The organism is Paractinoplanes abujensis, from assembly GCF_014204895.1.
Taxonomy (GTDB): Bacteria; Actinomycetota; Actinomycetes; order Mycobacteriales; family Micromonosporaceae; genus Actinoplanes; species Actinoplanes abujensis.
The window spans coordinates 2959888-3414627 of the sequence record NZ_JACHMF010000001.1 but is presented as its reverse complement, the minus strand read 5'-3'; the positions used below and the strand labels follow the sequence as shown (position 1 = coordinate 3414627).

Here is a 454740-nt window from a genome sequence, read left to right as displayed (position 1 = left end):
CAGCAGGTCCTCGGTGGTCACCGCCTGCCCCTGGGCGCGCATCAGCGCGTGCAGGACGCCGAACTCCTTGTTGGTGAGGTCCAGTGACCGCCCGTCCCGGCTCGCCGTACGGGTCGCCACGTCGAGCACGACCCCTTCGCGCTCGAGCACCGGCGGCAGGGCCGGGGCCGTCCGGCGGGCCAGCGCCTGCACCCGGGCCACCAGCTCGGCGAAGGCGAACGGCTTGGTCAGGTAGTCGTCGGCGCCCAGCCCGAGACCCTCCACCCGGTCGTAGACGCCGCAGGCCGCGGTGAGCAGCAGCACCCGGGTCGCGAGGCGGTGCTCGGCGATCCAGCGGCACACGTCGTCGCCGGTGCCGTCGGGCATGTCCCGGTCCAGCACCGCCACGTCGTACCGATTGACCTGGATCTTCTCGAGTGCCTGGCCGCCGGTGTAGGCCACGTCGACCGCCATGGTCGCCCGCCGCAGACCGACGGCGACCGTGTCGGCCAGCAGCCGCTCGTCGTCCGCCACCAGAACTCGCACGCGGGCCATGCTGCCATGATCGGGATAAGGCGGCGATAAAGACGCGGTTTTCACGCGACGAGGAACGTGCCGGCCATGAAGACCACCAGCAGCGCCGCGTGCAGGGCGGTCCCGACGACCAGGACCGTACGGTCGAGGGTCCGGTTGGCGCCCATCCGGGCCAGCACCAGGAAGATCGCCACCGCCTCCATCGCGTAGCGCGCCGCCGACTGCATCGCCCGCCCGCCGACCTCGGTCGACATCAGCATGACAAGGGTGATCGCGCCCTGCACGACCAGGTAGCGCTGGTCCCGCCGGAAGGTGAACGGGCCCTTCACGCACAGGATCAGCAGCACCACCGCGATCAGGATCGTGCTCGCGTCCAGGAGCGCTCCAAGGGTGTCCTTGTGCAGCGGCCCGTGCCCGAAGATCTGCGTCAGCGAGGTCAGCCACGCCCCGCCGGGAACCGTGTACCGCCGGCCCCACTCGTCCTGGGCGATGCTGAACTGCAGCGGGTTGCCCAGCTCGATCAGGCAGTAAAGGCTGTATGCCAGCACTCCCAGCGGCACCAGGGCCAGCGCCGCCACGTCCCGGCGGGGTCGCCAGCCGGCCTGGCGCACGTATTCGACGGCCAGCGGCAGGATCAGCAGCAGGCCGAACAGCCGGGTGGCCGACGAGAACGCGCCCAGCGTGCCCGCCACCCACCAGTGCCCGCGCCGCGCGGCGTAGAGCGCGCCCACCATCAGCAGCAGGAAGAGCGACTCGTTGTAGCCGATGAACAGGAAGAACCCCATCGGGAAGACGGCCAGGTACCAGGCCGCGCGCTGGGCCACCCGCGGCCCGAACTCGTGGTCGGCCAGCCGGTAAAGCACGGCCAGGGCGCCGAACGCGGCCGCGTTGGCCACCACGAGGGCACTGACCATCCCGCCGCCCGGCAGCACCGGGTCGAACACGTGGATGAGCAGCGGGTACAGCGGGAAGAAGGCCGGGTAGCCGGCGGTGAGGCCGGCGTAGCCGCTCTCGGCGATCCGCACGTAGTGCTGGGCGTCCCAGTTGTTCCACCCGAGGAACGCCGACCACAGGCCGGGGGCGGGCCCGGTGCCCTGGTAGGTCAGCCACGCGAACGCACCGACCAGCAGATGGAAGACAGCGGTGGCCGACCACACCGCCGCGGCCGCGAGCCAGGCCGACCGCCACGGACGGTGAACCCCGGCCTCGACCCGGAGGTCCAGATCCGGCTCGGCGAAGGCTGTCGCGGTCACGACGACACTCCGGCCGGGCGCCGGGTGCCGGTCACCGCGGAGTCGTACGTGACCACGTACGCGGGACGGCCCTGGACCGAGGTGAAGATGCGGGCCACGTACTCGCCGAGCAGGCCCAGGCAGAGCAGCTGCAGCGCGCCCAGGAAGACCAGCGCCACGAACATCGACGTCCAGCCGGGCACCACGCTGCCCCACAGGTAGGCGCCGAGCACGGCCGCGGCCATCGCGAAGCACAGGACGATGCCCGCGCAGCCCAGCCAGGTCGCGACCCGCAGCGGGGCCGCCGAGAAACCGGTGATGCTGTCCAGGGCCAGCCGCACCATCTTGGCCAGCGGATACTTGGAGCGGCCGGCCGCGCGCGGGGCCCGGGCGTACGGCACCTCGCCGCCGGGCAGGCCCAGCCACGGCACCAGCAGGCGATAGACCGGCAACTGCTCCGGCAGCTCGGTCAGGGCGTCCACGGCGGTGCGGCTGAGCAGGCGGAAATCGCCGGCGTTGTGCGGCACCTCGGCCCCGACCACCCGCCGGATGAGCCGGTAGTACCACCCGGCCGTCCAGCGCTTGAACGGGCTGTCGGTGCTCCGGTCGGTGCGCACGCCGTGCACCACGTCGAGCTGCTCGCGCTCGGCCAGCGCCAGCATGTCCGCGATGACCTCGGGCGGGTCCTGCAGGTCGACGTCGATGCTGACCACGTAACGGCCGCGGGCCCGGTGCAGCCCGGCGGTGAGCGCGTTCTGGTGGCCGGCGTTGCGCCGCAGCCGGACGACCCGCAGCTGCGGCCAGGTCTGGCGCATCCGTGCGAGCACCGCCGGGGTGGCGTCGCGGCTGCCGTCGTCGACGGTGAGCACCTCGTACGACACGTCGAGGCCGTCGAGCACGGGCCGCATCCGCCCGGCGAACAGCGGCAGCACGTCTTCCTCGTTGAAGACCGGCACTACTACCGACAGTTGCGGTGTTCCCTCGTAAGACTTCACCCGAAAAACGATGCTCAGACGGCGATAAGGCCCAGATAAAGCCGGACCGGGTGGCACGAAACCGGGAGCTTACGTCGCCTTGCTGCAGGGCGCCTGATCACTGAGCGTGCCGACCAGGCGGGTGGCCGCCGGGACGTGCTTCTGATACGCCTCCGGGAAGGCCGAGATCTGCACGGCCTGGGCGGCCTCGGTGACCCGCATCTTCTGCCAGCCGTCGACCCGCAGCAGCTTGTCGTAGAACTTGTTCGTCTGATAGGCGGGGTCGGACAGTTGCTTCGGCGTGCCCCACCCCTGGCTGGGCCGCTGCTGGAAGAGGCCGATCGAGTCGCGGTCACCGCCGGGGAGGTTGCGCAGGCGCGACTCCTGAATGGCCGTGGCCACGGCGATCACCTGCGCCGCGCCGGGCACCCGGCGGTCCTGGCCGACCGTGACGATCAGGCGGGCGTTGGCCACCTGTTCCTTGTTCCACCCCTTCGGCGCCGCCGCCGCGACCGGGGTGGCCGGGGTGCAGTCGGCGTCCGCCTTGAGCATCGGACTGAGGACGAAGCCGGCCACTACGGCCACGGCAACCACGAACAACGCGCGCACGACGAGGGGGACCTTCCGGGGTGGGGGACCGGCGAAGGCTATCGGCAGTGGTGCTTGTCGATTGATCCGATCGCCCCTCGACGGAACGGCCGGGCACAACGGGATGGACGGCCGATGCGCGGGCGGAGAGGAGTGATCTTTATCGCTGTGCGGGCGCCTCGGGGAGTGTCACGGCGATGGCATCGACATACGTTTTTATCTTTGCGGGGAACGACTGCGGCGACAGGGGACGGTTTTGAGGTTCAGGATCCTCGGCGGTTTCGAGGTCGAGGACGGCGGACAGGTGCTCGTGCCGCCGGGCAAACCCCGGCTGCTGCTGGCCGTGCTGCTGAGCCGCCTCAACGAACCCGTCCCGGTGCCCGAACTGGTCGACGCCGTCTGGGGTGAGCATCCACCGGCGTCCGCAGTGGAGAATCTGCGCAACTACGTGCATCAGCTGCGCCGCATCCTCGGGCGCGACGCCGTGCTCCGCCAGGGAGTCACGTACCGCCTGGTGGCCGAGCCGTCGACGGTGGACGCGGGGGAGTTCGAGGCCGGGATCGCCGCCGCCGAGGAGGCCGCCGCGCGGGGTGACCTCGCCGTGGCCAGAGACCTTTTCCGTACGGCGTCGGCTCGCTGGAGGGGCCGGCCGTTCGGCGCGCTGGCCGACGAGCCCGCCCTGGCCACGTACGTGTTGCGTCTCTCCGAGCGGCGGCTGGCCGCGCTGGAGCGCCGTTTCGACATCGAGCTCGAGCTGGGTGACGGGGCCGCCACCGTGGTCGAGCTGACCGTCCTGACCAGCGAGAACCCGTACCGGGAACGCCTGCACGGCCAGCTCATGCGGGCGCTGAGCGGGTCCGGGCGCAAGGCCGACGCGCTCAAGGTCTTCCGCGATCTGCGCGAGAAGCTGGTGACCGGCCTCGGCATCGAACCCGGCGCCGAGCTCACCGACCTGCAGCACGCGATCCTGCGCGACCAGCCCGCCGACCCGGCCCGCCCGCCGGCCGAGCTGCCGCCCGCGGCGGCCTACTTCACCGGCCGGTCGGCCGAGCTCAAACGCCTGGACGAGCTGGTGTCCGCGGTCGAGCGGCCCGCGCTGCCCGTCGTCGCCGTGGTCGGCCCGCCCGGCGTCGGCAAGACCGCGCTGGTGGTGCAGTGGGCGCACGACGCCGCGGCGAGCTTCCCCGACGGGGCGCTCTTCATCGACCTGCACGGCTTTCACCGGCAGCGGCCGATGCCCGCGGCCGAGGCGGTCGGGCACCTGCTGATCTCGCTCGGCGTCGAGGCCCGCGCGGTGCCGGCCCGCCACGAGGACGCGGTCAAGCTCTACCGCTCGATGGTCGCGGGGCGGCGCATCCTGGTCGTGCTGGACAACGCGCGCTCCGCCGAACAGGTGCGCGATCTGCTGCCCGGCAGCCCGTCCGCGGTGGCCGTGGTGACCAGCCGCAACCGGCTGACCGGCCTGGTCGCCGGGCACGGGGCGCGCTCGATGACGGTGCCGCCGCTGCCTGCCGCGGACGCCGTGCATCTGCTGGGCCGGTTCCTCGACGACACCCGGGTCGCCGAGCAGCCCGCCGCCGCGGCCGGTCTGGTCGAGGCGTGCGACGGGCTGCCGCTCGCGGTGTGCATCGCCGCCGCCAACCTCGCCGAGGACGCGCACCGCGACATCGCGAGCCACCTGTCCGAGCTGCGGCTCGACCGGTTCGCGGCGCTGGCCGTGGACGGCGAGCGCGACCTGCGGGTGGCGGCCACCTTCGACCTGTCGTACGAGAGCCTGGCCGAGGCGGAGCAGCGCACGTTCCGGGTCCTGGGCGTGCTGCCCAGCCACGACTTCACCCCGGAGTCGGTCGCGGCCGCCACCGGCTGCCCGGTCGGGGAGGCCCGGGACCGGCTGCGGCGCCTGGCCCGCGCCCACCTGGTCGAGCCGCGCGGCGCCGACCGGTACGCGCCGCACGACCTGCTGCGCGAATACGCCCGGGGACGGGCCGGCGCCGCCGAGGCCGAGCGGGCCGGCGCCGGGCTGTACGCGTACTACCTGCGCCGGTGCGACAGCGCGGCCCGCGCGATGTGGCCGCAGATGATCCGCCTGCCCTACCCGGCGGACCAGCCCCGAGACGCCGAGCCGGCCCCGGTGGCCGAGGCCGTGGCGTGGCTCAACGCCGAGCTGGCCAACCTGGTCGCGGTGGCCCTGCAACCCGGCGCCGGACCCCTGGCCGACCTGCTGCGCGGCTGGTTCTGGGGCCGCGGCTTCGGCGAGCAGTGGCACGCGGTGGCCACCGCCGCGGCGGCCGCCGACGACCTGCCGGGCCGGACGATGGCGGCGCTCAGCCTCGGCAACTACTACCAGCGCCGGCACGACGCGCCCGCCGCCCAGATCCAGTACGAGCAGACGTTGCGCCTGAGCCGGGAGGCGGGCTGGCCCGAGGCCGAAGCCGTGGCCGAGAGCGCGATCGGGTCGCTGGCCTTCCTGCGGGGCGAGTTCGAGAAGGCCGTCGAGCACATCGAACGCAGCCTCGACGTCACCCGCCGCACCGGTGGCGCGCCCGCCGGGGACGCGTTCAACATGCTGGCCGGTGCCCACTTCACCCTGGGCCGGCTCGCCGCGGCCCACGACTACCTGCGGCGGGCCCTCGCCCTGGCCGAGCAGAGCGGCGCCCGTACGGCGGTGGCCCTGACCCGCGGCAACCTGGCGCTCGTGCTGAGCCAGCAGGGCGCCACCGACGAGGCCGTGGCCGAGGCCACCGAGGCGCTGCGCCTGGCCCGCGAGCTCGACGAACCGTTGCTGGAGACCGTGGCCCGGGTGTCCCTGGCCACCGCCACGAGCGACCCGCAGCAGTCCCGGCGGCACGCCGAACAGGCGGCCGAGGTGAGCTCGGCGGCGGGCGACGCCGGCGGCGAGGGCCAGGCCCGCAACGCGCTGGCCCCGGCCTACCTGGCGCTGGGCCGCACCCGGGACGCGATCACCCAGTACGAGGCGGCGGTGCGGCTGGCCGCGCAGGCCTCCGACGTCTACGTTGAGATCGACGCCACGACGGGCCTGGCCGCCGCCCACCTGTCCCGGGGCGATCTGGCCCCGGCCACCGCGGCCGCCGAACAGGCGGTGGAACGGGCCCGCGCGGGCGGTTACCGGGTGCTGCTGGCCCGCGCCCTGACCGTGCTGTCGGCGATTTACCGGCGCCGGGACCGCCCAGCCGAGGCGGCATCGGCCCGGCAGGAGGCCGAACGGCTGCGCGAGGAGACCGGCGGCCGCTGAACCGGCGCATAGGCGTCGATCATTGGGGTACCCGCCTGTCCATGGTGGGTAGAACAAGTCACGGCGACGCGGGGACGCGCCAGGCGGCCGGCAGCGATCGGCTCACCGGCTCGGTGGTCGCGGTCGCCCTCGTCTCGGCCGTCTCGGGCCTGCTGTACGGGTACGACACCGGCATCATCTCCGGCGCCCTGCTGCAGATCGGCGAGGACTTCGACATCGGTCACGGATGGGAACAGGTGATCGCCGCCTCGATCCTCGTGGGCGCGGTCATCGGCGCCCTCACCTGCAGCCGGCTGGCCGAACGACGCGGCCGGCACGGCACCCTGCTGCTCATCGGCATCGTCTTCGTCGTCGGGTCGCTGGCGGCCTCGCTCTCGCCCGATCCGATCACGCTGTCGCTCAGCCGCCTCGTGCTGGGCTTCGCGGTCGGCGGGGCGACGCAGACCGCCCCGGTGTACGTGGCCGAGCTCGCGCCGACCGCCTACCGCGGGCGCCTGGTGCTCTTCTTCCAGATCGCGATCGGGGTCGGCATCGTCATCGCGACAGTCGTGGGCGCCGCCGAGATCATCGACTGGCGGGTGGCGATCGGCATGGCCGCCGTGCCCGCCGCGATCATGTTCGCCCTGATGCTCAGACTGCCGGAGAGCCCGCGCTGGCTCGCCCGGGAGGGTCACCTCGACCGGGCCCGGCAGGCCCTGGAGCGGGTGCGTCCGCACGGCAGCGACCTGTCCGGCGAGATGCGCGAGATCGAGGACAACGCGCAGGCCGAGAAGCGTGCGGGCACCCGCGGCTGGGCCGGGCTCAAGGCGGCCTGGGTGCGGCCGGCGCTCGTGGTCGGCTGCGGGCTCGCGGTCTTCACGCAGTTGTCCGGCATCGAGATGATCGTCTACTACACGCCCACCATCCTGACCGACAACGGCTTCTCCGACTCCACCGCGCTGCGGGTCTCCGTCGCGCTCGGCCTGACCTACCTGATCGCGCAGCTCATCGGCCTGTCGATCATCGACCGGGTCGGGCGCCGCCGGCTCACCCTGCTGACGTTGCCGTGCGCCGCGGTCGCGCTCATCGTGCTCGGCTCGTTCTTCGTCACCGGCCACGACGGCAAGTCGATGATCCCGTGGATCGTCGCCACCCTGATCGCCTTCATGGCCTTCACCGCCGGCGGGATCCAGCTGATGGGCTGGCTGACCGGTTCCGAGATCTACCCGCTGGCCACCCGGGCGGCGGGCGCCGCGGCGCAGTCGGCGTCGTTGTGGGGAACCAACGTGCTCATCACCCTGACGCTGCTGAGCACCATGAAGGCCATCGGCACGGGCCAGACGTTCTGGATGTACGCGGCCTTCAACATCATCGCGTTCGTCTTCCTGTACCGGAAGATGCCCGAGCTGACCGGCCGCAGCCTGGAGGAGATCGAGCACCGGCTCGAAGAGGGCAAGTTCTCGCCCCGGGAGTTCGCGAGCTGGTAGGTGGCGGGCGTCACCGGCGCGGGCGTGGCGGGACGTAGCCTATTAGGCTGCCCTTACTTGATCTTTGGGTGAGGAGTCCCGCGGTGTCCCGCACGAGAAAGCCCGGTACCGCGATCCTGCGCCGGGCGGTCGCCCGCAACGGCCGGCGGCTCTGGGCCGGGACCGTGCTGGCCGGCGTCTACCAGCTCTGCGCGGCCCTCGTGCCGGTGCTCATCGGCGTGATCGTCGACCGGGCCGTCGACACCGGGGACGTGGCCGCGCTGCTGCTCTGGACCGGGGTGCTGGCCGCGACGTACCTGGTGCTGACGGTGACCTACCGCTTCGGCGCGCGGAACCTGCAGCGGGCGATCGCCCGGGAAGGGCACCTGCTGCGGGTCGAGGTGGCCGCGAAGATCCTGCACCCGCGCGGGCTGCGAACCGACCGGCGGCCCGGTGACCTGCTCACCGTCTCCACCACCGACGCCGAGTACACCTCGTACGTCCTCGACCACATCCCGCGCGTGACCAGCGCGCTCGTCGCGGTGGCGGTCAGCGCGGTCACACTGCTGGTCATCTCGTGGCCGCTCGGGCTGATCGTGCTGGTCGCCACGCCGGTCGTGCTGGGCGTCCTGCACCGGACCGCCCCGCTGGTCGCCCGGCGCGTCGCCGACCAGCAGGAACAGGCGGGCAAGGCCACCTCGCTGGCCACCGACCTGGTCACCGGGCTGCGTCCCTTGCGCGGCATCGGGGCCCAGGACGCGGCGGCCGAACGCTACCGGGTGGTCAGCCGGCGGTCGCTGGCGGCCACCCTGCGCTCGTCGCGCACCCAGAACGCGTACCAGGGCGCCTCGACGACGCTGAGCACGCTGCTGGCGGGCGGGATCGCCATCGTGGCCGGGTGGTTCGCGCTGACCGGCCGAATCACGATCGGGCAGTTCATCACCGTCATCGGCTCGGCCCAGTTCCTCATCGAGCCGTTCGGCACGCTGGCCATCGTGCCGAGCTGGTACGCCACGGCGCGGGCCTCGGCCGACCGGGTGGCGGGGGTCCTGCAGTCCCCGCTGGTGCTGCCGGCCGGCGACGCCACCCCTTCCTCCGGCGCCGACCTGCGGCTGGCGGGCGTCGAGCACGGTCCGCTGCGGGGCCTCGACCTCCACGTACGGCCGGGGGAGTTCGTCGGTGTCGTCGCGCACCGGCCCGCCGACGCCGAGGCGCTGGTGCGGCTCCTGGCCGTCCCCGACGCGTACGAGGGAACGCTTTTGCTCTCGGGTGAGCCGCTGGAAACCGTCGAACGCGGCCTGGCCCGGCGGCTGCTGCACGTCGAACCGCACCGGACGGACCTGTTCACCGGCACCCTGGCCGGCAACATCGACCTGCGCGCGGACGGCGGCGACCACCTCCCGCGGGCGCTCCGGGCCGCCGCCGCCGACCAGGTGGGCGACCCCGGCAGCCCGGTGACCGAACGCGGCACCAACCTCTCCGGCGGTCAGCGCCAGCGGATCGCGCTGGCCCGGGCCCTGCTGGCCCGCCCGCCGCTGCTGGTGCTGCACCACCCGACAAGCGCGGTCGACGCCGTCACCGAGCAGGCCATCGCGGGCGGCCTCCGGGCGCTGCGGCACGACGACCGGACCCCGTACGCCACCGTCGTCATCACCAGCAGCCCGGCCCTGCTGGCCGCGGCCGACCGGGTCGTCGTGATCGACGGCGGCGCGGTCACCGCCGAAGGCCGGCACGCCGACCTGAGCGCGAACGACGAGGCCTACCGCCGGGCGGTGCTGCGATGACCCCGGCCCTGCCGATCGCCGGCACCCGCGCGACCCGGGCCTGGCTCGGCGCCGAACTCGGGCGGCGCAGGACGGAAAGCGCGATCACCCTCGCCGCGGGCCTGCTCGCCGCGGCCGCCTCCGTCATCCCCGCCTACGCCCTGGGGCTGCTGGTCGACCGCATCCGCGCCGGCAGCGAACCGGGCGCGATCCTCGGCGTCGCCATCACCATCGTGGCCGCCGCCGTCGCGGGCGGGGCCGCGACCGGGGTGGCCGGGCATCTGATCAGCCGGCTCGGTTCCCGCATCCTGGCCGACCTGCGCGAACAGACCGTGGCCACCGCGCTCCACCTGCCCGCGCGGGTGCTCGACCGGGCCGGTCGCGGTGACCTGCTGTCCCGGGCCGGCGCCGACATCGCGGCGATCGGCCGGGCCGTGTCGGAGTTCCTGCCCGGCATGATCTCGGCGCTGCTGCTCACCGTGCTCAGCCTGATCGCGATGGCCGGGCTCGACTGGCGGCTCGGCCTGGCCGGCGCGCTGGCGGTGCCGCTCTACGTGATCGGCTTGCGCTGGTATCTGCCGCGCGCCGCCCCGTCCTACGCCGCCGAACGGGTGGCCATCGCCGAACGCTCCCAGCTGTTCGTCGAAGGCATGCAAGGGCTGCCCACCGTGCACGCCTACCGCCTCGAGGACCGCCACCAGGCCGACATCGAAGCCGCGTCGGCCCGGGCCCGCGACATCTCCATGAGCGTGTTCGCCTTCTACACCCGGTTCGTGGGGCGGATCAACCGGGCCGAACTGGCCGGGCTGGCCGCGGTGCTGGTCACCGGCTTCCTTCTCGTACGGGCGGGGCAGGTCACCGTGGGTGAGGTGTCAGCCGCCGCCCTGCTGTTCCACCGGCTCTTCAACCCGATCGCGCTGCTGATGGCCACCTTCGACCGCGCGCAGGACGCCGGGGCCAGCCTGGCCCGCCTGGTCGGGGTGCTGGGCATGCCGGTCGAACGCCGCGACCCCGGCGCGTCACCGCCGGACCGGGACCTGGCGCTGGACGACGTCACCTTCGGCTACGACGGCGGCCCGCCCGTGCTCCACGCAGTGACGCTGCGCGTCGCCGCGGGGGAGCGGGTCGCGCTGGTCGGCTCCACCGGCGCGGGCAAAACCACCGCCGCCTCGCTGGCCGCGGGCATCCTGCGGCCCGACCGCGGACGGGCCACCGTGGGCGGGGTCGCCGTGACCGACCTGCCCGCGAGCACCGTCGCCATCGTCAGCCAGGAGACCCACGTCTTCGCCGGCCCGCTCGCCGACGACCTGCGCCTGGCCCGTCCGCAGGCCACCGACGACGAAATCAGCGCGGCACTGGCCCGCGTCGGGGCGCTGAGCTGGGCGCGGGACCTGCCCGCGGGCCTCGGCACGGTCGTCGGCGACGGTGGTCACGCCCTGACCGCGGCCCAGGCCCAGCAACTGGCCCTGGCCCGCGTGGTGCTGCTCGACCCGCCGGTCGTGATCCTCGACGAGGCCACAGCCGAGGCGGGCAGCTCGGGCGCCCGCGACCTGGAACAGGCGGCCGCCGCGGCCCTGGAGGGACGCACCGCGCTGGTGGTCGCGCACCGCCTCACCCAGGCCGCCGCGGCCGACCGCGTCGTCGTCATGGACCACGGCACGATCGTCGAAACCGGAACCCACGCCGACCTCGTCGCGGCGGGCGGCAGCTACGCCCGCCTGTGGGCCGCCTGGTCGGCCCGGAACTGAACACGCCCTGCAGCAGAAGCACGGACCCAGCAGCACCGTCACCAGGAGACAGAACACCGCGAATCCGGCAAGCCCTCGCAGCGTGCCCACCACCGCACGCGGGTCCTGCTGGGCCAGCCCGAACGCGGCCACCACGCTGGTCGCGCCCCGGGAACGGGGCCAGGACGCCGGTCACCACCGGCCCCGCGGCCGCCGCGACACCGGTGACCGTCAGCACCAGCACGGCGGTAGCCACGGCCCGGGCCGGCAGATCCCACCACGGCGCCGCCCCCGGACGGCCGGACGCCTCGCCGACCGCGCTCTCCACGACAGGCGCCGCACCCGCCCGGACGGTCGCGCCCGCGTTCTTCGCGATCGGCTCCGTGCCCGCCGGGGCGATCACGCTCGCGTCTTCTGCCACGGGCTTCGTCCCGGCGGGGCGACCACACTCGCGTCCTCCGCGACGGGCTTCGTGCCCGCCGCGACGGTTGCGCTCTCGTCGAGGGCCGCCAGCGGCGACTGCCGCCCCAGGCGCACGAGCACCAGCGGCAGCGCCCAACCGGCGGGCAGCACCACCCGGGTCAGCAGCAGGTCGGCGAGCACCGTCGCCGTCCACGAGACGGCCAGCGCGAACGGCCACCGCCCGCCGCGCCTGTCCTGATCGCGGCGGTCTCGCGGCTGGGCCGGATCGCGGCGGTCTCGCGGCGTCCACGGGCCCGGCCGGAGTGCCTCAGCGGTTGGTCAGGGCCTCCGTCTGCGGGGCGTAGCGGCCGCCCCGGATGGCGACCCGGGCCGTGGCGGCGTCGATCTCGGCCAGGTCGTCGGCGGTCAGCGTGACGTCGGCGGCGCCGAGGTTTTCGCGCAGGCGTTCCGGGCGGCGGGTGCCGGGGATGGGCACGATCCACGGCTCGCGGGCCAGCAGCCAGGCCAGGGCGATCTGGGCGCGGGTGGCGTTCTTGCCGGCCGCGATGACCCCGAGCAGCTCGACCAGCTCCTGGTTGGCCTGGCGGGCCTCGGCCTCGAACCGGGGGATGGTGCCGCGGATGTCACCGGGGGTGAACGCGGTGTCGGCGGTGATGGCCCCGGTCAGGAAGCCCCGGCCGAGCGGGCTGAACGGCACCAGGCCGATGCCGAGTTCCGCGCAGAGCGGGATGATCTCGGCCTCTGGACGTTTCCACCACAGCGAGTACTCGTTCTGCAGCGCGGTGACCGGTTGCACGGCGTGGGCCCGGCGCACGGTGGCGGCGGCGGCCTCGGACATGCCGAAGTGTTTGACCTTGCCCGCCTCGATGAGCTCCTTGACGGCCCCGGCCACCTCCTCGATCGGCACGTCGGGGTCGACCCGGTGTTGGTAGAACAGGTCGATCCGGTCGGTGCGCAGCCGCCGCAGGGAGGCTTCGGCGACCTGTCCGATGTGCTCGGGGCGGCTCGAGAGCCCGGTCTGCTTGCCGTCGGCGTCGAACGCGAAGCCGAACTTCGTGGCGATGACGACCTCGTCCCGTACGGGTTGAAGGGCCTCTCCGACCAGCTCCTCGTTGACGAACGGCCCGTAGACCTCGGCCGTGTCGAAGAACGTGACGCCGAGCTCGACGGCGTCGCGGAGCAGGGCGATGTTGGCCTCGCGGCCGGGGCCGGGGCCGTAGCCATCGCTCATCCCCATCGCGCCGAAGCCGATCGCCGACACTTCCAGGCCGTTACCGAGGGTGCGCTTCTGCATGCGGCAACCGTAGTCCGGCTGCGACCGCCCTGGGGGTTCGGTCATGACCAGGTTGGCCTCCCGGTACGGCGCACCGTTGGTCTATCGGCTCACGTTTGGTGTCTGTACGCTGACTCGCCGGACAGCCGTGCGACCCGACGAGGTGATCCGTGGCAGCACACCGCGAGGATCCGCCTCTCTTGCCGGGTGGGCCCTTTCGCGAGCCGGACGGCACCCGCCGGGCCCGCCTGACGCTGGGGATCGCCGTCGCCGTCAGCATCGTGCTGCTCGGGGCGACCGCGTTGTTCGTCCTCTTCGCCGATCGCCCCGCCGAGGAAGCCCCGCCGCCGGTGGCCTTACCCACGCCGTGGGATCCGCCGCTGTCGCCGGAGGCCGAGCCGCCGTCGTCACCGCCACCGACACCGCCACCTTCGCCCTCGCTCACCACGACGTCACCGCCGCGCGGGGTGCCCAGCCCGCCGAAACCGGTCACGCCGGTCCTCCACCTGCACCAGGCGGCAGTTCCCTCCGTCGTCGATCTGTCCGCGCACGGCCGGCGCGACTGGGTCCACTGGGGACTGACGGGCCCGGAGGCGGTCAACCGGCGTGCGGGCGGCACCGGCGAGATCAGGGACCTCGGTGTCACCGGTGTCCGCAGCCGCTACGACAACAACCCGCAGAGCTTCAGCTGGACCGGCGGCGCACCGACCGCGGCGGCACGGCCGTCACCCACGGGCCTGTACGTCTGCCAGGCGAACGGAAGCTTCGACGTCTCCGTGACCGCCGGCCCGGCCACCCGTACGCTGCGCCTCTACGCCGGGTTGTGGATGGCCCGTGGCAAACTGACGGCGACGCTGGCCGGGCGCACCGCGTCGGCCGAGCTGGAGAACCGGCAGACCAACGGCACGGCGGTGTTCGTGATCCGGTTCCGTGCCCCGGCCGGTGAGGTGCTGCGCGTCACGTGGGCCAACGTTCAGCCGTTCCACCCGACCTGCGGCAACGTCGACATCCAGGCGGCCGCGCTGAGCTGAGTCAGCCCGCGACTCTCCGGAACCGTTCGGCCAGGCGGGCGAACGCGTCGGTCAGCTCGGGCGGGCCGACCACCTCGATGTCGGCGTCGAACCGGGCGACGGCGGCGGCGAGCGCGGGCCACGACCAGGAACCGGCGGTGAGCCGGCACCGGCCCGGCCCGGCCTCCTCCACGATGCCGTCCCGGCTGTACCGGGCCACGGTGGCGGCGGGCAGGTCGAGGAGCACCGTGCCCTGACAGGGCCAGCTGCCGTCGCCGGAGCCGCGGAACTTCCCGATCACGTACGTCGCCACGTCGCCTCCGGGCAGTTCGCGCGGGACGAAGCGGGGGCCGTTGGGGGTCCGTACGGTGATCCGGTCGGCCCGGAAGGTGCGCCAGCCGGCCCGGTCGAGGTCCCACGCGATCAGATACCAGCGGCTGTCCCACGTGACGACGTGGTGCGGTTCGGCCCGGCGCGGGTTGTCGCCGTCGTAGTAGAAACGCAGCACTTCGCGGGCGTGCACGGCCGCGCTGAGGGCGAGCAGCACGTCGCTGTCGACCGGGGCCGCGGGCCGGGTGGCGGGCCGTTCCACGGCGGTGACCCGTACGGCCTCGATGCGGCGGCGCAGCCGGGCCGGCATGACCTGCCGGACGGTGTGCAATGCCCGCGCCGCGGCCTCGTCGCCCGAACCGCTCGCGGCCACTTGCAGGGCCACGGTGAGCGCGACGGCCTGCTCGTCGTCGAACAGCAGCGGCGGCAGCTCGGTGCCGGCGCTGAGCCGGTAACCACCGTCGGGACCCTTGACCGCGGCGATCGGATAACCGAGTTCCCGCAGCCGATCGACGTCCCGGCGGACCGTGCGCAGGCTGATGTCGAGCCGCTCGGCCAGCAGCGTTCCCGGCCAGTCCCGGCGCGCCTGCAACAACGACAGCAGGGCCAGGAGCCGGGCAGAGGTCTTCGGCATGCCCCGATTCTGCCCGAGGTAGGTGCCACTTCCTGTCACCTACCTCCGGCAGGGTCGGTCCCATGTTCACCCGACCCCTCGGCCGCACCGGCATCCAGGTCAGTCCCTACAGCCTGGGGACGATGATGTTCGGCCCGTACGGCAACGCCGACCCCGACGACTGCGTGCGGATCATCCACCGGGCCCTCGACGCCGGCATCAACGTCATCGACACCGCCGACGTCTACGGCGGCGACGGCGCAACCGAACGCATCGTCGGCCAAGCCCTGCGCGGCCGCCGCGACGACGTCGTGCTCGCCACCAAGTTCAACGGCCCGATGGGCCCCGGCCCCAACCAGCGCGGCAGTTCCCGGCGTTACATCGTCACCGCGCTCGAGGCCTCGCTGCGGCGTCTCGGCGTCGACCACATCGACCTCTACCAGATGCACCACCCCGACCCGGGCACCGACATCGAGGAGACGCTGGACGCCCTGAACGACCTGATCCGGGCGGGCAAGGTGCGCGCGATCGGGCACTCCAGCCTGCCCGCGCCCGAGATCGTCGAGGCCCAAGGGGTGTCGGAACGCCGCGGCCTGGCCCGCTTCCGCACCGAACAGCCGCCCTACTCGATCCTGAACCGCGGCATCGAACGCGACGTGCTGCCGGTCTGCGCCCGCTACGGCCTGGGCACGCTGGTCTGGAGCCCGCTGGCCATGGGCCTGCTCACCGGCCGTACGGGAAAGGTCTCGGCGGCCCGCCTGCACTGGGTGCCCCGGCACATGACCGACCAGGCCAAACACGACGCCGTGGACCGGCTCCGCCCGATCGCCGCCCGGGCCGGCCTGTCGCTGACCCACATGGCCCTGGCCTTCGCCGTCACCCACCCCGCGGTCACGTCGGCCGTCATCGGCCCCCGCACCATGGCCCACCTCGACGACCTGCTGGCCGGCGCGGCCATCACCCTCACCGACGACATCCTCGACGAGATCGACGAGGTCGTCCCGCCCGGCGTCGACGTGGGCCCGCTCGACGTGGCCTACGTGCCTCCCGCGCTGACCCGTCCCGACCTGCGGCGCCGCCGGCCGGACGAGCGGGCGGCGGCCGAGGAGGGCGCGACCGGTGTCACGCCCCCGGCCGGCTAGGGGAGGACAGCTACGGCCCGGGATGCCGGGTCGTGCCGCAGCACCGGTTCGCGGTCCGCGTCGCCGGCCGCTGCCGGGGCCGGGCCTGACGGGGATCCGCTCAGCAAAGACCGGACGGGTCCGATGGGAAGGACGTGGCCGACTGGGTCAGCCGGCTGGTGCCGGACATCCGGCTGCCGGACGGTGTCTTCGCCGCCCGGCACCGGGCTCTGCGCGCCCTGCTGATCATGACGCTGCCGGTGATCGTGGCCATGGCCGCGTTCCAGGAGCGCATCGCCGATCTGCTGCAGCAGCCGCACGCCGGGCACGGGGGCGGTCTCGCCGTCGTGTGGGGGATGGTCGGCGCGACCGCGGCCTGCGCCGCCGCGGCCACCGGGGTCAAGTCGCCGCGCGCGGGCTCGCTCGTGGTGTCGCTGGGGCTGCTACTAGGTTCGGCCGCGCTGGTGCACGCCGGCGCCGGGCTCACCGACCTGCACTTCTCGTTCTTCGTGGTGCTCGGTCTGATCAGCCTCTATCAGGAGTGGCTGACGCTGGTGCTCTCCGTGGCGCTGGTCGCGGTGCACCATGTGGTGGTCGGCATCCTCGTGCCCGAGGTGGTGTTCTCCGACCCCCGGGCCTGGGCCCACCCGGTCTGGTTCGGCCTGCTGCACGCCGGGTTCGTGCTGGCGATGTGCGCCGTGCAGCTCGCCTACTGGCGGTTCATCCACCGGGCCCAGCTCGAGATGGACGAGGTGCAGAAGGCCGCGGCCGAGCAACTGCGCCGTCGCGAGGAACGCTACCGGGCGCTGGTGCAGGACTCGGCCGACGTGATCAATGTGGTGAACGCGGACGGCGTGATCGACTCGGTCAGCCCGGCCGCGCTGGCGGTGCTGGGCTACCGGCCCGAGGATCTGGTCGGCACCGACTACTACCGGCTCATCCACCCCGACGACGTGACCGCGTTGCGGACCCGGGAGGCCGGCGCGACCGAGCAGCGTACGGAGGTGCGCACCCGGCACGCCGACGGCACCTGGCACTGGCACGACGTGACCGTCCGCGACCTGACGGCCAACCCCGCCGTCGGCGGCCTGGTGATCAGCCACCGTGACGTGACCGAGCGCCGCGAGTTCCAGGAGCTGCTGCAGCACGAGGCCGCCCACGACGTGCTGACCGGGCTGCTCAACCGGGGCGCGTTCCTCAAGGCGCTGGACCGCGCGCTGGCCGACCTGCCCGCCGGTGGCCGCCTGGCGGTGCTCTACATCGACCTCAACGACTTCAAGCCGGTCAACGACACGTACGGCCACGAAGCGGGCGACCAGATGCTGATCGCGGCGGCCAACGCCTTGCAGCGCTCCGTGCTGGGCGCGGACACCGTCGGCCGGCTCGGCGGCGACGAGTTCGCGGTCGTCCTGGTCGACATCAGCCTGCCCGACAACGCGATCGCGGTGGCCACCCGCATCCTGCACGCGCTGGCCGAGCCGGTCACCGTCGGCGGCGCCACCCTGTGCTGCACCGCCAGCATCGGCATCGCGGTCAGCGGCGGCGGCCGGGCCGGCACCGACGAGCTGCTCCAGCAGGCCGACACCGCCATGTACGCGGCCAAACGGGCCAAGGCCACCGGCCCCGGCTGGTCCCTGCACGGCGACGACGTCTCACCCCTCACCGTGCCGTGAGCTGACCGTCATCGTGCCCTGACCTCGCACAGGTGATCGCCGGCCGCCGAGACCGGTCTCGCCGCCACCTACGCCGACCGGCCGGGCGTCGTGCGGGCCCCCGCCCTGCGCCTGTGGCTGGGTGTGCTGATCGGCGTGCAGCTGCTGACCGGACGCGACGCCGGCGGCGAGCAGATGTACGTCGACGCTTACGCCGCCGTGCCGTTCCTGTGCTGGCTGCCCAACCTCGTCGTGGCCGAGTTCCTCATCCGCCGGCGGAATCTTCCCAGCCCGCGGTTCGCGGCCCCGGCGGCCGGTCCGCGCCGGGCCTGATCGACGGCAGGTCCAGGCGGAACGTCGCGCCGGGGCCGCCGTCGACGTAGGTCAGGTCGCCGCTGTGGGTCTGGGCCAGGCCGCGGGCGATGGGCAGGCCCAGGCCGGCGCCGCCGGTGTGCCGGGAACGGGAGGCGTCGCCGCGGCCGAACCGCTCGAAGATCAGGGCTCGTTCGCCCGGCGCGACACCCGGGCCGGTGTCGGCGACCTCGAGGTGGACGCGTGACCCGCTGCGGCGCACCAGCACCGCGATCCGCCCGCCGGACGGGGTGGCGTAACGGGCGTTGTCCAGCAGGTTGGTGACGATCTGACCGAGCCGTACGGGGTCGCCCTGCACGGACAGGCCGGGCTCGCCGGTGACCTCGATGTGCAGGCCGGGCGAGAGCGAGCGGGCCCGCTCGGCCTCGGACCCGGCCAGCGCGAGCAGGTCGACCCGTTCGAGCATCAGCGGCAGGCCCTGCCCCAGCCGGGCCATGGTGAGCAGGTCGTCCACCAGGCGGGCGGCCCGGCGCGACTCGCGGACCATGGCCACGGCGACCCGTTCCCGCTCGTCGCGGTCCGGGTTCTCGCGCAGCAGCAGCTCGGCGTTGGCCTGCAGGCCGGCCAGCGGGGTGCGCAGCTCGTGCGAGGCGTCGCTGAGGAACGAGCGCATCCGCACCTCGCCCGTCTCCAGCTCGTCCAGCATGGCGTCGAAGGCGGCCGCCGTGCGGCCCAGCTCCGTGTCCGACCGGGGTGCGCCGAGCCGCTGCCCCCGGTCGCCCGCGGCGATCTGCCGGGCCACCGCGGTCATGTCCTCGAGCGGGCGCAACGCCGTACGGGAGATCCGGGCCGCGGCCAGACCGGCCAGCACCAGGGCCAAGGCGCCCCCGGCGACCTCGAACGCGATCAGCCGGTTGACCGCCTCGGTGATCTGGGTGGTGTCCAGGCTCAGCGTCAGCACCTGATCGCCGGGCAGCGTCGAACGCACGAAGATCACGCTGCCCGCCGTCTCCACGGGCACGGTGGCGGTGCGCGTCGTCTCCGGGCGTCCGGGGCGTGGACCCCGCGGTCGTCCCGCCCCGGGCGGCGGTGCGTCGGAGGCGGCGGTGGCGCAGGTCGCGCCGTCGGCGGTGCACAGCCGGACGACCACGCCGTCGCCCCGCAACCGGTCGGCCAGCCGCTGCATGCTCAGCGTGCCCTGCAGCTGCTGGGCCAGGGCCATCCGATCGGTGAGCCGGGTGCGGGCGTCGGCGTGCAGCCGGGCCGACAGGGCCACGTCGACCGCGGTGAACAACCCGGCCAGGACCACCGTCAGCAGCGCGAGCACGCCCAGGGTGACGCGGCCCCGCAGCGAGGCCGGCCGCCTCACGGCCGCACCACGTAGCCCAGGCCGCGTTCGGTGTGGATCAGGCGCGGCCCGTGCTGTTCGAGCTTGCGGCGCAGGGCGCTGACGTGCACCTCGACCAGGTTGGGGTCGTATTCGTCGTAGCCCCAGACCTGAGTCAGCAGCTGCGTCTTGGACAGGATCCGGCCGCGGTGCCCGATCAGGTAGGCCAGCAGTTTGAACTCGGTGCCGGTCAGCGTCAGCGGGGCCCCGGCCCGGACGGCGACCTGGGCCCCCTCGTCCACGACGAGATCGCCGACCTGCACGGTCGACGGCACCCGGCCCAGCCGGCGCAGGATCGCCGTGACCCGGGCCAGCACCTCGACGGTGGCGAACGGCTTGACGACGTAGTCGTCGGCGCCCGCGGCGAACCCGGTGAGCCGGTCGCCGACGGTGTCGCGGGCGGTCACCATCAGCACGGCGCAGTCGCTGCGGCCGCCCAGCGCGCGGGCCAGCTCGAAACCGTCCCGGCCGCCGGGCAGATGCACGTCGAGCAGGGCCAGGTCGGGCCGGAAGGAGTCGACCACCGCCTCGAAACCGGTGCCGTCGGCGCAGGCCCGGACCTCGTGCCCGGCCGCCCGCAACGCCGTCGTCAACGGCTCCCGGATGGCTTCCTCGTCCTCCACCACCAGCACCCGCGCGACCATCGGGCCAGTCTGGCCGGTCCGGCTATGGGTGGGCCGTCACGAAGCTGAAGAGCGGCTGAAGAAGCCGCCCGCTTCAGGTCGTCTTCAGGCCCGCCGGTCAGCGTGGTGACAGGCGCCCCGGCCGTGGCGGCGCCCCGAACAAGGAGACGCTGACGTTGAAGCTTTCCCTTCCGCAGTCCGCGCTGAGCCGGATCACGATCGCCGTGGTGGCCGGCGGCGGGCTGGCCCTCGGCGTCGCCGGGCTGGCCCACGCCGATCCCGCGCCGAACCCGTCCGCCTCGTCGCCGTCCGAGGCCCCGGCTCCCCGCGCGCACAAACCGCACCTGAGCGGCACGGTCACGTCGATCGAGAACGGCCGCGTCCTGATCGTCGACCGCGACGGCTTCACCCGCCAGATCAACATCGCCACCGTCCCGTCCGGCGTCGAAGTGGGCGTCCGGGTGCATGCCGAGGGCACGGTGAACGCCGACGGCGTCTCGCTCGACGCCACCTCGGTCGCGCCGGCCCCGGACCGCCCCGAAGGCCGGCGCGGCCCGTGGGGTCCCGGCGGCCGCGGGGAAGGCGGTCCCGGCGGCCACGGTCGTCCCGGACCCGGCGAGTCCGTCCCGGCCCCGTCCGGCAGCTCGGCGCCGGCCCCGGCCCCGACGTCCTGAGCGACCGGGGTCAGCGGGCCGGGACGGCAGTTCTACAGGGGTGAGGCGAAGTTCTGCGTCCAGTAGAGGGTGCCGTCGCCGGACTTGGCCACGCCGACCCCGATGTGCTTGTAGCCGCAGTTGAGGATGTTGGCCTTGTGCCCGGCGCTGTTCATCCAGCCCTCCATGACGGCGTCGGGCGTGCGGTAGCCGGCGGCCACGTTCTCGGCGACGCCGCCCCAGCGGTAGCCCTCGGCGGTCACCCGGTCGCCCATCGAGGCCTCGCCGGGCAGCTGGTGCGACATGTTGTTCTGGTCGGCCTGCCGATCGGAGTGCTTCTGGGCGGCCCGGTGCAGGCGGGACTCGCCGGCCAGGGAGCCGCAGCCGGCCTCCTTGCGTTCCGCGTTGACCAGGCGGATCACCTCGGACACGGTGCCGGAGTCGCCGCCGGACGAGCCGCCGCCCGTGTTGCCGGGCGCGGGCGGCTGCGTGGTCTTCGTCGGCTTCTTGGTGGGCCGCTTGGTCGTCGGCCGCGTGGTGGCGGGCTTGGTCGCCGGCGTGGTGGCGCTGCCGGTCGGGCGGGCCGAGGGGCTGGCCGCCGGGGTGGGGGAGGTGGTGAGGGTGGGGGACGGGCTCACGCTCGACGACGGCACCGGCAGCGATTCCTCGGTGGCCGCGGGCGCGACGTCGCGCGGCGCGGCCGCGGTCAGCTGGGCGTCCTTGTCGTCGGAGGAGGATCGCGCCGCGGCAATCCCGGCGTAGCCGAGACCGATCACTCCGGCGACGGCGGCGGCCGTCAGCACGTAGGGGATCCGGCGGCGGCGGGCGTGGGCAGGCACGGAGAGACTCTCCTCGGCGGATAGGCAGGGCGGGGCAGCCCTGAAGTGGGGACTGTCGATTATCGGCAGCGACGCCCCGGGTCCGGACGGGTTCTAAGGAAGCCTTAAAGATCCACTCAGGTGAACTTCATCGGTCACCGCCCGCGCCGCCCCGGTGCCGTGCGGCGGGGCGCAGCGTCCGGCCCGTGGGCCGCTCCTCCGGGGCGTCGTCGGACGCGCCGAGCGCGGCCCGGCCCTCGGGCGGGAACGTGGTGCCCTCCGGCAACAGGGTGAGCCCGGTGGCGGACCGGCCGGCCGGCGGGGCCCCGGCACGGTCCTCGAGTTGCCGGAGCGTACGCGAAAGCGCGGGCAGAGGGCCCGGAAGGCGGCTGCCGTTTCGCGGATCGCCGGCGAATAAGCATTTCGGGGGCAATCACATCGCCCGCGGGATTGCGGGCGACTCGTCGTTGATCGACGCTTGCACATCGTCGATCGATATAGAAGCATGTCGGTGTGCATCGTTCGAGCCCATTGCCGTGGCGGCGGCTCGCGATCACCCGAGGACTGAAAAGTAAATGCCTGGATGACTTTGTGGCCTGGTCGGAGGCCATGAACGTGCGGCCCGGAGTCACTGTTACCTGAGTTAAGTGTTTCTTTAGCACACCCGTGCGCCGCGGCATTCCGCATTGGCGCGCACTCCCTGGTGTGTCCATCATGCGTTTCCCGAAAAGAGTCATCGCCGTTCACCGGCGGCGATCGGCGCGGCCCGATTCGCCATGGCCGCAGAAGCGACGGGGTGCTTCACGGCCGCCACCGTGAAGCACCCCGTCCTGGCCCGGGAACGTGTCGAGCAAAAGCGGACCAGGGGCAATTCAGTGAGGACTTCTCCGTACCGCGCGATGACGTTCCGCCGCGACGCGCGCCGGCTCACGGTCAGCGCGCCCAACGGCGAACTGACCGTGTGGGACACCGCGGACCCGGCTCGGCCCCGGCGGGCGGGCCGGCTGCGGCTGGGCCGGGGCATCGTGGCCGCGGCGTGGAACCCGGCCGTCGCCGACTTGCTGGCCACGGCGTCGGTCGACGGCACGGGCGCGGTCTGGCGGCTGCGCGACGACCGGCCGCCGGAGGGGTTCGCGAGCTGGGCCGCGCTGCCCGACCGGCCGCAGCACGTGGGCTGGGTGGCCGGCGGCGCCTGGATCTACGTGATGACCGGGGACGGCCGCACGTCGGTGTGGGACGTCGGCAGCGGCGCCTGCGTGGGGCTGGCCGACCTGAGCGGCGGGCGTCCGGTGCTGGCCGCCCACTACCGCGGCGACGAGGTCGTCGTCGTCACCGACAGCGGCTGGGCGCGGGCGTGGCACCCCAAGCGGCGGCCGGGGGAGTGGGTCCGGCTGACCGGCAAGCCCGTGAGCGCCTGCACCTGGTCGAGCACGCTGCTGGTGGTGGCCGGCGTCGACGGTCAGGCCACGTGTTTCGACGCCGAGTTCCGGTCGGTGCAGGCCTTACGCGTCGCTCGCGAGCGGCCCCGCGCGCTGGCCTGCGCGGAGGACGGCCGCCTCGTCGCCTCCTGCGGCGACACCTGGGCGGTGGCGGTCGACCGCGGTGGCACCGTCCGCTGGGAGACCACGCTGCACTCCATGTCCGCGCGTTCGATCGCCGTCGCGGGCGACCTGATCGCCGTGTGCGGGCCCCGGCCCCGCCCGGTCCTGCTGGCCTTGACGACCGGCGTCGCCCTGACCGCGTAGGAGGTCGGCGGCGAAGGCCGCGGTGTCCGGTTCGGGATCCCTGCCCGCGACCGGCGCCTGCGGCAGAATCGCAGCGTGACTTCTGCGACGAAGCTGCCTCTCGACCGTGTGCTGGCGTGGCGGATGCGGCGGCAGTTCCTCGATCGGCCCGAGGGCGCCTCGGCCGAGCGGATCGTCGGGCGGCTGTGCGGCGTACAGGCGCAGGTTGCCGCCTCGGCCGAGCAGGCCGTGGCCGCGCGCCGGCCCGCGGCGGCGGAGGGGGAGGCCGCGCGGGCGCTGGAGCAGCGGAAGCTGATCAAGGTGTGGGCCATGCGGGGCACGCTGCATCTGCTCACTCCGGACGACGCGGCCGCCTGCCTGAGTCTGCTCGCCGCCGCCCGTACGTGGGAGAAGGGGGCCTGGCAGAAGACGTTCGCCACGGTCGCGCAGATGGACGCGATCGCCGAGGCCGTGCGCGAGGTGCTGCACGACGCGGTGCTGACCCGGGAACAGCTGGCCGCGCGGATCCTGGAGCGCACCCGGGACGACTCGCCGGCCGAGCTGCTCGGCTCCGGCTGGGGCGCCGTGCTCAAACCGCTGGCCTGGCAGGGGCTGCTGTGCAACGGCCCCAGCGACGGCACCAGGGTCACCTTCACCAGTCCCGCGACGTGGCTCGACGGCTGGACCGGGCTGCCCGACCCCGAGACCGCGGCGGCCCGGGTGATCCCCGCCTACCTGGGCGCTTACGGGCCGGCCACGATGGACACCTTCGACCAGTGGCTGATCCGCGGCGCGTCCAGGAAGGCGTCGCTGCGCCGCTGGTTCGCCGCGCTCACCGACGCCGGCGAGCTGAGCGAGGTCATCGTCGACGGCCGGCAGGCGTTTGCCCGTACGGCCGACGTGGCCGGCATCGCCGCCGCCGAGCACTTTCCCGGCGTCCGCCTGCTGCCCGCCTTCGACCAGTTCGTGCTCGGGCCCGGCACCCGGAACGAGGAGATCATCGCGGCGCACCGCCGGCCGCTGATCAGCAAGGCCGCCGGCTGGATCTCACCCGTGGTCGTCAGCGGCGGCCGGGTCGCCGGCACGTGGGAGTCCGGGGACGACGGCATCACGGTCACCCTGTTCCCCGAGGCGGGGCCGGTGTCGCACGAGGACCTGACCGCCGAGGCCGGACGCCTGACGAAGACCACCGGTGTGACGGTCCGGACCGCGCCCGGCTGAACCGCGCCTACTTCTCCTGGTAGTCGGAGACGACCGAGCTCAGCAGGCTGGGCGAGGCGTTCCATTTCTGCAGGTTGGAGCCGGTGCAGGCGCCGACGACGAGCTTGCTGATGTGCATGGCGGTGAACTGGTCCCAGTAGTCGGTCGGCGACGGCATCATGCAGTACGGTGCCGCCGCCGACGTGCCGAACGTCGACTCGATCCGGTACGAGGTCTGGCTGATCCCGGTGAACACGGTGCGGGTCCAGAGCTGGTTGGCCGGCACCGCGCTGCTGAGGTTGCAGAGCACGAGCTTGACGTACTGGCCCCACGCCGTGGAGCCGGGGCTGTAGAGGCAGTACGTGGTGACGCCGTCGCTGGCCTTGACGTAGACGCGCCCCTGGGCCGAGGTGCTGCCCACCGCGACCGCCGGCAGGAACCACACCTGGTTCCACTGGATGACCTTGTTCGGGGTCTGCTTGCAGGGGAAGACGACCATGAACGCGTAGGTGACGGTGTTGGCCGTGACGTCGAGGCAGCGGCCGAACTGGTCGTAGTTGACCAGCTGTTTGGTGGCGTCGCCGGCGGCCCCGGTGCCCGCGCTGGCGTCCGGGAAGAACGTCTTGTACTTGGTGTAGTCACCCGACGTGCCGCTGCACGGGGTGCCGTCGGTGCCGTCGCCCTGGGTGCCGGCCACCCGGTTGGGGTTGCCCGCGACGACGTTGTTGATCAGCACCCGCGGCGGCACGGTCGTCCAGTCGACGTTGAAGCACTTGCCGTTGGGGTTGACGCCGTCGGTGGTGCCCTCGAAGTTGTCGCGGTTGTTGAGGCTCCAGATCTGGGTGCGTTTCGTGGCGTCGCAGTCGACGAAGGTCACCGGGGTCAGGTTGACGCTGGCGGCCGACACGCAAGCGCCGTTGGGGAAGTTGGCCGAGCCCTCGCTGCCCTTGATCTGCACCTGCAGCGTGGGGTTGTAGGTGAAGTTCTGCTTGGGGTCGGAGGCGTCGCAGGTCGCCAGCACCAGCGGCGACCCGGCGGTCAGGGGCGTGGCCCCGGTCAGCTCGCGCGGCGCGGTCAGGCACTGGTCGCTGTTGTAGACCTTGATCGTGCCGCCCGGCACGTTGGGCTTGGTCCGGCTCTGGAACAGGTAGGTGGCCACCAGCGTGCGGCGCGCGTCGGCCGACGACCCGGTCGAGACGATCAGCGCGTACATGGGCACGAGCGCGGGCCCGCCCCCGGCCGCGCAGCCCAGCCGGTTCGACTTGGCCCAGGTCTCCGGGTCCGCCCCGGCCGGCGGGGTCAGCGTCAGGTAGTAGATGTTGACCGCGAACGCGGCGGGCACGCCGGGGCTGACGGCGCCGGTCAGCGTGAGGCTCGGGCCGGCGGGCGTGGCCGCGCAGGGCACGGTGGCCAGCGCGGCGTCACCGGTGGCGTTGATCGGCACCGACCGCAGCTGGGCCAGGGTGGTCTCGACCCCGCTCTGGGCGGCGCTGATCGCGGCCGCGCGGCTGGTGTCGTAGCGCGTGGTTCTGAGCTGACCGGCGATGACCGCGCCGAGCAGGGCGACCGCGCCCACCCCGACGATGCTCAGCAGCATGACCAGCGGCAGCGACCCGCGGGAGTCCCGGATCCGGCGGATCATGACCGCGTCGCCGTGTTGTAGCAGGGCTCGGACGCGGGCGCGAGCGGCTGGCCGTTGGAGTCCAGGGCCGTGCTGGCGTACGTGTTGAGCGCGGTGAAGGTGACGGTGCTGGTGCGGCTCGTGGGGCCCTGCCGGGCGGCCAGCCGGATGCCCAGCAGCTGGTGGTTGAGCGCGGTCGTGGGCTGGGTGCGGACGAAGGGCGCCGTACCCGCCACGGTGGTCAGGTTCGAGGCCAGCGGGATCCACGCGCCCGGGCTGACCGGAGTGGCCACCGTCCACGAGCGTGACTGCAGTTGCAGGCTCTGCGGGTCCGTGCCGGTCAGGCGCAGCTGCAGGCACCGTTTGACCAGGGTCGTGCTGCCCGGTTCGGGGGCCATGACGAGATATTCCACGTACGGGGTGGTGCCCTCGGTGTGCGGGGCGGAGATCGAATAGGCGTACCGGATGGTCTTGTCCAATTGCAGCAGGGACACGCTGAGCTGGGACTGGATCGACGCGTCGGCCTCGACGGCGTTCGCCGTGCGATAGACCTGGATGACGGCGGTCGTGAACAGGGTGCCAACCACGGAGACGATGCCGAGCACGACCATCAGCTCGATCAGGCTGTAACCCCCGTCCGGGCGGCGGTCGCTCATCCGACCAGGAAAGGGTCGACGATCGCGGTGCTGAACAGCGCCGCCTCCGCGGTCGAGCAGGTGCCGGCGGTGCATTGGGGGTCCCTCCACGTGACGGCCACGACCAGGCGGACCAGGGGTGCCGCGGTGGTGGCGGCCCCGCAGGTGAGGCCGGCGACGCCGTTGCCGACGGGCGGCTGCCAGCAGGCGCCCAGGTAGTAGTAGCGCCGGAACGGCACGCCGTCGAGCTGGACGACCTCGGGGTCGGCCGGCGTGGACACGACCGAGCCGTCCGGCTGGGGGCCGGCCTGGGGGATCGCCAGAGTGCCGGGCCCGGCCGCGTCCCACCGCGTGATGCTGGTCCCGAGCAGATCGCCGGCCTGGGCCGACACGACGTCGGCGCACGAGGTCAAGCACTGCTGCCGGCCGCCCAGCAGCGCGGAGCCGCGCATGCCGCGGGCCTTCTCCATCCCGTCGACCACGAGCCGGGCCGCGGTGTTGCGCTGGGCTCCGTACCGGGCCACCTTGCGCGCCCCGACCACGAACACGGTCAAGGAGGTCATCACGACCGTGATGATCCCCAGGGTGACGATCAGCTCAATGAGCGTGAAACCGTCTTCCTGGCCGCGTTCCGGCTCCGAATCCACACCTGCAGGATCGACCGGGGGCGGGCTTTCATTAGGGAAGCCGCACCCCGGTCGCCGTCGTCGGGGTCAGCCGCGCCAGGAGCGGATGGCCTTGGTGGCCTCGTCGGTGAAGATGGCGACGAAGTCGTTGTCGCTGCTGCTGCGCTCGTACTCGCCGTCGTAGAGGATCGTGACGACCGAGCCGAACCGCAGCAGCACGATGCGGTTGGTCTGGGTCCCGCCGGTGGGGTCGCCCGGCAGGTCGAGCTGCGGCTGCGTCAGGTCGACGGTGAGCGCCTCGTCGGCGGCGCCGGGGAGCGGCTTGGCCCGCACCTTGACGGTGTTCTCGGCGGTCCTGTACGACGTGCAGCCGGCCAGGCGGTCGCGCGCCCGGTCCATGAAGGCGGCCGCGCTGTCACCGGAGTACGACCGGATGGTCTGGTAGAGGATGCCGTGCGGGACCGAGCCCTCCGGAGCCTCGGGGGCCTGGTAGACGTTCATCATGGCTGCGCTGGCGACCACGCCGTCGCCGGGCGCCAGCTCCCGGTCGCAGAGCTTCGGCACCGCGGTGGCGCCGTCGGCCTGTTGCTGCTCGCGGCGCATGTCGCCGGGCATCTGGAAGAACGCCGACGCGGGAATCGTGCGCGCGGCCGCCGCCGAGGGCGCGCTCCCGGCCGCGGCCACCGCGGGCGGCGGGGTCGACGGCGACGGCGCCGGCGCCGGGCCGTCACCGCCCGAGCTGCAAGCGGCGGCGGTCGCGGCCACCAGCACCAGGGGCAGGGCGCGGCGGAACGATCGGTGTGTCATGGGCACGTCCTCCTGGTTCCCGTTTCAGCGCCAGACCATGTAACGAACGGACTGCGGGCTCGGATCGATGTAGTCGACCTCGTAGAGCACCCGGAACCGTGAGCCGGCGGGCACCCCGGTGGCGACCACGCCGCGCGAACACACCCGTACGGGCTCGGTGTAGGTGGGATCGCGCCCGTCGGCCGACAGCAGGGCCAGCAGGAACGTCTGGCACGTGTCGGACGGCCGGGCGGCGTCGCGCACACCCGAGACCGAGACGGTGGTGCACCGGGATGCGATCGGCGCCGAGGCGACCCGGCCGCCCGCGTAGAAGTCGGTGGTGGGCCGGACCGGGGCACAGCGCGGGGTGCTCGCGGTGGCGGCCGCGGCGGGCGAGAGCACAGCCACGCCCGCCGCGGCGACAGTGATGACGGAGGCAAATGTCTTCATGCCCTCACCGTTCACCCGCGGTCGCCCGGCGTACGCGGTTTCGGGGCTTACTGGCACTTTCCCGGGACTCCCACGGCCGGCACAGTCCAGGTTCGACGGTGTTGACAAGATCGGGCATGGTTGCCGGGTGCTCGAGACGATTCCGGAACTGTTGCGTCGTCACGCTGCTGAGCGGGCGGACCACGCTGCGTACGACGAGGTGACGTTCGGCCGGCTGGAGGAGCGGACCCGGTGGTTCGCGGCGGGCCTGGCCGCCCGCGGGCACCGGCGCGGCGAGCCCGTGCTGATCAGCCTGCCCGCGGGGGCCGACATGGCCGTGGCCGTGCTGGGGACGGTGCGGGCGGCGGGCGTCGGGGTGCCGGTCAACCCGCGGGCGTCGACCGCCGAGCTGGCCGCCCTCACCGCCGACTGCGACCCCTCCGTGGTGGTGGGACCCACCAATGTCTCGGTCGCCGAGCTGGTCGAGGCCGGGCGGGGCGGTGCGGCGCGCGACGACCTCGGCCTCGACGAGGACACGTGGATCCACTACACCTCGGGCAGCACCGGCCGGCCCAAGGGCGTGGTGTCGAGCCAGGGCACGTGGCTGGCCAACACCCGGCGGATGTTCGTCGACCACCTGGGCCTGACCGAGGACGATCACCTGCTGTGGCCGCTGCCGATGTTCCACGCGCTCGGTCACGCGCGCTGCGTGCTCGGGGTGGTGGTGCTCGGGGCGCGGGCGACGATCCTCGACCACCCCACCGAGGGCGAGCTGATCGAGGCCCTGCAGCGGGTACGGCCGACCGTGCTGACCGGCGTCCCGACGACGTATCACGGCCTGCTGGCGGCTCTGGCGGAGCGGACCCTCGACCTCCCGTCGCTGAAGATGTGCGTCACCGGGGGCGCGCCCTGCCCGCCCGCGATGCGCGTCGCGGTGCGCCGGGCCCTGGGGGCGCCGCTGGTCAACAGCTACGGCAGCACCGAGACGTGCGGCGCGATCGCGATGGAGAAGCCGGGGCAGCCGATCGTGGCCGACGGCTCGGTCGGGCACGCGCTGGCCCCGGTGCGGATCAGCGCCGAGGGGGAGGTGCTCGTCGGGGGCGCGGTCATGCGCGGCTATCACGGGCAGCCCGCCCTGGACGGCTGGTACCGCACCGGCGACCTCGGGCGGTTCTCCGGCGATCAGCTCGTGCTGACCGGCCGGGCCGGCGACCTGATCATCCGGGGCGGCGCCAACGTGCACCCGGCCGAGATCGAGAACGTGCTGCGGACCCTGCCCGGGGTGGCCGACGTGGCCGTGGCGGGGCGGCCGCACCACCGGCTGGGCCAGGTCGCCGTGGCCTACGTGGTGCCCGCCGACCGGCGCACCGACCCGGCCGCGCTGCTGCAGGACGTACGGAAAAGGATGTCCGCGGCCAAGGCGCCCGACGAGATCCGGCTGATCGACGAGATTCCCCGGACGGCCTCCGGCAAGGTCATCCGGCACGAGCTGGGGGCGGAGCCCGATGCCGAGCCGGCCGACCCGATCGCGATCGTGGCCATGGCCTGCCGCTACCCGGGTGGCGTGACGTCGCCGGAGGACCTGTGGGCGCTGGTCGACAAGGAGATCGACGCCGTCACGCCGTTCCCGCGCGACCGCGGCTGGGATCCGGACCTCTACGACCCCGACCCGGACGCGGCCGGCCACACGTACGCGAAAGCCGGCGGCTTCCTCGACGACGTGACCGATTTCGATCCCGCGCCGTTCGGCATCGGCCCGGTCGAGGCGCTGGCCATGGACCCGCAGCAGCGGCTGCTGCTCGAAACCGCCTGGGAGCTGTGGGAGCGCGCCGGGATCGACCCGGCCACCGTACGCGGCAGCGACACCGGCACCTACGTGGGCCTGATGTACCGCGACTACGCCGGGCGCGCCGAGGAGCCCGGCGCCGAACTGGAGGGCCACCTCGGGCTGGGCTCGGCCGGCAGCGTGGCCTCGGGGCGGATCGCCTACACGTTCGGGCTCACCGGCCCGGCCGTCACGATCGACACCGCTTGCTCCTCCTCACTGGTCGCGCTGCACCAGGCCGCCCGTTCCCTGCGCGCCGGCGAATGCTCCCTCGCGGTCGCGGGCGGCGTCACGGTGATGTCCACGCCGGGCCCGTTCGTCGCGTTCAGCCGGCTGCGCGGGCTCGCCCCCGACGGCCGGGTCAAGGCGTTCTCGGCCGACGCCGACGGCACGGTCTGGTCCGAGGGGGCCGGGCTGCTGCTGCTCGAACGGCTCTCCGACGCCCAGCGGCACGGCCACCCCGTGCTCGGCCTGCTGCGCGGCTCCGCGGTCGGCTCCGACGGCGCCTCCAACGGGCTGGCCGCCCCGCACGGACCGGCCCAGCAGCGGGTCATCCGGGCCGCGCTGGCCGACGCGGGCCTGCAGCCGTCCCAGGTGGACGCGGTCGAGGCGCACGGCACCGGCACCCTGCTGGGCGACCCCATCGAGGCGCAGGCGCTGCTGGCCACCTACGGCCGGGACCGGCCCGCGGGCCGCCCGCTGTGGCTGGGCACGGTCAAGTCGAACCTTGGCCACACCCAGGCCGCAGCCGGTGTCGCCGGTGTCATCAAGATGGTCGAGGCGATGCGGCACGACCGGCTGCCCCGCACGCTGCACGTCGACCGGCCCAACCCGCACGTCGACTGGACGGCCGGGGACGCGGCGCTGCTGACCCACGCCCGCGCCTGGCCCGCCTCCTCGGCGCCGCGGCGGGCGGGGGTGTCGGCGTTCGGCATCTCGGGGACGAACGCGCACGTCATCCTGGAGGAGGCGCCGGCTTCTCCGGCGCCCGGGGCAGGGGCCGCCGACGGGCCGCTCCTGCTGTCCGCGGCCGACGAGACCACGCTGCGGCGGCAAGCCGAGCGCCTGCTGGAGCACGGGCCGGTTGCCCCCGCCACGCTCGGGGCCAGGGCGGCGCAACGCTTCCGGGCGGCGGGGAGCCGCGACGCGCTGGCCGCCCTTGCCGCCGGCCACGCGCATCCGGAGCTGGTCACCGGTAACGGGCGGCCCGCGGGCAAGGTCGCGTTCGCGTTTCCCGGGCAGGGCGCGCAGCGGCCGGGCGAACTGCCCCACGACGTCTTCCGGGCCGCGTTCGCCGAGGCGATGGACGCGCTCGGCAACCCCGCGCCGGACTTCTCCCGTACGCAGTACGTCCAGCCGTTCTTGTTCGCGTACGGCGTGGCCGCGTACCGGCAGATGGTGTCCTGGGGGGTGCGGCCCGACATGCTGATCGGGCACTCGATCGGCGAACTGGCCGTGGCGCATGTGGCGGGCATCCTGACGCTGGCCGACGCGGCCACCCTCGTGTCGGCCCGGGCCCGGCTGATGGGCGCGCTGCCCGCGGGCGGGGCCATGGTCGCCGTCGACGCGGGCGAGGCCGAGATCCGCCCGCTGCTCACCGACGGGGTGGACCTGGCCGCGATCAACGGGCCCCGCTCCGTCGTCGTCTCCGGTGACACGGCGGCGGTCGAGGCGCTCGCCACCACTCTGCGGGCGGGCGGCCACCGGACCACGGCGTTGCGGGTCAGCCACGCCTTCCATTCCGTACGGATGGAGCCCGTGCTCGCCGAGTTCGAGCGCGTCGCGGCCACCATCGCGTACGGGGAACCGGTGGTGCCGATCCTCTCCACCGTGACCGGCCGCACGGCCACCGGGGACGACCTGCGCTCGGCCCGATACTGGACGCGGCAGATCCGGCAGCCCGTGCGCTTCGGCGACGCCGTGACCGCCCTGCCCGGACTGGTCGTCGAGATGAGCCCGGCGGCGTCGCTGGCCCCGCTGATCCCGCAGGGCGTGCACGTCGCGTCGCAAGCGGGCGCGGCCGCGCTCTGGGCGCACGGCGTGGACGTCGACCGGGCGGCGCTGCTCGGACCGGCGGATGCCCGCACGGCCGCGGCCCTGCCCACCTATCCGTTCCACCGCAGGCGGTTCTGGCTCTCGTCCACCGCCCGCCGCGGGCCGGGCGGCCTGGACAGTGTGGTCGAGGTGCCCGGCCGCGGCGACCACGTGGCCACCGCCCGCCTGTCGCCCGGGACCCACCCGTGGCTGCGCGACCACCGGGTGGGCGGCGAGACGATCGTGCCTGGCACGTACTTCGTCGAGCTGGCCATGACCTTCGGTGAGCGCGTGGGCCTGCCGGTGCTCGACGACCTGACCATCACCCGGCCGCTGCCCGTCACCGACGACGAGGTCACGCTGCGCCTGGTGCTGCGGCCGGGCGGTGAGCTGGAGATCTACGCGGGCGCCGATCAGCACGCCTCGGGGCACTGCTCCCCGCGCGCCGGTTCGGTGCCGCCCGGTTCGGCATCGCCCGGTTCGGCATCGCCCGGTTCGGTGCCGGCCTGGGGCTGGGCCGGGGCGTGGCCACCCGTCGCGGACGCGGTGGATCCGACCGGGCTGTACGACACCGGTGACTACGGGCCGGCCTTCCGGGGCGTGACCGCGGCCTGGCGCGACGGCACCACGGTGTACGCCGAGGTCCGCCTGCCCGCCGCGGCCGGGGGCCGGTCGGGGCTGCACCCGGCGCTGATCGACGCGGCCCTGCACCCGGCCCGCCTGGCCGCCGGGCGGGACACCGATGTCACGCCTCGGGTGCCGTTCGTCTGGTCGGGTGTGCGGCGCTTCGGCCCCGGCGCCACGGCCGCGCGGGTGCGGCTCACGGTGACCGGGCCGGACACGCTGAGCGTGCAGGTGGCCGAGCCCTCGGGACGCCCGCTGCTCGAAGTGGACCGGTTGACCCTGCGGCCGCTGCCCGCGCCGCTCTACCGCCCGGTCTGGCCTCCGGCAGGCGTTGACGAGCCGGCACTCGACGCTGACTTCCCGCCCGCGCGCACCCCGGCCGAGGTCCACGACCAGTTCTGGGCCGCGGCCACCCGGCTGCGGGAGGCCCTGGCCGGCGCGGCGCGGGTCGTGTTCCGGACGAACTCGCCCGTCGTCGCCGGGCTGGCCCGGGTCGCGGCGGCCGAATATCCGGGCCAGATCGCCGGCGACTGGACACCGCGGCTGGTGCGGGCCACCGCCGGCGACGGCCCGGCCACCGGCTTCGGCGACGGGTCGGTGCTGATCACCGGTGGGTCCGGCGCGCTGGCCGGGGTGCTGGCCCGGCACCTGGTCGCCGGCCACGGCGTACGGCATCTGCTCCTGGTCAGCCGGAGCGGCGCGCCGCTGTCGATCGAGGGCGCGACCGTCACCGTACGGGCCGCTGACGTGGCCGACCGGGATGCGCTGGCCCGGGTGCTGGCCGCGGCCGACCCGCCGGTCACCGCCGTCGTGCATACCGCGGGCGTGATCGACGACGGTCCGCTCGCCACGCTGACCCGGGACCGCGCCGACGCCGTGCTGCGGCCCAAGGTGGACGCGGCCTGGCACCTCGACGAGCTGACCGGTGACCTGGCCGCGTTCGTCCTCTGCTCGTCGGCCTCCGGCCTGCTGGGCAACGCGGGTCAGGCCGCCTACGCCGCCGGCAACGCCTTCCTCGACGACCTGGCCCGCCGCCGCCACGCCGCCGGGAAGACCGCGTTGTCGCTGGCCTGGGGTCCGCTCGCGCTCGACGGGGCCATGCCTGTCTCCCGTACGCGGATCCGCCCGATGACGCCGTCCGAGGTGACCGCGGCCTTCGACGCCGCGCTGCGTTCCGGCGAACCCGTGCTGGCGCCGCTGCACCTGCCGTCCCGGGCCCCCGCCCCGGCGCCCGTCGTGGCCCGGCCCGACCTGGGCGCGCTCACCGGCGACGAACTGACCGCCGCCCTCGAAACCCTGGTCCGCGACGAGGTGGCGGCCGAGCTGGGCCAGGCCGACGCGACGACCGTCGACGTGCGGGGCGCGTTCACCGACCAGGGCCTCGACTCGGTGAGCTCGATCCAGTTGCGGACGCGCCTGGTCGCCGCGACCGGGGTGGCCATGCCCGCCACCGTCGTCTTCGACCACCCGACCCCGGCCGCCCTGGCCGCCTGGATCGCGGGGGAACTCGGTAAAGCACCGCTGCCGGCCCCGCCGGCGCCCACGGCGGAACCACAGTACTCACTGCCCGACATGTTCCACGCGATCGCCGGCACCGACCCCCGGCTCGCCGTCAACCTGCTGATCAGCGCCTCCGGCCTGCCGGTGCCCGACCGGACGGCGCCACCCGTCCCGCCGGCCCGGCCCGGCGACACCAGCGGCCCGGCGATCGTCGGCGTCCCGTCGTTCGGCCCGGCCGGGGCGGCCGAGTTCCACGGCCTGACCCGCGCCCTGGGCGGCGCCTCGGTGCTGACCCTGCCCGGCTTCGCGACCCGCGCGCACCTGCCCGCGACCCGCGACGACCTGTTCGACCACCTCACCGCGGCGGCCCGAGCGGCCGCCGGCGACCGTCCGCTCGTGCTGGTCGGCCGGTCCAGCGGCGGGCTGCTGGCCCACGCGGTGGCGGCCCGGCTGGAAGCCGCGGGCACCCCGGCGACCGGGCTGGTGCTCCTGGACACGTACGAGGTGGATCTGGGTCTTGACGCCTCGCGCTGGGTCGCCGCCCTGGTCACCGAGGGCCTGGGCCGCCTGCGCGGCCACCTCGACCAGACCGCGCTGCTGGCGGTCGGCGCCTACCTGCGCCTGATGCACGGCTGGCGCCCCGGCCCGCTGACCACACCCAGCCTGCTGATCGCCGCCGGTACCCCCCGCCCCGGCATGCCCGAGGAACGGTGGCGGGCCACCCGCTCCGGCCCCCACCAGCGCGTCGAGGTCCCCGGCGACCACTTCACCATGCTCGACAGCCACCCCGCCGAGGTCGCCGCAGCCATCCGCACCTTCCTGGACGGCCGTCGGTAACGATCGGGTGGGTGCCGGACATGGGGTGAGGGTGAGCTACGAGGAGCGCTTCCGCCGCGCGTACGAGCGGGACTTCGACTCGCTGCTGGCGTTCGCGTCGCGACGGGTGGAGCAGCCCGCCGACGCCGCCGACGTGGTGGCCGAGACCTTCCTGGTGGCCTGGCGCCGGCGGGCCGAGCTGCCCGTCGACGACGAGACCCGGCTCTGGCTGTACGGGGTGGCGCGCCTGGTCCTGGCCAACCATCACCGGGCCGGGCTGCGCCGGGAACGGCTGGGGGCCCGGCTGCGGCGGCGGTTGTCGCTGACCACCAAGGACCCGGGCGCCGAGGTGGCCGAGCGGCTGGCCGTGCACGCGGCGCTGGCCCGGCTCAACGACCTCGACCGGGAGGTGCTGACGCTGACCGTGTGGGAGGAGCTGAAGCCGCGTGAGGCGGCGGTCGTGCTCGGGATCAGCGCGGCCGCGGTCCGCACCCGGCTGTCCCGGGCCCGCGCCCGGGTCCGCGAATTCCTCGGTGACGATCCGGGCCACGGTGGACATGTGCTCGACGTCCTGACCGCAATCACCCCGGAGGAGGGCCGATGACCGAGGACGAGATCGACGAGGTGATCCGCGCGGCCGACCCGTATCGCCGGTTCGACGTGGGCGCGGAGAAGCACGCTCTCCTGGAGGAGATCATGGGCGACAAGCCACGTCTTTCCCTGGTCCGCCGGCTCGCGCCGGCCCTGGCCGCCGCCGCGGCCGTCACCGGCCTGCTGGCCGTCACGATCGTGCTGCGCGGCGACCCGGCCGCCCCGCCCGCGCCCGAGGCGGCCCCGGCCGCCTCCCTGCCCGCCACCGCCGGCACCGGCGTCACGTTCTCGCCGGTGGCCCTGGCCGCGGCCGAGAAGAACCCGCGTCTGCTGATCGACGAGCCCGGCTGGACCGCGGAGCACGTCCACGGGTTCGCCGAGGAGTCCGGCGAGGTCGCCTTCGTCCAGGGCGACCGCGACCTGCAGATGACCTGGTATCCGGCCGACCAGTACGACAGCTACCACGTCGACCGCGAGCACGTCAGCCGGCCGGAGGCCACGACGGTCGCCGGGCGCGACGCCGACATCTTCACCTACAGCGCGAACGACTTCGCGGCGATGCTCGAGCCGGCCGACGGCACGTTCGTCGAGATGCGCACCGGCGGGGCGTGGACCAGGTCCACGTTCGACCGGATGCTGACCCGGGTGAAGCAGGCCGACGTGCAGACCTGGCTGGCCGCGCTGCCGGCGAGCATCGTCACCCCCGAGCGGGAGAACGAGGCGCTCGCCAAGGTGCTGGCCGACATCCCGCTGCCGCCCGGCTTCGACAAGTCGGTGCTGACCGGGCTCGGCGTCAACGACCCCTACCAGTTCGGGGCCCAGGTCACCGGCCCGGTCGCCTGCGGCTGGCTCGCCGAGCACGCCCGGGCGAAGCAGGCCGGTGACAGCGCCGCCCTGGCCCGGGCCACCCAGGCCCTGCGCGGCACCCGCAACTGGAAGGTCCTCAAGGAGATGCAGGCGCCGGGCGACTGGTCCGAGGTGCTCTGGGAGTACGCGGACCAGGCCGTCGCGGGCCAGGAGCCGCGCGGCTACAAGGAAGGTCTGGGCTGCAAGTAGCCCGCCAGGGCCCGGAAGGCGTCGGCGGGGAAGGCGGTGTTGTCGCCGCCGTTGAGCACCTGAACGGCCACCTCGTCGGCGCCGGCCCGGTAGTGCTCCTCCAGGCCGGCCGCGACCTGCTCGGCCGTGCCCCACGGGATGACGGCGTCGATCAGGCGGTCACTGCCCGCGCCGGCCAGGTCGGCGTCGGTCCAGCCGAGCCGCCGCAGGTTGTTGGTGTAGTTCGGCAGTGTGAGATATCCGGCGGTGTACTGCCGGGCGATCGCCCGCGCGCGGCCGGGGTCGGGCTCGACGACCACGGCCACCTCGGGGGCGAGCAGCCGGTCGGGCCCGATCGCCGCGCGGGCCTCGGCCGTGTGCTCGGCCGTGGTGAAATACGGGTGGGCGCCGGCCGAGCGGTTGCGGGACAGCTCGAGCATGCGCGGGCCGAGCGCGGCCAGGACGCGGCGCTCCGGGGCCAGGCCGGCCGCGTCGAGGGCGTCGAGGTATTCGACCATCTTCGAGTACGGCTTGCGGTAGCGGGCGCCGTCCCCGTCGACCAGCACGGCGTGGCTGGTGCCGAGCCCCAGCAGGAACCGGCCGGGGTGGGCCTTCTCCGCGTCCTCGGTCAGCGCCGCGACCTCGGCCGGCTCGGTGTGCCAGATGGAGGCGATCCCGGTGGCGACGCCGATGCTCCGGGTGCCGTCCAGCAGCTCGCGGAAGCGGGCCGGGATCCGCTCGTCGAAGCCCGCGGAGAACCAGATCCGTGAGTAACCGAGCTCCTCCAGTTCGACGGCGGCGTCCACCGCGGCCTGCCGGCTGCCGGCGCCGAGGAAGAACGGTTGCCACACGCTGACGAGTCTCTGTGTCATACCCGAACAGTACGACTTTTCCTCGGCCCCGCCGCGGAGCGAACGGCACCCGCAGGGTGCGGGCCCTGCTCGACGGCCTCGGCCAGCAGGCCGTCCTGTTTCCGCAACGGTTCCCACCCGCTGTGCCGCGCGCGATTTGGCGCACCCACCTGGACTCGCCGGCCGGCCCGCCGGCACAAAGAGGTACGGGACGTTCCTAGGCGCGAACCTGGATGATGTGGACCGGTTCGACGTCCGGGCCGAGACGCACGAAGGCGTGTTGTGACCAGGTCCAGTGCTCGCCGGTGATCAGATCGTGGGCGATGAAGCTGTCGTCCCAGCTGAGCCCCAGGTCGGGCATGGTCAGGTGGACCCAGCTGTCGCGGCTGAGCTCCGGTTCCAGGTTGGCCACGACCACGATGACGTCGTCGCGTCCGGAGAGCCGGCGGGCCTTGGAGAACACCAGGATGTGATCGTTGTCGGCGACATGGAACCGCAGGTTGCGCAGGCGGTGCAGGGCCGGGTGGGCGCGGCGGATCTCGTTCAGCCGGCTCAGGTACGGCGCCAGGGTCGAGCCGTCCGCATGCTCGGCCCAGCGCCGGTCCTTGTACTCGTACTTCTCGTTGTCGATCTGCTCCTCGGCTCCGGGCCGGGCGACTCGTTCCATCAGCTCGTAGCCGGCGTAGATGCCGTAGCTGGGGGACAGGGTCGCGGCCAGCGCCGCCCGCATTTTCCACGTCGCGGGCCCGCCACGCTGCATGAACGGCGTCAGGATGTCGTGCGTGGTGGGCCAGAAGTTGGGCCGCATGTACGCGGCGGCCGGGCCGGACAGTTCGCTCAGATACTGCTGGAGCTCGTCGCGGCCGTGGCGCCAGGCGTAGTAGGTGTACGACTGCTGGAAGCCGACCCGGGCCAGGGCATGCATCATCGGCGGCCGGGTGAACGCCTCGGCCAGCCAGACAGTCTCCGGCCGGTCCGCGGCCACGTCGGCGATCAGCCGCTCCCATACCCACAACGGCTTGGTGTGCGGGTTGTCGACGCGGAAGATCGTGACACCGTGCGCCAGCCAGAGCCGGACGACGCGCAGGATCTCGGCGTACAGGCCCTCGGGGTCGTTGTCGAAATTGAGCGGATAGATGTCCTGATACTTCTTGGGCGGGTTCTCGGCGTACGCGATCGAACCGTCGGCCCGCGTCGTGAACCACTCCGGATGCTCCGCGACCCACGGATGATCGGGTGCGCAGTTGAGCGCAAGGTCGAGCGCCACCTCCAGGCCCAGCTCGCGTGCGCGGGCGATAAAGGCGTCGAAGTCGTCGAAGGTGCCGAGGTCGGGATGAACGGTGTCGTGGCCGCCGTCGGAGGAGCCGATGGCGTACGGGGAACCGGGGTCGGACGGCTCGGCGAGCAGCGCGTTGTTGCGACCTTTGCGGTTGACCCGGCCGATGGGGTGGATCGGGGTCAGGTAGACCACGTCGAAACCCATGCCGGCCACGGCCTCCAGGCGCTCGGCGGCGGTCCGTAACGTGCCGCTCACCCAGCGGCCGCTCCCTGCGTCGACGTGGGCGCCCTCGGAGCGCGGGAACATCTCGTACCACGCGCCGTAGAGCGCCCGTTCCCGCTCGACCAGCCACGGATGCTCGCGGGACGCGGTGACGTGCTCGCGTAACGGGTGGGTTTCGAGGTCGGCCGACGTCCCGGCCGCGAGGCGGGCCTCCGGAACGAGCCGGCGGTCGCGCAGGGCCGCGATCGCGTCGGTGAGCTCCTTCGTCCCCGACTCGGCCGCCGCCCGTTCGAGCACGCGGGCGCCCTCCTCGAGCATCAGTTCGACGTCGACGCCCGCGCCTACTTTGATCACCGCGTCGTGGTGCCAGGTCCCGTACGGGTCCGACCAGCCTTCCACCCGATACGACCACAGCCCGGGCCGGTCGGCGCTCACCGTGGCCGACCACGTGTCGAGACCGGCGTTGACCCGGCGCATCCGTACGGCATGCTCCTGCCCGCGAGGGTCGGTGAGCACGACAGTGGCGCCGACCGCCTCGTGCCCTTCACGGAACACCGTCGCGGTGACCTCGAACTCCTCGCCGACGACCGACTTGGCAGGCCGGTCGCCGTGCTCGACCACCGGCTCGACGCCGGCCACCGCGATCCGCCCGATCGCCGCGGGCCGGCGGTGCTCAGCCGTTGTCATCGCTGCGGACGTGCACCGTCTCACCTTGCTCGCGCAGGTCCTCGGTGACCTGTTTCTCGGTCATGGCGACCAGGTGCGTGTCGACGGTGGCCGCCTCCTCCAGCTGGTCGTAGGTCTGGTGCACGCGGTCGGCGAGCTCGTCGGGGTCGACGTCGGGGAAGCGCTGGGTCAGCGCCTCGGTCTGGTGCCGGAGCGCGATCTCCGGGTCGGTCAGACCACCTTGGCCGGCGGGTTCGGTCATGACACACCTCCCATGTCGTGTCCTCCGAACGTGCCCCGCCCGCGCGTCGCGTACTCGGCCGTTCGCCCAAAGTTCACCCGCCCCCACGGGAGCGGCCGGGTAGGGCAAGATCCTCGGAGCGGGTGGGGAGTGGGAACTGCGACACGGGGCGCGGCTCCTCGCCGATCGGGGAGAATTCCACATGCGACGCATACTGTTGGCGGTCGTGCTCATGCTGTCGGGCCTGGCGCTCGCGGCACCGGCGAGTGCGGCGGCGCCGGCGCCCACCGTGCGGCTGGTCTCGTCCACGATCGTGGCCGGCGGGGCCGCGGTCGACTTCCGTTACACCGTCAACTGTGGTGTCGCGGCCGGACGGTTCAGCCTTTACGAGGAGGTCCTGCAGGAGGTCGGGGAGCGGACGACCGGCGCCCACGGCAACCAGTTCCTCGACTGCACGGGACGCGCGCAGGACGTCGCCGTCCGCACCTGGTACGCCTTCACGTATGCCGTGGTGCCCGGCCCGGCCACCCACAAGCTGAGCGCGGACTTCCTGCTGCCCGGGGGCAACCTGCAGACGTCCCTGGAAGGCGCGGTCACGCTGCGCGACGGGGCGCCGCGCAACACGATCAGCGCCGCCGGGGTGCCGACGCTCTTCTTCTACGGCGACTCGGTCGACACCGCGCACAACACGATCACCCTGACCGCCGTCTGGAAGTGCGACTCCAGCCTGGCCAAGGGGGCCGGCATCACGGTGGCCCAGGTGGTCGACGGCCGCGTCCCGCTCGGCAACGCCGGCTTCGAGTACGAGTGCACGGGGCAGTGGGAGACCACGCGGCTCGTCTTCGAAGGCCAGCCGGGCGCGCTGCCGCTGCGGGCCGGTGCCGTCAGCGTCACCAGCCAGTTCGCCTGGTGCGGCAACGACGAGAACGGCGAGTTCTCCTGCACCGACCGCTATCTGAGCGACACGGTCACGGTGGCGTGAGCTGACCGGCCCGCTGTCTAGAAGAGGGTGGTGACGAGGCCCCCGTCGATGCGGACGTCGGCGCCGGTGATGTTGGCGGCCTGGTCGCCGGCCAGGAACACGACGAGGGCGGCGACCTCCTCGGGCCGGGTGAAGCGACCGGTGACCGAGCCGCCGGCGGCGGCCGCGGCGACCGCTTCCGGGTCGGCGCCGGTGGCCCCGGCCACGGTTCGGGCGACCCCGCCGTCGCCCAGCCACAGCGCGGTCGCGACCGGGCCGGGGCTGACCGTGTTGACCCGGATGCCGGCCGGTCCGTATTCCTTGGACAGCGACTTGCACAGGCTGGACAGCGCGGCTTTGGCCGCGCTGTAGTCGAGCACCAGCGGGTCCGGCAGGACGGCGTTGACCGAACTGACCGTGACGATGCTGCCCGACCCGCGTTCCACCATTCCGGGCAGCACCGCGCGGGCCATCCGTACGGCGGTCAGGAGGTTGATCTGCAGGGTGGCCGCCCAGTCGTCGTCGGTCACCGACAGGAAGCCACCGGTGCGGGGCCGGACGGCTCCGACGTTGTTGACCAGCACATCCGCCTGAGCTGCCGCGGCCACGACGGCTTCCGGATCCGTGAGGTCGGCCAGGACCGAGACCACACGGCCCGTGTCCTCGAGGGCCTTGAGCTCGGCCGAGCCGCCCTTGGACACGGCCGTCACCGACGCGCCCTCGGCGGCCAGCGCTTGCGTGACGGCCAGACCGATGCCCCGGCTGGCCCCGGTGACGAGCACGTTCTTGCCCGCGAGCCCGAGGTCCATCAGAGACCCTGCTTCCGCAGCCAGGCCAGTGCGGTGCCGGCGACCTCGCGCCAGCCGCTGTCGATCGTCAGCGAGTGACCCCGGTCGGGGAACTCGGTGATGTCGGTGACCGCCTCGGAGTGCCGGTACTGCTTGAGCGTGGCCCGGGTGACCGCCTCGGGCACGGTGTGGTCCTTGCCCCCGGTCATCAGCAGCAGCGGCCCGCGGTTCTGGTTGGCTGTGTCGACCTTGGCCGGCGAGTGCGGGTCGAAGTTGGCCGCGGCCGCCTCGAACAGCGGCTTGCCGGGGGCCGGGATCGTCCACTGCTCGAACAGCGCGTCCGATTCCGCCGCGGGGATCGCGTTGCCGAACGCGAACCGGAACTGCTCGGCGGTCAGCGACACCGCGCGGTGCTTGTTGGCCGGGTTCTTGAACACTGGCAGGGTGGCCCGCAGCGCCGACAGCGGCAGCGGCAGCACGCCCTTGATCTGGGCGGCGTCGATCGCGACGGCGGCCCGGGCCAGGTCCTGCCCGAGCAGCTTCTGCGCGATCATGCCGCCGAAGGAGTGACCGATCAGGATCGGGGGCGCGTCCAGACCGCGGATGATCTGCGCGAAGTGCTCGACCACGTCGTCGATGCCGTGGTCGGCGATGCTCTCGGGGGTCTCGCGGGCCTCGGCCACGGTGTCGGGGTCGCCGGGCCAGCCGGGCGCGATCGGCGCGTAGCCCTCGGCGGCGAACATCTCGATCCACGGGTTCCACGAGGTCGCATGCAGCCAGAGACCGTGGATGAACACAAGCGGTGTCGTCATGACCGTCAGCCCACCACCGGCGTACGGGGTCGGGAATCAGGGAAAGCCCACAGTCTTCGCGGGCGGGTTGCGCGGGCGAACCCGGGGTTCATAAGGTCATCCGGTGACGCTCTTCGTCGGCCGGGCGGGGGAGTCCGAGCAGCTGAGGGCCTGCGCCGACGAGGTGCGGGCCGGTGGGTCGCGGCTGGCCGTGATCGAGGGCGAGGCCGGCATCGGCAAGAGCGCCCTGCTGAGCAGCTTCGCCGAGTCGCTGAGCGACTTCACCGTTCTGCGAGCCACCGCCGATTCCTCCGAGACCGATTTCCCGTACGGGGTGATCGGGCAACTGGCGAGCCGTGTCGCACCGGAGGGATCGCTGGCCGCGCCCGCCGCCGACGCGTCGCCGCACGTGATCGGCGGGCAGCTGCTCCTGCTGCTGGGTGAGCTGCAGAAGCCGGGCCGGCCGGTCGCGGTGATCGTGGACGACCTGCATTGGGCCGACCGGCAGTCGACGCGGGCGCTCGGCTTCGTGCTGCGGCGGCTGTGGTCCGACCGGGTGCTGACCCTGCTGGCGACCCGGCCGGCCGCTGAGCCGCTGGACCAGCTGCTGCGTTCCGCCGACCAGGCGACGAAGGTGCTGCTCGGCGGCCTGGACGGCGACGCGGTGGCGAGGCTGGCGGGCGTGATGCTCGAGGGCCCGCTGACGCCGGGGCTCATCGACCGGTTGCACGACTACACCGGCGGCCACCCGCTGCACCTGCGCACGGTGCTGGCCGAGGTGCCCGCCGACGTGCTGCGCGACGAAGGCCTGCGCCGCTGGCCGGTGCCGCGCTCGCTGCTGGTCGCCATCAAGGCCCAGCTCGACCGGCTGCCCGCGGAGTCCCGCGACCTGCTGGACGCGCTGGCCGTGCTGGACGCCAGGGTGCCGCTGGCCGCGGCCGGGCGGCTGGCCGGGCTGGCCGATCCGGCCCGGGCGCTCGGCCCGGCGCTGGCGGCCGGCCTGGCTGTGTGGTGGCCCAACGAGCCGCAGAGCCCCGTCGGCCTGGTGCACTCCCTGCAACGCGACGCGCTCTACGACGCGCTCGGCCCCGGACGCCGCCGCGTCCTGCACGCCGGCGCGGCCCACCTCGTCGGCACGGCCGCGAGCTGGGCCCATCGGGTGGCCGCGGCGTCGACCACCGACGAGGGCCTGGCCGCCGAGCTCGAACAGTCCGGGCTGGCCGAGGCCGCGGCCGGGCGCAACGCCGTGGCCGCCACCCGCCTGCGCTGGGCCTCGGCGCTGTCCGCGGGCCGCGACGACCGGGAACGGCGGCTGCTCACCGCGTGCGCCCAGTCGCTGCTCACCCTGCGGGCCGACACCGCCCTGCCGCTGCGGCCGCAGGTCGAGGACTGCGCGCCGGGCCCGCTGCGCAGCTGCGTCCTCGGGATCATGGACATGATGACGGGCCGCATCCCCACCGCCGAGGCCCACCTGAGACAGGCGCGGGAGGAGCCCGGAGCGGGCTGGGTGGCCGCCCTGGCCGCCCTGTTCCTGGCCCAGATCACGATCGCGGGCGGGCGCGGCGCGGAGACCGTCGAGATCGCCCGGCAGACCCTGACGATCGGCGACCTCGACCCGGCCACCACCGACCTGGCCCGCGCGCTGGTCGCCACCGGCCGCATGTGGCACGCCGGTCCCCGCGCCGCGCTGGACGACCTCACCCACCTGCCCGAGTCCAGCGTCGACGTGCGCGACGACAACCTCGACACCCTGGCCACCCGGGGCGTGATGCGGCTGTTCCTGGGGCACCTGCCCGGGGCCCGCACGGACCTGCGCACCGTCGCGCTGCGCGACCAGCAGGGCGCGAGCTCCCGGCTCGGCCCGGCCACGCTGGCCCTGCAGTCCGTCGTGCACTACCTGGCCGGCGAGTGGGACGAGAGCGCGTCGGCCGCCGACCGGGCCCGCGCCGTCGCCGTCTCCCAGGACCAGCTGGCCTTCGACGCGGCGGGCCGGTTCGCGTCGGTCTGCGTCGACGCCGGCCGCGGCGACTGGGACCGCGCCGAGCGCCGCCTGGGCGAACTGGCCACCATCGTGCAGTCGTTCGGGTCACCGCCCGACATCGTCTACTCGTCGCTGGCCGCGGCCACCGTGGCCCAGGCCCGGGCCGACGACGCCGGCCTCCTGCAGGCGCTGCAGCCGCTGCTCACCGGCACCAGCCTGCGCTATCAGCCCTTCCGGTTGTGGCAGCAGGCGTTGCTGGCCGAGGCGCTCACCGGCGCCGGGCGGCTCGACGACGCCGAGGCGGTGCTGCACGACCTGCGCGACGAGCACGACGGGGGTTACCTGCGCGACGTCGTGGCCCGGCTCGGCGGCCGGATCGCGGAGGCGCGCAACCGTCCCGGCGACGCCGAGGAGACGTACCGGCGGGCCCTGGTGGCCGAGGTCGACGACGACACCGCGCCGCTCTACCGTGCGCGCTTGGAGCACTCGTACGGGAAACTGCTCCTGGCGACGGGCAGCGCATCGCGCCGGGACGCGGCGACCTGGCTCACCCGGGCCCACCGCCGCTTCGGCACGCTGCGGGCCGAGCCGTTCCGGCAGCGCTGCGAGCAGGACCTGACCGCCGCCGGCCTGACCACCGCCGACAGCCACCCCGGCCGCCCCCTGACGCTGACCGAACGCGAGCTCTCGGTGGCCCACGTGATCGCTCAGGGCCGGACGAACCAGGAGGCCGCGGCCGAGCTCTACGTGAGCCAGAAGACCGTTGAGTACCACTTGTCCAGGATCTACGCCAAGCTGGGCATCTCGTCGCGCCGCCTGCTGGCCGACGCGCTCCGGGACCCTAGCCTCGGCGTTTAGGGTCCGGCCCCGGCCACCCGTACGGGCTCCGGATGGTCCCCTGGAGCGCGGGGGTGATGCCTGATGTTCGTCGGTCGTCACGAGGAACAACGGATGCTGGCCGGACTGGTGGCCGGGGTGCGCGACGGCCGCAGCGGCACGCTGGTGCTGGCCGGCGAACCCGGCACCGGCAAGACCAGCCTGCTGGGCCAGGCCGGCGGTGTCCGGGTCGTGCCGATCGCCGGGGCCGAGCCCGAGATGTGCCTCGGCTACGCGGCCCTGCACCGGCTGCTACGACCCTGGCTGCCCCGCCTCGACGCGCTGCCCGCACCCCAGGCCGGCGCCCTGCGCACGGCGTTCGGGCACACCGCCGGCGGCCCCGCCGACCGCTACCTCGTCGGCATGGCCACGCTGACCCTGCTGGCCGGCGTGTCCACACCGGAACCCCTGATCTGCGTGATCGACGACGCGCAGTGGCTCGACCGGGAAACGGCCGACGCGCTCACGTTCGTCGCCCGCCGCCTGCACGCCGAAGCCCTGGGCCTGCTCTTCGCCACCCGCCCCGACGGCCTGGCGCGGCTGGGCGGGCTGCCCGTCACGACGCTGACCGGCCTGCCCCGCGCCGACGCCCGCAGCCTGCTGACAGCCCGCGTCGCCGGGCACCTCGACGACACGGTGGCTGACCACCTCGCCGCCGGCACCGGGGGCAACCCGCTGGCCCTGATCGAGCTGGCCCGCACCCTGACCCCGGGCCAGCTGGCCGGCCTGGTCCCGCTGCCCGCCCCGCTCCCCGTCGGCGACCTGCTCGAGACGCACTTCCTGGGGCAGATCAGCCCGCTGCCCGCGCCCGCCCGCCTGTTGCTGCTGCTCGTGTCGGTCGCGTCGCCCGGCGACCCGGCACTGCTCTGGCGGGCCGCGGTGCAGCTGGGCATCGCCGCCCACGAAGCCGACGTCGCGCTGTCGGCCGGCCTTCTGACGCCGGCGCTCGACTTCCGGCACCCGCTGATCCGCTCGGCCGTGCATCGCGGCGCCGACCCGTCCGACCGGCGGCGGGTGCATGCCGCCCTGGCCGCCGTGCACGACCCCGTACGGGATCCGGACCGGCACGCGTGGCATCGCGCGCAGGCCACGATCGGGCTCGACGAGGACGTGGCCGCGCTGCTGGAGAAGGCGTCGGAACGCGGCGGCCATGCCGTACGGGCGGCCTTCCTGGCCCGCGCGGCCGACCTCTCACCCGGCCCCCGCGCGCAGGCGTCGCGGCTGGTCGCGGCGGCCCGGGCCCACCTGGTGCTGGGTGACCCGGTGGCGGCCGGGCAGATGCTCGACCGCGCCGAACCCGGCCTCGACCGTCCCGTGCCCCGCGCGCTGGCCCGCCAGGCCCGGGCCACCGCCGAGATGTACGCGGGGCGCTACGACGCGGCACCCCGGATCCTGCTGGAGGCGGCCGCCTCGATCACCGCCGAGGACGCCCCGCTGGCCCGCCGGATGATGTTCGAGGCGCTGCAGGCCATGCTGGTCACCAGCGATCAGGCCACCATGCTGGAGCTGGCTCGCACGGTGCTGGCCGCCCCAGCGCCGGCGGACCCGTTCCTGATCGGCTTCGCCACCCGCATCACCGGCGACTACCGCACCGCCGTGCCGCTGCTGCGCGACGCGCTGGCCGCCGTGGACACCGACGACGGCCTGCCGCTCGCCGTGATCAGCATCCTCGCCGCCGACGACCTGTGGGACGAGGAAGCGGGCCGGCGGGCGTGGAGCCGGCTCGAAGCGTACGACCGGGACAACGGCGCCCTGGGCTCGTTGCGCACCACCCTCGCCGTCGGTGTCGCCTGGGAACTGCGGGCGGGCCGTTTCGACGCCGCCGAGGCGCTGCAGGACGAACTGACCGGCCTGTCCCGCGTGGTCGGCCAGCCGATGCGCGGCGAGCCGCAACGCATCGAACTGCTGGCCTGGCAGGGCCGCGAGACCGAGGCGCGGGCGCTGGCCGCCGCCGCGACCGGCCTCGGCTTCCTGGTCCGCAACTCCCTGGCCGTCCTGGAGATCAGCCTCGGCGACTACCCGGCCGCGCTGGCCTGCGTCCAACCCTCGCTCGAGTGGGACAAGCCGGGCGCCGCCACCCGATCCCTCCCCGAGATCGTGGAAGCCGGCGTGCGCAGCGGCGACCACGAGACGGCCAAAACGGCCCTCGTACGGATGGAGCAGCGCGCCCCCGTCAGCGGCACCCCGTGGGCCCTGGGCCTGCTCGCGCGCTGCCGGGCCTTGATGGCCGACGACCCCGACGCTCTGTACCGGGAGGCGCTGGACCACCTCGGCCGCACCCGGATCGTCACCGAACTCGCGCGCACCCACCTGCTCTACGGCGAATGGTTGCGCCGCCGGCGCCGCCGAGCCGACGCACGGGTCCACCTGCACCACGCCCATGACCTGTTCACCCACATGGGTGCGGCCGCTTTCGTTTCCCGTACGCGGTCCGAACTGCTCGCGACAGGCGAAGTCTTCCCCGCCCCCGCCGCCCGCACCGGCGGCCACCTCACTCCGCAGGAACGTCAGGTCGCCACCCTGGCCGCCGCCGGGTCCACCAACACCGAGATCGCCGCCCGCCTGTTCCTCAGCACCTCCACCGTCGAATACCACCTGACCCGCATCTACCGGAAACTCGGCATCACGTCCCGCCGCAAACTGGCCGCCGCCCTCTGAACAGTTCGTGGACGCCGCCGCTCGTCGGTCGTCCCGGCGAACCCTGCGCGCCCAGGCCTTACGCTGACGAGATGAGCCGGTACGGGATAGACGCGCCCACACTGCTCCACCTGGTCGCCAACGGCCTGGTGGCGGACAGCGGCCACCAGCTGGTCGCCCCGAACACGATCCGCTCGGAGGCGATGCACCTGCTGCTGACCGACGTCCGCGCCGGCCGTCGCTCGGACCGGGAGGCCCTCGGCCTGCACGAACGAATGACCGAACTCAAGCTGCGCGTCCTCGGCGACCGCGTCTCCCGGACAACGGCCTGGCGAATCGCCCGCGACCAGAACTGGGACACCTTGCGCGACGCCGAGTACCTGGCGGTGACCCGCTTACAGGCCGACGCCCTCGTGACGATCGACCCGTCCCTGGCCACCAAGGCGGAAGGCATCGTGCCCCTGGCCCCCCTGGAAGCGCTGCTCAGACCCGTGGACGCTGCGCAATGAGCCACGAGTCGTCCAACCGCCGCTGCTAGGACGACCACGCGGCGGCGGGGCACGGACCCCCGGCCCGCGACCACCGGTCCCGGCCCACGCCGGGCTGGGGTCTGGGGGCCACCCCGGAGTCCCAAGTCCACGTGCTCCCCGACGACCTGGCCGGGCTCCGCACGATCGAACTGGGCTGCGGCACCGCTTCCGTCTCGGCGTGGCTGGCTCGACTCTGCGCCCCACCCGTCGGCGTCGACATCTCGTCCGAACAGCTCGCTACCGCGCGGGCGATGCAGAACGAGTTCGGCGTCGACTTCCCCCTGCAGGCCCCAGCGCGATCAGATCCTCGACCGCTGCCCGGTCCGACCCCCGAGTCTGCGGCTCACCACCATCCTGCGACAGTCGAAGGTCAGGATCGGGTGAATCGCGCGGGCGGGCGGCCTCTACTGTGTGGGCAGGTCCGGTTGGGTCGGGATCAGCTCGGCGGCTGTGTCCGGGCCTGAGCCGGGGCGGACCAGTTCGGGGCGGACCTCGTGCGGGCGCAGTTCGCCGCTGCGGATCTCGGAGGCGAAGTGGCAGGCGACCCGCTGGCCGGAGGAGTCGAACACGCGCAGCTCCGGCCGTTCCGAGGCGCAACGCTCCTGGGCCCAGGGGCAGCGGGTGCGGAAACGGCAACCGCTGGGTGGGTCGGCGGGGGAGGGCAGGTCGCCGGCCAGGAGGATGCGTTCGCGGCGGTCTTCCACCTGGGGGTCGGGGATGGGGACGGCCGAGAGCAACGCTCGGGTGTAGGGGTGCAGCGGTCGTGCGTACAGCTGATCGGCGTCGGCCTCCTCGACCAGCGCGCCCAGATACATGACGCCGATCGTGTCCGAGATGTGGCGGATGACGGCCAGGTCGTGGGCGATCACCAAGTAGGTCAGGCCCAGGGACTCCTGCAGGTCGTCGAGCAGGTTGACGACCTGGGCCTGGATCGACACGTCGAGCGCGGACACCGGCTCGTCGGCCACGATCAGGTCGGGGCCCAGCACCAGGGCGCGCGCGATGCCGATGCGTTGGCGCTGGCCGCCGGAGAACTCGTGCGGATACTTGCGCAGCGCCGACGCCGGCAGCCCCACCGAGTCGAGCGTGGACCGCAGTCGTTGCGCGGCGCCGGCCTGTAAGCCGTGCGCTTTGAGGCCTTCGACGAGCAGCGACTCGACCGATTGGCGCGGGTCCAGGCTGGACATCGGGTCCTGGAACACCATTTGCATACGGCGGCGGAACTGCCGGAGGCGTTCGCCCGTGAGGGCGCGCACATCCGTACCGTCGAAGGTGATTCCGCCCGCCGTGGGCTCGACCAACCGCAGCAGGCCGCGGCCCAGGGTCGACTTGCCGCAACCGGATTCGCCGACCAGGCCGTAGGTTTCGCCGCGGGCGATGGCCAGGGAGACGCCGTCGACGGCGTAGACGTGCCCGACCGTACGGTCGAAGAGCAGTCCGCTTTTGATCGGGAAGTGGACCTTGAGGTTGTCGAGCGAGACCAGCGTGTCGGTCACGCGGGCACCTCCAGCGGGACGGGGTTGGTGCAGCGCAGCGCGCCGCCGCGGACACCGGGTTCGAGCGGCACCACGGAACCGATGCAGTCGTCGATCACCCGGTCGCAGCGGGGGGCGAAGGCGCACCCCTCGGACCAGGGGATGTTGTCGCTGACGGAGCCGCGGATCTGGTGCAGCCGCCCGCCCCGGCCGGCGTCGAGGCGGGGGACCGACTGCAGCAGGCCGTCGGTGTACGGGTGGCGGGGCTCGGCGAACAGGTGGTGGCGGTAGGCGCGTTCGACCACCTTGCCCGCGTACAGGACGTTGACCGTGTCGCAGAGGCCGGCCACGACACCGAGATCGTGGGTGATCATGACCAGGGCCGTACCGGAGTCGTCGACCAGCTCCTTGAGCAGGGTGAGGATCTGGGCCTGGATGGTGACGTCGAGCGCGGTCGTGGGCTCGTCGGCGATCAGCAGGCGCGGCTTGCAGGCCAGGGCGATGGCGATCAGGGCGCGTTGCCGCATGCCGCCGGAGAGCTGGTGGGGGTATTCCTTGAGCCGGCGCTGCGGGTCGGGGATGCCCACCGCCTCCAGCAGGCCCCGGGCCTCGCGCAGCGCGGCCTGCCGGGTGCGGCCCTGATGGCGTTCCAGCACCTCGGCCACCTGGACGCCCAGCGGGATCACCGGGTTCAGCGAGGAGAGCGGATCTTGGAAGATCATGCCGATGTCGCGGCCCCGCCAGTCGCGCAGCTCGTGCGGGCGCAGCTGGAGCAGATCGGTGTCGTCGAAGAGGACCTGGCCGGTGACCGTGTTGCCGCGGCGGGGCAGCAGCCCCATGATCGCGAGGCTGGTCACGGATTTGCCGCAGCCGCTCTCGCCGACCAGCCCGACCGTCTGACCGGGCTCCACCGTGAAGCTGACCCCGTCCACCGCGGTGACGGTCCTGGGGCCACGACCGAAAACCACCGAAAGGTCCCGTACGTCGAGCAGAGGCATCACTGATCACCGCCTGTTCTTGGGGTCGAGCGCCTCACGGATGCTCTCGCCGAGCAGGGTGAAGCCGAGCGCGACGAAGATGATCGCCAGGGCCGGGAAGTAGGCCAGTTCCGGGCGCACCTCGAAGTAGCGCACCCCGTCGACGCCCAGCATCAGACCCCACTCGGCCCGGTTGATGTCGGGGTCGCCGAGGCCCAGGAACGACAGCGCGGCCGCGTCCAGGATCGCCACCGCGAAGGTCAGGGTGGCCTGCACGATCACGGCGGTCAGCGAGTTGGGCAGCATGTGCCGCAGCACGATCGTGCGCCGCTTGACGCCGAGCGCGCGGGCGGCCAGCACGTGATCGCTCTCCCGTTGGGCCAGCATCGACCCGCGGAGCAGCCGGGCGAAGATGGGCACGTTGACCACCGCGACCGCGATGATCACCGTCCATTGAGTGGATTCGCGGGCCAGGGCGACCAGGGTGATCGCCAGCAGCAGGCTGGGCAGGGCCAGCATCACGTCGGTCAGCCGCATCACCAGCACGTCGACCCAGCCGCCGACCGCGCCCGCCAGGGCGCCCAGCAGCACGCCGATGAGCAGGCCGATGAGGGTGGCCAGCACGCCGACGAACAGGGTCTGGCGGGCACCGAAGATCATCCGGGAGGCGAAGTCGCGGCCCAGCGGGTCGCTGCCCAGCGGGTGGCCCGCGGTGGCGCCGGGGATGCTGTCGACGGTCAAGTTCCGGGTCAGCTCTCCGAATCGCTGCACCGGGTCGTGCGGGGCGACCAGCGGGGCGAAGATCGCGATGACGAGGAACAGCAGGATGATCGTGGCGCCGACGACCGCGGTGGGGTTGCGCAGCAGCCGCCGGCCGGCGTCCCGCAGCAGGCTGACCCCGCCCGGCTCGGCCGTGCGGGCGATGAGCTCGTCGATCCGCCGGCGTTTGTGCTCGGCCAGGGCACCGGTCATCGCACACGCACCCTCGGGTCGATGATCGCGTAGGAGAGGTCGACGAGCAGGTTCACCACGACGAACACGGCCGCCGCGAGCAGGATCAGCGCCTGCAGCACGGGATAGTCGCGGCTGCCGCCGATCGAGTCGGTGATCAGCGTGCCCAGCCCGCCCCAGTTGTAGACCTTCTCGGTCAGCACCGCGCCCGCCAGCAACGCCCCGGTCTGCAGGCCGATGATGGTGACCACGGGCAGCAGGGCGTTGCGCAGCACGTGCCGCTTGCGGACCGTGGGACTTCGCAGGCCCTTGGCGTCCGCCGTACGGATGTAGTCCTCGTCCAGCACGTCGAGCACGCTGGCCCGGGTGATCCGGATGATGATCGCCAGCGGGATCGTGGCCAGGGTGAGGGCGGGCAGCACCAGATGCCACAGCGCGTCGGCCGACGCGTCCAGTTCCCGGGTCAGCAGCCCGTCCAGCACGAAGAAACCGGTCACGTCGGTGTTGTCCATGCCGGTGCTGATCCGGCCCGAGGGCGGGAAGAGGTGCAGGCCCTGGGTCAGCCAGTCCTTGAGCAGATAGCCCAGGAAGAAGATCGGGATGGAGATGCCGACGAGGGTGACGATGATGGTCGCGTTGTCGAGCAGCCGGCCGCGATGCCGGGCCGCCAGGTAGCCCAGCGGGATGCCCAGGCCGATCGCGATGACGATGGCGGCCAGGGCCAGCTCGATAGTGGCCGGGAAGGACCGGCTGATCACGTCGATGACCGGCTCACCGGTGCGGATGGAGTTGCCGAAATTGCCGGTCACCACGTTCTTGAGGAAGCGGCCGTACTGGACCCAGATCGGCTGGTCGTAGCCGAGGGCCCGGGTCAGCAGCTCGCGGGTCTGCGGGGTCGCGCGCTCGCCCAGCAGCGCGTCGACCGGCCCGCCGGGCAGGCTGCGCAGCCAGAAGAAGACCAGCGTGGTCAGCGCGATCAACGTGACGGCCAGCTGGACCAGGCGGCGCAGGACGACTCTCACCATGCCGGACTCCTTTGCACGCCGGACGACCCGGCCCGCGGGCCGGGTCGTCCCGGAGATCTACTTGGTGAGCGAGACGGAGTTGAACGTCTCGGCGGTCAGCGGGCTGGGCACCAGGCCCTCGACGTTCTTGGCGGTGGCCAGGGCGGGCGGGGCGTGCCAGATCGGCACGGCGGGCAGCCACTTCGTCGCCAGGTCGCGGTTGACCTGCTCGAACGCGGCCTTCTTGCCGGCCTCGTCGACAGTCGCGTCGGCCTTGCCGATCGCGCTGAACATCTCGGTCATCGCGTCGTCACCGAACTCGGGCTTGGCCCGGCCGAAGAACGTGCCGACGAAGTTGCCCGGGTCGTTGTAGTCGCCCGTCCAGCCCAGGATGTGCAGGTCCTGTTTGCCGAACTGCTGCACGTCGTCCTTGAAGCCGCCGTTCCAGGGCCGCGGGACACCGTTGATCTTGATGCCGGCCGCCTGCAGGTCGTTGGCCAGCACGGTGAAGATCTCCTGCGGGTTCGGCATGTACGGCCGGGTGACCTCGGTCGGGTAGTAGAAGTTGAGCGTCAGCCCGGTCGCGCCGGCCTCGCTCAGCAGCTGCTTGGCCTTGTCCACGTTGTACTCGTACTTCTGCACGTCCGGGGCGTAGCCGAGCACCGTGTCGGGCAGGAACTGGTCGGCCACCGCGGCGCCGCCCGGTCCCTTGGTCTGCACCAGCTGGGCGCGGTTGAGGGCGTAGGCGATCGCCTGCCGTACGCGCAAGTCCCTGAGTTTCGGGTTCTTCTGGTTGATGCCCAGGTAGAGGATGTTGAAGGCGGGCCGGTCGAGCACCTTGTAGCCCTCGCCCGCCAGCGCCTTGCGGTCGGCCGGGGCCGGGAAGTCGATCGCCTGCACCGTGCCCGCGCGCAGCTCCTGCTTGCGGGTGTTCTCATCCTTGATGATCTTGATGATCATCTTGTCGACCTTGGCCTTGTCGCCCCAGTAGTCAGGGTTCTTGGTGAGCGTGATCTCGCCGGTGGCCTTGTTCCAGCCCCCGTACGTGAAAGCGCCGGTGCCGGTCGGGTGCTCGTTGGCGAACGCGCTGTACGCGAACGAGTCGCCGTTCTGCGTCACGGTGTTGCCGTCATACTTCTTGACCGCCTCGGGGCTGACAATCGAGAACGCGGTCAGCGCGAACGCGCCCGGGAACGCGCCCTTGTACTTCTTCATCGTCACGACCGCGGTCGAGGCGTCCTGGGCCTTGCAGTTGTCGTAGACCGCGTCGGGGCTGCCCTCGAACCCGCCGAAGACGTCCTGGTAGTAGATCATCTGGGACTGGGCGGCCTCGCCCTTCATGGTGTACCAGCGGTCGAAGTTCGCGCAGACCGCCGCGGCGTCCAGCGGGGTGCCGTCGTGGAACTTGACGTTCTGCCGCAGCTTGAACGTCCAGACCTTGCCGGTGGCGTCGTTCTCCCAGCTCTCGGCCAGACCGCCGACCAGCTCGGCGGTGCCGGGCTTGTGGGTGACGAGAGTGTCGTACATCTGCCGGATCGGCCGGAACGACTCGCCGTCGTCGTTGAAGATCGGGTCGAAGTTCTTCGGGTCGCCGGCGCCCGCGAAGATGAAGGTGCCGCCGGAACTCGAACCTTCCCCGCCGCCGTTGTCGCGGTCGCTGTCCGCGCAGCCGGCCAGGCCGATCATCAGTGTCGCGACGGCGCCGGCGGCGATGACCGCCCGGAACCTGGTCGCCCGCATTCGTGATGCACGCATTCGTTCACCCCGTCCTTGGGTTACGGACATGGACCCGTGACGCTGGTCACCGTTGGCGAGACATTAACCACTCGCCGGCCATAGATGGGTGTCTTGGTATCGGATCGTGTCCTTTGTGGTCCGTCACGATCTTCACGGCGGCCCGGGGCGGGTCCTCCGGTGGTCGTCCGGCGCGCGCGATGCACAGATTGCTTCCCACGTACGTCTTAAGGAAGGTGAACCAGTTCGACGAGCACATCCGCGACGGGATGGCCGAGGGTGAAAGGCTGCCCACGGACCCGGCCGTGGTGTACGCCCGCGTGCAGGAGTTGTCGCAGTCGTACCGGCAGCGCCGGCGCCTCGCGCAGTCGGCCGGCAGCGCGGTGCTCGGAGTCGGGTTGATCGCCGGGCTGGTCCAGATGCACGGCTTCCTGCAGGGCGGTACGGCCGCACCGCAATCCACGAGCTCGTCGTTCCACCCCGCCGACCCGGTGCCCTCCTCCTCCCGCGCCGCGGCCGTCCCCTCCTCCCGCGCCGATCCTGCCCACGCCGGCCCGCCCGGTCCTTCCCGCGCCGGCCGTGCTCGCGCCGCGTCCTCCGGGCCCGCAGCCGGAGGCGCCGAGCGGCGTGCGGGAGCGCGGGAGCTGGACGCCTTCTTCAACGCCGGCTACCACTGGGCCCAGGCCGAACAACTGGCCCGGCTGTGGAACATCGAGGACCCGGCCGATGCCAAGATCGTGGCGGGTCGCCGCTTGCTCGCGGGCCAGCGCCTGCCGGTCGCCCCCGACGGGCCGGCCGCCTCCGACTGACCCGCACGCCGACGGACGTGCCGCCCCGGACCCGCCGCCCCAGCAGCCGCGGCTCCGATGGCCGGCAGCTCCGGCGGACGTGCCGCCCGGGACCCGCAGTCCCCGACGGGCCTGCTGCTCCGGCGGCCCGCTGCTCCGCCGGCCGGCAACTCCGAAGGGCCGCCGCTGCGGCGGGGCCGCCGTCTCGGGAGTCGCCGCGGAGCGGGCTTTGCCCCGTGTGAGATCGTTGCGGGTGAATGTCTCTTGTCGCCGGGAGTGCTGTGCTCGAGGTGCGCCTGCTGGGCCCCGTGGAACTCTGGGCCGGGTCACGACCACTGCCGGTCGGGGAACCGCGGCAGCGTGCGGTGCTCGCCGCGCTGGCCTGTGACGCGGGCCGGGTGGTCACGGCCGAGACCCTGATCGACCGGGTGTGGGGCGAGGCCGCGCCGGCCCGGGCCCGCCACACCCTGCAGTCCCACCTGGCCCGGGTGCGGGCCGCGCTGCGCCGGGGCGGGGACGACCCGCTGGTCCGGCGTTCCGGCGGCTACCTGCTGGACCTGCCGGCCGACCGGGTCGACCTGCTGCGGTTCCGCGCGCTCACCGAGCAGGCGCGGGGTGACCTCGGGCGGCTGCGCGAGGCGGTCGGGTTGTGGCGTGGCGAACCGCTGGCCGGGCTGGCCGGTGACTGGGCCGCCTCGATGCGCGCGGCCTGGGACTCCGAACGTCTCGTGGCCGTCGTGGCCTGGGCCGAGGCCGAGCTCGCGGCGGGCGACCCGGTCGCGGTGATCGGGCCGCTGAGCACGATCGTGCAGGAGCAGCCGTTCGTCGAGCCGGTCACGGTCGCGCTGATGCGGGCGCTGCACGCGATCGGCCGCACCGCCGACGCGCTGGGTCAGTACGAGGCGTTGCGCCGCCGGCTCGCCGACGAGCTGGGCGCCGATCCTGCCCCGGCCACTCAGGCCGCGCACGCCGCCGTTCTGACCAGCAACGGCAACGCGGCCACGGGGACGGTCGAGCCGGTGCCGGACGAGCCCGTGCCGGCTCAGCTGCCGGCCGATGTGACCGGGTTCGCCGGGCGGGCCGAGGCGCTGGCCGCCCTGGACAAGGTGCCGTCGCTGGCCGTCATCGGTGGTTCGGCCGGGGTGGGCAAGACCGCGCTGGCCGTGCATTGGGCGCATCGCGCGGCCGGCCGTTTCCCCGACGGCCAGCTCTACGTCGACCTGCGTGGCTTCGGCCCGAGCGGCGCGGCGAGAGACCGCGGCGGCGCGGCAGGGGACCGGGGCGGCGCGGCGGAGGACGGCGCGGCGAGGGATGGCGCGGCGATGGACCCGGGGGAGGCGGTCCGCGGCTTCCTGGGTGCGCTGGGTGTCCCCGCGCCCCGCATCCCGGCCGAGGCCGCCGCCCAGTCGGCGCTGCTGCGCAGCCGGCTCGCGGGCAAACGGATCGTGCTGGTGCTCGACAACGCCCGCGACAGCGACCAGGTGCGCCCCCTGCTGCCCGGCGCCGGCTCCTGCGTGACCGTGGTGACCAGCCGCAACCAGCTCACCGGGCTGGTCGCGGCGGACGGCGCCCACCCGCTGCGGCTGGACGTGCTCAGTCAGGGCGAGGCGCGGGAATTGCTGGACCGCCGGCTCGGCCCGGACCGTACGGCGGCCGAGCCCGGAGCCGGTGACGCCATCATCGACCTGTGCGCGGGGCTGCCACTGGCCCTCACGCTGGCCGTCGCGCACGCCGTCATGCAGCCCGCGCTCGGCCTGGCGACCCTGGCCGACGGGCTGGCCGGCACCCGGCAGCGGTGGTCCACGCTCACCGGCGACACCCCGGGCACCGACGTACGGGCGGTCTTCTCCTGGTCGTACGAGGCGTTGAGCCCGGCCGCGGCCCGGCTGTTCCGGCTGCTCGGCGCGCACCCGGGCCCGGATTTCGCCCCGGCCGCGGTGGAGCACGCCGACGAGTTGTCCGAACTGGTCCGGTCGAGTCTGATCACCGAGCACACGCCCGGCCGGTACCGGCTGCACGACCTGATGCAGGCGTACGCGGAGGAGCTGGAGACCGACCCGGCCGCGCGCGACGAGGCCACGGCCCGGCTGTTCGGCCACTATCTGGGCGTGGCCGCGGCCGGGGCATTGCTGCTGGCGCCGGCCCGGCTCGCCCCGGTCCTGCCGATCGAGCCGGCCGCGGGTCTCACCGACGCCGCGGCGGCCATGCGCTGGTTCGCCGCGGAACGGGCCGTGCTGCTGGCCTGGGCCGCCCGCACCGGCGGTGACCGGCCGTGGCAGGTGGCCTGGACGCTGGACACCTACCTGTACCGCCAGGGCCCGTGGCACGACCTGGTCACCGTGTGGGAGGCGGCGCTGGCCACGGTGCGCAACGAGCCGGCCCGGGCGTACGCGCACTACCGGCTGGCCCGGGCGTGGACCCTGCTGGAGCGCCCGGCCGAGGCCGACCGGCACTACGGGCTCTCGCTCGAGGTCTACGAACGGGCCGGGGACGCCCCCGGGCAGTCCCAGGTGCACCACGAGATGGCGATCCTGCGCGAGCGGCAGGGCCGGATGCGCGACGCCCTGACCCACGCCGAACGGGCCCTGGAGCTCTCCGACCACGCCGTCGTGAACACGCTCAACACGATCGGCTTCTACCGGGCGCAGCTGGGCGACTTCGCCGGGGCGCTCGAGGCCTGCGAGCAGGCGCTGGCGTTGTGCGACGACAGCGACGACGACATCCGGGCCGCCATCTGGGACAGCCTCGGCTTCATCCGGCACGGCCTGGGCGAGCACGACGCGGCGGTCGCGTGCTACGAGACGGCGCTGGCGCTGTACCGCCGGATCGGCGATCTCTACTGGGTGGCCGACACATTGGTCCACCTGGGCGACACGCACCGCGACACCGGCCGGTCGGCGCGGGCCCGGGCGGCCTGGCAGGAGGCGCTGAGCCTGTTCGAGGAGCTGGGTCACGCCCACGCGGCCGAGGTGCGGTCCCGCCTGTCCTGACGCCGCAGGAATTCCACAGGGCCGGTGGGCGATCGTCGATCCCGACCTGCCATCGGCGAAAGGAGCCAGCCATGACCGCGCGCAAGGGTGCGACCTGGGGCCGCGGAGCGACCTGGGGCTAGCAGACCGGCGCCGCCCGGGACGTCGGGCGGCGCCACCCCCGCCCGGGCGCGAGATTGCCTGACGATTACCTGCGGATACCACTCAGGCGGTTCCGATCCGGTGCCGAACGGGAGGGTGTGCGGTTAGCTCGCAGTGCGCGAGGGTGGTGGCGATCCGCGGCGTGGCCGCTGCTGATCTGGCTGCTGCTGGGCGCGGCCGGGACGACCGGCCTGCTGTGGCAGCAGCACAACAGCCGGCAGGCGTCGGACCAGCGCTTCGAGCTGCGCGTCGCCCTGATGCGCGACTTCGTGACCAGCTACACCACCGACCTCATCCAGCGCGAGAGTGTGCAGGCCCGCGCCTCGCTGACCGGCACCTCGGTCGAGCGGGCCCAGTTCAGTCAGGCCGTCGCCGGCTTCGGCTACCCCGCGGCGGTGCTGATCGACGACCGGGGCCGGGTGTTGCAGGTCGTGCCGGCCGACCCCACGGCGATCGGTAAGGAAATCGCTTCGCGCTACCCGCACCTGCGGACCGCGCTGCGGCAGGGGCGTCCGGCGGTGTCACCGGTCGTCCGTTCGGCGGTCCGCGGCGTACCGGTGGTGGCCTTCGCCGTGCCGTTCGACTCCCTGTCGGGACGGCGCGTGTTCTCCGGCGCGGTCCCCGTCCGCGACGGCCCGCTGTCGGCCTATCTGAGCAGCGCGTTGTCGTTGTCCGGGGCCCAGGTCCAGCTGGTCGACTCGGCCGGCAGCATCGTCGCCGCCAACCGGCCGCTCGACGCCGAGTTGCCCACGCTGGCCACCGAGAACGGCGCCCTCGCGGCGGCCGTGCGGCAGGGCGAGCACGGCCGCTACCTGGCGGGCGGTGAGTGGTGGCGGTACAGCTCGACGCCCATCGCCGGCACCCCGTGGCGGCTGACCGCCACCGTCAGCGAACAGGTGCTGTACGGGGCTCAGGCCGGCAGCGAGATCGCCGGGCGGGCCGGTCTGATCGGCGCGGCCGCGGTCGGCCTGCTGGTCGTTGTGGCCATCGCCCGGGCCGGGCGCAGCCGCCAGGAATTGGCCACCAGCGAGCAACGGTTCCGCAGGGTGTTCGACGACGCCGCCATCGGCATGACCCTGACCGACGACCACGGCCGGTTCGTCCGCGTCAATCCGGCTGCCTGCGAACTGTTCGGCCGGACCGAGGCCGACCTGACCGGCCGCCGGTACGCCGACGTCATGCACCCGGACGACGTCGAGACGGTCCGGGCTCACGGCCGCGCCTGCCTCGCCGGGCACACCAGCGGCTTCCGGCTGGACGTCCGCTACGTGCACGCCGACGGGCTCACCCGCGAGACCTCGACCACCAGCGCCCTGCTGCGCGACGGCGAGGGCCGGCCGACCCACTTCGCCACCCAGATCGTCGACATGACCGAACGCAACGCGCTGGAACGGGCCCGGCTGGCCGACGAGGCCGAACTGGCCCAGCGGGCCCAGCAGCTGCAGGAGGCCAACGGGCACCTGGCCGACTTCATCGCGATGCTCAGCCACGACGTCCAGCAGCCCCTCACCAAGATCGTGGGGCTGGGTGAGCTGCTCCTGGAGGACTGGGACGTCTCGTCGGAGGACGACAAGCACAACGACGTCCAGCGGATCACGCGGGCCGGCAATCAGGCCAGCGACCTGGTCAACGACGTGCTCACGCTGGCCCGGCTGGACGCCGGCGCCATGCGGGCCCGGCCCGTCAGCCTCGACCTGTGCCACCTGGTGCGCACCGTGGTCGCCGCCCACCAGGCCGGCGGCACCCCGGTCACCGTCGTCGCCCCCGATCAGACCCGCGGCCGGGCCGACAGCAAGCTGCTCGAACTGATCCTCGGCAACCTGCTCAGCAACGCCGTCAAGTACGGCGAGCCGCCGTACGAGGTGACCGTGGCCAACCGGGCCGGCCACGTCGAGATCCGCGTGGCCGACCACGGCGAGGGCGTGCCGCCGGCGTTCGTGCCGCACCTGTTCGACCGGTTCACCCGGGCCGACAGCGGGGTCGCGGTCAGCGCCAGCGGCACCGGGCTCGGTCTCTACCTGGTGCGGCAACTGGCCGAGGCCAGCGGGCTGACGGTCGGCTACCGGCCCCACGAACCCCGTGGCGCGACCTTCGTGGTCACCGTGCCGCACGGCGACGACGAAGAGCCGCGGCCGGGGTTCAGCCGGGCCGCCCTCAAGGCCCACGGCATCCAGAGCCGCCCGAACCAGCGCCGTTAGATGCTGCGCCCGCGCTGGTCGATGCCGAGAGGCCCGTACGGGTAGTCGTTGGGCCGCGGATCGCTCGCCTCGTCCAGGGCCGCGGTCTCCTCGGCGCTCAGGTGCAGCCCGGCCGCCTTGAGGTTGGCGTCCAGCTGGTCGAGGGTGCGCGCGCCCAGGATCGTCGAGGTCACGGCGGGCCGGTCGGTGACCCAGGCCAGCGCCACCTCGGCCATCGACACGCCCCGCGCCTCGGCGACGCGCTGCACGGCCTCCACCACGTCCCACGTGCGGGCAACGTTGCGCCGGTCGTACGCCTCCATGCCCCGCTCCGGGTTGTCGCCGAGCCGGGAGGTGCCGGTGGGCCGCTGGTCGCGCTGATATTTGCCGGTCAGCCAGCCGCCGCCGAGCGGGCTCCACGGCAGCAGGCCCAGCCCGGCGTCGAGCGAGGCCGGGACGACCTCGTACTCGATCTCGCGGACCAGCAGGTTGTACTGCGGTTGCAGGCTGACCGGGCCGGTCAGGCCGAGTTCGCGGGCCAGCGCCACCGCCTTGGTGAGCTGCCAGCCGGTGAAGTTGGAGAAACCGTAGTAACGGATCTTGCCGGCCCGGACGAACCCGTCCAGGGTGCGCAGCGTCTCGTCCAGCGGGGTGATCGGATCCCACGCGTGGGCCTGGTAGAGGTCGACCGCGTCGACGCCGAGCCGGCTCAGCGAGGCGTCGAGCGCGCGGGTCAGGTGGCGGGTGGACAGCCCGGCGCCGTTGGGGTCGTCAGCCATCGGGAAGCGGCCCTTGGTGGCCAGCACGACGGCGTCGGTCACGTCGGCCGGGCGCGCGGCCAGCCAGCGGCCGATGATCCGTTCCGACTCGCCCTTGGAGTACACGTCGGCGGTGTCGACGAACGTGCCCCCGGCCTCGACGAACCGGTCGAGCTGAGCGTGCGAGACCTTCTCGTCGGACTCGTTGCCGAAGGTCATCGTGCCCAGGCAGAGGGTGGAGACGGCGCATCCGCTGCGTCCAAGCGTGCGGTATTCCATGTTCCCCAACCTAACGCGGTCACCGGCGGGCGGTAGCGTGGCCGGGCGTGGGGACTGAGGAAGATCTGCGCCTGCTGCGCGCCTACGAGCCGGTGGCCCGGTTCACCCAGGGGGAGTATTTCTTTCCGGTCTCGGCCGAACGCTACGTGAACAATGCCGGGTTGTGGCGGGCGGAGGCCGGGGAGAGCCCGGTCGAGCAGGTGCCGCCGGGCGGGCTGACCCTCGACGGGCTGGCCGGGGCCGCGGGCGTCGAGCAGGGCCTGCAGTCGTCGCTGTCGGTGGTGGCGGGCGCCCACGGGCGGCTCGGCTCGGCCCACATCCCGCTCCGGGAGCGGCCGCCGCACCTGCGCCGCTCGAGCCGGCTGGCCTCCGTCGGGCTCACCGCCCGGCTGATCGACACGGCCAACCGCATCTCGCTGCTCTTCCGGGGCAGCGTGCCCGGCGGCAGCGCGGCCCAGTCGTTCCTGCTGCAACGCGACCACCTCGAACCCGACAAACCCATCTACTACGGCCGGGTGCTGCGCGACGACCTGTGGATCGTCTGCCAGTACTGGTACTTCTACAGCTTCAACAACTGGCGGTCGGCGTTCGGCGGCGTCAACGAGCACGAGGCCGACTGGGAGCAGGTCACCGTCTACCTCGACGGCACGGGCGAGACCGGGCCGGACGGTCTGCCCGAGCCGCGCTGGGTGGTCTTCTCGGCGCACGACGAGATCGGCGACGACCTGCGGCGGCGCTGGGACGACCCCGACCTGACCCTGGTCGGCGGGCGGCATCCGGTGGTCTACGTCGGGGCCGGCTCGCATTCGGGCGCCTACCTGCCCGGGGACTATCTGATCACCGTCCGGCCGCCGTCGTGGCGCGGAGTCGTCGGCGCGCTGCGCTGGACGGGCCGGTTGTTCGCGCCGTGGGCGGCCGGGAGCCGGCAGGGCGTGGGCATCCCGTACGTCGACTACGCCCGCGGTGACGGCCGGTCGGTGGGCGCGGGGCAGCCCGAGGCGTGGCACCCGGTGCTGATCGGTGACGACACCGCCTGGGTGCGCGACTTCCGGGGCCTGTGGGGCCGCGACACCCGCGACCGGCTGGGCGGCGAACGGGGCCCGGCCGGCCCGCGGTACGAGCGCGACGGCACCGCCCGCCAGTCGTGGGCCGACCCGGTGGGCTGGGCCGGTCTGGCCAAGGTCGCCCCCAGCCCCGCGGCCGAACTGGCCCTGGTCGAGCTGCGCCGGCGCCAGAACGACGAGCGGCTGGCCGCGCTGGACGGCGAGATCGCCGCGCTGAAACGGGAACTGACCCTGGCCGCCGCCGGGCTGCCGGTCGCGTCACCCGAGGTGCGGGCCCTGCACCAGCAGGAACGGCGGCTGCTGGGCCTGCGGATGGAACGGACCCGGCTGGCCGACGAGCAGGCCCGTACGGTCGTGGCCGAGATCGAGGCCCAGCCGCCGCACGCGCACCTGCTGCACCGGCGGCTGCCGATGGAGTCACCGCCCGGCTTCCGCGGCCACCTGATGTCGTGGTGGGCGGTGCTCAGCACCCCGCTGATCCTGGTGGCGGCCGGGGTCGCGATCTCGCCGCTGGCCACGGGCGGGTTCGACCTCGCGATGATCTGGCTGCTGGGCCTGCTGTGCGTCGAGGGCCTCGTACGGGGGAAGCTCTTGGCTCTGCTGCTGCGCCTGCTGCTGGCCGCGGCGTCGGTGGCCCTGCTGGTGGTGCTGTGGTTCGAGGGGCGTTACGTGGTCGCCTTCGTGCTGCTGGCCGCGGCGGCCGGGGTGTTGCTGGTCAACATCCGCGAGGCCGTCCGGCGCTGACCCGCGGCCCGGCGGCGTGGCCCGGTGCTGAATCATCATCGGCATGGCAGTGATGGTGGAGATCCACTTCCCGGTGACCGCGGACGACGAGTGGATCGACGACGTCGGCGACTTCATGATCGATCTTGAGCGGGAGTTCCGCATCGAGGAGTACGAGGACGGTGAGGAGATCGGCGACGAGTACGTGTTCTTCATCGCCGGTGCCAACGAGCGGACGCTGCTGCGCGCGGCTTCCCGGGTGGCTACGCGCCCGGGCGTGCCGGCCGGGGCGTACGCCATGGTGACCGCGACGGACGCCGCCGCGGTGGGGATGGGCCGCCGGGTGGGACTGCCGGTCCGGTGACGTCGCCGCCACCGGACCGGCCGATCGTTGTCACGCGAGCAGGTTCGTCGTCACGCTCGTCGTCACGTCGATCCGCCTCGTTGTCACGTCGATCTGCCGCGTTGTCACGCTGAGCAGCTCGTTGTCACGCCGAGCCGGTTCGTCGTCACGCCGAGCCGGTTCGTCGTCACGCCGAGCCGGTTCGTCGTCACGCCGAGCCGGTTCGTCGTCACGCCGAGCAGGAGAGGCTTGACGTGCCGGCCGGGCCGTTGGCGATGAAGCCGAACTCGGCCGTGGCGCCCGGTTGCAGGGAGCCGTTCCAGGCCGCGTTGCGCACGGTGACCGTCGACCCGCTGACCGACAGCACGCCGCCCCACACCTGGTTGATGGACTGGCCGGAGGCGAGCGTCCAGGAGACCGCCCAGCCGTTGACCGCACCGGTGCCCGCCTTGACGGTGATCTGGCCCTGGAAGCCGCCCTGCCACGAGCTCGACGTCGCGTAGGTCGCGCCGCAGGCGCCGGTCGGCGGGTTGGTGGGCGGCGTCGTCGGGGGAGTGGTGGGCGGCGTGGTCGGTGGGGTCGTCGGCGGCGTGGCCGGCGGGGTCGTGGTCGGCGGGTTGGCGGCCCCGGTGGCCAGGCTGGCGGCCAGGGACGGCTGGAACGAGCCGGCCGGGTAGGCGCACCCGTCGGCCTCGCCCGGCGGCTTGATCCACAGGTAGGCGTCGATGTTCGCGTCGCCGGTGTCGAGCGTCGGGTAGCGGCCGATGCGACGGTCGGTGTTGTCGTCGCCGCACCAGTCGCCGGCCGCGCCGCCGTTGCGGCTGGTGTCGATGACCTGCCGCTTGCCGTTGATGCCGCGGCCGGACAGCGCGCTCAGCACCGAACGGCCGAACGCGGACTCGTTCGCCGTCGACTGGAAGTTGGAGGCGTTGGTGTAGAAGCCGTCGCCGTCGGCCACGCCCGCGTTGGCCAGGCGGCGGGCCTGTTCGGCGGCGGCGTTCCAGGCCGAGTGCCCACCGTCGAGGTAGACCTTGGCCCCGGCCGCCTTGAGCGTGCGGGTGGCGGTGGCCAGCGCCTGGTCGCGGGCGGTGATCTCGCCGGCGCTGAGGCAGGTCTGCAGGGCGATCGAGTCGGGTTCCAACATGATCAGCGTGGTGCGCCCGGCCAGTCCGCGGGCGATCCCGTTGACCCACGTCTGATAGGTGGCCAGGTCGGGGGCGCCGCCCGCGCTGGCGCCGCCGCAGTCGCGGTTGGGGATGCCGTAGACGGTCAGGGCGGGCACCTGCCCGGCCCGGGTGGCCGCGCCGACGTAGCCGGCGACCTCGGACTCGATGGTGCCGACGTTGAAGTTGGACAGCCAGCGCGTGGCGGGCTGACTGGCGATCCGGGAGCTGATCTGGGCCGCCCGGGAATCGCCGGGGTTGGCGGCCAGCCAGCGGGCCACCGGCGTGTCGGTGTCTCGGTAGAGGGTGCCGGTGAGGGTGCCGGCCGAGGCGGTGCCGGCGGCCAGCCAGACGCCGGCCGTGACGAGCACGGCGGACGCGGCCAGCAGGGAGCGCCGGAGAGCGGTGGAGGACAAAGTGCTTCCTTCCGAACGGGGATTTTCCGGTTTGGGAGCGCTCCCGAACGGTAACCCGGCAGCTCAGTGCGGGCAAGAGACAGTTGTCGATGAGGCCCCGTGGGCCACAGCGCCGGCCCCCCAGGTCGTGAGGAACGCGGGGAAGCCGTGCCCCTGATCCGCTCCCGCCTGGTGGCCGGCGGCAGAGGGTGGATTTACGCAGCACGTATCACCATTCCCTGCGGACGTACGGGGAAGTCGTGCGGTTGCACTGGCGGCACCGCCCCGCCCGCCGGCGCCGGGTGCTGGTGCTCGTCGACGTGTCCGGCTCGATCAAGCAGTACAGCGCCGACTACCTCCGCTCCGCGCACGCCGTGGTGACCACGTGCGAGCGGGCCGAGGTCTTCACGTTCGGCACGCGGCTGACCCGGATCACCGCGGCGTTGCGCACGTCCGGCACCGACGCCGCCCTGGCCGCGCTGCCCCGCTCGTGTTCGGCACCAACTGCCGGTCGAGACACTGTGGACGAACGCGGCCGAGCTGACGGAAGCGTGGCGGCGCACCCTGCGGGATCGCACCGACGACGAACAGGCCGACATCTTTTCCCGTACGGCCCGCCGGGTCTACGGCCTGGGGAAAAAGGGAAGGGGCATCGTCATGAGCCACTTCATTCTCACCTACGGCTACAACGACACCCCGGAACGCGCCGCCCGGCGCCCCGAACACCTGGACCACCTGGCCAAGCTGCAGGCCGAGGGTTCCTTGCTGCTGGCGGGGCCGCTGGCCGACCTGAGCGGCGGCATCATCGTGCTCACCGCCGACGACGTGGAGGCCGCGCAGGCCTTGGTCGATCAGGACCCGTACACGCGCTACGACGTCACCAAGAACCGTGAGCTCAAGGAATGGAAGATCACCGTCGGTCCGTGAGCCACGGGGGCGCGGCGGCCGGAGCCACCGCGCCCCTGCGGGTCAGCTCGTGCGGCAGGTGACCGTGGGCCAGGTCCAGTTGCCGTTGGCCATGATGGTCACGCCGAAGTTGTTGCCGTTGCCGTTGGGGCGGGCCGTGACCGTGCCGGTCGTGCCGCTGACCGCGGCGTTCCAGCTGTTCTGGATGCTCTGGCCGCCGTTGAGGGTCAGTCCGACCGTCCAGTTGCTGGTGTTCTGCACGGCGACGTTGAGGTTGAAGCGGTCGCCGTACTGCTGGCCGGCCGAGAGCACCGCGGTGCAGTTGCTGCCGCCGCCGGTGGGCGGAGGCGTGGTCGGGTTGGTGCCGCCACCGGTGCCCTCGCGGACGGTGATGTCGGAGCTGCCCTGGCTCTGGTAACCCTCGGTCGCCATGATCTGGTAGCTGTGGTTGGTGCCGAGGTTGAGCCCGGCGCGGGCCCAGGCGTCGAAGTGGTTGGCCGTCGTGATCGTGCCCGAGCTGCGCTTCTGCTGCCGGACGCTCCAGTACTGGTAGAAGGTCTGGTTACCGTCGATCGAGGGCGCGTTGATCCGCTGGCTGCGCAGGATGTCGTACGTGCCGCCGTCGGTGGTGACCGTGCCCAGCCGCGTGGCGCCGCTGCTCGGGTTGTAGCTGCCGAAGTTCTCGACGATGTAGTACTCGATCAGCGGGTTGCGGGTCCAGCCGTACAGGGCCAGGTAGGTGTTGTTGTTGCCCGGGTTGTACGTGCCCGAGTAGGTGACCGTGCGGCGGGTGCCGGTGGCCCAGCCCTTGCCGCCGACCCAGTTGTTGGTGCTGCGGTCCCAGCTGCTGCTGTACCGGCCGTCGGCCCGCAGCGTCATGCTGGCGTTGCCGCTGTCCTTCCAGAACGAGAAGTAGTAGCCGTTGTGGGTGCCGGTGGTGTTGGAGCTGACGGTCCGGTCGGCCTCCGCGTGCGCGGCGCCGGCCACGGACACCCCGGCCACGGTCATGGACAGGGCGCACGCGGCGCCGAGCAGCAGGCGCAGGCGGCCGCGCCTCGGGTGTTTCGTTGCGGTCATGGGGGAGGTCCTCCTCGGTGGAAAGGGGGAAGTGGCGGCTATCGAAGTCCGTCACTGCGAAAGGGTGACCGTTCGTCCCCGTGCTGTCAACAACTTCCGGACATCTTGCGGAAATATCGAAGTCGATCTCCATGTCGACTGAATCGATATAATGGCAGCTTGAGGCCGCTTCGGGCCTCCCGGAAAACCGGTCACTGAAATTCTGTACGGGGCGTCGTGACCAGATGGTCGCGGCACTTTCCGAAACTTACGAAGACGGTGGTGGTGCTTGTAGCTCGCACGAGCTACAAGCGTTGTCCGCTGCGCGGTGACGACGCGGGGTTCCGGAATTCGTAGCTTGTCCGGCATGCGTTTCGTCATTCAGCTCGTCGCGGCCGTGGCGGTCGCCTTCCTGGCCGGGCAGGCCGTCACCGCGACCCAGGACACCGTCTGGCCGCAACTGGCAGCCGGCGTGGCCGGCGCGGTGCTGGCGATGCTCGCCTACTACTGGGTCGTCCGGCTCACCGAGAAGCGCGAGGTGACCGAGGCGGCGGCCGGCCCGGCGGCCGGCGGGCTGGTCCGGGGCACGCTGCTCGGCCTGGCGCTGTTCGCGGGAGTCATCGGCAACATCGCGGTCAACGGCGGCTACCGGGTGCACGGCCTCAGCGACGAGCCGCTGGCCGCGGTGGGCCTGATCGGGTTCATGGCGGCGGCCGTGGTCACCGAGGAGGTGATGTTCCGCGGGGTGCTGTTCCGGCACGTCGAGAAGCTCACCGGCACCTGGCTCGCGCTCGCGCTGTCGGCCCTGGCGTTCGGCGCCGTGCACCTGCTCAACGAGAACGCGAGCCTGTGGGGCGCCCTGTGCGTCGCGATCGCCGGTGGCGGCATGCTGACCTCCGCCTACATCGCGACCCGGAGCCTGTGGCTGCCGATCGGCCTGCACTTCGGCTGGAACTACGCGCAGTCGGCGATCTTCAGCACCGAGGTGTCGGGCAACGGCCTCAAGCCGGGCCTGCTCGACTCCGAGCTGACCGGCGACCGGTGGATCAGCGGCGGCACGTTCGGTCCCGAGGCGAGCCTGTCCACGCTGATGGCGGGCGTCATCGTCACGGCCGTGTTCCTGTGGCTGGCGCACCGCCGCGGCAATGTGGTGCCGCCGCGCCACCGCGCGGCCTCTACTCTCGTGCGGTGATCGGCTTCTGGCGGCGCTCCGACGTCATCGTTCGCGACCTGCCCTTCGCGCTCCTGCTCACCGCGCTGGCCCTGGTGCCGGCCTGGCATCGGCACGGCACCCGGTTCAGCGACCTGGTGCCGGAGCAGCTGTTCGGCGTGCTGGGCGTGCTGGTGGTGGGTCTCGAGTGCCTGCCCTTGGCCGTACGGCGCAAGTGGCCCGCTCTCGCCCTGGCCCTGGTGTCCGCCGGGTTCGCCCTCGACCAACTGCTCGGCTTCCACACCGTCGGCGGCACCGCGCTGGCCGTCGCCCTGTTCACCGCGGGCGCACACCTGACCGCCCACCGGCGCGTCGTCATGATCGGGGCTTCCGCGGGCTATGTCGCCTTCGCCGTGGTTCTGGATCACGTCGGCCCGACCGGCGTCGCCGACTTCGTCTTCTTCTACGTCGTGCTGTCCGCCATGTGGGGCATCGGATCCTGGCTGCGGCAGAACCGGCACGCCGAGGTGCTGCGCCGGCAGCAGCTCGAAGAGGCCGCTCGCGCGGCCGAACGCATCCGGATCGCCCGCGAACTCCACGACGTCGTCATCCACCACGTGACCGCCATGGTCGTGCAGACCGAGGCCGCGCGTTACCTGACCGCGGCGCCGGACCGGCTCGACAGCACCCTGGCCGCGGTCAGCGACACCGGCCGGCGTGCCATCACCGACCTGCGGCACCTGCTCGACCTGCTCAACCCGGGGCACGGCGGCGAGCTGCGAGCCCTGGTCGAGCAGAGCCGCCGGGCCGGGCAGCCGGTCGACCTGGTCGAGGAGGGCCGCTCGCCGGCCGTGCCCGGAGGCGCCGGCGCCACCGTCTACCGGGTCGCGCAGGAGGCGCTGACGAACGCCCTGAAGTACGACCACGGCGCACGCACCACCGTCACCGTGCGCTACGGCGAGGAGGAGATCGACGTGCGGATCAGCACCGACGGCACGGGCACGAGCACGGCCGCACCCGGCGGCAGCGGGCGCGGCCTGACCGGGCTGGCCGACCGCGTGGACACGCTCGGCGGCGAGTTCAGCGCCGGGCCGCACGCCGGGGGCGGCTTCGTCGTCACGGCCCGCATCCCCGCCGGGTCCCCGGCATGATCAGGGTGCTGGTCTGCGACGACCAGGCACTGATCCGTACGGGCTTCGCCACCATCATCGACGCCCAGCCCGACCTCGAGGTGGCCGGCGAGTGCGCCGACGGGCTGGCCGCGGTGGCCGACGCCCGCCGGCTCGAACCCGACGTGGTCGTGATGGATGTGCGCATGCCCGGCATCGACGGCATCGAGGCCACCCGCCGTCTGGCCGGGGCCGAGGTCGACCGGCCGATCAAGGTGCTGGTCGTGACGACCTTCAATATCGACGAGTACGTGTACCGAGCCCTGCGCGCCGGCGCGAGCGGCTTCCTGCTCAAGGACGCCCCGCCGGCCCACCTGCTGCACGGCATCCGCACCGTGGCGGCCGGGGCCGCGCTGCTGGCCCCCGAGGTGACCCGTCAGCTCATCGGCCGTTACGCCACCCGCATCCGCGCCGCGGGCCCGGTTCCCGGCGCCGTGCCGCTGACCGCGCGCGAGCTGGAGGTGCTGCGGCTGATCGCCACCGGGCTGTCCAACGCCGAGATCGCCGCCACCTTGGCCATCAGCCACGAGACGGTCAAGACCTACGTCTCCCGCATCCTGACCAAACTCGGTCTGCGCGACCGCGTGCAGGCCGTCGTCTACGCCTACCGCCGCGGGCTGGTCGCCTGAGGCCCGGTGCGCAGACCGGTGCCCGGCTCGCAGCTCAGGGCGGCCCGGGCGCCGCGGCGGCGTCGACGACCGGGCCGTCCCCTGCCTCGCCGACACCCAGGTCGGCTTATCCGGCTCACCCGTGCTGGACCGCGACGGGCACCTGATCGCGCTGCACCACGCGGGCGGGCCGGCCCCAGGACGTCACCGGCCAGGACCCCGTGCTGAAGAACGAGGGCATCCGCATCCCCCGGATCGCGGCCGGACTGGCCGCGCACGGCATAACCCCGGGCCCGCGCTAGACCCTGGCCAGGCTGGCCCGGCACTTGCGGGTGGCCGGGTGCTGGGTGCCCAGGGTCTGCTCGAGCCGCCGCAGGGTGTCGGTCAGGATCGCGGCGGAGTCCGCGGGCCGGCCGGCCTCGCGGTAGCAGACGCCGAGGTTGTGGCCGGTCTGCAGGGTGTCGGGGTGATCGGGCCCGAGCGTCCGCCGGCGCAGCCGCAGGTTCGTCTCGTGAAGGTCGGCCGCCCGGGCCGGGCCGAACACCTCGCTGGTGGTCACGGCCACGTTGTTGCGGATGGTGAGAGTGGACGGATGGTCCGGGCCGAGGCCCGCTTCGGCCGTGGCCAGCGCGCGCAGGCTGATCGCCAAGGCGTCCCGGTGCCGTCCGGTCTGCGAATAGCTCGCGGCCAGGTTGACCAGGGTGGGCAGCAGGTCGGCGTGGCCGGGCCCGAGCGCCTGTTCCTTCGCCGCCAGCACCACCTCGTGCATCCGGGCCGCTTCCTCGGGCCGGGGCGTGAACATGGCCAGATTGTTGGAGGCGGCCAAGGTGTCGGGGTGGCCGATGCCCAGCACCCGTGCGGAAGCCTGGAACGCCTGGGCCTGCCGGTCGAACGCCTCCTCGCGCCGGCCCAGGGCCCACAGCGAGATCGCCACATAGCTCATCCGCGCGATGGTGTCGATGTGGTCGGGCCCCAGCAGCCGTTCCGACTCGGCCAGCACGCGTAGCTGGATCCGGAGCGCCTCCGGGTAGCGGCCCTGGTGGTAGAGGGCGATCGCCTGGTCGCTGTCGCGGTGGAGAGCCTGCTCGCTCATCCGTCGACCATAAGCCACGGTCCCAAGGGGGCGGTCAGCTCTGACCACGACCCGCGCGCCCCGGTGAACTCTTCCATTGCCTACATGCTCGATAGGTTATAAATGTTATGGGTGCGACAGGCCGCCGGGGCCACCGGCGGAACAGGTGCCGCGTCCGCGAGGCCCGGCTCACCCACCTCGACCGGAAGGGTCACTCATGAGCTCGCAACACCTCTGGTACATCCCCAACCAGGTGCAGCCCGGCCACCGCGGCGACGACGTGGTGGCGAACCACAACAGCCTGGACACGCTGACCGGGCAGGCGCGGGCGCTGGAGGACCACGGCTGGGGCGGCGCGCTGATCGGCACCGGGTGGGGCCGGCCCGACACGTTCACCGTGGCCACCGCCCTGGCCGCCCGCACCACGACGTTCCGGCCCCTGATCGCGGTGCGGCCGGGCTACTGGCAACCGGCCCACTTCGCCTCGGCGGCGGCCACCCTCGACCACCTCACCGGCGGCCGTACGCTGATCAACATCGTGTCGGGACAGGACAAGCCGGCCGCGTACGGCGACAGCGAAGGCGACCAGGCCCAGCGCTACGGGCGGACGAAAGAGTTCCTCCAGCTCGTCCGCCGGCTGTGGACCGAGGAGGACGTCACGTTCCGGGGCGAGCACTTCGGTGTCACCGGTTCGACCGTGGTGCCGCGGCTGACCCGGCCGCCCCGTCTCTATTTCGGCGGCGCCTCCGAGGCAGCCGAACGTGTCTCCGCAACGGAGGCCGACGTGCAGCTGTTCTGGGGCGAACCGCTGGAAGGGGTGGCCGAACGCATCGAACGCCTGCGCAACCTGAGCGAGAAGCTCGGCCGCGAGCACGCCCCGCTCGAATTCGGCCTGCGCATCACCACGTTCGTCCGCGACACCAGCGACGAGGCGTGGGCCGACGCCGAGGCCCGGGTGGCCGACATGGCGGCCGGCCGGGGGTTGCTGCCGCGCGATCCCAACCGGCACGCCGCCGTCGGCCAGCAGCGCCTGCTCGACCTGGCCGAGCGGGGCGACGTGCTCGACGACAACCTCTACACCGCGCCCGGCCGGTACGGCGGCGGCGGCGCGGGCACCACGTGGCTGGTCGGCTCGGCGGCCGAGGTGGCGAGCTCACTGCGCAAGTATCAGGCCCTCGGGATCACCCACTTCGTGCTCTCCGACACCCCGTACCTGCGCGAGATCGAACGCCAGGGCGACCAGCTGCTGCCCCTGCTCCGCGACGACAAGGAGAACTGACATGCCCCGGGGCGTACGGCTTCGAGCCCGGTGACGAGGTGTTCGGGCCGGCCGTGACCGCGATCTTCCCCTGGACCGAGGGGGCCGGGCGTGGCGCCGGGTCGAGGACGGGCACGCCCGCGGCAAAGTGGTGATCAGACCAGCGTCTTGACGAACCCGTCGAGGTTGTCCCACATCAGCACGTGCCCAGCGGCCGGGACGACCCGCACGTCGCAACCGGCGGCGCGCAGGGGCTCCAGTTCCTCGTACGAGAGTTCGCCGCTGATGTAGCGACGGGGCCCGGCGAAGGCGGCGAGCTGCTCGCGGAACGTGGCCGGGCGTTCGGCCAGCAGCGAGACGGCGGTGCGGTGCAGGCCGCGCGAGGACCACCGGGCCAGCGTCCGGGCGAACTCGGCGGTCTCCCCGCCGTCCCCCGTGCGCTGGCTCCGGATGAGACGCCCGTGCCCGGACGCGGCGAACGTGTCCTCGTCGAACGCCGCGATCTCGGCCGACAGCGTGCCCACGCCCGGGTCGAGGTTGGGCTCGGCCACGATCAGCTCGCCCACCAGCTCCGGGCGCCCCGCGGCCAGGCTGATCGCGATCGAGCCACCCAGCGAGTGCCCGATCAGCGTGACGCCGCGCAGGCCGAGCTCGTCGAGCACGGCCGCCACCGTGGCGGCGTGCCCGTCGACGCTGTGCCCGAAGCTGTCGTCGTGGTCGCTCCAGCCGCTGCCGACCAGGTCCACGAGCACATGCCGGCCCTGCCCGGCCAGCGCGGGATGGCCGGCCACACCGGCGAAACTCACCGTGGTGGCGGAGCCCAGCCCGCCCACGTAGACCCGCACCGGCTCACCCGACCCGAGCTCGAGCACGGCCACCGCCGCGGACGGGGTCACGTTGACGTATCGGATGACGATCTCCTATCGCTCGGGGCGACGGTATCGCGCCGCCTGGTGGTCGGGCCGCACGCGGGTGACACCGGGGCCATGGAAGGCGTCGCGCAGGGTGCTGCCCGCGCAGCCGGCCGGCTCGCCTCGATACTCAACGCAGCGAATTGATTACCTTCAGGTGATGACATCTCGGGGGTGCCGAGGGAGGATGTCGGGAAGTTGCGGGACGACGGGAGGCCGCCCATGTCCGAGATCGTCATCGTTTCCGGCCATCCACGTTCCGGCTCGCGGACAACGAAGCTCGCAGCCGAGGTGGGAAGCCGGTTCGCCGCCCGGGAGGGGCACGGGTCGCCGGCCGTTGTCGACGTGGCCGAGCTGGGGGCCCGGGTCTTCCGGGCGGATGATCGCCGGACCCGGCGGGCGTTGACCACGATTCAGGACGCGTCGGTGCTCATCGTGGCGTCGCCGACCCTCCAGGGCAGCTACAGCGGCATGTTGAAGGTCCTTTTCGAGCAGCTCCCGCCGAACGGGCTGGCCGGCGTGGTGGCGATCCCGGTCGTCACGGCCGGGTCGCAGGAGCAGGCTGACATCACCGAGGCGTTCCTGGCCCGCCTGCTGCGGGAACTGGGGGCCGACGTGGTCGACTTCGGCCTCACCGCGATCGGTCCGGAACTGTCCGACTTGCGCGCGGTCGCCGACCAGTACACGGCAGCCATCGCAGCCTGACCCGTCACTCCGCCCCATCCTCGGAGACGGGCGAGGGCGCGGCGGGCGAGGGCGCGGCGGGCGAGGGCGCGGCGGGCGAGGGCGCGGCGGGCGAGGGCGCGGCGGGCGAGGGCGCGGCGGGCGAGGGCGCGGCGGGCGAGGGCGCGGTGGGTGAGGGCGCGGTGGGTGAGGGCGCGGCGGGCAGAAGGAACGGTGTCAGCAACCCCGGCACGGCCGCGTCGGCCACATCGAGCCCGGCCCCGAACGCCACGTCGCGCAGGGCGTACGCCCCGGCCCCCGCGGCCGTCGTCGCCCGGACGGTGGCCAGCCCGGACCGGCGCTGGAAGATCGACTGTCGCACGGTCCAGCCGATGATGCCGGGCCGTTGCAGGGCCACGGTGCAGCGCCGCACCGAGCCGCTGCGGGCCACCAGATAGGTGCCGTGCAGAGCGTGGCCGAGGTTGCGGTAGGCGTCGCGGGCCAGCGCCACCGCCACCGGCACGGCGATCAGCGTCGTGATCCAGGCCAGGTGCAGCAGCACGTCGGTCAGCAGCAGGCCCAGCACGAGCAGCGGCAGCTCCCCGGCCAGCACGCCGCCCAGGGCCCAGCGCAGCCGCCGCCCGCGGGCCGCGACCGGGTGCGGGGTCAGGTGCGCCGGCTCGGCCGGGGTGTCCCGCTCGCGCAGCACGTCGGCGGCGACCCGCCGGGCCAGCGCCGCCGGTGCGGCCGGCAGCAGCGTGCGGTGCTGGGCTTTGTCCTTCTCGGTGCCGGTGGCCATGCCGGTCGCGACCACGTCGACCCGGGCCGCCCCGGCTAGCCGGGAGCCCAGCGCCTCGACCAGTTCGACCCCGCGCACCCGCTGCTCCTCGACCGAGATGGACCGTGTGGTCAGCAGCCCGCGCCGCACCCGCAGCGTGCCGCCGGGTTCGCGGTCGAGCCGGTAGCCCCACCACATCTCGACCCACAGCCCGAGCGCCCCGAGGAAGCCGATCATCAGCGCGATCCCCAGCAGCACCGCGAGGCCGCCGATCAGCCCCAGCCCGCCCAGCCGGTCGATGGTCCATTCGACCAGGCCGCCGGACAGGCCGAACCAGTCGGCCACGTTGAGCGCGCCGCCGGCCGCTGACACGCCGAGCAGGGGAGTGACGAAGGACAGCGGCGCGTAGCGGATCCAGCCGGGGTCGATCGAGGCCAGCGTGCCCTCGGCCGTGGGCCCGGCGGGCCGGTCGAGCAGCACGCGGCGCAGGTCGTCGCCGGTGGCCCGGGTGACCGGGCTCAGCCGTACGGTGCCCCGGTCGGCCTGCTCCCCGGTGCCGATCCGCACCGACACCAGCCCGAAGACGCGCAGCAGCGGGTTGGCGGTGACGTCGACCGTACGGATCCGGTCGCGTTGCAGGGAGCGCCGGTTGCGGATGAACACGCCCGTGTGCAGTTCTACGCGTTCCGGGCCGACGCGGTAGCGGCTGTGGCGCAGCCGCAGCCACTCGGCGAGGGTGCCGGCCACCACGACGACCACCGCGCCCGGCAGCGTCCAGCCGAGCGCGACCCCGATCGAGACGTCCGCCAGCCCGATCGCGGTCGGCACCGCGGCCAGCACCGCCACGCCGAGCATGAGGACCGCGGCCACGGGCACGGCCCGGGGGTCGAGCCGCTGCCAGTCGCCGGTCATGTGGCGTCACCGGGCACGGCCTGGGTGGCCTCGGTGAGCTGGGCGGCCACCTCCTCGGCCCGTTCGTGGGCCAGGCCGGGCAGGGTCACCGCGCCTTTGGCCGAGGCTGTCGTCACGACCACGGTGGCCAGCCCGAACCGTTGCTCGACGGGCCCGCGCCGGGTGTCCACGGTCTGGATGCGCGACAGCGGCGCGACCCGCCATTCCTGCCAGAACCAGCCCGTACGGGTGTAGACCGCGACGTCGGTGACCTCCCACCGGTGCACCCGGAACCACCACCGGGGCAGCGCCACCGCGGCGACGAGCCCCGCCAGGGCGATGACCACGGCCGGGGTGAGCAGCCAGAACCGGGCCGGAGTGATCAGCAGGCCCAGCCCGAGCAGCACCACGACCGGCGCGGCGAACAGCAGTATCAGGTTGGTCGCCCACCATCCGACGGCCCGGCGGTCGACCGGGTTGCGCGGCGGCCGCAGCCTTGTTCCACTCGTCGACGCCGTCATCGGACGCTCCCCCCGAAGAGTTGCCTCACTCTATCGGCCGGTCAGGACGACGTGCGGAAAAGATGGTCGAGGGCGATGCCGGCGAAGACGACCAGACCCACGTACGTGTTGCTGGTGAACGCCCGGAAGCACCGCGCCCGGTCGCGCCGGCGGATGAGCAGCTGCTGGTGGCCAGCCAGCAGCGCGGCGGCGGCCAGCCCGGCCGTGTACCACCCGCCCAGGTGCAGCCGTTGGCCGGTCAGGGCCAGCGCCACCAGCATCAGGGCCTGGGCGGTGCCGATGGCGACACGGTCGAAGCGTCCGAAGAGGATCGCGGTCGAGCGCAGTCCGAGCGTACGGTCGTCGTCGCGGTCGACCATGGCGTACATGGTGTCGTAGGCGGTGGTCCAGAGCAGACCGGCGGCGAACAGCGACCACGCGGCCGGGGGCATGCCGCGCTCGTGGGCCGCGTACGCCATCGGGACCGACCAGGTGAAGGCGACGCCCAGGTAGAACTGGGGCGCGGGGAAGAAGCGCTTGAGCAGGGGATAGGTCATGAGCAGGACACCGGCCGCCGCGGCCAGCAGCTGCGTGGGCCGGTTGAGCGTGGCCACGAGGGCGAGGCCGGCCGCGCCGAGCAGACCGCACAGCGCGAGCGCCTCGGCCGGGCGCACCTCGCCGGTGACCAGTGGACGGTCGCGGGTGCGCCGCACGTGCCCGTCGAACCGGCGGTCGGCGACGTCGTTGACGGCACAGCCGGCCGAGCGGGCCAGCACCGTACCGGCCACGAAAACGACGAGGACGTGCTGGTCGGGCCGGCCGCCGGAGGACAGCCACAACGCCCACAGCGCGGGCCACAACAGCAGCCAGATGCCGATCGGCCGGTCCAGGCGCAGCAGCCGCCCGTACGCGCCCGCCCGCGAGACAATTCGAATCATCACTGTGGACGAACATGATCGTCTACGCTGTCAAACGCCATGGACCACAACTCGGGGCTGTTCCGGCCCGACTCGGTGAGCTGGAAGGTCTTCGCCGACCCGATCGTCGCCCTGGGCGGTTTGCGCAGCCTCTACCTGCAGGCGCTGCATCCGCGGGCGGTCGCCGGCATCGCGCAGAACTCGGCGTACCGGCAGGATCCGTGGCGCCGTCTCATCAAGACCTGGCAGTTCCTGCGTACGGTCCTCTACGGCACCACGGCCGAGGCGGAGGCGGCCGCGAGCCGGGTCCGCCGCCTGCACGCCGGTATGCGCGCGTCCGACCCGCTCACCGGCGAGGTCTACCGCCTCGACGAGCCCGATCTGCTGCGATGGGTGCACGTGACCGAGGTCGAGTCGTTCCTGACCGCTGTGCGCCGGTCCGGGGTGCCGCTGACCGGGCCGGAGGCCGACCTGTTCTACACCGAGCAACGGCTGAGCGCCGAACTGATCGGTCTCGATCCGGCCTCGGTGCCCGGTTCGGCCCGGGAGGTGGCGGACTACTACGACAGCGTCCGGCCCCAGCTGCGCCGGACGCGGGAGGCGGCCGAGATCGCGGGCTTCCTGGCCGAGGCGCCGCCGCCCCCGCCGGGGCCTCGCGCGCTGCGGCCGGCCCTCACCCGCGGCCCGGCCTCATGGCTCTACAGCGGGCTCTCGGTGACCGCGATCGGCCTGCTCCCGCCCTGGGCCCGTGGGCTCTACGGTTTCCGGGACCGTCCCCTCAACGACGTCACCGCGAGCGCCTCGGCCCGGGCGACCCGCTTTCTCGTACGGGTGTCGCTGCCCCCGAAATACCGGGTTCAGCCCCTGCGCGAGGCGGCCTTGCAGCGGGCCGCCCGGTCCTGACGCCGTTCACCGCGGATCGCCGTCGACCGCCTCGGACAGCCGGGCCGCCGCGGTCTCGTCGGCGTGCGCCGCGTCCAGCCGGCCCGCTTGCCGGTACAACCGCGCCCGTACGGTCAGCGCCCGCCACTCCGACTCGGTGTTCCCGGTCGAGCGGGCCAGGGCGAGGGCGTCGGTCAGCCACGTGATCGCCTCGCCGGCCCGGCCGTCCTCGGCGTACACCTGGCCGATCGAGAGCGTGGTGACGGCCTCCCCGAGCCGGTCGCCCAGTTCGCGCCGCAGGGCCAGGCTCTCGAAGAGGTGGCCCAGCGCGTCCTCGTGCTCGCCGAGCTGGCGGTGCAGGTCGGCCAGGTTGTTCAGGGTGATCCCGAGCGACGACCGGCGCCCGTTCGCCCGGTGCAGCCCGACGCAGCGGCGGAAGCACTCCTGCGCCTCCCGCAGGTGACCGCCGTTGGTGAGCGCCACGGCCAGGTGATCCAGCACCAGCGCGACGAGCGAGTCGTCGGCCACCGTGAGCGCGGTCCGCAGCGCGGCGATCGCCTCGGGGTGCCGGCCCGCCCGCGACCGCGCCCCGGCCAGCTGGATCAGCACCGCGGTCTCGTCGGGCGGGCTGGCGAGCCGGCGGGCGCAGACCAGCGCCGCCTCGGCCAGGTCGAGCCAGTCGGTGTAGTGGCCGCGCATCGGCAGGAACGGATACAGCTCGACCACGAGCCGGGCCGCGAACAGGTCGCCGTCCCTCGTGTTCTCGCGGGCGCAGCGGCGGATCAGGTCGCGCAGGTTGACCCGTTCGCTCTCGAACCAGGCCAGCGCGGCCCGGTCGTCGGCCAGCTCCACCGTCGGCGTCTTCTCGGCGAAGTCGTCGGGCATCCGATGATGGTTGACCCGTAACAGGTCCCGCGCGCGCCGCGCGGTCCCCAGGTAGTAGCACCGGGCCCGGTGCAACGCGTCCGACGGGTGCTCGGCCGCCCGCTCCATCGCGAAGATCCGCACCAGGTCGTGGATGCGGTACCGGTCCTCGGTGGCCGGCTCGATCAGGCGCACCTCGGCCAGCCGGTCCAGGGCGGCGCGGGCCTCGCGGGCGTCGCTGCCGCAGATCGCCCGGGCCAGGGCGGGGCTCAGCACCGGCGCGCCGACCGCGCCCCAGGCGTCGAACAGGTGCAGGGCCGCGGCACCCCCGCTCAGCTGGCGCAGGGCGCCGCAGGTCAGCGACAGGCCGGCCCGCACGGCGAGGTCGCCCGCGGCGAGTTCGTCGAGCCGGTGCCGCTCGTCGGCCAGGCGGGTCACCATCGCCGCGAGCGGCCAGTCGGGCCGGGCGGCCAGCCGGGCGCCCACGATCCGCAGCGCGAGCGGCAGATGCCCGCACAGCTCGGCCAGCCGGCGCGCGTCGTCGTCGGCGGCCGCCACCCGTTCGGGCCCGCTCAGCCGGGCCAGCAGCGCCACCGCGGCCGCGGGACCGAGCTCACCCACGGCGACCTGGCGGGTGCCGTCCAGGGTGGACAGGACGGCCCGGCTCGTGATGAGCACCGTGGCGCCGGCCAGCGCGGTCAGCAGCCTGCGCACCTGCGCCGCGTCCGCGACGTTGTCGAGCACCACGACGACCCGTTTGCCGTGCAGTGCCGCGCCGAGCGCCGTGAGCTGCTCGGCCTGCGACCCGGCGGCGGTGACGCCGAGCGCCTGCAGCAACGTGGCCAGCGCGTCGCCGACAGTCGTCGGGGTCAGGCCGGGGCTGCTCCCGCACATGTCCAGGTGGAGCTGGCCGTCCGGGTGAGCCGCGGCCAGCGCCCAGGCGGCCCGCACGGCCAGCGCCGACTTGCCCGCGCCGGCCGGACCGTGCAGCGCCACCGTCGCCCCCGTCCCGGCGACGGCCCCGGTCACCTCGCTCAGCAGCTCGTCGCGCCCGACGATCTCGGGGTCCGGCGGCAGCGTCCGCACGGCAGCCGCGCCCCGCGGTTCGCGCCCGGGGCCGCGCAGCAGCCGGGCCTGCAGGTCGCGCAGCTGCGGCCCGGGTTCGACGCCCAGCTCCGCGATCAACGCCCGGCGCGCCCCCGACCAGGCCACGAGCGCCCCGGTCCGGTCGCCGTCGCGGGCCAGCGCCAGCACCAGATAGTGCCACGCGGTCTCCCGGGCCGGCTGATCGGCCACGAGCGCCCGCAGCCCGGCGACCGCCTCGGCGGGCCGGCCGGCGTCGATGCAGGCGTGCGCGTGCCGCTCCACCGCGGCCCGCCGGGCCTCGTCCAGCAGGTGCAGGCCACGACCGGTGGCGCCGCGCCGGGGCACCCCCTCGGCCGCGGCCCCGGTCCACAGCGCGAGCCCGGCCGCCAGCAGGTCCGCCGTCTCGGCCGGGCGGCCCCGATCGGACGCCTGCTGGGCGGCCGCGAGGGACTGCTCCCAGGACCGCAGGTCGAGCTCGTCCGGTTCGATCCGCAGCGTGTAGCCGTCGCCGGAGCGGGTCAGCCGGTCGCCGTGCGGGCCGAGCAGCCGGCGCAGCTGAGCGACGTACGTGCGCAGGTTGGACGGGGCGGACGCCGGCGGCTCGTCCCACAGGGCACCCATCAGCCGCTCGGCCGGCACCGGTCCGCGTCCGAGCAGCAGCGCGGCCAGCACGGTGGGCAGCCGGCCCGGTGGCACCGGCAGGGACTGTCCGTCCACCCGCACCCGCACCGGGCCGAGCAACGCGAAGTCCACGGCCATCGTGACGTCCTCCCGGTGCACGCATCGACGACGGCCACCGTACGAGCTCCGGGCAAGTCCGGCAGGCGGCGCTCGTCGATTACCCCGGCCGGCGCAGCCTGGCCCCAGGGCTCGGCGTGTCGGGGGCCGCGGCGCTCCGGTCCCACCTGCGAAGTGCTCGAAACCGCAGGGCGTCGGCGCATTCCGGGGCGCCCGGCTCCGGTGGCAGCACGGCCATGCTGATCAGGGCGTCGGCCAAGGCGTTCCACAGGCGCGGCACGGCGGCCTCAGTCCTTGATCGCCGCGATGACGATCCGGCGCATGGCAGACCTCACTTCGTTCCGGTGCTCGCGACGGAAGCGGTGGCCCGACATTACCTCCATACCCCATAGATGCGATAGGCTCAGGGTCCGCGAGGTCCGGGGCCGGCTCGGCACGACTGAGGACTACAGTCGGATCATGGTGTCCTCGGTGACGGTCGTCCGATCCGGTCCGCGGTGAGGTGGTTGCGCGCCCGGCACGGGCTGGCTCCGGCAGCAGTGGTGGTGGTCCTCACCGCAATCGCGGCGGGTGTGGCCGACCGGGTCGATGTTCCCCCGGAACTGCACGTGCATGGGGGCTTCGTGGACCTGTCCGTCTACCGGTACGGCGGCCGGTTGGTGCTCGACGGCCTGCCCCTCTACGGGACCCGCGACCCGGCGACGAATCTGCGTTTCACGTACCCCCCGTTCGCCGCGGTGGCGATGGTGCCGCTGGCGCTGCTGCCCGGCTGGCTCGTCACCGCGTTGTGGACCGGAGCGTCGGTAGCCGCCCTGACCGGCGTCATCGTGGTGGCCGCCCGCGCGCTGAACCGGCCCGTCACCGGCTGGCCGCTCGCGGTGCTGACCGCCGGCGCGCTCGCCCTGGAGCCGGTGTGGCAGAACCTCACCTTCGGCCAGATCAACCTGCTTCTGATGCTGGCCCTGCTGTACGACGTCGTACACCCGGAACGGCGCTGGTCAGGCTGGCTGGTGGGCATCGCCGCCGGCATCAAACTGACCCCGCTGGTGTTCATCCTCCTGCTGGTGCTGGCCGGTCAGCGGCGGGCCGCCGGACGGGCCCTTCTGGCCTTCGCGGGCACCATCGCCGTGGGCTTCGCCGTCGCGCCCGGCCCGGCCTGGACGTACTGGACCGACGGCCTGTTCAGCGCGGGCCGGGTGGGACCCCCGGACATGGCCCACAACCAGTCGGTCTTCGGTGAGCTCACCCGGCTGCTCGACGGCGTGCCGGCGAACCGGCTGTGGCTCGCCGTCGCCGGCCCGATCGCCCTGGCGGTCGTGGTGCTCGGCACGGTGTGGTGGCGCCGCGGTGACCGGGTGCTCGGCGCCGGCTTCGCAGCGCTGGCGATGCTGCTGGCCTCACCGGTCTCGTGGTCCCACCACTGGGTCTGGGCAGCACCCATCGGCCTGGCGCTGTGGACGTACAGTCGCTGGGCAGCCGCGCTGTGGACTCTGCTGTTCGCTTCCCGCATGTTCGTGTGGGTGCCGTGGCGTCACCGCGAGGTCTACGGCTGGGGCCCGGCCGAACACCTGCTCGGCAACGCCTACCTGCTCGCCACGCTGAGCCTCTGCCTCTGGGCGGTGGTCGTGCTGACCCGCCGAACGGCCCCGCCGCTCGAGTCCTCAGCCGGCGACGAGCCGTTGACGGACTCACCCCGAGTCGCCGGGAGCTGACCCGGGCGGCACGAACGCGTCCAGACCCGGGCCACCGGCCCCCGCTCGCCCCGAGCAGGCAGGCGGAGACGCCCAGGCGGAAGTGAGCTGCGTCAGCGCCAGGCGCCGCCGGTGCAGGACTGGACGTCGAGCCGGACCACGCGGTTCGGGGCGGGGGCCGTCAGGGTGAGGCCCGAGGGCCGGTGACGGTGCGAGCTGTCCACAACGGAACGCTTGGGACCGGCCCAGGACCGGATTCAGGTGACGCGGCCGCCCACGACGGGCAGGGAGACGCGGCTCGCGGTGGGGTCGACGGAGATCCGGGTGCCGGGCAACGGCCGCAGCGTGTAGTCGTAGTCGGTGGACAGCAGGGCCACGCCGATCTGGTGGCCGGCTTCGAAGACGTGATCCGCCGGCTGCATGTCCCAGCGGATCTTGTACTTCTTTCCCGGCTCGACCGGCAGGGAGCGGGACTTCGAGACGCGGTTCTGCGGGTCGATCCAGCCCCTGGTCACGACGACCGGCGCGACACCCGGCGGGCCGTAGTCGACGAGGACAGCGGTCAGGTTGGCGGCCGTCCGGTTGTCGATGCTGACTTTCAGATTCACGTACGGCGTGCCGTTGAGCCGCACGTCGCGGGTGAGAGCGGGCCGGCGGTAGACCAGACGGTGGGCCGAGCCGGCGGCGATCAGCTGCTCGACGGTCTGGGTGCGGCCGTTGTCGGTGAAGGTGTCGGCGCGCGGCGGGCCCCCGGCGAGGGGCAGGGACGCCGTACGGGTCCCCGGGACCGGCCAGGAACTGGTGCGTTCGACGACTGTCGCGGAGGCGTCCTCGAGGGTCACCGGCGGTTCGCGGTCGATGCCGTTGTCGGTGCCGTGGACGTAGTGGTCGATCCACCGGTCGACGGCGTCGCTGAACTCCTGGGAGCGCGGGCTGCCGTGGCCACCGTCGTAGAGCCACAGCTTGCGGTGGCCGCGGAGCGCGGACCACAGCTGGATGCCCTGTTCGGGCTTGACGTTCCAGTCAGCGAGGCCCTGCGCGAGGAAGACGCCGGCCCGGATCCGGCCGGCCCGGGCCGCGTAGTCACGGGCAGCCCACACGCGGGAGTAGTCGCCGGTCGCCCTGTCCTGGATGCGGGTGAGCCGGTCCATCGCGGCCGCGCACACCTCGGGGTTCTCCCGGGTGAGGATGTATTCGGACATGACGTCGAGGTCTTCGCCCTGCCAGCCGCCCGGCGCCACGACCAGGCCGTTGGCGCGGGAGTAGTCGTACCAGCTGGTGACGGCGGACATCGCGACGATCGCCTTGAGCGCGGGGTGGCCGGTGCCGGCGGCCATGATCGGGAGCGTGCCGTTGTAGGAGACGCCGGTCATGCCCTGCCGGTTCACTCCGCGCTGCCCCGTTGCCGCACCGCCACGAAAAGCGCGGCCGCCGAGCACACCAGCATCGTGGTGGCCATGGCGACCGCGGTCACCGGCCCCGGCAGGGTCATCGCGGCGGCGGCCAGCCCGCCCACCAGGAACTGCAGCAACCCCTGCAGCGAGGACGCCGCCCCCGCGGCCGACCCGTGCCCGTCCAGCGCGAGGGAGGTGGCGTTGGCCAGCACGAGCCCCAGCATCGACACCACGACGAACAGGAAGGTCAGCAGGAGCAGCAGCGGCAGGCCGAGGGCGGCGCAAACCAGCACCCCGGCCGAGCCCGCGGTGGCCACGGTCAGCCCGATCCGCAGCAGCGTGCCCTCGCCCGCCACCCGGCCCACGAGCATCCCGTTGAGCTGGCCGAGCAGCACGATGCCGAGCCCGTTGAGCCCGAACACGAGGCTGAACTGCTGCGCCGTCAACCCGTACGCCTCCTGCAGCACGAACGACGACCCGGAGATGTAGGCGAACACGGCCGCGAACATCAGCGCCGCGGCCAGCACGTACCGTACGTAGTGCCCGTCGGTCACCAGCGTCCGGAAGGCGCTCAGGGTCCCGCGGGGACGCGTACGGGCATGGTGGGACTCGGGCAACGTGAAGAAGACCGCGACCAGCAGAACCGTCCCGATCGCGGCCAGCACGAGGAACACCGCCCGCCACGTGGTCACCGTGAGGAGCTGGCCGCCGACGACGGGGGCCAGGATCGGCGCCACCCCGTTGACGACCATGAGGGTGGAGAAGAACCTGGTCATCGCCGTGCCCCGGAACAGGTCGCGCACGATGGCCCGGGCCAGCACGATGCCGGCCGCCGCGCCCAGTGACTGCACGACCCGGCCCGCGATCAGCCAGCCCACCGTCGGGGCGACCGCGCACCCCAGCGAGGCGACGAGATAGAGCGTGATGCCGATGAGCAGCGGCCGGCGGCGGCCCCAGGCGTCCGACAGGGGGCCGACGATTACTTGCCCGACGGCCAGCCCGACGACGAAGACGGTGAGCGTCAGCTGCACCATCGACGAGCTGGTGCGCAGGTCGCCGGCCATGCCCGGCATCGCCGGCAGGTACATGTCGATCGTGAGCGGGCCGAACCCGCTGAGCGACCCGAGAATCAGGGCCAGCCGCAGCCGCCGCGCCGTCGTCACCTCGCCCGTAGTTATGGACACATAATTATGCTGCCATAATCCACTACGATGGCGCCATGCCCGGTGACGAACCCGACGACCCCCTGGCCGACCTGGCCGACCTGATCCTCAACGTCGGCCGGCTGGTGCGCGCCCGCACCCCCGAGGGCCCGCAGGTGGTCACCCTCAACGAAACCGAGCGCCAGGTTATGCGCGTGGTCGACCTCTACCCCGGCGCCGCCCCGAGCGAGATCGCGCGCCGCACCCGCCTGCAACGCACCAACGTCAGCACGGCGCTGCGCAGCCTCGAGGACAAAGACATGATTTCCCGTACGGCGTCAGCCGGCCGCGGCATCGCGGTCAGCCCGACCGCCCGCGCCGCCGACAACCTGCGCCTGCTCCGCGCGGCCTGGGCCGGCGAACTGGCCGGCCTCGTGGGCGACGACCTCGACGCCGTCCGCCGCTGCACCGAGGTCCTGAGCCGCCTCGAACGCGCCCTCACCGCAGACGACAACGAGCCCTAGAAGGCCGGGACACGCGAATCGCCTTACGCCCCGGCCCGACGCCGGCAACAGCGGCGCGATCGAAGCCCACGCCGTCAGCTCACCACGTTCGACACTCAACGCATCAGTCCACGTCGATCAGCTGATCGGCAGGACATCAGGGTGGCCGGGGTTCGGCTTGGAGCAGGCCGAGTGCCGTCCGTGACGGTGGGGTGGGTGCGGGTGAAGCCGGCCGCCAGTTCCTGCATGGCTGCCTTCTGGTTCTGGTCCCGCACCGCGTAGCTGAGAGTGACGTTGCCTTGTTCTCGGGGTTCGGCGCGGGAGCAACCGGACAGTGCCGGCCCTGCTGCCGCCACCAGGGCCGCACCCACTCGCCTGAGGGTGCGCATCTCATCGCCTCGGAATATTGATGCCGGGAATTATCATGGGGTGCACGGAAATTAATGCACGTCATCCATGACTCACAAGGGATGCCCGGCAAACGCTCAATTTCGATTGCGCGTCAAGGCCGGCCGCCCCCGCCGCCGGACAGGCCTCAGGCGCGCAGGCGCTGCGGCGAGCTGAGGTCGAGCGCGAGCTTGGCCGCGCCCAGGGCCACGCCCTCGTCGGCCAGCGCCGACACCCGGAGCTCGGGCGTGCGCAGGCACCAGCGGTCGAGCTCGGCCCGCAGCGGCTCCAGGAACACGTCGGCCGAGCGGGAGAAGCCGCCGCCGATCACCACCAGCTCGGGGTCGAGCGTCAGCACCAGCGCCGCGATGCCCTGCGCCAGATCCTTGACGTAGCGCCGCAGGGCCGCCGTCGCCGCCTTGTCGCCGGCCCGGCTCGCCGCGAAGACGTCGCCGTCGCTCAGCCACGCCCGCAGGTGCCCGGGCGCGCGCTGCCAGCCCGCGCCGGGCAGGGCGCCGATCTCGCCGGCCGCGTTGCCGAACCCCCGGTGCAGCCGGCCCCCGATGATCAGGCCGGCCCCGGTGCGCCAGCCGGCCAGGATGAACACCATGTCGGTGGCGTGCCGGGCGACCCCGCGCCAGGTCTCGGCCAGCGCGGCCACCTTGCAGTCGTTCTCCACCCGGACCGCGCCGCCGACCCGTTCCCGCAGATGACCGGCCAGGTCGACACCGGTCCACTCGGGCAGCGCCTCCGACAACATGACCCGGCCCGTGCCGTCGACCAGGCCGGTGGTGGCCACCCCGGCGCCCCACAGCCGGTCACCGGTCAGGCCGGCCGCGCGCAGCACCCCGGCGACGGCCCGGTCGACCGCGGCCAGCCGCTCGCTGCGGCCCAGCTCGGGTGTCACCGCGACCTGGCGGCTGTGCCGCACCGTGCCGTCGAGGTCGGTGATCAGGGCGAGCACCTTGTGCCCGCCCACGTCGACGCCGAGCAGGTGACCGGCGTCGGCCCGGAACTTGTAACGCCGGGCCGGACGGCCCACCCCGCCCGCGGCCGGTTCCACCTCGGCCACCCAGCCCACCTCGAGCAGCTCCTGCACGACGTCCTCGGTCGAGGCCCGGGACAGGCCGACCCGGCGGGACAACTCGGTCAACGTCTGCGGCCGCTCGTCGCGCAGCACCCGGATCACCGAGTCCGCGTTGAGCTGCCGCAGCCGGGACAGGTCCCCGCCGTTCACGTGTGCCGTCACCGATGCCCCCTCGAGCTTGCGCCCTCGCGCCCGCTACCCGTCCCGGGCTTTCAGCCTCGCGCCCCGTGGCCCTTGAGCTTCCGCCCCTCACGCCTTTAGATGGAGTCCTGGATAACTTGCCGAAGGGACACCATGTCTGCGGTGACTCTAGCTCTCGTCGGGGCCGGCCTTCGCGGCCAGGCCTACGCCCGGCACGCCGTCAGCACCGGCGCGGCCCGCGTGGTGGCCGTGGCCGAGCCCGACCCCGGGCGCCGCGCGGCGGCCGCGGCCGAGTTCGGCGTCGAACCCGGCCTGGTCTTCGACTCCTGGACCGGCCTGGCCGGCCACCCCCGCGCAGCCGACGCGGCGATCGTGGCCACCCAGGACCGGATGCACCGCGACCCCGCCGTCCGGCTGGCCGACCTCGGCTACCACCTGCTGATCGAGAAGCCGCTGGCCCCGACCGACGAGGACGCCACCGCGATCGTGGCCGCGGCCACCCGCAACGACGTCATCGCCGCGGTCTGCCACGTGCTGCGCTACACCCCGTACACCCGGCTCCTGAAGTCGCTGCTGACCGAGGGGCGGATCGGGAAGCTGATCAGCGTGCAGCACCTGGAACCGGTCGGCTGGTGGCACTTCGCGCACTCGTTCGTCCGGGGTCACTGGCGCAACACCGAGGAGTCCGGGCCGCTGCTGCTGACCAAGTGCTGCCACGACATCGACTGGTTGATGTATCTGTTCGAGCAGCTGCCCGAACGGGTCAGCTCGTTCGGCAGCCTGTCGCACTTCCGGGCCTCCGAACGCCCCGCCGGCGCCGCCGACCGCTGCCTGGACTGCCCGGTCGAGCCCACCTGCCCCTACTCGGCGAAGCGCCGCTACGCCCAGGCGCTGGCCGACCCCGACGAGCATTTCTGGCCGCTGGGCGCGGTCACCCCCACCCCCACGGCGGAGGCCGTCGAGGCTGCCCTGCGTGACGGCCCGTACGGGCGCTGCGTCTATGCCTGCGACAACGACGTGGTGGATCACCAGGTCGTCAACATGGCCTTCCCCGACGGCGCGACCTGCTCCTTCACGGTCAGCGCGTTCACCCCGACGGAACACCGCCGCACCCGGCTGCAAGGCACCCACGGTTACCTCGACGGCGACGGCCGTACGGTGCGTCACCTCGACTTCGTGACCGGCCGGGAAGAGGTCCTCGACTCCGCGGCGGAGGGCGGCCCGTCCGCCGCCGACGGCCACGGCGGTGGCGACGAGGGACTGGTCGACGCCTTCCTGCAGGCGGTGGCCACCGGCGACGCCTCCGGGCTGCTCTCCGGCCCCGCCGAGAGTCTGGCCACCCACCGCGTGGTGTGGGCCGCCGAACAGGCCCGCCGCACCGATCAGGTGGTGATTCCGGTCATCGGCGTCCGGTGACATCGGACTCGGCCCCTCCTCGTGGAGAGCCCGGGCGTTCGGCACGATGGCCGAGTGGTCCCGCTCATTCTGGTCAACGGGCTGCCGGGCTCGGGGAAGACGACGTTGGCGACCGGCTTGGGGGCACTGCTCGACGTCCCGGTGATCTCCAAGGACGCCCTCAAGGAGGCCGTCGCAGATGTCGCGCTGCCGGTTCCGGGCCGTGCGATCGGGGCGGCGGCCGGCGAGATGATGTGGTCGCCGGCGGCGGCGATGCCCGGCCCCGTGGTGCTGGAGTCGTGGTGGTTCAAACCGCGCGATCTCCGCTTCGTCGAGGCCGGCCTGCGCCGATGCCGGCCCCGCGGCGCGGTCGAGGTCTGGTGCGACGTCCCGGCTGAGGTCGCCCTGGGTCGTTACGCGGCTCGGCAACGACACCGGATCCACGACGATCGGCGTCGCCTCGACGAGGATTGGCCCCGATGGGCGGCCGAGGCTCAACCTCTCGGCGTGGCACCGGTGGTGCGTGTCGACACGAAGGCTGCGGTGGATCTGCCCGGCCTCGCGGCTCGGATCGCTGCCACTGATCAGGGCGACCCGGTGCTCTGACACACTTGCCGTCGTGATGATGCCGCCCCTGCGCCGTGCGCTGCTCCGTTCGCCGAGGTGGCCGGCGGATGGATGACGGTGAGGTCGGGACGCTTCTGAAGAACCTCGCCATTCTGGAGATCCGGGCCATGGCTCGGCGGCGGAAACCCATGGGGTGGTGGCCCGGCGACGACTTCGTGGCGGCCGTCGCCTGGCTGGCGGATCTGTGCCACAACATGCCCGATGCGGGAACCGGTCGGAGCTTTGCGTATGCGTGGCGGGTGGCAGACGATCGCGGGCGTACATGGATCCTCGACAGTGTGGCCCGGGAGGGCATCGTCTGGGATCCGCCGCCGGGTTGATCGGGCTACCGCTCAGGTTTACCGGGTCGATCCACCCTCCACTGGACGCGTTGCAACGATCATCGTCGATACGTTTCGTCCTGTCCGAAGCCGAACAAGTGCACGTGACAGGTAGGAGAAAGCGATGCGTAAGACGACCAAGGCCCTGCGCGCCCTCGCCGTGACCGGGGCGGCCGGGGTGGCCGCGCTCAGTGTGTCCGCGCCGGCCGCGCACGCGGCGCCGGTGGGGGAGCCGGGGGTGGGCCTCGCCGCGCAGTGTGTGTCGCTGACCGGCACGTACGTGAGTGGGTCCAGCAAGTATGCGACGGCTCGGAACATCTGCGCGGGAACGTACTCGGTCCGGTTCATCATCAACAACTGGCCCGACACCGGTTGCTTCAGCATCGGCGGCTACGCCACCGTGAGCCGGCGCACCGGCGGCATCTCGAGCCCGGCCGCGGCGCGCACCGCGTACTGCTGACCGGGGCGACCACAGCAATCCCACAACCGGGCCGGGTCACACTACCGCGAGTTTCCCTGACTCGAGGAGCTTGTGTGCCCGGAGAGACGACGACGGTGCTGGTGGCCGACGGTCAGCCGCTCATCCGGGGCGGCCTGGCCGCCCTGATCGCGGCGGCGCCGGGGGTGGCGGTGGCCGGGCAGGCCGCGGACGGCGTGGAGGCCGTCCGGCTGGCCCGGGCACTGCGCCCCCACGTCGTGCTGATCGACGTCCACCTGCCCGAACTGGACGGTCTGGCCGCCACCGCCCGCATCCTGGAGGGCGCGCCGGACCCGTCGCCGCGGGTCATCATCCTGACCACTGCCGACCGGGACGAGCATGTGTCGGCGGCGCTGCGCTGCGGGGCCAGTGGCTTCCTGCTCAAGGAGATCTCGCCGGAGGACCTGCTCGACGCGATCCGGATCACCGCCGGGGGCGGCCGGTTGTTCGCGCCGAGCGTCGTGCGCCGGCTGGTCGAGGCGTACGTGGGAATGCCGGCCCGGCCTGCCGCCCACGCCGGCCTGACCGAGCTCACCGTGCGCGAGCTGGAGGTGTTGCGGCTGGTGGCCACCGGGGCCGGCAACGAGGTGATCGCCGGGGCGTTGTTCATCGGCGAGGCCACGGTGAAGACCCACCTCAACCGGCTGATGACCAAGCTCGGGCTGACCAGCCGGGCCCAGGTGGTGGTGCTCGCCTACAAGACCGGTCTGGTCACCCCGGCCCTCGCCGGGAGGCCCGGGGTCGATCAAGTCGTGGCGTGACCGGGGCCGGTGCCGCCCGGACGCCGGCACCTTCCGCCTTGCGAGGGAGTGTTGTGACGACCTACCGCGAGCTGTTCGCTTATCGGGAGTTCCGTTTCCTGTACGGCGGCCAGGTGCTGTCCTCTGTGGGCGATCAGGTGGCGGCGGTGGCCGTGGCCGTCCTCGTCTTCGACCGGACGAACAACGCGTTGCTCTCCGCGATCGCCTACGCCAGTGCCTGGTTACCGGGCGTCCTCGGCGGGCCGATCCTTTCCACGTACGCCGACAGGTTGCCCAGGCGGGCTGTGCTGATCGGCTGCGACCTGGCCCGTGCGGGGCTGATCGCGCTGGTCGCCGTGCCCGGCCTGCCCCTGTGGTGCGCCATCGTGCTGCTCTACGTTGCTCACCTGTTCTCGCCACCGTTCGTGGCGGCCCGCGCGGCCGTCATGCCCGAGGTGCTGCCGGGCGAGGCCTACATCGCGGGCAACGGCTTGGGCACCATCACCTCGCAGCTCAGCCAGCTGTTCGGGTTCGTGGCCGGTGGCGTCGTCGTCGCGGCCGCCGGCCCGGTCTGGTCGCTGGCCGGCAACGCGGTCACGTTCGCGCTGTCGGCCCTGCTCATCGCGGTGGGTGTCGCGCACCGGCCGGCCGCCGTCGGCGAGGACCAGACCACCGGACTGCTGGCCCAGACCCGCGACGGCATCCGCTTCATCCTGGCCGACCCCTGGCTGCGCAGCTGCCTGGCCCTGGTCTGGGTGGCCAGCGCGTTCTCGTTCGCGCCGGAGGCCATCGCCTACCCGTGGGCGGTGGGGCTGGGCGGTGGTCCCGCCGCGGCCGGTCTGCTGCTGGCCGCGCCCTGCGTCGGGTTCCTGGTGGGCGCGCTGCTGCTGACCCGGGTGTTCGCGGCCGGGACCCGCGACCGCATGATCGTGCCGGCCGCCGTGCTCTCCACGGCCGCGCTGATTCCCGCCCTGTTCGGGCCGGGCCTGGCGATCGTGCTGATCCTGCTGGCCCTGGCCGGGGCCGGGGCCTCGTTCGGGGCGCCGCTGAACGCCGTCTTCGTGCGCCGGGTGGCCCCCGGGTTCCGCGGCCGGGCGATGGGTGTCGCCGCCTCCGGCCTGCTGGTCGTGCAGGGCCTGGGCTTCCTGGTGGCCGGCGCGGTGGTCGAGGCGGGTGTGGCTCCGTCGGTCGTGGTCGGGGCCGGCGGCCTGCTGGGCACGGTCGCGGTCGTCCTGATCTCGGCGTCCTGGCGCCGGGCCACAGCCACCGCGAGTGTCCCGGATCAGGCGTGACCGCTAGCGCTTGAGGGCGCGAACACCCGTCCGCTGCCCGGCGTTGCATCGGCGCTCCCATCGGGTACGGGACAGTGGTGGAACGCATCATGCATGTGGTGATCGCCGTCGCCGGCGTACTGGCCGTCGTCTCCAACCGCCGTTTCGCGGCTGCGGGCATCGAGTCGAGCCGGTCGTTCTTCGGCCGCGAGCTGCGGCCGGGAAGCCGGGAGTACCGCTTCACCTACGGCTACTCCCGCGTGATGGCCGTCCTGGTCGGCTCCTTCCTGGCCGTGTCCGGCGTGCTGGGCGCCTTCGGCATCTAGCTCAGCATCCGATCCACCCACCATCAACGGAACTGGTCTTGTCCCCTCAGCGCATGCTCATGGCGGTCAGCCGAGGCGGGCGTGGGAGCAAGCGCGGAGTCTGCGGCCGTTGCGCGATACTCCGGAGGACTTCGGGGCTGCCTCCCGGGTGATGGCAGTGCGGCTTCGCTGCTCGCCGAGCGGGTGGTGGCGGCGGTGGCAGTGGCTCAACCGGTTCGCGACGCGACGCCAGATCCGGCGGGCCCGGGTCCCCGGCCCCGTAGGGAGGCCGGGGACTTGCTCGGACGTCTTCTACGCGACGCGGCCGATCAGGTAGCCGTCGTTGCCGAGGATGCGGTCGGCCAGAACGAAGGTATCGCGGGAGGTGCTGGCTGCGGCCGGCCGGAAGCGTGGTGCAGGTGATGGTGCCCGACACCGTGGCGCCGACCGCTACCGCCTGCGGGCTGAGCGGCACAGGCAGGCGCCTCGGGCACGGGTCGCGGGGCGGATTCCGCAGCCGGTGGCGGTGTGCTGGGCGCGGCGGACGGCGGAACGACCACGCCGGCGCCCGGGTCGATCAGGTCGCCAGCAGGGCCCGGATCTCGTCGGCCTCCGGGATGCCCAGGGCGGTGTAGAGGCTCAGCGCCTCCTGGTAGTGCTCGCGGGCCTGTTCCTCGTCGCCGCGGGCGCGGTGGGCGTGGCCCAGGCCGGCATGGGCGAAGGCCTGCTCGTCGGGCATGTCGACGTCGATAGCGGTGGCCAGCGCCTCGGCGTGGTAGGCGATCGCCTTTCTCAGGCGGCCGGCGGCGCGGGCGGCCGCGCCGAGACCGTTGAGCGCCCCGACCTCGCCGCCCTTGTTGCCGAGTTCGCGGAACAGGGTCAACGCCGGCTCGAACCAGCCGATGGCCTCCTCGGGCCGGCCGAGGTGGTTGGCCAGGATGCCCAGGCTGTCCAGCGCCCCGGCCTCGTTGTTGCGGTTGCCGAGCCGGCGGAACAGGGCCAGCGCCTGCCGCAGATGGCCGGCGGCTGCCTCGGGCCGGCCCGCCCGCACCTCGATGTCGCCGAGGATGTTGAGCGCCTGCGCTTCGCCGCCCGGGTTGCCGATCTCCCGGTCGAGCGCGAGCGCCCGTTCGCAGTAGTCGATCCCCTCGGCGAACCGGCCCTCGCGCTCCAGGACCAGGGCGATGCCGCTGAGCATGTTGGCCTCGCCGACCCGGTCGCCGGCCCGGCGGTAGAGCTCGAGGGCCTGCTGTTTGCAGTCGATCGCACCCGGATAGTCGCCCACCCACTGCATGACCGTGGCCAGGTCGTACAGGGCCAGCGCCTGCCCGGGCAGGTCGCCGGAGCGGCGGAACAGGTCGAGCGACTCCTCCAGGTCGTCGGTGGCCCGTTTGGGCGCGCCGAGCCGGCGGTGGGCGACGCCGAGGCCGTTGAGGGCGTACGCCTGCCCGGTCACGTCACCGGCGGCGCGGGCGGCCTGCAGCGCGTGCCCGTGCACGGTCAGGGCGTCGCCGTGGTGGCCGCCTTTGAGGTAGGGCAACAGGGTGCGGGCCAGCCGTACGGCATGGTCGGGCGCGCTGACCACGACGGCGACGAGGTTGGGCCGTTCGGTGTCGAGCCAGGTGCGGGCGTCCTCCGGGCCGGTCAGGTCGGGCGCGGCAGCTGCGGGGTGGAACTCGCCCGGGTGCAGCGTGCTCACCGCCGCCCCGGCCGTGGCCAGGTAGTAGTCGAACAGGCTGGTCAGCGCGGCGCGACGGGCGGCCGGGGCGATCTGGTCGTGCGCCCGTCCGGTCGCGTAGGCGCGCACCAGGTCGTGGAAGGTGTACCGCCCCGGCGTGGTCTCCTGCAGCAGATGATCGCGCAGCAGGTCCCGGAGCAGGGTGGCGGCGGTGTCCGCGTCGGTGCCGAGCAGGGCGGCCGCGGCGTACGGGTCGAAGTCCTGCCCCGGGTGCAGCGCGGCCAGGCCCAGCAGGCGCTGCTGATCGCCGGGGAGGTCCCGATAGGACAGGTCGAGGGCCAGTTCGACGCCGGTGTCGAGGCGCCGGTGACGGTGGCGCTCGTCCAGCCGGTCGGCGTGGTCGGCCGGCGACCAGTGCGGGAAGCTCCGGATGTGCCCGGCGACCAGGCTCAGCGCCAGCGGGAGGTGGCCGCAGCGGGCGGCGATGCGGGCCACCGCCTCCGGGTCCGGCCGCGCGTGCCGGGGCGCGATCGCCGCCGTGAGGAAGGCCTCGGCCTCGGCGGGCGTGAAGACGTCCACGGCCAGCGTCACGGGGGCGGGCCAGAGGCCGGTCAGGGTGCGGCGGCTGGTGATCAGGGCCAGGCTGCCGGGGGTGCCGGGCAGCAGCGGGCGGACCTGCTCGGCGGTGGCCGCGTTGTCCAGCACGACCAGCGTGCGGGAGCCGGCCAGCCGGGCGCGGTACGCCGCCGCGCGGTCGTCGAGCCCGTACGGGATCCGATGACCGGAGACGCCGAGCAGGCGCAGGAAGCCGTCGAGCACCGCCGCCGGGTCGGCCGGGGGCTGTGCGGGGTCGGGGTGGAAGCCTCGCAGGTTGACGAAGAGCACCCGGTCGGCCAGGTCCTCGGCGATCAGCAGGTGACCCGCGTGCACGGCGAGCTGGGTCTTGCCGACACCGGCCATGCCCGCGAGAGCCGAGACGACCACCGCGCCGCCGTCGCGCCGGGCGGTGCCGAGCGCGTCGCGCAGCCGGTCGAGCTCGGCGGTGCGGCCGGTGAACTCGGGCAGGTCCTGCGGCAGGCTGTCCTGCACCCGTACCTGCGACACCGCGTCGGTCTCGGCGCCGACCGTGCGCAGAGCCTGGCGCCACCTTTCCCCGTACGCCGGGTCGGGGTGCAACGCGGCCACGACGGCCACCACGAGCCCGGCGTTGAGCCGCCGCCGCCCGGCCCGGAAGCAGTCGGCCACAGTCGAGCGGTGGGTCAGTTCCCCCGCCGTACGCCCGGCCGCCGTCCAGGCCGCGTTGACCCGTTCGGTGATCACGTCGTACGACGGGTCGCCGGTCGCCGCCTTCAGCGACCGCAGCAGCCCGGCCACGTCGTCCAGGCCGGTGGCCCGGGCCGGATCGGGAAGGGGCTCGTGCGGCTGCGGCATCGTCACCCCATCGATTCGCCCAGATGTCCTGCATCCGACCATAGTCGTCGTTCCCGTCCGAACGGCCGGGCCGGGCGGGGCCGTTCGGCGCAGCGGGGTGGCGAGGCCGCGTCAAGGTGTCTACGGTCTGCTCAAGCTTGAGGCTTGGCGTCCCTACGGGCGGTGACGTCACACGGGGGAGGTGGGCATGCGGTATCAGATCCTCGGCCCGCTGCTGGTGGAGCACGAGCAGCAGACGCGGCCGGTGACCGGGGGCAAGGTGCGCACGATGCTCGCGGCCCTGTTGCTGCACGCCAACCAGCAGCTCTCCGTGGCCCAGCTGGCCCAGCGCATGTGGGCCGGGGACGCCCCGCACTCGGTGCGCCGCGTGGTGCAGACCAACATCGTCCGGCTCCGGCACGAATTGCCCTGGCCCGGTTCGGTCGTCACCGGCCCGGCCGGTTACTCACTGCTCGTCGAAACCGGCGAACTGGACATGCACGTGTTCGACCGGCTCGTCGGCGAGGCCGCGGCGGCGCCGGAACTGACCGATCAGGCCCGCCTGCTGGGCCGGGCGCTCGCCCTGTGGCGCGGCCCCGCGTGTGCCGACGTGGCGTCACCGTGGCTGCACGAGATGGACCTGCCCGCGCTCAACGAGCGGCGGCTGCTCGCGCTGGAGCGGCGCATCGAGGTCGACCTGCTGCTGCACCGCACCGACGGCATCGTGCCCGAGCTGCGGCGGCTGACCGTCGAGCACCCGTTCCGGGAGAGGTTCTGGGTGCACCTGATGGCCGCGCTGTACCGTCAGGGCCGGCAGGCCGAGGCGCTCAGCACCTATCAGAGGTTGTCGCACCGGTTCATCGACGAGCTGGGCGTCGAGCCCGGCGAGGAGCTGCGCGAGGTGCACCAGCAGATCCTGCGCGGCACCGGCCACCACCCGCTGCTGTCACCGGCCGCCGCCACCACCGCTGCGGTGCCCGTCGCGCCGCCCCCGGTCGTGGTCCCGCGGATGCTGCCGGCCGGAGCGCCGCACTTCGTGGGGCGGGCCGAGGAGTTCGCGACCCTCGACTGGCATCGCGACGAGGAGGCCGCGGTCGTCGTGCTGGACGGGCCGGCCGGCATCGGCAAGTCGGCCCTGGCGCTGCGCTGGCTGCACGACAACGACGCCGAGTTCGCCGACGGTCAGCTCTATGTGGACCTGCGGGGCTACGCCGACGAGCCGCCGCTGGAACCGGCCGAGGCGCTGGGCGTGCTGCTCGACGACCTGGGCGTGGCCGAGGCCGCGCAGCCGTGCGGGGTCGCGGCCCGGGCCCAGCTCTTCCGCACGCTCACGGCCGGCCGCCGCCTGTCCGTTCTGCTGGACAACGCGCTCGACGCCGACCAGGTGCGCCCGCTGTTGCCCGGCGCGGGCGGCGTCGCCGTGATCACCAGCCGCAACCAGCTGCGGGCCCTGGTCGTGCACGACGGCGCGGTGCGGGTGACCGTGCCCCGGCTCGACCCGGCGGAGGCGCCCGTCCTGCTCGGCCTCAACCCGCGCACCGAGGAGGCGGCCCGGCTGGCCGAGCTGTGCGACCGCACCCCGCTCGCGCTGCGCATCCTGGCCGAGCGGATGGCCCGGCTGCCGCACGTGTCGCCCGCGTCGTGGATCGCCGAGCTGTCCGACGAGGCGGGCCGGCTGGCCGCGCTGGACGCCGGGGACGGCGCGTCCGGTGACCTGCCGCGCTCGCTGTCCTGGTCGTACGGGCGGCTCGACCCCGACGCGGCCGACCTGATGCGCCGCCTGGCCGCCCACACCACCAAGGCGTTCACCACGGGTCAGGCGGCCGAGGTGGCCATGCTGGCCCTGCCAGCCGTCCGTCAGCAGCTGGACCGCCTGGTCGGCGTGCATCTGGTCGAGCAGCTCAACCACGACCTGTACCGGGTGAGCCTGCTGGCCGGCCTGTACGGCCGGCACTGCGCGCTGCTCGACCGCGCCTGCTGAGCTCTCCTCGGCCGTGCCGGCGGCGGTGCCCCGCCGTGCCACACCCCCAGGTCGAGCCGGTCGGACCTCCCTTCGGCGACCGCGTCTGCGGCGGCCTGCAGAACGTGGCCCCGGGCTTCCGGGTTGACCGTGCCCGCGCTGAGTGTCGGCGCCGCCGGCTGGGCGCTCACCGCGGACCAGGTGGCCCACCTCGACGCGGCAAGCGCCCGCACGGCCGCGGCTCCGTCCCGCCCCTGTGGGTCGCGCGTCCTGATCCGCGGCGGGTGGCTTCAATTCGGCTTCACGACGGTTTCACGGGCCCGGAATCGCGAGATTTATGCGAACCGGCCGTTGTGCGGCGGGTGGCGGCCGCCGAAGCTTCACAGCGTGCAACGGGGGAGCCGAATCCGGCTTCGTTGCCTTCGGTAATACGTCGAGCAAGCGGATGAGGGATCAATGGCCAACGAGTTGAACGTCGACGTGAACGCGTTCTGGGAGAACGGGTACCAGATTATCCGTAATGCCTACACGCGCGACGAGATCCAGCGTATCCGGGAGGCCGCTCTGGCCTCGCGCGGCCGTGGGCCCGGCGATCTTCTCTCCAACCCCAAGATGCGTAACGTGCTGACCGACGGCCGCTTCGTGAGCGTGGCCAAGCAGCTTCTGGGCAGCGACGACATCTGGTATTCGGGGGACAGCTCGTTCACGATCAATTCCAGCCAGCGCGGTTTCCACAAGGACAACGTGGATCGCAAGGACCCCAAGGGGCCGGACTGGAAGGGCCGTTACACGCTGCTGCGGTTCGGTATCTACCTGCAGGACCACTATTCGCACACCGGTGGCCTGAACCTGCGGGCCAAGTCGCACAACACGACCGACCACAACTACGGCAAGAACATCTATGTCCGTACGCGGCCGGGTGACCTCGCCGTGTGGAGCATGCGCACCACCCACAGCGGCAACGGCGCGCTCTACAAGTTCCCGAAGTGGGTCTTCCCCGAGCCCAAGGATGTGCCCAACCTGCCCAAGTGGCGGGTGGCCAAGGCCGACGGCGATCGGGTCGCGGTCTTCGCCGCGCTGGGCCTCGACGACGCGCACCACCACCGCTACGTCGAGTACATGAAGACCCGCACCTACCTGATCAACTCGTTCAAGGCCTCGGTCTACGACGAGGAGACCCGGCAGGAGGCGAAGAACGCGGGCCTGAACATCTGGGACGTGGCCGCCGAGATCGAGGGCGACGACACCGTCGGTAAGAACGTGGCCTGGGAGCCGATCCCGTACGAGATCGGTGCCGAGAAGCGCGTCCGCGCCTAAGCCGTCCTGGTGCCGTCTTCGGCCACCTGGCGCTCGCGTCGCCGGGTGACCAGGTAGCCGAAGGCGGCGGCGGTGAAGAACATGACGATGCCGTAGACGGCGGCCGGGATCGCCATCTCGGTGTCGTCGAGCAGGGCCGGGCTGACCGCGATGGCGATGGCCAGCGTGCTGTTGTGGATGCCGATCTCCATGCCGACCGCGATCGACTCCCGCCGCTCGACGCCGGCCAGCCGGGGCGCGCCGTAGCCGACGGCCAGGCTGAGCACGTTGAAGATCAGCACGGCGACGCCCACGGCCACGAGATAGCCGCCGATGTTGTCGCGTTCCTTGAGCACCGTGCCCGCGACCACGGCGACCAGCACGACTATCGACACGATCTTGACCGGACGGGCCAAGCGGTCGGCCAGGCCCGGGAACCGTGCGCGCAGCGCCATGCCGATCGCCACCGGCACCAGCACGATCGCGAAGACCTGCAGCACCTTGTCGAACTGCAGGCCGATCGAGCCGGTGCCGTCCAGGAAGTGCGCGGCCGACAGGTTGACGATGATCGGCAGCGTGACCACCGCGAGCACCGAGTTGACGGCGGTCAGGGTCACGTTGAGGGCGACGTGCCCGCCGAAGAGGTGGCTGTAGAGGTTGGCCGTCGTGCCGCCGGGTGACGCCGCCAGCAGCATCATGCCGACCGCGAGGGCCGGGGCCAGGTCGAGCGCGACCACCAGCGCGAAACAGAGCGCGGGCAGCAGCAGCACCTGGCAGCCGAGCGCGATCAGGGCGGCCCGGGGATAGGCCACGACCCGCCGGAAGTCGGCCACCGTGAGGCCGAGCCCGAGGCCGAGCATGATGATCCCGAGCGCGACGGGCAGACCGACGGTGGTCAATGGCGAGTCCATGGTGCGGCATTGTGCCCGAGTGCCGGCCCAGGCCCCATTGCCCGAACGGACATCGACATCCGTTCATGTTTGACACGGTCACTTAACGCGCTCGAAACTTCTCTGAGAGCGCTCCCTCAGTTGTGCGAAGCCCGACGAGAAGGGCAAGCCCATGACTATCCGCACCCGTCTCCTGGCCGTCGCGACCGCGACCGTCGCGCTGGCCGGCTCGGCCGTGATGGCCGTCGCTGCCAGCGCCGCCCTGCCCCCACCACCCAGCGGCTGGACCCAGGTCTGGGCCGACGACTTCACCGGCGCCGCGAACACCCTGCCCAACGGGGCCAACTGGATCATCGACACCGGCACCGGCTACCCCGGTGGACCGCCGCAATGGGGCACCGGCGAGATCCAGACCTACACCAACAGCACCAGCAACGTCGCCCACGACGGCGCGGGCAACCTGCGCATCACCCCCCTGCGCAACGGCTCCGGCCAGTGGACCTCGGCCCGGATCGAGACCCAGCGCACCGACTTCAAGGCCCCCGCGGGCGGCGTGCTGCGCCTGGAGGGCCGCATCCAGATGCCCGACGTCACCGGCAACGCGGCCCTCGGCTACTGGCCCGCGTTCTGGGCGCTCGGCGCGCCGTACCGCAACGACCGCTACAGCTGGCCCGCCATCGGCGAGTTCGACGTGATGGAGAACGTCAACGGCATCAACTCCGTCTGGGGCGTGCTGCACTGCGGCGTCAACCCCGGCGGGCCGTGCAACGAGACCAACGGCATCGGCGCCAGCCGGGCCTGCCCCGGCTCCACCTGCCAAGGCAACTTCCACACGTACGCCTTCGAATGGGATCGCAGCGTCTCGCCCAACCAACTGCGCTGGTACGTGGACGGTCAGCAGTTCCACGCGGTCAACCAGAACCAGGTCGGCGAGCCGCACTGGGGCAACATGACCAACCACGCCGGCTATCACATCCTGCTCAACGTGGCCATGGGCGGCGGCTTCCCCAACGGCGTGGCCGGCTTCGGCACCCCGACCGCGGCCACCGTGCCCGGTCACCCCATGCTGGTCGACTACGTGGCCGTCTACACCCGCGGCGGAGGCACCACGCCGCCGACCACACCCCCGACGACCCCGCCGCCCGGGGGCGTCCGGGACGCGTACGCGCAGATCCAGGCCGAATCGTTCAACGCGCAGTCCGGCGTGATCGTCGAGACGGCCAGCGAGGGCGGCCAGAACATCGGCGCCGTCCGCAGCGGCGACTGGGTGCAGTTCAACAACGTCGAGTTCGGCACGGGCGGCGTACGGGACTTCGTGGCCCGGGTCGCGTCGGGGGCCGCGGCCGGCATCAGCGGACTGGTCGAGGTGCGCATCGACAACCGCAGCAACGCGCCGATCGGCAGCTTCGCGCTCGGCAACACCGGCGGCTGGCAGAGCTGGCGGTCGGTGCCCGGCAACGTGTCCAACGTGTCCGGCCGGCACACGGTCTTCCTCACCTTCACCAGCGGACAGCCCAACGACTTCGTCAACGTCAACTGGATCCAGTTCCGCCGGTGACCGTTCGATCGTGAAGCGCGACGGAGCCGCGCCCGGGGGTCGGGCGCGGCTCCTGCCTGTGCGGGTCAGAGCTGACCGAGCAGGGCGAGCAGGACGGTGAGCAGCGCGGCCAGCGCGCCGGCGCCGGGCACCGGGTCGAGCAGGCCGGCGATCGCGCACAACAGGTTGCCGAGCAGGTTGCCCGGGCCCGGCACCGCGTTGATCACCAGGTGCAGCTGGTTGAGGTCGACAGTCAGGCCGAGCAGGTCGAGGTGCAGCGGGCCGAGCACGAGGTCCAGCACCCGGCAGGTCGCCTGCGCGATCGCGACCGGCGCGTTGACGGACTGGTCGACCGTGCCCAGCGCGGTGCCCGACGAGTCGGTCAGCGTGCCGGTCAGTTTCCCGGTGGCCAGCAGGTCGCCGTTCTGCGCCACGAACTTCGCAGGGGTGAAGGTGCCGGTGAAGGTGCCGGTGCCCCCGGCCGCGTCGGTGAACGTGCCGGTGACCGGGGCGCTGGGCACGGCCGCGGCGACCGGAGCGGGCGCCCGGGTGACCGGGGCGGCGGACGCGGCGCCGGCGCCGGCGGAGGCGAGCCCCAGCGCGGCGGCCACCGCCACGACGATCATCGAGATTCGTTGCCGGTGTGTCATCGTTCCTCCTGGTGATCAGGATTGGTGTGACTTCCACCGATAAGCCTGGATGTCTGCCGGTTCCCGTCCCAGTGAGCGGTGTCATCGACTGACCTGACATCAGTCACGATCACTGCAGCCAGCCCGCGTGCTCGGCCAGCCGTACGGCCTCGAGCCGGTTGCGGGCCCCCGTCTTGCGCAGAATCACCGAGATGTAGTTGCGGACCGTGCCCGCGGTCAGGTTGAGCGTCGCCGCGACCTCCGCCGCGGGCACCCCCGAGGCCGCCACGCTGAGCACGTGCAGCTCACGCTCCGACAGCGGGCTGCGCGGCGCGGCCACCATGGCCACGGCCAGGCCGGCGTCGATGACCCGTTCGCCCCGCATCAGCCGGCGGATGGCCCGCGCCAGGTCCGCGGGCCCGGCGTCCGTGCTCACCACCCCGCCCACGGGCATGTCGAGCGCGCGGTTGACCCGGGCCCGGGCCTCCGGACCGGCCACCACCAGCGTGGCGCAGCCCAGCCGGGCCAGCAGGCGCAGACCGTCCCCGGTCAGCAGGCCGACGTTGACGACGGCCACGTCCGGCGGCACCGCCCGGGCCAGGTCCACCGCCTCGGCCAGGCGGCTCCGCCCGCCGACGACGGAGAAGTCCTCCTCCTCCGACAGGGCCGCGGTCAGAGCGCCGCGCAGCAGATTCATGGGTTCGACGAGCAAAACGCGGATCACGGTGGCCTCCCAGCCAGGAAAGTCGCGGAGGGAAGGCCGGCGTCCTCGGGTTCGCGGAGGCCGGCCGATGGCCACCACCGGGTCTGGGCACCGGTGACGGCCCGATTCCGGACCGCGCAATCAGCTGGGAGGACCGCTGTAGCGAACAGTGCGCCCGTAAGCGACGACGTCCGCGGGTAGATCGGCTTCGGCCGCGGCGATCTGCGGCCGCCACGACGACGGGACGGTGCCCGTCGGCGGCGCGGCGCCACCACCGGCGTCGCGCAGGTGCCCGGCGCCGGCCTGGTCGTCCGGCCGGCCGGGGGAGTGCGGGGCGGGAGCGACCGGTCGTTGACCGGAGCGGGCGCCCCGCGCCGAGGGCGCCTCGGCGACGCTCGGCTGAGCGAACGTCCCGGCCGTCGCCGGCACTACTCTCTGCCGCAGCGCCGGGGTGTGTCGCGGCGACGCCGTCGGGACGGACAGGCCAGGACGCTGCGGCACTGCCGGGACACCGAACTCCGGCGTGGCGGCGACCGCAGGCGACCGCGGGAGCGCCGGTCGGGCACCCGCGACGGGCGGATCGAGCGTCACCGGACGCCTCAGGCCGAGCACCGTCCGGGCAGGAGGCGAACCGAGCCTTGGAGATCTGCCCACGTGGGCTGGGGAGAGGACGGCGTGCGGGTCGAGCGCTTTCCGCACCACCGCCCCGGTCGCCGAGGCTGCGCGTTCGACGATCGTCGCGGCGGCCCGGTTCGGTTCGCCCGCGACCGATCGCACCGTCTGCCGGACACGTGGCAGAGCTTTAGGCCGTACCGTCGAGGTGGCGCCGGCCGCGCGGTGAAGGACCTTCACCGGCTGCGTCGCTGATCCGCGCGTCGCGGTCTTCCCGGACGTGCGAGCGACGATTCTTCGCGGTTCGGCCTTACCCGCCGCCGAGCCAGGCGCAAAGGTCTTTCGCACCACCGGCCCGCGCGTCGCCGTCTTGTGCGCCTTTCGCACGACCGGCGCGCGCGCCACCGTCCCGTGCGCCTTTCGCACGTCCGGCCCGCGCTTTACCGGACTCGGCGTCTTTCCCACCTCGGCCACGCGCGCGACGGTTTTGCGTGCCTCCGGTGACCGCGCGGACTGCGTGACGCCGCCCACCGGCGTACGGGAAAGGGGGCCGGGAACGACGTCGTCGGCTCGGGCGGCATTGTCGAAAAGGCTCAGCGCGACGTAGGCCACCCCGGCCAGGCAGGCCAGCAGCAGCAAACGGGCAGCGCGATGAGCAGCCACAAGGTCCGCCTACCCGTTCGCTCGGGCCTGACACGCACGCGGATGTGCCAACCCGGTCGCGTAGCGTCGGCGGGCATGAGTGACGAGAAAAAGCGGTCGGTCGAGATCGAGCGGACCAGCGTCGGCGCGTACGAGATCCGCAACGTACGGGGTGGCAGCATGTCGCTCGGCACCGGTGACGACGAGCGTTTCACGCCGGTCGAGTTGCTGCTGGCCGCGCTCGGTGGCTGCTCCGGCATCGACGTCGACCTGGTGGTGAGCCGGCGCGCCGAGCCGTCGCGGTTCGTGATCCGGGTGCGCGGCGACAAGATCCGCGACGAGGCCGGCAGCAACCGGCTGGAGAACCTCGAAGTGGAGTTCGACGTCGAGTTCCCGCCCGGCCCCGAGGGTGACCGCGCGCGGGCGGTGGTTCCGCGCCTGATCCAGCAGTCGCACGACCGCTTGTGCACGGTGACCCGCACTGTGGAGACCGGTACTCCGGTGTCGACCGTCCACAAGGCTTGATGCTCCTGGCTTCGTGCCAAACCCTTTCCCCGTACGGCGGAAGGCCGCACAGCCTCAATAACGTCTCCCACACATCACACACCGCAAGGGAGACCTTACGTGCAGTCCAACGCAGTACGCCGTCGTTCGGTTCTGGCCGCCACCGTGGCCGGGATCGTCGCCGCGACCACCGTGGCCGGACCGGCCCTGGCCGCCGACCCGACCGGCAGCATCGCCGGCGTCGTCCGGGACACCCGCGGGGCCGTCGTCCCGGACGCCGTCATCGGTGTCTTCGTCAACCCGTCCAGCGACGCCGTTCAGGAACTGCAGGCCGACAGCCGGGGCCGGTTCACGGTCTCCGGCCTCGAGGCCGGCAACTACAAGATCCGGATCGGTCTGGGCGGCTGGTCGGAGTGGGCGCCCGGGCGCGTCAGCCACCCCGACCAGGCGCGGACCTATCAGGTGCGGGCGAACCGCACCACGACCGCCAACAGCGTCGTCACCGCGACGGGCTTCCTCGCCGGCCGGCTCCTCGCGACCGACGGCAAGCCGCTGGCCGGCGCGCCGGTCAACGTGACGAACGTGGACACCGCGTCCCAGCACGCCGGGCTCACCGAGGCCGACGGCACCTTCCGGCTGCGGGTTCAGCCCAACCAGACGTTCGTCGTCAGCTACCAGGCCGGCGCGCTCAGCCAGTACGTACCCCACACCTTCGAGTACGCCCAGGCCACACGGTTCTTCGTGCGCTCGGGCCAAACCGTCCGCCTGACCGACCGGGCCGCCGCCCCGGCCGGCATCTCGGGCCGCCTGACCGACGCCGCGGGGGCGCCGGCCGGGGGCGTGAACGTCAGCTTCATCAACGTCGACACCATCAACCAGTCGGACACCACCACGGCGGCCGACGGCACCTACGACTTCAGCGGTCTGCTGGAGCCGGGCAACTACAAGGTGCGGTTCCGTACGGCCGACGGCAGCCAGTACGCGCACCAGAAGCCCGACTACGACTCGGCCGAGATCATCACCGTCGCCTCGGGGGAGACGGTTGTGGTCGACGACCAGCTGCTGTGGGTCGTGGCCCCGCAGTAATGCCGCAACCTGAACGCCGCCCCGGTCGCCACTCGGCCGGGGCGGCGTCGCGGCATGACCTGTCCCGCTTCCGTCCTGTACCGCTACCGTCCTGTCCCTGCTGTTCCGCTCTACTCCGCGAAGATCTGGACCTTGGAGCCGGGGTCGTCGACGTCGACGGTGACCTCGTCGAGCTGGTCGACCAGCTCCTCCAACTGCTCCGGCTTGAGCTGCGTGAGGTCGATCGGCAGGCCCGACTTGGCCATCTCGGCGTTGGCTTTGTGCAGCGCCTGCGGCGGAACGAGGCTGGCCAGCTTGACGCCGGCCCGCAGCAACTGGATCGGCACCCGGATGTTGATCCGGCTCGGCCCCTCACCGGCGCCGTTGTCCTCCGAATGAACCACCACGCGCAGATACTTCGGCCGCCGCTTCGGCCGGTCGTAGGCCGCCGGCGGCGGCTCGGGTTGCTGCTGCCGGGCCAGCGCGTCGATGAGGCGCTCGGCCTCGTCCGCGGTGACCTTGCCTTCGGCCAGCATCTGCAGGATCTGACGGCGTTGCTCGCTCATGCGACGGGCTCCTCATCTGACGGTCACCTGGACGGCCGTCCGGCCGTCGGCCAGGTCGAACACGGCACCCGGCAACGCGCACACCACACGCCCGAGGCCCAAGAGCGCGGCCACCGGATTGATCCGGAAGACCACGCAGGCGATCAGCCCACCCACCAGGGCGAGCACCAGAACCGGCGACAGCAGCAAGGTGACCGGCAGGACCGGCACGTACCAGGTGTGCCGGAGGTCGGCCTCCGGCCGGTAGCGAACGGTCACCAGCTGCGGGATCACCGGGGTTGCTCCAGCTCGGCCAGGGCTTCCTGAGCGGTGATCTCCCCCCGTTGCAGCCGGTCGATGACGCCCGCCCCGGCCGGTGCCGGCTCCGGCGCGGTCCCGTCGACGTGCTCCGCGAAGTCGAGCCGGCCGGCGATCCGGTTGAGCCGGGACTTGATCGTCGGGTAGCTCACCCCGAAGATCCGTTCCATCTCCTTGATGGAGCCGTGGGCCCGCACGAACGCGGCCACGAAGACCTGATCGTCCAGGCCGAGCTGGGCCAGCTGGGGCGGCTCGAACGCACCCTCGATCGCGATGCCGCTGCCGGTCAGCCGAACCCGCTCGACCGTGAACGGCTGCCCGTGGGTCAGGTCCGTCAGCTCCTGCCAGTCCAACGCCGGCTCCTCTCCGATGGTTTGCCGCCCCATAGGTATACCGCTATATCTGTAATCGGCCAACCTCGAAACTTAACTTTCTCAATATCAACATCAATTATCTTGAAGTGGTGGCACTTGGTGTCTCGTCGGCCGTCTGCTGCGGGTCGCCGGGTTGCCCCTCGCTCCTTGCCCCTTGCCTCGTATCGCGCCTCGCACCTCGCACCGCGCACCCCGCGCCTCGTGCCCCCCTGCCCCGCCCCGCGCACCCCGCGCCCTCTGCCCCGAACGCCGCACCGCGCACCCCGGGCCTCGTGCCCCGCGCTCCCTGCCGCGCACCGCGCACTTCGCGCCCCGCGCCCCGCGCCCTGTGCTTCGCGCCGCGCCTCGCACTGCGCACCCCGCGCCCTCTGCGCCGAGCGCCGCACCCCGCGCCCTCTGCGCCGAGCGCCGCACTGCGCACCCCAGGCCTCGTGCCCCGCGCTCCTTGCCGCGCCGCGCCTCGCACTGCGCATCCCGCGCCTCGTGCCCCCTGCCCCGCACCGCGCACCCCGCGTCCCGTACCCCGTGCCGCGCCCCGCACCCAGGTCTCGATCAAGCGGTTCCTCGGGGTCGGCTTGGGCCAGTGGACCTCCTCGACCAGCGAGGGCGAAAAGACGTACACGCTGTTCCGCACAGCCAAGGGTCGCTTCGCGGTGCATCACGCCCGCTCGGAGATGCACAGCCCGGTCGGGCCGGGCGCCATGCACAGCCGCAATTGGTCCGCCGGCCGGCGCGGCTGGATCGGCGACTGGTCACCGGGGCAGGCCTAAATGCGCACCCCGGCCCAGGCCATGTTCGCCGTCGCCGACACCGTCGAGGAGCTCGAGCCGCTGCTGCCGGCCGAGCTCTACGAGGTCGCCGCCAAACCATCCAGTCCGCCCCGACGTCGGAGGATCTCGGCATCTGAGCCGTAGCTCCGATGTGGACTGACCGTTTTGCGGATCGGTGCTCCTTCCGCCCGGTGCGGGCGGTCACAGCAACGTTTTTCTGTCGTACGGGCCGGGTATGCTGCGCGCACGATCATGGTCCCGGCGGCGGCTCGCCGCGGCGGCCATCGGGGAGGTCGCAGTGCAAAAGCTGGCGGGGCGTTACCGGGTGGGTGAGGCCCTCGGTCACGGCGGCAACTCCGTGGTGCGCTACGGCTTCGACACCGTGTTGAAGCGGCCCGTGGCCATCAAGATGTTCGACGGCTCCGCCACCGAGGTGCTGCGCGAGGCGCGCACGGCGGCCGGCCTCAGCCACCCCAACATCGCGCAGGTCTACGACTACGGCGAGCTTCTCGAGGGCGACGAGCGTACGCCTTATCTGGTCATGGAGTTCGTCGGCGGCGAGACCCTGGCCGACCGTATCGCCCGCACGGGCGCCCAGCGCTGGCGCCGGGCCGCCGAACTGGGCGCCGAGACCGCGGGCGCGCTGGCCGCCGCCCACGCGCAGGACCTGGTCCACCGCGACGTCAACCCGCGCAACATCATGCTCACCTCCGACGGCGTGAAGGTGCTCGATTTCGGCATCGCCGCCGTCGCCGGCTCGGGCGGCGGCGCCCTCTGGGGCAGCCCCGCCTACGTGGCCCCCGAACAACTCCTCGGCGAGCCCACTTACCCCGCCGGTGACGTCTACGCGCTGGGCCTGGTCCTGTTCGAGGCTCTGACCGGCGCCAAGGCCTGGCCCGGCGAAACCCTGGGGGCCGTGCTGGCTACCCGCCACGGCCGCCCCGCCCCACGCCTGCCCCGCCTGGCCGGGCTGCCCCGCGACCTGGTCCGCCTCTACGAGGCCTGCACCGCCGAAGACCCGGCCAACCGCCCCACAGCCAACGACATCGCCGAAACCCTGCGCCGCCTCGGCCACACGGCCCCTCTGGCCCGCCCCGCTTTCGCGCCGGTCCGCCTGGGCCTCCCGCCCGCCGCAACCCCCGCCGTTACACCAGTCCGTCCGGCCCTGTCACCGGTCCGCTATCACGCCGCGGTCTCGCCGGCCGCCCCGGCCGCGCGCCGCCGCTCCCGCCGTCGCGTGACGGTGATCGGCTCAGCCGCGGTAGTAACGGCAATCCTCAGCATCATCGGCGTGCAACTGCTCAACGGCACCGCCACCCCCGGCGGCAGGGAAGCAGAAGCCGCGATCGAAGCCGTGGACCCACCCGCAACGTCGGCCAAGCCCAGCGCCGCGCCCCAGACCCCACTGCCGACGACGCGCACCAGGCAGACCAACGACACAAAAACGGTGACCGTGCGCAAAAAGCTCACCCCCACCGACACCCCGTCGTCGGCCACGCCCAAGGGCACACCCTCCTCACCCAAGCCGACCACCCCACCGGCGAAGCCGACCAAGCCCCCGGCCACGCCCAAGCCACCGCAGCAGCCGCCGGCCCAGCCCCCGACCACCCCACCGGTCGACCCGACCACCCCACCGGTCGACCCCACCACCCAGCCCACGACGCCGCCGCCCGACCCGACCACCCCGCCGGCCACGACGGCCCCCGAAACGCCTGCCGAAGCCGGCCCAGAGGTCTGACCCCAGCCGCGACGCCACCGTCCACAAAAACGCAGCCGCCGGGCACTCGTCTGTTTCGCACCGCGCCGCCGACTCCGACCACGCAGCCGCAGCCGGCGGTGCCCGAGCTTCGCCGGCCGTCCGCCGACACCCGTTAGCTGGCTGCCAACAGCCTCGCGCTCACCCTTTGTCCGCCGGCGCGCATTCGCAGTCCGTCGTCGCGCACCCGCTCACTGTTCGTCGGCATCCGCCGTTCGTTGTTGCGCGTTTGCATCACCGATCATCGATCGCCGTTCGGTGCCGGTTCGTTGCTGGCCTCCGCGTATTTGCTCACGAAGCGCCGATTAGCGCTCGTCGTTGCACGTCGTTGCGTGTGGGTTGCCGGTCGTTGGTCGCCGTCGTTGGTCGTTGGTCGTTGGTCGTTGGTCGCAGGTCGCAGGTCGCAGGTGCGAGTTCATTCGCAGTTGTCGTCGCGTACTCGCTCGCCGTTCGTCGGCATCCGCCGTTCGTTGTTGCGCGTTTCGATCACCGATCACCGTTCGGCGCTGGTTCGTTGCTCGTATTTGCGCATTTGGTCACGAGCGCGAATTTGCGGGGCCACCGCCGCGCATCGCTGGCGCGCCGCAGCGCTTCGTGCAGGGCGGCGCAGGCACGACCGGTGTCGTTGCGTGTCATGCGCGTGGGTCGCCGGTTGCTGGTCGCAGGTGCGACTTCGTTTGCAAGCCGGCGCCGTGTAGCCGCTCGTTGTTGGTCGGCATCCGTTGTTCGTTGTTGCGCGTGTGCATCACCGATCACCGATCACCGATCGTCGATCGCCGTTCGGCGCTGGTTCGTTGCTCGTATTTGCGCATTTGGTCACGAGCGCGGATTTGCGGGCCACCGCCGCGCATCGCCGGCGCGCCGCAGCGCTTCGAGCAGGGCGGCGCAGGCACGACCGGTGTCGTTGCGTGTCGTGCGTGTGGGTCGCCGGTTGCTGGTCGTAGGTGCGGGTTCGTTCGCTGGTCGGCGTCGTGTACTTGCTTGTTGTTGGTCGGTATGCGCTGCTCGTTGTTGCGCGTTTGCAGGACCGATCACCCTTTGCCCGTTGTTGGTCGGCATCCGCCGCTTGTTGTTGCGCGTTTGCACACCGATCACCGTTCCGCGGGGGGCGTTGTTCGGCTCTGCGTGTTCGCTCACTGCGCGCCGGTTTGTGCACCTCGTTGTTCGTTGCTGCGTGTTGGGCACAAGGTCATCGGTCGCCGGTGTGTGGTCGTTGGCTGTTTGGTGCTCGTTCGGTCGTTGGTCGCCGGTCTGCGGGCTTCCGCTGGTCTTCGGCGAACGCCGCTTTCTGCTCGCCGGCCGGAGTCGTTGGCTGCTCGTACTGCGCGTTCGCTCACTGTGCGGCGGGCCGGGCCGGTTTGCTGCGCCGAACCGGGGGCGTGGCGGCCGGCGCGACGGTGCGGAGCCGGCGGCGCCAGTGGTGGGAGTTCAAGCGTTGCCGGTGAAGGCGCCCAAGTGGTCGATCGCCCAGGACAGGGTCAGGTCCCGTAGGGCGGCTGCGTCGTCGTCGGCGTACAGGGTGACGTTCTTGGTTCGGTGGAAGCGGCGCGTCAGGGTGTCGTCGAGGTCGACCCGGACGTCGGCGCGGCGTAGGGGCAGGTGTGGGAAGGCTGCCACGTACGTGGGGTCGCGCCGTAACGGCTGGCCGTCGGCGACTTCGAGCGGGGCGGGCAGCCCGAGGATCGTGGCGCGGTCCGCTGCGAGCCGGGCTTGGGCGGTGTCCGAGGGGAGGGGTTCCTCGATGACGACCCGTACGGGGCGCATGTCGAAGTTGCTGCAGTTGGTGAGGTCGTCGCCGCAGACGTTGGGGATGGCCAGGACGTCGGTCAGGGCTACGAACTCCAGGTAGTCGCCGGGGCGGGCGGTGTTGCGGCGGATGACCGGTTCGCCGCCGGGGCCGGGTGCGGTGTGCATGAACAGGTTGAGCGACTCGTGGATGTCCCACCGGTGCAGGCCGTATTCGCGCTGGGCCTCGTTCTGGATCTCCTGGCAGTTGGTGCGGTCGTGCAGGCCGAAGAAGGCGCTGTAGATGAGGCGGCTGCAGAACGGGAACTGGGTGTCGGTCGTGCCCCCGCCGCCGGTGATCGCCATGATGGGCCGCTCCCAGGGGGCGTTGGACCAGAGCACGTCGCCGGGGCCGGGGTGCAGGCCCTGCAGGCCGCGGGTGCGGCCCACGTGCAGCCGTTCGCGGCGGTCGGCCAGCGTGAACACGTTGAGGTCGACGCACTGGTGGCCTTCGAGCTGGACGATTCGGAGCACCCGGCCCGCGGCCACTTCGACTGCCTTGCCGGTGCCCGGCTGCACCAGGTGCTCTGCCACAGCCGTACGGGATGGGGGTGGGGAAACGGCGAGGAACGTGAGCGGCGCGGGATCGGGGGCGTCGCGCAGGGCGGCCCGGACAACTTCACCGATGTCACTGAGGCGACAAGACCGGTCGACGACCGCCTGCAGGAAGGCGCGCTGCTGGTGGTTGAGCCGCAGCGTGATCATGGGAGGGCCGGCCGGGGGTGCGGGCCGCTCGGAAAGGTACGCCGCCGGAGGGTGATCATAGGCGGGAAGGGCGGGCCAGGAGCGGGCGCAGGCCGTAGTTGACTGCGGCGTTGAGCACGATCAGCAGGACCGCGCCGAACATCATCGGGGTGGTGATCAGCGCCCGCACCCAGTCCGGCATCGTGGCGACCATCGCCTCGGGCAGCCACTGGCCGCCCAGGGCCAGGATGAAGGCGGTGCCCGCGACGGTGATGTTGAGGTCGTCCCAGTCGACCGCGCCCAGGATCTGCACGCCGCTCATGGCGATGATGCCGAACAGCACGGTCGACGCGGCGGCCAGCACGGCGCCCGGCAGCCCGGCCACGAAGGCGCTGAACACCGGCAGGAAAGCCAGCGCGATCGCGAGGAAACCGGCAGCCATCGTGACGAACCGGCTCCCGATCCGGGTCACGCGCACGATGCCGGCGTTCTCGGGGTACGACGCCGTGCCGATGCCGCCGAACACGGCGCCTGCGACGGACCCCGCGTATTCGGTGAACAGCCCGCGGTTGATGCGTTCGCGGGTCAGTTCGGTGCCACCCCAGCGCGACACCAGCGTGTACATGCCGACGGCCTCGGCGCTCGACTCGAGAAAGGCCAGCAGCATCAGCAGCACCGCGGGCCAGGCCACGGCGAAACCGAACGGCAGCAGCGCGGGCGGCCCGACGAACGCGACCCCCGACATGTCGGGCAGGCTCCACAGCCCGGACACCGCGGCCAGTACCGAGCCGGCCACCATGCCGATGATGACGGCGGCCCGGCGGATCAGCGTGGTGCCGCCCAGCAGCAGGCAGGCGACCACGGTGAGCAACGTGATCAGGCCGATCCAGAACAACTTCCACCCGTACGCGGGTTCGCCCTCGGCGCCGAACCAGCCGGGCAGGCCGAGGGTGGCCAGCTGCGCGCCGATGATCACGCACATGGTGCCGTAGACGAGCGGGTCGGTGGCGAACCGCAGCACGTGGATCAGCACCCCGAGCCGGCCGACCGGGATCGTGAGCGCCATGAAGATCAGCCCGGCCACGATCATGGAGCCGAAGGCCGCGTCGAGCCCGTACGCCGCCCCGGCCGCCAGCACCGCGGCGAAGAACGCGGCGGTCGGCCCCTGCACGATCGGCAGCCGTACGATCCGGCTCGACTGCAGCACCGTCACCACCCCGGCCAGCAGGAACGAGGCCTGGATCATGCGGGTGACGTCGCCGGTGGCCAGCCCGAGCGTGATGCCGATGAGGACGGGGAAGACCCAGATGGCCGACAGGGTCAGCAGATGCTGGACGGCGAAGAGCCCCAGCTTGGGCGGCGGAACGCGGTCATCGAACCCGGCGTCGAGGACGGGCCGGCGATCGGCTTCGGTCTCCACAGTGGTCCATGCTATGACACATCGACGGTTATCTGTGAGTGCCGTGGCCCTCGCTGAGGAAGCGCGGCCGGGGCCAAGCTCCGGCGTCACCAGGTGGTCAGCAGCAGATGGTTGACGGCGAGCGCGGTGACGGCCTGCGCGCCGAGCCAGAAGCGCCGCCGGTCGGCCGGGATCAGGGCCGCGCCCGCGGTCAGCCACCAGGCGAACGGCAGCCAGATCCGTTCCACCTCGGCTTTGCTGTAACCGGACAGGTCGGCCGCCACGATCGCGGCGGTGGCGCCGAGCGGAAGCAACCAGGTCGCCCGGCGCGGACCGGTGACCGCGCGTACGGCTCGGCGCAGGATCACGGCCGCCACCGGTCCGGCCGCTACGGCCAGCACCGCGAGGTTCGCCCACACCCAGTAGGCGTACGGGCGGACCGCGGCGATGCCCTGGTAGTAGCGCCGGACCACCAGGTGGTAGCCGTCGAGCCACCAGAACCCGTACGCGGTGAAGACGACGACCACCGCCGCCGCGCCGGCCGGCACCCACGGCAGTGGCCGCCAGGGCAGCCCGGCGGCGATCAGCACCGCGGCCACGACGAAGACCATCAGAACCAGCCCGTACGACAGGTAGCAGCCGAAGCCGAGCAGCAGCCCGGCCGTCACGGCGCTTGTGCGGGCGCCCCGGGTGAGGGCGTGCGCCAGCAGCGCGATACCGGTGGCCGTGACCCCGGCGAACACGCCGTCCGCGGACACCCCGGCCCACACCGCGCCCGGGAAGAGCACCGCGAACGGCACGGCGGCCCGGGCCGCGTCGTCGGCCCCGAGCAGACGTACGGTGTGCGGCACCGCGACCGCGGTCAGCGCGCCCGCCGCGACGCAGACCAGCCCGGCCCAGCCGCCGCCGGACAGGCCGACCCGGTCGAGCGCCACGAACGTCAGCAGCGCGCCGGGCGGATGACCCGACACATGGGTGGTCCACGAATCGGTGCTTCCGTCCAGGATCCGCGAGGTGAACTCGCGCAGCATCGCCGGGACGTCGGTGACCCCCGCGACCTCGTGCAGGTATTCGTGCCGGGTGGTCAGCCGGTCCGCCACCCCGCGCGACCACCCGTCGACCAGCGCGAGCGACAAGGACCAGGCCACCGCGACCCCGTACGCTCCTAAGGTGAGCCGCCGCCACGACAGGCGCGCGGCCAGGGCCGGCCCGCGCCCCACCACGAGCCCGGCGACCAGGACCGCCGCGGGGGTTCCGGGGCCGAGGTGCGGCCGCCAGTGCGCGAACAGCGGCGCCGCGCCGGCCTGCACCGGACGGCCGTGCAGGTAGAGCACCACGCCGGTCACCGCGGCCACGGCGAACAGGCCCAGGGCGGCCGTCGCGGCCGCGCCGTCGGCCCGGACCCTCATGCCCGCAGCGGGGCGTGCGCGAAGCCGGCCACCCCGTCGGAAAGCCCGATCACGGCCCGGAACCCCAGTTCCGCCTCGGCCCGGGCGGGGCAGGCCACGACGTGCCGCACATCGCCGAGCCGGAACTCGCCCGTCACCTCCGGGTCCGGCCCGCCCGTGGCCCGGCTCAGCTCGGCCGCCATCTCACCGATCGTCGCCGGGTGGCCCGAGGCGATGTTGTAGGCCCGCCAGCCGGGGCCGCGGCCGGTGGTTGTCACCGCGGCCAGGTTCGCCGCCGCCACGTCGTGCACGTGCACGAAGTCCCGGCGCTGCCCGCCGTCCTCGAAGACGCGCGGGGCCCGCCCGGCGGCCAGGGCCGACCGGAAGATCGCGGCCACCCCGCTGTACGGGGTGTCGCGCGGCATTCCGGGCCCGTACACGTTGTGGTAGCGCAGCGTGACGACCGAGCCGCCGGTCTGGCGGGCCCACGCGGCGCTCAGATGTTCCTGCGCCACCTTGGTCGCGGCGTAGACGCTGCGCGGGTCGAGCGGGGCGTCCTCGGTGATCAGTCCGGGCGTGAGCGGGTCCGCACAGTCCGGGCAGGGCGCCTCGAACCGCCCGGCGGTCAGGTCCGCGGCCGCGCGCGGGGCCGGGCGCACCTCGCCGTGCCGGTGGCAGGCGTACCGGCCCTCGCCGTAGACCACCATGGAACTGGCCAGCACCAGCCGGGAGGTGCCGGCGCGGGCCATCGCGGCCAGCACGGTGGCGGTGCCGAGGTCGTTGCAGCCGACGTATTCGGGCAGGTCGTCCAGGTCGGCGCCGAGCCCGACCATGGCCGCCTGGTGCACCACGACGTCCACTCCGGACAGCAGCGCGCCGACGGCGGAGCCGTCCCGTACGTCCACCTGACGCACCGGGGCCCCCGCCACGACCGGGGGCGGAGGGGCCCGGTGCGCGGCCGGGTGCCCGATGTCGGCCACCGTGACGTCCTGGCCGGCTTCGCGCAGGGCGCGGACGACGTGGGATCCGATGAAACCGGCGCCGCCGGTCACAAGCACATGAGTCACCGCGCCGACGCTAGGGCGGGCCGGCCGCGGATCGTAAGAGGAAGAGTCGCCCCGTAATCGCCCGGTAAGGCTTCGTCACCGTCGTGTAAGACCTGGCCGACCGGTTCGGCAATAGCGTCCGCAGCATGACCGACGTCGTTCTGCCCTGCCGCAACGAGGCACCGGCCCTGCCCGCCCTGCTGACCCGCATGCCACCCGGTTACCGCGCGATCGTCGTGGACAACGGTTCCACCGACGGCACGGCCGGGGTCGCCCGCCGGCTCGGCGCCGAGGTCGTCACCGTGCCCGAACCCGGGTACGGCGCGGCCGTGCAGGCCGGGGTGCACGCCGCCGGCCCGGCCGACGGCGTGGTCTGTGTGATGGACGCCGACGGCTCCTTCGACCCCTGCCAGCTGCCCCGCCTGGCCGACCTCGTACGCCGGGGGGCCGCCGATCTCGCGACGGCGCGGCGCCGCCCGGTCGGGCGCGGGGCTTGGCCGCTGCACGCGCGGGCCGGCAACGCCGTCCTGGCCCGGCGGGTGTCCCGGCGGACGGGGCTGGCCGTGCACGACATCGGGCCGATGCGGGCCGTGCGCCGTGACGCTCTGCTCGCCCTCGATCTGCGCGACCGCCGCTTCGGGTACCCGCTGGAGCTGCTGCTGGCGGCCGGACGGGCCGGGTGGCGGGTGACCGAGGTCGACGTGGACTACCACCCGCGGGCGGCGGGGACCCGGTCCAAGGTCTCCGGCTCGGCCCTGGGCACCCTGCGCGCGGTCCGCGACATGAGCGCGGTGCTGGCCCGATGAGCGGCCAGGTGATCGTGCTGGCCAAGGCGCCCGTCCCCGGCCTGGTCAAGACCCGGCTCTGCCCGCCTTGCAGCCCACGGCAGGCGGCCGCCGTCGCGGCCGCCGCGCTGGCCGACACCCTGGCCACCGTGTCCGCGACCGCGGTGACCCGGCGCGTGCTGGCGCTGGCGGGCGACTGTCCGGACCGGCCCGGCTGGGTAACGGTCGCGCAGCGCGAGGGGACCCTGGGCGACCGGCTGGCCGGGGCGTTCGCGGACACCGCCGGGCCGGGCGGTCCGGTTGTGCTGGTCGGCATGGACACCCCGCAGCTGACCGTGGCCGACCTGCGGGCCGCGCTGGACCCGTTGCTGGCCCCGGGCGGTCCCGGCGCCACCCTGGGCCCGGCCGCGGACGGTGGCTGGTGGGCGCTCGGCCTGCGCGACCCGCGGCACGCCGAGGTCCTGGCCGACATCCCCACCTCCACCGCGCGTACCGGCGCCGACACCCGGGCCGCCCTCGAGCGGCGAGGCCTCACGGTGCTCCGCCTGGCCTGCCTGCGCGACGTCGACACCGCGGCCGACGCGCACGCCGTGGCCGCGCTGTGCCGCCCGGACAGCCGTTTCGCCGTCGCCGTGAGCCGGCATGTGCCCACCCCGGACTCTGCCGGTCCCGGCCGAGTCGCCCCGCAGGCGGCCGGTGCCGTCGGGCCCGTCCCGCTGGTGCCCCGATGACCGGCGCTGCCCTCTTCGACGCGGCGCTGCGACGGGCGGCCACCGGCCGGGCCGCCGCTTTCGCCGTCCGCAACCCCCTCGGCGAGCTGCACCCGTTCGATCCGGCCGCGTGGTGCCGCGACGAGCTGCCGGGGGACGCCGCGCTGGTGGCTCGTTGTGCGGGCCCGGTGCTCGACGTGGGCTGCGGGCCGGGCCGGCTGGTGGGCGCGCTGGCCGCGGCGGGCCGCAGTGCGCTCGGCATCGACGTAAGCGAGCAGGCGGTACGCCTGACCCGCAGGCGGGGCGCCGCGGCGCTGCGGCGTGACGTCTTCGGTCCCGTGCCGGGCCTCGGGCGGTGGCACGACGTGCTGCTGGCCGACGGCAACGTGGGCATCGGCGGCGACCCGGTCCGGCTCCTGCGGCGGTGCCGCCGGTTGCTGGCCCCGGCCGGGCGCCTCCACGCCGAGCTCGGACCGCCCGGCAGCCCGAGCTGGTCCGGCACGACCCGGGTGCACACGGCCGACGGCAGCGGGGCCGAGCTGGCCTGGGCCGCGGTCCCCGCCGACGATCTGGCCCGACCGGCCGCGGAGGCCGGGCTACGGGTGCTCGACGTACGAACGGAGGCGGGACGATGGTTCGCCACCCTGACAAGCCGGTGAGTGAGGCCGCGCAACCAACGAGTGATCGTACGAGGGGACGGCTGGCCCACTGGTGGTTCGCGCCTCTGCCGGCCCCGCCCGAACGCCTGCGCCGGGGCCCGCTGCGCCCCGGGGCGTTCCCCTCGCCGTTGCGGTCGGCCCGGCTGACCAGCCTGCTCGGGATCGCGCTGGGTGTGGCGTTCGGCGTCTGCTTCGGCACCGGGCTGCTCAGCCATCTCGTGCAGCACCCGCCCGGCTGGTTCTGGTGGCCGTCGCGCCCGGCCGGGCTCTACCGGGTGACCCAGGGCGTGCACGTCGCCGCCGGGCTGGCCTGCGTGCCGCTGCTCGGGGTGAAGCTGTGGTCGGTCTATCCGCGGCTGTTCGCCTGGCCGCCGGTGCGTTCCCCGGCCCACGCCGCCGAACGGGCCGGTGTCGCCCTGCTCGTGGCGGCCGCCCTGTTCCAGGTGATCAGCGGCGTTCTCAACGTCGCGCACTGGTACGCACCCATGCCGTTCTTCTTCACCACCGGCCACTACCGGGTCGCGTGGCTTGTGGCCGGTGCCCTGCTCGTCCACATCGGCGTGCAGCTACCGGTGGTCCGGGAGGCTTTGCGGCGTCCGCGACCGCCGGCGGAGCGACGACGGCAACTTCTCGCCGGGGTCGGCGGGGCGATCGGGCTGATCACCTTGACCACCGCCGGGCAGACGTGGCGGCCGCTCCGCGGGATCGCGGTTCTCGCACCCCGCCGGCCGGACCGCGGGCCGCAGGGCCTGCCGGTCAACCGGACGGCCGCGGCCGCGGGCACGTCGGCGGTCGGCGCCGGGACCTACCGGCTGTCGGTGACCGGGCCGGGCGGGACGTTCGACCTGGACCTGACCGCCCTGTACGCCCTGCCGCAGCACACCGCCGGCCTGCCGATCACCTGCGTCGAGGGGTGGAGCGCGGACGCGACCTGGTCCGGCGTGCGGCTGGCCGACCTGGTCGAGCTGGCCGGCGCCGACCCGCGGCGCGCCACCGTGCTGGTCGAGTCGCTCGAGACGGCCGGCCGCTACCGGGCCTCCACGGTGGCCGGCCCGCACACCCGTGACCCTCTGACGCTGATCGCCCTGCGGCTCAACGGCGCGGTGCTGGACCGCGACCACGGCTTCCCGGCGCGGCTGATCGCCCCGAACCGGCCGGGTGTGCTCCAGACGAAATGGGTGGGTCGTCTGACCGTACGGGAGGAGCCGTGCGCGCGCTGATCGGTCTCGGGGTGCTCGTGACGGCGTACGGGATCGGGGGTGTTGTGACAGAGCCGGGAGTGCTGCTGTTCCTGGCCGTGCTGGTCGTGGCGCACGACCTGGTGTGGATGCCGATCGTGCTCGTGGCCGGCGCTCTGCTCAAACCGGCGATCGCCCGCGTCGCCGCTCTCGTGGCCGCGTCGCTGCTGGTCGTGGGGGTGCCTTTGGTGCTGGGGGGACGCCCGGCCGGCAACCCGTCGGTGCTGCCGCTCGACTACGGGCGCAACCTGCTCGCCGTGCTGGCCGGTGTCGCCGTCGCCGCCGCGCTGACCGGGTGGTACCGGCGAAGCCGTAAGAGGTTGGAAAGACCCGGGGGCGACGACGATCGGTAGCGTGGGCGAGGTGGAACATCAGGTGCTGGTCGTCGACGACGACCCGACGGTCAGCGACGTCGTGCGCCGCTATCTGGAACAGTCCGGCTGCCGGGTGCGCCTGGCCGCCGACGGGTCCGCCGCCCTGGCCGCGGTGGCCGCCGAACGGCCCGACCTCGTGGTCCTCGACGTGATGATGCCGGGCCTGGACGGCCTCGAGGTGTGCCGGCGCCTGCGCCACGACCAGCCGGACCTGCCGGTGGTCATGCTGACCGCGCTGGGGGAGGAGGCCGACCGGGTGCTCGGGCTCGAGATCGGCGCCGACGACTACGTCACCAAGCCGTTCTCGCCCCGCGAGCTGGTGCTGCGCATCCGCTCGGTGCTGCGCCGGGCCGGGACGCCGCCCGCGGAACCGGAACCCGCCGCGATCTTCCACGACGGCGACCTGACCGCCGACACCGCCCGCCGGGTCGCCTGGCTGGGAGGCGAGCGGTTGCAGCTCACCGTGCGTGAGTTCGATCTGCTGGAGTTCCTCCTGCGGCACCCGGGGCGGGCCTGGTCGCGCGCCGACCTGCTCGGCAAGGTGTGGGGCTGGCAGATCGGCGACCAGTCGACAGTCACCGTGCACGTGCGCCGGTTGCGCGAGAAGATCGAGGACGATCCGGCCGCCCCGCGCCGCATCCTCACCGTGTGGGGCATCGGTTACCGGTACGAGGCGGAGGCCGGCTCCCGGTGAGGGACATGGTGCTGATCGGCCTGTACGCCCTTGCGGCGGGGGGCCTGGTGAGCGTGGCCGGGGCCGGTGCGCTGCGCCTGCTGCGCGACCGCTCGATCCTGGTGCACGTGGTCGCGCTGCTGGTGATCACGGTCGTCGCGGTGGCCGCCGGCGTGGCCGCGGTCGCCCGGGCGATGTTCCTGTCCGCCCACGACCTGCAGGTGGTGCTGGTCACGGTGACCGCCGCGGCCGTGGTCAGCCTCGCGGTCGGGGTGACGTTCGGCCGGCGGCTGGCCGTCGCGGCGGTCTGGGCGCAGGAGGCCCGCGACCGGGAACGGCGCCTCGAGGCGGGCCGCCGCGAGCTGGTCGCGTGGGTCTCGCACGATCTGCGGACGCCGCTGGCCGGGCTGCGGGCGATGGCCGAGGCCCTCGAGGACGGGGTCGTGCGCGACCCGGCGACCGTGGGTGAGTACCACCGGCGGATCCGGACCGGCACCGACCGGCTGACCCAGCTCGTCGACGACCTGTTCGAGCTGTCCCGGATCAACGCGGGCACCCTGCGCCTGGCGCCGACGGTCGTCCCGCTGCGCGAGGTGGTCTCGGACGCCCTGGCCGGCGTCGCGCCCCTGGCCGCGGGCCGGCGGATCACCCTGCTGGCCGCGGAGACCGGCTGGCCGCGGGTGCGGGCGGGGGAGCGGGAGCTGGCCCGGGTCGTGAGCAATCTGCTGATCAACGCGGTGCACTACACCCCCGAGGACGGCACCGTGCAGGTCGACGCGGGCCGCGACGCCGACGACGTGTGGCTGGCGGTCTCGGACACCTGCGGCGGCATCCCCGACGACGATCTGCGCCGGGTCTTCGACGTGGCCTTCCGCGGTGAGCGGGCCCGCACCCCGGACCGCGGCGCCGGGGGTGGGCTGGGCCTGGCCATCGTGCGTGGGCTGGTCGAGGCGCACGGGGGCCGGGTCAAGGTGCGCAACCACGGCGCCGGCTGCCGGTTCGAGGTGCGCCTGCCCGCGGCCTGAGGCGGCCCCGGGTCACGCCACGGCGACCTGTGAGCGGAGCCGGGCGCTCAGGTCGGGCCCGCTCATCGGGCGGGCGAAGTGGAAGCCCTGGGCGCGGTCGTAGCCGAGGGCGGCCATCCGGGTTGCCTGCTCCGCGGTCTCGATGCCCTCGGCCACCGCCTGTACGGCGAAGGCCCGCGCCATCTGGGCCACGGCGTCGGCGATGGCGTCCGAGCCGCCGCTCCCGGGCACGAACGAGCGGTCCAGTTTGATCTGGTGCACCGGGCATGTGGCGAGCAGGCTGAGCGTCGATGCGCCGGTGCCGAAGTCGTCCAGCGACAGCCGTACGCCGAGGTCGCGCAGGCCCTGCAGGTTCTCCGCGGTGGCGCCGCCACCGACCGCGACCGACTCGGTGATCTCGACGGTGAGGCGGTGCGGGGGCAGTCCGCTGTCGCGCAGCGCGGCCGCCACCACGTCGGGGAAGCCGGCGTCGCGCAGCTGCCGGGCCGAGACGTTGACCGACACGGTGAGCTCGCCCGGCCAGGTCGCGGCCTCGCGGGTGGCGGCGCGCAGCACCCAGGTGCCGAGCGTCACGATCAGGCCGGACCGTTCGGCGGTCTCGATGAAGGCGCCCGGGCCGACCAGGCCCTCGTCGGGGTGCTGCCAGCGCACGAGGGCCTCGGCGCCGGTGATCCGGCCGTCCGGCAGCGTGACCACCGGCTGGAAGTACACCACCATCTGATCGGCGAGGATGGCCGTACGCAGGGCGGTGGCCCGCCGGTTGAGTTCGGCGCCGCGCGCCTCCATGCCCGCGCGGTAGCGCTCGTAGCCGCCGTCGCCGCGCTCCTTGGCCGCGTACATGGCGATGTCGGCCCGGCGCAGCAGGTCGCCCGCGTCGTCCCCGCCGTGCCCGTCGACCACGCCGAAGCTGGCCCGCACGGTCATCGGCTCGCCGTCGACCACCGCCGGTTCCAGCAGGCCGGCGGCGATCCGGGTCAGCACCTGGTCGACGTCGGCCCCGGCCAGCCCGTCGAAGAGGATGGCGAACTCGTCGCCGCCCAGCCGGGCCACCGTGTCGGCCGGTCGCACGCCGGCCTGCATCCGTCCGGCCACGTGCACGAGCAGGGCGTCGCCGGTGGCGTGGCCCAGGGTGTCGTTGACGATCTTGAAGTCGTCCAGGTCGACCAGCACGATGCTGACCGGCTGCTCCGGGCCGGCGCCGGCCACCGCGGCCGCGACCCGATCGCCGAACAGCGTGCGGTTGGCCAGGCCGGTCAGCATGTCGTGGCTGGCCTCGTAGCTGAGCCGCTCCTGCACCGACCGGGTCTCGGTGATGTCGCGCGCGTTGCTGACGACACCGGCTACGGCGGGCTCGTGGGTCAGGTTGGCCACGATCGTCTCGAGCCACCGGTACGTCCCGTCGGCGTGCCGCAGGCGGAACTGGAACGTCGCGGTCCGGCCGGGCTCGGCCACCAACGCCTCGAACTGCCGGCGGACGGTCACGTCCTCGGGGTGCATCAGGGGTGTCAGGTCGGTGCCGACCAGGTCGTCGGGGTGGACGCCGAGCACGTTCTGCGCGGCCGGGCTGGCGTAGGTGACCGTGCCGTCGGGCGCGGCGATCGTGACCAGGTCGGTGGAGTTCTGCACGAGCCGGCGGAACCGCTCCTCCTGCACCCCGATCCGGGCCAGCAAGGCATCGTTCTGCCGGAACGCGATCAGCTGACGCACCACCACGATCACGGTGAGCGTGACCGCGACACCGTCGATCAGCATGCCGTCGCCGGTGCCCCGGACGTCGTGATAGACCACCATCGCGTCGACCGCGGCGATGGCCACGTACGGCATCAGGTTGTAACCGCGCCGCGCCCGCCGCGGACGGCCACCGGCCGCGCTGTCCACCACCTGCACCCGGGCGCCGACCGCGGCCGTCCAGGCGGCCAGCGGCAGCACCAGCACGAGCAGGTTGACGACGGACTCCCGGGGGTCGAGGAAGGCGATCGCCGAGCCGAGCCCTCCGATCACCGCCGACGCGCCGATCCAGTTGAGCCCGCGCCGGGCGAACGAGTCGACGCCCGACAGCACGACCCGGGCCGCCAGGTAGACGCCGTTGAGGCCGGCGCCCATGATGACGACCGCGGCCAGCACGCGGGCCGGCGTGACGGTGCCGCCGGCGAACTGCTGCGACGCCGCGAAGTGCCAGATCAGCAGCCCGGCCGCGGCCGACAGCGTGCCCAGGTCGAGCCACACGCCGATCTTGCGGGCGCGGCTGCGGGCGCTGACCGGCAGGCCGATCAGCGGCGCGGTGAGCATGACGCCGCCTACGATGTGCAGCGCCACCGAGACCGGCACCACCCAGACGGCGGCGCCCAGCTCGGCCGTGATCCGCAGCACCGCGACGCCGGTGAACAGCCAGGTCCCGATTTCGATCTTGCGCCAGTACCGCTGGACCACGGGCGCGGCGGCCGGGTCGGTCTGCACCCGCCGGCACAGCAGCTGGGTCAGCCCGATGATGGCGATCATCGGCAGCCAGTTCACCGGCGCGGGCCACAACGGTCCCGCGACCTCCTGCGCGAAGAACGCGATCAGATTGACGACCGACAGTGCGGTGGCAGCCTGGAACGCCCGATCGGCGAAGATCGGCGGGGAGCCGGGCGCGGAGGACACGTCCTACTTTCGGCAGCCCTGTGACCGAGAGTAGTTATTTCGCTACGGCTTGCGGCCTGCTGCTGTGTCGCGCTGATCGCGGGACGGTCAGCAGGAGGCCTTGCCGTTGACCTTCTCGGTGCTGTGCCGCTGGTAGCCCACCTCGGCCCCGCCCTTGAGGTAGAGGCTGTTGCAACGGTGGCTGGCCGGCGTGCGGTGGGCGACGAAGCTGGCCGTGGTGACCGTGTTGCCCTCGAACGTCACGTGGCTCAGGTCGCCGTCGAGGATGGGCGGGTCCTGGGAGCCGGTGCTGGAGATGGTGTTCCCGGTGAAGGAGATCTTGGCGGAGGCGATGGCGAAGTTGTTGTCGGTGTGCAGCACCATGCCGCCGTGCGCGTTGCGGAACGTGTTGTTGCGGATCCGGATGTTGTTGGCCGACGAGTCGGGCTGGTCGGCGCCGATCTCCAGCACGCCCTGCGTGTTCGAGCCCTTGCTGTGGTGCACGTCCAGGTTGTCGGCGTAGTTCCACACCTCGACGAACCCGCCGTCGTGCCCGTAGTCCTGGCTCGGGGCCCGGCAGTCGGTGCAGCTGCTGTAGCCGATCTCGACGTTGTGCGCCTCGACCAGGAAGCCGACCGCACCGTAGTCGTCGTCGCCGCCCGGAGTGTCCTTGATCATGTGCAGGTCGCGCACGGTCACCTTGTCGGCGAAGGTGTCGGCCGCCCGGAACTGCACGCCCACACCCGCGTCGTCGACCACGGTGGAGCGCACGCCGCTGTTCGAGCCGTGCACCACGATGCCGTTCTTCAGCGCGTTGGTGACCCGGATGTTCTCGACGACCTGATAAGCCCCCGACAGCAGCACGACGCTCTCGTCGTCGGCCCGGCCGCCGTTGATGACCGGGAGCGCCCCCGACCCGTACGCGGTCAGTTTGATCGGTTTGGCCTTGGTGCCGTCGCCACGGAGCCGGACCAGCGTCTGCCAGCTGCACCCGCGGGCCAGCCCGACGACCGTGCCCGCGTCGAGCGACCGCGACGTCGCGGCGTCGACACTCCTCAGGGGCTTGGCCAAAGATCCGTTGTTACCGTCGTCACCTTTCTTGCAGTCGACGTGGATGTCGACCTTGACCGCGGCGGCCGTCGCTTTCGGCGCCGGCGGCGAGGTGAGGTACACGGCCGGCCCGAGGCTGGGGGCGACGCTGACGGTTGCTGAGGGTGATGGCGCTGCCGAGGTCACGGCGGCCGTCGTGGGGGCAGCGGTGCTGCTCACGGGCTTGGTTTCCGCGGGTGACCAGCGGGCGAAGGCGAAGACGCCACCCGCAGTGACCGCCGCGGCGGCGAACACCAGCGGGAGACGGAGTCGTCTGCTCAGCATGGCGGACACCCTAGCGGAACGGCGGCCATCGAGGTTTTGACCAGGATCGATGCCCGCTCGTGTTCGCTCGCAGTGAACGCCGGAAGATCCGCGAAGGCCCCGAGGTTGAGCCGCTCATACTCAACCTTTCGGAGGTGCCGGGTGGCCACCAAACGACTCCCCGTGTTGTTCCTAGACGACATCGTCCTGCTGCCGGGCATGGTCGTGCCGGTCGAGCTGGACGAGGCGGCCCAGGCCGCCGTTGACGCGGCCCGCACCTCGGCCGGCTCCGAGCTGCTCATCGCCCCGCGCCTGGAGGACCGCTACGCGTCCCACGGTGTGGTCGCGAGCGTCAAGCAGGTCGGCAAGTCCCGCGGCGGCACCCCCGCCGCCGTGCTGCGCACCGGCGAACGCGCCCGCATCGGCAGCGGCGTGACCGGTCCCGGCGCGGCGCTGTGGGTCGAGGCCGAGCCGGTCGCGGCCGTCGCGCCCACCGAGCACGCCCGCGAGCTCGCCGCCGAGTACAAGAAGCTGGTCGTCTCGGTGCTCCAGCGCCGCGAGGCGTGGCAGGTCATCGACTCCGTCAGCGCCATCGACGACCCCGGTGACCTGGCCGACACCGCCGGCTGGGCGCCCTACCTGACCAACGACCGCAAGCGCGACCTGCTGGAGACGCCCGACGTCGAGGCCCGCCTCGAGCGGCTGATCGAGTGGACCCGCGACTTCCTGGCCGAGTCCGAGGTCAGCGACAAGATCGAGCACGACGTCCGCGAGTCGGTCGAGAAGCGCAACCGCGAATACCTGCTGCGCGAGCAGCTCAAGGCCATCCGCAAGGAGCTCGGCGAGGACCAGGCCGAGGGCAACGACGACTACCGGGCCCGCGTCGAGGCGGCCGACCTGCCCGACGGAGTGCGGGAGGCCGCGCTGCGCGAGGTGGGCAAGCTCGAGCGGGCGGGCGACCAGAACCCCGAGGCGGGCTGGATCCGCACGTGGCTCGACACCGTGCTCGACCTGCCCTGGAACGAGCGCACCACCGACAACACCGACCTGGCGGCGGCCCGCGCCGTGCTCGACGCCGACCACCACGGCCTGGACGAGGTCAAGGACCGCATCGTCGAATACCTCGGCGTGCGGGCCCGGCGCGAGTCGCGGCACCTGGAGAAGATCGGCGGCCGGGGTTCGGGCGCGGTGATCCTGCTGGCCGGCCCGCCCGGCGTCGGCAAGACCTCCCTCGGCGAGTCCGTCGCCCGCACCCTGGGCCGCAAGTTCGTCCGGGTGGCCCTGGGCGGCGTGCGCGACGAGGCCGAGATCCGCGGCCACCGCCGTACGTACGTGGGCGCTCTGCCCGGCCGCATCGTGCGCGCCATCAAGGAGTCGGGCTCGATGAACCCGGTCGTGCTCCTGGACGAGGTCGACAAGGTCGGCAGCGACTACCGCGGCGACCCCGCGGCGGCCCTGCTCGAGGTGCTCGACCCGGCGCAGAATCACACGTTCCGCGACCACTACCTCGACCTGGACCTCGACCTGTCCGACGTGCTGTTCATCGCGACCGCGAATGTGCTGGACACGATCCCGCAGGCGCTGTTCGACCGGATGGAGCTCATCTCGATCGACGGCTACACCGAGAGCGACAAGGTGGCCATCGCCCGCGACTTCCTCGTGCCCCGGCAACTGGAGCGGGCCGCGCTGCAGACGGGCGAGGTGACCGTCACGGAGGAGGCCCTGCGCGAGATCGCCGCCAACTACACGCGGGAGGCCGGCGTGCGGTCGTTCGAGCGTCTGCTGGCCAAGGCGTTCCGCAAGGCGGCCCTCAAGGATCTGCCCGTCACCGTCGACGCCGGCGACCTCAAGGACCTGATCGGGCGCCCCCGCTTCACGCCGGAGTCGTCCGAGCGGACGGCGGTGCCCGGGGTGGCCACCGGCCTGGCTGTGACCGGGATGGGCGGTGACGTGCTGTTCATCGAGGCGTCACTGCTGCCCGGCGACAAGGGCGGGCTGTCGGTCACCGGTCAGCTGGGCGACGTGATGAAGGAGTCGGCGCAGATCGCCCTCTCCTACGTGCGGGCCCACGCCGAGGAGCTGGGCATCTCGCCCGAGCAGCTCGACCACCCGATCCACCTGCACGTGCCCGCGGGTGCGGTGCCCAAGGACGGGCCGTCGGCCGGGGTCACGATGACCACCGCGCTGGTGTCGCTGCTGGTCGGGCGGAACGTACGGGCCGAGGTCGGGATGACCGGTGAGGTGTCGCTGACCGGGCGGGTGCTGCCGATCGGCGGTGTCAAGCAGAAGCTGCTCGCCGCGCAGCGGGCCGGGCTGACCGAGGTCTTCCTGCCCCAGCGCAACGAGCCCGACCTGGACGAGGTGCCGCAGGACGTGCTGGAGGCGCTGACCGTGCACGTGGTCTCCGACGTACGGGAGATCCTGAGGACGGCCCTGGAGCCGAGCGCTCCTCGAACAGGATCACGTGCAGCTCACCCGGCACATTCGGACGTGAGTTGAGAGGACGCCGCGGAGGCTCGGGGCGGCGCCGCGGGACGTCAGCGCAGAAGGGCGTGGAAGTCGGCGATCAGGGGATTGGCGTCGGAGGCGCGGGTGACCAGGACGACCCGCGACGGGGCGGCGTCCTCGATCGGCACGGTGGTCAGACCCGGGCGTAACGCCGGGCGGCGGTCGCTGCGACCCAGCACGAGCACCGCCCGGCCCTCGGCCACCATGTCCAGTTTGTCCTCGAAGGACTCGTAGTCGGACGGCGCGTCGAGCACCGGCGCACCGTCCGGCCGCGGTTCGAGGCGGTCGAAGCTGTTCCACGGCGGGACCGCGGACGGGCACAGCGGGAAGGGCTCACCGGCGAGGTCGCCGACCCGGACGGACTCCTTGCCGGCCAGCCGGTGGCCCTGCTCGACGACCAGCACGCGGGGCTCGGCCCAGAGGTCGGCCAGGTGCAGCCGATCGGCCGGGTAAGGCAGCGGGGCCCGGGTGACCAGGGCGTCCACCCGCCGATCGGTGAGCGCACGGGCATCCAGCAGACCCACGTGCCGGGTGCGGATCCGGGCCGCCGGGTGCCGGCGCCGCAGACCGCGCACGGCCTCGGTGACGACCAGGTCGCCCACGTAGCCGACGGTGAGTTCGGCCGGGCCGGCCGCGTCGCGCGCCGCCGCGGCGGCGGACCGCGCGGCGGTGAGCAGAGCCTCGGCCCGGGGCAGGAACGCGCGGCCGGCCGGGGTGAGCCGGCTGCCCCGCGGGGTGCGGTCGAACAGGCGCACGCCGAGATGCTCCTCGAGGCGCTGGATCTGGCGGCTCAGCGACGGCTGCGCCACGTGCAGCACCGCGGCGGCCCGGCCGAAATTAGCCTCGCGGGCGACCACCGTGAAGTAGCCGACGAGGCGCAGGTCGAGGTCGGAGCCGGGCACGGACACCCTTGCAGCGTACTCATGCGCCCGGTGCATGACGGGTTGCCGAGCAGGTCTTGGACGGCCCGGGCCCGCACCGGCTTGCATGGACGGCATGGAGAAATACGACGGAGAACGCGTCCTGGTCATCGGTGGCAGCAGCGGGATCGGATGGGCGATCGCCCGCCGGTTGACGGACGGCGGCGCCCAGGTGATGGTGACCAGCCGCAGCGGCGGCGCGCCGGCCGCGGACGTCATCGCCGTGCGCAGCGACATCACCTCCCCGGCGGACATCGACGCCCTGGCCGGGCAGGTCGGGCAAACCCTCGGCGGGCTGGACGCGGTGTTCCTCAACGCGGGCATCCCGGGCAGCTCGTCGGCGCTGGAGGCGACGACCGAGGACGCGTACGACCAGGTCTTCGCGGCCAACGTGAAAGGCCCGTTCTTCACGCTGCAGCGGTTGCTCCCGCTGCTCGCGGAGGGCGCCGGTGTGGTGTTCACCACCTCGGTGGCCGACGAGCTGGGCATGCCGAACATGAGCGTCTACTCGGCGAGCAAGGCCGCGCTGCGGTCGCTGGCCCGCACGCTCGGCCGTGAGCTGCTGCCCCGCGGCGTACGGGTGAACGCGATCAGCCCGGGCGGCACCGACACCGGGATCCTGCACCGCAACCTGCCGGCCGCGGTGGCGGACGAGATGGTCGCCGGGTTCGCGGCCACCAACCCGATGGGACGCATGGGCACCCCGGACGAGATCGCCCGGGCCGCGGTGTTCCTGGCCTTCGAGGCCACCTACACCACCGGGTTCGAGCTCGTCGCGGACGGCGGCACGACGACCCTGTGACGCCGGGTAGGGTCGCGGGATGTTCGACGGCGTGTTGTTCGACTGCGACGGGGTCCTGGTGGACTCGGAGAGCATCACCAACGGGGTGCTCCGGGCGATGCTCCACGAGCTGGGCTGGGCGATCAGCGCCGAGGACTGCTTCCAGCTGTTCGTCGGACGCGCGCTGAGCGACGAGACCGCCGTCATCACCGCGCACACCGGGTTCGAGGTCACCGCCGAGTGGCTGGCCGAGTTCCGCCGCCGCCGCAACGAGGCGCTGGCGGCGTCGCTGCGGCCCATCGCAGGGGCGGTGGCCGCCGTGCACGCGATCGACACGGCGATGGGCGGGCGGATCGCCTGCGCCAGCGGCGCCGACCTGGGCAAGGTCCAGCTGCAGCTGCACAAGGTCGGGCTGGACGAGGTCTTCGCGGGCAAGATGTTCAGCGGCATGGACCAGCCGCACAGCAAGCCCGCGCCCGACGTCTACCTGGCCGCCGCGGCGCATCTGGGCATCGACCCCGTACGGGCGGCGGTCGTCGAGGACACAGTGCCGGGTGTCATGGCCGGCGTGGCCGCGGGCGCGACCGTCTTCGGCTACTGCCCGCCCGGCAGCCCGGCTCATCACCCGCCGAGAGTGCTGCTCGACGCCGGAGCCGATCACATCTTCACGAGCATGGCCGACCTGCCCGCGCTGCTCCCGGCGCCTTCCCGTCGCTGACCGAAAGTCATACCCTTCGATCTGAGGAGGGGTTATGAGACGTTTCTTGTTGGCCGCGATCCTGGTGGTGGCGGGGCTGAGCGTTCCCACCGGCCCGGCCGCGGCATCGGGACACCCACGATTCAGCGCCCTGGTCTTCTCGAAGACCGCGGCCTTCCGGCACGACTCGATCCCGGCCGGGGTGGCCGCGATCAAGCAACTGGGCGCGCGCAACCACTTCCGCGTCGACGCGACCGAGGACGCCACGGCGTTCACCGACCGGAACCTGGCCCGCTACGACGTCGTGATCTGGCTCAGCACCACCGGCGACGTGCTCGACGCCGCGCAGCAGGGCGCGTTCGAGCGGTACATCCGGGCCGGCGGCGGCTACGCGGGCATCCACGCCGCCTCCGACACCGAGTACGACTGGGCCTGGTACGGCGGCCTGGTCGGCGCCTACTTCCGCGACCACCCGGGCGGCGTCAACCCGCAGTTCCAGACGGCCACGGTCGAGGTCCTGGCCCACGACACGGCCGCGACCCGGCCGTTGCCGCGCCGGTGGGTGCGTGAGGAGGAGTGGTACAACTTCCGGACCAACCCCCGCGGCGCCGTACGGGTCCTGGCCGAGGTGGACGAGAGCACGTACGACCCCCGCGGCTACAGCGAACCCGAGGGGTCACCCGGCATGGGCCCGCACCACCCGATCTCGTGGTGCCACCGGTACGACGGCGGGCGGGCCTTCTACACGGCGATGGGCCACAAGGCCGAATACTTCACCGACCGGCTGCTGCTGGCCCACATCCTCGGCGGCATCCGGATGGCGGCCGGCGTGGCCCGCTTCCCCTGCGGACGCTAGTGCGGTTCACGGCTGGGACGGCCGCAGCCCCGTCCCAGCCGGCGAACGGGCCTCAGGCGATCCGCGGCTCGGCGTGGCGGAAAATGGCGACGGCGATCTCCTTGAGGTCGTCGGTGCGCAGTTGCGCGTCCTGATCGAGCATGATGCGCAGCGTGCCGCCCGCGGTGCGCACGTCGAGTTCGTGGATGCGCTCCGGCGCGTCCTCCGACCAGACCGCGCCCTGGCCCACTCCGGGCACCGGTTGCAGCTTCGGGTCGGCGATCCTCTTCTCGGTGCCTTCGATGGAGTAGGCCGTGTCGGAGTAGAGGATCACCACGGCCGGCGGCATGGGTTCGTAGTGATCGATCGCTTCGATGTCGGTGTAGAAGGGCGGCATCACCGCCGCCGGGTCGTACAGGTAGCCGCAACCCTCGGTCGTCTCGACCGGCTTGACCGCGGGCAGCCCGGTCGCCTGGAGCATCTCCTCGACGGTGACGTACGAGCATTTCCCGCTGACGGCGGGCAGGGACACCGGCGCCTCGGCGGGTGCCTTCCCGGACCCGGTGCCGCACGCGGACAGCAGAAGCGCGATCGCCGGGAGCGACCACCATGGACGTCGATTCACGGCGATCATCGTAGGGTCGGCGTGTCACCCGCGCCGGGCGGGGCGCAGTGCGGCCACCGCGGCCAGGATCAGGACGCCGCCGACGACGGCGGGCCAGGGCAGGCGCTCGTGGAGCAGGGTGGCGGCGAGCAGGGCGGCCGCCACCGGTTCGAGCAGGGTGGCGATCGTGGCCGCGGAGCCGCTGGTGGTGCGCAGGCCCGCGTAGAGCAGGCCGTAGGCCAGGGCCATGGTGGCCAGGCCGAGATAGGCGAGCAGGGCCAGCGACGGCAGGCTGGTGCCGGCCGCCGGTTGCCCGGCGACGGCCGCGATCACCAGGAAAGGAGCCAAGGCCACCGCGCCGACGGTGGTGGTGCAGGTGGTCAGCGTGACCGGGTCGGTGCGCCGGGCCAGGGAGTGGCCCAGCACGGTGGTGGCCGCGTACGTGATGCCGGCCGCCACGGCGAGGGCCAGCCCCAGGTAGGGGGAGTCGCCGCCGCCGGTGCCGTGACCCGCGGTCACGCTGATCAGCACGAGTCCGATCAGCGCGGCCAGCAGCACCGCGACCTGGCGCAGGGCGGGCCGGGTGCCCGCCCGCACGTGCTCGTGGACCGCGGCCAGGATCGGCGCGAGCCCCAGCGAGACGACTGTCGCGACGCTCACCCCGGCCAGCAGCACCGACACGAAGTAGAGACCCTGATAGGCCGCGGTGCCGCAGCCCACGGCGATGGTCCGGCCGGGGCGCCGGCGCAGCAGTTCCCGTGCGGTTGCCGTACGCCGGGTCAGCGCGGCGAACCCGGCCAGCGCCACGGCGGCCAGCAGCATCCGCCACGCGCTCACGGTCATGGCGCCGAGCCCGTCGCGCTCGTGCAGCAGAGTGACCGCCAGGCCGCCCGTGCCCCACAACACCCCGGCCGCGCTGACCTGCAGCAGCCCGAGCCCGCCGGCCCGCGCCCGGTCCGGGCCGGAGGTGACCACCATGCCCGCAGCCTAAGCGCCCCCGCTCCGATGGGTCAGGCGTGCCCCGGCTGACCGTCTCCGTCCCGGGCCGAGCGGGCGAGGACGCCGGTGATGTCGGCGACGAGATCGACCGTGGCGGGCAGCACCCGCGCGACGCTTTCGTACACCCGCTCCCGTACGGGAAGCGGCAGCGCCAAGTAGGCCGACACCGTCGACAGGTGACCGACGTAGTCGGCGGCGCTCACCGACAGGCGGCGCTCGATGGTGAACGGCTGGACGTCGGTGAACCACGGCGACGCCCGGAGTTCGTCGTCGGGCCACGGACCGGCCGGGATCGGGGCGTCGTCACTGTCCAGAAAGGGCCGGCGGGCCCGGCTGACGGCCTCGTCGAGGGCCGGGTCGGCCAGGCGCAGCGGGCCGCCGAACGAGGCGAAGACGCCACCGGGCCCGAGCATCCGGGCCACGCGCTGCCAGCGGCCGTGCGGCTCGGTCCAGTGCAGGGCGGCCGCCGCGTAGACCAGGTCGTAGTGGCGGCGGGGCCGGAAGCTCTCGAACGTGGCGGAGGCCGTCTCGACGTTGGCGGGCACGTGTTTGCGCAACTCGGTCAGCATGGCCTCGTCGGGCTCGACCGCCGTCACGGTGCCCACCCGCCCGGCGAGCAGGCGGGTCGCCTTGCCGGTGCCGGCGCCGATCTCGAGGGCCGCGGTGATCGGCCGGCCGGCGTAGCCGGCGACGACGTCGAGCAGCTCCGGGGGATAGCCGGGGCGGAACCGCTCGTAGGCCTGGGCGATCGCGCCGAAGGTGAGGGCCCGGTTCGTCATGGCGACTCCTGGTTGATCATCGGCTGGAGCAGGGCCGACATGGTGGCCGCGGCCCGGTCGGGGTCGGCCGCGACGATGGCCGCGACCAGGTCGGCGTGCAGCTGGGCCAGGTCGTCGGTCGCGCCCGCCACGTCGTGCAGCTGCACCTCCTCGAAGACGCCGAGCAGTCCTTCGTAGACGTCCTGCAGCAGCGGGTTGTGGGTGGCCGCGACCACCGCGCGGTGCAGGGCCGAGTCGGCCCGTACGCGCTCGTGCAGGTCGTCGGAGGTCCAGGCGGCCGTGCGGTCGTCGAGCAGCCTGCGCAGGTGGTCGTTGTCGGCCGGGGTGCGGCGGGTGGCGGCGATCCGGGCCGAGGCGGCGTCCAGGGCCAGCCGCAGCTCCAGGCTGTCGCGGCGGGACGTGACCGCGGCCTGCCGGGTGACCGAGGAACGCAGCTCGGACGTGGACACCACGAAGGTGCCGCGGCCCTGCTCGCGCCGCAGGATGCCGGCTTGCACGAGCGAGCCGACGGCCTCGCGGACCGTGTTGCGGCCGGCGCCGCTCCACTCGACCAGCTCGGGCTCGGTCGGGATCTTGCTGCCGACGGGCCAGGCGCCCTCGGTGATCTGGGCCCGGAACAGCTCCGTGACCTGGGTGCCGAGGCCGGCGCGATCAATGGGCACGCTGCAGCCTAACCGGCCGGCACGCGGCCCAGCCGGCGCCGAGGGTGATCAGCAGCGTGGCCGCGAGCAGCCCGTACGTGGCGTTCCAGCCGCCGGTGGCCTGGTGGATCGCGCCCAGGGCGAGCGGGCCCGCGCAGCCGATGCCGTAGCCGACGCCCTGCACCAGGCCGGACAGCCGGGAGGCGCTCTGCGGGTCGGCCGCGCGGGCGCCGATCAGGGTCAGGCAGAGCGGGAACGTGCTCACCCCGAGGCCGAAGGCCGTGGCCCAGACGAACGCGCCGGCGGCCGGGGCGGTCAGCATGCCCGCATAGCCCATGGCCATCAGGGCCGCGCAGACCACGACGATCGGGTACGGGCTGCGCAGGCGCTTGGTCAGCGGGGGCACGACGAAGGCGGCGATCAGGCCCAGCCCGGCGAACCAGGACAGCAGCAGCGCGCTCGCCGTCGAGCTCAGCCCGGCGTCCTCCAGCATGGCCGGGAACCAGGTGACCAGCGTGTAGACGTGCAGGGTGGTCATCGCCATCAGCCCGATCAGGCCCAGCACGAGCGGGGTCCGCCAGGACAGCGGGGCCGCCGGAGCCGGAGCCGGCGCCGCGCTGCCGCGGGAGAACGGGACCGTGACGAACCAGAGGACCGCCGCGACCGCGGTCACGGCCGCCCAGCCGCCCGCGGCCACGCGCCAGCCGTAGGCGTGCGCCAGCGGCAGCGCCAGCAGTGGCGCCGCCAGCTGCCCGACCTGCAGCAACACCATGTACATGGTGCTGATCGTGTGCAGCCGCTCGCCGAAGTGCTGCTTCACGATCGGGATGAGGATGACGTTGGACGCGCCCACCCCGGCGAAGGCGATCACGGTGGCCACGATCAGGAAGCTGGGCGACCAGGCGACGGCCCGCAGCAGGATGCCGGCGGTGGTGGCGGTGACCGCGATCGCCGCCGCCCGTTCCAGCCCGAGGCGGCGGGCCAGGGGAGGGGCGGCGAACGCGGCCACGGCGAAACAGGCGGTCACGATCGTGCCGATGGCGCCCGTCACCACCGGCCCGAACCGCAGGTCGGCCCCGGCTTCGCCGGTCAGCACGCTGAACCCGGTGACGGCGGTGCGCAGGTTGAGGGCGGTCAGGGCGACGGCGAGCAGGATGCCGCGGTGCAGCCGGGGTGGGGCGGAGACGGTCGTGGTCACCCCGCCAGCAAATCATGGGATGATGGGATGAATCTAGAGGGTGGCGCCGTCGTCGATGTGCCGCGGGCCGGTCACCGCGGCCTCACCCGTCACGACCACGTTCGCACCGAACGTGACGTCGCCCTCGACGACCAGGCGGGTGGCCCCGCGCAGCGACGGCGGGCCGGCCGGGAACCGCTTCTCGAAGCCGGGCATGAGCTTGTAGTGCTCCGGGTCGAGCGTCACGACCGGGCCCGGGCCGTCGTACGTGGGGACCATCCGGCCGTCGTCGGTCAGCTCGTAGGCGTCCGAACGCACCACCAGCAGGTCGTCGGTGGTCTTGACGGGCGCGAACCGGGTGCGCGGCACGAGCACCGGCTGCGCACCGGGGATCGACCCGATCGCCGCGCCCATCGCCGTCTCGAGCTGGATCACCGGCGTACTGGAAGGGTCTTTGGGGTCGACGGTCTTGCGGTTGACGATCAGCGGGAGCGCGGGCGCCGCCGGGTCCGCGGCCTGCAGGTCGTGCAGCGCGCGCAGGTCGATCCACAGGTTGTTGGTGTTGTAGTAGCGCCAGCGCTCGACATCGCCGAACGAGTCGTCGCCCTCGGGCACCTGCGCGGTCTCCCGCACCACGACCCGGCCGTCGTGCCGGGCCAGGTGCCCGCCCTTACGGTCGGCGGCGGTGCCGCGGACGGCCTCCATCGCGAACGGGATCTCGTGGGCGGCGATCCAGGCCGCGATGCGGACGTCGACAGTGGCTCCGAGGTTGTCCGAGTTCGACACGAAACACCAGCGCAGCCCGGCGTCGAGCAGCCGATCGAGGGTGCCCGTGGCGGCCAGAGCGGTGTAGAGGTCACCGTGCCCGGGCGGGCACCACTCCAGCTCCGGCTCGGCCGGCCACTCCACCGGCTGCCGGTCGTCGGCGCGCAGCTTGGGCTCGCGGCCCTGCAGGAAGTCGCGCGGCGTGTCCTGCTCGCGCAGCTCGTCGTAGCGGTCGAGGACGGCCAGCGACGGCCCGCGGGTGATGACCGAGTTCATCAGCAACAGCGGCAGCCGGACGCCGTACTGCCGGCGGACGGCCAGCACCTGCTGGGCCACGACGTCGAGGAAGCTCGTGCCCGGCTTGACCTCGAGCAGCGACTTGGGCCCGGTCAGGCCCATGCTGGTGCCGAGCCCGCCGTTGAGCTTGACCACCACCAGCCGGTCGAGGATCTCGCGGGCCTGCTCGGCCGGCGGCTCGGGCAGCTGCTCCAGATCGGTCACGTCGCGCAGCGGCTCGAGCTCGGAGCCGGGGAGCAGGCCGGCGCGGGGCTCGTCGAGTTGCTCGAGGCGCCGGCGCAGCGCCGCCAGCTCGGCCGGGTGCGCCCCGCCCTTTTCCGCCTTGGTCAGCGTCGCCTGGATATATCCGTCCATCCCAGCAATTTAGCCGCCCGCGGCGTTCACGGCGTGTAGACGAGGGCCATCCGGGTGACCGCGCCGCCTTCGACGGTCACCGCGACCATGGTCTCGCCGCTGTCCTTGTTGTCGCTGAACCACCGGGCGAACTCGGGCGCAGTCATCGGGCAGACCCCGCCCTTCGCGGCCTCCTTGATGCAGACGTCGCCGTTGGGTGCCTCCCATGTGAAGTACTTCACGCCGGGCGCGATCGGGACGGCGACCTTGGTGTGGCTGTCCTCGGTGACGTATGCGTGGTAGGTGCACCGGCCGTCCGTACGGGGAATCTTGAACGTCCGGCAGTAGGCCTCGCCGGTCATGAAGAGCAGGGGCTCGACCACTGCCGACGCGCGCCCGGCGTCGTACGAGTGCAGGGTGACCACCGACGTGGCGTCGCCCCGGGTGAGGTCGGTGAACGTCGGCCGGGGCCCGCTCGCGCCCGGCGCCGGGGCCCCGACCGCCACCACCTCGGCCCCGGTGAACGCGGCCCGCGCGGCACCGCCGATCGCGTCGTCGAGCACGCCGAACGTGACCCGGCCGGCCGACGGCGTCGACTTGCCGAGTTGCTGGGTCAGCCGCACCACGCCGTCCACGGCCACGGTCGCCGTCGTGCCCCGCACGAGCACCTCGACCTGCCGTACGCGGGCCGGCTCCACCGCGGGCACGGCCGCCTTGACCTCGCGGGTGACGCCGTCGGCGGTGTCCACGCCCAGCCGCACCTCGGTCTCGCAGAGCGACAGCAGGGCGGCGTTCTTCCCGTTCGTACGGAACCAGACGCCCGCGCACGCCTTCGGGGTGAGGATCGCCGCACCGACCCGGATCGCCTGGTCCTTCGTGAACGTGTCGGGCGGCCCCTGGCACCGGTAGACGGCGGCCATGCCGGTGGCCGCTTCGAGCCGCCCGTTGGCGAAGACGCAGCGGCCCTCGGCGTCGTAGAGCGTTTCGCGCCACTGGCCGGGCCGGTCGAGGCGGTCGGTCAGGGCCAGGCCGTCCTCGGCCCGCTGCCAGGTGGGCGCGGCCACGGTGGCGGCCTCGGACTGCCCGCTCCGCGAGTGGGTGACGAACAGCCCCGCCGCTCCCAGCGCCAGCACGGCCGCGCCGGCCAGCACGGCCCGGCGTACCCGGCGCGGACGGCCGCCGCGGCGGCGCTGGGCGGCCGCGGCCGCCTGCAGCAACTCCGGCCGGATCAGCTCGGTCTTGTCGCCGGCGTCCAGGTCGAGCAGCAGTCGCAGCAGCTCCTGGGCGGTGGGCCGGTCGGCTGGTGGCTTGGCCAGCGTGCGGGCGACCACACCGCGCAACGGCTCGGGCACCCCGGTCAGGTCGGGCGGCTGGGTCAGGATCCGGGCCGCGGTGGCGGTGGGGGAGTCGGCCCGGAACGGGGTGCGCCCGGTGGCCGCGTACGCGATGACCACCCCCCAGGCGAACACGTCGGCCGCCGGGCCGACCGCGCCGAAGTGCTCGTCGTCGATGCTCTCGGGGGCCATGTAGGCCACCGTGCCGACCATCTGATCGGTCCGGGTGTGCCGGCTGGTCGCCTCGAACGCGCGGGCGATGCCGAAGTCGATGACCTTGGGCAGGCCCGGCGCCAGCAGCACGTTGCTCGGCTTGAGGTCGCGGTGGATGACCGACGCGCCGTGGATCGCGGCCAGCGCCGTGGCCACCCCGACGGCCACGCTGTGCAGACTGCCTCCGGTCAGCGCGCCGTTGCGGGCGATCACCTCGGCCAGGCTGGGCCCGTCCACGTATTCGACCACCAGGTAGGGCGTGGGGTGGTCGGGGTCGGCGTCGAGCACCTCGGCCGTGCAGAACGGCGGCACCTGACGGGCCCGGTTGACCTCGCTGCGGAACCGGGCCCGGAACTCGGTGTCGGGCGCCAGCTCGGGCCGGATCACCTTGACCGCGACCCGCCGGCCACCGGGGTCCTGGCCGAGGTAGACCGCGCCCATGCCGCCCTGGCCGAGCCGCCCGAGCAGCCGGTAGCCGCCCAGTTCGGCCGGATCGCCCGGAAGGAGTGGATCAGTCACGCGCGAGACGATACAACGTCCGTCGATCCGGTCCGTCGTTCCTGCATCCTCGGACTGTCAGTCCCTGGATAGGTATGGCCTTCATCCGGCCGCCGGTTCGGGTCAGGCTGAACGGGCCGGGCCGGCGCAGTGGTTGAGGCGTCGCTCACAAACGGTTGCTACGAATTCGTAGCGTCGTATGCTCGGGAAGTGCTTCGAGTTCAAAGCATCTGACGTCGAGGAAGAGGATCCGATGAAGGCAGTGCGTTTCCACGAGTACGGCGACCCGTCCGTCCTGCGCTACGAGGACGTCGGGCGGCCCGAGCCGGGCGCCGGGCAGGTGCGGATCCGGGTCGCCGGCACGTCGTTCAACGGGGTCGACGGCAACATCCGCGGCGGCTTCATGCAAGGTCCGATCCCGGTGGCGCTGCCGCACACCCCCGGCATCGACGTCTCCGGCACGGTCGACGCGCTGGGCGAGGGCGTCGAGGGCGTCGCGGCGGGCGACCGGGTGATCGGCTTCCTGCCCATGACCGGCACCGGCGCGTCCGCCGAGTACGTGCTGGCCCCGGCGGAGATCCTGGCCGCCGCGCCCACGAGCATCCCGCTGCCCGACGCGGCCGCGCTGCCGACGGTCGGCCTGACCGCGTGGCAGGCCCTGTTCGACCACGCCGGGCTGACGGCCGGGCAGCGCGTGCTGGTCAACGGCGCCGGCGGTGCGGTCGGCGACTACGCGGTACAGCTGGCCGGGCAGGCCGGGGCGTACGTGATCGGGGTGGCCGGTCCGCGCAGCGCCGAGCGGGTCAGGACGGCCGGGGCCGACGAGGTCGTCGGGCACGACGGCACCGGCGGGGTGGCGCCGGTCGACGTGGTGCTCAACCTGGCCCCGGTCGCCCCCGAGCAGCTGGCCGCGCTGGCCGGGCTGATCCGCGACGGCGGCGTCCTGGTCAACACCACGGTGTGGATGCCCGCCCCCAGTGATGAGGCCCGCGGCGTACGGGGAATCGATCTCTTCGTGCGCAGCGACGCCGACCAGCTGGCTCACCTGGCCGGGCTGGTCGACAAGGGTGAGCTGCGGGTCGAGGTGGCCCGGCGGGTGCCCCTGGCCGAGCTGCCCGCCGTGCACGCCGACGCCCTCGCGGGGACCCTGCCCGGCGGCAAGGTCGTCGTCACGGTCGGGGCCGCCGCATGATTCCCGACGATGATCTGTCCCGGTCGCTGACCGTGGCCGACCCCGGCGATCCGGGCACGACCTACGTCTCGCTGGTCGGCAACACGTACGCCATGCTGATCACCGGCGAGCAGACGAACGGCCGGTACTGCCTGATCGACATGCGGGTGCCCGACGGCGGCGGCCCGCCCCCGCACCGGCACGACTTCGAGGAGATGTTCACGATCCTCGAAGGCGAGATCGAGTTCATGTTCCGCGGCGAGAAGCACACCGTACGGGCGGGGTCGACGATCAACATCCCGGCCAACGCGCCGCACAACTTCCGCAACGTCTCCGGCGCGCCGGCCCGGATGCTCTGCATGTGCACCCCGGCCGGCCAGGACGAGTACTTCCTGCGCATCGGCGACGTCATCGCCGGCGCGGACGCCCCGCCGCCGCAGCTCACTCAGGACGAGCTGATGCAGCGCCGCCGCCGTGCGGCCGAGCTCGCCGCGGACTACCGCAGCGAGTTCATCTAGACCTGGTTCGTGAGGTAGCCGCCCATCGACGTGAAGTAGTCGTGGGCGGCCAGCTCGCTGCCGTCGTCGGTGCGGACGCGGGTCACGAGCAGGGCGTGGTTGCGGCCGTGGCGGGCGTCGGCACCGGCCACGATCGCGACGCCGTCGCCCTCGCGGTAGAAGATGCGCCCGGGCGTGCCGCCGTAGACGCCGGTCGACACCTCGGCCGCGAGGATCTCCAGCCGGCGGCCCCGATGGTAGGTGTACGCGCTCGGGTAGGGCTCGCACTGGGCCCGCACGAGGCGGTCGAGGTCCTCCGCGGGCCAGCCCCAGTCGATGCGGCAGTCCTCGTCGGCCCGCTTGTGGAAGAAGCTGGCCTTCGACCTGTCCTGCTTGACCCAGTCGGTGCGGCCCGAGGCGAGCAGGGCCAGGCCGTCCACGGTGATCGGCCCGAACAGCTCGAGCGTGCGGTGGAACAGGTCGGTCGTGGTGTCGCGGGGGCCGACCGGGACCGCGCGCTGCAGCACGATGTCGCCCGCGTCGAGGGTCTCGTCCATCATGTGCGCGGTCACTCCCACCTCCTTCTCGCCGTTGATCAGGGCCCAGATCAGGGGTGAGAAGCCCGCGTAGGCCGGCAGCAGCGAGTCGTGCACGTTGAGCGTGCCCAGCCGGGGCAGCGTGTAGATGCTCGGCGGGATCCACGTGCGCCAGTTGGTGGCCACGATGACGTCCGGGGCGGCCGCCTGGAGCGCCTCGAGCAGCTCGTCGTCGTCGGGCCGGTTACGCAGGATCACCGGCACGCCGTGCTGCTCGGCCAGGCCGGCCACGGAGTCGTCCCAGATCTTCTCGTACGCGTGGTCGCTCCTGGGGTGGGTGACGACCAGCGTCACCTCGTGTTCGGAGTCGAGCAGCGCCTGCAGGGTGCGGTGCCCCCAGGTCTGGTATCCGAACATGGTGACCCGCATGGGCGATGTCCTCCTCGTTGTCACCGTCCCTGGTGGACGGCGTCCGGCCGGGTGTTCACGATCGATGGCGATCGTACTATAGTTAGCCTTGCCTAACTTGGGCACACAGGGTATTCGTGTGAGTACCCGCAGCTCACAAGGCTGTCGAATCCGCGCCCCGGGCATGCCCGGCCCACGTGATGGGACACGTATGTCAGAGGAACCTTTCGACGGCGACCGGTCCGTTCTTGATCTGGTCGGCGTCGGGTTCGGTCCGTCCAATCTGGCCTTGGCGATCGCGGTCGCCGAACACAACGCGGAGCGCCGGCGCACGCCGGGGACGCCCCCGGTCACCGCCGCCTTCGTGGAGCGCCAACGGGCATTCGGCTGGCATCGGGGGATGCTGCTCGAGGACGCGACGATGCAGGTCTCGTTCCTCAAAGACCTCGTCACCCTGCGTAATCCGAAGAGTGACTTCAGCTTCCTGTGCTACCTGCAGAGCCGGGACCGGCTGATCGACTTCATCAACCAGAAGAACTTCTTCCCGTCCCGCATGGAGTTCCACGACTATCTGCAGTGGGCGGCCGAGCTGGTCGACGGCGACGTCACGTACGGCCGTGAGGTCGTGGCGATCCGGCCCGTGCTGCACGACGGCGACGTGGCGTGGTTCGACGTGGTCTCGGCCGACGTCACCGGCGCCGCCGAGCCGCTGGTGCACCGGGCCCGCAACCTGGTGCTGGGCACCGGCCTCACGCCGCGGCTGCCCGACGGGGTGACCGCCGACGACCGCATCTGGCACACCCGCGACCTGCTGCCCAGCGCCGAGCGGCTCAAGGTCGAGGCCCCCTCGTCCAAGCGGTTCGTGGTGGTCGGCGCCGGGCAGAGCGCGGCCGAGGCCGTCGACTACCTGCACCGCGAGTTCCCGCAGGCCGAGGTCAATGCGGTGATCACCCGGTACGGCTACAGCCCGGCCGACGACAGCGCCTTCGCCAACCGCATCTTCGACCCTGCCGCCGTGGACGACTTCTTCGCGGCGCCCGCGCAGGTCAAGCAGATGATGCTCGACTACCACGGCAACACCAACTACTCGGTGGTCGACCAGGACCTGATCGAGGACCTGTCCCGCCGGGTCTATCAGGAGAAGGTGCGCGGCGAGGAGCGGCTGCGGCTGCTCAACGTGTCCAAGGTGACCGAGGCCGTCCGCCTGGGCGACAAGGTGCACACCGTGGTCGAGTCGATGATCACCGGAGAGCGGCAGGTGCTGGAGGCCGACGCCGTGGTCTTCGCCACCGGCTACCGCCAGCCCGACCCGGCCGCGCTGCTGGGCGACCTGGCCGCCGAGTGCCGGCGCGACGAGGCCGGTCAGGTCGTCGTGGCCCGCGACTACCGGGTGGACCTGGGTCCCCGCGTACGGGCCGGGGTCTATCTGCAGGGCGGGACCGAGCACACGCACGGCATTTCGTCGTCGCTGCTGTCCAACACGTCGGTGCGTTCGGCCGAGATCCTGGCCTCGGTCGCGCGGCGCACGACGAGCACGCAGCAGCCCTCGCTGATCAGCTGACCCACCCCCCACCGACGTCACCTTCGAGAGGTGTTGCTCCGCTGTGCCCGAAATCGCCCGAACCGAGTCTGTCGTGACCCTGGCCACCTGGCCCGAACTGTTCTCGGCCCAGGTGCGCCAACGACCCGGGGCGGTGGCAGTCGTCCACGAGGACACCGCCCTCACCTACGCCGAACTCGACGAGCGGGCCAACCGTCTGGCCCACGCGCTGATCGCCCGCGGCGCCGGACCGGAACAGGTGGTCGGGCTGTGCCTGCCCCGCTCGGCCGACCTGATCGTGGCCGAGGTGGCCGTGCTCAAGGCGGGCGCGGCCTACCTGCCGATCGACCCCGAGTACCCGGCCGAGCGGATCGCCTACCTGCTCCGCGACGCCGCGCCGATCTGCGTGCTCAGCACCGCCGGCCTGGCCACCGTGCTGCCCGGCGACGCGGTGCGGCTGGAGGACCTGGCCGCCGAGCCGCACCCGGCCACCGCACCGGCCCCCGCGCTGACCCCGGACAACGCCGCGTACGTCATCTACACCTCCGGCTCGACCGGCCGGCCCAAGGGTGTCGTCGTGTCGCACTCGGGCGTGGCCAAGCTGCTGGCCACCGCGACCGAACGGCTCGGGCTGGGCCCGCACAGCCGGGTCCTGCAGTTCGCCTCGCCCAGCTTCGACGTGGCCTTCTTCGACCTGTGCAACGGCCTGCTCACCGGCGGCCGCCTGGTGGTCGTGCCGGCCGAGCGGCGGGTGCCCGGCCCCGAACTCGCCGGCTACGCCCACGAGCACGGCGTGACCATGATGATCCTGCCGCCCGCGTTGCTGGCCGCCATGCCCGCCGACTGCACCCTGCCGGCCGGCGCGACGCTGCTGGCCGGCACCGAACGGGTCTCGGCCGAACTGGTCAACCGGTGGGCGCGGGGCCGGCCCATGTTCAACGCGTACGGGCCGACCGAGGCCACCGTCAACTCGACGCTCGGCCGGTGCGACCCGGACACGCCGCCCGGCGCCACCGTGCCCATCGGCGTGGCCGACCCCGGCACCACCTGCCACGTGCTCGACGCCGCGCTGCGCCCGGTCGCGGCGGGCGCCGTCGGCGAGCTCTACCTGGGCGGGTCCGGGCTGGCCCGCGGCTACCTGGGGCGGCCCGCGCTGACCGCCGAGCGATTCGTCGCCGACCCGTACGGGAAACCGGGGGAACGCCTCTACCGCACCGGTGACCTGGTGCGGCTGCGCGAGGACGGGCGGCTCGAATTCGTCGGGCGCGCCGACAACCAGGTCAAGGTGCGCGGCTACCGGATCGAGCCGGGCGAGATCGAGACCGTGATCGGCCGGCACCCCGCGGTGGCCCAGGTCGCCGTCGTGGCCCGCGAGGACAAACCGGGCGACGTGCGGCTGGCCGCCTACGTGGTGCCCCGGCTGGACGGCCCGGCGGAACAGGTCGAGCAGTGGAAGGAGCTGCACGAACTGCTCTACACGGCCGGCCGCACCGAGTCCTGGGCCGAGAACTTCACCGGCTGGAACAGCAGCTACGACGGGCTGCCGATCCCGGTCGAGCAGATGCGCGAATGGCGCGACGCCACCGTCGACGCGATTTTCGCGCTGCAGCCGCGGCGGGTGCTCGAGATCGGCGTCGGCAGCGGCCTGCTCCTGTCGCGGATCGCCCCGCACGTCGAGGCGTACTGGGGAACCGATCTCTCCGAAGAAGCGATCCACACGCTGCGCGGGCATTTCCCCGGCGTCGAACTGTCGGCCCGGCCCGCCGACGACGTGGACGGGCTGCCGCCCGGGTACTTCGACACCATCGTGATCAACTCGGTGGCGCAGTACTTCCCCTCCGCCGACTACCTGATCGACGTGCTGACCAAAGCGTTCGGGCTGCTCGCGCCGGGTGGCTCGGTGTTCCTGGGCGACGTGCGGCACCTGCTGACGCTGCCGGCGCTGCGGGCGGGCATCGAGGCCGTACGGCATCAGAAGGCCGACCCGGACGCGGTGCGGCGCGCGGTGCTGTGGGAAGGCGAACTGCTCGTCGACCCTGACCTGTTCGCCACCCTGCCCGGCGTGACGTCCGCGGCCGTGTGGGTCAAGCGCGGACGTTTCCACAACGAGCTCACCCGTCACCGCTACGACGTGGTGCTGCGGACCGCCCCCACCTTCCGGGCCGCGCCGGCCGACGAGATCACGTGGGACGAGCTGTCCTTCACCGGCGAGACCCCGGTGCGGATCAGCGGCCTGCCCAACGCCCGGCTCGCCGCGGACGTCGCGGCCCTCACCGGCAGCGCTCCCGGCGGCCACGACCCGGAGGACCTGTACCGGCTGGCCGAGCGGCACGGCTGGCACGCCGAGGTCACCTTCACCGCGGGCGCTTCCGACGGCCGCCTCGACGTGGTCTTCACACCGCCCGGCCTGACGCCGCAGCCCGCCTACCGGCCCTCGGGCAACCCGCCCCCGTACGCGAACCGGCCGGCCCCCTTCCGCGACGCCCACGCGCTCATGAACCTCCTGCGCGCCCACGCCCGCAGCTGGCTGCCCGACTACATGGTGCCGTCGTCGTTCGTGCCGCTCGACCGCATCCCGATGACCACCGCGGGCAAGGTCGACCGGGCCGCGCTGCCCGCCCCCGACTTCGCCGCGCTGACCACCGGCGGGGCCGCCCGCGACGCCCGCGAGGAGGTGCTCTGCGCCCTCTACGCCGAAGTGCTGGGCCTGCCCGAAGTGGGTGTGGACGACGACTTCTTCGCGCTCGGCGGCGACAGCATCGTGTCGATCCAGCTGGTCATCCGGGCCCGCCAGGCCGGGCTGGTGGTCACCCCGCGGCAAGTCTTCCAGCACCGCACGGTGGCCGCGCTGGCCCCCGTGCTCACCACCACCGGCGACGACGTGGACGACGACCCGTCGGCGGGCGTGGGTGAGATGCCGCTGCTGCCGATCATGACCTGGCTCGACGAGTGCGGCGGCGACTTCCAAGCCTTCAACCAGTGGCTTCTCGTACGCGTCCCGGCCGGCGCCGACCTTCCCCGCACGCTGCAGGCGATCGCCGACCGGCACGACGTGCTGCGCTCCCGGCTCGTCCGCGGCACCCCCAGCCGGCTCGTGATCGCGCCGCCCGGCTCGGTCGACACCGCACAGTGGCTGCAGCGGATCGACGCCGCCGGGCTGACCGAGAGCCAGATCCGCACCCTGGCCGACGACGCGGCGCAGCAGGCCGGGCGGCGGCTCGACCCGTCGGCCGGGGTGATGGCGCAGGCCGTCCACCTCGACCCCGGCTATCTGGTGCTGGTCGTGCACCACATCGTCGTCGACGGCGTCTCGTGGCGGATCCTGCTGCCCGACCTGGCCGAGGCGGGGGCGGGCACCGCCCCGGCCCCGATCGGCACGCCCCTGAAGCGCTGGGCCGAGATCGTCACCGCGGACGCGCACCGGCCCGGCCGGATCGCCGAACTCACGCACTGGACCGCGCAGCTGAGCGGCCCCGACCCGGCCTTCGGAAGCCGTGCGCTCGACCCGGTCGCCGACCTGGAGACCGTACGGCGGCTGACTTTGCGTCTCTCCGCCGACCACACGAGCGCGCTGCTCACCACCGTGCCCGCGGCCTTCCACGCCGGGGTCAACGACGTGCTGCTGACCGCGCTCGCGCTGGCCGTCACCGACTGGCGGCGGGCCCGCGGCATCGACACGCCGCCCCCGCTGATCGCCCTGGAAGGCCACGGCCGCGAGGAGCAGATCGACCCGGCGGCACGCCTGTCGCGCACGCTCGGCTGGTTCACGAGCATTTTTCCCGTACGGCTGGATCCCGGCCCGGACGACGTCGGCACCGCGCTGAAGCGGGTCAAGGAACAGCTCAACGCCGTGCCCGACCACGGCCTCGGCTACGGGCTGCTGCGCTACCTCAACCCCGGCACCGCGGCCGTGCTGGCCGAGCTGCCGGTGCCGCAGATCAGCTTCAACTACCTGGGCCGGTTCGCCGTCGCCACCGGCCCGGACGCGCCGTGGACCCCCGTGCCCGGCGCCGGCGTGCTGGCCGGCGGCTACGACGCCGACATGCCCGTCGCCCCGTACACGCTGGAGGTCAACGCCTTCACCGAGGACTACCCGGACGGGCCGCGCCTCGGCGTGACCTGGGCCTACCCGGCGGCCCTGATCGACGAGGCGGCCGTGACCGAGCTGGCCCAGGGCTGGTTCACCGCCCTGACCGCCCTGGTCGCGCACGCCTCCGCGCCCGGCGCCGGGGGCCACACCCCGTCCGACTTCCCGCTGGTGCCACTCACCCAGGAGGACGTGGACTCCCTGGCCGCCGACGACGTGCTGCCGTTGACGCCGCTGCAAATGGGCTTCTACTTCCACGCCGGTGACAGCACCGACCGCTACGAGGTGCAGCAACTCGTCACCCTGGACGGTCCGCTGGACGCCGACGCGCTGCGCCGCTCCGTGCAGGGCGTGCTGGACCGGCACGCGCCGCTGCGGGCCGGGTTCCGCGACCTGGCCGACGGCCGGATCGTGCAGGTCGTCGTGGACGGTGTGGTCGCCCCGTGGCGGGTCGTGCCGGCTGACTCGGTCACGGACGCGCTGCTGGCCGAGGAACGCGACGCCGGCTTCGACCTGGCGACGCCGCCGCTGCTGCGCTGCCTGCTCGTGCGGCACGCCCCCGACCGGCACACGCTCGTGCTGACCCACCACCACATCGTCACCGACGGCTGGTCGGTCGCCGTGTTCCTGCGCGACCTGCTCGACGGCTACGCCCCGCACGGCCGGCCACCGCGACCGGCCGCGGTCACCCCGTACCGCCGCTACCTGGAGTGGCTGGCCGGCCGCGACCAGCAGGCCGCCGCCGACGCCTGGCGGGCCGCCCTGACCGGCTTCACCGAGCCCACACTGCTCGCCTCGCCCTCCGCGGCCCCCGGCCCCGTACGGCAGGTCGTCGTGGAGCTGCCGGACGACGTCGCCACCGGGCTGACGCGGCGGACCCGGGCCCACGGGCTCACCCTCGGCGCGGTGCTGCACGGCGCCTGGGGCCTGCTGCTGGGCCACCTGACCGGCCGCCACGACGTCGCCTTCGGCAGCACGGTCTCCGGCCGCCAAGCCGACGTGCCCGGCATCGAATCGATGATCGGCCTGTTCATCAACACCGTCCCCGTACGGGTGCGCTGGCACGCCGCCGAGCCCCTGATCGACGTGCTGGTCCGGCTCTCCGGCGAGCAGGCCGCCCTGCTCGACCACCAGCACCTCGGCCTGGCCGCGATCCAGCGCCTGGCCGGCGTGGGGGAACTGTTCGACTCGCTCGTCGTGCTGGAGAACTACCCCGACCACACCGGACTGGCCTCGGAAGGCCTGCGGGTCACCGGCGTCACCTTCCGCGAAGCCACCCACTACCCGGTCAGCCTGCTCGTGACCCCCGGCCCGCGGCTGGGCCTGACCGTCGAATACGACCCGGCCCGGATCAGCCCCGCCACCCTGAAGCAGCTCCGCGCCGGACTGGCCCAGCTGCTCACCGCGGTCGTCCACACACCCGCCGAACCGGTCGGCCGGATCGCCCCCCACCACACGGCCCTGCCCGCGCTGGAAGGCCCGGTCCTCGACGTCCCCGACACCACGCTGCCCGCCGCGATCGCCGCGCAGGCCGCCCGCACCCCGTCCGCGGTGGCCGTGCTGGCCGGCGAACGCAGCCTGACCTACCGCGAGCTGGACGACCGCTCCAACGACCTGGCCGCCCGCCTGATCGCGCAAGGGGCCGGCCCCGAACGGATCGTCGCCGTGGCCGCACCCCGCCGCGTCGAGCTGATCGTCGCGCTGCTCGGCGTGCTGAAATCCGGCGCCGCCTACCTGCCGCTCGACCCCGCCCACCCCGCCGACCGTCTCACCACCGTGCTCGACGACGCCGGCGCCACCCTGGTCGTCACCACCGGCGACCTGGTGGACCGGCTGCCCCGCCGCACGTACGTGCTGGTCGGCGACCACCCGGTGACCGCTGCGCCGGTCGTCACGCGTCTCCGTCCCGACCACCCCGCCTACTTGCTCTACACCTCCGGCTCGACCGGCCGGCCCAAGGGCGTGCTGGTCAGCCACCGAGCCGTCGTCAACCAGCTGGAATGGTCCCGCCGCCAGTTCCCGCTCGACGGCGCCGACCGGATGCTGCAGCTGGCCCCGATCGGCTTCGACACGTCGGTCTGGGAGATCTTCTGGCCCCTGTACGCCGGCGCCGCCGTCGTGCTGCCGCCCGCGGACGCCGCCCAGGACCCGGCCGACCTGGCCGCCCTGATCCGCCGCCACCGCGTCACCGCCCTCACGATGGTGCCGTCCCTGGCCGCGGCTTTCCTGCTCTCCGACGCGGCCCGCGACGACACCACCTGGACGTCCACGCTGCGCTGGGTCTCCAGCGGCGGCGAAGCCCTGACCGGCGACCTGGCCCGCCGGTGGCACGAGCTCACCGGCACCCGCCTGGACAACTTCTACGGCCCGACCGAGACGGCCGTCCAGGTCACGTGGTGGCCCAACGACGGCACCCACGGCCCCGCCGTCCCCATCGGGGCCCCCGTGGCCAACACCCGCCTGTACGTGCTCGACGACCACCTGCAGCCGGCCGTCGAGGGCGAGCTGTACGTGGCCGGCGCCCAGCTGGCCCGCGGCTACCAGGGCCGCCCCGCCGAGACGTCCCACCGCTTCGTGGCCGACCCGTCCGGCCCACCCGGCACCCGCATGTACCGCACCGGCGACGTGGTCCGCCGCACCCCCGGCGGCACCCTGACCTACGTAGGCCGAGCCGACGACGAACTCAAGATCCGCGGCACCCGGATCGACCCGTCCGAGATCGAGTCCTGGCTGCTCTCCCAGCCCGGCGTGGCCCAGGCCGCGGTGGTCGCCCGCCCCACCCCGACAGGCGGCATCAACTTGGTGGCCTGCGTAGTACCGGCCCGACGCCCCACCGCACCCAGCCCCGTTGTGGATGCTGCTGTCGCGCACAGCCAACTCGCGGAAGGCGCTGTGGCGCACAGCCGGGCGGTGGACAGCCGGCCGGTGGAGAGCCGTGTTGTGGACGGCGCTGTTGTGGGCGGCCGAGCTGTGGATGGCCGTGTTGTGGACAGCGCCGCTGTGAACCGCACCGGTTTGGACGGCCTTGCCCCGAACGGACCGGCCCTGCTCGCGGCGGCGGCCACGGCCCTGCCTGCGGCGCTCGTGCCTTCAGCTGTGCTGGTGATGGACACGATGCCCCTGAACGCGAACGGCAAGGTCGATCGAGAAGCGATCATCGCTCCCGCATCGGCTCCGGCTTCCGTCAACGCAGTCAACACGAGCAATCAAGTCAACACGAGCAATCAAGTCAACACGAGCAATCAAGGCAATACTGGCAATGCCGTCGACATTGATGGCGCCGTCAATGCAGGTAGTGCCGTCAACATTGATAGTGCGGTCAATATGGGCGGTGACGTCAGCACGGACGGTGGCGTGAGCACGAGCGATGCGGTCAACATTGATGGCGCCGTCAATGCGGGTAGTGCCGTCAACATTGACTGTGCGGTCAATGTGGGCGGTGGCGTCAGCACGAGCGATGCGGTCAACATTGATGGCGCCGTCAACGCGGGTAATGCCGTCAACATTGAGGGCGCGCTCAATACGGGCCGTGGCGTCAATACGAGTGGGGCGGTCAACATTGATGGGGCGGTCAATACTGGCGAGGCCGTCGACGTTGATGCAGTGGTCGGCGCTCGGGAAGTGGTCGGCACAGCCGAGGTGATCGATTCCGTCGCCGGGTTGGCGGGGGGTGTGAGCGGGGCAGGTAGTGTGCCTGCGGGATCCTCGGGGCGGCCGCGGGATGAGCGCGAGCGGGCGCTGGCCGACATCTTCGCTGCGGTGCTGAACGTGGCCGAGGTGGGTCCCGAGGGTGACTTCTTCGCTCTGGGCGGGGACAGCATTCTGTCCATCGCGGTGTCGAGCCGGGCTCGGCGGCTCGGCATGGGGATCGCGCCGCGGGATGTGCTTGCCCTTCGGACGCCTCGGGCGTTGGTGGCCGGCCTTCCGGCTGTTGCAGTGGAGGTGCCGGGCAAGTCCGAGCCGATGGTGGAGTCCGACGGGGTCGGGGACGTGCCGCTGCTGCCGATCGTGCACTGGCTGCGGGACACCGGGAACTCGATCGACCGGTTCACCCTGCCGGTCCTGCTCCACGTGCCGGCGCACGCCGACGTGACCCGGGTTCTGCAGGCGGTGCTGGACCGGCATGACGGCCTGCGGCTGCGGTTGCGCCGGATCGCCTCGGTGCTGTGGACGCAGGAGGTCACCCGGGCGGTCGACGCCGGGGAGTTGATCCGGCGCGTTGACGTGTCGGCGCTCCAGGAGGACGACCTGGCCGAGGTGATCACCACCGAGGCGTCCGCCGCCACCGATCGGCTCGATCCGGACGCGGGGCGGATGGTGCAGGCCGTCTGGTTCGACGCCGGTGACCGGCCCGGCCGGCTGTTGCTCATGGCCCACCACCTGGTCGTGGACGGCGTCTCCTGGCGGATCCTGCTCGACGACCTGGCCCTGGCCGCCGCCGGCACGGCGCTTCCGGCCGTGGGTACGTCGCTGCGCCGCTACGCCCAGGCCGTGCAGGCCCAGGCGCAGGCCCCGCAGCGGCTGGCCGAGCTGGAGCACTGGATGCAGGTGCTGGCCCCGGGCGCCGAGCTGCGGCCGGGCGCCGCCGTGGCCGGGACTGTGGCCCGCCGCCGCACCACCCGGCTGGGCCCGGCCGAGACGCGGGCCTTGCTGACGGCCGAGATCACCGAGACGTTGCTGGCCGCGCTGTACCAGGCAGTGCGGGGCGCGGACGGCGGCGAGCTGCTGGTCGAGGTGGAGCGGCACGGCCGGGAGCAGATCGAGCCGGGGCTGGACCTGGCCCGTACGGTCGGGTGGCTCACCGCCGTCCAACCGGTGCGGCTCGACGGTGCTGATGCCGGCCGGATCGGGGAGCAGTTGCGGGCCGCGCCCGACGGTGGGCTCGGCTACGGCATGGTGCGGCACCTCAACGCGCAGACCGCGCCCATCCTGGCCCGTTTCCCCGCGCCGCAGGTCCTTTTCAACTACTACGGGCGGTTCCCGGCGGGCACGGGCGAGCCGTGGACCCCGGTCGACTTGCCCACCGAGGTGAACGGCGGCCTCGACCTGGCGCACCTGCTGCAGGTCGACGTCGTCTGCGAGGAGACGGCGCACGGCCCCGAGCTGGTCACCACCTGGACGTGGGCCGACGGGCCGCTGAGCGAGCAGGACGTCACCGCTGTCGCCGACGCGTGGTCCGCGGCCCTGCAAGGGTTGGGGCCTGCGCTGCTCCGGCTGTCCGAGGACGACCGGGTTCGCGTACGGGAGATCACCGACGGGGACGTCTGGCCGCTCTCGCCGCTGCAGGAGGGCCTCTACTTCCACGCGAGTTACGAGGCCGGGGCGCTCGACGTCTACACGGGGCAGGACGCGTTCGACCTCGGTTTCCGGGTCGACCTCGGCCGTCTGCGGCGGGCCGGGCGGGCGCTGCTGGCCCGCAACGACGGCATGCGCGCCGGGTTCGCCAGCGAAGGGCTGAGCCGGCCGGTGCAGTTCGTCCCGCACGGGTTGGACCTGCCGATCGACGAGGTGGTGGCCGATTCGGACGCGGCCGTGGCCGAGGCGATGGCGCGGGACCGGGCCCGGCCGTTCGACCTCGACAGGCCGCCGCTGTGCCGGCTCACCGTCGTCCGGCGGCCGGACGGGCGGGACCGGCTGATCGTCAGCCACCACCTGATCCTGTGGGACGGCTGGTCCGAGGAGCTGTTCGTCGAGCAGCTGTTCACCCTGTACGAGCGGGACGGCGACGCCACCGGCCTGCCCCCGGCCGGCTCCTACCGTGACCACCTGGCCTGGCTGGCCGGGCAGGACAAGGCGGCCGCGATCGAGCACTGGCGGGCGGCCCTGGCCGGGCTGACCGAGCCGACGATGATCGGGCCGGCCGGCCGCAGCCTCGCTCCGGCGCTGCCCGAGCGGCACACGGTCGAGCTGGACGAGGCTTCCTCGCAGCGGCTGCGCGACGCCGCCCGTACGCACGGCCTGACCCTCAACACCGTGTTCAGCGCGGCCTGGGGGCTGGTGCTGGGCGGGTTCACCGGGCGCGGCGACGTGGTCTTCGGCATGACCGTGGCCGGGCGGCACGGTGACGTCCCGCTGGTCGACAGCATCGTCGGCCTGTTCCTCAACACCGTTGCCGTACGGGTGACGCCCGACCCGCGCGAGTCCGTGCTGGACCTGCTGCGGCGCCTGCAGGACCAACGCCTGGAGCTGATGAACTACGACCACGTGGGCCTGGCCGACATCCAGCGCGCGGCCGGGCACGCTCAGCTCTTCGACACCCTGTACGTGATGCAGAACTTCGTCGACGAGAACGAGTCGGCCGACCGGGAACGCCGGCACGACTTCACCGTCGTCGACAGCGTGGACGCCACCCACTATCCGCTGACCCTGGTCGTCACGCCGGGCCGCCGGTTCCGGATCGCGCTCGACCACCGGCCCGAGGTCGTCGACGGTCCGGCCGCGCGGGCGCTGCTGGACCGGCTGGCCGCCGTGCTCGATCGCATCACGACCACGCCGGAGCGGGCCGTCGGCGCCCTCGACCTGCTCACCGTGGACGACGTGGCGATCCTGCGGGACGACTGGGACCGCACCCGCAACCCGGTCGGCGACGACACCGTGGCCGACTTGCTGGCCGACCAGGCCGCCCGCACCCCGGACGCGATCGCTCTGGTGGCGGGTGAGCAGCGGCTCACGTACGCGGAACTCGACGCGCGGGTCAACCGGATCGCCCGGTTGCTGCTGGCCCGCGGGGCCGGCCCGGAGCAGGTGGTCGCGCTCGCGTTGCCACGCACGCTGGACATGGTGGCCGCCCTGTTCGCGGTGTTGCGTACGGGAAGCGCTTATCTGCCTCTGGAAATGGACCTGCCGGCCGAGCGGCTCGCGTTGATGCTGGCCGACACCGAACCCATGTGCGTGCTCACCTGCACCTCGGTGCGCGGGCTGCTGCCGCCGGCCGACGTGCCCGTGGTGGACCTGGACGCGCCGATCGACTTCCCCGGCGACCCGCTGCCCGGCCACCGCGGCGTCCCGGGGCGGCTCGAACACCCGGCGTACATCATCTACACCTCCGGCTCGACCGGGCGGCCCAAGGGTGTCGTCACGCCGTACCGGGGCCTGACGAACATGCAGCTCAATCACCGCGAGGCCATCTTCTCGCCGGTCGTGGCGGCGGCCGGGCGGCGGCTGCGGATCGCACACACCGTGTCGTTCGCCTTCGACATGTCGTGGGAGGAACTGCTCTGGCTGGTCGAGGGGCACGAGGTGCACGTCTGCGACGAGCAGCTGCGCCGCGACGCCGCGGGCCTGGTCGCCTACTGCGACGAGCACGGCATCGACGTCGTCAACGTGACCCCGACCTACGCCCACCACCTGATCGAGCAGGGGCTTCTGGACAACCGGCCGCCGCTCGTGCTGCTGGGCGGGGAGGCCGTGCCCGACTCGGTGTGGAGCCGGCTGCGCGACACCGACGGGGTGACCGGCTACAACCTGTACGGGCCGACCGAATACACGATCAACACGCTCGGCGGTGGCACCGGGGACAGCGCCACCCCGACCGTCGGGCGGGCCATCTGGAACACCCGTGCCTACATTCTCGACGAGTTCCTGCGCCCGGCCGCCCCGGGTGCGCCCGGCGAGCTCTACATCGCCGGGATCGGGCTGGCCCGCGGCTACCACCGGCAGACCGGGCTGACCGCCGAGCGCTTCGTGGCCGACCCGTACGGCGGGCCGGGGGAGCGGATGTACCGCACCGGCGACCTCGTGCGCCGCCGCCCCGACGGCAACCTCGACTTCCTGGGCCGCACCGACGACCAGGTCAAGATCCGCGGCTACCGGGTCGAGCTGGGCGAGGTCGAGTCGGCGCTGGCCGGGCATCCGCTGGTGCAGCAGGCGGCCGTGGTGGTCGATGCGGGCAAGCGGCTGGCCGGCTACCTCGTACGGGGTCCGGAGTGGCCCGGCGACGAGGCCGGGCTGGGGCAGGTCCGCTCGTACGTGAAGGAACGTCTGCCCGGCTACATGGTGCCGGCGGCGATGGTCGCGGTGGACCGTCTGCCGCTGACGGTCAACGGCAAGCTCGACGTCCGGGCCCTGCCGGCGGCCACCGTGCCGACCACGGCGGGCACCCGGCCCCCGTCGACGCCGGCCGAGACCGCGCTCTGCCAGATCTACGCCGACCTGCTCGAAGTGCCCGAAGTGGGCGCCGACGACAGCTTCTTCGAGCTGGGCGGTCACTCCCTGCTCGCGATCCGCCTGGTCAGCCGGGCCCGTACGGCGCTCGGGGCCGACCTGTCGATCCGTGACCTGTTCGAGGCGCCGACAGTGGCCGAGCTGGCCGCACGCGTCACCACGAGCGTGACAGCCCGGCCCGTTCTCAGGCCGGCCCCGCAACGGGAGCGGCCACCGCTCTCGTTCGCCCAGCGCCGCCTGTGGGTCCTCGACCAGATGCACGGCCCGTCCGCGGCCTACAACTTCCCGCTGACGCTGCGCCTGCGCGGCCCGCTCGACATCGAGCGGCTGCACGACGCGCTGCACGCCGTGGTGGCCAAGCACGAGGTCCTCCGTACGGTCATCGCCTCCCACGACGGCGAGCCGTACCAGCGGATCCTGCCCGTGGCGGAGGCTCGCCCGCCGCTCGAAGTGGTCGGGGACGGCGACGTGGCCGAGATCGCCGCCCGCCCGTTCGACCTGGCCGCCGATCTGCCGCTGCGGGCCACGGTCATCCGGCGCGGACCCGACGACCACGTGCTGATCCTGCTGCTGCACCACATCGCGACCGACGAATGGTCCGACGGCCCGTTCCTGGCCGACCTGGCCGCGGCGTACGAGGGCCGCGAACAGACGACGCTGCCGGTGCAGTACGCCGACTACGCCCAGTGGCAGCGGGAACTGCTGGCCCAGGTCGAGACCGAGCAGCTCGGCTTCTGGCGCACCACCCTGGACGGCGCGCCCGAGGAGATCCCGCTGCCGCTGGACCGCCCCCGCCCGGCCGAGCCCGGCGCGGCCGGGGACGAGGTGACCGTCGACCTGCCCGCCGGCGTGCTGCGCGGCCTGCGCGAGCTGGCGGCGGCCGCCGGGGCCAGCCCGTTCATGGTGGTCCACGCCCTGACCGCGGCCCTGCTGCACCGGCTCGGGGCGGGCGACGACATCCCGCTCGGTGCCCCGATCGCCGGCCGCACCGAGGAGGACCTGCACGACCTGGTCGGTTTCTTCGTCAACACGCTCGTGCTGCGCACCGACCTGAGCGGCGACCCCAGCTTCGCCGCGCTGCTGGCCCGGGTCCGCGACACCGACCTGGCCGCCTTCGCGCACCAGGACGTGCCGTTCGAGGCGGTCGTGGAGGCGGTCAACCCGCCGCGCGCGCTCTCCCGGCACCCGCTGTTCCAAGTCATGGTCGTGCATCGCAACCAGACGGCGGACGCGTTCACGGTGGCCGGGATCGCCGTGGCGGACGAGCCGCTTCACACCGGCACCGCCCGCTTCGACCTGGTGGTGGAGATGGACGCCACGACCGCCCGGCTCGTCTACCGCACGGAGCTGTTCGACCGTACGACGGTGGAACTGCTGGCGCGGCGCCTGGTCGCGGTGGCCGCCGCGGCGGTGGCCGCCCCGGACGCGCCCGTCAGCCGGCTCGGCATCCTGGTCGGCGACGAGCGCGAGCGCGTGCTGCGCCGGTTCAACAACTCCTCCCGTACGGTCGAGGAACTGAGCCTGCACGAGGCGTTCACCGCGCGGGCCGTCGAGCAGCCGGACGCGCTCGCCGTGGTCGACGGCGACCGCACGCTCACCTACGCCGAGCTCGCCGCCCGCGCCCACCGCCTGGCCGGGGTGCTCGCCGCGCGCGGGGTGCGACCCGAAAGCGTCGTCGCCGTGGCCACCCCGCGCTCGCTGGAGACGATCGTGGCGGTGCTCGGCGTGCTCGAACTGGGCGCCGCGTTCCTGCCGCTCGACCTGCAGCATCCGGCCGACCGGCTGGCCTTCATGCTGACCGACTCGGGTACCCGGCACGTGCTCACCACCGAGGCGGTCGCCTGCACCCTGCCTGCGGTGGACGGTGTTGATCGGGTGCTGGTCGGCGCCGACGAGCCCGGCGCCGGCGAGCTGCCCCAGCCGCCGCAGGGTATCGACCACGCCGCGTACGTCATCTACACCTCCGGCTCGACCGGCCGGCCCAAGGGCGTCACCGTCACCCACGAGGGCATCGGCAGCCTGGTCGCCACGGCCGTCGACCCGATGGGCGTGACCGCCGCGAGCGGCATCCTGCAGTTCGCCTCGATCGGCTTCGACGTGTTCGCCTTCGAGGTGTCGATGGCGCTGGCCACCGGCGCCCGGCTCGTGATCGCGCCGGACGAGGCGCGCACACCCGGCCCGGCCCTGACCCACCTGCTTTCCCGGTACGGGGTGAGCCACGCGATCCTGCCGCCCTCACTGGTGGCCGCGCTGCCGCCGGGCGCGGAACTGCCGGCCGGCCTGACCGTGCTGGTCGGCACCGAGCAGGTCCCGCCCGAGGTGATCACACGCTGGGCCGCCACGCTGCGCCTGTTCGTCGCGTACGGGCTGACCGAGGCCACCGTCAACTCGACGCTGTGGCGGGCCACGCCGGCCTGGGAAGGCGTGGTGCCGATCGGCCGGCCCGACCCCAACACGGTGGCCTATGTGCTGGACCGGCGGCTGCAGCCGGTGCCGCCGGGCGCGATCGGTGAGCTCTACATCGCCGGCCGCGGACTGGCCCGCGGCTACCTGGGCCGCCCGGAGCTGACCGCGCAGCGGTTCGTGGCCGACCCGTACGGGCCGCCCGGCGCCCGCATGTACCGCACCGGCGACCGGGCCCGCTGGCGGGCCGACGGGCTGATCGACTTCCTGGGCCGCGTCGACGACCAGGTCAAGATCCGGGGCCACCGGATCGAGCCGGCCGAGGTGGAGACGGCCCTGACCGCCCACCCGGACGTGGCGCAGGCGGTCGTCGTGGCCGACGGCACCGGCGACACGACCCGGCTGGTCGGTTACGTCGTGGCCGCGAACGCCGACGTCGACCCGGTCGCCGTGCGCGACGACCTCGCCGCCCGGCTGCCCAGCTACCTGGTGCCCGCGCTGGTCGTGGCGGTCGACGGCGACCTGCCGCGCACCCCGAACGGCAAGGTGGACCGGCGCCGGCTGCCCGCGCCCGACTGGGCGGCCCTGGCCGGTGACGCCGCGCCGATCACCGACGTGCAGGCCCGGCTGGCGGCGCGCTTCGCCGACATCCTCGGGCTGCCGCGGGTGGGTGTGGACGACAACTTCTTCGCGCTCGGCGGGCACTCGATGTCGTGCATGCGGCTGATCGGCGCGGTCCGGGCCGAGTTCGGGGCCGACCTGCGCGTGCGTGATGTGTTCGACACGCCGACCGTGGCCGGCCTGGCCCGGCTGGTCGACCGGCCCGCGTCGCCGGCCCGGCCCGCCCTGACCGCCCGGCCCGCCGGGGAGGAGGCCGACGGCCGGGCCGCGCCCGCGCAACGCCACCTGGCGGCGACCGCGCACGGGGGCTGGGACCTGGCCTTCGTCTTCCGGGGCGTCGACGGGAACGCCTTCGCGGCCGCGCTCGACGCCGTCGTCGACCGGCACGCGCCCCTGCGCACCGGCTACCGCTGGGCGGCCGGGGAGCTGTGGCGGGTCGACGTCGAACGGCCCGTGCTGGAACGCGTCGACCGCACCGGCGAGTCGCTGGAGGAGCAGCTGACCCGGCTGAGCCGCGAACCCGTCGACATGACGGGCCGGGCGCCGCTGCGGGCCCGCCTGCTCGGCTCCCGGACCGTCCTGCTCACCGTGCACCACTTGGGCGTCGACGAATGGTCGGCGGTGCCGCTGATCCGCGACCTGGCCTGCGCGTACGAGGGCACGGCGTGGGAACCGCTGCCGGTCGACTACGCGGACTACACGCGCTGGCAGTACGAATTGCTGGGCGACCCGGCCGACCCCGGCTCACGGTACGCCCGGCAGCGGGCCTGGTGGACGGCGCAACTCGACGGGCTGCCCCGGCTCGACCTGCCCGGCGCCCGGCCCGGGCCGGAGCAACCGACGGGGCGCGGCGGCCTGGTGCCGATCGTGCTCGACCCGGCCGTCCACCGGGCGGTCGACGAGCTGGCCCGGCGTACGGGCACCAGCATGTTCATGATCTTCCAGGCCGCCCTGGCCGCGCTGCTGACCGGCAGCGGGGCAGGCACCGACCTGCCGGTCGGGGCGCTGGTGGCCGGCCGTTCCGAGCCCGGACTGGCCGACCTCGTGGGCTGTTTCCTCAACACGGTGGTGCTGCGCACCCGGACGGATGGGGATCCGACGTTCGCCGAGCTGCTGTCCCGCGTACGGGAAACAGATCTTGGTGCCTTCGATCGTCAGGACCTGCCGTTCGACGCGCTCGGCCGCACCCCGCAGGTGCTGATCGTGCATCACGAGGAGGCCCGGCTGGCGCAGGTCGGCGGGCTGCCCATGGACACGCTGCCCACCGGGGCCGTGCGGGCCGAGCTGACGCTCAGCTTCTACGAGCCGGCCGGTGACCGCCCGATCCACTGCGACCTGGAATACGCGGCCGACCATTTCGACCCCGACCGGATGACGGAGCTGGCCGCCCGTTTCCGGCGCCTGCTGGCCGCCGCACTGGCCGACCCGAACCGGACCCTGACCGACCTGCTCACCGCCTCCGAATCCGTATCCACCCCCGCACCCTTATCCGCTCCCGCACCCGCCCCCGCCTCCGCAGCCGTATCCGCATCTGTATCCGCATCCGAGAGGACGAACTGATGACCAACCCCTTCGAGGACGCCGACGGCCGCTACCTGGTGCTCGTCAACGACGAGGACCAGCACTCCCTGTGGCCCTCGTTCGTCGACGTGCCCGCCGGCTGGTCTGTCGCGTTCGGCGAGGACACCCGCGCCGCGTGCCTGGAATACGTGGAACGGACCTGGACCGACCTGCGGCCGCGCTCGCTGCGCGAACGAATGGCCTCCTGACCGCCCGGCTCCGGCCTTTCGGCTCCGGCCGTTCGGCTGGGGGCGCTCGGCTTCGGCCGCTCGGCTCGGCCGTTCGGCTCGGCCGTTCGGCTTCGGGCGTTCGGCTCCGGCCACGATCGGGGGTGACCTCACGGGACGGCGACCTCGCGTGATTGGGGACGCTTGATCGGGGCACCGGTGGAGCGGGGTCGCATCGTCGTACGGGAGGAAGCATGCCGGAACTGCCGGAGGTCGAGTCGGCGCGGGCGGTGATCGAGCGGTCCGGGTTGGGGCGCGAGATCGTCGACGTGGACGACGCCGACACATGGGTGTGCCGGCCGCACCGGCCCGGGCAGATCCGGGACGCACTGCTCGGGCGGACGCTCGTGGCGGCGCACCGGCGCGGCAAGAGCATGTGGTGCGACACCGGTGACAACGGGCCCGAACTGGGCATCCACCTCGGCATGTCCGGCAAGATCGTGATCGCCGATGCGGACGGCGGCGAGGTCGACGGCGGCGACTACTGGGAGGGCCGGCGGCAGGCCGGTGACTACCGGTGGTCGCGGTTCGCGCTGAGCTTCGCCGACGGCGGGCGGCTGATCCTGGTCGATCCGCGGCGCCTCGGCCGGGTGCGGCTGGACCCGCCGGTGGAGGCGCTCGGGCCGGACGCGGCCACGATCACCCCGGCCCAGTTCCGGGCGGCGCTGGCCTTCGGCACGGCCCCGGTCAAGGCGCGGCTGCTCGACCAGGAGGCCCTGGCCGGGGTCGGCAACCTGCTGGCCGATCAGATCCTGTGGGCCGCCCGCCTCAACCCGGGCCGCCGCGTCGACAAACTCACCGACGACGACGTGCAGCGGCTGCTGCGGGCCACCCGCTCGGCCGTGCGGGCCGCGATCGCGGGCGGCGGCGTGCACACGCTGAAGGTGATCCCGTACCGCAAGACCGGCGGCCACTGCCCGCGCGACGGCGCGCCGATGGCGATGAGCACTGTCGGCGGGCGGACGAGCTGGTGGTGCAGCGTGGAGCAGGCACTTTAGGGCTTCAGGTACGCGGCCAGGCCGATGGCTGCTCGCGCAGGGCGGGGGCGACCAGCCCGGCGATCCGTTGCGCGCCGGCCGCCTCGAAATGGCCGGCCATCCAGACCTTGACCGGCGCGGTGGCCGGGGGAGTGCTCGGTCCGGAAAACTTGTCGATCGCCACCACGACCCGCGCCGGCACCGCAATCGTGTCCGTCAACGGCCCCGGCACGAGCATCGTGCACGGTGCCGGCGCCGTGCCGCCGGCGCAGGTGGTGCCGTTGAACGTGACGCCGCCGGGACCGGGGTTGCTGCCGGACCACGTACCGGTGGCCGCGCCAGGGCTTGGCTCGTCGCTCAGGTGCTCGGTCACTGTCCGGCCGTGTTGCCGCCGTGCTGCCGCTCGGCCGACGGCGGCGAGTCGCTCTGCGGCCGTTCGGTCGCCCGTCGAACCGCGCACAGCCGTCGTCCTGCCGCTCGGTGCGGGTCCAATCCGTCTGAGCTGACCCACGTGTCAGGCGGTTGCAGGAGCAGGCAAGCTGGCCGATCCCTACCAAACTAGGTTCCTAGGATGGCCAAGAGGTGGGGCGAAAGTCCGGCAAAGGCCTAAAGCTCCACTATCAACAATCTAGGTTCCTAGGACGCTCTAAAGCTTGTGAGTCAGCGGCCAGAGGGCTCGCCTGAACGCATCAGCGCAAGATCCCTCCGCTTCCCGCACGGGATCTTCATAACCGATCAATAGCGTGCCCCGCATGGCGCTCACTGTTCCGACTCATCCGCTGGTCGTAGGGCTCAAACTGTGGCGCCCGCGGTGGTTCGACGGGGTTGCGCTCGTCGTGGGGTCGATAGCACCCGATCTTGCGTACGCCTTGGACGGCTCGGGCTTGCCGGTCTGGAAGGTGTCGCACGGCCTGCGCGGCTTCGTGTTCTGGTGCGTGCCGGTGACGCTGGTCCTGTCCTGGCTGATCCGCTGGGCGGCGCCGGTGGTGGCGAGTCATCTGCCGCGGGCCGGTCCGCTGGCTTTGCGCGACTACGGCGTGCTCGGGCGCAGCCGTCACCCGTGGTGGGTTGCCTGCTGGTCGGCGGTGGCCGGGGCGGTGAGTCATCTGCTGCTGGACTTCGCCGAGTTGCAAATGCCGGTCGTTGAGCCGGTGATGCACGTGCTGGGCGCGGCCGGGTTGCTGGCTCTCCTGGTGCATGTCGGTCGTCGCCGGCTGCTGGTGCGGTGGCACGGCATCGGTGCAGTCACGCCGTCGCGGCCGGTGCAGTTCTGGGCTGTGGCTACGGTTGTCGCGCTGCTGCTGGCAGTTCCGGTGCCGTTTCTTCCGGGCGCGGCGTTGCTGCACACGACCGGCGTACGGCTTCTGCTCGCGGTGGGTGCCGGTCTGCTGGTGGCGGCGGCGTGGCATCGGCACATAATTGCGGCAGTGCCAACTAGGAGAGGACGGCTTGCATGGCGGAGGTTCCGGGGCCGCCGGCGTCGAGTCAGTTGCTGATCGGGCTGGCCCGGCTCGGGCAGGCTGTGCGGATGGAGGCTTGGCGCAACGCCGGCCCGCACAATCTGTCGCCGTTGCAGGCTGACATCGTCACTTTGTTGCAGGGCAAGGCGCAGCCGATCCGGCAGGGGGAGATCGTGGCGGCTTTGGCGTCGACGCCGCCGACTGTGTCCGACGCGGTGAAGGTGTTGCGCAAGAAGGAGTTGCTGGAGGCGAGCCGTGATCCGGGGGACGCGCGGGCGTTGCTGCTGGGCCTGACGGAGGCCGGTCGTGCGGAGGCCGAGCGGTTGCGGGGCGAGTCCGAGGTTCTCAGCGGCGCCGTGGCGGCTTTGTCGCGGGAGGATTTCGCGGCGATGCTGCGGGGCACGGCGACGTTGATGCTGCAACTGCAGGACCGTAAGGCCATCCCGATCTCGCAGATGTGTCTGACGTGCCGGTTCTTCGCTCCGCGGGCGCATCCGGAGGATCCTGCCCGGCCGCATCACTGCAACTTCGTGGACGCGCCGTTCGGTGACGCGGAGCTGCGCGTGACCTGTCCCGATCACGAGGCCAAGGACCTGTAACCCACGCCATATGGACCTGAGCGACGCACGGCGAATATAGTTGGCAGTGCCAAACAAGAAGCACGGAAAGAGGAAGTGCCATGCCTCGTATCGCCACCGTCGACCCTGCCGCCGCCGAGGGTCAGGCTCGCACGCTGCTCGGCCGGGTCGAGCGCGCCCTGGGCGTCACCCCGAACATGATGCGGGCGATGGCCAACTCGCCGGCCGTGCTCGATGCCTACCTGCAGTTCTCCGGCGCGCTGAGCAAGGGTTCGCTGCCGGGCCGGGTGCAGGAACAGATCGCCCTGGTCGCGGCGGTCGAGAACGAGTGCGGCTACTGCCTGGCCGCGCACACCGTGCTCGGGGCCAAGGCCGGACTCTCCGAGGACGACCTGGTCGCCGGGCGCAAGGGGCAGGCGTCCGACCCCAAGGTGGAGGCCGCGCTGACCTTCGCCAAGCAGGTGATCGCGACCAAGGGTTTCGTCAGCGACGCCGACCTCGACGCGGTGCGTGCCGCGGGTTACGGCGACGGTGAGATCGGCGAGATCGTGGCCGCCGTCGCGCTCAACACGTTCACCAACTACTTCAACTCGGTCGGCGAGACGGTGCTCGACTTCCCGGCCGTACGGGTCTGACTCTTAGCGTCGCTTTAAGGTTCAATTATCTCATCCCTATCAAGGCGTCGGGCAGGGTTCGGGGCTTCCACCAAGCTTCCACAAGGGAGACGAGATGCCCCGAATCCTTGCCGCCGCCGGTGTTCTGCTGGCGGCCGTGCTCGTGCCGGCCGGTGCCGCGCAGGCCGCGGTGACCTGCGCGCCGGACGCCTACGAGATCGACGACAGCGGGCAGAACGCCGCACCCATCGCCGCCGGCGAGACGGTGCACCGGGCGATCTGCCAGGAGCGAACGCCGCTGCCGGGCAAGCCGTACGCACACGACATCGATCTGTTCGAGTTCACCGCGGTCGAGGGGCAGGCGTACACGGCCGAGGTCGTCGGCGCCGGTGCCCAGCTCGCGAACAACGGGGCCGGCGCGGGTGGCCTCACGGTCGGCATCTCCGGGCCCGACGGCACCGGGGCGTCGGTCGAGCAGACCTTCAGCATCGACGGCGATCTGGTCGTCACCGGCCCGCTGCACGCCGGCCGTTACCGCGTCGTGGCGGCGACCATGGACCAGGAGATCTATCCGGAGGACAACGTCATCACCACGAGGACGGTGCAGGGCGACGCGGGCCGCTACGGGGTGCGCCTCACCGCGACAGCCCCGGCGCCCGTCGTGACCGGGCTGACCGTCTCGCCCAACCCGGTCAACGGGGGCAAGAACGCGACCGCCACGCTGACCTTCAGCTCGCCCGCACCCCGCAACGGACTGATCGTCAACCTCTCCAGCAGCAACGCCTTCGTGGCCGGCAACGTCAGCTCGTCGCAGGTGCCGCCGGGCGCCACCCGCTACCACATGACCATCCGTACGGGCCGGGTCTCCGCCGACACCCCCGTCACCTTCACCGCCAAGGTCGCCCACGTCGGGCAGCCGAAAACCGCGGTGCTCACCGTCCGCAGGTAGGCAGATCCCGGTGGGCAGAGGTACGACACGGGTGGCCGTGGTGCCGGCTGTGCTCGTGCTTCTGCCCCCTGGGCCACTGACCGGCCAGCAGGTCGCCGTCCGACGTTTCAGCACGGATGTCGTCGGCTGAGCCGCTCAGATCCGGGCGGAACCCGTCGAAGCGGGGAGAAGAGGCATGCTTTCCGGACGGGAGCGCCGCACGTGCCGCCACAACCTGCAACGACTCCGCGCCGCGGTCGTCGTCGCCGCCCGGCCGCCGCCTGGTGGTACGGGCAGCGGATGACGGTGGTGGCCGTCGTGGCCGGACTGGTCACCGCGGTCGGGATCGTGACGGGCTCGAGCTACTCCGTGTTCAGCGGTGTCACCGACAACAGCGGCAACAACTGGGCGGCCGGCAACGTCGTGCTGACTGACGACGACGCGGGCAGCGCCATGTTCGTCACCTCGGGCGCGGGCGCCAACCAGGTCAACGCGGGCGTCCTCAAGCCCGGGCAGACGGTGGTCAACTGCATCCGGGTCACGTATGCGGGTTCCCTGCCGTCGACCGTACGGCTGTACGCCTCGGCCACCGGCGACACTCCCGGCCCAGGCGGCACCGGCCTGCGCGACTACCTGCACGTCAAGATCGAGGAAGGGACGGCGGGCGCGTTCGGCTGCTCGGGTTTCGGCGGCACCGTCACGACGCTGTGGGACTCCACGACCCACCCGAACGCCGCGTCCGACCTGCTCACCGTGTTCCCTTCGGGCTACGCCACCGGAATCGTGTCGGCGCTGGCCTCCTGGTCGGGGACGGCCGCGCGGACGTACCGGTTCACCGTCACCGTCGACAGCTCGATCCCGGACACGTCGCAGAGCTCGGCCGCCTCGGCCACCTTCACGTGGGAAGCCCGAAATATCTGAGGTGTGACGCTCGGCTGGGCCTGTTCAGCGTGGTGGGCACCCGGAAGGCGATCGGCTGCGGTATGGGCCCGCTGCCGGCCGCGGCCCTCGGCGTGCTCACCGGGGTGGGTGGTGGCGTCCCGCGCGACGTCCTGGCCCGCGAGGTCCCGGCCCGGGTGAGCCCGGAGGCCGAGCTGTACGCCGGGCCCGCCGCGGCGGGCGCTGATCGTGGCGGCTTGCTGGTCGCTCGGTTACCGGGCGCCGGGGGTCACCGCCACGACCGTCGTCCTCATCTTCGCGTTCCGCCTGGTCGCGACGGCCCGTAAGTGGCGCGCGCCGACGGCGTGGCCGCGCCGGCCCTGACCGGGGTCAGCCCACCCGCCAGGCCGCGGGGCGGGTCACGCCGGCGGTGTTGCGGACGTTGGCCACCAGCAGACCGGCGTCGGTCAGCTCGACCACGTGGCCGATCGTCCAGCCTGCCGGGGCGGTCAGCGCGGTGCGCACGCCGTTGTGCCACAACGAGTAGCTCAGGGAGCCGTCCTCGCGTTCGGCCCGCACGATAACCCGTCCGCCGGACGCCGCGGCGACGCCGGTCGAGGCGCGCTCACCCTCGGCGTACGGGATGCTCTTGCCCTCGCCGGCCGGGGTCCAGTAGGCCGCCTGCCCGGCGGCCTGGCCGGTGAAGCCGCCGTCGGAGGCCAGTGCGTTCCGCGACGACTGCGTCGAGTCGCAGGTCAGGGCGGCGAACTGGCCGCCCGACGGGGTGGCCCGGTTGATCACGACGTCGGTGCCGGGGACCCCGCCGACGTGCTTGGCCAGCACGAAGGAGATGGCCCCGTTGTCGTTGGAGTAGCCGCTGTAGACGACGGTGCCGTCCGGCAGCACCCGGGTGACGCAGGCGGTGGAGAGCAGGAACGAGCTGAACACGGGCAGCCGTAGCGTGGCGCCGTCCCGCAAGAGCACCGGGCGGGCCGTGGTGCCTTTGCCGATGCCGTCGGTCACCCACACCACCGCGGTCTGCGGACCCCCGATCGAGGCCACCGTACGGCGGTAGCCCGCGTCGAGCTCGGGGGTACCCCGCAGCGGGGTGCGGCTGCCGTCCCGCGCCACCAGATCGGATTCGCCGAAGGGCTCGCTGCCCGCGGTGAACACGCCGAGCGGGCCGCGCGGGCCGACCGCGTCGACCCGGGTGCCGGGGACCAGGCCGGCCGACAGGCCGGTCACCGACCAGCGCACCGCCCGCGGGACGCCGTCGACGGTGGCCGAGCCGCCCGCCTCGCCCAGGTCGCTCACCCCGGCCACCGTGCCGGTCGTGGCCCCCGCGGGCAGGGCGAGCGGCTGCCGCAACCAGCCGGCGCCCGGCAGCCGGCCCCACCGCTGCGGGCGGTCGTCGGCGGTGCCGGCCACCACCCCGAGCGGCGACACGTCGACGGCGGTGACCGAGACGGCCCCGGCCGGCACCGGCAGCAGCGCACCGGTGATCGCGGGGACGGCGGGCGCGGACAGCCCGCCGGCGAACAGGAGCGGCACGGTGGCGGCCGCCAAGGCATTAATCATCAACGATATTTACCAGAGGATTCCGTTCCGTGGTGTCCTGCCCGAGGGAGGCCAGCAGGGCCAGCTTGTCGGCATCGCTCGACCGGACGTCGGGGTGGAAGACGATGAGCTGCAGGCCCTCGGTGCCGCCCACGGCCAGCCGTTCGCGGTTGAGGGTCATCTCGCCCACCTGCGGGTGGTTGATCTTGATCGGGGTGCCGATCTGCCCGCGCACGTCGTGCCGGCCCCACAGCTGCCGGAACCGGGGGCTGGCCAGCGAGAGCTCGCCGGTGAGCTCGATGAAGCGGGGGTCGTCGGTGTCGGTGCCGACCGCCTGGCGCAGGTTGGCCACGAAGCACTCCGTCACGTTCCTCCACTCCGGGTGCAGCGCCTGCACGGACGGGTCGAGGAACAGGTCACGCAGCTGGTTGCCGCCCGGCGCGAAACGCGGGGACAGCGCCCGGGCCGGCGGGTTGGAGGCCACGATGTCGAAATAGCGGTCCTCGATGAACGCCGGTTGGTCGAGCGAGTCGAGCAGTTTCAGGATGCCGGCCGGCGGCACCTCCTTGCGCGGCCGCCGGCGGCGCCGCCGGGGACCCTCGGCCACCAGTGACAGCAGGTGGGCCCAGTGGTCGTCGTCGAGGCGCAGCACCCGGGCGATCGACTCCAGCACCTGCACCGACGGGCGGCGGTCGCGGCCGCGCTCCAGCCGCAGGTAGTAGTCGGCGCTGATGCCGGCCAGCATGGCGACCTCCTCGCGCCGCAACCCCGGCACCCGTCGCACACCGACGTCGGGAATGCCCGCCTGCTCGGGTGTCACCAGCTCGCGCCGGGCCCGCAGGTAGGCGCCGAGGGCGTTGGTCGAGTCGCTCACGGAACCAGCCTAGGCCGGGCCGCCCCGCACAGAGGGGGTCCTGTCACACCCCAGGCTGCGCAGGGCTCTGCCGGGGACGTCCGGGCGTGCCTAGCGTTTGCCGCATGACCGTCACTTTGATCACCGGGGCCAACAAGGGCATCGGTTACGAGACCGCCAAGCAGCTGCTCGAACTGGGCCACACCGTGTACGTCGGCGCCCGTGACCCCGAACGCGGCGAGAAGGCCGCGGCCGAACTGGGCGCCCGTTTCGTGCAGCTCGACGTGACCGACGACGCCTCCGTGACCGGCGCGCTGGCCACGATCGGCGCGGCCGAGGGCCGGCTCGACGTGCTCGTGCACAACGCGGGCATCCTGGCCGCGGGCGAGACCGGTGGACCGGCGGCGCTGCGCGCGTTCGACACCAACGCGGTGGGCGTCGTGCGGGTCACCGAGGCCGCGCTGCCCCTGCTGCGCCGGTCGGACAACCCCACAGTCGTCACGGTGTCGAGCAGCATGGGCTCGTTCTGGGCGGTGACCAACCCCGAGCGGCCCGAGTACAGCCTGCCGCTGCCGCTCTACTCCGCGTCCAAGGCGGCCGCCACCATGCTCACCGTCCACTACGCCAAATCCGAGCCGGGCATCAAGTTCAACGCCCTCGAACCCGGCCCCACCGCCACCGACATGACCGTCGCCTTCGGCATCGGCCGGCCCCCGCAGGAGAGCGCCCGTACGGTCGTCCGCCTGGCCACCCTCGGTCCCGACGGCCCGACCGGCACCTTCAGCGACGAGAACGGCGAGATCCCCTTCTAGGCGGTGTCGTCTGCGCCCTGCGCACGCCCGGGCTGCCTCAACCCTTGCCGCGCAGGGCCTGGATCAGGAACCAGAGGCCGCCCAGGGCGCCCGGCAGCGCGATCAGGTAGGCGGCCCACCACACCCCGTCGGCCTGCCAGTCGCCGAAGGCCCGCACCGCGAGGCCGATCCCAGCCAGGATGCCGATGACCCGGGCCGGACGGGTCCGCCAGAACGGGTCCCGGCGCACCGGCTCGCCCTGCTGCACCGTGCGGGCGTACTCCTCGACCGGGCCCAGGTCGCCGCCCCGGGCCCGGGCCTCACGGGTCAGTTCGGCGGCCCGTTCCGGGGTCAGGTCGTAACGGCCGATCAGCAGCCCGTTGAGGCGGCCGAACCAGTCACCCTCCGGCTGCGGTTCGCGGGGCCGCGTGGGGGAGGGGCCGCGCAGCTGCAGGGCCACGACCACCGCGGCGACCCCGGCCACGGCCAGGACCGGCAGGTCGAACAGGTGCCCGCGGGGCAAGGTGGTGAAAGCGGTTGCCGTGATGAGAACGAGCAGCGCCGCGGCGACCCAGGCGTACGGGACCAGGTGCGGCCGGCCCGACGCCCGGACGGCCCGGGGCACCGCGCCCGCCCAGAAGAACGTGACCATCAGCAGCACACTGCCGGTCAGGCCGGCCGCGGTGGCCGGGAACGTCCACGTGCGGTCGATCGCGGCGATCAGCAGCACCGCCGGGATCACCAGGCCTGTCACCACGAGCAGCTGACCCTCGAGGTAGTCGCGCGGGGTCATGCCCTCCCGGTCGACCGGGTCGCGCAGCTCGGCCGGCACCTGGGCGGCCGCCCGGGCGGCGAACTCGCGGGGCTCACCGAACGCCTCGTACGGGCTTTGCCCCGTACGCAGGCAGTGGTCCTTGACGTGGTCGATGATCGGGGTCGCCTCGTGGTAGCGGACCCCCTGGTCGCCGAGCGCCATGCGGGCCGGCAGTTCCCACGACTCGAAAGTGACGGTCATGCCTTCAAGTGTGGCCGTGACCAGGGGGTCCAGGCGTCTGCCGACCGGCCGGAACGGCCTCTTACTTTCGTTGATCGCGCGCCGTTGTCGTGGACGGTCAGCCGTCGAGCAGCCCGGTGCGCTGGGCCAGCATGGCCGCCTGCACCCGGTTGTCGACCTCGAGCTTGGCGAACACGTGGTAGACGTGCGTCTTGACCGTGCCCTCGGAGACGAACAGCTGCTTGCCGATCTCGGCGTTGCTCAAGCCCTGGGCCAGCCGGATCAGCACCTCCCGCTCCCGTTCGCTGAGCGTGCCCACCCTGGTCAGCTCCTCGGTCGGGCGCACGGCCGGGGCCGGGAGCCGCTCCAGCACCTGACGGGTGATCTTCGGCGACAGGTAGGCGTTGCCCGCGGCGGCGGCCCGGATCGCGTACTCCAGTTCCTCGGCCGCGGACTCCTTGAGCAGGAAACCCGCCGCCCCGCCGGCCAGTGCCTGGGCCACGTAGTCGTCCTGGCCGAACGTGGTCAGCACCACCACCCGTACGGCCGGGGCCAGCTTGCGGATCTCGCGCAGCGCGGCCAGGCCGTCCAGCACCGGCATCTGGATGTCGAGCAGCGCCACGTCGGGCCGGTGCCGCACGGTCAGGTCGATCGCGGCCCGCCCGTCGGCCGCCTGCGCGATCAGCTCGATGCCGGTGGCCGGCCGCAAGATCGCGTCGATCGCCGTGCGGATCAGCGAGTCGTCGTCGGCCAGCAACACCCGCAACGGTTCGGTCATGACGGCTCCCCACGGATGATTTGTTTGTCGGCCAGCTTGCCGTCGCGGAAGCAGAACCGGTAACTCAACTCGCCGGACTCCTCGCGCAGCTGCTCGGTCAGCGACGCCGGATAGTCGAGGCAGCCGCCCGTCGTCTCCGTCGCGGCCTCCGGATCCGGCAGCATGTCCCGCACCTCGGCCTCGGGCGCGCCGACCCGCACGGCGTCGTACTTCTCGCGGTCGACCACCGCGAAGGCCGCGAACAGCCACACCCCGGCCCCGCACAGCACCAGGAACGCGACGACCGACAACGCGGTCGCGACCAGCACGAACCTCGACCGGCGGCGGTGCCGGTCGAGCACCTCGGCGAAGTCCGGCCGGTCGTCCGGCACCGGCGGGGGTGTGGCGGCGTCGTCGCTCAGATGCGGCAGCGTGGCCGCCACCCGGTAGCCGCCGTCCGGTGTGGGCCCGTAGTAGAGCAGGCCGCCGGCGATCCGGACCCGCTCGGCCAGCCCGAGCAACCCCTGCCGGCTGGTGGCCCGCACCACCCGCAGTCCGGGCGTGTTGGTCACCGCGGCGATCAGGGCGTCCGGCTCGTAGCGCAGCAACAGGGTGATCGCGCCGCCCTGGGCGTGGCGCAGCGCGTTGGTCAGGCCCTCCTGAACGACCCGGTACGCCGCGTGTTCGGTCATCGACGCCAGCGGCACGGGTTCGCCCTCCCGGACCAGCTCCACCTGCGCGCCCGACGACCGGGCCTGCCCGGCCAGCTCGTCCAGGCCGGTCAGGGGACGCACGGACGATTGCGGGTCGTCCTGCCCGAGCAGCCCCAGGATCTGCCGCAGCTCGGTCATCGCCGCCGACGAGGTCTGCCGTACGAGGTCCGCGGTCTCGGCCTTCTGCTCGCCCTCGGCGGTGCGCAGCATGCCCGAGTAGAGCGAGATCAGGGTGAGCTTGTGCCCCAGCGAGTCGTGCATGTCGCGGGCGATGCGGGCCCGTTCCCGGATCTGGGCCTGCCGGGCGATCTCGTTCTGCTGGCTGTGCAGCTGCACGTTGCGGCCGTGCATGGCGGCCAGCAGGGAGCGCCGCCGCCGCACGAGCCGCGCCACCCCGGCCGGCAGCACCGCCAGCACCGCGAACAGCAGCGTGCCGAGGACAGCCCACTCGAGGTCGGGCGGCTCCTCCCAGAAGATCGAGGCCAGGAAACAGACCCAGGCCGCGCCCAGCCCGGCCGCGACCTGCCACCACCGGGCGGCCCGGTAGGCCAGCGCGGCGCTCAGGAACACCAGCAGCAGGCTGCTCGGCCCGCCCGTGCCCAGTCCCACGACGGCCGCGCCCACATAGGCGGTGAGGGGATGGGTCAGGCGCAGCACGAGCAGCACCGGCGCGGTCACCCCGACCAGCCAGGGCGCGAGCCGGTACCAGTCCGCGGCCACCGAAGGCACCACCGCGGCCGTGGTCACGAGCGCGACGACACCGGCCTCGTAGACCAGACGCCACCCGCCGGTCAGGCCGGCCCGCTCGCGCCACCGGCCGATCATCGTGCTCATCACCTGACAGTGTGACCGAACGTCGTGGTGCTCTCGCATCGCACCAGCCTGCCGGGAGCCGCTGGGCGAATCGTCGGCGCTTCGGGAGAGTCCCGACGTCAAGCCCTATGACGAAAGTCGGAGAGCTGCCGTCCCGGTGGCCTCGCCGGCACGGCACAGCGAGTCTCTGGCACCCGAGGCCACCGAGCGCAAGTCACGCCCCGTTGATCAGCGTGAGCAATTCGGCAGCAACCTCGTCCGGGCGCTCCACATGCGGCGAATGCCCGCACCCTTCGTAAACGACCTCACGGAAGTTCCCGTACCGCTCGAAGACCGCCCGGGTCTGCCCCACCATGGGCTGCGGCGGGCATTCTTCCGCCCCCGGCCACCCCGGCACCGCCCCCAGCGACCCCAGATAGGCCAGATCGAACAGCGAGGTGTCGGAGACGATGGCGTCCCGATCGCCCCGCACCCAGACGATCGGCGGCTTGGGCTCGGCCCCGGCCAGGGCATCGGCCACATTGAAGTGGTTGGGCGCCATCGTGTTGAGAACCCCGCGGTCCCCGGGTCCCATCCCCGGCCAGCTCTCGACCGCGACCGCGTCCCCCGGGTAGTTGTCGTCCCCGATGGCCGTGCTCAGCACGGTGCCGAGCAGCAAAGCCTCATCCTCCCCGAGCGACGCCGGGTCGGCGACGTAGGCCGACCGCAGCACCGACAACGGACTGGTGGGCGACTCCGCACTGCGATCCCCGGCCTGGATCCGCGCCACGAAGTCCGGGTTGGCGGTGCCACCCCCGGTGCCGGCGAAGTCGGCCGTCGTGGGCGTACCGGTCAGATCGCGGGTGCCGCCGAACCCGTACGGGCTCAGGGGCGCCTCCAGCAGCACGGCCGAGAACCGGTCGGGCCGGGAGATCAGCATCTGCATCACCACTCCGCACCCCATCGAGTGCGCGGCCACCACCACCGGCCCGCCCCGCGGGAACAGCGCCCGGTCGTCGAGCAGGGCCGTCACGTCGTCGGCGAAGTCGCCCAGCCCTCGGGTGGCGTCGACCGGTGCGGTCTCGCTGCGCCCGTATCCGCGCAGGTCGGGCGCCACGACCCGGACACCGCCGGGCAGCCGCCGAATCAACGGCGCCCAGAAGCCGGCGGACGAGCAGTTGCCGTGCACGAGCAGCACCGGTGTGCCGTCACCGGGCCCGCCGACCAGCACATTCTGGGTGATTCCACGGGCCTGGATGCGAAGATCACGGGTCTCCATCGGCTGATCGTGGCACACACTGGCCGGGGACGGGCCCGGCGTCATAGGTTCGGATCATGACGACGACACGAGTGGTCGCGCTGGACCTGGCCGGACGGACGGCCATGGTGACCGGCGGGGCCAGTGGGATCGGCCGGGCCGTGGCCGCACGGCTGGCCGCGGCGGGGGCCGAGGTGCTGGTCGTGGACGTCGACGAGGCCGCGGCGTACCGGGCCGACCTGGCCGACCCGGAGGCCGTCGACGCCTTGCCCGCGCACGTCGATGTGCTGGTCAACAACGCCGGGCTGCAGTTCGTGGCGCCGCTGCCGGAGTTCCCGCCCGACCGTTTCGCGCACATCCAGAAGGTCATGGTGGAGGCGCCGTTCCGGCTGGCCCGGCGGGTGCTGCCGCACATGTATGAGCGCGGCTGGGGCCGGGTCGTGAACATCTCGTCGGTGCACGGGCTGATCGCGTCGCCCTACAAGTCGGCCTACGTGACGGCCAAGCACGGCCTGGAGGGGTTGTCCAAGACGATCGCGTTGGAGGGCGCGGGCCGCGGGGTCACGTCCAACTGCGTCAACCCGGCCTTCGTGCGCACCCCGCTGGTCGACAAGCAGATCGCCGACCAGGCCGCGGCACACGGCATCGACGAGTCCGAGGTCATCGAGAAGATCATGCTGGACCGGACGGCCATCAAACGCCTGATCACCCCGGAGGAGGTGGCCGAGCTGGTGGCCTACCTGTGCACGCCCGCGGCCGACCTGATCACCGGCGCCTCGATCGCGCTCGACGGCGGCTGGACGGCGCACTGATGCAGGAGCTGGAGGTTCCCGTACGGGGTGGGACGCTGCGCGCCGTGCGCTGGCCCGGCGACGGTCCGGTCGTGCTGGCCGCGCACGGCATCACCGCCAACGCGCTGTCGTTCGCGGCCGTGGCCGACGCGCTGGCCGGGCGGGTCCAACTGGTCGCCCTCGACCTGCGGGGCCGGGCCCGCAGCGGTGATCTGCCCGGCCCGTACGGGATGGCCGCGCACGTCGCCGACGTGATCGCGACGGCCGACCACCTGGGGCTGGGCAGTGTGACGCTGGCCGGCCACTCGATGGGCGGTTTCGTGGTGGCCGCGACGGCCGCGGCCCACCCCGGCCGGGTCCGCGGCGTCCTGCTGATCGACGGCGGCGTCACGATCCCGGCCCCGCCCGGCGCCGACGTCGACGAGGTGCTGACGGCCGTCGTCGGCCCCGCGATCCGCCGGCTGAGCATGACGTTCCCCGACGAACGGGCGTACCTGAACTTCTTCCGCGCCCACCCCGCGCTGCGCGACAACTGGTCCCCGGCGCTCGCCGCGTACGTCGCCCGCGACCTGACCGGCACCCCGCCGTCGCTGCGCTCGTCGTGCTCGCTGGAGGCCGTACGCGCCGACGCCACCGACACGCTGATCGACCGCACGACCGTCGACGCCGTCCACCACCTGAGGTGCCCGGCCCACCTGCTCTGGGCCGAGCGCGGCCTGCAGGACCAGACCCCCGGCCTGTACGTCGCATCGAGCCTCGCCGGCCTGCCCTTCCCCACCGAGTTCGTGCCCGACGTCAACCACTACACGATCCTCTTCGACCCCCGAGCCGTCGCGCTGGTCGCCGAGCGCGTCGTGGAGCTGGCCGGTCACCGCCCCCGGTGACGCGAACGCAGCGCAGTAGCTTCCGGGCGAAGCCCGCGGTGCCCACCGCCCAGCCCGGCGCGGGTTCGAGGCCGCTCGACGTCACCGCTTCTCCGCTTCCATGCGTCCATGACACCGGGCCGTGCCGGGACCGGGTTTTTGCAACCGCCGCGCAACCCGGGACGCAACCTGGCCGCTGCAAGCTTCGAGTGTCCGCCCAAGCTAGGAGTTGCCCGTGCGTATCCGACGTTTCGCTGTCGCCGCCGCCCTTCTGATCGCGGTCACCGGTTCGGCCGCGACCACCGCCACTGTCGCCTCGGCGGCCAAGCCGTCGGCCGCCCCCGGCAGCGCCAAGCCGAGCTCGAAGCCGGTGAAGCCGCCCAAGCCCGCCAAGGTGGCGTTCGCCGCCAACGGTGTGGTCGCCGGCGTCGACACGGCGGCCGGCACCGTCACCGTGACCACCAAGGCCGGCACCAAGGGGGTCAAGGCCACCACCGTCACGATCACCGTGCCCGCGGGCGCGCGGATCGTGCTCAATGGGGCCGGTAAGAAGCTCGCCGACCTGGTGGCCGGTTACCGCATCACCGTGACCGGCACGCGGGTGGGCACGGCCTACACCGCCAAGCACATCTCGGCCACCCGCACCAGGACCGCCCCGGCCCCCACGACGTCAGCCCCGGCCCCCACGACGTCAGCCCCGGCTCCGGCGACTCCCGCCCCGGCCCCCGACGACACGACCTCCCCGGTGCCCGATGACACGGCGACCCCCGAGCCCAGCGCCACCGCCTGAGCGGATCACACCCGGACCGGCGTAGCGCCGACCCGTTACGCCGGTCCCGGCATCACCGTCCCGTAACGGCGGACCGCCCGCTTAGCCGGCGCCACCCGGTGCACTTCGGACGGTCCGTCGTAGACGCGGAACGGCCGGATCTCGCGCGCGATCCGCGCCACCGGCAGATCGGCCGACACCCCTGCCCCGCCGCACAGTTGCATCGCCCCGGTCGGCCACCCGCTGCAGGGCTTCGGCGCCGAAGACCTTGGCCAGCGACGTCTCCTCGCGGGCCGGGCCGCCCGCGTCCAGGGCCCGGCACGCGGTCAGCAGCAGGGCCCGGGTGGCGGCCAGGTCGATCTCGTTGTCGGCGATCATCTGCTCGGCCATGCCCAGGCCGGCCAGCGCCCCGGGCGCGCGCCGAAGAAACAGTCCCGGCCCTGCTGGCGGCCGGCCTGCAAGCGCTGGGTCAAGCTGGCGGCAACGCGGCGAGGGTGGGCGCTTGCCGGCCGTCCGCGCAGCGGCGGCGCAATCAGGTTCGGCGTTGTCTACGTGGCAGCTGCACAGTCACGTTGACGTTAGTCGGTCGTTTGCGCGCCGACTGCGCGGTCGGGGTTGGCGTTCGCGCAGCGGCCGCGCAGTCAGGGTTGGCGCTTGTTGCTCGTTCGTGCGGCGGCGGCGCAGTCACGGTTGGCGTTTGTTGGCCTGTTGCGCGGCGGCGGCGCAGTCAAGGTTGGCGTTTGTTGGCTGTTGGCGTAGCAGTCGCGCAGTCAGGGGTTGGCGCTTGTTGCTCGTTTGTGCGGCGGCGGCGCAGTCAGGGTTGGCGTTTGCTGGCTGTTGGCGTAGCAGTCGCGCAGTCGGGGGTTGGCGCTTGTTGCTCGTTTGTGCGGCGGTCGCACAGTCAGAGTTGCCCTTTGCTGGTCGTTTGCGCAGCGCGGCGGTGGAACTCGGGCTGACGTTTGTTGGTCGTTTGTGCGCCGCCTGCGTGGTCAGGGTTGGTGTTCGGTGGGCGTTCGCGTGACGGCTGCGCGGTCATGCTGGCGTGTGTTGGTCGTTTGTGTAGTGACCGCGCAATCAGGGTTAGTGTTTGTTGGTCGTTTGTGCGGCGGTGGCGAAGTAGGGCTCGGCGGCCTCCAGCCGGGGCACGGTCACGCCCAGGCGGCGGGCGTCGGCCAGGGTGTCGCGGCAGACCGCGCGCAGCTCCTCGGGGTTGGCGTGGGCCTGCACGACCCGGCGCATCGGGGGGAAGTGCTTGAACAGCCGAGCCAGCGCGGGCGCGGCCAGCCACACCGGCGCGCGGAACGGCAGCAGGTCGCCGCGGTGCCGGCGCAGGTCGACGCCGCGCGCTTCGAGCAGGGGGAACAGTTCGCGGGTGGCCAGGATCGACTCGCGTACGTCGGCGGTGGTCAGACCGGCCAGTGAGCCCCGGCGCAGGCTTTGCGTGTGCAGGCCCGCGTTCTGCACGAAGTGGATCAGCAGCCAGCCCCGGAAGTCGGCGCTTTCGCGCAGCTTGAAGCCGGCGTCGCGGAACACCCCGCGAACGACTCGCTCACGCTCGGTCGCCGGGCGGTCGAGGGTGCCGAAGAAGACGACCGGCAGCAGCGACGCGCGGAGCGTGCCGTCGTCGGTGAAGCCGCCGCCGGCGCCGGGGAAGCCCCAGGCCACCTGGTCGGCGGGGAGGGCCTCGGTCGCGGCGGGAGGTTCGACCCACAGATTGTTGAAAACGAGCACGGTCGCGCGGCCGACGCGCGGGCCCAGGAACGCTGCGGCCTGCGCGAAGCTGTAATGCTGCACGCTGAGCACGATCAGGTCGAAGTCGTGGTCGGCGTCGAGCGACTCGCGATAACGCACCGGCCACGTCTCGACGACCCGTTCGCCCCAGGGCTTCCGCCGGGCGTCGAGCAGATCAAGGTCAATGGCTTCTCCGTACGCCGCCGAACGCCCCGGCCGTACGTAGAACTCCACGTGATGCCCCGCTCGCTCGAGGGCCCACCCGTATGCCGCACTGATCACGCCGCGGCCGAACATCAGGATCTTCATGGTGCACCCTCTGCCCTATAATCGGAGATCGTCTCCACTTCGAAAATATGGAGATCGTCTCCACTTGTCAACAAGCACCGTTCAGGGGGACCGGCGTGACCGATGCCAAACCGCCGCGGGCCGGGGCCAAACCGCCGCGGGCCGGAGCCGTGCCGCCGGGGGCGGGAGCTGTGCCGCCGGGGGCTGAAGCCAAGCCGTCGCGGACCGGGGCCGAGGCGCGGCGATCTGAAGCCAAACCGCTGCGAGCCGATGCGCGTCGCAACCGTGATGCCCTCGTCGCCAAGGCGCGGGAGATCTTTGCGGGGGGTGACTTCGACCTGCGCTTCGACGATTTCGCCAAGCTGGCCGGGGTCGGCACCGGCACGCTCTACCGCCATTTCCCGACGCGGGAGGCCCTGGCCGAGGCCGTCTACCGCGAGGAACTGGCCGCGATCGTCGACCTGGCCCGCGACCTGCAGAGGACGCACCCCGCCGACGAGGCGCTGGAGTCCTTCCTGCGGGCCTTCGTCGACCACCTGCGCTCGCACGAGGGCCTCGCCCGCACCCTGTCGACGCTGATGGCCGGGCAAACGGGCACCCTGGCCGAGGGTGCGCAGGCCCTGGGCCAGGTCATCACGGATCTGCTGGCCGGCGCCGTCCGTTCCGGGACCGTCCGCGACGACGTGGGCGCCGGCGCGGTCATGATGGCCGTGCAGGGCATCTGCTCGGCCTACAACCATCCGGCGTTCGAGGCCGACGCGGACGGCGTCATCACCTTGGTGCTGGCCGGCCTCCGCCTCCGGTGAACTCCCGGCCTAGGGGCGCGTCAGCGGGTAGCCGACACCGGCGTCGTACAGGCGGGTCAGGTCGGCCTCGGTGAGGGCGTGGCCGGTGAAGCGCTCGACCGCCACCAGACCCATCTCCGTACGCCCGCCCGGCCCGCCGAGGTCGAGTCCGTCGAGCGCCGGGGCGACCTCGGGCGGAACTTCGCCGATGAGAGGCGTGTACGGCTCGAACGAGCTCAGCATCTCGCCCGCCGCGGCGAAGGAGAGCCGGGTGTTGGCGTTGACGTTCCAGAACATGCTGGCTGCCCGGCCGCCGGTCGAGAGGGCCTGCAGCACGTCGGCCCGTGAACCCTCGAAGCCGTTCTCCTCCACGATCAGCACCGCGCCGCCCAGGTCGAGAACCATCGCCCAGGGTCCGGTGGGACGGAGCTGGTCGATGGGCGCCGGGTCGCCGCCCGCCCGGAACGCGCGCAGCGCTTCGGCCGCGGTCGTGCCCGTGCCGACGGTGACTGTGGCCGCCACGGTCAGCGGGGTCCGGCCGATCCACCGGTACGCGTGTTCGGGCTTCGGGGCCCGTACGGGTTCGGGCTCGCCGCGCAGCCGGTGACCGAGCCGGTCGGTCCGCTGCAGGACGGTCTGCGGCGCGGCCGGGGCCGCCCACACCACGAGCCGGTACGCCTCGAACTCGGCGTCCTGCTCGTCGCGGCCGCGCGCGTGGACGCGCAGCCGGTAGTCGCCCGGCCACGGCGGGGTGGAAGCGACCCGGCGGCTGCCGTCGGGCGGCGACAGCACGGCGCGGCCCTCGGCGGCGTGCCAGCTGACCTCGACGATCTCCTCCCAGCCGGCGTCCACCTCGGCCGGCGGCTCGGCCAGCACCAGCAGGTCGACCGGGATGCTGCCGTGGTCGGCGCCGGTCCGGATCACCACGCCGCCGTCCACCACGGCGACCAGGCCGTTGGCGCCGAAGCCGGCCGTCTTGGGCAGCTCGTGCTCGGTCAGCCCGAACCGGTGCCCGGTGACGGTCACCCGGCGGGAGCTGTGGCTGGGCAGCAGGTATTCGGCGCGGATCCGGGCCCGCAGGGCCGGGGCGTACGCGGCCGGCATCGGCGTCCCGCGCAGCAGCGAGGCGGCCGCGGCGATGCCGAGCCCGATGGCGGCGGCGACCCGGTCGACCACCACCGGCGGGTCGGCCTGGTGCAGCGCCGCGGCGGCCACCGCCACGGCCAGGCCCAGGTGGGCGGCGCCGTGCGCGGCGGCGATCCCGGGCTCGTCGGTCACCTCCGGTGAGGCGGTCAGCATCCCGGCGATCTGCGGTTGCGTGGCCAGTTCGCGGACCCGGGCCAGCACCACACCGGCCAGGCCGGGACGCAGCCGTTCGAGCAGGGCGACGGCGGAGGTCGTGTCGCTCTCGGTGCCGAACGAGAGGAAACCGTACCGGGTGAAGGCGGGTGCTGCGGGCAGGCCGGCCAGCAGGTCGGGCCAGCCGTCCCAGTTGTGTGCGCCGACGGTGAGCTCGAGCGCGCCCAGCAGACGCTCGACCGGCAGCGGACCCAGCGCGCGCAGGACGGTCGCCGGCTCGGAGCCGTCCCAGTCTCGTGCCGGACCGTGCGGATCCGCCTCCTCGGGCGCGCCGAGGCGGCCCAGGCGGCGGGCGGGAGCGGCCGGGATCCGCGCGGTGAGCAACGGCAGCGCCGCGAGCAGCTCGGTCGTCGTCATCGCCCCAAGCTAGCGGACCACTGTGGAGTCGTAGGCGGCACGGGCGGCCCGGATCGCGCCGACGTGGGTCTCGCCCCAGCCCAGGATGGCGCGTTGCAGCGGCAGCAGCGCCTGCCCCAGGGGCGTGAGCCGATAGTCGACCTGCACCGGCACCGCCGCCGTCACCGTGCGGGTCAGCAGGCCGTCGCGTTCCAACCGGCGCAGCGTCTGCGTGAGCATCTTCTGGCTGGCCCCGGCCACTTCGCGGGCCAGGGCGGCGTGCCGCAGCGGGCCCTCGGCCAGTGCCGCCAGCACCAGGGTCACCCACTTCTCGCCCAGGATGGCCAGCACCTCGTGGCCGGGGCAACCTGCCAGCTCGGCGTTGTATTCGTGGCGCCGGTGCTCGCGCCGGTCGGCGGCCGGGATCGTGGTCATGGCGTGTCCTCCGGGTTCCCTGGGCACCTGCGAGTGCCTTCTTCCGGCCGTACGGGTTCCGTTCCTAGCGTTCCAGGTATGAGAGCTGTAGTGATCCGTAAGTTCGGTGGCCCCGAGGTGCTCGACGTGGCCGAGGTCGCGTCGCCCGAGCCGGGGCCCGGACAGGTCCGCATCCGGGTGGCGGCGGCCTGCGTCAACCGTATCGACATCTCGACCCGCGACGGGGCCCTGGCGCGGGCCGGGTTGCTGGCCGCCGCGCCGCCGATCGGGCTGGGCTGGGACGTCAGCGGTGAGATCGACCGGGTGGGGGAGGGGGTGCGGCGGTTCGCGCCGGGCGACGCGGTGATCGGCCTGCGCGACGTGCTGTCGGGCCGGGGCACGCAGGCCGAACTGGTCGTCCTGGACGAGTCAGCGGTCGCCCCGGCCCCGGCGGGCGCCTCGCCGGTCGAGGCCGCGACGCTGCCGCTGCTCGGCTTGACCGCCGACCGCAGCCTGGGGCTGACGGGACTCCGGGCGGGGCAGACGCTGCTGGTCACCGGGGCCGCCGGGGGAGTGGGCACGCTGGTGCTGGAGCTGGCCGCGCTGCGCGGCATCCGTACGGTGGGGCTGGCCGGCCCGGCCGACGAGGCGCTGGTGCGCTCGCGGGGCGCGGAGTTCGTCGCCCGCACTTCCGCGACGCCCGATGAGGGTGCGCGGTCCTCGGAGGCCGACGCCCGCGACGTGGCCGGCGCGGAGGAGCGATCGCGGAACGGTGCCTTGGCGGAGGCCGTACGGCGGCTGGTTCCGGGCGGGGTCGACGCGGTGATCGACACCGCGGTCATCGGGGTGGCCGCGCACGAGGCCGTGCGCGGCGGGGGCACTTTTGTCGCGCTGGTGGCACCCTTCGCCCCGCCGGCCCTGCGCGCCACCTCCGTGGTGGTGCAGGAGGTCTGCGCGGACGGCGCGCGGCTGACGGAACTGTCCGCATTGGCCGCCGCTGGTCACCTCACCCTGCGTACGGGGAAGGTCTTTGCTCTCGGCGACGTGGCCGACGCGCATCGGCTTCTGGTCGAAGGTGGTCAGAGGGGCCGGCTGGTGCTCGTGCCGTAGCGCCGGAACGAAGCGGACCTAGCTAAGTGAACGGCGTCACACATAACATGACAGGTGAAACGCTCATGGGAGCGCTCCCAAAGAAGACCGAGGGGGACCTGTTGCGCTACGGACACTTCGACGACGAGCGGCGTGAATACGTCATCGAACGGCCGGACACCCCGCTGCCCTGGATCAACTACCTGGGCACCGAGGCGTACTTCGGCATCGTCTCCAACACCGCGGGTGGCTACTCGTTCTACCGCGACGCCAAGCTGCGCCGGCTCACCCGCTACCGCTACAACAACGCGCCGTTCGACCTCGGCGGCCGCTACCTGTACGTGCGCGACGACGTCACCGGCGACTTCTGGTCCCCGTCCTGGCAGCCCACCCGCAGCGAACTCGACGACTACGAGTGCCGCCACGGCCTCTCGTACACGCAGATCGCCTCCTCCTACCGGAAGATCCGGGCGGAGACCCTCTACTTCGTACCGCTCGGCGAAACGCTCGAGGTGTGGCGCGTCCGGGTCACCAACGAGCGTGACACCGCGGCCGAGCTCTCGCTGTTCTCGTCGGTCGAGTTCTGCCTGTGGGACGCGCAGGACGACGCCACCAATTTCCAGCGCAACTTCTCCACGGGGCAGGTCGAGGTCGCCGACGGGGTGATCTACCACAAGACCGAGTACCGCGAGCGGCGCGACCACTTCGCGTACTTCGCCTGCTCGGAACCGCTGGCCGGGTTCGACACGCAGCGCGAGAGCTTCCTCGGCGCCTACCGCGGCTGGGACAACCCGGAAGCCGTCGAGCGCGGCGCGGCCACCGACTCGCTCGCGCACGGGTGGCAGCCGATCGGGAGCCACCACGTACGGCTGGGTCTGGCTCCGGGGGAGACGCGGGAGATCAGTTTCGTGCTCGGCTACGCCGAGAACCCGCGCGACGACAAGTTCGACCCGCCCGGCTCGCAAACGCTCAACAAGCGGCACGTACGGCCGGTGATCGAACGCTGGCTACGCCCGGAGACGGTCGAGGAGGGCTTCGCCACGCTGCGTGCCGGCTGGGACAAGCTGCTCGGCGGGCTGCACGTGTCGACCCCCGACGCGGACACGAACCGGATGGTCAACGTCTGGAACGCGTACCAGAACATGATGACCTTCAACCTGAGCCGCTCGACGTCGTTCTTCGAGTCGGGCATCGGCCGCGGCATGGGCTTCCGCGACTCCAATCAGGACCTGGTCGGCTTCGTCCACATGGTGCCGGAACGGGCCCGCGAGCGGATCCTCGACATCGCGGCCACCCAGATGGCCACCGGCGGCGCGTACCACCAGTATCAGCCGCTGACCAAGCGCGGCAACAACGACATCGGCGACGGCTTCAACGACGACCCGCTCTGGCTGATCCTCGGCGTCGCCGCGTACGTCAAGGAGACCGGCGACGCGTCGATCCTGGACGAGCCGGTCCCGTACGACAACGAGCCCGGCAGCGAGGCGCCGCTCTACGAGCATCTGCAACGGTCGCTGCGCTACACGCAGGAGCGGCTCGGCCCGCACGGCCTGCCGCTGATCGGGCGGGCCGACTGGAACGACTGCCTCAACCTCAACTGTTTCTCCGACACCCCGGGCGAGCCGTTCCAGACCACCGAGAACGTCACCGGGGGCACGGCCGAGTCGGTCTTCATCGCCGGGCAGTTCGTGCTGGCCGCCAAGGAGCTGGCCGGGCTGGCCGGGCAGCGCGGGCTCGACGCGGAGGCGGCCGAATGCCTGGCCGCGGCCGAGAAGATGACCGGTGTGATCGTCGAGCACGGCTGGGACGGCGCGTGGTTCCGCCGGGCGTACGACTTCTACGGCAACCCGATCGGCTCCGGCGAGAACGACGAGGGCCAGATCTTCATCGAGCCCCAGGGCATGTGCGTGCTGGGCGGGGTCGGCCTCGACGACGGGCTGGCCGCGCAGGCCCTCGACAGCGTGGCCGAGCGGCTGGCCACCCCGCACGGCATCGTGCTGCAGCAGCCGGCGTACACGAGTTACCGCATCGAGCTGGGCGAGATCTCGTCCTACCCGCCGGGCTACAAGGAGAACGCCGGCATCTTCTGCCACACCAACCCGTGGATCATGATCGCCGAGGCGATGACCGGTAACGGCGACCGCGCGTTCGACTACTACCGGCGGATCAACCCGTCGGCCCGCGAGGCGGTCAGCGAGGTGCACCGCTGCGAGCCGTACGTCTACGCGCAGATGATCGCGGGCAAGGACGCGCCCACGCACGGCGAGGCCAAGAACTCCTGGCTCACCGGCACGGCGGCGTGGAACTACGTGGCGATCACCCAGTGGATTCTCGGTATCCGCCCCGAGCTCGACGGGCTGCGGATCGATCCGGTGCTGCCGTCGGACTGGCCGGGCTTCACGGCGACCCGCGTGTTCCGGGGTGCGACCTACGAGATCTCCGTACGCCGGGAGGCCGGGCACCCCGCGCAGGTGATCGTGGACGGCGCGCCGATCGACGGCGTGGTCGTGCCACCCGCGCCGGCCGGGGCGACGGTCCGGGTGGAGGTCGTCGTGAGCTAGCCGGCCACCCAAGGTCGTGCAACCGGTTGCCCTCGCGTGAGGGCAACCGGGACCTCACGACCGCAACCTCGGAGCGTCCGCATCCCTTCACTGCTCCTACTTCCGGCCGATACAGGGGAGCGGTGAAACCAGTCGGGTGGCCGAGGCGTGACCTCCCATGATCAACCAGGCTGTGCAGCCAGGACATTCATGGGGGAACGATGCTTACTCGACGCGCGATGCTGCGGGGCACACTGCTCGCGGCGGGTGGTGCGGCCACGGCGTTCGCCGGGTCGGACCACGTGAAGCACTGGCTCGGCTGGGACCGGCCGCCGCTGGGTGGCGGGTACGCCGCGGCCGCCGACGACCTGGGCGCGGTGACCAAGGGCGGCGTGCACATCCACTACTTCCGGCCCACCACCGCGAAGGTGGTCGCGCTGACCTTCGACGACGGGCCGCGGCCGGACTACACCCCGCAGTTCCTCGACGTGCTCGACCGGCACCAGGTGCCGGCCACCTTCTTTCTGGTCGGCCGGCACCTGGAGGAGCACGCCGGGCTGGTCCGGGGCCGGCTCGACCGGCACGAGGTGGGCAACCATTCCTGGTCCCACGACGACCTGGCCACGCTCGACCTGGCCGGGGCGCGCCGCGAGCTGGAACGGACGCACGAGGCGATCAAACGGCACACCGGCCGGGAAGCCACGCTCATGCGGCCCCCGTACGGGCACCTGGGTGGCTCGACAGTGCTCGCCGCGGACGCGCTCGGCTACGACATCGCGTTGTGGTCGCATCAGATGCGCGAACGCACATTCGCCACCGACCCCGCCGCCCAGGCCCGCGACCTGATCGGCACCGTGCGCCCGGGTTCGATCGTGCTGGCCCACGACGCCGGGGACAAACGGCGACTGGTCGCGCTGAAGGCCCTCCCCGCGACGATAGAGGGCCTGCGCGACCAGGGCTACCGCTTCGTGACGGTTTCCGAGCTGCTGACGAGCTAGGGTCTGACTCGTAACTGAGGTGGCCGCAGTCCCGCCTCAGTTGCGAGACAGAACCTAGCCGCAGAGCGCGGTGTCGAGCGACTTGTCCAGGTGCTCGGCCGCCGCCTGCTCGGCGACCATCGAGTTGACCGCGATCGACGCCGCCCGGCCGGACGGGGCGAGCCCGACGTACGTGACGTAGCCGGGCGCGATGCCGCCGTGCGTCCAGGCGAAACCGCCGCAGCTCAGCTTGAAGGTGGCGATGCCCAGGCCGTACCGGGAGCCACCGACCGTGTCGAAGCCGGGGGCGTCCACGGTCTTCTTCATCTCGGCCAGCTCGGCCGGCTTCAGCAGCTTGCCGCCGAGCAGGCCGGCCAGGAACGTGTTGATGTCGCTGGGCGTGCCGACCAGGGCGCCCGCGGCCCAGCCGCCCGACGGCTCCGACTCGGTGATGTCGACCGGGGCCTGCCCGTTGACCGCGGGGAAGTAGCCCCGCGGGTGCGCGCCGCGGATCGTCGTCTCACCGTCGGCCGGCCAGTACGTGCGGCGCAGCCCGAGCGGCTCGATGACCCGCTTCGTGATCTGCTCACCGACCGGGCGCCCGGTCACCTTCTGCACGATCAGCCCGGCCAAGACGTAGTTCGTGTTGGCGTAGGCGAACTTCTCGCCCGGCCGCGACTCCGGCGCCCGATCGAAGGCCGCCTTGAGCAGGTCGTGCGGCTCGTAGTAGGTGTGCAGCGCGTTGAGAAAATCGGCGAACAGCACGTCGTCGTAGTCCTGCAGCCCGCTGGTCTGCTGCAGCAGCTGCCGTACGGTGATCTGCCGCCCGTCGATGCCCCCGGCCCCGCGCACGAGCCCCGGCAGGTACGTCTCCACCGGCTCGTCCAGCCGCACCTTGCCCTCACCGACGAGTTGCAGCACCACGACAGCGGTGAACATCTTGGTGTTGCTGGCGATCCGCACCCGCGCGTCGGCCGGCATCTTTTCCCCCGTACGCAGGTTCGCGACCCCGGCGGCGTAATGGCGCACCCGCCCGTCGGCCAGCCGCACCGAAGCCGACGCCCCCGGGAACTTGTCCACGGTGACGAGGCTGCTCAGGCTCCGCTGCACGGGATCCCCGGCCGCGGCCGCGGGGGAGGCCACGGCGCCCCCGGCCACGATTCCGCTCAGGGCGACGATTCCGCTCAGGGCGACGAGGGAGGTGGGAGTCTTGCGCATCGGTTTCTCCTTGTGCGGCGATGTCTTTCCGACACCCTGAAGCCTGCCGCCCGCAGCGCCGCCGATCGATCCTGCTGCCGGGAGGAACCGAAGTACAGCCTGCTGTACCCCTACTGCCACATCTCGGTGTTGCCGCACTCCGCGGTGATCCCGGCCGTCTTCCTCGCCGGCGACGACGCGCGGGCCACGGCCGGCGTGGCGGCGTTCATCGAAAGCCTGGGCCTGCGTCCCCGCGACGTCGGCGCCCTGACGATGGCGCACTGGCTGGAAGGCATGGGTCTGATCACCATGGGCCTGGCCGGCCACGGGGTGGGGCACTGGAACGTCGCCCTCGGCGTCGACGAATTCACCGGCCGAGCGGTATCCGGGCGGCCGGCCGAGCTGGCTGAGCGGTATCCCTGCGGCCGGCCGAGCCGGCTCAGCGGTATCCGTGCGGCCGGCCGAGCCGGAGGAGTGGGGGACCTGCAGCCGCCAGCATGTGCTCAACTGGGTGGCATGCAGATACGTCCCGCGGAACTGGCGGCGATCCGGGCCGGTGACATCGACCTGGCGTTCCGGCGGTGGGACCGTCCGATGGTCAAGGTCGGCACCCGGATGCGGACCGCGGTCGGGCTGGTCGAGATCACGTCGGTCGACCGGGTGCCGGTCAGCCGCCTGACGGCTGGGGACGCCCGCCGGGCCGGGGCGGTCTCGCTGGCGGCGCTGCGACTGGGGCTGGAGAGGGTGCACCCCGAGCGGCCGGTGTATCGGATCGGGCTGCGGTACGCCGGCGCCGATCCGCGGCAGGCGTTGCGGGAGGCGGTGCCCGACGCTGCGGAGATCGAGGCGATCGGCGCGTGGCTCGACCGGCTCGACCGGGCCTCGCCGAGCGGGCCGTGGACCCGGGCCACGCTGGTGCTGATCGACGAGCTGCCGGCGACCCGGGCGCCCGAGCTGGCCGGACGGATGGGCCGCGAGACGCTCTCGTTCAAGCAGAACGTGCGCAAGCTGAAGGAGCGTGGCCTGACCCAGTCACTGGACATCGGCTACCGGCTCTCGCCGCGCGGCGCCGCCGTGCTGGACCACGAAGGTCATCCCCGGGCGGCCGGCGGCACGACCGAGCCGGAACCGGGTGTCCCGCTGCCGCACCTGGGCGCGGCCGCGACACGGGCGCTCACCGCGCGCGGCGTGACCCGGCTCGAGCAGGTGGCCGCCCTGACCGCCGCCGAGGTGCAGGCGCTGCACGGAGTCGGCCCGTACGCCCTGAGCCGTCTGCGCGCGGCGCTGGACGTGGCCGGGCTCACGTTCCGCGACGAAACGCCGACGAGTGGCGCAGGTTGACAGTGTCTCGCGAGGAGCGACGCGATGCGGTCGGAGCAGACGGCTACGCGTTTTCGTGCGCGAGATGCGTACGGGTTGATCGGGGCAGCAGCAGTGGGGTGGTCAGGATCAGCAGGCCGGCGGCGGCGATCGCGAAGCGCAAGCTGGTCGCGGCGGCCAGCAGGCCCCAGAGGGCGGTCAGGGCGGCGACAGTGGCGTTGCTGGTGATCGACCATGCGGACAGCGTGCGGGCGACCCGGTCCGGGGCCGTCTGGTCGAGCCGGTAGGTCGCGAACACCGGGTTGAACACACCCACGGCGGTGACCAGGCCGAACTGGACGACGAGAACCACGACGAGCCCGGTGGCGCCGGGCACGACGAGGACGAGCCCGATCGGCCAGCACGCCCGCAGCGCGCCCGCGGTGACCAGGACCCGATGGTGTCCGAAGCGGGCGACGAGGGGCCGGGCCAGGCGCGAACCGAGCAGTCCGCCCAGGCACGGCACGCCGAACGCGAGGCCGTACTGCCAGGGGGTGAAGCCGAGCCGGTCGAGCAGGAGCACGGCCAGGAGTGGCGCGTTGGCCAGAATCAAGCCGTTGACCAGCACCGTGTTGAAGAACAGCCGGCGCAGCACGGGGTGGTTCAGAATGTGGCGCCACCCGGCCCGCAGGTCGCCGGTGTGCAGCCGGGGACCGTCGAACCGCTCGCGGCGGGGCTCGTCGCCGCCGATCGCGCGCAGGCTCAGAGCCGAGAGCAGATAACTGGTCGCGTCGATGAGCACGGTGGTCACCGGTCCGAGCAGGCCGAGAAGGGCGTTGCCCAGCGGTGGGCCGAGCACGGTGGCGGTCCAGGTGGTGGCCTCGAACCGGCTGTTCGCGGCGAGCAGGCCGGAGCGCGGGACCAGATCCTTGAGGTAGGAGCCGCCCGCCGCCTTGAAGGTGATGTCGGCCGCGGCGGAGACGACCGACACCACGACGAGCTGCGTGAAGGTGAGCCGTCCGAGCCCGTACGCGGCGGGGACGCTGAGCAGCGCGGCGAAGCGGATCAGGTCCATCGTGATCATCACCGGCCGTTTGCGGCGCACCTCCACCCACGGGCCGAGCGGCATCGCGACCACCGCGCCGACGGCCAGACCCGCTGCGGACAGGAGCGACACCTCGACCGGCCCGGCCCGCAGCACCAGGATCGCGATCAGCGGGAAGGCGCCGAACCCGAGCCAGGTGCCGAACGTGCTGATCGTGTACGCCGTCCACAGCCACCCGAATTGCCGACCCACCATGCCCCCCGCGATCCACCCGACGTTGACCGCTCAGATCAGACCAGGGCGGGCAGCAGGGGATCAAACAACCGAGACACCACTTCCGCACAACCCATGGTTGTGGGCGTAGGGTCCGGCGTCATGGACCTCGATGCGGTACGCACCTTCGTCACGGCCGTCGGCGTGGGGCGGTTCCAGGAGACGGCGGCCGAACTGTCGATCAGCCAGCAGGCCGTCTCCAAACGCATCGCCGCGCTGGAACGCGCCCTCGGGGTGCGGCTGTTCACCCGCACGCCGCGCGGCGCCCGGCTCACCATCGACGGTCAGGCGTTCCTGCCGCACGCCCGTGACCTGCTCCGCGTGGCCGAGCGGGCCGCGGATTCCGTACGCCCCGGGAACCGCCCGCTGCGCGTCGACGTGATCGCCTCGCGTCTGGCCCCGGCCGGCCTGTTGCGCGGCTTCCACCGGGCGCATCCGGAGATCGAGCTCGACGTGCTGAAACTGTTCGAGGTGGACGCCGCCGTGGCGGCCCTGCGCTCGGGGGCGATCGATGCGTCGTTCCGCGCCGTCACCATGCCCGGGAATCCCCTGCCCGAGGACATCGACGTGGTCCCGGTGCTCGACGAGCCGCTCGAACTGCTCACCGGCCCCGCCCACCCGTTGGCGCCGGCCCGGTCGGTGACGATCGCGCAGCTGACCGGTCATCGCATCTGGATGCCGGGCCTCACCCCCGGCACGGAGTGGACCGCCTACTACGACGACCTCGTGGCCGAGTTCGGCCTCACCATCGAGGCCACCGGCCCCAACCTGGGCGCCGACGCGCTGCTCGACACCGTCGCCGACACCCCGGCCCTGGCCACCTTCATCGGGGCGCAGACCCGGCTGGTCTGGCCGGCCGGCCACGACCTGCGCCGCATCCCCGTGACCGATCCGGCCCCCGTCTATCCGCACTCACTGCTGTGGCAGCGCGACAACGCCCATCCGGCGCTGACGGCCTTCCGGCGGCACCTCGCCGACGCGACGACGAGTCACGACAGGCCCGCGACGTGGAAGCCGAGCTGGGCGATCAGCGCTCCCAGACCGCGGCGGCCTCGCGGTCGAGCTGGGGGACCCAGCCCAGCGCCATCGGGCGGGCGTGGGTCTTGGGGAACGTGAGCTTGAGGGTGCCGGTGCCGGCGCCGAACCGCACGGGCTTGGTCTGGGCCGGGTCGTTCTCCCAGCCCTCGAGGTCGTAGACGGTGAACAGCGCCGGGTCGATCGTGAACGGGCGGTCCGCCTTGACCGTGAGAACGGCCGAGGCGGACTTCGCCGCGTACTTGGCCGAGGTCAGCGTGACGGTGGCGACCCGGGTCCGGCCCTTCTTGACCGTGACGACCTGGCCCGACTGCGCATACGTGAGGCCCTTGTCAGCGGCTTCGGCTGCCGGGGCGGCGGCGACCGGGGCGGGCGCGGCCCGGACAACGGCCGGGGCGGGGCGCTCCTGAGCGGCGGCGGTGCCGGCGACGGCGGCCGTCGTGCCGGACACGGCCACGACGATCAGCGCGACAAGGGACTTCTTCATACAGGCAACTCCCGAAATCAGCGGTGCAGTCTCGCAGGGTAACGGATGGAGTCACCCCGCGGTTCCGTCTCCGTCCTAATTCGTGGTGCCGAGCTTATCGCGTACGGCCGGACCGAGCGCGAGGGAATCCTGCGCGTCGGCGGTGGCCCCGAAAGCATGCCGATCGATGCGGCCGCTTCGGGTGCGCTCGAGGCCGGGGTCTACTATCCGCGCGTGCGAAAAGCTTGGTTTGCGGGGGCCGGAGTGGCAGTGCTGGCCGCGGTGGGGGTCGGGGTGGTCGTGCTGCCGGCCGACGCCGCGACGGTGCCGGGGATCGCGTCGATCGCGGGCACGCTGGTGCAGTACAAGGCGGCCGAGATGCAGGCCGCCAAGACCAGCAACAATGTGGTCGTCACGCGTTCGGGGCGGACGGTCACCGTCGACGACGTGGTCGCGATCAAGGCCGGCACCGGGTGCGTGCTGGTCAGCGGGGACAAGACCAAGGCCCGGTGCACCACGAAGGCCGCGCCGACCCGGGTCGCGATCTACACGTACGAGGGCAACGACACCATCGTCAACAAGAGCGACCTGTCGATGACCGCGTACGGGGGATACGGCAGCGACCGGATCACCGGCGGGCCCAAGGCGGACATCCTCGAGGGCGACCCGATCACCGGCGGGCCGGCCGGCAACGACGCCGTCTGGGGGCTCGGCGGCAACGACCGGCTGCAGGGCGGCGGCGGCAACGACGCGCTCTCGGGCGGCGACGGCAACGACGCGATCTTCGGCGAGCACGGTGTGGGCGGCGAGCCGGGCACGGGCGCCGACCGGCTCTACGGCGGCAACGGCAACGATTCGCTGCGCGGCGGCCCCGCGGGCGACCACCTGTACGGCGGGCCGGGCAACGACAGCCTGTACGGCGAGCGCGGCCGCGACCTGCTCGACGCGGGCAGCGGCGACGACTGGCTGAGCGGCGAGTTCGTCGCGGCCGAGATCGACCGGGACGTCATGCGGGGCGGCCCGGGCCGTGATCACGTCGACTACTCGAGCCACGTCAAGGCGGTGACCGTCGACCTGGACGGGGTGGCCGACGACGGGCAGGCCGGCGAGCGCGACCTGGTGGGGGCCGACGTCGAGACCCTCGAGGGCGGACGCGGCAACGACGTGCTGACCGGCAACGCCGCGGCCAACGTGATCTCGGGCGGCGAGGGCAACGACGTGATCCGCGGCGGCGCGGGCCGCGACGACCTGAGCGGTGACCAGGGTCGCGACAAGCTCTACGGCGAGGCCGGCGACGACCTGCTGCGCGGCTGGGACATCTTCGACAAAGCCACCACCGACGTGGTCGACGGCGGCGCGAACACCACGGCCGACGGCGACGAGTGCGGCCACGACCCCGGCGACACGCTGGTCGGCTGCGAGCGCTTGCTCTCCTGACCGGAGCCCGCCGCCCCGCGTGTCACGGGGCGGCGGTCCCGGATCACTCGGCCCGCAGTGGCTTGGCCACCACCTGAACCGTGGCGGAGCCGGGCCCGAGCTCGGCTCGCAGCGGTTTGGCGTCGACCGCCGCCGCCGCGGCGCCGACGGCCCCGGTGGTCACCACGAGCGCTCCGGTCACGGCCAGCGTGCTGATGGTGCGATGCAGTGTGGACTTCATAGCAGGTAGCCCCCGTTTCGTCGGTGCGCCGGATGCTATAGCCGCGGCCGCTTGATCGGGTCCGGCCGGCGGCTCCCTGTCCACCAGGGAGCAAATTTCACCGCGAGGGCTGCGGCGGTCAGCGCCACGGCGACCCAGACGGGAGCGGTCACCCCGGCGCCGGTCGCGAGCACGGCCGCCGCGAGCGCCGGCCCGGCGGCGGCGCCGGCGTTGAGCGCGGCCGTCGCGTACGCCCCGCCCATCGTCGGCGCGCCCGTGGCGGCGTACAGGACTCGGGTGATCAGTGTGCTGCCGACCGCGAAGCTCAGCCCACCCTGCGTGAGGGCCAGGGTGAGGAAAACCGCCGGATGCGCCGCCGTCAGGGCCAGCGCGCTCCAACCGGCCGCCAGCAGCGGGCCGCCCACCCCGATCACGAGACCGGGCCGCCGGTCCGACAGCCGACCGGCGATCACCACACCGAGGAACGATCCGGCGCCGAACAGCACCAGCACGACGGCGATCCAGGCTTCGCCCAGCCCGGCGACCCCGGTCGCGACCGGCGCCAGGAACGTGAAGGCGGCGAAAGTGCCGCCGTTGACCAGCGCGGCGAGCAGCAGCGCCAGGACGAGCCGGGGCGAGCCCAACTGGCGGACCTCGTCGGCCAGGTCCGGCGCGGACCCGTCGTCCGCGCCGGCCGGCCGCCGGGAGATGCCGAAGGCGGCGGGCACACACAGCAGGGCGACCGCCCAGAACGTGGCGCGCCAGCCCAGGCCGGTGCCGAGCAGCGCACCGGCCGGCACCCCGGCGACGGTGGCGATCGTGGTGCCCGAGAGCACCACGGCCAGGGCGCGTCCCTTCCGGCCGGGTGGCACGAGGGCGGTGGCCGTGCTCAGCGCGACCGCGAGGAAGCCCGCGTTGGCCAGCGCGGCCACGACTCGTGTGGCCAGCAGAATCGGGAACGCCGGGGTGAGCGCGCCGGCGACGTGACACCCCGCGAACACGAAGAGGCACGCCACCAGGGTGAGCCGGGGCGGCCAGCGGCGCGCGAAGGCGGCGGTGGCGGGTGCGCCGACCACCATGCCGGCGGCGAAGGCCGAGGTGAGCAGGCCTGCGGTGCCGACGGTGACTTCGAGGTCGGCGGCGATGGCGGGCAGCAGGCCCGCGAGCATGAATTCCGAGGTGCCCATGACGAAGACGGCCAGGGCGAGCAGATAGAGGGCGAAGGGCATCGAGTGCTCCGAGGTGAGAGATCAACGAGGGTCTTCTCGTCACCACGGCCAGCGGCCCGCAGAACGGCTGGGCTCAGCGAATCAGCGGTTCACGGGGCTGACGGAGTGACCGGCAGCCCCCGCTGTGTCCGACTCGGGACTCGACATGCGGTGCACTTTACCTAGGCAGCCGTTGCCGATGCGCCCGCCGGTCCGGCGCCGCGAGGATGCCGGGCATGATCTATCACCACTTCCGGAGCGTGCTGAAGGCCGGCGTCACCGAGGCGCAGCAGGCCGAACTGCTCGAAAGCCTGCGCCACCAGGGCCGCGAGATCGCCGCCGTCAAGCACTACCTGGTCGGCCGGGAGATCGGGGGCGACTTCGACTGGGGTGCCACGTTCGTCTTCGACGACCTCGACGGCTACTGGTCGTACCTGATGCACCCGGCGCACCTGCGCTCCGACGAGATCGGGCTGCCGCTGGTCGAGAAGTTCCTGACGTACGACACCACCGACGACCCGGATCCCGAGTTCGGCATCAAGGTCGCGGCCCTGCATCAGCGGCGTTACGCCGAGCTGCCGGCGCTGGCCCGGCTCGTCCGGGACCTGCCCGAGTTCACCGGCTCCGGGCTGGAGGGCTGACCCGTGCGGGCGGTACGTTTTCACCGGTACGGCGAACCGGGCGTGCTCACGCTCGAGGACGTGGCGGAACCCCACGCCGGTCCCGGCGAGGTGCGCATCAGAGTGGTCGCGACGAGCGTCAACCCGATCGACTGGAAGGTTCGGGCCGGGCATCTGGCGGCGGCGATCCCGACCACGTTCCCGGCGATCCCGGGCGCCGACGCGGCGGGAGTGGTCGACGAGGTCGGCGACCAGGTGACCGGGGTGGGGGCCGGTGACCGCGTGTTCGGGCTGACCCGCGCCGGGGCGGCCGAGTTCGCTGTGCTGCCGTTCTCGGCCCGGCTGCCCGGCCCGTGGTCGTTCGAGCAGGGCGCCGCGGCGGGGCTGGTGTCGGTCACGGCGATGGCCGGGCTCGAGGCCCTGGGTGACCTCGACGGCCGTACGCTCCTGGTCGAAGGCGCGGCCGGTGGCGTCGGATCGGCCGCCGTGCAGATCGCGCTGGCCCGGGGCGCCCGGGTCGTCGGCCGGGCCCGCGCCGAGCACCACGACTACCTGCGCACGCTGGGCGCCGTGCCGGTCGCGTACGGGGAGACGCCCGGCGGGATCGAGCTGGCCCTGGACACCGCGGGCGCGGGCACACTGGCCGAGCTCGTCGCCCTGACCGGGAACGCGGCCCGAGTCGCGACGGTGGCCGACTACAACGCGGCCACCCTGGGGGTCACGCTGGTCGAGCCGCTGGCGCGGGCCTCCGCCCATCTGGCCGAGGTGTCGTGGCTGGGCCAGGCCGGCGACTACACGCCCCGCGTCGAGGCGAGCTACCCGCTGGAGAAGATCGCCGACGCCCACGCCCACGCCGAGCGGGGCCACAGCCAGGGCAAGATCGTGGTGGTCGTATAGGCCCCGTCCTGCCACGTGATCGGCAGGACAGGCCCAGCGGCGGCGATCAACTACCGTTTGGCTCATGCCACCAGCCGTCCAAGGACCCGAGGCGCCCCGCAGCCGCCGAGACGCACACCAGGACGTGCGCCCGGCCCCGGAGCGCGCACATCCGGGCGGCGACGGCTCGCTCGTCGGGCGGGCCGCGGAGACGAGCCGGGTCGCCGAGCTGATCGCGGCCGCCTCCGCGGGCGTGGGCGGCGCGCTGGTGCTCGCCGGCGAGGCCGGCATCGGCAAGACCGCGCTGCTGGACCAGGCGGAACAGGCCGCCACCGGTTTCCAGGTCGTGCGGGCGTCCGGGGCCGAGTTCGAGCGGGAGTTCCCGTACGCCGTCCTGCACCAGCTCTGCCTGCCGGTGCTGGGCCACGCCGACGAGTTGCCGGAGCGTCACCGGGAGTCGCTCCGGGTGGCGTTCGGGCTCACGGCGGGGGCCCCGGATCCGTTCCGGGTAGGGCTGGCGGCGCTCGAACTGGTGGCCGCGGCCGCCCGCGAACGTCCCCTGCTGTGCGTGGTCGACGATGCGCACTGGCTCGATCCGGCCTCGTCGCGGGCGCTGGCCTTCCTGGCCCGCCGGATCGGCGCCGACCCGATCGCCATCCTGATCGCGGTCCGGCAACCGCTGGATGCCGCAGGCGCGGGGGAGCTGGATGCGCTGCCGGCGCTGGCCGTCGGTGGGCTCAGCGACGAGAGCGCCCGCCGGCTGTTGACGGCGCGGAGTCCTTTTGTCCTGGATGAACGCGTACGGGATCGGCTGGTGGCGGAGGCCGGCGGCAACCCGTTGGCCCTGCTCGAGCTGCCCCGGGCCGGCGGTTTCGCGCTCCCGGCGACGGGCTCGGTGCCCAACCGGATCGAGCAGGCGTTCCAGGAGCGCTTCCGGGGGCTGCCCGGCGACGCCCGGCTGTTGCTGACCGTGGCCGGCGCCGACCCGACCGGCGACCCGGCCCTGCTGTGGGCGGCCGCGCGCCGGCTCGGTGTCGAGGGGGCCGGGGCCGACGCCGAAGCCGCGGGACTGGCCGAGTTCGGCACGCGGGTCCGGTTCTGTCATCCGCTGGCCCGTTCGGCCGTCTACCGGGCCGCGAGCGCCCACGACCGCCGGGCCGCGCATCGGGAACTGGCCGCGATCACCGACCCGGTGACCGCGCCCGACCGGCGGGCCTGGCATCGGGCCCAGGCCACCGTCAGCCCGGACGCCGACGTCGCCGACGATCTGCAGCGGTGCGCGGCGCGGGCGCAGGCCCGGGGCGGGGTGGCCGCCGCAGCCGCGTTCCTGCACCGGGCGGCCGAGTTGTCGCCGGACGCGGACCGGCGGATCGACCGTACGCTCGACGCGGCGCAGGTCTACCTGGAGGCGGGACTCGGCACCACGGCCCGTGAGCTGCTGATGACGATCGAGACCGCCGGGCTGGACGACTTCCGGCACGCCCGCGCGGAGCTGCTGCGGGGCCGGGTCGCCTTCACCCGGCCCGGTGACGGCGCCGGGCCCGCGTTGATGGCCGCGGGCGCCCGGCGGCTGGCGGCCCTGGACGCGGGCCGGTCCCGCGAGTCCTATCTGGACGCGCTGGAGGCGAGCCTGGTCGTCGGCCGGGGCGGCGGTTTCATCCCCGAGATCCTGGTCGCGGCCCGGTCGGCGCCGCCGGTGCCGGAACCGGACCTGCTGAGCGCGTTGCTCTCGTTCGGGGCGGGGCAGCACCGGGTGGCGATGCCGATGCTGGCCGGGCTGCTGCACGCCGACCGCCGGCCCGCGTGGATCCGGCGGCCGGCCCTGGCCACCATGATCTCGACCGAGCTGTGGGATCCCCTGACGATCGCCGCCATCGCCGAATGGCTGGTCAAGCAGGGCCGCGAGTCGGGCTCGCCGACGCTGTTACGGCTCGGCCTGGCCCAGACCGCGACCGACGCCACCTTCACCGGCGACGTGGCCAAGGCGCTGGCCGCGCTGGCCGAGGAGGCGGCGATCGCGGACGCGGCCGGAGATCAGCCGCTGCTCTATCCGCGGCTGCAGCTGGCCGCCCTGCGCGGGCGCCGCGACGAGACGTCGGAGCTGCTGGGCGCGGCGGAACGGGCCCGGACCGCCGACGGCAGCGGGCAGGTCACGAACGTCCACTGGATCACCGCGCTGCTCGGCAACGGCCTGGGGGACTACCCGGCGGCGCTGGCCGCGGGCCGGGCCGCCACCGCTCCGGATCAGCTGTTCCTGGCCGGGATCGCGTCGGCCGAGCTGGTCGAGGCGGCCGTGCGCAGCCGGGAGCCCGAGGTCGCCGCGCACGCCCTGGAGTCGCTGACCACCCGTACTGACGCTAGCGGCACGGAGGCGGGCCGGGGCATCGCCGCGTACGCGCGAGGTCTCGTGACCGGCGTCGAGGACCACTTCCGGGCGGCGATCGAATGCCTGGCCGAGACTCCGCTGATCCCGTACCGGGGCCGCGCCCACCTGCTCTACGGCGAGTGGCTGCGCCGCAAGGGCCGGCGCAACGACGGCATCGGGCAGCTGCGCCAGGCCCACGAGCTGCTCACCGCGTCGGGGGCCGAGGGCTTCGCCCGCCGGGCCGCCGACGAGTTGCGAGCGGCCGGCGTCGGTGTGCAGCAGCGCGCGGAACGCTCGTTCGACACCCTCACCCCGCAGGAGTCGGCGGTGGCCCGGCTGGTCGCGGCGGGCGCCACCTCCCAGGAGGCCGCCGTGCAGCTGTTCGTCAGCAAGCGCACCGTCGACGCGCATCTGCGCAACATCTTCCGTAAGCTCGGCGTCACCTCGCGTCGCCAGCTCAAGGACCACCCGGTGCTGACTGCCTAGCCCGTACGGGCAGCAATAGGCAACAGTTGCCGACGCGGCCGGGAGGGGCCGGGCCGCACCGTGGTGCGGTGCAAGCAATTCTGATCTATGCCGACCTCACGCTGGCGGTCCTGACCCTGGTGGCCGCGCCCGTGGCCGGCGTCAAGGCCACCCGCCGCCGGCTGTTCCTCCTGGCCGGGCTGGCCGCGGGGCGTCTGCTCGCCGCTGTCCTGCTGCTGGTGACCGGCGGTCTGCTGCTGGCCGACACCCGGCTCGGCGTGCAGGTGCCGCTGGCGGTGCTGCCCGCGGCCTGGGCGGTGTGGCGGCCGAGCCGGACGACCGCGCACGTCGCCGCGGCGGGCTCCGTGCTGGCGGTGTGGTGGCTGCTGGCGCCGTTCGCCCCGCAGGACACACCGCTGGTGCTGGCCGGTTCGGTGGCGGCGCTGGCGGCCATCGCCGGGCTGTCGATCGCGGTCGTCCGCTGGCGTGAGTCGCGTTCCCGGCTGTCCCGTCTGCCCTGGTTGACCACGGCTTTCCTGCTGGTGCCGGCCACCACGCTCGTGCTGGCGGGGCAGGCCGACGCCGCGGCGTCCGGTCACGACCACGGCGGTTCCGGGCAGCTCAGCGTCGAGCAGCTCACCGGGCCGCGAGAGCAGACCCCGGCCGTACGGATGACGCTGACCGCGGCCCGCACCCAGGTGCGCCTGGCGTCGGGCGCGACAGTGGACGGGCTGAGCTTCAACGGCACGTCGCCGGGTCCCGAGATCCGCGTGCGCAAGGGCCAGCTCCTCGAAGTGACGCTGGTCAACACGGATGTCGCGGAGGGCGTGACCGTGCACTGGCACGGCGTGGACGTGCCCAACGCCGAGGACGGTGTGCCCGGCGTGACCCAGAACGCCGTCCCGCCCGGCGGCCGCCACGTCTACCGGTTCATCCCCGGCCGGGCCGGCACGTTCTGGTATCACACCCACCGCGACGGGCTCCTCAACGTCAAGAAAGGCCTGTTCGGCGCCCTGATCGTGGAGGACGGCCCGGCCGCCGGCGAGCTCGGGCGCACGGTCTTCACCCACGCCTGGCCCGGGCCCGGCGGCGACGTCACCGCCCTCGACCGTGACGACCGGCCCGCCGTCCAGGCCGCCACGGCCGGGCAGAACGTGCGTCTGCGCGCGATCAACAGCTCGGAGGAGCCCCAGCAGATCCAGGTGTCCGGTACGCCGTTCCGGGTGGCCGCCATCGACGGCAACACGGTCTCCGGCGCCACCCCGCTCGAACCCGGGACCACGCTCACGCTGGCCGCGGGCGGCCGGTACGACGTGACGTTCACGATGCCGGCCGGACCGGTCACGGCCGCCCTGGCCGGCACGTCCCTCACGTTCGGCTCCGGCGGACCGGCGCCGGGCGGCGCCGGCGGGCAGTTCGACCCCCTCTCGTACGGGTCCGGCTCACCCCCGCCCGCCGAGTCGTACCAGCGGACGTACGACCTGCGCCTGGACGACGGGTTCGGGTTCAGTCAGGGCCGGCTGAGCTACGTGAGCAGCCTGATCAACGGCCGCCTGTACCCGGCCGTACCGTCGCTGCAGGTCACGCGGGGCGATCGGGTCACGATGCGGATCGCCAGCCGCAGCATCATCAACCACCCGTTCCATCTGCACGGCCACCGCGTACGGGTGCTCTCGCGCAACGGCGAACCCGCGACCGGCAGCCCGTGGTGGACCGACACGCTCAACGTGGGCCCCGGCCAGGTGTACGAGATCGCGTTCGTGGCCGACAACTCCGGCATCTGGATGGACCACTGCCACAACTTCCAGCACGGCGCCAACGGGATGGTCATGCATCTCGCCTACACGGGCGTCACCACCCCGTACTCGGACGAGGACCAGCTTCCCGAGTGACGACCTCCCCCCTGGTCCAGAAAGAAGACGAAGCAGTGACCCTCGCGACCGAAATCGTTCTGCCCGGCCTCGTGGCCCCCGACGGGCTGCAGGTCCGTACGCGGGACCTGCCCGCACCCGGTCCCGGCCAGGTCGTGCTGCACACCGAGGCCACCGGGGTCTCGTTCGCCGAGCAGCAGATGCGCCGCGGCAAGTACTACGGCCAGCCCCCGTTCCCGTTCGTCCCCGGCTACGACGTCGTCGGCACCGTGGCCGCCGTCGGCCCCGGCGTGGCCACCGGCCTGACCGGGCGCCGGTACGCCGCGGTCACCAAGGTCGGCGCGTGGGCCAGCCACGTGCCGGTCGACGCGGCCGACCTGGTCGCCGTGCCCGACGGCATCGACCCGGCCGCGGCCGAGACCGTGGTCGTCAACGGCGTCACCGCGTGGCAGATGCTGTTCCGGGTGGCCGAGGTGCGTACGGGGGGAACGATTGTCGTCCTCGGCGCCAACGGCGGCGTCGGCTCCACCCTCGTGCAGCTGGCCCGGCACGCCGGCATCCGCGTCATCGGCACGGCGTCGTCACGGCACCACACCGCGGTCGAGAAGCTCGGGGCGGCCCCGGTCGACTACCGCGACCCCGACATGGCCCGCCGCATCGCCGACCTCGTTCCCAACGGTGCCGACGCCGTCTTCGACCACGTGGGCGGCGAAGGCCTCAAAGAGTCGTGGCACCTGCTGCACAAACGCGGAACTCTGGTCTCGTACGGCATCGCGTCCATCAAGGACGAGCCCGGCTCGGCGCAACTGGCCTACATGAAGCTGTTCTCCCAGCTGTTCATGTGGAACAACTCGCCCAACGGCAAAAGCGCCAAGTTCTACAATTTCTGGGCCGGTCACCGGAGAATCGCCACGTTCCGCGAGCGGCTGTCCGAGGACTTGACCTCGGTATTCGGCCTGCTGGCGGACGGCGTGATCACCCCGCAGATCGCCGCCACGCTGCCCCTGAGCCGCGCCGCCGAGGCGATGGCCCTGGCCGAATCGGGCACCGTCACCGGCAAGGTCGTCCTGACCCGCGACTGACCGGCGCAGCGGCGGCGGTCAGGGGGCCGCCGCCGCTCCGTCCAGATCGAGCAGATAACCGACCGTCCACCAGCCACCACGGCGCCGGCCCGGGCCGAAACGCATGACGTCGACCTCGACGTGGCGTGTCCGATGCCGTGCCCCCGGCCCGCCCGACTGCCTGTCGACGCGAACGATCCGGCGGACCAGCCACGACCGCTCGGCCTTGCGCACCAGCTCCTCCCCGGGCTCGAACGCGTCCGTCTCGTAGGCCTCGGCGATGCTGAGCTCGCCGGTCGCCCGCACCCAGCCGCCCGGCTCCGGCACAGCTGTCCCGTCGACGTAGAGGGCGAGACCGTCGACGTCGAGCACCCAGCCGTCCGCCCAGATGCCGCTGCGCCCCTCGGCAACCTGGCCCACGAGGTCCTGAACCCACCGCTGCCCCGGCTCGCCGTAGCCCTCCGGCACCCGCGGCCCCGGCGGCTCGTCCTTACCCAGCAGCGTCAGCTCCCGGCAGTGCAGGTGCAGCGACATCTCCACGACGCCGCCGACCTCGGCGGTGAGCCCATCACTACCCACAACATGATCAGAAACCAGCACGTCGCGCCACAGCACACCCATATTCTTATTCGCCGTCGTCGAACAAGTCCGGGGATTCGGACAGCCGCGCGAGGATCGCTTCTTCAAGCGCCGCACCGTCCGGGAAGAGCTCGAAGTATTCGTAGAGGTTCTGAAGACCCGCGAGCATCCTTGTGCCTTCCGGGGCAGACGCGAAGGCGTCGTCGAGCCATACGTCGATGGAATGGTTCCGGACCGCCTGCAGCGTCGGGTCCACTGTCTCAGCTCCGATGTCAGTCCTTGACGGGCGCCGATCCACCGCGCGGCGCCCCTGACGAGTTCGCTGCGAGCGTCTTCGGCTGATTGCTTTCAGGTGGTGGCGGCGAACTTCTGGACGAGTTCGGTGCTGCCCGCCACCACCAGTTCGGCGTTCTCGGGCACGACCGTCTCGGGGGCGGCGTACAGGAAGTCGGTGCCGTGGGTTTTGATGCCGACGACCGTGATGCCGTATTGGGTGCGCACGGCCAGGTCGGCCAGGGTGCGGCCGGCCGCGTGACGCGGGGCGCGGGTCTTGGCGATGGCGAAGCCGTCGTCGAACGCGATGAAGTCGAGCATGCGGCTGGCGATCAGATTGGCCACCCGTTCGCCCATCGTGGCCTCGGGGTAGATGACGTGGTGGGCGCCGACGGAGCGCAGGATGCGGCCGTGCTTGGCCGAGACGGCCTTGGCCCAGATCTCGCGGATGCCCAGTTCGTGCAGGGTAAGCACGGTCAGCACGCTGGCTTCGATGTCGTTGCCGATGCCGACCACGGCGCGCGTGAATTCCTTGATGCCGACCTGCAGCAACGCGTCCTCGTCGGTGGAGTCGGCCTGCACGACGTGGGTCAGTTTGTCCGACCACTGCTGCACCAGTTCGGGGTTCTCGTCGACGCCGAGCACCTCGTGGCCGAGTTGCAGCAGCGAGTCGGCCACCTGCCCGCCGAACCGGCCCAGCCCGATCACGACGATGTTGTCGTCCTGTGCGATGTCCTCAGCCAACGATGGGTCGCTCCTCGGGATAGCGGTACAAGCGGTGCCGGGTGTTGAGGGCCAGCGCGGACGCCACGGCGACCGTTCCGACCCGGCCGATGAACATCATCGCACTCAGCACGAGCTGCCCGGCGGTGGTCAGTTCGGCGGTGAGCCCGGTGGTCAGGCCGCTGGTGCTGAAGGCCGACATGACCTCGAACAGGGCCCGGTCGAACGGCACCCCGTCGGTCATGGCCAGCAGCACCAGCGTGCCGGTGGCGACGGTGGCCACGCCGAGCAGGGCGACCGCCGTGGCTTGGCGCTGGGTGGCTTCGGCGATGCGGCGGCGCCCGATGACGACGTCGTGTTCGCCCCGCACCTCGGTCCAGATCACGTACGCGAGCAGGAAGAACGTCGTCACTTTGATGCCGCCGGCGGTGCTCGCGCTGCCGCCGCCGATGAACATCAGACCGACGATGATGGCCGACGTGTCCTCGTTCACCGCGCCGAAGTCGACCGTGTTGAAGCCGCCGGAACGGGGGATCGTGCCCTGCACGAAGGCCGCGAGGATCTTCCCCGGTACGCCGAGCGGCCCCAGCGTCTCGTCGTTGCCCCACTCGAAGCCCAGCACCGCGACGAAGCCGGCCACGAGCAGCACCAGCGTGCCGCCCACGGTGAGCCTGGTGTGGGTCGTCCAGGCGGCCGGGCGGCGCGTCTGCCGGCCGATCTCGTAGAGCACGGGCACGCCGATGCCGCCGACGATCACGCCCAGGGTCAGCGGGACGCAGACCCACCAGTCGCTGACGAAGCTGGTCAGCCCGTCGCTGCGCAGCGAGAAGCCGCAGTTGTTGAACGCTTGGACGGCGTTGAACACGCCTTCCCCGATCGCCTGACCCAGCGGTACGTCGTAGGCCAGGTGAAGCCGGGTGGCGAAGATCGTGGCGATCACGGTCTCGCTCGCGAACATGACGATCGCGGCCAGCACGAGCACCTGCCGCACGTCGCCGTGGGCCAGCCCGGTGTTGGTCTCGACCCCGGTCATCATCCGGCCCCGCAGCCCCAGCCGCTGCGACACGAGCAGGCCGGCCAGCGTCGCGATCGTGGTGATCCCGAATCCGCCGGCTTGGGTCAGCACGGCCAGCAGCACGTGCCCGAAATCGGACCAGTACGTGGCCGTGTCGACCACCGTCATGCCGGAGGTGGTGATGGCCGAGGTGGCGGTGAAGAACGCGGTCAGCAGTGACGGCGACTCCGGCCCGGCCCGGGACACCGGCAGCAGCAGGATCGCCGTGCCGACCATGACCGCGCCCAGGAACGCCACCGTCACGGTCCGCGCCGGGTGCGGACGGGCGGAGCGCATCAGGCAGTTATACCGCACCTGCGATCTTGGGCGGCGCCCCGCAGTAGTCACCGATCGCGTGGGCGTTGCGGAGCAGTTCGCGCAGCACGGGTGAATCGCGGCCGGTCTCGGCGACGAGGCACATCGGCGGCGACGAGCGGATCCTGCACCCCGCGACCGACGACCCGGACGAGATCGAGCGCCTGGCCGAGCTGGTCCTGCCCGGCTGAGGCGTCACCCGGGCGCAGTAGGCTCCGGGCGGGGGTGAGGGGGATCGTGGACGGCCGACGCACCTGGCAGCCGCCGCGGCCGGTGGGCCGCGGGCGGGCCGATCACACGGCGATCGTCGGCTGCGGGCTGTTCGTCGACGGGATCGCCGTCGAGGACCCGGGGCCCGCGGCCGACCTGGCCGGGCTCTACGCGCGGGCCCGGGAGCAGGAGGGCGCGTTCGTCTGGCTGGGCCTGCACGAGCCCACCGAGGCCGCGCTGAGCCGGGTGGCCGAGGTGTTCGGGCTGCACCCGCTGGCCGTCGAGGACATCCTGCACCGCGAGCAGCGGGTCAAGATCGAGCGGTACGAGGACGTGATGTTCTTCGTCGTCCGGGCCGCGCAGTACGTCGAGCACGAGCGGCTCACGGCGACCAGCGAGATCGTCAGCACCGGGTTCGTCCGGCTCTTCGCCGGCCCGCACTTCGTGATCACCGTCCGGCAGGGCACCGTGATGGAGCTCAGCTCGCTGCGCGCCGACCTCAGCGCCGACCCCCGCGCGCTGGCCCAGGGGCCGTGGGCGGTGGTCCACGCGATCCTGGACCGGCTGGTCGACGCGTACGTCGACATCGCGGCCGCCCTGCAGACCGACATCGAGCTGACCGAGGCCGAGGTGTTCGCCCCCGGCACCCCGGTCACCGTCGAGCAGATCTACCAGCTCAAACGCCAGCTGATGAAGTTCAAAGCGGCGGTGCTGCCGTTGCAGCGCCCGCTGGCCGCGCTGGCCGGCAAGGAGCTGCCCAAGGAGATCCGCCGCTATTTCAGCGACGTGGCCGACCACCACACCGCCGCCGTCGAGCAGGTGGTGGCCTTCGACGACGTGCTCAATGCCCTGCTCCAGGCCCGCCTGGCCCAGCTGACCGTGGAGCAGAACAACGACATGCGCAAGATCGCCTCATGGGCCGCGATCGCCGCGCTGCCGACCGCCATCGCCGGCATCTACGGCATGAACTTCACGCACATGCCCGAGCTGAACTCGCACTACGGCTACCCGATCGTGATGGCGCTGCTGTTCGTCAGCGCGTTCACCCTGCACCGTCTGTTGCGTCGCGCGGGATGGCTCTGAGGGCCTGCCGGGCCCGGTGGCGATCCCGCCGGTTCTCCGTACGCCGCCAGAACGCCCACTCGCGGGCCCCTGCGCTCTCGCAGCGGCGATACCAGTACGACTCGGTGCCTTGCCAGGAGCAGCCCGGGCGGTGGTCGCCCAGCCCGGCGCTGTCGCGGGTGATCTTGTCGGGCAGCGTGCACGGCCCGAACCGGTGATCGTGGTGCGGCTTGCACGCCACCATCGGGGCGTCAGCCATCTGGACCCACCACGGGCGGGTCTTGTCGGTCCTGCTCATACGGGCGCCTTCCGGCTCCGTGCCGCCCCGGGCCGGGGCGGTCGCTAGACCGGATGCACCGTGATCACCCTCCCGAGGCGCCGAGCACAACGTGGCATCGAGGATAGCCGCTCAGACAAGAGGGAACCGAGCCGCGACCCGGTAACCGCCGCCGCCGGGCCGGGGCCCGGTCTCCACGGTTCCGCCGGCCAGCCGGGCCCGTTCGCGCATGCCGACCAGCCCGTGACTGGCCCGCGCGCCGGCCTCGATCGGCTGCGGCTCCTCGGCCGGCGCGTCGTTGACGACCTCGACGAGCAGGTCGTCCTCGGTGAGCGTGACGGTCACGCGGGTCGCCGCACCCGGGGCGTGGCGCACGACGTTGCTCAGCGACTCCTGCACGATCCGGTACGCGGCCAGCCCCACCGTGTCGGGCAGGTCCGCGGCGGCCAGGTCGCCGGTGACGGTCAGCTCGACCGGGATGCCGCCGCGGCGGGCCGAGGCGGTCAGCTCGCCCAGGTGCTCGAGGTCGGGCACGGGCGCGAGTTCGCGGTCGGCGTCCTCGTCGCGCAGCAGGGCCAGCAACTGCCGCATCTCGTGCAGGGCGGTGCGGGTGCCCGCGGCGATCCGGCCGAACTCCTGCTTCGCCTCGGGATCGATGTCCTTGATCCGGTAGGCCGCCGACGTGGCCTGCATGTGGATGACCGACATGCTGTGCGCGACCACGTCGTGCAGCTCGCGGGCGATCCGGTTGCGCTCCTCGACGAGGGCCCGCTGGGCCTGTTCAAGCTCGACGTCGTGTCGTACCTCGGCCAGCTGGCGGCGGGCGGCTCCCCGCTGGTTCCAGGCGATCGCGCCGAAGACGGCCAGCAGCGACGTCAGCGCGTACAGGATCAGGGGGAGATCGGCCTCGTCGAGCGGCCGGTGCTGCGGGTCGGTCAGCACCAGCACGATGCCGGTCAGCGCGCTGGCCCACCAGGTGATCACGGCGTCGCGCCAGGGCCGGGTCGCCCCGATCAGCCCGACGTGTGCGATCAGCAGCACCATCACCGGCAGCGGGAGCGGCCACAACCCCTCCACCCCCGGCTTGCCCAGGCTGAACGCGGCCACCCCGGCCAGTTGCAGGAGCAGCGCGGGCCACGGGCGGCGCAGGGCCAGGGGCAGGGCCACGCACTGGGCGGTGGCGGCGGCGTACGAGATCAGCAACGGCACGTCGTAGACCGAGGTCATCAGCAGCGACGTCACGACCAGCAGGAAGCCCGCGACCGCCCCGACGATCAGCAGCCGGGTGCGCGATGCCGTTCTCACCTCCGCGACGGTACGCGTCATACGTCCGGACCAGCCGACCCCCTACGACGGAGCTACGGCGAAGAGCCCCGCGGAGGGACGCCCGGGGCGCCACCGGACCGCGAACCTTCTGGGCATGGATCTGACACAGGCCGTGCTCGAGCACCCCTACCTGGTGCTCGGACCCCTCGTGCTGCTGGAGGGGCCGGCCGCGACGATCACCGCGGGCACGCTCGTGGCGGCCGGGGCGGCCACGTTCTGGCCCATCTGGCTGATCGTCGTGCTGGCCGAGGTCCTCGGCGACACCCTGCTCTACCTGATCGGCCGCAGCGCGCGCCGGCCCTGGGTGGCCCGGTGGCTGCGCAGGATCAAACTGGGCCGGCCGGCCGAGGTCCCGCTGCCGCGCCTGGTCATCACGGCCAAGATCGTCGACGTCGTGGCGTTGCCCGCGTTCATCTGGGCCGGGCTGCAGCGCATCTCCTACCGCCGGTTCGCGGCCTGGGCCGGGGCCACCGCCGCCGTACGGGGTCTGCTCCTGATCGGTCTCGGCGCGCTGCTCGGCACGCAGCTCTCCGGCCTGCTCGCCCGGCCCGGCGGGATCTTCCTGCTGACCGGGGCCGTCGCCGTGCCGGTCTTCCTGTTCCACCTGGCCATGAAGCGCTACCACCAGCGAAAGGGCACCATCTGATGCGCACCCTCGACGAGGTCGCCGCGTGACCACCGCGACGGTCCGGGCCGCGACGAGCCGCTGGTATCGCCACACCCAGCTCAGCCTGGCCCTGGCCACGGTGGCCGGGGCGGGGCTGCTGGTGGTGGGTCACGTCGACCCGATGAACCAGATGCTCAGCGACTCGGTCTCGACAGTGCCCGGCGCCGTGCTGCTCGCCCTGGCCGCGTGCGGGCTGGCCGCGGCGGGGGCCTGTCTGCTGGCCGGCGCCCGGCGCGCGCTGCCCCGGCCGGGGCTGCTCACCGTGCTGCTGGGGGTGTGGTCGGTGTCGCTGCTGGCGCTGGCCGTCTTCCCCACCAACCTGCCCGGCTCCGAGCCCGGCGTCGCGGCCGTGATCCACCGGGTCGGTGCGGGCGCGACGGCTGCCCTCCCGCCGCTCATCGCCCTGCTCGTGGCCCGTCCGGCCGCGCGCCGCGAGGTGACCGGGCGGGTCCGGGCGCTGCGGGTGGCGGGGTGGTCGGCCTCGGCCGCGTGCCTCGCGTTCGCCGTCGTCAACGGGCCCGCGGTGCTGCTCGGGCAAAGCCTTCCCCCGTACGCGGGTCTGGCCGAACGGATCCTGCTCGCGCTCGTGCTCATGGTCGTCGGGCTGTGCGCGTGGGTGCTCGAGGCGGAGGAGCGATCCCGGTGGTGATGCACTGGATCGAAGGCGTGCTGACCTCGCCCGTCATCTACCTGGCCGTCCTCGTGCTGGCCCTGCTCGACGCGTTCCTGCCGATCGTCCCGTCGGAGACGGTCGTGATCGCGGCCGCCGTCTTCGCCGTGTCAGGCATCCCGTCCCTGCCGCTGATCATCGTGCTGGCCGCCGTGGGCGCCTTCATCGGCGACCACATCGGCTACGCCCTCGGCCGGCAGATGCGCCGGCGCCGCCGGCTGGCCCGGCTCGCCGACAAGGCCGGCCCGCACCTGCACCGCCGTGGGGGAGCGCTGATCATCGCGGGCCGTTTCGTGCCCGGCGGCCGCACCGCGATCGTCACCGCCGGCGGCGTGACGGGCTACCCGTTGGCCCGGTTCTCGCTGTTCACTGCGATCGCGGCGACCGTCTGGGCCACGTACTCCGGGCTGATCGGCTACCTGGGCGGCGCCGTTTTCGAGTCCGACCCGGCGCTCGGGCTGGCCCTCGGGGCCGGGCTCGCCCTGACCATCACCGGGCTGGGCGAACTGGCCCGCCGGCTGTGGGACCGCCACCGGGCCCGGGCGGCCGCCGAGGCCGGCGCGCCCGCCCTGGCCGGCGCGGGCGCGCGGGGCGAGTGATGGCGGCCGCGCTGGTGGCCGCGATCGCGCAGTGCGCCGCGTTCCCGCTCGCCGTCCGGCGGCCCTGGCTGGGCACCCTGTTGCAGTTCGCCGGGGTCGTCCTGTCCGCGTGGGCCCGCCCCGGCGGCGCCCGGCCGCTGCCCGAGGCGGCGCTGGTGGTGCTGGCGGTGTACCTCGGCTGGGTCGCCCTGCGGCACCCGTGGCGCACGGCCGTCGTGAGCTGGTGGTCGAGCGTGCTGCTGACCCTCGTGCTGGTGCTGCTCGACCCGGCCGCCCACCCGTTCACCGACGACGAGGCGACGCTGATCGTCTTCCCGGTCAACTCGATGCTCGTGCTCTTCGCCGCGATGGCCTGGCGGCAGCGCGGCGCCGTGCACCGTCAGCTGGCCGCCGCCCGCCGCGACGTCGAGCTCGAACAGGCGCAGCGGGCCCTGGTCTCCGAGCGCAACCGGATCGCCCGCGAGCTGCACGACATCGTGGCCCACACCATGGCGGTCATCCACATGCAGGCGACCTCGGCCGCGTACCGGATCACGGACATCGACCAGCCCGCCCGGGCCGAGTTCGGGCGGATCGCCGCCGGCACCCGCGCCGCCATGCGCGAGATGCGGCAGCTGCTGGCCCTGCTGCGCGACGAGACGGACGAGGCCGCCCGGCAGCCCGCGCCGGACCTGCGGCATCTGGGCGACCTGGCCGCGTCGGCCCGCCTCGGCGGTGTCCCGGTCGACCTCGACGTGCCCGGCGACCTGGAGGTTCCCGGCCCGGTGGGCCTGGCCGCGTACCGGATCGTGCAGGAGTCGCTGAGCAACGTGATCCGGCACGCGCCGGGCGCCGCCACGCGCGTCCGGGTGGTGCTCGACGGCGAGTGGCTGCTGGTCGAGATCGTCAACGACGTGCCGGCCCGCCCGCCGCCGCGGATCGAGAGCGCCGACCGGGCCCGGCACGGCCTGGTCGGCATGCGGGAGCGGGCCCGCCTGGCCGGTGGCACCCTGCAGTGCGGTCCCCGCCCCGGCGGCGGGTACCGGGTCGCCTTCACCGTCCCGGTCTGAGCGGGTTTGCTCCCGGCTCGCAACCGCGTTCGGGCACAGCCGGGGGCGTTCAGCACCGATCTTGGGGTTATGGCAGAACTGCGTGCGCACCCGTCCCGGCTGCTGGCCGCGTCCGTGTGGGGTTCGGGGGCCGTGCTGGCGGCGATCCTGGTCCAGTACGTGACCGGCTGGGGCGACGACGCGCAGGCGCAGGTGCTCAACGACCTGGCCTACCTGCCCGTCACCCTGCTGACGGCGGGGCTGGCGTGGCGGGTGATCCGTTCGAGCCGCCTGGAGCGGCGGGAGCGCCGCGCCTGGATCCTGCTCGAGGTGTCCTTCGTCGCGCAGGCCGTGGCCCACGCGGCCTCGCTGGCCAGGAACTATCTGCCGGAGATGCCCGCCTATCCCGGCGTGTCCGATTACCTGTACTCGGCGGCCATCCCGTTCGTGGTGGCCGGTCTGCTCGTGATGCCGGCCGGGCACCGCAGCCGGACCGAGCGCCTCAAGCTGCTCATCGACTCGCTGATCATCGTGGCCGGCGCCTGCATGGCCCTGTGGTACCTGGAGATCGGCCCGCTCGTGCAGATGCCCGGGGCCGACCTCGAGGTGCTCGTCTTCTCGACCGCCGTCCCGGTGCTCGACCTGCTGCTGGTCTTCGCATTCATCACCCTGCTGCTGCGCCGCCCCGAGATCGGCTCCGTGGTGGGGCTGCTGAGCGGGTCGATGGCGCTCAAGGTGATCGCCGACAGCACCTACACCATCGCGTACGTGCAGTTCAACGTGTTCTTCCGGCCCGGCAGCTGGCCGTTCGTGCTGTGGGCCGCGGGCGCCTTCCTCTCGCTGCTGGCTGTGTACCGCCGCCTGCAGCACGACGCCCTGAGCCAGGGCGTGCGTCAGGGCCGCCGGGGCCGGCTCGGCTGGCTCCCGTACGGTGCGGTCGCCCTCGCGTACGGGCTGATGACCTTCCTCGCCCGCGAGCAGGACTTCTACCCCCTGGGCGGGATGATGTTCGGCGCGGTCGTGCTGACCAGCCTCGTCATCGCCCGGCAGATGTTCGCCCAGCGCGAGAACCGGCGCCTGGCCGTCACCGACCCGCTGACCGGGCTCTACAACCGCGCGCTGATCACCGAGCGGCTGGCCGACGTGACCGCGCAGCCGCCGCGCAAGGGCCGGCTCAGCGCCGTCCTGCTGATCGACCTCGACCGCTTCAAGCCGATCAACGACGCGCACGGGCACGAAGCCGGCGACGCCGTGCTGCAGGCCGTCGCGACGGCGATGCGCGCCGTGATCCGTTCCGGCGACACCGCGGGCCGGCTCGGCGGCGACGAGTTCGCCGTCGTGCTGCCCGCCCTGCCCGGCCGGGCCGCTGCCGAGAGCATCGCCCAGCGGCTGGTCGACGCCCTGCGCACGCCCGTGATCTTCGGCGATCTCGTGCTCAGCGTCGAGGCCAGCATCGGCGTGGCGTTCCACGACGAGACCACCTCCGACGCCACCCAGCTGATGGCGCACGCCGACGTCGCCATGTATGCGGCCAAGCGCGCCGGCCGCGGCCACTTCCGCGTCTTCACACCGGAGCTGGACACCCAGGCCCGCGACGCCGAACTGCGCCGCGCGGTCGACAACGACGAGCTCGTCGTGCACTTCCAGCCCGTGGTCGACCTGCACGGCGGCGAGCGGCTGGCCGTCGAGGCCCTCGTCCGGTGGAACCACCCCACCCGCGGGCTGCTGATGCCGGGCGCCTTCATCGACCTGGCCGAGGAGACCGGCGCGGTGATCCCCATCGGCGAGTGGGTGCTGCGCGACGCGTGCCGGCAGGCGGCCGGGTGGCGGGCCACGAACCCCGCCGCCGAAGGCGTGTGGCTCAGCGTCAACCTGTCCGCGCGGCAGGTCGTGCAGGCCGACCTGGTCCCCACGATCCGGGCGATCCTCGACGAGACCGGGTTCCCGGCCGACCACCTGGTGCTCGAGCTGACCGAGAGCGTGGTGCTGCAACCCGACGAGCAGACCGTGGACCGGCTCAACGCGCTGCGCGCGATGGGCATCGGCATCTCGGTCGACGACTTCGGCACCGGCTACGCGGCGCTGAGCTACCTGCGGACGCTGCCGGTCTCCGTGCTCAAGATGGACCGCTCGTTCGTCACCGGCATCGACACCGACCCCGGCACGTACGCGGTCGCCGAGGCCGTGGTGCGCCTGGCCCACGCGTACGAGCTGTACGTGGTGGCCGAGGGCATCGAGACCGACGCGCAGGCCCGGTGCCTGGTCGAGATGGGCTGCACGTACGGGCAGGGCTACCACTTCGCCCGCCCGATGCCCGGCCCGGCGATGGCCGAATACCTCCTCGAGCGGGGCAGCGCGCCCGTCGCCTCCTGACGGACGGCCGCAACTGATTCTTCACCGATCCCTCATGTGGATGGCGCATCGGTGTTGGTCCATGACGGTTGGCTGTGCGGCATGCCTGCATCTCGCCGCACCTTTCTCGCCGGTGGCGCCGCCGCCGGTGTCGGTCTTGCCGTGGCCGGTTCCGTCCCGTCGCTGGCCCAGGCCCACCCGGGCCGCCCGGCCGGTCCCGGCCGGGGTCACGTTCCGTTCCCGCCGCTCGTCGACGACCCCGACGGCATCCTGGCCCTGCCCGAGGGTTTCCAGTACGCGATCGTCACCCGTACGGGTGTCACCAAGCTCGACCGCGGTCAGGGCGTCACCCCGTCCGACCACGACGGCATGGCGGTCTTCGACGCGGGCCGCGGCCGCTACACGCTGATCCAGAACCACGAGAACGACCCCGGCGCCGAGTTCGGCGTGCCGCACGTCAAGGGCACCGTCTACGACCCGGGCGCCCTCGACGCCGGCGGCTGCACGGTGATCACGACCGACCGCGCCGGGCGCAACCTGGGCGAGTTCGTGGCCATCTCCGGCACCGTCTCCAACTGCGCCGGCGGCCCGACCCCGTGGGGCACGTGGCTGACCTGCGAGGAGACCGAGGACCGGGCCGGCTCCCGCTGGGCCGAGGGCGGCCGTACGGGCGTCTTCCAGAAGGACCACGGCTACGTCTTCGAGGTGTGGGCGGACGGCACCACCGACCCACGGCCGATCAAGTGCCTGGGCCGTTACGCCCACGAGGCCCTGGCCATCGACAAGGATCGCACCCACATCTACCTGTCCGAGGACGCCGACCAGCCCAACGGCCTGTTCTACCGCTGGACCGCCCCGCGCGGCGTCAAGGTCGGCCCCAAGGTGCTGACCCGCCTGCCCGCCGACGCCGGGGTGCTGGCCGCCATGCAGATCATCCTGGACGACGGGTCGGTGCTGCCCGACGTCGCCTACCTGACCTCGGCCCAGCTGGGCCGGCCCTTCCCCGTACGGTGGATCGAGGTGCCCGAGCGGGATGCGCGCACCGCGCCCGTCCGTGAGCAGTTCACCGACGGCCAGGTCACGCGGGGCCGCAAGTTCGAGGGTGTGTGGGGTACCGACGAGGGCGTCTACGTCGTCAACTCGTACGCCTGGGAGGAGGGCGAGCTGCCCGCCGACGCCGCACCCCACGACGGCATGGTCTGGTTCTACCACTACCAGAACCAGACGATTCAGCTCGTCACGTACTTCCCGCACCAGCCCCCGGCCGAGGACGGGGCGCCCGCCAAATACACCGACCTGCAGTTCGACGGCCCCGACAACGTCACCGTCACCCCCTGGGGCAGCCTGGTGCTGGCCGAGGACGGCGCCGGCGCCTCCCACGTGCTCAGCTCGTTCCCGGGCGGACCCACCTACGCGATCGCCCGTAACCAGCTCAACGACTCCGAGTTCTGCGGCCCCACCTTCACCGACGACGGCCGTGTCCTCTTCGTCAACATGCAGGACCCGGGCCTGACCCTGGCCATCACCGGCCCGTGGGAGAAATACCTGGGCTGAGCTCGCGTCGCGCCGACCGGCCCGGGTCCGCCGCGTACGGCGTACCCGGGCTCGGATCCTCGGTCAGGGCCGGCGCAGGGCCAGCGGGACGACGTTGAGCAGCAGGCCCGCGACGGCCACGCCGGTGACCAGGCCCACCCCGGGGTGGAAAGCGCTGAAGCTGCCGGACGTGGTGGCCGCGACGACCAGCCCGGCCACGACGGCGAGGACCAGGGCGGCCCCCACCTGACCGCTCGACTGCACGAGGCCGGAGGCCAGGCCCTGCTCGGAGTCGTCGACACCGTCGGTCGCCTGGGCCATGATGGCGCTGAAACCGAAACCGAAGCCGCCACCGAGCAGCAGCATGGTGGGCAGGATGGTGGCCGGGTAGCGCGGGTCGCTGCCCGCCGTCACCAGGATCCACACGTAACCCAGGCTCAGCGAGATCATCGCGACGGTGATCAGGCGGGTCGTTCCGTAGCGGTCGATGAGCCGGCCCACGAACGGAGAACCGAAGGCGACCAGCAGGCCGGCCGGCAGCAGGGCGAGGGCCATCCGCAGCGGCGACCAGTGCAGGACGTCCTGCAGGTACAGCGTCATGATGAACTGGAAGCTGACGTACGACCCGAGCAGGGCCACCATGCTCAGGTTGGCCCGGACGATCGAGCCGCTGCGCAGGATGCCGAGGCGCACCAGCGGATGCCGTACGCGGTTCTTGATGAGCACGAAGGCGGTCAGCAGCGCGACGGCCAGCACGAACAGGATGATACTCGTCGGTGCGAGCCAGCCCCGGGCTGGTGCGGTCACGACGGCATAGACGGTGAGCAGGGTGCCGGCGGTGAGCGTCACCGCTCCGCCCAGGTCGTGGCCGCCTTCGGTGGCGGGCCGGTCGCGGGCGATCAGGAAGAGACCGCCGATCAGGGCGGCGATGGCCAGCGGCACCGGGACGAGGAAGTTCCATCGCCAGCCCAGGCTGGTCAGCACCCCACCGAGGATCAGCCCGGACGAGTAGCCGCTGGCGCCGAAGACGGTGAACATCGACAGCGCCTTGTTGCGGGCCGGCCCCTCTCCGAACGTGGTGGTGAGGATGGACAGGGCCGTGGGGGCGGTGAACGCCGCGGCCACACCCTTGATGAAGCGGGTGGCGATGAGCAGGCCGCCGTCGTCCACGAGCCCGCCGATCAGCGAGGCGACGGTGAAGACGCCGAGCGCGATCAGAAAGACCCGGCGCCGGCCGAGCAGGTCGGCGGTGCGGCCGCCGAGCAGCAGCAGGCCGCCGTAGCCGAGCACGTAGCCGTTGACCACCCACTGCAGCGACGTCGTGGACAGGCCCAGCTCGGAGCCGATGGACGGCAGCGCCACACCGACCATGGAGACGTCGAGGCCGTCGAGGAAGAGCACGGCGCACAGGACCGCGAGCACGCCCCAGAGCCGGGCGTTCCACGCCTGAACGGAGGGCCTCGCCGGCGCCGCGGGAAGAATCTCTGATGTGAGCACGTCGGCGACACTAGATGCACGCGCATTCAATGCACAAGCATAAAAGCTGCGCACATATATTGCGCGTGCATCTAGCTCTCGCGGCGAGTAGCATGCCGGGCATGGTGACCGACTCCGCGCTGATCGATCGGTGGCGTTCGCTGCTGACCAGCTACAACCTGGTCGCCGCCCACCTCGAACGCGCCCTGCAGGACGCGCACGAGCTGACGCTCAGCGACTTCGAGACGCTCGACCGCCTCACCACCCGCGAGTGTGACAAGCGGCGCATGCAGGACCTCGCCTCCGAGATGTACCTGAGCCAGAGCGCCCTCTCCCGGACGGTGGCCCGCCTGGAGAAGGACGGCTTGGTGCTCCGCACCATGTGCCAGGACGACCGGCGCGGCGTGTTCGTCGAGCTCACCTCGGCGGGGCGGCAGCGGCACGAGCAGGCCCGAACCACTCATCTGAGCGTCCTGTCCGAGCACTTGGGCGCTGCTTCGGACGTCGCCGATCCGGCCTGACGGGCCGGCGGGGTTCCACCCGTCCTATTCAGCCGTCCGGCGACGGTCGCGCCAGGCCTCCTGCTTGGCCCGGTTGCCGCACAGTCGCATGGAACACCATTTCCCGGTGCCGCCGCGGGAGGTGTCGTAGAACGCCCAGCGGCACGTGTCCCGGGCGCACACTTTGAGCCTCGGCCAGGTGCCCGCGGTCATCGATTCGATCACCCGGAGAACGATTTCGCCGAGCGCTCCGTCGGCACCCTGCGCCTGCGCTGTCGCGTGCCAGTCGCGCTCGGGGGTGAAGGAGAACGCGATGGCCGCCCGGCGCGCGACGTCGTCCAGGACGGTCGTCACCGCGATGGGCAGAGCGACCCTGTCGTGATTGCAGAAGGCCGCCGTCCGCAAGGCTTCGCGAAGCTCGTGCGCCCGGCGGAACTCGTCGTCGCCGACCGGCCCGGCCGGCCCCAAGCCGGCCGAGCTCAGCCAGCGGCGCAGGCCCTCGGTGTCCCCGATGGCATCGACGCCGTCCTCGATGTCCAGGGTGTTGACGAATCGACGGACCAGCTCCAGCCGATCCGGGGCCGCCATCGAAACACCGGTTGACACTCCGCCATCATAACTCTCTTGCCTCTTTCAACGGTTAGCCATAACCTCCTTAGCTATGAAGCCGGTTACTCCGACCGCGGCGGACCACGAGCCGGTGACCTCCACGTGGTCCAACCAGAACTTCCGCCGGCTCTGGCGCGGGTCGGCCGCATCGACCCTCGGCAGCGAGGTCGCCGAGATCGCGCTGCCCCTGTTCGCCCTGGTGACGTTGTCCGCCTCCGCGGCCGAGGCCAGCACCCTGCGGGTGGCCCAGTTCCTGCCGTTCCTGCTGGCCACCCTGCCGGTCGGGCTGCTGGTCGACCGGTTCGAGCACAGCCGTCTACGCCTGATGATCGGCGCCGACCTCGGGCGCGCGCTGCTCATCGCGCTTCTGCCCGTGGCCGCGTGGACGGGGACGGCCGGCATGCCGATGCTCTACGTTGTCGTCTTCGCCGCCGCCACCCTCACGGTCGTCTTCCAGGTCGCCGACTTCGCGCTCCTGCCGAAGATCGTCACGGAGGGTCAGCTGGTCGAGGCCAACGGCAAACTGGCCGCCACACAGTCGGCGGCCGAGATCGGCGGACGCGGTGTCGGGGCCCTGCTCATCCAAGCCCTGTCCGCTCCCGTCGCCCTCCTGCTCAACGCCGTCGGCTACCTGATCTCAGCGAACTCCCTGAGCCGGATCCGCCTGCCGCGCCCGCACGAGGACCAGCCGGCCGACCGCGCACCGGCCCGGCCCGGCCTGGTGCGCGGCATCACGTTCACGCTGTGCCACCGTTTCGTGCGGCCACTGCTCGGCGAGGCCGCCACCTTCAACCTCTTCAACGAGATCCTGATGCTCGGCCTGCTGCTGTACGCCGTCCGGACCGCCCACCTGAGCCCGCTGGCCATCGGCGCGATCTTCACGGCCGGTGGCCTGGGATCGTTCGCCGGCGCCTGGTTCGGGGCCCGCTTCACCGCCCGTTTCGGCTACGGCCGGGTCCTGCTCGTCACGTTGGCCGCCGGCAACAGCGCACCCCTCGGTGTGCTCCTCGCCGACCGGAGCGGCAGCGGGCTTCTGGCCCTGCTGTGCGCGATCTTCGTCGTCATGGGAGCCGGCATCGGCATCGCCAACGTCCACGCCGTCAGCCTGCGCCAGGCCGCCACCCCGACAGAACTGCGCGGTCAGGTCAACGCCGCCTACCGCCTGGTGTCCTGGGGCGCCATCCCGCTCGGGGCCGCGGCCGGCGGCATCATCGCCACCCAGGCCGGCCCCTTCACCGCGATGGCAACCGGCGCGGCCGGCGTCGCCGCGGCCACCCTGTGGGTGGCCTTCTCGGCCGTTCCCACCCTGCGTGACATCCACGACGCGTCCCGCCCGTAACCGGCGTCCACAAGGCCCGCAACGGTATACCTCGAAGCAGGTGCCATGGTTGCGCTGAGGGCGCGCCGCCTCAGACCGGGGCCGGCTCCCGCGACGGCAGAGCCAGCGGCAGGCAGGCCACCAGGATCGTCGCCGCCGCGAACGGCAGCAGATCCAGCCGTACGCTGATCGACACATAGCCGGCCAGGAACAGCAGCGGGCTCCACAGTGGCACCCGCCCGGCCGCCGCGAGCAGGCCCAGCAGAGTCAGCAGGCCCAGCCCGAACAGCGCCGGCCCGGTGACCTCGAGCCATCCGGCCAGCGGCGGGAAGTCGCCGTACAGGTCACCTGCGATCACCCAGAGGAAAGACGCCACACCGGCCACCGCTGCGACGGCCGCCGCCGTGGCGACCCCGCGGCGCCGGACCGGGACCGAACCGCGCAGCTGCACCGCGAGAAGGCCGAACAGCGCCATGCCGATGAAGAAGGCGACGTGGCCGATGTCCCACGCCGGCCCGTTGTGCCGGTCGCCGTCCCAGCCGTCGATCCACCGCGCGATGCCGTACGCCAGCAGGAAAAGGGGCGCGAGGAGAGCCGTCGGTCTCATAGCCGAAGCCTAGGAACGACGCCGCGCCGGAGGACATCGGTGGATACCCGTAAGTCTCCTCAACGTAAGCGGGCCAGCGCGGCCGCAGACGACGTGCCCGGGTCGCCCTGGTAGGTGATGAGCACCCGGTCCGGGCTACCCGCGATCGACAGCGCCTCGCGCCGTAGTGTCAGCGACCCGACGATCGGGTGGTCGAATCGCTTGACCGCGTCGCGTACCGGCCGGACGTCGTGAGCCGACCACATCGCCCGGAAGTCGCTGTCGCCCAGCATCGACGAGATGAGTTCAGCCGTACGGGGATCGTCCCGGACACCCTCCGCACGCAGGGCGGCAGCGGTCTGCGCGGCAATCTCGGTCCAGTCGGGGAACAGTGTGCGCACGGCCGGATCGAGAAACATGCCCCGCACCAGGTTTTCGCCGGGCAGGTAGAGCGTGGAGAGTGCCATGGCGCTCTTGTTGGCCGCCAGCACGTCGAAGCGCCGGTTGCGGACGTACGCCGGGACGTCGGTCCACGCGTCGAGCAGTCGCTGCACGACATCGGACACCTCGTCGTGCCCCGTGACCAGCGGTGGCGGCCCGGCCAGCGCGTACAGGTGCGCCGTTTCGTCGGCGTTCAGCCGCAGAGCGGTGGCCAGCGCCCGCAACACCTGTGGCGAGGGGTTCCGGTCCTGTCCCTGCTCGAGCCGGGTCAGGTAGCGCGGGCTCACTCCGGCGATGCGGGCAAGTTCCTCACGACGCAGCCCCGGCACACGCCGGCGCCCGGACGGCTTCAGTCCCACTTGCTGCGGCGGGATCCGCCCGCGCCGGGCCCGGAGGAAATGGCCGAACTCGTTGTCGCCGTGCACCTGCTCGAGGCTACCCCTGGCAGGGGTCTGGTTACCGGTGGTCCGGAGGCGGACGGTCGAGTCATGAAAACATGGTTCATCACCGGTGCGTCCCGCGGCTTCGGACGGGTCTGGGCGCGAGCGGCGCTCGACCGCGGCGATCGGGTCGCCGGGACCGCACGAGACCCGCGCACACTCGAAGACCTGGCCCGGGCGCACGGCGACCGGTTCCTCGCGCTGCCCTTGGACGTCACCGACCGCCCGGCCGTGTTCGCGGCGGTGTCACGGGCCGTCGACACGTTCGGCCGCCTGGACGTCGTGGTCAACAACGCCGGATACGGATTGTTCGGCACGGTCGAGGAGACCACCGAGGACCAGGCCCGCGCGCAGATGGAGACGAACTTCTTCGGCGCGCTGTGGGTGACCCAGGCCGTCCTGCCTGTGCTGCGGGCCCAGGCCCAGGGTCACCTCCTGCAGGTCTCCAGCATCGGCGGCATCGGCGCCTTCCCGACCCTCGGTCTCTACAACGCGTCGAAGTGGGCGCTCGAAGGGCTCAGCGAGGCCCTCGCCGCCGAGCTGGCCCCGTTCGGGCCCCGAGTGACGATCATCGAGCCCGGCCCGTACGGCACGGACTGGTCCGGCGAGTCTGCCGTGCACACCGACCCGATCGAGGCTTACGAGCCGGTACGCGAGGCGCGCCGGGCCGGAGCGACGGGGCGCAGGCCGGCCGACCCCGCGGTGACCGCCCCGGTCATCCTGCACCTGGTCGACGCGGAACGTCCGCCCCTGCGCCTGTTCCTCGGCCCGTACCCGTACGTCGTGGCCGAGAAGCTCTACCGCGAACGGCTCGCCACCTGGGACGAGTGGCGCCCGCTGGCGGAGCAGGCGATCTGAGGGGCAGCTGGTCAGACTCCGGCGAACACGGCCGCGTAGCGGATGCCGGCGCCGAGCCCACCGCCCTGCACCGAGATCGGGTAGCGGCCCAGCGCGGCCTGCGCGTCGAACTCGGCCTGGTACTGCGCCGGCGTCAGATCGTGCCGGGCCACCCAGGGGCCGATGTGGTCGTTGGTGAAGATTGCCGCGTACTGCAGATCGTCGGACGCGTCCACCATCGTGGGCCGCATTCCCTGCGGGGTGTATTGGTCGAACCAGTTCTGATACTCGCCGGACGTACCCATCGCCTGCGCCCGCCACGCGATGCGATCGGGGTTGGGCACGCAGGTGACGGCGTAGGCACGGTCGGCCGGCCCGCCGTAGATGGCCAGGGAGCTGGGGACACACCGGTTCCGGCGAGCCCAGGTCATCACGTTGGCCAAGGTCCCGGGGGTGGTGGACGCGCCGTCGACCAGGCCGTGCCGAGCCAGATACGTGCCCGGCGGCCGCTTCTCGAACACGGCGGCGAACACCGGGTTGGCCCGGCTGCCGGTGGCACTGACCCGCACCGCGACGTATCCGGCTGCGCCGAGTTCGTTGAACCTCGCCTGGTAGCCGGCGGCACTGAGACCATGGACCGCCGCCCAGGCCGGTCCACCGCGCCGGACCCAGACCGCGGCGTAGAGCGGGTCGGACCGGTTGCCGTACACGCTGATCGAGATCATCCGATAGCCCTGCTGGCTCAGGCTGTCGAAACGCTGCTGGTGCGTCGCGCCGGAAACGCCGTGATAGGCGGTGACCGCAGCCGCTTTCGCCTGCGCCGGGGCGGAGCTCAGCAGGCCGGCTCCGGCGCCGGCGGTGAGCCCGGCGGCGGTCAGCAGAGCGCGGCGGGACAGAACGACGTCGAGTGTCATGGCGGTGCCTCCACGGACCGATCTCGCGTCCTCAGGTGGACGCGGCCGGGACCGACTGTCTCACAAATCATCTCTTAATGGTTTGAATCCGTTGTAAGTGGTCATGTCTTCTCTCTTTGGGGTTCGCCGCAATGACGACGCCTCGGGCGTGGGGCAGAGCACAGTTTCCCGGAAGCAGGGGTTCACCGGGGTCGTTTAAGATCGCTCGGCACAGCATGGGGGAGCATGAGCGACATCAATGACACGCGGCGGCTTCGGCCGGCGCGGAAGCCGGTGTTCACCGACTGGCGGGGCAGGCGGCGCCGGGTGGTCATCGGGGTGGGAATCGTTGCCGGCGCGGCGCTGGCGGGCTGGCTGGTGCTCATCGTGGCCGGTGTCCTGCTGGCGGCGGGGAGCGGCTGACCGAGGTGCCGCGACACCGTAACGCCGGGCGCCCGCGGGCGCACTGGGCGATCTTCGGGCTGGCCCTGGCCGCGCTGGTGGCCACGCTTTTTCTGGACGACTTCGCGCGGGAGACGGGTGGCGGGACCGTGCCGCCGGGGGAGACCGAGATCGTCGAGCGCGGCTCGGCTGTGGACGGGCCGCTGATCCGCGTGGTGAACAACCGGGTGGTGGCGGAGCGGCTGCCCCCGCGGACGGTCGCGCTGACGTTCGACGACGGGCCTGACCCCGTGTGGACTCCGCAGATCCTGGACGCGCTGCAGCGGCATCACGTGAAGGCGACCTTCTTCGTGGTCGGGGCGCACGTCAATCAGCACCCGGAGCTGGTCCGCCGGATCGTGGCCGAGGGGCATCAGCTGGGGCTGCACTCGTTCACCCACCGCGACCTGGCGACCATGTCGGAGCCGCGGCGGCGGGTCGAGTTCGAGCTGACCCGCAACGCCGTCGCGCACGCCACCGGGCTGGATGTGCGGCTGTTCCGGCCGCCGTACCTGGCGTCGCCGGCCAAGGTGGACAAGCGGGCCCTCGACATGATCACCGATGCGGGCGCGAGCGGCTACACGACCGTGCTGGCCGATCGGGACACCACCGACTGGCGGCGGCCCACCCCGAAGACGATTGCCAACCTGGCCATGCCGCCCGACGCGAAGGGCGCGATCGTCCTCATGCACGACGGCGGCGGGGACCGGTCCAGCACCGTGGCGGCCCTCGACCTGCTGCTGCCCCGGCTGGCCGCTGACGGTCGCACCACGACGGTCGTCCCGGGCGTGCCGCAGGAAGCCCGCACGAGGGAGAAACTGCAGGGTGGCGCGTTCGCCCTGGTGCAGCGGGGAGCGGGCTGGACCCGTACGGGCCTGTTCTGGTTGATGATTTTCGCGACCGCACTGGCCGGCACGCGCATGGCCATTCAGGGCGTCTGCGCGTGGCGGCATGCCCGGCGGCGGCGCAAAGAACCGCTTCCCCCGTACGACGTGCCGGTCTCGGTCATCGTGCCGGCGTTCAACGAGGCGGCCAACATCGCCGCCACCGTGCGCTCCCTGCTCGCGAGTGAGCACCGTGAGCTGGAGATCGTCGTGGTCGACGACGGCTCGACCGACGGCACGGCCGACCTGGTGGAGGAGCAGTTCCCCGTACGGGTTCTGCGCCGGCGCAACGGTGGCAAGGCGGCCGCGCTGCGGGCGGGAGTGGCCGCGGCCACGCACGACATCCTGGTGCTGATCGACGGGGACACGATCGTCGAGCCGGACACGATCGGCATGCTCGTGCGCTCGTTCGCCGACCCCGCGGTCGGGGCTGTCGCGGGCAACGCCAAGGTGGCCAACCGGCGCGGCGTCATCGGGCGTTGGCAGCACCTCGAATACGTGGTCGCGTTCAACCTGGACCGGCGCGTGTTCGAGATGGGCGACTGCATGACGACCGTGCCGGGCGCGCTGGGCGGGTTCCGGCGGGCCGCGCTGGAGGCGGCGGGCGGCGTGCACAGTGACACCCTGGCCGAGGACACCGACCTGACGATGGCGGTCGTGCGGGCCGGCTGGCGGGTGGTCTACGACGACATGGCCTGCGCCTGGACCGAGGCCCCGGGCACGTGGAAGGGCCTGTGGCGGCAGCGTTACCGCTGGTGCTACGGCACGATGCAGGCGATGTGGAAGCACCGGCACGCCCTGGTCGAGAAGGGGCCGGCCGGACGCTTCGGGCGGCGCGGGCTGGGTTATGTGGCGGCGTTCCAGCTGTTGCAGCCGCTGCTGGCCCCGATCATCGACGTCTACCTGGTCTATTCGCTGCTGTTCCGGCCGCCCGGGCTGGAAGCGGTGTTCTGGCTCGGCATCCACGTGGCCCAGGTCGCCGTGGCGGCGTACGCGTTCCGGCTCGACAAGGAACCGGCCGGTCCGCTGTGGTCGTTGCCGCTGCTGCAGATCGGCTACCGGCAGCTGATCTACCTGGTGACGATCCAGTCCGCGGTGACCGCGCTGGCCGGCAGCGGGCTGCGCTGGCACGTGTCAAAACGGACCGGGCGGGCGGCGGCGCTGGTCACCACCGACGACGCGAAGGCGGCACGCACCCAGCGCCTCGTGCGGCTGATCCGACTGGGCATCTATCGCGACCCCCGCTGGGCGCGCTACACCGTACGGGCGGGAATGGTCTTGATCTTGATCAGCGCGGGTGTGTGGGCGGGCGGCACGATGCTCACCGGCCGGTACGCCGACGCCGTGTCGCGCGAGGACCTGCTCGGCGAGGCCGCCGCCTACCACGCCGACCCGGACGGCTGGAGCCTCGACAAGGCGCTGAACATCCTGCTCATCGGTGTGGACTGGCGCAAGGGCCAGACCGGCATGATCCGCTCGGACACGGTGATGGTGCTGCACGTGCCGAAGGCCAAGGACCGCGCCTACCTGTTCTCGCTGCCGCGCGACACCATCGTCGACATCCCGCCGCTCGCGGCCACCGGCTTCCGCGGCGGCCGGGACAGGCTCAACAGCTCCTTCGCGTACGGGGCGGGAATCGAACAGGACCGGGCCCGAGGCGGGCGCCTGCTGGCCGCGACAGTGCGCGAACTGACCGGCCTGCCCGGGCTCGACGCGGCGGTGCTGGTCGACTTCTACGGCTTCTCCGACGTGGTCAAGGCGCTCGGCGGCATGAACGTGTGCGTCGACGCCGACGTGCGCTCGATCCACACGCACAAGATGTTCCGGGCCGGGTGCCGCAAGATGAGCGGCGAGGACGCCATCGACTACCTGCGGCAGCGCAAGAAGGTCAAGGGCAGCGACTACGGCCGGCAGGCCCACCAGCAGCAGTTCATCGGCTCGATCGCGGCCGAGGCGAAACGGCAGAACCTGGCGGCCAACCCGGTCAAGCTGGACTCCCTGCTGCGCGCGGCCGGGCACGCGATGACCGTGACGACCGGCCCGGCCGAACCGCTCGACCTGGCCTTCGCCCTGCGCGGCATCAACCCCGGCCGGATCACCATGCTGCGCACCCCGGGTCACGGCCGCCACGACGCCGCCGGCAACTACCTCGGCGAAGTGCTCGACCCGCCCGCCCACCAACTGTTCCGGGCCGTACGGGAAGAGAAGTTGCCGCAGTTCGTGGCGACCCACCCCGATCTGGTCGGAGGTCCCGCCCTCTAGCGCCCGCGACCTGGGGGAAACCGCCGTCACAGCTTGCTGATGTCGACGTCCCCGCGCGCGGTGCTCGGATCCACCGGGCGCCCGTTCTGCAGCCAGCGAACCCGCCCGGCCGCCGCCAGCCGGCGCGCCGCGCGCCGCACATCCTCGCGCTCACCGTCGATGTCGGTGAGCGGGAAACGCCGCTTGCGCTCGCTCGCGGCCAGGATCCGGACCTCCAGCTCGCGATCACCGTCGCGAAGACCCCGCCGGCGGCAGGCGCTGCTGCACCAGCGGACGTTGTCCCAGTCCGCGGCCCAGGCCTTGCGCCAGGTGATCGTGCGTCCGCACGAGGCGCAGGTCTTGGATTCCGGAGGAGCCACGACACCGATGGTAGTCAGACCCGGCCGGTCCCGGTCGTCCGTGGCCGATCGCGGCGCACGGCGGTTTCTCCGGCACCGGCGCCGGCGTTCAGGACGGCGACTTTCGGTGTCGATGGCCGGCAGCGACCGGCCCGGCGGCTGCTGGACCCACCTCCGCCGGGGCGGCCGAACGCGCTGTTCCGGAGCCCCGGGCGCGGCTGACGTACCGTTGACAGCGTGTTCTTCATCTTCGGACTGCGCAGCAAAGACAAGATCGTCGGGTCGCGGGTCGGGCAGTGCGAGGTGTGCGGGGCCGTGGCGGCGCAGACGCTCGTCCGGCGTACGACGAAATTCAGCCTGTTCTTCGTGCCGCTGTTCCCGGTCCGCCCGGCTCGCCACTTCGTGGTGTGCACGAACTGCGGCCGCTCGCGTTACGCCGCCCGGGAGGAACTGATCTCGGCCTGATCGCGGGCCCCGGGCCGGAGGTACTGGTCTCGGCCTGATCGCGGGCCCCGCGCCGCAGGTACTGGTCTCGGCCTGATCGCGGGCCCCGCGCCGCAGGTGCCGGCTTCAGCCTGATTCCGGGCCGAACCGTAGGTGCTGGGTGATGCGGTAGCGGTCGCCGCGATAGACCGAACGGGCGTGCTCGATGACCCGGCCCGCGGCGTCGCGGGTGGTGCGCTCGAACAGCAGGGCGGGGGAGTGCGGCGGCACCTCGAGCAGGCGGGACTGCGCGGGCGTGGTCAGCGTGGGCTCGGTGGTCTGCACGGCCTCGGCCGGGAACACCCCGTGAACCTCGCGCAGCCGCTGGTAGAGCGACTCGCTCGTGAAGTCGGCCTCGGACAGGCCGGGGGCGACGGCCAGCGGCACGCGGATCTCCTCCAGTGCCATCGGGGCCCCGTCGACGATCCGCAGGCGTAGCGCGCGGATCGTGTCGTCCGGGGTCGTCACCGCGTACTCGAGCAGTTCGCTTCGCCAATCGCCCTCGGCCGGGGGCAGGTCGGCCGACGACGGCACCTCCTGGGAGATTTTACGGAGGTTGCGGAACGTGCCGCGACCGTGGCGGCGCACCAGCAGGCCCTCGCGGGTCAGCTCCTCGATCGCGATGCGCAGGGTCGGGCGCGACGTGCCGAGCTGCACGCTGAGGTCACGCTCGGAGGGAAGCGGCTCACCGGGCGTGACCGTGCCGACGATCTCGCGCAGCCGTTCGCGCACCTCGGTCCGCCTCATCGGGCCAACTCTGCCGGTTCATCCGGGCCGAGTCACCTGTGCCACGCCTTAAATCCCGTCAAGGGCATTGACGTACGCCGTTGGCCTGGGGTTTTTTACCAGTGGTCAACTTTTCCCCCCTCAGAAGGGCCCCACCCCCATGGGCCGCACCCGAAATATCGTCCTGGGCGCCACCGTCGCCTCCGTCACCGTCGCGCTCGGCGTCGCCGCGACCTCGTCCAGCAGCGCGGCCGCGGCGTGCGGCGCGCTCTTCGACGACTTCAACTACAGCTCCCGTACGGACCCCACGCTCGCTCAGCGCGGCTGGAGCATCCGCACCGCCGCCGGCGGACCGGGCGTGGCCGGCGCGGGCTGGCGCGCCGACAACATCGCCTTCCCCACGGTCGACGGCCAGAAAGTGGCCCAACTGACCGCCACGACCAACGGCACCGCGGCCGGCACGTCGCACGCCGAGTTCTCGCAGAGCCAGCGGCGCTTCCTGGCCGGCACCTACCTGGCCCGGGTCAAGTTCGCCGACGCCCCGGTCAGCGGCCCCGACGGCGACCACGTCAACCAGACCTTCTACGCGATCTCCCCGCTCGCCGCGCCGCGCGACCCCACCTATTCCGAACTGGACTTCTCCGAATACCTGCCCAACGGCGGCTGGGGCGAGGCCGGGCCGATCAACTACCAGACCAGCTGGTACACGTACGTGGCCGAGCCCTGGTACGCCGACAACCAGCACAGCCAGCAGGCCCGTAGCATCGCCGGCTGGCACGACGTGCAGGCCACGGTGGGCGACGGTCACGTGAAGTACTACATCGACGGGGTGCTGGTGGGCGACCACTCGGGCAAGTTCTACCCCCGCCAAGCCATGTCGATCGACTTCAACCAGTGGTTCATCGACCTGGCCGGGCGGGCCGCCGGGGCCACCTCGACCTGGCAGCAGTCCGTCGACTACGTGTTCCACGCCAAGAATCAGACCCTCACCCCGGCCCAGGCCGCCGCGGCGGTGGCGTCCTACCGGTCGGCCGGCACCACCCACACCGACACGATCGCCTCCGCCGGCGACTGCACGGTGACCACCCCGCCCGCGACCACGCCGCCTGCGACCACGCCGCCTGCGACCACGCCGCCTGCGACCACGCCGCCTGCGACCACGCCGCCTGCGACCACGCCGCCCGCGACCACCCCGCCCGCGACCACCCCGCCTGCGACCACGCCGCCTGCGACCACGCCGCCCGCGACCACGCCGCCCGCGACCACGCCGCCCACCACCCGGCCCACCACCGCGGCTCCGGGCGGCACGGCGTGGGCGCCCGGGGTGGCGTACGCGCGAGGTCAGGTCGTCACCTACCAGGGCCGGCGCTACGAATGCCGGATCGCGCACACGTCGCTGGTCAGCTGGGAGCCGCCGAACGTGGCCGCACTCTGGCTGCCGCTCTAGCGCTGACCGCCGGTCGCCGCCCGGCGGCAGCGATCGGCCAGGCGGGCGACGGCCTCGACCAGTTCGGGGCCGTCGACCACCGTGAAGCCGGCGCCGAGCCGGCCGAGATACGCGGCCGGCCGGTTCGGATCATCCGCGCCCGGACTGGACTCGCACCGGTAGTCGGGCCGGTTCTGCACCAGCTCCCCGCCCACCCTTCTCCCGAGCGGCCGCACGTCGACCGGCACCGGCATCCGGGCCCGGACGTACTCGGCCGGGGTTTCGACCCGCACCCGCGCCCGGTAGCGCCAGGTGGCCGTGCCGACGCCGCGCGCCACCCGGTCCCCGTGATCTCGCGGCGGCTCTGGCTCCCGCCGTGCGACCGACGACCCGGCAGCCGATGAACGCCTTCAGTCACGACGGCTCGGGCTACCCGGCGATCCAGAACACCAGGCCACAGACCATCGCGTACGGGTTGACCGACTCCCCGCTGTTCCAGCTGGCCTGGATCGCTGAGCAGGTCGGACCCGGCCGTCCGTGGACCGCGACGCGCTGCTGCTGACGTGAGCCTCTGCTGGTTCACCCGCTCGGGCGCGAGCGCGGCCCACACGCTGAGCGACCAGGCCCACTCCACCGGCTGGGGCAGGCCGGTCGCCGTACCGCAGGCCTGCGCGGTCTTCGGCTCCGACGAGACGGCCCGCCGCCTGATCCCGGCCCCGCCGGAGGCCCGCTGGGCGGAGTTCGCCCACGGCGGGCGCTTCCCGGCCCTCGAGGCCCCGGCCGACCTGGCCGCCGATCTGCCCGCCTTCTTCGCTCCGCTCCAGGGCGTTCAAGTATGGGCGGCCGGCGTGGCAGCATGTGGGAGCACCGGACACTGTGGACCTAGGGGGAGCGCATGACGGACCCGCGACTCAACTCGAGCGTGCCGCACTCGGCGCGGCTGTGGAACTACTGGCTCGGCGGCACCGACAACTTCCCGGTGGACCGCGAGGCGGGGGACGTCATCGCGGGGATCCTGCCGTCGATCGTCACCCTCGCCCAGGAGGACCGGAAGTTCCTGCGCCGCTCCGTGCGTCACCTGGTCGGCGAGGGCGGAATCCGGCAGATCCTCGACATCGGGGCCGGGCTCCCGACCGCCGACAACACCCACCAGGTGGCGCAGGCCGTCGCGCCGGACACGCGGGTCGTCTACGTCGACAACGATCCGCTCGTGCTCGTGCACGCCTTGACGCTGCTGGCCGGCACGTCCGAGGGCAGAACCGAATACGTCGAGGCCGACCTCAACGACCCCGCGGCGATCCTGCGCGCGGCCGGCGGCACGCTCGACCTCACCCGGCCGGTCGCCATCACGCTGCTCGGCATCCTGCACTTCCTGCGCGACGACGAGGCATCCTTGGCCGCCGTACGCACCCTGGTCGACGCCGTGCCGTCCGGCAGCTACCTGGTCATCGCCCACGGCTGCGACGACATCAACACCGACGAGGCCAACCGCATCGTCGACTTCTGGAACGAACGCGGCACCCCGAAGATCAAATACCGCAGCGCGGAGCAGATCGGCCGCTTCTTCGACGGGTTGCGCCTGCTCGACCCCGGCATCGTCCCGTGCAACCGCTGGCACCCCGACGCCGAAACAGGCGACGTCGACGTCAACCAGTTCTGCGGCGTGGCCATCAAGGAGTAGCCGCACCGCCCCGAGGACCCACCACCAGCCTCGCCGCCCGATCGCCCCACCACATCGGCCACCGCCGGCCAAACGCGCACCTGCGTTCAGTGGTCGGCTGTCGTGTGCTGGAACGCGCAGCTTCGTTCAGTCGTCGACGGTCAGCTTTCCGCATCGACCGAACGCGGACCGACGATGCTGGAGCGCACATGACTGACCAGATGCGCAGCTTCGTGCAACTTCGATCAGGCCTTCATCGTCCGGGTGCGCACTGACGCGCAATATACGACTTGTTCCCTGGGCGTCGTTCGAGTGCTCAGCATCGCTCATCGAGTGCTCGCCCTCCCGGTGAACGAGAAGGTCAAACGGGCGGACGCGCGGCGTAACGAGGAGACTGCTCACGGCGTGCAGCTTCGCTCAGGCCGGCAGCTCCTGACGCTCATTGATGACCGAACGCGCAGTCCGGCCATAACGAAGGGCGCCGGAGTGCGCATGACTGACCCAACGTGCAGCTTCGCTCAAACTGGCGGCCCTCGAACGCTCATCATCGAGCAGACGCGCATGTTCGCTAAGAACGTTCGGTTTGCTCGGGCCGGGATTGTCCGAGTGTTCGCCATCGCTCGGAACGTGCGCGCTCGGGCGGGCATTGTCCGAGTGCTTGCCATCGTTCGGAACGTGCGCGCTTGGGCGGGCATTGTCCGAGTGTTCGTCACCGCTCGGAACGTGCGGTTTCGCTCGGGCGGGGGCCGGCCGAGCGTTCAATGTGCGGCTTCGCTCGCGTGGGCGTCAGCCGAAGCTGCACGATCGCCGGCAACGTCGGGCTCTTGCGGATTGTGCCGCTCCGGGGCCGGCCGAGCGTTCAATGTGCGGCTTCGCTCGCGTGGGCGTCAGCCGAAGCTGCACGATCGCCGGCAACGTCGGGCTCTTGCGGATTGTGCCGCTCCGGGGCCGGCCGAGCGTTCAATGTGCGGCTTCGCTCGCGTGGGCGTCAGCCGAAGGTGCACGATCGCCGACAACGTCCGGCTCTTGCGGAGGGGGCCGCTCCGGGCGGTAGGAAGGCCCGGAGCGGCCAGGGTGTGTGTCAGGCGGCGACGCAGGTCACGCCGGTGGGGGCCGTGTTGGTGCCGGTGCTCGAGGCGGTGAAGCCCCAGGTCGCGTTGGCGCCCGCGGCCAGGGTGCCGTTGTAGGGCATGTTGCGGGCGGTGACGGCGCTGCCCGAGGTGGTGACCGACGCGTTCCAGGTGTTGGTGAACTGCTGACCGCTGGGCCACGTCCAGGTGACGGTCCAGCCGCGGATCGGCGCCGAGCCGGCGGTGACGGTAACCGCGCCCTGGAAGCCGCTGCCCCACGAGCCGGTCACGGCGTAGGTGGCCGTGCAGGCGCCCGTGGCCGGGGGTGTGGTCGGCGGTGTGGTGGGAGGCGTCGTCGGGGGTGTGGTGGGAGGCGTGGTCGGGGGTGTGGTCGGCGGCGTCGTGGGTGGGGTGGTGCCGCCGTAGATGGTGGCCTCGCGGGCGGTGGCCTTGATGCCGTTGGCGCCGTTGAAGAGGCGCTGGCCCCACGTCGTCAGCTGGGCCGGGTTGAAGCCGGTGACCATGTCGAGGTATTCCACGCCGCCGCCGTTGCCGCTCCACGACCAGCCCAGGTAGCCGATGCCGCGGGCCTGGGCGGTGGCCAGGATGGTGTCCTCGTCGGGGTTGCCGTCGGAGTGGTTGAAGCCGAACTCGCCGATCACCAGCGGCAGGCCGGCGGTCTGGAACCGGCCGACGTAATCGGTGATCTCGGCCGCGGTGTCGAAGACCCCGTACATGTGGATGCTGAAGATCGTGTTGCGCTGCGGGTCGGCGGCGAAGACCGAGGCGGCGTTGTCGCGCATGATGAACTGCCAGTCCTGGCCCCAGTTGGGCGCGTCCACCATGAGCGCGTGCGCGAAGCCGGCCGCGCGCAGACGACTGATCGCGGTCTTGGTGTCGTTGATCCAGCCGGTGGCGTTCTGGTTCCCGTACGGCTCGTTGCCGATGTTCAGGACGACGTAGTTCTCCTGCCCGTCCAGGGCGCTCTTGATGCTGATCCAGTAGTCGGTGGCCTTGGCCAGGGTGGTGGCCGCCGCGTCCTCGCCGTAGCCGGTGGTGTCGTGCGCCTCGAGCACGCAGATCAGCCGCAGGCGCTTGCACTCGGCGATCACCCGGGCCACGTCGGTGGCGTCGTTGCGGGTCCACCGGTCACCGGTGCTCAGCACGACCCGTACGGTGTTGGCGCCGAGCGCCTTGATGTCGGCCAGCGACGAGAACCGGTCGGCGTACCAGGTGTGCGCGTGGTTGACGCCGCGCATCACGAACGGGTTGCCGTTGGCTTCGAGGATCTGGGTGCCGCTGACCTTGATGCCGGTCGCCGCGGCCGCGGGTTGTGTGGCGACGGTGAGCGCCAGCCCGGCCGCGGCCACCAGGGCAGCGAGTCCGGCCAGCCATCTTCTTCGCACGTTCACGGGGATCACCTCAAGGGGTTTGGGAGCGCTCCCATGAGCGTGAGCGAGCGTGACAGCGTTGTCAACCATTCGGAAACGTCGATGCAACAAAGCCGGTTTCCCGTACGCTTCGACGATGCAGCTGCGGTTCCAGGCGCGCGGGTCCGATTCGCCGTGGGTGAGCGAGGTCTGGACCTGCACGAGCGAGCGGGTCACGGAGATGACCTCCGTCGCCGGGGTGCACTGGGGCCTGGTGTTCTGGCAGCGGCAGGGGCGCTCGTACGCGGCCGTCACCGGCCCCGAGACCGGCCCGAGCGCGGCCCCCGTGCCCGAGGGCGCCACGTTCGTCGGCATCGACTTCGCCGTGGGCACGTCGCTGCGCATCGTGCCCACGGCGGCCCTAGTCGACGGCGGGCTCGAGCTGCCCGACGCCACCGGCAGGTTCTTCCGCCTGGCCGGCGACCGCTGGGAGACGCCGGGCCCCGACGACGCCGAGGCCCTGGTCGACCGCCTGGTCCGCGCGGGTGCGATCGTCCGCGACCCGCTGGTGACCGAGGTCCGCCGCGGCGGCCGTCCCGACGTCACCCCGCGCACCCTCGAACGCCGTTTCCGCGCCGCGACCGGGCTGACCCGCGGCACGGTCCACCAGATCGAACGCGTGACCGAGGCCGCCACCCGGCTGGCTGCCGCCGCCCCGGTGGCCGACGTGGTCACCGGTCTCGGCTACTTCGACGAGCCGCACCTGGCCCGGGCCCTGCGCCGCTACGTCGGCCGCACCTCGAAACAGCTGCGCGAGGGCGCCGGCGGCGCGATCTCGCTCAACCTGGAGCAGGCGGCGGATCAGTTCACGTCGTAGATCAGCTTGAGGATGCCGTTCTTGTAGGCCTCGGACGAGCGCAGGGTCAGCGTGCGCTTGTCGTTGTCCTCCCGGCTGAACAGGCTCTTGCCCGCGCCCAGCAGCACCGGGAAGACCAGCAGGTGGTAGCGGTCGATCAGCCCCGCCTCGGACAGCCGCCGGGCCAGTTCGGCGCTGCCGTGCACGAAGATGGCGCCGCCCTCGCCCTCCTTCAGCGCGGCGACCTCCTCGGTGGAGCGCAGAACCGTCTGCGGGCCCCACCCGTCGACCAGCGCGTCCTCGGACAGCGAGCTCGACACGACGTACTTGGGAAGGTCTTTGTAAGCGACGTGGTCGGCCGAGCCGGGCCAGACGGCCGCGAAGGCCTCGTAGCTGCGCCCGCCGAACATCAGGGCCGTGGTCTCCTCGAGCTCCTCGCCCTTGATCGTCCACGCCTCGGGCACGAACTCGATGTCCTGGAAGACCCAGCCGCCGCTGCGGTGACCCTCCACCGCCCCGCCGGGGGAGTCGACGACCCCGTCGAGCGACATGAACCCCGTGTACACAATTTCTCGCATGCCCCCAAGCGTAGAAGCCGATCACCGCACGGTCTTGGACGAAAACGACACCCCTACGCGGGGAAGTCGGCCGAGCGGCTCACCTCGGCCCACCGGTCCGCCTCCGAGGCTCGTTCCGCTGAGGCCTTCGCGGCGATCTCGACGGCCTGCGCGCCCAGCAGCAGCCGCAGCGGCGGCTCGGGCCGGCCGACGATGTCGACCAGGATGCGGGCGGCCCGCGCGGGATCGCCGGCCCAGGTGCCCTCGCTCTGCCGGCGGAAGTCGTTGACCGTGCCCACCGTCTGCTCGTAGCCGGGGCTCACCGGGTGGAACCGCATCGACGAGCCGTAACCGGTGCGGAACGGGCCTGGCTCGACGATGGTGACCTTGATGCCGAGCGGGGCCACCTCGGTGTTGAGCACGTTCGAGAAGCCCTCGAGGGCGTGCTTGGCCGCCTGGTAGGCCGCGTTGCCCGCGGTGCCGCCGACCCGGCCCCCGATCGACGAGAACTGCAGGAAGTGGCCGGAGCGCTGCCGCCGCAGGATCGGCAGGGCGGCCTTGGTGACCAGCACCGCGCCGAAGAAGTTGGCCTCCACCTGCGCGCGGAAGTCGTCCATCGGGGTGTCCTCGATCGACCCCGAGTTGGCGTAGCCGGCGTTGTTGACGACCACGTCGAGCCGGCCGAAGCGGTCGACGGCGGCGGCCACGGCGGCGGCGACGGCGGCCGGGTCGGTCACGTCGAGCGCGAGCGGCAGCAGGCGATCGGTGGCCAGATCCTTGAGCTGTTCCGGCCGGCGGGCCGTGGCCACGACGTTGTCGCCGGCGTCGAGCGCGGCGATCGTCAGTTCCCGGCCGAGGCCGCGCGAGCTGCCGGTGATGAACCAGGTGCGAGACATCGAGACTCCTACCTACTAGCTAGTTGGTTCCACGTTAGCCAACCAACCAGTAGGTTGGTAGAGTCCGGAAGCATGGCCGTACGTGATCCGGAAGACTCCCGCCGCCGCATCCTCGCCGCCGCCACCGCCGAGTTCGCGAACTACGGGATCGCCGGCGCGCGGATGGACCGGGTGGCCGAGCGCGCGGCGAGCAGCAAGGAACGGATCTACGCCTACTTCGGCAACAAGGACAGGCTGTTCGACATCGTGTTCACGGCCAGCGCGCAGCAAACCCTCGAGTCCGTACGCTTCGACGCCGCCGACCTGCCGGGATACGCGGGCCGCATGTTCGACTACTTCGCCGAGCACCCGCACGCCCAGCGCCTGACCATGTGGTATCGCCTGGAGCGCCCGCACGGCCCCGGTCTGGCGGTGGTGCACGCGGCCAACCACGACCGCCTGGCCGCGCTGGCCGCCGCGCAGGCCGAGGGCCGGCTCAGCCCCGACTTCACCCCCGCCGAGTTGCTCACCCTCATCCAGTCCATGGCCGCCTCGTGGAACTCGCTCAACCCGGAGTTCGCGGCGTCGGCCGAAATGGGCGGGCAACCCGACCGCCGTACGGCCGTGGTAAGGGCAGTGGCCCGCCTGGTCTGAACCGACAACTGGACCGGTGTCATGTTGTCGGCGGCACCAAAGACAAGGCACCCGTGTGCTCGGCAGGCTGCTGTGACACGCAGCACGTGGAGGCACGATGAAGGCTTGGCGATACGCGGCCGCGCTGGGCACTGTGGTGCTCGCGGCCGCCTGCGGTAACGACGGCGGGGGCGGCGCGAGCGGCCGCCAGCCCGTCAACGGCAAGACGTTCACGATGGCTGTCGCGGGCGACCCCGGCAACCTCGATCCTCACTTCACGTCCCTGACAGTCACCGGCCAGGTCGACCGATTCCTGTACGACTCCCTGCTCGGGTTCGCGCCGGACGGCAAGACGCTGCCCGGTCTGGCCGAGAAGTGGGAGTCGACCAGCACGGCGGCCACCTTCACCCTGCGCAAGGGCATCACCTGCGCGGACGGCACGCCCCTGACCGCGGCCACGGTGGCCAAGAACATCACCTTCGTCGGCGACCCCAAGAACTCCTCGACCCGGATCGGCCTCTACGTGCCGGCCGGCGCGAAGGCCACCGCCGACGACACCGCGGGCACGGTCAGCGTCACCTCGCCCACGCCCGACGCGTTCCTCGAGCGCAACCTGGGTGGCCTGCCGATCGTCTGCGAGAAGGGCCTGGCCGACCGGACCACGCTCAAGCAGGCGTCCGAAGGCACCGGGGCGTACACGGTGACCGAGGCCGTGCCGGACGATCACTACACGCTGACCCGGCGCAAGGAGTACGCGTGGGGGCCGGGCGACTACAAGGCCGACACGGTGGGCCTGCCCGACAAGGTGGTCATCCGGGTCATCACCAACGAGACCACCACCGCCAACCTGGTGCTCTCGGGCGAGGTCAACGTGGCCCGGTTCACCGGCCCCGACACCGCCCGGCTGCAGGGCGACCAGTTCCTCAAGCGCGACGTGCTGGCCCCGACCGGCGAGCTCTGGTTCAACCAGAAGGCCGGGCTGCCGACCGCCGACCTGGCCGTGCGCAAGGCGCTGATCCAGTCGGTCGACCTGAACCAGATGCAGCAGGTCTTCACCAGCGGCCGCGGCACCGCGGCGACCGGCCTGGTCGCCCCGGCGATGACCCCCTGCAAGGGCGACACGGTGACCGGCAACCTGCCGGCCTTCGACGCCGCGGGAGGCAAGACGGCCCTGGCCGCCACCGGGGCCGTCGGCAAGAAGCTCGTGGTGGCCTGGGGCAACACCGGCAACCCGGGTGCGCAGGCCGCCGCCGAGCTCCTGCAGCAGCAGTGGCAGGCGGCCGGCGTACAGGTGGAACTCAAGTCGGTGACGACCACGCAGGTCGGACAGATCGCCGCCGGTCAGCTGGCCTGGGACGTGGCGCTGTTCCCGATCGGCGTGACGCTGCCCAGCCAGCTGATCTCGTTCCTGTCCGGACCGACTCCGCCCAACGGGGCCAACTTCGCCGCCTTCGACAACAAGGAATACGTCGCCGCGGTCACCGAGGCCCAGAAACTGACCGGCGAGAGCGGTTGTGCGCAGTGGGCCGCGGCCGAGAAGGCGGTGGTGTCGAATCTGGACCTGGTGCCGTTCGCCAACTCCAACGCGCCGTCGATCGGCAACGGGGTCGAGTTCAACCTCTCCGAAGGTGACGTCGACCCGTCGTCGATCCGCATGCTGGGCTGACCGGAGGCTGACATGACGATCGTGGCGTCCCGGCCGGTGACCCTGGCCGACAACCCGTGGGTACGGTTCGGCCTGCGCCGGGCGGCGCGGCTCGTGGTGTCGGTCTGGGTGCTGGTGACCGCCGCGTTCCTCATGATCCACGTGCTTCCTGGCGATCCCGTACGGGCGGCGCTGGGCCCGACCGCCCCGCTCGCGCTGATCGAGCAGCGGCGCGAGGCGCTCGGCTTCAACGACCCGCTGTGGCTGCAGTACCTGCACTACCTGGGCCACCTCGTGACCGGCGACCTGGGCGTCTCGATGACGTCCGGGCTGCCGGTGAGCGAGGTGATCTCGGCCCGGCTCGGTTCCACCGTCGAGATGGCGCTGCTGGCGTTCGCCGTGGCCGTCGTCGTCTCGGTGCCGCTGGGCACGCTGATGACCGTGCTGGCCCGGCACGGGCGGCGCCGCGGCGGGGACTGGTTCCTCACCTCGACCGGTGTCGTCGTCGCCACCATCCCCGAGTTCCTGATGGCGGTGGGGCTGGTGTTCGTTTTCGGCGTCCAGCTGGGCTGGCTCCCCGTGGCCGGCCGTTCCGGCCCCGACTCGTACGTGCTCCCGGTGCTGTCACTGGCCATCGGCCCGGCCTTCATGCTGGCCCGGATCGTACGGGTGGAACTGCTCGCGGTGATGCAGACCGACTACATCCGTACGGCCCGAGCCAAACGTCTGCGCTCCACGGCCGTCTACCTGCGGCACGCCCTGCCCAACGCGCTGACCGCCACGCTGACGATCGGCGGCCTGCTGCTGGGCGCGCTCGTGGCGGGCACCGTGCTGGTCGAGAACATCTTCGCCTGGCCCGGGCTGGGCGGCACGATCGTCCAGTCCATCCTGGCCAAGGACTACCCGACGGTGCAGGGCGTGGTGCTCGTCTACGGCATCGGCGTGCTGCTGATCAACCTGGTGGTCGACGTGGCGCTGGCCCTGCTCGATCCGCGCTCGGCGATCCGGGAGAGCTGATGGCCGCCCCACTCAACGGTGCCCCCGAAGACCTGATGGCCATCGAGCTCACCCGGCCGGCGCCCACGGCCCGGCGGTGGCCGGCCGCGCTGCGCAGCCCGCTTGGGATCACCGCCGCCGTGCTGCTGCTCGCGGTGCTGGTGCTGGCGGTGGTGGCCCCGCTGATCTGGCAGGACCGCGCGGAGGCGGTGCAGTCGGCCGAGATCCTGCAGGGCCCGTCGTCGGCCCACCCGGTCGGCACCGACCTGCTCGGCCGCGACATTCTGGCCCGGGTGCTGGTCGCCACCCGCCTGTCGGTGGGGCTGGCCCTGCTGGCCACCGTGATCGGGGTGACCGCCGGGCTCGTGCTCGGCACCGCGCCCACCCTGCTCGGCCGCGGCGGCGAACGCCGGCTCGGTCGCTGGGTCGGCCGCTGGATCAGCGCGTTCATCAACATCGCCGTCGCCTTCCCGTCGCTGCTGCTCGCGCTGTTCTTCGCCGTGATCTTCGGCGTCGGCGCGCGCGGTGCGGTGCTGGCGATCGGTTTCGCGACCGCACCCGGCTTCGCCCGCCTCACCCAGACGATGGCCGCCGGTATCTCCAGCCGGGACTTCATCGCCGCCGCCCGCGTGGCCGGGATCGGGCGGATGCGCATCCTGATCCGCCACGTGCTGCCCAACATCGCCGAGCCGCTGGTGGTCTCGGCCACGATGGCGCTGGGCAGCGCGCTGTTGTCCTTCGCGAGCCTGTCGTTCCTCGGGCTGGGCGTGCAGGCGCCCAGCTACGACTGGGGGCGGTTGCTGGGGGAGGGGCTGGCCCAGATCTACGTGCACCCGGCGGGCGCCCTGGCCGCGGGGGTGGCCGTGGTGCTGGCCGCGATGGCGTTCAACCTGTCCGGTGAGGCCGTCGCCCGCGCGATCGGTGTGCGCGCGTCACACACGAGCAAGCACACCGGGACGGCCCCCGGCCACGAACCGCCGGCGGCGCAACCCGAACCGCCTCCTGCCGATCAGCCGCTCCTGGCGGTGCGCAACCTGCGCGTCGGCTTCCCCACGGCGACCGGTGAGGTGACCCCCGTACGCGGGGTCAGCCTCACGATGCGCCCCGGCGAAGCAATCGGCATCGTCGGCGAAAGCGGTTCGGGCAAGAGCCTGACCGCGCTCGCCATCGCCCAACTGATCGAACACCCCGGCCGGGTAACCGCCGACCGCCTGGAGTTCCTCGGCGTCGACCTGCGCGACGATGAGCGCTCGCGCAGCGTCGAGCAGTTGCGTGATGGTGAGCGGCTGCGCGGCGTTGAGCAGTTGCGCGGTGGTGAGCATGCGGGCAGCGTCGAGCAGTCGCGCGCAGTTGCGCGTTCGGGCGATGGTGAGCTTTCGAGCAGCGTCGAGCAGTCGCGCGATTCCGAGCGTCCGAGCAGCACCGAGCAGTTGCGTGATGGTGAGCGCCTGCGCGGCGTTGAGCAGTCGGGTGATGGTGAGCGGCTGCGCGGCGTTGAGCAGGTGCGCGATGGTGAGCGTGCGCGCGGCGTCGAGCAGGTGGGTGATGGTGAGCGTTCGGGCGATGGTGAGCGTTCGCGTGAGGGTGAGCGTTTGGGTGCGGGGCCGGGGCTGAGCGCGAGCGAGCGGCGGCGGATGTTGGGGACCTCGTTGGCCATGGTCTTTCAGGATCCGATGACTTCGCTCAATCCTGTTCATCGGGTGGGGCGGCAACTGGCCGAAGTTGTTCGCGAGCATCAGCGGGTGGATCGGCGGACGGCTTGGCGCCGGGCTGTCGATCGGCTGTCCGCGGTGCGCATCTCGGATGCTGAGCGTCGCGCCAAGCAGCTGCCGCACGAGTTCTCCGGCGGTATGCGCCAGCGCGCGATGATCGGCATGGGCGTGATGGCCAACCCGAAGCTGATCATCGCCGACGAGCCGACCACGGCGCTCGACGTGACTGTGCAGCGGCAGGTTCTGCAGTTGCTCGCGAACATTCGTGCCGCCGAAGACGTCGGGCTGCTGTTCATCAGTCACGACGTGACGGTGGTCGGGCAGGTCTGCGACCGGGTGCTGGTCATGTACGCCGGCCGCGTGGTCGAGGACGTGCCCACCGATGCCCTGCTGCACGATGCCCGCCACCCGTACACGCGGGCGTTGGTGGCCGCCGTTCCCGACATGACGACCGACCGCGACGCCCCGCTGGCGGTCATTCCGGGCCGGCCGCCGGACCCGCACGACCTGCCCGTGGGGTGTCCGTACGCCCCGCGTTGCCCGCTCGCCACCGAGCAGTGCCGGCGCGCAGACCCGCCGCTGGCCTCGTACGCCGCCGGACGCCGGGTCGCCTGCTGGCACGCCGACCGGGCCCCCGCAGCCGTGCCCGGCAACCGGACAGCCCCGGCCGGCCCGCCGGCGGCCGTGCCGGACAACCGGACGGTTCCGGACGACGACGTCGTGCCGGATGACGACGTCGTGCCGGACAACCGGACGGTTCCGGACCACGACGTCGTGCCGGATGACGAGAAGGACGATCGGCCCGCCGCTTCCCTGGGAGGAGAACGAGGATGACCATTGATGTCGAACACTGGACCCGGCGCCTGGCTGAGATCGCCGAGCGGCATGACGTGCCGGGGGCGACCCTGGGCATTCTGCACGAGGGTGAGATCGGCGAGGCCGCGTACGGGGTCCTGAACCTGCGGACCGGCGTCGACGTGACCACCGACTCGCTGTTCCAGATCGGCTCGATCAGCAAGGTGTGGACGACCACCCTGGTCATGCAGTTGGTCGACGAGGGCAAGCTGCAGCTCGACGCGCCGCTGGTCGATGTGCTGCCCGAGCTGCGGCTGAGCGACCCGGGGGTGACGGCCAAGGTGACCATGCGGCACCTGCTGACCCACACCAGCGGCATCGACGGCGACATCTTCACCGACACCGGGCGCGGCGACGACTGTCTGGAGAAGTACGTGACGGGGCTGGCCGACGCCGCCCAGAACCACCCGCTCGAGGCCACCTGGTCGTACTGCAACTCCGGGTTCTCGCTGGCCGGCCGCGTGGTCGAGAAGCTCACGGGCGGCACGTGGGACGCCGCCGTACGGGAAAAGATCGTCACGCCGCTCGGGCTGGAACGGACGATGACCCTGCCCGAGGAGGCACTGCTGCACCGGGCCGCGGCCGGGCATGTCACGCACGACGGCAAGCAGACCGTGGCGCCCGTCTGGGCCATCCCGCGGTCGGCGGGGCCGGCCGGTTCGATCATCTCGACCGTGGCCGACCTGCTGGAGTTCGCGCGCATGCACCTGGCCGGCGGGGTCGCGCCCGACGGCACCCGGGTGCTGAGCGAGGCGAGCGCCGCCGCGATGGCCGAGCACCAGGTCGAGCTGCCCGACAAGCACACGCTGGGCGACTCGTGGGGCCTGGGCTGGGAACGCGCGCTGTGGGACGGCCACCGGCTGATCGGCCACGACGGCAACACCATCGGCCAGGCCGCGTTTCTGCGCATCCTGCCCGAGCAGAACGTCGCGGTCGCGCTGCTGACCAACGGCGGTAACGGCGCCAAGCTGTACGAGGAGTTGTACCGCGAGGTCTTCGCGGAGCTGGCCGGGGTGCCCGTCCCGCACCCGCTCGGCCCGCCGTCCACGCCCGTCGACGTCGACGTCGACCCGTACGTGGGCACGTACGAGCGGGCCAGCATCCGTCAGGAGATCAACGTCGGCGCCAACGGCCCGGTCATGCGGCTGAGCATCACCGGCGCGATGGCCGAGCTGCTGCAGGAGGAGCCGGTCGACTACCCGATGGTCGCGGTGGCGCCGGACCTGTTCGTCTGCCAGGACCCGGAGACCGGCAACTGGGTGCCCGCCACCTTCTACGAGCTGCCCACCGGCGAGAAGTACGTGCACTTCGGCGCGAGGGCGACCCCGCGATGCGCGAGCTGACCTTCGAGGGCGTGTCGGTGCGGTTCGGTTCGCGCCGGCACGGCACGCTCGCGGTCGACGGCGTCGACCTGGTCGTGCCGGCCGGGCAGGTGGTGGGGCTGGTCGGCGAGTCCGGCTCGGGCAAGTCGACCCTGGCCCGTGCCGCGGTCGGGCTCGCGCCCCTGACGGCGGGCCGGATCCTGCTCGACGGCCGGCCCGTGCCAACGCTCAAGACCCGGCCGCTGCAGATGATCTTCCAGGATCCGTACTCCGCGCTCGACCCGCGGATGACCATCGGCGCCTCCATCGCCGAGGCGATGCCGCGCGGCGCGGACCGGCGGGCCGAGGTGGCCCGGCTGCTGGAACTGGTCGGCCTGGCCGCGGACCGGGCCGGCGCCCGCCCCGACGAGCTTTCCGGCGGGCAGCGGCAGCGGGTCGCGCTGGCCCGCGCCCTCGCCGGCCGGCCCGAGGTGATCGTGGCCGACGAGATCACCTCGGCCCTGGACGTCTCGATCCAGGGCACGGTGCTCAACGTGGTCCGTGAGCTGCAGCGCCGGATGCGGCTGACGATGCTGTTCATCTCGCACAACCTGGCCGTGGTGCGCTACGTCAGCGACATCGTGGCGGTGATGCGCCACGGCCGGATCGTCGAGTACGGCCCGGTCGAGCAGGTACTGCTCAACCCGCGCCACGAATACACACGCGAACTGCTCGAAGCTGTCCCGCGTCCCGGCGCACCGCTCGGGAATTGATCGCATGGCACTAGGCTCGACGGGCATGAGCCAGCTGCCGCGTGCCAGTCTCGGGCGGGTCCTCGACGACCTCGGGGCCACGCTGCTCGATCTGGTGCACGGCCAGGCCCTGTCCACCGAGCCGATCGCCGGGATCGCCATCCACGACCCGTACGACGAACCGCATCTGCCCTCGCCCGCGCTCGTGCTCGGCGTGGGCCTGCGCGAACCCGCCGAGATCGCGGCTCTGCTGCGTGCGCTGGGTCCGCAGGGTGCGGCGGGTCTCATCGTACGGGCCCCGGTGCCCGGCGGTGACGAGCTGCGGGTCGCGGCCGAGGAGTCCGGGGTGGCGCTGCTCGCGTTGACCCGCGGCGCCTCCTGGGCTCAGCTGGCCGCGCTGCTGCGCTCGATGCTCAGCCAGGGCGACGTCGGTGACGCCGGCCCCGAGATGCTCGGCGGGCTGCCCTCGGGCGACCTGTTCGCGCTGGCCAACGCCGTCGCCGCGCTGGTCGACGCGCCGGTCACGATCGAGGACCCCGACTCGCGGGTGCTGGCCTTCTCGGGCCGTCAGGAGGAGGCCGACCCGTCACGCGTCGAGACCATTCTGGGCCGTCAGGTGCCGGAACGGTTCGCCCGCATCCTCTCCCGGGCCGGGGTGCTGCGCGACCTGCACCGCAGCGCCGAACCGGTGTTCGTGGCCCCGCCGGAGACCGCGCCCGACGAGTTCTCGGTGCCTCGCGTCGCGGTGGCCGTGCGCGCGGGCGACGAATTCCTCGGCTCGATCTGGGCCGCCGTGCACGAACCGCTCACCCCCGACCGGTCCCGCGCCTTCAGCGACGCCGCCAAGCTGGTCGCGCTGCACATGTTGCGGCTGCGCGCCGGGGCCGACGTCGAACGCCGCCTCCGTACGGACCTGGTCGGCACAGCCCTCGAAGGTGGCACCGGCGCCCGCGAGTCGCTGGCCCGCCTCGGCCTGGCCGACCAGCCCCTGATCGTGCTGGCCCTGGCCCCGGCCGCGCCCGAGAGCACGGCCGACCGTTCCGGGCTGGCCGCCGACCGGCAACGGCTGACCGACGCGCTGGCCATGCACCTCAGCGCCGTGCACGCGGGCAGCGCGGTGGCGCTGCTGGGCGACGTCGCGTACGGGCTCCTGCCGGTGGCCACCTCCGAACGCGCCACCCGGGTCGCGAGCGAATTCCTCGACCGGGTCGGCGACCGCGTGCCCGCCCTGATCGGGGTCAGCCCGCCCGCCGCCACCGTGGCCGAACTGGCCGCGGCCCGGGCCGGCGCCGACCGCGCGCTGCGGGTGCTGCGCTCCGGCTGCGGGCTACGGGTGGCCCGGCTCAGTGACGTCTACACCAAGGCGATGGTGCTGGAACTGCGGGATCTGATCGCGGCCCGCGGCGATGCGCCGACCGGGCCGCTGGCCAAGCTGATCGCCTACGACGCCGAACACCACGCCAGCCTGGTCGAGACCCTGGCCGCCTGGCTCGACGCGTTCGGCGACGCCGTAGCCGCCGCCGCGGCACTGCACGTGCATCCCAACACGTTCCGCTACCGCCTGCGCCGCCTGGCCGAAGTGGGCGACCTCGACCTGACCGACCCGGAAGCCCGCTTCGGCGCGATGCTGCAACTACGCGTCTTCTCCGTCTGACCCCCGACCGCCCCCATCGCGCACCGAGACGCGCAGCTTCCTGCCCACGCGCAGCGCGGAATGCTCGCGCAGCGTCGTACGGCGCCGAGTGATTGCGCGGTGTTGTGCAATCGGACGGCGGCTGATTGATCTGCCTGATGGAGGGCATCGGGACGGCGGCGCCAAGTAATTGCGCATTGTTGTGCGCCGGGCGTCAGCGGGCGAGTAGTGCGCGGAGTTGAGTGTTGGTCGGCGGCGCCGGATGGTGCTCGGATATCGGCGATGGACGGCGCTCGGTGGTTGCGCATTGTTGTGCGTTGGGCGCGGCGGATGAGTGGTGGCGCGGCGTTGCACGTTGGTCGACGGCGGAGAAGCGCGCGGCGTTGGTTGATTGCGCGTTGGTCGACGGCGGAGTAGCGCGCGGCGTTGGTTGATTGCGCGTTGGTCGACGGCGGAGTAGCGCGCGGCGTTGGTTGATTGCGCGTTGGTCGACGGCGGAGTAGCGCGCGGCATTGAGCGGTTGCGCGATGGTGTGCGTCCAAGCAGCGGCGCTGGGTGTGCGCGTCCAAGCAGCGGAGCTGGGTGGTTGCGCGATGGTGTGCGTCGGAGCTGGGTGGTTGCGCGATGGTGTGCGTCCAAGCAGCGGCGCTGGGTGGTTGCGCGATGGTGCGCATGGGGTGGCGGCGGTGGGGTGCGCGGCTTGCTCGGGGTGGGCACGTTCTGGAGTTACGTGCGGGCGGACGAGTTGAACGCCTTGGACTCGTTGGCTTGCACAATGACACGGGGCCCTGGGGGCGGGCAGGCTTCGCGCTAAGAAGTCGTCAGGCGAGGGGGAACCGTGGCACGTCGTGCGCAGATCGATGACCTGATGTCGGTGACTACGCCGGAGCAGCCCGCCCTGAGCCCGGACGGTGGACGGATCGCGTACGTGGTCCGGGCCAACGACGAGAAGGCCGATCGGGTCACCCGCAGTATCTGGCTGGCCGACGACGACGGCGCGCGGCGGCTCACGCGGGGGGCGGCCGACACGTCACCCGCCTGGTCGCCCGACGGGGCGCACCTCGCCTTCCTGCGTGGTGAGGACGGGCCGGCCCAGATCTGGCTGCTGCCCACCGCGGGGGGTGAGGCCGAGGCCGCCACCGACCTGCCCGCGGGTGCGGGCGCGCCGGTGTGGAGCCCGGACGGCACGAAAATCGCCTTCGCCGCGGCCGTCGCGACGACCGGGGCCGGGCGGGGCGACCCGATCGTCACCGAGCGTCTCGACTATCAGGCCGACGGCGCCGGCTGGCTGCGTGACTTGCGCAAGCACCTGTTCGTGCTCGACGTCGGCCGCCGTGAGCTGCGGCAGGTGACCGAGGGCGACTGGCACGCGGGTGACCCGGCCTGGTCGCCCGACTCGACCCGGCTCGCGTTCGCGGCGGCCACCGCGCCGGACGCCGACCTGGTGTTCCGTGCGCCCCTGCACGTCCTCGACGTCACCGACCTCAAGGCCCGCCCGGTCGTGGTGGGTCTGGCCGGCGGCGTGGCCGGTCCGTCGGTGTGGACGCCGCAGGGTGACGCGCTGGTGGTGGTCGGCTATCCGGGCGCTCCGCGGGGCCACGCGCGTCTGCTCCTGGTGCCGCTCGACGGCGGCCCGGTGCGTGACCTGGCCGCGGGCCTCGACCGCAACGTGATGCCGGGCGGGCCGGCGTACCCGGGCGCGGTGCCGCGGTTCGCCGGCGGCGAGGTGCTTTTCTGCGTACGGGACAAGGGTTGTTCGCATTTGTACGCGGTCGGCACCGACGGCGGTGAGCCCCGCCCGGTCGTGGCCGGCGCCGGACGAGTGGTGGCCGGCCTGTCCACGGCCGGTGACACCGCGGCGATCGTCCTGGCCACCCCCACCTCGTACGGGGAAATCGTCACGGTGAACACCGGGACGAACGCCGAAACGGTGCACACCGAACTCACGAACGACGAGATCGAGCTGTTCGTGCGCGAGGAGCGCGAGTTCACGATCTCGGACGGCACTGTCGTGCAGGGCTGGCTGCTGCGCGACCCCGAGGTCACCGGCGCCGGGCCGCTGCTGCTCGACATCCACGGCGGCCCGCACAACGCGTGGAACGGCGCCGCCGACGACATCCACCTGTATCACCAGCACCTGGTCGCCCGGGGCTGGACGGTGCTGCTGGTCAATCCGCGGGCCAGCGACGGCTACGGCGAGCAGTTCTTCAACGCCGCCCTGGGCGCGTGGGGCGAGGCCGACGCCCGCGACTTCCTCGAACCGCTCGATCAGCTGGTCGCCGAGGGCCTCGCCGACCCGGCGCGGCTGGCGGTGGCCGGGTACAGCTACGGCGGCTTCATGACCTGCTTTCTCACCGCCACCGACGGCCGGTTCGCCGCCGCCGTGGCCGGGGGAGTGGTCAGCGACCTGACCAGCATGGCCGGCTCGTCGGACGACGGGCATCTGCTGGCCGACATCGAGCTCGGCGGACGCCCGTGGGACGCGCCCGAACGGTACGCCGCGATGTCCCCGCTGACCCGGGTGGCCGACGTGACCACCCCGACGCTGATCATCCAGGGGGCGGCCGACCTGCGCTGCCCGGTCGGTCAGGCCCAGCAGTGGCACACCGCGCTGCGCGAGCGTGGCGTCCCGGCCGAGCTGGTGCTCTACCCGGAGGGCTCGCACCTGCTGATCGTGGAGGGCCCGCCGTCGCAGCGCGCCGACTTCAACCGGCGGATCGCCGAGTGGGTGCAGCGGCACACCGGCGCCGGGCGCAAGCCGCTGGACGCCGCGCACTGGCAGCGGCGCCTGAACGTGCTGGCCGAGCGGCACGGCGTGCCGGGGGCGGTGCTGGGCATCTCCAGAACGGACGAGCTGGTCGAGGCCGCGTACGGGGTGCTCAATGTCGAGACCGGCGTGGCCGTCACCACCGATTCGGTGTTCCAGATCGGTTCGATCAGCAAGGTCTGGACCGCCACCCTCGTGCAGCAACTGGTCGACGAGGGCAAGCTCAACCTGGACGCGCCGATCGCCGATGTGCTGCCCGAGCTGACCCTGGCCGACTCCGGTGTGGCGGCCAAGGTCACCATGCGGCATCTGCTCACCCACACCAGCGGCATCGACGGTGACGTCTTCACCGACACCGGACGCGGCGACGACTGCCTGGAGAAGTACGTCGACGGGCTCGCCGACGTCGCGCAGAACCACCCGCTCGGCGCCACCTGGTCGTACTGCAACTCCGGGTTCTCCCTGGCCGGCCGGGTGATCGAGAAGCTCACCGGCGGCACCTGGGACGCGGCCGTACGGGATCGGATCAGCACCCCGCTCGGCCTGCGCCGCACCGGCACCCTGCCCGAGGAGGCCCTGCTGCACCGGGCGGCCACCGGTCACGTGCCCGGCCCGCAGGTGGCGCCGGTCTGGATGCTGCCGCGCGCCCTCGGCCCGGCCGGTCTGATCAACTCGACGGCGGCCGATCTGCTGACGTTCGCGCGGATGCACCTGAACGGCGGCGGGGACGTGCTGAGCGCGGCCGGCACCGCCGCCATGGCCGAGGAGCAGGTCGAGCTGCCCGAGAAGTACACGCTGGGCGACTCCTGGGGGCTGGGCTGGATCCGGTTCGGCTGGGACGGGCACCGGCTGATCGGCCACGACGGCAACACCATCGGCCAGTCCGCGTTCCTGCGCCTGCTGCCCGATCAGGACCTGGCTGTGACCCTGCTGACCAACGGCGAGGGTGCCCGCGACCTCTACCAGGACCTGTTCGGTGAGATCTTCGCCGAGGTGGCCGGGGTGACCATGCCCCGGCCGTTGACGCCGCCGTCGCCGCCGGTCGCGGTTGACATCACGCCCCACCTGGGCACCTACGAGCGGGCCAGCACGCGCCTCGAGGTCCTGGAGGGTCCCACTCTGCGCATGACCCAGACCGGGCCGCTGGCCGAGCTCACCCCCGAGCCCGTGCACGAGCTGCCCCTGGTCGCCGTCAAGGACGACCTTTTCCTCGTACGGATGCCGCAGAGCGACACGTGGTTCCCGGTGTACTTCTACCGGCTGCCCACCGGCGAGCGTTACCTGCACCTGGGCGTGCGGGCGACCCCGAAGGTGAGCTGAGATGGACCTGCGCGAAATGCTGGCCGACCTGCGGGAGCTGGTGACCTGCGAGTCGCCCTCGGACGACCGGGCCGCCGTGGCCCGCAGCGCCGAGGTGCTGGCCGCGATCGGTCACCGCCGGCTCGGCGCGCACCCGGAGCGGATCGTGATCGACGGGCGTACCCACCTGCGGTGGCGTTTCGGCTACGGCCCGCCGCGGGTGCTGCTGCTGGGTCACCATGACACGGTGTGGCCGATCGGTTCCCTCGCGCACCACCCGTACGAGGTGACGGGTGAGACCCTGCGCGGGCCGGGCTGCTTCGACATGAAGGCGGGCGTGGTGCAGGCCCTGCACGCGGTGGCGGCACTCACGAACCGCGCGGGGGTGACCGTGCTGATCACCGGGGACGAGGAGCTGGGCTCGCCCACGTCGCGGGAGCTGATCGAGAAGGAGGCCGCCGGATGCGCGGCGGCCCTGGTGCTGGAGGGGGCGGCCGACGGGGGCGCCCTCAAGACCGAGCGCAAAGGCGTTTCCCTGTACGCCGTACGGGTGACCGGCCGGGCCGCGCACGCGGGCCTGGAACCCGAGGCCGGCGTCAACTCCACCGTGGAACTGGCCCACCAGGTGCTCGCCGTGCAGGCCCTGGCCGACCCAGCCCTGGGCACGACAGTGGTGCCGGCCCGGATGACCGCGGGCACCACCACCAACACCGTTCCCGCCCGGGGCGAGTTCGCCGTCGACGTGCGTGCCCGCACCACCGCCGAGCAGCGGCGCGTCGACGTGGCCCTGACCTCGCTGGCCCCGGTGCTGCCGGGTGCCCGGATCACGATCGAGGGCGGCCCCAACCGCCCGCCCCTGGAGGCCGCCGCGTCCGAAGCCCTCTACGCCCGGGCCGAGGCGGTCGCCGTGCGGCTCGGCCTGCCCCCGCTGGGCCGGGCCGCGGTCGGCGGCGCCTCGGACGGCAATTTCACCGCCGGCGCCGGCACGCCTACCCTGGACGGGCTCGGCGCGGTCGGCGGCGGCGCGCACGCCCCCGGCGAACACGTGGTCGTCGCCGAGATCCCGCGCCGGGCGGCGCTGGTCGCGGCGCTGGTGGGAGAGGTGACCGGCAGTGAGTGACCTGCTCAGCCCGACCCCGGCGGCCGACGCGGCGGCCCGGGCGGCCGGGGTCGAGATCCGTGTCCTGACCGAGCTGGCCGAGCTGCACGACGTGTGCCGGCTGTTCGACAGCATCTGGCGGTCCGACCCGGCCGACCCGCCGGTCACCCGTGACCTGCTGCGCGCCATGACCAAGGCCGGCAACTACGTGGCGGGGGCGTTCGACGCCGGCGGCATGGTCGGGGCCTGCATCGCCTTTTTCGGACCGCCCGGGCGCCGCGAGATGCACAGCCACATCGCCGGGGTCGGCCGGGCCGCGCACGGCCGGGGCATCGGCTACGCCCTCAAACTGCATCAGCGGGCCTGGGCGCTCGACCTGGGCGTGCACACCATCAGCTGGACCTTCGATCCGCTGGTCAGCCGTAACGCGTACTTCAACATGGTCAAACTGGGCGGTCGCCCGGTGCAGTATCTGCCGCACTTCTACGGCGCCATGACCGACGGCATCAACGGCGCCGACGACACCGACCGGCTGCTGATGCGCTGGGACCTGACCGCGCCGCACGGCCCGCTGCCGGCGCCGGACCTGACCGGGGCGGCCGTCGCCCTGGACCGCGGGCCCGACGGCGACCCGGTCCCGCGCCCCGTCACCGGCCGGACGGTGCTGGTCGCGGTGCCGTCCGACATCGAGTCGTTGCGCCGCACCGATGTGGCGTGTGCCCGGCGCTGGCGGGTCGCCGTACGGGAGGTGCTCGGTTCCCTGATCGACGGCGGGGCCCGGGTGACCGGCTTCGACCGGGCCGGCTGGTATGTGGTGGAGAGGGCAGACGCGTGAAACTGACCGGGATCGAGCTGCGCCGCATCAAGATGCCGCTGGTGGCGCCGTTCCGCACGTCGTTCGGCACCGAGACCGAGCGCGACGTCCTGCTGCTGCGGGCCGTCACCGACGAGGCCGAGGGGTGGGGCGAGTGCGTCGCGATGAGCGACCCCCTTTACTCCAGCGAATACGTCGAGGCCGCGGCCGACGTGCTGCGCCGCTACCTGGTGCCCGCGCTGGCCGCCCGCCGACCCGCCGCGGCCACCGCCGTCGCGCCGGCCCTGCACAGGTTCAAGGGTCACCGGATGGCCAAGGCCGCACTGGAGACCGCGGTGCTCGACGCCGAACTGCGCGCCGAGGGCCGCTCGTTCGCCCGCGAGCTGGGCGCCACCCGCGACCGGGTGCCGTGCGGGGTGTCGGTCGGCATCATGGACTCGATCCCCCAGCTGCTCGACGCGGTCGACGGCTACCTCGCGCAGGGCTACGTCCGGATCAAGCTGAAGATCGAGCCGGGCTGGGACGTCGAGCCCGTACGGGCGGTCCGCGAGCGCTTCGGTGACGATGTGCTGCTGCAGGTGGACGCGAACACGGCGTACACGGTGGGGCAGGCGCCGCTGCTGGCCGCGCTCGACCCGTTCGGCCTGCTGCTGATCGAGCAGCCGCTGGACGAGGAGGACGTGCTCGGTCACGTCGAGCTGTCCCGCCGCGTGCGGACCCCGATCTGCCTGGACGAGTCGATCGTGTCGGCCCGTGCCGCCGCCGACGCCATCCGGCTGGGCGCGTGCAGCATCGTCAACGTCAAACCGGGCCGGGTCGGCGGCTACCTCGAGGCCCGCCGCATCCACGACGTGTGTGTCGCCAACGGCATCCCCGTCTGGTGCGGCGGCATGCTCGAAACAGGCCTGGGCAGGGCGGCCAACGTGGCTTTGGCCGCCCTGCCCGGTTTCACCCTGCCCGGCGACACGTCGGGGTCGGACCGCTATTTCCGTACGGACGTCACCGCACCGTTCGTGCTCGAGGACGGCCACCTGCCCGTGCCGGCGGGGCCCGGCCTGGGCGTCGAGCCGATCCCCGAGATCCTCGCCGAGATCACCACGAGCATGGAGTGGCTGCCGCTCTAAGCTCCTGGCGAACCGGGGTATCGGGGCCGTCCGCGGGCTGGGTACGGTGAGCCGCATGGCGGACAACACACGGCCCTTGTTGCGTACGGTGGTCGGCCGGGTGCTGCGCCGTCATCGGCTGGAACAGCGCCGCACCCTGGCCGAGGTCGCCCGCGAGGCGAATGTGTCGGTGCAATATCTGTCGGAGGTCGAGCGCGGCCGCAAGGAGCCCAGCTCCGAGATTCTGGCCGCGGTCTGCGACGCCTTGCGGATCGAGTTGTCCGACCTGCTGGCCGAGGTCCGCTTCGACCTGGTCGGCCACGTCGCGCCCGTGCTGCGGCTGGCCCCCGTGGCTCCGCCGGCGCCGGGACGGTCCGGTGGCGTCATGATGCTCGCCGCCTGATCAGCTCGCGGCGCTCAACCGGTACGCCCGCTCCGGCCGTGCCGTGATCACCCGGTCGGCCAGGCCGTAGGCGACCGCCTCGGGCGCGGTCAACGCCATGCTCCGATCGGTGTCGGCGCGGATCTTCTCCACCGGGTGACCCGTGTGCCGGCCCAGGATCCGATCCATCTCGGCCCGCACCTTGGCCACCTCCTTGGCCTCCACCGCCAGGTCGGGCAGCGTGCCCCGGGCCTGGCTGGACGGCTGGTGCAGCGTCACCTTGGCGTGCGGCAGCACCGAGCGTTTGCCGGGTGTGCCCGCCGCCAGCAGGGCGGCGGCGGCCGACGCGGCCTGACCGACGCAGATCGTGGCGATGTCGCACCGGACGAAATGCATGGTGTCGTAGATGGCGGTCAGCGCGCTGAACGACCCTCCGGGCGAGTTGATGTAGAGCCCGATCTCCTGCTCACCGGCCGATTCGAGGTGGATCAGCTGGGCGATCACCACGTTGGCCACGCCGTCGTCGATCTCGGTGCCGAGGAAGATGATCCGGTCGGACAGCAGCCGCGAATAGATGTCGTACGCCCGTTCGCCGTTGGGAGTTTTCTCGACGACGGTGGGAATTGTGTACTGGCTCATGCGCTCAGCCCCATCGGCTGCCGGGTCATCTCGGGGCGCACGTCGTCCACGCTGTCCAGGACGTGATCGATCAGCCCGTACGCCCGGGCCTGTCCGGCGGTGAACCAGCGATCGCGGCGGCTGTCCCGTTCCACCACCTCGATCGGCTGCCCGGTGTGCTCGGCGGTCAGCCGCAGCAGTGTCGTACCCACCCGTTCCAGCTGGTCGGCGTAGATCTCCACGTCGGCCGCCGTGCCGCCGAACCCGGCCGAGCCCTGGTGCATCAGGATCTGCGCGTGCGGCAGGCTGAACCGCTTGCCCGGCGCGCCCGCCGTCAGCAGGAACTGGCCCATGCTGCCGGCCAGACCCAAGGCCAGCGTGCTGACCTCGTTGGGAATCAGCCGCATGGTGTCGTAGATGGCCAGCCCGGCGCTGACCGACCCGCCCGGCGAGTTGATGTAGAGGCTGATGACGGCCCGCGGGTCCTCGGCCGACAGCAGCAGCAACTGGCCGCACAGCCGGTTGGCGATCTGGTCGTCCACCTCCTGGCCCAGCACGACGATGCGCTGATGCAGCAGCCGCGCGGCCACCTGGTCGTCGATCGATCCGGCAATCGGTTGAGTCATGTGATCCCCTCGCTCTCTCGGGACCACCATGGGAGCCGTACGGGCCGGACACCAAGCCGATCTGCCGTCAGCAGACAGGCCGTCTGCTGTCAGCAGAAGCGCATGTCGGAGAGCTCCCGCATCGCCTCGTAGAGCCGGGCCTTGACCGCTTTCGGGGGCAGGCCGAGCACGTGGGCCGCCTCGGTGGTCGTGCGGCCGCGGAAGTAGGTGGCCACGAGGACTTCGCGATGCCGGGCCGGGAGGCGACGCAGCATCTGCTCCATCGGCGGGTCGGCGTATCGGGTCGGCATGCATCGCACTCTGGTCGGCCGCGCGGCTCAACTCCAGTGCGCATGTGCGGCGTAGTCGGCTGGTTACCGCTTCCTATCCTTGCGGGCATGCAGCTGACCGAGATGAGCGAGCTCGGGTTCCGGACGTCCGTGTCGGTCTTCCAGCGACCCGCCGGCGGGCTGCGCTGGGTGATCATCCCGACGATCCACATGGGGCACGCCGACTACTACTGGGCGATCTGGCAGCGGCTGCGGTCGTGCTCGGCGGTGATCGCCGAGATCTGGGACGGGCCGAGCTCGACCGGCATGACGTACGCCAATGCCATGCGCCTGGCCCGGCAGCGCGCCGCTCGTGACCTGGTGCCGCAGGACATCGACTACCGCGCCCTCGGCGTCCCGATCATCTTCCCGGATGCGTTCCTGGCCCCGGACGCGGACCCGGAACGCCGGATGTCCGTCGAGGAGCAGGTGCTGGCCCACCTGAGCACACCGTTCCTGGCCTGGCACATGGCCCGCGCCGGCGACTGGCTGGCCACCCAGGTGGACTGGAAGAACCTGCATGACCACACCGTGGTGCCGCGCGACGAGCTCGACGTTCAGCGCGAGGACGAACTGCTCCACGTGATGCACGAGATCGACACCGAGTTCGCGGCCGAGGACGCGGAGGTCGCGGTGGTCTTCGGGGCGCTGCACATCCCCATCGTTGTACGGGATCTGGCCCGGCTCGGTCATCGGGAGCGGCCGGGCACGCAGTGGCTGACCGCGATCGACTACGACGAGCCCGCGATCCTGCGCAAACCCAGCCTGGACGGGTGGATGGACTGGTGAGGTTCAGAGCCCGGCCGCGCTGTCGTACCGGCGGCGCAGCTCGGCCGTCTCGTCCTCGGTCAGTGCCTCCTTCTGCGCCAGATCCGCGTACTTCGCCGGGAACATCTCGCGCAGCCGGTCGACGTACTTGACCTCAGCGGTGGCCTCGACGACGCGGATGGCGGGCGGCTGCGCCGACAGGTCGAGAATCACCGGCCCGGCCAGCTTGACCGCCACGTCCCACGGCCGCTTGTCCTCGGCCACGCCGCACAGGTGAAAACCATAGATCTCCCGTACGTCGGTGAGCGCGCCCGCGTCCGGCGGCTCGTAGCCGTAGACGCGCACCCCGCAGACCACCTCGCCCGGCTGCCCGGTGTGACCCGCGTGGCTGTGCTGCTCCGGGCTCGACTGCTCCAGGATGTCGCGCATCCGGGCGGTGACCTGCGCCGGCACGTCCGGCGGATCCGCACACAGGACGGCGATCCCGCCCGCAACCGCGAGCAGGATCGCCGCCACTCCTACGTAACGCTTCATGCGGTGAAATTCACGTCGCTGCACCACATGTAGGCCTGGTCCAGGTGCGACGCCTGCCAGATCACGAAGAGCACGTGGTGCCCGGTGTAGCCGGAGGTGGAGATGTTGAACGAGATGTTCTGCGCCGGGGCGTACCGGCCGGTCTGCGTGATGAAGTCGAGGTTGCCCCAGCCCAGGCTCTGGGTGGCCGGGTTGAACCCCTGCTTGCTGACGTAGACGCGGAAGTAGTCGGCGCCGTGGCTGGCCTGGTCGTACAGCTGGACGGTGAAGTTGCGGGAGACGTTGGTCGTCTTCCAGGCCCCGGTCCGGTTGAGGCTGTCGTTGCGGGTCAGGCCGTTGCTGCAGAGCTGGCCGTCGGGCGTGCGGGCCTGGAACTGGCCGCCCAGGCCGTCGCGCAGGGCGCTCATCCAGTTCCACATGGTGTCGGGGTTGGCCTGGAACGCCTGCCAGCACATCGGATCCTGCTGCTGCATGGCCGGGTTGGTGTGCTGGCTGCCCCAGGACTTCCAGCACTGATAGGCCCGGCTGGCCGGGTTGATGATGGTGCCGTGGGCCTGGGCCGCGCCGCTGAAGGGAAGCAGGCCGGCCACGAGGGCGAGAAGCACGACCAGCACCCAGCGGGGACGAGGCGTCATGATCTGTCCTCCGTTCGTCGGGGATGGGGGGATAGGTGGGAGCGCTCCCAAGTGGAAGCATCGCAGCCCTCTGTCCGGATATCAACCCACGTCTATCTATTTGGCATCATCGAGCTGCTAGGGTTCGCCCATATACATCGCTGACGACTCGCGAACCTCGCCCCGCGTACGCCGCTTCCTCCGGCAACGCTCGCGACGCCTCCCGCACACGTCGGAAGAGGCCATCCGCTCCGCGGCCTCCGACCCGCGACTGATCGACGTCATGGTCGCCTTCGAGGACCGATACGGCGGCCTGTCCTACTCCGTCACCGGCGGCAACCCGATGGAGTACGGCCTGGAGGGCGACAATTCAGTCCTCGACACCCCGTACGGACCAGCCTTCCCCGGCATCGTTGACGGCTCCTGGACATGGGGCCTGGACGTGCTGGCCGACGGCCGCACCATCATGGGCCCCGGCCGGCTGCCGTACCGCGTCATCGACCGCTCCCTCGAGCAGCGGCTCGAGCGGCCCGCGATGCTCTTCGAGGTGCACACCTGGTTCCACCAGGTCTTCGAGTGCTTCACCCCGTCGGACGTGGGGCCGATCGCCGACGAAGCCGGTCTGCCGCCGCCCGTCCCGCAAGCGAGCGGGCCGGCCGAGGTGTGGTGGCGCGGACCGGACGTCGCCGTCCAAGCCGTGCTGGCCGGTTGGCCACCCGGGCGCGACCGCTGGGTCGTGCGCTACTTCGCCCGGCGCCCGTGGCAGGTCTTCGACGCCGCGCCGACGATCTACGCGGCGATGTGCCACGAGACGGTCCCGGCGTCGTGGTGCGGCTTGTGCGGCGAGCCGATCGCCGCGGGTTCGCCCTGCGTGCGCCGGTGACGGACATGGGGGCGGGGCCGGGGTGCGCCGATGACGGGCCGGGGTGGTGGCGGCAGTCGTGGGTGGCCGCGGTCACGTGCGCGGGCGGAACGGGGCCAGCGTGGCGCGGATCAGGTCGGCGGCGCCCCAGTCGTCGTCGAACTGAGCCAGGACGGCCAGGTGCTGGCGGAGCTGGATGATCGGCATGCGGGCCGGCCAGTCGTCGTCCAGGCCGGTCAGGTCGGCGTAGACGTCGAAGAAGCGCCGCGACTCGGGTGGCGGCGCCGTGGTCCAGAGGTGCGCCAGGTCGACCTCGGCCCACGTGTAGGACACCGCGGGGTCGATCAGCGCCGCTCGTCCGTCGGCGGTGGCCAGCACGTTCTGGGCCCACAGGTCGCCGTGGGTCAGGGTGGCCGGCCGCTGGGGCAGCAGCTCGGGGAGCCGGTCGCAGAGCCGTTCCAGCGCGGTCCGGTCGGCGGATCCGAGCGCGGCCCGCACGCGGGGCTCGGGGAGCCAGCGCAGCAGCCGGTGCTCGGCGAAGAAGGCGAAGCCGTCGCCGGCCCACGTGTTGACCTGCCGGCGGCGGCCCAGCCAGTTGTCGCGGTGCCATCCGAAGCGCGGGTGGCCGGTGCTCAGATGCAGGTGAGCGAGCGCGTGGGCGAACCGTTCCCAGAAGGCTTCGTCGCGCGGTCGCGGCTGCAGGAGCGACAACACGAGCAACTCGGGGCCGGCCACGAGCACGTCGGGGGTGGGCAGGCCGCCGAGCTCGCGCAGGACCGTCAGCCCCTCGGCCTCGGCGGCGAAGGCGTCCCCGTCCGGCGCTTCCGCGAAGGTTTTGACGAAGACCGGTGGCGCGTCGTCGCGGTGCGCTATGCCGGCCAGTGCGGCCAGCCCGCCGCTGACCGGCTCGACGGTGACGACGTCGCTGATTCCCGCGCGCGCCAGACGTTGCGCCAGCAGGGCGGCCGGAGTCATCGTTCAGCTCGGCTCGTGGCGGGCGCCGTGTCGTTCGACGAGGCCGTTGACTCCGCGCAGGAAGGTCTCGCTGATGGCCTCGGGGTCGAAGAGGCAGCCCGCGGCCATGGCGCCGTCGCGCAGCATGATGAAGTGCTGGGCGGCCGCTTCGGCCTCGTCCGGCTCGATCCGGGCCATCAGCTCGACGACCGTGTCGAGGAACCACTGCCGGTGCGCGAGCACCACCTGGTGCACCGGGCTCTGCGGGTCGGGGTATTCGGCCACGGCGTTGAGGAAGGCGCACCCGCGGAAGCCGGGCGAGCGAATGCCGTCGGCGATGCCGGCGGCGATGGCCCGGACGGCGTCGCCGGGTGACGAGGCGGCGGCCACGCCCGCGCTGACCTGGGCCCGGATGGCCTCGTCGGCGCCCTGCAGGTAGGCCACGACGAGGTCTTCCTTGCCGGGGAAGTGGCGGTAGAAGGTCGCCCGGGTCACGGCGGCCTCGTTGATGATGCGGTCGACGCCGATCGCGTGGATGCCCTCGGCGTAGAAGATCTTGCTCGCCGTGCCCAGGAGGCGGAGCCGGGCCTCGGAGGGCCGGGGTTCGGTCGTGGTGCGCGCCATACCCCCATGGTAACGACAGAACGTTCGTTCTTGACAAGGCGGGGCCGGACCGTCATCGTTAGTCGCGACAGAACGTTCGTTCTACCAAGGGACAGGGTATGACCACCATCGCCGCCCCCAGCGTCTCGACCACGGCCGCCGTGCTGCGCCGGCTGTACTTCGGCCGGTTCTTGTTCGCCATCGTCTGGGCCCTCGTGATGTTCACGACCGCCGACCACATCGGCCCGCTCGCCGCCACCCTGCTGGTGCTCTATCCGCTGGTCGACGTGGCCGCCGCCGTGATCGACGCGCGGGCCTCCCGCCGTACGGGGTCGCCGGTCCTGCTCTACGCCAACATCGCGGTCAGCTCGCTCACCGCGGTCGGCCTGGCCTTCGCCGCCGCTTCCGGCATCCCGGCCGTGCTGCGCGTGTGGGGCGCCTGGGCCGTCGTGGCCGGCCTGATCCAGCTCGTCGTGGGCGTCACCCGCCGCACGATGGGCGGCCAGTGGCCGATGATCCTCAGCGGCGGCATCTCGGTGCTGGCCGGCGGTTCCTTCATCGCCGCGGCCGGCGCGGCCGACCCGATGCTGACCAACGCGATCGGCTACGCCATCCCCGGCGCCGTCTTCTTCCTCATCTCGGCCATCCGCCTCGGCCGCGCCGCGAAGACCAGCTGACCTGACCACCGCTCCGCCCGGAGAACTGACATGCGAAAGGACATCGACATGGAGAACGCTGAGTACGACGTCGTGGTGATCGGGGCCGGCCCGGTGGGGGAGAACCTCGCCGACCGGGTCGTGCAGGGCGGGCTGACCGCCGCCGTCGTCGAGCGGGAGCTGGTCGGCGGGGAGTGCTCGTACTGGGCCTGCATGCCGACCAAGGCGCTCCTGCGCAGCTCGTCGGCGCTGCGAGCGGCTCGCAACCTGCCCGGCGCCCGGGAGGCGATCACCGGCGGGATCGACGTGGCCGCGGTGCTCAAGCGACGCGACGACTTCGCGGCCAACTGGTTGGACGACGGTCAGGCGGCCTGGCTCGACAAGGCCGGCATCGCCCTTTATCGCGGTCACGGCCGCCTCCACGGCGAGCGCGAGGTCGAAGTCGACGGCACCCTGCTGACCGCCCGCCACGCCGTCGTGATCGCGACCGGCAGCAGCGCCCTGCTGCCCGACATCGAGGGCCTGCGCGCGGCCCGGCCGTGGACGAGCCGCGAGGCGGCCGCCGCTACGACCATCCCGGCCCGGCTGGCCATCATCGGCGGCGGTGTCGTGGCCTCCGAGATGGCCACCGCGTTCGAGCGCCTGGGCTCCACGGTGACGGTGCTGGCCCGTGACGGCGTGCTGCCCCAGGCCGAGCCGTTCGCCGGCCACCGGGTCGCCCGGAGCCTGCGCGACGTGCGGGCCGGTGCCGAGGTCGTGTCGGTCGGCCGGGACGACACTGTCCACCTGACCCTGGCCGACGGGACGCGGCTCGAGGCCGACGAGCTGCTGGTGGCCATCGGCCGTACGCCCAACACCATGGACGTCGGTCTGGAGAGCGTGGGTCTCGAGCCCGGCCGATGGCTCAGCGTCGACGGCACCATGCGGGTCAACGACTGGCTCTATGCGGCGGGCGACGTCAACCACCGCGCCCTGCTGACCCACCAGGGCAAGTATCAGGCGCGCGCAGCCGGCGACGCCATCGTGGCGCGGGCCCGGGGCGAGGTTGTCGCCGACGGCCCCTGGGGACGTCACGCCGCCACGGCCGACGAGCGCGCCGTGCCGCAGGTCGTGTTCACCGATCCCGAGGTCGCGTCGGTCGGGCTCACTGCGGCCGCCGCCGAGGCCGCCGGGATGCGCATCCGCGTCGTCGACCACGACCTGGCCGCCGTGGCCGGGTCAGCGCTGCACGCCGACGGCTACGAGGGCCAGGCCCGGATGGTCGTCGACGAGGACCGCCGCGTGATCGTCGGCTTCACCCTGGTCGGCCCGGACGTCTCGGAACTGCTGCACGCGGCGACGATCGCGGTGGTCGGCGAGGTTCCGCTGGATCGGCTGTGGCACGCCGTCCCGGCATTTCCCACAGTGAGCGAGGTGTGGCTGCGACTGCTGGAGGGGTACGGGCGAAGGCCGTGAGCGAGGCGTTGGAGGTATTGAAGTCGGCCGATACCATCCGGGAAGGTTCGCTCTCATCGGGGGGTAGGAACGGTCAAGCCGGTCGGCCGAATTCTCGCCGTAGCAGTGCTCACGGGCAGCGCGACAACAGTCGCCGCCAACCCGGCAGCAGCTACTGTTCCTCCGCCCAACGGGTGCCGCTACGCCGGCACCAGTCCGACGATCGACGTGCGTAACAACATCAACTCGGCATCCCCCTACACGGCGGCGCTGTCGCGGGGCATGACTCGCTGGAACGACAGCCCCGCACCCGGACAGTTCCGTTCTGTCACCTCCGGGGCCAACGTCAACGCCTGGCAGGTGTACAGCTCCTCGACGGACTGGGCTTGGGTGACACCCAACGGCACAGGCACCGGTTGCCCGACCGGCTACTACTTCGCCACCAACGACCTCACCTTCAACACCCGGACGATGGATTCGCTCAGCGAGCGGCAGCAGTGGGTGGTCGCCGTGCACGAGCTCGGGCACGTCTACGGCCTTGCTCACACGTCGTCGAGCTGCAATCGGCCCTCCGTGATGAAGACAGGTACCGACAAGTTCAACTGCACCGGAACGCCGCCGTGGAACGACGACATCACCGGTGTCACCAACATCTACCGCCCGTCGCTGACTGAGGTCACGGCGCGGCCTGGCTCAAGACCGATGACCTATTTCGACGGGCCGGTCTACACCTCGGTGGGCGAGCTGGACGTCCTGTCCGACATCGTGGTCCGCGGCACGGTGGAGAAAATCAGGAGTGGCTTCGACGAGGAACAGTTCCAGGGAATCGACATCGCCGCGCCGAGTCTGCCGATGACACTCAACACGATCCGGGTCAGCCGGTACGTGCGCGGATCCGGCCCGGCAACGGTCACCGTCCAGCAGATCGACACCGTCCGGATGCCGACGCCTGACGCAACGCCTTTCGAGGCCGGTGACGAGGTGCTGTTGTTCCTGAAGGACACCGGTTTCGACTTCGGCGGGGAGCGCATCCATGCGATCACCGGCATGGACCAGGGCTACCTGCGACTGCGAGGCGGCCGGCTGCTGGGCACGCCGGCAGAGCGTCGCTCACCGGCCGCCGGGTTGACGATGGAGCACGTCACCGCCCAGCTCAGGTGACCCAGGCCGAACGGGAAGCCGCCGGTACCACCGCCGATGAGGGCTGTGGTGCCGGCGTCGCCGGCTTCGGTGTGAGCGCGGGCGCAGAGCGACGTTCGTGACGACGCTGGGCGGTCGTGGCCCGGCCTGAGCCGGCACGAACGCTAGGCCGAGATGCCCGCGGCGGAGGAGATCCCGACCCGGCTGGGGACCAGCTCGTGGTGGACGAACTGCTGGTCGCGATCGGCCGCACTCCCCAACACCCGGGACCTCGGACTGGAGACGATCGGCCTCGAGCCCGGTTCCTGGCTCGGCGTGGACGACACCATGCGGGTCAACGACTGGCTGTACGCCGCGCGTTCCCCACCGTCAGCGAGGTGTGGCTCCGGCTGCTGGAGGGGTACCGACGAGGGCTATGGGAGACAACACCGTCCGCGCGATGACCTGGAACCTGTGGTGGCGGTTCGGCCCGCACTGGCCGGACCGGCAGCCCGGGATCCTGTCCACCCTGGAGCGCTTGCGGCCTGACGTCGTGGCCCTGCAGGAGGTGTGGGCGGGCGACGGCGTGACCCAGGCCGACGAGCTGGCCGCGGCGCTGGGGATGCACGCCGTGTTCGCCGCGCCGTCCTACCCGCCCGCGCCGGACGGTGAGTTCGGCCTGGGGATCGCGGTGCTGAGCAGGTGGCCCATCGTCGACCAGGAGGCGCCGGTGATGCCGGCCCGGCACCGCGCCTGGGACCCGGTGGCGCTGACCGTGCGGGCCGCCCACCCGGCCGGTCCGCTGCCGATCGTGGCGGCCTGCCTCGATTACGGCGTGGCCTACACCGACGACCGGATCGCCCAGGGTGCGTTCGTGGCCGACCTGGCCACCGACCCGCGCCTCGACGGGCCCTGCCCGGTGCTGCTGATGGGTGATCTGAACGCGGCGGCCGGTTCGCCCGTGCTGCGGCGGGCAGGCGACGTGCTGGTCGACGCCTGGACCGCGGGCGGCGGCCCGGCGGACGCGGTGACCCTGCCCTCCACGCACCCGTCGGCGCCGCTGGAGGCGGGTCCGCAGCTGATCGACCAGCGCATCGACCACATCTTCTTCCGGCCCGGTCACGAGGACCAGCTCGTCCGGGTGGACGAGGTGCAGCTGGCGGGTGAGCCGGTCGGCGGCATCCACCCGTCCGACCACCGGGCCGTGGTGGCCGACCTGAGCTGGCACGACCGTCAGGGCAGGCCCTAAGCCGAGATCCCCGCGTACGTGAGCCACCGTTCCCGCGGCGACAGGCGCAGCCGCAGCTTGCTCGGGTCGACTCGGCCCAGCGCGGGCAGCTGTTCCCGGATGCGCAGCTGGGCCGTCTCGGTGGCGTCGGTCAGCAGCCGCTGCACGGCCGCGTGGTCGCGTTTCTCCTGCGACAGCATCACGATGAGCTTGGCCCTTCCCCTGACGACGTCACCCCGGCACAGCCGCGACTGGGCGTACGCGATCTCGCAGCGCCGGGTGTGCGGCTGCAGCGCGGCCTGCACCACGCCGAGCAGCGCGGGCGTGTCCACCGTACGGTGGGGGATCTGCCACCACAGCCAGATCGGGTAGGGCACCCGCCCGGTCGTGGTGGCGCCGGTCTGCTGGCTGGAGTTCGGGTAGGTGCAGCGCATGGGCGGGCTGACCGCCACCTTCCAGTCGGCGATCAGGCTTTCGTCGGCCCGGTCGGTGACCGCGCGGCGTGCTCCGGCGAAGGTGCTCAGCCGGGGCAGCGCGTCGAGCCAGCCGCCCGACCACGGCTCGGCCTCCCGCGGCGCCTCGGGGCCGACCGGCAGCACCAGGTTGATGAAGGTCGTCTTGCGCATGCTCGAGATCGACGCGGCGAGCACCCCGACCCCCCGTTCGCGCAGTGCCGCTACGGCGGTCGCCGTGGTTCCCGTACGGGAAGGGCCGACCACACTCACGACGGCCGCCTGGCGCGGCGTGTTCGACGAGGCGCGCGGGAACAGCCGGTTGCGGGCCTGGCGGAAGCGTTCCCGGTCGAAACCGCGGATCGTGAACCATTCCCCCCGCACGCGGTTGAACCGCTGGTCGCTCAGTTTGAGCCCGAAGCCGTACTCCTCGGCCAGCGCGGCCAGTTCGGTCTCGAAGTCGAGCCGGGCCCCGGACAGCTGCGGGTCGACCCCGATCGAGAATCGCAGGCAGGGCGCCATCGCGTCCCGCAGCCGCTCGTTGGAGCCGTCGCCACGCTCGCTCTTGATGCTCAGCGGCACCGGGGCCACCGGCGTGTGCAGGTGCAGCACGGGGGCGTCGCGTTCCGCGGCCAGCGCGGTCAGCTTCTCGATCACCAGCGCCTGCATCAGCGCCTCGCGGTACGTCGGCGACCAGTGGGCGGTGCCCAGCGTGATCAGCACCTCGACCTTGCGGGTGGACTGGTTGAGGAAGCCCGGGTTGGGCACGGCGTGACCGAAGTACGAGTACGTGTCGCGGGGGCCGGTGTCCTCGCCGGCGCCGATCTGCACCCGGCCGCTGAACGCCGACATCGCCGACGGCCACGTCACCACGGACACCGACAGCCCGGCCGCCGAGAAGTGGCAGAAGTCGGTGGGCCAGCCGTTCGGATCGTCCTTGTCGGGGTCGATGATCGGCATCGGTGGCGGTCCGTGACCCAGCCCGTGGGTCAGCGTGAACTGCACCGACGAGAAGTACGAGCCGGCCGCCTCGGCCGCGATGCGGGCCAGCTCGGACGATTTGGTGGAGTTGGCGGGCGATGTCACTTCACACCTCACCACGGGCGTCGAAGAAGTCGTCCGGTTCGATCGGGGGCCGGGTGGCCCGGCGGGTGTCGCGCAGCCAGCGCGGGATCTTCGTGGAGCGCGGCACCGGGCTGCTGCGGTGGATCCGCCGGGCCGAGAACTCGCACAGGCAGCAGATCAGGATGCCGATCAGGACGGCCAGCGCGAGCTGGAACAGCCGGGTCATCTCGCGGTCGGAGTCAACCGTGCCGACCACGACGGCCAGCGCGGTGGTCACCACGACGGAGGCGGCGGCCAGGGTGCGCTGGAACTTGTGCAGCTGGCCGAGCACCGATTTCGTGCTGGGCAGGTCGAGCCGGGCCAGCAGCAGACCGGGCACCAGCAGCAGCACCGCGACCACGGCGTCGGCCTGCTCGGGCACGAAGTCCTGCGGGATCGCCGGTGAGTACAGCCAGGTCACCCCGCCCGAGAGCAGCGTGCCGATGCCCAGCACGACCAGGGCCAGCCCGGCCACCATCCGGGTGATGCTCTCGATCAGCGCCGGGGCCTCGTCGGCCAGGGTCATGAAGGCGAACACCCGTACGGGCTCGGTCGACTGCGGGCTGAGCTCCACCGACGGCCGCCGCCAGTTGGCGTGCGCGCCGTACTCGCGGGGGTCGTTGTCGCAGGTGATGTCGCGGCCCACCTGCGCCGACCGTAGCCCGGCGGCGATGGCGCGCAGGGCCGGCCCGGCCAGCTCGCTGCGGGCCAGGTGCTGCAGGCCGTCGGAGGCGTAGTGCGCGCAGAACGCGGCCAGCACCTCCAGCGAGCAGTTGCCCGCAGTCAACGCGTCGACGACCTGCTGCGCTGTGAGCGGGCGGGGCGGCGGCGCCGAGCCGGGCCCGACCGGGATCGGCAGCCGGGCCAGGTAGGCCTCGTAGCCGGCCAGGTCGACCAGCCGGCGGCGGCCCAGCTCGGCCAGCCGCGAGGCGATGCTCTGCATCTCCAGCTCGAGCAGCTTGTGGTGGCGGCCGAGAGCCTCCGTACGCCGGGCCACCGACTCCAGGTCCTGGGCCAGCACCTCGACGAACTCCTCGTCGACGTCGCTCGACATCAGGAACCGGCGCACGCTGATCTCCTGCCGGGTCTCCAGGGTCAGGTGGTACGCCTTGACCGAGCGCGGGATCTCCGTCTCGTACTCGACGACGAACTCGCGGTTGACCGGCAGCACGTTCTTGGCCAGCGACTGCAGCGGGGCCGGGCGGTGCTGGGCCGGCAGCAGCGGCGCGTCCCAGGTCAGGAACCGCCGTGGGCGGCCCAGGCCGAGCTGCGCGACCAGCACGTGCTGCCGGATCGCGAGCTGCAGCAGCCGGGCGAAGGGCACTTCGCCGCCGCCTGCGGCGAACAGGTCGTCCAGGCCGAGCAGGGCCAGGTCCCGTACGGCGCGGGAACCGCCACCAGCCGCGTCGAGCAGGTCGGCATGGTCGAGCGGGGTGTGCAGCCGCGACCCGGCCGGCGCGCCCACCATGATCAGCTCGGTGATCGCGGCCTCGATCAGCCAGCGTGACCGCTGGTGGGTGTGGCGCAGCCGGTGAATCGGGCTGGCCTGCGCGGACACGTCGTCGTGCGCGTTGATCAGCATGCTGAGCAGCTTGACGAAGGCGGCCGCGGTGACCCGGTTGGCGTCGCGGTGCGACAGCCGCGGCACCACCTCGCCGTTGGAGTCGCGGATGGTGACGGGGGCCAGGTCGCGGCGGCTGTAGCGGGACACCGGCACCCACAGCGACGGCGGCCCGTCCCGCTCGGGGTCGCCCGGTACCAGCAGCGTGTCGCGCAGCCGCCCGGAGATCAGGTCGAGGTCCACGTCGACGCTGATGGTGCGGCTCATGTGCCCGCGGTCCATCAGCGTCAGGTGTTCCGAGAGCCGGGGCACGTGGTCGAGCCGGAACGACAGATCCATCAGGGCCAGCCCGAGCGCCGCCTCCCGGCTGGGGAAGGTCAGCGGCGCCGTGGGCACCGGCAGGGCCTGGATCATCGTGCGCAGATGGTCCAGGGCGCCGTCGGCGGGCCGGTCGGCGATCGCGGTTCGCCCCCGGAGGTGGACAGTCACATGCCGCTCCTAGCGTCTGCCTGTCATCTTCGTCGCCGCCGCGGAAACGACGGTCGATGTGTCGCCATGACGACTGGATCATTCCGCGGCCGATCCGGCCCCCGGTGAAATCCGCACGACCCCGGATGCGCGGCCGGTCACCGCGCGGCGGGAAGCCGACCGTCCGCGAGCGGCACTCTTCGGTTTCTGGGCGCCGGTCATTGTCGCGGACCGTGCCGCGGCCGCCGCAGGACGGGAAAAGTCAGCCAGTTGCAACTCCTTCGAACGCCCCTCATGCCGCGACGGCCGATGTCAGGATCGCCAAGAGGTGAGAAGAGTGCCTGGTCCGGCCAGGCACGGCGTCCTCGGCGCGGATCGCGCCCGGCAGCTTCAGGAGAGGGGAGTCCACCCCCATGCCCTTGACCACGAGTAGCACCAACGGGCGGGCGTCCGACCACGCCCGCGCGAGCCGGCCGGTCTCCGCACCGGTGTCCACCCGCCCGGCCCGCGGCGGGGGGCCCGGCGCGGGCGACACCGAGGCGAGCCGGCGGCAGGCCCGGTCGGTCGCCAAACAGCAGCAGGCGGCCGAGCGGATCGCCGCCGCCACGGCCGAGATCTCGGCCCAGAACGCCGAGGCGGCCGAGGCCTCGCGGCAGCTGACGGAAGCCATGCAGCAGATCTCGGCCGGCGCCGAACAGGCCTCGGGGGCGACCCAGCAGAGCCTGGCCGCCATGAACCAGGTCGAGGAGCAGGTCGGCCGGCAGGAGACCACCACCCGGCAGGTCGCCGAGCTCAGCCAGGCGTTGCAGGGTCTGCTCCAGGAGACCCGTAACGGCATCAACATGCTGCTGGCCAACGTCGACAACGCCTCGACCCGGCAGTCCGCCTCGGTCGGCACGATCAGTGAACTCGAGAAGCAGGCCGACGAGATCGGGGAGATTGTCAAAACGGTCGCACACATCGCCGACCAGACGAACTTGCTCGCGCTCAACGCGGCGATCGAGGCGGCCCGGGCCCGCCAGCACGGCAAGGGCTTCGCGGTGGTGGCCGACGAGGTGCGCACGCTGGCCGAGACGAGCGAGCGCAGCGCCCGGCAGATCCGCGACCTGATCGACGAGGTCCGCGAGAGCGTCACCGTGATCGCCTCGGGCGTGCAGTCCTCGGCCGAGACGGCCCGCGGTGAGGTCGAGAAGGGCAAGACCATCACCGACCAGCTCGAGACCATCCGGGCCGACATGGGCTCGATCATGGCGGGCGCGACCGAGATGGCCGGCGCGGCCGTGCAGGCGCAGGCCGCGACGGGCTCGGCCAAGGCCCGCTCGGAGGAGATCGCCGCCGCGGCCGAGCAGCAGTCGGCGGCGTGCGAGCAGTCGCTGCAGACCGTGAACCAGCAGACCGGCGCGCTGCGGCAGAGCGAGCAGGCGGCCGAGGCGCTGGCCGAGGTGTCGGAGACGCTGCGCTCGAGCACCGACATCACCAAGAGCGCCGAGGACGTCGCCTCGACGGCCGAGGAGCTGTCGGCCGCGGTGGAGGAGATCAACCGGGCCGCCGCGCAGATCAACACGGCGATCTCCGAGATCAACTCGGGGGCCCGCACGGCGGCCGAGAAGGCGCAGCAGACCAGTGAGGCGGTGACCACGATCGAGCAGGGCGCCCAGCTGTCGGCGACCCGCGGCGCCGCCGCCGTCGAGCGGGCCGACGCCATCCTGGAGCTGCTGGGCGCGAACAAGGTGTCGGTCGACTCGATGATCCAGGCGATCGGCCAGGCGGCCCGGGACGGCATCGAGAACGTCCGCAAGGTCTCCGAGCTGGAGCAGATCTCCCGGCGGATCGACAAGATCGTCGACGCCATCGCCAACGTGTCGATCCAGACCAACATGCTGGCCGTCAACGGCTCGGTCGAGTCGGCCCGGGCGGGCGAGTTCGGCAAGGGCTTCGCGGTGGTCTCGACCGACATCCGCAACCTGGCCCGCGACTCGGCCGACAACGCCGACCGGATCAAGGACCTGGTCAAGTCGGTGCAGGACCGCATCGTGGAGGTGCGCGGCGACCTCGAGGAGACCAGCCGGCAGGCGCTGGCCGAGGTGGAGGCGGCCAAGGTCACCACCGAGCGGCTGAGCGAGATCGAGCGCGACATGCAGCAGGTGCGCGCGGGCAACGACGAGGTCCGCGAGTCGGCGCAGTCCATCGCAGGGACGCTGGGCGAGGTCAAGTCGGGCCTGGAGCAGATCGCCACCGCGGCCAACCAGGCCGAGCAGCTGGCCGGGCAGGCCTCGACCGCGGCCCGCGAGCAGGCCCAGGGCGCGGAGGAACTGGCGGCCGCCGTCGAGGAGATCGCGGCGCTCGCCGACGAGCTGCAGAACGCCGGGTGAGCGGGCCCATGACCAGCGAGGACGACCGGGGCGAGGAGAACGACGGCGGCAACGCCGACTACGTCACGTTCGACATGGTGGGCGAGCGCTACGCCTTCCCGATGAGCCAGGTCCAGGAGATCATCCGGATGCCGGCCGTGGTCAAGGTGCCGCTGGGTCCGCCCGCCCTGGAAGGGCTGGCCAACCTGCGAGGCCGGGTGCTGCCGGTGGTGAGCCTGCGCGAGTGCTGCTCCATGGAGACCGCCGAGCACGACGAGACGACCCGGGTGATCATCGTGGACGGCGGGGTGCCGCTCGGCTTCGTGGTCGACCGGGTGGCCAGCGTGATCAGCATCGACCCGGCGGACATGGAGCCGGCCGACTCGGTGCAGTCGACGGTCCGCTCCGACGTCCTGGTCGGCGTGATCAAGGCGAAGGACGGCCTGATGACCAGCGTCCTCGACGTGGACCGGCTGGTCGGCAGCCAGTTCGACGGGCTGGCCGAGGCCGCGGCGGCGCGGGAGCCGGCGAGCACGGCCGCCCGGATGCCGGAGTCCGAGGGGGAGACCGAGAGCGACGACACGCTCGAGCTGGTCAGCTTCGCGGTGCAGGGTCAGGAGTACGCGCTGCCGATCGACCAGGTGCAGGAAATCGTGCAGGCGCCGGAGTCGGTCAGCCACGTGCCGAACTCGGGCGGCCGGGTGCTGGGCGTGATCGATCTGCGGGGCCGGCTGCTGCCGGTGGTCAGCATGCGCCGCGTGTTCGGGCTGCCGGTCACCCCGCTCGAACCGCAGAACCGGATCGTCGTGGTCTCGCTCGACGGCGGGGTGGTCGGCGTGGTGATGGACACCGTGCGCGAGGTCCTGCGCGTGCCGCACCAGTTGGTCGCGCCGCTGCCCGCCTTCATGGCCACCGACGGGCGCAAGAGCGAGGTCGAGTCGGTGTGCCGGCTCGAAGACGGCAAACGGCTGGTGTCGGTCCTGAACGTCAACCGGATGTTCGACTCGCCCGAGGTACGCAACGAGATCGCCGAGCACCAGGACCGGGAGGACGGGCCACCGATGACCGAGGAACAGCGGGACGACGACGGCCGCGGCGACGAGGAACTGTTCGTGGTGTTCCGGCTGGACGCCGAGGAGTACGCCGTCGACGTCGACGCCGTCCAGGAGATCATCCGCGTACCCGAGGCGCTCATCCGCGTGCCCCGGTCCTTCGAGTTCGTCGAGGGGCTGGTCAACCTGCGCGGCACGGTGCTGCCCGTGGTCGACCTGCGGACCCGGCTCGGGCTGCCGCGCGGTGAGCGCGACGAGCGTCAGCGGATCGTCGTCCTGATCATCGGGGGTGTCCGGACCGGCTTCATCGTCGACTCGGTGGCCGAGGTGGCCCGGGTCGGGCGGCACGTGCTCGAGCCCGCCCCGCAGCTCTCCGCCGAGCAGGCCCGGATCGTCTCGCGGGTGGCCAACCTGCCCGAGCAGAAACGGATGTTGCTGCTGGTGCAGGTGGGCGAGTTGCTCGCGGCCGAGCAGGCCCGCGACCTCGAGGCCGTGCTCGACGAGGTCGTCGCCGACGTCCTCGAGCCGGTCTGACGGGACACCCATGGCGAACACATCGGTCCTGGTCGTCGACGACTCCGCGCTGATGCGGCGGGCCATCCGTGGCATCCTCGAGCAGGCCGGCGGGTTCGAGGTGAGCACCGCCCGTAACGGCGCCGACGCCCTCGACCAGCTCGATCGGGCCCGTCCGGACGTGGTGACGCTCGACGTCAACATGCCCGAGATGGACGGGCTGACCTGCCTGGCCAAGATCATGGCGGAGCGGCCCACCCCGGTGGTCATGGTGTCGTCCCTGACGGAGGCGAACGCCCTGGTCACCCTGGAGGCGCTGGAGCTGGGCGCGGTCGACTACGTGGCCAAGCCGGGCGGCACGGTGTCGCTGAACATGGACGACATCGCCACCGAGATCACCGGCAAGGTGCGCGCCGCGGCCAAGGCGCGGATCGGCCGGGCCCACGGGCTCTCGGCCCGGATCCGGCAGACGCCGCCGCCCCGTGAGCCCGCCGCGGGCCGCCGGACCGACCTGGTGGTGATCGGCTCGTCCACCGGCGGCCCGGCGCTGCTGGCCGACCTGCTGCCCCAGCTGCCCGGCACGCTGAGCGCCCCGGTCGTGATCGCCCAGCACATTCCGGCGTCGTTCACCGCCACGCTGGCCCGGCGCCTCGACGAGAGCTGTGCGCTGCGGGTGCACGAGGTCGACCGGATCATGACGGTCCGGCCGGGCTCGATCTATCTGGGCCGGGGCAGCAACGACGTGGTGGTGGCCCGGCGCACCGACGGCCTGATCGTCAAAAGTGTCCCGGCCGGCGCCGAGTACCGCTGGCATCCCAGCGTCGACCGGCTGGTCGCCTCGGCCCGCCGGCACGTCGCGGCCGAACGGCTGGTCTGCGCCCTGCTGACCGGGATGGGCGACGACGGCGCGGCCGAGATGGCCGCGGTGCGAGCCGAGGGGGGCCGGACCATCGCCGAGTCCGAGGAGACGGCGGTGGTCTGGGGCATGCCGGGTGAGCTGGCCCGCCGGGGCGGCGCCACCGAGGTGCTGCCGTCGTACGCGATCGCGGACCGTCTGGCCCAGTGGGTCCGCTGAGGAAGAGGAGGAGGAACCGTGGGACTTGTCCGTCGTGACCACCAACCTGCCGAGGCGAAGGCCGCGCCGCCCGTCGAGACGTTGCTGCGCCAGCTCGACGACCCGGACCCGGACTGCCGGCGGGAGGCGGCGCTGGGCCTGGACGGTGTGGCCGAGGCGGTGCCGGAACTGCTCGCCCGCGTGGGGCCGGAGACGGCCTCGACCGTACGGGATGCTCTGCTCACCACGCTCGCCGCGCACGACACGGCCGAGGTCGCGGAGGCGCTCGCGGTTCACCTGGCCAGCGACGAGGCCGACCTGCGGACGGCGGTGGCCGAGGCGCTGGCGACCATGCCGGGCTCGATGCCGGCGATCGTCCCGCGCCTGCTCGAGGACCCCGATCACGACGTCCGGGTGATGACCGCCATGGTGCTGGCCGACCTGGCCCACCCCGGATCGCTGACCTGGCTGGCCGACATGATCCGCCAGGACCCGCACCCCAACGTCGTGACCGCGGCCGTCGACGCGCTGCTGCCCTCGCTCGGCCCGGAGCACACCGAACTGCTGCGTGACGCGGTCCGCCGCTTCCCCGACGACCCGTTCCTGCGGTTCACGGTCGAGGCGGCGGTCGGATGACCAGCTCGACGACGGCCGGGCTCAGCGCCGCCGACTTCGAGAAGTTCCGCGAGTTCTTCTACAAGCGCACCGGCATCCAGTTCACCGAGTCCAAGCGGTACTTCGTCGACAAGCGGATCGAGACCTGCATCAAGCAGGCCGGGTTCCCCGGCTTCAACGCCTGGTTCTCCGCCCTGCGCCTGAGCGACCGGTCCGGCCTGCTGCAGGACCTGATCAACCAGCTCACGGTCAACGAGACGTACTTCCTGCGCGAGGACTATCAGTTCGACTCGCTGCTCAAGACGGTGCTCCCGGACGTGCTGGCCGCCCGGGGCGGCGCGGGCCGGATGACCGGGCCGGTCAAGATCCTGTCGCTGCCCTGCTCGACCGGGGAGGAGCCCTACTCGATCGCGTTGCGGCTGCTGGAGGAGTGGGATCAGATCGACCACGTGGACGTGGAGATCCACGGCGCCGACATCGACAGCACCGTGCTCGACAAGGCGGCCCACGCCAGTTACGGGGAACGCTCGCTGCAACGGGTGCCGATGGCCTGGCGGGCCAAGTACTTCGCCCCGGTCGGAGCCGGCCGCTACCAGCTCGACGCGGGCATCCGCGGCGCGGTCACCCTGCACCAGGTCAACGTCTGCGACACCACGTCGATGCGCTCGTTCCGCGACTTCGACGTGATCTTCTGCCGCAACGTGCTCATCTACTTCGACGAGTTGTCGAGCCGGCGGGCCGCCGAGAACCTCTACGGCGCGATGCGCCCCGGCGGCTACCTCTTCCTCGGCCACTCCGAGTCGATGAGCCGCATCTCGCCGATCTTCACGCCTTCGCGCCTGCCCGAGGGCATCGTCTACCAACGGCCGAGCGGAGGCCCCCGATGAGCGACAACCGTCCCAAGGTGCTGGTGGTCGACGACGCCGCGACGGTGCGGATGTACCACACGAAGCTGCTGGACGACGCCGGCTTCGAGGTGGCCGAGGCGGCCAACGGTCTGGAGGCCGTGGAGGCCGCCATGTCCACCGCGTTCGACCTGTTCGTGGTCGACGTCAACATGCCCAAGATGAACGGCTACACCTGCGTCGAGACGCTGCGCTCGGACACCGTGGGCACCCCCGCGCCGATCCTGATGATCAGCACGGAGGACCGGCCGGGCGACGCCGACCGGGCCTACGCCGCGGGGGCCAACCTCTACCTGGTCAAACCGGTCAACGCCGAGCGGCTGGCCCGGGTCGCCCGGATGCTCACCTCGGGTGTCGCGGCATGAACCCGTTGCTGGCCCAGTTCCTGGCCGAGGCGGCGGACCTGCTGACCTCGGTCGACGAGGGCCTGCTGCAGCTGGAACGGGACCCCGGCGATCCCGAACTGGTCAACGAGGTGTTCCGGGCGGCCCACACGTTCAAGGGCTCGTCCGGGTTGTTCGACTTCCCCGAACTGACCCGGCTCACCCACGCCGCCGAGGACCTGCTGGACGCCGTACGTTCGGGCCGGCTCGCCCTCGACTCCGGCATGACCGACGACCTGCTGGCCGCGTTCGACCTGATCCGCGGCTGGCTGGCCCACGTCACGACGCACGAGCAACTGCCCGCGACCGCCGGCCCGGCCGCGCAGAGCCTGATCACCAAGCTGCGTGGCCCGCTCGGCGGCGAGCAGCCCACGCCCGGTGACACGGCGGGCGCGGCCGTCCCCGCGGCCGTGTCCGACCAGGCGCCCGAGTGGCTGGACGTCTTCGACACCGACTGGCTCGAGAACACCGCCTCCTGGCTGGTCACCACGTCGGCGACGATGCGGTTCGCCCGCTACACGCCCGACGAGGGCTGCTTCTTCCGCGCCGAGGACCCGCTGCACCTGGTCAGTCAGGTGCCCGCGCTGGCCGGCCTGGGCCTGATCCAGCCCTTCGAGTGGCCCCCGGCCGAGACGTACGACGAATACCAGTGCCTGATCGGTTTCGTGCTGGCCACCCGGGCCGCGGTCGGGGAGCTCAACCACCTGTTCCGCTACGTGCCCGACCAGGTCGAGGTGGTCGAGCTGGACGGGGCGGCGATCCGCCGCCACCTCAGCGGCGAGGAACCCCCCGCGCCACCCGTGGAGGCCGCGGCCCAGGCCGTGGTGCAGTCGCAGACGGAGAACCTCGAACTGGCCCGCGACGCCTACGCCATCCTGGCCGCGGCCCAGCGGTCGCTGACCGCCGAGTCGCCGTCCGGCGCCCGGCTGTCCTCCGTCGCCCACTCGGTGGCCGCCGCCGCGGCCGCGCTGGGCGTCCCGGCCGAGACCGTCGAGGCGGACGTCGAGGCCCTGACCGCTCGCGTGACCACCCTGCTGGCCGAGACACCGGTGACGCCCGAGGAACCGCCCCCGGTCGCCCCGCCGCCGCCCGTGGAGCGGGCCCCGGCCGACCGCGCGCGCACCGACGACCCCGGTGGTCAGGTCGGCACCCGCATCCTCAAGGTCGACCAGGAGAAGGTCGACCACCTGATGGAGCTGGTGGGCGAGCTCAACGTGGCCAAGAACGGCCTGACCTTCCTGGCCGACGCGGCCGAGGAGGAGTTCGGCAGCCGGGTGCTGGGCCGCCGGATCAAGGATCAGTACTCCGGACTGCACCGGATCGCCGAGGAGCTGCAGGCGGCGGTGATGGACGTGCGGATGCTGCCGCTGTCGGTGGCGTTCTCCCGGTTCCCGCGCCTGATCCGGGACCTGTCGCGCCGGCTCGACAAGACCGTCGAGCTGGTGACCGAGGGCGACGACACGATGGCCGACAAGGACGTCATCGAGGCCCTCGGCGACCCGCTGGTGCATCTGGTCCGCAACAGCCTCGACCACGGGATCGAGACCCCGGCGGAGCGGGTGGCCGCGGGCAAGGCGCCGGCGGCCCGGATCACGCTCACGGCGGTGGCCGACGGTGATGCCGTGATCGTCGAGATCGCCGACGACGGGCGCGGCATCGACCCCGACAAGGTCAAACGCAAGGCGTACGAGAAGGGGTTGATCTCGGAGGACGAGCTGGAGGCGCTCACCGAGACGGACGCGGTCGACCTGATCTTCCGGCCCGGCTTCTCGACCGCCGACCAGGTGTCCGACCTGTCCGGGCGCGGGGTCGGCATGGACGCCGTCCGGGCCAGCGTGGAGAAGCTCGGCGGCACGGTCACCATGCGCTCCCAGCCCGGCCGGGGCACCTCGACCCGCCTGCGGCTGCCGCTGTCGATGGCCGTGACCCAGGTGATGGTGGTCAGCGTGGCCGGGCAGCGCTTCGGCATCCCGGTCGACCTGGTCGTCGAGACCGTACGGGTGCCGGCCGCCGAGATCGGCCGGGTGCTGCACCAGGACGTCGTCGTGCTGCGGGGCGAGGTGGTCCCGGTGATCGACCTGGCCCGGGTGCTGGACATGCCGTGGACGCCCGAACCGGCCGCCGACCAGCGCGTACTCATCGTCAGCCTGCACGGGCAGCGGGTGGGGCTGCTGGTCGAGCAGTTCCACCGCGAGGTCGACGTGATCCTCAAACCGATGGAGGGCCTGCTGGCCTACGCCGGCGAGTTCTCCGGCACCGCGCTGCTGGGCGACGGCCTGGTGCTGCTGGTGCTGAACATGAAGGAGGTGCTCAGCCTTGCCGCTCGAACTCAATGAGCACACCGCGTCCCTGATCGACGTCGTCACCGTCGACGAGGTGGAGTCGCTGGTCGCCTGGCTGCGGACCACGCCCAAACCCAAGGTCAATCTGCGCCGTTGCAACCATATGCACACCGGCGCGCTCCAGGCTCTGCTGCTTTTCCAGCCGAGGATTAGTTCAACACCGACCGACGCCTTCCTGGCCACGCAGGTGTTGCCGCTGCTCAGGGGGAGCAGCGGGGTTTCCTCTGCAGAAAGCGAACCTCCATGACCACTGTGATGCTTGTCGACGACTCCGCCACCATGCTCATGAGCCTCAAGTCGATCCTGACCAAGGCCGGTTACACCGTCGAGACCGCGGGGCACGGCAAGGAGGCCATGGACAAGCTGGCCAAGGGCGTCAAGCCCAACCTGATCATCAGTGACGTCAACATGCCGCAGATGGACGGGATCACCTTCGTCCGCGAGGCCCGCAAGGCTCCCGGCATGCGGTTCACCCCGATGCTGATGCTGACCACCGAGTCCGAGCAGAGCAAGCGCAACGAGGCGAAGTCGGCCGGCGCGACCGGCTGGCTGGTCAAGCCGGTCGGCCCCGACCAGCTCCTCGGCGTGATCAAGCAGGTCGTTCCCGGCGCCTGAGCGCGCCCTTGCAGGAGGTTCCGATGTCCCGCCTACTCCGCCGGCCCGGTGCGCCCGACCTCTCCGAGGAGCCGCGCGTACGGCCGGAGGCCGTCGGCGCCGCGCTCAAGGACGTGCCCGCGGTGTGCGAGGTGGCCGCCGCGCACATCGGGGACGTCATCGAGCAGACCGGTGAGGCCGCGGAGTCGATCGTCGGCCAGATGATCAAGGTCGACGAGCTGGCCGACGGGCTGGCCGGCGACGTCGCGCGGCTGTCCGGCACGCTCGGGCGCACGGAATCGGAACTGAGTCAGGCCACCTCGTCCAACGACCAGCTCGTGGAACGGCTCGTGCGGTACTTCCTGTACCGCGACCAGCAGATCCACGAGCTGGTCGACGAGATGCGCGGTCTCAAGCGGCACGTCAGCCAGATCGAGGAGGTCAGCAAGGCGACGAACATCCTGGCCCTGAACGCGATGATCGAGGCGATGCGCGCGGGCGACGCCGGCGAGGGCTTCGCGGTCGTCGCCGACGAGGTCCGCAAGCTGGCCGACCGCTCGGCCAAGGCCGCGCAGGGCATCGGCAGCAGCATCTCCGACCTGACGACCCGGCTCGACAAGGTGCTCTCGGACGACTCCTCGTTCGAGCGGGACCCCGGCGGCGCGACGACGCCCGGCGCCGAGACCGCCATGACCCGGCGGCTCAACGACATCGCCAACGCCCAGCGCGAGCTGTCGCAGATGGTGGGCGGGGTCCTGCACGACACCATGGACGCCCTGCGCCGGGTCGAGCACAGCTCGGCCGCGCTCACCGCCGAGACCACGGGGGCGGTCGGGCACGTCCAGTTCCAGGACATCACCCGCCAGATGCTGGAGCACGTGGCGGAGACGATCGGGGAGGTGCGGCAGGGGGCCGAGGACGTGATCGCCTACACCGACGGCACCGTGCCCGAGGCGACCCTGCGGGAACGCGCGGTCTCCGTCGACAACCTGCGCGACAAGCACGTGATGTCACGCCAGCGCGTGACCCACAGCGAACATGCCGGCGCCACGGCCGCGGCGGCCGACGACGGTCCCGTGATCGAACTCTTCTGACCCCGGCCCCATCAACCGCACCGAGCTCTGCAGCTGCGCGCCGGCCGCGCTCGGGTGGATCGCCGGTCGACCGGCCTGATCAGCGCGGTCTAACGCTCGGCCCGGGAGCCCGGCGTCGCCGCCGCTCCGGGCGCACCCTCGCCGGGGCGGCGGGTCAGCACCCGGGGGCCGTCGGGGGTGACGGCGATCGTGTGCTCGGAATGGGCCGTGCGGGAGCCGTCGGACGAGCGGATCGTCCAGCCGTCCTCGTCGTAGCGGATCTTGTCGGTGGTCCGGCACAGCCAGGGCTCGATGGCCAGCGTGAGGCCGGGGTCGAGGCGCATGCCGCGGCGGGCCCGGCCGTCGTTGGAGACGTGCGGGGCCTCGTGCATGGTGCGGCCGATGCCGTGGCCGCCGAACTCGTGGTTGACACCGTAGCCGTAGGAGTGGGCGACCTGGCCGATGGCGGCCGAGATGTCGCCGATGCGCCCGCCGGGCTGGGCCGCGGCGATGCCCGCCTCCAGCGCGACCCGGGTGGCCTCGATCAGCTTGAGGTCGGCCGGGTCCGGAGTGCCGACGACGAACGAGTAGGCCGAGTCGGCGTTCCAGCCGTTGATGCCGAGCGCCATGTCGATGCTGAGCAGGTCGCCGTCGCGCAGCACGTAGTCGTGGGGCAGGCCGTGCAGCACCGCGTCGTTGACCGACAGGCAGAGCACGTTGCGGAACGGGCCGCGGCCGAACGAGGGGGCGTAGTCCCAGTAGCAGGACTCGGCCCCGCGCTCGGAGATCCGCCGGCGCGCGTGGTGCTCGATGTCCATCAGGTTGACGCCGACGGCGGCCACCCCGCTCAGCTCCTGGATCAGCTCGCCGACGAACTGGCCGGCCACCGCCATCCGGTCGATCTCCTCGGCCGACTTCAGCTCGATCACGACTGCCTCCTCGAATTTCTGTACCGGTATTTTTATACCACGTGGGGCCGCGGGCGGTATGGTGCAGGCATGGTTCGCCAGCCGCTCACCGCCGAGCAGATCGCCGCCGGCCGCCGCCTCGGGGTCGCCCTGCGGGCCGCCCGCGCCGGTCGCAGCATCGTCGACGTGGCCCTGGCGGCCGGCATCTCGCCCGAGACGCTGCGCAAGATCGAGGCCGGTCGGATGCCCGCGCCCGCGTTCGGCACCGTGGTCTGCCTGAGCCAGGCCCTCGACGTGCCCCTGGCCGACCTGGCCGACGCCTGGCTGGCCGACATGCCGGCCCGTCAAGCCTCCTGAACACCGTTCAGCCCGCCCGTCGAAGCTTTACCGTGAACATGGGTTTGTATCGGCTGTGTGAACGCGTGTGAACTCTTCCGGCGCTGGTCATCGGCTGTTCGGGTGAGCCTCCGAGCGAATGGTTGCGGTCTGGCTGTGAACAACAGTCGGCCCCTTGTTCACTCTCACGTTATCCGGTAGAACTCCGTTCACGGCCCTTTTGGGGGTCGCCAGCCGTTCGGCTCTAGGAGGACCACCCATGGCTCCGCCAAACATTTCTCGTCGCGGCCTGCTCCAGCTCGGTGGCAGCGTGGCGCTTCTGATGACGACCGGCGCCTGCGCCGCCGGCAGCAAGGACAACCCGGACGCCACCGCCTCGGGCGGTCCCGCCGCGAGCACCCTGCGGATCGCCGTCTCCAGCTACCTCTCGAGCTGGGACCAGGACTTCGTCGGCTTCGACCTGACCGCGCTCATGCTGTTCAAGAACGTGTACCCGTACATGATCGATTACGGGGTCACGAGCGCCGGGGACAGCCAGATCCTCGACACCGCGAACATCACCCCCACGTTCGCCGAGTCCTTCGAGCCGGACAGCACCCAGAAGATCTGGACGCTCAAGCTGCGCCAGGGCGTCAAGTTCGCCAGCGGCAACGAGATGAAGGCGGCCGACGTCAAGTGGTCCAAGGACCGCGCGTTCGCGGCCCAGGCCAACGTGGCCGGCATCTACCGCACCATCGGCCTGACCAAGCCCGAGCAGGTCGTGGTCAAGGACGACTACACGGTCGAGTTCCGTCAGGAGTTCCCGAGCGCCCTGACCAAGCAGATCCAAGCCATTTCCCTGTACGTGTTCGACTCGGTCGAGGCCAAGAAACACGCGACCGACGCCGACCCGTGGGCCAAGGAGTGGTTCGCCAAGAACGCGCCGACCGGGGGCTACTTCAACGTCACCAAGGCCACCCAGGGCCAGGAGATCGAGCTCAGCGCCAACAAGGACTACCCCGGCACCGACGGCGCCAAGACCCCCACGATCCGGCTCTCGGTCGTGCCGGCCGCGGCCAACCAGCGGCTGCAGCTGCAGGCGGGTGACATCGACATCGCGCTCGGCATCACCGGCCAGGATCTGCAGGACCTGAAGAAGGCCGAGGGTGTCAAGGTGCTCTCGGCGGCCAGCAACAACCAGGTCGCGATCCAGATGTCGGTCACCACCGCGCCGTTCGACGACGTCAACGTGCGCAAGGCCCTCGCGTACGCGGTGCCGTACGAGCAGATCATCAAGAACGTGTACGGCGGCGACGCCCGGCCCACCAAGAGCCTGGTCCCGCTGGACATGCCCGGCTACGCCGAGACCGGCTACCCCTTCACGTACGACCTCGAGAAGGCCAAGCAGGCCCTCGCGGCGTCGGGCAAGACCGCGATCAACTCGGAGCTGGTCTTCGCGGCCGACAACGACGAGCAGCAGAAGATCGCCGTGCAGGTGCAGGCCGAGGCGGCCAAGGCGGGCATCACGCTCAAGCTGACCCCGCTCGACCCGGCCACCCTGGGCGAGCGGCGCACCCAGAAGAGCATCCCGCTGCAGATCACCACGGGTCAGCTCTGGGTCAACGACGTCGAATACATGCTGGCCACCAGCTTCGTGAAGGGCGCCGCGCTCAACTACTCGAACTACACCAACCCGGAGCTCGAGCAGATCTACACCAAGTCGCACACCACTGTCGACGACGCGGCCCGCCAGCAGCTCTGGGCCCAGGTGCAGACGATCCTCGCGGCCGACGTGCCGTGGGTCATCATCTGCCAGCCCAACTTCAACCTCCCCGTACGGGAGAAGGTGGCCGGGTGGGTGCAGCCGATGGACGGCCTGGCGCGTCTCCGCTACCTGAGCGCATCGGCTTGATCCGGTGCGCATTCTGCGTTTCGTCGGTCGCCGGCTGCTCCAGCTGATCCCGGTTCTGCTCGGGGTGGTCGTGCTGACCTTCTTGCTGGTACGCGTCCTGCCCGGTGACCCGATCCGCAGCATCCTCGGGCCCAACGCGACCGAGGCCGATGCGGAGGCCGCACGCGTCCGCTTCGGCCTCGACCAGCCACTGTGGAAACAGTTCCTGGACTATCTGGGCGGGCTGGTCACCGGCGACTTCGGCACGTCCATCCAGAGCGGGGCGCCGGTGACCGGCGAGATGTCGCTGCGTCTGGGCCCCACGCTGGAGCTGGTCGTCATCGCGGTCACGATCGCCGTGCTGCTGGCCATCTGGCTCGGCATCTGGTCGGCGCGCCGGGCCGACCGGTTCGGCGACCACTCCGTACGGATCTTCGCGCTGTTCGGCAACTCCATCCCGGAGTTCTGGCTGGGCCTGGTGCTGATCCTGGTCGGCTACGCCGCGCTGGGCTGGTTCCCGGCGCCCAGCGGCCGCGTCGACCCCGACGCCGGCCTGACCCCGCTGACCGGGGCCGACCTGATCGACGCCCTGCTCACCGCGAACGGACCGGCCATCAGTTCGGCCGCCGCGCATCTGGTGCTGCCGGTGCTGACCCTGGTCATCGGCGTCCTGGCGCCACTGCTCAGGAGCGTACGGGCCTCGGCGCTGGAAGTGCTGCGGAGCGAGGCGTACGCCGCCGCGGCCGCGCACGGCCTGCCCGAGAAGACACTGCTGCGCGGCTACCTGCGGCGGGCCACCCTGGTGCGGCTGCCGTCGCTGGCCGCGCTGGTCTTCGGCACCGCCCTCGGCTCCACCGTGCTGGTCGAATACGTCTTCTCGTGGCAGGGCTTCGGCCAGTGGGCGCTGCGCGGGCTGCTGTACCGCGACTACCCGGTCGTGCAGGCGTCCGTGCTGATCATCGCCTTCGCGTACGTGCTGGTCTTCCTCATCGCCGACGTCGTGCACGCCTGGCTCGACCCGAGAGTGAAAATCTGATGGCCGCGATCGAGATGACGCCCGTGGTCTCCGTCAACCGCGACGGGCGCTTCGCCCAAGTCCTGATCTACGTCGGCGGCGGGATCCTGGTGGTGGCCGCGCTGGCCGCTCTGCTGGCGCCCGTCCTGACGACGTGGGGCCCGACCGAGATCGACCCGTCCGGCACCCTGGCCGCGCCGGGCGGTGAACACCTGCTCGGCACCGACGGCAACGGCATGGACGTGTGGAGCCGGGTGCTGCACGCGGCCCGCCTCGACCTGGGCATCGCCGTGCTCGCGGTCGCCCTGGCCGTGGTCGTGGGCACGCTGCTCGGCATGCTCGCCGGCTACCTGGGCGGCTGGGTCGACGACGTGCTCATGCGCATCGTCGACATCTTCCAGGCGTTCCCCACTTTCATCCTGGCCCTGGCGGTCAGCGCGCTGCTCGGCGGCGGGTTCGTCAACCTGGTGATCACGATCGCCGCGGTCAACGCCCCCGCGTACGCCCGGCTGGTCCGGGCCGAGGTCCGCACGCTGCGGGAGATGCAGTACATCGACGCGGCCAAGACCTCGGGCGCGTCCACGATCGGCATCATGTGGCGGCACCTGCTGCCCAACAGCCTGACCCCGGTACGGGTCATCGCCCCGCTGAACTGCGGCTGGGCCATGCTCACGCTGGCCGGCCTGTCCTTCCTCGGCCTGGGCGTCACGGTGCCCACCGCCGAGTGGGGCTCCATGATCAGCCTCGGCACATCGGACGTCGTGGCCGGCCGCTGGTGGACCTCCGTCCCGCCCGGCCTGGCCCTGCTCGTCTGCGTCCTCGGCTTCAGCCTGCTCGGCGAGGGCCTGCAGGAACGCGCGGACGCGAAAAGGCGGTGACCATGCCCTCCGGAACGAGCACTCGCTTCACTCGCGAACAGGCGGTGACCATGCTCGACATCCAGGACCTCTCGGTGGTCATCCACCGGCCCGGCCGCCAGGTGGCGGCGCTCAGCAACGTCAGCTTCACGGTCGCCCCCGGCGAGGTCGTCGGCCTGGTCGGGGAGAGCGGCGGCGGCAAGAGCATGGTCGCCCGCGCGATCGTCGGCATGCTGCCCCCGGGCTCACGCGCCACCGGCCGCGTCGGCTTCGACGGCGCCGACGTGCTCCGCATGGACGCCGCGGACCTGGCCGCCCACCGGGGACGCGGAGCCGCGATCTGCTTCCAGAACCCCCGAGGTGCGCTCAGCCCCACCCGTACGGTGGGAAGGCAGTTGATCGACCGGCTCGTCACGCACCAGGACATGACCGGCGACCGCGCTCGCGAGTCGGCGAAGGAACTGTTCGAGTCGGTCGGCATCCGCAACCCCGCCCGGCGGCTGGAGGCCTACCCGCACGAACTGTCGGGCGGCATGGCCCAACGCGTGATGATCAGCCTGGCCACCGGCTGCGCGCCCGGCCTGCTGATCGCCGACGAGCCCACCACCGGCCTCGACGTCACCCTGACCCGCGAGATCCTCCGCCAGTTCCGCCACGCCGCCGACACCGACGGCCGCGGCGTTCTGCTGATCAGCCACGACCTGGCCTCGATCGCCGAGGTCTGCGACCGGGTCGTCGTCCTGTACGCCGGCACTGTCGTCGAGACCGGCCCGGCCGCGAAGGTGCTGCACGAGCCGGCTCACCCCTACACGCGGGCCCTGCTGCGCTCGGTCCCCGACGTGCGGGGCGGCCGCGTGGTGGCCACGGCCGGCGGCATGCCGCTGATGACGTCGGCGCCGCACGACTGCCCGTTCGCCCCGCGCTGCACCCACGCGACCGGCGACTGCCGCACTTCCCGCCCGGAAACGACCCCACTCGCGGACGGCTGGTCGCTGGCGTGCTTCCACCCGCAGCAGGCGCCGCTCTTCGCGGCTCCCACCGCCTCCTCATCCGATGCGGCTCCTGCCGCCATCTCGCCTTCAGGCGACCACCTTTATGCCGAAAAATCGGGCATCGAGGTTGCGGAGGAGGGTCGCGCGGCGCGGGAGAGGGGTGCGGCGTCGAAGGCAAGCGCTGCCCGTGAGCCAAGCGCTGCGCGTGAGCCAAGTGCGGCGAGGGAAGAGGGCGCTGCGCGTGAGCCAAGTGCGGCGCGTGAGCCAAGTGCGGCGAGGGACGGGGGTGCGGCGCGTGAGTCAAATGCCGCGCGGGAGTCAGGTGCGGCGCGGGAAGTGGGTGCGGCGCGGGAGTCGAGTGCTGCGCTCGAGTCAGGTGCGGCGCGGGAGTCAGGCGCGGCGCCGGAAGCTGGTGCGGCGCGGAGTGAGACAGGAGCGGCTGATCGCGTACCGGCTGACACAGGGCGGGTTGTGCTTCGGGTGGAGGACGCGCACGTCGTGTATCGCAGCCGGTTCGGGTCGGGCGGGCATCACGCGTTGCGGGGGGTCAGCCTCGAGCTCAAGGCCGGGGAGACGCTCGGCGTGGTCGGGGAGAGCGGCTGCGGGAAGAGCACCCTCGCGAAGCTCATCATGGGGCTTGTCGAGCCGTCGGCAGGCAGCGTCGAGGTCGCCGGCAAGAGCGTCAAGAAGCGGAGCCGCGTGGAGCGCACGAGGGCTCAGATGGTGTTCCAGGATCCGATCGGGAGTTTGAGTCCGCGGCGGACCGTGGGGGACTCGATCGCGGAGCCGTTGCGCGCGGCCAAGGTGTCCACGGCCGAGCGTGCCCAGAAGACCGAAGCCGCACTCACGAGGATGGAACTCGACAGCTCGATCCTCTCCCGGTTGCCGCACGAGCTCTCCGGTGGGCAGGCGCAGCGGATCGGGATCGCGCGGGCCCTCGTCGGTCAGCCCGATCTCATCGTGTTCGACGAGCCGACCAGTGCGCTCGATGTGACCGTGCAGGCGCAGATTCTGGACGTCATCGCCGATGTGGCCGCCGACGCGGGGCACGGCTCGGTGTTCATCTCGCACGACCTCGCCACCGTGCGCGGCTTCGCCGACCGGGTCGTCGTGCTCTATCTGGGCCGGGTGGTCGAGGAGGGGCCCGTGGACGAGGTGTTCGACCGGCCCAGACATCCCTACACCCGGGCATTGCTGGGCAGTGCGCCCCGCCTCGGCGAGACCCGCACCCCGGCCGTCCAGCTCGTCAAGGACCTGGACGAGGCCGGCGCCGCCACCGGGTGCGCCCTCGCCGCCCGCTGCCCGTTCGTCACCGACACCTGCCGGTCGCAGGAGCAGACCCTCCAGTCGTACGGCGAAAGCCGGGCCGCCTGCTGGCGTGTGCCCGAGCTGCCCGCCCTGATCGAAAAGAGCTGAGCATGAGCATCCGGCTGGCCGTCGACATCGGCGGCACCTTCGTCGACGCGATGGAGCTCGACACCCGTACGGGCAAGGTCCGCTTCCGCAAGGCCTCGACCACCCCGGCCCACCCGGCGCAGGGGGTGCTCAACGCGATCGCCGCGCTCGGCACCGACCTGAGCCGGGTGGAGTTGTTCATCCACGGCACCACGCTCGGCCTCAACGCCGTGCTGGAGCGGCGTGGCGGCAACACCGGCATCATCACCAACGAGGGTTTCCGCGACATCTTCCTGATCGGCCGGGGCAACGTGCCGGCCGACCACATGTACGACTTCCGCTACCAGCGCCCGGAAAGCCTGGTGCAGCGCCGGTTCACCGCGGGCGTCAAGGGCCGGCTGGACTACAAGGGCAACGTGGTCGACGAGCTCGACCCCGAGTCCGTCCGGGCGGCCGCGCGCGAGCTGGTCGAGAACCAGGGCGTCACGTCGATCGCGATCACGTTCCTGCACTCGTTCCTCGATCCCACGCACGAGCGGGAGGCGGCCCGGATCATCCGCGCGGCCTACCCGGATGTGAGCCTGTCGCTGTCGACCGACATCGTGCGGGAGTACCGCGAGTACGAGCGGACCAGCACCACCGTGCTCGAGGCGTACATCCGGCCGATCTTCGAGCGGTACGTGGACGAGCTGGAGAAGGGACTGGCCGATCAGGGCTTCGCGGGCCGGTTCCTGATCATGCGGTCGGGTGGCGGTTCGATGACGGGTGCGGTGGCCAAGGCGTCGCCCACCCACACCGTGCTGTCCGGCCCGGCCGGCGGCATCGTGGGCGCGGCCTACCTGGCCGACGAGCTGGGCCGGGACAACCTGCTGACCTTCGACATCGGCGGCACCTCGCTCGACGCCTGCGTGATCGAGAAGGGCAGCGCGGTCGCCGCCTACGAGGCGCAGCTCGAGCACTTCCCGCTTCTGATCCCCACGTACGACATCCGCACGATCGGCGCCGGTGGCGGCTCGATCGCGTGGCTCGACCGTGGCCTGCTCAAGGTGGGCCCGCAGAGCGCCGGCGCCGCCCCCGGCCCGGTCTGTTACGGCCGCGGCGGCACCCAGCCCACCGTGACCGACGCCGCCGTGGTGCTCGGCTTCATGGACCCCGAGCGGTTCCTGGCCGGCACGATGGGTCTGGCCGACGAGGCCGCTCGCGACGCCGTCCGCGACCAGCTGGCCGAGCCGCTGGGGCTGTCCGTGCCCGAGGCCGCGGCCGGCGTCTTCGACGTCCTGCTGGCCAAGACGGTCGGCGCGGTCCGGCAGATCACCGTCGAGCGCGGTCACGACCCGCGGGTGTTCTCGCTGCTGGCCTTCGGCGGCGCCGGTCCGCTGCTGGCCCCGCTGCTGGCTCGCGAGATGGGCATCGGCGAGGTGCTGGTGCCGTTCGCGCCGTCCGGTTTCTCGGCCTGGGGCATGCTCAGCGCCGACATCGTCAACGACTTCTCCCGTACGGTCATGACCACGCTCGACGGCGCCGACCTGGCCCAGCTGGAGCCGCTGTTCAAAGAGACCGAGGCCGAGGCGCTCGCTTCGCTTTCCGCGCAGGGCGTGCCGTCCGGTGAGGGTGTGCTGGAAAGGCAGTTCGAGCTGCGCTACCTGGGTCAGGAGCACAGCCTGATGGTCACCGTGGGCTCCACGTCGGACGCGGAGGCGGTGCGCACGGCGTTCGACGAGGTGCACCACGCGCGCTACGGCCACACCATGACCAACCCGCTGCAGATCCTCAATCTGCGCGTGCGCGGGATCGGCCGCACCGCGCGCCCGGAGCTGCCGTCGATCGAAGCCGGCGGTGCGGCCACACCCCGTACGCATCGGGAGGCCTTCGACTTCGGCACCCGCAAGATCGTGCCGTTCGCCGTCTACGACCGGGCCGAACTCAAGGCGGGCAACACGTTCGCCGGCCCGGCGCTGGTCGACGAGGGCACGTCCACCACGGTCGTGCCGAGCGGTCAGGACGTGACCGTGGACGAGCACGGCTACCTGCACGTCACCCTGGCGGGAGTTGCGAAGTGACCACACTGGACGGTGCCCGGGTCGAGGTCGTGCGCAGCTATCTGCTGTCCGCGGCCGAGGAGATGCGGGCCACCCTCATCCGTACGTCGTTCAACCCGGTCATCTACGAGGTGCACGACTTCGGCCTGTCCCTGTACGACGCGCAGATGCGGCCGGTCGCCGAGGCCACCGGGCTCACCGCGTTCCTCGGGGCCAACGACTACTCGCTGCGCAAGGGCGTCGAGTACGTCGGCGTCGAAAACCTGCACCCGGGCGACGTGGTGCTGCTCAACTACCCGTACTGGAACGCCGCGCACGCCTCGGACGCCACGCTGTTCGCGCCGGTGTTCGACGGCGGGACGCTGATCGGGTTCCTGTGCATCCGCGCGCACTGGATGGACCTGGGCGCCAAGGATCCGGGCTACGTGCTCGACTCCACCGACATGCATCAGGAGGGCCTGATCTTCCCCGGTACGAAGGTCGTCTCCCGTGGCGAGCCGGTGCACGACGTCCACGAGCTGCTGCGGTTCAACTCGCGCATGCCCGACGCCATCCTGGGTGACCTGCACGCGCAGATCTCGGCCATCCGTACGGGTGAGCGCCGGCTGCTGGAGATCTACGCCAAGTTCGGGCACGAGACCGTCCGGGCCGCGATCGACCAGATCATCGCCGACGGCGAGGCCCGTACGCGGGCCGCCCTGGCCGCCCTGCCCCAGGGCACGTGGAGCGCCGAGGACTACCTGGACGACGACGGCATCAGCGACGAGCTGGTCAAGATGCGGGTCACCGTCACGATCGCCGACGGCACGTTCCTGGTCGACTTCGCGGGTTCCTCGCCTGCCGTACGGGGTCCGATCAACATGCCGTTCGGCGCCACCGAGGCCATCTGCAAGGTGATCCTCAAGTCGCTGACCTCGCCCCACGAGCCCTCCAACGCGGGCACGGTGGCGCCGCTGGAGGTGCGGGCCGAGCCGGGCACGCTGTTCCACGCCGTCTACCCGCAGCCCACGTTCACGCTGTGGACCGGCATCGTGGCGTTCGAGCTGATCCTCAAGGCCCTCGCGCAGGGCATGCCCGAGCTGTTGCCGGCCAGCAGCGGCGGCGACGTGCCCGGCTTCATGATGGTCGGCGTGCACCCCGACACCGGGGCCATGTTCGCGGTCAGCAACAACGACCTGGTCGGCTGGGGCGGCACCGCCGACCACGACGGCACCGACGCGGCCACGCACGTCTCGGGCAGCACCGGCCGCGGCACCCCGATCGAGGTGCTGGAGGCCCGCACCGGCATGTTCATGGAGCGGGTGGAGATCCGTACGGACTCGGGCGGCGCCGGCAAGTTCCGCGGGGGCAGCGGCCTGCGGCGCGACATCCGGTTCGTCGCGCCGGGCGAGTTCCTCATGGTCATCAAGAAGACGAAGACCCAGCCGTGGGCGCTCGCCGGCGGGCACCGGCCCGACCCCAACCAGATCGTCGCCTTCCCCGGCACCGACCGTGAGGAACGCATCAGCACCAAGCGCCTGACCGTGGCTCCGGGCGACCGGGTCACGCTGCTGACCGCGGGCGGCGGCGGTCACGGCCGGCCGGCCGACCGGGACCCCGCTGCCGTACGCCGGGACGTCGCCGAGGGATACGTCTCGGCGGCCGCCGCCCGGGAGATCTACGGGGTGGGGCTCGATGACTGACGGGGCCACCGTCGAGGTCATCCGCAACCACCTCGTGTCGGCGGCCGAGGAGATGCGGGCGGCGCTCGTGCGGACGGCGTTCAACCCGGTCATCTACGAGGTGCACGACTTCGGCATCTCGATCTACGACCGGTCGCTGCGGCTGGTGGCCGAGTCGACGGGGTTGTCGCGGTTCCTCGGGGCCAACGACTATTCGATCCGCAAGGGCGTCGAGTACGTGCGGTCCTTGGCGGAGGGCGACGTCTTCCTGCTCAACTACCCGTACTGGAACGCGGCGCACTCGTACGACGCGACGATGTTCGCGCCGGTGTTCTCGGACGGCGAGCTCGTGGCGTACCTCTGCATCCGGGCGCACTGGATGGACCTGGGGGCCAAGGATCCGGGGTACGTGCTCGACTCCACCGACATGCACCAGGAAGGCCTGATATTTCCGGGCACGAAGGTCTGTTCGCGTGGTGAACCCGTCCGCGACATCCTCGAGTTGATCCGCTTCAACTCCCGGATGCCGGAGCTCGTCCTGGGCGACTTCAACGCCCAGATCGCCGCGCTGCGTACCGGGGAGCGGCGAGTGGCTGAGCTCTTTGATCGCTACGGCCCGGCAACGGTAGCGGCGGTCATCGACCGTTTCGTGGCAGCGGCCGAGGAAAGCACGCGGGAGGCCGTGGCGAGGCTGCCGCAGGGCAGCTGGACGGCCGAGGACTGGCTCGACGACGACGGCGTGACCGAGGACCCGATCCTCATGCGCTGCACCGTCACCATCCGGGACGGCACGTTCACCGTCGACTTCGCGGGCTCCTCGCCGGCCGTGCCGGGCCCGGTCAACCTGCCCATCGGCTCCACCATCGCCACCTGCCGGGTCGCGTTCAAGGCCGTCACCACGCCCGGCGAGCAGACCAACGCCGGCCACTTCGCCCCGCTGCGGGTGTCGGCGGAGCCGGGCACGCTGTTCCACGCGGTCTACCCGGCCGCCACGTTCACCCAGTGGACCGGCACGGTCGCGCTCGAACTCATCTACAAGGCCCTGGCCCAGGGCATGCCGGACCGGCTGCCCGCCAGCAGCGGTGGCGACGTGCCCGGCTTCATGATGGTCGGCGTCCACCCCGACACCGGCTCGATGTTCGCGGTCAGCAACAACGACCCGGTCGGCTGGGGCGGCTCGCCCGATCACGACGGCATCGGCCCGGCCAACCACCTGTGCCAGACCCAGGCCCGCAACACGCCCGTCGAGGTGCTCGAGGCCAGGACCGGCATGTTCTTCGAGCGGGTGGAGATCCGTACGGACTCGGGCGGGGCCGGCCGGTTCCGGGGCGGCTGCGGGCTGCGCCGCGACATCAGGTTCGTCACCGACGGCGAGTTCCTGTCGGTCATCAAGAAGACCAAGAGCGCGCCGTGGGCGCTCGACGGCGGCCGGCAACCCGAGCCCAACCAGGTCGTCGTCTTCCCCGGCACCGACCGCGAGAAGCGGGTCAGCACCAAACGCACCCCCGTCCGGGCCGGCGACCGGATCACCCTGCTCACTGCCGGTGGCGGCGGGCACGGCGATCCGGGCTTGCGCGACCCGGAAGCGGTGCGGCAGGACGTTCAGGAGGGGTACGTCTCGGACGAGGCGGCCCGGAAGGTGTACGGGGTGAACGCGTGAATCAGCTTCTCGGCAACTGCACCGTGGTGGACGCGCGGGCGCTTCCCGTCAAGGACGCCGGCGTCTGGATCACCGGCGACCGGATCACGGCCGTGGGCCCGTACGGGGAAATCGCCTCGCAGGCCCGGCAGGCGGGACCGGTCGTCGAGCGGGACCTGGACGGCGCGTTTCTGACGCCCGGACTGACCAACATGCACACCCACTTCTCGCTCTCGTTGCCCGGCCGCGGCGGCAACAGCGTCAAGGACATGGGCCCGCACGACCTGGCCCTCTACATGGCCGACGGCGCCCGCCGCACGCTGGACTGCGGTGTGACCACCGTGCGCAACGTGGCCGAGAAGGACCACGCCGACTTCGCGCTGCGCCGGGCCATCAACGCCGGCCGGGCGGTGGGCCCGCGCATGTACACGGCGGGCCGCGCACTGGTCTGCACCGGCGGGCACGGCCACGAGAGCGGCGACACGATGGAGTGCGACGGGCCGGTCGGCTTCCGGCACGGCGTGCGCAGCCAGATCAAGGCCGGGGCCGACCTGATCAAAGTGATGATCTCGGGCGGGCTGGCCGGCGAGCACGAGGCCATCTCGACCCCGCAGCTGTTCGCCGACGAGATGGCCGCGGTGATCGAGACCGCGCACGCCTGGGGCCGCAAGGTCACCGCGCACGCGGGCCCGGCCGAGGTGATCGCGGCCGCGGTCGAGCTGGGCCTGGACTGCGTCGAGCACGGCTACCAGCTGACCCCCGAGGTGGCCGCGCTCATGGCGGCCAAGGGCACCGCGCTGGTGCCGACGCTGCTGGTCACCCGGTGCAAGGAGTTCTTCGACGAGCTCGGCGTGCCGGAATGGATGCAGTGCCGCTCGCTCGGCGCCGGCCCCCGGCACATCGAAAGTTTCCGGATGGCCCTGGAGGCCGGGGTGGAGATCCTGCTCGGCAGCGACATGCCCCCGTTCTGGTCGTTCGAGGGCACCAACGCCACCGTACGGGAGCTGGAGAACCTGGCCGAGCACCTGGGCCCGCAGCGGGCCCTGCACGCGGGCACCCTCGGGCCGATCCGCTGGCTCGGGCTCTCCGACGACCTCGGCACGGTCGAGCAGGGCAAGTACGCAGATGTGATCGCCATGGACGCCGACCCTCTCGACGACACGTCAGCCTTCCGGGGTGTGCGGTTCGTGATGAAGGGCGGCGTCGTCAGCCGGGAGGACCAGCGATGAGCTTCGCCGAGATCGGGGCCGCGGCCATCGCGGCCGGCATCGACGACATGTACGCGTCGTTCCTCAAGGGCGACCGCCAGGGCTTCGACGCGCACCTGCACGACGACGTCACGACGTGGGAGACCCACCTGCCGGGGCCGCTGCGCACCCGGCGCGAGCTCGACGCGTACCGGGACAGCCGGGACGCGGCGGGGGAGCGGCCGGTGCTGGCGGTGATGGCCGCGACCGAGAAGCGGATCGACGTGTGGGGCGACACCGGCGTGGCCCGGTACGTGCTGGTGACCCGCGACGCGGCGAGCGGGCAGGAGCAGCACACCCGGGTCACCGACGTGCTGCGCTGCCTGGACGGCGACTGGCGGATCGTGCACCACCACGCGGAGCTGGTCCGCCCGTGATCCGCCGGCTGATCGCGACGTCCGCCGGGGAGCCGCAGGACGTGCTGCGGGTGGCCACGGTGGACGACGACCCGCGGCCGGGGCCCGGCGCGGTGCAGGTCGCGGTGCACGCGGCCGGCCTCAACTTCCTCGACGTGTCGCTGTGCCGCGGGGAGTACCCGGTGCGACCGGCGCCGCCGATGACTCCCGGGGTGGAGGCTTCGGGGCGGGTGCTGGACGCCGGGCCGGGGGCCGAGCACCTGATCGGGGAGAACGTGGTGGTCTGCCCGGCGTTGCCGCACGGGGCGCTGGGGGAGACCGTCACCATTGACGCCTCGCTCGCGGTCGTGCGGCCCCCGGCGGTGGATGCGCTGGTCGCCGCCGCGCTGCCGGTGACGTACCAGACCGCCTGGTTCGCCCTGGAGCGGGCGCGGTTACGGGCCGGCGAGACGGTGCTGGTGAACGCCGGGGCGGGCGGGGTCGGCATCGCCACGATCCAGCTCGCGGTGGCTCGGGGCGCGCGGGTGATCGCCACGGCGGGCTCCGCCGGCAAACTGGACAAATGCCGCGCGGAGGGTGCCGCCGTGGCGGTCGGCTACGACGACCTCGCGTCGGTGGGCGAGGTCGATGTCGTCGTCGACCCGGTCGGCGGTGACGTGCTCTCACGGTCGCTGGACTGCCTGGCCTTCGAGGGGCGGCTGGTCAGCGTGGGCATGGCCGCCGGGCCGCCCCCGCCCGTCGACCCGGCCCGGCTGATCGCCCGCAACGCCGACCTGATCGGAGTGTCGTGGGGGTCGCGCTATCCCTGGGCCCGGCCGGCCGAGGTGCGGGCCGCCTACGACGAGCTGTTCCGCCGGGTCGCGGCGGGGGAGCTGCGGCCGCCGATCACTCGGGTCGTGTCCCTGGAGGAGGCGCCCGCGGCGCTGGCCGACCTGGCGGCCCGGCGCACCACCGGCAAAGTCATCGTGCGTGTCAACGAGGAGGCGTCATGAGCGAGATGGACATCTACGACCTGCGGGTCAGCGTCGACCGGATCGAGGGCCGCTCGGTCTGCGGCATGAACGTGGGCGACCACTTCGACCTGACAAACAGCGCGCACCTGACCATTCCCGAGGGCAAACACTTCTGCGTGTACGCCCTGGCCTCCGTGCTGCCGTTCCTCGCGGCCAAGCAGCGCGACCTGGCCGCCGGCGACTGGCTGGCCCAGGACTCGCACTTCATCTGCCCCGACCCCGAGGAGCGGCTGGTCATGAAGGTCGAGCGGACCGGCCGGCGCACGATGAACTCCGAGGACCTGACCTGATGCGTACGGAGATCGGCCTGGGCCTGCAGAGCGACAAACCCGCGGGCACGTACGCCCGGCTCGCGCGCTCGGCCGAGGCCGCCGGCTTCGACGTGCTCACCGTGTTCGGCGACCTGATGTACCAGCCGCCGATCTTCCCGCTGCTGGAGATGGCCGGGGCCACTTCCCGCGTACGGCTGGGGCCCGCCTGCCTGAACCCGTACTCGATGGCCCCGTACGAGATCGCCGGGCAGATCGCCGCACTCGACCTGGCCTCGCACGGGCGGGCCTACCTGGGGCTGGCCCGCGGCACCTGGCTGGGCGCGGTCGGCTTGGAGCAGCCGCGCCCGCTGACCGCCCTGGCGGAGGCGGCCGAGGTGGTGGCCCGTCTGCTGCGCGGCGACGGCACGGAATTCGCCGGCCGGGTCCACCGCCTGGCCGCCGGCACCGTGCTCCGGTACGAGCGGCAGCGCCCTGCGGTCCCGCTGCTGATCGGCGCCTGGGGTGCGCAGGGCGCCGCGCTGGCCGGGCGGATCGCCGACGAGATCAAGGTGGGCGGCAGCGCCAACCCCGACATGGTCCCCGTGATCCGCGAGCGGCTGCGGTCCGGCCGCGACGTCGGGATCGTGCTGGGTGCGGTGACGGTGGTCGACACCGACGGCGAGGCCGCGCGGGCCAAAGCCCGTACGGAGGTGGCGATGTATCTGGCCGTGGTGGCCGGTCTCGACCCCACCGTGACGCTGCCCGAAGGCCTCGTGGAGGAGGTCGCCCGGCTCGTCGACGGCGGCCACGACGAGGCCGCGGGCCGGCTCATCCCGGACGACGTGCTCGACCGGTTCGCCTTCTCCGGCACCCCCGCGCAGGTCGCCGCCCAGGCCCAGCGACTGATCGACGCCGGCGTGCGGAGGGTCGAGTTCGGCACCCCGCACGGCCTCACCGACGATCGTGGCGTCGAACTGCTCGGCTCGGAGGTCCTGCCCCGGCTGTCCCGCTAGCACATCGGGCGGCGGCGCGGGAGTTGTCCACAGTCGGCGCGTGTCCACAGGCCGTCCGGCAAGATCGGCCGAACTTCGTCAGAATTACCGGTGTGGCGGTGGCCCCCTGGGAGGGCGGGTTTTTTAGCCGTGAGCACCAGTAACCCCCATGATCGATGGTGAGGAGCCCGCCCGATGGACGTCCTGCTGGTGCTCGGCCCCGACCTGGTGGCCGACCGTGATCTGCTGACCAAGCTGGCCGGCGACACGGCCTGGGACCTGGACGCCGGTCTCCGCGTGGTCGGCGCCGCGACCGCCGCCGACCTGGCCGCGCACGACGGCCCGGCCGTGGTGGTGCCGGCCGACCCGGCACTGATGGCGGCCGCACCCGCGAACACGGTCTTCTACGACCTGACGGTGGCCCACCCGGCCTCGCCGCAGCACCTGCACGGCCGGGGCGTGTGGGGCCTGGCCTGGGCGATCAGGCATGCGGTGTTCCGGTTGCGGCATCCGGCCGAGCGGGTGGCCTACGGCGAGCACGCCGAGCAGTGGGCCGACGAGCGGCTCCCCGCGCGGAGCGGCCCCGGGCCGGCAGCCGGTGTCGCCGCGGCCGTCGCGGCCACTGTCGCGGCCCAGAGCCTGACGGCCACGGCGGCCGCCCCCGATCTCCCGGCCGGCGCCATGGACGCCCCCTCCGTGGCGCCGGTCGGGATCCTCATCCACGGCGGGTTCTGGCGGTCGAACTGGGCCGCCGACCTGATGGACGCGCTCGCCGTCGACCTGTCCGCCCGCGGCTGGGTGAGCTGGAACCTCGAATACCGCCGTCCCGACCGCAACGGCTGGGCCGCCACCACGGCCGATCTCGCCGCGGGGGTCGCCGGGGCGCGCCAACGCCACCCCGGCGCCCCGATCGTGCTGTTCGGCCACTCGGCGGGCGGTCAGCTCGCGTTGCGTCTGGCCGCCGACGATCCGGACATCGCGCTGGCCGTCTCGCTGGCGGGGGTGCTCGACCTGCACGAGGGCCAGCGCCGGTTCCTGGGGGAGGGCGCGATCACCACCGCGCTCGGCGGCGGCCCGGCCGACGTGCCCGACGTCTACGCGGCGAGCGACCCGATGACGCGGCTGCCGCTGGCCTCGCCCGCGCTGCTCGTGCAGGGCAGCGGCGACAGCCTCGACCTGATCGACATCAACCGCCGGTTCGCCGCGGCCTCCGGGGTCACCTTGCTGGAGCAGCCGGGCGACCACTTCGACGTGATCGCTCCGGCGTCACCGATCTGGGCCGCCACCATGGAGGCCGTTGTTTCACGTACGTGAACACGATCTTGGTCAGAAGAGGCGCGGGGTGACCACCGAGACCACGGTGGTCACCTCTGACGTGTCGTTGTACATGCTGTGCGGCACCGACGAGCGCAGGTGCACGCTGTCGCCCGGGTGCAGCCGGTGCTCCACGCCGTCGACCTCGTAGAGCAGTTCGCCCGAGATCACGTACGCGAATTCCTCGCCGGCGTGCCCGTACGCGACCTCCCGCCGCCCGCCCGGCGCGATGTGCACCACCATCGGCTCGAGCACCAGCCCGGCCCCGCGATCGGACAGCATGCGGTAAGTCTGCTGGCCCGACACGTATTGCACGGCCGCGTTCTCGCCCCGGGTCAGCGTGAAGTGCCGCGGCATCGGCACCACGACCGGGTCGGGCGCGCCGGGGGCGGCCGGAGCGTCGAAGAAGTCGGCCACCGAGTGCCCGAGCGCGGTCGCCACGCTGCCCAGCGCGGTCAGCCCGATCGACGAGATGCCCCGCTCGACCTGCGACAGGAACCCGATCGAAAGGCCGGAGCGGGCGGCCAGGCTGCGCAGGGTCAGGCCGCGCTGCTTGCGGAACTCGCGGATGCGCGGACCGACCTGCACGGCCGAGGCGTCTTCGAGCGGTTCGGTCACGCGTTCGATGCTACTAAAAACGGGGTGGCGGCGCGATGGGCTGCCAGTCCAGCGGCGTCGCCAGGATCATCGTGCTGGACGGCGTGCCGTAGGTGCCGAGCCGGTCGGTGACGTCGGCGAACGCTTCCATCGAGACAGCCGCCACTTTGAGCACGCAACAGGTGTCGCCGGTGACCCGGTTGATCTCCAGCACCTCGGGCCACGTGGCCACCTTGTCGTCGCGCAGCACACACGTCGGGCCGTAGCAGGACATGCGGATCAGCCCGAGGACCGTACGGCCGGCCTTGGCCAGGTCGACGTGGGCGTGATACCCCCGGATCACCCCGGTCTCCTCGAGCCGCCGCACCCGCTCGGCCACCGCGGGGGGCGACAAGTGCACCCGGCGGGAGAGCTCGCTGTAGGACAGGCGCGCGTCCTCCTGCAGTTCGCGCAGCAGGGCCCAGTCCATCGCGTCCAACCCGGCCACCTTCCGTTCGTTAACCGTCCCGGCAAATCTAGCCGTTGATCAACTGTTCCCGGAGGTCAGCGCCGTTGATTCGGCATTCCGGGGAGAGCGGGGCCGACGAAATCATGGAGCCAGAAAAACCGGGCCGGAGGAGAGATCGTGGATACTGTGCGGCCGACCACCGCCGAGGAGCGCGACGCTCGTACGGCGCGCAACGGCGGGGCGCCCACGCTGGAGTTCGGGCGGCGGGTGCCGTACGACTCGTACGTGCACGCCAGCACCCTGCACACGCTGCAGCGCACCCTGAGCGGTGACCCCGGCGAGATGTCGTTCCTCATGGTCAGCCAGATCATGGAGCTGTACTTCGGCCTGCTCCGGCACGAGCTGGAGCAGGCCCGCGAGCACGTGCGCAACGACGAGGTGTGGCCCGCGCTGGCCCCGTTGCGCCGGGCCGCGCTGCATCTGGAGGGCCTCAACGCGGCCTGGCAGACGCTGCGCTGGATGACCCCGGCCGACTTCAACACGTTCCGCGACCTGCTCGGCGAGGGCTCGGGCTTCCAGTCGGCGATGTACCGTCAGGTCGAGTTCCTGCTCGGGCTGCGCACCAAGTCGCTGATGCGTCCGTTCAAGGGCACTACGGCGTACGGCGAACTGGAAGTGGCCCTGCACCGCGCGAGCCTGTGGGACGAGGTGATCGCGCTGCTCGCCCGCCGGGGTCACGACCTCACGCCCGGGCTGCTGGAGCGGGACGTCGCCGACGAGCACGAGGCCGACCAGTCGGTCGCCCGCGCCTGGGTGCGCGTTTATCGTGATACCGGCCCGGAGAACCACCTCAGGCTGCTGGGTGAGGCGCTGACCGAGGTCGCCGACCGTTTCGGTGACTGGCGTTACCTGCATCTCAAGGCGGTGCAAAGAACAATGGGGGCCAAGAGCGGCACGGGCGGCTCCAACGGGCTGGCCTTCCTGCAGCGCAGTATGAGCCGGCCGGTCTTCCCGGAGCTGTGGACCTCGCGGACGGAGATGTAATGAGCTTTGCAGGGCTGCGCCATCTGTTCCACATCCCCCCGGCCGAAGGGGGCGACCATCCGGAGGTCGCCTACTTCGCCGGGAACTCGCTGGGACTGCAACCCAAGGCGACCCGGGTCGAGCTGAACGAGGACCTCGACGAGTGGGCCCGGCTCGGCGTCGAGGGCCACCTGGACGCGGCCCGGCCCTGGCTGCCGTATCACGAGCTGCTCACCCAGCCCGCGGCCCGGCTCGTCGGCGCGCTGCCGTCCGAGGTCGTGGTGATGAACTCGCTCACGGTCGACCTGCACCTGCTGATGGTGTCGTTCTACCGCCCGGCCGGCGAGCGCACCCGCATCGTGATCGAGGACGCGGCGTTCCCGTCCGACAGTTACGCCGTGCGCAGTCAGGCCCGGTTCCACGGCCTCGACCCCGACACCACCGTCGTACGGCTGCGCCCGCGCGCCGGCGAGGACACGTTGCGCACCGAGGACGTCGTCGCGTTCCTGGAAACCGAGGGCCATACGGTGGCCCTGCTGATGCTGGGCGGCGTCAACTACCTCACCGGCGAGCTGATGGACATGCCGGCGATCACCGCGGCCGGGAAGAAGGCCGGCGCCGTGGTCGGCTGGGACCTCGCGCACGCCGCGGGCAACGTGCCGCTGAGCCTGCACGAGTGGGGCGCCGACTTCGCCGCCTGGTGCTCGTACAAATACCTGAACTCGGGGCCGGGCGCGCTGGCCGGCGTCTTCGTCCACGAGCGGCACCACGGCGCCGACCTGCACCGCTTCGAGGGCTGGTGGAGCACCGAGGCGAGCACCCGCTTCGAGATGACCCCCGAGTCCCGGCCCCCGCGCAGCGCCGACGCCTGGCAGGTCTCCAACCCGCCGATCCTCGCCATGGGCCCCGTACGCACCTCGCTGCGCATCTTCGACGAGGTCGGCATGCCCGCCCTGCGCGAACGCAGCCTGCACCTGACCACCTACCTGCGTGACCTGCTGGACGAGGTCGTGGCCACCCGCCCGCTCTCGGTCATCACGCCCCGCGAGCCGGCCCGTCATGGCTGCCAGTTGTCCGTACGCCTGCACGAGGGCAACGCGGGCGCGCTGACCAAGCGGCTGCGCTTCGAGCACGGGGTCATCGCCGACGCCCGCCAGCCCGACATCGTGCGGTTCGCGCCCGTCCCGCTGTACTCGACCGAAGAGGACTGCCGCCGGGCCGCGGCCGCGCTCGCCGCCTGCGTGGAGGAGACCCCGTGAAGCACGTTGCCATCGTCGGCGCCGGGCTGTGCGGCAGCCTGCTTGCCTGTTACCTGGGCCGCCGCGGCTACACGGTCGACCTGTACGAGCGCCGCCCCGACCCGCGCGTCACCGGGGCCGAACGCGGCCGCTCGATCAACCTGGCCCTCTCCGAGCGGGGCCTCGACGCGCTGCGCCGGATCGGCCTCGACGAGCAGGTGCTCAAGGACGCGCTGCCGATGCGCGGCCGGATGGTGCACCCGCTGGGCGGCGAGACCAACTTCCAGCCGTACAGCCTGGACGGCGACCGGGCGATCAACTCGATCGGCCGCGGCGCCCTCAACGACGCGCTGCTCGACGCGGCCGCCGCCACTGAGGGCGTGACCATCCACTTCGAACGCCCGCTGACCGCGCTCGACCCCGCCCTGGGCACGCTCGGCTTCGCCGACGGCTCACAGGCCAAGGCCGACATCGTGCTCGGGGCCGACGGCGCCGGTTCAGCCACCCGTGGTCTCCTCATGGCGTACGCGGGGGAAAGCTTCACCGAGACCGTGAGCTTCCTCGACTACGGCTACAAGGAGCTGACGATCCCGGCCCGCGACGGCGACTACGCCCTCGACCCGGGCGCGCTGCACATCTGGCCGCGGGGCACCTCGATGATGATCGCGCTGCCCAACCCGGACCGGTCGTTCACCGGCACGCTGTTCTGGCCCAACGCCGGCACCGGCAGCTTCGCCTCGCTGGGCAGCCCGGCCGCGATCGAACGCCACTTCCGCGACCAGTACCCGGACCTGCTGGAACTGATCCCGAACCTGGTCGACGACTACCGGCACAACCCGGTCGGCCTGCTCGGCACGGTGAGATGCGCGCCCTGGCAGCTGCTGGGCCGGGTCGCGCTGATCGGCGACGCCGCGCACGCCATCGTCCCGTTCTACGGCCAGGGCGCCAACGCCTCCTTCGAGGACGTGGTCGAGCTGGACCGCTGCCTCGACGCCACCGGCGACAACTGGGCCGAGGCGCTTCCCCTCTACGAGCGGGGCCGCCGCGAGAACTCCGAGGCGATCGCCGAGATGGCCCTGGCCAACTTCGTCGAGATGCGCGACAAGGTGGCCGCCCCGTTCTTCAAGCTGGGCAAGACCGTCGAGCACACCCTGGAACGGCTGCTGCCCGGCAAGTACGTGTCGCGCTACGAGCTGGTTTCCTTCTCCACCACCCCGTACGCGGATGTCCGCCGCCGGGTGAAACGACAACACCAGGTACTCGGCTGGACGGCCGGCGCACTGGCCGCTCTGGGTGTGGCTGCGGTGGCCCGTCGGGTGGTGCGGCGATGAACTGGGATCGCACCCTCGTCACCGGTCGCCCGGCCGGTGAGCCGCCACTTCTGCGCAATTTCGTCGCCGGCGAGTTCCGCCCGGCCACGGTCACGTTCGCCAAGGCGTCCCCGGTCACGGGTGAGACGGTCTTTTCGGTCACCGAGTCCGACCGTTCCACGGTGGACGATGCGGTCGCCGCCGCGAGGGCAGCCGTGCGCGGACCCTGGGGGCGCACTTCGGAGCAGGAACGCGCCGTCGTCCTGCGCCGGATCGCAGACGAGCTCGAGCGCCGATTCGAGGATCTGGTCACGGCAGAGGTCGCGGACACGGGTAAAACCCTGACCCAGGCCCGTACGCTCGACATCCCGCGCGGCGCGGCCAACTTCCGCGCCTTCGCCGACGTCGTGGCGGCCACCGGCACCGAATCGTTCACGACGGCCACCGCCGCCGGTGGGCGCGCGCTCAACTACGCGGTCCGCAAGCCGATGGGCGTCGTCGCCATCATCGTGCCCTGGAACCTGCCCCTGCTGCTGCTCACGTGGAAGGTCGCGCCCGCGCTGGCCTGCGGCAACGCCGTGGTCGTCAAGCCCAGCGAGGAGACCCCGGCCTCGGCCACCGTGCTGGCCGAGGTGATGGCCGCGGCCGGTGTGCCCGAGGGCGTGTTCAACCTCGTGCACGGCCACGGACCCGACGCCGCGGGGGAGTGGCTGACCACGCACCCCGGCGTCGACGCGATCACCTTCACCGGCGAGTCGGCCACCGGCTCGGCCATCATGCGCGCGGCCGCCCCCGGGGTGAAACCGGTGTCGTTCGAGCTCGGCGGCAAGAACGCGGGGCTGGTCTTCGCCGACGCCGACCTCGACGCGGCCGTGGCCGGCAGCGTGCGGTCCAGCTTCACCAACGGCGGCCAGGTCTGCCTGTGCACCGAGCGGCTGTACGTGCAGCGGCCGATCTTCGACGAGTTCGCCGCCCGGCTGGCCGCGCGCGCGAAGGAACTCACGTACGGCTGGCCGTCCGACGAGGCCACCGGCACCATGCCGCTGATCTCCAAGGCCCACCGCGACAAGGTGCTCGGCTACTACGACCTGGCCCGCCAGGAGGGCGCGACAGTGCTGGCGGGCGGGGGCGTGCCGCACTTCGGCGACGAGCGCGACGGCGGGTCCTACATCGAACCCACCGTGATCACCGGGCTCGGTCAGGACGCGCGGACCGTACGGGAAGAGGTTTTCGGCCCGATCTGCCACATCGCCCCGTTCGACGACGAGGACGAGGCGTTCGCGCTGGCCAACGACAGCGCGTACGGGCTGGCCGGCACGGTCTGGACCCGCGACGTGGGCCGGGCACTGCGGGCCGGCGCGCAGCTCGACGTGGGCCTGGTCTGGATCAACACGTGGTTCCTGCGCGACCTGCGCACCCCGTTCGGCGGGATGCGCGCCTCCGGCGTCGGACGCGAGGGCGGCCGGCACTCGCTCGACTTCTACTCCGAATACACCAACGTCTGCTTGGACATGTCATGACCTCGCTCGCTGTTCTGCTGGACGACGCGCTGACCACCGCCACCGAGCTGCCCGGCGGCCATCAGATCCCCGACCCCTACGCGGTGCAGCGCGAGGTCGTCGACCTGCGCCTGGCCCGCGGCGAGACGATCGCCGGCGTCAAGCTGGGGCTGACCAGCAAGGCCAAGATGCAGCAGATGGGCGTGGACTCGGTCATCTGGGGATGGCTGACCGACGCGATGCGCATCGAGGACGGCGGGGTGCTCGACCTCGCGGCGCGCATCCACCCCAAGGTCGAGCCGGAAGTTGCTTTCCTCGTACGGGACGGGGCCGTCGCCGCTGTGGCGCCGGCCCTCGAAGTGATCGACTCCCGCTGGCTCGACTTCAAGTTCACTTTGGACGAGGTGATCGCGGACAACACCTCCGCGGCCGGGTTCGTGGTCGGTTCGTGGCAGCCGTTGCCGTCCGGCCTCGGTGATCTCGAGGTGCGGTTGCTCCTCGACGACGAGGTGGCCGAGACCGGTTCGACCGCGGCCATCCTGGGCGATCCGCTCACGGCCTTCGCTGAGGCGCTGCGGCTGGCGGGCACGCTCGAGGACGACTGGATCGTGCTCGCGGGCGCGGCGACCGCCGCCGTGCGGGTCGGGCCGGGTCAATCCGTACGGGTAGAAGTGGCCGGTCTGGGTGCCGCCTCGCTGAAGGCCTCGTCGTGACCGGGCGGCTCGTCGAGGGCAAGGCCACTCCGCGCGGCAGGTTCCCGCACGTCAAGGTGGCCAACGGGTTCGCCTTCGTCAGCGGCACGAGCAGCCGCCTTCCGGACAACACGATCGCGGGCGCGTCGGTGGACGAGATGGGCACCACCACGCTCGACGTCGCCGTGCAGACCCGGGCCGTCATCACCAACATCTCGGACATTCTCGCGTCGGTCGGGGCCACGCTGGACGACGTCGTGCAGATCACGACCTATCTCGTGAACATGAACGACTTCGGTGGCTACAACAAGGTCTACGCCGAGTTCTTCGACTACGACGGCCCTTCCCGTACGACGGTGGCCGTGCACCAACTGCCGCACCCCCATCTCCTGATCGAAATCCAAGCTGTGGCCGCTCTGCCGTTGGAGGCGTGATGACCGACCCGATCAACTTCCCGGGCTGGATCGAGGACAACAAGCACCTGCTCAAGCCGCCGGTCGGCAACAAGCAGATGTTCCCGACCGGCGACGACTTCATCGTCATGGTCGTCGGCGGCCCCAACTCGCGGACGGACTTCCACGTGGATCCGTACGAGGAGTTCTTCTACCAGGTCAAAGGCAACATGCACGTCAAGACGATGACCCCGGACGGGCCGAAGGACGTGCACATCCGCGAGGGTGAGATGTGGGTGCTGCCCGGCAACACGCCGCACTCGCCGCAGCGGCCCGAGCCCGGCTCGATCGGCCTGGTCGTCGAGCGGGTCCGCGAGGAGGGCACGCTCGAGAAGTTCCAGTGGTACTGCTTCGAGTGCGACCACCTGGTGCACGAGGTCGAACTGCAGGTGCGCGACATCGTCGAGGACCTGCCGCCGGTGTTCACCGCGTTCTACTCCGACGAGAAGGCCCGCACGTGTGACAACTGCGGCGCGCTGCACCCCGGGAAGGGCTGACGCTTGACCATCGACGTCCACACGCACGTCGTGCCGAAGGGCTGGCCGGACCTCGCCGGCGCGTGCGGCGGGACCGGCTGGCCCTGGCTCAAGGTCACGTCCGAGCGCGAAGCGATCATCATGATCCGCGAGACGGAGTTCCGCCGGATCGACTCGTCGGCGTGGGACCCCGCTGTCCGCCTCGCCGACATGTCCGCCGACGGGGTTTCGCACCAGGTCGTCTCACCGACGCCGGTCTTCTTCGGCTACGACCGCACACCGGCCCAGGCGGTGGCGTTGTCACGGATCTTCAACGACCTGACCCTGTCCTTGATCGACGGCGACTCGCGCTTCATCCCGTTCTGTCAGGTGCCGCTGCAGGACCCGGACGCCGCTTGTGCTGAGCTGGACCGTTCGATGGCGGCCGGGCACGTCGGCGTCGAGATCGGCAACCACGTCGGCGACCAGGACCTCGATGCGGCCGGGATCGTCGAGTTCCTGCAGCACTGCGCGGCGGTGGGTGCGCCCGTCTTCGTGCACCCGTGGGACATGCCGGAGGGGCCGCGCCTCGACCGCTGGATGGCGCGCTGGCTGACCGGCATGCCCGCCGAGACCCACCTGTCGGCGCTGGCCCTGATCCTGGGCGGCGTGCTCGACCAGGTCCCGCCCACGCTGCGGTTGTGCTTCGCGCACGGCGGCGGCAGTTTCCCGTACTGGCTGGGCCGCGCCGACAACGCCTGGGAACGCAAGGGCGACCTCGTGCGGGGCCGTTCCACCCGCCCGCCCAGCGCCTACGTGGACCGCATCTTCGTCGACTCGGTGGTCTTCAGCGAACCCGCCCTGCGCCTGCTGGTCGACACGATGGGCGCGGACCAGGTCGTCGTGGGCAGCGACTACCCGTACCCGCTGGGCGAGCGCCCGGCCGGGCAGGTCGTCCGGTCGGCGTCGTTCCTGTCCGACGCGCAGCGCGAGAAGCTGCTCACGACCAACGCGACCCGTTTCCTGTACGGCTGAGGTGTGTCTTACGTCATAACTGTCGTCCGGGGCGGGGGTGTTGAGCGTCTGGCTCGGCGTGAGCTTCAGTCGGGTGCGTTCGTTGGTTGTCGTCGGCTTCCTCCTCGTGGTGGCGATCGTGGTCGTGGTGATCGCCGTCGTGCGCGACACCCAGGCCAACGCCGCCGCCGGCCAGGACTGCCCGCCCGGCGCGCCCCGGGTCAGCCTGGACCTGCCCGCCGACGCGTCCCAGGTCAAACTGCGCGTGCTCAACGGCACCACCACGCCCGGCCTGGCCGAGCGGGTCACCGAGGACTTCAAGAACCGCGGCTTCGTGATGTCGAAGCCGGCCGCCAGCAAGGGCAAGCTCAAAGACGTCGCGGTCGTCCGCTACGGGCCCAAGACGGTCGGCGCCGCCCAGTGGATCCGGGCCTACTTCCTCGACGAGGCCGAGCCGCAGTACAGCGCCACCCGCAGCAGCGACGTGATCGACATCATCATCGGCCCGAAGTATCGCCAATTGGCCACCTACACCGAGGTCAACCAGGCCCTGGCCCAGCTGAGCGTGCCCAAGCTCCCGCCGGGCGCCTGCGAGGCGTGACACCGATCACCGCGCGTCGCCTTCGCCCACCGCTCCCGCGGCCACGTCACCCGCTGTGCCGGCGACTGCCCCGTCCTCGGCCGGGCGTCCGCCGGAGCCGCAGTTCAGCGCCACCCGCACCGCTGACGTCATCGACATCGTGATCGGCCCTCGCTACCGCCGGCCGGCCACCGGCACCTGAGCCAACCAGTCGCCGGCCCAGCTCAGCGTGCCCACCCTTCCCGCCGGGCCCGTGCGAGGCGCCCTGACCTCCGCTACTTCGTCAGCACGTCCTTCTCGTCGAGCACCGCGCCGTCCTCGTCGACGAAACGCACCGCCACGGCCCGGCCGGCCGCACTGCTGAACGTGATGCCGGGGACGTCGCTGGGCAGGTGCTGCTCACCCCACTGCTGCAGAGCGGCCAGCACGAGGGCGAGCTGCTGCCCCGAGCCGGTCAGGTGGTAGTCGGTGCGGGCGCGCTGACCCGCCTCGCGATACTCCCGGCGCTCCATCACGCCCGCCTCGACGAGGGCGGTGAGGCGGGTGGTGAGAACGTCGGAGGCGATCCGCAGCGCCTTGCGGAAGTCGGTGAACCGCGTGGTGCCTTGGAACGCCTCGCGCATGATCTGCAGCATCCAGCGCTCACTGAAGAAGTCGAGCGCCTGCGACAGCGAGCACGACTGCTCGATCGGGGAGGTCACTGATCCATTGTCGCTCACGGCGCCGCCCTCCTGGGTTGTCGTTTCCAACTCAGCTGGCTAGGTTGGGATTTCCAACTCAGGAAGGTGCTCCTCGTGCTTCGCTTCTTCTCGCTGCTCGTACGCCGTCCCGACGTGACGGCGGAGGAGTTCCACGACCACTGGCGGCACCCCCACGGCACCATGGGCCGCCTGATCCCCGGTCTGCGCAGCTACGTGCAGGCGCACCAGGTCGACACCGACCTGCTCGGCGCCGGCCAGGACGAGGTCGCCGGCGTCGCCATCTCGTCGTTCGACTCCGCCGCCGACGCGTCCGGCCTGCTCTCCGAACCCCAGTACGTCGACCACGTGCAGCCCGACGAACCCGCCTTCCAGATCCCCGAACGGTCACGCTTCCTCAGCACCGACGAGGAAGTGCTGGTCGCCCGGCTACGAGCCCAGGACGGCCACGCGTACGGCGACGCCCTGTGGGACGTCCTCGACCGTAGCGTCACCATCCAGCTGCTCCAGTTCGTCCACCTCGACGGCCACGCCTCGTGGGCCGGCGACGACGACCTCGAGCTGGGCCGGCGCCTCGGCGCTTTCCGCCACACCCGCAACTACCCCAGCCCCGCAGTACACGGCAACACACCCCCGTTCCTCGGCGCCCGCCAGCTGTGGTGGCCGACCATGTCCGCCTTCCGCGCCGGAGCGCAGTCGGACCCCGAAGCCTGGCAAACCCTGATCGGCCGCGCCGGCCACGCCATCACGATGCTCACCCGGTCCGAGCGCTTCCTCCGCTGACCCGCACCCCCGACGCCACCTCCGGCACCCTCGCCAGGCGACCTACCGCGCCCTCGACGCCGCCTCGCGCGGGCCGTTCTCCGCTTCCTTGTGCTCCCGTTCTCCGCCTCGGTCCGCGCCTGCTTGCTGCCTCCCCGCTTTCGATGATCGTTTCTCCACTGTCGAGTCGTGGTGGTGCTGGCGCTTGGTCATACTGCGGATCATGAATGTCTTTCTCGGCAGTCAGGGGCTCGGCGCCCTGGGCGGCTGGCTCGACGAGCTGACCCCGAGACCGCGGCGGGCTGTGCTTGTGCCCACCGCGGGTAATCCGATGGCGTCGGCGCCGTGGGTCGGCGTGGCCGAGGCGGCGATCGAAGGCGCGGGGCTGTCCGTGCGCCGGCTCGATCTTGAGGCGGCGGCACCGGGCGAGGTAGCAGAAGTGCTGGCCGAGGCGGACCTGGTGTTCGTCACCGGCGGATATCCGATCTTTCTGCTTCAGCACGCTCAGCGGACGGGGTTCGTCGGCGCGGTGCAGCAGAGGGTGGCGTCAGGGCGGCTGGCGTACGCGGGAATGTCGGCGGGGGCCGCGCTGGCGGCGGCCGATCTCGCGGGCTACCGGGACGACGACGATCCGGGCGTCGTCGAGGACACGAGTGGGCTCGGGCTGGTGTCGTTCTATCCGCTGTCGCACGCCAACCGGGGGCGCGAGGAGCTCTACGCGCGGATCATCGCCGAGGAGGGGGACCGGTACGACTTCGTGCCGATCCGTGACGATCAGGCGGTGGTCGTACGGAACGGGGTTCGGGCGGTTCGGCCCAGCTGAGGTTCGGCTACGGTGCGTCGATGGCGAATTTCGTACTGGTGGCCGGCGCTCGGCTCGGAGCGTGGGCGTGGGCCGACGTCGTGCCTCATCTCGAAGCGGTGGGGCACGGCGTTCACCCGCTGACATTGTCCGGGCTGGCCGACAAGCACGGAGTGCCGGCGGGGCAGCAGACCCACGTGCAGGACATCGTGGACGCGGTGGACAGCGCGGATCTGCGTGACGTCGTCCTGGTCGGGCACAGCTACGCGGGTGTCCCGGTCGGGCAGGCCGCGGAGCGGATCGGGAACCGGCCGGCCCGAGTGATCTTCGTCGACGCCAGTCTGTCGGCCGACGGGGAGGCGTTCGCGTCGGGCGGACCCGACGGCGGTGCGGCGATGCGAGCCGCGATCGCCGCCAACGACGGGTTCTGGCCGGTTGCCGCTCCGGCCCACTACGGCGGGCACGGGCTCACCGACGAGCAGGTCGCCCGGATCGTGGCCGGGTCGACGCCGCATCCGGGCGCCACGCTGACCGAGCCCGCCGTGCTGACCCGGCCCCTGAGTGCGCTGCCCGCGACGTACATCCACTGCCTGCTGCCCGACGGGAAACTCGAGACCGCATGGGCCGGCCTGCTGGCCTCCTACGGATGGCGCCTGGTGGAGATGACCACGGGTCACTGGCCGATGTTCTCCCAGCCGCGCGAGCTGTCGCAGCTCCTGCTCGAAACCGCCGGGGAGTAGAGCGCGCGGCTCCGAGGAGCCGCCCGGGCCGTCAGGCGGGAAAGAGACCGGCCCGCGCGAGTTGGCCGGGGACCTGGTGGCCGAGCAGGTCGCCCAGCCGGGCGCCCAGCGGGAGCAGCGGCCCGACGTCGACGCCGGTCGGGAAACCGTTGCGGTGCAACAGGTACAGCAGGTCCTCGGTGGCGATGTTGCCGGTGGCGTTGGGAGCGAACGGGCAGCCGCCGATGCCGCCGGCACTGCTGTCCAGCGCGGTCGGCCGGTCGCCGGCCAGGTCGGCGGCGGCCAAGGCGTTGGCGTAGCCGGTGTTACGCGTGTTGTGGAAATGCCAGCGCAGCGGAACGTCGCCGGGCACCTCGGCGTGCAGGGCCCGCACCTGGGCCGGGACGCCGACGCCGATCGTGTCGGCCAGGGCCAGCTCGTCGGGGGCCGCTTCCAGGCACCGGTCGATCACCGACCGGACACGGGCGACGGGGACCTCGCCCTCGAACGGGCAGCCGAAGGCGGCGGCGATCGTCACCGTGGTGCGCAGGCCGGCTCCCCGGGCCCGGGCGGCGATGCGGGACCAGGCGGCGATCGCTTCGGAGGTCGGCACGCCCTGATTGCGTTGACTGAACGTGTCGGTGGCGACCACCACGACGTTCACCTCGTCGAGACCGGCGGCGATCGCGCGATCGAGGCCGCGTTCGTTGAGCACCAGGCCGATCCAGGAGACGTCGCCGCGCGGGAGGCCGGCCGCGACCGCCTCGGCGTCGGCCATCTGCGGGACCCGTTTCGGGTGCGCGAAGCTGACCGCCTCGATGCGCCGGACCCCGCTCGACACCAGCGTCGCTATCAGGGCCAGCTTGTCGGCGGTGGGCACGAGGGTGGACTCGTTCTGCAGCCCGTCGCGGGGCGACACCTCGACGATCGAGATCGTCATTGCATACAACCTGACGTTTCCATGCGGCCACTCTTGCGGAAACAGCCGGATCATGGCAAGGATTGCATGCAACGTTTCGTGACGGCCACCACAGGCGGCCGATAGACGGCAATGCAGGCGATCACCGCGCGGCGGTCCGCGTGATGGGCGGCAGCGAGCCGGACGAGGACCGAGCGCAGGTTCGGGCGGCCGGCGCGCGCCGGCCGGATGGCCGGCGGTGCGAACAGAAGGGGAGCGCGTGCGAGCAGCGGCGGAACAGGCGGCGCAGTCCTTGCGGGACGAGATCCTGTCGGGAGCGATCCCGTCCGGCGCCCGGCTCGGTGAGGCGGAACTGGCCGGCCGGCTGTCGGTGAGCCGCACCCCGATCCGTGAGGCGCTGTCCCGGCTGGCCGCCGAGGGTCTGGTCGAGATCCAGCCCAACCGCGGGGCCCGGGTCGCGACGTGGTCCTCCGAGCAGCTGCGGGAGATCTTCGAGCTGCGGTTGCGGCTGGAGCCGTACGCGGTGCGGCAGGCCGTGCCCAACCTGGGTGACGAGCAGATCGCCGAACTGGACGAGCTCGCGGCCGAGATGTTGCGGGTCGGCACGCCGGGCCGCCACCAGGATCTGGCCGCGATCGTCGAGCTCAACCGCCGGTTCCACGGGCTGTTCATCGACGCCGCCGGGTCGCCGCCGCTGGCGCAGGCGTTGCGCGGGGTCACGCACGCGGCCGTCGTCACCCAGAACTTCCACGACTACGCGCCCGACGCCCTGCTGCGCAGCCTGCACCACCACGTCGAGATGGTGGCCGCCGTGCGGGCGGGCGCCGGGGAGTGGGCCGAAGCAATCATGCGAGCACACCTGTACAACGCCCGCGCCACGATGATCGGGCGCGGCGTGGAGGAGCCCGACGCGAGCGCGGCGCCGACCGGGCGTGGTCCCGAAAGGGGGACCGCGAGCGCGGCGCCGACCGGGCGTGGCGCGGAGAGTGGCAGCGCGAGCGCGGCGACGACAGGGCGCGGCTCGGGCGGAGACGACGCGAGCGCGACGACGATGGGGGAGCAGGGATGAGCGGGCCGCTGGGGGATCTGCGGGTTGTCGAGTTCGGGCAGCTGCTGGCCGGGCCGTTCTGCGGGCAGCTGCTCGGGGACTTCGGGGCCGAGGTCATCAAGATCGAGGATCCGGGGCGGGGTGATCCGATGCGTCAGTGGGGGCGGGAGAAGCCGCACGGGAAGTCGCTGTGGTGGCCCGTCGTCGCCCGCAACAAGAAGTCCGTGACGTGCGACCTGCGTACGGGGGAAGGTCAGGCGCTGGTCCGCAAGCTGATCGACCAGGCCGACATCGTGGTCGAGAACTTCCGGCCCGGCACCCTGGAACGCTGGGGGATGGCGCCCGAGACGCTGTGGCAGACCAACCCGGGGCTGATCATCACGCGGGTCACCGGGTACGGCCAGGACGGCCCTTACTCCAGCCGGGCCGGGTTCGGGTCGATCGGTGAGGCGATGGGCGGCATCCGTTACGTGATGGGTGATCCCGGCGGGCCGCCCGTACGGGCGGGGATCTCGCTCGGTGATTCGCTGGCCGCCACCTACGCGTGCATCGGCACCCTGGTGGCTGTGCACGCGCGCAGCAACACCGGCCGCGGTCAGATCGTCGACTCGGCGATCTACGAGGCGGTGCTGGCCATGATGGAGTCGCTGCTGCCCGAGTGGGCGGTCGCCGGCTATCAGCGTGAGCGCACCGGCGCCACGCTGCCCAACGTGTCGCCCAGCAACGTCTATCCGACCGGCGACGGCGACCTGATCCTGATCGCGGCCAACCAGGACACCGTCTTCGGCCGGCTGGCCGCCGCGATGAAACAACCCGGGCTGGCCCAGGACCCGCGTTACGCCACGCATTCGGCTCGCGGCGCCGCCATGGCCGAGCTCGACAACCTGATCGCCGAGTGGACCTCGACCGTCGGCGCCGAGGACCTGCTGGCCACGCTGCACGAGAACGGCGTGCCGGCCGGGCGGATCTTCCGGGCCAAGGACATGTTCGCCGACCCGCATTTCGCGGCCCGGGAGGCGATCGTGAACGTGCCCCACCCCGACTTCGGTGAGCTGCCCATGCAGAACGCCACCCCGAAGCTCTCGGTCACCCCCGGTTCGGTCCGTACGGCCGGTCCGGCGCTGGGCGAGCACAACGACGAGGTGTACGGCGGCCTGCTGGGCCTGGACGAAACGGAGCGCGCGCGTTTGCGCACTGCCAAGATCATTTAAGGAGAGCGATGTCGTATCGGCTCGGTGTGGATGTGGGCGGCACGTTTACCGACGTGCTGCTGGTCGACGAGGATTCCGGAGCAACCTGGCGGGCCAAGACCGCCTCGACGCCGAGCGACCAGTCCGTCGGCGTACTCAACGGTATCGACAAGGTGTGCGCCGAGGCCGGCATCGACCGGGCCGCGGTCGCGCACGTGCTGCACGGCACCACCGTGGCCACGAACGCGATCCTCGAAGGCAAGGGCGCAACCGTCGGCCTGGTGACCACGCAAGGTTTCCGTCAGGTGTTGCAGATCGCCCGTTCGTTCGTGCCCGGTGGCCTGGCCGGCTGGATCATCTGGCCCAAGCCGGAACCTCTGGCCGCGCTGGAGAACACGGTCGAGGTGCCCGAACGGATGGGTAGCGACGGCACGGTCGTGCGCGAGCTCGACGAGGAGGCCACCCGCGCGGCTTTGCGCAAGTTGCGCGACAACGGCGTCGAGGCGCTCGCGGTGTCGCTCATCAACGCGTTCGCCAACGACGCGCACGAGCGCCGGATCGCGCAACTGGCGGCCGAGGAACTGCCGGGCATCGAGGTGTCGCTGTCCAGCGTCGTGCTCCCGGAGATGCGCGAATATGAGCGCGCGTTGACGACCGTCGCGAACGGTTACGTGCAACCCCAAGTTGCGCGTTACGTAGCGAACCTGTCCGCGAAGTTGAGCGCGGAGGGCGTGCCCGCCGAGCTGTCCATCCTGCGCAGCGACGGCGGCCTGTCCGGCGCCGGCGCGGCCATCGCGGCCCCGGTGACGATGCTGCTCTCCGGCCCGGCCGGGGGAGTGGCCGGCGCGGTCTGGGTGGCCGAGCAGAGTGAGCACACGGAGTTGCTCACTTTCGACATGGGCGGCACATCGACGGACGTCGCCCTCGTGCAGAACGCGCAAGCGCGCATCGGGCGGGAGACGAAGGTCGGCGATCTGAGCGTGCGGGCGTCGGCCGTCGATGTCCGTACGGTCGGCGCGGGCGGCGGCTCGATCGCGCACGTGCCGCAACTGACGCGCGCCCTGCGCGTGGGGCCCCAGTCGGCCGGCGCCGAGCCCGGCCCCGCCGCGTACGGGAAAGGGGGCACGGAGCCGACCGTGACCGACGCCAACGTCGTGCTCGGGTATCTGCCCAGCTCGCTCGCGGGCGGCGAGATCACCCTGGACCGGGAGGCGGCTCGCGCGGCCGTGCAGACGATCGCCGACGCCATGGGCCTGGAGAGCGCCGAGGCGGCCGCGGCCGGGATCATCGACATCGTCAACGAGAACATGCTGGGCGGGCTGCGGCTGGTCAGCGTGCAGCAGGGGTTCGACCCGCGCGACTTCGCGCTGGTCGCCTTCGGCGGGGCGGGGCCGTTGCACGCCAACGCGCTGGGCAAGCTGACCGGGGCCTGGCCGGTGATCGTGCCGCCGTCGCCCGGCGTGCTGTGCGCGCTCGGGGACGCGACCACGTCCGCTCGTGACGAATCCGCGCGCACAGTTCTGCGCAAGCTCGGCGACGTGTCCGCGCAGGAGTTCACCGAGATCTTCACCGAGCTGGCCGAATCCACCGCGGCCCGCCTCGTCGATCAAGGAGTGCCGGCGGACCGGCAGACGATCACCTACTCGGCCGACGTCCGGTTCGTCGGGCAGGGCAACGAGTTGCCGGTCAGCTTCGACCTCGCCGACGGGCCCAAAGGGCTGGCGGCCCGCTTCGACGCCGAGCACGAGCGGTTGTTCTCCTTCACGCTGCCGGTCGGCCATGAGCTGGTCAACGCCCGGGCGGCGGTGACCGGGGAGCGTCCGAACGTGGCGCCGATCAGCCTGGACGAAAGCATCGCCCCGCCGGAGAAATCGGGACATACCCGAATCTACGTGAGCGGTGAGTTCGTCGAAGCCGCACTCTACGACAGGTTGAAGCTGCGAGCGGGCGACATCGTCGAAGGCCCGGCGATCATCACGGAGATGGACTCCACCACCCTCGTCCTGCCCGGCCACCAAGCCACCACCCATCCCAGCGGCAGCCTGCTGATCACGCCGGCGAAGGAGGCCTGACCCATGGCGACCATCGTGGAGACCACCACCGCGCCGATCACCAGGACCGACGTCGACCCGGTCACGCTCGACCTGGTCGAGAACGGCCTGCGCAACGCCCGCTACGAGATGGACGAGGTGCTGTTCCGGACGGCCCTCTCGCCCGGCATCCGCGAGCAGCACGACGAGTTCCCGCTGATCGCCGACCCGGCCGGCAAGATGGTGGTGGGCCAGTTCGGGCTCTCCATCCCGGACTTCCTGGCCGGTTTCGCGGGCGACATCCGCGAGGGCGACATCCTGCTCACCTCCGACCCGTATGCGTGCGGCGCCGCGATCAGCCACGCCAACGACTGGCTCGTCGTGCTGCCGATCTTCTTCGAGGGCCGGGTGGTCGGCTGGTCGTCGATGTTCGGCCACATGTCCGACGTCGGCGGCAAGACCCCGTCCTCCATGCCCACCGACGCCAAGACGATCTACGAGGAGGGTGTGGTCATCCCGCCCTTCAAGCTGTACGACGGTGGCCGGCTCAACGAGGACGCGCTGCGCATCATCCTCAACCAGGTGCGCGTGCCCGACTGGAACCGGGCCGACCTCAACGGGCTGGTCGCGGCGTGCCGCACGGCCGCGCGCCGGGTGCAGGAGATGTGCGCGCGTTTCGGCGTGGAGACGTACCTGTCCGCGCTGGACGCCCTGCTGCAACGCAACTACGACGCGATGAAGACGCTGCTGCAGGTCGTGTTCGCGGAGGGTAGAACGCTTTCGTTCACCGACTACATCTGCGACGACGGCGTCGGTTACGGCCCGTACGAGCTCAAGCTTTCCCTGACCCGTACGGGGGAGCGGGTGCACCTGGACTTCAGCGGCTCGTCGCCGCAGGCCATCGGGCCGGTCAACTACTACCTGAACGAGAACCTGGCCCGGATGTTCTTCGGCATCTACATGATCACCGTGGCCGACCCGCAGATCCTGTGGAACGACGGTTTCTATCCGCTGGTCGACGTGACCATCCCCGACGGCTCGTACTGGAAACCGAAGCATCCGGCCGCGCTCAACGCCCGCAACCACGGCATCGGCCGGGTCTTCGACCTCTTCGGCGGGCTGCTCGGGCAGACCAACCCGGCCCTGCTCAACGCGGCCGGCTTCTCGTCGTCGCCGCACTTCATGTATTCCGGCAACTACTCCAGCGGCGACCGCAAGGGCGAGTGGTTCCAGCTGTACTCGATCGGGTTCGGCGGCATTCCCGGGCGGCCGCTCGGGGACGGCCCCGACGGTCACTCGCTGTGGCCGAGCTTCGTCAACATTCCGTGCGAGTTCCTGGAGTCGTACTACCCGCTGCGCATCGAGAAGTGGGAGACGGTGGCCGACACCGGCGGGGCCGGGCTGCACCGCGGCGGCAACGGCGTCGACGTGGCCTACCGGTTCGGGGAGCCGGGCACGATCGCCATCCACGACGACCGCTGGCTGATGTACCCGTGGGGGGTCAACGGCGGCGCGCCCGGAGCCCGCGGCACCAAGTGGATCGACCGGGCCGACGGCTCGCGCGAGGTGCTGCCCAGCAAGTGCCACGACATCCCCGTACGGCCGGGGGATGTTCTGCATTTCGTCACGTGGGGCGGCGGCGGGTGGGGCGACCCCCTCGAACGTGACCCGGCACTGGTGGCCAAGGAGGTCCGGCGCGGGCTCGTCACGGCCGCGGGCGCGAAGGCGTACGGGGTGGTCGTGACCGAAAGCGGCGCGGTCGACGAGCCGGCCACGGAGGAGCTGCGCCGCTCACTCCGGGAATCCAGGCCGGACGAGCTGCCCGTGTTCGACATGGGCGGCTCGATGGAGGACATCCTGGCCCGCTGCGAGGAGGAGACCGGGCTGCCCGCTCCCCGCAAGCCGGTCTGGACATGACCTCGTCCCCGACCCCGTTCGGCGGCGCCCTCGGCTGGGGGCGCCGCCCGGCGCTGCTGCTGATCGACATGATGCGCGCGTACTTCACCCCGGGCAGCCCGTTCGACCTGGGCTCCCGGCGTTCGCTCGACGGCTGCGCGACCCTGCTCGGAGCCGCACGCGCGGCGGGCATCCCGGTGTTGCACACTCGGGTCCGGTTCTCGCCCGGCCTGAGCGACGGTGGCTTGTTCGTGCGCAAAGTTCCGGCCCTGGCCGCCCTGGTGGAGGGTTCGGACGCGGCCGAGTTCGTGCCCGAGCTGGCCCCGGCGCCGGGCGAGGTGGTGGTGACCAAGCAGTACGCGTCGGCGTTCTTCGGCACGTCGCTGGCGGCCACGCTGACCGCCCGCGGCGTCGACACCACGATCATCGCCGGGGTCTCCACGTCGGGCTGCGTGCGAGCCAGCGCCACCGATGCCCTGCAGCACGGCTTCCGCCCGGTCGTGGCGGCCGACGCCTGCGGCGACCGTACGCCCGAGGTGCACGAGGCCAACCTGTTCGACCTGGGCGCCAAATATGCGGACGTCGTCACCGTCGAGGAGGTCGTGACCAGGCTCGCGACCTGACGCCGCCTAAGATCTGCGGATGCCGCACACCCACGGCGAGGGCCGCGACGCCCTGCGCTCGATGACGCCCCGCGCCCGCCGGCTCCTGCTGCTGGTGCTGGTGCCCGCGGTGGTGCTGACCGCGATCGGCATGGCGCTGCTGTGGCCCACCGGCGCCGACCGGGCCGCCGACTCCGGCGGGGCGACCGAGGTCGACGGGCGGGTCGTGGCCGTCCAGCCCGCCGCCTGCCCCGAGGCCGAGCTGCCCGAGGGCACGCCGGCCCCCACCGAGTGCGGCACGGTGCAGGTCCGGCTGGACGACGGGAAGACCATCGAGACGGACATCCCGAGCGGGCCCGGCGCCGTCACGGTCGAGCCGGGTGACGACGTCGTCCTGCTCTACCTGGAGGAGAGCTTCACCGGCAACGACTACTCGATCGCCGACCACCAGCGCGGCAAACAGTTGTGGCTGCTCGGCGCGGCGGTGGCGCTGGCCGTGATCGCCTTCGGCCGCTGGCGGGGGCTGCGCGCGCTGGCCGGGCTGGCCGTCACGTTCGCCGTGCTGCTGATCTTCGTGGTGCCGGCCATCCTCGACGGCAGGCAGCCGCTGCTGGTGGCCGTGGTCGGCGCGGCCGCGATCATGCTGATCGTGCTGTATCTCACCCACGGCCTCACGCTCACCACGACCGTCGCGGTGGCCGGCACGCTGATCGCCCTGACCGTCACGGCTCTGCTGTCCGCACTGTTCACCAGCCTCGTGCACCTGACCGGCGTGGCCGACGACACCACGACCTTCCTGAGCGTCAGCCGGAGCGGCGTCGACATGCGGGGCCTGCTGCTGGCCGGCATCGTGATCGGCGCGCTGGGGGTGCTCGACGACGTCACCGTCACCCAGGCCGAGACCGTACGGGAGCTGTCCGTGGCCAATCCCGGCTACGGCTTCCGTGAGCTCTACGCGGGCGCGACCCGGGTCGGGCGGGCGCACATCGCCTCCGTGGTCAACACCATCGTGCTCGCCTACGCCGGGGCCTCGCTGCCGCTGATGCTGCTGTTCGCGGTCGGCGGCACCCCCGTGACCCGCCTGCTCACCGGTCAGCCGATCGCCGAGGAGCTGGTCCGCAGCGGCGTCGGCACGCTGGGCCTGATCGCCGCCGTGCCGATCACCACCGCCCTGGCCGCGTGGCTGGCCGTCCGCACCGCCGCCGCCCCGGCCCGCCCCGCCCGGCACCGGCCCGCGCAGCAGCCGTGGACGGCGTTCATCGACGACAGTCCTTGACCCCGCCTTGTGCCGCCCGATCGCGGGCCGCTACCGTACCCATCGATATCAATCCCTGGCTGGTGTGGCCCTGCCGTGACCAGGCCAGGGCGACTCATCAACGGGGACAATTTCATGACATCGATGCTCCGCGCCCGCTGGGCGCGGCCGGTCCTGGCTGCCTGTTTGGCGGCGGCCACGCTGACCGCCGTTCCGTCCGCGGTGGCCTACGCCGCTCCCGCGCCCGTCCAGGCCCTCGCGGCGGCCGGCCAGGCCTCGTACGACCAGAAACTCGCGGTGGCCGTCAAGTTCGGTCGCGGTGACGACTTCGCGCTGATCGAGCGGGCCGACCGCGACTTCGTGATCGAGATCTGGAAGCACGTCAAGGACAACGGCGACTACCTCGAGGTCCGGGCCGCCGCCGAGCAGGCCTTCGGCACCGTCTCCGACGAGACCAACCCGGACGCCACCGACCTGGCCTGCTACGAGTTCATCACCACCGGCGTGTTCGCCGCGTTCGACCGCGACATCGAGCGCGAGCGCCGCGAGGCCGAGGCCAAGCGCCTGTCCGACTCCGCCCGCGCGGCCGCCGCGGCCAGCATCGACATCGTGGCCGGGGCCGACCTGCTCAACGTCAGCGACGCCGACTTCATCCGGCTGATCTGGGAGCGCGTGGCCGACGACGCCGACTGGCGCGAGGTCAAGGAGGCCGCGGCCGCGGCCCGCACGGGCTCGGCCGAGCAGCAGACCCAGTTCATCGCCTCGGGCCTGGCCGCCGCGGCCAAGCAGGCGGTGGACCGGCGGATCGCCGAGGACGAGACCCGTACGGAAGCGGAAAAGGCAGCCGCACTGGCGCGCGCGGCCAAGCAACTGGCCGCGAACCGGATCGGCCTGCCCGTCACCGAGCAGCTGCTGAGCCTGCCCGACCGCGACTTCGTGACCGAGGTGTGGAACTTCGCCGCGACCGGCAGCGAGGTCGAGGCGGCCGCCGTCGCGACCGCCCGCAGCAACGACCCCGCGGTCTGGAAGGCGTTCATCGACACCGGCATCCACCAGGCCAAGGACCGCGACATCGAGAAGGCCCTGGCCGCGGCCGAGGCCGCCGACCGGGTGGCCGCCACCGACGTCGTGACCCGCGCCGACAAGGCCGCCCACCGCAACCTGGCCCTGGCCGGCCGGAACGCGCTGGCCGGCAACGCCCAGGCGGTCGCCGACTTCCTGCGCGTCGGCCAGTACGCGGTGCGGCCCGACCTGCCGCAGCGCCTGCAGGCCGGCCACACCGGGCTCTGCCTCGGTGTCCCCTCCGGTTCGCTCGAGACGAACACCCAGCTCATCCAGTGGCCGTGCAGCGCGGCCAAGGACCAAGCCTGGACGTTCTTCCCCAAGACCGGCGGCGCCTACGAGCTGAAGAACGTCAACAGCAACCAGTGCCTGGCCGTCGCGGGCGGGTCGAAGACCTCCGGCGCTCGCGTCATCCAGTGGACCTGCAACAACGGCGCCGAGCAGCTGTGGACGCCGCAGCAGGACAGCACCGGCCTGACCCGGCTCAAGAACAACAACAGCGCGCTGTGCCTCGCGATCGAGGGCGCTTCGACGGCCAACGGCGGCAAGGCCGTGCAGCTGGCCTGCTCCACCACGGTGCCGTCGACGGGCTGGAACGTGCGCGCCCGTGGCCTGGTCAACATCGAGTCGGTGTCGTTCAACGGCGACGCCTACCAGGACCTGATCGCGGCCGAGGTCTCCACCGGCCGGCTCTGGCTCTACCCCGGCACCCGCACCCGTGACGCGTTCGGCGCCCGCGTGATGATCGGCTCCGGTGGCTGGAACGGCATGGACAAGCTGGCCACCGGCCGTATCAACGGCGACGAGTTCGACGACGTGGCCGCGGTCGAGAAGTCCACCGGCAAGCTCTGGCTCTACCCCGGCACGGCCGCGGGCACGCTGGGCGAGCGGGTGCAGATCGGCACCAGCGGGTGGAACTTCATGGAGAAGCTCGCCTACGGCAAGTTCAACGCCGACGCGTACGAGGACCTGACCACCGTCGACTCCCGCGACGGCAAGCTGTACCTCTACCCCGGCACCGCCACCGGCGTGCCCGGCCCGCGGGTCGTGCTGCACTCCGGCGGCTGGAGCGGCAACACCAAGCACACCGTCGGCCGCTTCAACCGGGACGACTTCGACGACATCGTCTCGGTCGAGCAGTCCACCGGCAAACTGTGGTTCTACCCGGGCGCGGCCAACGGCACGCTCGGCGCCCGCGTCCAGATCGGCAACAGCGGCTGGAACGGCATGAACGAGCTGACCGCGGGCCGCTACAACGCCGACGACTACGACGACATCGTGGCCACCGAGAACGGCAGCGGCAAGCTCTGGCTCTACCCGGGCACCGCCGCGGGCAGCGCCGTCGGCGGCCGTGTCGAACTCGGCATCGGCGGCTGATCCCGAGCCGGCTGCACGTCCCGCATCACCGACCCACCCGCGCCGCGACACCGTCGAGAAACGTCCACAGGGCGTGCTCGCGGTTCCGCTCGTACGACTCCGCCGACGAGCGGGCGGCGCGGGTGCGGTCCACATAATCCCCGGACGACGCGGCAGTGCTCCCGTCGATGGCGTCGGCCAGCTTGCGCCCCGCGGCGGCCACCGAGTCGGCCAGCGGCGTGAGCAGCAACGGACGGCTCAGCACCCCCATCAGCGCGCGGGCGAACGGGCCGGCCTCACGGGCCAGCCCGGTGCCCGGCACCACGCCCGGGTTGTAGGCGACGATGTCGATGCCCGCGGGCAGGCGACGGGCCCACTCGTGCACCAGATGGATCGCCGCGAGCTTGCTCGTCGTGTAGGCCGTCCGTCCCGCGACCGGCGTCTCCGGGCGGGGGAACGCGCCCGGCCGGGCCAGCACCGCGGGATCGGCCCAGCGCGGCCCGGGCAGCGCGCCCAGCGTGTGCCGGAAGTCGCCGAAGTGGCTGTCACTCACCGTGACCACGATCCGGGCCGGGGCCCGCAGCAGCGGCGCCAGCTCGGAGATCAGCAGGTGGTTGGCGATCACGTTGACGGCGAACGTGCTCTCGTAACCGTCCGCCGTGGTGTGCAGCGCATCGGCCAGCGACACCCCGGCGTTCCCGGCCAGGCCGCTCAGTGGCGGCAACTCTCCCGACGCGAGCCGTCGCCCGATGTCCCTCGAGGCTTCCCGTACGCTCCCCAGGCTCGCCAGATCCGCCTTGATCACGGTGACGCGGTCCTTGGTCAGGGCGGTGCCGCGATTGTTCGTCAGCGCGGTGCCACGAGCCAGCAGCACCAGGTGCATCGTGGGGTCGCGGCGCAGCAGCTCGGCCGCGGCGGCCCGCCCGAGGCCGCTCGTCCCACCCGTCATGACCAGAGTGTGTTCGTTCATGGCACCCACCCTGAGCCGCGGCGGCGGGCGGCGGGAGCTACCGGTCAAGGTAGTAAGACCGGTACCACCCCGGTCCGGGCCGGGTGCGGCACGATGAGGGCATGAACCAGCTCGGCGAGGCGATCCGGGCCTGGCGCAGCCGCCTCGACCCGGCCGCCGCCGGGCTCGCCCACCACGCGCCGCGCCGGGTCCCCGGCCTGCGCCGCGCTGAACTGGCCGGCCTGGCCGGCATCTCCGTCGAATACGTCGTCCAGCTCGAACAGGGCCGCGCGGCCTCCCCGTCGGCCCAGGTCTGCTCGTCCCTGGCCCGGGCGTTACGCCTCTCCGCCGACGAGCACGCGCACCTCATGCGTCTGGCCGGGCAGCCCGCCGGGCCGCACCACATCCCCCGGCTCGTCCCCGACAGCCTGCACCGCATCATCGGCCAGCTCGACCACAACCCGACCGCGGTGTTCGACGCGGTCTGGCAGCTGCTCCACTGGAACCCGCTGTTCGCCGCCACGATGGGCGACCCCACCCGGCACACCGGTGGCAGCCGCAACGCGATGATCTGGCAGTTCGAGGACGAGCCGACCCGGGTGCGGCACACCGAGGCCGAACGCGACGCCTTCGAGGCGTCACTGGTGGCCGACCTGCGGGCGACGAGCAGCCGCTTCCCCCACGACCCCGAGATCCCCGCGCTGATCACTCGGCTGCGCCGCAGCTCCCGCTTCCGCGCCCTGTGGGACCAGCCGTCGGTGGCCCCGATCCCCAGCTCGGCCAAGGTCGTCGACCACCCGGCCGTGGGGGCGATCGCCCTCGACTCCAACGTCCTGACCACCGAGGAAGCCGGCTTGCGGGTGCTGGTCTACACCCCGCGACCCGGCACCGACGCCCGCAGCAAACTCACCCTGCTGGCCGCCGTCGGCACCCAGGACCTGAGCGCCGAGCAGTTCCGTTGATCCGTCGTGCGGGGCGGGTCCGTACCCGTTGGTGACGGTTACGGGGGGAACGAGGAGGCTGCGGTGGACGATCCCGTACGCGGCGACGAGGAAGACACCTACCCGTTCCTGTCGGGGGCGGCGGGCTTCGCGTATCGGGGCGAGAACCGTCCGCACAGTCCTCCCGCTCCGCGCGCGGCCGATCATGATGAGCCGCCCACGGCGGAGCTTCCGGTGGTGCCGCCCGTTCGTGGGCGGCCGGCCACGTACGGGGGAAGGAAGCGACGGCCTCGCGCGGCCGCGATGGGGGTGGCGGGCGCGGTTCTCGCCGGGGTGAGCTCGGTGGTCGTGGCCGGGCTGGCCGGAGGTGGGGAGCGGTCGCCCGCGCCGCCGCGGGCGGACGGCGGGCCGGTCTTCGTGTCGCCCGGCCCACCGGCGTTCGGCGCGGGAACGTTCGAGCTGGTCAGCGACGTGCCCGAACTGCATCTCACGCTGGGGCGGCCGGATGCGGGGCCGATCCGGGTCAGCGCGCCGCCCGGCGGTGGACCGGCGCCCGCCGCGAGCGTGGCGGGGGACCAGGTCCGGCTGGCCGCCGGGCCCGGGGCGGGGCGGCTCGACGTGGTGCTCGACGAGCGGATCGCCTGGACCATCCGGATGAACGGCGGGGTCCGCGCGGCGACGTTTGTGCTGACCGGGGGCGTGGTGCGCGAGGTCGACCTGGCCGGCGGGGCCGATTCGGTCGTACTGGCGCTGCCCCGCTCCGACCGGGTGTTGCCGATCCGCATGTCGGGCGGGGTGCGGCAGTGGAGCATCCGCACCGAGGGTGAGGTCCCGGTGCAGGTCGTGGCCCGGTTCGGTGCGGGCGAGGTGAGGCTGTACGGCCGGCGGGAGCGCGGCATCGGACAGAACACGACGCTGACCGCGGGCGCCGGATCGGGCCTGGAGGTGACGGCGGCCGCCGGTTTCGGGTCGCTGGTGGTCAGCTCGGAGTGATCAGCCTCCGTACGCGGGCGGTCCGGGCCCGTTCGCGCTGTTCGACGGCCGCGGTGTGCGCGTCGGCGGCGCGTTCGCACAGCTCGGCCGCTTCCACCTGCAGTCTTCGGGCCGTCGCGACGATCGCCGGCTTGTCCATTCGGCCATCGGCCTTCCCTGAGTGCCGAGAGGACAACGTCCTCGTCCGGTATTAAAATAGCCGCGAAACGACGCATCAAACGACGCGACTCATGCTTACGTGTTCCGACACCTGATGGGGGAGGTCATGACAGAGCTGGAAGTGCAGCCCGACGAAGTGCTGGAGCAGCTCTCCCGGGCCGCGCGGGCCATCCGGGCCGAGGAGCCCGCCGGATTGACGGCGATCGTCACCCAGGCCACCGCGACGATCCCGCCCGCGATCTGGGCCGGCCTGATCGAGCTGGAGAACACCCGGCTCGTTCCGCGGGCCACGCTCGGCGAGCCACCCCGCGTCCTCGACCGCCTGCAGCAGGAGCGGGGCGCCGGTCCCTGCGTCGACGCCGCCCGGCAGCAACGGGTGATCGTCGTCGACGACATGACCACCGACGACCGCTGGCCCGAGTTCTCGGCCGTGGCCGTGCGTGAGGGCGTGTGCAGCATGTTGTGCGTGCCGCTGTGGGTGGACAACCTCAGACTGGGCACGCTCAGCCTCTACGGCGAGCGGACCGCCGCGTTCGGCGAGTCCGAGCGCCGCCTGGCCGCCGTCTACGGCACGCTGGCCGCGCTCGCCCTGGCCGACGGCCAGCGGGTCGCCCAGCTCACCGCCGCGCTGGAGACGCGCGACCTGATCGGGCAGGCCAAAGGCATCCTGATCGAGCGGCTCCGGATCACCCCCGACGCCGCCTTCGACCTGCTGTCCACCATCTCGCAGAACTCGAACCAGAAGCTCGTGTCAGTGGCCGAACGCCTCGTCAACACCGGCGAAGTCCCCGGCTGACCGATCCCGCGCGGCCACGGGTGGGGTTGGACCCGGCGTCAGGGCGGACGGGCTCGCCGTGAGTGACGACGGGGTGGGCAGCGGACGGCGGGCCCAAGCTCGGGTCGAGGGTGGCGGTCGCCTCCGGGCCGTAACCCTGGGCCAGGGCCGGCGGGGTGCCGCGGCGTGGCCGTCGTCGGCGCTGACCAGGTAGTCGTAGACCTGCGTGCCCAAGCCCTCGCCGGCCCGCCACAGGTTGAGGGTGGCCTTGTTGGTGAAGTGCCGGAGGGCGGCCCGCGTGCCCAGCCGGAGCGGGTGATCGAACGTCGCCTAGGAGGTGGCGGCGGGCCTCGTGACGCCGGTGTTGCCTTCGCCGCGATCATCCTGCGGGTCACGTTCGGCTACGCGGTGACGGCCCGGCCGCGGGTCTTCCCCTGGGCCCACGGCATCGCCGGGTGACGGTTTGGTCAAGACTCTTGTCGCAGTGCAACGGAACCGGCCCGCTGGGCATCTTCAGATTTATGAGCTTCACGCGCGTGCGAGCGCTTGTCGTCCTTGTCGCCCTGGCCGTAGCCGCGATCATCGTGGTGGTGGTGGCGGTGGCCCGCGACACCCAGGCCGACGCGGCCGCGGGTCAGGACTGCCCGCCGGGTGCACCCCGCGTGTCGCTCACCCTGCCCGACGAGGCCGCCCAGGTGAAACTGCGCGTGCTCAACGGCACCAAGACGGCGGGCACCGCCGACCAGGTCACCGAAGACTTCAAGAACCGCGGCTTCGTGATGCAGAAACCCGCCCGGAGCAAGAACAAACTGGCCACGATCGCCGTGGTCCGCTACGGGCCGAAAACGGTCGGCGCGGCCCACTGGATCCGGGCGTTCTTCCTGGGCGAGGCCGAACCGCAGTACAGCGCCACCCGCACCACCGACGTGATCGACATCGTGATCGGCGAACAGTACCGGCAGTTGGCCACCCGCACCGAGGTCAACCAGTCCCTGGCCCAGCTCAGCGAGCCCGAACTGCCCCCGGGCTCCTGCGCCGCCTGAGCCAGCCGCACGCTGTCAGCACGCCCCGACCCGCGCCGTTCAACCCCATCTCGGGTGGCTTCGCCTTGTCCCGGCCCGTCCGGGCCTGTCTCGGCTTGCCCCCGCCTTCTCCCGGCTGGCTCACCCCGCCTTGCCAGGGCCAGCCTTGCGCCTGGCCGGCTCTCCCGTGTCGTCCCGGCTTGCCTCGCTGTGACCGCCCCGGCTGGCTGGCCCAGCTCCGCCGTCAACCCCGGCTCTCCGGCCCGCTCGACCCGTCCTGACTCGCCCGGCTCGGCCGCCCGGCTCGCCCGCCCGGCTCGGCCGCCCGGCTCGCCCGCCCGGCTCGCCCGCCCGGCTCGCGCGCCCGGCTCGCCCGGGCCAGTCGCCTCGCTCCGGCCGGCTCGCTCCGCCCTGGCTCGGGCTTGCCTTGCCCCGGTGCCCGTACCCGCCCGCCTGTCCTCGGTGCCAAGGCAGGCCGCCAGGCCGGTGAGCCGGTCGAGAAGGCGCAGGCTGTCGGGAAGCACCCCGAGGCGGGCCTTGGCCGCAGCCCGGGGATGACGTCCTATCCTCCTAGGATGCCTCAACGGCTCCTCAGTGGACGCCTGCCCGGATCGCCCCGGGCTTTGGGGTGTGAGGGCAAGACTTTAGTCGTTTTAATCGAAAGTTCTCTATGAAACGTTAGAAGTTGTTTACTTTGTTTCGGAAGGCGCTTAGCGTCCACGGATATCGGCAGGAATCGATACCTGCATCCGTCCCTGGAGCGCCTCATGAAGAGTTTGGTGCTGCTGTCCACCGCCGCCCTGGTCGGCGTCCTCCTCCCCGCCACACCGAGCGCCGCATCCCCGAGCGCCGCTCACCCCACGATCGCCCAGCCGGTGACCGCCGCCGCCCCGACGGCCGGCCGAGCGCCGGGCGGGCTGGGCAAGGCCGCCCTCCCCAAGGCCGCCGCTGTTCCGACGCAGGAGCCGGGCGTCACCCTGCGTACGTACGATCTCCAGACCTCGCAGAGTGCGATCTGCACCCTGAAACCCGGCCAGACCCCCAACGTCGACAAGCTCCTGCCGGTGATCAACTGGACGTCCGCGGCCGAGTTCGGGCTGGAGGATCGCTTTCAGTCCGAGGTGATCGCCAACCTCAACATCACCGCGGCGGGCACGTACGCGTTCCGGCTGACCAGTGACGACGGTTCGCGGCTGTATCTCGACGACGCGCTGGTGATCAACAATGACGGGCTGCACGGGGCCGTCGCGGTTGAGGGCAGTAAGTCCTTGACCACCGGTTACCACGCGCTGAAGATCGATTTCTTCGAGCGCGACAACGGCCAGCAGCTCACGCTCGAGTGGCGGCCGCCGGGCCAGACCGCGTACGCGGTGGTGCCGAACACGGTCCTGAGCACCGACGCGGGTGTGGTGCGGGTGACCGCCCCCGGCCGCAAGGAGTGTGAGCAGGCCGGTGACAGCCCGGGCGACGGTTTGCCGCTGACCGGTGTGCACCCGGGCTACACGCTGACCAACCTGCGCCCGTCGGGGTTCCAGCCGCAGGTCAGCGCGATGGACTGGATGCCCGACGGTCGCCTCGCGATCGCCACCTGGGGTGGCAGCGACACCGTGGCCGGCGAGGTCTACCTGCTCAGCGGGGTCACCGGAGCGACGTCGCCGAGCCAGGTCACGTACAAGAAGATCGCCACGGGGCTGCGGGAGCCGATGGGGCTCAAGGTGGTCGACGGCAAGATCTACGTGTCGCAGAAGCACGAGCTGACCGAGCTCAACGACACCAACGGCGACGGCACGATCGATCAGTACCGGCGCGTCGCGACGTGGCCTTTCGACGGTAATTTCCACGAGTTCGCCTTCGGGTTGCTCTACAAGGACGGGTTCTTCTATCTGAACCTGTCGGTGTCGATCAACCTGGGCGGCGCCACCACCGAGCCGCAGGGGTCGCCGAACCGCGGCACCACGCTGAAGATCAACCGGACCACCGGCGCGGTGCAGTACATCGCGGGCGGCCTGCGTACCCCGGACGGGATCGGCTGGGGGCCCGAGGGTGACATCTTCGTCACCGACAACCAGGGCGGCTGGCTGCCCTCGTCGAAGCTGGTGCAGATCAAACAGGACCGGTTCTTCGGGCATTACACGAACCCGGACGGCCCGTTCGACTCGCAGCCGGTGACCCAGCCCGTGCTGTGGCTGCCGCAGAACGAGATCGCCAACTCGCCGAGCACCCCGCTGCTGCTCAACTCGGGCCCGTACGCGGGTCAGATGCTTTTCGGTGACGTCACGTACGGCGGCATCCAGCGCGGCTTCCTGGAGAAGGTCGGCGGCCAGTACCAGGGCGCGGTGTTCCGGCTGACCCAGGGTCTGGAGATGGGTGTGCTGCGGCTGAGCCAGGGCCCGGACGGCGCGCTCTACGCCGGCGGTCTGGGCGCGGACGGCAACTGGGGTCAGGAGGGCAAGCTCCGGTACGGGCTGCAGAAGCTGACCCCCAACAACGCGAGCGTGTTCGACATCAAGGCGATGCGGGCCGTCGCGGGCGGGTTCGAGCTCGAATACACCCAGCCCGTCTCGACCACCACCGCCGCCTCGCTGGCCGCGCGCTACCAGGCCAAGCAGTGGCGGTACGTCCCGACGGCCGCGTACGGCGGTCCGAAGGTCGACGAGGAGCAGCTCACGGTGAGTTCGGCGACGCTGTCGGCCGACCGGCTCAAGGTGACGCTGCAGCTGGCCGGGCTCAAGCCGGGCCGGGTCGTGCACGTCCGCTCGCCGCGGCCGTTCACCAGCACCACCGGCGTGTCACTGTGGAGCACCGAGGCCTGGTACACGCTGAACAGCCTGGCCGACGGCACCACGCTGCGCAGCGACCGGGTCGAGGCCGAGCACTCCGGGCTCAGCGGCAGCGCGGGCATCGCCACCGACCACACCGGATACACGGGGTCAGGTTTCGTCGCCGGTTACGGCTCGGCCGGAGCGGCCACCACGTTCACTGTCAACGTGCCCGCCGCGGGTTCGTACCCGGTCGGGTTGCGCTTCAGCAACGGCCCCAACCCGTCGGCCGGGGCCAAGACCGTCAGCCTGTACGTCAACGGCGTCAAGCTGCGGCAGGTCAGCCTGGCCGACACCGGCAACTGGGACACGTGGGCCACCAAGACCGACACGGTGACCCTGAAAGCCGGGGGCAACACGATCGCCTACAAGGTGGACACCGGCGATGTCGGGCACGTCAACCTGGACAGCCTCACTGTGGGCGCCGGGGCGAGCGCGGCCACGGACAAGACCGGCACCCTCACCGGGATCGGCGGCAAGTGCCTCGACGTCGACAACGGCGGCACCGCCGACAAGACGAAGATCCAGCTCTACACCTGCAACAACTCGTCGTCGCAGAGCTGGAAAAGGAACGGTGACACGCTGCGGGCGCACGGCAAGTGCCTGGACATCGACAACGGCGGCACCGCCAACGGCACGAAGGTGCAGCTCTACACCTGCAACGGCAGCGCGGCTCAGGTGTGGCAGGCGCAGGCCAACGGTTCGCTGCTCAACCCGGCCTCGGGCAAGGTCCTCGACGTGGCGGGCGGGGCGACCGCGGACGGCACCCAGGTCCAGATCTGGGAGTGGGCCGACGTGGCCCAGCAGCGCTGGACGCACAACAACACGAGCCGGGTCACGCTGTTCAACGGCGGCAACCTGAACTCGTTCGTGAACTCCAGCGGTGGCGCGCCGGCCTGGCCCGTCGCTGACGGCTCGGCCGAGGTGCTCGGCGGCGATCTGCGCACCAAGCAGACGTACGGGGACTTCAAGCTGCACGTCGAGTTCTGGCTGCCCAATCTGCCGGCGGACGTCACCGGGCAGCAGCGCGCGAACAGCGGGATCTACCTGCAGGACCGGTACGAGCTCCAGGTGCTCGACTCGTACGGGAAAGCGGTGCTGGCCAACGACGACAGCGCGGCGATCTATCAGAAGCGCACGCCGACGGCCAACGCGGCGACGGCACCCGAGACGTGGCAGACGTACGACGTCACGTTCCGGGCCGCCCGCTGGAACGGCTCCACCAAGACCGAGGACGCCCGGGTGACGGTGGTCTGGAACGGCCGGACGGTGCACGACAACGTGACGATCGACGGCCCGACCGGTGCGGGCGCGGCCGAGTCCGCGGCCTACGGGCCGATCCGCCTGCAGGACCACGGCGACCCCGGCGCGAACGTGCGCTACCGCAACATCTGGATCGAGCCGGCCTGACCGGTCACGCCGCTGGGGGGTGGAGGAGCGCCGCGAGGCCACAGAGGGTCAGCACCACGCGTACGTTCTCGTGCGCCTGACTGATCTCGAAGGCGCCGCCGTGCTGCTCCACCTCCTGGCGGCAGAGCACCAGCTCGCGGACGCCGGCCGAGCCGATGAACGTGAGCGCGCTCAGGTCGAGGGCGACGTCACAGCCGCCCGCCTCGGCCACCAGCGAGGACAGCTCGCAGCGCAGCTCGGCACAGTTGTCGCTGTCGATCTCGCCGGCCACGGCGATGACGATCCGGCCCGGCCCGCGCTCACGGACGCCGGCGGTCAGCGATACACGTTCATATAGTCTGCGCATTACGGTCAGTCCTTCCCGGCATCGGCGTGCTTCGCTCCGACCAGTCAGCAGGCGCTGACCGGTGCCGAGAAGACAGCCTTGAAGGCCGGGAACCCGACGTGGTTCAACACCCCCACCCTACTCCCTTATCCGTATCGGACGGAGTGTCGTGCGGCCGAACGACATGCCGACAATCGGGGCGCGCGGCGCCGTACGGCGAAATCCGGCGAGAAACGCGGACGGGGCTGTCGGATCCGCGGTGGTCCGATCGTGATAGGGCTGAGAGGCCGCCCGCGAGGGGCCGCCCGAGGCACGGGAGATGATCCGGCATGCAGTTCTTCGTTTCGGTGATCCACGACAAGTCCAACTCCGGCACGCCGGAGGAGATGGTGGCCATCGACGCGTTCAACGAAACGCTCGTGGCCGGCGGGCACTGGGTGTTCGCGGGCGGTCTGGCCGACCCGGCCACCGCCACCGTCGTGGACGGCCGCGGCGCCCAGCCGCTGCTCACCGACGGGCCGTTCGTCGAGACCAAGGAATTCGTGGCCGGGTTCTGGGTCTGGGAGGCCCCTGACCTGGACGTCGCCCTCAAGCTGGCCGCCGCCGGGTCGAAGGCGTGCCACCGGCGGGTCGAGGTCCGGCCCTTCCTGTGACCGTCGCCGCCGCGATCACCCGGGCCCACCGCGAGCTGTGGGCCCGCCTCGTCGCCACCCTGACCAGGCGCTACGCCGACCTCGACATCGCCGAGGAGGCGGTCGCCGAGGCCTTCGCCACCGCCGTCGAGAAGTGGCCGGGCGACGGCGTGCCGCCCAACCCGGCGGCCTGGCTCACCACCACGGCCAACCGCAAGGCCATCGACCGGATCCGGCGCGAGGGCAGACGCGACGACAAGCAGAGGGAGGCCCGGATGCTGCACGACGACTCCCCGCCCGAACCGACCGGCGCGATCGACGACGAGCGGCTGCGGCTTTTCTTCACCTGTTGCCACCCCGCGCTGGCCCCCGAGTCCCGGGTCGCGCTGACCTTGCGCATGGTCGGCGGTCTGACCGTTCCCGAGATCGCCCGCGCCTTCCTGGTTCGCGAGACCGCCATGGAACAGCGGATCACCCGGGCCAAAGCCAAGATCAAGGCGAACCGGATCCCGTACCGGGTGCCGTCGGCCGACGACCTTCCCGTGCGCCTCTCCGGTGTCCTCGCCGTGCTGTTCCTGGTCTTCAACGAGGGCTACCTGGCCACCGGCGCGGGCACCGATCCCGTGCGCCAGGACCTGACCGCCGAGGCGATCCGGCTGACCCGGCTGATCCGGGCCCTGCTGCCCGCCGACGGCGAGGTGGCCGGGCTGCTGGCGCTGATGCTGCTCACCGAGGCCCGGCACGCCGCCCGCGTCTCGGCCGGCGGTGAGCTGGTCACCCTGCACGAGCAGGACCGGGGGGCCTGGGACACCGGGCTGATCGCCGAGGGGCACCGGCTCGTGCGCGAACGGCTGGCCAGCGGGGTGGCCCCCGGCCGCTATCAGCTGCTGGCCGCGATCAACGCCGTGCACACCTCGGCCCGCGACGTCCGCGACACCGACTGGTCGCAGATCGTGGCCCTGTACGACCAGCTCGTCCGGCTCGACCCGTCCCCGATCGTGGCGCTCAACCGGGCCATCGCGGTCGCCGAGCTGGACGGCCCCGACGTCGCGCTGGCCGTCGTCGACCGGCTGGGCGACAAGCTCGCGGCCTACCACGCTTTTCACGCCACGCGGGCCGACCTGCTGCGCCGCCTCGGCCGCGGTGAGCAGGCCCGGTCGGCGTACGACCGAGCCATCGAGCTGGCCGGGAACACAGCCGAGACCGCCTACCTGACCCGGCGCCGCGACCAGCTGGGCCCGGCCCTGTCGTAGATCCGCCGTGTCGGATCGGCGGAAAACGGTGGCCCAGCGCCTGGTGATCACTCACAGTGAGCAGAGTGAGCACGTCTCGCCACCCTGTTCTCGCCGCCCTGATCGGGGTCGTCGCCGTCGTCGCGCTGTTCCTGGCCGGCGTGGCCCTGCAAGCGGTCGGCCACCCGCAACCACAGGCGGCCGCCGTCACCCCGTCGTCGTCGCCGTCCCCTTCCTCGCCGCCGCGGATCGGGACCAAGGTGCGCGACGGCAAGTTCGAGTTCGTGGTGTCCGGGGTCGATTGCTCCCGTACGAGCGTGGGGCCCGAATTGCTGCGCCGCACCGCGAAGGGCCGCTACTGCGTGGTCAGCCTGTCGGTGCGTAACTTCTCGGCCGGCACCAAGTACTTCGTGGGCCGCGCGCAGAAGGCCTTCGACGGGCGCGGCGGCTCGTACGGGAACGACGAGCTGGCCGGGATCTACGCCAACCGCGACACCAAGACGTTCCTGGAGAAGCTCGGACCGGGGGAGCGGGTGACCGGCAAACTCGTCTTCGACGTGCCCGCGAAGGTCCGGCTGACCCGCCTCGAGCTGCACGACTCGCTGCTGTCGGGCGGGGTCTCGGTGCTGCTCTCGAAGAAGGAGATCGGTGGCGGTACGGTCAGGCGAGGGTCAGCCGGACGCCGGTGAGGCTGACGTACCAGGCGGAGTCGGTGAAGCCGGGGCCGGTCTCCGGGCCGATGTAGGCGTCGATGTGTTTGCTGCCGCCCAGGCCCGGCGTGAATTCGTCGGTGACCAGCCACGAGCCGTTGCGCAGGGCGGTGCAGGTGGAGGCGGGCGGGGCCGAGCCGTCGTCCTGGTGACCGCAGGTGGCGATGGTGAAGCGGGTGCCGTGCGGGAGCACGTCCGGGTCGGCGGCGGCCGAGACGAACGGGGTGAGCCGGCGCCCGTCGGCGCTGCGGGGGGCGGTGTCGAGCCAGTAGCCGATGTCGTACGACCAGTTCAGGTATTTGCCCGCCGAGGTGTGGCCGGTTCCCTCGTCCTGTACGGCCTGCACGAAGCTCGCCGGGTAGCTGCCCAGGTCGTCGTCGCCGTGGGCGCAGTCCAGTTGCAGGCAGCCGGTGACGTCGGTCGGCTCGTCGTCGTGGAAGCGCTCGACCGCCGTGTAGTAGACGGTGATCTCCCAGCCGTCACTGGTCGTGCTGCGCGTGGCCGTTGCGGAAGGCGTGGTCGTCGCGGCAGGCGTGGTCGGCGCGGCCGAGAGCGGCCCCCGGGTGAAGAAACTGAGGGTGCCCAGCGAGGGTGAGGGCAGCGCGGACGGCGCGGGCGGAGGAGTCTCGCGCGGCGGCTCCGTGCCGCACCCGCTCACCAGCACGGCGACCAGCACGCCGGAGAGCAGCAGGCGCATCTGCTGAGCATGGCAGCCCGGGCGGCTGGGGTGACCGGCATTGGCCGAACCCGGCCGCCCGGGCCGTGGTGCTCAGCCCAGCGTGATGGTCACGTCGTCCACGTCGAAGGCGGTCACCCCGCCGCCGGCCGACTCGGCGGCGGCGAAGCTGACGATCGCGGTGCGCTCCGTGGCGGCCGCCGACCAGGTGGTGGTGTGCCGCGTCCACTGCGCGGGGTGGTCGAAGGCGAACGAGAAGATCGTCTTCGGCGGCACCCCGGTGACCGACAACCCGGCATTGAGGTAGTCGCCGCGGGACGTCTCGGTGGTGGTGGCCCGGACCCAGAAGCCGAGCGTGAGCGTGCAGTTGGCCGGCACGGTCACGGTGGCCCGGATCACGTCGCTGTGGCTCAGGTCGAGCCCGGCCAGCGCGGCGTAGGCCCGGCCGGTGTGCGCGGGCCGGACCTGGTCGCCCAGCACGACGATGCGCGGGCCGGAGGTCCAGCCGGTGGTGCCGCGCTCGAAGCCGGGGTTGGTCAGGATCTGACCCGAGCAGGGGGCCGCGGCGGCGGCCGGGCCGGACGCGGCGCCGGCCGTGGCCAGCAGCAGGCCGGCGACGGCGGACACGACAGTGACGAGTTTTCTCATGGTTCCTCCCCGTGAAGTCCAAGAGATTCGAGACTATCGATGTCTCTCGTCGCCGCACAATGGACGCTTCGGCCGGCCGCCGCCAGAAGCAGGCCAGGGCCTGTGACGGTAGTGATCGGCGCGCGGCAAATCTCGGAATTCGCTCTCATCCGCCCCGCAGCGAGGGTTTTCCCTGATTCGCGCATCGACAGTCGTATATAGCGTCTCCTGTGTCTCGCCCAGAACACCCCCTACGGGCGGGAAAGGAGCACACCGACATGGTGCGTAAACCCCTGGTCATCGCCCTGGCGGCCGGCACCGCGGCCGCGTCGGCGCTGGTCGCCGTGTCCGGCCCGGCCGCCGCGCAGCAGCCGACCGGCCCGAGTGTGGACGCCGTCGCGCAGGCCGACGCCGTGGTCGCCTCGCGGCCGGCCGCGCTGCGGGCGACCAAGCACGACACGTTCCAGCGGCGCCAGGTCTACAAGTCGCACGGCCTCACGTACGCGTCCTACGACCGCACGTACAAGGGCGTCCCGGTCAAGGGCGGCGACTTCGTCGTGGTGACCGACGACGCGGGCGCGACCCGGTACACGTCGGTCGCGCAGAGCGCCCCCATCGGCGAGCTGCCGACCGTGGCCGAGGTCGCCCCGAGCGCGGCCGTCGCCACCTCGAAAGCTCAGCTCAAGACCGTGCAAAGCGTCGAAGGCACCCGCCTCGTGGTCGTGGCCACCGAGGGCCGGGCGGCCCGCCTGGCCTACGAGACCACGGTCAACGGCACCGGCGCGGCGGGCATCAGCCGGCTGACCGTCGACGTGGACGCCGTCACCGGCGCGGTCCTGTCGACCGAGGAGCACGTCACCGAGGCCACCGGAACCGGAACCGGCTGGATCAACGGGACGGTCTCGCTCAACACCACCCAGTCGGGCTCGACGTACTCGCTCAAGGACCCGGCGGTCACCAACCTGAGCTGCCAGGACGCCTCGACCCGGGCGACGTTCAGCGGCTCCGACAACGTGTGGGGCAACGGCAACGGCACGAGCAAGGAGACGGGCTGCGTCGACGCCCTGTACGTGGCGCAGAAGCAGCACGCGATGCTCTCGTCGTGGCTGGGCCGCAACGGCGCCAACGGCAGCGGCGGGGCCTGGCCGATCCGGGTCGGTCTGAACCAGCAGAACGCCTACTACGACGGCACCCAGGTGCAGATCGGCAAGAACACCGCCGGTCGCTGGATCTCGTCGCTCGACGTGGTCGGTCACGAGCTGGGCCACGGCATCGACGACCGCACCCCGGGCGGCATCTCGAAGGGCGGCACCCAGGAGTTCGTCGCCGACACCATCGGGGCGGCCACCGAGGCGTACGCGGCCAACGCCAACGACCCGTTCGACTACCAGGTCGGCGAGGAGGTCAACCTGGTCGGCAGCGGGCCGATCCGCTACATGTACAACCCGTCGCTGGCCGGGGACGCCAACTGCTACTCCAGCAGCACCCCCGGCTCCGAGGTGCACTCGGCCGCCGGGCCCGGCAACCACTGGTTCTACCTGCTGGCCCAGGGCAGCGGCGGCAACGGGCAGCCGGCCAGCTCGACGTGCAACGGCACCACCGTCACGGGCGTCGGCATCCAGGCCGCCATCAAGATCATGTACAACGCGATGCTGCTGAAGACGTCCAGCTCCTCGTACGCCAAGTACCGGGTCTGGACCCTGCAGGCCGCGAAGAACCTGAACCCGGGCAGCTGCACCCAGTTCAACGCGGTCAAGGCCGCCTGGAACGCGGTCAGCCTGCCGGCCCAGTCCGGCGAGCCCACCTGCTAGCGGTTCGATCGGGAGAACCCGGGCCGGCACCTGCCGGCCCGGGTTCTTAACTGTTTCGAAACATTGACGACATTCATTACGCGGCCCTACAGTTCCAGGCACGTGAGAGCGCTCTCACGGTCTGATCCGATCGGGAGGCGTCTTGCGAAAACAACTAGCCCTGTCGGTAGCGGCGGCCGTCGTGGCCGGTCTGGGAGCGGTGGCTCTGAGCGGAACGGCCGACGCGGCCACCGTGGGCGCCGGCAGCTACACCGAGACTCTGCCCGCCGGTGCGAGCCTGCCCGTCGGCTGCGGCGACCTGGCCACCAACCCCCGCCAGTTCCTGACGGCCAACGCCCCGGCCGGCCCGGTGCCCACCAACGACTGGTGGTCGTCGCTGGTGTTCAAGAAGTTCGACTGCGCCTACAGCGAGAACCTGCACGCCCACCCCACCAGCTACGACACCACCGCGAGCGGGCTCGGCTTCTCGTACACCACCACGCCCCAGATCAGCGGCTCCGCCACCGGCGTCGGCGAATACCACTACCTCTACTCCGAGGACTTCACCGCCGGGGTGGCGGGGCTCAACGCGCCGCGCACCCTGGTCGACGGGTGGACCGACTGGACCGTCACGCCGTACTGGAGCGACGGCACGCGCACCATGAAGGCGACCATCGGCCACGGGCTGCCGTTCGCGTACTTCCAGATCACCGGCGGCAACGCGCAGATCACCGCCAAGAGCACCCCGGCCGTGTGGTCCAACACCGGCGGGCGGATCGGCTACACGGTGGCGGGCAAGGACTACGTCGCGTACGGGCCGACCGGCTCCACCTGGACGGTCAGCGGCAACGTGCTCAGCTCCTCGCTGGCCGGCAAGGGCTACTTCTCGATCGCCGTGCTGCCCAGCGGCACGGACAAGGTCACGCTGGCCGACAGCTACGGCCGTTACGCGCACAACCACGTCACCGGCACGCGGCTCTCCTACGCGTACAACCAGGCCACGAGCCGGGTCTCGACCACGTACGCCTACACGACCACCGCGCGCGAGGGCACCGGCACCGGCACGGTCATCGGGCTCTACCCGCACCAGTGGCGGGCGCTGACCGGTGCCACGCCGATCGCGCAGACCTACGTCACCGCCCGTGGCGCCATGAAAACCCTGGTCGGCGCGTCGTCGTTCACCACGTCGGCCGTCTACAACGGGGTGCTGCCCGAGGTTCCCGCGGTCGCCACCGGCAGCGGCGCCGATCTGACCACGCTCAACGGGTTCCTCGATCAGGTCAAGGGCAACCCCGTTCCCGTACGGGGCAACGACACGTACTGGACGGGCAAGGCGCTCGGTGTCGGCGCGCGCATCGCCGAGATCGCCGACCAGCTCGGCCGCACCGACGTGCGGGACACCGCCCTGGCCGCCATCCGCACCCAGCTGACCGACTGGTTCACCGCGTCGACGGGCAAGACCCAGAAGCTGTTCTACTACGACAAGAACTGGGGCACGCTGATCGGCTACCCGGCGTCGTACGGCTCCGACGCCGAGCTCAACGACCACCACTTCCACTACGGCTACTACATCGCCGCCGCGGCCACCCTGGCCAAGTTCGACCCCACCTGGGCCACGAGCTCCCGCTACGGCGGTATGGTCGACCTGCTCATCCGGGACGCCAACAACTACGACCGCGCCGACAACCGGTTCCCGTACCTGCGGGACTTCGACATCTTCGCCGGGCACGACTGGGCGGCCGGGCACGGCGCCTTCTTCGCCGGCAACAACCAGGAGTCGTCGTCGGAGGGCATGAACTTCGCCAACGGCCTGATCCAGTGGGGTCAGGCAACCGGCAACACCGCGATCCGCGACGCCGGCCTCTTCCTCTGGACGACCCAGTCGGCCGCGATCAACGAATACTGGTTCGACACCCGCAACGAGAACTTCCCGGCCGCGTTCGGTCACGGCACGGTCGGCATGGTGTGGGGTGACGGCGGGGCGTACGCGACCTGGTTCGCCTCGGCCCCCGAGCAGATCCACGGCATCAATCAGCTGCCGGTCACCGGCGGGCACTTCTACCTGGGCAACGACCCCGCGTACGTGCGCAGCAACTACGCCGAGATGGTGCGCAACGCCGGACACGAACCGGCCCTGTGGCAGGACATCGCCTGGCAGTACCTGGCTCTGGGCGACGGCGACGCGGCGCTGAGCAAGTTCCGGGCCAACAGCGGGTACACCCCCGAGGAGGGCGAGACCAAGGCGCACACGTTCCACTGGATCCGCAATCTCGCCGCGCTCGGCACGCCGGATCTGTCGGTCACGGCCAACCATCCGCTCTACCGGGTGTTCAGCAAGAACGGCGCCAAGACGTACGTGGCCTCGAACATCAGCAGTGCCGCCCTGACCGTCACGTTCTCGGACGGGAAGGTGCTCGCGGTGCCGGCCGGCAAGACGGTCGCGAGCGGGGCGTCGAACTGGAGCGGTGGTGGAGTTCCCTCCACTCCGCCGACGACGCCTCCCACTACTCCGCCTACCACCACTCCGCCCACGACGCCTCCCACCACTGCGCCCACGACGCCGCCTCCCAGTGGTGGTGGCGCGGTGCGTTACCTCCAGTCGGGTGGCGCACTGGCCGCGTCCGCGGGCACGGCCGGCACCGCGACGGTGGCCAAGTCGACCGGCGTCAACGACAACCAGCCCCACTCGCCGACCACGTTCACCGCGACCGGCCTCAACCTGACCTACCGCTCGGGCGCCGCGACCGCGTTCGGCCTCGCGGTCGACGCCGGCACCGCGGTCGGCAACGCCACCCAGGTCCGCGTCTCGTACGACCTGACCGGCGACGGCAGCTTCGACCGGGTCGAGACGTACCGCTACTTCGCCACCGACCCGGTCACCGGCTGGGAGCGCTACACCGACGCGGCCGGCCCGGTCACCACGACCGGCACGCTGGGCAACCTGGCCAACGGCACGGTCAAACTCGAGATCTGGAGCGCGATCGGCTCCGCCCCGAGCACGGTCTCGCTGGGGTCGCTGTCCACGGTGACCCTGCCCTACCAGTGAGGTGACAACCGCGGCCGGCGCAGGGCAAGTGCGCCGGCCGCGGCGTCTCAGTGCCGCCCGCCCGCGGCCGATGTGCCGTGCAGGAAGGCTTCCAGCGCCTCGGTGAACCGCGCGGGCTGTTCCTCGGCCGGGTAGTGCCCGCAGTCGTCGAGGATCACCCCGGTCACGTCGCCGGCGGCCGGCCGCATCGTCCGAACGGTGCTTTCGCCGCTCCACAGCGCCCCGCCGACCGCCAGCACCGGCACCGTCAGCCGGGTCTGGGCGCGGCGCTCGTTCTGCGCGATCGTCTCGTCCAGCGCCCGGTAGTACTCGAAGCTCGCTCGCAGCGCCCGCGGGTCCGCGGTGATCGCCCCCACGTAGACGTCGACCGCGTACGCGGGAATCGACGCTTCGGTGGCGGCCTTGGTGGCGAACTGCCAGCCGAAGAACACCCGCTCCCGGCCCCGGACCAGGTCCTCGTTGAGGCCGGTGAGCCGGTTGAAGCCGAACTGCCACAGCTTATGGTTGACCGCGGCCGGGCCGAAAGCCGGCGGGGACGGCACGAGGCCGGGGATCACGGCTTCGACGACGGCGAGCCGGCCCACCCGCCCGGGGTGATCGGCCGCGAGGGCGTACGAGGTCCAGGTCCCGATGTCGTGGCCCACCACGTCGAACCGGTCGTGCCCGAGCGCGGCCATCAGCCCCACCAGGTCGGCGGCCAGCGTGCCGGCGTCGTAGCCGCTGTCGGGCTTGTCGGAGAGCCCGGCCCCGCGCGAGTCGACGGCGACGACGGTGTGCCGGCGGGCGAGCGCGGGCATCACCTCACGCCACGCGTACCAGGTCTGCGGCCACCCGCCGACCAGCAGCAGCGGCGGTCCCTCGCCGCCGGTGACCACGTGCAGCCGCAAGCCCTTCACGTCGACGAACCGGCTGGTGAAGACATCGGTGAAGCCGTCGGGCAACAAGCCCATGGTGGAACGATCGGTCCAAGTTGTCATGGGGGCACCCTACGCATGTTGAAACGATCGGTGCAAGATGCGGTAGAGTGACGACCATGGCCGGCCGCAAACAGTTCGACGTCGACGAGGCACTACGACGCGCGATGCACGTCTTCTGGCGCTGGGGCTACTCCGAGGCCTCGCTCGAACGCCTGACCGAGGGCACAGGCCTGGGCCGGAGCTCCCTCTACGCCACCTTCGGCGACAAGAGCACACTGTTCCGGAAAAGCCTCGAACGGTACGCGCAGACCTACCACCCCCGGTACGAGCAGGCGCTGACCGGCCCCCACCCGGACCCGAACGCCGTGGTGGCCGCCTACCTGCGAGTCACCCTGGGGCGCATCGCCGACCCCGCGGTCCCGGACGGTTGCCTGCTCACCATGTCGGCCGCGCAGCTCCCCGCGCTCGACGCGCAGGGCCAGGCCATGGTGCGCGGCATGATCGGCAGTCTGCGGACGATGCTGGAGCAAGCCCTGCAGGCGGCCGGGGCCGACCCGCACGAGGCGGCCGACCTGGCCTTGTGCGCGCTGGCCACGAACAAGTCCCTGGCGGTGCTGAGCCGCGCCGGCTTCTCCGCCGAGGACCTGACCACCGTCGCCGCGGGGGCCGCCCGCCTGTCGCCGCCGCCCGCTCGCGCGTAGCCGCCTGCTCGTGGCCGCCGCCCACGCGTGGCCGCGTCCGCCTGCCGTCGCCGGTCCGTGGCTGACGCCTTGCACCGCCCGCTCGCGCGTAGCCGCCCTTCGCCGTCCGTCGAAATCGGTTGACCGGGCGCCGGAAGGCCGGTTGACTCCGCGGATGCTGGAGATCCGCGAAGTCGACGTGCACGATGATGCGGCGCTGAAGGCGTGGCATGCCGCCGTCCGCGAGGGCGAGAGCGCCGACCGGGTGGCGCCCCTGGTTTTCACGTACGAGTCGATGGCGGCCTCGTTCCGCAAACCCGGCGCGACCATGCGGCGGCTGCCCGTGGCCGCCGTACGGGGAGACGAGACCGTGGGGGCGCTGCTGATCGACCTGCCCCTGCGCGAAGACACCCACACCGCCGTGGTCGAGATCAACGTGCCGCCCGCGCGCCGGGGGCAGGGTGTCGGTGAGGCCCTGTGGCAGTGGTCGCAGGCCCGGACGGCCGTGGAGGGCCGCTCGGTGCTCAGCGTCGAGGTCAACGTGCCGGCCGGGCGGACGCCCGCGGACTGGGCGGGAGCCCGATTCGCCGAGCGGCGCGGATTCAGCAGCGTGCACGTCGAGAACCACTTCGTCCGCTCGTTGCCCGCGCCCGTCCCGCCGGCCGCCGTGCCCGAGGGGTACGAGCTGGTCAGCTGGGCCGGCCGGGTCCCCGGCGACCAGCTGGCGAGCCTGGCCGCCATGCGGACGACGATGTCGCAGGACGTGCCGAGCGGCGACGCCGAGCACGAGACGACCGTCTGGGACGCCGACCGCGTACGGGTCAACGACGAGCGGATGGCGACCGGTTACCTGTCGCTGGTCAGCCTCGTCCGCACGACGGAGGGCGAGCCGGCCGGTTACACCCAGATCCTCGTGCCGCGCGACGACCCGGACAACGCTTTGCAGGAGGACACCTTCGTCGCCCGCAAGCACCGCGGGCGACGGCTGTCCGCGGGACTCAAGTCGGCCAACCTCGAGCTGCTGGCCGTCCATGCCGGCTCCCGCCGGTTCCTGCACACGTGGACGGGCGAGGACAACACGGCCATGCTGCGCGTCAACCGGGCGTACGGCTTCCAACCCGTCGAGCGGACCCACACCTATCAGCGCGGCCACCGTCCCTGAGCCGCAGGCAGGCTAAACCGCCATCCGCCGCCCCTCCACGGCAACAGTGAACCGCCGGCCCGGGTTGGGGCCGGGCGTAGCAGTGATCCGCATCGGCCGCCCCGCCCGGGACGGGCTGATGGTCAACCGGCGCAGCAGCAATCCCATCGTGGCCACCGACAACACCTCGGTCATGCCCGCGCCCAGACACGTATGGCTCCCGACCGAGAACGGCGCATAAACCGACGCCTTGCGCGCAGAACCGAAATCCCGGTCGATGTCGAAGCGCTGCGGATCGGGAAAATGCTCGGGCAACTGGTGCGGCACACAGGTGGCGACCAGCACCCGCCGCCCCGCGTCGATGCGGTAGCCCGCGAACTCGAAACCCTTGATCACCGTGCGGGCGGAGCCCGGCGCCGGCGGGTAGACGCGCAACGTCTCGAGGGCCAGACCCTGCAGGGCCGGCATCGAACGCAGCCGCGAGAACGTGAGCTGCTCGGCGTCGGCTTCCGCGGTCACGCGCGCGAGCACCTCGGGATGCTGCAGCAACGCGTGCAGCATGAAACTGTAGAGGTAAGCCAGCGTGTTGATGCCCGCGAAGTAGCCCTGCAACGCTATGCCCGCGCGCACGTCCATCGGGTAGGGCCGGCCGTTCTCGTCGGCGGCGTCGAGCGCACGGTCGAGCAGATCGCGGACCCCGTCCGGACGAGGGGAGGCTTGTCGCTCCTGCAAGGCGGCCCGCGCGAAGGCGAGAATCTCGGCCCGGGCGCGGCGATAGGGCGGCCACCTCAGCGTCGCGGCGGGCCATTTGCCGGCGATCGTGACGTCGAGAACCAGCTCGAACGCCGAGCGCAGCGTCTCGAACCGGGCCGCGGAACTCGAACCGGTCAGCGCGATCGACAACTGCGCCGCGGCCAGCCGCTGGAACCGGTCGACCACCGGCAGCGCGGACTGCCCCCGCCAGTCGTCGAGCAGGCGCTCGCTCTCGGCGACGACCTCGTCCCACCGGGCGGCCAGCAGATCGCGGGACAAGCCGGTCGCCAGCACCTTGCGCAGATGCCGATGCGGGCGGCCGCGCAGCACATGCACCCGCATGCCGAACTCACGGTTGAGCCCGCCGAAGCTCTCCTCACTGGAGAAGACCTCGTCGCCGCGCTCGAGCAGGAACCGGTTGGCCCGCTCGCCGGCCAGGATCACGAACGCCTGATTGAGCGCGCGCACGCGGAAGGCCGGGCCCATCTCGCGATAGGTGTCCACGAAGAACTGCTGGACGTCACCCATCATGCGAAGAGCGTTTCCCAGCACGGGGATTCCGGGCGCGGCCGGCGGCAAGGTCATGCGTACATCCTGGACCGGCCTCAGTCTTCGAGCCAGGTCAGGTCAGGACCAGGCTCCTGGCCCAGCCGCGCCCTGGCATCGGCGCCGTGCACATCACCTCGTCCGATCACATCCACTCCGGCCGGCGTGACCAGCGACGGGGCGAAGGCGAGCACGACCAGGTCGCGGTCGTCGCTGACGTGGGTCACCCGCCACCGGCTGGTCAGCACGCCCAGCACGCCCCGGCCCCGCCAGGTGAAGAGCCCGGTGCCCGTGTCGTAGCGGTCGACGCCGACGATCCGCCGGGTCGCGCCCGACCTGGTGCGATAGCTGACGACGTCGCGCAGCACGAGCGAGGACCCTTCCCTCTCCTCGTACGAGAAACGGGGCTGCAGCCGCCGTCCCGAGAGCCACATCGGGAAGGTGGTCGCCAGCACCCGCCACTCGCCGGGCAGGGTCGCGCGCAGCAGTGCCTCGTCAGCCATCGCTCGCTTTTATGCGAGATCCCCACCCGAGGTCAAGTGCTGAGGGCGCCGGCCGGGTGGTCGGGGGGGTGAGTGTTCGGACATGGCCGGTCGCTGCCGGGTGCGGGTGAGCGGGTGGTCAGGAGTTGAGGGCCTCGGTCGGGGTCAGGCGGGAGGCGTGCACGGCCGGATAGACGCCGGCCACGATGCCTACCAGTGCGGAACCGCCCAGCCCGGCCAGCGTGGCGGGCAGCGGCACGACGACCGGCCAGGTCTGGTGGGTGGCGTAGGCGGCGGTCAGCAGCACCCCGAGCGCGGTTCCGGCCGCCCCGCCGAGGACGGAGAGCACGGCTGCCTCGGTCAGGAACTGCGCCCGGACCTGACCGCGGGTGCTGCCCAGGGCGCGGCGCAGGCCGATTTCGGCGCGGCGTTCGAGGACCGAGACGACCATCGTGTTGGCCACGCCGACCCCGCCGACGAGCAGCGCCACCGCGCCCAGGCCGAGCAGCAGCACCGAGAACGTCGCCTCGGTGGCCCGTTTGGCGGCCAGCGCGTCGGACGGGCGAGTGACCCGCACGTTGTCGGGCGCGGCGGGGTCGACCGTGGCCGGCAGGACCGCGCGCACCGGTTCGACGGCGGACTCCTCGACCCGCACGTAGATCGTGGTCGGACGGTTGTCGAAGCCGAGGGTCCGGTGCGCCGTGGGCCAGCCGACCAGCACCGAACGGTCGACGTCGGGGGCCAGCGGGATCGGGGCGAGCACGCCGGTCACGGTGAACCAGCGCTTGCCGATGATCACTTGTGGGGCGGGCCCGGTGGCCGGGATCGCGTCGAAGCCGAGGCGGGTGGCGGCCACCGCGCCCAGCACCACGGCCGGGAAGCGCTGTTCGGCCGGGGTGAGCCAGTGCCCGCTGCGGACGTGGGCGTCGAGCACGGTGAGCAGGTCCGGCTGGGCGGCCCGTACGGTCAGCCCGGAGCCGTCGCGGGGGTCGGTGCGGTCGGAACGGCGCACGATCGCTCCGGTGCTCGCGGTCGCGCCGGCCGCGGTGACCGGCCCGATCCGTTCCACCATGGCGACCGACTCGGCGGGCAGGCCGGCCGCCGCGCCCCCGCGCTGGGCGGGTACGACCTCGAGCAGGTCGACGCCGAGCGCGGCCAACTGCGTGTCCAGTGCGGCCTGGCTGGAGGCGGGGATGCCGGTGACCACAACCATGGTGGCGATGCCGATCGCGATCCCGAGCGCGGACAGGGCGGCGCGCATGCGGCGGGTGCGGATGCCCAGCAGTCCGAGCCCGAGCAGATCGAGCGGGCTCACCGGGCGGCCGCCGGGCGGCTGCGGGCGGAGGGCGCGGTGAGAGGGCTCACCAGGCGGCCGTCGAGAATGTCCGCTCGGCGGGGGAGGGCGGCGGCGATGTCGCGGTCGTGGGTGATGACAGCGATGGTTGTGCCCTCGGCGTGCAGGCGGTGCAGCAGTTCCAGGACGGCCTGGCCGTTGCGGGTGTCCAGGGCTCCGGTGGGCTCGTCGGCCAGCACCAGGGCCGGGTTGTTGACCAGGGCGCGGGCGATGGCCACGCGTTGGCGTTCGCCGCCGGAGAGCTGGTGCGGGCGGTGGTCGACGCGGTGGGCCAGGCCGACCCGGGCGAGGGCTTCGACCGCGAGCGGGCGGCGCCGGCGGCGGGGCACGCCCGCGTAGAGCAGGCCGGTGGTGACGTTCTCGGCCGCGGTCAGGCCGGGGGTGAGGTGGAACTGCTGGAAGACGAAACCGAGCCGCCGGGCGCGCAGGTGGGACAGCTTGCGGTCGGAGAGGTCGGCGATGTCCTGACCGTCCAGCAGCACCGAACCCGAGGTCGGGCGGTCCAGGGTGCCCATGATGTGCAGGAGCGTGGATTTGCCGGATCCGGACGGGCCGGCGATGGCCAGCAGGTCGCCGGGGTCGATGGTGAGGGTGACCCGGTCGAGGGCGGTGACGCCGCCGGGGTAGACCATGCTGACGGATCGGACGGCAAGCACGGGGGTCATGAGGTCGTCACCACGCGGGTGCCGGGGGTGAGGCCGGCGCCGCTGATCTCGACCAGGCCGCCGGCGAACATGCCGGTTTCGACCGCGACCAGGCCGCCGCCTTCGAGCTGGACGGCGTATCCGCCCTCGGCCAGGGCGAGCAGGGCGCCGACCGGGGCCACCAGGACGCCGGGGCGGGTCTCGGCGGGGAACTCGACCTGGACGGCGGCCGCGTCGAGCCGGGCCACCGCGGCCGGCTTGTCGAGGCGGATCGACACGGTCACCGTGGGCGGGGAGCCGTCTTCCCCGGCCCGCACGGTGGTGGCCACGCCGCCGACCCGGCCGGGCACGGTGCGGTCGTCGGGCAGCCGCACGGTGACCTGGTCGCCGCGGCGGATGGTGCCGGCCTCGGACGGTTCGGCTTGGACGGTGACGACTTTCGCGACCGCGGTGACCGCCATCAGCGGGGCCTCGGCGGCGTCGCCGGTCAGCGCGGCCAGCGACTCGACCCGGACGGCGCCGGTCAGCACGGCGACGTCACCGGGGCCGATCGTGCCGGTGACCGGGAGCCCCACGTCGTCCTGCCAGCGCTTGACCGCGGCCACCAGGGCCGGGGTGAACACGTCCTCGCCGGCCCGGACCTCGACCTGCACCGGGGGCGCCGAGGGTTGTGCCGCGGGCTGCCGGACCCGGTCGCCCTGGGAGAAGCGGCGGCCGACGGCGTAGCCGAGCGCCTTCAGGTTCTCGCGGACCACGCGGACGTCGCGGCCGACCAAGTTGGGCTGCGCCAGCGGCCGGAACAGGGGCATCGCGCCGTAGAAGAGCGGCACCGGCTGGTCGTTGATCCGGTACAGCGGTTTGCCGCGCGACACCACCGTGCCCGGCGTGGGCAGCCACGTGACGACGCCCGCCTTGCCCCCTTTGACGGGCCGGGCCGTGCCGTGGCCGAGCTGCCCGGTCAGCGAGACGCTCGACGTCAGGTCCTGCCGGGCCAGGGTCGCGGTCGCTGCCTTCGCGGGGGCGGCGGAGGGCGCGGGCGTCGACGCCGGCGGGATGACGTCGCGCGCGAACCACGCCCCGGCTGCCAGGGCGGCCACGACCAGGGGAACGGCCCAGAGTTTCCGCATGCGGCGGATTGTGGCCGAACATGTTTAGGAACCTGTTAGCGCGCCCGCCGGAATGGTCGGCGGCCCCTATAGTCGTCGCCGTGTGCGCGTATTTGCTGATCGCCGAGGACGATCCCGCCCAGGCCGAGGGGATGCGGCGCTATCTGGTCGCGGACGGCCACGAAACGGTTGTCGTGCATGACGGCCGGGCCGCGCTTCAGCAGGTCAGACTGCGTCCACCGGACCTGCTGGTGCTGGATGTGATGCTGCCCGGGCTGGACGGGATCAGCGTGAGCCGGATTCTGCGTACGGAATCCGCCATTCCGATCCTGATGCTGACCGCCCGGTCCGGTGAAGACGATTTGCTGACCGGTTTCGACGGCGGCGCCGATGATTATCTGACCAAGCCGTATTCGCCGCGGGAATTGGTGGCGCGGATCCGGGCGCTGCTGCGCCGCAGCCATGGGCGGGGTGACGCCGCCGCCCCGCTGACCGTCGGTGGTCTGGTCGTGGACGCCACCCGGCACGAGGTGCGGCTCGACGGCGTGCCGGTCGAGTGCACGCCCGGCGAGTTCGCGCTGCTGGCCGCGATGGCCGCCGAGCCGGACCGGGTCTTCACCCGCGCCCAGCTGCTCAAATACACCAACGGGGTGGAGCGCGACTCCGTGGAGCGCAGCATCGACGTGCATGTCCTCAACCTCCGCCGCAAGATCGAGCCGAATCCGCGCCGCCCGTCCCGGCTGGTCACCGTGTACGGCGTCGGTTACAAGCTCACCACCGGGCCGGTGTGATGGACGCCCCGCGCGTACCGCCGTACCGGAGCCTGATTTTCCGGCTGCTCGCCGCGTCGCTCGCCATCGCCGTGGTGGCCGTGCTGGCCACGGCCTGGCTGGCCTCGCAGTCCACCTCGCAGACGATCAGGCAGCAGCTGGGCCGGTCGCTCAGCGAGGACAAGAGCGTCTACGACGAGCTGCTGGCTTTCGCCGCCACCCACCGCGACTGGTCGGCCGTGCAGCCCGTCGTGGCCGCGCGCGCCGCGAAGCTGAACCGGCGGATCACCCTGCTGACCGAGGACCGGCGGACCATCGCCGACTCGGCGACCGGACCGGCGCCGGCGACCGCCCGCCCCTCCGCGACCGTCGACCCGCTCGCGGTCGACCTGGGCCTGACCGGGCGCGCCGGACGTATCGACTCGCGGATCGTCGGGCCGTACCGGCTGACCGCGGCCGAGCAGCGGACGATGCGGGACCAGCTGGCCGCCGCGCGTTCGTGCCTGGACGGCTTCGGCAGCACGGGAGAGGTCGTCATCGGCGCCCACGGCCGCCCCAAGGTCGTCGTGACCGAGCTGGGCAAGCAGACCGCCACGTGTCCGCTGACGCCACCGGTGGCCAAGTCGGAGGAGCGTCCGCTGGCCGCGCTGCGCCGGCTCGTCGCGGCCTGCGCCGGGGAGAGGGACGCCGAGCAGGTGGGGATCGCGCCGGACCTGACGATCGTCGTCGTCGACCCGGACCTCGGGCGGGTCGACCGGGACCGGACCGCGCGCGCCACCGGCTGCCTCGACAAGGCCCGGCGCAGCCAGCTCGAGCCGTACGTGGCCCCGCCCGCGCTGCTGTTCGTGACCGACCCCGCCGACCCGGCCGCCGCGCCGGTGTTCCCGCTGTCGCGCGAGAACCTCGTGCGGACGGGCACGGTCACCGCCGTCGTGCTGCTCCTGGCCGTGCTGGTCACCGTGCTCGTCGGGCGGCGGCTGGTGCGGCCCCTGCGGGCCCTGACCGAGGCGGCCCGGCGGCCCGGTGACTACCAGCGTGTCCCGGTCACCGGCCGCGACGAGATCGGTTCGCTGGCGGCCGCGCTCAACGAGCTGGCCGAGCGGCGCGAGCAGTCCGAACAGCAGCGCCAAGCCATGGTCAGCGACGTCGCCCACGAGCTGCGCAACCCGCTGACCACCATCCGGACCTGGCTGGAGGCGGTGCGCGACGGTCTGGCCACCGTGGACGGGCCGGTGCTCACGCTGCTGCAGGACCAGACCACCCAGCTGCAGCACATCGTGGACGACCTGCGCGATCTCGCCGCCGCCGACGCGGGCACACTGCGCATGCACCCCGAAACCACCTACGTCAACGACACCGTGGATCAGGTGGCCGACGCGCACCTGCCCGACGCCGTCACCGCCGGGGTGCGGCTGGTCACCGGGCACGACGGCGATCCCGAGGTGGCGGTGGACCCGGTGCGGCTGCGGCAGCTGGTCGGCAATCTGCTGTCCAACGCGATCCGGCACACCCCGGCCGGTGGCACGGTCACCGTCCGTACCCAGGTCGCGGCGGGACGGCTGACGATCACGGTCGCCGACACCGGCGAGGGGATCGCCCCCGCCGACCTGCCCCGCGTCTTCGACCGGTTCTGGCGGGCCGACGAGTCGCGCTCGCGCAGCACCGGCGGCAGCGGCCTGGGCCTGCCGATCGCCCGCCAGATCGCCACGGCCCACGGCGGCGACCTCACCGTCACGAGCGACGTGGGCGCGGGCACGACGTTCACGGTCACTTTGCCCCTCTAGCGCGACTACCCTGCCGGGCATGACGATGCCCACGCAGGACGACGTGCTCGGCTACTTCGACACGCTGTCGAACTGGGGCCGGTGGGGCGACGACGACGAGTTGGGCACACTCAACCTCATCACCGACGAGGCCCGGCTGGCGGCGTCGCGCGCGGTGCGTCACGGCCGCAGCGTGTCGTGCGCCTGGGAGATCACCGCACCCGGGTGAGCTGGAGAGATCAACGACCACGGTCCCGTACGCGGTGAGCATGCCGGGCGCCGAGCACATGCCCGCCCGGTTCCACGCCGACAAGCGCTGGGGTTTCACGAACGAGCACCTCGGCCTCGCGTACCACGGCAACACCGTCACCCACCTGGACGCGCCCTGCCACCTCTCCTGGGACGGCCGCTTGTACAACGGGCGGCCGCACACGATGGTGGGCGCCGAGTCGGGTTCGGCTTGGGCGACCGTGACCGCGGCGGCCCGGGGAATCACCACGCGGGGGGTGTTGCTGGACGTCGCCGCAGTTCGCGGGGTGGAGTGGCTCGAGCCGGGCCAGGGCGTGTTCCCGGCCGACCTCGAGGAGGCCGAGCGCCGCCAGGGCGTCCGTGTGGGCTCGGGTGACGCGGTGCTGATGCGGACGGGGCGGGGCCGGGGGCGCGACGGTTTCGACCAGGCCGGCTGGCACGCGTCCTGCCTGCCGTGGCTGCACGACCGGGGCGTCGCGCTGATCGGCGCCGACACCCCGCAGGACGTGCAGCCGTCGGGCTATGAGGCCGTGCTGATGCCGGTGCACGCGGTGAGCCTCGTCGCGATGGGTCTGTGGATGCTCGACAACTGCGACCTGGAGGCCTGCGCGGCCACGGCGGCCGAGCTGGACCAGTGGGACTTCCAGCTCGCGGTCGCGCCGCTGCGGCTGGCGGCCACGTCGGGCAGCCCGGTGAACCCGATCGCCACCTTCTGACGCGGACGCCCGCTGCCGTGTCGGTATGACGATTCGGGGCGCCGCGGTCCATTTCGACCGGTCGGTTGATTCCCGGCAAAACGGGTACCAGCTGGGGTTTTGCGTGGTTGATTCTTCGTGGCCGCACCGTCGCGGCCTCAGTTGAGGAAGAGAGCCACATGCGCATCACTCACGCCGCCGTCACCGCAGTGCTGCTCAGCACCGGCTGCCTCGCCGCGGTGAGCCCCGCCGCCCAGGCCGGGCCGTCCGCGCCCGCCTTCGCGGCCGGACTGTCGCCGGAGCTGCAACGGCTGCTCGATCAGGTCGGGCGGCACGTCTCCCTGCGCGCACTGGAAGCCGACGGCGCCCTGGCCGGCTTGGCGCGGGCCACCCGGGCCGCCGATCCGGGCAGCTCCGGCCTCACCGCCGAGGAGGCCGACCGGCCGCGGTCGGGCAAGGCCGGCAAGCCGGGCACGACGTTCGACATGGCCTGGTTCGAGCGCAACCTGCGGGCCGCGCTGGCCGGCAAGACCGTCGGTTACGCCTACTCGATCGGCCAGAACGGCCAGCTGGACCGGCAGGCCGGGGTCGGCTCCGCGCGGGTCGCACCGGACAACCCGGTCACCGCCCAGTCGGCCACGAAAGCGATGACCATCGCCAGCGTCAGCAAGCCGGTCACCACCGCGGCCGTGCTGCGCCTGCTGGAGCAGAAGAAGATCTCGGTGGACAGCGGGATCGGCCCGTGGCTGCCGTCGGCCTGGAAGCGCGGCGCCGGCGTCGACAAGATCACCTTCCGCCAGCTGATGACGCACACCAGCGGCCTGCTGCAGAACTACCAGACCGCCACCGGCACCACCGGCGGCAAGTCGACCGGCTCGTGGGACAACATCCGCATCGCGATCGGCCAGGACTCCGGGGCCAAGGGCTTCAAGTACGCGAACATGAACTTCAGCATCTTCCGGATCATGGTGCCGAAGATCGCGTACGGGGTGGACCTGAGCCCGCAGTACGACGCGCCGCCGGCCGACGTGACCGCGGCGCAGATCGACTACCTGACCGGGATCGTCTTCCTCGGTTACCTCAAGCCGGTCCTGGCCCTGGCCAAAGCTCAGGTGGGCTGCGCCAACGCCGACGCCGACCCGACCAAGCTGTACGCGTTCCCGACCGGTGGCAAGGCCGGTTGGGGCCCGGTCGACTACACCACCGGCTGCGGCGGCTACGGCTACAACATGTCGGCCAACGGGATCACCTCGTTCCTGTCGCACATCCGCTACACCGACAAGGTGATCTCGGCCGCCGCGCGCAAGCTGATGGTCGACGAGAACGTCGGCCTGTACTCCTACAACGGCGCCTACGGCACCTACCACGGCCACAACGGCGTCTGGGCGCAGTCCGGCGACCGGGGGATGCGCAGCTGCGCCATGTCGTTCCACATCCACGTCGACGCGTCGCTGCTGGTCAACAACCGCGGTGACTACCCCAGCCCGTGCACCGTCCTGCTCGAGGCGTTCGACAACGCCTGGCACTGATGAACCCGGCACGCTAAAGGGTTCCTGACATCGGTGTGTGAAGGTGCGCGCCATGTCGCACAGAACCCTGCTCAGCTGTCTTGCCGCCGTCACCCTGCTCGCCGCCGGATGTTCCGGCGAGGGCACCGGACAAGCGCCCGGCGTCGCCACCCTGCAGTCGGCGGCGCCGGTCGCACCGTCCGCAGTCGCCGCGCAGCGCCCCGTGTTCCCGTTCGACGCGAGCGACGACGACCGCCGGGCCATGGCCAAACCGTGGGAGGACTGCCTCGTGCGTAAGGGTGGCGCGAAGTTCAAGGGCCACGCCGAGGTGCTCATCGTCAAGGGCGATGTCTACACCGAGGACGCGCGCGAGAAGGCGGTCTACCGGGCCTGCGAGCCTCAGCAACCGGAGACGTACGAGGATCACCAGCGGCGCACCGACCTCACGACGTTCAAGGACAACCAGCGTGAGTGGTACAAGTGCGCGCAGGACGCGGGTTACAAGCTGACCGCACCCGACCCCGAAACCGGCGAGTTCGGTCTCACCGAGGTCGGCCCGAACGGCGACGCCGCCTCGCCCAAGATCCAGGAGTGCCGCCGCAAGGCGTTCGCGGGCTGACTACCATCCTCGGATGCTGCTCGTCCCGCACGACGTTCTGCGCCCCCGCCGGCCCGACGAACACTTCGCCGCGGAGGCGGCCGCCGCTGAGCTCGTGGGGCTGGTCGATCACGACGCGCTCGCGGCGGGTGAGCCGGAGCGGGCCGTCGCGCGCGTCCCGGCGTACAGGGGAACGGTCGTCTATCGCGGGTGGATGCTCGGGTCCTCCGCGTATGCCGGGTTCGCCGCGGCCCTGGCCACCAGGGGGCTCACGCTGCGGACCGGCGCCGCGGAGTACCGGCGGGCCCACGAGCTGCCGGGCTGGTACGACGCGCTGGCCGCCTTCACACCGGAGAGCCGCTGGACGACCGGCGACGACCGGGACGCGTTCGAGGCGGCCCGCACGGCGCTGGGGGAGGGGCCGGCGGTGCTGCGCGACTACACGAAGTCGATGAAGCACCACTGGGACGAGGCCGCTTACATCCCCGACCTGGCCGACGCGGCGCGCGCCTGGGAGGTCGCGCGGCGGATGCGCGAACTGCGCGACGACGAGTTCACGGGCGGGTTCGTGCTGCGGCGCTTCGAGCGTTTCGAGCAGGCCGAGGCCCGTACGTGGTGGGCCGGCGGGACGTGCCGGCTGGTGAGCGCCCACCCGGACACGCCGGACGACGTTCCGCCGCTGGAACTGCCCGCCGGGCTGGCGGAGGCCGTGGCCGGGCTCGCGTTGCCGTTCGTCACCGTCGACCTGGCCCGCCGGGCCGACGGCGTGTGGCGGGTCGTCGAGCTCGGCGACGGGCAGGTCAGCGATCGCCCCACGACCACCGCGGCCGCCGATCTCGTCGCGCTGGCCCTGGAGAAAAAATAGGACCTGCGGGTCGTGGCGGGCACGGATCTCCGAACTACAAGCCTGTTCTTCGCCCCGCGATCTTGCCGCTGAGCTGCGCGAACATCATGGTGGAAGGAGCGGCCCGGCCGGTGGCAGCAATGCGGCAGAACTGGATAGCCATCCGCACCCACCGCCGGGTCAGGCCCTCGCCTGCACCGGCCTGTCCGAGGATCAGGCTTCGTCAGGCGGCCAGGACGAGCTCGGCGCGTCCGGAGTCACGCCGTAGACCAGGCGCAGGATGGCGTCGGTCAGGGTGTCGAGCAACTCGTCCTCGTCGTAGGCGCCCGGATTGGCGTACGCGTCCGCGAACGTGATGCTGCGCAGGTGCACGGCCATCTTGGCGATCAGCGCGGGCGGTCCGGACACCGTACGGCCTGCTTGCACGTCGCGTTCGATGCGCTTGCTGAACAGGGTGCACCCCTGGTCGACCAGCCGGTCGCGCACGTGTTTGACCTCGGGCCCGGGGTCGGGCGTGATGAAGGCCTCGCGCAGCCAGCGGCCGTCGGCCTTCCAGCGGGCCAGCCCGGCGGCCAGGCCCCGGCGCAGTGCGGCGCGGTCGAGCCCGTCGGCGGCGAGCCACTCCGCCATCTCGAGGTCGGCCTCGGCCAGGTTCTGATCGACCAGCGCGGCCAGCAGCGCCTGCTTCGACTCGAAGTAGAAGTAGAACCCGGAACGCGCGATGCCGGCCGCCCCGGCCAGCTCGTCGATCGTGACCTGGCCGATCGACTTGTCCCGGAAGACCACCCGGGCCGCGTCGACCAGGGCCTGCTCACGCTGGTCGCCCTTCGTGGGGGCGCGACGGCTCTTGATGGCGGGGCCGCTCTTGGTGACTGGCACGCGACAACTGTAGACCAATCGACGTCACATCGTGAATTCTCGACACGGTGTTGAGAAAGCTGGACGACGGGTCTAGCGTTCGGCGTCATGAGCCTCAAAGCACGTCTCGTGCTACCCGTCGCCTGCTACGCGGTGCTGCTCGTCTCGGCACTGCAGACCCTCGTGGTGCCGGTCGTCGCCACCATCCAGGCCGACCTGGGCGTCACCACCAGCGCCGCCAGCTGGGTGGTGACCGCCAACCTGCTCGCCGCCGCGGTGCTCACGCCGAGCCTGGGCCGGCTGGGCGACCTCTACGGCCGCCGCCCGGTGATGCTGGGCGTGCTGATCGTCGTGCTGCTCGGGTCGGTGCTCGCCGCCACCACATCGAGCCTGCCGCTGCTGCTGGTGGCCCGGGTGGCCCAGGCGGCCAGCTTCGGCCTGTTCCCGCTGGCCATCTCCGTGCTCCGCGAGGAACTTCCGCCGCAGCGTCTGACCGGGGCGATGGCGCTGGTCAGCGGCATGCTGTCGGTCGGGGCCGGGTTCGGCCTGGTGGTCACCGGCCTGCTGATGCGCGACGGCGGCAACTACCACGACCTGTTCTGGCTGGCCACCGTGCTGACCGTGATCGGCCTGGCCGGTGTGTGGCAGCTCCCGCGCCGCCCCGGCGCCGCCACCGGCCGCCTCGACTGGGGTGGCGCGGCCCTGCTCGGGCTGGGCCTGGTGCTGCTCATCCTGCCGCTCGAGGAGGGCAACGGCTGGGGCTGGGGCTCGCCCCGCGTGCTGGGTTCGCTGGCCGCCGCGGTGGTCGTGCTGACCGCCTTCTTCCGGTACGAACGGCGCGTCGCCCACCCGCTGGTCAGCCCGCGCATGCTCCGCCACCGCCCGATCGTGGTGGCCAACGCGGCGGGCCTGTTCCTCGGCTTCTCGATGTTCGCCGTCTTCCTGGCGGTCTCCGCGTTCGTGCAGACCCCGCCCGCGATCGCCGGCTACGGCTTCGGCGCCTCCGTGCTCGCCGCCAGCCTCGTCTACCTGCTGCCCGGCACGGCCGGTGGCGTCATCACCGCGCCCCTCGGCGGCCGCCTGGTCGCCCGTTTCGGCGCCAAGTCCACGCTGGTGATCGCGGCGGTGCTGGCCGGCCTCGGCTTCACCCTGCTGGCCATGCTGCACGCGGCGACCTGGCAGGTCATCGTGGGCGCCCTGATCGTCAACACGGCCGTCACGTTCGGCTACGCGGCCCTGCCCGCCCTGCTCGTGGCGCACGTGGAACCGGCCGAGACCGGCATCGCCAACAGCGTCAACTCGATCGCCCGCTCGATCGGCATGTCCCTGGGCACCGCGTTCGTGATCACGATGATGACCCGCACGGGCCCGGCCCCGCTGCCGCAGGAGTCCCAGTTCGTGGCGGTCTTCGTGACCGGCGCCGCCCTGGCTGCCGTGGCCGCCGCCGTCGTCGCCTGGGCCCTTCCCCGCGTACGGGAACCGAAGCTCACCCCCGGCGAGGTCGAGACGGACGAGGTGCTGGGCGCGGCCGGCCTGAGCGTGCCCGGGCGTCAGTCGAGAAAGCCCGCAGTGGTCACGAAGAAGTAGGCACCGACCGAGAAAGCGAGGAAGACCAGACCGACCACGACCGCGCCCACCAGAGGATCCCGCTCACCGACGGGGACGGCGCGCTCGGGGTCGGCCGGGTCGTACGCGATCTCGATCGGCTCCTCGGTCAGGTGCGAGGTGTCGCTCGACCGCCCGTCGAGCGCCGTCCGCACCTCGCGACCGTCACGGGTCCGGAACCGCACCACGGGCCGGAACGTGTCGGCGCTGCGACGATGAGACTCCCGCTGATTCCCGTCGACGACCGCGGTGATCCGCTCCCCGTCCTCCAGAAGCCGCCGAACCCGCTGCCGCCGCCGCACCCCGGCGACTATCGCCAGCAGCCCGAAAACCGCGGGCGCCCCCACGACGAACGCCGTCACGAAGTACTCGAAGCCCATCGATTCATCCCCCACGCCGAGAACGGTAAGGGAACCTGTCCACAAACGGGCCCCCACCGCTCACCGTTTCGGACCTCAGCGTCGCGGATCAGGCTCGAGCTGATCGATCGTGAGGCCGGCATCGCTGAGAATGCCGTCAAGGGTCCCACGCGGGTTCGGCCGGGAGCGGTGGCCGACCGCAGAGTGGTCGTCCTCGCTCACGTCGGTTACGACCGTCACCCCGTACGGCGAAGGGTTCGTCAGCCGGAAGGATTAACGCGGATCAGTCAATAGAGTGAGGCGATGGGAATCGACTTCGCCCCATCGGAGAGATCGCGTCTAGGGATCGAGTGGGAGATCGCATGTGTCGACCGGCGCAGTGGTGAGCTGACCCCGGGGGCCCCGGAGCTGCTGTCACGGATGGGAGCGCCCGACGGCTTCCCGCATGTGACGGGCGAGTTGCTGACCAACACGATCGAGATCGTCAGCGCGCCGCACCACCGGGTGGGTCACGCCGTCGACGACTTGACGCGGCTCGTCGAGCAGGTCGGCGCACACGCGGAACCGCGCGGCATCGACCTGGTCTCGTCGGGGACGCACCCGTTCAGCCAGTGGTTCCGCCAGCAGGTGACGCCGGGCAAGCCGCGCTACGACACATTGATCGACCGCACCCGGTGGTGGGGCCGGCAGATGATGATCTGGGGAGTGCACGTGCACGTCGCGGTGGAGGACCGCCGCAAGGTGCTGCCGATCATCGACGGGCTGCTCACGTACCTGCCGCACTTCCAGGCGCTGAGCGCGTCCAGCCCGTTCTGGGCGGGGGAGAACACCGGGTACGCCTCCAACCGGGCCCTGATGTTCCAGCAGCTGCCCACGGCCGGGCTGCCGCCACAGTTCACCGAGTGGTCGCAGTACGAGGCGCTGGCGGCCGACCTGCTGCACACCGGCGTCATCGAGGAACTCAACGAGCTGCGCTGGGACATCCGGCCGTCGCCCAAGTGGGGCACGATCGAGGTCCGTACGTTCGACGGCATCCCGACGGCGTGGGAGATCGGCGCCATCGCCGCCCTGACCCAGTGCCTGGTCGAGCACTTCTCGCGCGAACTCGACGCGGGCCGGGGCGTGCCGCCGATGCAGCCGTGGTTCGTGCGCGAGAACAAGTGGCGGGCGGCCCGCTACGGCATGGAGGCGATCATCATCCAGAACGCCGCGGGCGACGAGCTGCTGGTGACCAAGGACCTCGAGCAACTGCTGCCGTCGCTGGCGCCGATCGCCGAGTCGCTGGGCTGCGCGGCCGAGCTGGAACGGATCCGGGAGATCATCGCGGGCGGGGCCAGCTATCAGCGTCAGCTGCGGGTGGCCGCGGCCAGCGACGGGAGCCTCAAGGCGGTGGTGTCGTCACTGGTCCGTGAGCTGCGCGAGGGTCATCCGGGCTGAGACCGGTTTCCCGTACGGCGGGAGAAGTGGTCCCCGTCAGGCATGTGCCGCTCGGCCCACTCGCGCAGCGCCGCCAGGGGCTCGTCGAGCGAGCGGCCCAGCGCCGTCAGCCGGGAATGGACGCGCGGTGGCACCGAAGCCTCGACCCGGCGGTCGACCAGGCCGTCGGCCGCCAGCGAACGCAACGTCTGCGACAGCATCTTGCGCGAAATGCCCGGCGCGCGGCGCAGCAGCTCGGCGAAGCCCAGCTCGTCCCGGCCGCTGGGCGCGGCCGCGACCGCCCTGTTGACCTACCTGTAAGCGGCCGGCCTGCGCCCGTACGGGTCGGGGTCGTTCCACAACGTCGTCGGTGCGGCTTTGCGGACGATCGGGAGCACCTCGGCCGCCAGTCGTTCGAGCATGTTCAGTTGCTGCTCGTGCGGGATCATCGTGGGCAGGCTGAACGACTGCAGATCGTGCCCGAAGCCCTCGTGGAACCAGAGGATCTTCTCGGCGATCTGCTGCGGCGAGCCGACCAGCACGGGCCCGCGCGCGATGGCGTCGTCGATCGTGGCGAACGTCATCGCGTTGCCGGGTGTGTGATTCCCCGGCTGGTTGAAGTAGGCCACGATCTTCTCGTACGTGGGTCCGAACGCCTCGCGGGCCTCCTGCGTGGTGTCGGCCAGGTAGAGGAAACCGGCTCCGGCCCCCACGTAGGCGAAGCGCGGGTCGTGGCCGTGGTCGGCGTACTGCTGCCGATAGTGGTCGATCAGCACGGTGTAGTTGTCGCGGGGCTGGATCGCGTTGGCCGAGAACAGCGGGTCACCCCACTTGGCGGCCAGCTCGGCCGACGTCCGGGTCGTGGCCGAGCCGTGCCAGATGCGCGGCGGACCGGCGTACGGGCGGGGCAGGCTGGTCACCCCGTCGAGCGGGCCGCGGAACCGGCCCTTCCACGTCACGTCCTCCTCGCGCCACAGGCGGCGCAGCAGCTCGTACTTCTCGGCCAGGGCCTCCCACTGCTCGCCGTCGGAGATGGTGAACATGGGCAGCTGGCGCAGCTCGTTGCCCTTGCCGATGATCAGTTCGAGCCGGCCTCGGGAGAGCTGGTCGACGGTGGCGTAGTCCTCGGCCACCCGCAGCGGGTCGAGGATCGACAGCACCGAGACGCCCGTCTGCAGGCGGATCCGGCTGGTGGTGGCGGCGATCGCGCCCAGCAGCACGCCGACGCCGCTGGAGAGGAACGACCCGGCGTGCCGTTCGCCCAGCGCGACCGCGTCGTAGCCGAACTGTTCGGCGTACCGGGCCGAGGTCAGCGCCTGCGAGAAGCGTTCGTCGGGCCGGATCTCGCGCCCGGTGACCGGGTTCTTGAGGTTGGGCAGGATGTCGAGGACCTGGAATCTCATCGGCGCTGCCATTCCCCGGCGAGCAGCTGATAGGAGCGCACCCGGTCGGCGTGGTCGTGCGTGATCGTGGTGATGGCCAGTTCCTGCGCGCCGGTGGCGTCGCGGAGCTGTTCGAGTTTGTCGGCGACCGTGGTGGGGGAACCGACGAGCTGGGTGTCGAGCCGGTCCTGCACGAGTTCGCGGTCCTCGGCGGACCATGCGTGGCGGGCCGCTTCCTGCGGGGTGGGGAAGGCGATCGCGCCCAGGCCGTTGCGGATGCTGCGCACCCACAGGCCGTAACCCGAGGCCAGCTCGGCCGCGTGTTCGTCGGTCTCGCCCACCACGACGTCGGCCGAGACCGAGACGTACGGCTGGTCGAGCTCGGCCGAGGGCTTGAAGGCGGCCCGGTACGCCTCGACGGCGTCGAGCACCGTGCTCGGCGTGTGGTGATAGCCGGCCACGAACCGCAGGCCTTTGGCCCCGGCCACTGTCGCGCTGGACCCGCCGGAGGCGCCGAGGATCCACACCTGGATCTGTGCGCCCTCGCCGGGGAAGGCGTGCACCGCCACCCCTTGCGGGCTCACGTACGTGCCGGCCAGGAACGCAAGGATGTCGTCGACCTGGGACTCGTAGTCCGGGGTGTAGGCGCCGGGCTGCTGCAGCAGGTCGAGCAGTGCCGCCACCTTGGCGCCCGAGCTTTTGAGCAGCTTGTTGAAGTCGTACCGCTTGGGCAGCAGCAGCCCGTTGTCGGTGCGCTGCTCGGTGCTGTGGTCGCCGCCGCCGCGCTGGGCACTGTAAGCCTGCACGGCGGTGGCGACCGTGGCCCCGTCGCCGGCGGGCGCGGGCTTGGGGCGGCCGATCGAGCGGCCCAGCCCCAGGTCGAGCCGGCCCGGGTGGGCCGCGTCGAGCAGCCCGAACTCTTCGACGGTGGCCAGCGGCTGCCGGTGGCCGAGCTGCACGCCGGCCGAGCCGAGCCGGATGGTGCTGGTGGCCCCGGCGACCAGCGCGATGGAGACGGCGGGGGAGGCGCCCAGCACGCCCGGGTTGAGGTGGTGCTCGGCGAACCAGTAGCGGTGGTAGCCGAAGCGTTCGGTCTGCTGCGCGAGATCGACGAGGTTGCGCAGCGCGCCGGGGACGCTGTCACCGCTGCTGCGCGGTATGAGATCGAGAACGGCCAGCGGGGTGCTCATGGCCCGACCTTAGGTTCTCCGGTCGGTAAAGTCTATAAAACCCATGGGAGATGCGCGTCTACTGGAGTCGCGCCGCCGGTGCCGCCCGCGCGACCACGCCGGTGATGCAGCCGACGGCCAGTCAGGCCGCGCCGGCGGGGGTGCACCCCGCCCCGGCGACGGTCGCAAGGGTTCGTTCAGCGCTCATAACGTGATATTCCTATAGGCAAGGTAGGTTATTGATGACGTGAGGCGGGCGGATGGGCATCGACGAGGTCGACGTCGTGGTGGTCGGCGGGGGCGCGATGGGCTCGGCCGCGGCCTGGCAGCTGACCCGGCGCGGGGTGACGGTGCTGCTGCTGGAGCAGTACGAGGAGGGGCACACCCGCGGCGCCTCGCACGGGGCGTCACGGATCTTCCGGCTGACCTACCCCGACGCGGTGCATATCGGACTGGCCCGCGAGGCGCAGCGGCTCTGGCGTGAGCTCGAGGACGAGAGCGGCGCCGGCCTGCTGACCGTCACCGGCGGGGTCGACCACGGCGATCACCCATACCTCGACCAGCTGGCCGACGGGCTCACGGCGGCCGGGGTGGCGTACGAGTGGCTCGAACCGGCCGCGGCCGCCGAGCGCTGGCCCGGCATCCGGTTCGACACCAGGGCGCTGTTCCACCCGGACAGCGGGCGCCTGCACGCCGACCGCTCGGTCGCCGCGCTGCAGGCGGCCGCGCGCGACCGGGGCGCCGTCGTGCGGCACGACACGCCGGTCACCGCGATCGAGGTCGTGGGGGAGGATGCGGTGCTGGTGCACACCGGCAGCGGCAGCTACCGGGCCCGGCGGGTCGTGGCCGCGGTCAACGCGTGGGCGGCCGAGCTGGTCGGCGCGCTCGTGCCGCTGCCGCCGCTGCGGGTCACCCAGGAACAGCCGGCCCACTTCGCGGCGCTCGAGCCGGAGGCGGGCTGGCCCAGCTTCGGTCACCTGTCGGCCGGCGTGACCGTCTACGGCCTGGCCACTCCGGGGGAGGGCATCAAGGCCGGCTTCCACGGCACGGGGCCCGAGGTCGACCCCGACCACCGCGACTTCCGGCCCGAGCCCACGCAGTTGGCCGCCTTGCGGGACTATGCGCGCAAGTGGCTGCCCGGTGTCGACAGTGACGTCTGCGTGCCGATCAGCTGCACCTACACCACCACGCCGACCTCGACGTTCGTGCTCGACCGGCGCGGCCCGGTCGTGGTGGCCACCGGTTTCTCGGGGCACGGCTTCAAGTTCGTGCCGGCGATCGGGCGGGTTCTGGCCGACCTGGCCATCGACGGCAGCCGGCCCGATTCTCGATTTTCGTCACACTCGTGACTGTTCCCTTTACCTATTAAGACTATAGGATTTGTGGGCAGGACGAGCTTGGGGAGGGCTCTATGTCGGGACGCCAGGATCTACTGTTCGCGCTGGAGGTGGACGGCTGCGGCCCGCCGGGCGCGGGGACGGACGTCGCGGCCGTGGTCGGCCACCTCCGAGCGGCCGAGGCGGCCGGATTCGTCCTGGCCACGTTCGACGATACGCCGCTGCCGGTCAGCGGCGGGCGGATCGAGGCCGGGGTCCGGGCCGCATACGGGGCCCGCCGCACCAGCCGGATCGGGCTCGCGCCGACGCTGCACGCCACCGTGACCGAGCCGTTCCACCTGGCCACGCAGCTGGCCTCGCTCGACCACGCGTCGCTGGGCCGGGCCGGCTGGGTCGTCGGCGCCGCCAACAGCGCGGCCGCGCACGCCACCATCGGCAGCACCCCCCTCGACGAGCCGGAAGGCCTGCGGCGCGAGCTGGCCGACGTGATCGAGGTGGCCCGGCAGCTGTGGGACTCGTGGGAGGACGACGCCGTCATTCGCGACGTCACCACCAGCCGGTTCCTCGACAGCGACCGCGTGCACCACATCAACTTCACCGGCGAGCGGTTCTCCGTCGTCGGGCCGCTGATCACCCCGCGCCCGCCGCAGGGCCAGGTGGTCGTGCTCGGCGCCGACACGCTCGGGGTCACCGAAAGCCTCGATGTCGCGCTGATCGCCGCAACCGACCCGGGTGAGCTGGCCGATCGGGCCCATGCCGCCCACGCGGCCGGGGCACCCCTGGTCTTCGCCGAGGTCGAGGTGCGGCCGGACGAGGGGGAGCCGTCGGGCCGGTTGCGGGTGACCGACGAGAACGAGCTGCGCGAAGTGCTCGACCGGCTGACCGGCATCGTCGACGGGGTCCGGCTGCACTTGGCCGACCTCGCCGCCGACCTGCCCCGGGTCGTCGCCGCCGTGCCCATCCCACCGCCGGCCGGCCCGACCCTGCGCGCGGCGCTCGGCCTGGCCCGCCCGGCCAACCGGTACGCGGCGGTGGCCCGATGAGCCGCCGGCTGCACCTGGGCCTGTTCTTCACCGGCGTGGGCCCCCAGCTGATCTGGAGCGCCGACAACTTCGCCGCGCACACCCACATCGACACGTTCGTGCAAACGGCCCGCACGCTGGAACGCGGGTTGTTCGACGCGTTCTTCCTGGGCGAAGGCCTGCGCGTACGGGAGAATCGCGGACGCGTGCACGACCTGGACGTCGCCGGACGGCCCGACGCCATCACCCAGCTCGCGGCCCTGGCCGCCGAGACCGAGCGGATCGGGCTGGTCGCCACCCAGAACACGACGTACAACTTCCCGGCCGACCTGGCCCGGCGGCTCGCGAGCCTCGACCTGGTCTCCGGCGGGCGGGCCGGCTGGAACATCGTGACCACGGACAACGCCTGGACCGGCGAGAACTTCCGGTACGGCGGGTGGCTGCCGCACGAACGTCGCTACGAGCGGGCCGCCCAGTTCGTCGCGGCGGCCAAGGAGCTGTGGGCCGGTCGGCCCGCCCGCAGCCACACCGACCTGGTCGAACTGGACGCGAACCCGACGCTGCCGCCCGGCCCGCAAGGACGGCCCGTGCTGTTCCAGGCCGGTGACTCGCCCGGCGGCCGGGACCTGGCCGCCCGGCACGCCGACGTCGTGTTCTCGGCCAACACCGACTTCGGCCAGGCCCTGGCGTACGCCGCAGACCTGCGGGCACGCCTGGTCGCGTACGGGCGCTCACCGGACGCCGTACGCATCCTGCCCGGGGCGTTCGTCGTGCTCGGGGACACGCCCGAGGATGCGGCCGAGCGCAACCGGTGGATCGAGCGCGAACAGACCAACGGGCCGCGGGCTGTCGCGTTCCTCGAGCAGTACTGGGGCAAGGACCTCACCGGCTACGACCCGGACGGGCCGCTGCCCGACATCGAGCCCGCCGACGGGGAGCTCGACCCCTCGCGCGGCACCATCTCGATCGAGCACCGTACGGGCAAGGCCGAACGGATCGCGGCCTGGCGGCGGCTCGCCGAGGAGCGCAACCTGTCCATCCGCGACCTGGTCGTCGAGGTCACGCCGCGGCACAACGGCTTCGTCGGCACACCCGGGCAGATCGCCGACGAATGGGCCCGCTATCTGGAGGCCGGGGCGGTGGACGGCTTCAACCTGCTGCCGCAGCTGCTGCCCGGCACGATCGAGGACGTGGTCGACCGGCTGGTGCCCGAACTGCAGGAACGGGGCATCTATCGGACCGCGTACGAGGGGGAGACCTTGCGCGAGAATCTGGGGCTGTCATGACCGAGCACGCCGTACCGCTGGCCACCAACCAGGACCTCGACCCGATCCGCCTGCGCAAGGCGTTCGGCATCTTCCCCAGCGGCGTGGTCGCGGTGGCGGCCCAGGTCGACGGCGCGTTCGTCGGCCTGGCGGCCAGCTCGTTCACGTCGGTCAGCCTCGACCCGCCGCTGGTCTCGTTCAGCATCGCGAACACGTCGAAGACCTGGCCCGACCTGCGCCGCGCGGCCCACCTGGGCGTCACGATCCTGGCCGACCGGCACGGCGGCCTGGCCCGCCAGCTGGCCGGCCCCGTGGCCACCCGCTTCGACGACGTCGAATGCCTGCTCAGTCCCGACGGCGCGGTCACCCTGCCCGACGGCCTGGCCCAGTTCGACACGACGATCTACCGCGAGGTCGAGGCGGGCGACCACACGATCATCCTGCTCCGCCTGCACGCCGTGCAGCACGCCGACCACTCGCTGCCCCTGGTCTTCCACCGCAGCGCCTTCGGCCTGCACCCCCACCCGGTCGACGGATGACCCGCGCCCCCGGCGTCGCGGCCGGTCTCGCCGACGCCGTGAACTATGCCGACGAAACGGTCGGCCTGACCGACGAGGCGGCCACGGCCGGCCTGGACGGCCCGGAGAACCGCCGCCGCACATGGAAGCTGCTCGGTGACCTCGCGGGTCAGGCCGGGAACGACGCCTGAGTGATGGTGGCGATGCCGGCCGGCGGGGCTTGCTCGTGCATGGTGATCCGGTCACCCGGCTTCAGGTGACGCCAGCCCTGCGGGCCGAGCGGCGCCAGGCGGATCGGCCCGGAGCCGCCCGCGGGCAGCTCCGGTGTCCGTTCGACCCAGATGCGGGCGATGCGCAGGTCGGGATGGCCCTCCGGCATCACCAGGCCGATGTTCCAGAGGGGACGCAGGACGCCGGCGCCCGGGACGGCGACTCGCCGGGCCCCGGGGCGGTCCGGGCTGAGCAGCTGCAGCTCGGCGCGGATGATGCCGTGGCGGGTCTCGGCGGCCCGCCACCGGCACCAGGTCTCGGCGCGGGGCAGGTTCATCTCGGCTGCGGAGGCGGCGAGCAATGTCCAGAACGTCGTCCCGGCGTCGAAGGTCTCGCCCAGCTCGATGACCAGGCCGAGCGCGATCTCCAGCTCGCGATGGTCGAGGTAGTCGAGCGCGTCGGCCACGGTGACCCCGGCCTCGCTGCCGGCGTGGGCGGGGACCATGGCGGCCGCCCGGCGCAGCGGGTCGAGAAGGTCCATGCTCAGGCGCGTTTGACGGCCACCGTGACGCGGCGTTCGGTGGCGTAGATGGCCCCCGCCCAGCCGTCGCTGCCGGCGAACGTCAGGCTGGTCGCGCCGGCGGTGGTGGGGCGATCGGCGACGATCGTGAAGGCGCCCAGCGGCAGGTGCCGGCGGTAGAAGGACAGCACGGCCTCGGGGTCGGGGGCGGTCAGCGTGAACGAGGCGCCGCTTTCCCGGTCGGTCACGTCGGTCACCTGGCTGCCGGGCGGCAGGGGAAAGGCCGACGGCAGGTTGTGGACGGCCGGACGCCGCACGACGGTGCGAACCTCGCGAGCCGTGCGCACCGTGGCCGCGGCGGGGGCTCCGCGCCGGGCCTCGTTGGCGGAAGGGGCCGGTGCCGTGGGCGCGGCCGGGGCGCAGGCGCCGAGGACGGGCGCGGCCAGCAGGGTGGCCAGGACAGTGACGAACCGCCGCGCAGTCATGTCGTTCATCATCCGCCATTCGGTCAACCCGTGCCGCCGTACGTGTGTGTCAGTGGCCACGTCTCCGTCATGCCCACGTCATTTTCCGTGTCCTGCCCGTAATGTTGGATGCTGCCCCGGGCGGCTCCGTGCCGTGCGAACGGCCGACTTGGACCCCAGCGCTAGGGATGGTGCACGCCCGGTGACCGTAACGACGACTGATCTGCGCCTGATTGATCTTCCCGCGATCGACGTCGAGCCGGAGTCCCCGGCCCTATTCCACTCCTCCTGCGCCCCGGTCCGCCGCACCCTCGCCGACGTGTTCGACGCGACCGTGCAGGCCCACCCCAACGCCCGTGCGCTCGACGCCGGTGGGGTCGCGCTGACCTACCGCGAGCTGGCCGACCGCGTCGAACTGGTGCGGGCCGAACTGCACGGGCACGGCGTCGGCGCCGGTGACCGGGTCGGCATCCGTGTCTCCTCCGGCACGTCCGAGCTCTACCTGGCCATCCTGGGCGCGCTGGCCGCGGGCGCCGCCTACGTGCCCGTCGACGCCGACGACCCCGACGAGCGCGCCGAGCTGGTCTTCGGCGAGGCCGACGTGAGCGCGATCATCGGCGACGACCTCCGGATCACCGTGCGCCGCACGCCGCAAGGCCGCCCCGGCCGTCCGGCCCCGTCCGACGACGCCTGGATCATCTTCACCTCCGGCTCCACCGGCACCCCCAAGGGCGTGGCCGTCTCGCACGGCTCCGCAGCCGCCTTCGTCGACGCCGAAGCGCAGCTGTTCCTGGCGGAGGACGAGCCCATCGGCCCCGGCGACCGCGTGCTGGCCGGCCTGTCGGTCGCGTTCGACGCCTCCTGCGAGGAGATGTGGCTGGCCTGGCGGCACGGCGCCTGCCTGGTGCCCGCGGCCCGTTCGCTGGTCCGCAGCGGCGTCGACCTCGGCCCCTGGCTGGCCGAGCAGCGCATCACGGTCGTCTCCACCGTGCCCACCCTGGCCGCGCTGTGGCCGGTCGAGGCGCTCGACGACGTGCGCCTGCTGATCTTCGGTGGCGAGGCGTGCCCGCCCGAGCTGGCCGAGCGACTGGCCGTCGAAGGCCGCGAGGTCTGGAACACGTACGGGCCGACCGAGGCCACCGTCGTCGCCTGCGCGGCCCGGATGACGGGCGAGGGACCCGTACGGATCGGTCTGCCTCTGGCCGGCTGGGAGCTGACCGTCGTCGACGCGTCGGGGATGCCGGTGGCCATGGGAGAGACCGGCGAGCTGGTCATCGGCGGGGTCGGCCTGGCCCGCTACCTCGACGCGGCCAAGGACGCCGAGAAGTTCGCGCCGCTGCCCGCCCTGGGCTGGGAGCGCGCCTATCGCAGCGGCGACATCGTGCGCGCCGAACCCGAGGGCCTGCTGTTCCTGGGCCGCGGCGACGAGCAGGTCAAGCTGGGCGGCCGCCGGATCGAGCTGGGTGAGGTCGACGCCGCCCTGCAGGCCCTGCCCGGGGTGGCCGGCGCGGCCGCCGCCGTCAAGCGCACCGCCGCCGGCAACCAGCTGCTGGTCGGCTATCTGGTGCCGCGGGAGCCGGGCTTCGACACCGCCGCCGCCGCCGAGCGCATCCGCGAGCAGCTGCCCGCCGCGCTGGTCCCGCTGCTGGCCGTCGTGGACGACCTGCCCACCCGTACGTCGGGCAAGGTCGACCGGGCTGCGCTGCCCTGGCCGCCGGCCACCGCGGCCGCCGGCTCGGCCGAGCTCAGCGCGACCGAGTCGTGGCTGGCCGAGGGCTGGGAGGAGATCCTCGGCGTGCCCCCGGCCGAACCCGGTGCCGACTTCTTCTCCAGCGGCGGCAGCAGCCTCAACGCGGCCCAGCTGGTGGCCTGGATCCGGCGGACGCATCCGCAGATCTCGGTGGCCGACGTCTACCAGCACCCCAAGCTCTCGCAGATGGCCGCGGTGCTCGACGCGCTCGACACCACCGCGCGGGTCCGCCGCGAGGTCGAACCCACCCCCCGCCGTGCGGGTGTGCTGCAGGCGCTGCTCGTCGCGCCCATGTTCGCCCTGGTCGGGCTGCGCTGGCTGACGATCCTGGCCGCCGTGGGCAACCTGATCCCGGCCGCGTGGGCGCCCGGCGTCTCGTGGTGGTGGGTCGGTGCGGCCTGGCTGCTGCTGTTCAGCCCGCCGGGCCGGATCGCTGTGGCCGCGGCCGGCGCCCGCCTGCTGCTGCGCGGCGTGCGCCCCGGCAAGTATCCGCGTGGCGGTGGCGTGCACGTGCGGCTGTGGGCGGCCGAGCGGCTGGCCGAGCTGACCGGCGCCACCGGGGTGGCCGGCGCGGGCTGGATGATCACGTACGCCAAGGCGCTGGGCGCGCAGATCGGCCCCGACGTCGACCTGCACTCCGCCCCGCCCGTCACCGGCCTGCTCAAGCTGGGCCGCGGCGCCGCCGTCGAGCCCGAGGTCGACCTGTCCGGCTACTGGATCGACGGCGACATCGTGCGCGTCGGCAAGGTTCGCGTGGGTGCGGGCGGCCGGGTCGGTTCGCGCAGCACGCTGATGCCCGGCGCCCGGGTCGGCAAGGGCGCGCACATCGACGCCGGCTCCACGGTCACCGGCGCCGTCCCGGCCGGCAAGCGCTGGGCCGGCTCACCCGCCGCCCCGACCGTGGGCAAGGACAAGGCGGCCTGGCCCGCGCAGCGTCCCGAGCGCCGCGCCCGCCTGTGGGTCGCCGGTTACAGCGTGACCGCGCAGCTGCTCGGCCTGTTGCCCGTGGCGGCCGTCCTGCCCGCGCTGGCCCTGGTGCTGAGCCGGTCCACGCTGACCGGTGCGCTGCTGATGGTCCCGGCGGCCGCCGTCGCCTACTTCGTCACGTACGCGCTGCTGGTCCTGGCGGGCGTGCGGCTGCTCGGCCTCGGTCTGCGCGAGGGCTTCCACCCCGTACGGGGGAGGGTGGCCTGGCAGGTCTGGACGACCGAGCGCCTGATGGGGATGGCCCGCACCGCGCTGTTCCCGATGTACGCCAGCCTGTTCACGCCGGTCTGGCTGCGGCTGCTCGGCGCGAGGATCGGCCGCAACGCCGAGGTGTCGACCGTGCTCGCGCTGCCCAAGATGACGACTGTCGAGGACGGCGCGTTCCTGGCCGACGACACCATGGTCGCCACGTACGAGCTGAGCCACGGCTGGATGCGCATCGCCCCGGCCCGCATCGGCAAGCAGGCGTTCCTCGGCAACTCGGGCATGGCCGCCCCCGGCCGCTCGGTGCCCAAGCGCGGCCTGGTCGGCGTGCTGTCGTCGGCGCCGCACAAGGCCAAGAAGGGGTCGTCCTGGCTGGGCGCCCCGCCGATGCCGCTGCGCCGCACGGTCGAGTCGGCCGACACCAGCCGCACCTATGACCCGCCCGTACGGCTGAAGCTGGCCCGTGCCGCGATCGAGCTGTGCCGGATCGTCCCGGTCATGCTGGCCGGCGCCCTGGCCGTGCTCGTGCTGGTCGCGCTGGCGCAGCTGTGGCAGCAGTTCGGCGCCGGGGCGGCCGCGCTCGCCGCCGGTCCCGTCGTGTTCGCCGCCATGATCGTGGCCGCGCTCACCGCCAGCCTGGCCAAGTGGCTGCTCGTGGGCCGGTTCAAGGTCACCGACCACGCCCTGTGGACGTCGTTCGTCTGGCGCAACGAGCTCGCCGACACGTTCGTCGAGGTGCTGGCCGCGCCCTGGCTGTTCCGCTTCGCCACCGGCACCCCGCTGCTCAACCTGTGGCTGCGGACGCTCGGGGCGAAGATCGGCCGCGGCGCCTGGCTGGAGACCTTCTGGCTGCCCGAGTACGACCTGGTGCGGCTGGGCCCCGGCGCCACCGTCAACCGGGGGTGCGTGGTGCAGACCCACCTGTTCCATGATCGGATCATGAGCATGGATGAGGTCACCTTGGGCGCGGGCGCCACGCTCGGCCCGCACGGCATCGTGCTGCCCGGTGCGAGCATCGGGGCGCGCACCACCGTCGGACCGGGATCGCTGGTCACCCGTGGCGACGCCGTGCCCGCCGACAGCCGGTGGCTCGGCAACCCGATCGCGAACTGGGCATGACCCCTCCGGGGGCCGATCACTCGACCGATTCGTACCTCCCCGGGCACGGCAACGGCGGGTATCGCGTGCTCCACTACGACCTCGACCTGGACTGCCGGATCGTGTCCAACCGGCTGGCCGGCAAGGCCACGATCACGGCCCAGGCCGTCCAGTCGCTGAGCCGGTTCAGCCTCGACCTGGGCCAGATGCGGGTCGAGGACGTGCGCGTCGACGGGCGGCGGGTCAGCTTCACCCACCGCGCGGGCAAGCTGCGCATCAAGCCGGAACGCGCGATCGGCTACGGCGCCGTCTTCAAGATCGAGGTCCGGTACGCCGGCAAGCCCGTCCCGATGTCCGGCCGGTGGGGCGACCTGGGCTGGGACGAGCTGACCGACGGGGTGCTCGTGGCCAGCCAGCCCAACGGGTCGCCGTCGTGGTTCCCGTGCAACGACCGGCTCGAGAAAGCCACGTTCCTGGTCCAGCTGACCACCGCCACGCCGTACACGGTGGTCGTCACCGGGGACCTCGTGTCGCGGCGGCGCGGGGCGGGCACCACGACGTGGGTCTACGAGCGCACCGAGCCGACCGCGCCCTACCTGATGAGCGTGCAGATCGGCCGGTACGAGCTGATCGAGCTGGCGCCGGGCGGGGTGGCCCAGAAGGCAGCGATCCCGCCGCGGTTGCGCACCCTTTTCCGGCACGACTTCGGCCGGCACGGCGAGATCATGTCGACGTTCGAGCGGCTGTTCGGGCCGTACCCGTTCCGCGAGTACACCGTGGTGGTGGCCGACGACGACCTGGACGACCCGATCGAGGCCCAGGGCATGGCCGTCTTCGGCCGCAACCACGTCGACGGGCGGCGCACCCATGAACGCCTGGTCGCGCACGAACTGGCCCACCAGTGGTTCGGCAACAGCCTGACCGTGGCCGACTGGCGGCACATCTGGCTCAACGAAGGCTTCGCCACGTACGCGGAATGGCTCTGGTCGGCCGCCTCCGGGGGCGCGTCGGCCGACAGCCACGCCACCCGCTGGCACATCTGGCTGTCGGCCCAGCCCCGCGACATCGCCGTCGCCAACCCGGGGGTGGCTCGCATGTTCGACCCTTTGGTCTACAAGCGCGGCGCGGTCGCCCTGCACGCGCTGCGGGCCCGGCTGGGTGACAGCGCGTTCTTCTCCATGCTGCGGTCGTGGGCCGGGGAGAACCGGCACGCACTGGTCACCACCGAGAAGTTCCGGCAGCACGCCGAGCGGTTCGCCGCCGAGCCGCTGAGCGAGCTGTTCACCGACTGGCTCGACCGCCCGGCGCTTCCCCCGCTGCCGCCGGCTCCTCGGTGACCGCCCCCCGCTTCGTCAACGAGGCGTTGCTTTTTAATGCGTTGCCCGCCCCGGGGCGGGCTCCCTATCGTTGAGGACACCACTACTTCAGGAGCTCGAGATGGTGCGCCAGACCACGATCAGTCGCCTACGGCGGCGTAGCTAGCTGTCCTCGCAGCTCACGCCGCCGCCCCCACGGGACGGCGGCTTTTTTGTCCCCTTTTTGTCCTCGTAGCTCAGCGGATAGAGCATCGGATTACGGATCCGAGGGCCGGGAGTTCGAGTCTCTCCGAGGACGCGTCGCGGTAGCCCAACGGCAGAGGCAGCTGTCTCAAACGCAGCTCAGTGCGGGTTCGAGTCCCGCTCGCGACACGGCAGTACCCGATGCGGGCTGGTGCAATCCGGCAGCACGTCCGGCTCTGAACCGGAAGGTTGGAGGTTCGAATCCTCCGCCCGCAGCGAAACGTGGAGAGCTGGCCGAGTCCGGTTGAAGGCGGCGGCTTGCTAAGCCGTAGCGGGGGAGACCTCGCCGGGGGTTCGAATCCCTCGCTCTCCGCCACGTCGTCGTAGCTCAGCAGGTCGGAGTGCCGCCCTGATAAGGCGGAGGACGGTGGTTCGAGTCCACCCGGCGACACCGTCAGCCGGCCCGCCGGCAGCGGACGTGCGAGACCCGGAAGAGTGACCGCTTACCGTCGGACCACGACCGACGCGAGGAGATCCGTACCGTCCGGGCATGATCAATCCGGGGACCGAGCCGGTGGAGGGTGCGCGGGAGGAGCTGGCGCGGGCCAACGTGGACGCTTTCCTGGGAGCGGTCCGGCGACGTGCGGGGGAGCTGGACGACGTGTCCGTCAAGCGGCGCGTGGCCGAGCTGACCGGTGAGCCGGTCCGCGACCCCGGCGCCGATCGCGACGGGCGGTTCGGGTGGGACCTGCCGCTCTCCGACGGGCGGGCCGTGCGGCTGCTCATGCCCGGCGTCGACCTCGCGCTGATCCGCGACGACATCACCGCGCAGGCCCCGTGCCTCTACGTCAACGGCAACGCCTGGTGGTGGAACGGCGCCGTCGACTCCGTGGCCGGCGAAGGCCTGGAACTGGCGTAGTCCCTCAGCCGATCACCACCTCGCTGACCGGCAACCGGTGTGTGGTCTGCGTGTTGGCCAGCCACAACTGGACGCCGGCACCCTTGAGCTCCACGGCCAGTTCCCGCTCCGCGACCTCGTGCCCGGCCGCCACCAGACGTTCCCGTACGGCGTCGAACTCGCCCGGCAGCACGGTGACGCCCGCGTAGCCGACGTGGTCGGCCCGGACGATGTGGATCCGCTCGACCCGGTCGCCTGCCGTGTACCGCACGACCAGCCCGTCGTCGAAAAAGGTGTCCTCGGCCGCGTCCGGCCCGGTCGTCCAGGTCAGGGCGTCGTGCAGACGAGCCCGTACGGCCGCCCGGGTCTCGCCCAGAGCCACCACCCCGATGCCGCGGCCGGGCTCGACGACGTGCGACATCACCGGCTCACCCGTCGCCCCGCCCGCGACCGGCAGAAGCTCGCCGCCGATGCGCTCAGGGGCCGTGACCGCGACGCCGTACACCTCGCCCTCCTCCACGGCCACCGCGATCGTCCCGTCGCCCAGAGTCCAGCCGCCCTCGTCGTCCTCCACGAGCTCGACGCCGACGCCCCGCAAGTTCGCGGCCACGTCCGCCGCGTCGCCGCCGAGCCGTACGCCGTGGAAGCTCACCGTCCACGGGGTCGGCCACCTCGACCAGGTACAGACCTTGATCGTCGGAGCACGTGAGCATCAACAGGCCGGCCTCGTACTGGTCGGTCAGGTCCGACGCGTAACCCCGGCGGAAGGCTTGGAACGCCCCGAACCGCTCCCGCAGCGCTGCCCGCGCCGTCCCGAACCGCGCCGGCCCCACCCCGGCCCCGGGCTCGATCTCCGAGACGTCATCGATCACGACCCAAAGGATGCACCCCACGACGATGGGTGTCGCGGGCGGGCCCCGGATCGGCTCAAGGCAGGCGGGACGCGAACTGGTCGCGGATGAGGGCCGTCGCGTCGGCTGGGGGGAGGGGGCGGTGGAAGAAGAAGCCCTGGCCGATGCCGCAGCCCATGTCGATCAGGGCGGTAGCCTGCTCGGCCGTTTCGATGCCCTCGGCCACCACGGTCATCTTGAAGGCCTCGCCCAGGTGCACCACGGCCTCGCACACCGAGCGGGCCTCCGGGTCGTCGGCGATGCCGGTGACGAACGAGCGGTCGATCTTGAGCACGGTGACCGGGAGGCGGCGCAGGTAGCTCAGGGCCGAGTAGCCGGTGCCGAAATCGTCCACCGCCAGCTGGATGCCCAGGTCGCGCAGGGCCTCCAGGCGGCCGATGGTGAGCGGGTCGGGCTGCAGGATCACGCTCTCGGTGATCTCCAGGGTGAGCCGGTCGGGCGGGAAACCGGTCTCGGCCAGGATGGTCTCGACGGTCGTGACCAGGTCGGCCTGCGCGACCTGCTTGGGCGACAGGTTCACGGCCAGCCGCAGGGCGTCCGAACCCGGGATTCCCGTACGCCACCCGGCCGCTTCCCGGCACGCCGCGCGCAGCACCCACGCCCCCAGCGGCACGACCGCCCCCGTCTCCTCGGCCAGCTCGATGAACTCACCGGGTCCGAGCAGGCCCCGTACGGGATGGTTCCAGCGCACCAGGGCCTCGACGCCGCGCACCGCGCCGGTGGCCAGCGTGACCGCGGGCTGGAAGAACACGACCAGTTCGTCCCCGGCGACGGCGCGCCGCAGCTCGGCCTCGCGGGCCTTGGTGTCCATCACGTCGGAGTAGAACTCGAACCGGCCGCGCCCGGCGCGCTTCGCCGCGTACAGGGCGGTGTCGGCCTGCTGCAACAAGGTCTCGCCGGAGGCGTCGGGGTCGTCGCGGACCGCCACGCCGATGCTGGCCTCCACCATGAGCACGTGCTCACCGAAGACGACCGGCATGCGCAGTTCCTCGAGGAGCCGGGCGGCGATCGAACCCGCGGCCTGCCGGGTCGGCAGGTTCAGCAGCAGCACGGCGAACTCGTCGCCGCCGAGCCGTCCGGCCAGGTCGCCGTCGCGGATCACCCGGCGCATGGCGTCGGCCGTGGCGACCAGCACGGCGTCGCCCGCCTCGTGACCGAAGGTGTCGTTGATGGGCTTGAACCGGTCCAGGTCGATGAGCAGCACCGCACTCTGCCGGCCGGACCGGATCGGCTGACCGGCCAGCAGGTCGAGGCGTTCGGTGACCAGGATGCGGTTGGCCAGGCCGGTGAGCCCGTCGGTGACCGCCATCTCGCGGTTGTCCCGCAGCGCGTGCGACTGCCGGGCCATCACCAGCAGTGTCAGGACGGCCGCGCCGAAGATCATCCCGCCGTACGGGTTGATCGGCAGGTGCGACGACTGGACGGCGAGCAGGACGTAGGCCGCGATGCTGGCCGCGTACGGAAGAAGGAAGACCGCGTTACGGTCGCGCCGCCTCGAGGTGGCGTGCCGCGGGCGCCGATATTGCTGGTCGGCCGCCAGCACCAGCAGGAAGCAGCCGTCCAGCCACAGCAGGTCCGGCCAGGAGCCGCCGGTGAACCCGCCGTTGAGCTGGAGCCAGCTGTACGACACGTCGGCGCTCACGGTCAGCGCGATCGAGGCGGCCAGCAGACGGATCGGGGCCGGCACCTCCGGCTGGTGCCGCCGCAGCATGGCGGTCGACATGGCCAGCACGAGCAGCAGGTCACCGATCGGCAGGGCCGCCGTGAAGGTCCGCTGCCACGCGGTCAGGCCGGACGCGTTGAGGATCGGGCCGAGCAGCAGATACCAGATGGCGATGAACCCGCCCGCGCCCACGATCAGCGCGTCCAGGGCCAGTTTCTGCCGGTCCCGGCGGCGCCGGTGCTGGCCCGGCAGCATCAGCAGCCCGGCGAACATGAACGGGGAGAACAGCAGGAAACAGTAGTCGGCGGCCGACGGGTAGGCCGTCGTCTCCAGGAAATGGGACTGCACGAACCAGGAGCCGTGCGCGGCCAGCTGACAGACGAACGCGACGGCGATCACCCGCCAGGCCCGCCGGGTGCGCGGCTCCTGCCGTTTCGAGACCGCCACCCGGACGGCCAGCACCGTGAACGCGAGCGCGAGCGGCACATATGTGGCGTCGGTGACCAGCGTACGGGTCTCCGGACTGCCCCATCCGCCGAAATACCACACCTGCTGCACTGCCAGCAGGACAGCGCAGACGAGCACGCACACCGCGCTCGCCCGCCCGGTCCGGACCCAGGTCAGCATCACTGATCTCTTCGACCGCACCGGTAACCATCTGAGCCGCCGAGCGGTTTCCGCCGTCTCAGGCCGGTTCGGTGGACGGGGGCTGCGTCTTGTAGGCCATGACCAGGCCGATGACGAACAGCGCGACGCTGAGCTGCCACAGCTGGGCCGGGTTCTCGCGGCCGTCGGCGGCCAGCACCGCGCCCAGGGTGAACGCCGCCGCGAGCAGGCCCACCGCCCAGCTCGCATAGAACCGCCGGCTGCGCGGGCGGGGAGCCGGCGCCGCGGAGGTGTGCACGCCGGGGTTGGCCGCCACCCACTCCGCCGCGACCGTCACGGGCACGCGCGGGATGCGCAGATCGCCCGTGTGCGAGCGGTCCGGCGTCTGATCGGGCAGCCCGCGGCCCCGCATCAGCGACAGGACCGCGACGGCGGCCACGCTGACCAGCAGCGGGTGGTACGGACCCCCGGGCAGGTCGGCGAAGCCGCTCACCGCCCAGTCGGCCAGGACGGCGAGGATCGGCAGCGGCGTCCACGGCGCGTATCGCAGCCACCGCCGTACGTCCCGGGCGGCTGCCGGGTCCATCGGCAGCCGGAGCGCGGGCCGGCGGCGGAACCCCCAACGGCCCACCGGAGCATCGACCCAATCCGGCTCGGCGGCGCCGGTGGTGACGGCCAGCGGCGGGATCACCAGGCCGGGCACCCGTCCGGCCGGGACGACGAGATCGGTGCGCTCCATGACCACATGACCTTAGTAGCAGCCCACGGCGAGCACACCGGCCGTTCAGCTTGTCGAAATCTGGGGTAGGTTTCTGACAAATCACTGCATGCGGGGGGCCGGGGCACATGACCGATGGCGCGGAGAATCCGATCGCCGTGAAGCTGGGGCACCTGTTCGGGGCGAGCGACACCGACGGCGACGGATTCGTCGACTGGAGCGACTACGAACGCCTGATCAGTCGCTACCTGGACGGATACGGCATCGAGGCGGAGGATCGCCGGGCGCATGCGCTGCGCGCCGCCTACCAGAAATACTGGTCGGAGCTGCGGCAGCACGCGAACGGCGCCGAACGGCTGTCGGCGGAACAGTTCGTCGCAGCCAACCAGGCCGACAGCAGCCGGTCCACCATCGCCGAGACGGTCCCGCAGGCCATCTTCGACGTGATGGACACCGACGCGGACGACGCCATCAGCAAGCCGGAGTACAAGGTCTTCCTGGAGGCGTGGGGCGTGTCGGACCTCGAAGCCCTCAACGTCTTCCTGGAACTGGACACCGACGACGACGGCCGCATCAGCCGGACCGAATTCATCGGCGCCATCGGCGACTTCTTCACCTCACCCGAGCTCGACTCACCGGCCAGCCTCTTCTTCGGCCACATCGAACGCTAGACCGCCGGCTTGACGGGGAGGGTTCGGATCGCGGTCGCGCAGACTGCTGTCACTACGGACCGTGTTGAGAACGGGCGGGTGGTCCACGCCGCCATGCGTCAGGCTGCGGGCCAGGAGGCGCGGCTCGTGTTGTCCGCCAGGTGTCCCCCCATCACCGTATGTCCCCAGCCGGGTCGCTCCTTCTCGGCCGGTCCTCACGCTTTCTTGAGCCTGCTGCGGTATGACTGGCCGGCTTTCCGGCCAGTGCGCTGTTGATCGAACAGCAGTGTGGCGGCGCCCGTCCCCGTGCGGGCGTATGAGCCGAGCCTTATGCACGCTTCGACCCCTTGGCTCATGACTTCTTCTCATCCTCCGCGCTTACCAGCGCTATGCCAGATTTGGACTGTGCCGGGCGCAAGTCGCGAGGGAACGCTGACTTGATGACGCGATCCGCAAAGTGCCGCCATCGTGGACAGCCGTGAGGTGGACGTCACTGATCGTGGCTATCATGTGAGTCTCTTGCTGAGGGGGCCTTGATGTCGCACGTGGTGCAGTACACGGTAGATGACGGCACGGTCGTGTTCTTCGAGGTGGAGCCGCCGGATGGATTCGAGCAGGCATCGACCGAGCGGGTGGTGGGTAAGGTCCGTGAGGCGATCGGCCCGGCAATCGAGGCCGCCCGCGAAGTGCTCGACCGGGTGAAGGCGCATGGACCGCGCGAGGTAGAGGTGAAGTTCGGGATCAAGGTGAGCGGCACGATGAACTGGATGGTGGCCAAGGCGGCCACCGAAGGGAATTTTGAAGTCACCTTGAAATGGCAACCGGGCTCTGACCGTGGTGCGGCTACCTCATCGTGAGCGGGTCGGCCGCTCCGGAGTCTGATTCGTGGACCTTGGCGGTTCATGACTTGGAGCGTGACGGCGCGGCCGGGTTTGCACCGCTGGGCACTGCGGTAGCGATGGATGAGCGCCGAGCGTTGACCTGCGCGCATGTAGTGCTGGCCGAGGGCGGGGTGTTGCGGACCGCGATTTGGGTGTCGTTTCCGAAGACCTCTTTGTGGAAAGTCCGCCGTCCGGTGACGCGAGTCGAGTACGACCGGGACGACCCCCAGATCGCCGACGTTGCGGTGTTGCACTTCGACGAGGATCTGCCCACCGAAGTGGAACCGGCTCGGTTGCGGGCGCCCGCGCCCAAGGACTTGAAAGGCCTACGGTGGTGGGCGTTCGGGTTCCCGGCCAGCAGCCGCCTAAACGGCAACGAGGCGGAAGGTGAGATCGGCGCAGCTCTTGCGCATGGCTGGGTGCGTTTGGACACGGATTCGCCCTATCCGGTTGAGCAAGGGTTCTCCGGTGGAGGTCTATGGGTGCCGCAGTACGGCGGCGCTGTGGTCGGGATTGTCGGGCAGGCGCGTAGCAGTTCGAGCAAGGTACGGCCGGGTGATGCCCAGGCTTTGACGCTGGCCCAGGCGGACGTCTTCCTGCCCATGGAAAAGTTACGGGTGCTGGTGGACTGGCAGGCAGTCGACGCCGGTGCAGTGGCGTTGGCCTCCTGGGGCTGGCAACTTGCCGAAGATCTGGAGGCGGCCCGGCACTTCGGGTCTCGGGCCCGGGGCGTGACAAGTGCTGCCGAACGCGGCTACCGGTTCCGCGGGCGGGTGGCCGCCTTGCGAGTCATCAAAGGCTGGCTGGACCGGGAACAGCCCGACCGACGAGTTCTCGTGGTGACCGGTTCACCCGGAGTGGGCAAATCCGCGGTGCTCGGCCGCGTCGTGACGACCGCTGACCGGGCTTTGACAGCGGGGTTGCCGGCCGATGACATGGAGGTGCGGGCCTCGCTCGGGTCGGTGGCGTGTGCTGTGCATGCCAAAGGGAAAACTGCATTAGAAGTCGCCGTCGAGATTGCCACGGCGGCCTCGGCAGCACTGCCGGACCGGCCGGAGGACTTAGTTGAAGCGATCGCCGACCGGCTGGAGTTGTCGTCCAGCCGGTTCAACGTCATCATTGACGCTCTCGACGAGGCAGATACGGCTGACGAGGCGCGGCTCATCCTCGGCAAAGTAGTGCTACCGCTGGTGCAGACGTGCGCCTCGCTCGGCGTACAAGTGGTGGTCGGCACCCGTCGGCACGACAGTTACGGGAATCTCCTCGACCGGCTCGAGGGCGTCGCAAAATTCGTCGATCTGGACGACGCCGAATTCTTCGAGCTGGCGGATCTGAGGGCGTACGCGTCAGCCACATTGCGGATGGTCGGCGACGAGCGGCCAGGCAACCCGTACGACGCGCCCGGTAATGCCGATGCGGCGGAAGCGGTGGCCGACCGCATCGCTCACCTGGCTGGAAGAAACTTCTTGGTAGCCGGGCTGGAGGCACGCCGACGTGGTATGTACGACAAGCAACTTGCCGATCCCGCCACGGTGCAATTGACTCCGAGCGTGGATGACGCGTTACACGCCTTCCTCGCTCAGCTTCCGGCGGTCGAAGAAGTGCCCGCGGCCCAACTGCTCACCGCGTTGGCCTACGCCGAAGCCCCAGGCTGGACGGTCCCGCTTTGGCAAACGGCGATCACCGCCCTCGGCGCCCAGGTCACTGAACCCGGTCTTGACCGATTCGCCCGGTCGGCAGCGGCCAACTTCCTTGTGGAAAGTTCGGTCGCAGGTAACGAGCCGGTCTTCCGGCTCTTCCATCAGGCTCTCAACGACGGGCTGCTGAGAGAACGGGGCGCTCGCGGTGCCCGGTCCGATGAGATTGCGTTCACTCAGGCTATGACCGAGCTCGGACGGTCCCAGGGGTGGGACCGCGCGCCTTCCTACTTGCTTCGTTCACTTCCGGGACATGCGGCTCGGGTCGGCCTGATCGATCAGCTCCTTGCCGATGACGAGTACCTGCTGAATGCGGATTTGCTCCGGTTGATTCCCAGCACGGCTAAGGCATCCAGCGCAGAAGCACGCACTCGAGCACAATTGCTACGGCTGACTCCTCAGGCGGCGACGGCGACGCGGGCCGAACGGGCTGCCCTGCTCAACGTCACCCAGGCTTTGCAGGGGTCCACGGCAACAATCACCCAACCTCATATGCCTTATCGTGCGAGCTGGGCGCACACCACCCCGCGGATCGAGCACGCCACGTTGGAAGGGCACACCGGTTTGGTGTACGCAGCGTGCGCGGTGCGCGTGGGTGAACAGACCCTGTTGGCCTCCGGTGACAGCGACGGGACAGTGCGGTTGTGGGACCCGGCCACCGGCGCGGTCCAGGCTGTACTCGGCGGACATAACGGCGTCGTACTGTCGCTCTGTGACATGAAGGTCCACGACCGGGTACTGCTGGTGTCGGGTGGCATCGATGGCACGGTGCGGTTGTGGGATCCGATGTCAGGTCAGCTCGACGGCGTGCTGACGGGCCACTTCGCCGGTGTGCGGGCGGTGTGTGAGGTCGAAGTCGACGGGGTGACGTTGCTCGCTTCAGGTGGCGATGACGGCAAGGTCCGGTTGTGGAACCTGAGCACGCGCCGGGCTGACTTTGTGCTAGCGGGCCGCTCCGACGGTGTGCGAGCGTTGTGCGGCATTGAGGTCGACGGCCTGACCTTGGTTGCGTTCGGCGGCGGTGATGGAAAGATCCGGTTGTGGAACCCACGTCATGACGGTGCCCCAGTAGTGGTGGAGGGCCATACCGGCTGGGTCAACGCGCTGTGCAGAGTTGAGGCCGGTGGTCGGGCTCTGCTGGCCTCCGGCAGCGACGATGCAACAGTGCGGTTGTGGGACCTGAGGGCAGACAGGTCCTCGGTCGTCATGGACGGGCACGTCGGTGGTGTGAGAGCGGTATGCACGGTGCAGGTTGACGGCCGGACTTTGCTGGCCTCCGGTGGTGACGACGCAACGGTGCGATTGTGGGACCCGGATACTGGCAACGCCGACATCGTGCTCGAGGGCCACACGGACAACGTGCGTGCGGTCTGTGGGGTCGAGGTCGGTGGTCGGGCTCTGCTCGCCTCCGGCAGCGACGACGCAACAGTACGATTGTGGGACCCGGATGCGGGCCGGCTTGCCGTCGTGCTCGAGAAGCGCGTCGGGCGTGTAAGAGCGGTCTGCGCGGTCCAAGTCGACGGCCGAACTTTACTGGCCTCCGGTGGTGATGACGCGATGGTTCGGTTGTGGGATCCGACTACTGGCAGCGCTGGAACCTTGCTCCAAGGCCACACTGGCTGGGTTCGTTCGGTATGCGCAGTCGAGGTCGGTGGCCGAACTTTACTGGCCTCTGGTGGTGATGACGCGACCGTTCGGTTGTGGGATCCGAGTACTGGTACTGCTGTCCTCGTGCTGGAAAGCCACACCCGCTGGGTGCGCGCGGTGTGCGCGTATCAGATCGACGACCAGACTCTGCTGGCCTACGGCAGCATCGACGCGACCGTACGGATGCGGAATCTTGCCGCCGGCCAAGTCGAAGCCATGCTCGAAGGTCACACCCGCATGGTGCGTGCGGTGTGCGGAGTGCAGGTCGACGGCCGGACCCTGCTGGTCTCTGGCAGTGACGACGAGACCGTGCGGTTGTGGGATGCGGCTACCAGCAGCCTCCACATGGTGCTGAACGGGCACACCGGTGGTGTCAACGCGGTGTGCTCAGTTGAGATAGCCGGCCGGATTCTGGTGGCCTCGGGCAGTAAGGACCGGACAGTGCGTTTGTGGGATCCGGTTACCGGGACCGTTCAAGTGGTTCTGGAAGGCCACACCAAAGGTGTCAACGCAGTGTGCACCATTGAGATCGACGGCCAGACCTTGCTGGTGTCCGGTAGCGACGATCGGACGGTGAGGGTGTGGGATCTCGGCACCGGGCACGCGACGATCATCGCGATTCACTATCCGGTGTATTCCTGCGCTCCGGTGGGGCGTGGCATCGCAGTCGGCGTCAGCTCCGGCCTCCTGCTCGTGAGGCCGTCGAGCAGCGCAGAGCGGACTGGTGCCTGAGATCGGGCGACAATGCGGGCCCGAGCGCCCGGTGGGGCTCTGGCAGAAGGGCTCCGCCCGCACTGCTCCAGTGAGCGCCGCGGCCTTCGGCGGTCCGCAGTCACCTCGGATGCCATGCTTCCGTGCACTCTTGGTTCTCCGTACGGTGCTCGGATACGCAGCGGATGATGGTGGCGGATCCTGAGACCCCGGATCGCAACTTACTGCCCTGCCTGCTCACGTTGATCGCGGTGGGTGACGACGCGGCTTGGCTGCCCGGCTCCGTCGCCACCATTCCCCACATGCGAGGTGCCGCACGGGCGGGCTGGCCGCCTATGCTTGCCGGCCATGATGTTCTGGCTGAACTATGTGGTGCCGCCCGGCTCGAGCCGGCAACCCCCGAGTGAGGTGACGACGTTCTGGTGTTCGGTCAGGTGCTCGCCACGGCCGTCGGTGATCGCTACGGCGAGTTTTCGCTGTTCCAGGAGCGATCGGCACTGACGTCGATGCCGCCGCGGTTCTGCGCGGCGACGCGGAGGCCATCGCGATCGCCCGGTTCGCTGACGCGTGGGTGCTCGAGCGCACCCCGCAGGCCGTACGGCTCCACGAGTTGCTGCTTCTCCGAGGGTTCGACACCTGTTCGCCACGCCACCGTAGGGATCTCGTGGCGCTGGTTCGCTGGCTCAGCGGGCAAGATCCAGCTCGCGACGACCGGCCGTCGCTCGGTGCCGTAATCCCATGATCAGCACCAGGGTGAGCAGGGCCAGCAGACCGGCGGCGCCGGCGACGACGTAACGCGTCGGCAGTCCTGTGGATCCCGTCACGGTGGCGGTGATCCAGTCGCTGATGTTGTCGGTGCGGGCGCTCAGGTCGGGCCCGGTGTGCGGGCAGCCGGGCCCGTTGCTGACCACCGCCACCAGCACCGGGCCGGCGTCGCGGGACTCGGTGAAGTACGGTCCGCCCGAGTCGTGCGGGCACGGGCTGGTGTCGCGGTGCGGGGCCCGGCCCGAGGTCTCCAGCAGGCTGTCCCCGACGGCGTCGATCACGAAACGGCCGGTCTGCAGCCGGGTGGCGGGCACGTAGCTGCCGTCGCGGGCGGTCAGGCCGAACCCGGTCAGGCGCAGCGTCGTGCCGACGTCGGGCGGGACCGTGCCGACCCGCAACGGTTCGATGTCGGTGACCTCGGTGGCCAGCCGGGCCAGGGCCACGTCGGTGGTCTGTGACTGCTTGACGCCGGTGACCTCGATCTCGTGGCCGCCGCGACCTTCGACCTGCGTACGGCCCATGATCGCCGTGGTGCGCCCGGCCACCGTACGGCTGACGCGCTGGCCCGAGGCGTCACGGAAGCAGTGCCCGGCCGTGATGATCCAGCGCGGGGCGATCAGCGCGCCCGAGCACGAACTGTCCCGGGTGCCCCCACCGTCGGCGGGCAGCCCGGTCATGGTCAGCAGAACCGCGAACGGGTACGCCCCCTCGCGCGCGTTCTCGCCGTTGGCGATCGCGTGGGCGGGCCGCGGCGTGCCGATGACGACCACCACGATCGCGAGACAGACCCGGAGCAGCTTCGACATGCCGCCATGATTCGCAGCCACCCGTCATCGGGCCGTCGGCGCCGCCTTGACGGTTTCTTTACGGCGGCCCGGATCCGTGCGTGCCGGGGATCAGACGTAACAAAGTCAGTTGCTTTTGCCGTACGGGTCCTCAAGACTGTCGGCATGGCAGCGAACAGCCGGTTGACGATCGCGGCCCACGCCCTGGCCTGGATGGAACTGGCCCGGCGGCGCGGTCGTGCGGTGCTCACCTCCGACGAGGTGGCGGCCAGCGTCAACACCAACGCGGTCATCGTCCGGCGCAGCCTCACCGACCTGCAACGCAGCGGACTGGTGACAGCCCGCCGGGGCCACGGCGCCGGGTTCAGCCTGGGCCGGCCCGCCACGGAGATCACCCTGCTCGACGTCTGGCTGGCGGTCTCGCCGGAGCCGCTGCTCGCCCTGCACCGCACCGAGCCGAACCGGCAATGCCCGGTCGGGCGGGGCATCCGCCCCGTGCTCACCGATGTCTACGACGAAGCCACCGAGGCGTTCCGGGCGGTGCTGGCCCGCTCGACCGTCGCCGACGTACTGGAGAGGATGCCCACGTGATCGTCGAACTGCGCCGCTACACCCTGCGCGAGGGTCGCCGCGACGAGCTGATCGAGCTGTTCGACCGCGAGTTCGTCGAGACCCAGGAGGCTGTGGGCATCGCCGTGCTGGGCCAGTTCCGCGACCTCGACCGGCCCGACCAGTTCGTGTGGCTGCGCGGCTTCCCCGACATGCAGTCGCGCCGTGCCGCCCTGACGTCCTTCTACTCCGGGCCCGTCTGGGCCGAACACGGACCGGCGGCCAACGCGACAATGCTGGACTCGGACGACGTCCTGCTGCTCCGCGAGGTCGACCCGATCCCCGTGGCCGACCGTGGCGCCGCCGATCCTGACTCAGTTCTGCACGCCACGATCTGGTACTGGCCCGGCCCTCTTCCCACACCTGTCCCGCCCGTCGACGAGGCCTTGGCCACGCTTACGACCGAATACGCGGCCAACGACTTCCCCCGGCTGCCGGTCCGCGAGGGAGAACACGCCCTGCTGCGGCTCACCCGGTCCCCGCTGCGGGCCGAGGCACCCGCCGGCGTGACGAAAGTGGAGAGTTTCCGCCTCGCTCCGACCAGCCGTTCCCGCCTTCATTGACGGACATTCCCCTGCCGGGCTGCGTCATCAGTCGCACTCAGACGCAGGTGCGGTCGGTGCTGCGCGGATCGTCGACCCGATGCGGGGCGTAGACGGCGCCGGCCCGCGCGGTCTCCCGCCACGGCCGGGCCTTGTTCAGGGCGACGTCAAGTGCCGGGTCCGTACGGTCGAGGTCGACACAGACCACGCCGATCCGTCCGGGCGGGCCCGCTGCAAGCCGTACCCGTGCGGATCGATCACCGCCGACGGCCCCGCCGCAGCGCACGGCGTGGGAACCGCGACGCTGACCCAGAAACCGTTCGCAGCGGCATGCCCGCGGGCGAGCACCTCGAAGATCAGGTCTCCGAGTAGGTGGAGAAGTGCACATTGATCACCCACGGCGAGTTGTGCGGCCGATGCCCGCCGGTCAAACGATGATTGCCGCCCACGACCACCCAGACCCCGAACTCCGCGGCCAGCCCCGTCGTGGCCCGCAACTCCGCCGCGACCGGCGCCCAGTCGATGTCCCAGCCCGCGTAATACGCTTTCGCCGGCCCGACATAGCCGGACAGCGCACCCTCACGGAAATGCACGAGCCGCGCCCCCGGCCCGGCAGCCTGCCGCATCGCGGCGCGGACCACCCGCCCGTTCTCCCCGGGGTCCGTAGTGACAACAGTCTGCGCCACCGCGATCCGGATCCTCCCCGCGCCGCCCATCGCCGAACCGCATCGAGGAAATCCGAGCAGGGTCAAAGCCACGAGGCGACCGTCGCGCCCAGGTCATGACCACGCACCCCAGCGGCACGAGTCATGACAAACTCTCCTGCCGAGATGAGTATGTGGTGCCGATCGTTGTCAGGACGGCTCGGAATCGTTCTGGAGTCCCTGCGAAAGGCGCGGCGGTCGGTCCGCTCCGCTGAGCCATGCTCGGATCAGAGGGAGAACTTCGCGCACTACGCCGTCCGCTAGCGGCTCTGCGAACTCTTCCGACACGTCGTTGTACTCGGCGGCGATCCGCATATAAGCGCGTGCGGCTTCCAAAATCGCCAGCGGAACGCCATGGAGATCATGAGCCGGATAGTCGGCATAACTCGGATCGGATCTCCAGTCGTCAGCAGGCACGGGGAGGACCATACTTATCCGCCGCCGTTCGTGCGCGCCGGCCGGCAGCGGGCGTTGGTGGCGCCGGTGCTGAGGTTGTTGGTGGCGGTACGGTGCGGGCGTGAAGGCCGGTTCTGGCAGCTCCCTGCTGATCTATCTCGATGTGGACGGGACGTTGATTCCGTTCCGGGGCAGGCGCGTTCAAGGGGCGCCGGCCGATGCCGGCAATCCTTTGCTCGACAGGCTGGACCCGCGGGATGGCGCGCGACTGCTTGCGCTGGGTGGGCAGTTGGTCTGGGCCACCACCTGGATGGCGGAAGCCAACGAGGTCGTCGCGCCCCTTCTCGGGTTGCCGCCGCTGCCTGTCGTGGAGTGGCCGGAGGGGGACGAGGGTGGCCGGCTGCACTGGAAGACCGTTCCGCTGACCAGGCACGCGGCGGGGCGGCCGTTTGTGTGGCTGGACGACGAGATCACGGACGCGGACCGGCGGTGGGTGGCTGAGCGCTACCCCCACCCCGCGCTTCTGCGCCGCATAGATCCGATGGTTGGTCTTGCTGCAGACGACTTCGCGGCGGTGGCTCGGTTCAGTGCCAGATGGACAACGCGGCCAGGCCGATGACTACGACGACGTTCGCGACGTCCCGCGCCCCGGGGGCGCCGTGCGCGATCTCCGCGGCCGCTCGCCGCACCTCGGGCCGGGTGGTCCAGCCGGCGAGCATCACCACGCCGTTCTGGACCTCGACCTCGAGAACCGTTTTCCTCGTACGCCTGTCGGCCCGCAGCCGGTGCTCCACCTCGGCTTGCAGGCGCGCGTCGGTGTCGTCGCGCCCGCCGAGGCTGCCGAAGCCGGGCATCGGCCACGTGGTCATGAAGTACTGCCCCTCGCCGCACGCCGGTTCGTCGTCAGCGTGGAATCCTGGTGCCGCGACGTGGCGGCGAGGCCCCGGTCCTATGACGGTTTCACCTCAAAAGGCGGGAGAGCCACCCCGTACGGGTGACCCGGGCCGCCACCGACAGGGTGGCGTCGGGGAAGAGGGCGTCGAAACCGTGGAAGCCGCCCGACCAGACGTGCAGTTCGGCTTCGCCGCCGCTGGACCAGATCCGGTTCGCGTACGCCACATCCTCGTCCCGGAAGAGTTCGGCCGAGCCGGCGTCGATGTAGGCGGGTGGCAGCCCGGACAGGTCGTCGGCGAGCGCGGGGGAGACGTACGGGGAGATCTCGCCCGGGGATTCGCCCAGCAGGCTGCGCCAGGCGAACTCGTTGGTCTCGCGCGTCCAGGTGCCGGGCCCGGTGGCGGTGGCGCGGTTGCGGTGGTCGAGCATGGGGCCGATCAGCACCTGGCCGGCGAGCACAGGGCCGCCACGGTCGCGGGCCAGCAGCGCCACCCCGGCCGCCAAGCCCCCGCCCGCGCTGGCCCCGGCCACGACGATGCGGCCGGCGTCGACGCCCAGTTCGGCGGCGGCCCAGACAAGACCGGCGTAGCAGTCCTCGACCGCGGTGCTGCCTTGGGCTTCAGGGGCGAGGCGGTAGTCGACGGACACGACGACGGCGCCGAACGCGGCCAGCCAGGCGAGGGGGATGTCGATCTGCGAGTACCGGTTGCCCATCACCATGCCGCCGCCGTGCATCCAGTAGACGCAGGGTGCGCCGGCCGGGAGGGTGCCCGCGGGGCTCAGGACCGTCAGGGGGATCCCGGTGCCGGGCACCGTCACTTCGCGCTGGGTGATCGCCTCGCCGGGGGTGAACGGCGGGGCCGCGTACGGGCGGATCCGGTCAAGGGTCTCGGCGGTGAGCGGAGGCATCGGGGGCAGGCCGGCGAGCAGGGTGCCCAGTTCGGGGTCGAGGGGCATCAGAACGCCGCCTTCCCGCCCACGGGCACCTCGTCGGTGTAGGCGGACTCGCCGTCGAGCAGCGGCTGCAGCTTCGCCACCAGGGCCTGCGCGGCGGCGGTGGCGAAGAAGGCGGCGTGCGTCTCGGCGCTGGTCCAGCCCTCGGTGACGTGAACGACGTCGGGACGACCGGCCGAACGCCCGACCAGGAACACGACGCAGTCGGGGTGGGTGAGCGACGGCGCGTCGAGCAGCAGCGCCACCACGTCGTCGCCGAGCCCGGTTCGAGCAGTCATCGTGGCGTGAAAGCCGTACATCTGATTCTCCCATCCAATGTCTTGCCGGTAGAACCAAGAATCTCGGCTGAGCTGCTCATAGGCTTTAGCGATCATCGCTGAGGCTTGCACAATCCTGCCAACGCGAAAACCCGATGGTGGGTTGCCGACGGTGCCGGACCACGAACTCATAATGTTTCGTCCATGACCGGTGTCCACGAAGGGCAGACCATGACCGAGCTCGACGACCTGACCCGGGCGGTGACCGACAACACCGTGGCCGGCGGGAGCCTGTTCGGCCGCACCGTCGCCCGCATCATCGAGCTCACCCTCGAGCCCCTGCGCGACGCCGAGCCGCAGGTCGTACGGGCCGAGCTGGCCGCCGTGAGCGCCTGGGCCAACCGCACCAAACCGACGATGGCCACCGTCCGCAACGCCGTGACCCTCGCGCTGGCCACCGCCGACGCCACCGACGGGTCGGCCCGCGCGGTGGCCGCGGCCATGCGCGACTTCGTGGCCCGCTCCGAGAAGGCGGTCGAGGCCCTGGCCGACGGCATCACCGACGTGGTCAAGCCGGGCGCGCGGGTGCTGTGCCACTCCAACTCGGGTTCGCTGCGCAGCGTGCTGCGCCGGGTCGTCGGTGTCATCCCCGACGTGTCGATCAACGTGACCGAGTCCCGCCCGTACCGCGAGTCGCGCCGCCTGGTCGAGGGCATCGCCGAGTCGGGCGTGCCGGTGACGCTGTTCTCCGACGCCGCGATGGCGGTCGCCGCGAGCCGGTCGGACGTCGTGCTCGTGGGGGCCGACGCCGTGTTCGCCGACGGCACCCTGGTCAACAAGACCGGGACGATGCCGCTCGCGCTGGCTTGCCGCTACCACGGCGTTCCCCTGTACGGCGTCACCGAGCTGGCCAAGGTCGTCGACGGCGACCCGGCCGAGGTGCAGATGGAGCTGCGGCCGGGCTCCGAGCTCAGCGCCGGCTGGGAGCTGGCCGACAGCGGGCGGGTGGCCGTGTTCAACCAGTTCTTCGAGCCCACCCCGCCCGACCTGATCACGTCCTACCTGACCGAGGACGGCCTGATCGCCCCGGCGGGGATGCTGGCCGCCTACCGCCGCAGCCTGACGACCTGATCAGCGGGCGATGGTCAGCGGCGGGCCTGCCTCTGACTCGTGCGCCGCCGACGGAAACCGGTTGTTCAGCGGAGGGCCGGCTGCGAGATTGCACGGTGTGAACACCGACTGGCGATGCCTGCCCGTCCCGGCGGCCGACGCGGAAACCCTGATCCCGCTGCTGCACGACGCCGAGGAGGACGACGATCGCATCCGGGCGGCGCTGCGGGACCCCACCTGCCGGGGTTATGTCGCGCGGGCCGGGTCCGAACCGGTCGGCGCGGCCGTGATGCGCTGGTCGGACCAGCCCGAACTGCTGTATCTCGCGGTCGCCGCGACCGCCCGCCGCCGCGGCCACGGGCGCCGGATCGTGGCCGCCCTGCAAGCGGAACTGCCGCCGGGCCGCACCATGCTGGTCGGCACGGCCAACTGCGCCCTCGACAACATCGCCTTCTACCAACGCTGCGGCTTCCGCATGCACTCGGTGAAACGCGACTACTTCGCCTACATCGACCCACCTCTGACCGAGAACGGCATCCCCATGCAGGACATGATCGTCTTCTCTTACGAGCCATGAGCTTGTCCTACTACGTGGATCCGGCCGGCTTGCCGCGTCGGTTGAAGCGCCAGTTCTGACATCAATTCGGGAAGAACTTGCTGAGGTCGGGGAAATCGAGTGGCTTCTCACTGACGATCATCCGAAAAAGGGGCGTCCTCCCCATCTCCTGCGCGACGCTGGTCCAATCCCCGTGCCGGTCGTCGGGGAAACGGTCACCCACCCGGAGGGCGTGGTCGACGGCCCCGGCCATCTGGTCGGCCACGATCAGGGCTCGGTTGAGGTCGTCGCCGGTGAGGTCGACCTTCTTGCGCTCGAAGATGTACGGGCGGAGGTCGGGCCGCTCGAACATCATGGCGAGGCCGGCGTCGTAGCGTTCGTTCGCGTGGTGCAATGCCTCGTACCGGCTGTACAGGTTGGAAAGGTGAATCTGCTTCTGCAGCCTTCTCGTCTGCAGGGATGAGAAATAGAGCGCGAAGACAACTCCGATGAGGCTCAGTGCCTGGAGGATGTTGGCCAGCATGCCCCGAGGATATTGCTCACGATCAATCTTGATCATCCGTGCGGGGTGGCTTTCAGGTGGGGTTCAGGGGCGGTGGGGGAGGATGGCGGACCGGAGGTGCAGGCATGCGGGTGCTGGTCGTGGATGATGAGCAGCGGCTGGCTCGGTCGTTGCGGCTGGGGCTCGAGGCCGAGGGGTTCGCCGTCGATGTGGCGCACGACGGGGTGGACGGGTTGTGGCTGGCGCGGGAGAACAAGTACGACGCGATCGTGCTCGACCTCATGTTGCCGAAGCTCAACGGCTATCAGGTCTGTGCGACGCTGCGGCAGGAGCAGGACTGGACGCCGATCCTCATGCTCACGGCCAAGGACGGCGAGTGGGATCAGGTGGAGGGTCTCGACACCGGGGCCGACGACTACCTGACCAAGCCGTGTTCGTTCCCGGTGCTCGTGGCGCGGTTGCGGGCGGTGAGCCGGCGCGGGGCCCGGGAACGGCCGACCGAACTGGTGGTGGGGGAGTTGCGGCTCGACCCGGCGGCGCGGCGGGTGTGGCGGGGCGGGGCCGAGGTGGAGTTGACCACCCGCGAGTTCTCGATGCTGTTCTTCCTGGCCCGGCATCCCGGCGATGTGGTGTCGAAGCGGCAGATCCTGGACGGGGTGTGGGACGGCGACTTCGAGGGCGACCCCAACATCGTCGAGGTCTACATCGGGCATCTGCGCAACAAGATCGGGCGGACGGCCATCGAAACCGTGCGCGGCGCGGGTTACCGGCTGGCGCGTGACGGTGGCTGACGTCCGGCTGCGCACGACCGCGGCCGCCGTGCTGGTCGTGGCGGCGGCGCTGGTCGCCGGGGCGGTCGCCTTGGTCGTGCTGATGCGGGGCTCGCTGCGCGACGGGCTGGAGGCCACCGCCGAGCAGCGGGCCGGTGCGCTCCTGCAGCAGGCGGGGTCCGTACGGGCTCCGGAGGGCGACGTCGACGACGACGTGCTCTGGCAGGTGACCGCCCCGGACGGCACGGTCGTCAGGTCGGCGCAGCCCCTGCCGGGTGTCGAGGGCGAGGTGGAGCTGCCCGGCGGCGAGCACAGGTACTTGGTGGTCACCGACGACGGCGACGGCTATCGGGTCGTGGTCGCCGTCTCGCTGGAGGACGTCGACGAGTCCACCGAGGCGCTGCTGACGCCGCTGCTGGTCGGCGTGCCGCTGCTGGTGCTGCTGGTGGGCGGCACGACGTGGGTGGTGGCGTCGCGCGCGCTGGCCCCGGTCGAACGGATCCGGCGTGAGGTTGAGGCGATCACCGGGGACCGGCTGGACCGCCGGGTGCCCGAGCCGCCGTCGCGCGACGAGATCGGCCGGCTGGCCCGCACCATGAACCGGATGCTGGGCCGCCTGCAGGACTCGCGGGACCGGCAGCGCGCGTTCGTGGCCGACGCCTCGCACGAGCTGCGTTCCCCGGTCGCCGGCATCCGCCAGGTGGCCGAGGTCGCGCAGGCCCACCCGGCTGCCCTGCCCGACGGTGAGCTGGCCGCGACGGTGCTCGAGGAGTCGGCCCGCCTGCAGCGCCTGGTCGACCAGTTGCTCCTGCTCACCCGGGCCGACGACGGCGGTTCCGGTCGTTCGGCACACGATGTCGACCTCGACGACCTGGCCCTGGCCGAGGCCAAACGCGTCTCCCGTACGGGGGTGAAGGTCGACACGGCCGGCGTGGGCGCCGGGCGGGTCCGCGGTGATGCGGCCGCGCTGGCTCAGGTCGTGCGCAACCTGACCGACAACGCGGCCCGCCACGCCACCGCCCGCATGGCCGTCGCCGTGCGCGAGAGCCCGGACGCCGTCGAGCTCACCGTCGACGACGACGGCCCGGGCATCCCACCGGATCAGCGCGAACGGGTCTTCGACCGGTTCGTGCGCCTGGACGCGGCCCGCGCCCGCGACGACGGTGGCAGCGGTCTGGGCCTGGCCATCGTCCGGACGATCGTGACCGCGCACGGCGGGACGGTGTCGGCGTCGTCCTCGGCCCTGGGCGGCGCGTGCTTCACGGTGCGTTTTCCCCGCTGAGTTCCGCGTTCAGGTTGGCTTCAGCCACCGTCGCGCATGGTGTGCAGGTAACCAACGCGATCAGGAAGGCCGGCAACCTCATGAACACCGCCAAGCTTCGCAGCAAGCGCGTCATCGTCACCACCGCGGCCGTCGCCGCCCTCGCCGTCGGCGGCGGGGTGTGGGCCACCGCGGCCAGCGCCGACGCCGACGTGAGCGGCGCCGACCGTGACCGGGTGGGCAACGCCGCGGTGCAGGCCGTCGGCGGCGGCACCGTCGTCGACGTGGAGAGCAGCGACGACCGGGGTGAGGCGTACGAGGTCGAGGTGCGCAAGCCCGACGGCGCCGAGGTCGACGTCGTGCTCGACAAGGACCTGAAGGTGCTGAGCCAGCAGGCCGACACCCCGGACACCGGGACCGCCGAGCCGGCGGTGACCGACGCTCAGCGCGCCTCGGCCGAGAAGGCCGTGCTGGACGCCTTCCCGGGCGGGACGGTCCTCGACGTCGAGGCGAGCGACGACCAGGGTGTCGCCTACGAGGCCGAGGTCCGTGACACCGGCGACAAGGAGTGGGACGTCGAGCTCGACTCCGCGTTCAAGGTGCTGACCAAGACCGAGGACAACTAACTGAACACCCGCTCGGCGAAGCGGCGCCCGATCAGCTCGTGGGTGGCCGCGTCCGGGTGCAACCGGTCGGGCAGGGGCAGCTCCGCGTGGTCGGCCTCGCCGTACAGGGAGAGCCCGTCCAGGTAGGACAAGTGCGGGTCGGTCGGGGCGCGCTCGGCCACGATGCGGGACAGCTCCTCGCGGATGACCGTGAGGGTGAGTTTGCCCGCGGCCCGCTCGGCCGGGTCACCGGTGGCCACGAAACTCATCCGGCCTTCGCGCAGGGCCTCGACGTCGAAGGCGCCGGGGCCCGGTGTGTCCTCGTGGATGGGGCAGTAGATCGGCGAGACCACCACCAGCGGCGTCGACGGGTGGCCGTCGCGGATCGTGTCGAGGAAGCCGTGCACGGCCGGGCCGAAGGCGCGCCGGCGCATCAGGTCGGCGTTGACGACGTTGATGCCGAGCTTGACGCTGATGATGTCGGCCGGCAGGTCCCGCATCGTGCGGGCGGTGAACGGGTCGATCAGGGCGCTGCCGCCGAAGCCCAGGTTGGTCAGCTCGACCCCGGCGTGCGCGGCCGCCACCACGGGCCAGATGCCGGTCGGGGCGGCGGCGTTCGAGCCCTGACTGATCGAGCTGCCGTGATGCAGCCACCGCGGCCGGCCGGAGGGCGGTGCCGCCGCGACCGGGGCGTCCGTGTGCAGCTCGACGAGCTCGGTGCGCTCATAGTGCGGCAGCCAGATCTCGACGGTCTTGAGCTCGTCGGACAGGCCGGTGAAGTCGACGCGGCCGGGCTCGCCGGGCACGGTGTCGACGGCCCCGGTGGCCGGGTCGACCGTCACGGTCGTGCCCCCGGGGTTCGTCCGCCGGCCGGCCAGGACGCCGTCCACGAGCAGGTCGTAGACGCCCGGCGGGCGGGCCGGCACCCCGCGCAGCTCCAGCCGGGTGGGTGCGGCCACGAGCGTGACACCGGTGGCCCGGGTGCGGAACACCACCCGTACGCCGGAAGGTTGGGCCTCGACCGTCGCGATCTGCGGGTCGGCGGCCTGGGCGCGCGCCCAGGCCGGAAGCCGGTGGGGCAGCAGCCCGTGGTGCGTCTCCTCCAGCTCGACGGCGCCGCGGATCAGCTCGGCGGTCACGGGTGTGGTGTGGTCTGTCACCGTAATCATCCTTCGTGGGGCCAATGGCGCAGCAGCGTGTCGAGCGCGTCGAGGATGCGCTCCCAGCTCTGCTGCGGGCCGGGCCGGCTGTGGTCGAACCCGCCGCCCGACTCCTGAGTGATGTAGCCGTGGACAGTGCTGCCGATCAGCCGTACGGCGTGGGTCTGCTCGGTCTCGGGAAGGGCGTACCCCCGCAGGATGGCGCGCATCATCTCGGCGTGGCGGGGGCCGGCACTGGCCAGCGCGGTCGCGTGGTCGAGCCGGGCCTGGGCCGCCTCGTAGCGCCCGGGATGCTCGCGGGCGTAGTCGCGATACGTGTTGCCCAGCGCGACCAGGGCGTCCCGGCCCGCGCGGCCCGCCAGCGCGGCCGCGGCCCGGTCGGCCATCTCGGTCAGCGCCAGCAGCGTGATGCGCGTGCGCAGGTCGTCGGCGTTGCGGACATGCGCGTACAGGCTGGCCACCTGCACGCCGACCCGCCGCGCCACCGCCGACGGTGTGACCTGCGCGAAACCCGCCTCGTCGGCCAGCTCCGCCCCGGCCACCGTCACCAGCTCGGCCGTCAGCCCCTTGCGCGCCATCATTGCCTCCCTAATGACTTAAGGCTACAACCTAAAGCCTTTAGGAAGCAAACACGGACGGGTTAGTTGCGCTGCGGCAAACGACATGCTTCATACTTCCCGTCTCACCCCCGACAGGACGGCTCTCACCGTGGACAGCTTGCGCATCACCTCCTGGACGATGCGCCGCCGCGTGCTCGTGCTGTTCACCGTGGCCGGGCTGCTGCTGGCCGGCATCGGCGCGTTCGCCGCCGTGACCGCGATCGACAGCAACAAGAACCTCGACGTGCTGCTCGACAAGACCGGCCCCATGCGTGTCGCCGGTCAGGAGCTGTACTCGGCGTACCTCGACCAGGAGACCGGCGTACGGGGATACGCGCTCAGCCGCGACGCCAAGAACCTGCAGCCGTACGAGCAAGGGGTGGCCGCCGAGAAGCAACTGCTCGCCCGCATCGGCGAACTCAACGGGCCCGGCGGCCGGGCCGACATCCGCGCCGACCTGGAACAGGTGCGGCAACTGGCCGGCCAGTGGCGCGCCGACGTGGCCGAGCCGGTGATCGCCGGCGGGACCGCCGCCGCTGGGGCCGGTGACGCCCGCTTCAACGCCCTGCGCGCGGCCATCGACACCCTGCAGGCCGACATCCTGACCCTGCGCGACGAGGCGGCGGGCGCGGCCCGGCGGACGGCGTCCGTGCTGGTCGCGCTGGAGATCGCGGCCGCCGTCATCCTGGTCCTGGTGGGCGGGCTGATGCTGTTGCTGCTCGACCGGCTGGTCAGCCGGCCCATCGCCGAGCTGGCGGCGCAGGTGCGGCGGGTGGCCGGCGGTGACTACGAGCGCCGGATCGTCTCGGCCGGGTCACCCGAACTGAGCAGCCTGGCGGGCGACGTCGACGGCATGCGCCGGCGGATCGCCTCCGAACTGACCGAGGTGCGCGAGGCCCGCACGCTGGTCGAAGCGGCCAACCAGCAGCTCGAGCTCAAAGCCGAGGAGCTCGGCCGGTCCAACCGTGACCTCGAGCAGTTCGCCTACGTGGCGTCGCACGACCTGCAGGAGCCGCTGCGCAAAGTGGCCAGCTTCTGCCAGTTGCTGCAGCGCCGGTACGCGGGTCAGCTCGACGAGCGGGCCGACCAGTACATCGGCTTCGCGGTGGACGGCGCCCAGCGGATGCAGCGGCTGATCAACGACCTGCTCGCGTTCTCCCGCGTCGGGCGGCTCACGTCGGAATTCACCCCGGTGCCGCTGGAACGGGTCCTGACCGAGGTGAAGTCGCAGCTCGAGGCGCGGGCGGGCGACGACGCCGAGATCACGTGGTCCGACCTGCCCGTGGTGGAGGGCGAGGAGCCGCTGCTGACGACCCTGTTCGTCAACCTGATCGGCAACTCGCTCAAGTTCCGCCGCCCCGGCGTGCCGCCGGTGGTGCGGGTCAGCGCCGAACGTGAAGGCGACGAGTGGCGGATCAACGTACGCGACAACGGCATCGGCATCGAACGCGAGTTCGCCGACAAGGTCTTCGTCATCTTCCAGCGCCTGCACCCGCGGGAGGCCTACGACGGCACCGGCATCGGCCTGGCCATCGGCAAGAAAATCGTCGAATACCACGGCGGGCGCATCTGGCTCGACCTCGACGTCGAGGAGGGCACCTCCCTCTGGTTCACGATGCCCGCCACCGACGCCTGACCCGGCTCTCCAGGCGGGGGATCGCGCGCACGTAGAGCACCATGCCGATCACCTCGATCAGCGTCTGGGTGACGACGACGGCGGGTGCCACCGACATGGTCTCCGGAAGGGCCAGGGCCAGGGGGAGCACGACCAGGGAGTTGCGGGTCGCGCCGGTGAAGACGATCGCGCGGCTCGCCGGGCCGTCCAGCCGGAACAGGCGGGCTACGCCGAGGCCTGCGAAGGCCATGACCAGCAGGAACAGGGCGTAGAAGGGGATGCTGCCGAGCACTGCGGCCGTCAGTCGCGGGGTCTGCGAGGCGACCACCACCAGCAGGGTCGCGGCCATGAGCGGCACCATCGTCGTGGTCAGCGCCGGGACGGCTCGGCGGCCCCGGGCCCGGGTGGCCCCGGCCAGCGCGAGCGGGATGACGATCAGCAGCAGGAACGCGCGGAGGAACGGGCCGGCCTCGACCACGTCGGCCAGGCCGGGGCCCAGGAAGGCCACCAGGAACAGGGGCAGCAGGGCCATCTGGGCGATCAGCAGCAGCGGGGTGGTGGCCAGCAGACGGTCGCTGCTGCCCCCGGCCAGGCCGCTGAACACGATGACGTAGTCGATGCAGGGCGCCAGCAGAACCAGCAGGACCCCCACCCGTACGGCCTGGTCCGAGGGCAGGAAAGCGAACATCGCGGCCACCACGAGCGGCACCACGACGAAGTTGACCACCAGCGCGGCCGCGAGGAACCGGCCGTCGCGCCACGAGTGGACCAGGTCCTTCATCGGCACCTGCAGGAACGTGACGTAGAGCAGGGCGCCGAGCACGGGGCTGATCACGTGTTCGAGCCCCGGGCCGGCGCCGGGCGCGAGCAGGCCCAGGGCGGCCCCGGCCGCGATCGCCGACAGGTAGATCGTGACCTGGTGCCGTTCCACCGTCCCATCATGAACGTTTCCTGAGGGATCGGACGGCGGCCCCCGCCGCGACCGGGCGATCTCACAGAACTCCCCCAGAACCTCTGCGAAACCGGCCAGTCGCGGCGGCCAGCATCGAGCCATGAGCATGATCGAGGTACGGGGCCTGACCAAACGCTACGGGCCCGCGACGGTGGTCGACGATCTCACCTTCACTGTCGAGCCGGGCCAGGTGACCGGCTTCCTGGGGCCCAACGGTGCCGGCAAGTCGACCACCATGCGCATGATCGTCGGGCTGGTCGCGCCCGACCGGGGCACGGTCACCGTGGGCGGGCGCCGCTACCGTGACCTGCCGGTGCCGCTGCTCGAAGTGGGCGCGCTGCTCGACGCGGGGGCGGTGCACGGCGGCCGCACGGCCTACCACCACCTGCTGGCCCTCGCGGTGAGCAACGGCCTGCCCCGCACGAGGGTGGGCGAGGTCCTTTCCCGTACGGGGATGGAAAGCGTCGCGGCCAAGCGGGCCGGCAGTTTCTCGCTCGGCATGCGGCAGCGGCTCGGCATCGCGGCCGCCCTGCTCGGCGACCCGCAGGTGCTGATCTTCGACGAGCCGGTCAACGGGCTCGACCCCGAAGGCATCCGCTGGGTGCGCGACCTGATGCGGTCGCTGGCCGCCGAGGGCCGGGCCGTACTCGTCTCCAGCCACCTGATGAGCGAGATGGCGCAGACCGCCGACCACCTGATCGTCGTCGGCCGCGGGCGCCTGATCGCCGACACGACCATCAGCGAACTGACCCGTACGGGTGGGGCCGGCACGGTCCTGGTGCGCGCGGACGACCCCGTCGCGCTGACCCGCAGACTGACCGAGGCGGGCGCGACGGTCCACGAGGGGCTCGAGTCGTCGCTGGTCGTCGCGGACATGGCCGCCGGTGACATCGGGCGGCTGGCCGCCTTCCACGGGATCGTGCTCAGCGAACTGACCCCGCAGCGGGCCTCGCTGGAGGACGCCTTCATGGCCCTCACCCGCGACAGCGTCGAGTTCCAGGGGGTGGCGGCATGAGGACCCTGCACGCGGAATGGGTCAAGCTCCGCAGCCTGCGGTCGACCTGGCTCACGCTGGCCTGCCTGTTCGTCGTCGGGCTGGGCATCTCGGCGCTGGCCGCCAATGCCACCGGCGACACGTGGGCCGAGGCGACAGCGGCGGACCGCCAGGCGTGGGACCCGACCGGGCACAGCCTGACGGCGTACATCGTCGCCCAGCTCATCATCGGCGTGCTCGGCATCCTCGTGGTCACGTCGGAATACGCCACCGGGCTGATGAGCACCACGCTGACCGCCACGCCCCGCCGCACCCGGGTGCTGGCGGCCAAGGTGACGCTGGCCGCGGTGATCGCCGTCGTCGCCGGGGAACTGCTGATGTTCGGCGCCTTCCTGATCGGTCAGGCCCTGATCGCCCGGCAAGGCGTGCCCAGCGCCGCGCTCGGTGACCCCGGTGTGCTCCCCGCCGTCCTCGCGGGCGGCCTCTACCTCGCGGTGATCGGCCTGCTCGCCGTAGGACTGGGCGCCCTGGTGCGCGCCACGGCGGGGGCGCTGGCCACGCTGGTCGGGATCGTCTTCCTGGTGCCCGCACTGGCCGGACTGTTCCCGTCGTGGATGCGCGGCATCTTCGACTACTGGCCCACCCTCGGCGGCGCGGCCGCCCTCACCACGGTGCCGGACCCCGACTTCCCCCACCCGTGGCTCAACCTGGGCGGCATGGGTCTCGCCGTCGCCGGCGTGCTGGCCGCCGCGTTCGTGGCCTTCCACCGCCGCGACGTCGTCTGATGACACCGGTTCTCCGGCACGTGTACGCCGGCGCCGGCGCGGCGGGCGCGGCGCTGCTCGCGATGGGTGGCGTCGCGCTGGCCGGTCTGGTGGTGCTCGACGCCGGGCGGGTGGGCCGGCTCGACCGGCTGTCGGCCGCCGTGGCCGGACTGGCGCTGGGCGCTCCGGTGCAGGTCGGGGCGGCGCCGTCCGGTGGCTTGCCGATCGCCGTGGGTGGACGGATCGAGATGGTCCCGCTCGGTGTCACCGCGGCCGGGGCGCTCGTGCTCGGCCTGCTTCTCGTGCGCGGCGGCCGTGCGGGTTTGCTGGTGCGCGCCGGGGCGGCGTCGGCAGTCTTCGCCGGTGGGGCCGGGGTGATCGGCCGGTTCGCCCGGGGCGCGCTGACGCTGCCGGTCGGGGCCGCCACGGGGGCGGCCGGACTGAACGCCTGCCCGGCGGGGGTGGCCCGCTTCGGATCGCTGGGCTCGCGCGGCGGGGGATCCGCTTCGCCCGGCCTGCCCGGCGGCCGGGCTCTCGACGCCGGATTCAGCGTGAGCGTCGGCTCGGCCGTGGGCGGCGCCGTGGTGCTGGCGCTGGCCGTAGCCGTCCTGTGCTGGCTCGGACTGCGGTTCCCGCCGGCCCGTGCGGGGTTGCGGGTTCTGCGGTGGCCGGCCCTGGGCATCGTCATTGTCAGCGTGGTGGCCGCGGCGGCCCTCGGCGGGCGGACGGCCGCCGGCGGGCTCCTGCTCACGCTGCCGCTCGGCTTGCTCCTGCCGACCACACTGCACGCCGACGGTGTGCTCGCCTGCGCGTTCGACGGCCGCGCGGAGGCGGCCGTCGGCGCGTTCCCGGTCCACGCCACCGGTGTCGCCGGGCTTCTCGCCTGCTGTGTGCTCGTCGCGGGCGCGGCCCGGCGGGTCAGCCCCGGCCGCCCGGTCCGGCGGGTCACCGGGGTCGCGCTGGGGGCCGGACTGGGGCTGGCCGCCCTGGCCCTGCTGTCATCGGTGTCGGCCGGCCTCGGCGTACGGGCGCTGATTTTCGCCGTGCCCCTGCTGGACGTGCGGCTGACCGTGCACCCGGGCCCCGCGCTGCTGACCGGCCTGGTCGTGGGCTCGGCGGGCAGTCTGCTGGCCGACGCTTTCGTAGGCTGGCGGCCATGGAGAGGTCATGACACCGAGCGCTGACGCCGAACGCCTGCTGGTGGTGGACGACGAGGCCACCGTACGGGAACTGCTGTCGGCGACGCTGCGGTTCGCCGGTTTCCGGGTGAGCTCGGCCGGCACCGCCGCCGAGGCGATCAGCGCGGCCACCGCCGAGCCGCCCGACCTGGTGCTGCTCGACGTCATGCTGCCCGACATGGACGGCTTCGAGGTGGTGCGGCGGCTGCGCGAACATCGTACGGGGAAACGCGGCGGCCCGGTCCCGGTGCTCTTCCTGACCGCGCGCGACCGGCAGGCCGACAAGGTGACCGGGCTGTCGCTGGGCGCCGACGACTACGTGACGAAGCCGTTCGACCTGGAGGAGCTGATCGCCCGGATCCGCGCGATCCTCCGCCGTACGGGTGGCTCGCAAGCCGGGCTGCTCAGCGTGGGCGCGCTGACCCTCGACACCGAAGGGCATCAGGTGACGCGCGACGGCCGCCCGGTGAAGATCTCGCCGACCGAGTTCCGGCTGCTGCGCTACCTGATGGAGAACGCGGGCCGGGTCGTGACCAAGGCGCAGATCCTCGACCGGGTCTGGCACTACGACTTCGGCGGGGACGCCAGCATCGTCGACACGTACATCTCCTACCTGCGCCGCAAGGCCGACACCGGTGACGTCCGACTGATCCAGACGGTGCACGGCGTGGGTTACGTGATGCGGGAGCCACGACGATGAGCTTGCGCGTACGTCTCCTGCTCATCACCGCCGCCCTGCTGCTGGCCGGTTTGGGGCTGTTCGGCACGGTCGTCGCCGGCCGGCTGTCGCACTACCAGGTCGACCGGCTCGACACCCAGCTCCGATCGCTCACCCAGCTGCTCTCGCGGGTGCCCGCGGCTCAGCCCGGCCCGGCCGCCGACCCGTCGCTGCTGGACCCCGCGCTCGACCTGATCGGCGCGCCCTACCTCGTCTATCTGGACGCCGACGGCACGGTGCTGCGCAGTGCCTTCTCGTCGCGGCTGGAACCGTCGGTCCTGCCGCCCGCCGCCGACCTGCTGGCCCTGCCCACCGACGGCACCGGTGCCTTCCTGCCGGCCGCCGGCGGCCCGGAACGCTGGCGGGCCGTCGCCGCCCGGACCGCCGGCGGGAACGGCACGGTGGTCGCCGCGTCACCGATGACACAAGCCGACGCCACCGTCGCCCAGCTGCGCCTGACCAGTCTGGCCGGCGGGGCGGTGCTGCTGGTCGTGCTGACCGGGCTGGGCTGGTTCGCCCTGGGCCGGGGGCTGCGGCCGCTGCGCCGGATCGAGCACACGGCGGCGGCCATCGCGGCGGGCGACCTGACCCGGCGCGTGCCGGGCCTGGCACCCCCGGGCACCGAGATCGGCCGCCTGGCCGGCTCGCTCAACACCATGCTCGGCCAGCTCGAACGCGCGTTCGCCGACCGGGCCGCCGCCGAGGCGCGGATGCGGACGTTCGTCTCGGACGTCAGCCACGAACTGCGGACGCCGCTTTTCGTCATCAAGGGCTCGACCGACCTGCACCGCATGGGCGCCCTGGCCGAGCAGTCCGATGTGGATGACGCCATGCGCCGGATCGAGCGCGAGGCGACCCGGCTGACCGCGCTCACCGAGGACCTGCTGCTGCTGGCCCAGCTCGACGACGCGCCCGGCGGCCAGCTCGACCGGGCCCCGATGGACCTGCGCACACTGGCCACCGACGCCCGGCACGACCTGCACGCCCTCGACCCCGCGCGCCCGCTCACACTGACCGGCCCGGGCGGTCTCGGACCACCGGGACCGGCGCCGGTGGACGCGGACGAGGCCCGGCTGCGCCAAGTGGTGACGAACCTGGTCGGCAACGCGATCGCGCACACCCCGCCCGGCACACCCGTGCGCATCGGGGTGGGCACAGTGGACGGGCGCGCGGTGCTGGAGGTGGCCGACAGCGGGCCGGGCATGCCCGCCGACCAGGCCGCGCGAGTGTTCGACCGGTTCTATCGCACGGACCGGTCCCGCACCCGCACGGGTGGGGCCAGCGCGGGGCTGGGGCTGGCCATCGCGCGCTCGCTGGCCCGGGCCCACGGCGGCGACATCGAGCTGTCGACCCGGGCCGGGGCGGGCGCGGTGTTCCGGCTCGTGCTGCCGCCCACATAGCTCGGTTGACGGTATACCTTCGCAGCCGTACTATCGGCGCCGTGCAAGAGCCGACGTTTCTCATCCTGACCGCGCTGGCGGCCCAGCCGTTGCACGGTTACGGCATCGTCCAGTCCGTCGCCGCGTTGTCCGACGGGGAGGTGAAGCTGCGCCCCGGCACGCTCTACGGCGCGCTCGACCGGCTCGACCAGCAGGGCCTGATCGCCGTCGACCACGAGGAGCAGGTCGACGGCCGCCTCCGGCGGTACTACCGGCTCAGCGATCACGGCGCGGCCGTGCTGGCCGTGCAGGCCGAACGGCTGCGCAGCCGGGCCGCCCTGGCCGAACGCCAGCTCGGCCTGCGCCCCGGCGCCGCCGGGGGTGTCGCATGAACCGCTTGCTGGCGGCCTACCCGGCCCGGCTGCGCCGCAAGCACGGCGACGAGCTGATCGCGACGCTGCACGAGATGGCCGGCCCGCACGGCCGTCCCCGTCGTCCGGACCAGGTGCGGCTCGTGCTCGACGGTCTGCGCGAGCGGTTCCGGCCACCGGTGCGGCACCGGCCGCTCGCCCTGCTCACCGCGGTGGTCGCCCTGCTGGTGGGTGGGGCTTTGGGCGCCGCGGCCGGCTCCTGGCTGGGCACCCTGAGCTACGCCGAGCTGCCCACCACCATGCCGGTGGGCGCACAGACGACCCACGTCAACGTGGCCGACCGCTACCTCTGGGCCGAGGCCGCCTTCCCGTCCGGGGCCGACGCGGCCTACGCCGTGCAACAGACCCGCCGGGAACTGGCGTCCGCGGGCTGGCGTCCCGGCCCGATCGGTTCCCGCGAAGGTGTCCTGGCCAACGTGCACTTCGCCGCCGAACAAGGCGGTGTGCGCCTCGACGTCTACGCGTACCCCAGCCTGGGCAGCGTCACGATCGCCGGCTGGCCCACCCGCCCCGCCCCGTACCTGCCGCTGACGATCGCCGGCACCGTGCTCGGACTGCTCGCCGGCTGGCCGGCCGGGGTGGCGCTGGCCCACCGCATCCAGGCCGCCCGCCGCCCGCTGCGCAGCGGGACCCTGACGGCGATGGGGTTCGCGCTGATCCTGCCGTCGGCCGTGGGCTTCGTGGCCTCCCTGTGGACCTACCTGACCGTGTCCGACCCGCTCGGCACGGGCGGGCTGGTGCACGTCCACGGTTTCGCCTTCGGCCCCACGCTCGACTTCATGCGCGCCCTCAACATGGGGGAGGGCTGGTATCTCACGCCGAGTGACTTCCAGCAGCTGCCACTGTTCGGCTTCGCTGTCCTCGCCCTGGCCGCGACCCTGGCCCGGCCCCGCTACGCGTACGAGGCGGTGGCCTAGATCCAGCCGGCCGCACCGCGCGCCCCGGACGGTCGAACGCGGGGCGCGGGCCGGTCCGGATCACCCGTCCCGTCACGCCGGCCTGACCCAGCGGCCACCTCCAGTTCCGCGCCGGCTTGGCCGCGAACGGGGCGGCTTCGCGCAGCCCACCAGGGCGCGTCCTCGCCGGGGTTGACGGCGCAGGCCTCCTCGAAGCCGGCGCCGCACGAACAGGCGGGCGGTGCCGGTGGTGGCCGACGTGGCCGGGCGGTCCGGCCGTAGTGGTTGTCTTCGCTGGTCGATGCGCCGGGCTGCCCGCGCGGATGCACGGGCAGCCATCGACTCTTCCCAGCGGCGGCCCGTCGGGCCCCGGTATCGCCGCGTTGCCCTTACCTGCGGGGTGCGGGCGAACGCCGTCGAGTCTGCCGCAGCGAGGCCTGATCGCCGAGAGGGCCGGGGCGCGTCACGACGACGGGCAGGCGGTGCCGTTGAGGGTGAATGTGGACGGGCGGGGGTTGCTGCCGGTGTGGGTGGCGTTGAAGCCGAACGTGACTGTCGCTCCGGGGGCGAGGTTGCCGTTCCAGGACGTGTTGGTGGCGGTGACCTGCGGGCCGGTTTGGGTCACGGTCGCGGACCAGGCCTGAGTGATCTGCTGGCCCGCGGCGTACGGGAAGGCCAGGGTCCATGCGGTGAGTGCCGTCGGGCCGTTGGTGATGGTGATCGAGCCGGTGAAGCCGCTGCCCCAGTCGTTGGTGGAGTACGCGACCCGGCACCCGGCGGGCTGCGTCGGCGTCGGCGTGGGGGTCGGCGGGGTCGGGGTGGGGGTCGGCGGTGTGGGGGTCGGGGTGGGCGGGGTCGGGCTGGGTGTCGGAGTGGGGCCGGTGCCGTCCGGCTCGGCGCCCCAGACGAGCGTGGTGCCGTCGTACAGCGTCACGCCCTGGTTGGGGCCGGCGGCCGCCTGGTAGGACGGGTCGTTGGCCGGGTTCCACGTGCCGCCCTCGGCCACGCCGATCTTGAGCTGGACCTCCATGCGGTGGGCGGACTGACCGGCCGGGGCGATCGGGTAGCCGGTGCAGTCGACCTCGACGTACCAGATGGCGCCGGAGAACTGCTTCGCGCTCGTCGGGCCGGGGCAGCCCTGCGTGTACGGCGAGCTGACGGTCAGGGCGGCGTCGCCGTCGCGGGTGAAGTAGTAGCGGAACTTGCCGGCGGTCAGCGCGCGGGCCGGGAAGGCCGACTTGTTGTAGACGACCACTTTGACTCCGGTGGCACGGGTCTCGTTCTGCGTGATCGTGGTTTCGACCGACAGTTCGGGGATGTCGGGCTTCTCGGCCTGCGGGAAGCCGGCCAGGGCGGGACCGCCGTACTCGCCGTAGAGCCGGGCCAGCGCCGAGGTGAAACCGGCGTTGTAGTCGGTGGCGACCTCGTTCATCACGTAGTCGCCGCGGCTGTCGGTGTACTTGTCGTCGGGCGCGGACGGGCCGCCGACCAGGGCGCCGTAGAGCACGTGCCGGGTCTGCTCGGGCACCTGCTGGCTGTCCCACCACGAGCCGTGCGCCGTGCGGTGGTGCGGGTTCTTGGGGGAGTTGGCGCCGAACCCGATGACGTAACTCGCGTTGCGCGGGTTGGCGCCGAGGGCGTAGTCGATCTGCCGTACGGCGAAGTCGTGGTATCGCTGTTTGCGCGTGGCGTCGGTGAGCGCATCGCTGTAGACCAGCGCGACGAACGCCGTGTTGGCGGCGTACCGCAGCGCGCCCCACGTGTCGACGACGACCATGCCACCGGGGGAGGTGCGCACCTTGTCACCGTTGACGCCGACCGTGAACCAGTCGAGCCAGCGGTTCGCGTCGTCCACGTACTTCTGCTTGCCGGTCAGGTTGGACAGCAGCACGTAGTTGCCGTACTGCTTGTTGTCCCACGAGATCGTCCACTTGTACATCTTGGTGCTGGTCTGGTTCTCGTTGCCCTGCGCGTCGTAGCCCGCCTCGGCCTTGGCCAGGTAGGCGGCGTCACCGGTGGCACGGTGCAGCCAGATGGCGCCCCACACGAGTTCGTCGGCGTAGCCGCTCCACGACCGGTAGAACGACGTCGCGTCGGTGATGCACGCGTGGTAGCTCTTCCGCACGGTGTCGGCGAAGGTGTACAGCTGCTTCGCGTGCGTCAGGAGCGTTTCCGCGTACGAGGGATCGGTCGTCCGGAAGACCATCGAGCTCGCCGCCATGGCCGCCGCAGTCTCCGCCGCCAGCTCCGTGCCCCCGCAACTGGCATCGATCTTGTACGCGGGCCGGGCCATGGGCATCACCTCGGCCGGGCCCCACCACTTGTGGTCGTCGTCGCCCTTGCCCACCTGCCCGTAGAGCACGTTGGCCGAGGGGTGCGCCTTGATGAAGTAGTCGTTGGGCACCCGCAGGTTGTTGAGCAGGTGGGTCAGCTGACCGGAGTTCGCGTACGCGGCCCGGTTCTCGATCGCACCCCAGGCCAGCATCGTGGTCGTGAACGCCATGGGCAGCCCGAACTTGACGTGGTCGCCCGCGTCGAACCATCCGCCGGTCAGGTCCAGCCCGACGTCCTGACCGTCGCGCAGCGCGGAGTCGCCCCGCCAGGAGACGCGGTTCCAGCTCGGCTTCTTGCCGGCGACCTGGGCCTCGTAGAAGAACAGCGATTTCTGCAGCGCTTCCCCGTAGCTGTAGGTGGGCGCGGCCGCTGCCGTACCGGTCGGCAGGACGAGGGTGACGAGGCCGAGGACGAGGGCAGCCAGGAGGGCGCGGGCTTTCATGGGCAGCTCCTTGGAGATTGACCGTCATCGTTACATGGGAGCGCTCCCAATTCAATGGTGTGAACAGGCTGTTTCCGGCAGGCTCGCACCATGACCGAGCTGCGCCCCGGAGCCGACTTCCACGCCGCTGCCGCGGAGATCCTGGACCGGGAGCGCCGGCGTCTGGCGGACCTGCTGCCCGGCCCGCACGAGCTCCTGCTGGTCGGCGGCAGTTGCCTGCCCGGCACGCTCACCAAGGGCGACGTCGACCTGCACCTGCGCGTGCCCGATAAGGACTTCCCGGCGGTGGTGGCCGCGCTGAGCGAGGTTTATGCCGTCGTTCATCCCGCGATCTGGCAGTCCACCTTGGCGACGTTCTCCGTTGCGGACGCGACGGCTTCGGCGGCAGACCCGTCCGGCGGGCCGGGTGGAGCCGCGGAGCTGCCGACCGGGGTGGCCGTGACGCCGATCGGCTCGCCGCATGATCTTCGCTTCACTCGCAGCTGGCGGCTTCTGTCCGCTGACCCCGCGCTGGTCGACGCCTACAACGCCGTCAAACTCCGCCATCGTGACGACCCCGGGGAGTACGAACGGCAGGAGTCCGCCTTCTTCGACTCGCTGACCGCCTGACCGGTCCGGCCGCTCGACCGCCTGGCGTGATCCGTCTCGGCAGGTCGGGGCGCGGTTTTCACACGCCGGTCACACCGTTGCAATGGGAGCGCTCCCATGTCACGATGCTCATCAATATGTCGGTGCCGGAGAGACCTCGAAGCGCCCGCACTTCCCCCGTGAGACCGAACCGCCTCCCCACGTCATAGCGGCCGGTCTCGCCGAGTGAGATTGAGGAGTCCGTACGTGACAAAAAGGACGATCGCCGCCCTCGTGGCGGCCCTGATCGCCATGTTCATCGCCACCCCGGCCCAAGCCGCCCCGCCCGCAGCCACCACGATCGCCACCGGCTACGGCCACACCTGCACGATCAACGCCGGCAACCTGTACTGCTGGGGCGGCAACTACAGCGGTCAGCTCGGCGACGGCACCATCGTCAGCAAAACCGCCCCCGTACGGGTCGGCACGAACACCTGGACCAGCGTGGACGGCGGCACGAGTTTCACGTGCGGCATCCGTACGGGCGGAACGCTCTGGTGCTGGGGCAGCAACACGCGCGGACAGCTCGGCAACGGCACGACGAGCCGGCAGACCTCGCCGGTGCAGGTCGGCACGTCGGCCGGCTGGGCCAGCGTCAGCGCGGGCGACAGCCACACGTGCGCCGTGCGGACCGAGGGAACGCTCTGGTGCTGGGGCTTCAACCGCTTCGGCCAGCTCGGTGACGGCGCCGCCGTCTACACCGCGTCCTCGCCCCTGCAGGTCGGCACCGCCAGTAACTGGGCCAGCGTCACGGCCGGTTACGCCCACACCTGTGCTTCCCGTACGGACGGCACCCTGTGGTGCTGGGGCGACAGCTCAACCGGGCAGCTCGGCGTCGGCGCCCTCGGCTACCGCACCACGCCGGCCCAGGTCGGCACCGCCACCGACTGGGCCGGTGTGACAGCCGGATACCTGTTCACCTGCGGCGTCCGCACCAGCGGCTCGCTGTGGTGCTGGGGCGAGAACGGCTACGGGCAGCTCGGCGTCAGCGGCACCTACCAGGCCGCGCCGGTGCAGGTCGGCAGCCTGACCACGTGGACCGGGGTCACCGCCGGCTTCGACACGGCGTGCGCCTCGCGCACCGACGGCAGCCTGTGGTGCTGGGGCAACAACGCCTCCGGCCAGCTCGGCGACGGCACCACCACGCACCGCTACGCCCCCGTACGGATCGGCACCGCGACGACCTGGACCGGCAACGCGTCCGCCGGGCATCACATCTGCGGGATCCGTACCGACGCGTCGCTGTGGTGCTGGGGCAACAACGACAACGCACAGGTCGGCGACGGCACCACGACCGCCCGCCCGGCCCCCGTGCGGGTGACCCTGCCCGCGTAGGCCGATATCGCCGGGGCAGCGGCGTTCCACCCGCCCGCTGCTCTGGCTCACGCGCACGGCCTGCCCACGCAGGTCGTGCGCGCGGCCGTCCCCGACGCTCGGCTCAGAGCCCGGTCCGGGTCCATGTCTCGAAAGACGTGAGCGGGATGCCGAGTTCGCGCGCGAACTCGGGCCGGGCCGGCTGCCCCGCCAGATTCATCAATTCCATCGAGAGCCCCGCGTACGCCGGCATTCCCGCCGCCAGTGCCTCCGCCTCCGTCATGTCGGGCGCGGTGAGCGGGGCCCCGAGCGCCCGGCCCAGCGTTTCGGCGATCGCCGTCATCGGCAGGTGATCACTGGCCAGTTCCAGTTCGACTCGATGGAACCTTGCGGGCTCAGCCACCGCCGCCGCCACCGTGACGCCGATGTCGTGCACCGCCACCAGTGACAACCGGGTCGACGGTTTCAGCACGCTCACGATGCCGCCCTCGACCCCGCGCGGCAGCAGATACGAGGCGTCGAGCCGGAAGTTCTCCATGAAGAAGCCCGGCTTGATGATTGTCCACAACGGAAAACCGGCTTCCCGTACGCGGTCCTCGATCCCCTTCTTGTCTTGGTCGCGTAATACGGTTCCAGGGGCTTCCAGCGCCCGGTCTCGTGGCCCGGCGCCGTGGCCAGCCGGTCGGATCCCGACACCGACGTCTGCACGAATTGCGGCACCTGCGCCGCCCTTGCCGCCTCGATGAGGTTGACGGCCTGTCGCAGTTCGCCGTCGAAGTCGTACGCCCCGTCGACGACCTCGGCCATCTGCACCGAGAACACCGCCCGGGCCCCGCCCGCCGCCGCCACCAGCGCACCGCGATCCTTCAGGTCGCCGGTGACAAGTTCCGCGCCCTGGGCCTCGACGGCCTTCGCTCGCGTCGTCGCGGGATCGCGAACCAGCGCCCGTACGGGAATGCCCGCCCGCAACAGGGCCCGAGCGGCCGCCCCGCCCTGCTGCCCCGTCGCGCCCACCACCAGAACCGGCTCAGCCATCTCACCCTCCCTAAGCGGCGGCCCCCGCCGCTTCCGCGATGCTACGATATGGCGGCCCCCGCCACTTCGCAACGGTGGATGGCCACGACGAGTCGGCTCACGGTGACGGGCCGACACCATCGTTGGGAGGTGCGACGTCCGGTGAGCGTGCTGCCGCGGTCCCGAAACGGCGTGGCGGTTGCGGCGCCGATGCCTCGCCCGGTGCTCCAAGCGGCTCCCTCGCCCGGGTCCGGCGCCGCCGGCTCTTCGCCTGGCTTCGACGCCGCGGTCGCTTCGTCCGGCGGCGGTGGAGGCGTTTGTCGGCTGCTGCTCCCGCCGCGGCCTGAGGCGGCGCGGTCACCCGGTCCGGCGCCGCCCGGCGGAGCGGTTGGCGTCATCTCGCCGTGGTGAGGGTGTCCGCTGCTGATGCTCGCCAACCCGGTTACCGGACGGCGCTGCCGACCGCTTCGACGTCGCCGGAGTCCGGCATGGTGGTTGAAGCGACGTCGCACGGGGCGGTGGAGGAGACGTGGCCGGTGTCCGGCGAGGTGGTCGAGGCGGCGTGGCCGGTGTCCGGAATGGTTGAGGAGACGTCGCTGGCGGTCGGCGAGATGGTTGAAGCAGTGTGGCCGATAGTCGGTGGGGTGGTTGAAGCAGTGTGGCCGATCGTCGGCGGGGCGGTGGAGGAGACGTGTCCGGTGTCCGGCGGGGTGGTCGAGGCGGCGTCGCTGGTGTCCGGCGGGGTGGTGGGCGTTGGGTCGGCGGGGTGAGTGCGGGATTCTTCGCGGTGGGGTCGGGATGGGCCGGCCTTTGTCGTCGCGGGGGATGTGGCGTGCTGGGTGATGTGCGCCGTTGTGGTGGGATGACGATGTCTGTGAGGCGCCGGACCGGGGACGTCGGCGCGAGGATGTCGATGGCCGGCCGGCGCGGTGGCGGCGACCGGTGTGAGGGGGTGCGATGACGGGCCAGCGCGCCGACGCGCGTCGCAACTACGCGTTGCTGCTCGCCGTGGCCGAGGAGGCGATCGCGGCCGAAGGGGCCGATGCGTCGCTCGAGCAGATCGCCCGTACAGCCGGGGTGGGGTCGGGCACCGCGCGCCGGCATTTCCCGACCCGTCACGCTTTGCTGGAGGCGGTTTTTCGCCGGCAGATCGACACGCTCGCCGGCCGTGCGCGCGAACTGGCCGCGGAGCCCGATGCCCGCGCGGCCCTGCTCGAGTGGCTGGGCGCGGTGCTGCGTTTCGGCGCCACCACGCGCGGCCTGGCCGAGGCCCTCAACCGTGACCGCACCGCGGCCCCCGGTGAGGTGCACGAGCATTGCGCCGCGGCCCGGCTGACCGAGGCGGGCACCCCGTTGGTCAGCCGGGCGGCGCCTTACCTGGCCGCCGGTGTGACGATCACCGACCTGCTCAACCTGGTCACCGGTATCGCCCTGGCCACCGAGAACCATCCGGACGCGGCCACCGAGGCCGACCGCCTGCTCCGCCTGACGATCGAGGGGGTCAGCCCGCCCGCATGAGCCACACCCCATGAGCCCGCCCGCATGAGCCCGCTCGGGAGCCGTACGGGAACTGTCATTTCACGTGGCGCAGCCGATGAACGGGTCGTCGAAGATGCGCCGCACCGACTGCCGGACGTCCTCGTCGAGGTCGGGGAACGCCTCCGCGGGTCACGCCGGCTCGACCCCGGTGTCCCGCTGGATCGACGCCGTGAAATCGTCGTCGGTGAAGACCGGGCCGCCGCTCGGCCGACCGCCCAAGCCACTGCGCCGGGGGCGACGTCACAGCCGACGGCCCACGTGCCCGCGGTGGTCAAGTGCTGAGAGCTCACCGCATTGATCCAGCACGGCATCGGCTGCGCGGCGCCCGGCCGTACGGGGAAACTGAATCGCACGTGGTGCTCGAGCTCGGCCGGAACCGCGAGCCCGAGCCTCCCGTGTCAGGATCATCCGAGCGGGCGGCGGCTGCCGGCCCGTCCCCGGACCCGACGGAGGAACGACCACCGTGCTCACCGACCTCTCCCCGGACCAGCTCGCCACCTATCGCAGCAGCCAGACCGCGCCCGGGGGCTTCGACGAGTTCTGGGCCGAGACCCTGGCCGAGGCGGGCAAGCACGACATCGACGTGCGCCTGCATGAGGTCACGACCAACCTGACGACCCTTTCCACGTACGACGTGACGTTCCGGGGTTATGCGGGCCAGGACGTGCGGGCCTGGCTGCGGGTGCCCGCCCATGCCACCGGCCCGTTGCCCACGGTGGTGCAGTACGTCGGGTACGGCGGCGGCCGCGGGCACGCGCTGGAGAACCTGCTGTGGGCCTCGGCCGGCTTCGCGCATCTGCAGATGGACACGCGCGGGCAGGGTTCGGGCTGGAGTCTCGGCGACACCCCCGACGAGGCGCCGTCGCAGCCGCAGGTCCCGGGGGTCGTGACCCGCGGCATCCTCGACCCGGCCACGTACTACTACCGGCGCATGTTCACCGATGCCGTCCGCGCCGTCGACGCCGCGCGCAGCCTCGACGTGGTCGACAACGCCCGCATCGCGGTGCTCGGCGGCAGTCAGGGCGGCGGCAACGCGCTCGCGGTGGCCGGGCTGCGCGACGACCTGGCCGCGGCGGTCGCGTTCGTGCCGTTCCTGTGCGACTTCCCGCGCGCCCTGCAGGTCACGGAGTCGTACCCGTACAAGGAAATCATCGACTACCTCGTCGTGCACCGCACCGACGTCGATGCCGTGCGGCGGACGCTGGCCTTCTTCGACGGGGTCAACTTCGCCGCCCGAGCGTCCGCCCCCGCGCTGTTCTCCGCCGCGCTGCGGGACACCGTGTGCCCGCCGTCCACCGTCTTCGGGGCTTTTCACGAATACACCGGTGACAAGCAGATCGAGGTGTGGGAGTTCAACGGGCACGAGGGCGGCGGCATCCTGGACGAGGCCCGCGCCCTGGAGTTCCTGCGGGGACGCCTCGGCGCCGGCGGCATCTGATGGGCCGGCCGATCCTGCCGGGCTTCCACCCCGATCCGAGCGTGTGCCGGGTGGGGGAGGACTACTACCTGGTCTGCTCGAGTTTCGAGTACTTCCCGGGCGTGCCCGTGTTCCACAGCCGCGACTTGGTGAGCTGGCGGCAGATCGGCAACGTCCTCGACCGGCCGTCGCAGCTGCCGCTGCCGCGGGACACGGAGGCGTCCGGCGGCATCTACGCGCCGACGATCCGCCACCACGACGGCCGGTTCTGGGTCATCACGACCAACACGTCCGGGGGCGGCACCTTCATCGTGACCGCCGAGCGGCCCGAGGGCCCGTGGAGCGAACCGGCCTGGATCGACCTGCCCGGCATCGATCCCGACCTGGCCTGGGGCGACGACGGCTCCTGCTGGGCGGCGGTGGCGGGCACCCGGATCGCGCGGATCGACCCGGTGGCGGGCAAGGTGCTCGACGGCCCGTTCCCGGCCTGGGCGGGCACCGGCCTGCAATATCCGGAGGCGCCGCACCTCTACCGGATCGACGGCTGGTGGTATCTGCTGATCGCCGAGGGTGGCACCGAGCGCGGCCACACCGTGGCGATGGCGCGGGCGCGCACCCCGCTCGGCCCGTGGGAGCCCGCGCCCGGCAACCCGCTGGTGACCCACCGCAGCACCGACAAGCCCGTGCAGAGCACCGGGCATGCCGACCTCGTACGGGCTCCCGGCGGCACCTGGTGGATGGTGTTGCTGGCCACCCGGCCGCGCGGCAGGACACCGGCCTTCCACGTGCTCGGCCGCGAGTCGTTCCTGGCCCGGGTGCAGTGGGTCGACGGCTGGCCGCAGGTCGGCGAGGTCGGCTCACCGAGCGGGCCGCCCCCGGCCGCCGAACGCGACGACTTCGACACCGGTGACCTGGCTCCGCAGTGGATCTCCCCGCGGTGGCGGCCCGACGACTCGTGGTCGCTCACCGAGCGCCCCGGCCGGCTGACCCTGCATGCCACCGGGTCCACGCTCGACCGCCCCGGGTGCACGTTCGTCGGCCGCCGGCAGCAGCACCACGACACGCGTGTCTCGACCCGGCTCGACCCCGGGACGGCCACCGCGGGTCTGTCCGTACGCCTGGACGAGGCCCACCACTACGACCTGGAGGTCTCGGCCGGCGTGGCCCGGGTGGTGGCCCGGATCGGCCCGCTGCGCCAGGTCGTGGCCGAGCAGCCGGTGCCGCCGGGCCCGATCGACCTGACCGTGGAGACCCGCACCGACCACGCCGGTCAGGGCCCGGACATGATCGCGTTCCGGGTGGCCGGCGGCCCGCCGCTGACCGAGCTCGACGGCCGCTACCTGTCGACCGAGGTGGCCACCGGCTTCACCGGCCGCGTGATCGGCCTCTACGTCACCGAGGGCACGGCATCCTTCGACTGGTACGCCGTCGAGCCCCGACCGTCGGAACCGGCGGGCTGAGCACGCGCCGGGCCGACCGGGCGTCGGGCCCGGCTGGTGGCGCCTGCGGAAAGCCAGGCCGGACAGCTGACCCTTCCGCGGTGGCCGCGGACACCGCCAGGACCTGATATCGTGCCCGGGTCCGCGCAGTCGAGCGCGGCGCTCTGTGCGAAGGACTGACGCCTGTGATCTCGGTGAGCTCAGCGGCCGCCTGAAACCTGCGGCGGCCCGACGTCTGTCTCGTCAGCGACCGCACAGAGGGTTTTCACAGTGATCTTGGATGTTCGTATCCAGCAGTCCGTTGCCGCCAATCTGTCCGCCCGTCCGGCGGCGGCCGAGGTAGGGCCGTTCGTCCTCGGGCTCGACCCGGGCACCGACAGTCCGCACATCAACTACGCCACCCCGCAACCCGGCGCGACCATCACGGCGGCCGACGTCGCCGCGCTGGTGGCGGCGTTCCGCGCGGCCGGCCGCCGGCCGCGCCTGGAATATGTCGTCACCTGCGCTCCCGGCCTCGAATCGCTCCTGGTCGCGGCCGGGTTCCGGGTCGAGGAGCGGCACGACTATCTGGTCTGCGACAGCGCGACGCTGCTCGTGCCGCCCAGGCCGGACGGTTTCGACCTGCGCGAACCGGACACCGACGCGCAGCGCGCGGCGATGGTGGGCGCGCAGAACGAGGCGTTCGGCGGGGAGCCGACGGCCACCGCGTCCGACACCGCCCGGGTGCTGCGGCTGCAGTCCGCCGGTGGCGTGGCGATGGCGGCCGTCGCCGCCGACGGCACCTGCGCCGGCGGCGGCACCGCGGTCGCGCCGAACGGCGGGGTCAGCGAGGTCGGCGGCATCGCGGTGCGCCAGGCGTTCCGCCGCCGCGGGCTGGCCGCGGCGATCACCGCGGCCGTCACCGGGCGGTTGTTCGCCCGGGGCGCCGATCTGGCCTGGCTGGAGGCGTCCGGCGAGGACTCGTGGCGGGTCTACGAGCGGGTCGGTTACCGCGCGGCCGGCCGGCGGCTCTACATGGTGCTGAACTGACGCGCCGGCGGGGAGGGGAGTTCATCCGGGCTCTGCTCCCCGCCGCGTGTGTCGACAAGGGATGGGATACTCGGGTTCGCCGCCGAGGGGGATGGATGTCGTTCCGGTATTTCGTCTACATCAGCGATGCCAAGGTGGAGATGCTGCTCCAGCAGATCGAGCCCGGCGCCCTGCGCAAACGCGCGTCCGAGGTCGGGCTGGGCCTGCAGTTCTTCACCGCCAAGCGGACGGGTGAGTCGCTGGCCGGGGCCGAACGCACCGCGCGGCTCGAGCGGGTCGTCCGCCACCTGACCGACTTCGGTGATCTGGGCACGGTCGACGAGCCGGGCCAGTTCTTCTGGGGGCTGTTGCCGCTGCGATGGGGTTCGACCGTGGGGGCCGACGGCTTCCCGATGATCTATTTCGGCGGCCGTACGGGTAAGACCGTGCTCGGCCTCGGCGGCTCGCGCGCCCACGTGTTCGGTGCTCCGCCCGGAGCCGACCAGCAGGTGCTGCCGGTGGGCCGGTCGCAGCTGCCGTCGCTGCTCGAGGGCATCACCCGGGTCGACGGAACCGACGCGCCCGAGGCGGTCCGCGCGGCCACCGACGGCCTGCGCGGGCCGGAGCAGAACATGGAGTTCATCGCCAAGCGGCTGATGGACGAGCCGGGCCCCGAGGGCGAACGGGTGCTGCTGGGCTCCCCGCTCTACGTCGCCTTGGTGGACTGACTAGTCAGGCGGTGAGCCGGGGTCCTCGGTCTCCGGCTCGTCCCAGCGGTGCCGGTTGCGGTTGTCGTGGCCGGGTGGCACGCGGCGGCGGTTGACGCCGTACCAGGCGGTGCCGGATTGCAGCTCACGAACGCGGGAACGGTTGCGCGCAGGCGCCGCGCCGGACATCGTGCATCACTTCCTTGCGGGTCGTTTCCTCGTCGAACGGGATGCCCGTACGGGCCTCGGCCAAACACCGGCACCAGCGTGGTGCCAGGTGGTGCCATTTGTGTGCCACATCGATTGCGAGTGGTGCCATGCGTGTGCCATAGTGGTGCCATGGACTTGACCTCGTATGTGAGCAACCTCGGCCGCGAGTTCGCGACGCTGGCCGAAGCCGGTGGTGAACAGTCGCGTGCGCTGGTCGAGCGCCTGACCGGCTCGCTGGAGTCGGCGATCCGGATGACCCTGCTGGACGCGCTGTCCCACGCCGCCGACGAGATCACCCGTGACCTGGCGCCCGGCTCGGTCGAGCTGCGGCTGCGCGGCCGTGACCCCGAGTTCGTGGTGACCGCGCCGCCGTCCGAGACCCCCGCGCCGGCCGCCGGCGACGCCACCCCCGCCGACGACCTGCCCTTCGCCGAGGACGGCCCGGCCGCCCGCATCAACGTCCGCATGCCCGAGCAGCTCAAAACCGCCATCGAGGAGGCTGCGGCCAAGGAGGGTCGTTCGGTCAACGCCTGGCTCGTCCGGGCCGCCACCACCGGTCTGCAACGCTCCGATCCGCGACCCGACACGCGCGCCACCGTGAAGCGCTCCGCGCAGGGCTTCACCGGCTGGGTGCGCTGACCCCCGCACCTTCTCCGCTCTTCCTTCCGCGTCCCTGACCTGCGGGGACGACTCACCGACCCATGAAGTGGGGACCACCGTGCCTGTTTTCGACACCCCGGAACCGATCGCCGTCACTGTTGAGTTCGGCGTCGGCAGCCTGAAGATCACCGCCACCGACCGCGCCGACACCGTCGTCGAGGTCCGCCCGAGCGACGAGGCCGACCAGTCCGACGTCGAAGCCGCCCAGCAGCTGCGGGTCGACCTCAGCCACGGCGAACTGCGGATCACCGGCCCCAAGCGGATGTTCGACTTCAGCAAGAAGACCCGCTCGGTCGACGTGACCGTCGAACTGCCCACCGGCTCGTCGCTGTCCGCCCACCTCCAGATGGGCAGCATCCGCGCGACCGGGCGGCTCGGCGAGTGCCGGCTCAAGACCACCGGCGACGTCTCGCTCGACCACACCGGGCCGCTGCGCCTGCACACCGGCGTCGGCGCCGTCACCGCGGGCACGGTCGCCGGGGACGCCGACGTCTCCACCGGTTCCGGAACGATCCAGCTGGGCCGGGTCGAGGGCGCCGTCGTGGCCAAGAACTCCAACGGCGAGACGGCCATCGACACGGCCACCGGTGACGTGCGGGTGCGCAACGCCAACGGCCGCATCGACATCGGGCGGGCCGCGGCGGGCGTAGACGCCAAGACCTCGTCGGGCGACATCCGGCTGGGTGAGGCCGTACGGGGATCGGTTGTCCTCGGCACGGCCCTGGGTGGCCTCGACATCGGCATCGCCCCCGGCACCGCGGCCTGGCTCGAGGTCAGCACCTCCTACGGGCACGTGCGCAACCAGATGGAGCACGTCGTCGGACCCGACGAGGCGGCCCAGACCGTCGAGGTCCGCGGCCGGACCTCGTACGGCGACATCGTCATCCACCACTCCTGAGGACGGAGACCCCCCATGAACAGCCACACTTCCGCCATCCACGTCGACGGGCTCCGCAAGTCGTACGGGCAGATCGAAGTGCTCAAAGGCGTGGACTTCGACGTCGCCAAGGGCAGCATCTTCGCGTTGCTCGGCTCGAACGGCGCGGGCAAGACCACGGTCGTACGGATCCTGTCCACGCTGTTGAGACCCGACGGCGGCACGGCCACGGTCAACGGCCACGACGTCGTGCAACAGCCGGCCCGGGTGCGCGGGTCGATCAGCCTGACCGGCCAGTTCGCGGCGGTCGACGAGATCCTCACCGGGCGCGAGAACCTGATCATGCTGGCCCGGTTGCGGCGCGTGCAGAACCCGCAGCGCGTGGCCGACGACCTGCTCGCCCGATTCAGCCTGACCGAGGCGGGCGGGCGCCGCGTGGGCACCTACTCCGGCGGCATGCGGCGCCGGCTCGACATCGCGATGAGCCTGATCGGCGACCCGCCGGTGATCTTCCTCGACGAGCCCACCACCGGGCTCGACCCCGAAGCCCGCATCGAGGTCTGGAACGAGATCCAGAAGCTGGCCGGCGGCGGCACGACCGTGCTGCTGACCACGCAATACCTGGAGGAGGCGGAGAAACTGGCCGACCGCATCGCGATCCTCCACCAGGGCACCATCATCGTCACCGGCACCCTGACCGACCTGCGCAAACTTCTGCCGCCCGCGAAGGTCGAATACGTCGAGCGGCAGCCCACCCTCGAAGAAGTCTTCCTCTCCGTCGTCGGAAAGCAGGCCTGACCATGACCACCCACGTCCTCGGCGACACCAACGTGATGCTCGGCCGCTCGATCAAGCACGTGTCGCGCAGCCTCGACACCATCATCACCGTCACGATCATGCCCCTGGCGTTCCTGCTGCTGTTCAGATACGTCTTCGGCGGCGCCATCCAGGCCGACACCGACAACTACGTCAACTACCTGATACCCGGCGTGCTGCTCATCGCCATCGCCAGCGGCATCTCGTACACGGGCTTCCGGCTCTTCAACGACATGAAGAGCGGCATCTTCGAACGCTTCCACTCGATGCCGATCGCCCGCTCGTCGGTGCTGTGGGGACACGTCCTGACCTCGCTGGTCTCCAACGCCATCTCGGTCGTGGTGATCCTGCTGGTCGGGCTGGGCATCGGCTTCCGCACCTCGGCCGGCATCCTCAGCTGGCTGGCCGTGGCGGGCATCCTGACGGTCTTCACGCTCGCCCTGACCTGGGTGGCGATCATCGCCGGCCTGACCGCGTCCACCCCCGACGGTGCCTCCGCCTTCTCCTACCCGATCATCTTCCTGCCCTTCATCAGCTCCGCGTTCGTGCCCACCGAGACGATGCCGGGCCCGGTGCGGGCGTTCGCCGAGAACCAGCCGGTGACCGCGATCGTCAACTCGATCCGGGCCCTGTTCGACCAGCAGCCGGTGGGCAACGACATCTGGATCGCCCTTGCCTGGTGCGCGGGCATCCTGCTCGTCGCCTACGCCTTCGCCATGGCGGCCTACAAGAAGAAAATCTCCTGACCCCGTACGGGTCACCGAGGGGCCGGCTCACCACGGGCCGGTCCCTCGGCCCGTCCGGTCCCGGCACCGGCTCAGGTGAGGCGCCGCGTCGGCCACCGCGCCAGATCCGCCTCCAGGAGCGCAGGGTCGCGCGGTGGCGGGACCTCGCCGAGAATCTCCAGCCGGGTGATCCGCTCGATGCGAAAGCCGCGGATCGCCCCGCGAAGCCGGCACCAGCCCGTGAGCAGCCAGGCGTCCCCTGCGCGGAGAAGCCCCATCGTCTCCACGTCGCGGACGGTGCGGGCGCTGTCCGCGCTCTCGCCCAGATAGGTGAGCCGCACCAGGCGCCGGGCGGCCACCACGTCGGCCAGCATCCCGAGCGGCACCACGTCGTCAGTCGCGGCCACGGCGTCGATGACCCGCAACGTCCCGAGCATCTCCTGCACGGGCCCGCGGTTCTCCTCGGCCATGACGGCAGTGATCTTGGCGCGGGCGCGGCGGGCTGCCCCCTGGTACGGCGAGGAGTCGAGCAGGGCCAGCCCGGCCAGCACCGTCAGGGACTCGGCGGCGGACAGGTTGAGCGGGGGCAGCGAGTACTCCCGGAGGATCGAGTAGCCGCCGGTCGCCCCGTGGTCGGCGTAGATCGGGACACCGGCGACCTGAAGCGAGCCGATGTCGCGCTCGATGGTGCGCGCGGACACCCCGAACTCGGCGGCGAGCCGGGCCGCGGACCACGGCCGGCGCGCCGCGCGGAGCAGGTCGACCAGGGCGTACTGGCGCTCGGCACGCTTCATCCCCCGAGTCTGGCAGAGCCGGATCATGCTTGCGGCCGTACGTCAGCTCCGCATGCTCCGCTGCCCGCCGACGGACCACACCCGCCGGACCCGGCCGTCAGCGTCGAAGTCGAACACGTCGACGCCGCCCGCGAGGGTGCCGCCGGACTCCACATCCCACAGCAGCCGGCCGTGCTCGCCGTCGATCGCATCGGCGATCCGGGTGAAGACGACGCCCGGGTTCTGCTCGTGCCACCAGTCGAGATACTTCGCGAAGTCCCCGGCGGTGCGAATGTCGTCCGCCGGGGCCGACCCGTCGCGTTCGGTCACGGCGAAATGAATGCGGAAGTCGTCGGCACAGATCTGCCGCGCGAGGGCGCCGTCGGTGTTCCACATCGTCAGCCACAGGTCGAGCGAATGCCGGGCGGTGGAACCGGTCGTGGGGTTGTTGCTCTCGGTCATGCCCCGATCCTGAGCCGCCGGCGCGACAACAGTATGTCGGTGTTCCCGACATTGCCGTGCACCTACATCGGGTCCAACCCGTCGGCCGACTCACGCGTGAGCCGCCATCGCGGCAGCGCCCGCCCTGAGCCTGCTCGGGTCGCTGGAACAGATACCCGGCAGCGTCGAGACGAGCCCGTACGGCCTCCACGTTGCGCCGGACGCGCCGCATGGTCTCGGCGGCCACCGCGCGGGCGTCGCCGGCGCGGGCGTCCGGGCCGAGCTTGCGAAGGTCGGCCCAGACCCGCTCGTGCTCGCCGCTCAGGTATCGATCGAGGAAAATCACGGCGGCGATCTACTGCCGGCCTCCGTCGCCGGGCGTTGCGGGATCTTGCGACCATGGCGGCATGAACGGGCCGGGCGTGGATCTGGTGCTGCCGGGGGCGGCGCTCGGGTCGCTCGTGGTGATCGCGGCGGCCCGGTGGTGGATCCGTCGCGGCGCACGTTGCGAGGCTGCGGCTCGGCCCGTCGACGTGGCCTACCTGAACGGCGGGCACCGGCTGGTCGTCTGCACCGGCACGGTGAGCCCGAACTCTGGCTCCTCGACGCGAACCTCGCCGAGCGGGCGGGCGCGTTCTCCGGCCGGCTCCCAGCCTTCCCCAGCTTCCGCGCAACCTTCCTGCGATCGGACTGGTGGCCCCGGAACGGCTGACGGGCGGCTCGTGGGTCCCGTCTGTCAGGGCCGGCGGCGCCGGTGGCTCATTGCGGGCGTGGTGCGGGCGCTGAGCATCGACGTGCGGGGCGATTTTCCGACGGATCGCTCCCTCATCAGCGGTGCGGCGGCTGCTCCTCGGCGAGATTCGATCCTGCTTCCTTGGACGTTTGCCCTGTGGCGGATGCGGGGGAAGGCGCAATGGGCGCGCTCCGAACGATCATGTCTTGGGCCCACCTCTCACTGAAACCCGCGAGGAAGGACAGGCCGCCGAAGAAGTGACTCTGTTGCTCGCCCGCAGTGAGGGGCAGCAGGCCTCCCTCGAGGAGAGCGTAGAGCGCTACGCCGAAGACGGCGCCGATCACCGGTCGGAACGCGCCCGCCAGGAACGTGACAACACCGCCTTGATTGACGTCGACGGAGAGATTCTGCCCTCGAGTGATCCGAACCATGACGCTGGCGATGGCTCCGATTCCGCCGCCGATGATGCACAGCGTGATGAGGTGCTGGAAAGATTGTGCGATGCGCAGGTGCTGCTCCATCACATAGACCGGCAGGGCCAGAAGCATTATTCCCGCCGGTAAGCCCAGCAGATATCGGGCAAACGTGCGATGTATCGCGCCACGCTCGGCGAACTTTTCGACTCGATCCAGGTCGGCTGTGGCGACGAGCGACGTCCGCTCCAGTCGGACGGTGGTTTCATCCTTTGTGGACGCGATCGAGTCAACCGTGCCCAGGAGGAGCACCGCTACATCGAAGAGCATGTCGAGACAAAGGTTCCGTGTGCGTTGCGTGAGCACGTTCTTCGATTCATGTTCCGCCCGTCGCGCCAGCCAGATGGTGCGCCAGTAGGCGGCGATGAACGGAGGATGGCGCATGGCGATGTCCCGGCGATCCATCCAAACCATCAGTCTTCGGTACGGCTTCTCGGCCTCGCGTCCTCCGTCCGGATTGCCGTTTCTCTCCACCAGGAGCAGGCAGGCATTGGTGTGGGCCGGAAAGTAGGACTCGACGATCCGGCCGTTGTGATTCTCGAACCTGTCCTTGATCGCGCTCAGTGTCGCTTCGTCGGAGTCCTTTACGGCGGCCGCCAGACGCGGAAGTGCTGACAGGCCGGGCATGAGTTGGGTGAAAGCGGGTCGCGAGGCGGATCGCCATCTGGGGCGTCGTTGTCCATCGGTTCCGGAAGCTCTGGCCATACAATGGGCAGTACGCCGAGGTCCCGGCCGTTTCAAGCCTGACGTCCACGATCCGACGTTCCTCGGCGGCGGTCAGCCTGCCGCGCCAAGCTGAGCGGACACCTCGGCGCCTTCGCCTGATGAAATGTCGCTTGATCGGGGTGCCGGATCTATTCTTCGGCCGATGCCGATAGGGCGGGTGAGTGCCTCGACCTGTGGCTTCATGCGCATATGTGGACGTGCGTACAGGTGCTTGATCGGTGATATGCACGGATGGCCATCTTGTCATTAGACCATTTGTGTTGGAAGTGATTATCGTTTTGCTCCTGAGTGAGGGAGCGGAATGATGAAGAACCGGAAAAGCTTGCTGAGCATCGCCGTGGTGGCGGCGGGGGCCGTGGTGCTGGCGGGCTGCGGGTCCGGCGACGAGGCCGAAGCCGGGGCGGCGCAGGCGAGCGCCGCACCCAAGCTGGCCGTGGTGGCGACCACTCCCGAGGTGGCCGACTTCGTGCGCGCCATCGGGGGCGACGCGGTGTCGGTCACGCAGATCATCAAGCCGAACGTGGACCCGCACGACTTCGAGCCGACTCCGGCTGACATCAAGGCCATCGCCGAGGCCAAGGTTGTCGTCAAGAACGGGGTAGGGCTGGAGGAATGGCTCGACCGGACCGTGGAGGCGTCGGGCTTCCAGGGGGAAGTGGTCGATTCGAGCGTGGGCGTGAAGCTGCGTGAGGGTGGCCACGAGCACGAGGAAGAGCACGCCGGCGAAGAAGAGGCCGAAGAGCACGAGCACGACCCGCACATCTGGCACGACCCGCGCAACGCCAAAATCATGGTGGGCAACATCGAGAAGGGGTTGGCCAAGGCGGATCCGGCCGGCGCGGCGACGTTTGCCGGCAACCTGACCGCGTACGGGAAAGAACTCGATCAGCTGGACGCCGACAACGAGGCCGCGTTCGCCGGGCTGCCGGCGGCCGATCGCAAGCTGGTGACCAATCACGACGCGCTCGGGTACTACATCGATCGGTACAAGCTGGAGTTCGTCGGGTCGGCCATTCCGAGCCTGGACACCTCGGCCGAGTTGTCGGCCCGGCAGCTCAGCGATCTGGTGGCCAGGATCAAGGCGACGAAGACCAAGGCGATCTTCACTGAGAGCTCGCTGCCGCCGAAGACGGTGGAGGCCATCGCGCAGCAGGCCGGCGTGAAGGTCATCGGTGGGGAGGACGCGCTGTACGGCGACAGCCTGGGCGAGCCGGGCACGCCGGAGGGCACGTATCTGGGCGCCGAGCGGCACAACACCGAAGTGATCATCGCCGGCCTGAGCGGCTGAGATGAGCGGGACGGCGGCTGAGATGAGCGGGACAGCGGCTGAGACGAGCGGGACGGCGGCTGAGACGAGCGCGGCGGGAAAGGCGACGGTCACCGCAGCGAAGGCGGTCGAGTATCGCGGCGTCAGCCTGGGCTATCAGGGCAAGCCGGCCCTGACCGACGTCGACGTCACCCTGCGCGAAGGGCAGAAGCTGGCGCTGGTCGGACCCAACGGTGCCGGGAAGTCGACGCTGATCAAGTCGATGCTGGGGCTGGTCGACGTGCTTCAGGGCAGCGCCGCGGTGTTCGGGCGCGACCCCGGGGCGGCCCGCGGCCGGGCCGGCTACGTGCCCCAGTCGGGCAGCCTCGACGCCGACTTCCCGATCAGTGTCCGCCGCGTCGTGATGATGGGCCGTTACCGCCGGATCGGCTGGTGGCGGCCCGCCCGCGCCGTGGACCGCAAGGCCGTCGCCGACGCGCTCGACCGGGTCGGGCTGGCCGACCGGGCCACCCACCGGTTCGGCACGCTCTCCGGCGGCCAGCAGCAGCGCGTCCTGCTGGCCCGGGCCATCGCCGCCGAGCCGGGCCTGCTGCTGCTGGACGAGCCGTTCAACGGCGTCGACGTGGTGAGCCAGGAAGCGATCGTACGGGTGCTGCGGGAACTGAGCGCCGAAGGCACCGCGCTGGTCGTCAGCACCCACGACCTCACCCTGGCGCGCGAGCTGGCCGACCTGGTCTGCCTGCTCAACGGGCGGCAGTGGGCGGCCGGCCCGCCCGACGAGACGTTGGCGGGCGGGCCGCTGCGCCTGACCTACGGGATAAGCGGATGATCGAACCGTTCCAGCTGCCCTTCATGGGGCGGGCGCTGGCCGAGATCGCGCTGCTGGCCCTGATCTGCGGTCCCGTCAGCGTTTTCGTGTACGCCCGTCGTCTGTCGTTCGTGTCCGACGCGCTCACCCACACGGTGTTCCCGGGCGTCGTCATCGGGTTCGTGGCCGGCGGTCTGGCCGGTGTGTTCGCCGGGGCCCTGGTGGCCGCGCTGCTCACCGCCGTCGTGCTGACCGTGCTGACCCGCGGCGCCCGCGTCTCCGACGACACCGCGACGGCCGTCGTGCTGACCGCCATGTTCTCGATCGGTGTCGTGCTGGTCTCGCGCCGGTCCTCCTACACCGCCGATCTGACCTCGTTCCTGTTCGGCCGGCTGCTCACCGTCACGCCGCGGCAGCTGGCCGAGACCGCCGTGCTGGCCGTCGTCGTCCTGGTGGGTCTGCTGATCGGGGCCCGGGTCATGATCTTCCGTACGTTCGACCCGGCGGGCGCGGCCGCGGCCGGTTACCGGATCGCCGGGATCGACCTGTGGCTCAACGTCCTGGTCGCGCTCGTCGTCGTGGCCGCCGTCCGCGCGGTCGGCACGATCCTGGTGGTCGCGCTGCTGATCGTGCCGGCCGCGGCCGCCCGCATGGTGACCGACCGGCTGGCCGTGATGGCCGTCGTGGGCACGGTGCTGATCGTGGGCGCCGGGTATGCGGGCCTGTTGCTGAGCTGGACCGCCTCGCTGGAGTACGGGGTGGCGCTGACTTCGGCCTCCGCGGTGGTGCTGCTGCTCGTGGCCGCCTATCTGCTCCTGATCCCCGTACGGCTGCTGCGGCGCGGACTGAGCGCATGAGCTGGTGGGATGACGCGTTGCACCGGGCCACCGCCGAAGTCGTGCTGGCCGGGGCGCTCGGTGGGCTGATCGGGGTGCAGGTCGTGCTGCGCCGGCTGGCGTTCTTCACGATGGCGCTGACCCACGCGACGTTCCCGGGTGTGGTCGCCGCCGCCATCATCGGCGTCAACATCGTGCTGGGCGGAGCGGTGGCCGGGGTGGTCGTGGCGTTCGGCGTGGCCGCCCTGACCCGGCGCCGTGGCCAGGACGCGGCCGCGGCCACGGGGGTGCTGGTGTCGGCCGGGTTCGCGCTCGGCGCGGCGCTGGTCGCGACGCAGAGCGGATTCAGCCGGGACCTGTCGTCGTTCCTGGTCGGCTCGATCCTGACCGTGTCGCCGGGGGACCTCGTGACCACCGCGGTCGTGCTGGCCGCGGTGGCGGTGGTGCTGCTGGCCGGGGCCCGCCCGCTGCAGCAGATCGCGTTCGACCGGGCCGGCGCCCGGGCGTCCGGGTTGCCGCTCGGTGCGTGGGACGTCGTGCTGCTGCTGACCATCGAGGTCGTGGTGGTCACGCTGGTGCCCGCGGTCGGCACGATCCTGGCCCTGTCGCTGATCGTCGCGCCCGCCGCCGCGGCCCGCCTGTGGTCGGACCGGCTGCCGGTCATCACGGCGCTGGCGGTGCTGCTCGGCATCGGCAGCGGGGTGGCCGGGCTGTGGGTGTCGGCGCGCTGGAACGTGGCCGCGGGGGCGAGCATCTCGTTGACGGCGACCGGAATCCTGCTCCTGTCGTGGCTCGCGACGCGGCTGCGGGTCCTGGTGCCGGCATGACCGAACTGGACCGGGCGGTCGATGCGTTGCGCGGGCTGGCGTACGGGAGCCGGTTGCACATCGTGGCCCTGCTGCGTGAGGGTGAGAAGACTCCGTCCGTGCTGGCCGCCTCGATCGGCGCCCACCAGTCGGCCGTCGCCCACCACCTGCGCAATCTCGTCGACGCGGGGCTGCTGCGCCGGCGCCGGCAGGGCCGTCACCTGTTCTACTCGTTGCGCGACGAGCAGACGGCCCGCCTGGTCGACGAGGTCATGCGCTACGCCCGCGAACACTGAAAATGCGTTGTGGCCGGGCGCCCGGGCTGTCACTCTGATCTTGGCCCCGGCGGCTTCAGAAGTACGTCCTTCCGCACCGGATGCATTGGCGATCAAACCACGCTGATCCGCTGCCCTCCTGGCGACCGATCCTTCACATCGGAACCGCTCCGGGGCCACTCCGACGTTTTTTCAGAGGTGAATCATGTCCGACACTCCCGAGGTGATCGTCCACAGCGGATTCCGCGGCCTGCGTTACAGCGACGGCCGGTTCGACGAGGTGCTCGAGCCCGGCCGCTACGAGATGCCCAAGCGGAGCCGCTTCAGGAGCAAGCGGGGGCCGGCCGTCCGGATCGTGCCGATCGACGTGCGCGAGCGCGAGCTCACCATCAAGGGCCAGGAGATCCTGACCGCCGACAAGGTGGCCGTCCGGGTCAGCATCGTCACCCACTTCCGGGTGGTCGACCCGCGGGCCGCCGTCGAGCAGGTGGCCGACTACGCCGACCGCATCTACAGCGACGTGCAGCTGGCCGCGCGGCGCTCGCTGGCGTCGATGACGCTCGAGGCCATCCTGACCAACCGCAACCAGCTCAGCGAGGACATCCTGCGCGACGTCGAGGGCGTCTCGGCCGGCTACGGCGTGCAGATCGTCCGGGCCGACGTCAAGGACCTGGTCTTCCCGGGCAACCTGCAGGAGGTGATGAACCGGGTGCTCACGGCGCAGCGCGTGGCCGAGGCGCAGATGGTCGAGGCCCGCACGCGGGCCGAGCGCGAGACCCTGGAGGCGAACACCAAGGCGGGCGCCGAGCGGGTGGCGGCCGAGGCCGAGGCGCAGGCCAAGCGGATCCGGGCCGACGCCGAGGTCGACGCGTTGCGCCGGCTGGCCGCGGCGGCCGAGGCGTACGCTCAGCACCCGGCCCTGCTGCGGCTGCGCGAGCTCGAGACGCTCGGCTCGCTCGGCACCAACGCGGCCGCGCGCCTGTACATCGGCTTCGACAAGCACAGCGACCTCGGAGCGGAATAACCACGACGAGGGAGCCCCATGCCCCACCCCGTGATCATCGACTGCGACCCGGGGCACGACGACGCCCTCGCCCTGCTGCTCGCCGCGGGCGATTCCCGGCTCCGGCTGCTCGGTGTGACCACCGTGGCCGGGAATCAGACCCTCGACAAGACCACCCGCAACGCGCAGCGCATCCTGGCCCTGGCCGGCGCGGGCGACGTCCCCGTGGCCGCCGGCTGCGACCGGCCGCTGGTGGGGGAGCTGGCCGTGGCCGACTACATCCACGGCCCGTCCGGGCTCGACGGCCCCGACCTGGACGTGCCGGTCACGCCGGTGGCCGAGGAGCACGCGGTCGAGCTGACCCGCCGGCTGGTCACGGAGTCGGCCGAGCCGGTCACCCTGATCGCGCTGGGGCCGCTCACCAATGTGGCTCTGCTGCTGCGCACGCATCCGGAGATTCGTTCCCGCGTCCGGCGGATCGTCTTCATGGGCGGCTCGACCGAACGCGGCAACACGACCCCGTACGGGGAATTCAACATCGTCACCGACCCCGAGGCGGCCGACATCGTCGTGCGCTCCGGCCTGCCCCTGACCATGGTCGGTCTCAACGTCACGCATCAGGTCCGGGCCACGGCCGGCATCATCGCCGAGTTCCAGAGCCTGGGTTCCCGCACGGGCCGGGTCTGCGCCGAGCTGATGACGTTCTTCGCGGGCGCCTACCTGCGCAACTTCGCGCTCGGCGACCCGCCCGTGCACGACCCGGTCGCCGTCGCCTGCGTGCTCGACCCCGCCCTGGTGCAGACCGTGACCGCGCCGCTCGCGATCGAACTCGCCGGCACCTGCACGCGCGGCGCCACCGTCGTCGACCTGCACCACCGTACGGGCCGGGCCGACAACGCCCAGATCGCGGTCGGGATCGACGTCGAAGCCTTCTGGCGTACGTTGATGAAGGCCGTCTCTAGGTATACCTAGACGGACCCCGAGCAGGGGAAATAGGAAGACGCTCCCGATGTGGTGACGCGCTCGCAAGCCGAGGATCGGTGCATAACCCATTACGAGGAGCGCGTCATGATGATCCACCCCGACCTGATGCTGACCCTGGCCAACGAGCACCACCGCGAGCTGATCGCCGAGCGTGACCGCGCGCGTCTGCTCACCAGCGCCCGCGCCGCCCGCAAGGCCCGCCGGGCGGCGAAGAACTCGGCGGCCCGCGGACGCCCCACCGGTAGCCTGTCGTCGTGCGAACCGTACGTGGCGGCGCCGGCCCGGTGATGATCGGCAGAGAGAGCGAGCTGCGCCGCCTGGCGCAGCTCGCTTCGGCCCGTGAGCCCGCGGTGGCGATCATCGCGGGCGAGCCCGGCATCGGTAAGACCCGCCTGGTCCACGAGTTGCTGGCCACCCTGCCGGCCACGACGGTGGTGCTCGTCGGGCAGGCCGAGCCCAGCTCGCTGTCCCGCCCGTACGAGGTGCTGCTGGACGCCATCGACGACCGGCCCGAGGTCAGCCGGACCCGGCTGGCCGCCCTGGCCGACGCCACCCGCAGCCCCGTCGAGCGGCTGCACACCGGCCTGGCCATCCTGGACGATCTGATCGGCGACGCGCCCGCGGTCGTCGTCTTCGAGGACCTGCACTGGGCCGACTCCGAGAGCGCGGCGCTGTTCGAGCGGATCGCCGACCAGCGGGGCCCGCGCCTGCTCATCGGCACCTACCGGCCCGACGAAGTGACCCGCCGCCAGCCCGTCGCGGGCCTGCTCGCCCGCACGGAACGCCGGCACGCCGTCACCCACGTGCGGCTGGACCGCCTCACCCCGGCGCAGACGGCGGCGCTGCTCGCGGCGGCCACCGGCGCCCCCGCCCCGCTGCGCGCCGCCACCGCGCTGCACGCCCGTACGGGTGGGAATCCGTTCTTCCTCGAGGAACTGCTGCGCGCGCTGCCCGGCTACGACGTGGAGGCGCTGGTCGAGCAGCCGCTGCCGTGGAGCCTGGCCGACGTGCTGCGCCGCCAGGTCGACGACCTCGACCCGGTCACCCACCGCATCGTCGAGGCGGCCACGGTGCTCGGCCACCGCATCCCGTTCGACCTGCTGGCCGCGGTCACCGGCACCGGTGAGGACGAGCTCATCGCCGTGCTGCGTGACCTGGTGACCTCGGGGGTGCTGGTCGAGTCCGGTGAGGACGAGTTCACCTTCCGGCACGCGTTGCTGCGCGAGGCGATCGGCGACCAGATGCTCGGCCGGCAGCGCCGCCGGCTGCACGAGGCCGCGCTGGACGTGCTGTTGGGCGCGGGCGGCTCCGACCCGGCCATGGTCGCCCACCACGCCCGCGGCGCCGGTCGCTACGACGACCTGGTGGCCGCCGCCCGGCGCGGCACCGCCCTCTACCTGTCGATCGGCTCGGCCTACCAGGCCCTGCAACTGGCCGAGATGGGCCTGGACGAGGTGCCCGACGACACCGAACTGCTGGCCGGGGCGGCCCGCGCGGCCTGGCTGGCCGGTCTGCTGGACGACGCGCTGCGCTACGGCCGCCGCTGGCGTGACCTGGCCGCCGCCACGAGCGACCGGGCCGAGGCGCTCTACCTGCTGATCCGCCTGGCCTGGGAGTCCCGCGAGTTCGCCGAGATGCGCGCGCTGACCGACGACATCGAGACGCTGATCGCGCAGCTGCCCCGCGGCGCCGACCAGGCCCGTGCGATGACCGCCATCGCCCAGTCGCAATACCTGCGCGACGAGCTCGACTCCGCGATCCTCTGGTCCGACCGCGCCCTCACGCTGGCCGACGAGTTCGAGCTGCCCGCCGTACGGATGGCCGCCCTGCTGGAGAAGGGGGCGGCGCTCAGCGAGCGCCCGCACACCACCGCCGACGGCCGCGAGATGCTGTCCGCCCTGGTCGACGAGGCCGAGAAGGCGGGCGAGTGGGTGCTGGCCGCGCGCGCCCTCAACTACCTGTTCTACGGCGAACAGCCCACCTCGCCGGAGGAACACGCCGCGACCCTGGAACGGATGCGGGTCGACGCCGAGCGGGCCGGGTTCGAGTCGCTCTCGGTGGCGACCTACTACCAGGGCCTGGCCCGGCTCTCGCTGCGCCAGGGCGACCTGCGGGCCGCCATCGCCGCCCTGGAGGACGGCCGGGAGCAGGACCGCAACTACCGCCGCCGGGGCCGCTGGGCCGACTACCACGGCGTCTTCCTGGCCGGGCTCTACCTGGAGGCCGGTGAGCTGGACCGGGTCGAGCAGGTCATCGCCGACCTCGCCGCGCTGCCCAACAACCCGCCCGCCGTCATCTCCGGCCTCGAATTCCACGTCGCCTGCCGGCGCTCCGACCTGCCGCGCGCGCAGGGCCTGCTCGACCAGTTCGTCGCCGAGCTGGCCGAACAGGCCTGGCGCAGCGGCGAACAGGCGCACGACCTGGTGTCGGCCGCTCTCGAGCTGGGCCTGCCGATGAACCGTGTCGACGCCCTGGCCGCCGAGATGCTCGACTCCGTGGTGTGGGACGCCTACCGGACCCTGGTCGGCGCCCAGCTCGCCGAGGCCCACGGCCGGCTCGCCGAGGCGCGCGACGGCTACCTGTCCGTCGTCGACGCCCACATCCTCGGGCCGGCCACCCGCGGCACCGCACGGGTCGGGGCCGCCCGCTGCCTGCTCGCCACCGGCCGCCCGGACGAAGCCGCCGCGCAGGCCGCGCAGGCCGCGCCGTTGCTGAAAGGCTGGCGGGGCTGGCGGGTGGTCCAGCTCGACCAGCTGCGGGCCCGGCTCGGGCTGGCCGAGGAACCGGCCACCGGCCCGGACGCCCTGACCCCGCGCGAACGCGAAGTGGCCGTGCTGATCGGCGAAGGCCTGACCAACGCCGAACTGGCCCGCCGGCTCTACATCTCGCCCAAGACCGCGGCCGTGCACGTCTCCAACATCCTGCGCAAACTCGGGGCCTCGTCGCGCACCGAGGTCAGCGGCCTGCTGTCCGTCAGAACCGGACATGAGCGATGACTGGCTGGACGGGCTCGACGACCTGGGCATCGGCACGCCCCCACAGGTGATCGACGCGGCCGTCGCCAGGATGACTCCCGGGGCGGCGCAGGCCGATGCGGGGATGCTCTACCTCTGGGCCACGCTGCACCTGCTCCGGGCCGCGCAGGCGTCGATGATCCCGGGCCGGTTCACGGCGCCGGGGGACCTGGACGAGGCGGTCCGGGCCGGGGAGACCGCGCTGCGGATGCTCCGGGAGCACCCGGGCGCCTCGATCACCGCCGGCTCCGCCCACCGCGACGAGGGGGAAGCGGAGCTCGAGGCGGCGCTGCTGCAGATCGTGGCCGAGGCGCTGACCCTGCGGGACGCGCCCGGAGACCTCGACCGGGCCATCGCCGTCACGACGGAGACCGCGCGGCGGTACCGGCCCGCCTCGGAAGAATGGGCGCACGCCACGAACGAACTGGCCCACCGGCACCTCGCGCGGTACCTGAAGGACCACCGGGCCGCCGACTTCACCGCGGCGGAGCACGCCCTGCTGGCCCTCTTCGACACCGGGTGGCCCGACCGGCCCTCGCTGTGGCAGCGGCACGGGTCGCTCTACGAGGAACGCTTCCGTCGCCACGGCGACTACCGCGATCACTGGCGCGCGCTGGAGATCCTGCGCGCGGGCTGGGCCGAAGGGTCACGCTTCCCGCTGCTGGCGTTGTCGTTCGCCGACACGGTCGTCAACTCGGGCACCGCCGAGCCGGCCGCGGCCGACCTCGACGCCGCGGCCCGCATCCTGTCCGAGGCGGACCTCGGCGAGTTGCCGCCACCGATGCTCCAGCAGTACCACCACCTCGTGATGACGGTGCAGTTCCGGCGGCACGAGACCGAGGCCACCGTACGGGCGGCGGACCGGCTCGTCGCGTGGCCCGGCACCGAACCCGTGCTGCGGGCCGAGGCGCGCTGGGTGCGGGCATCCGCGCGGCTGCAACAGGCGGCGCGGGCCCGGGAGCGGATGGCGCCCATCGACGAGATCATCGCCGACCTGGCGGCCGCGGCGCCGTTGCTGAACCCGGGCGCCCGCCGGATCGCCGACGCCCAGCTCACCCGGATGCTGGCCGAGCGAGCCCGCCGTACGGGAAACCGCAAAGACGCCGAGGAGAGCGAGGCGTACGCCAGAGAGGCGCTCGACCGGATGCCCCGCGGCACCGCCGAGCGCACCGAAGTGCAGTACCACCTGGCCTTCCAGCTGGTCCGGCGGGGCCGGGCCGACGAAGCGATCGACCTGCTGGAACAGGTGGTCGCCGCGGGGACGGCCACGCCCTCGGTGCGGGCGGCGGCGGCCGCCCAGCTGGCCACCTCGATCGCCTGGCTGCTGCACCATCGCGGTGGCGACCCGGCCCGGCTCGACCGGGCGATCACGCTGGCCCACGACGCGCTGGAAGGCGCCGGGCTCGACGACATGAACCGGGTCGCGCTGGCCGCCGGGCTGGCCGGCGTGCTGCTGATGCGCTTCGAGATGCGCGGCGACCTGGCCGACCTGCGCTGGAGCCTCGACCTGCTGCACGACGCGCGGCACGAGGCGCCCGACGACCCCAACCGGTACGAGCTGCTGCTCAGCCTGGGCCAGGCCCAGCTGATGTGGGCCGAGATCACCGGCTCGGCGCTGCCGGCGGACACCCCCGCGCTGCTCACCGGCGCGCTGGCCCTGATACCGGCGGACGACCCGGCCCGGGTCCTGACGTTGCGCAGCCTCGGTGCCGCGTACGCGCTGCTCGCCGAACGCAGCGGCGACCGCGCGCACTGGGAGGAGGCGGTCGGCTACGCGCGTCAGGTGCTGGCGGTCGTGCCGAGCCCGGCCTCGATGCGGATCAGTGCCGGCGGCACGCTCGTGCTCGCGGGCCGGGCCATCGAGCGGTTCGACCTGGTGCGCGAAGGCGTCGACCTGATCGGGGGCGCACTGGAGGAACCGGTGGGGGAGATGCTGCGGGGCCGGCACCTGGCCCTCTACGGCACCGGCCTGGTCGCGCTGCTGGCGCACGAGCGGCGGCCCAGCGACCTCGTGCGGGCCGTCGCCGCCCTGCGAGCCGCCCGCGACCTGGCCGCCGCCCAGCCCGGGCAGCGGGGTGCCGCCGAGATCGGGATGGCCCTGTCGGTGGCCCTTCAGCTCGGCGACGACCCTTTGGCGGCGGCCGAGGCCGGTCGGCTGGCCCTGCGCGAACGGGCCTGGCAGGTCCTGGTGCAATCCGGTACCCACGACGCCATGACCACCGCCCGGCGCAGCTCCCCGGAGGCGTTGCAGATCGCCCGCATCCTCCGAGACGCCGGTGACCTGACCGCCGCCTGGCAAACCCTGGAAACCGGCCGCGGCCTGGTCCTGCACGCCGCCACGGTCGCCGCCACAGTGCCCGACCTGCTGCGGGCCGCGGGTGAGTCCACCCTCGCCGAGCAGTGGAGCGCCGACCCGTCGGCCGCCCTTTCCTTCTCCGCTCCTCCCACCGCGCCGTCCCCGCCCGCGCCTCCTTCTGCCGCGCCGCTCTCTTCTTCGGCGCCTCCCTCTCCCGCGCCGTCTTCCGGGGCGCCTTCGTCTTCCGCGCCCTCGTCTTCCGCGACTCCGTCTCCCGCGTCGTCCGTGCCGGGCGGCGGGGCTGCTTGGCGCTCGGGTATGCCGGCCATGCCGAGTGATGCGCGGTTCCGGGCTCTCCAGGTGCTCGCAGGCGAGGCCGGTCTGTTCGATCCGCCGCCGGTCGAGCAGGTCGGCGCTGCGTTGCGTGCCCTCGGCGCCGACGCCCTGGTCTACCTCTTTCCCGGTACGCCCGGGTTCGCACTGCTGGTTCTGCCGGACGGCGGGATCGAAACCCTCGATCTGCCCGCGCTGACCGGCGACTGGTCGGCACCGGCGGCAGTGCAGTCGGCCCTCGCAACCCGCGAACGGACGGTCGCCGGCTCGGCACTTCCGGATTCGACCGTTTCCGGTTCGGCACTTCCTGGTTCGGCACTTCCTGGTTCGGCACTTCCTGGTTCGGCACTTCCTGGTTCGGCCGTTTCTGGTTCGGCCGCTCCGGGTTCGGCAGGCCCCGGTTCTGCTGCTCCTGGTTCGGCTGCTTCTGGCTCGGCCGGCCCCGGTTCTGCAGCCCTTGGTTCTGCACCTCTTGGTTCTGCAGCTGCCGGCTCCGCTGCTGCTGATCTTGTGGCTGGCGACGGGGCGACTGACGAGCCGGCTGTGGCGAGGACAACGCGCGACCTGGGGCCGGCCGGGGCCGATGCCGTGGTCGGGCGCACGCTGGGCGAGGTGTGCCGGGCGGCCTGGGACGTGGCGATGCGGCCGCTGCTCGATCACTGGCGTACGGGCCGGTCCGGCGAGCCGCACTTCGTGTTCGTGACCGACGGTGCGCTGGCCACGGTGCCCTGGCACGCCGCGCACGGGGACGGCCGGTGGGCCATCGACGAGGCGGCGTTCTCGTACATCGCGTCGGGACGGCTGCTGGTGGAGGTGGCCCGGCGGCCCGCGCCCGCGCGTGGTGACACCGCACTGGTGATCGGGAACCCTGACACCGGTGACACGGCCCAGGCGCTGCCGAACGCGGGGGCCGAGGCGAGCACGATCTTCCGGAAGCATTATCCCGCGGGCCGGTTCTGCGGCCGTCCCGCCGGCCCGGACGTGGTGGCCGACGGTCCCGGCCTGCCCGCCGACGTGCTGGGCTGGCTGGACTCGCCCGCACCCGTCCTGCATCTGGCCTGCCACGGCGTCATCCGCGCGGACGGCCCGGCCTCGTCGTACCTGCTGCTGGCCGACGGCACCCGGGTCTCGGCGGAGGAACTGCTGCGCCCCCGACCGGCCCGCACCCCGGGCCTGGTCTCGCTGGCGGCGTGCACCACGCACCGGGCCGGCCGCGCCTACGACGAGGCGGTCACCCTCTCCACCGGCTTCCTGGTGGCCGGCGCGACCACCGCGATCGGCTCGCTGTGGCCGGTGCCCGACGTCGAGACGGCTCACCTGATGGTCGCCTTCCACGACAACCTGGCCGGCGCCGGAATGCCCCCGCACGCGGCCCTGCGCGAGGCTCAGCGCTCGATCCGGGACCCGGACGACGACACGACCCTCACCCACTGGGCCGGGTTCGTGCATCTAGGCCGGTGAATGTGTTCTAGAGTGCGCCGATGACGGTCATCCGCACGCGGTGGAAACTCGTGTCACACGGTGCCATCGTGCTGGTGGTGACCGTTGTCTACATCGTGCTGTGGTTCGTCTATGTGCAAGGGTCGGCCGACCCGCTCTCCGGGCTCGGCCTGATCCCGGCGTTCGTGCCGCTGGCCGTGCTGGGCCTGCCGTGGTCACTGCTGCTGTTCCTGGGTAACGGCGGGGGTGACCTGGTCGCGCATGTGCTGATCGCCGGACCGGCCTGGGTCAACCTGGGGATCCACGCTTATCTGGTCCGGCCCGCGAAAGGGGAGAGCAATGCGCATCGAGCTGGTCACCGGTGACATCACGGCCGAGCGCGTCGACGTGATCGTCAACGCCGCGAACTCCTCCCTGCTCGGCGGGGGCGGCGTGGACGGGGCGATCCACCGCAAGGGCGGGCCGGCCATCCTTCAGGAGTGCCGGGCGTTGCGGGCCGGGCACTACGGCCGGGGCCTCGCGGTGGGGCAGGCGGTGCCGACGACGGCCGGGCGGCTGCCGGCGACCTGGGTCGTGCACACCGTGGGGCCGGTGTTCAGCGCGGAGGAGGACCGTTCGCCGCTACTGCGCGCCTGTTACACGAACTCACTCGCGGTCGCGGCCGGGCTGGGGGCTCGTACGGTGGCCTTTCCGCTCATCTCGTCGGGCGTCTACCGGTGGCCCAAGGACGACGCCGTCACCCAGGCCCTGGCGGGCCTGCGCGCCGAACCGACCACCGTGGAGTCGGTCCGGCTGGTGCTCTTCGACGAGCCCACTCGTCTGGCCGCGGAGCGCGTCCTGCGGACGGCGGGCCGGTGACGGACGCTTCCCCGAGGCGGGCTCCGCCAGGGCGGTGACCACAGCCGATCTCCCGTAGTGTCCGGTCGGTGAGGGAAACCGTTTCGTACCTGGAGATGACGGATCGCCAGCAGCTCGTCGCGGCCGAACCGGTGCCCGGGCTGACGCTGGACCGGCTGCGGCGCGACTCCTCACTGGTGGTGGAGCTGCAGGTCAGGATCGGCGCGCCGTTCGGCTGGAAGTGTGCGACCCGCACCGAGCAGGAGTGGGACGCCTGGCAGGCCGAGCATCCGGACCGGATGTTCTGGCTGCTGGCGTTCGACGGCGAACCGGCCGGGCTGGCCGCCTACGATCTGCACCCCGGGCCGGTGACCGAGATCGAGACGTTCGGACTGGTGCCCGAGTTCACCGGTCGCCGGCTGGGCGGGTTCGCGCTGACGCTCACGGTGCGGCAGGCCTGGGAGCTCGCTCCGGGCGTACGGCGGATCTGGCTGCACACGTCGTCGGTCGACCATCCCAACGCGCTGCCCAACTACCACCGCCGCGGTTTCCGCACCTTCAGGACCGTCGAGGGTGAGCGCGACTGACGGCGGACACAGCAAAGCCGCCCGTACGGCAGGCACGGGCGGCGTTCGCTGCGGAAGCTGACTACTTGCCGGCGATCATCGAGGTGGCGGTGACGAACGTGTAGCCCTGCGCCTTGACCCCGGTGACGACCTGCTTGAGGTAGTCGGTGCCCAGGTACGGGTGGTAGAAGAAGCTGGCCACGCCGTCGCGGACCACCAGGTTGCGCCGGGCCGAGGCGATCAGGTCGCTGGGCAGCCGGGCCGGGTGGTTGTTGAACGAGTCGGGCTCGATGTTGCCGATGTTCTCGGGCACGACGACCGAGCCGTAGACGTCGCGCACCGCGTACGGGAAGAACTGTCCGAACTGGCGCTTGTAGTCGGGCTTGGCCCCGGTGAGGACGCCCGGGAAGTACAGGCCCCGGTCGTAGCGCTTTCCGAAGAGCGTGTTGACGGCCTGGTAGTCGACGGCGCTGCCGGCGTAGTGCGGTAACTCGAAGATGCTGGGGGTGCCCAGGCCGGCCGCGGTGAAGATCAGACCGGCGGCGACCATGCGGCTGGTGGCCCACGCGGCCGAGTCACCGGGGACGGGGCCGTCGTAGATGACGCTGTCGTTCTCGTCGACGTGCGCGGCGTAGAACTCGAAGTCGTTCGCGCTGACCCCGTCGTACGGGTTGGCCAGGTTGCCGTACTGGTGGGTGTAGCCGTGCATCAGCAGCGTGCCGCCCTTGCTCTGCATGTACTTGAGCGCGGACACCACCTTGGGCTTGCTCAGCAGCGTGTAGTCCTGGGCCTTGCCGCCGTTGTTGACGCCCTTGGGGTCGCGGTAGCGGGTGTAGACGGCCACCGTGAACGGCACCTTCTCGGCGGACAGGTAGTCGGCGACGGCCCTGAGCTCGTCGGGGTCGGAGTCGGGGCCGACGTCCTCGATACGGACCAGGCCGCGGTGCTGCTCCTTGACGTCCGCGCCGAGCGAGTCGAACAGCAGGTCGGCGAACGCGAGGTACCGGTCGTCGTGGGTCACGTACGCGAAGGGGATCTCGGCGACGTACGTGAAATTGCCCGACGTGATGGCCCACGGGAAGGTCGACCCGTCCGGGCGTACGGCGGAAGCAAGGGTTTTGACCTTGGTGGCGTCGGTGATGGACAGGTTCATGATGCCGGACTTGTTCCGGGTGTCACGGGTCAGCTTCTGCGACTTGTAGGTCACCTCGGCGACGTCCGCGTAGTCGAAACCGCCGCTGGTGAACCCGTGCCCGGCGGCGAACGCGGGGTTCGCGGTGAGCTGCCAGATGTTGTCGTAGAGCCAGGTCACCGGCTTGGTCGTGGCGGCCACGTCGGCCAGGAAGGCGTCCGGGACCGGCTCGTCGTAGGTGGAGCCGACGTAGACGACAGCGGTGTAGGCGTTGAGGTCGCCGGCCTTGTAGGAACCGACGGGGGCGGCCGTCCACGAGCCGAAGTGCGAGCTGAGGTTGGCGGTCTGGGTCGCGTAGACCTCACCCATCCAGCCGTAGTCGCCCGTGGTGTCGTACAGGACCAGGGTCTTGGCACTGCCCCCGCCGGGCGCGGCCTTGCCCGACTTCGCGGCGGGCAGCGCGGTGACGACGGCGGCCGGGGTGACGGCAGCCTCGGCGGTCATCGCGTTGAGGGCGAAAGCGCCCAGCATGACACCGGCGACACCGGCCGAGAGCAGGGTCTTGGGGAAACGCATCAGCGGGACACTCCGATCATCTCAACGGGGGAGCTGGTGAGGCCGAGCAGGCCGGCGGTGGCCTGCGCCGTGCGGTGGGCGGCCAGGCCGTCCCCGTACGGGTTGGCGCCGGCGGTCATCGCGTCGCGGCGCGAAGGGTCGTCGAGCAGGGCGGACGCCTCGGCGACGATGAGGGCGGGGTCGGACCCGACGAGCTTGGCGCAGCCCGCGTTGATCGACTCGACGCGCTCGGTGACGTCGCGCAGCACGAGGGCGGGCACCTTGAAGGAGGGCGCCTCCTCCTGGATGCCACCCGAGTCGGTGAGCACCAGGTACGCCTCGGACAGCAGGCGGGACAGGTCGGGGTAGGCCACGGGGTCGGTGACGGTGACCCGTTCGAGCCCGGCCAGACCCGCCTCGACCTGCGCCCGTACGGCGGGATTGGGGTGGCTGGGCAGGATGACGTCGATGTCGGGGTACTTCGCGACCAGCTCGCGGACGGCGCCCAGGATGCGGTCGAGCGGCTCACCCCACGACTCGCGGCGGTGCGCGGTGACCAGCACGAGCCGGTTGGTGCTGCTCATGCGGGCGGCGGCCACGGCCTGGTTCTCGTACGGCAGCCGGCGTCCGGCCACGGCGAGCGTCGCGTCGACCACCGTGTTGCCGGTGACGAACACGTCCTCACCGGACACGTTCTCGTCGAGCAGGTTCATCGCCGCGAGCGGGGTCGGTGCCAGGTGCAGGGACGCGATCTGAGCGACCAGCTTGCGGTTGGCCTCCTCGGGGAACGGCGAGTCCAGATCGCCCGAGCGAAGACCCGCTTCCAGGTGTACGACGGGGATCCGGCGCCAGAAAGCGGCGAGCGCGCCGGCCAGGCTCGTCGTGGTGTCGCCCTGCACGATGACGGCGGCCGGGGTGCGGACCTCCCACAGCGCGTCCAGCCGGCGGACCATCTCGGTGAACAGCTCGGCCTGGCTGCCGGTGACCCGCTCGACGGTAAGCGTGACGTCGGCGGTGAGGTCGAACGCGGCCAGCGCCTGCGTGACCATCGCCGGGTGCTGACCGCTGGCCAGCAGCACCGGCTCGACCAGGCCCTGCTCGCGCATGGCGATCGCGACGGGGGCGAGCTTGACGGCCTCGGGGCGGGTGCCGCCGATGAGGTGGACTTCGGGGAGCGTCATGGGGGGTCCTTCGGTTCAGGCAGCGAGAGCGAGAGCGGGGGTGGGGATTTCTTCCTCGGCCAGGCGTTCGGTCTTGGCCCAGGCCTGGCGGCCGGTGGCCTGGCGGGCGATGGCGCGGTAGGTGGCGACCAGGCCCAGGAGCAGGAACGCGGGGTAGGCGAGGGCGGCCACGAGCAGACGCGGGAGGGTCTCGTCGCGGAGCCGGAAGCGGTGCAGCAGAGCCCAGACGAAACCGGGGAACCAGGTGACGATCAGCCAGACGGCCGCGCTCTGACCCAGTACGAGCCACGATCCGATCAGCGAGAGCGGGTGGCCGACGGCCAGGGCGACCGAGCCGGCCGCGACCGTGCCGGCCAGCGCGACCGTGACCAGGGCGTTGGCCCACGGCGAGAGCAGGTAGTGCAGCACCTCGGCCAGCGAGGTCCAGCCGATCCGCTTCGAGGTGACCAGCTGCCGCAGGTAGCGGGCGCACTGCAGGTTGCCCTGGGCCCAGCGGGTGCGCTGGCGGGTGAGCCGGCGGACGTCGACCACGGCCTGCTGGGTGACGGCGGCCCGTGAGGTGTAGCGGATGCCGACGCCGGACAGGTGCATGCGCAGTCCCAGCTCGAGGTCCTCGACCAGGCAGGCCGACCAGGGCGCGTCGCCCAGGGCCAGCAGCGCCGACAGCCGGGTGAACTGGCCGTTGCCACCGAGACCGACGGTGTCGAGCATGTCGCGCAGGCTCTGGCAGGCGTTGACGATCGAACCGAACTCCAGGTCCTGCACGGCGCCGAGCAGCTTGTTGCGGTTGCGGATGCGCACCTGCACCTGGACGGCCCCGATCGCGGTGTCGCGCAGCATGCGGGAGACCTCGAGCAGGATGTTGCGGCTGCCCTGACCGTCGCCGTCGATGATGCCCAGGACGACCTTGTCGGGGCTGACGCCGGCCAGCGCGGTCTGCTCGGCGATGTAGCGGTACGCGGCGTTGAGGGCCTCGCCCTTGCCCTTGCGGGCGTTGGGCAGGTCGCGGCGCATGACGTGCAGGCGGGGGTGGTCGATGGCGGCCAGCACCTCGGGGGTGCGGTCGTCCGAGCCGTCGTCGACGACCAGGACCCGGGCCAGCGTGTGGCCCGGCCCGCTGAGGCCCAGCGCGGCCTTGACCGTGTTGCCGACGACGACCTCTTCGTTCAGCGCCGGCACGATGATCCAGAAGTGCTCGGGGGTGCCGTCGCCGTGCTGCAGCGACCTGGCCACGAGATCCTGCCGGCGCGAGGCCACGTAGCGCACGCCGATGGTCACCAGCGCCACGGTGGAGATCGGCCAGGACAACATGATCGCGTAGCCGGCGACGAGGATCAGCCACCCGCTCATTGCCCACCTCCATACTGTCTGTGATGTCGACCGGCGCGACCTAGGCCGCGTTTCGGGCACATCAGGACAATATGAAGTTACGGAGCGTGAAACAAGGGTGCTGACCGGACCGCCGTGGCATTTCGGCCAAAGGGAGGAACTCAGACATCTCAGGCGAACGCGTCCGGGTCGAAACCGGGCATATCTTGTATTTCGTGCGGACCTTCCGGTGGCCGTCGGCTCGGCGCCCAATCTCACGCTTCGTGTTGTTCACGTACGCGGGACGCATCGGCCGGAGCGGCAGCGCAAGGTCACACCGTGTAGTGATAGCGTCGCCCCGGTGTCTTACCAGCTGTACGCCGCCGTCGGCCCGTACGACCTGCTGCGCGAGATCGCGGGTGCCCCGGTCGCCCCGCTCCGGCACCGCATGGGCCTCGTTCCCCTGCGGCCGGGCCACGAGCCCGAGCTGAAGAACTGGTCGCGGACCGCGGCGATCGGCGAGGTGGAGGCCGACTTCTTCGGCGGCGACGGATACCAGACCGCATCCTTGTGGCGCGCCGGGCAGCGGGTCTGGGGGCCGTCGCACACCGAGGAGTTCCCCACCGCCCGGCGGCCCGACTGGCCGATCAACGCCGTGCTGGCCCGCCTCGGTGTCGTTCCCGAGCCGCGTAACGCCCGGCCCGAGCACCACGACCTGTTCCATGAGGTCGGGCTCGGCGCCGAACGCGACCACGAGGGGTGGGACCGGCGCGCCGCCGAGGCGCAGACCTACCGCACGTACGACGAGTGGCACGCGGACCAGCAGAAGGAACGAGAGGCCGCAGCACGCAGGGCGGCCGACATGCGGCTGGCCCGCATCGAGGCGCCCCTCGACGGCGCCGAAGTGATGCGGGTTCTCGAGATCCCCGCCGGGCCGCAGGTCGGAGCGGCGATCCACTTCCTCCGGAGCCTCGTCGCCGAGCGGGGCGAGCTTTCCCGTACGGACGCGGAGGCCGCCCTGCAAGCCTGGAATTCTCAGGCCCGCACGCGGTTCCCCAGCCGATGAGGCTAGTTCTCTGCTCTCATCAAAGGCCAGCCCCAGCGTCCCGCCCGCGGGCTGCCCGTTCCGCTCGGCGCAAGGTCAGTTTCAGGCTCCGGTGTGGGCGGCGCTTTCCGCTCGGCGCGCGCTCGGTTTCAGGCTGCGGTTTTCGCTCAGCACAGAATCAGCCCCAAGCTCCCGCGCGAGCGGCCCTTTCCGCATACGTGGTAAAGGGTGTGCCCTCGCGGCCGAGGAGGGTGCGAACGTCGTCGGTGGGCTGGGCGGAATGGCCGGCGCGCATGGCCGCGAAGAGGGCGTCGAGCGCATCGATGACCTCGGGCGGGTAGCCGGTGGTGGCCAGTTCGGCGCGGTAGGCCTCCGGGGTCAGCTCGACGTAGCTGATCGGGCGCCCGGCCGCACGCGCGATGATCTCGGTGGCCTCGGCGAAAGTGAGCGTTTGCGGGCCGGAGAGCTCGTACTGGCGGCCGCCGTGGCCGGCCTCGGTCAGCACCAGGGCGGCCACATCGGCGATGTCGTCGGCGTCGATGAACGGCTCGGGGACGTCACCCGCGGGCAGGGCGAGCCGTCCCGCGGCCAGCGGCGGCTGCCACAGGTCCTCGTCGAAGTTCTGATTGAAGTTGTTCGCGCGCAAGACCGTCCAGTCGGCGCCGGAGTCGCGCACCAAACGCTCAGCCGTCGCCATTCCCGCGAAGTCGCCGTCCACCGCGTCCAGCCCGCGACCGGAAAGCTGCACGATGTGGCGCACACTCTTGCTCGCCAGCGACAGAAACTCGGGCAGCGGACCCGGATCGTCGGGTGCGACCAGGTAGACCGCCCCGGCTCCCTGAACGGCCGCGGGCCAGGTCGCCGGCTTGGTCCAATCGAACGTGACCTCACCCGAGCGGCTCGCCGCCCGTACCGTGGCGCCTTTCGCCCGTAGCCGGGGGACCAGCCGTCGCCCGGTCTTGCCGGTCGCGCCCAGAACCAGGATGTCGTTCACACGAGTCGTCATGCCTCCGAGTCAACCGGCGACGCACCCGAACAGACATGGGTGAGCGTCCGCAACGCATGTCCGTTCGACCCAGCGCCCTAGGTCTCGTCAAGAGTTGTAGGAGTGAGGTCCGCCGAGAGGGTCGCTGAGGTATTCGGATTGAATCTCGCCTGTCAGTAAGCCGGCCATTGCGGTGCAGAATCCGGTCCGGTACCGCTCCCAGAACGGTCCCCGCTCTTTGAACACCACCGGCCAGACCTCAGGCGCCGCGCCAGGCTGGACGTGCCAGAAGAGGAAGTCCCCGTTCCCGGTGTGTCCCCACGAGATCAGGTCGTCGCCGGGTTCGAACCAGGCGGGGACGTCTTCCCTACCTGGTGCCCAGCGCGAAGCGTCACCGAGTTGCCAGTCCCCTACGTAGCCTTCGGGTCCTGCGAAGTCCAGCCGAACGCATTCGTGAGCATAGGTGTTGTGTCGTATCAGCTCCGCCCAGTCTTCGGCGGCGCCGGGAGCGCACACGGAGATGTGGTCGTCGACCATGCCGGCACCGTATGTATTGATGAAGGCTTTGTAGTCGCTGTCCAATCCGGTTCAACTTTGGGGATAACTGCCGATAGACCTAGTATCCGAGCAAGCCCTCGGGCCGCCTGCTCCGGCCGCAGCGGCCGCTCGGCGGCTTGGCCGGCGTCATCGATCAGGCGCTCGCCGGAGACGATATCGTCCGGCCTGAGCTGGTCACCGCCGGAGCCATTGACGACGACGTACGACTCGGTGAGTTCGAGCACGACCAGGTCCACGTCTCGCTCGTTCCGGCCGTCATCACGGCAGGCACGGTCGAAGCGGTCACCCGGGCGTGCCCAATGCGCTGGGTGACATCCCGGCTCACCCTCCAGCCGCCATCCGTCCGGAACCGTCTGAACCGACTCGATGAAGAAGCTGAGACGCTCATTACGCACAGTCTGATCATGCATGCTCGGTACGGCATCGGTCACCAGACCCGACCGCCTCGTGTTCAGACATCGCTCATCAGATCCGGATGCTCTTGTCGGCACCGGGCTACCGGCCTCGTGCACCTGATCGCGCCGGCGGGTGTTTCACCCGCAACCGCCCGTCGGCACCTCGGCACGGTGCTGACATGGAGCCCAGCCACGAGGGTGCGCATTGTCGGCGGCAGATCCGGATGTTTCTCAATTAGCGCCCAACCGGCGGAAACAGCGCCAGGATTGACGGAGCGAAAGTTCGGGCAGCAGTTCCCGGGCCGCGTCGCGGTCGGTGACGTCTGCCGCGGTCACTTTCACCGTCATGAGCAGGCCCTTGGCGTCTACGATCAGGTGCCACTTGCGGCCGCTGATCAGCTTCGCGCCGTCGAATCCGCGCGTTTCCCGGCTGACCGTCTCCGCGACCTTGACGCTCTACGAGTCGATGATTGCGGTGACCGGGCGGGCGCAGCGGCCGGCGTCGACGCGGATCTGACGGCGCAGTTGGTCGCGGACGTACTCGAGCACGCCGTTCTTGGCCCAGCGGGCGAAGAACCCGTAGACGGTCCTCCAGGGCGGGAAGTCCGACGACAGGGCTCGCCATTTGCAGCCGTTGTCGACGACGTAGCGGATCGCGTCCACGATCTCCCGGCGCGGGTGCGCTTCGGGATGGCCCCCGGTCGGAGTGGTGGAAGCCGGGGCCGGCAGCGGTGGGGCGAGGATCTCCCACTCGGTGTCGGTGGTGTCCGACGGGTAGCGGCGCCGCCGAAGCAGGGCCGTGATCGTGGCGTTTACTCGTCACGAGCCAGCAGCGTGAGGGCGTCTTGACGCCACGAGCCGGCCAAGCATCAGCTACGCCCACTCGCCGTCGGGGTGGTCCTGGGTGTGCGGGATGATCACGTTGTCCAGCAGCAGGGCGATGCGGGTGATCTCGTCACGCACGAGGCTGCGGTCATAGGTGACCAGTTCCTCGCCCATGGTCGTGGTAATGCGCTGCGCACGAGCAGGACCAGGGCGGACTTGACCCCAGTGAGCTGTCCCAGCACGAGCTGCGCCCACTCGTCGATGGCGCGGAGCTACCCCCACAGCCTCGTGAACCGCTGGCGCCAAAAGCTTGAATCATCGCTCATCGCGGTCAGGTCATGGTTCTTGAGGCGATTCACCACACGCTCGTATCGCCGCATCATTACCTCTTCGGGCAGCTGGCTGTATCTCGACGAAGCAGCCCCCTGCTTGTGCAGGAAATAGACGAAATAACGCAACGAAGTATTTACTGTCAGAACTTCACCGTCGCCGGCCCTCGGCGGCCCATAAAGCACCTCGCCGGCCCCTTCCTTAATGGCGAAGTAACTACACTCCGAGCAGTCGTCAGAATGCTGGTGGCCCTCTTCGACTTCCTCACGACCAAGAACGTACCCGTAACTCAGAACCGGAACTTCACCGCCTTGCGGCGAAGGCACAAACCTGGTGTCGAGACGCGGAAGGCCAACCTCAGCGAGGGTTTTTATAGCCTCGGACGGTACGTGCCAATTTACAAATGAGCAAGTCACACGACCTGCACCTGCCCACGACTCCAATGCGGCATGACTTACCATCGGACCGCTTAAGCGGGTACCCCCGTTCACCACAGCGTGTTCCACGAGACTCCTGACCTCACAAAGCTCGACACCCGCGCCCGGATCGCTTTCTGCGCAGCACGTTCTGTGGCGTTATCGTACACCTGGAAGCTCCGCGACACCTTGAAGCTCTTTCCTGACAGGAAGTCATCAGACCCACGATGACTTCGTTCAGTGAACATTTCAACGATTTCGTCGCCGTACTTCCGATACGCGAGTCGCTCGGCGCGCCCTGCAAGGGCCCCAGTACCGGAGCTGACGAAAGTCCTAATGGTTAAGCCCATAGGGACACCCCCCCGGCGAACACGCACGCCGGCCTACGCGCAGACGCCGATGGCACAACTACAGACTTTCCGTGACGCGACCCGACACACGCGAGCAAACCCCCACCTCGAGCTACGAGCGCTCCTTATCCGCGGCATGATAGTTAATCGAACCAGGAAAAGACTTCGCTGATGCGATTACGCCGTTGCGGGGGCCCTCGTCCAATTTTTGGCTACGGCCAGGGCGTGAGCAGCGTCAGTCTTCCCGCGCACACCGTCGATTGTTGGGTAAGTTCGGCCCTCACAGAACGCTATCCGTATTCACGAATATGGGCCCCCACCCAAAGGGGCGCAGATAACTGGGATATGGCTTTCGACGCTGGCCCCGGCAAGGTTTTCATCATAGAGAATAAGGCCACCTGTCCAGACCCTAAGAGTCCAACAGACCATGCTTGCTGGATTGACGCAGATCAGCTGAATAGGTATTTGACGACCTACCCCCGTCCCAGTATTTTATGTCATTCCCAATCCGCCGTGGGCAGCAGATTCATCGACCGCAACGTTGTTTCCTGCTAGCCCGATCCCCGCGGCGGCCGCCTGCCGTTCGGCAACATGTGGGTGCCCGTTTGGACATGATCCCTTTCCGGAGTGGGCGTGGGTCATCGAAGCTAGGAACCTTGCCAACCATCTCAAGGTCGGGAAGCCGCGACCGCGCGGAAGAACCGGTCCAGAAATGAAGAGGTGGCTCGAGTATGTGGCGCCCCCGGATCTCAGCGCCCTGACGAAGGTGAATTCTCTGGCAATGTTCATTACGGGTTTGGATGAGTGCACCCACGGTGGGCCCCGTCACGAAAATTCGGCCGAAGCACGATTGTCATGGAAGCTGGATTCACCGGCGCCCGTTCAAGATTCAGACTCTTTGCCGGGCGCCTCCTCCCAGCACAGCAAGAGAGGACGATCCGGAGCGTTGGCCGTCTACCTTCCGATTCCGGGTCCCGAGCTCTGATAGCAAACCTGCCCAGTCAACCGCAGCAATGGTGAAAGCGAGTGCACTGACATCGACAAATGCAGGCACGCTTGCAGCGACGCCGTAATCGATTGCGCGCAGCGTGGGAGGGCTCCGGGGCGGACCGTCGGCGTCTCCGGGGTTATTCAGGTCCGGGTGTTGTGCCGTGCCGGCCAGGTGGCGCTGACAGTCGCGACCATCTGGTGCTCGAACTCGTGAGCGAAGCCAGGGCCGGGTGCGCGAGTGCGCGTCGGTGGATGTGCGTTGAGCCGTAGCAGGTGCGCGGGTCGTGAGCATCTGGTGCGTGGATCTGTTCGGCCGACGGGTTCGGTGCGGGAGATGCGCGGTGAATGGCGGTGGACGTGTGCGGAGGGTACGTCTGCTCGGCCGGTGAACATCTGTGAATGGCGATCGGTGCGCGTTTGTGGTGGGTGGCCATGCGTATGTTTGGGTGATGGAGCCGCTGGACGAGCTGTTGCGCGGGGTGCGGGCCGACGGGGCGATCTTCGACCGGGCTTGGTTGCCGGCGCCGTGGGAAGTACGGCTGGGTGGTGAGTTGTCGTTGACCCTGTGCGCGCTGCTGCAGGGTGAGGGGCAGGTCGTTCGGGAGGACGGCGAACCGCAGCCGATTCGGTTCGGTGAGGCGGTCGTGTTGCAGGGGCCCGAGAAGTTCGTCGTCTCGGGGGCCGAGGATGCGCGGGTGCTCGCCGTCACGTATCGGATCAGCGGTCACGTACCCCGGCGGTTGCTGCACATTTTGCCGCCCGTCCTGGTGCTTCCGTACGACACCGAATGCTCGAAGACGTACGACTATCTGCAATCGCTCACCTTGGGCCGGCAGGTCGTGCTCGATCGGCTCGTCGACTGGCTGCTCGTGTGCACGTTGAGCGACTGGTTCGATCGCCCCGAGGCGGAGTCGCCCGCCTGGTTCCGCGCGATGAACGACGACGTCGTCGGCGCGGCCCTGCGGGCGATGCACGCCGACCCGGCCGGGCCGTGGACGCTGGCCCGCCTGGCCCAGCACACCGGCGCCTCCCGCACTAGGCTGGCCAAACGCTTCGCCGACCTGGTCGGGGAGTCGCCGATGGCTTACCTGACCGACTGGCGCATGGCCCTGGCCGCCGACCTGCTCACCGACGACAGCGGCACCACAGTCGCCGCCGTGGCGCGTCAGGTGGGATATGCCGATGCGTTCGGTTTCAGCGCCGCCTTCAAACGCGTCCGCGGCGTGAGCCCCACCGAACACCGCAGTGACCCGCTCGTCACCGGCCGGGCGTGAGGCGGGCCCGACCAAGAGAGCCGGGCGACGGTTGGCTGGGTGTGAGGCGGGCCTGGAGGCGGCCGGTTCGAGGCGCGCTGGTTGAGGAGTGCCGGGTGCGGGCCGGCTGGGTGTGGGCGGGTCGGGAGGTGGCCGGGTTGAGGAGTGCCGGGTGCGGGCCGGCTGGGTGTGGGCGGGTCGGGAGGTGGCCGGGTTGAGGAGTGCCGGGTGCGGGCCGGCTGGGTGTGGGCGGGTCGGGAGGTGGCCGGGTTGAGGAGTGCCGGGCGCGGGCCGGCTGGGTGTGGGCGGGTCGGGAGGTGGCCGGGTTGAGGAGTGCCGGGCGCGGGCCGGCTGGGTGTGAGCGGACCGAGAGGTGGCCGGGTTGAGGCGGGCGGTGCGAGGGCCAGCCGGGTGTGAGGCGGGCCGGAAATTGGCCGGTTGAGGCGGACCGGGCGGGGGTGGCCGGGTTCGGGTAGGCAGTGCAGTATGTCGATGTGGAGGATGCCGTCGCAGGTAGGGAGCTGGCGCTTCGGGGTGTCGTCGGCGTTCTGGTGGCGGTGGTCTGTGCCGCGTTGCTTGTTCAGAATCTGTATTTGTTGCTCTGGTGGTCGTCCGTTCTGACCGGTCCTGACGGGCCGTGCGACTTCGCTCCTGCTGCCTGCTGGCAACCGCACCAGCCGGTCTGGTGGGGCGTTACGGCGGCGTTGACGGTCGTGGGCGCGGTCTCCGGAGCGATGGCCGTCCGCGGATTCCGGCGGGCCGGGCTGTGGTGGCCTTGGCTTTTCGGCGCGATGGGCCCGCTCGTGGCCGGCGCGTTCGCGGCTGGACAGATTTCGTAGGCTGCCGCCGAGTGGCCGCAGCCAAGTGATCACAGCCGGGCAGCGATAGCTGGGTGACCGCGGTTGGGCGGCCATCGCTGGGTGGGCGCGGCTGGGCAGTTGCAGGCGGGTGGCCGTCGCTCGGAAGTGACGGCCACCCGGGGACTACCGGCGGACGATGGAAAAACCGCCGGGCAGGACCAGCGCCCGTACGGCCGAACCGGATGCGGTGGAACGGGAACGTTGGACGCCGCCGGCGTCGTACGTCTCGATCGTGGCTGGACCCGAACCGGCGACTGTCACGTTCACGGTTTGCGGGGTTTGGGCGGCGCTGCGCAGCAGAGCCGTCGCCCGGCCGGAACTGCCGATCACGTAGCGCGAGATCAGCGGCTCCAGCAGCACGGCGTCCACGACGGCGGGGCCGCCGGTCGATGTGGCGACCAGGTCGGTGCGGCCGGTCGGTAGTTCGGCGTTCAGGGTGATGGGGAGCAGGGCGCCGGGGGCGGGGGATTTGCCCTGCGCGCCGCCGCGGTGCTTGATGGTGCCCAGTTCGCGGCCGCCCGACGTCCATCGGGTGGTGGCGTTGCTGCCGGGTTGCCGGTCGACGATCGGCATGACCAGCTGGGGCTGCGACGATGCGGGCAGGGTGAAGCGAGCGGTGGAACCCGCCGGGAGCTGCGCGTATTTGCCCTCGCTGTACTGGGATTCGCCGGTCCAGGCCGATGGTGGGGTGACCACTGTGGCCCCGCCGGTCAGCGCCGCTGACTCGGCCTCGACCGTGGTGGAGCCGACGCGTTCAATGATCGCGGTGCCTTGGCGGGCCTGGGCGGCGACGTCGGGGTGGGCGTCCAGGGCCAGCATGCTGAGCAGCCCGTGGATGGTGGATTCGGCGCCGGCGTTGCGGTTGATCGTGCCGTCGGCGGCGATGCCGTCCACCGTCCGGCCGGTGGCGGGGTCGTAGGCGGGCGCCCCCGCGGCGTTGGCGCCGAAATACCAGGACGCGACGATGCCGGCCAGTCGCCGGAAGCCCGCGCGGCCGGTGGTGGCGGCCACGGCGAGCAGCGACTGCAGGCGTGAGTCGACCCCGTACGCGATCTGGTTGCGGTCGATGCGCGCGGGCAGCCGGCCGTTGTCGGGGCCGCCCGAGGTGAGCAGCCACGGCGTGAAGACGGCGGCGTCGGTGACCGCGGGGTGCACCAAACGAGCGTCGTCGAGCACTGTGCCCGCGCGGGCCAGCGCGGCCGGCATCTGCGAGGCCCACGCGTGCCAGTCCGAGAGCGACAACGCCCACGGCAGCACGGCGCCGAACGGCCACGTGCGCGGACCGCCACCGGCCAGGGCCGCGATGCCCTCGGAGAACTGCCGAAGCGCGCGACGAGCCGCGGCCGAGGCCCCGCCCGCGGACACGTACGCGGAAAGCCCGAGCACGGCCTCGGCGGTCGCGTCGGCTCCGTCCACGATCAGCCACGCGGGCAACCGCTGTCCGTCGATGACCTGGTATGTCCGGTAACGAGCGAGCACGGGTTCGAGCGCCCCGAGCGCCAGTTCGAGCCGTTGCCGCAGGAAAGCCGCGAACCCGGGATCGGAGGACCGGAAAGCGGCGTACCCCTCACCCAGCGCCCAGACCGCCCGAGCCAGCCAGTACGACGGCCCGCTGTCGGAGGGGTCCGGCAACTCCACCGGCTCCGGGCTCGGGTTGAACGTCCCGTCCGGCTGCATCCACAGGATGAAGTTGCCCGCATGCGGCCCGGTCAACGTCTGGAAGTACGCAAGACCGCGCAACAACGCATGAGCAGCCGCGCGACTGGACGCCGACCCTGTCTGCTTGAAGTGCCGCACATAGACGACCGCCGCCCGCGCGATGTCGTCCGAATTGAACGCGCCCTGCCCGTACGTGTCCGTGGTCGCGTCATAGGGCCCGCCCCCGATCCGCCGGAACGTGCCGTCCGGGTCGGGTTCGGCGTAGGTCCACAACACGCCGACCGGCCCGGCCGCAGTCGAATGCCCCGCCTGCGCCGGCGGAGTGACGGTGTCGCGCAGGAAGTCGAGGTGAGCGGTATTGGTCAGGGGAGCCGCAGCGCTAGACGGCGTGGACGTCAGAAGTGGCGCCGTCAGGGCTAATCCGCTGCCCAACAGTACGGACCTGCGTTTCATCACGCGCTCCTTCAGGGACTCGATCGAGGCGGGCAACGCCGATCTTGCTGTCGGCCATGCCGTAGAAGACGTAGTGGACGCCGTCGATCTCCTCGATGGCGGTGGGGAAGACGACCTTGGGCACCACGCCCGACAACTCGTCCTCGGTCTCGGGGATGAAGATCGGTTCCGGAGTACGGTCGATGACGCGTCCGGGGTCGGACGGGTCGAGCAGCATCGCCCCGGCCGCGTACGTGACGTCCTGCCCGGTCGGGTCCCAGCCCGACGGCACGTAGCCGGTGACGCCGTGGTGGATCAGCAGCCAGCCCTCGGGCACCCGCAGCGGGGGAGGCCCGCCGCCGATCTTGAGTTCCTCGTACGCGTACCGCGACATGGCCACGCAGCGGTGGTGACGCGGCCGGGTCAGCGCCCGGATGTCGGCGAGCACCTCGTCCACCGGCACGTACGAGATCCAGATGCCCGCCCGCTCGTCGGTGATGCCCGCCGGCAGGTGCACACCCTCGCCCGGCCGCAGCCAGCCCAGGTCCCACATCGGACGGTGCAGCATCGCGAACGACGGACGGCCGTCGGGCCCGGGCACCGGTGCGGGAAAGAACACCGCGTCCTTGTTGGGGAACAGGTTCAGGTCGGTGTCGAGGTCGGCCTGGTACTGGAACTGCACCGGCCCGAGCCGTTCCCACGAGTGCAGGTCGGCCGAGACGGCCAGCGCCAGCTTGGGCCCGAGCGGACCGAAGGCGACGTACGTCATGAGGTGCAGCCCGAGGTCGGGCACCCACGTCGTACGGGGATCCTCGACGCCGGAATTGGACAGCCCGCGCTCCCAGCCCATGTCGGGGGCGAGGACCACGCCGCGGCGTTCCACGGCCACGGGGACGCCGTCGCGCAGGACGACCTCGGCCAGGCCGACTCGCGAGACGTTGCCCTCGGCGACGAGCCGGGGCAGCAGGAACAACCGTCCGTCGGGGGTGCGCCCGCTCGCCGGGTTGAGGACGCCTTCCGCCTCGAGGGGGTTGCCGGGCTCGGGCGCCATGACGACGCCGAGCCGGGTCAGGGTGTACGGAACCATGTCAGCCTTTCACGCCGGAACCGATGTCGGTGGAGGTGAACTGCCTCTGGAAGGCGATGAACAGCGCCACCGCGGGGGCGGCCAGCACGCACGCGCCGGCCAGGATCGCGCCGAACGGGTTGGCCGCCCGGGACGAGACGTTGCTGATGTAGTTGGCCAGGGAGACCGCGAGCGGCTGCATGTCGGCCTGCTTGGTGATCAGGAACGGCCACAGGAACTCGTTCCACGGGCCGATGAAGGTGAGCAGCACCGCGGTCAGCAGCGCCGGCCGCACCAGCGGGAGCGCGACCGAGCGCAGGATCCGCAGTTCGCCCGCGCCGTCGAGCCGGGCCGCGGCGAACAGGTCGTCCGGCAGCTGCAGGAAGAACTGCCGGAAGACGAACACGGCGGTCGTGTTGATGGCGAAGGGCAAAATCATTCCCAGGTACGAGTCGGCCAGCCCGTACCCGCGGACGATGAGCACGTAGAGCGGCACCAGCAGCAGCTGGAACGGGATCACCTGGACCAGCAGGACCAGGGCGAACAGCGTGCCCCGGCCCCGGAACTGCAGCCGCGCCAGCGCGTATCCGGCCAGCACCCCGAACACAACGGTGCACAGCAGCACGCCACCGGTGAACACCCCGGAGTTGATCAGCGAGCCGACCAGGTCGACGCGCGAGTTGATGTCGGCGTAGTTGCCGAACGTCAGCCCCGAGGTGGGGAAGGCGCCGCCGATCGAGGTGTCCGGTTCGGACTGCAGCGAGCCGATCAGCATGTAGTAGAAGGGGAACAGGAAGATCAGCGCGCCCAGGAAGAGGACGACGTAACGCACAGCGGCAGGCCGGCGGGCCATGTCAGTCCTTCCCTTCGATGAACCGGCGGTTGATCAGCGCCACGATCAGCACGCCGATCACCAGGATCACGCCGAGCGCGGCCGCGAAGTCGGGTTCGCCCTGCTGCAGGCCGCGCTGGTACATCAGCAGCACCGGCGAGGTGGACGCGCCGTTCGGGCCGCCGCCCCCGGTGAGCAGGTAGGGCTCGGTGAACAGGTTGGCTCCGGTGATCAGGGCCAGGATCACCACGAGCGCGGTAGCCGGGCGGACGGCCGGGACGGTGATCGACCAGAACTTGTTCCACCCGTTGGCGCCGTCGACCGAGGCCGACTCGTACAGCTCGTTGGGCACGTTCTGCAGCGCCGCCAGGTAGAGCAGGATGAAGAAGCCGAGCTGCTTCCACACCACGAACAGGGCGATGACCGGCATGGCCAGGCCTTCGTTGACCAGCCAGGACGGGTCGGGCGCGAACGGGCCGAGCACCGAGTTGACCAGGCCGCCCGAGTTGAACAGGAACAGCCACACACCCACGACGGCGACGCTGGCGGTCACGTACGGGACGTAGAAGGCCACCCGCAGGAAGGTGCGGGCGTGCACGACGCGGTTGAGCGCGACCGCCAGGATCAGCGCCAGCGCCGCGGTCAGGGGAACGTTGATGATCAGGAAGATGCCGATGTTGCCGAACGACTGCCGTACGGCCGGGTCGGTCAGCACGGCCTTGTAGTTGTCGAACCCGACGAACGGGTGGTCGACGACGGCGCCGGGTGCGGCGAAGAAGTAGTCGTGGAAGCTGATCCACAACGAGAACCCGAGCGGGTACGCGAAGACTACGGCGATGTAGACGGCGTAGGGGGCAGACAGGATCATGCCCACCGGGTGGCGGCCGAAGAAGGCCGCCACTCGGTTGCGTCGGACACCGCCCTCGATCGGGGCGGCCGTCATCAGGACCCGCTGGCCAGCTCGTCGACCTTCGTGGCGGCACCGGAGAAGGCATCCGCCACCGGCTGCTTACCGAAGATCACCGATTCCGAGTACGCGTCGCGGAACGCCTGCCAGATGGCCACGGAGTTCGGCACGTTGGGCACCTCGACCGTACGGGCGGCCTGGTCGGCGAACTGCTTGTACGCGGGGTTCTGGGTGAAGTAGTCCGGGTAGGCCGTCTGCAGGTCCTTGCGCAGCGGCATCTGACCGGTCGCGTCGAGCAGCTTGCCGTCCTGCTCCTGACTGGTCGCGAACTTGATGACCTCCCACGCGGTGGCCCGGTTCTGGCAGGCCGAGTACATGGCCACGTTCTTGGCGTCGCTGAACGTCTTGACCTGCTCGGCGGGCTTGCCGGTGGAGGTCGGCACGGGCACCGCGCCCCACTTCACCTTGTCGCCGTAGACCGCGACGGCCCACGGGCCGACGATGGCCATGGCCGCCTTCTTGTCGGCGAACGAGTCGCCGTTGTACAGCTCCTTGGGGGCCAGGCCCTCGGCGTAGATCGTCTTCCAGAAGTCGGCCACCTTCTGGCCTTCGGGGCTGTTGAACTGCGCCTTCTTGTCCGCCACGAGTTGCTTGCCGTCGGTCTCGGCAGCGAACAGCGGGTAGAAGTCGAACCAGGACTGGAAGAACTCGCTGGAGGGCGCCGGGTAGATGGCCGCCGGGGCCGCGCCCGAAGACTTGATCTTGCGGGCGGCGGTGAGGAACTCGTCGTACGTGGAAAGGGCCGGCTTCTCCGGGTCGAGGCCCGCCTTGGCGAAGATGTCCTTGTTGTAGAAGATCATCACCGGGTTGGACTTCCACGGCATCTGGTAGAACTTGCCGTCCGGTGACTTGTACTGCTCGGCCGTGTCGCCCGTACGGTCGGTGATGTACTGCGCGGCGCCGTCGAACTCGTCCAGCGCGACCAGGCCGCCCTGCTTCTGGAACTGCGGGATCGCGGCGGGCGCGGTGTTGAAGATCAGGCACGGCGCGTTGCCGGCCGTGATGGCGGCGCCGATGACCTCCTCCGAGCTCTTGCCGGCGGGGATCTCCTGCGCGGTGATCTTCTGGTCGGCGTGCGCGGCGTTCCACGACTCAACCATGGCCTTGCCCCAGGCCAGCTCCTCGGAGTTGTTGGAGAGCCAGATCGTGATGGGCCCGGAGGCCGCGTTGGCCTGGGAAGCGTCGCCACCGCCGCTGCCGTCACAGCCGGCGGCGAGGGCGAGGGTTGCGGTGAGAAGGACTGCCGGGAGGGTGCGTTTCATCGTTTCTCCGATCAAACAGCGGGGAGCATGGGCGAGGTGGACGCCCGGACGACGAGTTGAGCGGCAGGGACCGGAACGTCGTCGACCGTTCCGCCCTCGATGGACGCGAGAAGCGCGTCGGCGGCCGCCCGGCCCCACAGGTACGGGTCGGTGCGGACGGTGGTCAGAGGTGGGCTGACATATGCCGCGAGATCGGTGTTGTCAAACCCGGTGATCGACAGCTGAGCAGGGACGACGACGCCCAGTTCGGACGCCACGGACAAACCCGCGATCGCCATCAGATCGTTGGCGTAGACGATCGCGGTGGGTTTGTGCACGAGGACCTCGCGGGTGGCCCGGGCGCCCCCGGCCGCCGAGAAGTCGGCCTCCACGACCGGGCCCGGCCGAAGACCGGCGTCCTTCACCGCCTGCTCGAACGCCTGGCGGCGGACGCGGCCGTGCAGGAAGTGCGACGGGCCGGCGACGTGCGCGATGGTCGTGTGGCCGAGCTCGACCAGGTGTCCTACGGCGGCGGCGATGCCGGGACGGTCGTCGACGAGTACGGCCGGGAAGGGGCTGGGCACCTCGGGCCGGGCGATGGAGACGGCGGGCAGGCCCAGCTCCGCCAGCAGGGCGATGCGCGGGTCGGCGACGCGCAGGTCGAGCAGGAACACCCCGTCGACCCGGCCGTCGGCGGCGAGCCGGCGATAGCCCGCCTCCTCCTGCGCCTCGGGCACGACCTGCAGCACCAGGGCCTGGCCGCGGTCGGACAGGGTGCGCTCCACGCCGGCGATGAAGGCCGGGAAGAACGGGTCGGCGCCGAGCAGTTCGGGCTCGCGGGCCAGCACCAGGCCGACGGCGAAGGCGCGTGAGACCGACAGCGCGCGGGCCTGGTGGCTGGGGGTCCAGCCGAGGTCGCGGGCGGCGTCGAGGATGCGCTGCCGGGTCTCCTCGGCGACGCCGGGGCGGCCGTTGAGCGCGAACGAGACGGTGCCCTTGGAGACGCCGGCGGCGCGGGCGACGTCGACGATCGTCGGTCGCTCGGACCTGGTCATGCCGCCTCCTCGATGCGGAACCGCCCGGAAACCTGCGCGTAACTAAACCGGTTTGATCGTGAACCTAAACCGGTTTGAAAGATCGCACAACCGGGGGAGCGCGAATCGGCTTCCGGGTGAGCGGACATATCCGAAATGCAGCGAAGGCCGCCCGATTTGTCGGGCGGCCTTCGACGGCTGAGAGGGGCGGCGGGGGAGCCGGGTCAGCGGTTCTCGGCGTGCGGCCCCACCGCGACGGGATCGGTCTCGGCCGCCACCCGCTCGGCCGCCGCCTCCCGCTTGTTGGCGATCATGCTGGTGATCGTGACGGTGATCAGGGTGACCGCGATGACACCCAGCGAGGCCAGGGTCGGCACCTCGGGCAGCCACGTCCAGATGCCGTGCGCCCAGTGCAGCACCAGCTTGACGCCGATGAAGGCCAGGATGATGGCCAGGCCGTAGTCGAGGTGGCGCAGCTTGTCGAGCACGTTGCGCAGCACGAAGTAGAGCGCGCGCAGACCCATCAGGGCGAACGCGTTCGTGGCGAACACCAGATACGGGTCCTCGGTCACGCCGTACACGGCCGGCACCGAGTCGACCGCGAACACGATGTCGGTCATGAACACCGCGACCACCACCACAGCCAGCGGGGTCAGGGCCCGCTTGCCCGCCTCGCGGACGATCATCTTGCCGTCGTGGTACTCCTTCGTGACCGGGAAGAACCGGCGGATCACCCGGACGCTGCGCATCTGATCGATGTCGATGGTGTGGCTCTCGTCCCGCCGGGCGTCGCGCAGCACCTTGACCGCGGTCAGCAGCAGGGCCGCCCCGAACAGCAGGAACGCCCACGTGCCGGCCTGCAGCACGGCCGCGCCCAGGGCGATGAAGACGCCACGCAGCACCAGGGCGCCGGCGATGCCGTACAGGAGGACCCGCTGGGCCAGGGCCGAGGGCACCGCGAACGCCGTGAGCAGCAGCATGAAGACGAACAGGTTGTCGACCGACAGCGATTTCTCCACCACGAAGCCGGTGTAGAACTCGATCGCCGGGCGGCTGCCGTACGCCCACCAGAGCACCAGGCCGAAGACGGCGGGCAGGGCCAGATAGAAGACCGACCAGCCGACGGCCTCGCGCATCGGCACCTCGTGCGGCCGGCGGGTGACCACGAAGTCGGCCACCAGGAGGCCGATCAGCACCGCGATGCTGATCGCCCAGAGCAGGGGCGACGCGATGGTCTCGAGCGGTGCGGCCAGGGTGACACTATGCGCCATGGGAAAGCCTCCTCGGAGATGTGCGCCATCGTCCGAGGTCTCCCTCACCTGCCCCGTCGAAGCGGCAGGCGAACGCACGGGGGCATCCGAGATGCCCGTGATGACCGCAACGTTCCTTTTGAGGTACTCCCCTCGCCGCGAACTGTAACCCACGTACCTGGGAGATTGCCTGGGGGGTCAGCCGCGGCCGGGATGTCGCCCTTCGGGTGGGTGACAGTGACAGACGTCGTTGATGTTGGTGTCGTGGAGTGATGAGCACCTGTCGTCTTGACGGATGTCGACATGGTCTGGCCGAACGGACGATGCCGGACCGCCGGGAACGTCATCCGTTGATGGCCGCACCGCGCTGGTGCATCCAAGATCACCAACGCTAGCCTTAGCCGCCCATTTCGATACGTCGTTCCTTGAGCGCTTTTCATCAGGTTCGTCAGCACCCCAGGAGCCCGCCCCTCCATGGCTTTCCGTGCCACCGCCGTCGGCGCCCTCGCGCTGGCCGCGATCATTGCCGCACCCGTCGCCTACGCGCACACCACCGCGGAAGCGGCCCCCAGACCCGGTGTGAAGGACACGACGAAGCAGGCCCCGGTGCCGCTGGCCGTCGGCGCCCCCGGTCAGCTGATGGACCAGCTCTCCAACGGCTGGGGCAACGCCACGATCACGCTGCTCGGCGACTCGACCGGCAACGACAAGACGGAGTGGTTCTACCGGCTGTCGGCGTGGATCGCGGAGCGCTACCCGCATTACCGCACCACCTATCGGCAGTGGGATCACAAGAAGCAGGCGTACGGGGCCCCGGTCGTCCTCAGCGAGGGCAACGGCTGGCTCACCCTGTCGTTCTACAACGGCAGCGTCGGCGGGGCCAAGGCCGGCTATCCGTTGCAGGGCAACCGGTTCGACAAGATGACCGCGCAGGGCGGTGACCTGTTCCTGCTCAGCTACAGCCACAACGAGGGCCGGGCCACGGCCTACCCCACGTACGAGCGGCTGGCCGACCGGCTGACGTGGCTGTGGCCCACCCCGGACGTGGTGCCGGTGCTGCAGAACCCCGAGGGCGCGCCGCTGAAGAACTCGCTGGAGCGTTACGCGCACAACGTGCGACTGCGCACGATCAAGGGGATGGCCGGCGAGCACGGCTGGACGACGATCGACGCGCACCAGCAGTTCTCGGCGGACAAGCGGCCGTTGCGGTCGCTCGTCCCGGACGGCATCCACCCGAACGCGGCGGGCCAGGCCCTGTGGCTCAACGCGGCCAAGAACGCCTTCATGCGCTGACGTCGCGACAGTTCGGACAGCCGGAGAGCTGCGGGCGGGGCGTCAGGACAGGACCGGGGCGGCGACGCGGACGATGTCGCGGCCCGCGGCCTTGGCGTCGTACAGGGCCGCGTCCGCCCGCCCCAGCACCGTGTCGTCGTCGGGACCGTGGGCGACGGCCACTCCGATGCTGACCGTCACGTAGCCGCCCGGCCCGTCCGGGTGCGGGATCCGCAGCCCGCGGATGCCGGCCCGTACCCGCTCGGCCAGCGTCGACGCGATGTCCGGATCGGCGTCGCCCAGCAGGATCACGAACTCCTCGCCGCCGTACCGGCAGGCCAGGTCGGTGCCGCCCCGGATCGTGCCGGTCAGCGCCGTCCCCACCTTGCGCAGGCACTCGTCGCCGGCCTGGTGCCCGAAGCGGTCGTTGTACTTCTTGAAGAAGTCCACATCGACCATCAGCACCGAGTACGGCAGCCCGGAGTGCCGCAGCCGGTCGTGGTGCGCGCTCAGCGCCTGCTCGAAGCGGCGCCGGTTGGCCAGCCCGGTCAGCGCGTCGGTCTGGCTCAGCTCCTCCAGCTTGGCGTTGGCCTCGGCCAGTTCGTGCGTGCGCTCGGCCACCCGCGCCTCCATCGACGCGTAGAACATGGCGTTGTTGAGCGACACCACCAGCTGCCCCGTGATCAGCTTGACCGCGTCGAGCCGGTCGGTCGTGAACAGCCCGCTGATCTGCTTGTTGGCCAGCACCAGCACGGCCTGCACGGTGTCGCCGTGCCGTACCGGGACGACCAGCAGCGAGCAGCGCCCGGCGCCGCTGAGGAACGGGTCGCGGGCGAACCGGTCGTCCCGGGTGGCGTCCTCGACGAGCAGCATCTCGCGGGTGCGGACGGCGTACTGGACGGCACTGACCGGCAGCAGCCCGTAGACCTCGGCCCCCTCCACGTCGAGCTCGATCGCGCCCTCGAGGCCGCCCGGCAGGAACCACTCGCCGTCCTCGCGGCGCACCACGAGGACCACTTCGGACGCCCCGGTCAGCGCGGTCAGCTGCTCCACGATGGCCGCGCGCAGCTCACCCAGGTTCGTGGCCCGGCTCAGCGCCTGCGACGACCGCAGGATCGCCATGGTGTCGAGCGCGTCGGAGCGCAACCCGCCCGTGGCCCGTGACCGGCCCCGCGGGGCCCGCCCGGCCGGGCGCAACGCGGGGTGCGTCCCCAGCAGCTGGGCCACCTTGCCGGTCGCGCCCCACTCCTCGTAGACGCGCAGGGCCTCGGCCAGGTGCAGCCGCCCGCCCGCCTCCAGCCCGACCGAGAAGTGCAGCCGGGCCGCCCGTTCCAGGATCAGCGCGGCGTGCCAGGGTCGCTGCCGGGTCTGCGCGGCCTGCACGGCGTGGTCGAACGACACGTACGCGGCGGACAGGTCGCCCCGCAGCCAGGCCTCCTCGGCCGTCAGCCACAGCGCCAGGTGGCCGAAATTGGCCGGGCAGTCCTCGGCGCGCTCCCGCATCCAGGTCAGGCTGTCCACCACCTCGGCCGTCCCCGCGTCGCCCACGCGCTCGGCCGGGGGCAGGGCGTGCAGCCGGGTGGCGTTCGCGAGCGACGAGAGCACGTGGGCCTGGGTGACCAGGTAACCGGGCAGGACGCCGATCGCGCGCCGGGCCGGGGCGGCGTGCCGGCGCAGCGCCTCCTCGTCGCCGAACACCGCGGCGGCCAGCGCGCGGCACAGGTGGTAGACGCTGGTGGTCAGGGCCTGCGGCGGCTTCCCGGCCAGGTGCGTGGTCTCGGTGAAGCCGGCGTCGTCGAGGCTGCCCGAGACGGTGCGGCCCTGCAGCGCGCGGGCCAGCTGCCGGTGCGCGATCACCACGGCGCCGAAGAACTCGTTCCCCGTACGCACGTCGAAGGCCAGCGCCGCCTCGACGTCGGCCTGGTACTCGTCCAGGGTGGCCGCCGTCTCGAGCTGGGCCAGCAGGATCGCGTTCCACGCCCCGCTCGCCATCTCCAGATCGCCCCCGCGCACCAGGCCGTCGTAACTGCGG

The 454740-nt window shown here is 72.0% G+C and carries 407 protein-coding genes, 5 tRNA genes and 5 pseudogenes (2 of these 417 cut by a window edge); 251 read left to right on the top strand and 166 right to left on the bottom strand.

Annotated elements, in window-relative coordinates:
* The 4 genes from BKA14_RS15370 to BKA14_RS15355 form a co-directional block, all read right to left on the bottom strand.
* On the bottom strand, positions 1-525 hold the 5' portion of the coding sequence (locus tag BKA14_RS15370; protein ID WP_184956768.1) for a response regulator transcription factor. The gene continues 138 nt to the left of window position 1, outside the view; only the first 525 of its 663 coding nucleotides appear in the window; the start codon lies at positions 523-525; its stop codon lies off the left edge, out of view.
* A 50-nt stretch (positions 526-575) separates the two neighbouring features.
* Positions 576-1766, bottom strand: coding sequence for a mannosyltransferase family protein (locus BKA14_RS15365; protein ID WP_184951612.1), 1191 nt, complete (start codon positions 1764-1766; stop codon positions 576-578).
* A complete protein-coding gene (locus BKA14_RS15360) occupies positions 1763-2740 on the bottom strand; it encodes a glycosyltransferase family 2 protein (protein ID WP_239093241.1) in 978 nt (325 codons plus the stop codon). Before BKA14_RS15360 ends, BKA14_RS15365 begins: the two co-directional genes overlap by 4 nt.
* 69 nt (positions 2741-2809) lie before the next feature.
* A complete protein-coding gene (locus tag BKA14_RS15355) occupies positions 2810-3328 on the bottom strand; it encodes a peptidase M23 (protein ID WP_184951611.1) in 519 nt (172 codons plus the stop codon).
* A gap of 235 nt (positions 3329-3563) precedes the next feature.
* On the opposite strand from BKA14_RS15355, the gene BKA14_RS15350 reads away from it, so the two are divergent.
* The 4 genes from BKA14_RS15350 to BKA14_RS15335 all read left to right on the top strand — a co-directional run bounded on the left by BKA14_RS15350 (position 3564) and on the right by BKA14_RS15335 (position 11516).
* A complete protein-coding gene (locus tag BKA14_RS15350) occupies positions 3564-6560 on the top strand; it encodes an AfsR/SARP family transcriptional regulator (RefSeq protein WP_184951610.1) in 2997 nt (998 codons plus the stop codon).
* Between the two features lie 41 nt (positions 6561-6601).
* Entirely contained in the window at positions 6602-8026 is a 1425-nt protein-coding gene (locus BKA14_RS15345) for a sugar porter family MFS transporter (RefSeq protein WP_203722546.1), read from the top strand.
* An 83-nt stretch (positions 8027-8109) separates the two neighbouring features.
* Positions 8110-9789 carry an ABC transporter ATP-binding protein gene (locus BKA14_RS15340; RefSeq protein WP_184951609.1) on the top strand — a complete coding sequence of 560 codons (1680 nt, stop codon included), beginning with the start codon at positions 8110-8112 and terminating at the stop codon, positions 9787-9789.
* Positions 9786-11516, top strand: coding sequence for an ABC transporter ATP-binding protein (locus BKA14_RS15335; protein ID WP_184951608.1), 1731 nt, complete (start codon positions 9786-9788; stop codon positions 11514-11516). The genes BKA14_RS15340 and BKA14_RS15335 overlap by 4 nt, the downstream gene beginning before the upstream one ends.
* Positions 11517-11894: 378 nt before the next feature.
* Here the strand turns inward: BKA14_RS15335 and BKA14_RS15330 are convergent, their stop codons facing one another.
* Positions 11895-12098 (bottom strand): hypothetical protein, encoded by a 204-nt coding sequence (locus tag BKA14_RS15330; RefSeq protein WP_184951607.1) that lies wholly within the window; start codon positions 12096-12098, stop codon positions 11895-11897.
* Between the two features lie 127 nt (positions 12099-12225).
* Entirely contained in the window at positions 12226-13212 is a 987-nt protein-coding gene (locus BKA14_RS15325) for an aldo/keto reductase (RefSeq protein WP_184951606.1), read from the bottom strand.
* Between the two features lie 179 nt (positions 13213-13391).
* On the opposite strand from BKA14_RS15325, the gene BKA14_RS15320 reads away from it, so the two are divergent.
* Entirely contained in the window at positions 13392-14222 is an 831-nt protein-coding gene (locus tag BKA14_RS15320; protein WP_184951605.1) for a hypothetical protein, read from the top strand.
* 1 nt (position 14223) lies between these two features.
* Here the strand turns inward: BKA14_RS15320 and BKA14_RS15315 are convergent, their stop codons facing one another.
* Complete coding sequence (locus tag BKA14_RS15315; RefSeq protein ID WP_184951604.1) at positions 14224-15165, bottom strand: helix-turn-helix transcriptional regulator; 942 nt, start codon at positions 15163-15165, stop codon at positions 14224-14226.
* 62 nt (positions 15166-15227) lie between these two features.
* On the opposite strand from BKA14_RS15315, the gene BKA14_RS15310 reads away from it, so the two are divergent.
* The 3 genes from BKA14_RS15310 (at position 15228) to BKA14_RS15300 (ending at position 18250) form a co-directional block, all read left to right on the top strand.
* Positions 15228-16286 (top strand): aldo/keto reductase, encoded by a 1059-nt coding sequence (locus tag BKA14_RS15310; RefSeq protein WP_184951603.1) that lies wholly within the window; start codon positions 15228-15230, stop codon positions 16284-16286.
* A gap of 134 nt (positions 16287-16420) precedes the next feature.
* A complete protein-coding gene (locus tag BKA14_RS45055) occupies positions 16421-17938 on the top strand; it encodes a diguanylate cyclase domain-containing protein (RefSeq protein WP_184951602.1) in 1518 nt (505 codons plus the stop codon).
* A gap of 90 nt (positions 17939-18028) precedes the next feature.
* Positions 18029-18250 carry a DUF2306 domain-containing protein gene (locus tag BKA14_RS15300; protein WP_184951601.1) on the top strand — a complete coding sequence of 74 codons (222 nt, stop codon included), beginning with the start codon at positions 18029-18031 and terminating at the stop codon, positions 18248-18250.
* On the opposite strand, the gene BKA14_RS15295 is transcribed toward BKA14_RS15300, so the two are convergent.
* Together BKA14_RS15295 and BKA14_RS15290 are read right to left on the bottom strand one after the other, a co-directional pair.
* The gene (locus BKA14_RS15295; RefSeq protein WP_184951600.1) at positions 18183-19598 is read right to left on the bottom strand and encodes a sensor histidine kinase; all 1416 of its coding nucleotides are present in this window, start codon (positions 19596-19598) and stop codon (positions 18183-18185) included. The two genes, BKA14_RS15300 and BKA14_RS15295, sit on opposite strands and share 68 nt — an antisense overlap.
* Positions 19595-20260 (bottom strand): response regulator transcription factor, encoded by a 666-nt coding sequence (locus BKA14_RS15290; RefSeq protein WP_184951599.1) that lies wholly within the window; start codon positions 20258-20260, stop codon positions 19595-19597. Before BKA14_RS15290 ends, BKA14_RS15295 begins: the two co-directional genes overlap by 4 nt.
* A gap of 155 nt (positions 20261-20415) precedes the next feature.
* Between BKA14_RS15290 and BKA14_RS15285 the strand changes: the two genes are divergently transcribed.
* A complete protein-coding gene (locus BKA14_RS15285) occupies positions 20416-20913 on the top strand; it encodes a hypothetical protein (protein WP_184951598.1) in 498 nt (165 codons plus the stop codon).
* A gap of 32 nt (positions 20914-20945) precedes the next feature.
* On the opposite strand, the gene BKA14_RS45050 is transcribed toward BKA14_RS15285, so the two are convergent.
* Both BKA14_RS45050 and BKA14_RS15275 read right to left on the bottom strand, forming a co-directional pair.
* Positions 20946-21731 carry a CAP domain-containing protein gene (locus BKA14_RS45050; RefSeq protein ID WP_184951597.1) on the bottom strand — a complete coding sequence of 262 codons (786 nt, stop codon included), beginning with the start codon at positions 21729-21731 and terminating at the stop codon, positions 20946-20948.
* 127 nt (positions 21732-21858) lie between these two features.
* Positions 21859-21996 carry a hypothetical protein gene (locus tag BKA14_RS15275; RefSeq protein ID WP_184951596.1) on the bottom strand — a complete coding sequence of 46 codons (138 nt, stop codon included), beginning with the start codon at positions 21994-21996 and terminating at the stop codon, positions 21859-21861.
* A gap of 589 nt (positions 21997-22585) precedes the next feature.
* On the opposite strand from BKA14_RS15275, the gene BKA14_RS15270 reads away from it, so the two are divergent.
* Entirely contained in the window at positions 22586-23455 is an 870-nt protein-coding gene (locus BKA14_RS15270; RefSeq protein WP_184951595.1) for a WD40 repeat domain-containing protein, read from the top strand.
* A gap of 75 nt (positions 23456-23530) precedes the next feature.
* Complete coding sequence (locus BKA14_RS15265) at positions 23531-24655, top strand: DNA glycosylase AlkZ-like family protein (RefSeq protein ID WP_239093244.1); 1125 nt, start codon at positions 23531-23533, stop codon at positions 24653-24655.
* A 7-nt stretch (positions 24656-24662) separates the two neighbouring features.
* Here the strand turns inward: BKA14_RS15265 and BKA14_RS15260 are convergent, their stop codons facing one another.
* The 5 genes from BKA14_RS15260 to BKA14_RS15240 form a co-directional block, all read right to left on the bottom strand.
* Positions 24663-26276, bottom strand: coding sequence for an RICIN domain-containing protein (locus BKA14_RS15260; RefSeq protein ID WP_184951594.1), 1614 nt, complete (start codon positions 26274-26276; stop codon positions 24663-24665).
* Entirely contained in the window at positions 26273-26911 is a 639-nt protein-coding gene (locus BKA14_RS15255) for a prepilin-type N-terminal cleavage/methylation domain-containing protein (protein ID WP_184951593.1), read from the bottom strand. The genes BKA14_RS15260 and BKA14_RS15255 overlap by 4 nt, the downstream gene beginning before the upstream one ends.
* Positions 26908-27537 (bottom strand): type II secretion system protein, encoded by a 630-nt coding sequence (locus tag BKA14_RS15250; RefSeq protein WP_184951592.1) that lies wholly within the window; start codon positions 27535-27537, stop codon positions 26908-26910. The genes BKA14_RS15255 and BKA14_RS15250 overlap by 4 nt, the downstream gene beginning before the upstream one ends.
* A gap of 66 nt (positions 27538-27603) precedes the next feature.
* A complete protein-coding gene (locus BKA14_RS15245; RefSeq protein ID WP_184951591.1) occupies positions 27604-28323 on the bottom strand; it encodes a hypothetical protein in 720 nt (239 codons plus the stop codon).
* 24 nt (positions 28324-28347) lie between these two features.
* On the bottom strand, positions 28348-28752 hold the full coding sequence (locus tag BKA14_RS15240) for a hypothetical protein (protein WP_184951590.1): 405 nt from the start codon (positions 28750-28752) through the stop codon (positions 28348-28350).
* A 166-nt stretch (positions 28753-28918) separates the two neighbouring features.
* On the opposite strand from BKA14_RS15240, the pseudogene BKA14_RS15235 reads away from it, so the two are divergent.
* The 3 genes and pseudogenes from BKA14_RS15235 to BKA14_RS15225 all read left to right on the top strand — a co-directional run.
* Positions 28919-35551, top strand: a pseudogene (locus tag BKA14_RS15235) (beta-ketoacyl synthase N-terminal-like domain-containing protein); the annotation flags it as partial.
* A gap of 31 nt (positions 35552-35582) precedes the next feature.
* Positions 35583-36134, top strand: coding sequence for an RNA polymerase sigma factor (locus tag BKA14_RS15230; protein ID WP_239093245.1), 552 nt, complete (start codon positions 35583-35585; stop codon positions 36132-36134).
* A complete protein-coding gene (locus BKA14_RS15225; protein ID WP_184951587.1) occupies positions 36131-37177 on the top strand; it encodes a hypothetical protein in 1047 nt (348 codons plus the stop codon). The genes BKA14_RS15230 and BKA14_RS15225 overlap by 4 nt, the downstream gene beginning before the upstream one ends.
* Here the strand turns inward: BKA14_RS15225 and BKA14_RS15220 are convergent.
* The 3 genes from BKA14_RS15220 to BKA14_RS15210 all read right to left on the bottom strand — a co-directional run bounded on the left by BKA14_RS15220 (position 37150) and on the right by BKA14_RS15210 (position 40436).
* Complete coding sequence (locus tag BKA14_RS15220) at positions 37150-38028, bottom strand: TIGR03620 family F420-dependent LLM class oxidoreductase (protein WP_184951586.1); 879 nt, start codon at positions 38026-38028, stop codon at positions 37150-37152. The two genes, BKA14_RS15225 and BKA14_RS15220, sit on opposite strands and share 28 nt — an antisense overlap.
* Positions 38029-38224: 196 nt before the next feature.
* A complete protein-coding gene (locus tag BKA14_RS15215; protein WP_184951585.1) occupies positions 38225-40195 on the bottom strand; it encodes an alpha-1,4-glucan--maltose-1-phosphate maltosyltransferase in 1971 nt (656 codons plus the stop codon).
* Positions 40182-40436 (bottom strand): three-helix bundle dimerization domain-containing protein, encoded by a 255-nt coding sequence (locus tag BKA14_RS15210; RefSeq protein ID WP_184951584.1) that lies wholly within the window; start codon positions 40434-40436, stop codon positions 40182-40184. The genes BKA14_RS15215 and BKA14_RS15210 overlap by 14 nt, the downstream gene beginning before the upstream one ends.
* Positions 40437-40617: 181 nt before the next feature.
* On the opposite strand from BKA14_RS15210, the gene BKA14_RS15205 reads away from it, so the two are divergent.
* Complete coding sequence (locus BKA14_RS15205; RefSeq protein WP_184951583.1) at positions 40618-41397, top strand: hypothetical protein; 780 nt, start codon at positions 40618-40620, stop codon at positions 41395-41397.
* Positions 41398-41414: 17 nt separating this feature from the next.
* On the opposite strand, the gene BKA14_RS15200 is transcribed toward BKA14_RS15205, so the two are convergent.
* Positions 41415-42185, bottom strand: coding sequence for an SDR family NAD(P)-dependent oxidoreductase (locus BKA14_RS15200; protein ID WP_184951582.1), 771 nt, complete (start codon positions 42183-42185; stop codon positions 41415-41417).
* Positions 42185-42976: an alpha/beta hydrolase gene (locus tag BKA14_RS15195; protein WP_184951581.1), complete on the bottom strand. Its 792-nt coding sequence runs from the start codon at positions 42974-42976 to the stop codon at positions 42185-42187. The genes BKA14_RS15200 and BKA14_RS15195 overlap by 1 nt, the downstream gene beginning before the upstream one ends.
* A 103-nt stretch (positions 42977-43079) precedes the next feature.
* Here BKA14_RS15195 and BKA14_RS45045 point away from each other — a divergent pair, with 103 nt between their 5' ends.
* The 4 genes from BKA14_RS45045 to BKA14_RS45565 all read left to right on the top strand — a co-directional run bounded on the left by BKA14_RS45045 (position 43080) and on the right by BKA14_RS45565 (position 49443).
* Positions 43080-45794 (top strand): AAA family ATPase, encoded by a 2715-nt coding sequence (locus BKA14_RS45045; protein ID WP_184951580.1) that lies wholly within the window; start codon positions 43080-43082, stop codon positions 45792-45794.
* 63 nt (positions 45795-45857) lie between these two features.
* Positions 45858-48470 carry a LuxR C-terminal-related transcriptional regulator gene (locus BKA14_RS15185; protein ID WP_184951579.1) on the top strand — a complete coding sequence of 871 codons (2613 nt, stop codon included), beginning with the start codon at positions 45858-45860 and terminating at the stop codon, positions 48468-48470.
* A gap of 71 nt (positions 48471-48541) precedes the next feature.
* Complete coding sequence (locus tag BKA14_RS15180) at positions 48542-48958, top strand: type II toxin-antitoxin system VapC family toxin (protein ID WP_184951578.1); 417 nt, start codon at positions 48542-48544, stop codon at positions 48956-48958.
* Between the two features lie 131 nt (positions 48959-49089).
* A complete protein-coding gene (locus tag BKA14_RS45565) occupies positions 49090-49443 on the top strand; it encodes a class I SAM-dependent methyltransferase (RefSeq protein WP_203722548.1) in 354 nt (117 codons plus the stop codon).
* On the opposite strand, the gene BKA14_RS15170 is transcribed toward BKA14_RS45565, so the two are convergent.
* The 5 genes from BKA14_RS15170 to BKA14_RS15150 are packed head-to-tail and all read right to left on the bottom strand — an operon-like array spanning position 49384 to position 55141.
* Positions 49384-50475 (bottom strand): ABC transporter ATP-binding protein, encoded by a 1092-nt coding sequence (locus BKA14_RS15170; protein ID WP_184951577.1) that lies wholly within the window; start codon positions 50473-50475, stop codon positions 49384-49386. The two genes, BKA14_RS45565 and BKA14_RS15170, sit on opposite strands and share 60 nt — an antisense overlap.
* Positions 50472-51452 carry an ABC transporter ATP-binding protein gene (locus tag BKA14_RS15165; RefSeq protein WP_184951576.1) on the bottom strand — a complete coding sequence of 327 codons (981 nt, stop codon included), beginning with the start codon at positions 51450-51452 and terminating at the stop codon, positions 50472-50474. Before BKA14_RS15165 ends, BKA14_RS15170 begins: the two co-directional genes overlap by 4 nt.
* Positions 51453-51458: 6 nt before the next feature.
* The gene (locus BKA14_RS15160) at positions 51459-52403 is read right to left on the bottom strand and encodes an ABC transporter permease (protein WP_184951575.1); all 945 of its coding nucleotides are present in this window, start codon (positions 52401-52403) and stop codon (positions 51459-51461) included.
* Positions 52400-53407 carry an ABC transporter permease gene (locus tag BKA14_RS15155; RefSeq protein ID WP_184951574.1) on the bottom strand — a complete coding sequence of 336 codons (1008 nt, stop codon included), beginning with the start codon at positions 53405-53407 and terminating at the stop codon, positions 52400-52402. The genes BKA14_RS15160 and BKA14_RS15155 overlap by 4 nt, the downstream gene beginning before the upstream one ends.
* 57 nt (positions 53408-53464) lie before the next feature.
* Positions 53465-55141 (bottom strand): ABC transporter substrate-binding protein, encoded by a 1677-nt coding sequence (locus tag BKA14_RS15150; protein WP_239093247.1) that lies wholly within the window; start codon positions 55139-55141, stop codon positions 53465-53467.
* Positions 55142-55320: 179 nt separating this feature from the next.
* Between BKA14_RS15150 and BKA14_RS15145 the strand changes: the two genes are divergently transcribed.
* From BKA14_RS15145 to BKA14_RS15135, 3 genes are all read left to right on the top strand, one after another.
* Complete coding sequence (locus BKA14_RS15145; RefSeq protein WP_184951573.1) at positions 55321-55929, top strand: hypothetical protein; 609 nt, start codon at positions 55321-55323, stop codon at positions 55927-55929.
* A 236-nt stretch (positions 55930-56165) separates the two neighbouring features.
* Positions 56166-58898 (top strand): AfsR/SARP family transcriptional regulator, encoded by a 2733-nt coding sequence (locus BKA14_RS15140; protein ID WP_184951572.1) that lies wholly within the window; start codon positions 56166-56168, stop codon positions 58896-58898.
* 239 nt (positions 58899-59137) lie between these two features.
* A complete protein-coding gene (locus BKA14_RS15135) occupies positions 59138-61237 on the top strand; it encodes a sensor histidine kinase (protein ID WP_184951571.1) in 2100 nt (699 codons plus the stop codon).
* Here BKA14_RS15135 and BKA14_RS15130 read toward each other — a convergent pair.
* The gene (locus BKA14_RS15130) at positions 61234-62253 is read right to left on the bottom strand and encodes an aldo/keto reductase (RefSeq protein ID WP_184951570.1); all 1020 of its coding nucleotides are present in this window, start codon (positions 62251-62253) and stop codon (positions 61234-61236) included. The two genes, BKA14_RS15135 and BKA14_RS15130, sit on opposite strands and share 4 nt — an antisense overlap.
* A gap of 47 nt (positions 62254-62300) precedes the next feature.
* On the opposite strand from BKA14_RS15130, the gene BKA14_RS15125 reads away from it, so the two are divergent.
* Both BKA14_RS15125 and BKA14_RS15120 read left to right on the top strand, forming a co-directional pair.
* Positions 62301-64061 carry an AAA family ATPase gene (locus BKA14_RS15125; RefSeq protein WP_184951569.1) on the top strand — a complete coding sequence of 587 codons (1761 nt, stop codon included), beginning with the start codon at positions 62301-62303 and terminating at the stop codon, positions 64059-64061.
* Positions 64062-64104: 43 nt separating this feature from the next.
* The gene (locus BKA14_RS15120) at positions 64105-64404 is read left to right on the top strand and encodes a hypothetical protein (protein ID WP_184951568.1); all 300 of its coding nucleotides are present in this window, start codon (positions 64105-64107) and stop codon (positions 64402-64404) included.
* Between the two features lie 208 nt (positions 64405-64612).
* Here BKA14_RS15120 and BKA14_RS15115 read toward each other — a convergent pair whose 3' ends face one another.
* A complete protein-coding gene (locus BKA14_RS15115) occupies positions 64613-65962 on the bottom strand; it encodes a glycoside hydrolase family 6 protein (protein WP_184951567.1) in 1350 nt (449 codons plus the stop codon).
* A gap of 188 nt (positions 65963-66150) precedes the next feature.
* Between BKA14_RS15115 and BKA14_RS45560 the strand changes: the two are divergent.
* A pseudogene (locus BKA14_RS45560) lies at positions 66151-66369 on the top strand (VWA domain-containing protein); the annotation flags it as partial.
* Between the two features lie 229 nt (positions 66370-66598).
* Positions 66599-66868 carry a YciI family protein gene (locus tag BKA14_RS15105; RefSeq protein ID WP_184951566.1) on the top strand — a complete coding sequence of 90 codons (270 nt, stop codon included), beginning with the start codon at positions 66599-66601 and terminating at the stop codon, positions 66866-66868.
* 42 nt (positions 66869-66910) lie between these two features.
* Here BKA14_RS15105 and BKA14_RS15100 read toward each other — a convergent pair whose 3' ends face one another.
* On the bottom strand, positions 66911-67924 hold the full coding sequence (locus BKA14_RS15100; protein ID WP_239093252.1) for a glycoside hydrolase family 11 protein: 1014 nt from the start codon (positions 67922-67924) through the stop codon (positions 66911-66913).
* A gap of 346 nt (positions 67925-68270) precedes the next feature.
* Here BKA14_RS15100 and BKA14_RS15095 point away from each other — a divergent pair, with 346 nt between their 5' ends.
* From BKA14_RS15095 to BKA14_RS15085, 3 genes are read left to right on the top strand one after another with little or no spacing between them, the layout of a single operon-like run.
* On the top strand, positions 68271-69095 hold the full coding sequence (locus tag BKA14_RS15095) for a CPBP family intramembrane glutamic endopeptidase (RefSeq protein WP_184951565.1): 825 nt from the start codon (positions 68271-68273) through the stop codon (positions 69093-69095).
* Positions 69092-70204 (top strand): sensor histidine kinase, encoded by a 1113-nt coding sequence (locus tag BKA14_RS15090; protein ID WP_184951564.1) that lies wholly within the window; start codon positions 69092-69094, stop codon positions 70202-70204. The genes BKA14_RS15095 and BKA14_RS15090 overlap by 4 nt, the downstream gene beginning before the upstream one ends.
* The gene (locus BKA14_RS15085; protein WP_184951563.1) at positions 70201-70851 is read left to right on the top strand and encodes a response regulator; all 651 of its coding nucleotides are present in this window, start codon (positions 70201-70203) and stop codon (positions 70849-70851) included. The genes BKA14_RS15090 and BKA14_RS15085 overlap by 4 nt, the downstream gene beginning before the upstream one ends.
* Before the next feature lie 277 nt (positions 70852-71128).
* On the opposite strand, the gene BKA14_RS15080 is transcribed toward BKA14_RS15085, so the two are convergent.
* Positions 71129-71923, bottom strand: a complete 795-nt coding sequence (locus tag BKA14_RS15080; protein WP_184951562.1) for a tetratricopeptide repeat protein — start codon at positions 71921-71923, stop codon at positions 71129-71131.
* Between the two features lie 196 nt (positions 71924-72119).
* On the opposite strand from BKA14_RS15080, the gene BKA14_RS15075 reads away from it, so the two are divergent.
* Entirely contained in the window at positions 72120-73181 is a 1062-nt protein-coding gene (locus BKA14_RS15075) for an LLM class flavin-dependent oxidoreductase (protein WP_184951561.1), read from the top strand.
* A gap of 134 nt (positions 73182-73315) precedes the next feature.
* Here BKA14_RS15075 and BKA14_RS15070 read toward each other — a convergent pair whose 3' ends face one another.
* Positions 73316-74056 carry an alpha/beta fold hydrolase gene (locus BKA14_RS15070; protein WP_184951560.1) on the bottom strand — a complete coding sequence of 247 codons (741 nt, stop codon included), beginning with the start codon at positions 74054-74056 and terminating at the stop codon, positions 73316-73318.
* 237 nt (positions 74057-74293) lie between these two features.
* Between BKA14_RS15070 and BKA14_RS15065 the strand changes: the two genes are divergently transcribed.
* The gene (locus BKA14_RS15065; protein WP_184951559.1) at positions 74294-74776 is read left to right on the top strand and encodes an NADPH-dependent FMN reductase; all 483 of its coding nucleotides are present in this window, start codon (positions 74294-74296) and stop codon (positions 74774-74776) included.
* Positions 74777-74780: 4 nt separating this feature from the next.
* Here the strand turns inward: BKA14_RS15065 and BKA14_RS15060 are convergent, their stop codons facing one another.
* The 3 genes from BKA14_RS15060 to ubiA are packed head-to-tail and all read right to left on the bottom strand — an operon-like array spanning position 74781 to position 77841.
* Positions 74781-76424 (bottom strand): PH domain-containing protein, encoded by a 1644-nt coding sequence (locus tag BKA14_RS15060; protein ID WP_184951558.1) that lies wholly within the window; start codon positions 76422-76424, stop codon positions 74781-74783.
* A complete protein-coding gene (locus BKA14_RS15055) occupies positions 76421-76924 on the bottom strand; it encodes a PH domain-containing protein (protein WP_184951557.1) in 504 nt (167 codons plus the stop codon). Before BKA14_RS15055 ends, BKA14_RS15060 begins: the two co-directional genes overlap by 4 nt.
* A 41-nt stretch (positions 76925-76965) precedes the next feature.
* On the bottom strand, positions 76966-77841 hold the full coding sequence (ubiA, locus tag BKA14_RS15050; protein ID WP_184956762.1) for a 4-hydroxybenzoate octaprenyltransferase: 876 nt from the start codon (positions 77839-77841) through the stop codon (positions 76966-76968).
* Between the two features lie 39 nt (positions 77842-77880).
* On the opposite strand from ubiA, the gene BKA14_RS15045 reads away from it, so the two are divergent.
* On the top strand, positions 77881-78723 hold the full coding sequence (locus BKA14_RS15045; RefSeq protein ID WP_184951556.1) for an oxygenase MpaB family protein: 843 nt from the start codon (positions 77881-77883) through the stop codon (positions 78721-78723).
* Positions 78724-78729: 6 nt separating this feature from the next.
* Here BKA14_RS15045 and BKA14_RS15040 read toward each other — a convergent pair whose 3' ends face one another.
* The gene (locus tag BKA14_RS15040; RefSeq protein WP_184951555.1) at positions 78730-81411 is read right to left on the bottom strand and encodes an AfsR/SARP family transcriptional regulator; all 2682 of its coding nucleotides are present in this window, start codon (positions 81409-81411) and stop codon (positions 78730-78732) included.
* 476 nt (positions 81412-81887) lie between these two features.
* Here BKA14_RS15040 and BKA14_RS15035 point away from each other — a divergent pair, with 476 nt between their 5' ends.
* Entirely contained in the window at positions 81888-83102 is a 1215-nt protein-coding gene (locus tag BKA14_RS15035) for a glycosyltransferase 87 family protein (protein WP_184951554.1), read from the top strand.
* Positions 83103-83338: 236 nt separating this feature from the next.
* Here BKA14_RS15035 and BKA14_RS15030 read toward each other — a convergent pair whose 3' ends face one another.
* Both BKA14_RS15030 and BKA14_RS15025 read right to left on the bottom strand, forming a co-directional pair.
* Positions 83339-84469, bottom strand: coding sequence for a CocE/NonD family hydrolase C-terminal non-catalytic domain-containing protein (locus BKA14_RS15030; RefSeq protein WP_184951553.1), 1131 nt, complete (start codon positions 84467-84469; stop codon positions 83339-83341).
* Positions 84466-85659 carry a multidrug effflux MFS transporter gene (locus BKA14_RS15025; protein WP_184951552.1) on the bottom strand — a complete coding sequence of 398 codons (1194 nt, stop codon included), beginning with the start codon at positions 85657-85659 and terminating at the stop codon, positions 84466-84468. Before BKA14_RS15025 ends, BKA14_RS15030 begins: the two co-directional genes overlap by 4 nt.
* A 35-nt stretch (positions 85660-85694) precedes the next feature.
* Here BKA14_RS15025 and BKA14_RS15020 point away from each other — a divergent pair, with 35 nt between their 5' ends.
* The gene (locus BKA14_RS15020) at positions 85695-86141 is read left to right on the top strand and encodes a MarR family winged helix-turn-helix transcriptional regulator (RefSeq protein WP_184951551.1); all 447 of its coding nucleotides are present in this window, start codon (positions 85695-85697) and stop codon (positions 86139-86141) included.
* A 514-nt stretch (positions 86142-86655) separates the two neighbouring features.
* Here BKA14_RS15020 and BKA14_RS15015 read toward each other — a convergent pair.
* Positions 86656-87756, bottom strand: coding sequence for an ROK family transcriptional regulator (locus BKA14_RS15015; RefSeq protein ID WP_184951550.1), 1101 nt, complete (start codon positions 87754-87756; stop codon positions 86656-86658).
* 132 nt (positions 87757-87888) lie between these two features.
* On the opposite strand from BKA14_RS15015, the gene BKA14_RS15010 reads away from it, so the two are divergent.
* The 7 genes from BKA14_RS15010 (at position 87889) to BKA14_RS14980 (ending at position 92892) form a co-directional block, all read left to right on the top strand.
* Entirely contained in the window at positions 87889-89151 is a 1263-nt protein-coding gene (locus tag BKA14_RS15010; protein WP_184951549.1) for a Gfo/Idh/MocA family protein, read from the top strand.
* A 54-nt stretch (positions 89152-89205) separates the two neighbouring features.
* Positions 89206-89736 carry a P-loop nucleotide/nucleoside kinase family protein gene (locus tag BKA14_RS15005; protein ID WP_184951548.1) on the top strand — a complete coding sequence of 177 codons (531 nt, stop codon included), beginning with the start codon at positions 89206-89208 and terminating at the stop codon, positions 89734-89736.
* Positions 89737-89804: 68 nt separating this feature from the next.
* Entirely contained in the window at positions 89805-90077 is a 273-nt protein-coding gene (locus tag BKA14_RS15000) for a hypothetical protein (protein WP_184951547.1), read from the top strand.
* A gap of 124 nt (positions 90078-90201) precedes the next feature.
* The gene (locus tag BKA14_RS14995; RefSeq protein WP_184951546.1) at positions 90202-90537 is read left to right on the top strand and encodes an alpha-amylase inhibitor; all 336 of its coding nucleotides are present in this window, start codon (positions 90202-90204) and stop codon (positions 90535-90537) included.
* Between the two features lie 74 nt (positions 90538-90611).
* Positions 90612-91316 carry a response regulator gene (locus BKA14_RS14990; protein ID WP_203722568.1) on the top strand — a complete coding sequence of 235 codons (705 nt, stop codon included), beginning with the start codon at positions 90612-90614 and terminating at the stop codon, positions 91314-91316.
* Between the two features lie 53 nt (positions 91317-91369).
* Complete coding sequence (locus BKA14_RS14985) at positions 91370-92587, top strand: MFS transporter (protein WP_184951545.1); 1218 nt, start codon at positions 91370-91372, stop codon at positions 92585-92587.
* A 77-nt stretch (positions 92588-92664) separates the two neighbouring features.
* On the top strand, positions 92665-92892 hold the full coding sequence (locus BKA14_RS14980) for a hypothetical protein (RefSeq protein ID WP_184951544.1): 228 nt from the start codon (positions 92665-92667) through the stop codon (positions 92890-92892).
* 556 nt (positions 92893-93448) lie between these two features.
* On the opposite strand, the gene BKA14_RS14975 is transcribed toward BKA14_RS14980, so the two are convergent.
* Positions 93449-95980, bottom strand: coding sequence for a tetratricopeptide repeat protein (locus BKA14_RS14975; protein WP_184951543.1), 2532 nt, complete (start codon positions 95978-95980; stop codon positions 93449-93451).
* 187 nt (positions 95981-96167) lie between these two features.
* Between BKA14_RS14975 and BKA14_RS14970 the strand changes: the two genes are divergently transcribed.
* Both BKA14_RS14970 and BKA14_RS14965 read left to right on the top strand, forming a co-directional pair.
* Positions 96168-97940, top strand: coding sequence for an AfsR/SARP family transcriptional regulator (locus tag BKA14_RS14970; protein ID WP_184951542.1), 1773 nt, complete (start codon positions 96168-96170; stop codon positions 97938-97940).
* Between the two features lie 435 nt (positions 97941-98375).
* Positions 98376-99236, top strand: coding sequence for a phytanoyl-CoA dioxygenase family protein (locus tag BKA14_RS14965; protein ID WP_184951541.1), 861 nt, complete (start codon positions 98376-98378; stop codon positions 99234-99236).
* Here BKA14_RS14965 and BKA14_RS14960 read toward each other — a convergent pair.
* Positions 99233-100126, bottom strand: a complete 894-nt coding sequence (locus BKA14_RS14960) for a bile acid:sodium symporter family protein (protein ID WP_184951540.1) — start codon at positions 100124-100126, stop codon at positions 99233-99235. The genes BKA14_RS14965 and BKA14_RS14960 overlap by 4 nt on opposite strands.
* A gap of 151 nt (positions 100127-100277) precedes the next feature.
* On the opposite strand from BKA14_RS14960, the gene BKA14_RS14955 reads away from it, so the two are divergent.
* Positions 100278-101663, top strand: coding sequence for a carbohydrate-binding protein (locus BKA14_RS14955; protein ID WP_184951539.1), 1386 nt, complete (start codon positions 100278-100280; stop codon positions 101661-101663).
* A 65-nt stretch (positions 101664-101728) separates the two neighbouring features.
* On the opposite strand, the gene BKA14_RS14950 is transcribed toward BKA14_RS14955, so the two are convergent.
* From BKA14_RS14950 to BKA14_RS14940, 3 genes are all read right to left on the bottom strand, one after another.
* A complete protein-coding gene (locus BKA14_RS14950) occupies positions 101729-102268 on the bottom strand; it encodes a hypothetical protein (protein ID WP_239093253.1) in 540 nt (179 codons plus the stop codon).
* 133 nt (positions 102269-102401) lie between these two features.
* Positions 102402-102995 (bottom strand): response regulator transcription factor, encoded by a 594-nt coding sequence (locus tag BKA14_RS14945; RefSeq protein WP_184951537.1) that lies wholly within the window; start codon positions 102993-102995, stop codon positions 102402-102404.
* A gap of 120 nt (positions 102996-103115) precedes the next feature.
* A complete protein-coding gene (locus BKA14_RS14940; protein WP_184951536.1) occupies positions 103116-104225 on the bottom strand; it encodes a hypothetical protein in 1110 nt (369 codons plus the stop codon).
* Positions 104226-104324: 99 nt separating this feature from the next.
* Between BKA14_RS14940 and BKA14_RS14935 the strand changes: the two genes are divergently transcribed.
* Both BKA14_RS14935 and BKA14_RS14930 read left to right on the top strand, forming a co-directional pair.
* Positions 104325-104753 (top strand): OsmC family protein, encoded by a 429-nt coding sequence (locus tag BKA14_RS14935; protein ID WP_184951535.1) that lies wholly within the window; start codon positions 104325-104327, stop codon positions 104751-104753.
* Positions 104754-104852: 99 nt separating this feature from the next.
* The gene (locus BKA14_RS14930) at positions 104853-105818 is read left to right on the top strand and encodes a carboxypeptidase-like regulatory domain-containing protein (protein WP_184951534.1); all 966 of its coding nucleotides are present in this window, start codon (positions 104853-104855) and stop codon (positions 105816-105818) included.
* Positions 105819-105928: 110 nt separating this feature from the next.
* On the opposite strand, the gene BKA14_RS14925 is transcribed toward BKA14_RS14930, so the two are convergent.
* Genes BKA14_RS14925 through BKA14_RS14915 form a run of 3 tightly spaced genes read right to left on the bottom strand, consistent with a single transcriptional unit; the run spans position 105929 to position 107013 of the window.
* Positions 105929-106363: an SHOCT-like domain-containing protein gene (locus tag BKA14_RS14925; RefSeq protein WP_184951533.1), complete on the bottom strand. Its 435-nt coding sequence runs from the start codon at positions 106361-106363 to the stop codon at positions 105929-105931.
* Positions 106364-106375: 12 nt separating this feature from the next.
* The gene (locus BKA14_RS14920) at positions 106376-106636 is read right to left on the bottom strand and encodes a hypothetical protein (RefSeq protein ID WP_184951532.1); all 261 of its coding nucleotides are present in this window, start codon (positions 106634-106636) and stop codon (positions 106376-106378) included.
* The gene (locus BKA14_RS14915) at positions 106633-107013 is read right to left on the bottom strand and encodes a DUF2089 domain-containing protein (protein ID WP_184951531.1); all 381 of its coding nucleotides are present in this window, start codon (positions 107011-107013) and stop codon (positions 106633-106635) included. Before BKA14_RS14915 ends, BKA14_RS14920 begins: the two co-directional genes overlap by 4 nt.
* Before the next feature lie 596 nt (positions 107014-107609).
* Here BKA14_RS14915 and BKA14_RS14910 point away from each other — a divergent pair.
* From BKA14_RS14910 to BKA14_RS14900, 3 genes are all read left to right on the top strand, one after another.
* Positions 107610-107804 carry a hypothetical protein gene (locus BKA14_RS14910; protein ID WP_184951530.1) on the top strand — a complete coding sequence of 65 codons (195 nt, stop codon included), beginning with the start codon at positions 107610-107612 and terminating at the stop codon, positions 107802-107804.
* On the top strand, positions 107805-107948 hold the full coding sequence (locus BKA14_RS14905) for a hypothetical protein (RefSeq protein ID WP_184951529.1): 144 nt from the start codon (positions 107805-107807) through the stop codon (positions 107946-107948).
* A 154-nt stretch (positions 107949-108102) separates the two neighbouring features.
* Positions 108103-109542, top strand: coding sequence for a serine/threonine-protein kinase (locus tag BKA14_RS14900; RefSeq protein ID WP_184951528.1), 1440 nt, complete (start codon positions 108103-108105; stop codon positions 109540-109542).
* Between the two features lie 1446 nt (positions 109543-110988).
* On the opposite strand, the gene BKA14_RS14895 is transcribed toward BKA14_RS14900, so the two are convergent.
* The 4 genes from BKA14_RS14895 to BKA14_RS14880 form a co-directional block, all read right to left on the bottom strand.
* Complete coding sequence (locus BKA14_RS14895) at positions 110989-112050, bottom strand: DUF1989 domain-containing protein (RefSeq protein ID WP_184951527.1); 1062 nt, start codon at positions 112048-112050, stop codon at positions 110989-110991.
* A gap of 55 nt (positions 112051-112105) precedes the next feature.
* On the bottom strand, positions 112106-113449 hold the full coding sequence (locus BKA14_RS14890) for a uracil-xanthine permease family protein (RefSeq protein ID WP_184951526.1): 1344 nt from the start codon (positions 113447-113449) through the stop codon (positions 112106-112108).
* Between the two features lie 86 nt (positions 113450-113535).
* On the bottom strand, positions 113536-114837 hold the full coding sequence (locus BKA14_RS14885) for a hypothetical protein (protein ID WP_184951525.1): 1302 nt from the start codon (positions 114835-114837) through the stop codon (positions 113536-113538).
* The gene (locus tag BKA14_RS14880) at positions 114834-115883 is read right to left on the bottom strand and encodes an NAD-dependent epimerase/dehydratase family protein (RefSeq protein WP_239093255.1); all 1050 of its coding nucleotides are present in this window, start codon (positions 115881-115883) and stop codon (positions 114834-114836) included. Before BKA14_RS14880 ends, BKA14_RS14885 begins: the two co-directional genes overlap by 4 nt.
* A 125-nt stretch (positions 115884-116008) precedes the next feature.
* On the opposite strand from BKA14_RS14880, the gene BKA14_RS14875 reads away from it, so the two are divergent.
* The 7 genes from BKA14_RS14875 to BKA14_RS14845 are packed head-to-tail and all read left to right on the top strand — an operon-like array spanning position 116009 to position 121326.
* Positions 116009-116668, top strand: a complete 660-nt coding sequence (locus BKA14_RS14875; protein ID WP_184951524.1) for a glycosyltransferase family 2 protein — start codon at positions 116009-116011, stop codon at positions 116666-116668.
* Positions 116665-117378 (top strand): TIGR04282 family arsenosugar biosynthesis glycosyltransferase, encoded by a 714-nt coding sequence (locus BKA14_RS14870; protein WP_184951523.1) that lies wholly within the window; start codon positions 116665-116667, stop codon positions 117376-117378. Before BKA14_RS14875 ends, BKA14_RS14870 begins: the two co-directional genes overlap by 4 nt.
* The gene (locus tag BKA14_RS14865; protein WP_184951522.1) at positions 117375-118016 is read left to right on the top strand and encodes a methyltransferase domain-containing protein; all 642 of its coding nucleotides are present in this window, start codon (positions 117375-117377) and stop codon (positions 118014-118016) included. Before BKA14_RS14870 ends, BKA14_RS14865 begins: the two co-directional genes overlap by 4 nt.
* Entirely contained in the window at positions 117989-119236 is a 1248-nt protein-coding gene (locus tag BKA14_RS14860) for a molybdopterin-dependent oxidoreductase (protein ID WP_184951521.1), read from the top strand. Before BKA14_RS14865 ends, BKA14_RS14860 begins: the two co-directional genes overlap by 28 nt.
* Positions 119224-119607, top strand: a complete 384-nt coding sequence (locus tag BKA14_RS14855) for a hypothetical protein (RefSeq protein ID WP_184951520.1) — start codon at positions 119224-119226, stop codon at positions 119605-119607. The genes BKA14_RS14860 and BKA14_RS14855 overlap by 13 nt, the downstream gene beginning before the upstream one ends.
* Before the next feature lie 10 nt (positions 119608-119617).
* The gene (locus BKA14_RS14850; protein WP_184956759.1) at positions 119618-120322 is read left to right on the top strand and encodes a response regulator transcription factor; all 705 of its coding nucleotides are present in this window, start codon (positions 119618-119620) and stop codon (positions 120320-120322) included.
* Positions 120319-121326, top strand: a complete 1008-nt coding sequence (locus tag BKA14_RS14845) for a sensor histidine kinase (protein WP_184951519.1) — start codon at positions 120319-120321, stop codon at positions 121324-121326. The genes BKA14_RS14850 and BKA14_RS14845 overlap by 4 nt, the downstream gene beginning before the upstream one ends.
* Before the next feature lie 12 nt (positions 121327-121338).
* On the opposite strand, the gene BKA14_RS14840 is transcribed toward BKA14_RS14845, so the two are convergent.
* Together BKA14_RS14840 and BKA14_RS14835 are read right to left on the bottom strand one after the other, a co-directional pair.
* Positions 121339-123969 (bottom strand): putative bifunctional diguanylate cyclase/phosphodiesterase, encoded by a 2631-nt coding sequence (locus BKA14_RS14840; RefSeq protein ID WP_184951518.1) that lies wholly within the window; start codon positions 123967-123969, stop codon positions 121339-121341.
* 87 nt (positions 123970-124056) lie between these two features.
* Positions 124057-125322, bottom strand: coding sequence for a right-handed parallel beta-helix repeat-containing protein (locus BKA14_RS14835; RefSeq protein ID WP_184951517.1), 1266 nt, complete (start codon positions 125320-125322; stop codon positions 124057-124059).
* Positions 125323-125520: 198 nt separating this feature from the next.
* On the opposite strand from BKA14_RS14835, the gene lon reads away from it, so the two are divergent.
* Positions 125521-127800, top strand: coding sequence for an endopeptidase La (gene lon, locus BKA14_RS14830; protein ID WP_221477767.1), 2280 nt, complete (start codon positions 125521-125523; stop codon positions 127798-127800).
* Positions 127801-127838: 38 nt separating this feature from the next.
* Here lon and BKA14_RS14825 read toward each other — a convergent pair whose 3' ends face one another.
* On the bottom strand, positions 127839-128717 hold the full coding sequence (locus tag BKA14_RS14825; protein ID WP_203722572.1) for a LysR family transcriptional regulator: 879 nt from the start codon (positions 128715-128717) through the stop codon (positions 127839-127841).
* Between the two features lie 88 nt (positions 128718-128805).
* On the opposite strand from BKA14_RS14825, the gene BKA14_RS14820 reads away from it, so the two are divergent.
* From BKA14_RS14820 to BKA14_RS14810, 3 genes are read left to right on the top strand one after another with little or no spacing between them, the layout of a single operon-like run.
* Positions 128806-129531, top strand: coding sequence for an SDR family oxidoreductase (locus BKA14_RS14820; protein WP_184951514.1), 726 nt, complete (start codon positions 128806-128808; stop codon positions 129529-129531).
* Positions 129532-129550: 19 nt separating this feature from the next.
* Complete coding sequence (locus BKA14_RS14815; RefSeq protein WP_184951513.1) at positions 129551-130228, top strand: HAD family hydrolase; 678 nt, start codon at positions 129551-129553, stop codon at positions 130226-130228.
* Positions 130229-130262: 34 nt separating this feature from the next.
* A complete protein-coding gene (locus tag BKA14_RS14810) occupies positions 130263-131063 on the top strand; it encodes a ThuA domain-containing protein (protein WP_184951512.1) in 801 nt (266 codons plus the stop codon).
* 52 nt (positions 131064-131115) lie between these two features.
* Here BKA14_RS14810 and BKA14_RS14805 read toward each other — a convergent pair whose 3' ends face one another.
* From BKA14_RS14805 to BKA14_RS43950, 7 genes are read right to left on the bottom strand one after another with little or no spacing between them, the layout of a single operon-like run.
* The gene (locus tag BKA14_RS14805; RefSeq protein ID WP_184951511.1) at positions 131116-131667 is read right to left on the bottom strand and encodes a hypothetical protein; all 552 of its coding nucleotides are present in this window, start codon (positions 131665-131667) and stop codon (positions 131116-131118) included.
* A 24-nt stretch (positions 131668-131691) separates the two neighbouring features.
* The gene (locus BKA14_RS14800) at positions 131692-132624 is read right to left on the bottom strand and encodes a DMT family transporter (RefSeq protein WP_184951510.1); all 933 of its coding nucleotides are present in this window, start codon (positions 132622-132624) and stop codon (positions 131692-131694) included.
* A 32-nt stretch (positions 132625-132656) separates the two neighbouring features.
* Positions 132657-133424 (bottom strand): class I SAM-dependent methyltransferase, encoded by a 768-nt coding sequence (locus tag BKA14_RS14795; RefSeq protein ID WP_184951509.1) that lies wholly within the window; start codon positions 133422-133424, stop codon positions 132657-132659.
* Complete coding sequence (locus BKA14_RS45040) at positions 133421-134086, bottom strand: FadR/GntR family transcriptional regulator (RefSeq protein WP_184951508.1); 666 nt, start codon at positions 134084-134086, stop codon at positions 133421-133423. The genes BKA14_RS14795 and BKA14_RS45040 overlap by 4 nt, the downstream gene beginning before the upstream one ends.
* Positions 134076-135263, bottom strand: a complete 1188-nt coding sequence (locus BKA14_RS14785; RefSeq protein ID WP_184951507.1) for an MFS transporter — start codon at positions 135261-135263, stop codon at positions 134076-134078. Before BKA14_RS14785 ends, BKA14_RS45040 begins: the two co-directional genes overlap by 11 nt.
* 33 nt (positions 135264-135296) lie before the next feature.
* A complete protein-coding gene (locus BKA14_RS14780) occupies positions 135297-136658 on the bottom strand; it encodes a UTP--glucose-1-phosphate uridylyltransferase (protein WP_184951506.1) in 1362 nt (453 codons plus the stop codon).
* A 26-nt stretch (positions 136659-136684) separates the two neighbouring features.
* On the bottom strand, positions 136685-138703 hold the full coding sequence (locus tag BKA14_RS43950; RefSeq protein WP_239093256.1) for a serine/threonine-protein kinase: 2019 nt from the start codon (positions 138701-138703) through the stop codon (positions 136685-136687).
* Positions 138704-138935: 232 nt separating this feature from the next.
* Between BKA14_RS43950 and BKA14_RS14770 the strand changes: the two genes are divergently transcribed.
* Complete coding sequence (locus tag BKA14_RS14770; RefSeq protein WP_184951505.1) at positions 138936-139874, top strand: NADP-dependent oxidoreductase; 939 nt, start codon at positions 138936-138938, stop codon at positions 139872-139874.
* On the top strand, positions 139871-140371 hold the full coding sequence (locus tag BKA14_RS14765) for a cupin domain-containing protein (RefSeq protein WP_184951504.1): 501 nt from the start codon (positions 139871-139873) through the stop codon (positions 140369-140371). The genes BKA14_RS14770 and BKA14_RS14765 overlap by 4 nt, the downstream gene beginning before the upstream one ends.
* Here the strand turns inward: BKA14_RS14765 and BKA14_RS14760 are convergent.
* Positions 140368-141315, bottom strand: a complete 948-nt coding sequence (locus tag BKA14_RS14760; RefSeq protein WP_184951503.1) for a methionyl-tRNA formyltransferase — start codon at positions 141313-141315, stop codon at positions 140368-140370. The two genes, BKA14_RS14765 and BKA14_RS14760, sit on opposite strands and share 4 nt — an antisense overlap.
* 190 nt (positions 141316-141505) lie before the next feature.
* On the opposite strand from BKA14_RS14760, the gene BKA14_RS14755 reads away from it, so the two are divergent.
* From BKA14_RS14755 to BKA14_RS14740, 4 genes are all read left to right on the top strand, one after another.
* On the top strand, positions 141506-142855 hold the full coding sequence (locus BKA14_RS14755) for a lysine N(6)-hydroxylase/L-ornithine N(5)-oxygenase family protein (protein WP_184951502.1): 1350 nt from the start codon (positions 141506-141508) through the stop codon (positions 142853-142855).
* Between the two features lie 73 nt (positions 142856-142928).
* Positions 142929-159668: a non-ribosomal peptide synthetase gene (locus BKA14_RS14750; RefSeq protein ID WP_184951501.1), complete on the top strand. Its 16740-nt coding sequence runs from the start codon at positions 142929-142931 to the stop codon at positions 159666-159668.
* Positions 159665-159877: an MbtH family protein gene (locus tag BKA14_RS14745; protein ID WP_184956758.1), complete on the top strand. Its 213-nt coding sequence runs from the start codon at positions 159665-159667 to the stop codon at positions 159875-159877. Before BKA14_RS14750 ends, BKA14_RS14745 begins: the two co-directional genes overlap by 4 nt.
* A gap of 212 nt (positions 159878-160089) precedes the next feature.
* The gene (locus BKA14_RS14740; RefSeq protein ID WP_184951500.1) at positions 160090-160893 is read left to right on the top strand and encodes an Fpg/Nei family DNA glycosylase; all 804 of its coding nucleotides are present in this window, start codon (positions 160090-160092) and stop codon (positions 160891-160893) included.
* A gap of 4 nt (positions 160894-160897) precedes the next feature.
* Here BKA14_RS14740 and BKA14_RS14735 read toward each other — a convergent pair whose 3' ends face one another.
* The gene (locus tag BKA14_RS14735) at positions 160898-161245 is read right to left on the bottom strand and encodes a hypothetical protein (RefSeq protein WP_184951499.1); all 348 of its coding nucleotides are present in this window, start codon (positions 161243-161245) and stop codon (positions 160898-160900) included.
* Between the two features lie 379 nt (positions 161246-161624).
* Between BKA14_RS14735 and BKA14_RS14730 the strand changes: the two genes are divergently transcribed.
* The 6 genes from BKA14_RS14730 (at position 161625) to BKA14_RS43185 (ending at position 165678) form a co-directional block, all read left to right on the top strand.
* On the top strand, positions 161625-162368 hold the full coding sequence (locus BKA14_RS14730) for a DUF4184 family protein (protein ID WP_184951498.1): 744 nt from the start codon (positions 161625-161627) through the stop codon (positions 162366-162368).
* On the top strand, positions 162326-162931 hold the full coding sequence (locus BKA14_RS14725; RefSeq protein ID WP_184951497.1) for a MarR family winged helix-turn-helix transcriptional regulator: 606 nt from the start codon (positions 162326-162328) through the stop codon (positions 162929-162931). Before BKA14_RS14730 ends, BKA14_RS14725 begins: the two co-directional genes overlap by 43 nt.
* A gap of 80 nt (positions 162932-163011) precedes the next feature.
* Positions 163012-163545, top strand: coding sequence for a carboxymuconolactone decarboxylase family protein (locus BKA14_RS14720; RefSeq protein WP_184951496.1), 534 nt, complete (start codon positions 163012-163014; stop codon positions 163543-163545).
* Positions 163546-163639: 94 nt separating this feature from the next.
* Positions 163640-164473: a hypothetical protein gene (locus BKA14_RS14715; RefSeq protein ID WP_184951495.1), complete on the top strand. Its 834-nt coding sequence runs from the start codon at positions 163640-163642 to the stop codon at positions 164471-164473.
* A 279-nt stretch (positions 164474-164752) separates the two neighbouring features.
* On the top strand, positions 164753-165373 hold the full coding sequence (locus BKA14_RS43190) for a hypothetical protein (protein WP_203722574.1): 621 nt from the start codon (positions 164753-164755) through the stop codon (positions 165371-165373).
* Positions 165352-165678, top strand: a complete 327-nt coding sequence (locus BKA14_RS43185) for a TRIC cation channel family protein (protein ID WP_275412395.1) — start codon at positions 165352-165354, stop codon at positions 165676-165678. Before BKA14_RS43190 ends, BKA14_RS43185 begins: the two co-directional genes overlap by 22 nt.
* A 43-nt stretch (positions 165679-165721) precedes the next feature.
* Here the strand turns inward: BKA14_RS43185 and BKA14_RS14705 are convergent, their stop codons facing one another.
* Both BKA14_RS14705 and BKA14_RS45035 read right to left on the bottom strand, forming a co-directional pair.
* Positions 165722-166909, bottom strand: coding sequence for a hypothetical protein (locus BKA14_RS14705; RefSeq protein ID WP_184951494.1), 1188 nt, complete (start codon positions 166907-166909; stop codon positions 165722-165724).
* Complete coding sequence (locus BKA14_RS45035; RefSeq protein ID WP_184951493.1) at positions 166902-167762, bottom strand: helix-turn-helix transcriptional regulator; 861 nt, start codon at positions 167760-167762, stop codon at positions 166902-166904. The genes BKA14_RS14705 and BKA14_RS45035 overlap by 8 nt, the downstream gene beginning before the upstream one ends.
* A 104-nt stretch (positions 167763-167866) precedes the next feature.
* Between BKA14_RS45035 and BKA14_RS14695 the strand changes: the two genes are divergently transcribed.
* On the top strand, positions 167867-168553 hold the full coding sequence (locus BKA14_RS14695; protein ID WP_184951492.1) for an SDR family NAD(P)-dependent oxidoreductase: 687 nt from the start codon (positions 167867-167869) through the stop codon (positions 168551-168553).
* Positions 168554-168590: 37 nt separating this feature from the next.
* Here BKA14_RS14695 and BKA14_RS14690 read toward each other — a convergent pair whose 3' ends face one another.
* The 4 genes from BKA14_RS14690 to BKA14_RS14675 all read right to left on the bottom strand — a co-directional run bounded on the left by BKA14_RS14690 (position 168591) and on the right by BKA14_RS14675 (position 173067).
* Entirely contained in the window at positions 168591-169547 is a 957-nt protein-coding gene (locus BKA14_RS14690) for a hypothetical protein (protein ID WP_184951491.1), read from the bottom strand.
* 97 nt (positions 169548-169644) lie between these two features.
* Entirely contained in the window at positions 169645-170304 is a 660-nt protein-coding gene (locus BKA14_RS14685; protein ID WP_184951490.1) for a response regulator transcription factor, read from the bottom strand.
* Positions 170301-171830 carry a sensor histidine kinase gene (locus tag BKA14_RS14680; RefSeq protein ID WP_184951489.1) on the bottom strand — a complete coding sequence of 510 codons (1530 nt, stop codon included), beginning with the start codon at positions 171828-171830 and terminating at the stop codon, positions 170301-170303. Before BKA14_RS14680 ends, BKA14_RS14685 begins: the two co-directional genes overlap by 4 nt.
* Before the next feature lie 193 nt (positions 171831-172023).
* Entirely contained in the window at positions 172024-173067 is a 1044-nt protein-coding gene (locus BKA14_RS14675) for an alpha/beta hydrolase (RefSeq protein WP_184951488.1), read from the bottom strand.
* A 56-nt stretch (positions 173068-173123) separates the two neighbouring features.
* Between BKA14_RS14675 and BKA14_RS14670 the strand changes: the two genes are divergently transcribed.
* The 3 genes from BKA14_RS14670 to BKA14_RS14660 all read left to right on the top strand — a co-directional run bounded on the left by BKA14_RS14670 (position 173124) and on the right by BKA14_RS14660 (position 175490).
* Complete coding sequence (locus BKA14_RS14670) at positions 173124-173858, top strand: SDR family oxidoreductase (protein WP_184951487.1); 735 nt, start codon at positions 173124-173126, stop codon at positions 173856-173858.
* Complete coding sequence (locus BKA14_RS14665; protein ID WP_184951486.1) at positions 173858-174721, top strand: alpha/beta hydrolase; 864 nt, start codon at positions 173858-173860, stop codon at positions 174719-174721. Before BKA14_RS14670 ends, BKA14_RS14665 begins: the two co-directional genes overlap by 1 nt.
* A 214-nt stretch (positions 174722-174935) precedes the next feature.
* Positions 174936-175490, top strand: coding sequence for a hypothetical protein (locus tag BKA14_RS14660; protein WP_184951485.1), 555 nt, complete (start codon positions 174936-174938; stop codon positions 175488-175490).
* Between the two features lie 35 nt (positions 175491-175525).
* Here BKA14_RS14660 and BKA14_RS45555 read toward each other — a convergent pair whose 3' ends face one another.
* The 3 genes and pseudogenes from BKA14_RS45555 to BKA14_RS14650 all read right to left on the bottom strand — a co-directional run bounded on the left by BKA14_RS45555 (position 175526) and on the right by BKA14_RS14650 (position 177509).
* Positions 175526-175693, bottom strand: a complete 168-nt coding sequence (locus tag BKA14_RS45555) for an acyl-CoA dehydrogenase family protein (protein ID WP_369076725.1) — start codon at positions 175691-175693, stop codon at positions 175526-175528.
* 16 nt (positions 175694-175709) lie between these two features.
* A pseudogene (locus BKA14_RS45550) lies at positions 175710-175847 on the bottom strand (acyl-CoA dehydrogenase family protein); the annotation flags it as partial.
* A gap of 702 nt (positions 175848-176549) precedes the next feature.
* Positions 176550-177509 (bottom strand): ketopantoate reductase family protein, encoded by a 960-nt coding sequence (locus BKA14_RS14650; RefSeq protein ID WP_184951484.1) that lies wholly within the window; start codon positions 177507-177509, stop codon positions 176550-176552.
* A gap of 95 nt (positions 177510-177604) precedes the next feature.
* Between BKA14_RS14650 and BKA14_RS14645 the strand changes: the two genes are divergently transcribed.
* Positions 177605-178294 carry a TetR/AcrR family transcriptional regulator gene (locus BKA14_RS14645; protein WP_239093258.1) on the top strand — a complete coding sequence of 230 codons (690 nt, stop codon included), beginning with the start codon at positions 177605-177607 and terminating at the stop codon, positions 178292-178294.
* 9 nt (positions 178295-178303) lie between these two features.
* Here BKA14_RS14645 and BKA14_RS14640 read toward each other — a convergent pair whose 3' ends face one another.
* On the bottom strand, positions 178304-179989 hold the full coding sequence (locus BKA14_RS14640) for a DUF6461 domain-containing protein (protein ID WP_184951483.1): 1686 nt from the start codon (positions 179987-179989) through the stop codon (positions 178304-178306).
* 9 nt (positions 179990-179998) lie between these two features.
* On the bottom strand, positions 179999-180403 hold the full coding sequence (locus BKA14_RS14635; protein WP_184951482.1) for a winged helix-turn-helix transcriptional regulator: 405 nt from the start codon (positions 180401-180403) through the stop codon (positions 179999-180001).
* A gap of 78 nt (positions 180404-180481) precedes the next feature.
* Here BKA14_RS14635 and BKA14_RS14630 point away from each other — a divergent pair, with 78 nt between their 5' ends.
* The 3 genes from BKA14_RS14630 to BKA14_RS14620 all read left to right on the top strand — a co-directional run bounded on the left by BKA14_RS14630 (position 180482) and on the right by BKA14_RS14620 (position 185009).
* Complete coding sequence (locus BKA14_RS14630) at positions 180482-181492, top strand: NADP-dependent oxidoreductase (RefSeq protein ID WP_184951481.1); 1011 nt, start codon at positions 180482-180484, stop codon at positions 181490-181492.
* Positions 181493-181557: 65 nt separating this feature from the next.
* Entirely contained in the window at positions 181558-184032 is a 2475-nt protein-coding gene (locus BKA14_RS14625) for a glycoside hydrolase family 94 protein (RefSeq protein WP_239093259.1), read from the top strand.
* Positions 184033-184232: 200 nt separating this feature from the next.
* Positions 184233-185009 carry a polysaccharide deacetylase family protein gene (locus BKA14_RS14620; RefSeq protein WP_184951480.1) on the top strand — a complete coding sequence of 259 codons (777 nt, stop codon included), beginning with the start codon at positions 184233-184235 and terminating at the stop codon, positions 185007-185009.
* A gap of 54 nt (positions 185010-185063) precedes the next feature.
* Here BKA14_RS14620 and BKA14_RS14615 read toward each other — a convergent pair whose 3' ends face one another.
* Positions 185064-186206: a serine hydrolase domain-containing protein gene (locus BKA14_RS14615; protein WP_184951479.1), complete on the bottom strand. Its 1143-nt coding sequence runs from the start codon at positions 186204-186206 to the stop codon at positions 185064-185066.
* A 126-nt stretch (positions 186207-186332) separates the two neighbouring features.
* Between BKA14_RS14615 and BKA14_RS14610 the strand changes: the two genes are divergently transcribed.
* The gene (locus tag BKA14_RS14610) at positions 186333-187526 is read left to right on the top strand and encodes a hypothetical protein (RefSeq protein WP_239093260.1); all 1194 of its coding nucleotides are present in this window, start codon (positions 186333-186335) and stop codon (positions 187524-187526) included.
* A gap of 43 nt (positions 187527-187569) precedes the next feature.
* On the opposite strand, the gene BKA14_RS14605 is transcribed toward BKA14_RS14610, so the two are convergent.
* Positions 187570-188784, bottom strand: a complete 1215-nt coding sequence (locus BKA14_RS14605; RefSeq protein ID WP_184951478.1) for an MFS transporter — start codon at positions 188782-188784, stop codon at positions 187570-187572.
* A gap of 120 nt (positions 188785-188904) precedes the next feature.
* On the opposite strand from BKA14_RS14605, the gene BKA14_RS14600 reads away from it, so the two are divergent.
* Positions 188905-189918 (top strand): LysR family transcriptional regulator, encoded by a 1014-nt coding sequence (locus BKA14_RS14600; RefSeq protein WP_184951477.1) that lies wholly within the window; start codon positions 188905-188907, stop codon positions 189916-189918.
* On the opposite strand, the gene BKA14_RS14595 is transcribed toward BKA14_RS14600, so the two are convergent.
* Positions 189830-190324 carry a hypothetical protein gene (locus BKA14_RS14595; protein WP_184951476.1) on the bottom strand — a complete coding sequence of 165 codons (495 nt, stop codon included), beginning with the start codon at positions 190322-190324 and terminating at the stop codon, positions 189830-189832. The two genes, BKA14_RS14600 and BKA14_RS14595, sit on opposite strands and share 89 nt — an antisense overlap.
* A 213-nt stretch (positions 190325-190537) precedes the next feature.
* On the opposite strand from BKA14_RS14595, the gene BKA14_RS14590 reads away from it, so the two are divergent.
* Positions 190538-191740 carry a calcium-binding protein gene (locus BKA14_RS14590; protein ID WP_239093262.1) on the top strand — a complete coding sequence of 401 codons (1203 nt, stop codon included), beginning with the start codon at positions 190538-190540 and terminating at the stop codon, positions 191738-191740.
* A 43-nt stretch (positions 191741-191783) separates the two neighbouring features.
* On the opposite strand, the gene BKA14_RS14585 is transcribed toward BKA14_RS14590, so the two are convergent.
* Both BKA14_RS14585 and BKA14_RS14580 read right to left on the bottom strand, forming a co-directional pair.
* On the bottom strand, positions 191784-191960 hold the full coding sequence (locus tag BKA14_RS14585) for a hypothetical protein (protein ID WP_184951474.1): 177 nt from the start codon (positions 191958-191960) through the stop codon (positions 191784-191786).
* Between the two features lie 35 nt (positions 191961-191995).
* Entirely contained in the window at positions 191996-193168 is a 1173-nt protein-coding gene (locus tag BKA14_RS14580) for a Cmx/CmrA family chloramphenicol efflux MFS transporter (protein WP_184951473.1), read from the bottom strand.
* Positions 193169-193383: 215 nt separating this feature from the next.
* On the opposite strand from BKA14_RS14580, the gene BKA14_RS14575 reads away from it, so the two are divergent.
* The 5 genes from BKA14_RS14575 (at position 193384) to BKA14_RS14555 (ending at position 200426) form a co-directional block, all read left to right on the top strand.
* Positions 193384-193788 carry a Dabb family protein gene (locus BKA14_RS14575; RefSeq protein WP_184951472.1) on the top strand — a complete coding sequence of 135 codons (405 nt, stop codon included), beginning with the start codon at positions 193384-193386 and terminating at the stop codon, positions 193786-193788.
* Positions 193789-193791: 3 nt separating this feature from the next.
* The gene (locus BKA14_RS45030; RefSeq protein WP_184951471.1) at positions 193792-194664 is read left to right on the top strand and encodes an NADP-dependent oxidoreductase; all 873 of its coding nucleotides are present in this window, start codon (positions 193792-193794) and stop codon (positions 194662-194664) included.
* A 64-nt stretch (positions 194665-194728) separates the two neighbouring features.
* Positions 194729-197494, top strand: a complete 2766-nt coding sequence (locus BKA14_RS14565; protein ID WP_184951470.1) for an AAA family ATPase — start codon at positions 194729-194731, stop codon at positions 197492-197494.
* 68 nt (positions 197495-197562) lie between these two features.
* Positions 197563-199365, top strand: a complete 1803-nt coding sequence (locus BKA14_RS14560) for a multicopper oxidase family protein (protein ID WP_184951469.1) — start codon at positions 197563-197565, stop codon at positions 199363-199365.
* A 35-nt stretch (positions 199366-199400) separates the two neighbouring features.
* Entirely contained in the window at positions 199401-200426 is a 1026-nt protein-coding gene (locus BKA14_RS14555; protein ID WP_203722581.1) for a medium chain dehydrogenase/reductase family protein, read from the top strand.
* An 18-nt stretch (positions 200427-200444) separates the two neighbouring features.
* On the opposite strand, the gene BKA14_RS14550 is transcribed toward BKA14_RS14555, so the two are convergent.
* The 4 genes from BKA14_RS14550 to BKA14_RS14535 form a co-directional block, all read right to left on the bottom strand.
* Positions 200445-201026 carry a hypothetical protein gene (locus BKA14_RS14550; RefSeq protein WP_184951468.1) on the bottom strand — a complete coding sequence of 194 codons (582 nt, stop codon included), beginning with the start codon at positions 201024-201026 and terminating at the stop codon, positions 200445-200447.
* A 4-nt stretch (positions 201027-201030) separates the two neighbouring features.
* Positions 201031-201240, bottom strand: a complete 210-nt coding sequence (locus BKA14_RS14545) for a hypothetical protein (protein WP_184951467.1) — start codon at positions 201238-201240, stop codon at positions 201031-201033.
* Between the two features lie 92 nt (positions 201241-201332).
* Positions 201333-202001 carry a potassium channel family protein gene (locus tag BKA14_RS14540; RefSeq protein WP_184951466.1) on the bottom strand — a complete coding sequence of 223 codons (669 nt, stop codon included), beginning with the start codon at positions 201999-202001 and terminating at the stop codon, positions 201333-201335.
* Positions 201994-203331: a TrkH family potassium uptake protein gene (locus BKA14_RS14535; protein WP_184951465.1), complete on the bottom strand. Its 1338-nt coding sequence runs from the start codon at positions 203329-203331 to the stop codon at positions 201994-201996. Before BKA14_RS14535 ends, BKA14_RS14540 begins: the two co-directional genes overlap by 8 nt.
* A 65-nt stretch (positions 203332-203396) precedes the next feature.
* On the opposite strand from BKA14_RS14535, the gene BKA14_RS14530 reads away from it, so the two are divergent.
* Entirely contained in the window at positions 203397-203540 is a 144-nt protein-coding gene (locus BKA14_RS14530; RefSeq protein ID WP_184951464.1) for a hypothetical protein, read from the top strand.
* A gap of 46 nt (positions 203541-203586) precedes the next feature.
* Positions 203587-204642 (top strand): magnesium and cobalt transport protein CorA, encoded by a 1056-nt coding sequence (locus BKA14_RS14525; RefSeq protein ID WP_184951463.1) that lies wholly within the window; start codon positions 203587-203589, stop codon positions 204640-204642.
* Here the strand turns inward: BKA14_RS14525 and BKA14_RS14520 are convergent.
* Both BKA14_RS14520 and BKA14_RS14515 read right to left on the bottom strand, forming a co-directional pair.
* Complete coding sequence (locus tag BKA14_RS14520) at positions 204602-204919, bottom strand: hypothetical protein (protein WP_184951462.1); 318 nt, start codon at positions 204917-204919, stop codon at positions 204602-204604. The two genes, BKA14_RS14525 and BKA14_RS14520, sit on opposite strands and share 41 nt — an antisense overlap.
* 111 nt (positions 204920-205030) lie before the next feature.
* Positions 205031-206203 carry a sensor histidine kinase gene (locus BKA14_RS14515; RefSeq protein WP_184951461.1) on the bottom strand — a complete coding sequence of 391 codons (1173 nt, stop codon included), beginning with the start codon at positions 206201-206203 and terminating at the stop codon, positions 205031-205033.
* 115 nt (positions 206204-206318) lie between these two features.
* On the opposite strand from BKA14_RS14515, the gene BKA14_RS14510 reads away from it, so the two are divergent.
* From BKA14_RS14510 to BKA14_RS14485, 6 genes are all read left to right on the top strand, one after another.
* A complete protein-coding gene (locus BKA14_RS14510; protein ID WP_184951460.1) occupies positions 206319-206870 on the top strand; it encodes a DedA family protein in 552 nt (183 codons plus the stop codon).
* Between the two features lie 25 nt (positions 206871-206895).
* Complete coding sequence (locus tag BKA14_RS14505; RefSeq protein ID WP_184951459.1) at positions 206896-207540, top strand: DUF998 domain-containing protein; 645 nt, start codon at positions 206896-206898, stop codon at positions 207538-207540.
* A complete protein-coding gene (locus BKA14_RS14500) occupies positions 207540-208160 on the top strand; it encodes a DedA family protein (protein ID WP_184956752.1) in 621 nt (206 codons plus the stop codon). The genes BKA14_RS14505 and BKA14_RS14500 overlap by 1 nt, the downstream gene beginning before the upstream one ends.
* A complete protein-coding gene (locus tag BKA14_RS14495; RefSeq protein WP_184951458.1) occupies positions 208160-209209 on the top strand; it encodes a sensor histidine kinase in 1050 nt (349 codons plus the stop codon). Before BKA14_RS14500 ends, BKA14_RS14495 begins: the two co-directional genes overlap by 1 nt.
* Before the next feature lie 69 nt (positions 209210-209278).
* On the top strand, positions 209279-211561 hold the full coding sequence (locus BKA14_RS14490; protein ID WP_221477268.1) for a putative bifunctional diguanylate cyclase/phosphodiesterase: 2283 nt from the start codon (positions 209279-209281) through the stop codon (positions 211559-211561).
* A gap of 81 nt (positions 211562-211642) precedes the next feature.
* Positions 211643-213094: an alkaline phosphatase PhoX gene (locus BKA14_RS14485; RefSeq protein ID WP_184951457.1), complete on the top strand. Its 1452-nt coding sequence runs from the start codon at positions 211643-211645 to the stop codon at positions 213092-213094.
* Positions 213095-213157: 63 nt separating this feature from the next.
* On the opposite strand, the gene BKA14_RS14480 is transcribed toward BKA14_RS14485, so the two are convergent.
* Positions 213158-214570, bottom strand: coding sequence for an MFS transporter (locus BKA14_RS14480; RefSeq protein WP_239093264.1), 1413 nt, complete (start codon positions 214568-214570; stop codon positions 213158-213160).
* A gap of 101 nt (positions 214571-214671) precedes the next feature.
* On the opposite strand from BKA14_RS14480, the gene BKA14_RS14475 reads away from it, so the two are divergent.
* Positions 214672-215070, top strand: a complete 399-nt coding sequence (locus BKA14_RS14475) for a MarR family winged helix-turn-helix transcriptional regulator (RefSeq protein WP_184951456.1) — start codon at positions 214672-214674, stop codon at positions 215068-215070.
* 24 nt (positions 215071-215094) lie between these two features.
* On the opposite strand, the gene BKA14_RS14470 is transcribed toward BKA14_RS14475, so the two are convergent.
* Positions 215095-215655: a CGNR zinc finger domain-containing protein gene (locus tag BKA14_RS14470; RefSeq protein WP_184951455.1), complete on the bottom strand. Its 561-nt coding sequence runs from the start codon at positions 215653-215655 to the stop codon at positions 215095-215097.
* Between the two features lie 55 nt (positions 215656-215710).
* Between BKA14_RS14470 and BKA14_RS14465 the strand changes: the two genes are divergently transcribed.
* On the top strand, positions 215711-216997 hold the full coding sequence (locus BKA14_RS14465; protein ID WP_184951454.1) for an MFS transporter: 1287 nt from the start codon (positions 215711-215713) through the stop codon (positions 216995-216997).
* A 70-nt stretch (positions 216998-217067) separates the two neighbouring features.
* Here the strand turns inward: BKA14_RS14465 and BKA14_RS14460 are convergent, their stop codons facing one another.
* Together BKA14_RS14460 and BKA14_RS45025 are read right to left on the bottom strand one after the other, a co-directional pair.
* Positions 217068-217583 (bottom strand): hypothetical protein, encoded by a 516-nt coding sequence (locus tag BKA14_RS14460; protein ID WP_184951453.1) that lies wholly within the window; start codon positions 217581-217583, stop codon positions 217068-217070.
* Positions 217584-217642: 59 nt separating this feature from the next.
* The gene (locus tag BKA14_RS45025) at positions 217643-218428 is read right to left on the bottom strand and encodes a helix-turn-helix domain-containing protein (RefSeq protein WP_184951452.1); all 786 of its coding nucleotides are present in this window, start codon (positions 218426-218428) and stop codon (positions 217643-217645) included.
* A gap of 63 nt (positions 218429-218491) precedes the next feature.
* Between BKA14_RS45025 and BKA14_RS14450 the strand changes: the two genes are divergently transcribed.
* A complete protein-coding gene (locus BKA14_RS14450; RefSeq protein ID WP_184951451.1) occupies positions 218492-219301 on the top strand; it encodes an SDR family NAD(P)-dependent oxidoreductase in 810 nt (269 codons plus the stop codon).
* Between the two features lie 11 nt (positions 219302-219312).
* On the opposite strand, the gene BKA14_RS14445 is transcribed toward BKA14_RS14450, so the two are convergent.
* Positions 219313-220194 carry a hypothetical protein gene (locus BKA14_RS14445; RefSeq protein WP_184951450.1) on the bottom strand — a complete coding sequence of 294 codons (882 nt, stop codon included), beginning with the start codon at positions 220192-220194 and terminating at the stop codon, positions 219313-219315.
* Positions 220195-220419: 225 nt separating this feature from the next.
* On the opposite strand from BKA14_RS14445, the gene BKA14_RS14440 reads away from it, so the two are divergent.
* Positions 220420-220596 (top strand): hypothetical protein, encoded by a 177-nt coding sequence (locus BKA14_RS14440; protein ID WP_184951449.1) that lies wholly within the window; start codon positions 220420-220422, stop codon positions 220594-220596.
* 5 nt (positions 220597-220601) lie between these two features.
* Positions 220602-223760 carry an LCP family glycopolymer transferase gene (locus BKA14_RS43915; protein WP_184951448.1) on the top strand — a complete coding sequence of 1053 codons (3159 nt, stop codon included), beginning with the start codon at positions 220602-220604 and terminating at the stop codon, positions 223758-223760.
* 26 nt (positions 223761-223786) lie between these two features.
* Here the strand turns inward: BKA14_RS43915 and BKA14_RS14430 are convergent, their stop codons facing one another.
* A complete protein-coding gene (locus BKA14_RS14430; RefSeq protein ID WP_184951447.1) occupies positions 223787-224119 on the bottom strand; it encodes a DUF2256 domain-containing protein in 333 nt (110 codons plus the stop codon).
* Positions 224120-224335: 216 nt separating this feature from the next.
* Here BKA14_RS14430 and BKA14_RS14425 point away from each other — a divergent pair, with 216 nt between their 5' ends.
* The gene (locus tag BKA14_RS14425) at positions 224336-224563 is read left to right on the top strand and encodes a zinc-ribbon domain-containing protein (protein ID WP_184951446.1); all 228 of its coding nucleotides are present in this window, start codon (positions 224336-224338) and stop codon (positions 224561-224563) included.
* Positions 224564-224668: 105 nt separating this feature from the next.
* Here the strand turns inward: BKA14_RS14425 and BKA14_RS14420 are convergent, their stop codons facing one another.
* Positions 224669-225328: a GntR family transcriptional regulator gene (locus BKA14_RS14420; protein WP_184951445.1), complete on the bottom strand. Its 660-nt coding sequence runs from the start codon at positions 225326-225328 to the stop codon at positions 224669-224671.
* Between the two features lie 139 nt (positions 225329-225467).
* Between BKA14_RS14420 and BKA14_RS14415 the strand changes: the two genes are divergently transcribed.
* A complete protein-coding gene (locus BKA14_RS14415; RefSeq protein WP_203722584.1) occupies positions 225468-226754 on the top strand; it encodes a carbohydrate-binding protein in 1287 nt (428 codons plus the stop codon).
* Here the strand turns inward: BKA14_RS14415 and BKA14_RS14410 are convergent.
* Positions 226751-227071: a WCX domain-containing protein gene (locus BKA14_RS14410; RefSeq protein WP_184951444.1), complete on the bottom strand. Its 321-nt coding sequence runs from the start codon at positions 227069-227071 to the stop codon at positions 226751-226753. The genes BKA14_RS14415 and BKA14_RS14410 overlap by 4 nt on opposite strands.
* A 38-nt stretch (positions 227072-227109) precedes the next feature.
* Between BKA14_RS14410 and BKA14_RS14405 the strand changes: the two genes are divergently transcribed.
* Positions 227110-227295: a hypothetical protein gene (locus BKA14_RS14405; RefSeq protein WP_184951443.1), complete on the top strand. Its 186-nt coding sequence runs from the start codon at positions 227110-227112 to the stop codon at positions 227293-227295.
* Between the two features lie 333 nt (positions 227296-227628).
* On the top strand, positions 227629-228414 hold the full coding sequence (locus BKA14_RS14400) for an SAM-dependent methyltransferase (RefSeq protein WP_184951442.1): 786 nt from the start codon (positions 227629-227631) through the stop codon (positions 228412-228414).
* A gap of 1060 nt (positions 228415-229474) precedes the next feature.
* On the opposite strand, the gene BKA14_RS14395 is transcribed toward BKA14_RS14400, so the two are convergent.
* Positions 229475-230869, bottom strand: a complete 1395-nt coding sequence (locus tag BKA14_RS14395; protein WP_438861944.1) for a cellulase family glycosylhydrolase — start codon at positions 230867-230869, stop codon at positions 229475-229477.
* A 121-nt stretch (positions 230870-230990) separates the two neighbouring features.
* Here BKA14_RS14395 and BKA14_RS14390 point away from each other — a divergent pair, with 121 nt between their 5' ends.
* On the top strand, positions 230991-231710 hold the full coding sequence (locus tag BKA14_RS14390) for a helix-turn-helix domain-containing protein (RefSeq protein WP_184951440.1): 720 nt from the start codon (positions 230991-230993) through the stop codon (positions 231708-231710).
* Here BKA14_RS14390 and BKA14_RS14385 read toward each other — a convergent pair.
* Together BKA14_RS14385 and BKA14_RS14380 are read right to left on the bottom strand one after the other, a co-directional pair.
* A complete protein-coding gene (locus BKA14_RS14385) occupies positions 231695-232267 on the bottom strand; it encodes a dihydrofolate reductase family protein (RefSeq protein ID WP_184951439.1) in 573 nt (190 codons plus the stop codon). The genes BKA14_RS14390 and BKA14_RS14385 overlap by 16 nt on opposite strands.
* Positions 232268-232320: 53 nt before the next feature.
* Complete coding sequence (locus BKA14_RS14380; RefSeq protein WP_184951438.1) at positions 232321-233142, bottom strand: SDR family NAD(P)-dependent oxidoreductase; 822 nt, start codon at positions 233140-233142, stop codon at positions 232321-232323.
* A gap of 72 nt (positions 233143-233214) precedes the next feature.
* Here BKA14_RS14380 and BKA14_RS14375 point away from each other — a divergent pair, with 72 nt between their 5' ends.
* The 12 genes and pseudogenes from BKA14_RS14375 to BKA14_RS14315 all read left to right on the top strand — a co-directional run.
* Complete coding sequence (locus tag BKA14_RS14375; RefSeq protein WP_184951437.1) at positions 233215-233775, top strand: TetR/AcrR family transcriptional regulator; 561 nt, start codon at positions 233215-233217, stop codon at positions 233773-233775.
* Between the two features lie 97 nt (positions 233776-233872).
* A complete protein-coding gene (locus tag BKA14_RS14370) occupies positions 233873-235420 on the top strand; it encodes an ABC transporter substrate-binding protein (RefSeq protein ID WP_184951436.1) in 1548 nt (515 codons plus the stop codon).
* Between the two features lie 12 nt (positions 235421-235432).
* Entirely contained in the window at positions 235433-236416 is a 984-nt protein-coding gene (locus BKA14_RS14365; protein ID WP_184951435.1) for an ABC transporter permease, read from the top strand.
* A complete protein-coding gene (locus BKA14_RS43910) occupies positions 236416-238941 on the top strand; it encodes a dipeptide/oligopeptide/nickel ABC transporter permease/ATP-binding protein (protein WP_239093267.1) in 2526 nt (841 codons plus the stop codon). Before BKA14_RS14365 ends, BKA14_RS43910 begins: the two co-directional genes overlap by 1 nt.
* Positions 238938-240305: a serine hydrolase domain-containing protein gene (locus tag BKA14_RS14350; RefSeq protein WP_184951434.1), complete on the top strand. Its 1368-nt coding sequence runs from the start codon at positions 238938-238940 to the stop codon at positions 240303-240305. The genes BKA14_RS43910 and BKA14_RS14350 overlap by 4 nt, the downstream gene beginning before the upstream one ends.
* The gene (locus tag BKA14_RS14345) at positions 240293-241036 is read left to right on the top strand and encodes an ABC transporter ATP-binding protein (RefSeq protein ID WP_184951433.1); all 744 of its coding nucleotides are present in this window, start codon (positions 240293-240295) and stop codon (positions 241034-241036) included. Before BKA14_RS14350 ends, BKA14_RS14345 begins: the two co-directional genes overlap by 13 nt.
* 25 nt (positions 241037-241061) lie before the next feature.
* Positions 241062-242669, top strand: coding sequence for a PucR family transcriptional regulator (locus BKA14_RS14340; RefSeq protein WP_184951432.1), 1608 nt, complete (start codon positions 241062-241064; stop codon positions 242667-242669).
* An 817-nt stretch (positions 242670-243486) separates the two neighbouring features.
* Positions 243487-246735, top strand: a complete 3249-nt coding sequence (locus BKA14_RS14335; protein ID WP_184951431.1) for a serine hydrolase — start codon at positions 243487-243489, stop codon at positions 246733-246735.
* 1 nt (position 246736) lies between these two features.
* On the top strand, positions 246737-247834 hold the full coding sequence (locus BKA14_RS14330; protein ID WP_184951430.1) for a M20 family metallopeptidase: 1098 nt from the start codon (positions 246737-246739) through the stop codon (positions 247832-247834).
* Positions 247827-248648, top strand: a complete 822-nt coding sequence (locus tag BKA14_RS14325; RefSeq protein ID WP_184951429.1) for a GNAT family N-acetyltransferase — start codon at positions 247827-247829, stop codon at positions 248646-248648. Before BKA14_RS14330 ends, BKA14_RS14325 begins: the two co-directional genes overlap by 8 nt.
* Positions 248645-249751, top strand: a complete 1107-nt coding sequence (gene menC, locus BKA14_RS14320; RefSeq protein ID WP_184951428.1) for an o-succinylbenzoate synthase — start codon at positions 248645-248647, stop codon at positions 249749-249751. Before BKA14_RS14325 ends, menC begins: the two co-directional genes overlap by 4 nt.
* 55 nt (positions 249752-249806) lie before the next feature.
* Positions 249807-250043 (top strand): annotated as a pseudogene (locus BKA14_RS14315) (helix-turn-helix domain-containing protein); the annotation flags it as partial.
* Between the two features lie 90 nt (positions 250044-250133).
* Here the strand turns inward: BKA14_RS14315 and BKA14_RS14310 are convergent.
* From BKA14_RS14310 to BKA14_RS14300, 3 genes are all read right to left on the bottom strand, one after another.
* A complete protein-coding gene (locus BKA14_RS14310; RefSeq protein ID WP_184951426.1) occupies positions 250134-250751 on the bottom strand; it encodes a ClpP family protease in 618 nt (205 codons plus the stop codon).
* A complete protein-coding gene (locus tag BKA14_RS14305; protein WP_184951425.1) occupies positions 250748-251356 on the bottom strand; it encodes a ClpP family protease in 609 nt (202 codons plus the stop codon). The genes BKA14_RS14310 and BKA14_RS14305 overlap by 4 nt, the downstream gene beginning before the upstream one ends.
* A gap of 89 nt (positions 251357-251445) precedes the next feature.
* The gene (locus BKA14_RS14300) at positions 251446-251646 is read right to left on the bottom strand and encodes a sigma factor-like helix-turn-helix DNA-binding protein (RefSeq protein ID WP_239093272.1); all 201 of its coding nucleotides are present in this window, start codon (positions 251644-251646) and stop codon (positions 251446-251448) included.
* 87 nt (positions 251647-251733) lie between these two features.
* Between BKA14_RS14300 and BKA14_RS14295 the strand changes: the two genes are divergently transcribed.
* Positions 251734-252453: a hypothetical protein gene (locus tag BKA14_RS14295; RefSeq protein WP_184951424.1), complete on the top strand. Its 720-nt coding sequence runs from the start codon at positions 251734-251736 to the stop codon at positions 252451-252453.
* Between the two features lie 3 nt (positions 252454-252456).
* Here the strand turns inward: BKA14_RS14295 and BKA14_RS14290 are convergent, their stop codons facing one another.
* Positions 252457-252966, bottom strand: coding sequence for a hypothetical protein (locus BKA14_RS14290; RefSeq protein ID WP_184951423.1), 510 nt, complete (start codon positions 252964-252966; stop codon positions 252457-252459).
* A complete protein-coding gene (locus BKA14_RS14285; RefSeq protein WP_203722592.1) occupies positions 252963-253601 on the bottom strand; it encodes a lytic polysaccharide monooxygenase auxiliary activity family 9 protein in 639 nt (212 codons plus the stop codon). The genes BKA14_RS14290 and BKA14_RS14285 overlap by 4 nt, the downstream gene beginning before the upstream one ends.
* A 262-nt stretch (positions 253602-253863) precedes the next feature.
* On the opposite strand from BKA14_RS14285, the gene BKA14_RS14280 reads away from it, so the two are divergent.
* Positions 253864-254463: a hypothetical protein gene (locus tag BKA14_RS14280; protein WP_184951422.1), complete on the top strand. Its 600-nt coding sequence runs from the start codon at positions 253864-253866 to the stop codon at positions 254461-254463.
* Positions 254464-254535: 72 nt separating this feature from the next.
* Here the strand turns inward: BKA14_RS14280 and BKA14_RS14275 are convergent, their stop codons facing one another.
* Positions 254536-255417: a fructosamine kinase family protein gene (locus tag BKA14_RS14275; protein WP_184951421.1), complete on the bottom strand. Its 882-nt coding sequence runs from the start codon at positions 255415-255417 to the stop codon at positions 254536-254538.
* 3 nt (positions 255418-255420) lie between these two features.
* The gene (locus tag BKA14_RS14270) at positions 255421-256020 is read right to left on the bottom strand and encodes a TetR/AcrR family transcriptional regulator (protein ID WP_184951420.1); all 600 of its coding nucleotides are present in this window, start codon (positions 256018-256020) and stop codon (positions 255421-255423) included.
* A gap of 98 nt (positions 256021-256118) precedes the next feature.
* Here BKA14_RS14270 and BKA14_RS14265 point away from each other — a divergent pair, with 98 nt between their 5' ends.
* From BKA14_RS14265 to BKA14_RS14250, 4 genes are all read left to right on the top strand, one after another.
* Positions 256119-256676, top strand: a complete 558-nt coding sequence (locus BKA14_RS14265; protein ID WP_184951419.1) for a hypothetical protein — start codon at positions 256119-256121, stop codon at positions 256674-256676.
* 48 nt (positions 256677-256724) lie between these two features.
* Complete coding sequence (locus BKA14_RS14260; protein ID WP_184951418.1) at positions 256725-258110, top strand: dihydrolipoyl dehydrogenase family protein; 1386 nt, start codon at positions 256725-256727, stop codon at positions 258108-258110.
* A gap of 207 nt (positions 258111-258317) precedes the next feature.
* Positions 258318-259250: a matrixin family metalloprotease gene (locus BKA14_RS14255; RefSeq protein ID WP_184951417.1), complete on the top strand. Its 933-nt coding sequence runs from the start codon at positions 258318-258320 to the stop codon at positions 259248-259250.
* A 418-nt stretch (positions 259251-259668) separates the two neighbouring features.
* On the top strand, positions 259669-260457 hold the full coding sequence (locus tag BKA14_RS14250) for an endonuclease/exonuclease/phosphatase family protein (RefSeq protein WP_184951416.1): 789 nt from the start codon (positions 259669-259671) through the stop codon (positions 260455-260457).
* On the opposite strand, the gene BKA14_RS14245 is transcribed toward BKA14_RS14250, so the two are convergent.
* Together BKA14_RS14245 and BKA14_RS14240 are read right to left on the bottom strand one after the other, a co-directional pair.
* On the bottom strand, positions 260454-261974 hold the full coding sequence (locus BKA14_RS14245) for a hypothetical protein (protein WP_184951415.1): 1521 nt from the start codon (positions 261972-261974) through the stop codon (positions 260454-260456). The genes BKA14_RS14250 and BKA14_RS14245 overlap by 4 nt on opposite strands.
* A gap of 1 nt (position 261975) precedes the next feature.
* Positions 261976-264042: a hypothetical protein gene (locus tag BKA14_RS14240; RefSeq protein WP_184951414.1), complete on the bottom strand. Its 2067-nt coding sequence runs from the start codon at positions 264040-264042 to the stop codon at positions 261976-261978.
* Positions 264043-264434: 392 nt separating this feature from the next.
* Between BKA14_RS14240 and BKA14_RS14235 the strand changes: the two genes are divergently transcribed.
* The 10 genes from BKA14_RS14235 to BKA14_RS14190 are packed head-to-tail and all read left to right on the top strand — an operon-like array spanning position 264435 to position 274924.
* Positions 264435-266393: a methyl-accepting chemotaxis protein gene (locus tag BKA14_RS14235; RefSeq protein ID WP_184951413.1), complete on the top strand. Its 1959-nt coding sequence runs from the start codon at positions 264435-264437 to the stop codon at positions 266391-266393.
* Between the two features lie 8 nt (positions 266394-266401).
* Positions 266402-267958: a chemotaxis protein CheW gene (locus BKA14_RS14230; RefSeq protein WP_184951412.1), complete on the top strand. Its 1557-nt coding sequence runs from the start codon at positions 266402-266404 to the stop codon at positions 267956-267958.
* Between the two features lie 10 nt (positions 267959-267968).
* Complete coding sequence (gene cheB / locus BKA14_RS14225; RefSeq protein WP_184951411.1) at positions 267969-269012, top strand: chemotaxis-specific protein-glutamate methyltransferase CheB; 1044 nt, start codon at positions 267969-267971, stop codon at positions 269010-269012.
* A gap of 18 nt (positions 269013-269030) precedes the next feature.
* On the top strand, positions 269031-269627 hold the full coding sequence (locus BKA14_RS14220; protein ID WP_184951410.1) for a HEAT repeat domain-containing protein: 597 nt from the start codon (positions 269031-269033) through the stop codon (positions 269625-269627).
* Positions 269624-270493 (top strand): CheR family methyltransferase, encoded by an 870-nt coding sequence (locus BKA14_RS14215; protein WP_184951409.1) that lies wholly within the window; start codon positions 269624-269626, stop codon positions 270491-270493. The genes BKA14_RS14220 and BKA14_RS14215 overlap by 4 nt, the downstream gene beginning before the upstream one ends.
* A complete protein-coding gene (locus BKA14_RS14210) occupies positions 270490-270876 on the top strand; it encodes a response regulator (RefSeq protein ID WP_184951408.1) in 387 nt (128 codons plus the stop codon). Before BKA14_RS14215 ends, BKA14_RS14210 begins: the two co-directional genes overlap by 4 nt.
* Positions 270873-273230, top strand: coding sequence for a chemotaxis protein CheA (locus tag BKA14_RS14205; protein ID WP_184951407.1), 2358 nt, complete (start codon positions 270873-270875; stop codon positions 273228-273230). The genes BKA14_RS14210 and BKA14_RS14205 overlap by 4 nt, the downstream gene beginning before the upstream one ends.
* Positions 273211-273483, top strand: a complete 273-nt coding sequence (locus tag BKA14_RS14200; protein WP_184951406.1) for a hypothetical protein — start codon at positions 273211-273213, stop codon at positions 273481-273483. The genes BKA14_RS14205 and BKA14_RS14200 overlap by 20 nt, the downstream gene beginning before the upstream one ends.
* On the top strand, positions 273480-273851 hold the full coding sequence (locus tag BKA14_RS14195; RefSeq protein WP_184951405.1) for a response regulator: 372 nt from the start codon (positions 273480-273482) through the stop codon (positions 273849-273851). The genes BKA14_RS14200 and BKA14_RS14195 overlap by 4 nt, the downstream gene beginning before the upstream one ends.
* 23 nt (positions 273852-273874) lie before the next feature.
* Entirely contained in the window at positions 273875-274924 is a 1050-nt protein-coding gene (locus BKA14_RS14190; RefSeq protein ID WP_184951404.1) for a methyl-accepting chemotaxis protein, read from the top strand.
* A gap of 89 nt (positions 274925-275013) precedes the next feature.
* On the opposite strand, the gene map is transcribed toward BKA14_RS14190, so the two are convergent.
* Positions 275014-275832: a type I methionyl aminopeptidase gene (gene map / locus BKA14_RS14185; RefSeq protein WP_184951403.1), complete on the bottom strand. Its 819-nt coding sequence runs from the start codon at positions 275830-275832 to the stop codon at positions 275014-275016.
* Between the two features lie 69 nt (positions 275833-275901).
* Between map and BKA14_RS14180 the strand changes: the two genes are divergently transcribed.
* The 14 genes from BKA14_RS14180 to BKA14_RS14110 all read left to right on the top strand — a co-directional run bounded on the left by BKA14_RS14180 (position 275902) and on the right by BKA14_RS14110 (position 292788).
* Entirely contained in the window at positions 275902-276168 is a 267-nt protein-coding gene (locus BKA14_RS14180) for a helix-turn-helix domain-containing protein (protein WP_184951402.1), read from the top strand.
* Positions 276169-276406: 238 nt separating this feature from the next.
* On the top strand, positions 276407-278038 hold the full coding sequence (locus BKA14_RS14175) for an ABC transporter substrate-binding protein (protein WP_184951401.1): 1632 nt from the start codon (positions 276407-276409) through the stop codon (positions 278036-278038).
* A 4-nt stretch (positions 278039-278042) separates the two neighbouring features.
* Positions 278043-279053 (top strand): ABC transporter permease, encoded by a 1011-nt coding sequence (locus BKA14_RS14170; protein WP_184951400.1) that lies wholly within the window; start codon positions 278043-278045, stop codon positions 279051-279053.
* Positions 279053-279910, top strand: coding sequence for an ABC transporter permease (locus BKA14_RS14165; RefSeq protein WP_203722594.1), 858 nt, complete (start codon positions 279053-279055; stop codon positions 279908-279910). Before BKA14_RS14170 ends, BKA14_RS14165 begins: the two co-directional genes overlap by 1 nt.
* 2 nt (positions 279911-279912) lie before the next feature.
* Complete coding sequence (locus BKA14_RS43905; RefSeq protein WP_239093276.1) at positions 279913-282297, top strand: dipeptide ABC transporter ATP-binding protein; 2385 nt, start codon at positions 279913-279915, stop codon at positions 282295-282297.
* 2 nt (positions 282298-282299) lie between these two features.
* Positions 282300-284336, top strand: coding sequence for a hydantoinase/oxoprolinase family protein (locus tag BKA14_RS14150; protein WP_184951399.1), 2037 nt, complete (start codon positions 282300-282302; stop codon positions 284334-284336).
* A complete protein-coding gene (locus tag BKA14_RS14145; RefSeq protein ID WP_184951397.1) occupies positions 284333-285997 on the top strand; it encodes a hydantoinase B/oxoprolinase family protein in 1665 nt (554 codons plus the stop codon). The genes BKA14_RS14150 and BKA14_RS14145 overlap by 4 nt, the downstream gene beginning before the upstream one ends.
* A complete protein-coding gene (locus tag BKA14_RS14140; RefSeq protein WP_184951395.1) occupies positions 285990-287636 on the top strand; it encodes a hydantoinase B/oxoprolinase family protein in 1647 nt (548 codons plus the stop codon). Before BKA14_RS14145 ends, BKA14_RS14140 begins: the two co-directional genes overlap by 8 nt.
* Positions 287633-288844, top strand: coding sequence for an amidohydrolase family protein (locus BKA14_RS14135; RefSeq protein ID WP_184951394.1), 1212 nt, complete (start codon positions 287633-287635; stop codon positions 288842-288844). Before BKA14_RS14140 ends, BKA14_RS14135 begins: the two co-directional genes overlap by 4 nt.
* Positions 288841-289239 carry a nuclear transport factor 2 family protein gene (locus tag BKA14_RS14130; protein WP_184951393.1) on the top strand — a complete coding sequence of 133 codons (399 nt, stop codon included), beginning with the start codon at positions 288841-288843 and terminating at the stop codon, positions 289237-289239. Before BKA14_RS14135 ends, BKA14_RS14130 begins: the two co-directional genes overlap by 4 nt.
* The gene (locus tag BKA14_RS14125) at positions 289236-290210 is read left to right on the top strand and encodes a zinc-binding dehydrogenase (RefSeq protein WP_184951391.1); all 975 of its coding nucleotides are present in this window, start codon (positions 289236-289238) and stop codon (positions 290208-290210) included. The genes BKA14_RS14130 and BKA14_RS14125 overlap by 4 nt, the downstream gene beginning before the upstream one ends.
* The gene (locus BKA14_RS14120) at positions 290207-290521 is read left to right on the top strand and encodes a TIGR04076 family protein (RefSeq protein ID WP_184951390.1); all 315 of its coding nucleotides are present in this window, start codon (positions 290207-290209) and stop codon (positions 290519-290521) included. Before BKA14_RS14125 ends, BKA14_RS14120 begins: the two co-directional genes overlap by 4 nt.
* On the top strand, positions 290521-291495 hold the full coding sequence (locus BKA14_RS14115) for an LLM class flavin-dependent oxidoreductase (protein WP_184951388.1): 975 nt from the start codon (positions 290521-290523) through the stop codon (positions 291493-291495). Before BKA14_RS14120 ends, BKA14_RS14115 begins: the two co-directional genes overlap by 1 nt.
* 174 nt (positions 291496-291669) lie before the next feature.
* On the top strand, positions 291670-292788 hold the full coding sequence (locus tag BKA14_RS14110; RefSeq protein ID WP_239093278.1) for an alpha/beta hydrolase family protein: 1119 nt from the start codon (positions 291670-291672) through the stop codon (positions 292786-292788).
* Between the two features lie 12 nt (positions 292789-292800).
* On the opposite strand, the gene BKA14_RS45020 is transcribed toward BKA14_RS14110, so the two are convergent.
* Together BKA14_RS45020 and BKA14_RS14100 are read right to left on the bottom strand one after the other, a co-directional pair.
* Entirely contained in the window at positions 292801-293406 is a 606-nt protein-coding gene (locus BKA14_RS45020) for a helix-turn-helix domain-containing protein (RefSeq protein WP_239093280.1), read from the bottom strand.
* Positions 293407-293419: 13 nt separating this feature from the next.
* Positions 293420-293863 carry an Lrp/AsnC family transcriptional regulator gene (locus tag BKA14_RS14100; RefSeq protein ID WP_184951387.1) on the bottom strand — a complete coding sequence of 148 codons (444 nt, stop codon included), beginning with the start codon at positions 293861-293863 and terminating at the stop codon, positions 293420-293422.
* Between the two features lie 144 nt (positions 293864-294007).
* On the opposite strand from BKA14_RS14100, the gene BKA14_RS14095 reads away from it, so the two are divergent.
* The 10 genes from BKA14_RS14095 (at position 294008) to BKA14_RS43890 (ending at position 302298) form a co-directional block, all read left to right on the top strand.
* A complete protein-coding gene (locus tag BKA14_RS14095) occupies positions 294008-294877 on the top strand; it encodes a tryptophan 2,3-dioxygenase (RefSeq protein ID WP_239093308.1) in 870 nt (289 codons plus the stop codon).
* Positions 294877-296115, top strand: a complete 1239-nt coding sequence (kynU, locus tag BKA14_RS14090; protein WP_184951385.1) for a kynureninase — start codon at positions 294877-294879, stop codon at positions 296113-296115. The genes BKA14_RS14095 and kynU overlap by 1 nt, the downstream gene beginning before the upstream one ends.
* Positions 296112-297425: an FAD-dependent oxidoreductase gene (locus BKA14_RS14085; protein WP_184951384.1), complete on the top strand. Its 1314-nt coding sequence runs from the start codon at positions 296112-296114 to the stop codon at positions 297423-297425. Before kynU ends, BKA14_RS14085 begins: the two co-directional genes overlap by 4 nt.
* Positions 297422-298924 (top strand): 2-hydroxymuconic semialdehyde dehydrogenase, encoded by a 1503-nt coding sequence (locus tag BKA14_RS14080; protein WP_184951382.1) that lies wholly within the window; start codon positions 297422-297424, stop codon positions 298922-298924. The genes BKA14_RS14085 and BKA14_RS14080 overlap by 4 nt, the downstream gene beginning before the upstream one ends.
* On the top strand, positions 298906-299616 hold the full coding sequence (locus BKA14_RS14075) for a 2-keto-4-pentenoate hydratase (RefSeq protein ID WP_438861943.1): 711 nt from the start codon (positions 298906-298908) through the stop codon (positions 299614-299616). Before BKA14_RS14080 ends, BKA14_RS14075 begins: the two co-directional genes overlap by 19 nt.
* A complete protein-coding gene (locus BKA14_RS14070) occupies positions 299613-300029 on the top strand; it encodes a RidA family protein (RefSeq protein WP_184951379.1) in 417 nt (138 codons plus the stop codon). The genes BKA14_RS14075 and BKA14_RS14070 overlap by 4 nt, the downstream gene beginning before the upstream one ends.
* Positions 300029-300544: a 3-hydroxyanthranilate 3,4-dioxygenase gene (locus tag BKA14_RS14065; RefSeq protein WP_184951377.1), complete on the top strand. Its 516-nt coding sequence runs from the start codon at positions 300029-300031 to the stop codon at positions 300542-300544. The genes BKA14_RS14070 and BKA14_RS14065 overlap by 1 nt, the downstream gene beginning before the upstream one ends.
* A gap of 3 nt (positions 300545-300547) precedes the next feature.
* The gene (locus BKA14_RS14060; protein ID WP_184951375.1) at positions 300548-301537 is read left to right on the top strand and encodes an amidohydrolase family protein; all 990 of its coding nucleotides are present in this window, start codon (positions 300548-300550) and stop codon (positions 301535-301537) included.
* Positions 301538-301610: 73 nt separating this feature from the next.
* Entirely contained in the window at positions 301611-302117 is a 507-nt protein-coding gene (locus BKA14_RS14055; RefSeq protein ID WP_239093282.1) for a LytR C-terminal domain-containing protein, read from the top strand.
* 55 nt (positions 302118-302172) lie between these two features.
* Entirely contained in the window at positions 302173-302298 is a 126-nt protein-coding gene (locus tag BKA14_RS43890) for a hypothetical protein (protein WP_260416511.1), read from the top strand.
* Positions 302299-302371: 73 nt separating this feature from the next.
* Here BKA14_RS43890 and BKA14_RS14050 read toward each other — a convergent pair whose 3' ends face one another.
* On the bottom strand, positions 302372-302797 hold the full coding sequence (locus BKA14_RS14050; protein WP_203722596.1) for a winged helix-turn-helix transcriptional regulator: 426 nt from the start codon (positions 302795-302797) through the stop codon (positions 302372-302374).
* A 93-nt stretch (positions 302798-302890) separates the two neighbouring features.
* Between BKA14_RS14050 and BKA14_RS14045 the strand changes: the two genes are divergently transcribed.
* The 3 genes from BKA14_RS14045 to BKA14_RS14035 all read left to right on the top strand — a co-directional run bounded on the left by BKA14_RS14045 (position 302891) and on the right by BKA14_RS14035 (position 305098).
* Positions 302891-303577, top strand: a complete 687-nt coding sequence (locus tag BKA14_RS14045) for an EthD domain-containing protein (RefSeq protein WP_184951372.1) — start codon at positions 302891-302893, stop codon at positions 303575-303577.
* A 202-nt stretch (positions 303578-303779) separates the two neighbouring features.
* Positions 303780-304379 carry a Type 1 glutamine amidotransferase-like domain-containing protein gene (locus tag BKA14_RS14040; RefSeq protein WP_184951371.1) on the top strand — a complete coding sequence of 200 codons (600 nt, stop codon included), beginning with the start codon at positions 303780-303782 and terminating at the stop codon, positions 304377-304379.
* Positions 304380-304399: 20 nt separating this feature from the next.
* Positions 304400-305098 (top strand): alpha/beta fold hydrolase, encoded by a 699-nt coding sequence (locus tag BKA14_RS14035; RefSeq protein WP_184951369.1) that lies wholly within the window; start codon positions 304400-304402, stop codon positions 305096-305098.
* A gap of 31 nt (positions 305099-305129) precedes the next feature.
* Here the strand turns inward: BKA14_RS14035 and BKA14_RS14030 are convergent, their stop codons facing one another.
* Complete coding sequence (locus BKA14_RS14030) at positions 305130-306017, bottom strand: hydroxymethylglutaryl-CoA lyase (RefSeq protein ID WP_184951368.1); 888 nt, start codon at positions 306015-306017, stop codon at positions 305130-305132.
* 238 nt (positions 306018-306255) lie between these two features.
* Here BKA14_RS14030 and BKA14_RS14025 point away from each other — a divergent pair, with 238 nt between their 5' ends.
* The 7 genes from BKA14_RS14025 (at position 306256) to BKA14_RS13995 (ending at position 316456) form a co-directional block, all read left to right on the top strand.
* A complete protein-coding gene (locus tag BKA14_RS14025; RefSeq protein ID WP_184951366.1) occupies positions 306256-307065 on the top strand; it encodes a GntR family transcriptional regulator in 810 nt (269 codons plus the stop codon).
* Positions 307062-308255, top strand: coding sequence for a CaiB/BaiF CoA transferase family protein (locus BKA14_RS14020; protein ID WP_184951364.1), 1194 nt, complete (start codon positions 307062-307064; stop codon positions 308253-308255). Before BKA14_RS14025 ends, BKA14_RS14020 begins: the two co-directional genes overlap by 4 nt.
* A gap of 8 nt (positions 308256-308263) precedes the next feature.
* Complete coding sequence (locus BKA14_RS14015; RefSeq protein WP_184951363.1) at positions 308264-310306, top strand: hydantoinase/oxoprolinase family protein; 2043 nt, start codon at positions 308264-308266, stop codon at positions 310304-310306.
* A gap of 3 nt (positions 310307-310309) precedes the next feature.
* On the top strand, positions 310310-312181 hold the full coding sequence (locus BKA14_RS14010; protein ID WP_184951362.1) for a hydantoinase B/oxoprolinase family protein: 1872 nt from the start codon (positions 310310-310312) through the stop codon (positions 312179-312181).
* A complete protein-coding gene (locus BKA14_RS14005; RefSeq protein WP_184951361.1) occupies positions 312178-312783 on the top strand; it encodes an isochorismatase family protein in 606 nt (201 codons plus the stop codon). Before BKA14_RS14010 ends, BKA14_RS14005 begins: the two co-directional genes overlap by 4 nt.
* Positions 312784-312802: 19 nt before the next feature.
* Positions 312803-314038 (top strand): YibE/F family protein, encoded by a 1236-nt coding sequence (locus BKA14_RS14000; RefSeq protein ID WP_184951359.1) that lies wholly within the window; start codon positions 312803-312805, stop codon positions 314036-314038.
* Between the two features lie 114 nt (positions 314039-314152).
* Positions 314153-316456 carry an RICIN domain-containing protein gene (locus BKA14_RS13995; protein ID WP_184951357.1) on the top strand — a complete coding sequence of 768 codons (2304 nt, stop codon included), beginning with the start codon at positions 314153-314155 and terminating at the stop codon, positions 316454-316456.
* Positions 316457-316481: 25 nt separating this feature from the next.
* Here BKA14_RS13995 and BKA14_RS13990 read toward each other — a convergent pair whose 3' ends face one another.
* Positions 316482-317405, bottom strand: coding sequence for an SDR family NAD(P)-dependent oxidoreductase (locus BKA14_RS13990; protein WP_203722604.1), 924 nt, complete (start codon positions 317403-317405; stop codon positions 316482-316484).
* Positions 317406-317506: 101 nt separating this feature from the next.
* Here BKA14_RS13990 and BKA14_RS13985 point away from each other — a divergent pair, with 101 nt between their 5' ends.
* A complete protein-coding gene (locus BKA14_RS13985) occupies positions 317507-318346 on the top strand; it encodes a helix-turn-helix domain-containing protein (RefSeq protein ID WP_184951356.1) in 840 nt (279 codons plus the stop codon).
* A gap of 63 nt (positions 318347-318409) precedes the next feature.
* Entirely contained in the window at positions 318410-319318 is a 909-nt protein-coding gene (locus tag BKA14_RS13980) for a hypothetical protein (protein ID WP_184951355.1), read from the top strand.
* Here BKA14_RS13980 and BKA14_RS13975 read toward each other — a convergent pair.
* The gene (locus tag BKA14_RS13975; RefSeq protein ID WP_184951353.1) at positions 319305-319457 is read right to left on the bottom strand and encodes a hypothetical protein; all 153 of its coding nucleotides are present in this window, start codon (positions 319455-319457) and stop codon (positions 319305-319307) included. The two genes, BKA14_RS13980 and BKA14_RS13975, sit on opposite strands and share 14 nt — an antisense overlap.
* Before the next feature lie 126 nt (positions 319458-319583).
* Here BKA14_RS13975 and BKA14_RS13970 point away from each other — a divergent pair, with 126 nt between their 5' ends.
* The 4 genes from BKA14_RS13970 to BKA14_RS13955 all read left to right on the top strand — a co-directional run bounded on the left by BKA14_RS13970 (position 319584) and on the right by BKA14_RS13955 (position 325503).
* Positions 319584-320273, top strand: a complete 690-nt coding sequence (locus tag BKA14_RS13970; RefSeq protein ID WP_184951352.1) for a GAF and ANTAR domain-containing protein — start codon at positions 319584-319586, stop codon at positions 320271-320273.
* A 294-nt stretch (positions 320274-320567) separates the two neighbouring features.
* Positions 320568-320711 carry a hypothetical protein gene (locus BKA14_RS13965; RefSeq protein WP_184951351.1) on the top strand — a complete coding sequence of 48 codons (144 nt, stop codon included), beginning with the start codon at positions 320568-320570 and terminating at the stop codon, positions 320709-320711.
* A 62-nt stretch (positions 320712-320773) separates the two neighbouring features.
* Complete coding sequence (locus tag BKA14_RS13960; protein WP_184951350.1) at positions 320774-321295, top strand: LytR C-terminal domain-containing protein; 522 nt, start codon at positions 320774-320776, stop codon at positions 321293-321295.
* A gap of 746 nt (positions 321296-322041) precedes the next feature.
* Complete coding sequence (locus tag BKA14_RS13955) at positions 322042-325503, top strand: 3-keto-alpha-glucoside-1,2-lyase-like domain-containing protein (protein ID WP_203722607.1); 3462 nt, start codon at positions 322042-322044, stop codon at positions 325501-325503.
* A 4-nt stretch (positions 325504-325507) separates the two neighbouring features.
* Here BKA14_RS13955 and BKA14_RS13950 read toward each other — a convergent pair whose 3' ends face one another.
* Positions 325508-325849 carry an STAS domain-containing protein gene (locus BKA14_RS13950; RefSeq protein ID WP_184951348.1) on the bottom strand — a complete coding sequence of 114 codons (342 nt, stop codon included), beginning with the start codon at positions 325847-325849 and terminating at the stop codon, positions 325508-325510.
* 308 nt (positions 325850-326157) lie between these two features.
* Here BKA14_RS13950 and BKA14_RS13945 point away from each other — a divergent pair, with 308 nt between their 5' ends.
* The 3 genes from BKA14_RS13945 to BKA14_RS13935 all read left to right on the top strand — a co-directional run bounded on the left by BKA14_RS13945 (position 326158) and on the right by BKA14_RS13935 (position 328381).
* On the top strand, positions 326158-326481 hold the full coding sequence (locus BKA14_RS13945) for a YciI family protein (protein WP_184951346.1): 324 nt from the start codon (positions 326158-326160) through the stop codon (positions 326479-326481).
* Positions 326478-327713 carry an RNA polymerase sigma factor gene (locus BKA14_RS13940; RefSeq protein WP_184951345.1) on the top strand — a complete coding sequence of 412 codons (1236 nt, stop codon included), beginning with the start codon at positions 326478-326480 and terminating at the stop codon, positions 327711-327713. The genes BKA14_RS13945 and BKA14_RS13940 overlap by 4 nt, the downstream gene beginning before the upstream one ends.
* Positions 327714-327778: 65 nt before the next feature.
* The gene (locus tag BKA14_RS13935; RefSeq protein ID WP_184951344.1) at positions 327779-328381 is read left to right on the top strand and encodes a DUF4352 domain-containing protein; all 603 of its coding nucleotides are present in this window, start codon (positions 327779-327781) and stop codon (positions 328379-328381) included.
* Here BKA14_RS13935 and BKA14_RS13930 read toward each other — a convergent pair.
* Both BKA14_RS13930 and BKA14_RS13925 read right to left on the bottom strand, forming a co-directional pair.
* Positions 328353-329099 carry an RlpA-like double-psi beta-barrel domain-containing protein gene (locus BKA14_RS13930; protein ID WP_184951342.1) on the bottom strand — a complete coding sequence of 249 codons (747 nt, stop codon included), beginning with the start codon at positions 329097-329099 and terminating at the stop codon, positions 328353-328355. The genes BKA14_RS13935 and BKA14_RS13930 overlap by 29 nt on opposite strands.
* 72 nt (positions 329100-329171) lie before the next feature.
* Complete coding sequence (locus BKA14_RS13925; RefSeq protein WP_184951340.1) at positions 329172-329726, bottom strand: hypothetical protein; 555 nt, start codon at positions 329724-329726, stop codon at positions 329172-329174.
* Positions 329727-329983: 257 nt separating this feature from the next.
* On the opposite strand from BKA14_RS13925, the gene BKA14_RS13920 reads away from it, so the two are divergent.
* Positions 329984-331516: a M4 family metallopeptidase gene (locus BKA14_RS13920; protein WP_184951339.1), complete on the top strand. Its 1533-nt coding sequence runs from the start codon at positions 329984-329986 to the stop codon at positions 331514-331516.
* 142 nt (positions 331517-331658) lie between these two features.
* Positions 331659-334541 carry a glycosyl hydrolase gene (locus BKA14_RS13915; protein WP_239093283.1) on the top strand — a complete coding sequence of 961 codons (2883 nt, stop codon included), beginning with the start codon at positions 331659-331661 and terminating at the stop codon, positions 334539-334541.
* A 47-nt stretch (positions 334542-334588) separates the two neighbouring features.
* On the opposite strand, the gene BKA14_RS13910 is transcribed toward BKA14_RS13915, so the two are convergent.
* Positions 334589-335518 carry an alpha/beta fold hydrolase gene (locus BKA14_RS13910; RefSeq protein ID WP_184951338.1) on the bottom strand — a complete coding sequence of 310 codons (930 nt, stop codon included), beginning with the start codon at positions 335516-335518 and terminating at the stop codon, positions 334589-334591.
* Between the two features lie 56 nt (positions 335519-335574).
* Here BKA14_RS13910 and BKA14_RS13905 point away from each other — a divergent pair, with 56 nt between their 5' ends.
* Positions 335575-336159 (top strand): TetR/AcrR family transcriptional regulator, encoded by a 585-nt coding sequence (locus tag BKA14_RS13905; protein WP_184951337.1) that lies wholly within the window; start codon positions 335575-335577, stop codon positions 336157-336159.
* Between the two features lie 154 nt (positions 336160-336313).
* A complete protein-coding gene (locus tag BKA14_RS13900; RefSeq protein ID WP_184951336.1) occupies positions 336314-337300 on the top strand; it encodes a GNAT family N-acetyltransferase in 987 nt (328 codons plus the stop codon).
* Positions 337301-337312: 12 nt separating this feature from the next.
* Here BKA14_RS13900 and BKA14_RS13895 read toward each other — a convergent pair whose 3' ends face one another.
* The 5 genes from BKA14_RS13895 to BKA14_RS13875 all read right to left on the bottom strand — a co-directional run bounded on the left by BKA14_RS13895 (position 337313) and on the right by BKA14_RS13875 (position 342185).
* Positions 337313-338617 carry a cytochrome P450 gene (locus BKA14_RS13895; protein ID WP_184951335.1) on the bottom strand — a complete coding sequence of 435 codons (1305 nt, stop codon included), beginning with the start codon at positions 338615-338617 and terminating at the stop codon, positions 337313-337315.
* Between the two features lie 20 nt (positions 338618-338637).
* Complete coding sequence (locus BKA14_RS13890; protein ID WP_184951334.1) at positions 338638-339081, bottom strand: hypothetical protein; 444 nt, start codon at positions 339079-339081, stop codon at positions 338638-338640.
* Between the two features lie 118 nt (positions 339082-339199).
* Positions 339200-340321 carry an ABC transporter permease gene (locus BKA14_RS13885; protein ID WP_184956739.1) on the bottom strand — a complete coding sequence of 374 codons (1122 nt, stop codon included), beginning with the start codon at positions 340319-340321 and terminating at the stop codon, positions 339200-339202.
* Positions 340322-340371: 50 nt separating this feature from the next.
* Entirely contained in the window at positions 340372-341079 is a 708-nt protein-coding gene (locus BKA14_RS13880; RefSeq protein ID WP_184951333.1) for an ABC transporter ATP-binding protein, read from the bottom strand.
* On the bottom strand, positions 341076-342185 hold the full coding sequence (locus BKA14_RS13875; RefSeq protein WP_184951332.1) for an efflux RND transporter periplasmic adaptor subunit: 1110 nt from the start codon (positions 342183-342185) through the stop codon (positions 341076-341078). Before BKA14_RS13875 ends, BKA14_RS13880 begins: the two co-directional genes overlap by 4 nt.
* A gap of 80 nt (positions 342186-342265) precedes the next feature.
* Between BKA14_RS13875 and BKA14_RS13870 the strand changes: the two genes are divergently transcribed.
* From BKA14_RS13870 to BKA14_RS13845, 7 genes are all read left to right on the top strand, one after another.
* Positions 342266-342955, top strand: coding sequence for a response regulator (locus BKA14_RS13870; RefSeq protein ID WP_239093285.1), 690 nt, complete (start codon positions 342266-342268; stop codon positions 342953-342955).
* Positions 342955-344718, top strand: coding sequence for a sensor histidine kinase (locus BKA14_RS13865; RefSeq protein ID WP_184956738.1), 1764 nt, complete (start codon positions 342955-342957; stop codon positions 344716-344718). The genes BKA14_RS13870 and BKA14_RS13865 overlap by 1 nt, the downstream gene beginning before the upstream one ends.
* 19 nt (positions 344719-344737) lie before the next feature.
* A complete protein-coding gene (locus BKA14_RS43880) occupies positions 344738-344926 on the top strand; it encodes a hypothetical protein (RefSeq protein WP_239093287.1) in 189 nt (62 codons plus the stop codon).
* Positions 344927-344966: 40 nt separating this feature from the next.
* The gene (locus tag BKA14_RS13860) at positions 344967-345662 is read left to right on the top strand and encodes a cyclase family protein (protein ID WP_239093310.1); all 696 of its coding nucleotides are present in this window, start codon (positions 344967-344969) and stop codon (positions 345660-345662) included.
* A 158-nt stretch (positions 345663-345820) separates the two neighbouring features.
* The gene (locus BKA14_RS13855; protein ID WP_184951330.1) at positions 345821-347170 is read left to right on the top strand and encodes a serine hydrolase domain-containing protein; all 1350 of its coding nucleotides are present in this window, start codon (positions 345821-345823) and stop codon (positions 347168-347170) included.
* A 52-nt stretch (positions 347171-347222) separates the two neighbouring features.
* Complete coding sequence (locus tag BKA14_RS13850) at positions 347223-347768, top strand: hypothetical protein (protein ID WP_184951329.1); 546 nt, start codon at positions 347223-347225, stop codon at positions 347766-347768.
* A gap of 13 nt (positions 347769-347781) precedes the next feature.
* A complete protein-coding gene (locus BKA14_RS13845) occupies positions 347782-348612 on the top strand; it encodes an ATP-grasp domain-containing protein (RefSeq protein WP_184951328.1) in 831 nt (276 codons plus the stop codon).
* 192 nt (positions 348613-348804) lie between these two features.
* Here the strand turns inward: BKA14_RS13845 and BKA14_RS13840 are convergent, their stop codons facing one another.
* Entirely contained in the window at positions 348805-349470 is a 666-nt protein-coding gene (locus BKA14_RS13840) for a TetR/AcrR family transcriptional regulator (protein ID WP_239093289.1), read from the bottom strand.
* A gap of 87 nt (positions 349471-349557) precedes the next feature.
* On the opposite strand from BKA14_RS13840, the gene BKA14_RS13835 reads away from it, so the two are divergent.
* Positions 349558-351036 carry an MFS transporter gene (locus BKA14_RS13835; RefSeq protein WP_184951327.1) on the top strand — a complete coding sequence of 493 codons (1479 nt, stop codon included), beginning with the start codon at positions 349558-349560 and terminating at the stop codon, positions 351034-351036.
* Here the strand turns inward: BKA14_RS13835 and BKA14_RS13830 are convergent.
* Entirely contained in the window at positions 351000-351449 is a 450-nt protein-coding gene (locus BKA14_RS13830; RefSeq protein ID WP_184951326.1) for a DUF3592 domain-containing protein, read from the bottom strand. The genes BKA14_RS13835 and BKA14_RS13830 overlap by 37 nt on opposite strands.
* Before the next feature lie 267 nt (positions 351450-351716).
* Between BKA14_RS13830 and BKA14_RS13825 the strand changes: the two genes are divergently transcribed.
* On the top strand, positions 351717-352850 hold the full coding sequence (locus BKA14_RS13825) for a glutamate--cysteine ligase (protein ID WP_184951325.1): 1134 nt from the start codon (positions 351717-351719) through the stop codon (positions 352848-352850).
* On the opposite strand, the gene BKA14_RS13820 is transcribed toward BKA14_RS13825, so the two are convergent.
* Genes BKA14_RS13820 through BKA14_RS13810 form a run of 3 tightly spaced genes read right to left on the bottom strand, consistent with a single transcriptional unit; the run spans position 352838 to position 355401 of the window.
* The gene (locus tag BKA14_RS13820; protein WP_260417021.1) at positions 352838-353080 is read right to left on the bottom strand and encodes a winged helix-turn-helix transcriptional regulator; all 243 of its coding nucleotides are present in this window, start codon (positions 353078-353080) and stop codon (positions 352838-352840) included. The genes BKA14_RS13825 and BKA14_RS13820 overlap by 13 nt on opposite strands.
* A gap of 60 nt (positions 353081-353140) precedes the next feature.
* A complete protein-coding gene (locus tag BKA14_RS13815) occupies positions 353141-354232 on the bottom strand; it encodes an LLM class flavin-dependent oxidoreductase (RefSeq protein WP_184951323.1) in 1092 nt (363 codons plus the stop codon).
* A complete protein-coding gene (locus BKA14_RS13810) occupies positions 354229-355401 on the bottom strand; it encodes an LLM class flavin-dependent oxidoreductase (RefSeq protein WP_184951322.1) in 1173 nt (390 codons plus the stop codon). The genes BKA14_RS13815 and BKA14_RS13810 overlap by 4 nt, the downstream gene beginning before the upstream one ends.
* Before the next feature lie 239 nt (positions 355402-355640).
* Between BKA14_RS13810 and BKA14_RS13805 the strand changes: the two genes are divergently transcribed.
* The 5 genes from BKA14_RS13805 to BKA14_RS13785 all read left to right on the top strand — a co-directional run bounded on the left by BKA14_RS13805 (position 355641) and on the right by BKA14_RS13785 (position 359713).
* The gene (locus tag BKA14_RS13805) at positions 355641-356729 is read left to right on the top strand and encodes an FAD-dependent oxidoreductase (protein WP_184951321.1); all 1089 of its coding nucleotides are present in this window, start codon (positions 355641-355643) and stop codon (positions 356727-356729) included.
* A 62-nt stretch (positions 356730-356791) separates the two neighbouring features.
* A complete protein-coding gene (locus BKA14_RS13800) occupies positions 356792-357760 on the top strand; it encodes an LLM class flavin-dependent oxidoreductase (protein WP_184951320.1) in 969 nt (322 codons plus the stop codon).
* Entirely contained in the window at positions 357757-359025 is a 1269-nt protein-coding gene (locus tag BKA14_RS13795) for an LLM class flavin-dependent oxidoreductase (protein WP_184951319.1), read from the top strand. The genes BKA14_RS13800 and BKA14_RS13795 overlap by 4 nt, the downstream gene beginning before the upstream one ends.
* Positions 359022-359543, top strand: a complete 522-nt coding sequence (locus BKA14_RS13790) for a flavin reductase family protein (RefSeq protein WP_184951318.1) — start codon at positions 359022-359024, stop codon at positions 359541-359543. Before BKA14_RS13795 ends, BKA14_RS13790 begins: the two co-directional genes overlap by 4 nt.
* On the top strand, positions 359540-359713 hold the full coding sequence (locus tag BKA14_RS13785; RefSeq protein WP_184951317.1) for a hypothetical protein: 174 nt from the start codon (positions 359540-359542) through the stop codon (positions 359711-359713). The genes BKA14_RS13790 and BKA14_RS13785 overlap by 4 nt, the downstream gene beginning before the upstream one ends.
* Here the strand turns inward: BKA14_RS13785 and BKA14_RS13780 are convergent.
* Positions 359692-360273 (bottom strand): hypothetical protein, encoded by a 582-nt coding sequence (locus BKA14_RS13780; RefSeq protein ID WP_184951316.1) that lies wholly within the window; start codon positions 360271-360273, stop codon positions 359692-359694. The genes BKA14_RS13785 and BKA14_RS13780 overlap by 22 nt on opposite strands.
* Before the next feature lie 2 nt (positions 360274-360275).
* Positions 360276-360737: a hypothetical protein gene (locus tag BKA14_RS13775; RefSeq protein ID WP_184951315.1), complete on the bottom strand. Its 462-nt coding sequence runs from the start codon at positions 360735-360737 to the stop codon at positions 360276-360278.
* 181 nt (positions 360738-360918) lie between these two features.
* Here BKA14_RS13775 and BKA14_RS13770 point away from each other — a divergent pair, with 181 nt between their 5' ends.
* The 8 genes from BKA14_RS13770 to BKA14_RS13735 all read left to right on the top strand — a co-directional run bounded on the left by BKA14_RS13770 (position 360919) and on the right by BKA14_RS13735 (position 367173).
* A complete protein-coding gene (locus tag BKA14_RS13770) occupies positions 360919-364776 on the top strand; it encodes a Pls/PosA family non-ribosomal peptide synthetase (RefSeq protein WP_184951314.1) in 3858 nt (1285 codons plus the stop codon).
* On the top strand, positions 364773-366092 hold the full coding sequence (locus BKA14_RS13765) for a M1 family metallopeptidase (RefSeq protein WP_184951313.1): 1320 nt from the start codon (positions 364773-364775) through the stop codon (positions 366090-366092). The genes BKA14_RS13770 and BKA14_RS13765 overlap by 4 nt, the downstream gene beginning before the upstream one ends.
* A gap of 204 nt (positions 366093-366296) precedes the next feature.
* Positions 366297-366369 (top strand) — tRNA-Arg (locus tag BKA14_RS13760).
* Position 366370: 1 nt separating this feature from the next.
* Positions 366371-366443 (top strand) — tRNA-Leu (locus BKA14_RS13755).
* 13 nt (positions 366444-366456) lie between these two features.
* Positions 366457-366530: transfer RNA gene (locus BKA14_RS13750), tRNA-Gln, on the top strand.
* Between the two features lie 8 nt (positions 366531-366538).
* Positions 366539-366630: transfer RNA gene (locus BKA14_RS13745), tRNA-Ser, on the top strand.
* 1 nt (position 366631) lies between these two features.
* Positions 366632-366705, top strand: a tRNA-Ile gene (locus tag BKA14_RS13740).
* Between the two features lie 99 nt (positions 366706-366804).
* Positions 366805-367173, top strand: coding sequence for a hypothetical protein (locus BKA14_RS13735; protein WP_184951312.1), 369 nt, complete (start codon positions 366805-366807; stop codon positions 367171-367173).
* Positions 367174-367177: 4 nt separating this feature from the next.
* On the opposite strand, the gene BKA14_RS13730 is transcribed toward BKA14_RS13735, so the two are convergent.
* The 3 genes from BKA14_RS13730 to BKA14_RS13720 all read right to left on the bottom strand — a co-directional run bounded on the left by BKA14_RS13730 (position 367178) and on the right by BKA14_RS13720 (position 371071).
* The gene (locus tag BKA14_RS13730; protein ID WP_184951311.1) at positions 367178-367804 is read right to left on the bottom strand and encodes a hypothetical protein; all 627 of its coding nucleotides are present in this window, start codon (positions 367802-367804) and stop codon (positions 367178-367180) included.
* A gap of 275 nt (positions 367805-368079) precedes the next feature.
* The gene (locus BKA14_RS13725; RefSeq protein ID WP_221477265.1) at positions 368080-370353 is read right to left on the bottom strand and encodes a putative bifunctional diguanylate cyclase/phosphodiesterase; all 2274 of its coding nucleotides are present in this window, start codon (positions 370351-370353) and stop codon (positions 368080-368082) included.
* A 58-nt stretch (positions 370354-370411) separates the two neighbouring features.
* Entirely contained in the window at positions 370412-371071 is a 660-nt protein-coding gene (locus tag BKA14_RS13720; RefSeq protein ID WP_184951309.1) for a hypothetical protein, read from the bottom strand.
* A 107-nt stretch (positions 371072-371178) separates the two neighbouring features.
* Between BKA14_RS13720 and BKA14_RS13715 the strand changes: the two genes are divergently transcribed.
* The 3 genes from BKA14_RS13715 (at position 371179) to BKA14_RS13705 (ending at position 376657) form a co-directional block, all read left to right on the top strand.
* Positions 371179-371721, top strand: coding sequence for an EF-hand domain-containing protein (locus BKA14_RS13715; RefSeq protein ID WP_184951308.1), 543 nt, complete (start codon positions 371179-371181; stop codon positions 371719-371721).
* A gap of 515 nt (positions 371722-372236) precedes the next feature.
* Positions 372237-372557: a CU044_2847 family protein gene (locus BKA14_RS13710; protein ID WP_239093293.1), complete on the top strand. Its 321-nt coding sequence runs from the start codon at positions 372237-372239 to the stop codon at positions 372555-372557.
* A 50-nt stretch (positions 372558-372607) separates the two neighbouring features.
* The gene (locus BKA14_RS13705; RefSeq protein WP_184951306.1) at positions 372608-376657 is read left to right on the top strand and encodes an AAA family ATPase; all 4050 of its coding nucleotides are present in this window, start codon (positions 372608-372610) and stop codon (positions 376655-376657) included.
* A gap of 439 nt (positions 376658-377096) precedes the next feature.
* On the opposite strand, the gene BKA14_RS13700 is transcribed toward BKA14_RS13705, so the two are convergent.
* A complete protein-coding gene (locus BKA14_RS13700; protein WP_184951305.1) occupies positions 377097-377243 on the bottom strand; it encodes a hypothetical protein in 147 nt (48 codons plus the stop codon).
* Between the two features lie 76 nt (positions 377244-377319).
* Entirely contained in the window at positions 377320-378207 is an 888-nt protein-coding gene (locus BKA14_RS13695; protein ID WP_184951304.1) for a S1 family peptidase, read from the bottom strand.
* Between the two features lie 144 nt (positions 378208-378351).
* Between BKA14_RS13695 and BKA14_RS13690 the strand changes: the two genes are divergently transcribed.
* On the top strand, positions 378352-378777 hold the full coding sequence (locus BKA14_RS13690; RefSeq protein ID WP_184951303.1) for an Rrf2 family transcriptional regulator: 426 nt from the start codon (positions 378352-378354) through the stop codon (positions 378775-378777).
* Complete coding sequence (locus BKA14_RS13685; RefSeq protein WP_184957298.1) at positions 378774-379358, top strand: NIPSNAP family protein; 585 nt, start codon at positions 378774-378776, stop codon at positions 379356-379358. Before BKA14_RS13690 ends, BKA14_RS13685 begins: the two co-directional genes overlap by 4 nt.
* A 37-nt stretch (positions 379359-379395) precedes the next feature.
* Here BKA14_RS13685 and BKA14_RS13680 read toward each other — a convergent pair whose 3' ends face one another.
* From BKA14_RS13680 to BKA14_RS13670, 3 genes are all read right to left on the bottom strand, one after another.
* Positions 379396-379545, bottom strand: coding sequence for a hypothetical protein (locus BKA14_RS13680; protein WP_184951302.1), 150 nt, complete (start codon positions 379543-379545; stop codon positions 379396-379398).
* A 148-nt stretch (positions 379546-379693) separates the two neighbouring features.
* Positions 379694-380023 (bottom strand): nitrilase-related carbon-nitrogen hydrolase, encoded by a 330-nt coding sequence (locus tag BKA14_RS13675; RefSeq protein ID WP_184951301.1) that lies wholly within the window; start codon positions 380021-380023, stop codon positions 379694-379696.
* Between the two features lie 168 nt (positions 380024-380191).
* On the bottom strand, positions 380192-380458 hold the full coding sequence (locus BKA14_RS13670; protein ID WP_184951300.1) for a hypothetical protein: 267 nt from the start codon (positions 380456-380458) through the stop codon (positions 380192-380194).
* A 127-nt stretch (positions 380459-380585) separates the two neighbouring features.
* Between BKA14_RS13670 and BKA14_RS13665 the strand changes: the two genes are divergently transcribed.
* Positions 380586-381056 carry an HAD domain-containing protein gene (locus BKA14_RS13665; RefSeq protein WP_184956736.1) on the top strand — a complete coding sequence of 157 codons (471 nt, stop codon included), beginning with the start codon at positions 380586-380588 and terminating at the stop codon, positions 381054-381056.
* Here BKA14_RS13665 and BKA14_RS13660 read toward each other — a convergent pair.
* The 3 genes from BKA14_RS13660 to BKA14_RS13650 form a co-directional block, all read right to left on the bottom strand.
* The gene (locus tag BKA14_RS13660) at positions 381022-381306 is read right to left on the bottom strand and encodes a BON domain-containing protein (RefSeq protein ID WP_184951299.1); all 285 of its coding nucleotides are present in this window, start codon (positions 381304-381306) and stop codon (positions 381022-381024) included. The genes BKA14_RS13665 and BKA14_RS13660 overlap by 35 nt on opposite strands.
* A 91-nt stretch (positions 381307-381397) precedes the next feature.
* Positions 381398-382288 (bottom strand): alpha/beta hydrolase fold domain-containing protein, encoded by an 891-nt coding sequence (locus tag BKA14_RS13655; RefSeq protein WP_184951298.1) that lies wholly within the window; start codon positions 382286-382288, stop codon positions 381398-381400.
* Complete coding sequence (locus BKA14_RS13650; RefSeq protein WP_184951297.1) at positions 382288-382584, bottom strand: putative quinol monooxygenase; 297 nt, start codon at positions 382582-382584, stop codon at positions 382288-382290. Before BKA14_RS13650 ends, BKA14_RS13655 begins: the two co-directional genes overlap by 1 nt.
* A 162-nt stretch (positions 382585-382746) precedes the next feature.
* Between BKA14_RS13650 and BKA14_RS13645 the strand changes: the two genes are divergently transcribed.
* Positions 382747-383673: an eIF2B alpha/beta/delta subunit family protein gene (locus BKA14_RS13645; RefSeq protein WP_184951296.1), complete on the top strand. Its 927-nt coding sequence runs from the start codon at positions 382747-382749 to the stop codon at positions 383671-383673.
* 97 nt (positions 383674-383770) lie between these two features.
* Complete coding sequence (locus BKA14_RS13640) at positions 383771-384229, top strand: GNAT family N-acetyltransferase (RefSeq protein ID WP_184951295.1); 459 nt, start codon at positions 383771-383773, stop codon at positions 384227-384229.
* Positions 384230-384290: 61 nt separating this feature from the next.
* Here BKA14_RS13640 and BKA14_RS13635 read toward each other — a convergent pair whose 3' ends face one another.
* Positions 384291-384731: a hypothetical protein gene (locus BKA14_RS13635; RefSeq protein WP_184951294.1), complete on the bottom strand. Its 441-nt coding sequence runs from the start codon at positions 384729-384731 to the stop codon at positions 384291-384293.
* A 104-nt stretch (positions 384732-384835) separates the two neighbouring features.
* On the opposite strand from BKA14_RS13635, the gene BKA14_RS13630 reads away from it, so the two are divergent.
* The 3 genes from BKA14_RS13630 to BKA14_RS13620 are packed head-to-tail and all read left to right on the top strand — an operon-like array spanning position 384836 to position 387367.
* Complete coding sequence (locus BKA14_RS13630; RefSeq protein WP_184951293.1) at positions 384836-385501, top strand: response regulator transcription factor; 666 nt, start codon at positions 384836-384838, stop codon at positions 385499-385501.
* On the top strand, positions 385488-386762 hold the full coding sequence (locus BKA14_RS13625) for a sensor histidine kinase (RefSeq protein WP_203722611.1): 1275 nt from the start codon (positions 385488-385490) through the stop codon (positions 386760-386762). The genes BKA14_RS13630 and BKA14_RS13625 overlap by 14 nt, the downstream gene beginning before the upstream one ends.
* 41 nt (positions 386763-386803) lie before the next feature.
* The gene (locus BKA14_RS13620) at positions 386804-387367 is read left to right on the top strand and encodes a PepSY domain-containing protein (RefSeq protein ID WP_184951292.1); all 564 of its coding nucleotides are present in this window, start codon (positions 386804-386806) and stop codon (positions 387365-387367) included.
* Here the strand turns inward: BKA14_RS13620 and BKA14_RS13615 are convergent.
* Together BKA14_RS13615 and BKA14_RS13610 are read right to left on the bottom strand one after the other, a co-directional pair.
* Positions 387364-388506, bottom strand: coding sequence for an SGNH/GDSL hydrolase family protein (locus BKA14_RS13615; RefSeq protein WP_239093299.1), 1143 nt, complete (start codon positions 388504-388506; stop codon positions 387364-387366). The genes BKA14_RS13620 and BKA14_RS13615 overlap by 4 nt on opposite strands.
* Positions 388507-388511: 5 nt before the next feature.
* Positions 388512-389084 carry a TetR/AcrR family transcriptional regulator gene (locus BKA14_RS13610; RefSeq protein ID WP_184951290.1) on the bottom strand — a complete coding sequence of 191 codons (573 nt, stop codon included), beginning with the start codon at positions 389082-389084 and terminating at the stop codon, positions 388512-388514.
* 139 nt (positions 389085-389223) lie between these two features.
* Between BKA14_RS13610 and BKA14_RS13605 the strand changes: the two genes are divergently transcribed.
* A complete protein-coding gene (locus BKA14_RS13605; protein WP_239093301.1) occupies positions 389224-390741 on the top strand; it encodes a sensor histidine kinase in 1518 nt (505 codons plus the stop codon).
* On the opposite strand, the gene BKA14_RS13600 is transcribed toward BKA14_RS13605, so the two are convergent.
* Positions 390716-391651, bottom strand: coding sequence for an arsenic resistance protein (locus tag BKA14_RS13600; protein WP_221477264.1), 936 nt, complete (start codon positions 391649-391651; stop codon positions 390716-390718). The two genes, BKA14_RS13605 and BKA14_RS13600, sit on opposite strands and share 26 nt — an antisense overlap.
* Before the next feature lie 127 nt (positions 391652-391778).
* On the opposite strand from BKA14_RS13600, the gene BKA14_RS13595 reads away from it, so the two are divergent.
* From BKA14_RS13595 to BKA14_RS13565, 7 genes are read left to right on the top strand one after another with little or no spacing between them, the layout of a single operon-like run.
* On the top strand, positions 391779-392687 hold the full coding sequence (locus BKA14_RS13595) for an ABC transporter ATP-binding protein (RefSeq protein ID WP_184956734.1): 909 nt from the start codon (positions 391779-391781) through the stop codon (positions 392685-392687).
* Positions 392684-393451 (top strand): ABC transporter permease, encoded by a 768-nt coding sequence (locus BKA14_RS13590; protein WP_184951287.1) that lies wholly within the window; start codon positions 392684-392686, stop codon positions 393449-393451. The genes BKA14_RS13595 and BKA14_RS13590 overlap by 4 nt, the downstream gene beginning before the upstream one ends.
* Positions 393451-394614, top strand: coding sequence for a hypothetical protein (locus BKA14_RS13585; RefSeq protein WP_184951286.1), 1164 nt, complete (start codon positions 393451-393453; stop codon positions 394612-394614). Before BKA14_RS13590 ends, BKA14_RS13585 begins: the two co-directional genes overlap by 1 nt.
* Positions 394598-395308 carry a response regulator transcription factor gene (locus BKA14_RS13580; RefSeq protein WP_184951285.1) on the top strand — a complete coding sequence of 237 codons (711 nt, stop codon included), beginning with the start codon at positions 394598-394600 and terminating at the stop codon, positions 395306-395308. Before BKA14_RS13585 ends, BKA14_RS13580 begins: the two co-directional genes overlap by 17 nt.
* Positions 395309-395310: 2 nt before the next feature.
* Positions 395311-396726, top strand: coding sequence for a HAMP domain-containing sensor histidine kinase (locus BKA14_RS13575; protein WP_221477263.1), 1416 nt, complete (start codon positions 395311-395313; stop codon positions 396724-396726).
* 41 nt (positions 396727-396767) lie between these two features.
* Entirely contained in the window at positions 396768-397097 is a 330-nt protein-coding gene (locus tag BKA14_RS13570; RefSeq protein WP_184951283.1) for a PadR family transcriptional regulator, read from the top strand.
* Entirely contained in the window at positions 397094-398053 is a 960-nt protein-coding gene (locus BKA14_RS13565) for a hypothetical protein (RefSeq protein ID WP_184951282.1), read from the top strand. Before BKA14_RS13570 ends, BKA14_RS13565 begins: the two co-directional genes overlap by 4 nt.
* Positions 398054-398495: 442 nt before the next feature.
* On the opposite strand, the gene BKA14_RS13560 is transcribed toward BKA14_RS13565, so the two are convergent.
* Positions 398496-400808 (bottom strand): glycoside hydrolase family 9 protein, encoded by a 2313-nt coding sequence (locus BKA14_RS13560; protein WP_184951281.1) that lies wholly within the window; start codon positions 400806-400808, stop codon positions 398496-398498.
* 90 nt (positions 400809-400898) lie between these two features.
* Between BKA14_RS13560 and BKA14_RS13555 the strand changes: the two genes are divergently transcribed.
* Together BKA14_RS13555 and BKA14_RS13550 are read left to right on the top strand one after the other, a co-directional pair.
* Positions 400899-401417, top strand: a complete 519-nt coding sequence (locus BKA14_RS13555) for a GrpB family protein (RefSeq protein WP_184951280.1) — start codon at positions 400899-400901, stop codon at positions 401415-401417.
* Between the two features lie 225 nt (positions 401418-401642).
* Positions 401643-402770, top strand: a complete 1128-nt coding sequence (locus BKA14_RS13550) for an RCC1 domain-containing protein (RefSeq protein WP_438861884.1) — start codon at positions 401643-401645, stop codon at positions 402768-402770.
* Between the two features lie 103 nt (positions 402771-402873).
* On the opposite strand, the gene BKA14_RS43875 is transcribed toward BKA14_RS13550, so the two are convergent.
* On the bottom strand, positions 402874-403317 hold the full coding sequence (locus tag BKA14_RS43875; protein WP_260416509.1) for an NmrA family NAD(P)-binding protein: 444 nt from the start codon (positions 403315-403317) through the stop codon (positions 402874-402876).
* A complete protein-coding gene (locus tag BKA14_RS43870) occupies positions 403224-403784 on the bottom strand; it encodes an NmrA family NAD(P)-binding protein (protein WP_260416508.1) in 561 nt (186 codons plus the stop codon). Before BKA14_RS43870 ends, BKA14_RS43875 begins: the two co-directional genes overlap by 94 nt.
* 467 nt (positions 403785-404251) lie before the next feature.
* Between BKA14_RS43870 and BKA14_RS13540 the strand changes: the two genes are divergently transcribed.
* The 6 genes from BKA14_RS13540 to BKA14_RS13515 all read left to right on the top strand — a co-directional run bounded on the left by BKA14_RS13540 (position 404252) and on the right by BKA14_RS13515 (position 409894).
* Complete coding sequence (locus BKA14_RS13540) at positions 404252-404533, top strand: hypothetical protein (protein WP_184951279.1); 282 nt, start codon at positions 404252-404254, stop codon at positions 404531-404533.
* A gap of 187 nt (positions 404534-404720) precedes the next feature.
* Entirely contained in the window at positions 404721-405281 is a 561-nt protein-coding gene (locus BKA14_RS13535) for a TetR/AcrR family transcriptional regulator (protein ID WP_184951278.1), read from the top strand.
* Between the two features lie 484 nt (positions 405282-405765).
* Complete coding sequence (locus BKA14_RS13530) at positions 405766-406740, top strand: acetylxylan esterase (RefSeq protein ID WP_184951277.1); 975 nt, start codon at positions 405766-405768, stop codon at positions 406738-406740.
* Complete coding sequence (locus BKA14_RS13525) at positions 406740-408179, top strand: glycoside hydrolase family 43 protein (RefSeq protein ID WP_184951276.1); 1440 nt, start codon at positions 406740-406742, stop codon at positions 408177-408179. The genes BKA14_RS13530 and BKA14_RS13525 overlap by 1 nt, the downstream gene beginning before the upstream one ends.
* 249 nt (positions 408180-408428) lie before the next feature.
* Positions 408429-409187 (top strand): GNAT family N-acetyltransferase, encoded by a 759-nt coding sequence (locus BKA14_RS13520; RefSeq protein ID WP_239093303.1) that lies wholly within the window; start codon positions 408429-408431, stop codon positions 409185-409187.
* A gap of 95 nt (positions 409188-409282) precedes the next feature.
* A complete protein-coding gene (locus BKA14_RS13515) occupies positions 409283-409894 on the top strand; it encodes a DUF7019 family protein (protein ID WP_184951275.1) in 612 nt (203 codons plus the stop codon).
* On the opposite strand, the gene BKA14_RS13510 is transcribed toward BKA14_RS13515, so the two are convergent.
* Complete coding sequence (locus BKA14_RS13510; protein WP_184951274.1) at positions 409895-410062, bottom strand: hypothetical protein; 168 nt, start codon at positions 410060-410062, stop codon at positions 409895-409897. It abuts the gene before it with no gap.
* A 150-nt stretch (positions 410063-410212) separates the two neighbouring features.
* On the opposite strand from BKA14_RS13510, the gene BKA14_RS13505 reads away from it, so the two are divergent.
* The 4 genes from BKA14_RS13505 to BKA14_RS13490 all read left to right on the top strand — a co-directional run bounded on the left by BKA14_RS13505 (position 410213) and on the right by BKA14_RS13490 (position 413182).
* Positions 410213-410722, top strand: a complete 510-nt coding sequence (locus BKA14_RS13505) for a toxin-antitoxin system HicB family antitoxin (RefSeq protein ID WP_184951273.1) — start codon at positions 410213-410215, stop codon at positions 410720-410722.
* A gap of 79 nt (positions 410723-410801) precedes the next feature.
* Positions 410802-411641 (top strand): DUF4097 family beta strand repeat-containing protein, encoded by an 840-nt coding sequence (locus tag BKA14_RS13500; RefSeq protein ID WP_184951272.1) that lies wholly within the window; start codon positions 410802-410804, stop codon positions 411639-411641.
* A gap of 15 nt (positions 411642-411656) precedes the next feature.
* On the top strand, positions 411657-412418 hold the full coding sequence (locus tag BKA14_RS13495; protein ID WP_184951271.1) for an ABC transporter ATP-binding protein: 762 nt from the start codon (positions 411657-411659) through the stop codon (positions 412416-412418).
* A 2-nt stretch (positions 412419-412420) separates the two neighbouring features.
* A complete protein-coding gene (locus BKA14_RS13490) occupies positions 412421-413182 on the top strand; it encodes an ABC transporter permease (RefSeq protein WP_184951270.1) in 762 nt (253 codons plus the stop codon).
* Between the two features lie 71 nt (positions 413183-413253).
* On the opposite strand, the gene BKA14_RS13485 is transcribed toward BKA14_RS13490, so the two are convergent.
* The 3 genes from BKA14_RS13485 to BKA14_RS13475 form a co-directional block, all read right to left on the bottom strand.
* Positions 413254-413955, bottom strand: coding sequence for a helix-turn-helix transcriptional regulator (locus tag BKA14_RS13485; protein ID WP_184951269.1), 702 nt, complete (start codon positions 413953-413955; stop codon positions 413254-413256).
* A gap of 42 nt (positions 413956-413997) precedes the next feature.
* Entirely contained in the window at positions 413998-414396 is a 399-nt protein-coding gene (locus tag BKA14_RS13480; RefSeq protein WP_184951268.1) for a nuclear transport factor 2 family protein, read from the bottom strand.
* Positions 414397-415203: 807 nt separating this feature from the next.
* Positions 415204-416208: a hypothetical protein gene (locus BKA14_RS13475; protein WP_184951267.1), complete on the bottom strand. Its 1005-nt coding sequence runs from the start codon at positions 416206-416208 to the stop codon at positions 415204-415206.
* 403 nt (positions 416209-416611) lie between these two features.
* Here BKA14_RS13475 and BKA14_RS13470 point away from each other — a divergent pair, with 403 nt between their 5' ends.
* The 13 genes from BKA14_RS13470 (at position 416612) to BKA14_RS13410 (ending at position 430793) form a co-directional block, all read left to right on the top strand.
* Positions 416612-417595 carry a metal ABC transporter substrate-binding protein gene (locus tag BKA14_RS13470; protein ID WP_184951266.1) on the top strand — a complete coding sequence of 328 codons (984 nt, stop codon included), beginning with the start codon at positions 416612-416614 and terminating at the stop codon, positions 417593-417595.
* A gap of 22 nt (positions 417596-417617) precedes the next feature.
* A complete protein-coding gene (locus tag BKA14_RS13465) occupies positions 417618-418403 on the top strand; it encodes a metal ABC transporter ATP-binding protein (protein WP_184951265.1) in 786 nt (261 codons plus the stop codon).
* Entirely contained in the window at positions 418400-419239 is an 840-nt protein-coding gene (locus BKA14_RS13460) for a metal ABC transporter permease (protein WP_184951264.1), read from the top strand. Before BKA14_RS13465 ends, BKA14_RS13460 begins: the two co-directional genes overlap by 4 nt.
* Entirely contained in the window at positions 419236-420045 is an 810-nt protein-coding gene (locus BKA14_RS13455) for a metal ABC transporter permease (RefSeq protein ID WP_184951263.1), read from the top strand. Before BKA14_RS13460 ends, BKA14_RS13455 begins: the two co-directional genes overlap by 4 nt.
* Positions 420042-420320 (top strand): ArsR/SmtB family transcription factor, encoded by a 279-nt coding sequence (locus tag BKA14_RS13450; RefSeq protein WP_184951262.1) that lies wholly within the window; start codon positions 420042-420044, stop codon positions 420318-420320. The genes BKA14_RS13455 and BKA14_RS13450 overlap by 4 nt, the downstream gene beginning before the upstream one ends.
* A 184-nt stretch (positions 420321-420504) precedes the next feature.
* A complete protein-coding gene (locus BKA14_RS13445) occupies positions 420505-421323 on the top strand; it encodes a slipin family protein (RefSeq protein ID WP_184951261.1) in 819 nt (272 codons plus the stop codon).
* 18 nt (positions 421324-421341) lie between these two features.
* Positions 421342-422274, top strand: a complete 933-nt coding sequence (locus BKA14_RS13440) for a nucleoside hydrolase (RefSeq protein WP_184951260.1) — start codon at positions 421342-421344, stop codon at positions 422272-422274.
* A 96-nt stretch (positions 422275-422370) separates the two neighbouring features.
* Positions 422371-422574 carry a hypothetical protein gene (locus tag BKA14_RS13435; protein WP_184951259.1) on the top strand — a complete coding sequence of 68 codons (204 nt, stop codon included), beginning with the start codon at positions 422371-422373 and terminating at the stop codon, positions 422572-422574.
* Positions 422541-425282 carry an ATP-binding protein gene (locus BKA14_RS13430; RefSeq protein ID WP_239093306.1) on the top strand — a complete coding sequence of 914 codons (2742 nt, stop codon included), beginning with the start codon at positions 422541-422543 and terminating at the stop codon, positions 425280-425282. The genes BKA14_RS13435 and BKA14_RS13430 overlap by 34 nt, the downstream gene beginning before the upstream one ends.
* Positions 425272-429390 carry a CHAT domain-containing protein gene (locus BKA14_RS13425; protein WP_184951258.1) on the top strand — a complete coding sequence of 1373 codons (4119 nt, stop codon included), beginning with the start codon at positions 425272-425274 and terminating at the stop codon, positions 429388-429390. The genes BKA14_RS13430 and BKA14_RS13425 overlap by 11 nt, the downstream gene beginning before the upstream one ends.
* A gap of 20 nt (positions 429391-429410) precedes the next feature.
* On the top strand, positions 429411-429734 hold the full coding sequence (locus BKA14_RS13420; protein ID WP_184951257.1) for a hypothetical protein: 324 nt from the start codon (positions 429411-429413) through the stop codon (positions 429732-429734).
* A complete protein-coding gene (locus tag BKA14_RS13415) occupies positions 429709-430227 on the top strand; it encodes an O-acetyl-ADP-ribose deacetylase (RefSeq protein WP_184951256.1) in 519 nt (172 codons plus the stop codon). Before BKA14_RS13420 ends, BKA14_RS13415 begins: the two co-directional genes overlap by 26 nt.
* 68 nt (positions 430228-430295) lie before the next feature.
* Positions 430296-430793, top strand: coding sequence for a GNAT family N-acetyltransferase (locus BKA14_RS13410; RefSeq protein ID WP_203722613.1), 498 nt, complete (start codon positions 430296-430298; stop codon positions 430791-430793).
* A 61-nt stretch (positions 430794-430854) separates the two neighbouring features.
* Here the strand turns inward: BKA14_RS13410 and BKA14_RS13405 are convergent, their stop codons facing one another.
* The 3 genes from BKA14_RS13405 to BKA14_RS13395 are packed head-to-tail and all read right to left on the bottom strand — an operon-like array spanning position 430855 to position 434990.
* Positions 430855-432480, bottom strand: a complete 1626-nt coding sequence (locus BKA14_RS13405; protein WP_184951255.1) for a DUF2334 domain-containing protein — start codon at positions 432478-432480, stop codon at positions 430855-430857.
* Positions 432480-433640, bottom strand: coding sequence for a non-hydrolyzing UDP-N-acetylglucosamine 2-epimerase (gene wecB, locus BKA14_RS13400; RefSeq protein WP_184951254.1), 1161 nt, complete (start codon positions 433638-433640; stop codon positions 432480-432482). The genes BKA14_RS13405 and wecB overlap by 1 nt, the downstream gene beginning before the upstream one ends.
* A gap of 15 nt (positions 433641-433655) precedes the next feature.
* A complete protein-coding gene (locus BKA14_RS13395; protein ID WP_184951253.1) occupies positions 433656-434990 on the bottom strand; it encodes a glycosyltransferase family 2 protein in 1335 nt (444 codons plus the stop codon).
* Positions 434991-435309: 319 nt separating this feature from the next.
* Here BKA14_RS13395 and BKA14_RS13390 point away from each other — a divergent pair, with 319 nt between their 5' ends.
* The gene (locus BKA14_RS13390) at positions 435310-436014 is read left to right on the top strand and encodes a hypothetical protein (RefSeq protein WP_184951252.1); all 705 of its coding nucleotides are present in this window, start codon (positions 435310-435312) and stop codon (positions 436012-436014) included.
* Positions 436015-436171: 157 nt separating this feature from the next.
* Here the strand turns inward: BKA14_RS13390 and BKA14_RS13385 are convergent, their stop codons facing one another.
* From BKA14_RS13385 to BKA14_RS45545, 6 genes and pseudogenes are all read right to left on the bottom strand, one after another.
* A complete protein-coding gene (locus BKA14_RS13385) occupies positions 436172-436999 on the bottom strand; it encodes an NmrA family NAD(P)-binding protein (protein ID WP_184951251.1) in 828 nt (275 codons plus the stop codon).
* 87 nt (positions 437000-437086) lie between these two features.
* Complete coding sequence (locus BKA14_RS13380; protein ID WP_184951250.1) at positions 437087-437560, bottom strand: hypothetical protein; 474 nt, start codon at positions 437558-437560, stop codon at positions 437087-437089.
* A 602-nt stretch (positions 437561-438162) separates the two neighbouring features.
* Positions 438163-438372: pseudogene (locus tag BKA14_RS45705) on the bottom strand (transposase); the annotation flags it as partial.
* 15 nt (positions 438373-438387) lie between these two features.
* Complete coding sequence (locus BKA14_RS45700) at positions 438388-438726, bottom strand: transposase (RefSeq protein WP_221477748.1); 339 nt, start codon at positions 438724-438726, stop codon at positions 438388-438390.
* A gap of 78 nt (positions 438727-438804) precedes the next feature.
* On the bottom strand, positions 438805-438930 hold the full coding sequence (locus BKA14_RS43865) for a hypothetical protein (protein ID WP_260416507.1): 126 nt from the start codon (positions 438928-438930) through the stop codon (positions 438805-438807).
* 98 nt (positions 438931-439028) lie between these two features.
* Positions 439029-439547, bottom strand: coding sequence for an SUKH-4 family immunity protein (locus BKA14_RS45545; RefSeq protein WP_369076726.1), 519 nt, complete (start codon positions 439545-439547; stop codon positions 439029-439031).
* Between the two features lie 1744 nt (positions 439548-441291).
* On the opposite strand from BKA14_RS45545, the gene BKA14_RS13360 reads away from it, so the two are divergent.
* Both BKA14_RS13360 and BKA14_RS13355 read left to right on the top strand, forming a co-directional pair.
* The gene (locus BKA14_RS13360; protein WP_184951248.1) at positions 441292-442116 is read left to right on the top strand and encodes an AraC family transcriptional regulator; all 825 of its coding nucleotides are present in this window, start codon (positions 441292-441294) and stop codon (positions 442114-442116) included.
* Between the two features lie 473 nt (positions 442117-442589).
* Positions 442590-442934, top strand: a complete 345-nt coding sequence (locus tag BKA14_RS13355) for a hypothetical protein (protein WP_184951247.1) — start codon at positions 442590-442592, stop codon at positions 442932-442934.
* A 144-nt stretch (positions 442935-443078) separates the two neighbouring features.
* Here the strand turns inward: BKA14_RS13355 and BKA14_RS13350 are convergent, their stop codons facing one another.
* From BKA14_RS13350 to BKA14_RS13320, 7 genes are all read right to left on the bottom strand, one after another.
* Complete coding sequence (locus tag BKA14_RS13350; protein WP_184951246.1) at positions 443079-445067, bottom strand: hypothetical protein; 1989 nt, start codon at positions 445065-445067, stop codon at positions 443079-443081.
* The gene (locus tag BKA14_RS13345) at positions 444994-446133 is read right to left on the bottom strand and encodes a glycoside hydrolase family 130 protein (RefSeq protein WP_203722628.1); all 1140 of its coding nucleotides are present in this window, start codon (positions 446131-446133) and stop codon (positions 444994-444996) included. Before BKA14_RS13345 ends, BKA14_RS13350 begins: the two co-directional genes overlap by 74 nt.
* A gap of 1 nt (position 446134) precedes the next feature.
* Complete coding sequence (locus tag BKA14_RS13340) at positions 446135-446965, bottom strand: carbohydrate ABC transporter permease (RefSeq protein WP_203722630.1); 831 nt, start codon at positions 446963-446965, stop codon at positions 446135-446137.
* 1 nt (position 446966) lies between these two features.
* On the bottom strand, positions 446967-447887 hold the full coding sequence (locus BKA14_RS13335) for a carbohydrate ABC transporter permease (protein ID WP_184951245.1): 921 nt from the start codon (positions 447885-447887) through the stop codon (positions 446967-446969).
* Entirely contained in the window at positions 447887-449173 is a 1287-nt protein-coding gene (locus tag BKA14_RS13330; RefSeq protein ID WP_184951244.1) for an extracellular solute-binding protein, read from the bottom strand. The genes BKA14_RS13335 and BKA14_RS13330 overlap by 1 nt, the downstream gene beginning before the upstream one ends.
* Before the next feature lie 11 nt (positions 449174-449184).
* The gene (locus BKA14_RS13325) at positions 449185-450207 is read right to left on the bottom strand and encodes a LacI family DNA-binding transcriptional regulator (RefSeq protein ID WP_184951243.1); all 1023 of its coding nucleotides are present in this window, start codon (positions 450205-450207) and stop codon (positions 449185-449187) included.
* A 203-nt stretch (positions 450208-450410) separates the two neighbouring features.
* Complete coding sequence (locus tag BKA14_RS13320) at positions 450411-451457, bottom strand: TerC/Alx family metal homeostasis membrane protein (RefSeq protein ID WP_184951242.1); 1047 nt, start codon at positions 451455-451457, stop codon at positions 450411-450413.
* 453 nt (positions 451458-451910) lie between these two features.
* Between BKA14_RS13320 and BKA14_RS13315 the strand changes: the two genes are divergently transcribed.
* Positions 451911-452729, top strand: coding sequence for an SGNH/GDSL hydrolase family protein (locus tag BKA14_RS13315; RefSeq protein ID WP_184951241.1), 819 nt, complete (start codon positions 451911-451913; stop codon positions 452727-452729).
* 42 nt (positions 452730-452771) lie between these two features.
* Here BKA14_RS13315 and BKA14_RS13310 read toward each other — a convergent pair whose 3' ends face one another.
* On the bottom strand, positions 452772-454740 hold the end of the coding sequence (locus BKA14_RS13310; RefSeq protein WP_184951240.1) for a diguanylate cyclase. Its footprint extends 2978 nt past the window's final position; the window shows 1969 of its 4947 coding nt (coding positions 2979-4947); its start codon lies beyond the right edge, outside the window; its stop codon occupies positions 452772-452774.

Excerpts from the sequence above, each read along its gene's own strand:
- BKA14_RS15345 (WP_203722546.1), top strand. The coding sequence starts at position 6,602 with ATGGTGGGTAGAACAAGTCACGGCGACGCGGGGACGCGCCAGGCGGCC.
- BKA14_RS15335 (WP_184951608.1), top strand. The coding sequence starts at position 9,786 with ATGACCCCGGCCCTGCCGATCGCCGGCACCCGCGCGACCCGGGCCTGG.
- BKA14_RS15325 (WP_184951606.1), bottom strand. The coding sequence starts at position 13,212 with ATGCAGAAGCGCACCCTCGGTAACGGCCTGGAAGTGTCGGCGATCGGC.
- BKA14_RS15315 (WP_184951604.1), bottom strand. The coding sequence starts at position 15,165 with ATGCCGAAGACCTCTGCCCGGCTCCTGGCCCTGCTGTCGTTGTTGCAG.
- BKA14_RS15310 (WP_184951603.1), top strand. The coding sequence starts at position 15,228 with ATGTTCACCCGACCCCTCGGCCGCACCGGCATCCAGGTCAGTCCCTAC.
- BKA14_RS15290 (WP_184951599.1), bottom strand. The coding sequence starts at position 20,260 with ATGGTCGCGCGGGTGCTGGTGGTGGAGGACGAGGAAGCCATCCGGGAG.
- BKA14_RS15260 (WP_184951594.1), bottom strand. The coding sequence starts at position 26,276 with ATGATCCGCCGGATCCGGGACTCCCGCGGGTCGCTGCCGCTGGTCATG.
- BKA14_RS15255 (WP_184951593.1), bottom strand. The coding sequence starts at position 26,911 with ATGAGCGACCGCCGCCCGGACGGGGGTTACAGCCTGATCGAGCTGATG.
- BKA14_RS15245 (WP_184951591.1), bottom strand. The coding sequence starts at position 28,323 with ATGACACACCGATCGTTCCGCCGCGCCCTGCCCCTGGTGCTGGTGGCC.
- BKA14_RS15240 (WP_184951590.1), bottom strand. The coding sequence starts at position 28,752 with ATGAAGACATTTGCCTCCGTCATCACTGTCGCCGCGGCGGGCGTGGCT.
- BKA14_RS15225 (WP_184951587.1), top strand. The coding sequence starts at position 36,131 with ATGACCGAGGACGAGATCGACGAGGTGATCCGCGCGGCCGACCCGTAT.
- BKA14_RS15220 (WP_184951586.1), bottom strand. The coding sequence starts at position 38,028 with ATGACACAGAGACTCGTCAGCGTGTGGCAACCGTTCTTCCTCGGCGCC.
- BKA14_RS15215 (WP_184951585.1), bottom strand. The coding sequence starts at position 40,195 with ATGACAACGGCTGAGCACCGCCGGCCCGCGGCGATCGGGCGGATCGCG.
- BKA14_RS15210 (WP_184951584.1), bottom strand. The coding sequence starts at position 40,436 with ATGACCGAACCCGCCGGCCAAGGTGGTCTGACCGACCCGGAGATCGCG.
- BKA14_RS15205 (WP_184951583.1), top strand. The coding sequence starts at position 40,618 with ATGCGACGCATACTGTTGGCGGTCGTGCTCATGCTGTCGGGCCTGGCG.
- BKA14_RS15200 (WP_184951582.1), bottom strand. The coding sequence starts at position 42,185 with ATGGACCTCGGGCTCGCGGGCAAGAACGTGCTCGTCACCGGGGCCAGC.
- BKA14_RS15195 (WP_184951581.1), bottom strand. The coding sequence starts at position 42,976 with ATGACGACACCGCTTGTGTTCATCCACGGTCTCTGGCTGCATGCGACC.
- BKA14_RS15185 (WP_184951579.1), top strand. The coding sequence starts at position 45,858 with ATGTTCGTCGGTCGTCACGAGGAACAACGGATGCTGGCCGGACTGGTG.
- BKA14_RS15180 (WP_184951578.1), top strand. The coding sequence starts at position 48,542 with ATGAGCCGGTACGGGATAGACGCGCCCACACTGCTCCACCTGGTCGCC.
- BKA14_RS15165 (WP_184951576.1), bottom strand. The coding sequence starts at position 51,452 with ATGCCTCTGCTCGACGTACGGGACCTTTCGGTGGTTTTCGGTCGTGGC.
- BKA14_RS15160 (WP_184951575.1), bottom strand. The coding sequence starts at position 52,403 with ATGACCGGTGCCCTGGCCGAGCACAAACGCCGGCGGATCGACGAGCTC.
- BKA14_RS15155 (WP_184951574.1), bottom strand. The coding sequence starts at position 53,407 with ATGGTGAGAGTCGTCCTGCGCCGCCTGGTCCAGCTGGCCGTCACGTTG.
- BKA14_RS15150 (WP_239093247.1), bottom strand. The coding sequence starts at position 55,141 with ATGCGTGCATCACGAATGCGGGCGACCAGGTTCCGGGCGGTCATCGCC.
- BKA14_RS15145 (WP_184951573.1), top strand. The coding sequence starts at position 55,321 with ATGCACAGATTGCTTCCCACGTACGTCTTAAGGAAGGTGAACCAGTTC.
- BKA14_RS15140 (WP_184951572.1), top strand. The coding sequence starts at position 56,166 with ATGTCTCTTGTCGCCGGGAGTGCTGTGCTCGAGGTGCGCCTGCTGGGC.
- BKA14_RS15130 (WP_184951570.1), bottom strand. The coding sequence starts at position 62,253 with ATGGAATACCGCACGCTTGGACGCAGCGGATGCGCCGTCTCCACCCTC.
- BKA14_RS15120 (WP_184951568.1), top strand. The coding sequence starts at position 64,105 with ATGGCAGTGATGGTGGAGATCCACTTCCCGGTGACCGCGGACGACGAG.
- BKA14_RS15105 (WP_184951566.1), top strand. The coding sequence starts at position 66,599 with ATGAGCCACTTCATTCTCACCTACGGCTACAACGACACCCCGGAACGC.
- BKA14_RS15100 (WP_239093252.1), bottom strand. The coding sequence starts at position 67,924 with ATGACCGCAACGAAACACCCGAGGCGCGGCCGCCTGCGCCTGCTGCTC.
- BKA14_RS15095 (WP_184951565.1), top strand. The coding sequence starts at position 68,271 with ATGCGTTTCGTCATTCAGCTCGTCGCGGCCGTGGCGGTCGCCTTCCTG.
- BKA14_RS15085 (WP_184951563.1), top strand. The coding sequence starts at position 70,201 with ATGATCAGGGTGCTGGTCTGCGACGACCAGGCACTGATCCGTACGGGC.
- BKA14_RS15080 (WP_184951562.1), bottom strand. The coding sequence starts at position 71,923 with ATGAGCGAGCAGGCTCTCCACCGCGACAGCGACCAGGCGATCGCCCTC.
- BKA14_RS15075 (WP_184951561.1), top strand. The coding sequence starts at position 72,120 with ATGAGCTCGCAACACCTCTGGTACATCCCCAACCAGGTGCAGCCCGGC.
- BKA14_RS15065 (WP_184951559.1), top strand. The coding sequence starts at position 74,294 with ATGTCCGAGATCGTCATCGTTTCCGGCCATCCACGTTCCGGCTCGCGG.
- BKA14_RS15060 (WP_184951558.1), bottom strand. The coding sequence starts at position 76,424 with ATGACCGGCGACTGGCAGCGGCTCGACCCCCGGGCCGTGCCCGTGGCC.
- BKA14_RS15055 (WP_184951557.1), bottom strand. The coding sequence starts at position 76,924 with ATGACGGCGTCGACGAGTGGAACAAGGCTGCGGCCGCCGCGCAACCCG.
- ubiA (WP_184956762.1), bottom strand. The coding sequence starts at position 77,841 with ATGATTCGAATTGTCTCGCGGGCGGGCGCGTACGGGCGGCTGCTGCGC.
- BKA14_RS15045 (WP_184951556.1), top strand. The coding sequence starts at position 77,881 with ATGGACCACAACTCGGGGCTGTTCCGGCCCGACTCGGTGAGCTGGAAG.
- BKA14_RS15040 (WP_184951555.1), bottom strand. The coding sequence starts at position 81,411 with ATGGCCGTGGACTTCGCGTTGCTCGGCCCGGTGCGGGTGCGGGTGGAC.
- BKA14_RS15020 (WP_184951551.1), top strand. The coding sequence starts at position 85,695 with ATGCCCGGTGACGAACCCGACGACCCCCTGGCCGACCTGGCCGACCTG.
- BKA14_RS15010 (WP_184951549.1), top strand. The coding sequence starts at position 87,889 with ATGTCTGCGGTGACTCTAGCTCTCGTCGGGGCCGGCCTTCGCGGCCAG.
- BKA14_RS15000 (WP_184951547.1), top strand. The coding sequence starts at position 89,805 with ATGGATGACGGTGAGGTCGGGACGCTTCTGAAGAACCTCGCCATTCTG.
- BKA14_RS14995 (WP_184951546.1), top strand. The coding sequence starts at position 90,202 with ATGCGTAAGACGACCAAGGCCCTGCGCGCCCTCGCCGTGACCGGGGCG.
- BKA14_RS14975 (WP_184951543.1), bottom strand. The coding sequence starts at position 95,980 with ATGCCGCAGCCGCACGAGCCCCTTCCCGATCCGGCCCGGGCCACCGGC.
- BKA14_RS14970 (WP_184951542.1), top strand. The coding sequence starts at position 96,168 with ATGCGGTATCAGATCCTCGGCCCGCTGCTGGTGGAGCACGAGCAGCAG.
- BKA14_RS14965 (WP_184951541.1), top strand. The coding sequence starts at position 98,376 with ATGGCCAACGAGTTGAACGTCGACGTGAACGCGTTCTGGGAGAACGGG.
- BKA14_RS14960 (WP_184951540.1), bottom strand. The coding sequence starts at position 100,126 with ATGGACTCGCCATTGACCACCGTCGGTCTGCCCGTCGCGCTCGGGATC.
- BKA14_RS14955 (WP_184951539.1), top strand. The coding sequence starts at position 100,278 with ATGACTATCCGCACCCGTCTCCTGGCCGTCGCGACCGCGACCGTCGCG.
- BKA14_RS14950 (WP_239093253.1), bottom strand. The coding sequence starts at position 102,268 with ATGATCGTCGTGGCGGTGGCCGCCGCGCTGGGGCTCGCCTCCGCCGGC.
- BKA14_RS14935 (WP_184951535.1), top strand. The coding sequence starts at position 104,325 with ATGAGTGACGAGAAAAAGCGGTCGGTCGAGATCGAGCGGACCAGCGTC.
- BKA14_RS14925 (WP_184951533.1), bottom strand. The coding sequence starts at position 106,363 with ATGAGCGAGCAACGCCGTCAGATCCTGCAGATGCTGGCCGAAGGCAAG.
- BKA14_RS14905 (WP_184951529.1), top strand. The coding sequence starts at position 107,805 with ATGCGCACCCCGGCCCAGGCCATGTTCGCCGTCGCCGACACCGTCGAG.
- BKA14_RS14895 (WP_184951527.1), bottom strand. The coding sequence starts at position 112,050 with ATGATCACGCTGCGGCTCAACCACCAGCAGCGCGCCTTCCTGCAGGCG.
- BKA14_RS14885 (WP_184951525.1), bottom strand. The coding sequence starts at position 114,837 with ATGAGGGTCCGGGCCGACGGCGCGGCCGCGACGGCCGCCCTGGGCCTG.
- BKA14_RS14875 (WP_184951524.1), top strand. The coding sequence starts at position 116,009 with ATGACCGACGTCGTTCTGCCCTGCCGCAACGAGGCACCGGCCCTGCCC.
- BKA14_RS14870 (WP_184951523.1), top strand. The coding sequence starts at position 116,665 with ATGAGCGGCCAGGTGATCGTGCTGGCCAAGGCGCCCGTCCCCGGCCTG.
- BKA14_RS14865 (WP_184951522.1), top strand. The coding sequence starts at position 117,375 with ATGACCGGCGCTGCCCTCTTCGACGCGGCGCTGCGACGGGCGGCCACC.
- BKA14_RS14860 (WP_184951521.1), top strand. The coding sequence starts at position 117,989 with ATGGTTCGCCACCCTGACAAGCCGGTGAGTGAGGCCGCGCAACCAACG.
- BKA14_RS14835 (WP_184951517.1), bottom strand. The coding sequence starts at position 125,322 with ATGCTGAGCAGACGACTCCGTCTCCCGCTGGTGTTCGCCGCCGCGGCG.
- lon (WP_221477767.1), top strand. The coding sequence starts at position 125,521 with ATGGTCGTGCCGGTCGAGCTGGACGAGGCGGCCCAGGCCGCCGTTGAC.
- BKA14_RS14820 (WP_184951514.1), top strand. The coding sequence starts at position 128,806 with ATGGAGAAATACGACGGAGAACGCGTCCTGGTCATCGGTGGCAGCAGC.
- BKA14_RS14815 (WP_184951513.1), top strand. The coding sequence starts at position 129,551 with ATGTTCGACGGCGTGTTGTTCGACTGCGACGGGGTCCTGGTGGACTCG.
- BKA14_RS14810 (WP_184951512.1), top strand. The coding sequence starts at position 130,263 with ATGAGACGTTTCTTGTTGGCCGCGATCCTGGTGGTGGCGGGGCTGAGC.
- BKA14_RS14800 (WP_184951510.1), bottom strand. The coding sequence starts at position 132,624 with ATGGTGGTCACCTCCGGCCCGGACCGGGCGCGGGCCGGCGGGCTCGGG.
- BKA14_RS14795 (WP_184951509.1), bottom strand. The coding sequence starts at position 133,424 with ATGACGAACCGGGCCCTCACCTTCGGCGCGATCGCCCAGGCCTACGAG.
- BKA14_RS14780 (WP_184951506.1), bottom strand. The coding sequence starts at position 136,658 with ATGGACGGATATATCCAGGCGACGCTGACCAAGGCGGAAAAGGGCGGG.
- BKA14_RS14770 (WP_184951505.1), top strand. The coding sequence starts at position 138,936 with ATGAAGGCAGTGCGTTTCCACGAGTACGGCGACCCGTCCGTCCTGCGC.
- BKA14_RS14765 (WP_184951504.1), top strand. The coding sequence starts at position 139,871 with ATGATTCCCGACGATGATCTGTCCCGGTCGCTGACCGTGGCCGACCCC.
- BKA14_RS14760 (WP_184951503.1), bottom strand. The coding sequence starts at position 141,315 with ATGCGGGTCACCATGTTCGGATACCAGACCTGGGGGCACCGCACCCTG.
- BKA14_RS14755 (WP_184951502.1), top strand. The coding sequence starts at position 141,506 with ATGTCAGAGGAACCTTTCGACGGCGACCGGTCCGTTCTTGATCTGGTC.
- BKA14_RS14740 (WP_184951500.1), top strand. The coding sequence starts at position 160,090 with ATGCCGGAACTGCCGGAGGTCGAGTCGGCGCGGGCGGTGATCGAGCGG.
- BKA14_RS14730 (WP_184951498.1), top strand. The coding sequence starts at position 161,625 with ATGGCGCTCACTGTTCCGACTCATCCGCTGGTCGTAGGGCTCAAACTG.
- BKA14_RS14725 (WP_184951497.1), top strand. The coding sequence starts at position 162,326 with ATGGCGGAGGTTCCGGGGCCGCCGGCGTCGAGTCAGTTGCTGATCGGG.
- BKA14_RS14720 (WP_184951496.1), top strand. The coding sequence starts at position 163,012 with ATGCCTCGTATCGCCACCGTCGACCCTGCCGCCGCCGAGGGTCAGGCT.
- BKA14_RS14715 (WP_184951495.1), top strand. The coding sequence starts at position 163,640 with ATGCCCCGAATCCTTGCCGCCGCCGGTGTTCTGCTGGCGGCCGTGCTC.
- BKA14_RS43190 (WP_203722574.1), top strand. The coding sequence starts at position 164,753 with ATGACGGTGGTGGCCGTCGTGGCCGGACTGGTCACCGCGGTCGGGATC.
- BKA14_RS14705 (WP_184951494.1), bottom strand. The coding sequence starts at position 166,909 with ATGATTAATGCCTTGGCGGCCGCCACCGTGCCGCTCCTGTTCGCCGGC.
- BKA14_RS14695 (WP_184951492.1), top strand. The coding sequence starts at position 167,867 with ATGACCGTCACTTTGATCACCGGGGCCAACAAGGGCATCGGTTACGAG.
- BKA14_RS14690 (WP_184951491.1), bottom strand. The coding sequence starts at position 169,547 with ATGACCGTCACTTTCGAGTCGTGGGAACTGCCGGCCCGCATGGCGCTC.
- BKA14_RS14685 (WP_184951490.1), bottom strand. The coding sequence starts at position 170,304 with ATGACCGAACCGTTGCGGGTGTTGCTGGCCGACGACGACTCGCTGATC.
- BKA14_RS14680 (WP_184951489.1), bottom strand. The coding sequence starts at position 171,830 with ATGAGCACGATGATCGGCCGGTGGCGCGAGCGGGCCGGCCTGACCGGC.
- BKA14_RS14675 (WP_184951488.1), bottom strand. The coding sequence starts at position 173,067 with ATGGAGACCCGTGATCTTCGCATCCAGGCCCGTGGAATCACCCAGAAT.
- BKA14_RS14670 (WP_184951487.1), top strand. The coding sequence starts at position 173,124 with ATGACGACGACACGAGTGGTCGCGCTGGACCTGGCCGGACGGACGGCC.
- BKA14_RS14665 (WP_184951486.1), top strand. The coding sequence starts at position 173,858 with ATGCAGGAGCTGGAGGTTCCCGTACGGGGTGGGACGCTGCGCGCCGTG.
- BKA14_RS45555 (WP_369076725.1), bottom strand. The coding sequence starts at position 175,693 with ATGCAACTGTGCGGCGGGGCAGGGGTGTCGGCCGATCTGCCGGTGGCG.
- BKA14_RS14650 (WP_184951484.1), bottom strand. The coding sequence starts at position 177,509 with ATGAAGATCCTGATGTTCGGCCGCGGCGTGATCAGTGCGGCATACGGG.
- BKA14_RS14640 (WP_184951483.1), bottom strand. The coding sequence starts at position 179,989 with ATGACGACGACCGAGCTGCTCGCGGCGCTGCCGTTGCTCACCGCGCGG.
- BKA14_RS14635 (WP_184951482.1), bottom strand. The coding sequence starts at position 180,403 with ATGACCACGATCCCGGCCGCCGACCGGCGCGAGCACCGGCGCCACGAA.
- BKA14_RS14630 (WP_184951481.1), top strand. The coding sequence starts at position 180,482 with ATGAGAGCTGTAGTGATCCGTAAGTTCGGTGGCCCCGAGGTGCTCGAC.
- BKA14_RS14625 (WP_239093259.1), top strand. The coding sequence starts at position 181,558 with ATGGGAGCGCTCCCAAAGAAGACCGAGGGGGACCTGTTGCGCTACGGA.
- BKA14_RS14620 (WP_184951480.1), top strand. The coding sequence starts at position 184,233 with ATGCTTACTCGACGCGCGATGCTGCGGGGCACACTGCTCGCGGCGGGT.
- BKA14_RS14615 (WP_184951479.1), bottom strand. The coding sequence starts at position 186,206 with ATGCGCAAGACTCCCACCTCCCTCGTCGCCCTGAGCGGAATCGTCGCC.
- BKA14_RS14605 (WP_184951478.1), bottom strand. The coding sequence starts at position 188,784 with ATGGTGGGTCGGCAATTCGGGTGGCTGTGGACGGCGTACACGATCAGC.
- BKA14_RS14600 (WP_184951477.1), top strand. The coding sequence starts at position 188,905 with ATGGACCTCGATGCGGTACGCACCTTCGTCACGGCCGTCGGCGTGGGG.
- BKA14_RS14595 (WP_184951476.1), bottom strand. The coding sequence starts at position 190,324 with ATGAAGAAGTCCCTTGTCGCGCTGATCGTCGTGGCCGTGTCCGGCACG.
- BKA14_RS14585 (WP_184951474.1), bottom strand. The coding sequence starts at position 191,960 with ATGAAGTCCACACTGCATCGCACCATCAGCACGCTGGCCGTGACCGGA.
- BKA14_RS14580 (WP_184951473.1), bottom strand. The coding sequence starts at position 193,168 with ATGCCCTTCGCCCTCTATCTGCTCGCCCTGGCCGTCTTCGTCATGGGC.
- BKA14_RS14575 (WP_184951472.1), top strand. The coding sequence starts at position 193,384 with ATGATCTATCACCACTTCCGGAGCGTGCTGAAGGCCGGCGTCACCGAG.
- BKA14_RS14565 (WP_184951470.1), top strand. The coding sequence starts at position 194,729 with ATGCCACCAGCCGTCCAAGGACCCGAGGCGCCCCGCAGCCGCCGAGAC.
- BKA14_RS14550 (WP_184951468.1), bottom strand. The coding sequence starts at position 201,026 with ATGGGTGTGCTGTGGCGCGACGTGCTGGTTTCTGATCATGTTGTGGGT.
- BKA14_RS14535 (WP_184951465.1), bottom strand. The coding sequence starts at position 203,331 with ATGCGCTCCGCCCGTCCGCACCCGGCGCGGACCGTGACGGTGGCGTTC.
- BKA14_RS14520 (WP_184951462.1), bottom strand. The coding sequence starts at position 204,919 with ATGAGCAGGACCGACAAGACCCGCCCGTGGTGGGTCCAGATGGCTGAC.
- BKA14_RS14510 (WP_184951460.1), top strand. The coding sequence starts at position 206,319 with ATGGATCTGACACAGGCCGTGCTCGAGCACCCCTACCTGGTGCTCGGA.
- BKA14_RS14500 (WP_184956752.1), top strand. The coding sequence starts at position 207,540 with ATGCACTGGATCGAAGGCGTGCTGACCTCGCCCGTCATCTACCTGGCC.
- BKA14_RS14495 (WP_184951458.1), top strand. The coding sequence starts at position 208,160 with ATGGCGGCCGCGCTGGTGGCCGCGATCGCGCAGTGCGCCGCGTTCCCG.
- BKA14_RS14490 (WP_221477268.1), top strand. The coding sequence starts at position 209,279 with ATGGCAGAACTGCGTGCGCACCCGTCCCGGCTGCTGGCCGCGTCCGTG.
- BKA14_RS14485 (WP_184951457.1), top strand. The coding sequence starts at position 211,643 with ATGCCTGCATCTCGCCGCACCTTTCTCGCCGGTGGCGCCGCCGCCGGT.
- BKA14_RS14475 (WP_184951456.1), top strand. The coding sequence starts at position 214,672 with ATGGTGACCGACTCCGCGCTGATCGATCGGTGGCGTTCGCTGCTGACC.
- BKA14_RS14465 (WP_184951454.1), top strand. The coding sequence starts at position 215,711 with ATGAAGCCGGTTACTCCGACCGCGGCGGACCACGAGCCGGTGACCTCC.
- BKA14_RS14460 (WP_184951453.1), bottom strand. The coding sequence starts at position 217,583 with ATGAGACCGACGGCTCTCCTCGCGCCCCTTTTCCTGCTGGCGTACGGC.
- BKA14_RS14450 (WP_184951451.1), top strand. The coding sequence starts at position 218,492 with ATGAAAACATGGTTCATCACCGGTGCGTCCCGCGGCTTCGGACGGGTC.
- BKA14_RS14445 (WP_184951450.1), bottom strand. The coding sequence starts at position 220,194 with ATGACACTCGACGTCGTTCTGTCCCGCCGCGCTCTGCTGACCGCCGCC.
- BKA14_RS14440 (WP_184951449.1), top strand. The coding sequence starts at position 220,420 with ATGAGCGACATCAATGACACGCGGCGGCTTCGGCCGGCGCGGAAGCCG.
- BKA14_RS14420 (WP_184951445.1), bottom strand. The coding sequence starts at position 225,328 with ATGAGGCGGACCGAGGTGCGCGAACGGCTGCGCGAGATCGTCGGCACG.
- BKA14_RS14415 (WP_203722584.1), top strand. The coding sequence starts at position 225,468 with ATGGGCCGCACCCGAAATATCGTCCTGGGCGCCACCGTCGCCTCCGTC.
- BKA14_RS14400 (WP_184951442.1), top strand. The coding sequence starts at position 227,629 with ATGACGGACCCGCGACTCAACTCGAGCGTGCCGCACTCGGCGCGGCTG.
- BKA14_RS14390 (WP_184951440.1), top strand. The coding sequence starts at position 230,991 with ATGCAGCTGCGGTTCCAGGCGCGCGGGTCCGATTCGCCGTGGGTGAGC.
- BKA14_RS14385 (WP_184951439.1), bottom strand. The coding sequence starts at position 232,267 with ATGCGAGAAATTGTGTACACGGGGTTCATGTCGCTCGACGGGGTCGTC.
- BKA14_RS14380 (WP_184951438.1), bottom strand. The coding sequence starts at position 233,142 with ATGTCTCGCACCTGGTTCATCACCGGCAGCTCGCGCGGCCTCGGCCGG.
- BKA14_RS14375 (WP_184951437.1), top strand. The coding sequence starts at position 233,215 with ATGGCCGTACGTGATCCGGAAGACTCCCGCCGCCGCATCCTCGCCGCC.
- BKA14_RS14370 (WP_184951436.1), top strand. The coding sequence starts at position 233,873 with ATGAAGGCTTGGCGATACGCGGCCGCGCTGGGCACTGTGGTGCTCGCG.
- BKA14_RS14365 (WP_184951435.1), top strand. The coding sequence starts at position 235,433 with ATGACGATCGTGGCGTCCCGGCCGGTGACCCTGGCCGACAACCCGTGG.
- BKA14_RS43910 (WP_239093267.1), top strand. The coding sequence starts at position 236,416 with ATGGCCGCCCCACTCAACGGTGCCCCCGAAGACCTGATGGCCATCGAG.
- BKA14_RS14350 (WP_184951434.1), top strand. The coding sequence starts at position 238,938 with ATGACCATTGATGTCGAACACTGGACCCGGCGCCTGGCTGAGATCGCC.
- BKA14_RS14345 (WP_184951433.1), top strand. The coding sequence starts at position 240,293 with ATGCGCGAGCTGACCTTCGAGGGCGTGTCGGTGCGGTTCGGTTCGCGC.
- BKA14_RS14340 (WP_184951432.1), top strand. The coding sequence starts at position 241,062 with ATGAGCCAGCTGCCGCGTGCCAGTCTCGGGCGGGTCCTCGACGACCTC.
- BKA14_RS14330 (WP_184951430.1), top strand. The coding sequence starts at position 246,737 with ATGGACCTGCGCGAAATGCTGGCCGACCTGCGGGAGCTGGTGACCTGC.
- BKA14_RS14310 (WP_184951426.1), bottom strand. The coding sequence starts at position 250,751 with ATGAGCCAGTACACAATTCCCACCGTCGTCGAGAAAACTCCCAACGGC.
- BKA14_RS14305 (WP_184951425.1), bottom strand. The coding sequence starts at position 251,356 with ATGACTCAACCGATTGCCGGATCGATCGACGACCAGGTGGCCGCGCGG.
- BKA14_RS14300 (WP_239093272.1), bottom strand. The coding sequence starts at position 251,646 with ATGCCGACCCGATACGCCGACCCGCCGATGGAGCAGATGCTGCGTCGC.
- BKA14_RS14295 (WP_184951424.1), top strand. The coding sequence starts at position 251,734 with ATGCAGCTGACCGAGATGAGCGAGCTCGGGTTCCGGACGTCCGTGTCG.
- BKA14_RS14290 (WP_184951423.1), bottom strand. The coding sequence starts at position 252,966 with ATGAAGCGTTACGTAGGAGTGGCGGCGATCCTGCTCGCGGTTGCGGGC.
- BKA14_RS14285 (WP_203722592.1), bottom strand. The coding sequence starts at position 253,601 with ATGACGCCTCGTCCCCGCTGGGTGCTGGTCGTGCTTCTCGCCCTCGTG.
- BKA14_RS14280 (WP_184951422.1), top strand. The coding sequence starts at position 253,864 with ATGGTCGCCTTCGAGGACCGATACGGCGGCCTGTCCTACTCCGTCACC.
- BKA14_RS14275 (WP_184951421.1), bottom strand. The coding sequence starts at position 255,417 with ATGACTCCGGCCGCCCTGCTGGCGCAACGTCTGGCGCGCGCGGGAATC.
- BKA14_RS14270 (WP_184951420.1), bottom strand. The coding sequence starts at position 256,020 with ATGGCGCGCACCACGACCGAACCCCGGCCCTCCGAGGCCCGGCTCCGC.
- BKA14_RS14265 (WP_184951419.1), top strand. The coding sequence starts at position 256,119 with ATGACCACCATCGCCGCCCCCAGCGTCTCGACCACGGCCGCCGTGCTG.
- BKA14_RS14260 (WP_184951418.1), top strand. The coding sequence starts at position 256,725 with ATGGAGAACGCTGAGTACGACGTCGTGGTGATCGGGGCCGGCCCGGTG.
- BKA14_RS14250 (WP_184951416.1), top strand. The coding sequence starts at position 259,669 with ATGACCTGGAACCTGTGGTGGCGGTTCGGCCCGCACTGGCCGGACCGG.
- BKA14_RS14235 (WP_184951413.1), top strand. The coding sequence starts at position 264,435 with ATGCCCTTGACCACGAGTAGCACCAACGGGCGGGCGTCCGACCACGCC.
- BKA14_RS14230 (WP_184951412.1), top strand. The coding sequence starts at position 266,402 with ATGACCAGCGAGGACGACCGGGGCGAGGAGAACGACGGCGGCAACGCC.
- cheB (WP_184951411.1), top strand. The coding sequence starts at position 267,969 with ATGGCGAACACATCGGTCCTGGTCGTCGACGACTCCGCGCTGATGCGG.
- BKA14_RS14215 (WP_184951409.1), top strand. The coding sequence starts at position 269,624 with ATGACCAGCTCGACGACGGCCGGGCTCAGCGCCGCCGACTTCGAGAAG.
- BKA14_RS14210 (WP_184951408.1), top strand. The coding sequence starts at position 270,490 with ATGAGCGACAACCGTCCCAAGGTGCTGGTGGTCGACGACGCCGCGACG.
- BKA14_RS14205 (WP_184951407.1), top strand. The coding sequence starts at position 270,873 with ATGAACCCGTTGCTGGCCCAGTTCCTGGCCGAGGCGGCGGACCTGCTG.
- BKA14_RS14195 (WP_184951405.1), top strand. The coding sequence starts at position 273,480 with ATGACCACTGTGATGCTTGTCGACGACTCCGCCACCATGCTCATGAGC.
- BKA14_RS14190 (WP_184951404.1), top strand. The coding sequence starts at position 273,875 with ATGTCCCGCCTACTCCGCCGGCCCGGTGCGCCCGACCTCTCCGAGGAG.
- BKA14_RS14180 (WP_184951402.1), top strand. The coding sequence starts at position 275,902 with ATGGTTCGCCAGCCGCTCACCGCCGAGCAGATCGCCGCCGGCCGCCGC.
- BKA14_RS14175 (WP_184951401.1), top strand. The coding sequence starts at position 276,407 with ATGGCTCCGCCAAACATTTCTCGTCGCGGCCTGCTCCAGCTCGGTGGC.
- BKA14_RS14165 (WP_203722594.1), top strand. The coding sequence starts at position 279,053 with ATGGCCGCGATCGAGATGACGCCCGTGGTCTCCGTCAACCGCGACGGG.
- BKA14_RS43905 (WP_239093276.1), top strand. The coding sequence starts at position 279,913 with ATGCCCTCCGGAACGAGCACTCGCTTCACTCGCGAACAGGCGGTGACC.
- BKA14_RS14150 (WP_184951399.1), top strand. The coding sequence starts at position 282,300 with ATGAGCATCCGGCTGGCCGTCGACATCGGCGGCACCTTCGTCGACGCG.
- BKA14_RS14140 (WP_184951395.1), top strand. The coding sequence starts at position 285,990 with ATGACTGACGGGGCCACCGTCGAGGTCATCCGCAACCACCTCGTGTCG.
- BKA14_RS14130 (WP_184951393.1), top strand. The coding sequence starts at position 288,841 with ATGAGCTTCGCCGAGATCGGGGCCGCGGCCATCGCGGCCGGCATCGAC.
- BKA14_RS14120 (WP_184951390.1), top strand. The coding sequence starts at position 290,207 with ATGAGCGAGATGGACATCTACGACCTGCGGGTCAGCGTCGACCGGATC.
- BKA14_RS14115 (WP_184951388.1), top strand. The coding sequence starts at position 290,521 with ATGCGTACGGAGATCGGCCTGGGCCTGCAGAGCGACAAACCCGCGGGC.
- BKA14_RS14110 (WP_239093278.1), top strand. The coding sequence starts at position 291,670 with ATGGACGTCCTGCTGGTGCTCGGCCCCGACCTGGTGGCCGACCGTGAT.
- kynU (WP_184951385.1), top strand. The coding sequence starts at position 294,877 with ATGAGCTTTGCAGGGCTGCGCCATCTGTTCCACATCCCCCCGGCCGAA.
- BKA14_RS14080 (WP_184951382.1), top strand. The coding sequence starts at position 297,422 with ATGAACTGGGATCGCACCCTCGTCACCGGTCGCCCGGCCGGTGAGCCG.
- BKA14_RS14065 (WP_184951377.1), top strand. The coding sequence starts at position 300,029 with ATGACCGACCCGATCAACTTCCCGGGCTGGATCGAGGACAACAAGCAC.
- BKA14_RS14040 (WP_184951371.1), top strand. The coding sequence starts at position 303,780 with ATGAATGTCTTTCTCGGCAGTCAGGGGCTCGGCGCCCTGGGCGGCTGG.
- BKA14_RS14035 (WP_184951369.1), top strand. The coding sequence starts at position 304,400 with ATGGCGAATTTCGTACTGGTGGCCGGCGCTCGGCTCGGAGCGTGGGCG.
- BKA14_RS14030 (WP_184951368.1), bottom strand. The coding sequence starts at position 306,017 with ATGACGATCTCGATCGTCGAGGTGTCGCCCCGCGACGGGCTGCAGAAC.
- BKA14_RS14020 (WP_184951364.1), top strand. The coding sequence starts at position 307,062 with ATGAGCGGGCCGCTGGGGGATCTGCGGGTTGTCGAGTTCGGGCAGCTG.
- BKA14_RS14015 (WP_184951363.1), top strand. The coding sequence starts at position 308,264 with ATGTCGTATCGGCTCGGTGTGGATGTGGGCGGCACGTTTACCGACGTG.
- BKA14_RS14010 (WP_184951362.1), top strand. The coding sequence starts at position 310,310 with ATGGCGACCATCGTGGAGACCACCACCGCGCCGATCACCAGGACCGAC.
- BKA14_RS14005 (WP_184951361.1), top strand. The coding sequence starts at position 312,178 with ATGACCTCGTCCCCGACCCCGTTCGGCGGCGCCCTCGGCTGGGGGCGC.
- BKA14_RS14000 (WP_184951359.1), top strand. The coding sequence starts at position 312,803 with ATGCCGCACACCCACGGCGAGGGCCGCGACGCCCTGCGCTCGATGACG.
- BKA14_RS13995 (WP_184951357.1), top strand. The coding sequence starts at position 314,153 with ATGACATCGATGCTCCGCGCCCGCTGGGCGCGGCCGGTCCTGGCTGCC.
- BKA14_RS13990 (WP_203722604.1), bottom strand. The coding sequence starts at position 317,405 with ATGAACGAACACACTCTGGTCATGACGGGTGGGACGAGCGGCCTCGGG.
- BKA14_RS13985 (WP_184951356.1), top strand. The coding sequence starts at position 317,507 with ATGAACCAGCTCGGCGAGGCGATCCGGGCCTGGCGCAGCCGCCTCGAC.
- BKA14_RS13975 (WP_184951353.1), bottom strand. The coding sequence starts at position 319,457 with ATGGACAAGCCGGCGATCGTCGCGACGGCCCGAAGACTGCAGGTGGAA.
- BKA14_RS13970 (WP_184951352.1), top strand. The coding sequence starts at position 319,584 with ATGACAGAGCTGGAAGTGCAGCCCGACGAAGTGCTGGAGCAGCTCTCC.
- BKA14_RS13960 (WP_184951350.1), top strand. The coding sequence starts at position 320,774 with ATGAGCTTCACGCGCGTGCGAGCGCTTGTCGTCCTTGTCGCCCTGGCC.
- BKA14_RS13955 (WP_203722607.1), top strand. The coding sequence starts at position 322,042 with ATGAAGAGTTTGGTGCTGCTGTCCACCGCCGCCCTGGTCGGCGTCCTC.
- BKA14_RS13950 (WP_184951348.1), bottom strand. The coding sequence starts at position 325,849 with ATGCGCAGACTATATGAACGTGTATCGCTGACCGCCGGCGTCCGTGAG.
- BKA14_RS13945 (WP_184951346.1), top strand. The coding sequence starts at position 326,158 with ATGCAGTTCTTCGTTTCGGTGATCCACGACAAGTCCAACTCCGGCACG.
- BKA14_RS13930 (WP_184951342.1), bottom strand. The coding sequence starts at position 329,099 with ATGCGCCTGCTGCTCTCCGGCGTGCTGGTCGCCGTGCTGGTGAGCGGG.
- BKA14_RS13925 (WP_184951340.1), bottom strand. The coding sequence starts at position 329,726 with ATGAGAAAACTCGTCACTGTCGTGTCCGCCGTCGCCGGCCTGCTGCTG.
- BKA14_RS13920 (WP_184951339.1), top strand. The coding sequence starts at position 329,984 with ATGGTGCGTAAACCCCTGGTCATCGCCCTGGCGGCCGGCACCGCGGCC.
- BKA14_RS13910 (WP_184951338.1), bottom strand. The coding sequence starts at position 335,518 with ATGACAACTTGGACCGATCGTTCCACCATGGGCTTGTTGCCCGACGGC.
- BKA14_RS13905 (WP_184951337.1), top strand. The coding sequence starts at position 335,575 with ATGGCCGGCCGCAAACAGTTCGACGTCGACGAGGCACTACGACGCGCG.
- BKA14_RS13900 (WP_184951336.1), top strand. The coding sequence starts at position 336,314 with ATGCTGGAGATCCGCGAAGTCGACGTGCACGATGATGCGGCGCTGAAG.
- BKA14_RS13895 (WP_184951335.1), bottom strand. The coding sequence starts at position 338,617 with ATGACCTTGCCGCCGGCCGCGCCCGGAATCCCCGTGCTGGGAAACGCT.
- BKA14_RS13890 (WP_184951334.1), bottom strand. The coding sequence starts at position 339,081 with ATGGCTGACGAGGCACTGCTGCGCGCGACCCTGCCCGGCGAGTGGCGG.
- BKA14_RS13885 (WP_184956739.1), bottom strand. The coding sequence starts at position 340,321 with ATGCGCGCCGCCCTGTCCGCGCTCGGGATCGCGATCGGCATCGCCACC.
- BKA14_RS13880 (WP_184951333.1), bottom strand. The coding sequence starts at position 341,079 with ATGACCCCCGTGCTTGCCGTCCGATCCGTCAGCATGGTCTACCCCGGC.
- BKA14_RS13875 (WP_184951332.1), bottom strand. The coding sequence starts at position 342,185 with ATGCGGAAACTCTGGGCCGTTCCCCTGGTCGTGGCCGCCCTGGCAGCC.
- BKA14_RS13865 (WP_184956738.1), top strand. The coding sequence starts at position 342,955 with ATGGACGCCCCGCGCGTACCGCCGTACCGGAGCCTGATTTTCCGGCTG.
- BKA14_RS43880 (WP_239093287.1), top strand. The coding sequence starts at position 344,738 with ATGACGATGCCCACGCAGGACGACGTGCTCGGCTACTTCGACACGCTG.
- BKA14_RS13860 (WP_239093310.1), top strand. The coding sequence starts at position 344,967 with ATGCCGGGCGCCGAGCACATGCCCGCCCGGTTCCACGCCGACAAGCGC.
- BKA14_RS13855 (WP_184951330.1), top strand. The coding sequence starts at position 345,821 with ATGCGCATCACTCACGCCGCCGTCACCGCAGTGCTGCTCAGCACCGGC.
- BKA14_RS13850 (WP_184951329.1), top strand. The coding sequence starts at position 347,223 with ATGTCGCACAGAACCCTGCTCAGCTGTCTTGCCGCCGTCACCCTGCTC.
- BKA14_RS13845 (WP_184951328.1), top strand. The coding sequence starts at position 347,782 with ATGCTGCTCGTCCCGCACGACGTTCTGCGCCCCCGCCGGCCCGACGAA.
- BKA14_RS13835 (WP_184951327.1), top strand. The coding sequence starts at position 349,558 with ATGAGCCTCAAAGCACGTCTCGTGCTACCCGTCGCCTGCTACGCGGTG.
- BKA14_RS13825 (WP_184951325.1), top strand. The coding sequence starts at position 351,717 with ATGGGAATCGACTTCGCCCCATCGGAGAGATCGCGTCTAGGGATCGAG.
- BKA14_RS13815 (WP_184951323.1), bottom strand. The coding sequence starts at position 354,232 with ATGAGATTCCAGGTCCTCGACATCCTGCCCAACCTCAAGAACCCGGTC.
- BKA14_RS13810 (WP_184951322.1), bottom strand. The coding sequence starts at position 355,401 with ATGAGCACCCCGCTGGCCGTTCTCGATCTCATACCGCGCAGCAGCGGT.
- BKA14_RS13805 (WP_184951321.1), top strand. The coding sequence starts at position 355,641 with ATGGGCATCGACGAGGTCGACGTCGTGGTGGTCGGCGGGGGCGCGATG.
- BKA14_RS13800 (WP_184951320.1), top strand. The coding sequence starts at position 356,792 with ATGTCGGGACGCCAGGATCTACTGTTCGCGCTGGAGGTGGACGGCTGC.
- BKA14_RS13795 (WP_184951319.1), top strand. The coding sequence starts at position 357,757 with ATGAGCCGCCGGCTGCACCTGGGCCTGTTCTTCACCGGCGTGGGCCCC.
- BKA14_RS13790 (WP_184951318.1), top strand. The coding sequence starts at position 359,022 with ATGACCGAGCACGCCGTACCGCTGGCCACCAACCAGGACCTCGACCCG.
- BKA14_RS13785 (WP_184951317.1), top strand. The coding sequence starts at position 359,540 with ATGACCCGCGCCCCCGGCGTCGCGGCCGGTCTCGCCGACGCCGTGAAC.
- BKA14_RS13780 (WP_184951316.1), bottom strand. The coding sequence starts at position 360,273 with ATGGACCTTCTCGACCCGCTGCGCCGGGCGGCCGCCATGGTCCCCGCC.
- BKA14_RS13775 (WP_184951315.1), bottom strand. The coding sequence starts at position 360,737 with ATGACTGCGCGGCGGTTCGTCACTGTCCTGGCCACCCTGCTGGCCGCG.
- BKA14_RS13765 (WP_184951313.1), top strand. The coding sequence starts at position 364,773 with ATGACCCCTCCGGGGGCCGATCACTCGACCGATTCGTACCTCCCCGGG.
- BKA14_RS13735 (WP_184951312.1), top strand. The coding sequence starts at position 366,805 with ATGATCAATCCGGGGACCGAGCCGGTGGAGGGTGCGCGGGAGGAGCTG.
- BKA14_RS13725 (WP_221477265.1), bottom strand. The coding sequence starts at position 370,353 with ATGCTGACCTGGGTCCGGACCGGGCGGGCGAGCGCGGTGTGCGTGCTC.
- BKA14_RS13720 (WP_184951309.1), bottom strand. The coding sequence starts at position 371,071 with ATGGAGCGCACCGATCTCGTCGTCCCGGCCGGACGGGTGCCCGGCCTG.
- BKA14_RS13715 (WP_184951308.1), top strand. The coding sequence starts at position 371,179 with ATGACCGATGGCGCGGAGAATCCGATCGCCGTGAAGCTGGGGCACCTG.
- BKA14_RS13710 (WP_239093293.1), top strand. The coding sequence starts at position 372,237 with ATGTCGCACGTGGTGCAGTACACGGTAGATGACGGCACGGTCGTGTTC.
- BKA14_RS13695 (WP_184951304.1), bottom strand. The coding sequence starts at position 378,207 with ATGTCGAAGCTGCTCCGGGTCTGTCTCGCGATCGTGGTGGTCGTCATC.
- BKA14_RS13690 (WP_184951303.1), top strand. The coding sequence starts at position 378,352 with ATGGCAGCGAACAGCCGGTTGACGATCGCGGCCCACGCCCTGGCCTGG.
- BKA14_RS13660 (WP_184951299.1), bottom strand. The coding sequence starts at position 381,306 with ATGACCACGTGGCCGATGCCCGGCTTCGGCAGCCTCGGCGGGCGCGAC.
- BKA14_RS13655 (WP_184951298.1), bottom strand. The coding sequence starts at position 382,288 with ATGCCCCTCGACCCCGAACTGGGCACCCTGCTCGCCGGCCTGCCCCCG.
- BKA14_RS13650 (WP_184951297.1), bottom strand. The coding sequence starts at position 382,584 with ATGTACGGCTTTCACGCCACGATGACTGCTCGAACCGGGCTCGGCGAC.
- BKA14_RS13645 (WP_184951296.1), top strand. The coding sequence starts at position 382,747 with ATGACCGGTGTCCACGAAGGGCAGACCATGACCGAGCTCGACGACCTG.
- BKA14_RS13635 (WP_184951294.1), bottom strand. The coding sequence starts at position 384,731 with ATGCTGGCCAACATCCTCCAGGCACTGAGCCTCATCGGAGTTGTCTTC.
- BKA14_RS13630 (WP_184951293.1), top strand. The coding sequence starts at position 384,836 with ATGCGGGTGCTGGTCGTGGATGATGAGCAGCGGCTGGCTCGGTCGTTG.
- BKA14_RS13610 (WP_184951290.1), bottom strand. The coding sequence starts at position 389,084 with ATGGCGCGCAAGGGGCTGACGGCCGAGCTGGTGACGGTGGCCGGGGCG.
- BKA14_RS13595 (WP_184956734.1), top strand. The coding sequence starts at position 391,779 with ATGATCGAGGTACGGGGCCTGACCAAACGCTACGGGCCCGCGACGGTG.
- BKA14_RS13590 (WP_184951287.1), top strand. The coding sequence starts at position 392,684 with ATGAGGACCCTGCACGCGGAATGGGTCAAGCTCCGCAGCCTGCGGTCG.
- BKA14_RS13585 (WP_184951286.1), top strand. The coding sequence starts at position 393,451 with ATGACACCGGTTCTCCGGCACGTGTACGCCGGCGCCGGCGCGGCGGGC.
- BKA14_RS13580 (WP_184951285.1), top strand. The coding sequence starts at position 394,598 with ATGACACCGAGCGCTGACGCCGAACGCCTGCTGGTGGTGGACGACGAG.
- BKA14_RS13565 (WP_184951282.1), top strand. The coding sequence starts at position 397,094 with ATGAACCGCTTGCTGGCGGCCTACCCGGCCCGGCTGCGCCGCAAGCAC.
- BKA14_RS13560 (WP_184951281.1), bottom strand. The coding sequence starts at position 400,808 with ATGAAAGCCCGCGCCCTCCTGGCTGCCCTCGTCCTCGGCCTCGTCACC.
- BKA14_RS13555 (WP_184951280.1), top strand. The coding sequence starts at position 400,899 with ATGACCGAGCTGCGCCCCGGAGCCGACTTCCACGCCGCTGCCGCGGAG.
- BKA14_RS43870 (WP_260416508.1), bottom strand. The coding sequence starts at position 403,784 with ATGGCTGAGCCGGTTCTGGTGGTGGGCGCGACGGGGCAGCAGGGCGGG.
- BKA14_RS13540 (WP_184951279.1), top strand. The coding sequence starts at position 404,252 with ATGGTGGTTGAAGCGACGTCGCACGGGGCGGTGGAGGAGACGTGGCCG.
- BKA14_RS13535 (WP_184951278.1), top strand. The coding sequence starts at position 404,721 with ATGACGGGCCAGCGCGCCGACGCGCGTCGCAACTACGCGTTGCTGCTC.
- BKA14_RS13525 (WP_184951276.1), top strand. The coding sequence starts at position 406,740 with ATGGGCCGGCCGATCCTGCCGGGCTTCCACCCCGATCCGAGCGTGTGC.
- BKA14_RS13515 (WP_184951275.1), top strand. The coding sequence starts at position 409,283 with ATGTCGTTCCGGTATTTCGTCTACATCAGCGATGCCAAGGTGGAGATG.
- BKA14_RS13510 (WP_184951274.1), bottom strand. The coding sequence starts at position 410,062 with ATGTCCGGCGCGGCGCCTGCGCGCAACCGTTCCCGCGTTCGTGAGCTG.
- BKA14_RS13505 (WP_184951273.1), top strand. The coding sequence starts at position 410,213 with ATGGACTTGACCTCGTATGTGAGCAACCTCGGCCGCGAGTTCGCGACG.
- BKA14_RS13495 (WP_184951271.1), top strand. The coding sequence starts at position 411,657 with ATGAACAGCCACACTTCCGCCATCCACGTCGACGGGCTCCGCAAGTCG.
- BKA14_RS13490 (WP_184951270.1), top strand. The coding sequence starts at position 412,421 with ATGACCACCCACGTCCTCGGCGACACCAACGTGATGCTCGGCCGCTCG.
- BKA14_RS13485 (WP_184951269.1), bottom strand. The coding sequence starts at position 413,955 with ATGAAGCGTGCCGAGCGCCAGTACGCCCTGGTCGACCTGCTCCGCGCG.
- BKA14_RS13480 (WP_184951268.1), bottom strand. The coding sequence starts at position 414,396 with ATGACCGAGAGCAACAACCCCACGACCGGTTCCACCGCCCGGCATTCG.
- BKA14_RS13475 (WP_184951267.1), bottom strand. The coding sequence starts at position 416,208 with ATGCCCGGCCTGTCAGCACTTCCGCGTCTGGCGGCCGCCGTAAAGGAC.
- BKA14_RS13470 (WP_184951266.1), top strand. The coding sequence starts at position 416,612 with ATGAAGAACCGGAAAAGCTTGCTGAGCATCGCCGTGGTGGCGGCGGGG.
- BKA14_RS13465 (WP_184951265.1), top strand. The coding sequence starts at position 417,618 with ATGAGCGGGACAGCGGCTGAGACGAGCGGGACGGCGGCTGAGACGAGC.
- BKA14_RS13460 (WP_184951264.1), top strand. The coding sequence starts at position 418,400 with ATGATCGAACCGTTCCAGCTGCCCTTCATGGGGCGGGCGCTGGCCGAG.
- BKA14_RS13455 (WP_184951263.1), top strand. The coding sequence starts at position 419,236 with ATGAGCTGGTGGGATGACGCGTTGCACCGGGCCACCGCCGAAGTCGTG.
- BKA14_RS13450 (WP_184951262.1), top strand. The coding sequence starts at position 420,042 with ATGACCGAACTGGACCGGGCGGTCGATGCGTTGCGCGGGCTGGCGTAC.
- BKA14_RS13445 (WP_184951261.1), top strand. The coding sequence starts at position 420,505 with ATGTCCGACACTCCCGAGGTGATCGTCCACAGCGGATTCCGCGGCCTG.
- BKA14_RS13440 (WP_184951260.1), top strand. The coding sequence starts at position 421,342 with ATGCCCCACCCCGTGATCATCGACTGCGACCCGGGGCACGACGACGCC.
- BKA14_RS13435 (WP_184951259.1), top strand. The coding sequence starts at position 422,371 with ATGATGATCCACCCCGACCTGATGCTGACCCTGGCCAACGAGCACCAC.
- BKA14_RS13425 (WP_184951258.1), top strand. The coding sequence starts at position 425,272 with ATGAGCGATGACTGGCTGGACGGGCTCGACGACCTGGGCATCGGCACG.
- BKA14_RS13420 (WP_184951257.1), top strand. The coding sequence starts at position 429,411 with ATGACGGTCATCCGCACGCGGTGGAAACTCGTGTCACACGGTGCCATC.
- BKA14_RS13415 (WP_184951256.1), top strand. The coding sequence starts at position 429,709 with ATGCGCATCGAGCTGGTCACCGGTGACATCACGGCCGAGCGCGTCGAC.
- BKA14_RS13405 (WP_184951255.1), bottom strand. The coding sequence starts at position 432,480 with ATGCGTTTCCCCAAGACCCTGCTCTCGGCCGGTGTCGCCGGTGTCATG.
- wecB (WP_184951254.1), bottom strand. The coding sequence starts at position 433,640 with ATGACGCTCCCCGAAGTCCACCTCATCGGCGGCACCCGCCCCGAGGCC.
- BKA14_RS13395 (WP_184951253.1), bottom strand. The coding sequence starts at position 434,990 with ATGAGCGGGTGGCTGATCCTCGTCGCCGGCTACGCGATCATGTTGTCC.
- BKA14_RS13385 (WP_184951251.1), bottom strand. The coding sequence starts at position 436,999 with ATGACGACTCGTGTGAACGACATCCTGGTTCTGGGCGCGACCGGCAAG.
- BKA14_RS43865 (WP_260416507.1), bottom strand. The coding sequence starts at position 438,930 with ATGGGCGAGGAACTGGTCACCTATGACCGCAGCCTCGTGCGTGACGAG.
- BKA14_RS45545 (WP_369076726.1), bottom strand. The coding sequence starts at position 439,547 with ATGGTAAGTCATGCCGCATTGGAGTCGTGGGCAGGTGCAGGTCGTGTG.
- BKA14_RS13360 (WP_184951248.1), top strand. The coding sequence starts at position 441,292 with ATGGAGCCGCTGGACGAGCTGTTGCGCGGGGTGCGGGCCGACGGGGCG.
- BKA14_RS13350 (WP_184951246.1), bottom strand. The coding sequence starts at position 445,067 with ATGAAACGCAGGTCCGTACTGTTGGGCAGCGGATTAGCCCTGACGGCG.
- BKA14_RS13345 (WP_203722628.1), bottom strand. The coding sequence starts at position 446,133 with ATGGTTCCGTACACCCTGACCCGGCTCGGCGTCGTCATGGCGCCCGAG.
- BKA14_RS13340 (WP_203722630.1), bottom strand. The coding sequence starts at position 446,965 with ATGGCCCGCCGGCCTGCCGCTGTGCGTTACGTCGTCCTCTTCCTGGGC.
- BKA14_RS13335 (WP_184951245.1), bottom strand. The coding sequence starts at position 447,887 with ATGACGGCCGCCCCGATCGAGGGCGGTGTCCGACGCAACCGAGTGGCG.
- BKA14_RS13330 (WP_184951244.1), bottom strand. The coding sequence starts at position 449,173 with ATGAAACGCACCCTCCCGGCAGTCCTTCTCACCGCAACCCTCGCCCTC.
- BKA14_RS13325 (WP_184951243.1), bottom strand. The coding sequence starts at position 450,207 with ATGACCAGGTCCGAGCGACCGACGATCGTCGACGTCGCCCGCGCCGCC.
- BKA14_RS13320 (WP_184951242.1), bottom strand. The coding sequence starts at position 451,457 with ATGGCGCATAGTGTCACCCTGGCCGCACCGCTCGAGACCATCGCGTCG.
- BKA14_RS13315 (WP_184951241.1), top strand. The coding sequence starts at position 451,911 with ATGGCTTTCCGTGCCACCGCCGTCGGCGCCCTCGCGCTGGCCGCGATC.